This window comes from Microtetraspora malaysiensis (assembly GCF_050947145.1).
GTDB lineage: Bacteria > Actinomycetota > Actinomycetes > Streptosporangiales > Streptosporangiaceae > Microtetraspora_A > Microtetraspora_A malaysiensis.
Genome location: NZ_CP191998.1, coordinates 2,419,180 through 2,875,104, shown reverse-complemented (window position 1 = coordinate 2,875,104; position 455,925 = coordinate 2,419,180). Strand labels below are relative to the sequence as shown.

The following is a 455,925-nucleotide window of genomic DNA, read 5'->3' as shown; positions in this document are numbered from 1 at the left end:
GGCGCCGGCCTTCGCTTTCCCCGGCCGTCCCCGCTTTCCCGGATTTATCGGCTTTTGCGGCTTTCGGTGCTTTCGGGCGGGGGCCCTGCTTCTCGGCGAGGTCGAGCAGCGCGTCCAGCCTGCCGGCGGCCCCGTCCATCGGCGCCCACGGGTCGCCGTTCTCGGCCAGCCGCTCCGGCACGGTGGCGATCGTGAACGCGTCCGGGCGGCACCGCTCCACCTCGTCCCAGGCGAGCGGCGTGGAGACGCGGCCGGTCGCCCGCACCGAGTACGCCGAGGCGACGGTCCGGTCCTTGGCGTTCTGGTTGTAGTCCACGAAGACGCCCTCGCGCTCCTCCTTCCACCAGTGGCTGGTGGCGATCTCGGGGGCGCGCCGCTCGACCTCGCGGGCGACCGCCTCGGCGGCCCGGCGCACCTCGTGGAACGTCCACCGGGCCTCGATCCGCGCGTAGATGTGGAAGCCGCGCGATCCGGACGTCTTGGGCCACGCGGTCAGGCCGTGGTCCTCCAGCACGTCCCGGGCGTGCAGGGCGACCCGGACGATCTGCTCCCACTCGACGCCGGGCACCGGGTCGAGGTCGATCCGCAGCTCGTCGGGGTGCTCCAGGTCCCCGGCGCGTACGGGATGGGGGTTGAGGTCGACGCAGCCGAGGTTCACCGTCCACAGCAGGTGCGCGAGGTCGCGGACGACGACCTCGTCCGCGGTGCGCCCGGAGGCGTAGCCGAACTGCGCCACCTCGACCCACCCGGGCCGCTTCGCCGGGGCGCGCTTCTGGAAGAACGGCGCCTCCGCGACGCCGTTCACGTAGCGCTTGAGGATGACCGGGCGGTCCGCGACGCCGCGCAGGGCGCCCTCGGCCACCGCCTGGTAGTAGGCGATCAGGTCGCCCTTGGTGTGTCCGGTACGCGGGAAGACCACGCGGTCCGGGTTGGTGATCTCCACTTCCCTGCCGTCGAGTTCGAGCACCATGCCGTCACGATACGCGGAGGCCCCGACACTCCTGGGACCTGTCAGAGGGGGACGCCGAGGATGACCCGGCCGCCGGGCTTCTCGGCGATCGTCCAGACCGTGCTCTTCCCCCGCCACACGGTGAGGTCCTCGGGGCCCTTGGGGTACATCCGCTCCCGCACCGCCTCCCCCGGAGCGGTGGTGAGCAGCCGGTCGTTCGCGCCCGCGAGGCCGGACTGGCTGAAGTACCAGCGCCCCTTGTAGGAGGCCGCGCCCTGGATCTTCGACCCCGGCCCGGTGTACGCGTCCACGGGCACGGCCGTCCCCGTCTCGTCGGCGGCGAGGGAGCCGTCGGCGTCGAGCGCCCAGCGGACGACCCGCCCCGTGCCCGAGGTCAGGTACTCGCCCGACACGAGCAGGACGGGGTCGGCGCCGCGGTCGAGGGACGCGAACGAGAACCGCGCGCCCAGCGCCCGGTCGCAGGACCACACGTCCGACTGGGGCAACGTGTACGGGTAGTCGAACGGCCCGCCCACGCACAGGTTGCGCAGGTCGAACACCCGCAACCCTCCGGTGGTGTCCGGCACGTAGAGCAGGTTCTTGTACCAGACGAGCCCGCCCGCGTGGACGTTGATCGGGACGGGCTCGCCGGCGGCGTCCGGCTCCACCAGCAGCACGTGGGCGTACCGCAGGGTGGCGACGTTGAGGAAGCTGACCCGGATGCCCCGCTGCGGCTCCACCGAGGGGGCGGGCCTCCAGTACCAGCTGATCGCGAAGGCCGCCGGGCTGGCCAGCCCGGCGTCGGAGCTGCAGGACAGGCCCTGCGGATACCACTTCTCGGTGACGTCGTCCTTGGTGTCGAGGCGGAACCAGTCGGTCGCCGCCACGCCCTTGAGCGCGGTGGCCGGCCGCTTGTGCGTCGCCACCCGGGTGGCCTTCTCCAGGACCCGTCCCACCGTGGTGCGGGTGCGCGAGGCGAGGAAGGCCGCGAGGGCCGCCTCCCGCGCCGCCGCGCCCTCCGTGTCCCGCCGCAGCGCGTACGGCAGGGCCGCCGACGCGGGCAGCCGCGTCATCCGAGCCAGAGCCACCGATCCCCTCCTCGTCCGTGCGGTGGCTCAACCCTGCCGCGTCAAAGCGGGGAAATGCCGGGTTCCGGGGAAGCGGTCACCGATTCGTGATCGTCCGGGCCAACCGCTCCCGGTTGGCCACCTGGTCGGCGGCCACGAGCTCCGGATCCCGGCCGGTGGCCGGGACGTCCTGCTCGACGACCACCCATCCCTCGTAGCCGGCCCGCTCCAGCGCGCGTGTCACGGCCCCGATGTCGAGGTCGCCCGCGCCGAGCGGCGGGAAGGCGCCCCGGCGGACGGCCTCCCCCAGGTCGCCGCCCGAGGCGCGTACGCGGGCGAGCGTGTCGCGGGAGGCGTCCTTGACGTGGACCTGCCGGATCCGGCCGGCCCAGCGTCCGATCGCGGCCACCGGGTCGCCGCCCGCGAGCCACAGGTGCCCGGTGTCGAGGCAGAGGGACACGTCGGTCAGGTCGAGCAGCCGCTCGACCTCCTCCTCGGTCTCCACGTCGGTGCCGAGGTGGGGGTGGAAGACGGGTTCGAGGCCCCGGTCGCGGCACCGCGCGGCGGCCTCGCTCACCCGTGCGGCGAACCCCGGCCACTCCTCCGGGGTGAGCTGGAGTTCCCGATCGACCGGTGCGCCGGGCCGGGCGAACCGCGCCGGGTTCGGCGGGCAGGCGAGCGTCGGCCGGGGCGCGAACCCGGGGTCGTCCACCGGGACCCCGGCGAACACGTCCAGGGCGGCGTCCAGCGCGGCCAGGTCCTCGGCGAACCCGCGGGCGTCGCCGTACCGGAGGTCCACCCAGCCGCCGGCCAGGCCGAGGCCGTGCCGGGCGAGCCGATCGGCCAGCTCGGCCCCGGTGCCGAGATAGCCGATGGGGCCGGAGTCCGTCCCGTCGTATCCGGCGGCGCGCATGATCGCCAGCATGTCGTCGGGGGCGATCGACGCGCCCTCCGTCGTGTACACGCCGAAGCTGACCGGCGCGCTCGCGATCCTGACCCGGGCCGGACGCCCCCGCCCGCCGGGTTCGCCGGCGCTCCCCCCGGTACGCGCCTCAGGAGTCCGGCTTACGGCGGCAGAGTCAGCGGGGTTCACGGCGGGGTCCTCTCACGCGGGGTCTCCCGTGCCCCTACCCTCCGGCGTGTCCCGGCACGCGGTGGCGGCCGAGACGGTCTCGCCGTACGGCACCGGGCACCTCGCCGGGTGGCTCGGCGGGCGGGCCCGCCACCGGATCCCCCGGGGAGAACTCCAGGACGCGGCGGGCCTGCCGCACCACGGCCTCGTCCACGAAGCGGCCGTCCGGCAGGGCGACCGCGCCCTGCCCGGCCGCTGCGAGCACCTCGCGGGCCGCGGCGATCTCGGCCTCGGTAGGCCGGTACGCGTCCACGATGACCGGCAGCTGGGCCGGGTGGATCGCCGTCCGGCCGCGGAACCCGGCCGCGCGCCCCTCCAGGCAGGACGCGGCCAGCCCGGCGAGGTCCCGGACGTCCGGGTACACCGACTGGGTGGGCGCGGGCAGCCCGGCCGCGCGGGCGGCGACCACGATCCGGGAGCGCGCCCAGGCCAGCCCGCCGTCACCGCTGACGCCGAGATCGGCGCGCAGGTCGGCCTCGCCCAGCCCGATGCTCGCCACCGCGTCGGAGGCGGTGGCGATCTCGAAGGCGCGTTCCAGCCCGAGGGCGGACTCGATGAGCGGGTGCAGGGGCACGCCGGGCAGCGCCGCCGCGATCTCCCGCACCTCCGCCGCCGACTCCACCTTCGGCAGCCGGACGCCGCACGTCCCCGTGACGAGGGCGGCCAGCGCGTGCAGGTCCGCCCGCCCGTACGGCGTGCGCACGTCGTTCACCCGGATCTGGACCCGGGGCTGCGGTGTGGCGAGCAGGGCGACGGTCTCGGCCCTGGCCAGGCCTTTGTTCTCGGCCGCGACCGCGTCCTCCAGGTCGACGATGACGACGTCGGCGTCCGTGGCGAGCGCCTTGGCGACCCGGTCCGGCCGGTCGGCGGGGACGTACAACAAGGTGAGCGGCTGGAACCGCGGCGCGGAACCGGGTCCGGGCGGCGTGATCGGGGGCATGGTCGGGGGCGTGGTCGGGGGCACGGGGTCACTCCTCACGGCTTCTTCTGCCGCCTGATGATCCCCTTGACACGCCGAGTCAACCCCGGCGGGGCTGTGATCCGTCACACGACCCCCTTCTCACGCAGCTCGGCGATCCGGGCCGGCGGCAGGCCGAGCGCGCCCAGCACCTCGTCGGTGTCCGCGCCGTGCGGGCGGCCGGTCCAGCGGATCGCCCCCGGCGTCTCCGACAGCCGGAACATGACGTTCTGCATCCGCAGCGGCCCCAGCTCGGGATCCTCGACGGTGGTGATCGCGTCGAGCGCGGCGATCTGGGGGTCGGCCATGACGTCCCGTACGTCGTAGACGGGGGCGACGGCGGCCTGCGCCTCCTCGAAGGCCGCGAGCACCTCGTCGCGGGTGTGCCGGGCCACCCAGGCCGCCACCGCCCCGTCCAGCTCGTCGGCGTGCCGCACCCGGCCGGCGCCGGTCGTGAACCACGGCTCGTCGATGAACTCGGGACGGCCGACCAGCCGCATCACGCGCTCGGCGATGTTCTGGGCGGAGGTGGAGACGGCCACCCACGAGCCGTCCGCGCACCGGTACGTGTTGCGGGGCGCGTTGTTGACCGACCGGTTGCCGGTGCGCGGGGGCACGACGCCGAGCCGGTCGTAGACGGTGGGCTGCGCGCCGAGGACGCTCAGGATCGGCTCGATGATCGACATGTCCACCACCTGGCCGCGGCCCGATTTGAGCGCGGTCATGATCGAGAACGCGGTGGCGAGCGCGCAGATGCCGTCCGCCAGTCCGAAGGGCGGCAGCGTCGGCGGGCCGTCCGGCTCCCCCGTCATCGCGGCGAAGCCGCTCATCGCCTCGGCCAGCGTGCCGAACCCCGGCCTCCTGGCGTACGGGCCGAACTGCCCGAAGCCGGTCACCCGGGCGAGCACCAGCCCGGGGTTGGCCGCGCTCAGCCGGTCGTAGCCGAGGTTCCACCGTTCAAGCGTGCCCGGCCGGAAGTTCTCGATCACCACGTCCGCGTCCCGCGCCAGCTCGGCCAGCAGGTCCTGGCCGTCGGGGGTGGACAGGTCGAGGGTGATCACGCGCTTGTTCCGGCCGAGCATCTTCCACCACAGCCCCTCCGGCCCGTGGCCGCGTGAGGGGTCCGGCTTCGCCGGATGCTCGACCTTGATCACGTCCGCGCCGTAGTCGCCGAGCAGCATCGCGGCCATCGGCCCGGCGAACAGCGTCGCCAGGTCGAGTACGCGTACGCCCGACAGAGGCGGCGTGGCGGGGGCGGTCATTCGTTCCTCCAGTGGGTTTCGCGCACCGGGGCCGCCCCCGGCGATCGCGTCGGGGGCCGCGCGGACGGGAGGGAACCCGCGTCCGCGCGGCCCCTCGGTCACGTGAGCGCCGCGTCGATCTCGGCGCGGCTGGGCATGGACGTGCTCGCGCCCTCCCGCTGGACGGACAGCGCCGCCGCCGTGGAGGCGAAGCGCAGCGCGTCCGCCGGGGAGCGGCCCTCGGACCTCGCGGTGGCGAGCGCGCCGACGAACGTGTCGCCGGCCGCCGTGGTGTCCACCGCCTCGACCGGTACGGCCGGCACCAGCAGCCGGTCCCCGGCGCGCGAGCCGTACAGCGCGCCCCGGGAGCCGAGGGTGATCACGGCCTCGGGGACGCGGTCGAGCAGGGCCTTGAGCGCGTCGTCGGGGTCGGCGGCGCCGGTGATGGCGGCGGCCTCGTGCTCGTTGGGCACGATCAGGTCCACGGCGCCGAGCAGCTCGTCGGGCAACTCCACGACGGGGGCGGGGGTGAGGATCACGGGGACGCCGGCCGTGCGGGCGGCGCGGGCGGCCTCGACGACCCCCTCCAGCGGCAGTTCGAGCTGCAGCAGCAGGGCGCGCGAGCGGGCGATCATCTCGATGTCCTCGGCGGAGCAGCCGGTGACGGAGCCGTTGGCGCCGGGCACGACGATGATCGAGTTGCCGCCGCTGTCCTCCACGACGATGTGCGCGATCCCGGACGGTCCGGGCACGACCCGCAGCCTGCTGGTGTCGATGCCCGCCTCGAACAGCGCTCCGCGCAGCTCCGGGCCGAAGGCGTCGTCGCCGACGGCGCCGATGAACGCCACCTGGGAACCCGCCCGCGCGGCGGCGACCGCCTGGTTGGCGCCCTTGCCGCCGGGGATCGTACGGAACGCACGCCCCGCCACGGTCTCGCCCAGCTTGGGAGCGGACGGTACGTAGGCCACCAGGTCCATATTGGCGCTGCCGAACACCGAGATCACGATGTTTCCTCCAGGATCGTCACCTTTATCCCGCTTACCCTGCCATCAACCCGGTCCGCCGGGCGAGCTCCCCCAGGGCGATGCCGTCGAATCCGGTGACGCTGCTGGTCAGGCGGTCTTTCATGGACCACTGCCCGGGCACGCCGCCGTTCAGGCCGCCGACGATCGAGCCGACGGTCGCGCCCGCCGAGTCGGTGTCCCAGCCGGCCGCGATCGCGCCCGCGATCGAGGCGGTGAAGTCCCCCTTCCCGTGGACCAGCGCCGCCGCGATCAGTGCGGCGTTGTTGATCGTGTGGACCCAGTGCAGGCGGCCGTGCCGGGCGTGCAGGTGGTCCACGACCCGCTCGAAGTCCGGCTCCGCGCCCGCCACGTCCACGGCGTCCCGTACGGCGGCGGCCAGCCGGGATCCGGCGGGGATCACCGACAGGCCCGCCTCGACCACCTCGGCCACCGAGGAGGCGTCCAGGGACCGCGCGCACATGGCGGCGGTGAACATCGCGCCGTACAGGCCGTTCGCCGTATGGCTCAGCCGGGCGTCGCGCCAGGCGAACTCGGCCGCCGTCGCCGGGTCTCCCGGGTTGGCCCAGCCGTACACGTCGGCCCGGATGAGGGCCCCGATCCACTCCCGGAACGGGTTGCGGTAGGTGGCGGTCGCCGGCCCCGGCTCCACGTCCCGCGCGCCTGACGGCTCGGGCTCGATGCCCATCAGCAGGTTGCGGTACGCCACCCGCTCGGCGGTGAACACCCGGCCGCCGGGCAGCTCGTCCAGCCACATCTGCGCGACGTCCGCCGTCGTGAAGCCCCTGCCGTACCGCTCCAGCAGGGCGAGCGCGAGCAGCGCGAAGTTGAGGTCGTCGTCCTCGGGGATCCCGTCGATGTTCTCCGCGAGGCTGTTGACCGCGCTGCGCCGGTTCCACGGCCACCTGAGCGCGACCTCCGGCGGCAGGCCCACGGCCGTGAACCAGCCGCGGATCGGCCAGTTGCCGGTCGACTCGGCGATCTCCCTGATGCCCTCGCGGGGGATCTTCTCCACCGGCTTGCCGAGGACGCACCCGGCGGCCCGTCCCTGCCAGGCGCCGAGCACCCGGGCCGGGTCGGCGGCCCTCCGCCCGGGCCCCTGCCCGCTGTGTTCCTGCCCGCCGGATCCCTGCCCGCCCGTCACGTTCCCGCGCGCCGCCGGCCAGTCCGGGCAGGCGGCGACGATCTCGTCCCAGCCGGACGGCTCGGGCAACGGCGAGGGGATCGCCGCCAGCTCGTCGAGCAGGTCCTCCGCCAGGCGGCGCATCCGTACGGGCGGAGCCTGCGGCGAGGCGCCCGCCCGGGGCGGCGCGTCGTGCCCTCCGGCCGCGCGCCAGCGGGCCGCGATCTCCCGCACCCCCGGCAGGTTTCCCCTGCCGTCCTCGGCGGCCTGGCGCAGCTCGTGGCCCACCAGGTCCTCCGGCTGGACCCAGGTGAGCCGCATCATGATCCGTCCCCGGCCAGCAGCTCGGCGAACGCGGCGTCGGCCGCCCGGCGGCGTTCGGCGTCGGCCGCGCGCACCCGGCGCGCCACCGACGCGAGGGCGAGGCCGGGCGTGACGAGGTCGGTCCTGCTCGCCGCCGACACCTCCTCGATCCACGCGGCCGGCACGGCCGACCGCCCGCCCAGCGCCCCGGCGATCGCGCCGCCCATGGAGGCGATCGAGTCGGCGTCCCGGCCGTAGTTCACCCCGCCCAGCACGGTCTCGCGATAGTCGCCCTTGGCGATCAGCAGGAAGGCCAGGGCGAGCGGCAGTTCCTCGATGCTGTGCACCCGGCTCGGACGACGCGCGCCCAGCCCCTGGTCGCGGTAGGTGTCGGCCACCGTGTCGTACGGCCGCATGGCGGCGCGCAGCGTCTCGAACGACCCCTCCCAATGGCCGAGGTCGCGCGCCGCCGAGCACACCGCGTCGATGGCCGCGCGCGTGCCGTCGCGGGAGAGCCGCAGGCAGGTCGCGACGACGGAGTCGGGTGTGGCCCCCTGGCGCATCGCCTCGGCGACCGCGGCGGCGAGCACACCGGCCGCCTCCCGGCCGTAGCTGGACTGGTGCGCGCCCGCGAGGTCGATCGCCTCGGCGTACGCGCCGTCGGGGTCGCCCGCGTTGACGACGCCCACCGGCGCCATGTACATGGCCGCGCCGCAGTTCACGATGTTGCCGACGCCCGCCTCGCGCGGGTCCACGTGGCCGTAGTGCAGCCGCAGGGCGAGCCACTTCTCGGCCAGGAACACCCGCTGCAGCGGCAGCGCCTCGGTCTCCAGCTCGGGGATCCAGCGCTTCTCGCCCATCATCTCGGGCACGAGGTACTCGGCGGCGGCGTAGGCGTCCAGGTGGCCGCCCACCCGCTCGTACACGCGGATCAGCGCGTGGGTCATCAGTGTGTCGTCGGTCACATGGCCGTCGCCCTTGTGGTACGGCGCGATCGGCCGCGCGTTGCGCCAGTCCGCGTAGTACGGCGGGACCACGCCCTCAACGAGGCCTCCGTAACGCACCTGGATCTGCTCCGGCGTCCAGCCCTCGGTCGCGCCCCCGAGCGCGTCGCCGACCGCCGCCCCGGCCACGCAGCCGACAGCCCTGTCCTCAAGCGGCGTCATGCCGTCCCCCTCTGTGTCTAACCGTTCCGTTTTGAACCGCTCTGCGGCGAACTGCTCTGTCATGTGGCGCTCTGTGGCTGGCTCCCCTGCGGGCCGCCGGACGCCAGGGTCCGGGCGACGTCGAGCAGGTCCGTTCCGGCCAGTTCCGGCAGGCAGCACCCGGCCAGCGTGCGCGCGGTCTCCCGCCACGCCCGCGGCAGCGCCTCGTATCCGGCGTACGCACCGGCGAGCGCGCCGGTGAGCGCGGGCGCCGAGTCCGCGACCGACGCCAGGCAGGCCGCCGCCGACACGGCCGCGCCGAACGCCGGCCCGGCCGCGTCGGCGAGCGCCAGCGCGATCGGGACGGTCTCGGCGGCGGTGACGCCGTAGCTGTAGACGTGGTCGAGCAGCGCCGCGTCGAGCGCGGGCACGGCGGAGAACGGGTCGCCGTGCTCCCGCGCCACCGCCACCGCCGCACGGGCCGCGTGCCCGATCGCCGTGTCCTCCGGGAGCGCGGCGACGGCGGCGTCCACCGCCTCCCGCATCGGCGCGCCCCTCACCAGCGCGCCGACCGCCGTCGCGACCGCCACCGCCCCGAGCACGCCGTCACCTGAGTTGGTGACCTCGGCGTCGGCGACCGGGTCCATTCCGGCGGCGCCGAACGCCACCGCCCGGACCGCCGCCGCGTCGTCGAAGAAGTGCGGGTTGTCGTGGCCGCTCGCGGGCGGCCCGAGGCCGGCGGCGAGGTTGTCGAGCGCGGACCAGACGGAGATCCGGGCGCGCAGGTCGTCGCGCTGGGCCAGCCGTCCGAACGCCTCGGCACGATCCTCGTGGATCGTCGCCGCCGTCCAGGCGAGCCACTCGGCGTCGTCGGACGGTCCGAGCGCCAGCGGCTCGACCGGCTGGTTCAGCGCGAACGGCACCGGCAGCGTGGTCACCTGGCGCTCTTCGGCGAACGCGTCCAGCTCGCGGTACAGCCGCCTGCTCCACGGCGCCAGCCGCAGCGACCGGTGGCGCGCCGCGGGCCAGCCCGCGGCGTCGCCGATGGCGAGGCCGGCGAAGGCGCCGAGAATCCGGTCCTCCTCCGGCGGCGGCGTGCCGCCGCCCCCCGATGACATGCTCTTCTTCATCCCTTCCAGGGTCATCCGACGCCGGACGGGCCCGCGGGCCCGCCGGTTCGGCCGTCAGCCGGGCCGCCCTCCGGACGACCCGTCAGAGCGTCGGCGGCGTCCAGGACATGCCGGCCCGCGACGACGGGCAGGCAGCGGCCGGCGACCGGCCCGACACGGCGTGCCCAACGCTCGGGCACGCCCGCCTCGCCGGCGCCCGCGCCCGCCAGCGCGCCCGCGATCGCGGCCGTCGTGTCGGCGTCCCGGCCCAGGTTGGCCGCGGTGACCACGGCCGCCTCGACCTCTCCGCCGCCCCTGACATAGGCGGAGAAGGCGAGCGCGACCGCCTCCGGGGCCAGATCGGTCCACGGATAGTGCTTCACCACGACCGAGTCGTGCAGGACGCGGGCGAACTCCTCGCGGGAGGTCCCCTCCCTTGCGTCACGGGCGATCACGAGGGCCTTCCTGGCGGCACGGGCCGTCCAGGAGTCCGCGGGAACCGCCCGGAGCCCCGCCTCGACCACCTCGTCCGGCGCGGCGCCGGTCATCGCGACCGCCACCGCCGCCGCGACCGCCCGGCCGCCGAGGACGCCCTCGCCGCTGTGGCTGACCCGCCCGTCGATCTCGGCCAGCCGCGCCGCCTCATCGGGGTCGCCCGCCGCGAAGATCCCGTACGGCGCGGCGCGCATGGCCAGGCCGTCGGACCAGCCGTGCGGGTGCCACCGCCCGCTCAGCGACGGACCGAGCCCGCGGCGGAGCGCCTGCACGGTGCCGAGCTCGGAGAACCCGGCGCCGCGCATGGGCCCGTCGAGCCGTGCCACGATCTCGGCGCGCCACGCCTCGGCGACGTCCCGCGACGTGAGCGCGTGGCCGTGGCGGAGGAGGAGGGACGCGGCGAACAGGCTGTACTCGGTGTCGTCCGTGCCGCCGCCCTCGACCTCCGCGAGCACGCCCCAGCGCGCGGCGATGGCCTCGGGCGTCATGTTCTCCGCGGGCGCGCCGAGGGCGTCGCCGGCCGCGAGGCCGAGCAGACACCCCCGGGCGCGATCGCGCGGCGATCCGGCGGGCGCGAGAGGAACCGTCACCGTCCGTACCGCTCCAGGACCTTGTCACCCTCTTCGACGAGCCGCTTCGCCACCTCGTCGAGGCTGATCTTGTCCGCGAAGTACTCCTGGAGCGCCGGCGTGGCCACCTTGCTCTTCCACTCGTCGTAGCCGTCCACCTTGAGGTACGGCGCGACCACGAGGTTCTTGGCCGATGCGGTGGCGACGTCCCAGAAGTTCTCCTTCTGGGTCATGGCGGGGTCGGCCGCCGCCGAGGTGCTCGTCGGGAGCAGCCAGTCGCCCTTGGCGAGCTTGGCCTGGTTGGGGCCGTTCAGGAAGAACGAGATGAACTTCACGGCCTCCTGCGCGTGCTTGCTGTCGGCCGCCACGGACAGGGTCTGGGACGTGGCGCCCTGCTCGGCGGTGACGCCCTTCAGCGGCGGCAGGGTGACCCACTCGAACCCGTCGGGCGCCTGCTCGGCGACCTGCTGGCGCAGGTAGACACCCGCCGGCACGATCGCGTACTTGCCGCCGAAGAAGCCGGGCAGCGGGTCGGCGGTGCCCATGCCGAGCGCCGACGGGTCGGCCGACTTGTCCTTGTAGAGCTGGTCGTGGATGCGGCTCAGCACCTCGCGCTCCTCGGCGCCGACCTTGACCCGGGTCTTGCCGCCCTCGGTCGTGAAGAAGGTGCCGCCGAAGTTGAGCCCGAGGGTGAGCACCTTGTTGACCGGCGACTTCATCGGCCAGGCCACGCCGTACGCGCCGCCCTTGGTCATCTTCTTGGTCGCCTCGGCGAACTCGTCCCAGGTCCACGGCTCGTCGGGGGTCGGCATCCGGGCGCCGGACGCGTCGAGGAGCTTCTTGTTGGCGTAGAGGACCTGCGACTCCTGCAGGAACGGCACGCCGTACACGCCCTGGCCGCCCTTGCCGTCACCGAAGGTGACGGTGTCCCAGGCGGCCTGGGGGATGTCGCTCTTCAGCTCGGACGGCAGCGAGCTCGACAGGTCGAGCAGGAAGCCGCGCGCCGCGAACCCGGACAGGGCGGGCGAGTCGTCGTGGATCACGTCCGGCGCGTCGCCCGCCTCGAACGAGGTGACGAGCTGGTCGTTGACGTTGTCCCAGCTCCCCTGGACGTACTCGACCTGGATCTTGGGGTTGGCCTTGTTCCACTCGTCGACGAGCTGCTTGTTGGCGGTGATCGACTCCTTCTGCCAGGCCAGGCTCAGGAACCGCAGCTTCACCGGCTCGCCGGAAGCGGCGCCGTCGCCGTCGCCTCCCCCGCTCGAACACCCGGCGGCCAGAACGACGGCCGCCACCGCGAGCGCGGCACTCCAACGCCTCATGTGACTCTCCTATCGGGGAACTGGGGGGAACTCAGGGGATATCTGGTGAAATTCGAGGAACTTGAGAAACTCGGGGATCTCGGCGACCGGGGATCCGGCGCGCGAGCTCCTGAGGTCTCCGCGGGGTGGCACAGGGGGAGGGGGCGGGAACGCGGCCCCGGGAGCGGCATCATCCCTTGACCGCGCCCGCCATCAGGCCGGATCTGAGCCGCCGCTGGATGATCGCGAAGAACGCCAGGCTCGGGATCGTCGCCAGCAGCGAGGCCGCCGCGAGCGGGCCCAGCCGTACGACGCCCTCCGGGCCGGTGAACTTGACCAGCGTCAGCGGCAGCGTGGCCACCTCGGGGTCCTTGAGGACCACGAGCGCGAACAGGAACTCGTTCCAGGACGAGATGAACGCGAACAGCAGGGTCGCCACGACGCCGGGGACGAGCAGCGGCGCGACGACGCTGGCGAGCGCCCGCAGCCGCCCCGCCCCGTCCACGGACGCGGCCTCCTCCAGCTCGCGGGGAATGGCGCGCACGTAGCCCTGGAGCATCCAGAGGGCGAACGGCAGCGTGAAGGTGACGTGCACGAGGGCGAGCCCGGGCAGTGTGTTCACCAGCTCCAGCCGGCGCAGCACCATGAACAGCGGGATGATGATCAGGATGACCGGGAAGACCTGGCTGACCAGCACCCACCCGATCGCGATCTTGTTCAGGGTGCTCCGGAACCGCGCCAGCGCGTACGCCGCCGGAAGCGCCACCAGCACGGTGATCACGGCGCTCGCGAGCGCGACGACCATGCTGCGCGCGGCGCTTCCCACGATGTCCTGCTCGCCGAAGGCGTCGGCGAAGTTGGTCAGCGTCGGATTGCGCGGGATCCACGTCGGGTCCAGGCTCGCCATCTCCTGCGGCGTCTTCAGCGCGGTGGACAGCAGCCACGCGAGCGGGAACGCCAGGAAGACGAGGTAGCCCAGCAGGGCGAGGTACTTCAGGGCGGTGCGCACCGTCGAGCCTCCCATCTCAGTCGGCCTCCCTCATCTGGCGCCACAGGTACAGGCCGAGCACGGCCAGGACGACGATCGTGATCGCGACGCCGAGGGTCGCCGCGTACCCGAAGAAGCCGTAACGGAACGCCTCCTCGTAGGCGAACAGCATCGGCAGCCGCGTCCGCCCGCCCGGCCCGCCCTGGGTCAGCACGTAGACGAGGCTGAACTGGTTGATGTTCCAGACGAAGTCGAGCGAGGTGATCGCGACGATCACGGGCCGGAGCTGCGGCAGGGTGATGTTCCAGAAGCGCCGCCACACGCCCGCGCCGTCCACTCCGGCGGCCTCGTGCAACTCCTTGGGGACGTTCTGCAGCCCGGCGAGCAGGACGACGGTCGTCTGCGGCATCCCCATCCAGACGCCGACGAGGATCACGGCGGGAAGCGCCACGGAGAAGTCGTTGAGCCAGTCCACGTCGGTGCCGAGGACGGCGTTGAGGATGCCCGCGTCCGGGTGGTAGACGAGCCGCCACATCAGGCCGATGACCACGGGCGGCATCGCCCACGGCACCAGCGCGAGCACCCGGGCGAACCCGCGCAGCCGCAGATCCTGGTTCAGCAGCAGGGCGAGCCCGAGCGAGGCGAGGAACTGCAGCACGGTCACCGAGACCGCCCACACCATGCCGATGCGGAACGACTCCCAGAAGTCGCCGTCCGCGAGCAGGTCGCCGAAGTTCGCCAGGCCGACGAACGACGTCTCGGTGTTCCGCCCCGAGCGGGCGTCGGTGAACGCGAGCAGGATGCCGTAGAGGAGCGGGCCGACGCTGAGCACGAGCACGGGCACGAGGGCCGGGAGCAGCAGCAGGAAGGTCTCCCTGCCCCCTGACCGGCTCCGCGCGGGGCGCCGCCGGGTTCCGGCGGGCCGGGCTGCTGTGAGCGTCATCGGATCCCCTCCTCACCGGCGGCGCGCCCGGCCTCCCGCGCGCCCTCCCCGCCGTCTCCGGCCTCTCCGGCCGCTCCGTTCTCTCCGTACTCCTCGGCCGCCCGCGCGCCGACCGTCGAGGCGCGTACGGCGAGGCGCGGCTCGACGGTGACGACCCGCGGCTCCCGCTCGCCGTTCTCCAGGCGGTCGAGCAGCAGTTCGGCGGCGGCGCGGCCGCGGCGGGCCGAGCCGAGCGACACGCTGGTCAGCGACGGCCAGGCGACCGCGGCGAGGTCGGTGTCGTCCATGCCGACGACGGCGACGTCCTCGGGGACGCGCCGCCCGGCGCGGCGCAGGACGTCGAGCGCGCCGAGCGCGATCAGGTCGTTGGCGCACATCAGCGCGTCCACGTCGCCCGCGCGGTCCAGGAGCGTCCGTACGGCCCGCGCGCCCTCCGCCCGATAGAAATCACCGACCTCGACGAGATCCTCGTCGTACGGCAGATCGAGGGCGTCGAGCGCCTCACGGTAGGCGGCGGCCCGCGCGGCGCCGGGGACGGTGTCGGCCGGGCCGTTGACGAACGCGATCCGGCGGCGGCCGAGGCCGTACAGATGGTCGAGCGCGAGCCGGACGCCGGTGCGCGAGTCGGCCCGCACGTTGTCGACGCCGGCACCCTCGGGCACCGAGCCGATGACGACGACGGGGGCGCGGGCGGCGGCCAGGGCGCTCAGGTGCCCCTCGGTGACCCGCAGCGGGATCATGATCAGGCCGTCGACGTACCGCTCGCCGAGCCCGCGCAGCACGTCCAGCTCGTCGGCCACGTCGGCGTCGGTCGAGTGCAGCAGGAGACGGTAGCCCGCGGCGCGGAGCACCGGCTGGATCTCCCGCACCATCGCGAGATAGACCGGGTTGCCGATGTCGGCCATCGCGAACGCGACCTGGTTCGTGCGCCGGCTCTTGAGTGACCGGGCCACGGAGTTGGGGACGTAGCCGAGCTCCTCGGCGGCGCGCAACACGCGGCGGACCGTCTCCTCGCGGGTCGGTAACCCGTTGAGGACCCGGGAGACCGAGGCGATGGACACCCCGGCATGCCGAGCGATCGTGTTGATCGTGGGGCCTTCGGCCACATGTCACCTCGTCAGCGGCTATGTAAACGTTTACGGCAGCTGCGTTGCTGTAAACGTTTACGGATGGGATGTGGCAATGAAACACGCCCGTCACAGAGAGCGTCAAGTCACGATCGCATAAAACGATCAGGCTAAAGATCGGCATCAAGCGGTGGGTTGGTTCACTCATTCGACCTGATTCGCCCTAGAATCCGCCGATGTGAACGAAGGTCACGACGACCCGCCGAAGCTTCCTGTCCGGGAGCGCTCATCCCGGCTTGGGAGCGGCCGCCACCGGCGACCGCTCCCGGCGACCCTGCCGCCGGATGCGCCCGCCCTGGTGCTGGCCGTTCCCGGCATGGCGGGAGACGTCGCGGCCGAGATCGCCTCGATCATCCGCCTCGACAACCCCCATGTGGACCTCCGCCTCGTCTCGCTCGTGGACGGCGGCGCCGACCTGGCCAAGGAGTTCGTCTCCGCCGCCGCCGACCGGCCGGCCGCCGACACGGCCGCGGTGGTCGTTCCGCTGGTGACCGGCCCGCACCCCCGCGTCATGCGGGCCGTACGGGACGCGGTCACGCAGAGCGAGACCCCGGTGATGATCAGCGATCCGCTCGGCCCGCACCCGCTGCTCGCCGAGGCGCTGCACATGCGGCTGGCGGAGGCCGGGCTGGCGCGTGTCGACCGGATGCGGCTGTTCAACGTGACCTCTCCCGTGGACGGCATCATCGTCGCGACCACCGGCGGCGACGAGGGCGCCCGCGGCGCGGACGCCACCGCGGTGCTCCTCGCCGCCCGCCTGACCCTGCCCGTCGTGCCCGCGGCGCTCGACGGCGTGCCGAACGTCTCCGACGCCGCGGAACGGCTGCGCAAGATCGGCGCCAACCGGCTCGCCCTCGTCCCGTTCGTCATCGGGCCGGAAGCGGACCACGACCGCGCCACCGCCGCGGCCGAGGCGATCGGCGCGGGCTGCGCCGCTCCCCTCGGCGCCCACGAGGCCGTCGCCCGCCTGGTCGGCATGCGCTACGGCACCGCCCTCGGCTCGTACGAGGAGTCCGACGAGGACTGAGGCCCTGCCGGGGCCTCAGTCGGAGGCGGGCGGACCGGCCCGCGCTCGGTGCCCCCTTCCCGGCGCACGCCCGCTCCCCGTCGGTGCTCCGCGGAGCGGGCGTTCTAAGGCCGGAGGAGAGTGTCAGTCCTCCAGGTCGTACCAGTGAGGCTCGTCCTTGTAGACGGTCATGGGATCGGGCGCCGGACCCGCTTCGGGACCGGGGACGACATAAAGGTCGACGGTGTCGGAGCTGGAGTGGCGGGAGCCCTGGACGACCCAGCCGTCCTCGATCCGGTCGGCGGTGACCCCCTGGTCGAAGAAGCCCCTGTCCGGGTTGGTCCAGTACAGGCGATAGCCGACCTTCAGCCCCTGGCGGCGCAGCTCGGCCCGGACCTCCGCGACCGTCTTGCCGTGGCTCCGGTAGCCGTCCAGGGCCTCGTCTCCCGACGGATCGAACGGGCGATCGTCGGCGTAGGGCTCGCCCGGCGCGGCGGCGCGGCCGATCCCGATCACGACCCGGCCCGAGTAGCGGGCGGGCAGCCACACCTTGCCGCAGAACGCCGCCGCGCATGGCGCCACGTGCTGCACGCCGATGCTCCCCGGACCGCGGAACCCGTCGGGCACGACCGGTCCCATCAGCCTGCCCACATCGTCGGACGGCACCGGGATCGTCTTCACCGTGACGTTCAGCCCCACCGCCCGGAACGCCTCCTCGAAGCGGCCCGGGTCGGCCGCCGGATCGGTGACGGTGACGCTGACGTAGTCCGGCGCCCTCTCGATGGTGACCGCCGCGTTGGCGTAACGGGTGGCCGGTCCGCCGGGCAGGCCGACGCCGATCGCGACGGCGGCGCCCAGCCCCACGGCGACCGCGCCGAGCGCGAGCGCCCGCCGCGTCCTGCGAGCGGGCGCCACCCGGGCGGGCGCGCGTTCCTCGGACACGATCGACTCCATCAGCGTCCGGGCCTGGGCGGTGGATGCCTGTCCGGCCAAATCCTCGTCACGCAGCCGGGCGAGGTTCGCGAGGTTCACAACGAGCTCCCTTCGAGCATGGCGGCGTGGGGATGGTCGACTCCGGCCGTGGCGAGCGCCCGCGCGAACCTCCTGCGCGCCCGATACAGCCGGATCCGTACGGCGTTGCGGGAGACGCCGAGCGCGGTGGCGAGCTGCCGGGTGTCGAGCCGCTCCCAGGCGACCAGGGACAGCAGTTCCCGGTCGCCGTCCGGCAGCGTGCGGAAGACTCTGCCGACCGGGGAGAAGTCCTCCTCGGGCGAGCGCGTGTGTGTCACGGCGGGCAGGGAGGCGAGGTGCTCACGCAGCGCCTCCGTCCGCTGCTCCCTGCGCAGTTCGCCCCGCCTGTGGTTGGCGAGCACCCGCCGGGCCACGCCGTACAGCCAGAGCCTGGCCTCGTCGCCCTCGGGCAGCTCGTCGATCCGCCGCCAGGCAACGGTGAACGTCTCGGCCACCACGTCGGCGGCGTCCTCGGGGTCCCGGCAGCGGCGCAGGACGTACCCGAGTATCGGTTCGTACGCACGTTCGTAAACGTCCGCGAACCGGCCGTGGGGATCGGCTCCCATCCGGCCTCCTTACTTGATCGTCGGTCACCCCGTCCATGTCCGCGTTTCCACCGCCATTTCGCCCACCGTCATTTCGCCGCCGGGTCCGCGACTGTCTGGGGCGAGCGCCTCCGCGTACTGTCGGCTGGTGAGCGTTTCCGATCACGATCCCGACCTCGCGTTCATCGCCGGCCTGGTCCGCGTCCGGGCCGCGGCCGGCGCGTTGTTCCGGGACGACGACGGGCGTGTGCTGCTGGTCCGCCCGACCTACAAGGCGACCTGGGACATCCCGGGCGGCGCGCTCGAACCGGACGAGTCTCCGCTCGCGGCGTGCGTCCGCGAGCTGCGCGAGGAGCTGTCCATCGCGCCGGAGATCGGGCCCCTGCTCTGCGTGGACTGGGTGCCTCCGCGGCCGCCATGGGACGGCGGCCTGATGTTCGTCTTCGACGGCGGGGTCCTGCCCGCGGAGGATGTGGCGGACATCCGGCTCCCGCCGGACGAGCTGGAGGGGTTCGCGTTCGTGGCGGCGGCCGATCTGGACGAGCTGGTGCCCGCGGACATGGCCCGCCGGATCCGCGGCTGTCTGGACGCCCTGGGACGGGGTGCGGTCTACATGGAGGACGGCGTCCGGCGAACGCCTCCATGGCCATAAGCCCGGAGATCCCGAAATGCGCACCGGCGCATGAAAAGTCGATCTACCGCGTCAGTCGCACACCCTGAGCCTCCGGGGCGTACGTCAGCGGGGCAGGGGGCGCCGGCCGGCGAAGCCGAGCTCGGTGCGGTGATACCAGGCGAGGTCCGTCTCGCCCTCGACCCAGCACAGGCGCACCGACTCGTCGTCGAGCTCGGCGGGGAAGTCGACGAGGATGGGCGCCGCTCCCTTGAGCTCGATGCCCTGATCGCCGAACCACAACAGGATCTCGCCGATGCGCGCCTCCAGGGCCTTCCGCTCGGGGATGCCGCCGAGCGGTGAGCTTCCGGCGTCCGCCAGGTCGAAGGAGATCTCGGCGAGGTCCGCCCGGAGCGCCACCAGGTCGGCCACCTTCGCGCGGACGTCGGGCATGAGCGACCTGGCCTCGTCGAGGCTGAAGATCCGGTCCATGCCCCGAACGCTAGCGCCTGGGGCGACGGCGGCGTGCGGGAATCCCAGGCCGGACGGCCGCTCCGCGCCACACCCCGGCCTGCCTCCGGCCGACTGTCACCGGAACCAGGGAAAACGCCGGTAACAGCCGCATCATTCAGCCCTTATTTCGCGAAATCCCCATTTTGTCTCCCCCTTGTCAGAACGAGGTAGAGCTATCTGTCAGTTCATATAGATTGTCGTAAATGTTGTCTTTTGTCGCATTTACAGGGAGGGCCGCGTGGCTCTTTGGCCCATGCGTCACCGGATGCTCGCCATCGGCGCCGCGGCGCTGGTGACCGCCCTCACCGCCTCCGCCTGCGGGAGCGGCGGGAGCGCGGGCGGTGGTGGCGGCACCGCGGCGGGCGGCGTCCGGCTCGTCAACGCCGGAAAGCTCACCACCTGCACGCACCTGCAGTACGAGCCCTTCCAGTTCACCCGGGGCTCCCAGACCGTCGGCTTCGACGTGGACGTCATCGACCTCGTCGCCAAGAAGCTGGGCGTCAAGCAGGAGGTCGTCGACATCGACTTCGCGGCGATCAAGAGCGGCGCGGTACTCAGCGCGGGCCGGTGCGACGTCGCCGCCGCCGGCCTGACGATCAATGACGAGCGCCGGAGGAACATCGACTTCTCCGTGCCGTACTTCGACGCCACGCAGGCGCTGCTGGCCAGGAAGGGCAGCGGGGTCACCTCCCTCGGGGATGTGAAGGCCAAGAACCTCAAGCTCGGCGCGCAGGCCTCCACGACCGGCCTGGAGTACGTCAAGAACAAGGGGTTCGACCCGATCGAGTTCGCCGACTCCTCCAAGGAGCTGCTCGGCCTGGAGACCGGCCAGGCCGACGTGATCGTGCAGGACCTCCCCGTCGCGCTGACCTGGCTGAAGAAGCCCGCGATCCGCGCGAAGTACGACGTGGTCGCCCGTCTGGACACCGGCGAGCAGTACGGCATCGGCATGAAGAAGGGCAACGCCGCGCTGTCCAAGGCCGTCGACCAGGTGATCGAGCAGGCCCGGGCGGACGGCACGTACAACGCCCTCTACAAGAAGTGGTTCGGCGTCGAGCTGAGCCCGGCGGCGGCGGCGTGACCGCGCCCGGCACCGCCCTCGCGCCGCACCGAGGGCTGAGTCCCCGCGAGCGGCGCCGGATCGGCAGGGGCGCCCAGTACGCCCTGCTGGTCGCAGTCGTGGTCGCGCTCGCCTGCCTCGCCGACTGGGGCGCGATCAGGCAGTCGTTCTTCAACGCCCAGGTGATGTCCGACGGCCTGCCCCGGCTGTTCGCCGTCGCCCTGAAGAACACCGTGATCTTCACCGCCAGCGGGTACGTCGTCGGGTTCGCGCTCGGCATGCTGCTGGCGCTGATGCGGCAGTCCTCGGTGGCTCCGTACCGGTGGATCGCCGCGACGTACATCGAGATCTTCCGCGGCGTCCCGGCCCTGGTGATCTTCCTGATGATCGGGAGCCTGCCGCTGGCGTTCCCCGGGTTCCAGATCCCGGGCGGCGTGTACGGCCAGGCCGCGCTCGGCCTGGGTCTCGTCTCCGCGGCGTACATGGCGGAGACGTTCCGGGCCGGTCTGCAGGCGGTGCCGAAGGGGCAGATGGAGGCGGCCCGCTCGCTCGGCATGTCCCATGGGCGGGCGATGCTGTCGATCGTCGTCCCGCAGGCGGTCCGGGTCGTGATCCCGCCGCTCACGAACGAGCTGGTCCTGCTGTTCAAGGACTCGTCGCTGGTCCTGTTCCTGGGGGTGACGGCGGCCCAGGTGGAGCTCGCCAAGTTCGGCAACGACCAGGCGTCGACCTTCGCCAACCCGACCCCGATCCTGGCGTCCGGCCTGACCTACCTGCTGATCACCATCCCCCTCGGGTACGTCGCCCGCCGCCTCGAATCACGTCAAGGAGGGGTGAGCGACAGATGAGCACCGTCGAGATCAGGAACCTGCGCAAGTCCTTCGGGAAGCTGGAGGTGCTCAAGGGCATCGACTTCACGGTGGAGGCGGGGCAGGTCGTCTGTGTGATCGGCCCGTCGGGGTCGGGCAAGTCGACGCTGCTGCGGTGCGTGAACCTGCTGGAGCGGCCCACGTCCGGCCGGGTCGTCGTGGACGACACGGAGATCACGGACCCGGACGTGGACATCGACGCGGTGCGCCGCCGCCTGGGCATGGTGTTCCAGCAGTTCAACCTGTTCCCGCACCTCACCGTGCTGCGCAACGTCACGATCGCGCAGGAGCGGGTGCTGCGGCGCGGCCGGGCGGAGGCCGAGCGGATCGCCAGGGAGAACCTGGAGCGGGTCGGTCTCGGCGAGAAGGCCGACGCCTTCCCCGCGCAGCTCTCCGGCGGCCAGCAGCAGCGGGTGGCGATCGCCCGCGCGCTGGCCATGAACCCGTCGCTGATGCTGTTCGACGAGCCCACCTCGGCTCTCGACCCCGAGCTGGTCGGCGACGTCCTCGGTGTCATGCGCGAGCTGGCCGGGGACGGCATGACGATGATGGTCGTCACCCACGAGATGAACTTCGCCCGCGAGGTCGCCGACCGTGTGGTGTTCATGGACCAGGGGGTGATCGTGGAGGACGGGCCGCCGGAGCAGGTGATCGCCGCTCCCCGGCATGCCCGTACTCGCGAGTTCCTCAGCCGGGTGCTCCACCCCGAGGGATAGACATGCGGCGCGGCGCCGGATCTAGGCGTCGCCGTCGGTGGCCGGCGTGGCGCCCCGGACGTCGGCGTGGGCGGCCGGGATGCTGCCCAGACGGCCGGCCTGGTAGTCCTCCATGGCCGTGATGATCTCCGCCTTGGTGTTCATGACGAAGGGGCCGTACGCCACGACCGGCTCCCGGATCGGCTGCCCGCCGAGGATGAACACCTCCAGCCCGCCGGTACGCGAGACCTGGTGGGCGTCCGCGGCGACGGTGATGGTGTCGCCCTGCCCGTAGACGGCGAGCTGCCCGGTCTGGATCGGCCGCCGCTCGGCGCCGGCGGTCCCGCTGCCCGCGAGGACGTAGACCAGGGCGTTGAAGTCCGGACGCCAGGGCAGCGTCAGCGACGCGCCGGGCGAGACGGTGGCGTGGACGAGGGTGATCGGCGTGTACGTCGAGCCGGGGCCGGCGTGCCCGCCCACTTCACCGGCGATGACGCGGACGAGCGCGCCGCCGTCGGCCGAGCTGAGCAGGGCGACGTTGCCGCCGGTGATGTCCTGATAGCGGGGCGCGGCGAACTTCTGGGCGCGCGGCAGGTTCACCCAGAGCTGGATGCCGTGGAACAGCCCGCCGCTGGCGACGAGGTACTCCGGCGGGGTCTCGATGTGCAGGATCCCGGAGCCGGCGGTCATCCACTGGGTGTCGCCGCCTCCGATGAGGCCGCCTCCGCCGTGGGAGTCGGAGTGCGCCATCTCCCCGTCGATCATGTACGTGACGGTCTCGAAGCCGCGGTGCGGGTGCCAGGGCGTGCCCTTGGGCTCTCCGGCGCCGTAGTCGACCTCGCCCATCTGGTCCATGTGGATGAACGGGTCCAGCGCCCGCATGTCCACGCCGGCGAAGGCGCGCCGCACGGGGAAGCCCTCGCCTTCGAGCGCGCGGGGCGCGGTGGTGACGGACACGACCGGCCGGTCGGTGTCGGTGAGCGGGTTGGGGCTGGGGACGCGGGGCAGGGCGAGCGGGTTCTCCACGGTGACGGCGGGCATGGCGGCCTTCCTTCCGATCTCGCAGGGTCGCGGGCGGCGTACGGCACGAGGTCGTTGCGCCGTCAACGACATTCACTCTACTCAATGTCGTTGCGCCGTCAACTATTCCCGCTAGGCTGGGCCGCATGAACGAGGTGCGGTGGCTCGACGCGGAGGAGCAGCAGGCGTGGCGCGCCTACCTGGACGGCACACGGTTGCTGATCCAGGCCCTCGATCGCCAGCTCGACGCGGACGCGGGCGTCTCGATGCTCGACTACGAGGTGCTGGTCGTGCTGTCGGAGGCGCCCGGCCGGCGGCTGCGGATGCGCGACATCGCCGACGCCGTGCTGTCCACCCGCAGCGGCGCGACCCGCGCGGTGACCCGGCTGGAACGGCTCGGCTGGGTCCGCCGCACCGAGTGCGCGGACGACCGGCGCGGCACCGAGGCCGAGCTCACCGAGGCGGGCGCCACCAAGCTCGCGGCCACCGCCCCGGGCCACGTCGCCGCCGTCCGCGCCCACATGTTCGACCTGCTCTCCCCCGCCGACGTGGCCCATCTGCGCTCCATCTCCGCCAAGGTTCGCGACCACCTGCAGCGCCCGGCGTCCTGAACGCCGGTCACGGGCAGCCGATCACGGGCAGCCGATCACGGGCAAAGGGGGAAGCCGGGCGTGCGCCAGGTGCCGCCGTCGGCGGTGACCGCGAACGCCTCCACCCCGTCGAGCCGCGCCACCCACTCCCTGGCCGCGCCGCCCATGGCGAAGGCCGCCGTCGCGTACGCGTCGACCATGGTGAGGCTCGCCCCGACGAGGGTGACGGAGGCCAGCGCGGTCGCCGGGCGGCCGGTGTGCGGGTCGAGGATGTGCGGCCCGCGCTCGGCGGTGCCGGAGGTGGCCACGGCGAGATCGGTCCCGGCCACCACGGCGGCCAGCTCCCCCGCCCGCAGCGGATGGGCGACGCCCACCCGCCACGGGCGGCCGGGAGCGGCGGACCCGGCGAGCCACATGTCGCCGCCGCCGTTGACGCAGTGGTTCGGCGCGCCCGCCCGGGTGAGGATGCGCGACGCCCGTTCGACCGCCCACCCCTTCACGATCGCGGACGGGTCGAGGCGGCCTCCCGGACGTGCCGTGAAGTAGCCCTCCGAGGTCCGGGCCACCGCCTCGCACAGGCCGAGGACCTCCGCCACCTCCTCCGGGCAGTCGGCCAGGCCGATCTCGCCCCTGCCGAGCCGGCTGACGGGACTGTCCGGCCGGTACGTGGAGAAGGTCGCGTCGACCCGGTGCAGCCAGGCAACCGCCTCCGCCACGCCCTCGCGCGCGTCCACGGGGTCCCGCACGTCGAAGGAGAACACCGTCCCCATGACGTGCTCGACGTGACGCATCAGAGCCCGGCCTTGTCGAGGGCGCTCTGCAGCGAGGTGATGTAGCCCTCGCTGGTGTAGGTCGCGCCGGAGACCGCGTCGATCTGGGCCGACTGGGCGGAGAGCGCCGCCTCGTTCAGGACGGGGAGCGCGCGGTCGTTGATCGAGATGTCCCTGCGGTTGCCGTCCGGCGCCTGGAGCACCTTGACGCCGGTCACCTTGCCGCCGGAGATGACGAGCTGGATCTGCACGGGGCCCCAGCGGGTGTCGGCCGTGTCGCCGGTGGCGATCCGCTCGCCGCTCGTCGCGCCGGCGCTCGCCCCCTCGCCCGTCCAGGTGCCCGTGGAGGTCGTGGCGGCCCCGCCCCCGTCGCGCCCTCCTCGGCGTCCGGCCCCCGCGTCCGTGCCCTCTCCGTCCGCTGCGCCGAAGCCCTCATCGCGGCCGGACGGCGCCTCCGCCCGCGCCACGGCGGACGGCCGGCTCGCGGAGGTCGCGATCTCGTGCGGCTTGAAGGAGAGCAGCAGCACCAGGCCGACAGCGGTGACGAGCGCAGCCGTTATCGCTCTACGCATGAACGTTCTCCGCCTTCCTCAGAACTTCGTCAGAACTCGAACGACTCGTGGTGGATGCGCTTCTTCGGCACTCCGGCGGCGCGCAGCGCGGACACGACCTGGGCCGTCATGCTCGCCGGCCCGCAGACGTAGACCACGTGGTCGCGCAGCCCGGGGATCCGGTGGGCGAGGATCTCCGGCCTGAACGGGTCGCCGATCTCGCTCCTCGGTCCGAGGCAGTAGTGCAGCGCCGCTCCGCGCGCGGCGGCGATCGCCTCCAGCTCGGCACGGAAGACAAGATCGTCCCACGACCTGGCCCGGTAGAGAAAAGTGAGATCGCCGGGCGCGGCCGGGACCGACTCGAACAGGGCGCGCACCGGCGTGACGCCCACTCCTCCGGCGACGAGCAGCACCTTCCGCCCGCGGCGCGCCCGCCTGCCGCTCCCTTGGCGCCTCCCGAGGCGGGCCGCGGTGAAGGCGCCGTACGGTCCCTCGGCGACGACCCGGGTGCCGGGGCGCAGGTGGGTGAGCGCCCGGCTCTGGTCGCCCAGGTCCTTCACGGTGATCCGCAGCCCGCCCGATCGCGGCGCCGCCGACAGCGAGTACGGGTTCGGGGACCACCACAGGTCCCGGGTGAGGAACCGCCAGCGGAAGAACTGGCCGGGCTCGGCCCGCAGCCGGTCCAGGCGGCGGCCGGAGACATACACCGACACGACGCCGGGGGCCTCCGGCACGACCGCGGCGACCCTGAGCCGGTGCCGGAACGCCTGCCGCACGGGCGTGAGGAACCGATACCAGACGATCAGCGCCGCCACCGCGACGTAGAGGACGGTCCAGGCGGTCCCGGCGGCGGGGAACGTCAGGAACTCGGCGCCGTTCGCGAGCTGGTGCCCGAACGCCAGCCAGGCCACGAGATACGTGTAGAAGTGCAGGTGGAGCCAGGTCTCGTACCGCAACCGGGGACGTACGGCGCGGGCCGAGATGATGCCGACCCCCACCAGGAGCAGCAGCGCGACCGTGGCCTTGAGCACGTCCGGATAGGACAGGTTGAGCGTCACGGTCTCGTTCACCACGTCGGCCCCGTCGGTGACGGCGTACCCCCAGATGATCAGCAGGGCATGCGCGACGGAGAGCCCGACCACGTACCGGCCACCCATGGAGTGCCAGCGGGCGAGCCTGTCGGAGCCGACGCCGCGCTCAAGCGCGGGGACCCGCGCCATCAGCGCGAGCAGCACCGCGAAGCCGTATCCGGCGAGCAGTCCGGTGATCCGGCCCGCGCCGGTGAGCCAGCCGTCCGGCCCGGAGACGCTCGGCGTGCCCGCCCACCACAGGCCGAGCACGACGAGCGCGCCGGCGGCGACGACCGCCAGGACGGCCGCGGGCCGGGCGCGGACGCCGCCGGGGGGCGCGCTCCGGCGTGCTCCGGTGACGCCTCCCCCCTGCCGGGCCGGCGATGCGAATCCGGTGCTCACGCGGATCTCCTCTCGTAGGTCCGTGGAGCACCGTGCCAGTCGAACTTCTCATTTACCTATGAGCCATGACATAGCAGAAGCATTCATAGGATTCTCAGAGGTCGCTCAGAGGTTTCGCCGCGCGTACAGGGAGGACGGTGGTCATCACCATGCGTACGACCCCTGCTACGCCCGAACTGATCCGCCCCGACGGGACCCCCGTCCGCGTCCTCGTCGTCGACGACGAGCCCGATCTCGTCGAAGTGCTCGGCGCCGTGCTGCGCTACGAGGGGTGGGAGGTGCGCTCGGCCGCGGACGGCACGGCCGCGGTGACCGCGGCCCGCGAGTTCCGGCCCGACGCGGTGCTGCTCGACATCATGCTCCCCGACATGGACGGCCTGGAGGTGCTGCGCCGCCTGCGTGCGGAGTCGCCGCACGTGTGCGTGCTCTTCCTCACCGCCAGGGACGCCGTCGAGGACCGGATCGCCGGCATCACCGCGGGCGGCGACGACTACGTGACCAAGCCGTTCAGCCTGGAGGAGGTCCTCGCCCGGCTGCGCGGCCTGCTGCGCCGGGCCGGGATGGCGCGGACCTCGCACGGCTCCCGCCTGATCGTGGGCGACCTGACGATGGACGAGGACGCGCGCGAGGTCACCAGGGGCGGCGAGCTGGTGGAGCTGACCCCGACCGAGTTCGAGCTGCTGCGCTTCCTCATGAGCAACCCGCGCAGGGTGCTCAGCAAGGCGCAGATCCTCGACCAGGTCTGGTCCTACGACTTCGGCGGCCAGGCCCACGTGGTCGAGCTGTACATCAGCTACCTGCGCAAGAAGATCGACACGGGACGGCCGCCGCTGATCCACACCGTGCGCGGCGTGGGATACGTGCTCCGGCCATGAGACCCCGCACGCTCCGCGCCCGGCTGGTGGCCGGCCTGCTCGTCCTGCTCGCGCTGGCCTGCGCCGCCGTCGGCGCGGCCGGCTCGCTCTCCCTCAACCGGTTCATGGTGGACCAGCTCGACCGGCAGCTCTCCATGACGGCCGGGAGGTTCGCGGCGAGCCTGGAGCACGACGACGACCGCGACGGGCACGGCGACAGCCGCGGGCAGAGCCCCGGCACCCTGGGCGTCCGCCTGGTCGACGGCCGGGTCACCCACGCCGCCGTGGTGACCGCGGAGGAGGCGGACATCCGGCTCACCTCAGCGGACGCCGCCGTCCTGGCCGCCGTGCCCCTGGACCGGCGCGCGCACTCCGTGGAGCTGTCGGAGCTGGACGACTACCGCGTCATGGCGGTGCCCGGCGCCGACGGCGACGTCCTCGTCAACGGGCTCCCCCTGGAGGGTGTCAACGCCGCGGTGCACCGCCTCCAGATCACCGAGAGCGTGGTCTTCGCCATCGTGATGATCCTCACCGGCGTGGCCGGCACGACCTGGGTGCGGCTGTCCCTCCGGCCCCTGGACCGGGTGACCGCCACGGCGCGCCGGGTGAGCACCCTGCCGCTCGCCAGCGGCGCCGTCGCGCTGCCGGACCGGGTCCCCGACGAGGATCCGCGGACCGAGGTCGGCCAGCTCGGGGCCGCGTTCAACCGGATGCTCGGCCACGTCGGGGAAGCGCTCGCCCGGCGGCACGCCAGCGAGCAGCGCATGCGCACCTTCGCCGCCGACGCGGGCCACGAACTGCGCACGCCCCTGGCGACCGTACGGGCCCACGCCGAGCTGGCCCGCCGCCACCCCGGCGACGTCCCCGGCGAGGTACGGCACGCGCTGGAGCGGATCGACGCGGAGTCGGGCCGGATGGGCACACTCGTGGACGACCTGCTGCTCCTCGCCCGCCTGGACGCAGGGCGGCCGCTCGCCCGCGACCCCGTCGACCTGACCCGCGTCGTGATCGACGCCGCAGGGGACGCGCGGGTCTCCGCCCCGGGCCACCGCTGGCGGCTGCGCCTCCCGGAGGAGCCGGTCACGATCACCGGTGACGCCGGACGCATCCACCAGGTCGTCGCCAACCTGCTGGCCAACGCGCACACCCACACCCCGCCGGGGACCACGGTCACCGTGTCCGTACGCGCCCCGGCCCCGGGGGCGGCCGAGCTGACCGTCCACGACGACGGGCCCGGCATCCCCGAGGACGTACGCGCGGAGATCTTCGAGCGGTTCGTCCGCGCCGACAAGGCGCGGTCGCGCGCGCGGGGCGGCAGCGGCCTCGGCCTGGCCATCGTCAAGGCCGTGGTGGCCTCGCACGGCGGCGACGTCTCGGTGGAGAGCCGCCCGGGCGACACGCTCTTCCGGGTGTTCCTCCCCGCCGGTTGACACCCGCGTGCGCGGATTCGGCGTTATGCGAGGGACTCCGGAATCTCCCCGACCGCCTCGGACCGGTCCGGGCCGGTCGGGAGGTCCGCCCGCCAGGCGTCGATCACGAGCACGCTGCGCATCCCGACCGAGAGGTAGAGGCCGAGCGCGGGCGTGACGTTGTTGGAATCCACGTGCAGGATCGTCCCGGCGCGGCCGCGCCGCGCGTCCGCCGCGAACGCCGTACGCAGCAGGAGCCTCCCGAGCCCCCGGCCGCGGAAGGCGGGCAGCACGGACAGGGTCCGCACGTAGCCGCAGTTCTCGTCGGCCAGGAAGTGGTCGGTGCCCAGCAGCATCGCGGCGGGTTCGCCGTCCACGCGGGCGACCAGGAGCTGGCTCCAGTCGTTCGCGGGCGCCGCCTCCATCGCGGAGACCCACTCGTCGAACGTCCGGGGCACGAACCCGAAGTGCCGGGCGAAGCCCTCCTGCTGGATCCGGTGGGCGGTGCGGAGCCGTTCCTCGCCGGGCTCGCCGCTCTCCATCATGACGCCGGCGGGGATCTCGGGGTCGGCGACGGACGTGCCGCCGGCGTGGTCGATCCGCATGCGGTGAAAGCTGGTCGCGGGAGCGAGCCCGTGCGCCTTGGCCGCCGCCTGGAGCTCGGCGTCCTCGCGGTAGACGCTGATGTCCACCCGGGCCCGGCCGTGTCCGAGGCCGCGGGCGATCTCCACCGCCCGGCTGAGGACGCGCGCCCAGAGCCGGTCCGCCACCTCGGGGACCAGTGCCCGTACGTCGATGTCCACGTCGCCGCCGGTCCCCTTGGGACAGGCCCAGCCCCAGCCCACGAGCCGGCCGCCCTCGTACACCAGCCAGCTGTCGGCGGCGAGGTCCAGCTCGCTGAGCACCTCGGCGACGTCGTCCAACGTGGAGTCGGGGCGGCCGATGGCCATGGTGTCGATCTCGGCGACCAGCTCGTGGATCGCCCGCGCGTCCGCCTTGGAGGGCCGTCTGATCTCGTATCCGTTCACGCCCCATTTGTAGCGGCCGCGACTTGGCGACGGCTTGCGCACCGGTTGGCGCGGCGGCTTCCGGGATCAGGCGTACGGCTGGGTGATGACCTCCATGTTGTGGCCGTTGGGGTCGTTGAAGTAGACCCCGCGCCCGCCGTACAGGTGGTTGATCTCCCCGGGCTTCCCGTGGTGCGGGTCGGCCCAGTAGTCGAGCCCGCGCCCCCGGATCCGCTCGAAGATCACGTCGAACTCGGACTCACTGACGATGAAGCAGTAGTGGTTCCCTTGGACCTCGTCGGCGTCCATGTAATCGAGCGTGACGCCGTTGGCCGTCTGGACCGGCACGAACGGCCCCCACTGCGGGGCCGCGGTGAGCCCGAGGATGTCGGCCAGGAACTCGGCCGACGCGCGCTTGTCCCTGCTCGGCACGATGGTGTGGTTGAGTGCGACGGACATCGAAGCCACCCTCCTGCTCCGTCTTCGGGGAGCTGCGTTCCGGAGAACACCGGCGTTCTCTCAGGGAAGCGCTCCGTGGCGAGAGCGATATTCCCCGGGGGTTTCCCGGGAGAGGCCGACGCTTTCCCACGTTTAGACGTTTCCCCGGTTCGCCCCGATTTGACGGTATTCCCGCAAGCCGTGGGCATATTTCGTGATCCGTCACCATGAGTGAGCCACGATTTCGTCGATCCCCTGGTCGCGCCGCGTTCCCCGACAAGCGCCGACAAGCACCGGCGAGCTTCGACGGGCGCCGACAGGCGCCCGGAAAAGACCGGTAAAGACCGTCATCGGCCGATATATCCGGGTACTGCCTGAGGAAGCGGTGACAGGCGGGACGACCGCACGCGACACACGATTCGGTTCCGCCCCATGCGTGACGCGACCCACGGACAGGCCCGCCTATGGACGATGAGACACGCACACCGCCGCCGAGAGGTAGGCCGCGACCGCCGAGCGCCCTTGCGCAGAGCGACCTGGAGGCGCTGCTGCTGCGGATCCTCACCCGCATCGAGCGGGCGCTCCTCTACGTGGTCGCGTTCGTCCTCCTCTGCGTCGCGGGCGGCATCATGGTCATGATGGTCGTGACGGCGATCAGCGCCTCGGCGAGCTGGGCCGACACGGTCAGCGTGATCCTGGAGGAGCTGCTGCTCGTCCTGATCGTCGTCGAGATCTTCGTGACGGTGCAGATGCACCTCAAGGGCAGGCATCTGCAGGTCGACCCGTTCATCATCGTCGGCATCATCGCCGTGGTCCGGCACGTCCTGTCCGTGGTCGTACGGCTCAAGGTCACGATGACGGCGCAGCAGAGCCGCGAACAGTTCACCGAGCTGGCCGTCTACGCGGGCGTGACCCTCGTGCTGGTCCTGGCGCTGGCCCTGGCCCGCTGGTCGAAACGGGCGTCCGCCCGCAGGTCCGGCTCCCGCCCCCAGAGCCCCGACCGCCGGGGCTCCTGGACCCGCAGTCCCCCGCCCTCCTGACCACCGCCGCCCCGGGCATCCGCGCCCACCCTCGATCATTCACGGTGCGGAGCGGACTTCCCTTCACTCTTGACCGCCAACTACTTTGCAATACAAAGTTGACGTCTCGGCGGCGGATCAGCATGCGAGGGGAAGGCCGTAGATGGACAGACCTGCCCGGACCGGTTTCGAGGATCCCGGCGAACCATCTCGCGGGCAGGGCGCCCTGCTCGCGGAGCACCACGCCCTGCGTTCGTCCGCCCGGAAACACCTGCGCGGCTCGTGGGGGCCGTTGCTGGGCTTCGGGCTCGTGTCGCTCGCGGCGGTTCCCATCGCCCGTCACGCCTTCAACTTCGGCGCGCACGGCCGGTACGTCGTCTCCTATCCGCTCTTCGCGTACGCCGAACTGAAGGGCGTCTGCCGCGTCCACGTCGAGGGCGCTCCGTGCGACGCCCACGAGTTCGACGGCTCGGTCCTGCGTTTCCTGGCATGGGGACTCTGGTTCGCGGTGCTGCCGGTGCTCTGGCTGACCTTCGCCCGCTGGTATCGCCGCCGTGGTGAGATCCGGGGGATCATGCCTCGCCGACGTCCGTGGCTGTGGGCCGTGGCCCTCACATTCACACTGGTCGTGGCGGCCTCGCTCGCTCTCTTCCTCCTCCGCGGACAGCCGGGGAACGCGTCTTTCCTCGAGAACAGCTATGCCAGCCCGTGGTACGTCGTAGGAGTGGGCCTGCTGGTCCTCGGTCTCCTCGAACGCAGATGGATCACCGCCACGGCGGGACTGTGTCATGTCGCGCTGCTGTCGGCCTACCTCGCCCCGACGTGGGGCACCAGCTGGCTCCCCTGGGCGCACCCCGCTGAGCCCGGCTGGCTCGACGGGCCGGAGTTCAAGGCGCTGCTCCTGGCCGCGATCCTGCTCCTCGCGGGTGCCGCCGAATGGGCCTCCGCCCGGCCGGCGCGAGCACACCGCACCGGCTCTCTGATCGCGAGAACGACTTGAACGCGACGACCACCACGCCCGCGCATCCCGACGACACGCAGGCCCTCCATCCGACACAGGCGCTGGACGACACGGTGCACCAGCGCGTACGCCTCGGCGTCCTGTCGATCGCCCGAGAGGCCGACCAGGTCGAGTTCGGCTTCCTCAAGCACCAGCTCGCGGTGACCGACGGCAACCTTTCCCGCCACCTGAAGGTGCTCGAAAGCTCCGGCCTGATCGCCATGCGCAAGGGATACGAGGGCAGACGACCCCGGACGTGGATCTCGATCACCCCGAAGGGCAAACGCGCGTTGGACGCCGAGATCCAGGCGCTCCGGGAACTCGTCCACCGCCTGGATACGCGAGGAACCCCTCTGTGACCGACACATCGCGGCAGGATCCGCCGGAAGCCGCTGTGCAGGGGACGATGTCCGCGGCCTGCGGTTCAAGATCGGGAAGGGCCTACTCGTCGGGCGAATCCTGAAACCGCGCCGGCGGCTGCGGCCTTCTGTCGCTTGTGCCAAGCCAGCAACAAGATCAAACCGTGCGGCAGGGCGAAGGCGAACGTTCCCAGTGTCAGACCGAAGTTGAACTGACCTGTCGGCTGACCTGCTGCCGCGTCGCGCCCGGGGCGAAGGCGAACAGAGATCAGGATGAGGGAAGACCATCGGGGCCGGGTCCCAAGTCAATTCGGGATGCGACGACAGATCGCGCTCAGGCAGACTGCGCGGATGAGCGCGGACACGTTCACGTCGCCGCAGGAGCGAGCCCTCCGCCACGTCGAGACCCTGTCGTCGGGGGACCCGATCGACCCCCGGTTGCGTGTGACCCTCAACTTCCACCCCGACCGCTTGGTCGGCGACCGGCAGATCCTGCTCCGACTGGCCGACGACGGCGTCTACCTGTCGCAATTCGTCACCGGAACGAGCAACGGGGGACTCACCGCTCATCCCGGCGGCGACCGGTGGCGTTGGGAAAGCAGGATCTTCGGCGGCGCGTACGACCATGCGCCCGCCGAGGCGCGCCCCGTCTACGGTGCGCTGAACTTCCGACATAAGCCCATCGGCGCCGCGCCGCGGTTCGGATCCGCCCACTTCAGGCTGACGGCCGAGACTCTTCGGCGAACCACCTTCTGCTACCCGGACAGCTTCTTCGAACCTTCGGCGTTCGGCGTCGCGTCCCGCATGGCGCTGATCGGCCTGGCCGAGGCGGACGACCAGGACCTCCTGGACGACTACATCGAGGCGCAGGTGCACGGGCCGGTCCGGCTCGATCGGGACGTGGAGGCCCTGCTCCTCGATCCCAGCTATCGCGGCACGGCCGTGGAGGCCGCGGCCCGCCGGCTTCCGTGCGCGGTGGAATGGCATTCCGGCTTCCGCCTCACGACCGAACATCTGCGGCGCCACCCGAACTACCGGGGACAGGAGTACGTAGCGCTCGGCGCCGAGATCGCGGTCGACGGCCTGCTCGATCCGCGGGTCATCGGAGACGCCACCCGCACCGGGCGCTACGACGTGCAGGCACTGAAGAAGGTCTGGCACTACGTGGCGCGCTTCGGCTCGCCACCGCCCCCGGCCGGCAAGCCCTGATCACCCGTCCGCCGACCCGAACGAACCCCTCTTTTTGATCTGACGCCGGAACAGGAGGACATGGCGGAGGGTTCGCCGTGCTCACCGTCCAGGGCCTCGAACCCGACAGCATGACCGAGACGATCCATGCGCGAACGCCCACGCCACACGAAGCTGAGGTGCTCCAGCTACCCGCCGGCGAGGCTGTCATGGTCCTGCACCGACGCACATTCACCCGCGACGGACGCCTGGTCGAGCTCGCGCGAGACATCCATGCCGCCTCACGCTTCGCATGGTCATACACGTTCAAAATCCCCGATTGAGGACAGGAACCCGCCATGACACCCCGTGCCGTCCTATCCGACACGCTTCGCGCCGACGTCGCGACACTTTGGGACTACCACGACATGCACCATGGTGTACGCCCCGCCGACGTCGGCATCGGGCTGGGCAGTCATGACCTCGGAGTGGCGACATGCGCCGCCGATCTCTACCTGCGCGGGACATTCCCGTTGATCGTCTTCACCGGCGCCAACGCCCCAACCACAGTCAACGACTTCCCACGTGGTGAGGCGGTTCACTACCGGGAGCACGCCATCGAGCGCGGTGTTCCCGCCCAAGCCATCCTCATCGAGCCGACGGCGACCAACACCGGCGAGAACATCAGCCGAACTCGCGCACTTCTCACCGAACAAGGTGTCAAGGTCCGCTCGGCCGTCATCATCTCCAAGCCGTACCAGCAGCGACGCGCCTACGCCACCTGCACGAAGCTCTGGCCGGAGATCGACATCACGTGCGCGTCCCTTCCGATGTCACTCGATGAATATCTGGAGCGCATCGGGAACCCCGACCGTGTGATCAGCATGCTCGTCGGCGACACCCAACGGATCACCGAGTACCCCAAGCTCGGCTACGCCGTCGAGCAACCGTTCCCCGCCGACGTCCGGTCGGCCTATGAGCGCCTGGTCGAGGCAGGGTACACAAGCCGCCTGATCTGACGAAGGGTCACGGGTTTCCTGCCCGCTGCCATCGTTTGGACGGGAGAGCCCTGCGCGCTTGTAGCTGGAATCGAGCAAGTCCCCCGTGGTGCCGCCGGCCGAACTAAAGCTGACCGATCTTCGCGCCCATACGCGTGACTGGGGAGAACATGCTCATCGAAGCAGAGCTGAAGGCCCGCGTCCGCGAACCCGAACGAGTTCGGGCACGCCTTGATGACATCTTGATGGCATCGCTTCGGCCACCCCAACCACCTGCCGCGACGTGTACTACGTCCGCGAAGACCAGGCGCTTACAAAGGCGGACGAAGAGCTACGACTGCGGGCGGACGGCGTCGCCGTGGTGCAGCGCGCGAACCGAATGGTGGGCACGGCACCGAGAGAGCGCGCAGTGGCGGCAGCCTGGGACCTGCTCGCCATAACCCTGACCCACGCGGGCGGCGGGCTGGCACGCAAGCGCAAGCCGCGCAAACAGGGCGGCCTCAATGTTTCCGCCCATAGCTGCGGGTCACCCGGCCCCGAGAGTTGACAGCGATGGCGTCGACGGTAGGGAAGCCGGCCTCCGGTGGCGAGCCGCTGTGACCTCTCCGCTCGCGAATGCCCACCAATCGGAATGCCGTCCACGGTAGTCACAAATAGTGCAAGCATGATTACTTAGAGTTGCCTATCGAACGCGTGAACGATATCCTCGCAGAGGGTCGACCGTCAGACCGGGAGGGGAGGTGCGAAGAGATGATGCTTTCGGGTGGCGTGCTGTTGTCGCGCCGACCGGAGGACGCTCTTCCGTCCCGGCCGTCTGACGCGCCTTCTGCATCCCCGCGACGGCGGCGCGGGTCCAGGCGGCACACGCCGCTCATCGGATCCGATCGTTTCTCCGGTGACTCCTACGGTGCGGTGCTTCTCGACCGCGCTCGCAGCGCCGAGCTCCTCGGTGACGGCCTCAGCTTCGGAGGCTGCGGAGGAGCCCCTGATCCCGCCCCGCACGACACGACCCGCCCCGAGGGGCGAGGTGGACGACGCGGTGAGCCGGAGACGACGCACTCCTGGGCCCGTCGGCTGCTCGGCCTCCCGGAGGCGACAGAAGACCAGAAGCCTGACAGCAGGGAGGAGTCGCAGCGCCGCGGAAGCGATGGCGGTGCCCTTTCCGGTCGGGACGGGCTACCGCGGCCCGGATGCAACCGTGACGACCTGTCGGCCTGGGATGGAATCTGGCAAGGCCGTCGCCCCACCCACGAGTCGCCCGCGACCCGTCCCTTGCGGGCTGGTCGGGATGGCCGGGGCGCTGGCCAGGGCATCGGCGGTGATGGGCCGGCCGCTGGTGGTGACCGCCGGGGCGCTGGTCAAGATGGCCAGGACGCTGTCGGCCGGGGCCGAGGCGCTGGTGCAGGCAGCGCTGGCGGTGACGGCCAGAACCCCACGGGCCCGGATGCTGCTGGTGGTGACAGCCGAGTAGGAGACTGGCCCGACCTGAACCTGGCCGGATGCGACGTCATCGAGTTGCTGGCTCGTGCCGAGTGGCTGGCCGCGGCTGCAGGAAAGGTGTCGGGCGAAGCCAAGACCGGGGCTGGAGCCGAGACCGGGACTGGCGCTGGAGTCGGTGTTAACGCCGGTGCTGGGGCAGGGGCTGGCGCAGTGACTGGGACCGGTGCCGAGACTGGTGCCGAGGTTGAGGTGGTGATGGCGGAGATCGTCGCCCTGGCACGGGCGATCGATCTGGCCGAAGCCGCGATCGCCGCCCGCCTCCCGATAGCCGAAGCCGGTAAAGGCCACCACCTGTTCGGGCGGCGGTCGATCGGGGCGTGGCTGGCAGCGGCCACCGGGTCACGCACCGCCCGCGCCGGAGAACGTGTCACACTCGCGCGGCAGCTCCCGCGCCTGCCCCACACCGCCCGCTTGTTCGCGTCGGGTCGTCTGTCGTTCGGGTATGCGGCGACGATCGCGTCCGCCACCCGGCATCTGGACGACGCCGAAACCGAACTGGCCGAACCGATCCTGGTGGAGTTGGCGCGGGCGTCGGTGTCCACGGTGGAGGACGTGGCCCGCGCCGGCCACACCATCATCGAGACCATCGACCCGGACGGGAGGCTGGCGCGGGCGGCGGCCAAGACCGAACGCCAGCACCTGACGATCTCCGACACCACCGATGGGATGGGCCGCCTGCGCGGACTGCTCGACCCAGAACTGAAGATGCAGCTGAAAACCTGGCTGGAACCGCTGGCGGCCAAAACCGACAGCACCGACCTGCGCAACCACGGCCGCCGCATGGCCGACGCCCTCGCCATCCGCCTATCGCAGGGCGGCAGGCGCACCGTGATGCACGTATCGGTCACCGAGCAAACCCTGACCGGCCAATCAGAAGAGCCGGCCTTTCTGGAGGACGGCACGGCTATCCCGGCGCAGGATGCGCGCAGGATGGCCTACACCGCCGAACTACGGCGGGTGCTCCGCGACGCGGACGGGATCATGAAGGATTTCGGGCGGGCACGCCGGCTGGCCTCAGCCGACCAGCGGGAAGCGATCCTGGCCACGTACCGGACCTGCTGCCGCGAAGGCTGCGACATCCCCGCCTACCTGGCCGAGATCGACCACATCGAACCCTGGTACCCGACCGGCCGCACCAACCTGGACAACCTCGCACCGCTGTGCGCCGCGGACAACAAGTGGAAGTCCCGCCACCCCGACCGGGTAGAAGTGATCGATCAGGGCGACGGGACCGTGTCAATGCGCTTCCACCGGTATTCCAAGCTCCGCCCCCGACGCTGGACCGACAGACAGTGACCAACAATCCCGCGAACAGCGGCCCATGAACGGCGACCGGCGATCCGTGATCGAGGATCGAGGACCGGCGACCGGCGATCACTGAACAGCGACCGGCGAGCGCGATCCGTCATGCACGTCGAAGCCGTCCGCAGGCATGCGGTGAGCCGGCGGGGATCCTTCGTCCTGGCACTGGTGACCTGTCGTGTTGGAGGCGGACTCTCGCAGATCATTAGGCTGCCGATCGAGTTGGGGCAAATGTTTCTCCTTCGGCAGCAGGTGACGTACAACGAAAGCGCTCACAACGACAGGAGCTTCCGCGGGCTTCCAACGACGCCGTAAAGCCCGTATGTTCACCGCGACCGGACGGAACCTAGGGTGATCGGCATGGATTACGTACGGCTCGGCACCACCGGACTCAAAGTCAGCAGGATCTGCCTCGGCATGATGAGCTATGGCGACCCCGACAAATGGGGCGGCTGGGTACTCCCCCAGGACCAGGCCGAACCCATCGTCCGCAAAGCCGCCGACAACGGCGTCACCTTCTTCGACACCGCGGACGTCTACTCCCAGGGCGTCAGTGAAGAGGTCACCGGCAACCTCCTGCGCGCCATATTCCCCCACCGCGAGGACTACGTCCTCGCCACCAAGGCCTACTTCCCCGTGGGCACCGGTCCCAACGATCGGGGGCTGTCCCGCAAACACATCCACGCCGCGATCGACGCCTCGCTACGCCGCCTCGGCACCGACTACGTCGACCTCTACCAGATCCACCGCTGGGACGACGAGACCCCGATCGAGGAGACGATGGAGGCCCTTCACGACGTCGTCCGCGCCGGAAAGGCCCGCTACATCGGCGCCTCCTCCATGTACGCCTGGCAGTTCGCCAAGGCCCAGCACACCGCCGAACGCAACGGCTGGACCAAATTCGTCGCCATGCAGCCGCACTACAACCTCCTCTACAGAGAAGAGGAGCGGGAGATGATCCCGCTGTGCCGTGACCAGGGCGTCGGCCTGATCCCGTGGAGCCCGCTCGCTCGCGGCCTGCTCGCCCGCGCGGGCGCCCCGGTCGACACCGCCCGCCAGGTCGGGGACGGCGCGCGCCAGGAGCAGCTCTATGGGGGCGCGGGAGATGCCGTGATCATCGAGCGGGTGGTCGAGACGGCGCGTGAGCACGAGGTACCTCCAGCTCAGGTGGCGCTGGCGTGGCTGCTCCACCAGCCGGGCGTGACCGCCCCGATCGTGGGCGCCACCAAGGAGCGGCACGTGGACGACGCCGTCGCCGCGGTGGATCTGGCCCTGAGTGAGAAGGAGCTCGCCTTCCTCTCCGAGCCGTACCTCCCGCGTCCGATCATTTTCTGACGTCGGCGATCGACGACGAGCATGGCGAGGCCCGGTGCGGGCGGCGGCATCGAGCCTCGGCGACGCCGCCCGGCTGGCACTCGCACAGCTCCCCAAACAGTGCCGCCGCCGCGTACTGATCCGCACCGACTCCGGCGGCGGCACCCACGAGTTCCTCACCTGGCTCACTCGCCCAGGCCGACGGCTTGCCTACTCCGTCGGGTTCACCTTCACCGACGACGCACGGCACCCCCGCTCGCCGCTACGAACCCAACCGCCTGCGGCTACGCCTGTTCGCCGTCGCCTCCGCGGCGGCCGACGCCTCCGCCTTCGCATCGCCACACGATGGCCATGGGCGGCACAGATCATCACCGCTCTGGCGCGACTGAACACCCTGCCCGCGCCGACCTGACCAGTACCAAACCGTCCCTACGGCCAGGAAAGGAACCGTGGGCCCGTGGAACCCCGCTCACCCGGCGCGACAGCCGGGCCAACGAGCTGACCAGGGCCGCGAAAACAATCTCAGCCGAACAGCTCAGCCAACCAAACGAAGATCACGAAAGATCGAGGCTAACGACGTCGTCCGCGCCGGAAAGGCCCGCTACATCGGCGCCTCCTCCATGTACGCCTGGCAGTTCGCCAAGGCCCAGCGCACCGCCGAACGCAACGGCTGGACCAAATTCGTCGCCATACAGCCGCACTACAACAAGCGGTTCACTTCATGCAGCATGTTGAATCTGGCCGCCTGACGTTCCTCATTCGCCGACCCACACGCTTGAATTGCCCCGTTGAGCTGTCGATTCGCTCCAGGGCACACCTCCTTTCAGGTCAGCCGTCGCCGTCACGAGCCCGGCACAAGACCCGATTCGGTGAGGACTTTCACTACAGGGTCAAGCCGCCTTCGGCGGGAGGCACGCGCCGCCCGCACTGAGGAGAGAGTGAGAGGCGCGCGAAGTCGTGGGGTGTGTCAGCCGAGGGCACCAGGACGAAAGCGAGGAGAGCAAAGCGCAGCCGCAGGAAGCCAGTCAACCGCATGTCCGAGAACTCGCGCCCGCACGAGCAGAGCCGCAGGCCCGCGCCTCGCCTCCGGCGGGCGTGCGGCCTCTTCGGGCCGATCCCGCCGCGTCGGGCGCGCGGCCTTCGGCAAGCTGAGCGTCGCAGTGGCGAACTGGCGGCATACGTTTATGCCGATGAGAGTCTCTTTCCGCAGGTGATGGAGACCAGACGAAACCTCGAACACCTGCCAACCACCCGTTAACGCGGCGCGCGTTCGGACGACCAGCGAAGGCGTGGGTAGAGAGAAAACTGCGCGTCAGCTCGTGGGAAAACCTTGGGGCCCTGCCCCAAACCCCGGAGCGCTCCGGGATCCGGATGATCACCTTCGTGAGCAGCAGGGCCATAGAGGGCTGAGGTAGAAGCCCTGATCGTCCCGTCTGGGCAGTAGAAAGAGTTCACGCGGGGTGCCGTAACTGAACCGTCGTGATACAAATGGCGGATTCGGCATAGCGAGCCCATTATGCCCATGTCTACAGGCTGATGCCGGACCTGCGATCGATTGGGAGGGCACATGGCCGCAGGGAGACGGTGGATCTGGTGCGTGCTGGCCACGGTCACGGCCATTGCCATCTTGACCGGTTGTTCCACAACCGCAACCACTTCGAAGGTCCCACGGCCGCAGCCGACGTGGCGCTTTCTGGACGAAAGCAGTTCGCATGCCGCGGCCGACGATCTTTGCCCGAAGGGCCGGGGGCCGAGGGGCTTGGATTGTCGTTCCAAAGTTCCCGGGTATAAGGCGTGCATGAAGCGGCATCCGGTGAAAAATTCGGCCACACTGTGCCAGCAAGCGCTGATCGTCCGAATCGAATGCCGTCGCGGAGAACTGGCCATCTTTTTCGGCGAATACGACTGCGCCTCATCGTTCGAATCTTACCTGTCATGCCGGATGGGAAAACCGAAACGGTCTGATGACGTGTGCGCCGCAGCCGAGAGAGCGTTGCTGCGCTGTCCGGGCAGCTTTGGTCCGGGCAGCTTTGGTCCGGACATCGATTTCGACTGTGTGAAGGCGCGAGACGCCTACTACGATTGTCGCGACGACACGCGAAGCGATTACATGTTCTGCTCAACATATATCGAGATTCTCGGTGTGTGTCATACGGCGAGGGTGAGCTGCTCCGACCTTCTCGACAAGTATCTTGCTTGCGCCCATGAAGGGTTATCCCCTAATGAGTGCGCATTCGGGTCGAACATGAGGATCGGGTGCTTGCATGATCTCAAAGCCGGCACCTTCCGGCAGATCGCGACATGCGACTCCATCTGGAGAGATCACCTCAGAGATTGTTCTGGCCTTAATGGGTTACGTGTCGACGGTCCTACGCCCTGTACGGGTGGTGCGACTTGGTATGAAGTGAGCTATTCGATCTGCGAAAAGCAGGGCGACTCCGCCGAAACGGTTCGCGTGGATTACGTGAGCGCCGAGGACAATAATTACAGACCACCGATCTGCTGGGTACCTAAAGGCTAGATTCGCCATATGTACGAGGAGGCCGAACACGCCATCGGTAGAGCATCCGCGTCATACCTCGAGCGCGCGTCCGGCCCGGTCCTGCCCGAGCCGGACGTCGTTCGAGACGCGCAGGGCGAGCGCCCGGTGCGGGCGGCATCGGGCCTCGGCGACGCCGCCCGGCTCTCGCCGGTGCGGTCGCCTGCCGGTGAAGCAGACGGCCGGTGAAGCGGACGGTCAGTGAAGCGGACGGCCAGTGAAGCGGACGGCCAGCGCCCACGGAGCAACGTCCCCAGGGGCGCCTCGGTCCCGGCGGGCCTCCTCGCGGCGCCCGCTGTGGCCGTCCGTGGCGGCGTCGAAGATTGTCAGGGGCACACCGTACGCTGCAGGGCATGGGTCGGTCGAACGATGATGCGGCTGCCGCGATCGAGGAATACGCGGAGCTTTTCGCGCTGAACGGCGGGGACGCGTTCCGCGTCCGCAGTTACCAGAAGGCGGCGAAGTCGATCGCCGGCTACCCGGAGGATCTCCGCGAGACGGATCCGCGGAAGATCCCGGGGGTGGGCGAGGCGATCGCCAAGAAGGTCGATGAGTTCCTCCAGCGGGGCAGCTTCCGCCAGCTCGACGAGCTGCGCGCCGTCGTGCCCGACGGGGTGCGCGAGCTCACGAGGGTCCCCTCGCTGGGGCCGAAGAAGGCGCTGTTCCTGTTCCAGGAGCTCGGCATCGACTCCCCCGCCGCCCTCGCCGAGGCGATCAGGGGCGGCCGGTTGGCCGGGCTGCGCGGATTCGGCCCGAAGACCGCGGAAAACCTGCTCAAAGGGGTCGAGCAGTTGGAGCAGTCGGCCCGGCGGGTCCACATCGGCATCGCCATGGACCTGGCCGAAAGGGTCATCGCCTCGGTGCCCGCCGAGCGCATCGCGTACGCCGGTTCGCTGCGGCGGATGCGCGAGACGATCGGCGACGTGGACATCCTCGCCGTCGGCCCGGTCGAGCTGATGGCCACCTTCGTGGCGCAGCCGTACGTCACCGAGGTGATCGCGCGCGGCGACCGCAAGACCTCGGTCCGGACCGACCGCGGCATCCAGGTGGACCTACGCCTGGTCCCGGCGGAGTCGTGGGGCGCCGCGCTCGTCTACTTCACGGGGTCGAAGGAGCACAACGTCCACATCCGCGAGATCGCCGTCAAGAAGGGGTGGAAGCTCTCCGAGTACGGCCTGTTCGACGGCGAGGACGACGTCATCGCCTCGGAGACCGAGGAGGACATCTACCGCGCGCTCGGCATGGAGTGGGTGCCGCCGACGCTGCGCGAAGACGGCGGCGAGGTCAAGGCGGCGCTCGACGGCCGGATCCCCCGCCTGGTCGAGCTGGGCGACATCAAGGGCGACCTGCACACGCACACGAATCTGACCGACGGCATCGCCTCGCTCGACGACATGGTGGCCGCGGCGGCCGGCCGGGGTTACGCCTACTACGCCGTCACCGACCACGCGCCCGAGCTGTTCATGCAGCGGATGACCCTGGAGAAGGCGCTCCAGCAGAGGGCCCAGATCGCCGCGCTGCAGGGGCGATATCCCGGCATGCGGCTGCTGCATGGCACCGAGCTCAACATCGGCCCCGACGGTTCGGTGGACTGGCCGGCCAAGGTTCTGGAGGAGTTCGACATCTGCGTCGCGTCCGTCCATTCGCACTTCGGGCAGAGCCGCGACGAGATGACCCGCCGCTTCATCACCGCGTGCGAGAACCCGAACGTCCACGTCATCGGCCACCCGACCACCCGCAAGATCGGCAAGCGACCCCCGGTGGACGCCGACTGGGACGCGGTCTTCCGGGCGGCGGCGCGCACCGGGACCGCCATGGAGATCGACTCGTTCCCGGACCGGGCCGACCTCCCGTCCGACCTGGTCCGGCGGGCCCGCCACCACGGGGTGAAGTTCTCGATCGACAGCGACTCGCACGCGATCCCGCATCTGGCCAATCTGAAGTTCGGGGTCGGCGTCGCCCAGCGGGCCTGGCTGACCCCCGACGACGTGATCAACACCTGGCCGCTGGACCGCCTGCTCGCCTTCCTCGGCCGCTAGAGCGGCGCGGCACCTCGCTCCACGAGAGCCGCGGCCCCACGAGGACGCTCATCCCTCTCCGGAGGGAGCGGAGTCCCGCTGGACGGGGAGGATCGGCCCGGCCCACGCCGTCAGGCTGAGGCCATGAAGACAACAAGACCACATACGGCGGCCACCGTCGCTGCGGTCATGGCGGGCGTCGGGCTGGCCGGTTTCGGGGCGACCGGGATCGCCTTCGACATCGTCGGAGTGGTCATGGCGGCCCTCGCGGCGGTCACCGGGGCCGAAGAGGCGGTCCAGCTGTCGCTCGACTGGCCGATGACCGCCGCCCGCGCTGCCGCACTCGTAGTCGGCACGGCGCTGCTCGTCTCCGCCGTACGGCGCCACCGCCGCGCCCGCTGCGCGTGCCGGCGGTGCGGGCGCCCGCCCGTGCCCACGTCCACCGCCGGCGAGAGCCGGAGGACGCCCACGGCCACCGCCGGCGAGGGTCGGAGGATGTGGGACAGGCTGAGCGTAGGAGCCGGGTACGCGACGGTGGCACTCGCCGCGGGGTACGGCGCGCTGAAGGCCCAGTGGGGCCTCGGCGGCACCATCGGGCTCGACGATCCCCACGCGTTCGGGGAGGTTCGGCTGTGGTCGTCGGGGATGGGCGACACGGCCCTGCTGGCGCTGATCGGGATGGCGCTCGGGCTGGGCTTCGCCCGCACCTGGCGGCCTCCGCTGCGGATGCCGCGCTGGCTGCCGCTCACGGCCGCGTTCGTCGGCTGCGTGATGCTGGTCCCGGTCGGAATTTTGGGCATCGGTTACCGGATCGCGACCGTGCTCGGCATCGCACAGGTGTCGATGAAGGGCGTCTCGCTGTGGGTGTTCGACGTGATCTACGCCTGGTTCCTGATCATGGGACTGGCGATGGGGCTCGCGGCTGTCGGTTACCACTACCGCACGAGGGGGGTGTGCCGGTCCTGCGGCCGGGGCCGACCCGCCTTCACATGATTCAGGAAGAGCCGTCCGCCTCCCGGCCCTCGCCGTCACCGCTCACCAGCCGGTCCAGCAGGCCGGCGGCCAGGCGCAGGAGCCCGCGTTCGGTCGGGGTGAGCTCGCATGCCATCCTCTGGGCCAGCCACGCGTCGGACTCCTGCGCGTACCGCATGAGTACGTCGGCGCCTTCCTCTGTCAGGGCGATCGATCTGCGTAGCATTCGCCGATCGTGCCTGGGGGTGCGGTGACGACCACGAAGGCGCAGCGGGACAGGCCACCCCGGGCCGCGTACCGCGCTCTCCCCGTCGGCCCGATGCTCGCCGGGGCCGCCGGCATGTGCGGTCCGGTCCTGGCGGGCGCGCTCACCGACCATACGGGGGCGGGGATGCTCGCGATCCGTCCCGCAGACGCGGCCCTCGGCTGCCTCATCGCGATCGGCGCCGGCTATCTGCCGTGGTCGCCGCGGCAGGGAAGCGGGCGGAAGTAGGGTCGCGCCGCCGCCGACATCGATCACGGCGGCACCCGTGTCGCCCTCGGCACCTCCTCGACGAGTTCCACCGACAGGACGGGGTCCGCCTGGAACAGGCCCACCTGACGCGGCCCGCGGGCGCGCAATCCTGGTGGACCAACGGCACGCCCCCCGTTGACATCCCGCACTCACTGATTCAATGGTTTCCTAGTAGGTAAATAGGAAATTCAAGGAGGGGTGGTCCACCATGGCTCTTGATGACCTGACCGGCGCGTCCGTCTCCGGGTCCGGCATTCCGCACCCGCGCGAGGAGACCCACCGCACTCCGTCACTCCCCTCCCCCCGTACCGGCGCCCACCCCGGCGGCGAAGCATCCGCCGGCCCCGACGGGCTGTCCGGGGACGACGAGGCGGAGCGGGCCATCGTCAAGCCGCTGCCTCCCGAACTGTTCGACATCCACGGCTCCTGTGCCGAGATGCGCTGGGAGGCGATGCGCGGCCGGGGCTACCACGTGCCCAACGACCGCTTCTTCGTCCGGAACCACACCTCGACCCCGCGGATCGACGCCGCCACCTGGCGGCTCAGGCTGCACGGGTCAGGGCTGCGCCGTCCCCGCGACTTCACGTACGACGAACTGCTCGCCCTGCCGACGCGGACCGCGGACGTGGCGATCGAGTGCGCGGGGAACGGGCGCTCCCTCTTCGCCGCGCAGCAGGGACAGGGTGCCCCCGGCACGCCGTGGCGGCTCGGCGCGATCGGCGTGGCCCGCTGGCGCGGCGTGCCGCTGTCCACGCTCCTCGCCCTGGCCGGGCTCCGCGGCGACGCCGTGGACGTCCTGCCCACCGGCCTCGACCCCGAGTACGTCGACAACGGCGTGAACCTCGGCCACGTCCGCCGCCCGCTGCCGATCGCCAAGGCCCTGGACGACGTGCTCCTCGCGTACGAGATGAACGGCGAGCGGCTGCCGCCCGACCACGGCTTCCCCGCGCGGCTGGTCGTCCCCGGCTGGACCGGGATCGCCTCGATCAAGTGGGTGGGCGACATCGAGGTCTCCACCGCCCCGCTGTCCTCGCCCTGGAGCACCGACCTCTACCGGATGTTCGGCCCGGGCCGACCTGAGGAGCCGTTGACCACCCAGGTGGTCAAGAGCGCGTTCGAGCTGCCCTGGAACGCGGCGCTCCAGGCCGGACAGCGGCACATCCTGCGCGGCCGATCATGGTCGGGCACCGGGCGGATCGTACGGGTCGAGGTCAGCGTCGACGGAGGGCGGTCGTGGCAGCGCGCCGTGAGCCGGGGCCGCGCCCCCGCGGCCGGCTGGACGCCGTGGCACATCGCCTGGTTCCCTCGCGATCCCGGCCGGTACGTCCTGATGGCCCGGGCCACGGACGAGACCGGGGCCACCCAGCCGGAGCGCACCCCGCACAACACGTTCGGCTATCTCTACGACGGGATCGTGCGGCATCCGGTCACGGTGACCGGCTAGGTCCCTGTCCGCACAGGTTCACCGGGATCGAGGGAATCGAGGGAGCGGAAGGGAACCACCGGGGCCCGAATGAGATCCTCACCCCCAACCCCGGCAAAGGTTGGCTGATCACGGCACTAGACGAGCGGGCCCACGGGAATGTCACCACAAGGCCACCTCACCTGCATCAGGAGAGGTCAGGCGCGTCCGACCTGCACAGGTCCCGCTCCGGTGGCCTGTCCCGGGCCCCATGCCGGGGTCACGCGCGGCCCAAATCTCCCCGGAGACGCGCAGGAAACGCGCCGGTAACCCGGCACGGAGATGATGGTCACACTTCGGGAGCGGACAATGATCGTCCGCCACCGGAGCGCGGAGGAGAGCAGGAAGGATCACCGATGCGCCAGCTCACGGCACTCGACGCGCAGTTTCTGAGCGCGGAGTCGCACACCACCGCATCGCACGTCGGGGGCGTGGCGATCCTCGATCCGGCGTGCGCCCCCACCGGTACGGTCACCCGCGACGGCTTGATCAATCTGCTGCGCGAGCGGATTCACCTCGCTCCTCCCCTGCGGATGCGGATCGCCGACGTGCCGCTCGCCCTCGACCGGCCGTACTGGATCGAGGACGCTGACCTGGACCTGCGCGAGCACGTGTACGAGTCGACGCTGGCGGCCCCCGGCGACGACGACCAGCTCGCCGAGCACGTCGCCCGCATCCACGCGCGCCGGCTGGACCGGAGCCGGCCGCTGTGGGAGATGCACCTGATCCACGGCCTGCCGGACGGGCGGGTGGCGCTCTACACGAAGGTCCATCACTGCGCCATCGACGGGGTGTCCGGCGCCGAGATCCTCGCCTCCCTGATGGACCTCTCCCCCGAGCCTCGCCTGGTCGAGACGCCTCCGGAGGTCCCGGCGGAGCAGACGCCGGAGCAGATCGGCCTGCTGGCGGGCGGGCTGGCCCGCTCGGTCGTCCATCCGGTCGCGGCGCTGCGGTCGTTCACCCGGGCGGTGGCCGACCTCGACGCCATCCCTCTCGCCTCGGCCCTGCCGGGGGCCCGGATGATCGCCCGCGCGACGCGGCGACTGCTCGGCGACGAACGGCCCCGGCCGGAGCTGCCGCCGCTGGCCGCCCCGCGTACGCCGTTCAACGGGGTCATCTCCGGCGAGCGGAGCTTCGCCTTCGGCTCGATCCCCCTGGAAGAGATCCGGCGGGTCTCCCGCACCTTCGGGATGAGTGTGAACGACGTCGTCATGACCTTGTGCGCGTCGGCGCTGCGCCGCTGGCTGATCTCCTGTGACGCGCTGCCCGATCAGCCGCTCATCGCGGCGGTCCCCGTGGCGGTCCGTACGGCGCGCGGCAGCGAGACGATCGGCAACCAGATCTCCGCCATGATCACCCCGCTGGCGACGAACATCGAGTGCCCGAAGGAACGGCTGTCGACGGTGCGCTCGGCCATGCTGGCGGCCAAGCGGCGGTTCGCGGTGTCGCCCGCGACCTGGCTCAACGACGTGTGCGCCTTGTTCCCCGCGCCGTTCTCCGCGCTGGCGACACCGGCCCTGTTCCGCCTGGCGGGCATGGTGGGCACCGGCGTCAACCTGATCGTGTCCAACGTACCCGGACCGCCGTTCCCGCTCTACCTGTGCGGGGCTCGGGTGCTGTCGTACTACCCGATGTCCGTGTTGACCGACGTGACGGGCGCGCTCAGCATCACCTGCATCTCCTACGACGGACGGCTCGACCTCGGCGTCGTGGCCTGCCCGACGCGGGTCTCGGACGTGTGGAGCCTCATCGGGCACATCGACGAGGCGATGGAGGAGCTGACCACGCTGGCCAAGCGTGAGCGGGCCGCCGAGCGGGAATCGGCGGCGATGGAGCCGGAGGAGCCGGGCCCGGCGCAGCGGCAGCCCGGGACGGCGGAGGGCGCCGGGCGGTCGGCGCCGGACCCCGGTACGGCCGAGCCCGATGCCGTGGAGAAGATCCCCGCCTGAGGCGAGCGACGAGGTCGGCCGTCGATCGCGGGGGTCAGCCCAGCGCGTGCGCGATCAGCTCGGCGACCGCGTCCGGATCGATGTGGTGGCCGGTGAGCTGGCAGATGCTCTCCTGATAGAGCAGGACCGCGGCGAACGTGGCGGCGGCCGCCTCCAGCCGGGCCGCGTCGCCGCGACCGCCGAGCATGGCGAGTTCGAGGGCGAACCGCGCCCGTGTGATGATCTCCGCGTTCAGGCGGCCGAGCCGTTCCCGCACCGAGAGGTGCGTGTCGGCCTCGCGGAACAGGATCCGCCGCATGGCGGGCGAGGCGTGCAGCGGCAGCCTGCGGGCCAGCCGGGACAGGGCCCCGGCGGCGTCGCCCGGCGCGGCCGCCGCCCCGCGCTCCACGGCGTCTTCAGCGTCCTCTGCGTCGTGCTCGGTGACCAGGGTCCGCTCGTCCACCAGCGAGATCAGGACATCGATCTTGCGGGGAAAGTAGTGGAAGAGCAGACCCTTGGGCACCCCGGCCAGCTCCGCTATCCGCGCCGTCGGGGTCGCGTCGTACCCGCCGCCCGAGAAGAGCTCCTCGGCCGCGTCGAGAATCCGGGTTCTGGCCGTCTGCCGGTACACGGATCCGACGATAACCACGCGGGATCCGGCGTACCATCACGCAACGGACAGTTGACCCTTCGGTCCCGGCCGTCCCGGTGCCGCTCCGCGCGTTTTCCACCCGGAAGGCCACTGAGGATCTCCGCGCGCGGTCAACCCGCCCGGGCGGTCAGCGGAACTCGGGGGCGTGGTCGGCGGCCCACTGCGCGAACGTGCCGGGCGGGCGGCCGGTGAGCCGCGCCACGGTGTCGGTGACACGATCGGAGTCCGGCCGGCGCTTCGCGGCCGCAAGAGGGGCGGCTGAGACGAGACGGCCCGGCCGCGGGGCGCTGTGTCACCCACGACCGGGCCTGACCCGGGTCCGGGACGCCCTCGGCGTTCTGTCCGAAGGCGACCACCATGACCGCCACCGGGGGCGTCCCGGATGCGCGGCGCCGTCCCCGAGGGGTATGGCCGGAGGTCCGGTCACCGCGCTTTGTTCAGCGCGCGCTCAGTGCTCGGAGGCCTTCTCCGCGCCGACGCCGGTCAGCGAGCGGACCTCGATCTCGGCGTACTTGGACGCGTTGTACTCCTTGCTGAGGATCGTCCCGAGGTATCCGGCGAGGAAGCCGACCGGGATCGAGACGATGCCCGGGTTCGACAGCGGGAACCAGTGGAAGTCCGCGTCGGGGAACATCGCCGTCGGCGCGCCGGAGACCACCGGCGAGAACACCACGAGCAGGACGGACGTCACCAGACCGCCGTAGATCGCGGACACCGCGCCGGCGGTGTTGAACCTCTTCCAGAACAGGCTGAAGAGGATCGCCGGCAGGTTGCCCGAGGCGGCCACGGCGAAGGCCAGCGCGACCAGGAAGGCCACGTTGAGCGACTGCGCGAAGATGCTCAGCCCGATCGCGACCGCGCCGATCACGAACGCGGAGATCCGGGCCACCACGACCTCCTGGCGCTCGGTGACGTTGCCCCGCTTGAACACGTGGGCGTACAGGTCGTGCGCGAAGCTGGACGAGGAGGCCAGGGTCAGACCGGCGACCACGGCCAGGATCGTGGCGAACGCGACCGCCGCGATGACCGCGAGCAGGATGGTGCCGCCCACCTCGCCGAAGATCTCCCGCCCGATCGCCTCGGCGAGCTGCGGCGCTGCCGTGTTGCCCGCCTTGTCCTGCTCGGTGATCGCCTTACCGCCGACCAGCGCCGCCGCACCGAAACCGAGCACCAGCGTGAACAGGTAGAACACGCCGATGAGGCCGATGCCCCACTGGACAGACTTGCGGGCGTCCCGGGCGGTGGGCACGGTGTAGAAGCGGATCAGGATGTGCGGCAGGCCTGCCGTGCCGAGGACGAGCGCCAGGCCGAGGCTGATCAGGTCGATCTTCCCGGCGATGCCCTGCGCCTCGGTGCCGTACTTCAGGCCGGGTTCGAGGAGTGCGTCGCCCTTGCCGCTCTTCGCCGCCGCCTCGCCCAGCAGGCTGGACAGGTTGAAGCCGAACTTGCCGAGGACGAGCAGGGTGATCAGGGCCGCGCCGGTCATCAGCAGGACGGCCTTGACGATCTGCACCCAGGTGGTGCCCTTCATGCCGCCGAAGACCACGTAGACGATCATCAGCAGGCCGACCCCGATGATCGTCCAGATCTTGCCGGCCTCGGAGTGGATGCCGAGCAGCAGGCCGACGAGCGCGCCCGCGCCGACCATCTGGGCGAGCAGGTAGAAGATGCTGACCACGATCGTGGACACCCCGGCCGCCGTGCGCACCGGGCGCGGGCTCATCCGGAAGGCGAGCACGTCCGCCATCGTGAACTTGCCGGAGTTGCGCATCAGCTCGGCGACCAGCAGCAGGGCCACCAGCCAGGCGACGAGGAACCCGATCGAGTAGAGGAACCCGTCGTAGCCCGAGAGCGCGATGATGCCGGCGATGCCGAGGAAGGACGCGGCCGACATGTAGTCGCCGCCGATCGCCAGCCCGTTCTGCAGGCCGCTGAACGAGCGGCCGCCCGCGTAGTAGTCCGCGGCGGTCTTCGTGTTGCGGCTGGCCCAGAAGGTGATGCCGAGCGTGCCGGCGACGAAGAAGACGAAAAGGATCGTCGAGAGGGTCTCGTGGCTCATTCGGCGGTCTTCTCCTCGACCTCGTGACGCAGTTCGTCGGCCAGCGGGTCCAGCTTCCGCGCGGCGTGCCGCGAGTAGGCCCAGGCGATCAGGAACGTCGAGACGAACTGCAGGATGCCGAAGACAAGGGCCACGTTGATGTTGCCGAACAGCTTCGTGCCCATGAAGCCACGGGCGAAGCCCGACATGATGACGTAAAGCACGTACCACGCGAGGAACGCGACGGTCATGGGGAAGACCCAGCGCCGGAACCGGCTCCGCAGCTCGCGGAACCGCTCACTCGTCTGTATCTCTTCATAAACGGACGCGTCATGTTGCCGAGTCGTCACACGACCTCCCACGGCTGTGATCTGGATCACGCAGAGCGTAGGAGGGGGGCGCGGCCCTGACGAGACGCCCAGGCCCTCTCGTCGGTGAGCCGCCGCCTCGCGGCGGTCAAGCAGGTGCGGCGTGCGGCGAATGGTCCCATCAATGCGCCGAGCGGTCGGACATACCGCCGAGCGCTCGGCCGCCGCGACGGTCGGTCGGCGTACCAGGGCGGACAAGGATGTACGCGGACGGACGAGGACGGACGACGAACAGTCAGACGGAGCGCGGCCGCCAGTCACCCCGGTCCACGTCGAGGATCTCGGGGGTGTGCAGCCGGACCATGGTCCTGGCCACGTTCCTCGGCACCCGGGACGGCGTCAGCAGCGACACCACGATCATGACGGTGAAGGAGATCGGCACGCTCCACGCCGCCGGCTGGGCCAGCAGCGCCTCCACCCAGCCCGAGTACGGCCCGCCGACGATGGTGACGACGCCCGCGCCGCAGGCCAGCCCGCCTCCGGTGAGGAGCCCGGCCAGCGCGCCGACCGTGGTGAGCCGACGCCACCAGATGCCGAGCACGAGCAGCGGGCAGAACGAGGACGCCGCGACCGCGAACGCCAGCCCCACCACGTCGGCCACCGGGAGCGTCCGCGCCAGGCCCGCCAGCGCGAACGGCACCGTCACCGCGAGGACCGTCGCCATGCGGAACGGCCGCACCCCGCCGCCCATGAGGTCCTGGGCGATCACCCCCGCGACCGACACGGCCAGCCCGGACGACGTCGAGAGGAACGCGGCGAACGCCCCCGCCGTCACCAGCGCCGTCAGCAGCTCCCCCGCCGTCCCGCCGATGAGCCGCCCGGGCAGGGTGAGGACGACGGCGTCCGTGGCGGGCAGCCCGTAGACCCGGCCGAGGTATCCGTACACGGCGGGCATCAGATAGAACGCGCCGAGCAGCGTGAGCACCAGCAGCGTGGTCCGGCGGGCGGCCCGGCCGTCGGGGTTGGTATAGAACCGCACCAGCACGTGCGGCAGCCCCATCGTGCCGAGGAACGTCGCCATGATCAGCGAGTACGTCGCGTAGACCGGGTGCTCCCGCCCGTGCAGCGGCAGCGCCCACGGGTCGCCGGGCGGCAGGCCGGGCGAGCCGCCGGACCGCCAGGCGATCAGCATGAAGACCAGCGGCACCGCCATCGCGGTCAGCTTGAGCCAGTACTGGAACGCCTGGACGAACGTGATCGACCGCATGCCGCCGGACAGCACGTTGAGGGCGACCACCACCGCCACGAGCAGCCCCCCGGCCCAGGTCGGCGCGCCCGTCACCGTCTGGAAGACCAGCCCGGCGCTCTGGAACTGCGGCATCAGGTAGAGCCAGCCGATCAACACCACGAGCACGCTGGAGGCGCGCCGTACCACCATCGACTCCAGCCGCGCCTCGGCGAAGTCCGGCAGCGTGTACGCCCCCGACCTGCGCAGCGGGGCCGACACGAGCACGAGCAGCACGAGGTAGCCGCCGGTCCAGCCGACCGGGAGCCACAGCATGTCCGCGCCGTAGGTGAGGATCAGCCCGGCGACCCCGAGGAACGAGGCCGCCGAGAGGTACTCCCCGCCGATTGCCGACGCGTTCCACAGCGGCGACACCGTGCGCGAGGCGACGTAGAAGTCCGAGGTTGTCCGGGACACCCGGATGCCGAAGGCCCCGATCAGGACCGCCGCGAACAGGACCAGCACCACCGCGGTCACGCCGTAGGCGGGGCTCACCGCCGCGCTCCGCTCACTCGCGGTCCATCAACTCGGCGAAGTGGCGCTCGTTCCGTTCGGCCTGCCGAACGTACAACCAGGCGCCGACGACGAACGCGGGGTAGATGAGCCCGGCGAGCACCAGCCAGGGCAGCGGCACGCCGAGCAGGTCGGCCGAGCGCAGCTCCGGCACCAGCAGGAACAGCAGCGGCAGCCCGCCGACGACGCAGCCGAGCACGGTGCAGACGAACAGCGCCAGCCGGAACTGGGTCCGCACCAGTGAGGCCATGTAGACCTCGCCGACCCGCGTCTGTTCGTCGATCTCGGTGGTGAGCGGGCGGCGCGGACGCCGGGCGGCGGCGGCGCGGGGGCTGGTGACGGCGACCCGGCGCGGCCGCTCCGCGTCGGCGCCCGACCGGCTCACCCGCAGCAAATCGGAGATCCGCTTCTCGGTCATCGCGGCCCGGCCTTGCGCGCGCGCCGCACCAGCAGGTCGCGCAGCTCGCGGGTGTGCCGGCGGCTGACGGGGATCTCCGTGTCGCCGATCCGCACCACGCACCGGCCGGAGTCGATGCGCAGCTCGTCGATGTGCCTGAGCGCGACCAGGTGGCTGCGGTGGACCCGGACGAACCCGGCGGTCGCCCAGCGCTCCTCCAGCGCGGCGAGCGGGATGCGCACGAGGTGGCTCCCGGTCGCGGTGTGCAGCCGGGCGTAGTCGCCGCGCGCCTCGACGTACCGGACCTCGGTGCTGGTCACGAACCGGGTCACCCCGCCCAGCTCGACCGGGATCGTGTCCGCCTGCGAACCGGTCTCCGGCTCCGTACGGCTGCCGCACACCCGCCGGATCGCCTCGGCCAGCCGCTCGGGACGGACCGGTTTGAGGAGGTAGTCCTCGGCCTTCAGCTCGAACGCGTCCACCGCGTGGTCCTCGTACGCGGTGACGAACACGATCTTCGGCGGCCGGGTGAACTGGGCGAGGAGCCGGCCGAGCACCACGCCGTCGAGCCCGCGCATCCGGATGTCGAGGAAGACCGCGTCCACGGGCCTGCCCTCGGCCATCGCGCGGTCGAGCAGCTTCAGCGCCGCCGCGCCGTCGCGGGCGGTCAGCACCTCGCCGATGCGCGGATCCGCCCTGAGCAGGTACGCCACGTCCTCCAGGGCGGGCTGCTCGTCGTCCACCGCCAGGACCCGCAGGCCGGTCACGGGAGCCCTCCTTCACCACGGAATCCCCTAGAGGGTGATGAATCAGGACAGCCGAAGTCAACGCCTCAGCGGCACAGGGATCACAACGCTTCGGCCCCGCGGGATCGACGCGCCGGAAGAACGCGGCCGGTTGTCAGGCCGAGACGCCGGGGTGGTACTTGGGGAGACGGATGCTGACCTTGGTCCCGGCGCCGCTGCCGGTCTCGACCACGAGCCCGTACTCGTCGCCGTACACCTGCCGCAGGCGCTCGTCCACGTTGGCCAGGCCGACGCCGGTGGCCCGGTCCTCGCCGGACAGGATGCGGCGCAGCCGCTCCGGGTCCATGCCGATGCCGTCGTCCTCGACGCTGATGCCGCACTCGGCGCCCGCGTCCTCGGCCAGGATCGAGATCCGGCCGACGCCCGGCTTGCTCTCCAGGCCGTGCCGTACGGCGTTCTCGACCAGCGGTTGCAGGCACAGGAACGGCACGGCGACGGCGAGCACCTCGGGGGCGATGCGCAGCGTCACCTGAAGCTGGTCGCCGAACCGGGCCCGTTCCAGGGTGAGGTAGCGCTCGATGGAGTGCAGCTCCTCGGCGAGCGTGGTGAAGTCGCCGTGCCGGCGGAACGAGTACCGGGTGAAGTCGGCGAACTCCAGCAGCAGCTCCCTGGCCCGCTCCGGGTCGGTGCGGACGAAGGAGGCGATCGTGGTCAGCGAGTTGTAGATGAAGTGCGGCGAGATCTGCGCGCGCAGCGCCCTGACCTCGGCCTCCATCAGCATGGTGCGGGAGCGGTCCAGCTCGGCCAGCTCAAGCTGCGAGTCCACCCACCGGGCCACCTCCTGCGCCGCCCGGACCAGCCCCGCCGACGCGTGGTCGCCGTACGCGGCGAGGGTGCCGACGACACGGTCCTCGGTGGTGAGCGGCACGACCACGGCGTGCCGGATCGGGCATTCCAGGTAGATGCAGTCCAGCGACAGTACCTGGGTCCTGCCGTCCTCCAGCGTCTTGGCGGCGTGGCCGAACGCGTCCTTGGCGTGGTGGTCGCCCGCGCCGTCGTAGACGAGCAGCTCCTCGCGGTCGGTGACGGCGATCGCCGGGGAGCCGAGGAGTTCGCGCAGGTGCCGGGACGCCTTGAGCGCGCCGGCCTGGGTGAGCCCCGCGCGCAGCGGCGGCGCGGCGAGCGAGGCCGTGTGCAGGGTCTCGAACGTGGCCCGCTCGGCCGGGCTGCTGCCCAGCTCGCTCCGGCCGCGCAGCACACGCCACAGGACGACGGACGGCACGCCGATCAGGACCGCGACCACGAGGGCCGCCACCACAGGTTCCACGCCGCGTCCTTTACGTTGTAGATTTCTGGATCGCGGCCTGGATCCGCGCGGCGTACTCCATGACCTCGCCCTCGTCGGCGTACTTCACCCGGGGCCAGAAGAAGCCGCGCAACCCGTCTTTGCGGTCGCGCGGCACGACGTGGGTGTGCAGGTGGGGGACGCTCTGGCTGACCCGGTTGTTCAGCGCGACGAAGGTGCCCGCGACGCCGAGGCCCTCCTCCACCGCCCTGGCCACCTCGCGTACCCGCTGGAAGTACGGCCCGACGTCGGCGTCATCCAGGTCGGTCAGGGTCTCGACATGGACGCGGGGCACGACGAGGACGTGCCCCTTGAACACCGGCCGGGCGTCGAGGAAGCCCACGGCCACCTCGTCCGACAGCACCGTCGCGGCGGGGGTGCGGCCCGCCACGATGGCGCAGAACACGCATTCGTCCACGCGCGCTCCTTCTCGTGATGCTCCCGACATCGTGCCATCATCGCGATGCCGGGCCACTCACGAGCGTTCAGACACCTCCCCGGCCGCGCATCCGGCGCCTCCTCGCCCGGCGCAGGGCGAGCCCGGCGGCCGCGCCGAGAGCGACGACCGCCGCCGGCAGCATCAGGCCGCCGGCCTGGCGGGCCTTCGCACGGGCCCGCCTCCTCAGGTCGAACCGGGACGCCAGCTCGGCCAGGGTGCGGGCCAGCTCCGCGCGGTCGCGCTCGATGTCGCCGCGCACCGCCGCCAGCTCGTCGGCGAGGGGCCGCCACGCGACGGCGACGCGCTGGATGGTCTCGTTCAGGGTGTCGCCGGAGTCGGCGACCGCGCCGCCCTCCACGAGGTGGCTGTGCACCCCCACCTCTCCCGCACCGTGGCGGTTGGTCCCGGAGCCGGTCTCGCTCATCGGCGCACGCCTTCTCGCACCACGCCGATGTCGGTCTTGACGCTGCGCATCGCGCGACGGGGCGTCGGCGGTGTGGCGGAGGACACCACCTGCTTGCCCACCACCCCGACGAGCATGGCCAGGAAGAGGAGGCCGCCGCCGATGATCAGCGCGGACGCCCAGCCGGGCAGCACGAGCGCCAGCGCCATGATCGCCGCGGCGACCAGCGCCGCTCCACCGAGCAGCGCGGTCGCCCCGGCCGCGCCGAGGAGCCCGGCGCCGAACCCGGCGTGCCTACCCTTCTCCATGAGCTCGATCTTGGCGAGCCGCAGTTCGCCCCGGACCAGCCGGGACACCTGCTCCGACATCTGCCGGACCAGTTCGCCGGTCGAGTGACCTTCCCTGGTGTGAACCATGGTCGCCTCCCATATCGGAGATGCGTATGCGCCTACCCGCCAACCTGGCCCCAAACCCGGGCGAAACAGATGAAAGTTTCAACCGGTGCACGCCTGCTATTCAGCGGCGTACCAGGCAAAAGGCCAGCCTGCGCGCGCGGCCCGCCCGGCGCGGGAGAGAGCGCGAACGGGCGCCGCGTGGACGGCGATTGACATCGCGGAGGGTGGTTCCACAATCCTGAATGGGAGCGCTCCCATGTCCGGTTCGATCCAGCCGTCCGTCCGCACCGCGAGGCCGCGTCCGCCACCTGGCGCTCCGTCTCGCCGGTGCCACCCCCCACCATTGGAGAACCCCAGAAGATGCGCACACGACCCCCACGAGCGGGAGCGCTCCCACGATCACGGAGACAGATCGCCTGGGTAGCCGCCGCCGGCGTCTCCGCCGCCATGCTGGCCGGCCTGGCGCAGTCCCCCGCGTCCGCCGCGGTCTCCTGCGGCGTGACGTACGCGGTCAACGAGTGGACGTCCTCACCCGGCGAGGGCGGGTTCACCGCCAACCTCACCATCAACAACCTCGGCGATCCGATCAGCGGCTGGACGCTCAAGTTCACCTTCCCGGGGAGCCAGAAGGTGACGCTGCCGGGCTGGTCGGCCAACTGGAGCCAGAGCGGCGCCGCCGTCACCGCGACCAACCTGGACTGGAACGGCTCCCTGGGCACCGGCGGCTCGGCCAGCGTCGGGTTCAACGGCACGTGGAGCGGCGCCAACCCCGCGCCCACCTCGTTCACGATCAACGGGGTGACCTGCGGTGGCGGCGGTCCGTCGCCCTCGCCGTCAGCGTCCCCGTCGGCGTCTCCCTCCGCCTCGCCGTCGCCGTCGGCCTCGCCCTCCCCGTCCGCGTCGCCGACCGTCAGCCCGCCGGGCAACGCGTACGTGCAGAACTTCCTCACGATGTACAACAAGCTGCACGACCCGGCCAACGGGTACTTCTCACCCCAGGGCGTGCCGTACCACTCGGTCGAGACGCTGATGGTGGAGGCCCCCGACCAGGGCCACGAGACCACGTCCGAGGCCTACAGCTACTACCTGTGGCTGGAGGCGATGTACGGCAAGGTCACCGGGGACTGGAGCAAGTTCAACAACGCGTGGGCCTCGCTGGAGAAGTACATCATCCCCGCCACCGCCGACCAGCCGACGAACTCCTTCTACAACGCGAGCAAGCCGGCAACGTACGCCGGTGAGTGGGACGACATCACGAAGTACCCGTCCCAGCTCGAGTCGGGCGTGAGCGTCGGCGTGGACCCGATCGCGGGCGAGCTGAAGTCCGCCTACGGCACCGGTGACGTGTACGGCATGCACTGGCTGCTCGACGTGGACAACACCTACAGCTTCGGCCGCTGCGGCGACGGCACCACCAAGCCCGCGTACATCAACACCTACCAGCGCGGGCCGGAGGAGTCGGTCTTCGAGACGATCCCGCAGCCGTCCTGCGACACGTTCAAGTTCGGCGGCCCGAACGGGTACCTCGACCTGTTCACCAAGGACGCCTCGTACGCCAAGCAGTGGAAGTACACCAACGCCCCCGACGCCGACGCGCGCGCGGTGCAGGTGGCCTACTGGGCGCTGCAGTGGGCCAAGGACCAGGGCAAGGAGTCGCAGATCTCCGGCACGGTCGCCAAGGCCGCCAAGATGGGCGACTACCTGCGCTACGCGATGTACGACAAGTACTTCAAGAAGCAGGGCTGCACCGCCACCTCCTGCGCCGCCGGCACCGGCAAGGACAGCGCGGCCTACCTGCTGAGCTGGTACTACGCCTGGGGCGGCGCGAACGACAGCTCGGCCGGCTGGGCCTGGCGGATCGGGTCGAGCCACAACCACTCCGGCTACCAGAACCCGCTCGCCGCGTACGCGCTGTCGAACGTGACCGAGCTGAAGCCCAAGGGGACGACGGCGGTCACCGACTGGTCGGCGAGCCTCACCCGCCAGCTCCAGTTCTACAAGTGGCTGCAGTCGGCCGAGGGCGCGATCGCGGGCGGCGCGACCAACAGCTACCAGGGCCACTACGCGGCCCCGCCGGCGAACCTGCCGACCTTCTTCGGCATGTCGTACGACTGGCAGCCGGTCTACCACGACCCGCCGTCCAACCAGTGGTTCGGCTTCCAGGCCTGGTCGATGGAGCGCGTGGCCGAGTACTACTACGCCACGGGTGACGCCAACGCCAAGACCATCCTGGACAAGTGGGTCACCTGGGCGCTGGCCAACACCACCGTGAACGCCGACGGCACCTACCAGATCCCCTCGACGCTGCGCTGGACCGGCCAGCCGGGCGCCAACTTCAGCGGCCCCGGGATGCCCCCGGCCAACACCGGCCTGCACGTCACGGTCGTCGACCGCACCACCGACGTGGGCGTCGCCGGCTCCTACGCCAAGACCCTCATGTTCTACGCCGCCAAGTCTGGCCACGCGGCCGCCAAGAGCACCGCCAAGGCGCTGCTCGACGGCATCTGGCAGCACAACCAGGACGCCAAGGGCGTGTCGGTGCCGGAGACCAAGGCGGACTACAACCGCCTCGACGACCCCGTCTACGTCCCGGCCGGCTGGACCGGCACGATGCCGAACGGCGACGCGATCAACTCGAACTCGACCTTCATCTCCATCCGGTCCTGGTACAAGAACGACCCGGACTGGCCGAAGGTCCAGGCGTACCTGAACGGCACGGCCCCCGCGCCGACCTTCAACTACCACCGGTTCTGGGCGCAGGTCGACGTGGCCACCGCCCTCGGCCAGTACGGCCTGCTCTTCCCCTGAGACAGCAGGCCGGCGGCGCGGACCCGGTGATCCAGACCCGGGGGAGCGGTGTCGCCTGACCCTTCACCGCACCCCCCGGTACCGCCGGGGAGGCCGGGCACCGGGCCCGGCCTCCCCGCCGAAGCCGGGGCGCGACGGCGCCTGACCCGCCGTCGCGCCCCCGACCCCCCAAGCGAGGCATCCACATGCGGCGTATGTTCACGGCTCTGGCGGCACTGCTGGCCGCGGCCGCGTTCTCACCGGCGGCCGATCGCCTGGGACGACAAGTCGTACGGGTGCTACGTGCTGCTGGCCAAACTCACCGGCAAGCAGCAGTACGCCGACGACGCCAACCGCTGGCTGGACTTCTGGACCGTCGGCGTGAACGGCCAGAAGGTCCCCTACTCCCCCGGCGGCGAGGCCGTGCTCGACCAGTGGGGGTCGCTGCGCTACGCGGCGAACACGGCGTTCGTCGCCCTCGTCTACAGCGACTGGCTGACCGACACCACCCGCAAGGCGCGCTACCACGACTTCGGCGTCCGCCAGATCGACTACGCGCTCGGCGCGAACCCCCGCAACTCGTCGTACATGATCGGGTTCGGCGCCAACCCGCCGAAGAACCCGCACCACCGGACCGCGCACGGCTCGTGGTCCAACAACATCGCCGAACCCGCCGCGAGCTGGCACATCCTGTACGGCGCGCTGGTCGGCGGGCCGAAGGCAGCCGACGACGCCTACACCGACAGCCGGAGCGACTACGTGTTGACATCCTCCCCCTCGTAAACGAGGGGGATTCCAACCGTCGCCGGTCAGGCTTCCTGCTTCACCGCCAGTCGCCCCGTCCGAGAGGACACTCTCGTTGAGGTCTTACACCAGCTCCACAGGCGTTTTACTTGTCCGCCAGCCCAGCGGCCAAGATGTTCATCGCGGCGTTCACGTCCCGGTCATGGACCGCGCCGCAGGCGCACTCCCAGGTGCGGACGTCCAGCGGCATCTTCTCCTGCAACGCACCGCAGGCCGAGCACAGCTTGGAGGAGGGGAACCACCGGTCCACGACCACCAGCTCCCGCCCGTACCACTGGGCTTTGTACTCCAGCATCGAGCGGAGTTCCCTCCACGATGCGTCAGAGATGGCGCGGGCCAGGCTGTGGTTCTTGACCATGGTGCGGACGGTCAGGTCCTCGATCACGACCGTTTGGTTCTCACGGACGAGCCGAGTCGACAGCTTGTGCAAATGGTCCCGGCGGCGGTCGGCGATCCGGGCATAGACGCGGGCGACCGCGATCCGGGCCTTGGCCCGGTTCGCGCTGCCCTTGGCCTTACGGGCCAGCGAGCGCTGCGCCTTGGCCAGCCTGCGCCGATCGGCCCGCTCATACCGGGGGTTGGCCACCTTCTCCCCGCTGGACAGGGCGACCAGGGCGGTGATCCCCGCGTCCACCCCCACCGCGCTGCCAGCCGGGTCGAGCGGGCGAATCTTCTCCTCGACCAGGATGGACACGAACCACCGCCCGGCCGCGTCCTTCGACACGGTCACGGTGGACGGCTCCGAGCCCTCCGGCAAGGGGCGCGACCACACAATGTCCAGCGGTGCATCCATCTTCGCGAGCCACAGTCGGCCCTCACGCCAGCGGAAACCCGAGCGGGTGTACTCCGCCGACGCGCGGGACTTCTTGCGGGACTTGAACACCGGATACTTCGCGCGCTTGGCGAAGAAGTTCGCGAACCCGGCCTGAAGGTGGCGCAGTGCCTGCTGCAGCGGTACCGACGACACCTCGTTGAGGAAGCCGAGTTCCTCCGTCTGCTTCCACGCCGTCAACGCTGCCGAGGATTCTCCGTAGGAGACGCGGCGGCCGTCCAACTTGTAGGCGCGGGTCCGCTCCTGCAGCGCCTTGTTGTAGACCAGGCGCACACACCCGAATGTCCGGGCAAGCTCGGCGGCCTGCCCGGGGGTCGGGGAGAAGCGGTACTTGTAGGCCCGCTTCACGGTCTGCGCCATGCCGCACACCCTGCCACAAGATCCGCCATGAATCGAACGCGTGTTCGATTTATGGCGGATCTTCTACCTTTGCCCTGCCCTGCAGGGAGTCCGATTCCTCCTCCGCCTGAAGGCGGAGGTCTCCTCGGAGGTTGTTGATGAACGAGGTCGCCACCGACTACAACGCCGGATTCACCGGCGCGCTGGCCCGGCTGTACAAGGAGTACGGCGGAACGCCGCTGACGAACTTCCCTCCGGCGGAGACGCCCGACGGGCCCGAGATCTACGCCCAGGCGTCGGTGAACGCCACCGGCCCGACACAGTTCTCCGGGCGGATCTACTACGTCACGATCGACTGCTCGGGCCAGGTCATCGCGTCCGCGGGCCAGTCGGAGTCGCGGCGGGAGGTCCAGTTCCGGATCGCCAGCTCGGGCTCCTGGGACCCGTCGAACGACTGGTCGTACTCGGGCGTGTCCACCACCCCGGGCTCCACCCCGGTGACCGTGCGGAACATCACGATCCACTCCGGCGGCGCGACGATCTGGGGCACGGCCCCCGGCGCCGAGCCGTCGCCGTCCGCGACCCCCTCCCCCTCCCCCTTCGTCTCGCCGTCCGCGTCTCCCTCGCCCTCGGTGTCGCCGTCCGCCTCCCCCTCGGTGTCGCCGTCGGCCAGCCCGTCCCCCACGGGCCGGGCGTGCGCGGCCACCTACCGGGTGACGAACTCCTGGCAGGACGGCTTCCAGGCCGAGGTCACCGTGACGAACAGCGGCGGGACCGCGATCAGCGGTTGGACCGTGAGCTGGGCGTTCCCGAACGGCCAGACGATCACCCAGGTCTGGAACAGCACGCTGAGCCAGTCCGGGGCGAACGTCACCGTCAAGAACGTGGGCTACAACGGCGCCCTCGCCCCGGACGCCTCGACCGCGTTCGGCTTCACCGGCGGCTGGTCCGGCGCGGGCGGCGACCCGGCGCCGATCACCTGCACCCCCGCGTAGCTCCCGCGCCCCCTTGACCGCCCGCCTCCCCGAACCACGCCCCCAGGGGAGGCGGGCACGCTCCCCGGCGGTGTCCGCCTCCGGGGCCACCCCTGCAAGGACAGAAGAGGTGACACACCCGATGATGGAAAGCGCTTCCCGCACGCCTGCGAAGACCCTGGCGGGCCTCGCCGCGACGGCCCTGGCCGCCGCGGCCGTCGTCGCCGCGGTGACCGGCCCGGCGTCCGCCGCCAGCGGCCTCGGCCAGCTCGCCGCGGCCCAGGGCAGGTACTTCGGTACCGCCCTGGCCAACAACCACCTCGGCGAGTCGGCGTACGCGACGGTCGCCGACCGGGAGTTCAACTCGGTCACGCCCGAGAACGAGATGAAGTGGGACGCCACGGAGCCGTCGCGCGGCTCCTTCAACTACACCGGCGGCGACGCCATCGTCAGCCACGCCCAGGGCCACGGGCAGAGCGTGCGCGGGCACACCCTGGTCTGGCACAGCCAGCTCCCGTCCTGGGTGAGCAACGGCGGCTTCAACGCCGCCACGCTGACCTCGGTCATGCAGAACCACATCAGCAACGTCGCCGGCCACTACAAGGGCAAGCTGTACGCCTGGGACGTGGTCAACGAGGCGTTCAACGACGACGGCACCCGCCGCCAGTCGGTCTTCCAGACGACGATCGGCGACAGCTACATCGCCACCGCCTTCCAGGCGGCGCGGGCGGCCGACCCGACCGCCAAGCTGTACTACAACGACTACAACATCGAGGGGATCAACTCGAAGAGCACGGCCGTGTACAACATGGTCAAGGCCTTCAAGCAGCAGGGCGTCCCCATCGACGGCGTCGGCCTCCAGACGCACCTCATCCTCGGCCAGGTCCCCTCGGATCTGCAGGCCAACCTGCAGCGCTTCGCCGACCTCGGCGTCGATGTGGCGCTGACCGAGGTGGACGTCCGGATGCAGACCCCGGCCGACTCGGGCAAGCTGGCGACCCAGAGCGCCAACTACGCCGCCCTGACCAAGGCGTGCCTGAACGTCACGCGCTGCGTCGGCATCACCGTCTGGGGGGTCACCGACAAGTACTCCTGGGTGCCGGACGTGTTCCCCGGGTACGGCGCTCCGCTGCTGTTCGACGACTCCTTCAACGCCAAGCCCGCGTACACGGGGGTGAGCGGCGCGCTCGGCGGGGGCACCTCCAGCCCCAGCCCCTCGGCGAGCCCGACCTCCAGCCCGAGCCCGTCGGCGAGCCCGACCTCCTCGCCGAACCCCGGCAGGTCCTGCTCGGCGACGTACCGCAAGGTGAACGAGTGGAACAACGGCTTCCAGGCCGAGGTCACGGTCGCGAACACCGGCTCGTCGTCGATCGGCGGCTGGACCGTCACCTGGGCGTTCCCGAACGGCCAGAAGATCACCCAGCTCTGGAACGGCACGCTCAGCCAGTCCGGAGCGAACGTCACCGTGCGGAACGTGAGCTACAACGGCACGGTCGCGCCGAACGGCTCGACCACGTTCGGCTTCACCGCTGACTGGTCGGGGAGCAACGGCACGCCGTCCTCCGTCACCTGCGGCGCCTCCTGACCCGCGGACATCCGGGACGACCTTCCGCGCGGCCGTTTCCGAAACTTTCGTCGAAATGGCGAAACTCTCGGATCCGCCGCCGGAGGGCGTCCCTCTCCGAGCCCCCGGAACCGTTCCGGGGGCTCTTTCGTTTCCCGTCGGTCACGGGCGGACAGGTGGCCCGGAGGCTCCCGGCGGACGGGCTCCTCCACCCGGCGCCCGCTGTTAGCGTTGCCCTGTTCGGAAGGGAGTTACCGCGTGCTGGTGATCCACGGCGCCTGGTGCGGCGGCGATTTGGCGATCTGGGCGGAGGACACGCGTGGCGGCCCGGCCACCGCGTCACGGGCCAAGATCCGCCCGCATCCGTTCGCGGCGCCGGCGGCGGCCGTCGCCGCCGACCTGTCGCTGTGGGGGGAGGACCCCGGCGCCGCGGCGGCCAAGGCGGCCGCGGCCGACCTGGTCCTGCTGCTGCCCGGTTCGGCGCGCGGCCCGCTGCCGTCCCCGGAGTCCGGCCTCACGACCGCCGCGCGCCGCCCGTCCATGGCGCTGTGGCGGGTGCCCGCGCTGCGGATCCCCGCGAGTGAGGCGCTCGCCCTGCTTGAGCGGGTGGACGCGCCGGCCCACCTCCCGGCCGCGGCGTACGAGCCGGACGAGGCGGACGAGGCGGGCGAGGCGCCGGCCCTCGGCGGGGCGGGTGGACCGGGCGACGACCTCGGCGGGTCCTCCGAACCGGTGGGATCGACGTCGCGGGTCCCGGTCCCCGGCGCCTCGCTGCGCTACCTCGCCGCGGTCGCCGGATACGCCGCCGATCTCGTCGCGCACGGCCGGGTGCTCCCCCAGCTCGTCGGCGAGGACGGCGGTTACGCGGCGCGCTGGCGTCCCGTGCTGACCGGCCCCTACGCCGCCCGGTTCCGCGAGTTGGCCGCCGCGATGCCGCCCGTCTGCCGGGCCGTGGACGAGGAGCGCCCCTCGGCCCACGTGCTGATCGAGGCGCTGGCCTGCCTCACTGACGCGGTCGTGCGGCGGTCGCTGCCCGACCGGCTGCTGCGCGGCCACCGCCCGGGCCCGCGCAGCCCGCTGGCCGACCGCTGGACGGTGGCGCTCAGCGGGGAGGCGGCGGCGCTGCCCGGCGTGAAGCCCGCCGAGGCGGAGAAGCTGGCCGCGCCGCTGCTGGAGTGGTTCGCCGCCGCGCACCGCCTCGACGGGCCGGTCCGGGTCTGCTTCCGGCTGACCGAGCCCGAGCCCGAGCCGGATCTCGACCCGGACCTCGACGCGGCCGCGTTCGTGCCCGCGGATGTGGTCGCCGCGTACGGCGGGCAGCCCGCGGCCGCCCCGGACGCCCCGGACGGCGGCGTGTGGCGGCTGGAGTTCGCCCTCCAGTCCGCCGAGGACCCCAGCCTCTACCTGACCGCCCGCGACATCTGGGCGGGGGCGGGCGCGCCGGGGTTCCCCGGCCGCCCGGACGAGACGCTGCTCGCCGGGCTCGGCCGGGCCGTACGCCTGTATCCGAAGGTGGACGAGGCGCTGCGCGGCCCGCGCCCGGACGGCCTGGACCTCGACACGGCCGGGGCGTACGCGTTCCTCCGGCACGCCGCACCGCTGCTGCAGGCCGCCGGGTTCGGGGTGCAACTCCCCGCCTGGGCGGGCCGCACCCGGCTCGGGCTGAAGCTCACCGCGCGGACGCGGCAGTCCGGTCCCGGAGCCGTCGTCGGCCAGGGGTTCGGCATGGAGCAGCTCGTGGACTTCCGCGCCGAGCTCGCGATCGGCGACGAGACGATCGACGAGGAGGAGCTGGCCGAGCTGGCCCGGCTCAAGGTCCCCCTGGTACGCGTGCGGGGGCGCTGGGTCGAGCTGGACGACCGGCAGCTGCGGGCCGCGCTGCGCGCGGTCGAGCGCCGCCGGAACGGCGCGGCGACCGTCCACGAGGTGCTCCGGGAGGTGGCCCAGGGCGGCGAGGACGAGCTGCCGCTGGTGGCGGTGGACGCGGACGGCCCGCTCGGCGACCTGCTGTCCGGCGAGGCCGACCGCCGGCTGCGCCCGGTGGCGACCCCGGAGGCCTTCCAGGGCGCGCTGCGGCCGTACCAGGAGCGTGGGCTGGCCTGGCTGTCGTTCATGTCCGCGATCGGCCTCGGCGGCGTCCTCGCCGACGACATGGGCCTGGGCAAGACCGCCCAGACGCTGTCGCTGCTGCTGAGCGAGCGGGAGTCGGGCGCGCGGCCGGCTCCGACGCTGCTGGTCTGCCCGATGTCGCTGCTCGGCAACTGGCAGAAGGAGGCGGCGCGGTTCGCGCCGTCGCTGGACGTCTACCTGCACCACGGCACGGGCCGGGAGCGCGGCGACGAGCTGGCCGAGCGGGTGGGCCGGGCGGACGTCGTGCTCACCACGTACGGCACCGCCCTGCGGGACCAGGAGGCCCTGGCCGGGTTCGACTGGGGCCGGGTCGTCTGCGACGAGGCGCAGGCGATCAAGAACAGCGCGGCCCGGCAGGCGCGGGCGGTGCGGGCCCTGCCCGCGCGGACCCGGCTGGCGCTGACCGGCACGCCGGTGGAGAACCACCTGGCCGAGCTCTGGTCGATCATGGAGTTCTGCAATCCCGGCCTGCTCGGGGCGGCCAAGGAGTTCCGCACCCGCTACCAGGAGCCCATCGAGCGCACGGGCGACGAGGCGGCGACCGCCGCGCTGCGCCGGGCCACCGGGCCGTTCGTGCTGCGCCGCCTCAAGACCGACAAGACCATCATCTCCGACCTGCCGGAGAAGATGGAGATGAAGGTCTGGTGCACCCTCACGCCCGAGCAGGCCACGCTGTACCAGGCGGTCGTCGAGGACATGATGGCCCGCATCGCGGACAGCGAGGGCATCGAGCGGCGCGGCAACGTGCTGGCCGCGATGACCAAGCTCAAGCAGGTCTGCAACCATCCGGCGCACCTGCTGAAGGACGGCTCGCGGCTGCCCGGCCGGTCGGGGAAGCTGGCCCGGCTGGAGGAACTGGCCGAGGAGGTCGTCGCCGAGGGCGACAAGGCCCTGGTCTTCACGCAGTACGCCGAGTTCGGCGCGCTGCTCCAGCCCTACCTGGCCGCCCACCTCGACCGGCCGGTCCTGTGGCTGCACGGGGGCCTGCCGAAGAGCCGCAGGGACGCGCTGGTGGAGCGGTTCCAGAACGACGACGAGCCGATGCTGTTCCTGCTGTCGCTCAAGGCGGCCGGCACCGGCCTGAACCTCACCGCCGCCAACCACGTGATCCACGTGGACCGGTGGTGGAACCCGGCCGTGGAGAACCAGGCCACCGACCGCGCCTTCCGTATCGGGCAGACACGGAACGTGCAGGTCAGGAAGTTCATCTGCGTGGGCACCCTGGAGGAGCGGATCGACGAGATGATCGAGCGCAAGACGGCGCTCGCCGAGCGGGTCGTGGGCGCCGGCGAGGACTGGATCGCCGAGCTGTCCACGGACCGGCTGCGTGAGCTGTTCCAGCTCGGATCGGAGGCCGTGCAGTGATCCGGAAGAAGTCCGGGGGCGGGTCGCGCGGCGACTGGTTCGAGCCCTCCCGCCCGATCAAGGTCGAGGGCGGCCTGCGGGTGCGCAGCAAGCGCGGCTCGATCGGCGAGCAGTGGTGGTCGCGCCGGTTCATCGACATCCTGGAGACGGTCTGCGACCGCGGCCGGCTCTCCCGCGGCCGCTCGTACGCGCGGTCCGGTCAGGTGCTCGACCTGGAGATCGCGCCGGGCCGGGTGCGGTCCCGGGTCCAGGGGTCGCGGCCCACGCCGTACCGGGTCGTCGTCGAGGTCGAGGCGTACGGCGCGGACCGGTGGCGGGACGTGGTCGAGGCGCTGGCCGGGCAGGCGCGGCACCGCGCCGCGCTGCTCGCCGGGGAGATGCCACCCGAGATCGAGGACGTTTTCCGCTCGGTCGGCCTGCCGCTCTTCCCGGACGAGGCCGGGCTGGAGATGTCCTGCTCGTGCCCGGACTGGGGGTTCCCCTGCAAGCACCTGTCGGCGGTGCTGTACGTCCTGGCGGAGTCGTTCGACGACGACCCGTTCCTGGTGCTGGCCTGGCGGGGCATGGCCAGGGACCGTCTGCTGGACGCGTTGCGCGACACGGCTCTGGCGGGGACGGGCGGCGGCGAGGAGCCGTCCCGGCCGGGCCTTTTCGACGTGCCCGACGTGCCGTTCGCCGAGCGGATGGCGGACTTCTACGAGACGCCCGTCTCGCCGGCCCGACTGCGCGACCGCGGCGACCTGCCCGCCTCTCCGTCGGACCTGCTGCTGCGCGCCCTCGACCCGCCGCCGGTCAAGGCGCGGCACATCCCGCTGCTCGACCTGCTGCGGCCCGCGTACCGCGTGCTCGCGGAGGGCGGCCCGGAGGGCGCGGCGGACCGGGACTGACCGCCTGGCTCAGGTGTCGGTGAAGCTCTGGGGCACCATGACGCGCACGCCGTTCGGGATCGTCTTGATCACGAGCGGGGTGCGCAGCCGCACCTCGCCGTCGATGTCGGCGGCCATCGGCGGGTCGGTCTCCAGCAGCATCTCGGTCCCGGACACGAAGGGGCCGCCGGCGAGGCTCTGCCAGCGGCCGGTGGTGGCCCGCATGAGGGTCTCGGCGAGCAGCCTGAGCCGTTTGCCGGAGCCGAGCTGGTACGCGACGAGCCTCCGGTTGTCGATGCTGATGTCCCTGGCGATCTGCCAGCCACCGTGGAAGCGGCCGTTGGCGATGTTGAGCTGGTGGGTGAGCACCTCGTGCCGCCGGCCGTCCACGGTGATGTACGCCCGGAACGGCTGGTGGCGGGGCAGCAGCCGGATCGCGGTCAGCGGGTAGGCGGCGCGGCCGAGGACCCGCTTGACCCAGGGGCGCACGGTCCCGGCGACCTCGACGGACACGCCGAAGCTGGCGAGGTTGGCGAAGGGGCGGTCACCGCAGAGGCCGAGGTCGATGTCGGCGACCTTGCCCTCGGTGAAGACGCGTACGGCGCGGGCGAGGTCGAGCGGCAGGCCGAGGCTGCGCGCGAAGTTGTTGGTGGTGCCGAGCGGCAGGACGCCGAGGGCGACGTCGCGGTGCGCGAGGTGCTTGATCGAGCTGCTCAGGGTGCCGTCGCCGCCGCCCACGACGAGCAGGTCGGGCGCGGCGTCGAGCGCCCGCTCGATCGTCGCCCTGAGCCGGGTGGGGTCGGTCACTTGATGGACGCCGACCAGGTCGAACCGGCCGGTGCGGAGGAGCCGCATGACCTCGGGGTAGTGGCGTCGCCCCCGTCGCGACCGCGTGTTCACCACGACGGCGGCGCGGCGATGCGCATGGATCGCGGCCGTATGGTCCGCTTTGCTCCGCATGATCACATGGTAGGCGGGCCCGGCGGCTGCTGTGCGCCGCCGGGCCCGCCCGTCCGTTTACCGCATCGCGGTCACTTCTTGTTACTTCTTGTTACTTCTTGGGCGTCTTGACCTGGACGACCACGCCGAGGTTGAACGGCATCGGCGTGAGGAGCCTGATCTCCACGCCGAGCTGCTTGTTCTCGTCCCCGGGGTTGCCGGTGCCGAGGATCGCGCCGTTGACGTCGGCGCCGTACAGCTCGGTCGCCGGGGTGCCGTCGGGGTGGACGATCCGGGTGGTGTACGGCTGGTTGTCCTTGGACGGGACCACCGCGGAGCCGTCACGGTGCCGGTAGAAGAGCTGGCCGTTGCGAATCTCGAAGCCGGGGTACCAGCCCTTGGCGTCGGTGAAGGTCGACACGGCGTTCTGCTTCGCGAACGAGGTGCAGTACTCCGTGAACGGCTCGCCCTCGATGCACTCCTTGAACGGGTACGTGCCGGCGAAGTTGAACGACGCGTTGGAGGACTGCGGGCGGGACGGGAGGTTCTTCAGCGTCGACCGGTCCTTGGTCGCCGCCTCGCCCGTACGGCGCAGCGGCTCGAAGTGCGAGTCGACGAGGAGGAGCTGGCCCTTCGGACCCACCGAGGGCAGGTCGAAGCTGTTGTCGGCCACGTTGTTGGCGGCCCGCGAGGTGTCGCGGTACCAGACCAGCAGGCCGGGCGCGTTGTACTTGAGCTTCTCGACCTTCCAGGCCCCGTCGCGCTGCCAGGTCGTGTCGTAGGTGTACTCGAGGCCCTTGTCGAAGCCGTCGAAGTTACGCCACTCGGCGAGGTAGTACTGGGCCGACTGCAGCTCGCCGGTGTGGGTCACCCAGCCGGCGCCGCTGGTGTTGGTGAAGGTGCCGGTGGCGGCGGTCCAGCCGTTGTCGCCGTTCTCGACGTCGTCGCTCCAGACGGACGTGCCGCCGTCGGTGAGCGAGAAGTCGTCGAGGAACCAGCCGGTGTTGACGGACGCCGCGTCCGTGGCGTAGCGGAAGCGGACCTGGACGGACTTGCCCGCGAACGGCGTCAGGTCGGTGTACAGGTGGGTCCAGCCGTCGGTGTCGCCGGTGATCCCGTACTTCTTGTTGCCGTAGTCGCGCAGACGGCCGTTGGGGTCGGCATAGCCGTCGTCGGTGCTGGCGAGGGAGCCGCCCTCCTTGTAGACCTTCTGCTCGGCCCAGGTGGCGCCGCCGTCCGCGGAGACCTCGACGAACCCGAAGTCCCAGTCCTGCTCGATGCTGTACTCGCTCCACCACCAGAACTTCTCGTCGGCGCCGGCCGGGACGTCGACCGTCCTGGTCAACTTCGAGTCGGCCCAGTTCTGGTCGCTGTTGGACCACCAGACCTTGGAGCCGCTGTGCGGGGTGGTCATGACGATGTGCTTGTCCGGCAGGTTGATCCGCAGGCCGTCCTCCATGTTCTTCGGAGTACGGGAGGTCTGGCCGATGGTCAGCGCCTTGGTGCCGTCACCGGGGTTGAGGTTCTTGGGGTTCGCCCAGCCGAGCACCCACTTGTCCCACAGGCCCATGTGCGTGGGCAGCGACTGGAAGATCGGCCCGGCGTGGGAGCCGCTGGCCATGAGGTCCCAGAAGTCCACGTCGGAGTCGCCGCCGCCGGAGGCGTCGTAGAGGTCCGGCAGGCCGAGGTCGTGGCCGTACTCGTGCGCGAAGACGCCGACGCCGGAGTCCTCGGGCTGCACGATGTAGTTGGAGATCTTGACGTTGGTGCCGGGGACGGTGTAACCGCCGGTCACGTCGCTGGAGTGCGCCCAGAGGGCGAAGGTGCCCTCGGCGCCGCCGCCGCCGGACTTGTCCTCACCGGCGTGGATCAGGACCAGGTGGTCGATCACGCCGTCCGGCTCGTCGTAGTTGCCGTCGCCGTTCGCGTCGGAGACGTCTTCCTTGTCGTAGTCGGCCCACGGGAAGTCCGGGTTCTGCGCCGCGAGGGCGTTCACCGCGTCGATCGGGAGCTGGGCGGCGCCGCGCGGGTTGTCCGGGTGGCCGGACATGTCCTGCATGGCCGAGCCGCACTTGCCGGCGCCGTACCACGCCTCGGAGTGCGGCAGCTTGATCCAGCCGACCGCCTCACCGGAGACGGTGTACGCGCCCTTCGACATCTCCTCGTACATGTTCTTCATGGTGGAGCCGGAGATGTCGATGCCCTTCTTGCCGTCCCGAGGGTCGGTCAGGTCGGGGCGGACGCGGGTGGTGATGCCCTCGGAGGAGTAGAGCATCTTGTTGTAGTGGGCGTTGTTGAAGTCCGACACCCACATCGAGTTGTTGTCCTTGCCACCCCCGGCGACGTTGGCCGGATTGGGGATGGTGTTGTGCAGCGGACCGTTCACCTTGGTGCCGGGCGGCTCGGTGACGCAGTCGTCGACGTCGTCGATCGTCTTGGGGTGCGAGAAGCCGGAGAAGTCGTCGTTCGCCTGGTCGTTGAACTCGACGAGCAGGGTGAGCAGCTTGGCGGTCTTGGTGGTCTTCGACTTCTTGTACAGGAAGTCGAAGGGGTTCTGACCGGTCTTGATGGCCCGCTTCTCGTTCTTGGCCAGCTCGCGCGCGGCGACGGGGTTGCCGCTGGCGTACTTGCGGTCGATCTCCTTCGCGAGCGCGGCCGTGCGGGCGGCGCCCTTCGAGGGGACCTGTTCCGGGGTTTCGGTGACGTCGCTCTGCACGCTCGGCGCCGCGTAGTTGATGTAGTGGTCAGCCGCCGAAGGCTGATAGTTGGCCTGGGGGGTGGCCGCACCTGAGGTGGCGAGTCCCGCAGCGGCCAGCCCGAGAGCGGGCACCACCGCAGCGAGACGCCTGAGTCTCCTGGACAACAAGATCCCTTTCCTGCCCGGGTTCGCCGGACGCGTCACGAGGCGCACCGGGATGAGCGCACGCCTGGCCTGGGGGGGTCCCGTGGCGAGGCGCGCCCCGGGAGCCGCAAGCGGAAGATAAAGAGCAAGTAAAGGGGGCGTAAAGGGGCGCAAGGGAAGTTTGTAGAACCGTGATCTCCGCGGAATCGGGCGCCGCCCCACCTGCAGCGGACGCCGTGCGCGCCGTACGCGGCGGCTCGACCGATGTCCCCACCTGCGATTTCTCGCATCAGGTGAGCTTGCTGCGGCGTAAAGTCCTATTTGTGAAAGAGCTCATCGCCGCGCTTCCCGAGGGTCGGGTGCTCACCGATCCCGATGTCACCGAGTCGTACGCCAGGGACCGGACCTTCCTGCGTCCGGGCAAAGCCCTGGGTGTGGTGCTCGCCCAGTCGCGGGACGACGTGGTGACCACGATGCGGTGGGCCACCGAGCACCGGGTGCCGGTCGTGCCGCGCGGGGCGGGCACGGGCCTGGCCGGCGCGGCCACGGCGGCGGACGGCAGCGTCGTCCTGTCGCTGCATCGGATGACGTCGATCCTCGAACTGGCGCCCGACGACGAGATCGCGGTCGTCGAGCCCGGCGTGATCACCGCCGACCTGGACCGCGCGGCCCGCGAGCACGGCCTCATGTACGCGCCCGACCCGTCGTCGTACGAGATCTCGACGATCGGCGGGAACCTCGCGACCAACGCGGGCGGGCTGCGCTGCGTGAAGTACGGCGTGACGCGGGACTCCGCGCTCGGCCTGGAGGTGGTGCTCGCCGACGGGCGGGTGCTGGAGACGGGCCGCCGCACGGTGAAGGGCGTCACCGGTTACGACCTGACCGGGCTGTTCGTCGGCTCGGAGGGGACGCTCGGGGTCATCACGAAGGCGACCGTGCGGCTGCGGCGGGCCCCGGCCGAGGTGGCCACGGTCGCGGCGGAGTTCTCCTCGCTGCGGGACGCGGCGGCGGCCGTCTCGGCGATCATCGCGGCCGGATGCCAGCCGTCGCTGCTCGAACTGATGGACCGCACCACCCTCAAGGCGATCGACGACTGGAAGAACATCGGCCTGGAGCCGGGCACCCAGGCGATGCTGATCGCGCAGTCCGACGCCTCCGACAGCCAGCGGGCCGCCGCCCGGATGGCCGAGTTGTGCGACGCCAACGGCGCGTCCTTCACCGCTTTGTCCGGCTCGCCCGAGGAGGCGGCGGAGCTGGTCGGGGTACGGCGGCTCGCCTACCAGGCCAAGGAGCGCCTCGGGCAGTGCCTGGTCGAGGACGTGTGCGTGCCGCGGTCGGCGCTGCCCGGCATGATCTCGGCGGTGGAGGCGGCGGCGGCGCGGCACGACGTGATGATCGCGACGGTGGCGCACGCGGGCGACGGCAACCTGCACCCGGTGTTCGTCTTCGAGCGCGGACTGGCGGAGCCCCCGCCGCAGGTGTGGGCCGCGGCCGACGAGGTCTTCCGCGAGGCGCTCGCGCTGGGCGGCACGCTGACCGGCGAGCACGGCGTCGGCCTGCTCAAGCGCCGCTGGCTCGCGCTGGAGTCGGGACCGGTGGCCACCGAGGTCCAGCACGGGATCAAGCGGGTCTTCGATCCGCTCAATATTCTCAATCCTGGTAAGGCCATCTAAAGCAATAGAAATCCGCCCCACCTTCTATCACTGGTAGCGTTTTCCTCTCCTGTCACGCTAATTCGGGAAAACGGGGTCAACATGACGCTGGGGGAAGGTGATCCGGAGAAGCTGGGCCCGTACGAGCTCGTGGACCGGCTCGGAGAGGGCGGCCAGGGGGTCGTCTACCTCGGTCGGGGCCCGGCCGGCGAGCAGGTGGCGGTCAAGCTGCTGCACACCCGCTTCTCGGCGGACCCCGAGGCACGGCACCGGTTCCTGCGCGAGGTCGCGCTGGCCCAGCGGGTCGCGCGCTTCTGTACGGCGCCCGTCCTGCACGCCGACCTCGCCGGGAACCAGCCCTACATCGTCAGCGAGTACGTCCCGGGGCCGTCGCTCCGGCAGCTCGTGGACAAGGAGGGGCCGCGCCGGGGGGCCGCGCTCGAACGCCTCGCCATCAGCACGGCGACCGCCCTGGCCGCCATCCACCGGGCCGGGATCACGCACCGCGATTTCAAGCCGGCCAACGTCCTGATGGGGCCCGAGGGCCCGGTCGTGATCGACTTCGGCGTGGCCCGGGCGCTGGACTCGCCGCAGGCGACCGCGACCGGCGCCACCATGGGGACGCCGTCGTACCTCGCGCCCGAGTTGCTCTCGGGCAGCGAGGCGACCGGGGCCGCCGACGTCTTCGCCTGGGGCGTCACCATGGTGTTCGCGGCGACCGGGACGCCGGCGTTCGGCGCCGACTCGATCCCGACGGTGATCAACCGGATCCTGAACGTCGAACCCGACGTCAGCGCGCTCGTGCCGCCGCTGCGCGACCTCGTCTCCGCGTGCCTGTCGAAGGACCCCACCCGGCGGCCCACCGCCGACGACGTGGTCGCCATGCTCACCGGCCGTCCGGGGGCGTACGCGCCGCCCGCGCACACCGGGCCCGCCCACGCGGCGCCCGCGCACCCTGAGCCCTCCCACGCGGCAGCCGCGCCCCCCGCGCCCACCCGCGCGGTGCCCACTCAGCCGGGGCCGTCCCCGGTGCAGGGCCCGGGGCCGCAGGCGGGGCCGGCGGCGCCCACGACCCGGCCCGCCGGGCGGAAGGCGGGGCGGCGACTGCCGATCCTCGCCGGCGCCGGGGGCGTGGTCGCGGTGGCGGCGATCATCGCGGCCACTCTGGTGAACACACAGACCACCACGAACGTGGCCAACGAGGAGCCGAAGGCCGCCGCGGTGGAGACGGGCGATCCCGCGGACGCCACCGTCCCCACCCCGGACATGCCCCGGACCGCGGACCCCTCGCCCTCGCCGTCGCGGTCCCCGCGCTCCCGCCCCGCGCAGAGCCGTACCGCGCCGCCGCCCGTGCCCGCCCGGCGGGAACCGGCGCACACCGCGGCGCCGACCCGCACCGCGCCGCCGAAATCCGCGTCGACGCCACGCCCGTCGGACTCCTCCGTCCTGATCCCGCCGGGCTCGGACCCGGACCCGGAGCCGACCAAGACGACCGCGCCGGCCAAGACCCCGGCGCCGACGAAGGCGCCCGCCCCGACGAAAACGGCCGCGCCGCCGCCTCCGAAGCCGAACCCGTACACGGCGACGGGCGTGTGCGGGGCGGGTTTCAAGGTCATCGACTCCCACGGGTGGGGCGGCAACGCGACGACCTACCTGCTCTACAACGCGTCCACGGGCAACAACTGCGTGATCACCATGTCCAAAAACGTGGTGCCCGGCAAGATCAAAATGGGCGCGGTGCTGCAGGTCAAGGGCGGCGCCTCCGCCAGCGACTGGGGCTCGTACACGACCTACGCGGGCCCGAAAAAGCTCGCCGCGAAGGGCAAGTGCGTCATCTGGGGAGGCGGGTACGGCTCCGCCGCCTGGAACAGCGCCTGGTCCCACTGCGGCTGACGCGGCCGCGCAGGCCCGGCGCCGGCACGGCGGCGGCACGGCGGCGGGCACACGACGACGGCCCGCCGCCGGCACACCCCGGACCGGCCCGGCGTTGACGCGCACGCCGCTCTCCGAGCAGGATCTTGCTCATGGCTGGACACGGTTCGGTGGCGCGATGGCGATCCTGAGCAGTCGCCTGGACGCCGCCGCCCCCGAGTACGACGCGCGCCGCGCGGCCATGCTCGCCCGGCTGGGCGAGCTGGCGGCGGAGCACGCGAAGGCGGTCGCGGGCGGCGGCCCGAAGTATGTGGAGCGGCACCGGGCGCGCGGCAAGCTGCTCGCCCGCGAGCGGATCGAGCTGCTGCTCGACCCCGACTCCCCGTTCCTCGAACTCTCGCCGCTGGCCGCCTGGGGCACTGACTATCCGGTGGGCGCGAGCGTGGTCACCGGCATCGGGGTGATCGAGGGCGTCGAGTGCGTGATCAACGCCAGCGACCCCACGGTGCGCGGCGGCGCGTCCAACCCGTGGACGCTGCGGAAGTCGCTGCGCGCGGCCGAGATCGCTCTGCGCAACCGGCTCCCCCTGGTGAACCTGGTCGAGTCGGGCGGCGCCGACCTCCCGGCGCAGAAGGAGATCTTCATCCCCGGCGGGCAGGTGTTCCGCGACCTGACCCGGCTGTCGGCGGCGGGCGTCCCGACGATCGCGCTGGTCTTCGGCAACTCGACGGCCGGCGGCGCGTACGTGCCGGGCATGAGCGACTACGTCGTCATGGTGAAGGACCGGGCGAAGGTGTTCCTCGGCGGCCCTCCCCTGGTCAAGGTGGCGACCGGCGAGGAGGCCGACGACGAGTCGCTCGGCGGCGCGGACATGCATGCCCGGATCTCCGGGCTGGCCGACTACCTCGCGGTCGACGAGCACGACGCGCTGCGGATCGGCCGCCGGATCGTGGCCCGGCGGGGCCGGCTCAACCGGCGCGAGCCGGGGGCCGCACTCGCCGCCGCGCCGCCGCCCCGCTACGACGAGGACGAGCTGCTGGGGATCGTCCCGGAGGACCTGAAGATCCCGTTCGATCCACGCGAGGTCATCGCGCGGATCGTGGACGGCAGCGACTTCGACGAGTTCAAGCCGCTGTACGGCCCGAGTCTGGTCACCGGCTGGGCCGCCCTGCACGGCCACCCGATCGGGATCCTGGCCAACGCGCGGGGCGTGCTGTTCGGCGCGGAGTCACGCAAGGCCGCGCAGTTCATCCAGCTCGCCGACCAGTCGCGTACGCCGCTGATCTTCCTCCAGAACACGACCGGATACATGGTGGGCCGCGAGTACGAGCAGGACGGCATCATCAAGCACGGCGCGATGATGATCAACGCGGTGTCCAACTCGACGGTCCCGCACATCACGATCGTCATGGGCGCCTCCTACGGCGCGGGTAACTACGGCATGTGCGGCCGGGCGTACGACCCGCGCTTCCTGTTCTCGTGGCCGAGCGCGCGGTCGGCGGTGATGGGGCCCGCGCAGCTCGCGGGCGTGCTGTCCATCGTCGGGCGGGCCGCCGCCGAGGCCAGGGGCCAGGTCTACGACGAGGAGGCGGACGTCGCGATGCGCCAGGCGGTCGAGGCTCAGATCGAGGCCGAGTCGCTGCCGTTCTTCCTCTCCGGCCGGCTGTACGACGACGGCGTGATCGACCCCCGGGACACGCGCACCGTCCTCGGCCTGTGCCTGTCCGCGATCGGCAACGCCCCGGCCGCCGCGCCCGCGGGCTACGGCGTCTTCCGGATGTGAGGGTGCGATGAGGACGATCAACCGGCTGCTGGTCGCCAACCGCGGCGAGATCGCCCGCCGGGTGTTCCGCACCTGCCGCGATCTCGGCGTGGAGACGGTCGCCGTCTTCTCCGACGTCGACGCGGACGCGCCGCACGTCACCGAGGCCGACCAGGCGGTACGGCTCGGCGGCCCCCGGTCGTACCTGGACGCGGACGCGATCGTCGAGGCGGCCCGGACCGCCGGCGCGGACGCCGTCCATCCGGGGTACGGCTTCCTCTCCGAGAACGCCGAGTTCGCCCGGGCCGTGCTCGACGCGGGCCTGATCTGGGTCGGCCCGCCGCCGGAGGCCGTCGCCGCGATGGGCGCCAAGGTCGAGGCGAAGACGTTGCTGGCCGCCGCCGGGGTGCCGGTGCTCCCGACGTACGACCTCGACGACGATGACGCCCGCCCGCCGCTCCCGCTGCTGGTGAAGGCGTCGGCGGGCGGGGGCGGGCGCGGCATGCGGATCGTGCGCGCCGCCGCGGAGCTGCCCGAGGCGGTCGCGTCGGCGCGCCGGGAGGCGCTCGCGGCCTTCGGCGACGGCACGGTCTTCGCCGAGCCGCTGCTGGAGCACGCCCGGCACATCGAGGTGCAGATCCTGGCCGACGCCCACGGCACGGTCTGGGCGCTGGGTGAGCGCGAGTGCTCGGTGCAGCGCCGCCACCAGAAGATCGTCGAGGAGTCGCCCTCCCCCGCCGTCACCCCCGAGCTGCGCCGCGAGCTGTGCGACGCCGCGGTGCGGGCCGCGCAGGCGATCGGCTACGTGGGCGCGGGCACGGTCGAGTTCCTGGTCAAGGACGACGTCGTCGCCTTCCTGGAGATGAACACCCGGCTCCAGGTCGAGCACCCGGTGACCGAGTACGTCTACGGCGTGGACCTGGTCCGGCTCCAGGTGGAGATCGCCGAGGGCGCGCCGCTGCCCGGGCTGCCGCCGAGCCCGGTCGGCCACGCGATCGAGGCCCGTCTCTGCGCCGAGGACCCGGCGAACGGCTGGCGGCCGCAGGCGGGGGTCCTGCACCGCTTCGAGGTGCCCGGCGTGGACGCCGAGTTCCGCGCCGCCGGGACGCTGCGCCTCGACTCGGGCGTGGCCGACGGCGCGACGGTCACCCCGCACTACGACCCGATGCTGGCGAAAGTGATCGCCTACGCGCCCACCCGCGCGGGCGCGGCGCGGCGGCTGGCCACCGCGCTCGCCCGGGCCCGCCTCCACGGGCCGGTGACCAACCGCGACCTGCTCGTCAACGTCCTGCGCCATCCCGCGTTCCTGGCGGGCGAGACCGACACCGGCTTCCTCGACCGGCACGCCGCGGCCGTTTCGGCGCCGCGCGCCGGCGCGGACGCCGTACGGATCTCCGCGCTGGCGGCCGCGCTCGCCGGCGCGGCGGCCAACCGGGCGGCGGCCCGGGTGCTCGGCGAGCTGCCCGGCGGCTGGCGCAACGTCGTCTCCCAGCCCCAGCGGACCGCGTTCGTGCTCCCCGGGGACCCCGGGGAGCGCGTCGAGATCGCCTATCTGATCACCCGGGACGGCCTGTCCGCCGAGGGGTTCGACGGCGTGGAACTCGTCTCGGCGACGCCCGGCGAGGTCGTGCTGTCGATCTCCGGGGTCCGCCGCGCGTTCGCCGTGCACGCCCGCCCCGGCGTGACGTACGTCGACTCCGTTCTCGGGGCGGTGCGGCTGGCGCCGCTGGAGCGGCTGCCCGAGCCGGCGCGACAGGTGGAGCCGGGGTCGTTGCTCGCGCCCATGCCGGGTACGGTCCTTCGCGTCGCCGTCGAACCCGGGGACCGGGTCGCCGCGGGCCAGCCGGTGATCGTCCTTGAGGCGATGAAGATGGAACACCAGATCGTCTCGCCCGGGGCGGGCGTCGTGGCGGCGCTCGACGCCGTCGCCGGCCGCCAGGTCGAGGCGGGAGCCGTACTCGCCGTAATCGAGGAGCACGCCGATGACAACGCCGATGACAACGTTGGTACGCAGTGAGTCCGCCGGGGGCGTGCGCACGCTGACCCTCGACTCCCCGTCCAACCGGAACGCCCTGTCGGTCCGGCTGCTCGGCGAGCTGCGGGAGGCCCTGGACGGCGCGCTGGCCGACCCCGATGTGCGGGTGATCGTGCTGACCGGCGCCGGGCCGGTGTTCTGCTCCGGCGCGGACCTGAAGGAGCAGCGTGCGCAGCGGGAGGGCGAGCCGGGGGCCGCGCCGGTGACCGGGGCGTTCCCCGAGATCCTCTCCCTCATCTGGGACAGCCCCAAGCCGGTGATCTGCCGCCTGAACGGCACCGCGCGGGCGGGCGGCCTCGGCCTGGTGACGGCGTGCGACTTCGCCTTCGCGCCGCTGTCGGCGACGTTCGCGTTCAGCGAGGTGCGGCTCGGCGTCGCACCGGCGATGATCGCGGTCACCTGCCTGCGCCGGATGGAGCCGCGCGCGGCGGCCGAGTACTTCCTCACCGGCGAGGCCTTCTCCGCCGCCAGGGCCGCCGAGGTCGGCCTGCTCACCCGGGCGGTGCCCGAGGACGAGCTGGACGCGACCGTCGCGCGCTACGCCGACATGCTGCTGCGCGGCGGTCCGGAGGCGCTGGCGATCACCAAGCGGCTGGTCCGCGAGGTGCCCGCGATGCCGGTGGACGAGGGGCTGCGCCGGATGGCCGAGCTGTCCGCCGAGCGGTTCACCTCCAAGGAGGGGCAGGAGGGCATCCGCGCCTTCATGGAGAAGCGGCCCGCCGCCTGGATCCCGCCCGCGCCCGCCTCCGGGGACGCGCCGCGATGACCGGGCGGGGGGACGGCGCGGGCGCCGGGCCGCTCCGCGTCGCCAACTGCAGCGGGTTCTACGGGGACCGGCTGTCGGCGGCGCGCGAGATGGTCGAGGGCGGCCCGATCGACGTGCTGACCGGCGACTGGCTGGCCGAGCTGACGATGCTGATCCTCGCCGGGAACCGGCTGAAGGGCCGTCCCGGCTACGCCCGCACGTTCCTCACCCAGATGGAGCAGGTGCTCGGCACCTGCCTGGACCGCGGCATCAAGATCGTCACGAACGCGGGCGGGCTCGACCCGGCCGGGTGCGCGGAGGCGGTGGCCGAGCTCGCCGACCGGCTGGGTCTGTCGGTCACCGTCGGCCACACGCCCGCCGTCGACCCGATCGAGGGCCGGGTCCGCGTCGCCCGCCGCCGGGCGCGGATCGCCCACGTGACGGGGGACGACCTCATGCCCCGGCTGTCGCCGGGCTCCCCCGAACCGATCCCGGCCGCCGCGCTCGTCAACGCCGACACCGGGGAGCCGTTCACCGGCCGTCCGGTCACCGCCAACGCCTACCTCGGCGGGCGGCCGATCGCCGTCGCGCTGGAGCAGGGCGCCGACGTGGTCGTCACCGGGCGGGTCACCGACGCCGCCCTGGTCACCGGCCCCGGCATGTGGTGGTACGGCTGGCGCCCCGGCGACCTGGACGCGCTCGCCGGGTCGGTGGTGGCCGGGCACGTGATCGAGTGCGGCTGCCAGGCGACCGGAGGCAATTACGCCTTCTTCGAGGAGGTGCCGGACCTGGCGCGGTGCGGCTTCCCGATCGCCGAGCTGCACGCGGACGGGTCGAGCGTGATCACAAAGCATCCGGGCACCGGCGGCCTGGTCTCCGTCGGCACGGTCACCGCCCAGCTCCTGTACGAGATCGCCTCCCCGCGCTATCTCGGCCCGGACGTGACGGCCCGCTTCGACACGATCCGGCTGCAGCAGGAGGGCCCGGACCGGGTCCGGATCAGCGGCGTGCGCGGCGAGCCGCCGCCGGACACGCTCAAGGCCGGGATCAACCTGGTCGGCGGCCATCGCAACACCATGACGCTCGTCCTCACCGGGCTCGACATCGAGGCCAAGGCGCGGGTCGCGGAGGAGGCGGTCTTCGCGCGGGTGCCCCGGGAGTCGTTCGAGCGGGTCCACGTCGAGCTGACCCCGCTGCCGGACGGCGACGCGGCGACGGCGCTGCTGCGGATCACCGTGATGGACCCCGACAAGGAGAAGGCCGGACGGCGGTTCTCCTCCGCCGTGGTGGAGACCGGGCTGGCGAGCTACCCGGGGTTCTACGCGCTCACTCCCCCGGGCGACGCCGCGCCGTACGGCGTCTTCTGGCCCGCCCTGGTGGACGCGGGCGAGGTGCCCGCGATGGTGACGGTCGAGGGCAGGCGGATCACCGTGCCGTGCCTCGCCCCCGCGGACGTCCACCGCGGCCGCCACGAGAGCCTGCCGGAGGCCCCGTCCTTCCCCGTCCCGGCTCCGGCCGCTCCCGGCGTCCCCGTACGGCGGGCCCCGCTCGGGCGGGTGGCCGGGGCGCGCTCGGGCGACAAGGGAGGCAACGCGAACCTGGGCGTCTGGGCCACGACCCCCGACGGGTACGCCTGGCTGGCGGCGGAGCTGACCGCCGACCGGCTGAAGGAGCTGCTGCCGGAGACGCGCGACCTCACCGTCGAGCGCTTCGAGCTGCCCAACCTGCTGGCGCTCAACTTCGTCGTCCACGGGCTGCTCGGCCGGGGCGTGGCGGCCAACCCGCTGCTGGACGCGCAGGCCAAGGCGCTCGGCGAGCGGCTGCGCGCGGTCACCGTGCCGATCCCGGAGCGCCTGCTGGCGGACAACCGGAAATTGCCGGAGTGACCCTCCGAAAAACCCAAGAACCTTTACAATTCCCAGCGATTGTTGCCGGTTTCGGGGAAGGATCGCCCATGCGACTGCGCTTTCTCGGCTCGACCTCGGAGGCGGGGGCGTGCCCCTCGCTCTACGAGACCGACCGGGGCACGATCGTCGTGCAGGGGATGGAGCTCGTCGACGCCGACGCGCGGGCGGACCTGCGCCACGTGCTCGACGGCGAGACGGCCGTCGAAGTGCCCAAGGAGCTGCTGGTGGAGATCGCCAGACGCGTGCTCGCCTGATCACGATTAGGCACACCCCTATGGCCGGATCGGCCCGGCGGGTCTACCTTTGAGCGCACCACAGGCGGAGGTAGCACGTGACCGACCGAACCACCCGTACGGCGACCGCCCATCCACGCGCCGGAGGGGGGAGCCCGGCGGCACCGCGCGGGAGGGTCCTCGGGTGAGCGGCTTCCAGCAGGCCCGCGTGGACCTGGGGGCCGAGCTGCGGCGGCTGCGCGAGGCGGCGCACCTGTCGGGCAAGGAGCTGGCCGAGCGCCTCGGCTGGCAGGCGTCCAAGGTCTCCCGGATCGAGAACGCCCGGCAGACCGCCACCGAGGACGACGTGGTCACCTGGGGGCAGGCCGTGGGCGCCGCCCCGGACACCGTGGACGACCTGATCGAACGGGCCCGCGGCCTCGTCGAACGGCACGACTCCTGGCGGCAGCGGCACCGGAGCGGCCTGGCCGCCCTCCAGGAGGACCTGCGTGACCTGGAATGGCGGACCCGGATCATCCGGGCGTTCGAACCCGGCATCGTGATCGGCCTGCTGCAGACCGCCGAGTACGCCAGGAACATCTTCACCCGGGTGCGCCGCCTGTACGAGGCGACCGACGACATCGACGCGGCGATCCGGGTCCGGATGCAGCGCCAGGAGATCCTCTACGACCCCGCCCGCTCGTTCCGGTTCGTCCTGCCGGAGGCGGTGCTGCGCTACCGGTTCGCGCCGCTCGACGTGATGCGCGGCCAGATGGACCGGCTGCTCGCCGTCACCACCCTGCCGAACGTCGAGTTCGGCGTCATCCCGACCGGGGCGCTGCTGCCCACGACCCTGGTGAACCCGTTCTGGATCTACAACGACTCCCTGGTCGGGGTCGCCACCAAGACCAAGGAGATCCTGCTGCGCGACTCCGAGGACATCGCCTTCTACGCCCGCGAGTTCGAGGAGCTCTGCGCGGTGGCCGCGTTCGGGGAGGACGCCCGCCGTCTGATCGTCCAGGTGATCGACGACTACGACCGGCAGCCGCCGAGCTGACCGCGTGAACGGCCGGGCCACACAGTCGCCGCGCCCGCCTGCCGCGGCCGTCCCGTCCCGTCCCGCGCGGCCCGTCGTCGCCGGAAGAATCGGCGCAATTGCTTGTATCCGGCTCCCAACGCGTGCAATCCTTTCCACCTGAACGGGAGGTGAAGCGCGTTGGTCGACACGGTTTCGCGCATCCACGAGTTCGCGTCGGCGGTTCGCACGCACATCGACCTCTCGGTCCGGGTCGTCGGCGACATGCCTCCCCGGGTCCAGGTGCGCAACCGGTTCAGCGAGACCCTCCGCGAGACCGTCACCTGCTCCGAGGACGGCGCCTTCCTCACCTCGTGGGGCTACCGGCTCGGCACCGTCGAGTGCGTCGAGTCCGCCGCCGCCCGGCTCGCCTACCTCCTGGCCGCCCTCCCCGCCTGACGGCTCGTACCTACCCGACGAGCCGCCTCAGTTCAGTCGGTACAGCGATGCCTCCCCGTCGGCGCCCCCGTACTCGGAGGCGGCCACCGGCGTGCCGTTGGCCGTGACCCACGCGGTGACCTCCGAGGACCCGCCGCGCGGCCCCTGCCCGCCCAGCAGGACGTACTTCAGCCGGCCGTCGGCGGCGTACTCCTGGAGTTCGGCGACCGTCATCGCCGGATCGCCTCCGGTGAAGCCGCCCATCGCGATGACCGGCCGGCCGGTGGAGAGGATGAGCGACGAGGCGCTCTGCGCGGAGGCCACCGCGACGAGCCAGGTCGCCCCGCCCTGGTTCCGCTCCAGATAGGCGGTCATCGCCTCGTCGACCCGGCCGCCGGGACCGCCGCCGAACCCCGGGCCGCCGGGGACGCCCGATGCGCTGGGGCCGCCGTACCGGCCTTCGGGACGATCACCTGTCCGCTGTCCCGGGCCCTCCGGGAAACCGCCTCTGAAGCCGCCTCCGGCCCCTCCTCCGGGGCCTCCGGGGCCTCCGGGGAAGCCCGCCCCGCGACCGGTGACGGGACCCGCCGTCGGGTTCGTGCCGTTCACCCGGGACCCCAGCGGCGTCACCGCGTACGCCGCCGGACCGGCGAGCACGGCGAGCACCCCGGCGGTCAGCCCGGCCGCCGCGACGCGGCGCGCGCCGAAGGCCGCCGCCGCGATCCCGAGGACCGCCGCGGCCGTCGTCCCCGCGACCGCCCAGGGCAGCCACGGGACGAACTCCGGCGTACGGCGCAGCACCGCGAAAGACCACACGCCGGTCACGGCGACGGACGCCGCGAGCACGCACCCCCAGACGCGGGAGGCGCGCCGCGCCCGCCACATCAGAACCCCGCCGAGGCCGGTCAGCGCGGCGATCGCGGGCGCCATGGCGGTCGTGTAGTACGGGTGGAACGTGCCCTCCGAGAAGCTGAACACGGCGTAGTGGACGAGCAGCCAGCCGCCCCACAGCAGCAACGCGGCCCGGGGAACGGAGCGCCGGCCCGGCCGCGACCCGGTCACCGTTCCCGCGCCCGGCGCCGGAACGCCCGGGGAGAACCGGCGGGTGGTCAGGACGAGCCCCGCCACCAGCGCGATCACCGCGAACGGGATCAGCCACGAGATCTGCCCGGCCAGGACGTCGTTGAAGAGCCGCCCCGCCCCCGCCTCGCCGCCCCACCCGCCGGGACCACCGAACCCGCCGCGTCCGCCGCCGGACGGGCCGCCCTGGCCGAAGCCGCCGCGCTCGCCGCCGCCGAAGATCCGGCCCAGGCCGTTGTAGCCGATGACGAGGTCCCACACCGTGTTGTCGGTGCTGCCCCCGATGTACGGCCGGCTCCCCTCGGGCCACAGGTCGACGACGACCATCCACCAGGCGCTGGACACCGCCAGCGCGGCCCCGGCCGCGAGCAACCGTCCCACCCGCCGGAGGAACGCCCCCGGCGCCGCGTACAGGTAGGTGAGCGCGAACGCGGGCACCACGAGGTACGCCTGCAGCATCTTGGCGTTGAACGCGAGGCCGACCAGGATCGCCGCGACCACAAGGGCGCGCGTGCGGCCGTCGCGGACCGCCGCCAGGCAGAACCACGCCGCCGCCACCAGGAGCAGCACCAGCACGGTGTCCGGGTTGTTGTCGCGGTCGATGGCGACGGTGATCGGCGTCAGCGTCATCACCAGGGCCGCGACGAGCGCGGCGGCGTGCCCGGCGGCGCCCGCCAGGGAGCGCCGGACCGCGGAGTGGAGCACCGCGACGGACGCGACACCCGCGGCGGCCTGCGGCAGCAGCATGCTCCACGTGCCGAAGCCGAAGATCCGCGCCGACAGGCCCATCACCCACAGGGCGAGCGGCGGCTTGTCGACGGTGATGAACGAGCCCGCGTCCAGCGCGCCGAAGAAGAACGCCGTCCAGCTCCGGGTGCCGGAGTAGACGGCCGCCGCGTAGTACTCGTTGGCGTATCCGTTCGCGCCGAGCGCCCAGGTGTGCAGGACGGCCGCGAGGACGAGCACGGCCCACAGCGCGGGGCGGGCCCAGCGCGGGTCCCCGGGACGGCCGAGCAGGAGCCGGCGCGTCCTGCCGTACCCGTGCGGCGCGGTGACGGCCGGGGCGGCGTGGGGCGCCGCGGTGGGGGACGCGCTCACCGGCCCTCCCTCCGCGGGTTGAACACCCATACCCGCATGAGGAGGAAGCGGGCCAGGGTGGCGGCGCCGTTCGCGACGATCACCCCGGCCAGCTCGGTCCCGCGCGAGGCGCCCGCGGGCAGCAGGGCGAGGATGCCGGTGGTGAGGGCGAGGCCGATCAGGAAGGCGGCCAGTCCCTCGATCTGGTGCCGCAGCGCCCCGGACGTCCCGGTGACCCCGAACGTGAAGCGCCGGTTGGCGGCGGTGTTGGCGATCGCGGTGACCAGCAGCGCGACCGCGTTCGCGGCGACCGCGGGCATGACGCCGCGCAGCAGCCAGAAGATCGCCAAGTGGGCGGCGGTGCTGATCGCCCCGATGATCGCGAAGCTGGGGAGCTGCCGGGCCATCCCGGCGGGCAGCGCGGCGTGCCGTACGCGGGCCGGGACGGGCAGGCGCACCGCGCCGGAGAGCGTCCTGCGCGCGACCCGCCACATACCCCTGAGGTCGTCGGCGGCGGTCCTGACGATGTCCACCCGGCTGTCGGGGTCGTCCACCCAGTCCACCGGCACCTCGTGGATGCGCAGCCCGTGCCGCTCGGCGAGGAGCAGCAGCTCGGTGTCGAAGAACCACTCCTGGTCCTCCACGACCGGCAGCAGCGCCCGCACGATCTCGGTGCGGCCCGCCTTGAACCCGCACTGCGCGTCGGAGAACCCCGCCCCCAGCAGCGAGCGGAGCAACAGGTTGTAGGAGCGGGAGATGAACTCGCGCTTGGGCCCGCGCACCACGTTGGAGCCGGTGGCGAGACGGGTGCCGATGGCGAGGTCGCTGTGCCCGGTCAGCAGCGGGGCCACCAGTGGCAGGAACGCGTCCAGGTCGGTGGACAGGTCCACGTCCATGTAGCTGACGACGTCGGCCTCGCTCTCGGCCCACGCCCGCCGCAGCGCGCGGCCGCGTCCCTTCTCGTCCAGGTGGAGGGCCCGGACACCCGGCAGTTCGCGGGCCAGCTCCGCCGCGATCGCCCAGGTGCCGTCCGTGCTGGCGTTGTCCGCGATCGTGATGCGGAAGCCGTACGGGAAGTCCCGGCTCAGGTAGGCGTGCAGCCTGCGGACGCTCTCGGCCAGCACGCGCTGCTCGTTGTGTACGGGGACCACGACCTCGACGAGGCGGGTCCTTCCCGGAGCCCCGCCGGAGGGCGGGGCCGGAGTCGGGGGAACGGTCGCGATGCTCATGTCGTCCAACGTCGGCAGAGCGAATTGAACCTTGGTGAGCCGCCGATTAAGGATGTCTGAGAAAAGCCCGGGAGCCCCTGATCATGGGCCTCCCGTCGCCGCTCGTCGCCCGTCCCCGCACCGGCGTCAGCCGGACTCGCCCGGGGTCCCCGGGAGGGCGACGGTGGCCACCGTCCCGCCGCCCGGCGCCTTCGCCACGCGCGCCTCGCCCCCGGCGTCGCGTACGGCCTGGGCCACGATGGCGAGGCCGAGCCCCGAGCCGGGGAGGCTGCGCGCCGACGGAGACCGCCAGAACCGTTCGAAGACGTGCGGGAGCTCGTCGTCCGGGATGCCCGGCCCGTGGTCGCGCACGGTCAGCACACCGTCGGCGAGCCGCACCTCGACCAGGCCGCCCGGCGGGCTGAACTTCACCGCGTTGTCGAGCACGTTCACCGCGGCCCGCTGCAGGCCCCGGACGTCGCCGTGGACCCGCCACGGCTTCAGGTCCACCCGGAACTCCAGCCCCGGGCCGCGGCGCCTGGCGCGTTCCACGGCGGCGGCGACCAGGTCGTGGAACTCGACGTCGGCGGAGCGCTCGCCCGTCTCGGCGCTGCGCGACAGTTCGAGCAGGTCGCCGATCAGGCTCGACATCTCCTCGAACTGCTCCTTGACGTTGACCAGCAGGCGGCGCTTTGCCTCCGGCGCCAGCGGCCGGCCGGTGTTCTCGCTGCGCAGCATCAGGTCGATGTTGGTGCGCAGGCTGGTCAGCGGCGTGCGCAGCTCGTGTCCCGCGTCCGAGACCAGGCGCCGCTGGCGCTCCTGCGAGCTGGACAACGCGGCCGTCATCGTGTTGAACGACCGGCCCAGCCGGGCGATCTCGTCGGTGCCCTCGACCGGGATCCGGATCGCCAGGTCCTCCGTACGCGCCACGTGCTCGACCGCGCTCGTCAGCCGCTGGACGGGGCGCAGCGCGGCGCGGGCCAGCCAGAGACCGGCCGCGGCCGCGCCGACCACGCCGGCGACGGCGACCGAGCCGAGGATCAGGGCGAGCATCCGGAGCGTCCCGCTCAGGTCCTCGGTGGAGCGGAACACGCTCACCGCCACCGGCTCGCGCACCGCGAACCGCCGTACGTCGTCGGGCGCCCCGGGCGGCGGCTGCAACGTGTACGTCCTGGTGAGGACGAGCACCTCGCTGCCGTTCTCGGTCACCGCGTCGCGCAGGACCGGCGCGCCGCCCGAGACCGCGAGCGCCCGCTCCTCGGCGGTCGGGACGACCCGGTCGGAGCCCCCGAAGACGCAGACGGAGCCGTCCGCCCGGATGACCGACCAGCCGCGCCCGGACGGGTCCCACGGGTGCGGCGGCCCCGCGCCCTTGACCCCGGGGAGGCTCTGGCGCGCGGTGCCGTCGCAGTCGGCGAGCGCCAGCGCCACCTGCTCGGCGCGCGGGATGAACTCCAGCAGCGAGTCGCGCACCTGCCCCTGCATCTGGTCGCGGATCAGGAACCAGCACATCGCCGCCGACAGCGCCACGGCGGCGGCCACCGCGGACGCGATCACCAGGGTGAGCCGGGACCTGAGCGAACGGCGTCTCCTCACGGGGAGGTCCGCAGCACGTATCCGACGCCGCGCACGGTGTGGATCAGCCGGGCCTCGTCGGCGGCCTCGGTCTTCCTCCGCAGGTACATCACGTACACGTCGAGGGAGTTGGACGACGGCTCGAAGTCGAAGCCCCACACCTCGCTGAGGATCTGCTCGCGGGTCAGCACCTGGCGCGGGTGCACGAGGAACAGTTCGAGCAGCAGGTACTCGGTGCGGGTCAGGTCGAGGGTGCGGCCGCCCCGGGTGACCTCGCGGGCGGCGGTGTCCATGCGCAGGTCGGCGAAGGCGAGCACGGCGCCCGCCTCCGCGCCCGGGGCTCCGGCGCTCAGCGCGCCGCGCCGCAGCAGGGCGCGCACCCGGGCGAGCAGCTCGTCCAGCTCGAACGGCTTGACCAGGTAGTCGTCGGCCCCCGCGTCGAGGCCGGACACCCGGTCGCCCACGGCGTCGCGCGCGGTCAACATCAGCACCGGGACGTGGTTGCCTCCCGCGCGCAGCCGGCGGCAGGTGGTGAGGCCGTCCAGGCGCGGCATCATCACGTCCAGCAGCACCGCGTCGTACGGCTCGCGCTCCAGCCGGTCGAGGGCGGAGGTCCCGTCCGCGACGGTCTCGACCTTGTATCCCTCGAACTCCAGGCTGCTCCGCAGCGCCTCACGCAGCGCCGGCTCGTCGTCGACCACCAGCAGCCGCGCCGCCCCACCCTCTACTCCCGTCACCGTCTCACGGTATCCGCGCCCCATGAGAGCTCGATGAGAGCAGGACGGCCATCGCGGCGTTGTGACCGGGGATGCCGCTGACGCCTCCGCCGCGCCGGGCGCCCGCGCCGCACAGCAGGATCCGCTCGTGCGCCGTCTCCACGCCCCATTGCCCGTCCGCGGCGGACTCGGCGTACGGCCAGGACAGGTCGCGGTGGAAGATGTGCCCGCCGGGGAGCCCGGCCTCGGCCTCCAGGTCGAGCGGGGTGCGCGCCTCGATGCACGGCTCGCCGGACGGCGCGCGGAGCAGGCAGTCCTCGATCGGCTCGGCGAGCACCGCGTCGACCGACGCGAGGGTGCGGCGCAGCGCCTCCTCGCGGGCGCCGGGCGCGGTGAACAGCCGGGCGGGCATGTGCAGGCCGAACAGCGTCATCGTGTGCGCGCCGGACTCCCGCAGCTCACGCCCGAGGATGGACGAGTCCGTCAGCGAGTGGCAGTACATCTCGGCGGGCGGCAGGTCCGGGATCCGGCCCGCCGCGGCCTGGGCGCGGGCGGCGGCGAGCTGCCCGGCCCCCTCGTTGATGTGGAGGGTGCCGCTGAACGCCTCCTCCGGGCGTACGGAGGCGTCCCTGAGCCGGGGCAGCCGGGAGACCACCATGTTGACCTTGAGCTGGGAGCCCTCCGGCCGCTCCGGGGTCTCGCCGAGCAGCCGGGCCAGCACGGCGGGCGGCAGCGCGGCCAGGACGTGGCCGGCGGAGACCGTGTGCTCACCGTCCGCGTCACGGAAGGCCACCTCGCCCGACGGGTCGACGGCGAGCACCTCGGCGCCGCACCTGATCTCGGCCCCGGCGCTCCTGGCCGCGTCCGCGAGGGCCTGCGTGACGGCTCCCATGCCGCCGACCGGGACGTTCCAGTCGCCGGTCCCGTCGCCGATGACGTGGTACAGGAAGCACCGGTTGGCGAGCAGGTCGGCGGCCGGGTCGGCGAAGGTGCCGATGAGCGCGTCGGTGAGGACCACGCCGCGCACGGTGTCATCGGCGAAGCGCTCGGCGACCACCTCGCCGATCGGGCGTTCGAACAGGTCGCGCCACGCCTGCGCCCCGACGAGGTCGCGCAGCGCCGCGCGGTCGGGCAACGGTTCGAGGAGGGTGGGCGCGACCTGCCGGGCGACGTGGGCGGTCATCGCGTAGAAGCGGCGCCACGCGTCGTGGTCGCCGGCGCCGCCGGTGACGGCGGCGAACGACGCGGCGGTGCGCGCCTCGTCCCCGCCGTCCACGAGCAGCCCGGTGTCCCCGACCGGCGTGTACGAGGCGAAGCGGCGGCGGCGCAGCTCGACGCGTACGCCGAGGTCCTCGACGATCTTCCTGGGCAGCAGGCTGACCAGGTAGGAATACCGCGACAACCGGGCGTCCACGCCGGGGAAGGCCCGGGCGGAGACCGCGAGCCCGCCGACGTGGTCGAGGCGTTCGAGCACGAGCACCCGGCGTCCCGCCCGGGCGAGATAGGCGGCGGCGACCAGGCCGTTGTGCCCGCCGCCGGCGACGACCGCGTCATAGCGCGAGTGAGCCATCGTTCTCCAGGGGTCGGCCGCCGGCCGGAGGCGGCGGGGTACCGGACGTGTCGCGGCCGGCAGGGACCCCAGGTCGCCGCGTGGCCGCGCGTGAGGGGCACACTAGCCCGGAGGGTCCGCCTGGACCAGGGGGTCCATGCCCACTTCTCCGCTGTTTCGCCGGCTGATCGTGCGGTGGACGGCCCCGAGCGATACGTATAAATTTGTCCTTTTGTAACCATTTGGGAAGCTACCCGGGAGAGTCATGCTCAAGGTCGTGCCGTCGGAGGAAGTCGCCGAAGCCCTGTCGGCCGGGAGGCCGGTCGTGGCGCTGGAGTCGACGATCATCTCCCACGGGCTGCCGCAGCCGCGCAATCTGGAGGTCGCCCTCGAACTTGAGGAGATCGTGCGCGCGGCGGGAGCGGTGCCGGCGACCATCGCGGTCCTGGACGGCGTGCCCCGCGCCGGGCTGGACCGGGAGGGCCTGGAGCGCATCGCGACCGAGCCCGGCCTGCGCAAGCTCGGCTTCCGCGACCTCTCCCCGGCCGCCGCGCTGAAGGTCAGCGGCGCGACCACGGTGTCCGGCACCTCGTTCCTCGCCGCCCGGGCGGGCATCCGCGTGTTCGCCACCGGCGGGCTCGGCGGCGTCCACCGTGGCTGGACCACCGTGCAGGACGAGTCGGCCGACCTGGACACGCTGAGCCGTACCAGGATCACGGTCGTCTGCGCGGGCGTGAAGTCCATCCTCGACGTGCCCGCCACGCTGCAGCGGCTGGAGACCCGGCAGGTCACCGTGGTGGGGTACCGGACCGACGAGTTCCCCGGCTTCTACCTGAACACCTCCGGCGAGCCGGTGGACTGGCGGATCGAGACCGCCGCCGAGGCCGCCGAGATCATGCGGGCGCAGGACCTGCTCGGCGGGCCGGAGACGGCGCTGATCGTCGCCAACCCGGTGCCGGTCGCCGACCAGCTCAACCCGGCGCTGCACGACCGGGTGCTCGCCGAGGCGCTCCGCGCGGCCGACGAGCGGGGCATCGCCGGGCAGGCGATCACGCCGTTCCTGCTGGAGTACCTGGTCAACGGAACGGACGGCGCCTCCCTTGAGGCGAACCTGGCCGCGGTGCGCGGAAACGCCCGCCTCGCCGGGGAGATCGCGGCATCCTGGTCGCGGGAGGACTGACGTGGGAGGCCTGCTGGTGATCGGCGACGTCGTCACCGACGTCGTGGCGTTGCACGGACAGCCGGTCGCCACCGGCACCGACACCGCGGCCGACATCGTGCTGCGTCCGGGCGGCTCCGGGGCCAACACGGCCTGCTGGGCCGCCCGTCTGGGCGCGGACACGCGGCTGCTGGCCCGCGCCGGGCATGACACCGGCGAGTGGCACCGGGCCGAGCTGGTCAAGGCCGGGGTCCGGCCGCACCTGCGGATCGACCCCGAGCGGCCGACCGCCGTCGTCATCGCCATGGTCGACCCGAGCGGTGAGCGCTCCATGCTCACCAACCGCGGCGCGGGCCGCCACATCGGCCCGGAGGACTGGTCGCCCTCGTTCCTCGACGGTGTCGCGTACCTGCACCTGTCGGGCTACACACTGTTCGAGCAGCCGGGCCTCGACCTCGCCCGGCTCGCCATGCGCGAGGCCGCCGCACGCGGCGTGACCGTCAGCGTGGACGCCGCCTCGACCGGGTTCCTCCGCGAGTTCGGGCCGGAGCGCTTCGTCCACGAGACCTCCGCCACCCAGATCGTCATCGCCAACCTCGACGAGGCGCTGCTGCTCACCGGCGCGACCGCCCCGGAGGCCGCGGCCGCGTCCCTCAGCGACGCGTATGGCACCGCCGTGGTGAAGCTGGGGGCGGGCGGCGCGCTGCTCGGCAAGGACGGAACGGTCGTGGCGAAGGCGCCCGCGGCGCCCGCCGAGGTGGTCGACTCGACCGGCGCGGGCGACGCGTTCGCCGCCGGGTTCCTCGCCGCGCTGCTGTCCGGACTCGACCCTCGGGCCGCGCTGGAAAATGGTTGCCGGGCGGGCGCCGTGGCGGTCGCGCAGGTCGGCGGCCGTCCTCCGGTCCCGGGAGCGGCCGCTCAGTCAGCCGGTATCGCCAAGGAGCTTTACCCTATTGACACTGATTGATAGCTTGCGGCGTAAGCTGCACCATTAGCAACATGCGTCACTCTCGGGAGGGTGCGGTCATACCGATGGACGCCGAGTCAACGATCTGCCTGAGCGATCTGGTTCCCGCCCTTCGCTGGACCCGTGCACAGCACGTTGCCGAGGTTCTGGCTGACCCTCGCCTGCCCGCGGGCTGGTGGGGCTCCGTCGCGCTCGGCCGAGCCCTCGGCGCGACCGGAGTGGACTGGCTCTGCGAGCGGCTGGCCCGGCTCGCCGCGACCCGCTGGGATCACCTCGCGCTGACCGACCTGCTCCCCGCGATCCAGGTCCACTCGGTGGATCCGACTCTCCCCGGCTGGCAGGAGCCGGCCCGCTCCGCGGTCACCGGCCTCGGCGGCTGGCACCGGCTCCGCCGGCTCACCCCCGGAGATCTGCAGAGCCCCTCCGCGCCCGCCACTCCCGAGGCCGTCCTCGCGATCGTCTTCCGCGAGATCTTCACCCATCTCCAGCTCTCGGTGACCGCCGCCGACCCGGCCGCGTCCGCCGCGCCGTCCGCACCGGCGCAGGACGCGGCGACGGAGCAGGTTACGCCGTCCACCGCCACGCCGGCCGCCCCCGCCGGGCAGGGCCAGGCGGGACCGCAGGGACAGCAGGCCGCCGCCCCCGCCGAACAGGCCCCCCCGACCCGCCCCTCCCCCGCGGTCTCCGGCCCACTGCCCGCGCCCACTCCCGCCGCGCAGGCGCCGGGCGCGCCGTCGCTGCCCGCCCGGCAGCCCGGCCAGAACTCCCGGCCGGGCACCCCCGCGCCCGCCCCCGCCGGCCCGGCCCGGCCCGCGGCCGCGGCTCCCGCCACGCCCGCGCCGAGCGAGTACCCCATGGTCGGCCTCGTGGAGCACCTCTTCCGGGACTGGGACCCGCTCTCCAAGGCCGTCGCCGCCGAGCGGCTGTTCGCGGCCGAACCGGTCAGCCTGCGCGCGCTCGCCCACCGCCTCAACGTGGACCGCGACATCCTCTCCCAGGCCCAGCGGTCCGCGGAGGAACGGGTCCTGATGTGGCTGCGCTCCCCCGACTCCGCCGCGCTGACCGGCCACCTGTTCGGCCTCACCGAGTGGCTGGGCACCGCCGCAACGCAGGAGCAGCTCATCGCCGCCGACCCCTCCCACCCGGCGGAGGTCCCCGCGCTGGGGACGCCGCTGTGGCGAGTGCTCGTCACGCTCATGCCCGACCGCCGCCTCCAGGAGGGCTGGCTCGTCGTCGGTGACGTCGGCGGCCTGCGCGACAAGACCCGCCAGCTCCTCGCCGGCAAGCCCGCCGACACCGACGTGGTCGAGCTGCTCGGCCAGCTCGGCATCCGTCCGCACTCGGCCAAGGCGTGGCTGGACTCGCTGCCCAAGGAGCAGCCGCATCCCGAGCAGCGGTCCGCGGCCGCCGCGCCGAGCGAGCCCAAGCCGCTGCCCCGCCGTACCCCCGGCGCGAACGGGCACCAGCAGCGGAACGGCGTCCCGGTCCCCTCGCAGGCCGGCAACGGACCCGACCCGGCGACCGCCCTGGCCGCGCTCAACGCGCTCACCGGCGCCGCCGCGCCGCGCCCGCACCTGGTGCCGAGCCCGCGCAGCACGCCGACCAGCCCGTCCTCCGACCCGCGTCGCTGGCAGCGCATCGACGTGACCAGCGGGCACCTGCGCGGCGAGCCGGTCGCCGTTCCCGAGGGGTACGCCACCCAGCTCGGCATGCGCCCGGGCACGCTGCTGTCGGTCACCGGTCCCGGCGACAACGCCGTGGTGCTGGTCTGGCGCGACCAGCAGCCGGTCTTCGACTCGCTCCAGCCCGTGCTGATGCGGCTGAACGCGCGGCCGGGCGACTCGGTCTACGTGACCGTGGACGGCTACCGCCTGGACGCCCAGCTCACGTCCTGACGCCCTTTCCCTGGCCCCTGCTCCTCGGCACCGGCGTCGGCACGATCGCGTCGGGCACGGTCCCCTCGGTGATCGATGAGCGGTTCGTGGCGAGTCCTCGGATGTTCCCTATCTCGGAGAGCGGGCGGTTCGGGCCGCCTCGAATCCGGACAGCATGGCGTCGAGCGCGAAGTCGAAGCGGGCGTGCGGCCCAGTGGGGTGCCCGGCGCGCGCGGCCTCGGCGAGCAGGGGGAACTCGTCGGGATCCACATCGGACAGCGATCGCGTCTGGTCCGGCGCGGCGCCGTCACGGCTGATCGTCGTGACGTGCCCGACGACGAAGCCGGAAACGGCGTACAGCATGTCAAGGGCGATGTGCGGCGGGAAACCCGCCACTCGCAACATCTCGAGAGCGTTCTCCATGGTGCGGAGGTTCTGCGAGGTGGTGGCGGGCCGGGACGCCACCAGCAGGATCATGTTCGGATGCGCGAGCAGCGCCGCCAGCAGCGAGTGCGCGTAGTCGCGCAGCTCGGCCTGCCATGACGCGGACGTGAAGGGCTGCGGGGCGACCCGGGCGAAAAGCTGCTCGACCAGCCCGTCCAGCAGTGCGTCCTTGCTGGAGACGTGGCTGTAGAGGGTCATGGCCTCCACCCCGAGCTCCGCGCCGAGCCGGCGCATCGACAACGCCTTCAAGCCGTCACGGTCGACCAGCGTCATGGCCGCTTCGAGTACGGCCTGACGGGTCAGACCCGCACGTTGTCCGCGAGTGCGGTTACCGGACATCCCTGGTCGTCCTCACGCTTGACGAATCTTACGACGTAAGTTTAGCATGCGAAGCGCTGAAACTTACGTCGTAAATTATGCGCTGCCGCGCCTCGACGTCCTCACCGACAGAGAAGGAAGAGAATTGCCGACACCACCTACGCGCAGGACCGGGGAATCCGCCTCTGGACGTCCGTCCGGCCTGCGTGTCATGTACGCCGGACTCGCCCTGACTGTGATCGCGGCGGTCGCCCCGTTCGTCGACGTGGCCACCGTCGACAGCATCACCGGCCACGTGCGCGGCGCCTATCCCGACTGGCCCGCCGACCTGGTGGCCGGGGACCGGAACGCCATCATCGTCTACCTGTCCGTCGTCACCCTGCTCGGCATCGTGGGTTGGCTGTGGACGATCTGGGCCGTCGCCAGACGCAAGCGCTGGTCACGCGTGGCCGCCACCGTCATGTTCGCCCTCGGCGCCTGCCACGCCATGTTGTGCCTCGGGTTCTCGGGAGGCCAGTACGTCAACGTCGTCCCGTACCCGTATGGGGCGCTCGCCTCGCTTCCCGCGCTGGCGGGACTGGGAGTGGTCATCGTCCTCTGGCTCCACGGACCGGCGACCGGCGCCACACGTCGTTGAGCGAGCATGACGACGCACATGATCATCGCGCCAGGAGGCAGGGCGCCGCGAAAGGGGCGAAATCGATCGCTCTCGGCAGCATGCGTTGTTAGCTTGCCGTAGTGGATCTCTTCTCGCACTCGTGGACGGCGTTGCGCGCGGCGGTCGCCGAGCTCTCGGACAAGGACTTCGAGCAGCCGTCCGGCTGCACCGGCTGGCTGGTACGGGACCTCGTGTGCCACCTGATCATCGACGCGCAGGACGTCCTCATCACCCTCGTCACCCCCGCCGAAACGGAACCGACGAGGAACGCGGTGACCTACTGGGACCTCGTCGAAGCGCCGACCGGCGACGACCCGCTCGACGCGCTGACCGTCCGGCTGGCCGCCGCGTACGAGGACCCGCGGCTGCTCAAGTTCCATCTCGACGACGTCGGCTCCGCCGCCGGGCGCGCCGCCGAACTCGCCGACCCCGGCGTCCGGGTCAGCACCCGCGACCAGGTCCTCACCGTGAGCGACTACCTTTCCGTGTACGTCATGGAGTGGACGCTGCACCATCTCGACCTGATCGCGCGCCTCCCGGACGTGGCGGGGCCGCCCGCCGAGGGTCTCTCCCGTTCCCGCGCGATGCTGGAAGAGATCGCCGGGGCCGCGTTCCCCACGTCGTTCTCCGACGAGGACGCGCTGCTGATCGGCACCGGGCGCCGGGCGCCGAGCGACGCGGAGAAGGCCGAACTCGGTGAGCTGGCCGCGAAGCTGCCGCTCGTCCTCGGGTGACACGTCCACTCAGTCGCCGACCACCTCGCGCACGGACGCGCGGTCGACGCCGACGAAGCGTGCGGCCGGAGCGGGCCTCCCAGGGTCCGCGCGTCAGGGCCGCGCGGGCGGCGTGAGCATCTTCCGGTAGTACGTGGCCGAGACGTCGAAGCCGAGCGCGCTGAAGAAGCCGGCGGCGCGGCGGGTGGCGAGCGCCATGTATCCGGCGTCTCGCGAGCGCGCCCAGCTCTCGAACTCCTCGAGGAGCCGCCGCCCGATGCCGTGGCGGCGGAAATTCCGCTCGATGATCGCCTCCTCGACCCAGGCGACCCGCCCGTTGGCGAAGAGCGTGAGATGCGTGAAGCCGAGGAGGTACCCGCGGACCGTCCCGTCCACGGTGGCGACCAAGAGCTGCGCGTCCTCGTTCTGGAGGAGCTGCGGCAGCGCCGCGTCGAAGGCGGCGCGTTCCGGACGGAACGACAGCGCGAACTCGCGGGCGAGCGCGAAAATCTCTTCCGCGTCGCTCTTCTCCGCCTTCCGGATCCGGAGATCACCAGACGTCATGGGTAGGACTCTAGATTTACCGGGGCGAATACGTCCATCGCCCAATTAAATCCCACGGTCGCGGCGTGTCGCAGGCCCGCCCGGGCCCTGGTGCGGGAACCGGGCAGGCGCGGGCCACGCGGCGAGAGAACCACCCCGGGTGCGACGTGTCAGGCGAGGGTGCCCCAGGCCAAGGTGCCTCAGGCCAGGGTGATGGTGTCGCCCTCGGACGAGATGTGGACCTCGGCGAGGGCCTTCTTGGCCGGCCCCTTCTGCGGGGAGCCGTCCGCGATGGAGAACGTCGAGTTGTGGCAGGGACAGACGATGAGGCCGTCCCTGACCCGCTTCACCGGGCAGCCCTCGTGCGTGCAGATGGCGCGGTACGCCTTGAAGGTGCCCGCCTCCGGCTGGACGACCACGACCTTCTCCGCCTTGACGATCACACCGCCGCCGACCGGGATATCGGACTTCTTGGCCAGCGCCCCGGCCGCGGCGGGTTTCTCCCCCGCCGCCTCCCCGTCCGTGGCCTTCCCATCCGCGGTCTCCCCGCCCGCGGCCTGCGGGCCCGCGGGAGGGACGTTTCGAGCGGACGTTTCAGTACCGGACGAGCAGGCCGCGACAGCCGCGCCCACTCCCGCGAGAGCGGCCGTGCTCAGAGCGTGACGGCGGGTGAGGTTCTGGTCCACGATGCTGCCTTCCTCGGGTCAGGTCGGGTCTCTCACCCAACCAGTACCACCAGGCCAAATCCGGCTCCCCGCCCCCTTTTCTAAGGATTTATTAAGTACCTGGAACCCCCGCCGCAGCGCCTACGGACCTCAGTCCGCGCCACGCCCAGGGACCCAGGTCAGGATCCGGGGACGCCGAGCTCGCGGGCGATGAGCATCCGCTGGACCTCGCTGGTGCCCTCGCCGATCTCCAGGATCTTGGCGTCCCGGTAGAAGCGGCCCACCGGGTACTCGTTCATGAAGCCGTACCCGCCGAAGATCTGGGTGGCGTCCCGGGCGTTGTCCATCGCCGCGTTCGAGGAGACCAGCTTGGCGATCGCCGCCTCCTTCTTGAACGGCAGGCCCGCCAGCATCCGCTCGGCCGCGTGGTGGTAGGCGAGCCGCGCGGTGTGCGCACGCACCTCCATGTCAGCGATCTTGAACTGGATGGCCTGGTAGCGGTCGATCGTCCGGCCGAACGCGACCCGCTCCGAGGCGTAGCGCAGCGACTCGTCCACGCAGCCCTGGGCGAGCCCGACGGACAGCGCGGCGATCGCCACCCGGCCCTCGTCGAGCGTCTGCAGGAACTGGGCGTATCCCCGGCCGCGCTCGCCCAGGAGGTTCTCCTCGGGGACCCGGCAGTCGTCGAAGGACAGCTCGCGGGTGTCGCTGGCCGACCAGCCGACCTTGGAGTACTTCTTCGACACCGTGAACCCGGGTGTCCCGGCCGGGACCAGGATGGTGCTGATCTCCGGCACGGTCTTCCCGTCGCGCTCACGCCGTCCGGTGATGGCGGCGACGCCGACCACGCCGGTGATGTCGGTGCCCGAGTTCGTGATGAACGCCTTGGTCCCGTTGATCACCCACTCGCCGCCGTCCAGGGTGGCGGTCGTGCGCATCCCACCGGGTACGTCGGAGCCGCCGCCGGGCTCGGTCAGCCCGAACGCGCCGAGCATCTCGCCCGTGGCCAGCTTCGGCAGCCAGTGGGCCTTCTGCTCCTTCGTCCCGAAGCGCAGGATCGGCATCGCGCCCAGCGACACCGCGGCCTCCAGCGTGATGGCGACAGAGGAGTCCACCCGGGCCAGTTCCTCCAGCGCGACGCACAGGGCGAAGTAGTCGCCGCCCATGCCGCCGTACTCCTCCGGGATGGGCAGCCCGAACAGCCCCATCGCGCCCATCTTGGCGACGATGTCGTAGGGGAACTCGCACCGCTCGTAGTAGTCCCCGATGACGGGGGCGACCACCTCGCGGGCGAACCGCGCCACCGACTCGCGCAACTCCGCGTACTCACCGTGCTCAACGTCGAGCATCTCGCGCTCCTCCTCGCCTCTGTTCAATCGCTTCCGCCGGCGTCGGCCGGTCCGAGCGCCCGGACGACCCGGGACGCGCTCGGCCGGCCGAGCCGGTCCGCCAGCCACACGCTGGTCTCCACCAGGGACGTGAGGTCCACGCCCGTCTCCACGCCGAGGCCGTCCAGCATCCAGACCAGGTCCTCGGTGGCGAGATTGCCTGTGGCGCTCTCCGCGTACGGGCAGCCGCCGAGGCCGCCCGCCGAGGCGTCCACCACGGTGACGCCCTTGGTGAGCGCGGTGAGCGTGTTCGCCAGCGCCTGGCCGTACGTGTCGTGGAAGTGGACGGCGAGCCGCTCGGGTCCCACCCCGGCCGCCGCGAAGCCGTCGAGCAGCGCCGCGACGTGGCCGGGGGTGCCGACCCCGATCGTGTCGCCGAGCGACAGCTCGAAGCAGCCGAGGTCGAGGAGCCGGGCGCCGGCCCGCACGACCTGCTCGACCGGGACCGCGCCCTCCCAGGGGTCGCCGAAGCACATGGACAGGTACGCCCGGACCCGCAGGCCGTGCCGCAGGGCGCGCTCGACCACGGGGGCGAACATGGCGAACTGCGACTCCAGCCCCTGGTTGAGGTTCCGCCGGGCGAACGTCTCGGTGGCGCTGCCGAAGATCGCGATCTCGGCCACGCCGCGTTCCAAGGCCCGGTCCAGGCCGCGCTCGTTGGGGACGAGCACGGGGTAGCGCACGCCGGGCGCGGGCTCCAGGCGGTCGAGCAGCTCGGCCGCGTCGGCGAGCTGCGGCACCCACTTCGGGTGGACGAAGCTGGTCGTCTCGATCCGCGTGAGCCCCGCCCGGGCCAGCCGGGTCACGAACTCCGCCTTGACCTCGACCGGGACGATCGCGGCCTCGTTCTGCAGGCCGTCCCTCGGGCCCACCTCGTGGATGGTGACCCGGGCGGGCAGCCCGTCCAGGCGGTACGTCCCGTATCCCGCCGATCCCGCTGTCGTCATGGCGCGCTCCCGTCGGGTTCCACCCGGGCCAGGACGCCGTCGAGCTCGACGGACTGGCCGATCCTGACCGGCAGCTCGGTGACGACGCCGTCCACCGGGGCGGGCACCGAGTGCTCCATCTTCATCGCCTCGACCACGACGAGCGGCTGACCCGCGCTCACCCGGTCGCCGACCTCGGCCTTGATCACCAGGACGGTGCCGGGCATCGGACTGCGGACCACGCCGTCGGCCGCGCCGCCGCTCCGGGCGCGGTCGCCGGGGTCGCCCAGCTCATGCCGGACGACCGGCCAGGCCAGGCCGTCGCGGCCGAGCCAGAGGACACCGCCGCCGCGCGCCGCCTCGTCCCAGGCGACGACGTACCGCAGCGTCGCGCCGTCGAGGGTGACCGCGATCTCGTCCCCGCCGCACCGGCGCAGCGACACCGAATGTGAATGCTCATTAACATCCACCTCCGCGTCGCCGACGAGTCCGCGCACTCGTACGTCGATGACGTCGCCCTGGCACTCCAGCCGGTAGCCGGTCCACGCCCGCCCGCCGATCCGCCAGCCGTCGGCGACGTCCCAGGGGTCGCCGTGCTCCGCGCCGCCTTCCGCGCCCTGCCGGGAGTGGAAGAGCAGGGCGGCGGCCACCAGCGCATCCGGCGGCAACGGCGCCCCGCTCAGGCCGCCGTCCGGCGCCTCCTCCCGGAGGAGGCGCTCGACCAGCCCGGTGTCGAGGCGTCCGGCGGCGACCTCCGGCCGGGCGACCAGCCCGCGCAGGAAGCCGATGTTGGTCGTCACCCCGAGGATCGCCGTCGAGGCGAGCGCCCGATCGAGGGCCCGCAGCGCTCCCGCGCGGTCGGGCGCCCAAGCGACGACCTTGGACAGCATCGGGTCGTAGCTACCGCCGACGACCGTGCCCTCGGCCAGCCCCGAGTCCACCCGGGCGGCACGGCCCTCGCCGGGCTCGCGCAGCGCCAGCACCCGCCCGCCGGAAGGCAGGAAGCCCCGCGCCGGGTCCTCGGCGTACACGCGGGCCTCGACGGCGTGGCCGGTCAGGCGGACGTCGTCCTGGCCGAAGGGCAGCGGCTCGCCCGCGGCGATCCGGAGCTGCAGCTCGACGAGGTCGAGGCCGGTCACCATCTCGGTCACCGGGTGCTCGACCTGGAGCCGCGTGTTCATCTCCATGAAGTGGTACGGCGGCCCGTCGGGTCCGGCCGCGCCGCCGGAGCCGTCCGCTCCCCAGCCCGAGCCCTGGACGATGAACTCGACCGTGCCCGCGCCGACGTAGCCGACGGAGCGCGCCGCCTCCACCGCGGCGGCGCCCATCCGGGCCCGCGTCGCGGCGTCGAGCAGCGGCGAGGGAGCCTCCTCGACGATCTTCTGGTGCCGCCGCTGCAGGCTGCACTCACGCTCGCCCAGGTGGACGACGTTCCCGTGCGCGTCCGCCATGACCTGGATCTCGATGTGCCGCGGGTCGGTGACGAACCGCTCGACCAGCAGCGTGCCGTCCCCGAACGCGGCCAGCGCCGTACGGCGGGCCGAGGCGATGGCCTCGGCCAGCTCGGCGTCCGACCGCACCAGGACCATGCCCTTGCCGCCACCGCCCGCCGACGGCTTGATCAGCACGGGGAAGCCGATGGCGCGGGCCGCCTCGGCCAGGTCGTCCGCGGGCTCGGCGCCTCCTGGGACCACCGGTACGCCGGCCGCCGCGACGGTGGCCTTGGCCCGGATCTTGTCGCCCATCGCCTCGATCGCCTCCGGCGGGGGGCCGACGAAGACCAGGCCCGCCTCCGCGCACCGCCGGGCGAACGCCCCGCTCTCCGCGAGGAACCCGTAGCCCGGGTGAATGGCCTCCGCGCCCGTCTGGAGCGCGGCCGCGACGACCCCCTCGACGTCGAGGTAGCCGCCGGGAAGCCGGACGGCCAGGTCGGCCTCGCGGACGTGCCGGGCGTCCCGGTCGGCGTCGCTGTACACGGCGACCGGACGGACGCCCATCGCCCGCAGCGTGCGGATGATCCTGACCGCGATCTCGCCACGGTTGGCGATCAGCACGGATCCGAACACGCCGTCACCTCCTCTCCACGATCACGTTGCTCACATCCGGAAGACGCCGTACCCGACCGGGTCGAGCGGGGCACCGGCCGCCGCCGACAGGGCCAGGCCGAGGACGGTGCGGGTGTCGACGGGGTCGATCACCCCGTCGTCCCACAGCCGGGCGGTCGAGTAGTACGGGTTTCCCTGGTGCTCGTACTGGGCGCGGATCGCGTCCTGGTCCGCGCTGCCGACGGTGGACAGCACGTTCGCGGCCTGCTCGCCGCCCATGACCGAGATGCGGGCGTTCGGCCACATCCACAGGAAGCGCGGCGAGTACGCCCGCCCGGCCATGGCGTAGTTGCCCGCGCCGAACGAGCCGCCGATGATCACGGTGAACTTGGGCACCCGCGCGCAGGCGACGGCGGTGACCATCTTGGCCCCGTGCTTGGCGATGCCGCCCGCCTCGTACGCCCGGCCGACCATGAAGCCGCTGATGTTCTGCAGGAACACCAGCGGGATCGACCGCCGGTCGCACAGCTCGATGAAGTGCGCGCCCTTCAGCGCCGACTCCGAGAAGAGGATGCCGTTGTTGGCGACGATCCCCACCGGGTGCCCGTGCAGCCGGGCGAACCCGGTGACCAGGGTCGGGCCGTACTCCGCCTTGAACTCCAGGAACCGGCTGCCGTCCACGACGCGCGCGATGACCTCCCGCACGTCGTACGGCGTCCGGGTGTCCTGCGGGACGATGCCGTACAGCTCGCGCGGGTCGTAGGCGGGCGGCTCGGACGGGATGGTCTCCCACGGCCGCGCGGCGCGCGGCGGCAGCGTGGCCACGATGTCGCGGACGATCCGCAGCGCGTGGGCGTCGTCCTCGGCGAGGTGGTCGGTCACGCCGCTGGTCCTGGCGTGGACCTCGCCGCCGCCGAGCTCCTCGGCGGTGACGGTCTCGCCGGTGGCCGCCTTCACCAGCGGCGGCCCGCCCAGGAAGATCGTGCCCTGGTTCCGCACGATCACGGCCTCGTCGCTCATCGCCGGGACGTACGCGCCTCCGGCGGTGCACGAGCCGAGCACGGCCGCGATCTGCGGGATGCCGCGCGCCGACATGGTGGCCTGGTTGTAGAAGATCCGCCCGAAGTGCTCGCGGTCGGGGAACACCTCGTCCTGCTTGGGCAGGAACGCGCCGCCCGAGTCGACCAGGTAGACGCACGGCAGGTGGTTGTCGAGGGCCACCTCCTGCGCCCGCAGGTGCTTCTTCACGGTGAGGGGGTAGTACGTGCCGCCCTTCACCGTGGCGTCGTTGGCCACCACGACGACCTCGCGGCCGGACACCCGGCCGATGCCGGTGATGATGCCGGCGGCGGGCGCCTGCCCGTCGTACAGGCCGTCGGCCGCGAGCGGCGACAGCTCCAGGAATCGGCCGCCCGGGTCGAGCAGCGCGTCCACCCGGTCTCTGGGCAGCAGCTTGCCCCGGGCGATGTGCCGCTCGCGGGAGCGCGGCGGACCGCCCTCCGCGGCGACGGCCAGCCGCTGCCGCAGCTCGGCGGCCAGCAGCTCGCCGGCCTCCGCGTTCCGCTTGTACGGCTCACCGCCCGGATCACAGGCACTGCGCAGCACCGGCCACGGGTTCGGCTCCATGCCGTCCACCTCCGGCGAGTTAATGGTCGCTAACACCACCGGCGATGTTAGTCACCATTAACCGGCTCGTCTACCATTGCGTCGCATGACGGCTCCCCGTACCCCTACCCGCAACAGGCGCGCCGAGATACTCCAGGCGGCGGCGGAGCTGTTCGCGGCGCGCGGGTTCCACGGGGTGTCCATCGAGGACATCGGCTCGGCCGTCGGCGTCTCCGGGCCCGCGATCTACCGGCACTTCAGCGGCAAGGAGGCCCTGCTCAGCGAGATCCTGCTCGACATCAGCGAGCGGCTGCGCGAGCAGGGCGCCCGCCTGGTGACGGAGCCGGACGCCCCGGCGGGCAGCGCGTACGCGCGGGCGGCGCTGGACGCGCTGCTGCGCGGCCACATCGACTTCGCGCTGGCCAACCCGGCGCTGATCCGGGTGCACGAGCGTGAGCTGGACAACATGCCCGAGCCGGACCGCCGCCGCGTCCGCCGCCTCCAGCGGCTGTACGTCGAGGAGTGGGTCACGGTGCTGAGCGAGCTCTATCCCGACTGCCCCCCGGCGCGGCTGCGTGCCGCCACCCACGCCGTCTTCGGACTGCTCAACTCGACTCCGCGCAGCGCGGGCGAGCTCCCGCCGGAGGCCATGGCCCCGCTGCTGCACGGCATGGCGGTCGCCTCGCTGGCCGTACTGACCTGACCCGGACGGCGCGCGGTCAGGCGATGAGCTTGCGGGCGGCCAGCTCGATGTCCGCCTCCGACATCAGCACCGTGTCGGCGGCGGCGCCCAGCGGGATGAAGCTGTCCTGCGAGGTCACCCGCGCGATCCGCCCGGTGAACCCGTTGTCGACCAGCGCGGTGACGACGCTCTCGGACACGCCGCCGCTGCGCCGGGTCTCGTCCGCGATCAGCACCCTGCCGGTCAGCTCGGCGGCGCGGAGCAGGTCCTCCACCGGGAGCGGCGACAGCCAGCGCAGGTCGAGAACCCGGCAGCCCACGTCCTCCGCGGTGAGCCGGACCGCCGCCCGCAGGCTCATCCGCACCCCGTTGCCGAAGGTGACGATGGTCAGGTCGCGGCCGTCGCCGTAGGAGCGGGCCCGGCCGATCGGAATGTGCGTCTCCGCCCAGCGGGCCGGCGACACGTACGGCGCGAGCCAGCCGCCGTCGCCCTCCTCGAACAGGTCGCGGGTGTGGTAGAGCGCGATCGGTTCGAGGAAGACGCACACCCGGCCGTCGGCGCGCGCGGCGGCGAGGCAGGTGCGCAGCATGGACGCGGCGTCGTCCGGCCGCGCGGGCGAGGCGACGACCACGCCGGGGATGTCGCGCAGCGCGGCGACCGAGTTGTCGTTGTGGAAGTGGCCGCCGAAGCCCTTCTGATACGCGAAGCCGGGCACGCGGACGACCATCGGGTTGCGGTAGGCGCCGCCCGAGAAGAACTGCAGCGAGGACGCCTCGCCGCGGATCTGGTCCAGCGCGTTGTGCAGGTAGGCGAGGTACTGGATCTCGGGCACCGGCAGCAGGCCCGAGACGCCCGAGCCGAGGGCCAGCCCGAGGATGGACTGCTCGTCCAGCAGCGTGTCGAAGACCCGCTCCGTGCCGAACTTCCGCAGCAGGCCGCGGCTGACCCCGTAGACGCCGCCCTTCCGCGCGACGTCCTCGCCGAACAGCAGCACGCCGGGGTCGAGCGCCATCGCGTCGGCGAGCGTGCGGTTGATCGCCTGGGCGAGCGTGAGCCCGCCCTCCTGCTCGGGCAGGGCGCCGAAGACCCGCTCCCGTACGACGGTGTCCGCGGCGCGGGCGGCCTCGGCGGCCACCGTGGGCGGGTCGGCGGGGGCGAGCGGGGCCATCACCTCGCGCGCGGAGGTGAGGCGGGGCCGCCGGGTGCACTCCATCGCGAGCTTGAGCACGTGCTCGCGCTCGGCCTCGTAACGCGCGATCAGCTCGTCCGGCTCGGCGAGACCGGCCTGCACGAGCAGCCGGGCCGTGCCGAGGAGGGGGTCGCGCTCCAGGTCGGCGGCGATCTCCTTGCGGGTCCGGTACGCGATCTCGACGTCGGAGCCGGCGTGCCCCATCAGGCGGACGGTGCTCATGTGCAGGAACGCGGGGGCGCGGGTGGCGCGGACGTGGTCGGCGGCGGCGCGGGCGACGTCGTGGACCTCGGCGAGGTCGCATCCATCGGCGTGGAAGTATTCGATCAACGGGTGCCGGGACGCCTCGACCCAGCCCTGCGGCGTCCGCACGCTGATGCCGATGCCGTTGTCCTCGCAGACGAACAGCACGGGGAGCTGGAGCCCCCGGTAGGCGCCGTAGGCGGCGGTGTTCAGGCCGCTCAGCGCGCTGGCGTGGTTGACCGTGGCGTCACCGAAGCTGCACACGGCGATGGCGTCGGCGGGCCACTTCGACGGAGCCTCGAGGGCGCGCACCCGGTCGATCGCGAAGCCGACGCCGACCGCGCGCGGCAGGTGGCTGGCGATCGTGGACGTCTGCGGGATCACCGCCAGCTCGGGGTGGCCGAAGACCTTGTGCCTGCCTCCGGCGATGGGCTCCTCGACGGAGGCGCTGAGCCCGAGCAGCACGTCGCGCAGGCCCTCCTCGGGCAGCCGGCCCGCCTGGGCGGAGCGTTCGAGGTAGAACGCGCCCGACCGGTAGTGCAGCAGCGCCGGGTCGGTCGGGCGCAGCGCGGCGGCCACGGCCGCGTTCCCCTCGTGACCGGCGGAGCCGATGGTGTAGAAGCCCTCGTTCCGCTCGCGCAGGACGCGCGCCGCGACGTCGAGGAGGCGGCTGCCGAGCTGGACCTCGAACAGTTCCCTGCACCGGCGGCCCGTCAGGGTGGTGCCTGGCCGTACGGGCAGGGCGGGGTCGATGGACGGCCCGGGGGTCAGAGCGCCCACAGCCTCGAGGAAATGCGTCTCAACAGTGTCGCGGAGCACAAGGCCGATTATGTAGCCCGGACGGGTGCGACGTCCGCAACAGTGATGACTATGTTGACGTCTTGTTGTCGGAACCGCCCGAACAACACCGATCGATAACAGACCGGCACTGTTACTCAACCATCCACTGGGTTTGACCGTCTACAGGTAAAGGAATGACGTGGCACCCTCAAAGCCGCGTTCAACCCACCGGGGAAGGATGGTTCACCCGAGATGTTGAAACGCATCAGTGCCGTCGCCGCGGCGCTGGCGCTGGGCAGCGTGGCGCTCCTCGCCTCGCCCGCCCACGCGACCGAGGCTCCGGCGACCCCCACCGCGCTCCAGGCGTCACCCGATCCCGTTGTCGTCGGCGACGGCGGGGGCCGGACGGCGACGTTCGGCTTCACCGCCGGCGAGGGCACGGGCTCCGCCAGGCTCGTGGACCCCAGCGGCAAGAACGTCCCCCTGACCGTGAGCGGCGGCCCGAACTACACCGCGAGCTACACGTTCAACTTCAACGACGAGCCGGGCGCCTGGAAGCTCGTCGCCACGGCCACCAAGGACGGGGCCACCGCCGAGTCCACCAAGGGGTTCGCGGTCCACTGGATCACGGACCTGGACTTCTCCGCCTCTCCCGACGTCGTCGACCGCGACGGCCGCGTCTGGCTGAGCGGCGCCCTGAAGTACAAGGAGGGCGGCAGCTGGAAGGCCTACGACAAGCAGGCCGTCCAGATCTCCTTCAAGCCGGTCGGCGGCTCGTACGGCGCGGTCAGGACGGTGACGACCGACGCCTACGGCCGGTTCCGTGTCGCGCAGAACGTGGACCGGTCCGGTTGGTGGCGGGCCGAGTACGCCGGCTCCGCCGAGACGGAGGGCACGGTCAGCGACAGCGACCGCGTCGACGTCCGGGACCGGGCGCGGACGTCCCGCGTCTGGTTCGACGCCTCCCCCGAGCAGGTGAACACGGGCGCCACGGTGCGCCTGCGTGGCAAGGTCGAGGCGGGCGCCTGGAACTCCTGGGACTCCGTCCGGGGCGCCAAGGTCAACCTGCTGTTCAAGGCGGACGGCGGCTACTCCTGGCGGTATGTGACCTCGGCGTGGACCGGCCGTGACGGCAGGTTCGCCGCCGACGTCACCGCGAACGCGTCGGGCTGGTGGCGGGCCGAGTACGCCGGCGGCGACGGCGTGCGCGGCTCGCACGCGGACGACCACGTCACGGTCGTCCGGCCTCCGGTGGAGCCGCCGGCCTCGCTGGACACCCGCGTGATCTCGTTCGACGCCTACCCCGAGCCGGTGCGGTACGGCAAGTACCTCTCCTTCAAGGGCAAGCTGCAGGCGTGGGACGGCCGCTGGGCCGGATACGGCCACCAGAAGGTGACCGTGTGGTTCAAGACGAAGACCGGCTCCTGGAAGTACGTGAAGAGCACCTGGACCAACGGCTCCGGCAAGTTCTGGACCAAGACCAAGGCGACGAAGTCCGGGTACTGGAAGGTCGTCTTCGCCGGCAACGACGAGGCCGACGGCTCCTCCAGTGCCAGGGACTGGGTCCGCGTCAAGCGCTGAGGCGCGTGACGCATAGGTCTGCGAGGTCTGCGCACTGATCGTCCGGGATGCCCGGACGAGGCGGCGGCCCGGGGCGGTGACGCCCCGGGCCGCCGCTGTCTTCGGGCCCCGGATCCGGCGGTTCTCCGTCCGGAGCGGGCGTTTTCCCCGCCGAAGACGACGTTTCCCGGTCGGCGAGAGGAGGAGGCGTACGGCCGCGAACGTCAGGGCTCGCACATCGGGCGCGGCAGGGGGTCGATGCCGTCGGCCAGGCCGCGCATGACCACGGCCAGCCGGTGGCGCACGCCCCCAAGGAGGCTCGCCGCCATCCGATCGTCGTCGTCGCCCGCACGGACGCTCCGTGCCGCGCGGAGGCGGCGGCGCAGGTCGGTCTCCGCGACGAGCTCGGCGTGGGCCCGGTTGATGTCGGCCAGCCCCATCTCGGCGGCCTTCCGCATGTCGTCCATCGTGCTCATCTGCTCTCGTTCAGGGGGTGGATGAGGGCGGCCGCGACGCGTCTGCTCCGCGACCGTCATTCGCCGTCTTCCGCGAGGATCCGGAACATCGACCTGCGGGTGTCGCGCAGGAGCTTCTTCGTCTCGGCCACCTGCCGGTCGTTGGCCACGCTCGTCAGGTGGACGAACGCCTCGCCGAGCCGGCCCCACAACAGGCGCAGCTCCTGCCGGTCCTCGGGCAGGCTCCGCGCGACCGCTGCCCAGGGCGTCTCGCCGTCGCGCCCCCGCGCCTCCTCGCGCCCCGCCTCGGTGAGCTGGTAGACGCGGCTGCCGCCGGACTCCTCACCCCGGACCAGCCCCTCCTCCTCCAGTTGCTGCAGAGCCGGGTAGACGGAGCCCGGGCTCGGCCGCCAGACGCCGCCGCTGCGGCGGGTGATCTCCTCGATCATCTGGTAGCCGTTCGCGGCGCCCTCGGCCAGGAGCGCGAGCAGGGCCGCGCGCACCCCGCCCCGGGGTACGCGCGGCGACAGGTGCGGCGGGGTGGGCGGGCCCGGGGGCATCGGCGGCATCGGGGGCATCCCGAAAGCCGGCGGGGCGGGCGGGCCCGGGGGCATCGGCGGCATCGGGGGCATCCCGAAAGCCGGCGGGGCGGGCGGGCCCGGGGGAGCCAGGTGAGGCGGCGGAGCCGGCGGGCCCGGTGGTTCCGGGGAGAACGAGGGCAGCCCGGGAGGGAACGCCGCGTCGTCCCACGACATCTGCTGGTCGTCACGCATGAGTGACCCCCTCAACTATCGAGATACGTGAACGATATATCTAGATAGTTGGCACAGCAAGGCCAGGGAAGGCGGGAAAGGCCGGATTCAGAGCCAGTCGCGGCGCTTGAAGACCAGGTAGAGGGTGACGCAGACCATGGCCATCAGGGCCACCGCGAACGGATACCCGAACAGCCAGTGCAGTTCGGGCATGTGGTCGAAGTTCATGCCGTAGATCGTGCCGACCAACGTGGGCGCGAACAAGATGGCCGCCCAGCTGGAGATCTTCTTCACCTCGTCGCCCTGCGCGATGCTGGCCGCGGTGAGCTTGGTCATCTCCTCGTTCTGGGCCTGGCTGACCAGGGTCGAGTTGACGATGAGGATGTCCTGGAGCATCTGCCGGAAGCCCGCGACGCGCTCGGTGACCGTGATCGCGTGGTCGGCCACGTCCCGCAGGTAGCGCTGCAGCTCCTCGTCCACGTCGTACTTGGGGGACGCCGCGATGAAGCCGTCGAGCATGGCGACCAGCGGCGTGGTCGCCCGCTGGAACTCGATCACCTCGCGGGACAGCGCGTAGATGCGCCGCGGCGCCGCCGGGTCGCCGCCGAAGACCTGCACCTCGATCTCGTCGATGTCGTTCTGCAGCCCCGCGACAACCGGCGCGTAGCCGTCCACGACCGCGTCGAGTATCGCGTACAGCACGGCCTGCGGGCCCTGCCTGAGCAGGTCGGGGTCGGACTCCATCCGGCCGCGCACCTTCGACAGGTCCGGCGCCTCGCTGTGCCGTACGGTGAGGACGAAATCGGGGCCGACGAAGACGTGCAGCTCGCCGAAGGCGACCTTCTCCGCCTTGTCGATGTACTGCGCGGCTCGCAGCACGACGAAGAGCGTGTCGTCGTAGCGGTCCGCCTTCGGCCGCTGGTGGGCGACGATCGCGTCCTCGACGGCCAGGGTGTGCAGGCCGAACTCGTCGGCGGCGGCGGTCAGCTCCCCCGCTCCCGGACGGTAGAGCCCGATCCACGCCATCGCCCCGGGCCGGGAGCGCAGGGAGGCGATCGCCTCGGCCAGGGACACCGGCGAGTCGACCCGCTTGCCGTCCACGTAGACCGCGTTGTCGACGACACTGCCCCGCGCGGGCCACTCCTCGGTCGGGGCCTCGGCGGACCGGGGGTCCATCGACTCCTCGGGAGCGACATCCCGCTTCGTTCGGACGAGTCCCCGCAAACCGCGCATTCGACGCTCAGCCACACATAGACCGTAGAACCTTTCACAGCGCACTGGCACCCCGAGGTGTCCGCCTCCGCTCCGCCGGGCCGCCGGGCGCGTGGCCGCGACGGGTTTACATCGCGGCGATCTCCCCGGCCGTACGCTGTCTTCCGGAGGTGGCCCCCCTGAAAGCACTCTGGAACCATCTGGTCGCGACGCAGGACGCGCCGCCGATGTGGCTGATCGCCCTGGCCGGGCTCGCCGCGCTCGCCGTCGTCGCCTATCCCCCGTCGTGGCACGTGTCCCGCGGCCTGATCACCATCGCGCACGAGGGCGGCCACGCGCTGGCGGCCGTGCTGACCCGGCGCAGGCTCCACGGCATCCGGCTGCACTCCGACACCTCCGGGGTCACGCTCACCCGGGGGAACCCGCGCGGCCTCGGCATGATCATCACCGCGGGCTCCGGCTACGTGGCGCCGTCGCTGCTCGGGTTCGGCGCCGCCTGGCTGACCGCCGCCGGGCACATCACGCTGCTGCTGTGGAGCGTGCTCGCGCTGCTCGCCTGCATGCTGCTGATGATCCGGAACGTCTTCGGCGCGGTCTCGCTGCTCGTCACGGGCGGGGCCGTCTTCGCGATCTCGTCCTTCACCAGACCGGAGGTCCAGGCGGTCGTCGCCTACGCCGCGGTCTGGTTCCTCCTGCTCGGCGGCGTACGACCGATCGTCGAGCTGCAGAGCAAGCGACGGCGCGGCCGGGCGCCCGACTCCGACGCCGACCAGCTGGCGCGGCTCACCCACGTCCCGGGCACGTTCTGGGTCGTCGTCTTCCTGCTGGTCTCCGTCGCCGCGCTGGCCGCCGGAGCCTGGCTGCTCGTCGACCTCCCCGCCCTGCTTCCCTCCGTTTTCGCCCCGGTCTGACCTGGGTCTCTCCGGGATCGAGGCGGGGAATGTCGCCGCCAAGCCGTACGGTATTGCGCGTGCCTCAGCAGATCTCACGAGAGAGACGACCCGCGCCGTCGCGGCCCGCCCACCGGCGGGACGCCGGCCGCGACCCCGGCCCGGAGGCGTTGCCCGAGACGCTGGACGCCGCGCTCACCGACGAGGCCGTGCTCGCGACGTACCGGCGGATGTTCGCCGCGCTGGCGCGCGACAGCGGCGCGGTCGTGGACGACCCCGCCCTGGTCGACATCGCCGAGACGCTGTTCGACGCGTTCGCGGAGGCCGGGGAGGAATGGCTCACCCACGAGCAGATGCGGCACGCCTGCCGGGCCCACCCGACGGATCGGTTCGAGAACCGGCTGCGCGTGCTCAAGGGGCTCGGCGCGATCCGCGAGGTCTTCCCCAAGCCCAACCAGCTCCGTTACCGGGCGTCGTTCACCAGCGTGGTCGGGCTGATGTTCATCCGGCGCATGATGGACGACGGCGGCCAGTCCGAGATGCACCGGCTGCTCGCGCTCGAAGACCTCAACGCCGCCGACCCGCGCACGACCATGGAGGAGGCCCGCCAGTCCGCGGGCAACCTGGCCCGCGCCTTTCGGCTGTGGGCCCTGGAGCTGATCACCCTGACGAACGGCACGATCGAGGAGCTGCGCGAGCAGGCGCCCAAGCTCTGGGGCACCGAGGAGATCGCGCGGCGGGCGCAGAGCCTGCACGCGACGATCCTGCGCAGGTGGCCCGACCTCGACCGCACCTGCACCGAGCTGCGGGCCGCGATCTACGCGTACAGCGACGCCTCGCGCCGCGCGGCCGGTCGCCTCGCCGACTCCGCGGGGACGACCCGCAACCTGACGCTGCTGCCCGCCGAGGCGTGGCGCACCTTCGCCCAGACCGCCTCGAAGGAGCGGCTGGCCGCCGTGCTCGACGGGTTCATGTTCGACGCGCCCGCCCCCTGGCACGATCCGGCGGCCATCGCCACGGCCGTGGACGAGGCGCCGCGCCCGGCGCCGGTCCGGCCCGCTCCCCCGCGCTCGCCGCTCCCGGACACCGGGCCGGTCGAGTCCGCCGACGGCGGCGTGGCCGGGCTCGACCGGCTGGCCGCCGTGGCGGAGTCCACGCTCGGCGGCCGGGCCTCGGTTCAGCTGGACGAGGTGCTGACCGGCGACTGGGCCGCCATGCGGCGGGTGCTCGCCGACCTCACGTCGGCGGACCTGCGCCCTGAGCTGCCCTACCGGCTCCGCTGGTCCGACGCCGTCACCGCCGACCCCGGCGGGCGGCCGAGCTGGCGGTCCGACGGCACGCTGGAACGGGTGCCGGCCGATGGCTGAGACCCCCACCACGGACGCCGCCACGAGCACGGACGCCGCCGAGACCCCGGCGCTCGCGGCCGCGTCGGCTCACGCGCGGGCCCGCGCGTACGGGCCGCTCACGCTGCGGCTCACCGAGCCCGCCCCTCCCGGCTTCATCCGGCTCACCCTCGGCGACGCGGTGACGGCCGCACCGCCGGCTACCGGGGACGCGGCCCGGGCCACGAGCGGTTCGGCGACCTCGCCCGTGATCGCGCTGCCCGCCTGGCCGGACGGCGCCACCCCGTCGATCCTCGACGAGTACGGCGCCGCGCCCGTACCGGTGGAACGCTCCGGCGAGACCCGGCGGGTGCTCGCCGCGTGCCTGCGCGCGTGCTGGAGCGACCTGTCGGCGGAGCCGTGGCCGGGGGTGCCCGCCTCCGTCGCGGACGTGCTGGCCTGCTACCGCGCCCTCATCGGGCGCGGCGACGACATGACGCGGAGCCGGGCCGTCGGCGCGCTGCGCCGCCTGGCCGACACCGGGTGGATCATCAGGTCGGGTGACGTCGTACGGCTCGGCCCACGGTGCGCGACCTGGCCGCCGGAGTCGCACTCGGTGCTGCGCGAGCTGGTCCGCCGGCTGCCCGGGCCGCAGGCGGCGGAGGGCCCGGTGACGCTTCCCCTGGACGCGTCCACCCCGCCCGACCGGCCCGCTCCGCTTGAGGCGCCCGAAGCGCCCGCCGCGTCCTCCGGGGAGGCACACCCGGGCCACGGCGGGCCGGCAGCCGCGCCGGTCGGGGCGCGGCCGGGCGGCGCCGGGCGGGATGAGACCGTCTCGGATCTCGACGGGCTGCTCTCCCCCTACGACGAGCGCCGCCGAGCCGAGCTGGTGGCGGCGTTCATGGCGGTCGACCACGCCGCCGAGCCGGTTCACGAGGCGCGGTTCGCCGCCCTGCGCGATCCCGCGCTGCGCCGTACGCTCGCGGAGATGCTGGCGCGGCGCGGCCGGACCCTGATCCAGCGCCGCGACACGTGGACCTCCGGATACGACGACGACGTGGCCGCCCGCATAGCGAGCGCGCCGGGGGCCGACACCGGCAGGCGGCCCGGGCTGTCGGAGGGCGAGCGGGCGGTCCTCACGCTGGTGCTGGTCCACTCGGTGGCCATCCCCCGCGCCGACGGCCTGCTGTCGGAGGACACCTGGCTCTCGCCGTACCCGGTGGCGGTCGAGGAGCTGCGCCGCCGCACCCTGCTGCCGATCGGCGAGCTGGAGTCGGCGCTGCGGACGCTGCGCCAGGCGGGCCTGCTGACCCAGGTCAAGGCCGTCTCGGAGGAGACGCCCGGCGGGTACGTCCCCGGCCCGCAGTTCCACCGGCTCACCGCGGCGGCCCGCCGCCGCCTCCAGGAGGAGCTGATCCTGGCCGCCGGGCCGCAGACGCCGCTCGCCACCGCGATCAGAGCGCGGCGGGCGTGACGGGGAAACACGAGCGAGGAAAGGAAGCAGCGGCTTGACGCAGACCGAGAACGTCGTCGGAGACCGGGTGCTGGTCGCCGTGCAGGCGATCAACATCTCCCGGCTGTCGACCCATCCGGTGCCGACCGTGCCGGGGACGCTGATCGTGGTCGCGGGCGCGGGTCCCAAGGACTCCAACGGCGCGGGCAAGTCGTCGTTCATCGCGGCGATCACCGCGCTGCTCGGCGACGAGCAGTGGCGGTTCGCGTCCGGGGCGAAGGCCGTCTCCGAGCTGCTGTTCAACGCCGAGCTCGCCGCGCACGGCGACCAGCAGTGGGCCAGCGCCGACCACGGCTACATCATCGGCGTGTTCGACGTGCCGTCGGCGGGGCTGCCGATGACGGTGTGGCTCCGGGTCAACCGCGAGGCGCCGTACCTGGAGATCAGGTGGACCGACGGGGTGCGCCTGGCGGCGGGCGCGTCGGAGGCCGATCGGGTCACCCGGTCCGACGAGGTGTGGGCGCAGCTCCCGCGCGGCGCCGGGCGGCGCGACGTCGTGGCCCGCGACCTCACCCGGGTCCTGTACGGCGACCGCGTCCGATGCGTGTCGTTCCTGTCCACGTCGGTGCGGAGCAAGGTCGCCACGAACCTGCTGTCCCAGCCGCTGAACGAGATCTCCCCCGAGCGCATCTTCGAGGCGATCGCGGCGCTCACCGGCCTGGACGCCGAGCTGGACCAGGAGCGCGAGGCCAGGCGGGACGAGCACGCCAAACGGGTCAGGGCGGCCGAGGCGGTCGACCGGCTGCGCGAGTTCGAGGTCGAGTCCGAGAGGCTGATCGCGGCGTTCGACCGGCGTGACCGGGCCCGCGTCGAGCTGGCGAGCGCGCTGCGCTGCTGGCGCGGACGGCAGGCCCGGCGGCTCGGGGACGCCGCCGCGCGCGACGAGGCCCTGGACGCCGAGCTGGCTTCCTGTCAGGAGGCCGCCGAGTCGTCGTCCGAGGCGATCGCCGGGCTGCGCGAGGAGATCGCCGCGCTGAAGGACGACTCGCTCGACCGCGCCCTCGCCTCGGCCCGGCGCGAGCTGGCCGGGATCCAGGCGCGGGCGGCCAAGCTGGAGGCCGACCGGGCGGTGGCCCAGAGCACCGCCGACCGGCTCAGGGGGCAGATGCCCGCGCTTGAGGAGCTGCGCCGCCAGGCCGACGGCCGGGACGTCGCCGCCGCCGAGCGGGAGATGTCCGAGGCGCGCGCCCGGGTGGACGAGGCGCTCAAGGCGCTCGGCGTGGCCGATCGCGAGGTCGCGACCGCCCGGGCGGCGCTCGACGACGTGGAGAACGGTCCGGCCGCCGCCCAGCTCGCGGCGCTGGCCGCCCGGGGCGTCGCCGCCGCCGGCCTCCTCGACACGATCGACGTCGCCGAGCAGGCGCGGGACGCGTCCGCCGCCGGCCTGGTGGCCGCCGGGTCCTGGCCGCACGAGCACGCGGTGATCGTGGACGGCGCCGACCTGGCCGCGGCGGCGGAGGCGCTGGCCGATCTGCCGGGTTCGGTGCTGGTCAGCTCCACCGGCGTGACGGTCGTCGGCGCGTTCGAGAGCGCGGTGACCGGGCGGGAGGCCCGGGTCAAGGCCGCCGAGCAGCGGCTGAACCGGGCCCGCGACGCGCAGGACCGTACCGCCGCGGCGGTACGGCGGGCGGAGGCCGAGATGGCCGAGGCGGCCCGCCGCGCCGAGGGCGCCCGGGCCGCGGTGCGTCTCGACGAGATCCACACCCGGCTGGAGTCCCAGCGTGAGCTGCTGGCCGCGCTGCACGCCGCGGCCGACGAGCTGACCCCGGCGCTCGACGCGTCCGAGGAGGGCGTGAGCACGCTCGACTTCCGGGCGCGCACCCGGGACATGGAGATCGAGCGGCTGGAGGGCCGCCGGTCGAGCTTCGAGGCCGACCGCGACCGGGCCCGCGAGCAGGCCGCCCGCACCGCCACCGAGCGGCGGGCGCTCGACCTCGACGGGCTCGCCGAAGAGTGGGGCGGCTCGGTCGAGGAGGCGCGCGAGTGGCTCGCCGACGAGGAGCCGCTGACCGCCGACGAGTGGTGGCGCGGCGCCGAGCGCCACCTCGACGCCGCCCTGCGCGGCGGCTTCGGCGACGCCGCACAGACCGGCGACGAGATGCCCGAGGAGCTCGCCTTCCTCGTCAACGAGCGGCGCGGCGGGCGGGCCGCCGAGGAGCTGGCGACGTTCCCGGCGGTGTGCGCGGCGCTCGGCGCCTATCTGCGCGGCCAGGAGGAGTACGAGCGGCACCGCCGCCAGCAGATCGAGACCCAGCTCTCCTCGCGCCGCCGCGACCTGGAGACCGCGACCCGGGGCGCGGAGGACGCGGCGCAGTCCACGGCCGTGCACCGCGCGGCCCTCACCGAGGCGATCAGGGCGCGGCTGGCCCGGGTCGCCGACGAGTTCGAGAAGCTCGACGTGGGCTACGGCGGGTACGGCGCGACGCTGGACTTCCCGGTGCCGGCCGCCCCCGCCGACCCCGAGCAGCGCTGGTCGTGGCGGGTCGTGCCCAAGTGGCGGCGCGGCGACGGCCAGGGGTTCGTGCCGTACAACCGGCGGGCCAACACGGCGCTGATGGACGAGAAGGCGGTCAAGCTCGTCTGCGCCGCCGCGATCGCCTCATCCGGCGGCGGCCATCTGACGCTGGTGCTCGACGAGCTCGGCCGCAACCTCGGCAAGGAGCACCGCCGGGAGGCCGTCGCGTTGTTCCGCCGGATCGGCGAGATGCACGGCATCACGGTCATCGGCGCGCTCCAGGACGACATGGAGCCCTACGCCATCGACGCCTGCGGACAGTACGTGAAGCTGCGCCGTTCCTCCGACGCCATGCCGTACAACGAGCCGCCGGTCATCGTGGGGCACGACCGGCACGCGGAGCGGGTGCGCATGCTCGCGGAGTGGGTGGTCCGCCCGCGAGCCGTCCCGGAGCCGAGCCCGGACGCGGCCGCCGCCGCACCGTAACCGCCCGGTGGGGCGGTCGCGGCGGGCGGCGGCGCAGTACACCTAGGTCAGGACATCTCCGCGAAGTCGGTCTCGGTGGTGCCGATCGTCTGCGCCACCGAGGGCCGGGCCGCCCTGAGGTAGCCGTACCATCCGAGGGCCACGGCGAAGGTGACGAGGAACGCGCAGATCACGAAGTTCAGCGGCCAGGCCGGCCACGGCACGACGTTGACGTAGAAGACGTACGCCATGCCGATGACCGAGACGGCCACGCACGGCCAGATCAGCGAGGCCTTCGCCCCCTCGCGGCGCAGGAAGATCGGCGCGGCGAGCGCGACGACGACGTACGCCACCATGTAGCCGAAGGTGCCGTACGTGTCGACGAGCACGGTGATCTCCATGCCGTCCACGTTGAAGGCGAACAGCAGCGCGGTCAGCAGCACCGCGACCGGCGCGATCGCGAGGATGGCGCGGTGCGGGGTCTGCTGGGTCCGATGCGTACGGCCGAGCGCGGCGGGCAGCACGCCCTCCTTGCCCATCACGAAGGCGATGCGCCCGAGCACGTTGATCGGCGCGACCACCACGGCGAAGAACGAGGCCGTGATGCCGAGGCTGAGCACCGGGCGGAACCAGCCGGGCATGCCGATGGCCACCGCCAGCTCGTCAAGGGGGTTGCCGCTCGCGCCGAGGTCGCCGAGCGCCCGGTAACCGGACACCTGGACGTAGGACGAGAAGATGTACAGGACGCCGACGCCGGCCGCGCTCCACATGATCGCCCGGGGGATCGCCTTGAACGGGTTGCGCGCCTCACGGCCGAGCGCGTCGGAGCTGGAGAAGCCGACGAAGCCGAGGATGGCCAGCACCATGCCGACCGCGATGCCGTGCGGCGTCGCGCCGCTGAGCGAGAACTGGTCGGCGTCGAAGACGGGGCCGTCGCCGGCGACCAGCACGATCACCAGCATGATCGTGATGATCGCGATGGAGATCACCTCGAGGACCAGCGAGATCCGCGCGGACATTCGAATGCCCCACACGGTGAACAGGATGGCCAGCCCGCCGATCACCAGCGCGAGGAAGACGTTCCACGCCGTGTTCTCGATCGTCAGCCCGATGGAGGACAGGAAGGCGTTGAAGTGGAAGACGGCGCCGCCGAGGGAGCCGGAGGCGATGCCGAAGCAGCCGATGATCAGGGTGACGCCGGTGACGTACGCGCCGAGGGGGCCGAGGCCCTGGGCCGCGTAGTTGTAAAGGGAGCCGGCCGAGGCGCGGCGCTTGGCGAACTGGGAGATGCAGTAGCCCACCGCGAGGATCACGATCGTGGCGAGGGCGAACGACAGCCACGAGGCGTTGCCGGAGGTGGCGAAGATCCCGGCGACGGAGAACGCGATGACGGCGCTGGGGGCGATGTTGGCGATGGCCTGGGCGACGACCTCGCCACCGGACATCGCCCCTCGCCGTAGCCCGTGTTCGGCCGACGAGGTGGGGACGCTGGTCTGGGTCATTGGGGAGGTCCTTAGGGGATCAGGAGGGTGCGCAGCGCCTCGCCGCTGGCCAGGGCGTCCAGGGCGGGTCCGGCCTCGTCGAGGGAGGTACGGCGGCTGACGAGCTGGTCGAGCTGGAGGTGGCCGTCCATGTAGCGGTCGACCAGCGCGGGGATGTCGATGGCGGGGCGCACGCTGCCGTAGTTCGAGCCGAGGATCCGCTGGTCGGCCTCGGCGAGCACGAGGGGGTCGAACCGGGCGAGGGTGCCCTTGGGCGGGAGCCCCACCGCGACGGCCGCGCCGCCCAGGCCGAGCATCCGCACCGCCGATTCGAGCGTGGCCTGGTGGCCGACCGCGTCGAAGGCGTAGTCCACGCCGTCGGGCAGCAGGTCGCGCAGCGCCTCGGACACGTCGATCCCGGCGCCGGAGATCTGGTCGGTCGCGCCGAGCGTCGCGGCGAGCGCCGTCTTCTCCGCGCGAGTGTCGATGGCGATGATCCGCTCGGCGCCGGCGAGCTTGGCGCCCTGGACGACGGACAGCCCGACGCCGCCGCAGCCGATGACCGCGACCGTGCTGCCGGGCAGGACGGCGGCGGTGTTCGTCACCGCGCCCACGCCGGTGGCGACGGCGCAGCCGACCAGCGCCACGGTGTCGAGCGGCGCGTCCTCGCGGATCTTGACCGCGCCCGAGGCCGGGACCACGGCCTCCTCGGCGAAGGAGGACACGCCGAGGTAGTGGTAGAGCGACTCGCCGCCGCGGCTGAGCCGGCTGGTGCCGTCCTGGAGGACGCCGCCGGGCGCGACGACGGTGGCGGCGACCTGGCAGCGGGCCTCGTGACCGCTGCGGCAGTAGCGGCACCGGCCGCAGGGAGCGACCCAGGAGAGGACGACGTGGTCGCCCTCGGCGAGGCTGGTGACCCCCGGGCCGAGCGCGGTCACGACACCCGAGCCCTCGTGGCCCATGACGAGCGGCAGCGGCACGTCCCACTCACCGCGGCGTACGTGCAGGTCCGAACCGCAGACCCCGGCTGCGGCGATCTTGACGCGGACCTCGCCGGGCCCGGGAGGAGCCAGCTCGACCTGCTCGATCGTCACGGGCTTGTCGGGTGACTCGAAAACCGCGGCGCGCATACCGCCCCTTTCCCTTGTCCGGGGAACAGCGCTGCCGTCACCCGGTGTTAGTGGAACGGGTACAGGGTAGGTTTGCCGGTTTTCTTCCCGCATGTAGCCAAATGTCCATTGAGCTGCGACGGGGACGCCGATCCGATATTTCCCCCCGCGCCCGGCCCCGTGTCACGGTGACCCAACGTTGATCCGCGTACGGCCCGGGCTCATCGCGCGCCGCCCGGCTCCCAGGCTCTCCGCGCGCGGCCCGGCTCCCGCCCGCGGCCCGCCGGTCCCGTGGCTCGCGGGCGGCCCGGAAGGGGAACGTCGACAGAAAGGGGTGCTGCGCCGTGCTGGAAACAGTGGGCGATGTCGCGCAACGGTTCCGGTTGCGCGTGCCGACCGGACCGACCGGCCTGGACCGCCCCATCCGGTGGACGCACATCTCGGAGCTGCCCGACCCCACGCCGTGGCTGCGCGGCGGTGAACTGCTGCTCACCCTGGGCCTCCAGATCGACCGGCGGGCCCCGCGCGAGGCGTTCACGGCCTACACGGGGCGGCTGGCCGAGGCGGGGGTCGCCGCCCTCGGCTTCGGCGTCGGCATCCGGCACACCTCCGTGCCCGAGGCCCTGGTGACCGGCGCGGCCCAGCACGGCCTCGCGGTGCTGGAGATCCCCTCGGGCGTCCCGTTCCAGGACATCACCTACCAGCTCAACGGCGACCTGCTGCGCACCGGAGCCGCCGAGTCGCGGCTGATCGCCGAGGGCGTCTCCAGCATGACCAAGGTCGCCCGCAGCGCCGGGCCGGAGGGGATCGTCGCCACCCTCGCCGCCCGGATCGACAGCTGGGCGGTGCTGATGGACCGGCACGGGAAGACGCACGCCGCGGTCGGCGCCGCCCGGGTCCACCTCGACGACGCCCGCGCCGCCGCGCTCGGCCAGCGGTCCCGCATCCGGCACCCCGGCCTCACCGTGTACGGCGTCGGCGACCCGGTGCGCCCGCGCGCCCATCTCGTCGTGGCGCCGCGTCCGGACCGGATCAGCGTCACCCGCGAACTGGCCCAGCACGCCGCCCTGCTGCTCGACCTGGCGCTCAACCCGCTGAGCGGCGGCGACACCTGGGGGCTGGCCCGGGCCGACGCTGTGGACGCCCTGATGTCCGGCGACCAGGGGCTCGTCCAGCGGGTCTCCGCCCGGTGGAACCTCCTCGCCGGGAACGTCGCCGTCGCGCTGCTGCGCTCCCGGTCACGGGCTGTGCCGCTGGAGGAGAACGTGCTGGAATGGTGCGCGGAGCTGGACCTCCCGCCGCTCGTCAGCTCCGAGTCGTCGCTGGTCACGGTCATCCTGCCGGAGGACGAGCTGGGCCGGTGGAGCGCCCGGGTGTGTGAGGCCGTCGAACGCGAGGGCGTCCCCGCCCGCTGCGGCGTGGGCACCGCGCAGCCGCCGTCCGTGTCCCTGCTCAGCCGCCGTCAGGCGGAGCAGGCGCTGGAGGTGGCGGTCGCCGACGCCCGCCCGGTCGTCGAGTTCGCCGAACTGCCGACCCAGCGGCTGATTCTCCAGCATCTCGACCCGGCCGCACGCACCGCGCTCACCTCGCCCCTGCGGCCGCTCCTGGAGAACGACTCCACCCGGATCCTGCTCCGCTCGCTGCGGGTCTTCCTCAGCGAGAACAACAACTGGGAGGCGGCCTCCTCGCAGCTCGGCATCCACCGGCACACCCTCCGCCAGCGGATGGGACGGGTCGAGGAGCTGACCGGGCTCTCGGTGGGCGTCACCGAGGACCGGGTCATCGCCTGGCTGGCGCTCCAAGCCCTCCAGGCCGACCCCACCCCCTGACGCGTTCCCTGACGCGCTCCCTGCCCGGGCCTCGCCACCCCCTGAGCTCGCCGCCCCCGGGCCTCGTCACTCTGAGCTCGTCTCCCCCTGAGCCCGTCTCTCCCGGTCATCCGTCGAGCAGAGCCGACGCTCACAGCCCTGCGGACCGGCGTCCCGGCGCACCTCCAAGCCGTGGATCACGTCGTGGATCAGGCCATGGAGAGCGTGGAGCCCCCGCGTCCCTTGCGTACCCGGATCTGGGCGGGGATGCGGGTCCGCAGCTCGGCCACGTGGCTGACGATGCCGACCGCCCGGCCGCCCTCGCGCAGGCCGTCCAGGATGTCCAGGACGTCGTCGAGCGTGTCCTCGTCGAGCGTGCCGAACCCCTCATCCACGAAAAGGGTGCCGATCTCGGGGCCGCCCGCCTCCGCAGTCACGACGTCGGCCAGGCCGAGGGCCAGCGCCAGCGATGTGACGAAGCTCTCGCCGCCGGACAGGGTCGCCGGGTCACGGTCCACACCGGTCCAGCCGTCGAGCACCCGCAGCCCCAGGCCGCCGCCGGACCGGCCGCGGTCGCCCGCCGCCTGTCTCAGGTTGTGCTGGAGCAGGTACCGCCCGCCCGACATCCGGTCGAGCCGGTCGTTCGCGGCGGCCACCACCTGGCGGAGCCGCTCCCCCAGCACGTACGCCGACAGCCGGATGTGCAGGGGGTTGTCCGTCGAGGTCCCTCCCGCGAGCTCGGCCAGCCGCCGGGCGAGCCGGTGCCGCTCGGCCGCCGGACCGTAACGCCGGTGCGCGCCCTCCAGCTCGGCGGCGAGCCCGGTGAGCTGCCCCAGCCTGCTCCGGGCGTGGTCGCGGGCCGACGTCCGGTCGGCGGCCTCCTGCTCGGCCCGCCCGTGCTCCGCTTCCAGCGTCGCGAGCTCCGGCTCGGGCGCGGCCGCCGCGGTGACCAGTTCCGGATCGGCCAGCAACGCCTCCACGGCGGCCTGCTCGTCCGCGAAGCGCCGGAGCCGCTCGGCCATCTCCTCGCGCTCGGCCGCGCCGCGCTCCGCCGCCCGGGCATCGTCGAGGGTGGCGAACCCGGCCTCGGCCGTGGCGGACGACGCCTGCGCGCGGGCGGCCTCCCGCTCCCGCTCTGCCGTCGCGGACGCGCCGACCGCCTCGGCGGCGTCGTGAAGCAGCGCGGCCTCCGCCGCGAGCCGTTCCAGCCGGGCCTCCAGCGAGGGGTCGCCGCCGCGTGCCTCGTCCAGCAGGGCGGCCAGCCTCTCCCGCTGCTCGGCGAGCTGGTCGCGCCGGGTGCGGGTCTCGGCGGCCTCCAGATCAAGGGACCGGGAACGCTCCCCGGCCTCGGCGAGTTCGGCGGCCAGCCGCCCGGTCTCCTCCCGGAGGGCCAGCTCGGCCGCCGCCGTGTCGCTCGCCGCGCGCAGCGTGCGCTCCGCCGCCGCGAGGACCGCCGCCACCGCCTCCTCACTCGGCTCGGCGTCCCCGCGCACCACCGCCTCGTCACTGCGCTCGGCGGCCCCGCACGTCGCGGAGATCTCGGCGACCTCGGCCCGGGCCTTCTCGTACGCGACGCGCGCCTCCACCGCCCCGGCGACGGCCTGAGCGGCGACAGCGAGGGACAGGGCCTCCGCCGCGAACCGGTCGCGCCTGGCCCGGACGCTGTCGTCCGCTCCCCTCGCCTCACCGAGGCGGCCCGCGAGGCGGTCCCGCTCGGCCAGCAACTCCGCCTCGCCGGTGCGGTGCCCGGCCAGCGCGCGGCCCGCCTCGTCGGCCCGGTCGCGCACCGCCTCCGACTCCGCGGCGAGCCGCTCGACCCCGGCGGCGGCCTCCGGCTCGTCGGCCGCCGCGTCCCGGGCCTCCGTCAGCTCGACCTCCGCGGCGGCGAGCCGGGCCCGCGCGTCCTCGACGGACAGCTCCTCCGCCCGCCGGGCGGCCTCGTCGAGCCGGGCGGCCAGCACGGCGACCCGGCTCTCGGCGTCCTCCCGGCCCTGTCTGGCAGCCTCGAACGCGTCCTGTGCCGCCTGCTCGTCGTCCGCGGTCGGCGCGGCGGCCGACGGCGCGGCCGGCGCGGGATGCTCGGCGGAGCCGCACACCGCGCAGGGTTCTCCCGGCACGAGCGACCGCGCCAGCTCGGCGGCCATGCCGTCGATGCGGGCGAGCCGCACGCCCTGGAGCAGGTCGCGCGCGTCCTGCGCCCGGTCGACCGCCGCCCCGCGCTCCCGCTCGGCCTCGGCCAGCTCGGCGGCCAGCGCGTCTCGCTGTACGGCGGCGGCGTGCAAGTCGCCGGCCGCCGCGACGACGGCCGCAAGCGCCGGGATCCGCGCGGCGGCGGCCCGCGCCACGGCCAGCCGCCCGTCCGCCTCGGCGAGCACGGCCGGGAGCGAGGCGAGATCCGCGAGCGCGGCGGCCTCCCGCTCGGCGGCCTCCTCGATGTCCGCGCGCACCTCGACCAGCCGGGCCACGACCCCGGCCAGCCGCTCCTCCTCGTCCGCCAGCAGCTCCAGCCTGGCCTGCTCGTCCCGCCGCTCCCGCTCCAGCCGGGCCAGCTCCTCATGCCAGGCCCGCTCCGCCTCCAGCGGCACGGCGGCGTCCGGCGCCGCGTCCCCCTGCCACGCCTCGCCGGACGGCACGCCATCCGGCGGCGTCATCCGTACCGGCCGGAGGTCGGGGGTGTCGGGCAGCGCCTCGAGGGCGACGGCCCGCGCCCGCCTGGCGTCGGCCAGTTCGGCGGCGAGCGTGTCCCGGCGGCGCACCGCGGCAAGGTCACGATCGGCCGCGTCCCGGGCGGCCCGCAGACCGGGGAGACGCGCGGCGGCCAGCCGTGCCGCCGCCAGCCGCTCCTCGGCCAAGGCCAGCTCCCCGGGCAGTACGGCGAGGCGGGCGAGAAGCCCGTCCCGCAGGACCGCCAGCTCGGCCAGCCGCCCGTCCGCCCGGGTGAGGTCGGCTCGAACCTGTGCCAGCCGGGCCTCCTCGGGGAGGAGCTGTTCCAGGCGGGCCACCTCGTCGCGGCGCTCGCGCTCCCGCTCACGCAGCCCGGCCACGCCCGGCCACGCGCCCTCGGCGAGGGAGCCGGGCAGAACGGAACCGGCCCCGGCAGGAGAGTCGAGGGCGGGCGTCGCGCCGAGAACGGCCCCGGTCACAGTTCCGGTCACAGTGCCGGTCCCAATGCCGGTCACGGTGCCGGACGCGGGGTCGAGGACGGTGAGGGGCAGCGCCCGGGCCACGGCGTCCGCGGCGAGCCGGCGCGCCTTGGCGGCGCTCTCCACCCGCTGGTCCGCCTGGCGGATGAGCGGCAGCACCCGCTCGGCCCGCGCCGCCTCGTCGAGCATGGCCTCCAGGTCGGACCGCTCGTCCGCGGCCAGCGCCAGCTCCTCGCGCCGGGCCAGGGCGGAGGCGTGGCGTCTGCGGCGGTCGGCCAGCGCGCGGCCCTCGTCCAGGCGGCCGCGGGCGGAGGCCAGCGCGGCGGCGGCGAGCCCCTGCTCCTCCCCGCTCCGCTCGACCACGCCGGTGGCGGCCGCGAGCAGAGCGCCGGACCAGCCGAGCGGGTCCTCCCCCGGATCGGGAGCCTCGTCCGGCAGGACGGGACCGGCGGCGCCGCGCATCCGGTTGACGACGGAGTCGACCTCCTGACGGAGCTCCTGCTGGTCTCGCCCGGTGCGCGTGCGATGCTCGGCGAGCCACTTCTCGACCTCGGTGTAGACCTTGACCGAGAAGAGCCGTTCGAGGAGTTTGCGCCGGTCGTCGCCGTCCGCGCGCAGGAAACGGGCGAAGTCCCCCTGGGGGAGCATCGCGACCTGCCAAAACTGGTCGGCGCTCATCCCGAGGAGCTCGCCGACCAGGTGGCCGGCCTCGTCGCTGCGGGTGGTGCGCGGCGTCCAGACGCCGGACGCCTCGTTCAGCTCCTCGACCAGGGCCTTGGCCTTCTCCTCCACCAGGCCGGAGCCGCGGAGCTTGGGCCGCATCCAGGCGGGCGACCGGGTGATCCGGAACCGCCGGTTCCGGATCGTCGCCTCCAGCGTCACCGCCGGGCCGCGCCCGGCCGGCGCGTGGTCGCAGCGCAGGCTGCGGGCGCTGTCCCGCTGCCCGGGCACCCGGCCGTACAGCGCGTAGCAGACGGCGTCGAGCAGGGTGGTCTTGCCCGCGCCGGTCGGACCATGGACGAGGAACAGCCCGGCTTCGCCGAGCGCGTCGAAGTCGACCTCCTCCTCACCGGGGAAGGAGCCGAAGGCGGTCAGCCTCAGCCGGTGCAGCCTCACGAGACCTCCTTGATGCGGCAGTCCTCCACGGCTCGCTCCAGCAGCCGTCTCTCCTCGTCGTCGGCGGGCTCGCCGCGCACGTCGCGGACGAAGTCGAGCGCCACCTCGATCTCGGCGCGCCCGGCGATCTGCCGCGGGGTGGCCGCCGCCCCGGCCGTGCCGTCCGGCTCGAAGGCCAGCGCGAGCGTGTGGGGGAAGCGCGCGCGCAACCGCTCCATCGCCTCTTTGGGCCGCACCGGATCGGTCAGCGTGATCTGCAGCCAGTGCTCCACGCGGTCGGCGTACCGCTCGGCGGTGAGCAGGTCGTCGATGCGGCCGCGCAGCCGGGCGAGCCGCCGCGGCACCGGCGCGGGCACGAACTCTGCGCGCGCCCCGCCCGGCGCAAGATCGACCAGCCAGCACCCCTTGACGTGATCGGCCTCGGAGAACGAGTACGCCAGCGGAGACCCGGAGTATCGGACGGTCTCGGTCATGGTCTGCCGCCCGTGCAGGTGGCCGAGCGCGACGTAGTCCACACCGTCGAAGGCGCTCAGCGGGACGTGCGCGACGCCGCCCACGGTGATGTCGCGCTCGCTGTCGCTGGCCTCCCCGCCGGTGACGAAGGCGTGCGCCAGCACGACGGAGTGCCCGCCCCGCGTGGCCGCGTCGGCTCTGATCGCGGTCATCGCGTGGCCGATCGCCGCGCCGTGGCTGCGCTCCGGCAGCTCCCACGGCCCCCTGACCAGCTCCGGCTCAAGGTACGGAACGCCGTAGAACGCGGTGTCGCCGACCAGCACCGGCTCCCAGGCGCGGGCCGGGTCCGTACGCAGGTGCACCCGCTCCATCAGGTCGGCGCCGAACCCGAGGCGGACGGCCGAGTCGTGGTTGCCGCTGATCACCACGGTGTGCGCGCCGAGCGCGGCGAGCCGGCGCAGCGCGTCGTCGAAGAGCGCGACGGCGTCCACCGGCGGCAGGGCGCGGTCGTAGACGTCGCCCGAGACGACCACGACGTCCACGCGCTCGGCGCGCACGGTCTCCACGAGGTGGTCGACGAACGCCCCCTGAGCTGCCAGGAGGCTCTCGCGGTGGAACGACCGGCCCAGGTGCCAGTCGGAGGTGTGCAGAACCCGCATGTCGCAGGAAGCTAACAGGTCCCTGTGACAAATGGCGCCTCGTGCAAACCTCAGGTAAATCACGTAATGACTTAGCCGGGCGATCAGTGGGCAAAGGTAAAGAGCAGGACGCGGCTGCGTAAGGTTCCGTCAATCGGGGAGCGGTGTCATGAACATCGGCCGAGGAACGCTGGCCGCGACCGCCACCGTGGTGGCGGTCGCGCTCGCCATGGTCGGATATGTGCTCTCACCTCCGTTGTTCGACCCGGCGCCGCTGCCCACGTCCGAGGAGTTCCACTCGCTTCCGGCCCAGCCGTCCGCCGAGTCCCGTCCGATCCCGGCGGAGTCGGCCTTCTCGACGGAGAAGGTCAGCGTGCAGGCGAAGGGAGAGGTGCTGACGGCCACGATCCGGGCGCCCCTCTCCCCGGGGCGGCATCCCGCGATGGTGTTCGTCCAGGGCTCGGGGTCGGGCACCGGCAGCGAGTTCACCTCCCAGGCGAGGTGGCTGGCCGAGCGCGGCGTCGTGTCCGTCGCGTACGACAAGCGCACGGTGGGGTACTCGTTCCGCGACCGCGACTTCGGACTGCTGGCCGACGACGCGCTCCGGATGATCGAGCTCCTGCGGGCCAGGCCGGACGTCGACCTGGCGCGCACCGGGCTGTGGGGTGTCAGCGAGGGCGGCTGGGTGGTGCCCATCGCGGCGGCCCGCAGCGCCGACGTGCGGTATGTCGTGCTGGTGTCCTCGCCGAACGTCTCGCCGCTCCGGCAGGTCGCCTGGGCGCTGAACGAGCAGCTCCTGCGCCTGCACGCGCCGACGGGCGCGCGCGACCTGCTGACCCGCGCGATGGGCGGCGTCGGCTTCGACTTCCTGCGCCACGACGGCGTCCCGGCGCTGTCGAAGGTGCGGCAGCCGGTCCTCGCGCTGTACGGCACCATGGACCCCTCGATCCCGTTCGTCGCGAGCACCCGAACCCTCACCTCGGCGCTCCGCGCGGCGGGCAACGCCGACTACACGATCAGGTTCCTCGCCGGGGCCGACCACGCGATGCGGGTCAGCGGCGGGCGGTTCGTCTCCGACTACCTGCCGACGCTCGCGAACTGGATCAAGGGCCTGCCCGGCACCGCGGGACAGCAGCCGCCGCTCGCGGGCGCGACGCCGGTCCAGCGGTTCGAGGCCAGCGACGTCCCCGCGGCTCCCTGGTACGGCGGCACGACCTTCCTGTGGCTCACGATCTGCCTGGCCGCCGTCGGCTACGTCACGGCCCCGGTCACCGAGATGGTCGTCCGGCTCCGCGGGCGCGACCTGAGGCTGGCCGCCAACGCGCAGGCCTGGTCCGGGATCCGGCGCAGGATCAGGCGGATGGCCTGGACCGGGCTCGGCATGCTGGCCGCGGCGCTCGCGTTCATCACGCTGATCGTGCTCTTCTCGGTGAACCAGGCCGGGGCCTGGCCCGCCGTGCAGTCCGGATGGCTGGTCGTGCGGCTGCTGACCGTGCTGATGCTCGCCCAGGAGGTCTCCACGATCGCGGCCGTGATCGGCGCCCTGCGCGACGGGTGGGAGCCCACCCGTTGGCAGTCGTCCACGCTGGCGTGCGTGCTCGGCGGCACCGGGCTGCTGCTGCTCACCGCCGCCTACTTCGGGCTGTTCGCGTTCCCCTGGTGACCGTTCTCCCGGACCTCCCGGACCTCCCGGACCTCCCGGACCTCCCGGACCTCCTCGACCTCCTGGACGCCGCGTCCCGCACGCTCGGGCGGGCACGCGTAGACGAGCCAGCGGTCGATCTCGGCCAGCGCCCGCTCGCGTACCGGCGCGGGTGACAGCAGCAGGTCGTGCATCCCTCCCGGGACCCGCAGGCACGTGACGTGCGGCCCGATCCTGGTGGACCACCGGGCGATGTGCTCCGGATCGAGGACGACGTCGGCCGAGTGCGCGTCGGGGACGAAGTCCCGCACCCGCAGGCTGCGGTCGGAGCAGAGCACCAGCACCGGGACGTCGACGCGGAGCCCGGTCCGCAGTCGCCGGTGCGCCCGCCGGATCGCCGCCAGCCACACCGCGTGGACCGGAAAGCCGCCCAGCGGCTTCCACTCCAGGTCGTAGTCCCACTCGCCGCTGTGGTCGCGGTGCAGGCTCGTGCCGTACGCGGTGGCGGCGCCGAGGGGCAGCACGGCCGTCGCGGGGAGCCTGGCCAGGATGCCTCCGATCGCGTCGGCGGCTCCCCTGACCGGGGCGGGCACGTTGAGGTCGAGGAACGGGCTGTTGAGGACGAGGGCGTCCACCAGACCGCGGCCGCGCACCCGGTCGGCCCACAGTGCGGCGATCAGGCCGCCGGTCGAGTGGGCGCTGATCACGATTTCGTCGTGGTCGGCCCGGATGATCCGCACGGCCTCGTCGATCTCGGGGAAGTGTTCCGTGACGCTGCCGACCAGGCCCCTGGTCTGGTGGGACAGCAGGGAGCGGCCGTACTTGCGAAGGTCGAGCGCGTAGAAGCTCACGCCCTGGCGGACGAAGTGGTCGGCCACATGGGTCTGGAAGAAATAGTCCGTGAAGCCGTGGATGTGCAGGACGGCCCGGCGGGCCCCGGGCACGCGGCGCCGTACGAGCGTGGCGACGACCTCGCCCTCGGCGTCGTGGCCCATGGGCAGGACGAGGGCCTCGTAGTCCGCGCCGAGGATGTCGGGGACGGGGGTCATCGCGACTCCGCGAGCCGCGATGGGACACCGGATCTCTCCGGCCGCAAACCGGGGTAACGTTCCCGTTCCACTCGGGCGTGATGCGCATTGACCAGGTCAAATGCCCGTATCGACTCGCCACGGCACGCGGGGGCTCCCCCGCGACGGCGCGCTGTCGGAGTCACTGTGATCACGGCCGCATTCCCGGCCGCACGGTTCTCGATCCGTCGAAAGCCATGAACCGAACTTTATTCAGTTCTGTGCGGATACGTCCCTTGGGGTGAGCACGTGCCCTTCGCCCGTCCGATATTTGACCGCGTCCGTGAGCCGGAGCTGCTGAGAACGCCCGTCAGCGCGGCGGCGCTGATCGGCTGGACGGCGCTGTCCGTCGTGCTGCCCGGGGCCGCGCACCTGCGCGCCGGATGGAAGCGCACCGGATACGCGCTGTTCGGCGCGTACGTGGTGGTTTTAACCGTCGTGGGAGCCGTCGCGGTGAACGCGGACGCGCACCTGGCCGGCCGGGCGCTCAACTGGCTCGGCCTGATCACCGTCGTCACCGCGGCCGCCGGGGCCGCCTGGTTCGCGCTGGTGATCCACTCATTCGTGGTGCTGTGGCCGCAGGGCCTCCCCAGGGCGGCGCAGATCGCCACCGGCGTGGCCGCCGGGACGCTGTCGATCGTGGTCGCGCTTCCGTTCACGATGGCCGCGCAGTTCGTGTCGGAGTCCGAGCGGACCATCGACAAGATCTTCGCCGCGTCCGCGGGGCCGCTGTTCCCCGTCGTACCCGGCGGGCGGCTCGTCGACAGCGACCCCTGGGGCGGCCGGGAGCGGGTGAACGTGCTGCTCCTCGGCGGCGACTGGGGCAACGACCGGACCGGCATGCGTACCGACAGCGTCAACGTGGCGAGCGTGGACGTCCACACCGGCAACACCGTGCTGCTCGGCCTGCCGAGGAACCTGGAGCACGTGCCGTTCCCGCCGGGCAGCCCCATGGCGCGCCGGTTCCCGACGGGGTTCACGCTGCCGGAGTCGCGCCCCGGCTGGCGCGACGACCTCCTGTTCGGCGTGTGGCAGTACGCCGAGGACCACCCGGAGCTCTTCGGCGGCCGCCGGCACATGGGCGCCGAGACGCTGAAGCAGACCGTCGGCTACATCCTGGGCCTCCGGATCGACTGGTACACCCTGGTCAACATCTGGGGCTTCGCGAAGATCATCGATGCTCTCGGCGGCCTCGTCCTGACCGTGGACACCAACATCGTGTACGGGAAGTACGACGAGGGCCTGATCCCGGCGGGCACGCGCAAGCTGAGCGGCGCCGACGCGCTGTGGTTCGCACGGTCGCGCACCAACAGCGACGACTACAGCCGGATGCGCCGCCAGCGGTGCGTCTTCAGCGCGCTGCTCAACCAAGCCGACCCGGCGACCGTGCTCTCCCGGTTCACCCAGATCGCGGCGGCGACCCGGAGGATACTCCGCACCGACATCCCGCGATCGATGCTGCAGGACCTCGTCCCGCTGGCCGTGAAGGCCAAGAACGCCCGCGTCACCAGCGTGCAGTTCATGCCGCCGCTGATCAACACGAGCGCTCCCAACTGGGCGCAGATCCGGCTCCTCACGGCGAACGCGATCGAGAAGTCCTCCGCTTCCAAGCGGCGGGGCGTCAAGCACACGCTGGCCACCCCGGGCGCGCCGAGCCCGATCGGCGCAGGATGCACCGCCGTCTGACGCCCTGCCTCAGGCCCGTCTCGGGCTCGGTCGCGGGACCCGGTCTCGGGGCCTGGTAACTCGGCCAGGCCCCGTCGCCGCGGTCCGCGGACCCGCTGTCTCGCCTCTGAGAAGCCCCACCGGTTCTCAGGGAAGGAGCACACCCCAGTAGGCCGCCCACGGCACGAACACCGCGGCCGCGGCCAGGACCATGCCCAGCCGTATCCGGTTTCCGCGGGACAGCTCGTGGCGGTGGCGCCAGGTGGCGACGGCCGTGGCGACCGCTGCGACGACCACGGCCACGGCGAGAAGCTGAAGCGCCAGCCAGGGCAGAGAGCGGCCAAGGACCACGGGCCCGATCAGGTAGGCGCCGGTGAGCACCAGGACGCAGAAGTAGCCGAGGAAGCCGAGCGTGGAGGCCGTGATGGCGATGGCGAGCCAGCGAGCCGATCGTGCGGCCGGAGGCGCGCCGCGACGTCGCCGCAGCCGCCTGATGATCGCGGCCAGCGCGTAGCCGAGGGACGCCCCCAGGAAGATCGTGAAGGCGGCGAGCTGCAGCCAGGGCGACTCGTACCAGGCGAACGGTCCGTCCACCGGACGGCTCAGCCGATCCTGGGACGGCGGCTGGTCCGCGCCGGCCGCCGGTGGACCGTCGCTCAGGTTCGCGATCCAGGCGGCCTCGAATTCGGCGTAGTCGGCGGCGAGGCTGTCGGGACGGTCGAAGCCGTCGTCGAACGTGCGGTTGAGGTTGTGGCGGACTCCGGCGATGAAGTGGATGGTGTAGTGGCCGTTGCCGCCGTTTTCCAGGCCCTGCCGGATGATCTGGGAGCTCTCGGCCGGCATCGCTTCCCGGTCGAGGGTTCCCCACAGGGCGAGGACCGGCTGGTCGACGTGTTCCCAGCTCCGCATGGGGTCGCGGTCCTCTTCGCCGAACAGGCCGCTCCCGATCCCGAACCTGATGGCGCGCTCCTGCAGCATGAGCGTCAGCGACCCGCGTACGCCCGCGTGCCGGAGCCGCTCGCCGTACGCCCATGCCTGCTGCCTGGCGGGCGTCGTTCCGACCGCTCCGGCGACGATGAGGAAGGCCACGTCCGACGATCGGGCGGCCGCGATCGGCGCCACCCACGCCCCCTCGGACAGTCCCCAGATGCCGACCATCGCGGGGTTCACGTCGGCGCGGGCCCGCAGTGCGCGCACCGCCGCGAGCGCGTCACCGGCGAGCGTCTCGTAGTTCCGCCGCAGCGTGGAGTAGCCGATGGTGCGCTTGTCGTATATCAGGGTCACGATGCCCCGCTTGGCGTAGGCCTCGGCCTCGTCCCGGAATTCCTCCCGGGTGACCGGCCCGGCGCCGTGCACCATGACGATGCCGGGCCTGCGGCCTTTCGCCGTCTTGGGCGCCACGACCGTCCCGCGCAAGGTCACGCCGCCGTCCCCGATGAAGGTGACATCGCTGGTGACCAGCGCGTCGGCGTGTGCGTGCGCGGGCACGGGTACGGCGCACAAGGCGACCGCGAGCAGGACGGGCAACAGCGACCACGTCCAGCGTTTGCGTGAGAGCAGCACGAGGTGCTCTCCTTTCTATGGGAAATCTGTGCACGTGAAGACACGCCCTTCGCGGGGCGTGGTGATGCGGATTTCGTCTCTGGGCCGTCGGGCTGCCACCCGGCGGCCCAGATCATTCGCCGTCGTCGGCGGATGTGGGGGCGGGGAACGCGAGCATCCGGGCGAGCACGACGCGCGCTCCGGGCGGCGTCGCCTCGTCCGGCCTTTTGTAGCGGTAGAGCAGTTTCACGTACTCCTCGAGGAACTCTTTGAGTTCGTCGACGGTGAGGCGCATCGCCGAGCGCGACCAGGCCAGGGCGTCCGCCCATTCCCCGAGGTCGTCGCGTTCGAGCTGGAAGCGGCTGAACTGTTCGAGTTCCTCGGCGAAGTCGAGCCGGTTCATCTCCTCGACCGCCACCCGCATCTCCGGCGTCTGCCGGCTGTAGGGCGGGATCCTGCGATCAGCGGGCACCTGGCGCCACCAGCGTTCCCGTCCCTTCGACAGCTCGGGCACCTCTTCGATGAAGCCGTGCTTGGCCATCTGGCGCAGGTGATAACTGGTCAGGCCGGTGCTCTCGCCCAGTGCTCGGGCGAGAGTCGCGGAGTTGGCCGGACCGTTGCGCAACTGCCGCTCGATCCGCTGTCGCATGGGATGCGCCAGGAGCTTCAGCGCTTCGACATCGGTTATCTCCTCTGGAACGAGATCCACAAGAGCACCGTATCGCTCGCAAACGCTCTTTGCAAAGCCTCTTTGCAACTTGGCCGGAGCTTCCCCGGGCACTACCTGTGGCACGCCGGCTTCCGGGTACGCGAGAACGTCAGGTGACCGCTCGGCGCCGTCCGGCGGGGACGCCACGTTCCGCGCCAAGCCTTCGTCGTTCGACTCCACCGGGGTGAACGGCGGCCGGCCCCTCCCGCGCCACACTGCGCGGGCGAAACAAACGACGCCCTCAGACGCGGAAGGTGTCCTTGGCCATGCGGCGGACCTTCTCCTCGTCGATCGTGTGCCCGAGACCCGGCTGGGTGAGCGGCACCGCGACGACCCCTCCGGACGCGCCGACCGGCGGCGTGACGATCTGGGCGCTACGCGGCGGCTCTGCGACGTCGCTCGGCAGGGTGCACCCGGGCAAACTCGCCACCGCCACCGTGGCCGCCCGGGCCAGGCCGACCCCGAGCCCGCCCGCGCAGGTGACCTCCCATCCGGCCGCCACCGCCGTGTCGTGCGCGAGCCGTACGGCGGACAGGGAGCCGAACCGCGCGGGGCGCAGCAACAGAGCCCGGCCCGCGCGCGCGGCCACCGCCTCGTCCAGCTCCTCGACCGAACGCGCCTCGACGACGACGGCCGCGGAGACGCGCTCCTGCAGGTCGGCGCTCGCCTCCAGATCGGTGAACGGCCGCTCGATCGCCACCAGCCCGTACGCGTCGAGCGCCTCGAGCTGGGAGATCTCGGTGTACGCGCCGTGCCCGTCGACGGCGATGGCCAGGCCGGGATAGGCGGCGCGGACCGCGCGCAGCGGCTCGACGTCCCATCCGGGGTAGACGTCCATCGTCACGTGGGCGTACCCGGCGCAGACGTGCCGGTTGACCCGGGCCACCATGCCCTCGAGTGAGCGCTCCGCGCCCAGCCGCACGGTCGCCATCAGGGAGGTACGGCTGCCGCCGAGGGCGTGGGCCAGCGGGACACCCTTCATCCGGGCCCACAGGTCCCAGCAGGCCATGTCGGCGGCCGAGCCTCCGGGAACGCGGCCCAGCTCGGAGGGGTGCTCCCAGTCGACACCGATCAGGGCCGCGGGCAGGGACTCCTCCAGGGTGGCCCACAGCTTCTCGTGCCCGCCCTCCTGATCGTCACCGCGCTCGCCGGGCAACGCGGCCGGGCGCCGGACGGCCTCTCCCCAGCCGACCATCCCGCCGTAGTCGGTGATCCTCACCAGGACGCTCTCTGGCCGCCTGCCGTAGGGCAGGGTCAGCCTGAAGAGTTCGAGCTCCCGGACGCGCGGCAAGTGGCAACCCCCTCCGTTAGACCTCCATGGTGCCCGCTGCGCGAGGGTGCTCAAAACGTCCGGAGGAGACGGCCGCGGCGCCGGCCATGAGGGCGAGCAGGCCGAAGCACACCACATAGCTGGCCACCGACCGGTGGGCGGCGGTGGAGATCGCGCCGGTCACGGCGACGGCGACGACCGAGTAGACCGACTCGCCGATGGAGAGCGAGGCGCTGTTGGCCCCCTTCTCGGCGGGCGGCGACAACTTCAGAATCAGCACGGACAAGGTCGGATAGGTCAGGCCCATGCCGAGCCCGCCCACGCACCATCCGAGGAACCCGACGAGCACCGGCACCGACGGGAACACCATCAGCCCCGCCAGCAGGATCGCCGTCGCGATCAGGGAGGTGCCCGTACGCAGGATCAGCCGGCGGTCGCGCGGCTTGCGCCCCTGGATCCACGAGCCGGTGGACCAGAAGAGCGCGCCGCCGGTGAGCGCGAGGCCGGCCTCCGTCGGGCTCAGACCCCGACCGGTGGTGAGCACGAGCGGCACGAACACCTCGGCCGCGAAGAACGCGCCCGCCGCGAGGCCCCGGAGGGCGACCACGGCGGGGACGCCGCGCGCCACCCGCAGCGTCCCCTTGGGCAGCAGCCGGGGCAGGGCGACCGCGAGGACGGCGAGCCCGGTGATCAGGAGCGGCACCGCCCCGGAGCCGCTGCCGTACTGCATGAGCGTGGCTCCAGTGGCCACGACGACGCCCCAGACCAGCTTGATCGCGAACTTCCGCGTCCCCGTTGCGGCGGCCGCGGGGGCGTCACCGGTCGCGGCCCCGGAATCGTCGCCGAGGTCAAGGCCGACGGCGGCCGACGCGGTCCGCGTGCGGCGGTAATCGGCCAGCCCGCGCCACAGGAAGACGGCCGCGGGGGCGGCGAGCATCGGCACCCCCAGGAAGACCCAGCGCCAGCCCACGTGCTGCACGACCACGCCGGTGATGGCCGGGCCCACCAGCGACGGCACCACCCAGGCGGCCGACAGCAGGGAGAACACCTTGGGATGCATCTCGGCGGGATAGACCCGGTCGATCAGCACGTACAGCGCGACCGAGAACAGGCCGCCGCCAAGCCCCTGGAGGAACCGCCCGGCGACGAAGACCTCCATGTTCTGGGCGGTCCCGGCGAGCAGCAGGCCACCGCCGAAACCGGCCAGGCCGGTCCACAGCGGCACCAGCGGGCCGCGCGCGTCGCTCCACCTCCCGCCGACCAGGGTCGCCATCACACTGGCGACCAGGCTCGCGTTGAAGGCCAGGCCGTACAGCGCCATGCCGTCGAGTCGTTGGGCGACGACGGGCATCGCGGTGGCGACCGCGAGGTACTCGAACGCGATCAGCATGATGATCGCGACCATGCCGACACCGAGAGCCCGATAACGCTGCGAGAAGACCGGCGGTGCCGTCATTACCGAATTCACGCGACGGACATTACAGATGGCCGCATCCTGTCCGAAATCGGCCATTGGACCTAGGTCATGGCTGACAAATCAAACCCTCGCTGCGCTACAAGCAGCATTTATCAGACACTCCTCAGGCCCTATTGCGTTCGACGGAGATGTTGCGTTCGACCCACTGCGTGATGTCCCGGCGCTCGATGGCGGCGGCCATCATGCCGGGGAACGCGTCCGGCGTGCAGGCGAACGCGGGCACCCCGAGCGCCGCGAGCGCCGCCGCGTTCTCGCGGTCGTAGGACGGCGCGCCCTCGTCCGACAGGGCCAGCAGCACGATCACTTGGACGCCGGCCGCCGTCATCGCGGCGACCCGGCGCAGCATCTCCTCGCGGACGCCGCCCTCGTAGAGATCGCTGATCAGGATGAAGATCGAGTCCGTCGGCCGGGTGATCAGGCCCTGGCCGTAGGCGATCGCCCGGTTGATGTCGGTGCCGCCGCCGAGCTGGGTGCCGAACAGCAGCTCAACCGGGTCATGGAGTTGATCGGTCAGGTCCACCACGGCGGTGTCGAACACGACGAGGCTGGTCCGCAGCGACCGCATCGACGCGAGGACCGCGCCGAACACGCTGGAGTAGACGACCGACGCGGCCATCGACCCGCTCTGGTCGATGCACAGGACCACCTCGCGCTGGACGGCCTGCTGCCGGCGGGCGTACCCGACCAGCCGGGACGGCACGACCGTGTTCCGCTCGGGCAGGTAGTTCTTCAGGTTCGCCCGGATCGTACGGTCCCAGTCGATGTCGGCCACCCGCCGCGGCCGGTGCGTGCGCGCCGACCGGTCGAGCGCCCCGGTGACGGCCGCCCTGGTCCGCTGCGCGAGTTTGGCCTCCAGCTCCGCGACGACCTTGCGCACCACCGCGCGGGCCGACTCGCGCGCCTTCTCCGGCATGACCCGGTTCAGCGAGAGCAGCGTGCCGACCAGGTGGACGTCGGGCTCGACCGCCTCCAGCATCTCGGGCTCCAGCAGGAGGCGGCTGAGGTTGAGCCGTTCGATGGCGTCCTTCTGCATCACCTGCACGACCGTCGAGGGGAAGTAGGCGCGGATGTCGCCCAGCCAGCGGGCCACCCGGGGCGCGGACGCCCCGAGCCCCGCACCGCGTTCGCGCCCGGTCGTCCCCGCTTCGGCGTCGTACAGCGCGGCCAGCGCCGCGTCCATGCCCGCGTCGGCGCCGCCGAGCGCGCAGCCCGTGCCGTCCGCGTCGCCGCCGCCGAGGACCAGCCGCCAGCGGCGCATCCGCTCCTCCATCACGCCCTCCCCAGGATTTCCAGCACAGTGCGGACGGCCGGCGCCGCCCGCTCGTCGTCGTGATCCGCCCCGGCGCCCGCTCCCCCGCCGCCGCGGACGGCGGACGCGCCGGACCTGACCCGCTCGCCGATCGCGCGGCGTTCGGGCGCGTCGAAGGCGCCGAACGTGCGCCGCAGCAGCGGGAGCACGTCCACGAACGCCTCCGGGGACAGCCCGGCCAGCCAGCCGTCCACCGCGGCGAGCAGCCGGGGGTCGTGGACGAGCAGCAGGCCGCCTCCGGACAGGAAGCCCTCCACCCAGGCGGCGGCCCGCGCGGGCGGATGGCCGAGGGACATCGCCCTGGACATCCGTACCTGGACGTCGTCCGCCATCCGAGCGTCGAACAGGATGCGCACCAGGCGGCCCTCGATCACGCCCGGCAGGTCGCTCCGGTCCGCCACGCCGCGCAGGGTCGCGAGCCAGCGGTCGCGCGGCGCCTGCCCGGCCTCCGGGCGGCTCTCCTCCCCCGGTCCGGCGCCCCGGTCATCCTTTCCCGGCCCGCCGAAGCCGTCCGACTCGCCGTGGTCGGCTCGTCCCGGTATGTCGTCCAGCAGGGCCACGGCGGCGTGGACGGCGTCGATCTGGGAGACGAGCTGCCGGGCCGGTTCGTCGTCCAGTCCGGTGACCGCGCTCGGCAGCCCGGCGCAGACGCGGGTCAGCAGCGAGTCCACGATCGCGGCCAGCCCGGTGGAGGGCGTGCCGCGGACGTCGCCGTACCGCTGGGCCCGGACCAGCGCGGGAAGCGCCGCCATCAGATGCCCGACGTCGCTGTCCAGCGCCGCCCGGTCCCCGATCGCCCGCAGCACGTACGGCAGCGCCTCCGGCAGGTCGGCGAGCAGGCACCGCTCGACCAGGGCGGTCAGGTCGGCGAGCGGCGCCTCCGGGTACGCGGCCAGCTCGCGCACCCGGGCGGTGGCCGCCGCCTCGACGGTGATCCCCCAGACCGCCGCCTCGATCAGGGCGACGTCGAACTCGGGCCGCCATTCCAGCGTCCACGACTCCTTGAACGTGCCCTTGCCCCTGCTGTCGCGGGGTTCGCCCCACGGGATCCCGATCAGCCGCAGCCGGTGCAGCAGCCGGCTGCGGTCGAGGTCGAGCGCCTTGCGGAGGTCGAGGTCGTGGTCCCGGCCGAGCGCCTCCGGCTTGAGCCGTACGCGCCGCTGCTCCTCCCGCAGGTGCCGCTGCAACGGCACCATCGGGGTCGAGTCGGGCACCCGGCCGAGCCGCTCCCCGAGCACCATGCGGCGCCGCACCAGCTCCGCGGGCAGCTCGTCCCCCTCGCACAGGACCGCCCTGACCGCCTCGCTCACCTCGTTCAGACCGGCGAGCGGCCGGTCCCGCAGCGTGGCCAGGCCGTGCGCGAGCCGTACGGCCTCGATGACGTGCGCGGACGATACGGGCAGGTCCTCCTCGCGGAGCACCTGGGCCGCCCGCGCCAGCCACCGCTCGATCGGCCGGTCCGGCGCGGTGAACAGGTGGTGGTACCACCCCGGGGAGGTGACGCCCGCGCCGTAACCGCTCCAGGCGGCGAGCCGGCCGTGCGTCCACGGCACCCAGGTCGTCTCGACCCGGGCCTTGGGCATGCCCCTGAGCAGCCGGTCGTCGTCCGACGCCCGCGAGGGCGCCGCCAGCGCGGGAACGTGCCAGGCCCCGCACACGACCGCGATCTCGCGGAAGCCGTCCTTGACCGCCTGCCGGAGCGACCGGCGCATGTACGCCTCGCGGCGGGCCTCGCGCGGATCGGGCGTGTACCCCTCGCGTACCGCGGCCATGGCCTCGGCGATCGCCTCGAAGACCGTCTCGGGCCCGGCCTCGCCGCCATGCCCCATCGGGTGGTCCGCCGGATGGTCGAGCCGGTGCTCGACGGCGTCCTCCCACCACCGCTCCGGATCGTCGTACCCCGCCGCCTCGGCCAGCGCCCCGATCGGATCGACACGGACGGCCCGCTCCTCCTCGGGGGTCTCTTCCTCGCCGGCGGCGAGGGAATGCGCCGCGGGCAGGTCGCAGAACCGCACCTCCACACCGGCCTCGACGGCGTAGCGGATCGCCTGCCACTCCGGTGAGAACACGGCGAACGGCCAGAACGCCGCCTTCGCCCGATCGCCCGGCACGTACGCGAGCAGCGCGACGGGCGGCTCCATGCCGGGGTCGGCGGCGAGCGGCACCAGCGCGTCCGCCTCCGGCGGTCCCTCGATGAGCACGACGTCCGGCTTCAACCGCTCCAGAGCGGAGCGCACGGCGCGGGCGGAACCCGGACCGTGATGCCGGACGCCCAGAATCGTGGTCGTCACCCCATCACCCACTCAGCCCGCATCCCGTCAGCCCGCATCGCGGCAGGCCCGGTAGAAGTCACGCCAGTCCTCGCGCTCGCGGACGACGGCCTCCAGGTATTCCCGCCAGACCACCCGGTCGGACACCGGGTCCTGGACGACCGCGCCGACGATCCCGGCCGCCACGTCGGAGGGGCGCAACACGCCGTCGCCGAAGTGCGCGGCGAGGGCGAGGCCGCTCGTCAAGACCGAGATCGCCTCGGCCGTGCTGAGCGTGCCGCTCGGCGACTTGACCTTGGTGCGGCCGTCGGCGGTCACGCCCGAGCGCAGCTCGCGGAACACCGTGACGACCCGGCGGATCTCCTCCAGCCCGGCCGGGGTCTCGGGCAGCTCCAGGGAGCGGCCGAGCTGCGCGACGCGGCGGGACACGATGTCCACCTCCTCCTCGGCGCTCGCGGGCACCGGCAGCACGACGGTGTTGAACCGCCTGCGCAGGGCGCTGGACAGCTCGTTCACCCCGCGGTCCCGGTCGTTGGCGGTCGCGATCACGTTGAACCCCTTGGCTGCCTGCACCTCCTCGTTCAGCTCGGGGATCGGGAGCGTCTTCTCCGAGAGGACGGTGATCAGCGCGTCCTGAACGTCGGACGGCATGCGGGTCAGCTCCTCCACCCGGGCCAGCTGTCCCTCGGACATCGCCCGCATGACGGGGCTCGGGGTCAGCGCCTCCCGGGACGGGCCCTCGGCCAGCAGCCGGGCGTAGTTCCACCCGTAGCGGACGGCCTCCTCCGCGGTGCCCGCCGTGCCCTGCACGAGCAGGGTCGAGTCGCCGCAGACGGCGGCGGCCAGATGCTCGGAGAGCCAGGTCTTGGCCGTCCCCGGCACGCCGAGCAGCAGCAGCGCCCGGTCCGTGGCCAGGGTGGCGACCGCGACCTCGACGATCCTTCTCGGGCCGATGTACTTCGGCGTGATGACGCCTCCGGGGTGGTCGGGGTCGCCGAGCAGGTAGGTCGTCACCGCCCAGGGCGAGAGCCGCCAGCCGGGCGGCCGCGGCCGATCGTCGTGCTTGGCCAGGATCGCCAGCTCGTCGGCGTACTGGTCTTCCGCGTGCGGGCGCAGAACCGTCACTTGTCCTCCTCGCCTAGCGGCCCGCCGGTCTCGCCGGCGGCGCCGTGTCCGTCGTCTGTCCGTCTCTTCTCAGGGGCACCGCCCGGCCCCTCGGCGCGGGTGTCGTCCGGCAGCCCGGGGGTGTCGTCCAGCAGCTCTCGCGCCAGCTCGTGGCGGAATCGGAGCGTCGTGGTCACCTCGTGGACCTCGGGGAGGTCCGACAGCCGCGCCACCTGGCCGTGCGCCGCCGCGTCGAACCGCTCTCCGGCCAGCCGCGCCAGCTCGCCCGCGTTCCACGGCTGGGCCGTCGCCACACCGGCGATCTTGTCCAGTACGGCCTTGGCCAACGGCGTGCCCCACGGCCGGGGGATGCCGCCGAGCATCATGATCATCTGGCCGTCCACCGGGTGCCGCCGGACGAACTCCGCCGCGATCCGGGACTGCTCCTCCGGGGGCAGGATCGCGAGCAGGTCGGTCAGCGGCTCGACATCCACCAGCGCCCGCGCCCATACGGCGTCGCCCTGGAGGATCGCCGCGCGGGTCCAGCCCATGCGGACCTCCCTGGCCCAGTCGCCGACCTCCATGGCCGTGATCTCGGCCGGGGAGAGCCCGAGGTGCTCCGGCCAGAAGGAGAGCGGCGTGTGGGCGATGACCTGCTGCAACCACCAGCCGCGCTGCCCGCTCCCGGCGGGTGGCCGGGCCCGCACGCCGTCGCGCTCCATCCGGCTGTCGCACGCCCTCGGCGGCGTGGCCCGGAGCCGGTCGCCGTCGCGGGTGAGCAGCCGTCCCGCACGCTCGGCCATCCGCGTCCCGAGCCGCGACTCCGGCAGGCGGGTGAGCAGATCGGCGGCGGCCTGCCGCACCTCGCGGCGGCGGTCGTCGAGCGCCGCCTCAAGGAACGGCTCGTCGCCCATGGCCAGCCCGTCGGCGAGGATCCGCGTGAAGGCCGCCCGGTCTTCGGGCGTCTCCTTGTCCCACCCCGCCGCCAGCAGCTCCCGCGCCGCCTCCTGATCGCGGGCGCGGAGCGCGGCCAGGTGAGCCCTGCGGTCCCCGCTGGTGCCGAACTCCCACACCTCGGCGGACCCGGCCCCGCCGGTCGGCTCGTCCCGCAGGTAGGACCAGGCCGGGTTGAGCCCGGCGAGCCACCGGCCACGCGCTCCGGCCAGCACCCCCAGGTGAGACCGGATCGACTGGTCCCTGGCTCCCAGGTCGAGCAGCCTCGGGATGAGCCGCGCCGGGAGGCGGGCGCCCCTCTCCGCGGCGATCTCCAGCCACTCCGGCAGCAGGCGCCCCTGCTCCCCGGCAAGGATCCGCTCCAGCCGGGCGGCCGCGGCACGGCCGACCAGCGGCCGGGTCTCCGGCGGAGCGGGAGGTAGCGGCCGGCCCCTATGCGGCCGCTGCCCCGCCCGTGCCCGGATCACCTGTACGGCCGCCTGCTCCAGCAGCTCGACCGGAGGCGCGACCGGCGCGCCGCCCACCGTGTCCGCCGTGTCCGCTGGGTCCGCTGCGTCCGCCCTGCCGGGCGGCCGGCCGCCCGGCACGGGTCGGCGGTCCGTGCCGACGAGCGCGGCCGACACGAGGTCCTCCCACGCCGCCGTCCACCTCAGGTCGGGAGTCGCGATCACAGCAACACCACCTGGCCTTCCTCGTCCCACGTCGTCAGCGGCCACAGCCCGCGCGGCGTCCATTCGCAGGCGACCGTGACCGGATGGCCGCCCGACACCGCGAGCAGCCGCCACGGCGTGCCGGCCGCCGGGTCGAGCCGCATCCCGCTCACCTCGGCACCGCCCTCGTCATCGGAGCCGGGGTCCCGGAGTCCGGGGTCGGCGAGGAGCCAGCCGCCGTCGTTCGCCGGCACCACTCCCGAAAGGACGACGGGCCACGAATCGATCCAGGGGTCCTCGGCCAGGACGCCCGCCAGCAGGCCGGGCGTCTCGGCGGCGCTCGGGCCGGGCGGCGGTCCGGCATGGACCGCGCCGTGCCTCCGAACCGCCAGTGCCCGCAGCGGCGCGGCGCCCGGATAGAACGCCAGCTCCGCGTCGACCGTCGTCCCGTTGACCAAGGACGCGTCGAGCGCCTGCCCCACCGGGGCGAACGACAGCACGAGCGCGGCCCGCCCGGTCTCCCTGCCCCGCAGCCAGACGCGGCGGGCGACCAGCCGGTCCTGCTCCTCGTCCCGGCTGCCGATCACGTCCCACCGGTCCCGTACGGCGGGCGACGCGAGCACGTCCTCGCGCGCCACCGGGAACCCGATCCTGGACCGGACCGTCTCGCCGAGCGCGTGCGGCAGCCCGGCCGCGCGGCGGTGCGCCACCGCGAGCAGGTGGACCAGCGCGTACTCCCCGAGGAGGCGGCCGGGCCAGTCCTCGTCACGCAGCACAACGGACAGCCGGGTGAACGTCCCCGCCATCCCGGGGACCTGCGCGTCGACCATGCGCTTGGCGAGAGCGTCCCACTCGGCCGGGCCGGTGCGCCGGGCGTCGGCGAGCCCCTGCGCGATCTGGTCGGCCAGCCACCGCTCCAGCTCGGACAGGCCCGCGGTGACCCGCTGCTCCCGTTGCGCCGCGCGCCGGTCCGGCGTGCCCGCGGTCTGCGGCGGGGCGCCGTCCGGGGTGGCCGGTTGTGCCGCCTTCTCCTGGGCCGCCTTCTCCTGGGCCGCGACGAGCCGCGACGCCTGCTTCTCGGCGCGGTCCCTGCGCTGCTCCATCCACTCGGCGGCCCAGTCGGCGGGCTCGTCCGCGGCCGGCACCCCGTCGGCCGACCAGAGGAGGAGCAGTCCCAGCGCGTGCTTGCAGGGGAACTTGCGGCTCGGACAACTGCACCGGTACGCGGGCTCGGACAGGTCCACGCACGCGCGGTACGGCTTGGACCCGCTGCCCTTGCACTCGCCCCAGAGCACCTCGGAGGTCACTCCGTGGGCGGACCACTTCGCGGGCGAGCTCACGCCCGTGGCGGTCTTCTGCGACGCCGCGTCCGGTGCCAGTGCGAGCACCTGATCGCGGCTCCACCGTTCGATCACGCGCCGCACAGTAGCCAGCGCCCCCGACAAAACCGGGTCCCCACGTCCCGCCTGCCCGTCGCCGCAGGTCAGCGCGGCGATCCGGGACCGGCGGGGTCCCACGGTCGCGCACCGGGGCATACGGAGAGTTCTGGCACAACGGCGGTTTCCGTCCCGCGTGTCATACTCGCGCCGTGACTCCGAGAACCGTGCAAACCGCGCTCATGGGTCGTTCCACCGAGCTCGGCCGGTTGCTGGGCGTGCTGGACGCGGCCGAGGACGGGCTGGCCGGGGTCGCGCTGGTGGGCGGCGACGCGGGGATCGGCAAGACGCGCCTCGTCAGCGAGGTCAGGGACCTCGCCGAGGAACGCGAATTCACCGTGCTCGCCGGGCAGTGCGCGGAGCTCGGCGACGCCCTGCCGTACCTGCCGCTCGTGGACGCGCTGCGCGGGCTGGCGGAGCTGGAGGCGCCCGGCGGCGACCCACTCGCCGCCTGGCCCGCGCTGCGGCGGCTGCTTCCCGGCGCCGACCCGGACCCCGCGGGGGCGGCGACGGGCGCGCTCGCCCAGCAGCAGCTCTTCGGCTCGGTGCTCGGCCTCCTGGCGTCCCTCGCGGAGCACCGCCCGGTGCTGGTGGTGTTCGAGGACCTGCACTGGGCCGACCGCTCGACCCGCGACCTGCTGGTCTTCCTCACCCGGATGCTGCAGCGCGAGCGGGTCACCCTGATCGGCACCTATCGGACCGACGACCTGCACCGCAGACACCCGCTGCGCCCGGTCCTCGCCGAGCTCCAGCGCCTGCCGCTGGTCGGCACGATCGAGCTGCCCCCGCTCGGGGACGACGATCTGGCCCGCCATCTCGCCGATGTGGACGGGGCCTCCCGTCAGCCCGTCGGCGTGACGGACGACGTGATCGGCCAGGTCCTGGAGCGGGCCGGCGGCAACCCCTTCTTCGCCGAGGAGCTGCTCACCGCCGCCGCCACCTGCGGCGGCGTTCCCGGCAGTCTGTCCGACCTGCTGCTCTCCCGGGTGGAGGCGCTGTCCGACCAGGCGCGCCACGTCCTGCGGGTCGCGGCGGTGGCGGGCCACAGCGTCGACCACGACATGCTCGCGGACGCCGCCGGGCTCGGGGAGGTCGCGCTCGACGACACGCTGCGCGAGATCGTCTCGCGTGGGCTGCTGACCGCGGGCAGGCACGGCTACGCGTTCCGGCACGCGCTGCTCCAGGAGAGCGTGTACGACGACCTGCTCCCCGGCGAGCGGACCCGGCTGCACGGCGCCTTCGCCCGGCTGCTCGCCGCGCGCGGCGCCCCGGCCGCCGAGCTGGCCCACCACTACCAGGCGGGACACGACCTGCCGGGCGCGCTGCGCGCCTCGGTCGAGGCGGGCCGGATCGCCGCGGGCCTCGGCGCGCCCGCCGAGGCGCACCGGCACCTCGACCGGGCGCTGGAGATCTGGGAGCACGTGCCCGACGCCGAGCGGATCACCGGCACGAGCACCGTCCGCATCGCCCTGTCCAGCGCCGCGGCGGCCGCGGACGCCGGTGAGTACCGCCGGGCGGTCGCCCAGATCCGGCGGCTGCTCCCGACGCTCGGCGACCCGCTGCTGATCTCCGAGGCAAACGAGCGGCTCGCCTACTACCTGAGCGACTCCGATCTCGGCTCCGGCATGGTGGAAGCGGCCCGCGCGGCCGTGGACGCGCTGCCGCCGGACGAGCCGACCCCCTTGCTCGCCCGCGCGCTCGCGACGTACGCCCGGACCATGTTCGCCACCTCCGCCACCGCCGTACGCGATCTGGCGGCTCAGGCGCTGGACGCCGCCCGGGCGGTGGGGGCGCGCGACGCCGAGGTCAGCGCGCTGATCTCGCTGGCGATCGTGGAGGAGGTGACGGGCACGATCGAGCGCGTGGTGGAGCTGCTCGACCTGGCCGCCGCGACGGGGTCGGACGACCTGTCGATCCACCTGCGCGCCACCTTCCACACGGCCCGGGTGCGCTACGAGCACGGAGAGCTGGAGGCCGCCGCGCGCCTGGCGGGCGCGGGCGTCGAGCTGGCCGCCCGCTGCGGCCTCACCTGGAGCTTGTACGGCACGGACCTGCGCTTCCTCCGCTTCCTGATCCAGTACGCGGCCGGCGACTGGGACGAGGCCGAGCGGATCGCGGCCGGGTTCGGCGTGCGCGTCGGCACGATCGCCGCGGCGCGCCTGTCCTCCTTCGCGCTCTTCATCGAGGTCGGGCGGGGCGGCGACGCGGCCGACGAGCGGATGTCGTGGCTGCGGCCGTTCTGGCGGCCGGACGAGCAGGGCGGCGACGGCCTGGTGACCTACATGGCGGGCGGGCTCACCGCCGAGCAGGCGCTCTGGCGCGGCGATCCGGAGACGGCGCTGCGCCACGTGACGGCGGTGACGGACACGCTCGACCCCTTCGACCCGGGACTGATCCGGATCTGCGCGACCGCCCTGTGGGCGCTGGCGGAGGGCGCGGCGCCGGACGACGCGCGCGAGCGCGCCGACGACCTGATCGAGCGAGCGCGGTGGGCCGCCGCGAACGGCCCGTACGGCCCGCGCGAGGAGCTGGGCCCCGAGGGCGCCGCCTGGCTGCGGCGCGCCGAGGCCGAGTGGCACCGGGTCCGCGGGACGGCGGAGCCGCGCGTGTGGCGGGAGGCCGCGGACGCCTTCGGGTTCGGGTTCGTCTACGAGGAGGCGCGGTGCCGGTGGCGGCTCACCGAGTCGCTGCTGAACGCGGGCGAGCGCGAGGCCGCGCGGGCCGAGTGGTCCCGCGCCGTGGAGACGGCCGAGCGGCTCGGCGCCGCCCCGCTGCGTGCGGCGCTGGAGACGCTGGGCCGGCGGGCCGGGTTCACCGAGCCGTCACGGCCGTCCGCCGAGACCGCCGACGCCGACGTAGACGCCGAGGGCGGCCTCGAGGCGTTGACGGTCCGCGAGCGCGAGGTGCTCGAACACGTGGCGGCCGGCCTGTCCAACCGCGAGATCGGCACCCTGCTGTACATCTCGCAGAAGACCGTGAGCGTGCACGTCTCCAACATCCTGGCCAAGCTCGGCGTGGCGAGCCGCACCCAGGCCGCGGCCGTCGCGCACGGGCGCCGGGCGGCCGCCGAAAAGTGATCTGCCACGTTGCCGGTCCGCGCTTCACCCCGTCGCGCCCGCTTGTAACAATGCGACGGTAGCCCCGAAAGAGGAGGTCAACGGTGACCCGCCAGATCGCTTCCGTCATCGGTGGAAAGACCGAGCCCACCGGCTCTCCCTACACGTCCACGAACCCGGCCCGGCCCTCCGAGGCGGTGGCCGCCGTCCCGCTCGCCGACGCGGCGACGTTCGCCCGCGCCTGCCGCGACGCGGCCGAGGCGCAGAAGGAATGGTCCCGGGTGCCCGCCCCGGTGCGCGGCCGGGTGATCGCCTCCATCGGCCGGCTGGTCGAGGCGAACACCGAGGCGCTGGCCCGCCTCGTGACCGAGGAGATCGGCAAACCGTACGCCGAGGCGCTGGGCGAGGTCCGCGAGATCGTGGACACCTGCGACTTCTTCCTGGGCGAGGGGCGCCGGTTGTACGGCCAGACGGTGCCGTCGGAGATGCCGGACAAGAACCTGTTCACCTTCCGGGTCCCGGTGGGCGTCGCCGCGGTGATCACCGCGGGTAACTTCCCGGTGGCCGTCCCCTCCTGGTACCTGGTGCCCGCGCTGCTGTGCGGCAACGCCGTGGTGTGGAAGCCCGCCGAGTACGCCGCGGCGTCCGCGCACGCGCTGTACCGGCTGTTCGCCGCAGCCGGCCTGCCGGACGGCGTGCTGAACATCGTGTTCGCCGACGGCGCCGCCACGTACGAGGGGCTGGAGCTGGCGCTGTCCGAGGGCACCGTGCAGAAGGTCGGCTTCACCGGGTCCAGCGCGGTCGGCCGGAGCGTCGGCGAGCTGTGCGGACGGCACCTGCAGTCGCCCTGCCTGGAGCTCGGCGGCAAGAACCCGATGGTCGTCATGCCGGACGCCGAACTCGACCTCGCCGTCGAGGGGGCGCTGTTCTCCGGCTTCGGCACGGCCGGCCAGCGCTGCACCTCGCTCGGCACGGTCATCGTCCACCGCGACGTCCACGACGCGTTCGTGCGCGCGTACGTCCAGGCGGTGCAGGCGGCGAAGATCGGTGACCCGAACGGCGACGTGCTCTACGGGCCGCTGCTCGACCGCAAGTTCGCCGAGCGGTACGAGGAGTACCTGACCTGGATCGAGCCGCACCACACGGTGCTGCCCGGGCCGACGGGGCGCATGGAGGGCGAGGGCCTCTACTACCACCCGGTGATCGTGGACGGCGTGCGCCCGGACGACCGGCTCTTCCTGGAGGAGACGTTCGGCCCGATCGTCGGCGTGACCACGTTCGACACGATCGACGAGGCGATCGCGCTGGCCAACCGGCCGGGCTACGGCCTGTCGTCGTCGATCTACACCACCGACCCGAAGGCCGCGTTCCGGTTCCGCGAGGGCGTCTCGGCGGGCATGGTCAGCGTCAACAACTCGACGTCGGGCGCCGAGGCGCACCTGCCGTTCGGCGGGAACGGCAAGTCCGGCAACGGCAGCCGGCAGAGCGGCGTGTGGGTGCTCGACCAGTTCACCCGCTGGCAGGCGATGAACTGGGACTATTCCGGCCGCCTGCAGAAGGCGCAGATGGACGTCGCCGACATCACCCCCGACCTGGCCTTCCGCCTCTGACCCAGGCTCTGACCCAGGCGCGACCCGGACGCCGGACGGCCCCGGACTCCTTGCGCGGAGTCCGGGGCCGTCCCGGCATGCGGCCGGGACGTCAGGCCGTGGCCTCGGGGCCGCGGCGGCCGTCGTACCCGAGCACCCGCATCGCGATCTCGGGGTCCATGGCGGCCGCGAGCAACTGGGCGCGTTCGGCCGCCCGGTCCCTCGCCTCCTCCGCCCGCCTGCGGGCGGCCTGCTGGGCGCGCACCACCGCGACGGCGGCCACGATCAGCCCGACGACGCCGAGGAGCGCGAGGAACAGGATCAGCGCGGTCCCCGACGGGACGCCGTCGGCTCCTTCCTCCGTCGTCACGGCGACGCCGTCCTGCAGGAAGGCCACGCCGAGCAACGTGAGCACGACGAGCGCGATGACGCCGCCGATCAGCGCCCACAGCAGGCCGTGCGCCCCACCGCGCCCCTGCCCGGCCGGGTGGACGGCGGGACCGGAGCCGTTCTGGTACGGAAAGTCCGGGATGTCGCCATAACCGGTGCCGTGACCGTTCACCGGCGCCGAAACCGGCATCGCGGCCGGGATCGTGGGCTGCATCGTGGGCGGCGTCGTGGAAATCACCACGGCCGGCACACTCGGCGACGTCTCCCGAGGTTCGTACGACTGCTCGCCCCACGGAGGCGCGAAGCTCGGCACGCCCGACATCCCCGACATATCAGGATTCGACGGCACCGGCGCGTACGGCCGGGCGGCCGCGAGGACGGCCGAAGGCTCCAGCTCCGGCACCCGGTCCGGCGCGGGCAGGTCCACCTGGACGGCGCTGTGGCCGCGGTGGGCCTCCGCGGCGGCCACGTGGTACGCCTCGATCTCCTCGTAGAACCCGTCCGAGCCGTAGACGGTGCCGTCCACGAGCGGCCCGCGGGTCCCCTCGATGACCGCGACCACGTCGTCGCCGTTCAGCGTCTTGTGGTGCTCCAGGGCGTGCGCGACGCTGAGCACCTCGCGCCGGTTCTCGCGCAGCAGCGCGGCGGTCTTCTCCAGGAGCTGGTTGAGGTTGAACTCGATCCGCTCCGGGAGCATGTCGGGCGTGAGGCGGTCGTTCTCCCGCGACCGCGGCGTGCCGGTGAAGCCGATCCCGCCGCCCTGGCCCGGGGCCTTCTGCGCCCGGCCCTCGCGGATGCCGAGGTCCTGCAGGGCGGGCAGCGACGCGACGCCGATGCCCATGCCCCAGTGCGCCTCCATCAGCCCGGTCAGCAGCGTGGCCGACTGGAGGTCGCTGGAGACGCCCGAGGAGTTGTCCTCGCCGAAGAACATCCGCTCGCCCGCGAGCGAGGCGAGGGAGACCATGATGTCCGCCTCGTACTCGGACTTCCAGCGGGTGAACTGGTCCTCCGGCTTGATGCTGGACACCATGCCCAGGTAGTCGGCGCCCTTCTCGATCGTGGCGAGGTCGATCTCCAGGTGGTGCCGGGTGCGGTACGCGACGACGGCGTGGCACGCCTCGTGCACGGCCACCGCGTGCCGTTCCCGTTCGATGTACTCCACGTCCTCCGGGGGGCCGAGCTGCTTGAGCCGCTTGGCCCGCATGACATCCGACCAGGTGATCGTGTCCCTGCCGTCCCTGATCGCGGTGATCAGCGACTCGTTGACCAGGTCCTTGATCGTCGCGCCGGTGGCGTACGGAGTGATCGTGGCCAGCTTGCCGATCTGCTCGTCGGTCAGCTCGTGCCGCACCTTGCCGAAGTAGCCCTGGTAGGTGCGGATCCGGCCGTCCTTGGAGGGATAGCCGACCTTGTAGATGCGGTCGATGCGGCCGGGGCGCAGCAGCGCCTCGTCCAGCGCCTCCGGCAGGTTGGTCGCCATCATGATCAGGATCCGGTACTTCGGCGGCGGCTTGGGCCGCATCCCGAGCAGCCGCCGCACGTACCGGTTGACGAAGCCGCGCGGTTTCTTCAGGCCGGAGATCTCGGTGAGCAGCGCCTGCAGCGTACCCATGCCGCCCCCGCCGCCCATGCCCCCGCCGTACATCAGGCGGCTGACGAAGGCGCCGGTCCTGGACCTGGGGGCGTCCGCCTCGGCCCGCTCCCGGCCGCCGCCGAGCGCGTCGCGGCCGAGCAGCCACCGGGTCTCCTGGTCGAGGTAGGCGAAGCCGTTGCATCCGGTGTGCTGGAAGGGCGCAGGCGCGGTCCGGCCCCACCCCCCGCCGGGGCCGCCCTGCGCGAGCGCGCCGCGGTTGCCGAGGGCGTCGGCCTCGTCGAAGAAGACGATGACGCCGCCGTAGCGGAGCGCCAGCTTGCGCAGCTTCCGGAACAGCGACTTCACCTTCAGCACGCCGACGCCGAAGAACATGTTGATGAACGCGCCGGGGTCCACGAAGACGTACGGCTTGCCGGTCGAGCCGGCGACCGCCTCGGCCATGAGGGTCTTGCCGGTGCCCGGAGGACCCCACAGCAGGATGCCGCTCGGCACATAACCGCCCCGGGCCTCGATCTCGTCGGGCCGTTCGAGGAAGACGATGTTCTCCTTGACCCGCTCGACCACGTGGTCCTGGCCCCACACGTCGGAGAACCGCGTCTTGATGTCGTCGGGGAAGTAGACGTCCACGCCGCCGCGCGACAGGAACCAGAAGATCGCGGCGAACTGGCCGACGGCGAGCAGCATGTAGAGGAGGACCTGCAGGACCGTCGGGAGATAGCCGATCGCCTGCGCCGGGGCCTGGATCAGCGCCTCGAGGGGCGAGACGTCCCCCAGCCGCCCCAGCACGACGGCGACGACCGCGATCCAGATCGCCCACTTCACCGCGCGGGCCAGCCGGTAGCGGGTCCAGTCGCCGAACCGGCGGCGGGTCCACCGGTTCCACCCGCCGAAGACCTTCTCGGTCCAGAACCGGTGGTAGGCCGCGGAGCGCTCGCTGATCAGGAAGTGGAGCTGCCTGACCGCCTCCAGCCCGGCCAGCCACAGGAGCCAGGTGGACTCGCGGGCGGTGACGGCGAGCGCCTCCGGGACCGTGATGATCTCGCGGAAGGCGCCGACGGTGTTCAGGACGAGGACGCCGAACAGGACCGCGAGCAACAGCAGGAACTTCCCCCGGTCCCACAGCGGGAGCCGTTTCCTGGTGAGCGGGTCACGGTCGACAGGACCCGATCCGGGTTCGCGCAGCCCCTCGGGCCGATGTGCCGTGTTCATCCGAGGGACTCCTTCACGAGGTGACGCGCCTGATCTTGAAGGACCGCGCGACCAGGTCGATCTCCTTGGCCCGCTGCTTGTAGCAGGCGGCCGTGCAGCGGATCAGCAGCGTGGACACGTGGCTTCCGTCGGCGGACAGGTAGGCCGTCTCGTCGAACGTCTGGACCGGCCCGCCGAGCAGCCGGTAGTTGAAGACCGTCCGTATCCCGCGCACGCCGTCCCGCACCGGCAGCACCTGGTCGCTGAGCACCTCGAAGCCCTTGAACGGCGAGGCCGCCGACGATTCGAACTGCTGCCGCGCCTCCTCGCTCACCGCGACGGGGAGCCCGGACGAGTTGCGCAGCGTGTTGAGCGACGCGTCGTCGCGCTGGGCCGGGGTGAGCGTCTGGACCTTCGCCATCACGAACGGCCGGTCCCCGGCGATGGAGCCGGGAACCAGGAGATGGTCGGCGGAGGGCGTGGCGTGGGCGTCGAAGCCGACCGTCCAGGTGAGTTGTTTCTGCGACCGCGCGGTCTCCGACTGCGGGTCACCGAAGAGTTTGCCGTCGAGCGAGCCCTGGTCGACCTTGCGCCAGGCCGAGGGCACCTTGAAATACGTCGCCCCGGCGACGTCGCGCACGTACGTGTACGCGGTGCTCGCGCATCCCGACAGCTCCGCGACCAGTGCGGAGGCTGTCGTCAACGCCACCATTCCGGACCAAACCCGCCGACTTTCCACCAGGGCCCAACCTCCGCTTTGCGGGTGTACGAGGTAGTAGTGCCCGCTTTCGTCATATCCATCTCGTGATGGGCGGGGATCATCCGCGGAAAAGTATCCGAATATTTCCCATATCGCGGCTTCGCCTGTTATCGGACGCCATGACGGGAAAGCGATGACTCGATCATGTAACTCCGGATGACTGATCGCGTGAGATAGTGCTGTCCATCGGGGAGCCCGGCGAAAATCCACCTATCGCCAGCGCGCGAAGTGGCCAAGGATGGAGGGGTCGGAAGTGCCGCCCACCGGACTCGCCGCAGACGCACTGCCGACGGACTTGGAGCACTTCGATGAGCGACAGCGTGGACGACCTTGACCGTTGGGCTCGCGGGCTGGAGATCATGAAGCGCGTCAACGGGTGGGACCATCCCGGCGAGGCGCCCGGCGAGTTCTTCGGCATCACGGTGGAGCATCTCTTCGCCGAGATCTGGGCACGCGACGTGCTGTCGGTCAGGGACCGGCGGCTGCTGCTGCTCGGGTTGCTCGTCGGCCAAGGCCTCGACGACGCCCTGCGCGTCCAGCTCGACACCGCGTTGCGCACCGGGGAGCTGACCCCCACCGAGCTGCGCGAGGTCGTCGTCTTCCTGACCTACTACGCCGGCTGGCCGCGTGGCACCCGCCTCAACGAACAGGTCGAGGAGCTGATCGAGCGCGCGTCCGGAACCGGTCCCGCGGACTGACCCGTCCCCGCGCCCGGCCGGAGATCGTTGTCGGCCTGTTGGACTAGTCTGCCGTCATGCCCACCGCTCTCATCACCGGCGCGACCGCCGGCCTCGGCGCGGCCTTCGCCCGCCGCCTCGCCGCAGACGGCCTCTCCCTCGTGCTCGTCGCCCGCGACGAGGCCCGGCTGACCGCGTCCGCGGCGGAGCTGCGCAAGCGGTACGGCGTCGCCGTCGAGGTGCTGCCCGCCGACCTCTCCCTCGACGAGGGCATCCGCCGGGTCGAGGAGCGGCTGGAGCGCGGCGTCGACCTGCTGGTCAACAACGCCGGCTTCGGGCACCCGGGCGCGTTCCTGGAGGTCCCGGTCGCCGACGAGGTGACCATGCTGCGGGTCCACTGCGAGGCGGTGCTGCGCCTCACCCTGGCCGCGTTGCCCGGGATGCGCTCGCGCGGCCGGGGCTACGTGATCAACGTGGCGTCGGTGGCGGCGTTCTTCACCCGGGGCACCTACAGCGCGTCCAAGGCGTGGGTGGTCAACTTCAGCGAGTCGGCCGCCGCCGAGATCCCCGAGCCGAACGTGCGCGTCATGGCCCTGTGCCCCGGATTCGTCCGTACCGAGTTCCACCAGCGGGCCGCGATGGACACCTCCGGCATCCCGGACTTCCTGTGGCTGTCGGCCGATCAGGTGGTCGACGAGGCGATGCGCGACCTCGCCCGCGGCCGGCGGGTCAGCGTCCCCACGGCGCGCTACAAGGCGATCGTGTCGGTGGGCAAGTTCGTCCCGCGGACCTTGATCGGGCAGGTGTCGGGCCGCCTCGGGCGCCGCTGACCCGGCCGGTCACCCGGGCCGCCGCGTGGGGGAGGCGCCGCCCGCGCGCGGCCTCCCGGCGGATCAGATGGCGGCGCGGAGGCCGCGCCACCAGTCCTCGTGGTCGCGGTACCACCGCACGACCTCGTCGAGTCCCTTGTCGAAGTCGACCAGCGGCGCGTAGCCGATGGAACGGATCTTGGCCGAGTCGACGGAGTAGCGCAGGTCGTGGCCGAGGCGGTCCGGCACGTGCTCGACCATCTCCCAGCCGACGCCGAAGGCGTCGAGCAGCCGCCGCGTCAGCTCCAGGTTGGTCAGTTCGGCCCCGCCGCCGATGTTGTAGACCTCGCCCGCCGCGCCCTTGTCGAGCACGAGCTGGATGCCCCGGCAGTGGTCGTCGACGTGCAGCCACTCGCGCACGTTGCGGCCGTCGCCGTACAGCGGGACGGGCCTGCCGTCGATCAGGTTGGTGATGAACAGCGGGATGACCTTCTCGGGATACTGGTGGGGGCCGTAGTTGTTCGAACACCTGGTGACGCGTACGTCCAGCCCGTACGTGCGGTGGTAGGCCCGGCAGAGCAGGTCGGCGCCCGCTTTCGCGGCGGAGTAGGGCGAGTTGGGCAGCAACGGCTCGCACTCGGTCCACGAGCCCTCGCCGATCGACCCGTACACCTCGTCGGTCGAGATCTGCACGACCGTGCGCACATTGTGGTCGAGCGCGGCCTGCAGCAGACACTGCGTGCCCTGCACGTTCGTGACCACGAAGTCCGCCGCACCGATGATGGACCGGTCCACATGCGTCTCCGCGGCGAAGTTGACGACGATGTCGTGGCCGGGCACCAGCTCGTCGAGAAGGGCGGCGTCGGTGATGTCCCCCCGCACGAAGGTGAGCCGGCCGGTCGCCTCGACCGGCGCCAGGTTCGCCAGGTTGCCCGCGTACGTGAGCTTGTCGAGGACCGTGACACGGGCCTCCTCGTAGCCGGCGTACGCGCCGGAGAGCATCGACCGCACGTAGTGGGAGCCGATGAAGCCGGCGCCCCCCGAGACCAGGATCCTCATCCCCGCACCTGAACCTTGCTGTGGTCGCCCACCATGACCGGAAAGGAGTTCGGCACCGCGGCCGCCCTCGCGACCTCGACGTTACGGCCGACGAGGGAGTGGCCGCGACCACCGGCTCCTCGACGAATGCCCCGTTCGACAATAATCGCCACTTACTTGCTATTGCGACCTATATGCAACAAGCTGAGGCTCGTCCTTACTGCCCGATCAGGACGCGGAGTTGCCGCAATGCCTCAGCTGCTGCCGGACGCTGGACCACAGCGCGTCATCGCCGCTTCCAACTTCGTCTACACGGTCGGCAGCGGCCTCTACCTGACTGCCGGGGTGCTGTACTTCACCCAGGCGGTGCGCCTTCCGGCGGCCCAGGTGGGGCTCGGACTCGGCATCGCCGGTGTCGTCTCACTGGCCGCAGGCATCGCTGTGGGCCATCTCGCGGACAAGCACGGAGCACGCGGCGTCTACGCGACCACCCTTCTCATCCAGGCGCTGGCAACGGCCGGCTTCGTGCTGGCGGACAGCTTTTGGCCGTTCGTCGTCGTGGTGGGCGTGGCCACCGGGGCGAAGGCGGCCGGACTGGCCGCGCGTAGTCCGCTCATCAGGCACTACGGAGGGGACCGGCCGCAGGAATTCCGTGCCTATCTCCGTGCCGTGACCAACGTCGGCGTCTCCCTCGGCGCCGCGCTGGCAGGCTGGGCCGTCCAGGTCGGCAGCCTCCCCGCCTACCAGCTCCTGGTCATCGGCAACGCGATCGCCTTCGCCGCTTCCGCGGCGATCCTGGTCATCCTGCCGCCGGTCACGCCCGAGCCCACCGGCAGCGGCCCCCGCTGGATCGCCCTACGGGACCGGCCCTATCTGCTGATCACCGCGCTCGACGGCCTCATGGCCGTCCAGTTCAAGGTGCTCACCGTGGCCGTGCCACTCTGGCTGGTCGAGGCCACCACCGCACCGCGCTGGCTCGTTTCGGGCACCATGGTCATCAACACCGTCATCGTCATCGTGTTTCAGGTGCGAGCCAGCCGCGACATCGATTCCCCCGCGGCGGGCGGACGCGCCTACCGTCGGGCGGGCGTGGCCTTCCTTGCCGCCTGTTCGCTGATTTCGCTGTCCGCGGGGATACCGGCATGGGCTGCCGCCGCCCTGCTCATGATTGCGGTGGTGATCCATACGCTCGGTGAGCTGTGGCACTCCGCCGCAGGCTTCGAGGTGTCCTTCGCCCTCGCCCCGAAGCACGCCACCGGCCAGTACCTGGGCGTGTTCGGCCTGGGCGCCGGCCTGGCCGAGGCCCTTGGGCCGGGCCTGCTCATCGCGCTCTGCATCACCTGGGGCCGCCCCGGATGGTACGTCATAGGGGCGCTGTTCGCCGTGACGGGCCTGACGGCGCCACTTGCCGTCCGCTGGGCACAACGCCACCAGCTCGTTCAGCGGACGACCCGTGCGGCCGAGCAACAGGCGCCGGCGGCCTGAGGCCCCACTTCACGGCCGGGAGGCGGATCAGGGAGAGTTCCGCTCCGCACTCGACAGACCCGGCCTCGTCACCCCGACGCACTTTCCCTCATATTCGAAATCGCGGAAGAGAAGCTGCTTCTCGGCGTATTCACGGAATGCCAGATTGTCCTGGATTTCGTCCATGACGAGGACGTGCCGATCCGAAAGGTGCGGCAGCGTTCTTCGCAGCACGAATTCGCGCCCGCTCCGTGTCTTGCCGGAGTCGTGGGAGGCGAGGTCGATCGTGCGCCTATGCCCTGGTCGGCCCACCCCTGCCGGGCTCACGGAAGAACGAGCGCCGGATCATGTCCGGGTACCGAATTCGGAAACTCTGCGCCGCCACAGTGAGCGCACCGTTGGGAAGCCTCGCGGCCAAGTTAGCTTCTCCGGGATGAAGCATGCTTGGCAGCAAGGAGTCCGATGAAGACGGGCAGCCGGATTCGTGTCATGGAAATCATCGCCCGGATGAATGTCGGCGGCCCTGCCACGCAGGTGTTGGGACTGTCGGAGGGGTTGAACCCGGAGGAATTCGACCACCGTCTTTACACCGGCTATCTCGAGGGCGACGAGGGCGACCATCTGCGCCTGCGCGACACGTCCATACGGGTGCACCGGGTGCGCGGTCTGGGCCGGTCGATCAATCCCGCCGACGACCTCCGCGCCCTCTTCCGGCTGGTCAGCGCCATGCGACGGTTCCGTCCGCACATCGTGCACACGCGTACGACCAAGGCCGGCGCCATCGGCCGTACGGCGGCACGCCTGTCGGGCGTGGGGGCGGCGCGGGTGCACGTCTTCCACGGCCACCTGCTGCACGGGTACTTCTCCCCCGTCAAGCTTGGCCTCTACGTGCGGGCGGAGCGAGCGCTCGCCTCCGTGACGGACCAGCTGGTGACCGGCGGCGCCCAGGTCCGCGACGAGCTGCTCGCCGCCGGGATCGGCCGCCCGGAGCAGTACGTCGTCATCCCGCCCGGCGTACGGCTCGGCCCGGTGCCGAGCCGGGAGAAGGCCCGCGCGGAGCTGGGGCTGCCCTTGGACGCGCCGGTGGTCGCCTACATCGGCCGGCTCACCCGGGTCAAACGGCCCGACCGGTTCCTCGACGCGGCGGGCGCGGTGCTCGCCCGCGTTCCCGGCTGCCGGTTCGTCATGTGCGGCGACGGCGACCTGCGCGAGGAGGTGAAGCACGGCATCGCCCCCGCCCGCGACTCCTTCCGCCTGCTGGGCTGGCGGAAGGATGTCGAGACCGTCTACGCGGCGGCCGACGTCGTGCTGCTGACCTCCGACAACGAAGGCACGCCGCTCACGCTCGTGGAGGCGGGCATGGCCGGGACCCCGGTCGTCGCCACCCGTGTCGGCAGCGTCGCGGAGGTGGTGCGCGACGGCCACACCGGGCTGCTGGCCGCCCCCGACGCCGGCGCGCTCGCCGCACACGTCGTACGGCTGCTGTCCGATCCCGGCGCGGCCGCCCGGATGGGCGCGACGGCCCGCGACTGGACGACGGGCGCCTTCGGCGTCGAACGTCTCGTCGCCGACACCGAGGCCCTGTACCGATCACTTCGCGGCGCCTCCCGGCACCGCCTTACACCGGAGGGAACCAACACATGAGGATCCTCGTGACGGGCGGCGCCGGTTTCATCGGCGCGAACCTGTGCCGCGCGCTCGTCAACCGGCCCGAGGTCGAGGGCGTCACAGTGCTCGACGATCTCAGCACCGGAGACCGGCGGAACGTCGAGGGCATCGGGGTGGACCTGGTGACCGGCAGCATCCTGGACGGGGGGCTGCTGGCGGAACTCGTCCCGTCCGTGACCACGGTCGTGCACCTTGCCGCGATGCCCTCGGCGCCGAGGTCGCTGCTCGATCCGCTGGCCTCGCACACGGTCAACGCGACGGGCACGCTCCACGTCCTGGACGCCTGCCGGGCCACCAGGCCGCATGTGATCCTCGCGTCCTCGTCGTGCGTCTACGGGAACGGCTCCGAGCCGTACAAGCACGAGAACCTGGCCACCCGGCCGCTCAGCCCGCACGGCGTCACCAAGCTCGCCACGGAGGCCTACGCCCTGGCGTTCGCGGAGAGCTTCGGCCTTCGGGTGCTGCCGTTCCGCTTCTTCAACGTGTACGGCCCCATGCAGCCCACCGGGCACCCGCACACTGCGGTCGTCCCCGCGTTCGTGTCCGCCGCGCTCGCCGGCGAGCCGCTGCCCGTCCACGGGGACGGCACGCAGGCGCGCGACTTCACCTACGTCGGCACGGTGGCGCAGGTGCTCGCCGACGCGGTCGTCCGCCGGGTGGGCAGCGACACCCCGGTCAACCTCGCGTACGGGACGCGGATCTCGCTGCTGTCCCTGAAGGACGCCATCGCGGCGGTGCTCGGCCACCCGGTCGAGGTGGCGTTCCTGCCGCCGCGCGTCGGCGACGTCCGCGAGTCGCAGGCGTCACCCCGGCTGCTGCTCGACCTGTTCCCCGGCGTACGGCCGGTGCCGCTGGAGGAGGGGCTGCGCCTGACCGTGGAGTGGTTCGAGAAAGCCGAGGCGTCGCAGCGGTGAACGGCGTCACCGTCGCGGGCGCGGGGGCGGTCGCGTTCCTGCTGGCCGGCGGTGGCACCCACGCGCTGGGGCGCCTGGCGCTGCGCTGGGGCATCACCGACCGGCCGGAGGGCTACCGGACGCGCGTTCGGCCCGTGCCCCGGCTCGGCGGCATCGCGATCATGCTGGGAACGGTCGTGCCGGCGCTCGGGCTGCTCGGTTTCTCCGATCCACGCACGGCCGTCGTCGTGATAGGCGGGATCGCGATCGCCCTGCTCGGCCTCGTCGACGACATCTCGCCGCTGCCCAAGGCGACGCGACTGGCGGTCGAATGCGTGACGGCGACCGGGGTCGCGCTCGGCGGCGTCGAGGCGTCGATCACCGGGACCTGGCTCGACGTGCCGATCACCGTCGTGTGGATCGTCATCGTCACCAACTCCTTCGCGCGGCTCGACAACGTGGACGGCGCTCTCGGCGCCGTCGCGCTGGCGGGTGCCACCCCCCTCGCCGTGACGGCGTTCGCCCGCGGCGAGTACGGGGCGGGACTGCTCCTGGTCACCCTGGCGGCCTCCTGCTTCGGCTTCCTCCCGCACAACTGGGCGCCGGCGAAGGTGTTCATGGGGGACGCGGGATCGCTGTTCATCGGATTCACCACCGCCTGCCTGGCGACCCTGTTGATCACCGGTGACGGAACGGGCGCGGCGACGGCCGGGTTGCTGCTTCCCGCCTTCGTCGCCGTCGTCGACACCGGGGTGGTGACGCTGTCGCGGCTGAGGACGGGCCACCCGGTGTTCCGGAGAAAGGCGGACCACCTGTCCCACCGGCTGCGCCGGCTGGGATTCGGCCCCAGGCTGACGGCGCTGCTGCTCGCCTCGGTCGCCGGAGCGAGCGGGATGCTCGGCATGGGGACGGCGGTGCGCTGGATCTCGCCGATCGTCACGGTGCCGGCCGCCGTCATCGCGGCACTCGTCCTCGTCACGCTCTCACAACGGGTGCCCGTCTACGCACCGCCCCGAAAGCGCCCCGGAGCCATCGCCGAAAGGCGGCCTTCGGCTACCTCTCGGACGTCAAAACCCCGGTGAACGCGTGAACCCGACGCCGATCGACCGGCCCCGGTGAGCCTACGGCGCCCGGAGACGCCGAAGGGCCCTCGCCGCAGGAGGGGGAAGGCGGCGAGGGCCCCGGGAAGGCGAGCCGTACGGCTCAGCGGCCGACGTTGGCCTCGTGCCCGATGGCAAGGCCGGAGTCGACGTCGAAGAAGTGCAGGTTGTGGGTGTCGACGACCAGTTCGACGTTCTGGCCCGGGCGGACGTGGCTGCGGGCGTTGACGCGGGCGGTCCACAGCGACTTGTCGCCGGCCAGCGGCAGGGTCGCCGTCTCCTCCTCGTCGCCGTCGTTCTGGGCGGCCACGGTGTCCTTGTGCTCGACCGGCGGGGCGTCGATCGTGAACAGCACGTTGATCTCCGAGCCCAGCTCCTCGGTCACGTTGGCGCGGACCGGGATGCGGGCCCAACCGGCGGCGTTGCCGTTCGCGGCGCTCGCGTCCTCGAAGTCGGACGGGCGGATGCCGAGGATGGTCTTCTTGCCGATGTAGCTGTCCAGGCCCGGCTTCTCGGTGAAGGTGGAGTCCGGGACCGGGAGCTTGTACCCGGCGAACGCGACGGCCGCGCCGCTGCCGTCCCGGACCAGCTCGGCGTAGGTGAAGTTCATCGACGGCGAGCCCATGAAGCCGGCGACGAACAGGTTGACCGGGTTGTCGAACAGGTTCTGCGGGGTGTCGACCTGCTGGAGCAGGCCGTCGCGCAGGACGCAGACCCGGTGGCCCAGCGTCATGGCCTCGACCTGGTCGTGGGTGACGTAGACGGTGGTCACGCCGAGGCGCTCGTGGAGCTGGTTCAGCGAGGCGCGCATCGAGACGCGGAGCTTGGCGTCCAGGTTGGACAGCGGCTCGTCCATCAGGAAGGCCTGGGGCTCGCGGACGATGGCGCGGCCCATGGCGACACGCTGGCGCTGACCGCCGGAGAGCGCGGCCGGCTTGCGCTTGAGGTACTGCTCCAGGCCCAGCATCTTGGCGGCGTCGTTGACGCGCTTGGCGATCTCGGCCTTGGGCATCTTGCGGAGCTTGAGGCCGAAGGCGAGGTTCTCCTCGACCGTCATGTGGGGGTAGAGCGCGTAGTTCTGGAAGACCATCGCGATGTCGCGGTCCTTCGGCGGCAGGTGGTTGACCACGCGGTCGCCGATGACGATCTCACCGCCGCTGATGTCCTCCAGGCCGGCGATCATGCGCAGCGCGGTGGACTTGCCGCAGCCGGAGGGGCCGACCAGCACCATGAACTCGCCGTCCCTGATCTCCAGGTTGAGGCCGTCCACAGCCTTGACGCCGCCCGCGTAGATCTTGTCCACGCCGTTCAGAACGATAGAAGCCATCTCAGTCCTTCGTCGCTTCCTGACGATTCCGCCCTGTCCTGCAGTCGCGGGTCCCCCCGATGCGGGCCGGGCTTTCTCCTGGGGGATAACCACAGGAAGTGGATACGTTTTCATGAATCTCAGCGGACAGATCAGGACGTGTCAACCCAATCTGCTTGTCATACGGGGCTTGTTACCGTTCCGAGATTCGCGATAATCATGGAAATATGCTGGAATCGTTTCCATGAACAGCTCGGGACAGCGGCGTACGACGATCAAGGACGTGGCGGAGGCGGCCGGTGTGGGCGTCGCGACCGTCTCGCGGGTGCTGTCGGGCGGATCGGCGAGCGCCGGGACGCGGGAGAAGGTGCTGGCCACGGCGGCGCGGCTCGACTACCACCCGAGCGCGCTCGGCCGGAACCTGCGCCGGCGGCACACGGGGGGCATCGGCCTGCTCGTCCCCGACATCACCGACAGCTTCTACGCCCGCCTCGCCGACGGCGTGCTGTCCTGCGCCCGCTCGTACGGCGAGCCGGTCACGGTCGGCGTCACCGGCGACGACCCCGAGCGGGAGAGCGAGCTGATCGGCACGCTCATCGAGCAGAGCATGGACCGCGTGATAGCGGTGCCGTCCGGCGACGGCGAGGTGTGGGACCCCGTGCTCCGGGCCGGGGTGAACGTCGTCTTCGCGAGCCGGCGGACCGACCTCGACCTACCGGACGTGCCGGCCGTGCTCGCCGACGACCGCGACGGGGTGCGCACGGCGGTGGAGTACCTGACCGGCCTCGGCCACCGGAAGATCGCGTTCCTGGCCCGGCGCGGCCAGTCCCAGCGGGTGGCGGCCTTCGCCGGCGCGCTCACGGCGCTCGGCGTGCCCGTGGAGGACGAGCTCGTCGTCCACGCGCGGGCGAGCCGCGACTCGGCCTACGCCGCCGCGGCGGGCCTGCTGCAGCGCCACCCCGACGTCACCGCCGTACTGACCGGCGGCAACATCCTGGGCGAGGCGGCGGTGCTGGCCGCCCGGGAGCTGGACGTGCGCGTGCCGCGCGACGTCTCGCTGATCATGTTCGACGACGTGCCCTGGGCCGAGCTGTGCTCTCCCCCGCTCACGGTCATCGCGCAGCCGGCCCAGGACATCGGGTACCGCTCGGCCGAGCTGGTCCTGCGACAGGGGCGCAGGCCGCGCGAGGTCGTGCTGCCGTCCGAGCTGGTCGTCCGGGCGAGCTGCGGCCCCAGGAGGCCGCGCCGGTAGGGGCCGTCATCGGCGCCCTGTTGTTTCGACGAGAAACCCGCGGCTCCGGGGCGCCGTCTCATCCGGGACCTTCAGCCCTATCTCCCCTCACTCCCGGCGATCGATGCTGGAGAGAAGCCAGGTCGAACCCCGGCGGGAGTGTCAGCCGTGGAACGTTCGAATGACCAGGTCGCGAACCTGCTGCAGGAGTACGCGGACCTCATCGCCATCACGGGCGGCGACGCCTTCAAGGCGAGGGTGTACGAGAAGGCGGCCCGATCGGTCGGCGGTTACGCCGGCGACATCGCCAAGATGGACGCCGGCGAGCTGCGCCGGATCCCCAACGTGGGCACGTCGATCGCGGCGAAGATCGACGAGTTCCTGCGTACCGGGGCGATCCACCAGCTCGAGGAGCTGCGCGGCAAGATCCCGGCAGGCGTCCGCAGGCTCACGGTGGTTCCCTCGCTCGGCCCGAAGAAGGCCGTGATGCTCTACCACGAGCTGGGCATCGACTCGATCGAGTCCCTTGAGGGGGCGATCAGGGCGGGCCTGCTGCACGATCTGCACGGTTTCGGCGCCAAGACCGAGGAAAACCTTCTGCACGGCATCGAAGTGATGCACAAGGCGGGCGAACGGGTGGATCTCGGCGTCGGGATGAGCGCCGCGGAGGAGATCGTCGCGGCGCTGCTCCGGGTGCCGGGATGCGAACGATGCGTGTACGCCGGGTCGCTCCGCCGGATGAAGGACACCATCGGCGACATCGACGTCCTCGCCACCGCACGCGAGCCGGCGGCGCTCATGGACGCGTTCACCCGGCTCCCCACGACCGGCGAGGTGATCGCGCACGGAGACACCAAGACCTCGGTCCGCACCGTCGCCGGCCTCCAGGTGGACCTGCGGGTCGTGCCCGCCGACTCCTGGGGCGCGGCCCTGCAGTACTTCACCGGCTCCAAGGCGCACAACATCCGGACGCGGGAGATCGCCGTCCACAAGAAGCTCAAGCTGTCCGAGTACGGCCTGTTCGACGTCACGACCGGGGAGAAGATCGCGTCCACCGACGAGGCGGACGTGTACGGCATGCTCGGGCTGCCGTGGATCCCGCCGACGCTGCGCGAGGACAGCGGCGAGATCGAGGCGGCACTGCGCGGTGAGCTTCCGCGGATCGTGGCCGAGACGGACCTCCGCGGTGACCTGCACACGCACACGAACCTGACCGACGGGCTGGCGTCACTGGAGGAGATGGCCGCCGCGGCGGCGGAGCGCGGATACGCCTACTTCGCGATCACCGACCACGCGCCCGAGCTCTACATGCAGCGGATGACCGACGAGAAGGCCCTGGCCCAGCGCGAGCAGGTGCGGAAGCTGGACGGCGCGTACGGCGGGATGCGGCTGCTGCACGGCACCGAGCTCAACATCGACCCGGAGGGGGATGTCGACTGGCCGCCGGAGTTCCTGGCCGGATTCGATCTGTGCGTGGCCTCCTTGCACTCCCACTTCACCCAGCCGCGCGAGGAGACGACCCGGCGGTTGCTGCGGGCCTGCGAGAACCCGCACATAAAGATCATCGGCCATCCGACGGCCCGCGTGATCGGCAGGCGGGAGCCGGTGGACGCCGACTGGGACACGGTGTTCACCGCCTGCGCCCGCACCGGCACGGCGCTGGAGATCGACGCCTTTCCCGAGCGTCTCGACCTGCCCGCCGACCTGGTCAGGCGGGCGTCGGGCAAGGGCGTCCTCTTCGCCGTCGACAGCGACGCGCACGCCGTACCCCATCTGGCCAACATGCGGTACGGCGTGGCCACCGCGCAGCGCGGCTGGCTCACCGCCGATCAGGTGATCAACGCCTGGCCGCTCGACCGGCTGCTGCGCTTCCTCCAGGCCGACCGGCCATGACCTGAACGACGGTGCCCCCGGCGAGCCGGGGGCCGCCGGGGTCAGGCGGAGAGGGTCTTGTCGATCGCCGCGACGACCTCGGACGCCTCGGGCTCGGTGCGCGGCCGGAACCGCGCGACCACCTCGCCCGCGCCGTCCACCAGGAACTTCTCGAAGTTCCACTGGATGTCGCCCGCGGCGCCCTCCGCGTCGGGCGTCTGGGTCAGCGACGCGTACAGCGAGTGCCTGCCGTCGCCGTTGACCTCGATCTTCTCCAGCAGCGGGAAGTCCACGCCGTACGTGGTGGAGCAGAACTCCTGGATCTCCTCCGCCGAGCCGGGCTCCTGGCCCATGAACTGGTTGCAGGGCACGCCCACCACCGTGAAGCCGCGCCCGCCGTAGGTCTCCTGGAGGCGCGCCAGGCCGGCGTACTGCGGGGTCAGCCCGCACTTCGACGCCACGTTGACGACCAGGGCCGCCCGGCCGCCGAGGAGGCCGCCGAGGGTGGTCTGCGTCCCGTCCAGGGTCCGCACCGGGATCTCAAGAATGCTCATGGCGCCGACTTTACCTACTGCCCTGCCGGCAATCTTTGCCCCGTCGCGTCGCCCAGGACGGCACCAGAACACCGTTCGACGAGACGCGACGGAAGCGGGTAAAAGTTCCGCCCGCGCACCGTCACGCCACGGTCGAATGAGCGACGGACGCGCTGGTCAGAGCGGGTGCGAGGGGCAAACCCCAAGCCACGGCCAAACTTGCGGAACCGCCGTCCCCACGTCCGCGACCGCATGACCAGCGGGTCCTCTTGGGAGCTCCAGAAGTCGTCGGGCGGGCGGCAAACAACTTCCTCCAGCGTGTCGCAGTTCACCGGATCGGGCCGGAACTCCTACTTCAATCCGGCTGAAGAGCCCGTCGCGGCGCCTGCCCGGGAGTGCACGTTGGATCCGGTGAGGCCGAGCGGACGGTCGTGCCCACGCCATGGGTGATGAACCGCCGGACGGGGCGCACACGTGCGCCCCGCGTTCCGCACGCGACCCGACGACAAGGACCGAATTGGACAGCAACAGAGTCAGCCACCGAGTTCTGATCCGCAAAACGGCGGTCGCCGTGATCGCGGTCTCGGTGGTCGGAGGCATGGCAAGCGGCACCGCCGCGAGCGCCGAGCAGACCAAGCGGCGGACCGGGAAGACCGGGCAGACCTCCGCCGCCTCGGTGCGGGCCCTCATGGAGACGCCCGTGGAGGTGACAGCCAGGGTGCAGGCCCCCGCGGAGACGTCCGCGGAGGCGGCAACCATGGCTCAGGCTCCCGCGGAGACGTCCGCGGAGGCGACAGCCACGAGGGGATCCACGGCGGAGAGCGCGGCCGCGGGACCCGCGGTGACAGGATCCGTCGAGGTCGCGGAGCGCCCGGCGTACGCCACCTCCGTCAGCGGAATAACAGCAGTTCACACCGCCGTCTGGAGGACCAGCGCCAAGGCCGTCAAGCCCAAGGTGAGCGTGGCGGCGCCGGCGGTCCTCAACAAGGCGTACGCCTTTCGGCTGGTGGCCCGGCGGTCGTGGCCGAGCACCCGCGGGCGGCAACCCGCGGCGCCCCAGTTCCAGTGCCTGGACAGCCTGTGGACGAGGGAGAGCGGCTGGAACCACCGGGCGGAGAACCCGTCTTCCGGTGCGTACGGGATCCCGCAGGCGTTGCCCGGCAACAAGATGAGCGGAACCGGCGTCGACTGGCGGTTCAATCCGCTGACCCAGATCAGATGGGGGCTGAAATACATCAGGACCCGGTACGGCTCGCCGTGCGGGGCATGGGGACACTTCCAGTCCCACAACTGGTACTAGCGAGTTCCACGCGACGGAGCCCCACGACGCGCGATGAAACGTCGTGAGGGTGCGATGGAATCCGTGACATCAAGGAGTGACCAGGGGAAGGGACCACTCCTTGGGAAGCGCCCGGGGCCGCGGCTCGGGCGCTCTCCCCGCCCTCACCGCCGCTGTCCGGCCCGAGCTCCCGCCTCGTCGCTCCTGCCGGGCCCTTGTCGAAAGTGTGTCAAGAGTGTCCGGTCAGCCCGCGCTCGCCGAGCCGTACGGCCATGGCCTGCACGAGGAGCTCCAGCCCGAACTCGAACTCCGCCTCGTGGTCGCAGGCGGTGAGCTCCGAGGCGCGGGCGTGCAACTCGGGGAAGAGGGCGGGGTCGGCCACGCCCACCGGCACGTCCGGCCGATCGGGCGCGAACGTGGGCGTCACCCCGACCTCGCGGAGCAGCGAGCCGACGATGTAGGCGATGAACATGCGCAGCATCCGCACCGCCTCCTCGCCGTCGAACCCGGCCTCGCGCAGCGTGGCCAGGGCGCGCTCGGCCGGGATCATCCCGGCCGGGGAGCGGAGCTGGCGGCTCACCACCACCATCGTGCAGCGCGGGTAGTGGTGGGCGATCTGACGGAAGGCCCTGGCCTGGATCCGGACGCGCTCGCCCCAGTGGGCGGATGGGTCGTCGGTGAACTCGATCTCCGAGAGCACCGCCTCGGCCACGCCGTCCAGCAGGGCGGACTTGTTCGGCACGTGGTTGTAGAGGGACATGACGCCGACCCCGAGCTCGGCCGCGATCCGGCGCATGGAGACCGCGTCCGCGCCCTCGCGCTCGATGAGTCCCACGGCGGCGGCGACGATCCTCGCCCGGTTCAGGGTCGACATGGCAGCGATTCTCCCCCAGACCATTGACGACGTACAGCGTACGTGACACGGTCGGGACGTACGGTGTACGTAGACGGGAGGTCAATGTGTCGACCCACGAGCTTTACACCATCCCCGCCGAACTCTCCACATGGGATGTGGAGATGGCCGGATCGGCCCGGTTTACCTGGGAATATGACGACGGCCGGGATCGGATGCTCGCCCTTTACCAAAAGGGCAAGGACAAGCAGTGGGACTCGGTCAAGCGCATCGACTGGGACATCGAGGTCGACCCGTACAACGTGCTCGGCGTACCCGACAACACGATCGCGATCTACGGGACTCCCCTGTGGGAGCGGATGGGCGAGAAGCAGCGCCAAGAGGTCCGGCTGCACGGCGCGGCCTGGCAGTTCTCCCAGTTCCTGCACGGCGAGCAGGGGGCGATGATCTGCTCGGCCCGCATCGTGGAGTCGGTCCCCGACCTGGACTCGAAGTTCTACGCCGCGACGCAGACGATGGACGAGGCACGGCACGCCGAGACCTACGCCCGCTTCCTGAAGGAGAAGGTCGGGCTGGCCTACCCGATCAACGAACACCTGAAGGCCCTGCTGGACAGCACGCTGAGCGACTCCCGCTGGGACATGCCCTACCTCGGCATGCAGGTGCTGATCGAGGGCCTCGCCCTGGCCGCGTTCGGCGTGATGCGCGACATCACCACCAAGCCGCTGCCCAAGCAGATCCTCGCGTACGTGATGCAGGACGAGGCGCGGCACGTCGCGTTCGGCCGGATGGCGCTGCGCGACTACTACAAGAACCTCTCGGAGACCGAACGGCGTGAGCGCGAGGACTTCGTCATCGAGGGCTGCTACCTGATGCGCGACCGGCTGCGCGGGCGCGAGACGTGGGAGGCCCTCGACCTGTCCAAGCAGGAGGTCGACGAGGCGATGGGCCACGTCGACGAGTCGGACTACATGCGCCTGTTCCGCTCGCTGCTGTTCAGCCGGATCGTGCCGTGCGTCAAGGACATCGGCCTGTGGAGCCCGCGCCTGCAGCAGGCCTACGCCGACATGGGCGTCCTGGAGATGGCGAGGCAGAACCTCGAGGCGCTGATGAAGCAGGACGAGGAGATCGCGGACAAGATCGACGCGGAGCGGTTCACCCGCGAGGAGGCCGAGCGCCACGAGGAGGTCACCGAGACCATCGCCATGGCCGCCGACTGACTCCCGCGCCGCCGGGTCGCGGGCGCCGCGCTCACACCGAGAGCACGAAGATCGCGGCGCCCGCCACGACCGCCAGGACGCCCCACCACGCGAGCAGCGCGTCGGTCATGAAGTTCAGCGGATGCCCCAGGTGCAGCGCCCGCTGCAACCGGAGGAAACGGGCGCCGACCCGGGCCAGCAGCGCGGTGCCGCAGAGTGCGCCGAAGGAGAAGGCGGCGAGCGCGACCCCTCCCATGCCGTGCCGTACGGTGACGCCCGTGGCGACGAGGGAGAGCGAGCACAGGGCGACGGCGGTGCGGACCCACGCCAGCCGGGTGCGCTCGTTCGGGAGGCCCGGGTCCCAGCTCACCAGGGTCGGGTCGGCGCCCGCCTCGGTGTCCGTCATGCCAGCACGATCAGCACGAGGGCGATGACCGCCACCCCGGCCACGCCGTACCCGAAGAGCGGCGCGAGGGCGGGCGGCGGCAGCGGGTCCTGACGGCGCAGCGCCCGCTGAACGCGCCTCCAACGGGGGTAGGCCATGACGGCGGTCACGGCGGACAGCACCACGAGCACGACGGCGAGCAGGGTTTTGATCCAGTCCACGAAGATGTGGGAGGGGACCGCCGCCATCGCGATGCCGCCCGCGCTCATCGCGAGCGAGGTGCTGAGCCAGGTGAGGAACGTCCGCTCGTTGGCCAGCGTAAATCGCGGATCCGGTTCATGCCCATCCATGAACCTAAGAATATTTTGCGACATTTCCCCTTAGTTATGATGGAATGCCGGAAACGAGGAACACCGCTACAGGTGTGATCGACATCGACGCCCGGGATCATGACCCGGCCTTTCCCAGGAAATCACCAGGATCGATGGGGATATCCCCGGAAAACCGAGATCCTTGGCAGGCATGAGGAGCGCACCGCCCCGAGTGACCTTCCCGGGCCGTGTCCGGTGACGCGCGGCGAGACCGGGAACCGGAGACCCGGGACGGCCGCGGTGACAGGACAGGCCCGGCGACCGGCGGGCGCGGAGAGATCGGGGGAACCAATGGCGACGTGTGAACACCTGGAGGGCGCCGACTCCCCGGCGCCGGTGACGCCCGAGGGCTGCGCCGAGTGCCTCGCCACGGGGACGCGCTGGGTCCACCTGCGCAAGTGCCTGCGCTGCGGGCACATCGGATGCTGCGACTCCTCCCCCGGACGGCACGCCACCGCGCACTTCCGGGAGACCGGACACCCGGTGATCGTCTCGTTCGAGCCCGGCGAGAACTGGCGCTGGTGCTACCTCGACAACCTGATGGACGCGCACGACGGCCTCGCCTGACCTCCTGGTGGCGGGCCCGGCGGTCACCCGTCCGTGATCAGTCGCGGACGAGCGTGGCCTCCTCGAAGTCGAGCTCCTGCATCATCCGCCGCAGCACCTCGTCATCGATGCGGCGCTCGTCGCGAAGCCGGATGATCACGTCTCGCTCCGTGTCGATCATCTCGCGGCGCAGCCGCCGGTAGAGCGACGCCGGCGTCTCCTCCCCCTCCGGTCCGGTGCCGCCGCCCAGCCGCTCCCAGGCGTGCAACGCCCTGCGCTCGGTCCGGGCACGCAGCACCTCGACGACCTCCTCGTGGACGTCCAGGACGCTCTCCGCGAGCATCTCGTCCAGCCGGGCCAGCGCGGCGTCGGCGGCGGCCTGCTGCGCGGCGGCCTCGTGCAGGTCGTCCTGGTAGCGCTCGCGCTCGTTGGACACGCCCAGCTTCCTGATCAGCCAGGGGAAGGACAGCCCCTGGACGACCAGCGTGCCGATGACGATGACGAACGTCACGAACAGCAGCAGATCGCGCTCGGGAAAATCCTGCGGCAGGGCGAACGCGGCGGCGAGCGAGACCACGCCCCGCATCCCCGCCCAGCTCAGGACCACCACGTGCCGCCAGGGCGGCCGGACGGGTTCGCGTCGCCTGATCCTCTTGGACAGGATCCGCGGCACGTACGTCGAGGGGATCATCCACACGACCCGCGCCACCACCGCCACCAGCAGCAGGACCAGCGCGTACGTTACGAACCGGGCGGGGCTCTCCCCCTTCAGCCCGAGCACGATCGGCCGGAACTGCAGGCCGATGAGGATGAAGACGATCGACTCCAGGATGAAGTCGGCCACCTGCCAGACCGCGTTGGACAGCAGCCGGGTCCCATAGGAATAGTGGCTCATCCGATAGCCGAGATACAGGCCCACGATCACCACGGCGATCACGCCGGAGGCGTGCACCAGTTCCCCGGCCAGGTACGCGACATACGGCAGGAGCAGCGACAACCCGTTGGTGACGAGCGCGTCGGTGAACCGGCGCAGCACCAGCCCGGCCGCGTACGCGATGGCGAGCCCGATGGCCACCCCGGCACCGGCGGCGTAGAGGAACTTCCCGCCCGCCTGGACCAGGCCGACGCCCGTGCCGACCACGGCGCCGACCGCCACGCGGAACGCGGTGAGGGCGGTGGCGTCGTTGAACAGGCTCTCACCGATCAGGATGGTGAGCGGCCGCCGCGGCAGGCCGAGCCGGCGGCCGATGGCGACCGCGGCGACCGCGTCCGGCGGCGCCACGATCGCCCCGAGCGCGAAGGCGGCCGCGAGCGGCAGCCTCGGGATCATCAGGTGCGCGACCATGCCGATCACGACGGTGGTGAACAGCACCAGCCCCACCGAGAGCAGGCCCACCGCGCGCGCCGTGTCCCGCAGCCGCAGATAGGAGCTGTCCAGCGCCGCCGAGTACAGCAGGGGCGGGAGGAAGACCAGCAGGACGACGTCGGGGTTGAGCCGGTATTCGGGCACGCCCGGCACGTACGACAGGACCAGTCCGACGATCACCAGCAGCAAGGGAGCCGACAGGTCCCGTCTCCTGGCGGTCCCGGCGACCACGAGCGCGCCGACGGCCAGCAGGACCAGCCCGGCGACCGTCGAGATGTCCATCAACCGTCGAGCGTACTCGCGTGGTCGTCACGGACGCCGGGCGGTCCCCGTCACCAGTCGCGCTCGTCCCGCGGCTCGGGGCGCGTCCGCTCGCCGGTGCTGTACATCGGGTCCTGGACGTAGGGCCGGGTCAGCGACGGGTCGGTCTGGCGCGACGCCGGGGTGCCCAGGCCGAGCGGGTCGTTCGGGTCCACACCGGTGGACGGTGCGGCCTGCGGCTGGCCCGGCTGGGGCTGCTGCTGGCCCTGCTGCGGCTGTCCCTGCTGCGGGTAGGGCTCGGGATCGAACCGGTAGGCCGGACGGCCCGGGACCGGCGAGGGGAACTGGTACACCGGCTCCCCCGGCTCGTACCCGCCGCCGGAGGGGTCCCCGGACCGGGGCTGCGGGTCGTACTGGCCCGGTCGCTCATACCTGCCGGTCTCGTTCTGGTCCCGGTCGTATTGGCCCGGCGGCTCATACCTGCCGGTCTCGTTCTGGTCCCGGTCGTACTGGCCCGGCGGCTCATACCTGCCGGTCTCGTAGTGGGCCGTGTCGTACTGGCCCGTGTCGTACTGGCCGTATCCCGGCGGGGTGGGGTCGTAGGGCAGGGAGTCGCCCACGATCAGGTTCTCTCTCGGAACGCTGTCGGTCGGTGCGGCCGCACGCCGGTCGCGGCCGGGATTGCCCCGCGCCACGAGCACGTCGTTCGGACCGACCGCGGCCGGAGCGGGCTCCTGCTGGTACGGCGGCTGCTTGCCGTAGTCCGGTTCCGGCTGGCCGTACTCGGGACGGCCGTAGTCGGGCTCGGGCTGGCCGTACTCGCCGCCCTGGCGGCCGTAGTCCGGCTCCGGCTGGCCGTATTCGGGACCGGGGCGCCCGTAGTCCGGCCCGGCCTGCGGGTATCCGCCGTCCTGCTGGCCGTAGCCGTTGTCGGGGTAGCCGCCCTCGGGCTGCTGCTGGTCGTAACCCGCGTCCGCGCGCCCGTACCCGCCGTCGGGGTGCCCGTAGCCCCCGTCGGCGTATCCGTAGCCGCCGTCCTGCTGGGCGTAACCGTCGTCCGCCTGGCCGTAGCCGCCGTCCGGCCCGGCCTGCGCGTACGCGGGGGCCTGGGGCTCCTGCTGGTACGGCGCCGCGCCCTGGTCGGCCGCGCCGTACCCCTCCTGCCCCTGCTGTGGCGGGTATCCCTGGTCAGGGAGCTGCGGCCGCTGGTACTGGCCGGTGCCGGGGTACTCGCCCGTGTTGACCTGCGGCAGCGGACCGGTTCCGGGCTCTTCGTCGTATTGGCCGCCGGCCTCGGTGAAGCCGTCGTCCAGGGTGTCGATGAGACGCCCGACGTCGGCCATGGGCATGCGGAAACTGGCGGTGCACATCTCGCCCCGCCAGAGGCTGAGAACCAGCGTTCCCTCATGCCAGGTGACCCTGAGCACGCGGTCCTGACCACGGGCGTCGAAGAACACCTCACCGAACGATGGCAGTGGGACAACTTCCGACATGGAGGACATAGTGCCTTTACCTGCCCTTATCCGTCCACTCGACCACGGGAATCCCTACAGTAACGCCTGTTCCGGGCCCGTTTCGGAGCCCTTGGCCCCGTACCGGGTAGATCGTTACTTGACCGTGTGGGGCTCGCCCGCAAGTGTGCCACGCGCCCCGCTCCGCCGAACCGGGAACGCCGGGATGTGGCGGCCCCGTCACAGAAGCCGGCACAGGAGCGATTACCGGAGCTGTCAGAAGTCCCCGGAGGAGACGCCGGGATGTGGCCGGGATGCGGCCGGGACGCGGCCGGGACGCGGCGAAACGGCCCTTCGGGACACGGACGTGGAGCCCCCGGAATCGGGCCGCCGGGCATGACGCGGAGCAACGAATGTCGGCGACAGCGGGTACCGTTCTCCCGTGCCATCCAGTGACTCCAAGATCGCGCTGCCCCCTGTCGACAAGCTGCTCACCGTGGCGGTGACCGGCCTCGGAGGCGCCGAGCGGCCTGGTCAGGTGACGATGGCATGCGCCGTACAGGAGGCGGTCGAGAGCGAGCGGCATCTGGCCGTCCAGGCGGGCACGGGCACCGGCAAGTCGCTCGCCTATCTCGTCCCCGCGATCAGGCACGCCATGGAGACCGGCGACGCGATCGTGGTCTCGACCGCCACGATCGCGCTGCAACGCCAGCTCGTCGATCGCGACCTCCCCCGGCTGGCGGAGACGCTGGAGCCGCACCTGCCGCACAAGCCCGACTTCGCGATCCTCAAGGGGCGGCGCAACTACCTCTGCCAGTACAAGGCGTCCGCCGGCATGCCGGACGACGAGGAGGACCAGCTCTTCGACCCGCGCGAGGTGAGCGCCACCGGGCGGATGGTCCAGCGGATCCAGGAGTGGGCGAACGAGACCGAGACCGGCGACCGGGACGAGCTGGTCCCCGGCGTCAGCGATCTCGCCTGGCGGCAGTTCTCCGTCAACGCCAAGGAGTGCCTGGGGGCGCAGCGGTGCCCGAGCGGCGCCGAGTGCTTCGCCGAGCTGGCCCGGCAGCGGGCGGGCGAGGCGGACGTCGTGGTCACCAACCACGCGCTGCTCGCGATCGACGCCATGGAGGACTTCGCCATCCTGCCCGAGCACGACGTGGTGGTGGTGGACGAGGCGCACGAGCTGGTCGACCGGGTGACCTCCGTGGTCACCGACGAGCTCTCCGAGAGCAGCGTCGGGCTCGCGGTCCGCCGGTCGGGCAGGCTGCTCGAGCAGGGCGTGGCCGACCGGCTCAAGGAGGCCGGCGAGGATCTCGGCGCGCTGCTCACGGCGGCCCCGCCGGGGCGGGTCGACGACCTCCCCCAGTCCCTCGGCCTCACCCTCGCGCTCGTGCGGGACGCGGCGTTCGGCTGCATCACCGCCCTCGGCCCGCGCAACAAGGACAAGGACGACCCGGAGAACGCGGGCGCGCGCAAGGCGGCGTTCACCGCGCTGGACGAGGTCCACGACACCGCGCAACGCATGCTCGACGCGTTCGGCGTCGAGTCCGAGGCCGACCGCGCCGAGGTTGTCTGGCTGGACGCCGGGCACGGCCGGGTGCCGCCGACGCTCCGGGTGGCCCCGCTGTCGGTCGGCGGGATGCTCCGCGACAAGTTGTTCGGCGACCGGACCGTGATCCTCACCAGCGCCACGCTGGCCCTCGGCGGCTCGTTCGACGGCATGGCCCGGCAGTGGGGCCTCAGCGACGACTGGACCGGCCTCGACGTCGGCTCGCCGTTCGACCACCCGCGCAGCGGCATCCTCTACGTCGCCAAGCATCTGCCGCAGCCGGGCCGCGACGGCCTGCCCGAGGCGTACCTCGACGAGATCACCGAGCTGATCGAGGCGGCGGGCGGGCGCACCCTGGGGTTGTTCTCCTCGATGCGGGCCGCCAAGGCCGCCACCGAGGCGCTGCGCGAGCGGCTGGACGTGCCGCTGCTCTGCCAGGGCGACGACTCCACGTCGCTGCTGGTGAAGCAGTTCTCGGCCGATCCGGCGACCTGCCTTTTCGGCACGCTGTCGCTGTGGCAGGGCGTGGACGTCCCCGGCCCCTCGCTCACCCTCGTGATCATCGACCGGATCCCGTTCCCGCGTCCCGACGATCCGCTCGCCTCGGCCCGGCAGCGCCACGTCGCCGCCAAGGGCGGGAACGGCTTCATGAGCGTCGCCGCCACGCACGCCGCGCTGCTCCTCGCCCAGGGCGCGGGGCGGCTGCTGCGGTCGATGACCGACCGGGGTGTGGTCGCGGTCCTCGATCCGCGGCTGGCCACCGCCCGCTACGCCGGCTTCCTGCTGGGCTCGCTGCCGCCGTTCTGGCGGACCAGCGACCCGGCGAAGGTGCGCGACGCGCTGCGCCGCCTCTCCGCCTCCTGAGCCCCGGCCGCCCTGCCGCGTCCGCCGGGCCGGTGCCTGTGAAGCGCGGGCGGCCCGCCCGGTTCAGGCGGACGAGGCGCGCGACAGGACGGTGACCGGGTCGCCGACGGCGATCTTCCCCGGCGCGCGCGGGACCAGGCGAACGCCGAACCAGGTCTTGCCGTCCCACCTGCGGTGCCGGGCCAGGGTGCGGATCGGCTCCTTCCCCTTCACCCAGGTGTCCGGGTCGATCGTGGTGACGGCACAGCGGTCACACCTCTCCGACACCCGGAAGTCGACCTCGCCGATGCGGACCTCGGCCCAGCCGTCCTCCTCGTACGGCCCGGCGCCCTCGACGACCACGTTGGGCCGGAAGCGGACCATGGACAGGGGTCCGGAGGGCTCCTCGCCGTGTTCCGCCGCCCCGGCGGCGATCCACTCGTCGAGCCGCCGGAGGGACGACGCCGACGTCAGCAGCAGGGGCGCGTCCCACGCGAAGCTGACCACCTCGCCGGGCAGCCCGCCGTGCGCGGGAGGGACGGCGCGGCGCCGGGGGTCGTCCAGCCACACGAGGCGGGCCGGCAGGCCGAGCAGGGTGGAGAACCAGGCGTGCGCCGCCGCGTCGGCGGCCACCGCGTGGTCCAGCCCCGTGAAGCCCACGGGGACGCGGGGGCCGGTCGCGGGCGGCACCACCAGCTCGGGCAGGCCGGGCGCGGCCAGGTGGAGACCGCCGTCCTGGAGGTTGCGCGCCGTGACGGAGAGCATGCGCGGGAACTCACCCAGCCAGAGGTTGTCACCGTCGTCGCCGATGACGGCCCATCGGCGATCTCCGTCGAGGCCCCACGGCTCGATGGTCGCCGCGTCCACCGGCACACCAGAAGCCGACTTAAGGGGATAAATGTGGATATCACGGAGCCGCATGATCACACGATAGAGCGCTCTCCCCGCGACCTCCAGCGCGAATCTCTCCGGCATGGGTCAGGCCGACCGGCGCCACGTCAACGGTGATCGTGCCCCGGCCCGGTGCGCGCGGCCCCGGCACGGGTCAGGCCGACCGGCACCTTGAGCAGGCCTTGAGCAGGCCTCGGCCTCGGCGAGCCGCTCCTCGTGGTGGCCGGTCGCGTAGTTCACCCGCTCCGAGCCGGCGGCCGCACGGCGTCACGAACCGGTGGAGTCCAGCGGCGCCAGATCAGGGCGCTTGGCGGCGAGACCGTCACCGGACGACCGTCCGGTGAGCCGCCGGCCGATCCACGGGACGAGGTGCTCGCGCACCCACTGGGCGTCCTCACGACGCTTCGCCCGCGGATCGACGTCCTCACGCGGCGGCCACGCCGTACGCCACGTGTCCTCGGACGGGACGCCGAGCACGTCGAGGACCTTCGCCGCGACCATCCGATGGCCGTGCTCGTTCATGTGCAGCCGGTCGTCGCTCCACGCCCGCCAGTCACGCAGCCCCTGCATCGACCACTGGTCCACCAGGTGGCAGCCGTACAGGTCAGCGATGGAGCGGACGTGCAGGTAGAACGTGGCGAACGTGCCCCGCGCCCGCCGCATGATGGGCGTGTCACGCGGGTCCACCCCTGTGAACAGCAGCACGTCCGCTCCGGTGCTCCGCAGATCGCGTACGGCCGCGGCGAGCTTCTTGGCCATCCGGTCGGGGTCGCTGCCCGGGCGGAGCAGGTCGTTGCCTCCGGCGCAGAAGCTGATGAGGTCGGGCTGCATCTCCATGGCGAGCGGGACCTGCTCCGCGATGATCTGGTCCAGGACCTTCCCCCGGATCGCCAGGTTGGCGTAGCGGAAGCCCGGCTGCAGCCGCCCGAGGTGCTCGGCCACACGGTCGGCCCAGCCGCGGAACCGCTCGGCCTGCCCGGGGTCCACGCCCGTCGCGTGGATCGGGGGATCGTTGAGCCCCTCGGTGAAGCTGTCCCCGACGGCCACGTACGACGTGTAGGCCACGCCAACCCCCTCTTGTCTGCCCTTCCTCGACGGCCCCTGCCGTCCGCGCCGCGAGACGCCGCGAATCAACCGAGCTTTCGTCTAGTTTTCCCCATGCCGGTCACGCGGGCGAAACGCGGGGGCGGCTCAGGACGGCAGTTCGGCGATCGCGTGCAGGGCGAGCACGTACGAGCGCATGCCGAAACCGGCGATCGTGCCGGTGGCGACGGCCGCGACGACCGAGGTGTGACGGAACTCCTCCCGCGCGTTCGGGTTGGAGATGTGCACCTCCACCAGCGGCGCGGTCCGCTGCGCGATGGCGTCGCGCAGCGCGTACGAGTAGTGCGTGAACGCGGCGGGGTTCAGCACGACCGGGATCTTGCTGTCCGCCGCCTCGTGGATCCACCCGATGAGCTCCGCCTCGTCGTCGGTCTGCCGGACCTCGACGGACAGCCCCAGCTCGCGGCCGGTCTCCCGGCAGAGCGCGGCCAGGTCCTCCAGGGTCTGCGCGCCGTACACGTCCGGCTCGCGACTTCCCAGGCGTCCCAGGTTGGGACCGTTCAGAACCAGCACGGGCCTCATCGGCGCACCGCCTTCACATGCGAGCCGGAGTCGGGGAAGCCGGGACGGCCGGCCCCGGAAAGACGGCCGGAAAGACGGACGGGACTCACCGGGCGACCTCGTGGTAGGCGGCCTCCAGCAGTTCCTCGGCCGGATCCTCCAGCCGGGACGGCTGGGCCAGCCCGTCCAGCACCACGAAGCGCAGCCGGGCGCCCCGGCTCTTCTTGTCCACCCGCATGTGGTCGCGCAGCGCGGGCCACGCCTCCCTCCGGTACGCCGTGGGAAGACCGACCGAGGTGAGGAGGGACCGGGTCCGCTCGACGATCTCGCCGCCGATCCGGCCGTCGAGCCGGGACAGCTCCGCGGCGTACACCAGGCCGATGGCGACGGCCTCGCCGTGCCGGATGCGGTAGTCCTCGACCCGCTCGATGGCGTGGGCCAGCGTGTGACCGTAGTTGAGGATCTCCCTGAGGCCGCTCTCACGCAGGTCGACCCCGACCACGTCGGCCTTGACCTGGACCTTGCGCTCGATCAGCTCGCGGGTGTGCCGGCCCTCGGGCGTGCACGCCCCGGCGGGGTCGTCCTCGATGAGGTCCAAGATCACCGGGTCGGCGATGAAACCACCCTTGATGATCTCGGCGAGCCCCGCGACGTAGTCCGCGCGCGGCACGGTGACCAGCGTGGCGAGGTCGCACAGGACGCCCCTCGGCGGGTGGAACGAGCCGACCAGGTTCTTGCCCTCGGGCGTGTTGATGCCGGTCTTGCCGCCGACGGCCGCGTCGACCATGGCCAGGAGCGTGGTGGGGACCTGCACGACCTGGATGCCGCGCAGCCAGGTGGCCGCGACGAAGCCGGCCAGGTCGGTGGTCGCTCCCCCGCCCACGCCGACGACCGCGTCGGACCTGGTCACGCCGTACCGGCCGAGCGCCGACCACAGCTCGGCGGCGACGTGGACGGACTTGGCCTGCTCGCCGTCGGGCACGGGCAGCGAGACGACCTCGAGCCCGGCCGCCTCCAGCGCGCCGCAGACCGGGCGGGAGATCTCGGGCAGGCTCGCCGGGTGAATCACCGCGACCGTGCGCACCGCGGCGCCGAGCAGCCCGGACAGCTCGCCCAGGATGCCGGTGCCCACGACGACGTCGTACGGGCTGTCGCCCCGGACGGTGATGCGGGTGGGGGTCATGAGGCCACCTCACCCGGGCGTGACTCGCTCAGGGTGCGGACGGCGCTCATCCGAGTTCCTTCTCGATCTCCGCGACGATGTCGGCGGGCTCACGCTCGTCCGTGGCCACGGTCACCCGGGCCAGCCGCTCGTAGATCGGGCGGCGCTCCTCCATCAGCCTCCTGAGCTGGCTGCGCGGGTTCAGCACGAGCAGCGGGCGGGCCGAGGCGAGACCGACCCGCTTGACCGCCTGGTCGAGCTTCACCTGCAGGTAGACGACCCGGTGCCCGGCCAGCGCCTCCTGGGTGGCCGGGTCGAGGATCGCGCCGCCGCCCAGCGACAGCACGCCGTCATGCTCCTCCAGCGCGGCCCGTACGGCCGCCGCCTCCAGCTCGCGGAACCGCTCCTCGCCGTCTTCGACGAACACGTCGCTCACCGACTTGCCCGCGACCGCCTCGACGTCGGCGTCCGTGTCGCGGAAGCCGACCCCGAGGTGCTCGGCCAGCAGAGTGCCGACCGTGCTCTTGCCTGATCCCGGCGGCCCGATGAGGACCGCGGCGGGCCGCCGCTCTTCTGCCGATTCCATGGTGACGAACCCTATCGAGCCTTCCCCGGCCCGTTCCGGCCGGACGTACGCAGATGTCGGGGAGCCGTCCCTCCGTCGTCGGGAGCGGCTACTTGATGATCAGAGAGGAGAGGTAGCCGGAGAGGTTCCGGGCGACCTCCTCCACCGAGTCGCCGCCGAACTTCTCCAGGGCCGCGTCGGCGAGCACCAGGGCGACCATCGCCTCGGCGACGATGGCGGCGGCGGGCACCGCGCACACGTCCGACCGCTCGTGATGCGCCTTGGCTGCCTCGCCGGTGCGCACGTCGACCGTGGCGAGCGCGCGCGGCACCGTGGAGATCGGCTTCATCGCGGCGCTGACCCGCAGCGGCTCGCCGTTGGTCATGCCGCCCTCGATGCCGCCGGCCCGGTTGGTGACCCGGCGCACGCCGTCCGGCGTGTTGACGATCTCGTCGTGGGCGCGGGAACCGGGACGGCGGGCCGTCTCGAACCCGTCGCCGACGGCGACGCCCTTGATCGCCTGGATGCCCATGAGCGCGCCGGCGAGCCGGGAGTCCAGCCGCCGGTCCCACTGGCCGTAACCGCCGATGCCCGGCGGCAGGCCGTACGCGACGACCTCGACGACGCCGCCCAGCGTGTCGCCGTCCTTGTGCGCCTTGTCGATCTCGGCGACCATGGCCGCGCTCGCGGCCGGGTCGAAGCAGCGCACCGGGTCCTCGTCGACGGCGGCGAGGTCCTTCGGCTCGGGGATCACGCCCTCGGGCGCGGCCGCGCCGCCGATGGAGACGACGTGGCTGACGATCTCGACGCCGAGCGCCTGCTTGAGGAAGTTCCGGGCGACCTGGCCGAGCGCGACGCGGGCGGCGGTCTCCCGCGCGCTGGCCCGGTCGAGCACCGGACGGGCGTCGTCGAAACCGTACTTCTGCATGCCGGCGAGGTCGGCGTGGCCCGGCCGGGGGCGCGACCTCGGCGCGTTGCGCGCCTGGCCCTCAAGCAGCGCGGGGTCCACCGGGTCGGCGGCCATCACGGTCTCCCACTTGGGCCACTCCGTGTTGCCGATCCGCACCGCGACCGGCGAGCCGAGCGTGCGGCCGTGCCGGACGCCGCCGACCACGGACACCACGTCCTGCTCGAACTTCATCCGCGCCCCGCGGCCGTAACCGAGACGGCGGCGGCGCAGCGCCTCGTCCAGCTCGGCCGTGGTCACCTCCACCCCGGCGGGCAGGCCTTCAAGGATCGCGACGAGTTCGGGGCCATGAGACTCCCCGGCGGTCAACCAGCGCAGCATGATGACAAGTCTTCCATGTGTCTCGCAGTGCGACGTCCCTCCCTCTCACCAGGCGAGACGGCGATTCCGTTCCGCGCCCCGCGCGGAACGGTGACCTGGGCGCGCGTCTACCCGACCGGAAGTACGACCGCGAGCAGCGCGGCACCAAGCATGAAGGGGCCGAACGGGAACTCGCTCGCCCGGGTCGCCCTCCGCGTGATCAGCAGCCCGGCCGCGTACAGGGCGCCCAGGACGTGCGCGCCGACCGCGGCGAGGATCACCGCGTTCATCCCGAACACGCCGGTCACCATGCCGACCAGCGCGGCGAGCTTCACGTCGCCCAGCCCCAGCGCCGCCGGCCGGACGAACCACAGCACGGCGTACGCCGCGGCGAGGGCGAGCCCCGACAGCAGTGCGGCGCCGAGGCGGCCGGTGGGCGCGAGCAGGACGGCCAGGACGGGAACCGACGGCAGGGTGATCGCGTCAGGGAGCCGCCGGGTCCGCCAGTCGATCAGGCCGAGCGTCACGCCGGCGACCGCCGCGTACAGCAGGGCCGCTGTCAGGGCGACCGGGACGATCGCCCCCGCGTCCAGAGGGTCGGCCAGGCTCGCGGCCCGCCAGGTCAGCAGCCCGAAGACGGCCGCCGTCACCCCCTCCACGACGTACGGCCGGCGGGGAAGAGGAGGGATGCGCGCCGCCCGGGCGACGGCGGCGCGCGCCTCGCGGCGGGGAGCACCGGAACCCTCGCCGAAGCCGTCGGCGAGAACCCGGGCGAACGCTCCGGCGGCCAGCCCGAGCAGGCAGGCGGCGAGGACGGCGAGGGGCACGCCGCGACCCTAACCCGCGCGGCGGTCTCCGCGCCGGGTCGAGGAAGAACGAGGAAGAACTACGAGGCGCGCCCGCGCCGGAACCAGCGGCGGCGCGGCGCCGCTTCGCCGATCTTGGTGACGGTGATGCCGGGCACCGCGTCGGCGAGACCGTCCAGGGCCGACGGGTCGCGCTTGACGTCCTCGATCGCGGCCAGAGCCTGCAGCATGCCACCCTCGATCACGAACGGGATCGGCCCGGCGACGTCGATCACCACGGCCGCCGTCCCCTCCTGCCGCGCGGCATGGCACACCTGCGGGCCGCCGGCCTGGATGGGCCGCGCGTCCGGACGCCACATCTTCAGCGCCTCAGTACTGGTGAACGCGAGGACCGCCTCCCGCCCGTCCTTGCCGACGAGCTTCGGCAGCGCCATCTCGCTTTCCTTCTCCTGCCTCAGCCCGTGGCCGCCGATCTCGGACTCGGTGAGCAGCGCCACCACGGGCACGAGAAGCCGGGCCTGGCTGATCGCCGGGAGCACGTCGGCGGCGGACGCCGTACCGGCCTGGAACGCGGAGAGCGCGGAGGCCACGGCGGCGTCGGCGCTGCCGTCGTCGTCGGGCACGAGCGGCTGCGGAATGGTCAGCACGATTCGCGAGCCTACCCGCCCCCATGCCCCCTCCTCACACCGGTCGGAGGGGGCACGGGTTCTCGATCAGGAAAGGTCGGCGATGGCGATGACGGGGCCGCCGCCGGAGGGCCCCTGGTGGACCGCCGCGACCGACACGAAGATCGCCGGGTCGCCGGTCACGGCCGCCGCGACGCCGCCGACCGTGGCCTTGATCTGGCGGTGCCAGTGCACGTCGGAGTCGTCCAGCATGATGTTGCGGCGGCCGCGCACCCGCCCGGAGGGGTCGGCCTCGCACTTCATGAAGACGTTGACCAGCCGTCCGCCGAGGTCGCTCGGGTGCGGCCGCTCCGGCAGCTCGATGCCCGAGTCGCGGATCGCCTCCCAGATGCCGTCGGCGTCCAGCGCGTCCCTCATCACGGAGTGGCCGGCGCGGTAACGCCCGCCGATGCCGCGCACGTTGCCCACGACGACGATCTGCGCCTGGTCGAGCTCGACGCCGGACGAGCACGAGGCCACCGACGAATACAGGGACAGGTCCTTGTGGATCTGCTCGGCCGTCGGCATCTCGATCTCCCCGAGCGCGACCGCGATGCCGAGCGCCGTCGTGGAGTTGGAGATGTCCATCGACTTGAGGGTGTCCTCGGTGGCGACCGTGTGGCCGCGTTCCTTGGCGTCGGTGATGGTCGCGAGCGTCAGCAGCGGCGTCTTAGTCTGCACGTAGTGGACGTCGGCCGGGTCGTCGATGCCCGCGATCTTCATCGCCTCACGGACTCCCCTGGCGACCTTCTCCACCATGGCCGGACGGCCGATGTCCTCGGGAAGAATCACCTCGCTCATCGCCACGCCGACGCTGAGCCGCGGCTCGTCGGTCGGTACGGCGGTCGCCGGGTCGACCGTCGCGAAGATCGTGGCGTGGGGGCTGAGCACGCCGTCGGTGCCGCCGGACCAGACGAGCGGCACCTGCCTGGCCTCCTCCTCGGTCCGCGTCCCCTTGCTGACCAGGACCTCGCGGAAGGCGCGGTCGGCGAGGATGCGGGTGTAGTCGTTCACACCGCCGTTGCCCTCGGTCTTGCCGATCACCGCGAGCACGCGGTCGGCCTCGATCACTCCGTCGTCGATCAGCTTCGCGAGCCCGGAGGCGTCGGTGACGCTCTCGATGGCGACCTTGCGTACCTCGATCGGATCCGGCATCTCCTGCACCTTTCGTTGTCTGGCTCGGACGTCTCGCTCTGTCTTCGGCGCTTCTGTCGTGGACTTCGTCGTCGGCGGCTTCGTCGTCGGCTCTGTCATCGGCAGTTCCGGGTCTGTTGTCGTCTTCGTCAGCTCTGTCGTCGGCTTCGTCGTCGGCTTCGTCGGCTCTGTTGTCGGCGGTTCCGGGTCTGTTGTCGGCGGCGGTTCCGGGTCGGGAACGGGGACCGCGTCCGGCGTCGTACCCAACTGTCACGGTCGTTGTCGTGGTCGGGCCGAGGCCGCCCGGGGCGTGGCTCACTTCTCGAGGATCGTCCCGATCGCTCCGGCGGGCTCCTCGAGGGCCGTGCCGATGTGCTCCAGCGAGGTGATCACGGCTCGCCGCCCGCCGCCCGCGACGAAGCGCAACGCGGCCTCCACCTTTGGCCCCATGCTGCCGCTCGCGAAGTGCCCGGCGGCCTGGAGCAGCCGCAACTCGCCGAGGCCGACCTTCCCGATCGGCCGGGCGGCGGGCGTGCCGTAACCGGCGACCGCGCCCGGGACGTCCGTCGCGATGACCAGCGCCGACGCCCGTACGGCTCTCGCCAGCGCGGCGGCGGCGAGGTCCTTGTCAATGACGGCCTCGACGCCCTCCAGGGTCCCGTCCGGCGCGCGGACGACCGGCACGCCGCCCCCTCCGGCCGTGACCACGATGTAACCCGCCTCCATCAGGGCGATCGCCGGCGCGGCGTCGAGGATCTCGATCGGCTCAGGCGAGGCGACGACCCTGCGCCAGCCGCGCTCGAGTCGCTTCCAGCTCTGCCCCAGCTTCTCGAAGCGGCGGGCGTCGTCTTCGGCGAAGTACTGCCCGATCGGCTTCACCGGATCGGCGAACGCCCGGTCGTCCCGGTCGACCAGGGTGCGGGTCACCACGGTGGCCACCCGGGCGGGCCGCGGCGCGAGCGCGCGCTCCAGCGCGTTCATGATGAGGACGCCGATCGTGCCCTGCGTCTGGGCCACGCACCAGTCCAGCGGCACCGGCGGCAGGACGTGCGCGGCGAGCTGGTTCTTGAGCAGGATGTTGCCGACCTGCGGGCCGTTCCCGTGCGTCAACATCACCTCGTGCCCGGCCCGGATGAGCGCGGCGACGTGCGTCATGGCCTGCTCAACCGCCTGGCGCTGGTCCTCCGGCGACGCGCTCCCCTCGGGAGACGTCATGGCGTTTCCGCCCAGTGCGATCAGTACGCGTTCGCCCACATCGCGAAACTATCCAGCTGGGGACCGGGCTTCATTGGCGACTATCGCCCATCGGCGACCCATCCTTCGGCAAGCCTTGCGCACACGAGCCTCGCCGCCATGTCAGAGGGCGACCCCGGGCCTCCGTGTTCGGGCCCCATACCTGGCTCACCGCACATGGGGGTCCTGCACGCGGACGCCCCGGCGTGTGGGGCCTTGTCGTGTGGGGCCCCGGCGCATGGGGCCCCGGCGTGTGGGGCCTTGGCGCGTGGGGCCCCGGCGCATGGGGCCCCGGCGCATGGGGCCCCGGCGTGTGGGGCCTTGGCGCGTGGAGTTCGGGCATGCTGCCGGGCCGGCTCGTGGGTGGGGCCTGATCACCGGGTGGTCGCCGCGATCAAGCTCGTCGATCACGGCTGGATGGCTTGCCGATCATGGATGAGGAATCGCGGCTCGCCGTTCGCGGGTCGCGGATCACCGACCGCGGATCACTGACCACGGATCGCGGGAATTGTTGTTCAGTGATGGTTGGTTACCGTCTGTCGGTCCAGCGTCGGGGGCGGAGCTTGGAATACCGGTAGAACCGCATCGACACGGTCCCGTCCCCTTGATCGATCACTTCTACCCGGTCGGGGTGGCGGGACTTCCATTTGTTGTCCGCCGCGCACAGCGGTGCGAGGTTGTTCAGGTTGGTGCGGCCGGTCGGGTACCAGGGTTCGATGTGGTCGATCTCGGCCAGGTAGGCGGGGATGTCGCATCCTTCGCGGCAGCAGGTCCGGTACGTGGCCAGGATCGTTTCCCGCTGGTCGGCCGAGGCCAGGCGGCGTGCCCGTCCGAAGTCCTTCACGATGCCGTCGGTGTCGCGGAGCACCCTGCGGAGTTCGGCGGTGTAGGCCATCCGGCGCGCATCCTCGGCCGGGATAGCCGTGCCGTCCTCCAGGTAGGCCGGTTCTTCCGATTGGCCGGTCAGGGTTTGCTCGGTGACGGACACGTGCATCACGGTGCGCCTGCCGCCCTGCGATAGGCGGATGGCGAGGGCGTCGGCCATGCGGCGGCCGTGGTTGCGCAGGTCGGTGCTGTCGGTTTTGGCCGCCAGCGGTTCCAGCCAGGTTTTCAGCTGCATCTTCAGTTCTGGGTCGAGCAGCCCGCGCAGGCGGCCCACCCCATCGGCGGTGTCGGAGATCGTCAGGTGCTGGCGTTCGGTCTTGGCCGCCGCCCGCGCCAGCTTCCCCTGCGGGTCGATGGTCTCGATGATGGTCTGGCCGGCGCGGGCCACGTCCTCGACCGTGGACGCCGACGCTTGTGCCAACTGGACCAGGATCGGTTCCGCCAGTTCGGTTTCGGCGTCGTCCAGGTGGCGGGTGGCGGACGCGATCGTCGCCGCATACCCGTAGGACAACCGGCCCGAGGCGAACAGACCAGCGGTGCGGGGCAGGCGCGGCAGTTGCCGGGAGAGTGTGACGCGTTCTCCGGCGCGGGCGGTGCGTGAACCGGTGGCTGCTGCCAGCCATGCTCCGATCGACCGCCGCCCGAACAGGTGGTGGCCTTTACCCGCTTCGGCTATCGGGAGGCGGGTAGCGATCGCGGCTTCGGCCAGATCGATCGCCCGCGCCAGGGCGACGATCTCCGCCATCACCACCTCAACCTCGGCACCGGCACCGGCACCAGTCTCGCCGCCAACACCGGCCCCAGCGCCAGTCTCGGTCTCAGCCCCAGCGCCGGCCACGGTCTCGCCCGGCACCTTTCCCGCAGCCGCGGCCAGCCGCTCGGCACGGGCGAGCAGGTCTATGACGTCGCGTCCGGCCAGGTTCAGATCGGGCCAGTCCGCTACCCGGCTATCACCACCAGCAGCATCCGGGCCCGCACCGTCCTGCCCATCACCGCCGATGCCCTGGCCGTCAGTGTCTCGGCGGTCGGTGGTAGCGCCCCGGCCGACAGCGTCCTGGCCATCCCGACCAGCGCCCCGGCGGCCACCACCAGCGGCCGGGCCAGCATCACCGATACCCCGGCCATCAGCGCCCCGGCCATCGGCGGCAGCATCACCACCCGCCCACCGGTCACCGCGCCGAGCGTCACTTCCTTGCCGAGTCCCAGCGGCCCCGGCCCCGCCGGTCCTTGCCCTGCTGGTCCCTGCCGCTCTGCTGCCGATCATCCCGACCGGCACGCAGGGGACGGTTCGCGGACGGCTCCTCCTGGGTGGGGCGGCGGCCTTGCCAGATCCCATCCCAGGCCGACAGGTCACCACGGTCGCACCCGGGCCGCGGTAGCTCGTCCCGACCGGAAAGAGCACCGCTTTCTCTCCCGGGACGCTCCGGCCCGCCCCCTCCGTCGGCCTTTTCCCTTGGCTCGGCTGTCCGCTCGCCAGGGCAGGCGGTCCCTGGAAAAGCGGAGGCGATCGGCGATCGCGCTGGACTTGAAGGCCGTCCGCCGCCGTCAGGCTTCTGGTCTCCTGCCGCCTCCGGGAGGCCGAGCAGCCGCCGAGCCCAGGAGTGCGTCGTCTCCGGATCACCGCATCGCCCACCTCGCCCGTCAGAGCGCACCGTGTCGCCCGGCTCACCGCTCCGCGCAACTCGCCCCTCGGCCCGCGCCGGGTCGTGCGGGGCGGGATCAGAGGCTCCTCCGCGGTCGCCGGAGCCGCTGGCGTGATCGAGGAGCCCGGCGCTGCGAGCGCGGTCGAGAAGCACCGCACCGTAGGAGTCACCGGAGAAACGATCCGATCCGATGAACGGCGTGTGCCGCCTGGGCCCACGCCGCCGTCGCGGGGACATCGCAGGCGCGTCAGACGGTCGGGATGGAGGAGCGTCCTCCGGTCGGCGCGACAGCAGCACGCCACCCGAAAGCATCATCTCTGCGCACCTCCCCTCCCGGTCTGACGGCCGACCCTCTGCGAGGATATCGTTCACGCGTTCGATAGACAACTCTAAGTAGTCACACTTGCACCATTTGTGACCGCTGTGTACGACATTCCGTTTGGTGGGTATTCGCGAGGGGCGCCGCCACACTGCCGGAACGGGGCCTGCGGCTGGGGGCGCGGCCACGGATCCGTGCATCTGCGGGTCACGGTGACGGACCCGTGCAACTGAGGGGCGCGACGATGGTCCGTGCGGGCGGCCGCGACCCGCTGCCCCCGCCCCGGGCTCACCGTCCGCCGAGAACCACGAGGGCCGAACGGATCGGCCATGACACGCAAGCAGGTGCGGGATCGTGAGCGGCACCTGCTGGTGGACACGATCGGCTTGTTCTTGCGGGTGGTGGTGTACTCGGCCTCGCCGTAGGGCCGGGCGGGCACGTCCGGGTTCTGCCCGGTATCCGCGGAGTGTTTCCGCGTGTCGGCCTGGTAGGGGTGGACGACGGCTATGCCAACGCCGTGGAGCGCCTACCGGGAAGTGGCCTGCCGCCCGGTTGACCGTTCACGGCAGGCGCCTCCTGGTCCAATGCGTCATGGCGGGGCGACCATCGCGAACGCGGCTGCGTGCATGACGGGCGAGACTTCGGCTGCTACCCTTCCGACCTCTCTTCGAAGGTCTTGACCACGTCAGCCAGGGCGGCATGCACCTGATGCCGGTCATAACCGCGGACGACCACATCGAAAGCTGCTTCACGTACCTCGTCACGGGTGATCGCGTTTGCGTCGACCCTTGCCCATATCGCGTCTACCTGTCGGCGGTCATAGCCGCGAAAGACCACGTCGAAGAGCTTTCTTCCCATTGGGCAATGGCCCCTTCCTGTCACATAAGCCCCGACAGGGGGCTATATCCCTGTTCGGCTGATATCCAGCGGTTTCGGCAGGCTCTACGAACATCGCGCATTCCGGCGGATCGTCCTCAATGACCGGCCTTGGCATCCGATTCCCTTGCCGACGTCACCGCGGGGATCGATCCGTGACTGTGATCCTCATCTGCGAGGGCTGCCCAGTCAACGGCCTCTTCGCGCCACAGCCGCCGACCTTCCGGGAAGAGTTCGCATCGAAGGACTCACCTTCCCTCAGCTTCCGGCTTGCAGGGGGTGGGCCGCCGACCGGGCGACGGTGCTCTGAAGCCATCTGAGGGCCGTCGTCGGCTACCGGCCGACTGCCTCACGCGGACCGGACAACGTCGGTACAGGCGCTCTCTCCGGCAGATCCGCGATCAGGTGGCGGAGACCAGCGTGCGCAAGGACTCGCGGTTGTGCGGCAGACCGGCGTCCCTGAACCACAGCAACGGGTTGGCGACGCCGCTCCAGCACTCGTCGTTGTCCACGATCGCGGAGAGGAACCGCCGCTGCGCCGTGGTCAGAGGCCGGCCCGGCGTGTGACGCTCCGTGAAGGCGCGCTTCAGCAACGGCCCCCAATCGGCGTCGACCGTGTAGGTGCTCGTCATCTGGGCCACCGCCAGAGCTTCGGGCAGGATCTCCTCGAAATCCCGCGTCCGACGCAGCAGCGCCTTGACCAGCCCGAACCGGAGCTTTCCATCCAGTTGCGGCAGGTGCTCGGTGAACCAGTCGTCCGCCGCGCCGGGATCGACCAGCGCCCGCCTGATCTCCGCCAGCGCGCGCGGATCCGGGTCCAGCGCGGGCGCCAGCGCGGCCGCGGCGCGTACGGACGGGTCCGGGTCGGCGAGGAACGCCTGCGGTGCGATGCCCCAGTTGCCCAGGGTCAGCGCGGCTGCCGCCCGATCCACGGCGGTCGCGGAGGTCGGGTGGTGCGCCAGGCGTTGCATCCACTGGGCCTGCTCGCCTCGGAACTCGGCGAGTTCGGGCGCAAGCATGAGCTGCCCCATGGCACCGACCGCCGCCCTGCGCACCGCATCGTCCGCGTCGTCGAGGAAGGGCAGGACGGCAGCGTAGAGGTCGCGCCGGATCGCCTGGCTTGCCGCGGCCGAGCGGGCTTCGTCGTCCTCGTCGCCTTCGCCCCCTTCGTCCTCGTCGTCCTCGTCGTCTTCCTCGTCATCCCAATCGGCGGCCGACTCGGCCACGGAGCCGAGCCACTCCAGCAGCGCGGCCCGCAGCGGCCGCTCGCGGTCGTCCCAGGGCAGGTCGCTCTCGCAGAGGATCAGCGTCCGCTCATCGCCAAGGACGCCGGCGACGAACAGTGCGGCCGGCGCGATGACCGGGTAGAGCGAGCCCTGGTGCAGCACGGCCGCGTCAAGATAGCCGAGAGTGGCGCCGCAGCTCTCTGGATCCCCGCTCAGCAGTGCCAGGAGGGCCTCCGGCGCGTCGGACGCCTCGCCGTACGCGTGGTGCAGGCCGGCCCAGTCCATGGTTTCGATTACGGAACGCGCGTCGATCATCTGGCGAGGGCACCCGCAGGGGTGACCGTGGCACGGGCCGGTTCTCGTCGCCAGGCCCTCGGCGCGATCTCGACCAGGCCGCGGTTCCAGTCGGCTCGGCCGTCAGACCTGACCTTCGGGCCCGTCGGCGCGCCAAAGGGGAACTCCAGGCAGGTGCCGCATCGCCGATGGCGCTGACAGCCCAGGCTCCACAGAGCGCCCTCGAGCCTCAGCCCACTGAGAGTGCCGCGAAGATGACCAGCGCCAGCATGAGCGCCAATATGCCCCCCACGATCGCCGTTAGAGCGATCGCGGCGCCCTTTCCGTTCCATGGCTGCGGGGCGGGCCCGAGGGCGCCTCGGGAGTAGGCCCACACGGGGGCCCGGTATTCGAGTTCGAGCGTCATCCCGGGCTGGAGCCAGATCATCAGGTCCGCCGGACCCATCTGTGGAGGAAGGAGGTACGGCAGGTGGAGGTGAAGGTGGTACTGACCGGGAGGAAGCGGGATGATGTTGCGGCCCCACCGGCCGAGCATCTGGTGGCCGTTGAGCATGATCTTTGGTGTGATCACGGCCATCATGAAGCCGAGCCAGTGCCGCTTCACATCGAGGACGAGATGCGCCGGTGCCCCGGGGGGAGCGGGTGGGGGCGGCTGACCCCATGGCGTGTGTGGTGCCGCGGGTGGGGGCGGCTGACTCCATGGCGTATGCGGTGCCGGGGGGTGCATGGCGCTCATGCTACTGCTGTCCCGATTTATCGTGATCTGTCCGCGCGCCTTGCCCCCGACAGCTTGCTCCCGGCATAAGGCGAAGCGGCCGATTGCCCCCGGCATTAAGCGAAGCAGCCGGTTACCCCGGCAGACGGCGAAGCGGCCGGGCGCTCTTCCGAGCTCCCGGCCGCTCCGTCCTCTGCCGCGTTCAGCGGCTTGACCGCCTCATCCCCCGACGGAGACGGCCTCGGCCTCGAGCGTCGTCGCGACCGCGTTGATCACCGCCGCGACCTTGACGGCCTCCTGGACCTGCTCACGTGACAGGCCGGCGTTGCGGACGACCTTCTCGTGCGACTCCAGGCAGGTGCCGCACCCGCCGATGGCGCTGACAGCCAGGCTCCACAGCTCGAAGTCGAGCTTCTCGACACCCGGGTTGCCGATGATCGTCATCCTCAGCTTCGCGGGCATCGTGGTGTACGTCTCGTCACCGATGAGGTGCGTCGTCCGGTAGTAGACGTTGTTCATCGCCATGATGCTCGCGGCGGCCTTCGCCGCGGTGAACGCCTCGGCCGACAGATAGTCGGCGGCCTCGGCGGACACCTCGGTGATGACCTTCGGCGACCGCGTCGCCACGGCGGTGGCGAGCAGCGTCCCCCAGAGCTGCTGCTCGCTCAGCGACGACGTGGTGACAAGGGAACCGAGGTTGAGCTTGATGTCCTTGGCGTACGCCGGCAGGGCATCCTTCAGGTTGCCGATCCCCATCAGCCGGCCAGCAGCGTCTTGGCGTCGAGCGTGGCCTCGCCCTTGTTCCAGTTGCAGGGGCAGAGCTCGTCGGACTGGAGCGCGTCGAGGACCCGCAGGACCTCCTTCACGTTCCGGCCCACGGAGCCGGCGGTGACCATCGAGAACTGGATCTCGTTGTTCGGGTCGACGATGAACGTCGCGCGCATGGCCACACCGTCGTCGCCGAGGACGCCGAGCCCGGAGGACAGCTCGCGCTTGATGTCGGACAGCATCGGGAAGGGGAGGTCGCGCAGGTCGGGGTGGTTCTTGCGCCACGCGTGGTGCACGAACTCGGAGTCGACGGACACGCCGAGGACCTGCGCGTCGCGGTCGGCGAACTCGTCGTTCAGACGGCCGAACTCAGCGATCTCGGTGGGACAGACGAAGGTGAAGTCCTTGGGCCAGAAGAAGACGACCCGCCACTTGCCTTCGTAGGTCTTGTGGTGGATGGTCTCGAACGCGCTGTCAGCGTCCAGCGAGACGCAGGCGGTGAGCTCGTATTCGGGGAACTGGTCACCAACGGTGAGCATGTCAGACACCTTCCTGAGGACGACGTTGTCCTGCTCAGAGTGCCCCATCTACCATTGATATGAGAAATCGAGCAGTCGGACTAATCTGAGAGGTGATCCTTATCAGTGAGGCAGTGCCCACCATCGCTCAGCTGCGGGCCTTCCTCGCGGTGGCCAACCATCTCCACTTCCGGGAGGCGGCCGCGACCCTGCGCATGAGCCAGCCCGCGCTGTCGAGCGCGGTGTCCGCGCTGGAGGAGATCCTGGAGACCCGCCTGCTGGAGCGTACGACCCGGAAGGTCCTGCTGACGCCCGCGGGTGAGCGGGTGAGCGCGCACGCCGCCCGGATCCTCGCCGGTATCGACGAGCTGGTCAGCGACGTCGCGGAGACGCGCGAGCCGTACAGCGGCCCCGCCCATCTGGGGGTGATTCCCACCGTCGCCCCCTACCTGCTGCCGCTGCTGCTCCCCATGTTCGCCAAGGACTTCCCCCGTCTGAAGCTGACCGTGCACGAGGCCAAGACGGACACGATCCTCGAAGAGGTGCGGGAGGGCCGCCTCGACATGGTGCTGCTCGCCCTGCCCACCGACACCAACGGCCTGGTCGAGAAGCCGCTGTACGACGAGGACTTCCTGCTCGCCCTGCCGTACGACCACCCGCTCGCCGCGGGCACCGAGCCGCTCGGCCGCGACGTGCTCAAAGGGCTCGACATCGTGCTTCTCAACCAGGGCCACTGCCTCCGGGAGCAGGCCATCGACGTCTGCCGCGAGGTCGGCACGAAGGCCACGATGACCACCTACGCGGCGGGCCTTCCCACGCTGGTCCAGCTCGTGGCGGGCGGCCTCGGCGTGACCCTCCTCCCGGAACTCGCGGTGCCGGTCGAGACCGGCAAGCGGGTGCGCATCGCGCTGCGCCGGTTCGCGCGCCCTCCGGGCCGCCGCATCGGCCTCGCCTATCGCGCCACGTCCCCGCGCGCCAGTGAGTACGCCCGGATGGCCGACGCCGTACGGTCCGCGGTCCGCGCCAAGCGCCTCCCCGTCCGCCTCGTCTGACATCCCGGCACCCGGACTCCTCCTACGGCGACTCCGCGGCCGCCGAAGAGCGCCGGCGTCGTTCCACGAGGAGGAAGCGGACGACGATGAAGCCGACGCTCACGGCAGCCGCCGTCCACACGACCGTCCTCCCTATGGTCTGGACCACCTCGTTCCTGCCGGGCGGGAGCACGACCATCTGTACGGCGGCGCCGACCGGCACGGTCAGTCTCGCGAGCAAACCGATCGCTCCCGGTCGCCTGACGCACGCACCGACGGCACCCAGGGGCGCTCCGAGGACGACACTGGCGACCCACCACACGGGCGACTCGGACAACTGCCCACCGTTACGGATGCCATCCGCGATGCCGTAGGCGGCCGTGGCCGCAAGCAGGGCCAGCGCACCGGCGGCGGCGCCCTGCGCCAGTGCACTGGGACGGCTCGCCCTGGCGCGGGTGACCAGCCATCCCACCGCGACCGCCAAACCCGCCCACGCCCAGCCGGAGTCGAGCAGCAGGCTCATGATTTCCGCGATCGACCACCCGCTGGTGGCATAGGCACGGCTTTCCAGGTCGGCTTCGCTGTGGGAGAGGGCGTTCATGAGGGACGTTGCCGCGCCGAATCCCGCTCCGACCGCCAAGGCGGTCAGGATCTCCGCAGGCCGGGTCGCACGCGAGCGGTCCTGCCGTCGACTGCCCTGTCGCTGATCGTTAGTCACGATGCATAGTAAGCGCCGGGACGTATGTCGCGATTTGGGCAGAAAGTGATGGAAGATGCTGAATGGGCTGGGGATCAGCGAGCAGGAGGAGGCCGTCTACGTCGAGCTGCTGCGACGCCGCCAGGCGACGGCCGGTGACGCGGCCAAGGTGCTGGACATGCCGATTCCGGTCGTGACGGCCGCCCTGGCCCGGCTGGTCGCGCTCGGCTTGGCCACCCGAGACCACAGCGGCATGCACGTGGTCGTACCACCCGACATCGGGCTCGGCACTCTGATCGCGCAACGACAGGCCGCGTTGCAACAGGTCCAGGGCGCACTGGCGGACCTGGCGGAGGTCTACCGGACGGGAGCCGCCGCGACCGCGGGTGAGGTAGAGGTGCTCACCACGCCGGAGCAGGTCACCACCTGGCTGAACATCATGGAGCGCGGCGCCAAACGAGAAGTGCTGAACCTCTTCCGGCTCCCGTATGTACTCGACGTCGACCCCGACGATTCCACCAACGCGCAGGTCAGCTACCGATACGTGTACGAGCGCGCGGCTCTCGATCATCCGCGAACGCCGGCCGGCATCGGCAAATTTCTCAAGCGCGGGTTCGGGGTCAGGATCGCTCCCGAGCTGCCCGGCAAAATGATCATCGTGGATCGGGAGGCGGTGCTGCTGCCGACGCTGCCCGACCAGACGAGCGTCCATCCCGGATTCCTCCTGGTCCGGGGGCAGGCCCTGGTCCACATGCTGGTGGCACTCTTTGAGCGGGTCTGGCAGGCCGCGACGCCCCTGCAACTCACTGCCGCGGGTATCACCGAGGGGGTTCCCGCGTGGGACGACGTCGACGTGACGCTGATGACATATCTCTTGTCCGGCATGCCGGACAAGATGGTGGCCAGCCGGCTCGGCACCAGCGAACGCACCGTGCAGAGGAGGATCCGCCGGCTCATGAAACTGGCCGGCACCCACAGCCGTATGCAACTCGCCTGGTACGCCGCCCAGTCCGGCATGATCCCGATGTGAGCCGATCCGAATGGCACAGGGCGCCCCCGCCCGCCGAGCGGACGGAGGCGCCCCGGCCCATCCGGATCTGGCTACTACCGCAGCTGGTACGCGCGGGTCACGGTCTGGAGGACCGTGTTACCGTCCGCGTCACCGGCCTGCACCCGCAGCGAGACGAACCCACCCGCCTTGGCGGACTTGGGGTTCTTGATCGTGCCGGTGAAGGCCGCGTCACCGGCGGAGCTGATCTCCACCTGCTGCCAGGTGGCGCCGTCGTCGTAGGAGGTCCACAGCTTCGCCTCCGTGATCCGGGGGTTGGCCATGCCCTTCAGGTAGCGCATACCGAGCCCGACACGGAGCGGGCCGTTCACCGAGGCGCTGTTGGTCTGGTCGACATCGACGTCATAATCGACCGAAATGACCGGCAGCTGTGTCTCGCCCTCGGCATGCTCGGAGTGGAACGTCCAATCGGTGTTCACCTTGGTCGAGGTCGTCCACCACGGCTGGTCCCGCTGCACGTCGAGCACCACCCGGTACTCGGCGCGCTCCGGCACGGCCGGCCAGGCGAAGCCCGTCGACTTCGCGGACCCGAGCGCCTGTCCGTCCTGATACACCATGGCGAACACCTGGTCCCCGCTGGCAGAGCCCACGCTGAACTGGTTGGGCGCCGTGTCGGACAACCCGCTCACGTTCATCGCGGCGACGTCGCCTGCCCGGATGGCCGCCCTTCCGTGTTCACCCGCCAGCGCCGTACGGACGACCGCCTTGTTCCAGTCACGGGACACCCGCTGACCGGCCTTGAGCACCGTCCACCCGGTCGTCTCCGAGGCCGGCACGGCCTCCCACACGCCACCCATCCGCAGGAGCTCGGCTGACTCGAGGCCGGCCGTGACATATTCGGTGAGGGGGGGCCGCGGGATGACGGTCCGCTCGGTCACCGGGTACGCCATGCTCTGCATCGGCGAGTGCAACGTCCGGCCGTAGGAGGCCTCCGTGCCGGGCGCCGAGGCGTGGAACGTCGACTGGACCGTGGCGAGCTCGTTGTCGCGCACCTGGTAGCGCTGGTCGGCGGGGATGCCGCCCTGCCGATACTTCATCAGCGTGTAGGTGTACGGGTTCGCCACCGTCCCCTTGAACTGGACCTTGGCCTTGCCGGCCAGCGCCGCCAGCCGGGCGCCCTGCGCGCCGGAGAGGGTCATCGCCGGGATCGGGGTGTCCTCGCGGTTCCAGGTTTCGCCAAGCCAGCCGTCAGCGGTGTCGAAGTAGTCGTAAACGATGATCGCGCGTGCCCCGGCCGCCGCGGCGTTGTCGACCTGCTGCATCTCGGTGAGGTCGTCGCTGCGCTTCACCAGTGCCAGGCCGCCCTTGACGGACTTCCCGGCGTACTCCTCCGGCCGGCCGGTGCCGGCGTTCACCACGGGCAGCGTCAGCGTGCCGTCGATCCGCGGCGAGCCTCCCCAGCCACGGAAGTACATCGGCTCGATCGGCCCCCCACCGGGGCCGACGATCTGCGCCTGGACGTCCGGCGCGGTGAGGTCCCACCCGACGCGCGACTCGAAGTGGTCGTTCTCCCGCTGCGAGGGGATGGAATAGACCTGCGTCTCACCGCCGAGATGCACCTCGTGGCCGTACCTCTTCGCGTCCACCGAGTGCCGCGTGGCCAGACCCACCCGGACCCTGTTCGTCTGGGTCGGCTTCGGGGTGGTCATGGTGACCGGGCCGGCCGTGCTGCCGTCGAACGTGATGGTCTGGGGACCATCGATGATGATGTTCGGCTCCGCGCCGTAGGTGAACTCCGAGAGGCGCCAGTCGGCGCGGTAGTCGGACATCTCCACCCCGAAGGTGTGCTCGCCGCGCGGCAGCCGCACCGCGACCGTGCCGTCGTCACCGGGGTAGAGCTCCTCCGGAAAGTGCAAATTCTCCAAGTCGTAGTCGAGCACGGAAGCGAAGCCGGTGGCCGGCTTGCCGTCCCGGCCGGTCAGCTTGAACGTGACGTCGAAGCGTTCCACGTCCCTGACGAAGCCGACCGCGGTCGCCACGACCGCCTGGCCGTCGGCCGAGGTGGCGGTGACGTGCGCGCTGTGCGGCCCCTCCGCCACACCGGCCGTGTCCACGGTGACCGGCACCTCGGCGGAGCCGTGCGCCGGCACGGTCACCGTCTCCGCGCCGAGCGTGAGTGTCCCGGCCGGCAGGTCCGCGCCCGCGCCCTTGGCCGCCAGCGTGAGCGTGACCGGCTGGTCCGCATCGTTGACATAGCCGATCTGCTTGGTGACCGGATGCCCGGCGGAGTCCCAGTCCATCAGGCCGAAGTCGACCACGCCCGACCCGGAGACCACCTGCCGGACGCCTCGGGTCAGGTCGACCCGACCGGCGCCCTGGTCATACACCGACGCGTCGGCGGTCGTCTTCGCCGTGCTGATCAGCTGGCTCTTCAACCGCGCCGCGGTCCAGTCCGGGTGCTCCTGGGCGAGGATCGCGGCGGCGCCGGCCACGTGCGGCGTGGCCATGGACGTGCCGCTCGCGGTGGTGTACTTGTCGTCCACCGGCGTGCCCATGGTGGTGCCGCTCGCACGGGCTGCGACGATCTTGTAGCCGGGGGCGGTGATCTCCGGCTTGAGACCGCCGTCGCCCCCACGGGGGCCGCGGCTGGAGAAGTCGGTGACCGCGTCGGCGGAGTCGACCGCGCCGACGGTCAAGGCCGCGTCGGCCGCGCCGGGGGTGCCCACGGTGGCCGGCCCCGGTCCGCTGTTCCCGGCGGCGACGGTGAACAGCACGCCGGTCTCCGCGGTCAACCGGTTGACCGCCATGGCCATCGGGTCGGTGCCGTCGCTGCCTGCCCCGCCGCCGAGGCTCATCGAGATGACCTTCGCGCCCGAGTGGGCGGCCCACTCCATCCCGGCGATGATCCACGAATCCATGCCGGAGCCGTCGTTGTCGAGTACCTTGCCCACGGCGAGCTCGGCGCCGGGCGCCACACCCTTGTACTTACCACCGGACGCCGCGCCGGAGCCGGCGATCGTGGAGGCGACGTGAGTGCCGTGGCCGTGGCCGTCCTGCACGGTCTCGCCCGGCACGAAGCTCTGGCTCTCCACGATCCGGTCGGCGATGTCGGGGTGGCTCAGGTCCGCGCCGGTGTCCAGCACCGCGACCTTGACGCCGGTGCCGTCATACCCGGCCGCCCAGGCGTCCGGGGCGCCGATCTGCGGCACGCTCTTGTCGAGCAGCGCCTCTACCTTGCCGTCCAGCCACAGATGCTGGATGCCGCCCGAGAGCTTGGTCTTGGGCGTACCCGCCGTGGCGGTGTCGTCGGCGACGGCCTCCCAGAACTTGTCGCCCTGCTTCTTGTCCACGGTGACGGCCGCGCCGCGGATTCCCGGCAGGCTCCGCGTGACCTTGCCACCCTTGGGCGCGCTCGGCGCACCGGCCTTTTTGGCGGTGTTCTCCGAGTACCCCACGATCGTCGGGATCGACGCGCTGTGCGCGTCGTCATAGCCCTGGGCGATCAGCTGAGTGACGTTGAACAGTCGCTTGTCCACCTGGCCGGAGCCGACGAGCGACATGGCCTCCCTCGGCATCACGTACACGTCATCGCCGACCGAGAAGGTGCGCAGGTCGTTGCCCGAGTGGTTGTTCGGGGTCACAGCGACCGAGACTGTCTTGCCCTCCTGGCTGGTCACGGTGACCTGGTCACCGGTGATGAGGGTGACCCGTACGGTGGTGGTCGACGGCGCCGGCAGGCCGGTGACCCCCGCAATGGGACCCGGTGGCTCGGCGTACGCGCTCCCGGTGCCGGCCACGACGAGCGTGGCGGCGATAGCGACGCTGAGCAGCGCCGTACTACGTCTGATGCGCATGTGCGATGGCTCTCCTTTACCGGTACGGGGGGTTCGGTACCGGCAGAGCAAAGCTTCGTTAAGGAGAGACCAACGACGCTACAAGTGCGTCTGGCGGACAACGGACATGTCAGGTCATCGCCATCCGCCGGCCCGCGCCCGGGTCGACGGGCGCACGACATGCCGCGGCCTGCCCCGCGGGCAGGCCGGTAGAGCGGTGGAGCGGTCCGGTAGAGCGGTGGAGGCCGGGGAGGATCAGAGGCGCTTGAGACGGTCCACGGCCTCGTCGATTACGTCGTCGCGCTTGCAGAAGGCGAACCGCACGTACCGCGCGCCGTATTCGGAGTGGTCGTAGAAGACCTGCGTGGGGATGGCGACCACGCCGACGCGCTCGGGGAGCTGCCGCACGAAGGCGAGGCCGTCGTCGAACCCGAGCGGCCGGATGTCGGCCTGGATGAAGTACGTCCCGGCGGGGCGGAGCACGTCGAAGCCGGCCGCGACCAGTCCCTCCGTCAGCCGGTCGCGCTTGGCCGAGAGGGACGCCCGCTGGGCGGCCACCCATTCCATCTCGTGCCGCAGGCCGTACGCGACGGCGAGCTGCCAGGGCGCGCTGGAGGTGAAGGTCATGAACTGCTTGACCGCCTGGACCGCGGAGACCAACGCGTACGGCGCGCAGACCCAGCCGACCTTCCACCCGGTCACGGAGAAGGACTTGCCCGCGGACGAGATGGTCACGGTGCGGTCGCGCATGCCGGGGAACGTCGCGAGCGGGACGTGCTCGACCCCGTCGAAGGTGAGGTGCTCGTACACCTCGTCGGTGATGGCGATCAGGTCGTGCGCCTCGCACAGGGCCGCGATGGAGGCGAGCTCTTCGCGGGTGAACACGGTGCCGGTGGGGTTGTGCGGCGAGTTGACGAGGATCGCCCGGGTGCGGGGCCCGACGGCCGCGGCCAGCTCGTCGGGGTCGAACGTGAACCGCCCGGCGTCCACGCGCAGCGGCACGGGGACGCGCGCGGCTCCCGACAGCGCGATCGCGGCGGCGTAGGAGTCGTAGTAGGGCTCGAAGACGATCACCTCGTCGCCCGGCTCGCACAGCGCGAGGACGGTCGCCGCGATGGCCTCGGTGGCGCCCACCGTGACCAGCACCTCGCCGTCCGGGTCGTAGCCGAGGCCGTAGTACTCCTTCTGGTGCTCGGACACCGCGCGCCTGAGCTCGGGGACGCCCGGGCCCGGCGGGTACTGGTTGAGGCCGCCGCGGATCGCCTCGACGGCGCGCCCCAGCATCGCCTCGGGACCGTCCGTGTCCGGGAAGCCCTGTCCCAGATTGATCGAACCGGTCTCGACGGCCAGTCTCGTCATGGTCGCGAAGACGGTCGTGCCGAACTCGCGCATCCGTGCCACCAGAGGCTCTCTCACGCTGGCAATGTACCGGGTGCCCCCGCCCCGTCCGGATCAGCCTGTGGACAACCGCCCCAGGCATGGCGGGAACCCCACCCGCGCGGGCAGACTGAGAGCCGTGACACGCGTAGCCCTGTGCCAGATCCCGATCTCCCATGACCCGAAGACGAACCTCGAAGCCGCACGTGAGGCGCTCGCGGAGGCCGGGGACGCCGAGCTGGCGGTGTTCCCCGAGGCCACGCTGACCCGGTTCGGCCGGGGGGTGACCGAGACGGCGGAGCCGCTGGACGGCCCGTTCGTGACGGGGCTGGCCGACGCGGCGCGGGAGTTCCGTACCGCCGTCATCGCCGGGACGTTCGAGCCGGGAGACGGCCGCGTGCGCAACACGGCCGTGGCGATCTCCGAGGAGGGCGAGCTGAAGGCCGCCTACCGGAAGATCCACCTCTTCGACTCGTTCGGCGCCCGCGAGTCCGACCTGGTCGTCGCCGGCGACGCGCCCGTGGTGGTCGAGCTGGCCGGGCTCCGCGTCGGGCTGATCACCTGCTACGACGTCCGGTTCCCCGAGCTGGCCAGGGCGCTGGTCGACGCGGGCGCGGACACGTTCGCGGTCATCGCCGCCTGGGGGTCGGGCCCGATGAAGGAGGAGCACTGGGCGACCCTCGTCCGGGCCCGCGCCATCGAGAACACCACGTGGACGGTCGCGGTCGGCCAGGCGCCCAACCCCTCCGCCTCGGACGGCTTCGGGGTGGGCCGCAGCATGCTGGTCGACCCCCTCGGCGTCGTACGGCACGACCTCGGCCCCGGGCGCGCCGTGCGGACGGTGGAGATCGATCAGGCGTTCGGCGCCGAGGTGCGCGCCACGGTCCCCTCGCTGCTGCACCGGCGGGCGGACATTTTCTCCCGCCCGCCGGGCGAGGCCGCGCCCGGATCGTAAACTGTCGGTCATGACCGAGCCGGGACCCAGAACGCCGATGCAGAAGGTGATCCCGCCGCGGCTGCTCGTGCCGTGCCTGTCGGGAAAACGGACGATCATCTCCGGATACGTGTACCGCGTGCGGGACTGCGACCGGTTCACCACGCCGGCGGCGCTGGTCGCCGCCCTGGACCTGCAGTTCGAGGGGTCCGACCTGGTGCCGGGGGTGCCCGAGCTGTACATCATGCGCTGGCGGGCGCGCGACACGGACAGTTACGTCGTCCCGTACGCCCCGCACAGGGGCGGGGACTGGAACGATGCACCACCGTTCGCCGGCAACGGATACACCACGTCGCAGGACAGCGCGGTGCCGCAGTTCCACACGATGCCGATGCCGATCCCCGCCGGGGCCGAGATCATCCACCTGACCGGGAGCGGGGAGCGGATCTTCGCCCGGTATGACGGCCTGTCCTGGCGACCCGCCGCGTGACCGGCCCTATGACCGGGCGCTGTCACGGGCGCCGCGGCATCACGCGGACGCGGCGGCTTTCCCCGGCATTCACAAGGGCATCCACCACGACTACGGAGCGGGACGGGTCATGAGTGACATCGAGCCGGTCGGGCTGGGCTTCGTCGCCGGCCACCGTGGCCAGGCGTACGCCGCCGCCATCGGTCCGGACAACGACGATGTGGTCCTGTTCAGCGAGTCGCCGGAGGAGGGCTTCACGCAGGCCGCGGGGTACTGGCGGCGCCAGGTCCCCCGCGCCGAGCTGGAGTGGCTCACCCTGCTCCGCACGGTCGGCACGTACGGGGGCGAGCCCTGCGTGGTCCTGGACGAGGACGACACAGGCGACGTGCCGGGGCTGCACATCGCCTACGCGGGACACAGCGGCGTGCGCGCCGAGGCGCTGGGCTACTGGCTGGTGGACCATGGCGCCTACGAGGTCGTCGTGTCGCGCGACGAGGTCCAGTCCGTCCGGGTGGAGCGGATCTCCGTCCCGATCAGGCCCGACGCCGATCGGGCGACGGGCGACGCGTAGCCGGGCCCGGTCAGGTGCCCAGCGCCCGGTAGTGGGCCAGCCGCGCGGCAAACCGGTCCTCGGCGGGCCGGGCGAGCAGGCCCGCGATCTCGTATTCGAGGGCCGCGGCCACCCGGCGGCAGAAGGCCTCGGGTTCGTAGGCCGCGTCCGGCCGTTCGGCCACGATCCGGTCGACGACGCCGTCCCGCTTCAGATCGGCCGCGCGTACGCCCTGGGCGGCGGCGATCTCGGGGGCGAAGTCCACCGTCCGGTAGAGGATCGCCGAGGCGCCCTCGGGCGGCAACGGCGACAGCCATCCGTGCTGGGCGCAGAGCACCCGGTCGGCGGGCAGGAGCGCCAGCGCCGCGCCGCCCGCGCCCTCGCCGAGCAGCAGGCAGACCGTCGGCGCGTCCAGCATGACGAGGTCGGCCAGGCAGTGGGCGATCTCGGCGGCGAGACCGCCTTCCTCGGCCGCCTTGGACAGCGCCGCGCCCGCCGTGTCGATCACCGTGACCAGCGGAAGGCCCAGCTCGGAGGCGAGGCGCATGCCCCGGCGGGCGACCCGCAGCCCGGCGGGCCCGAGTGGTCCTCCGGCCTTGAGCCGCCGCCGGTCCTGCCCGAGCACGACGGCGGGGACCGTGCCGAAGCGGGCGAGCGCCAGCAGCATGCCGGGGTCGTTCTCGCCGACGCCGGTGCCGTTCAGCGGGGTGACGTCGGAGGCGGCCAGTTTGAGCAGGCTGCGCACGCCGGGGCGGTCGTCGCGGCGGGAGCGGGTGATCGCCTCCCACGCCTCGGCCTCCTCGGCCCCCTCCTCGGGCTCGGGCGGGAGGGCCAGGCCCGTCCTGGGCGCGCAGAGGACGGACAGCGCCCGGATGGCAATCCCCCTCGCGTCCTCCGCGGAGACGACCGCGTCCACCAGTCCGTGGGCGTACAGGTTCTCCGACAGCTGCACCCCCGACGGGAACGGGTAGCCGTGCAGGGACTCGAAGACGCGCGGGCCGAGGAACCCGATCAGCGCCTCCGGCTCGGCCGCCGTCACGTGGCCGAGCGACCCCCATGACGCGAGGACGCCGCCGGTGGTCGGATGGCGCAGATAGACGACGTAGGGCAGGCCGGCGGCGCGATGGGCGGCGACGGCCGCGGTGATCTTGGCCATCTGGGCGAAGGCGAAGGCGCCCTCCTGCATCCGGGTGCCGCCGCTGGCGGGCGCGGCGAGGAGGGGCAGCCGCTCGGCGGTGGCGCGTTCGACCGCCCGGGTCAGCCGTTCGGCCGCGGCCACCCCGATCGACCCGGCCAGGAACGAGAACTCGCAGACCGCGACGGCGACGCGGCGGCCGTCGAGGGTGCCCTCCCCCGTGATCACGGATTCGTCGTAGCCGGTCCGCTCGCGTGCCACCCGCAGTTCCTCGGCGTACGGGGAGCCGGGCTCGACCGGGTCGGCGGGCGGCTCGTCCCACGACTTCCACGAGCCGGGATCGAGCACCCGGCGGATCAGCGTCCGGGCGTCGGGCCTCGTCATCGCTCGCTCTCGGTCGCGGGGTCCGCGCCGTTCGAGGTCGCGGGCGTGCTTTCGGGCGACGACGCGCCGGAGGGGCCGGGCTCGCTCTCCCGCGCGCGCAGCCAGCCGAGCACCGCGTCGTTGTCCTGGCCGAGCATCGGCGGCGCGACGTGGTGGCGGGCGTGTTCCCGGCCGGAGCCGGGGTCCTCGAAGCGCAGCGGCGGGCCGGGCAGCTCGATCGGGCCGAGCACGGGGTGGTCCACCTCGACGAGGAGTCCCTGCGACCTGACCTGGTCCCAGGCGTACACCTCGTCGATCGTGCGGATCGCGCCGGCCGGGATGCCCAGCTCGCCCAGGGAGGCGAGCCAGTACGCCCGGTCGTGCGCGGCGAGGGCCTTCTCCAGGTCGGCGATCAGGTCGTCGCGGTGGGCGAACCGCTGGGCGTTGGTGGCGTATTTCGGCGTGTCGGGGTCGATGCCGAGCAGCACGGCGAACTTGCGCCACTGGCCCTCGTTGGCGACGGCGACCTGGATCATGCCGTCGGCGCAGCGGAAGGCGCCGTAGGGGGAGATGGACGCGTGGTGGTTCCCGGCGGCCTTCGGGACCTGGCCGCCGACCGTCCAGGCGGTGCCGTGGTAGGCGTGGACGCCGACGACCGAGGCGAGCAGTGACGTGCGCACCACCTTGCCGCGGCCCGTCCGCTCGCGTTCGTAGAGAGCCGCGACGACGCCGTACGCGCCGTGGATGCCGCCGAGCAGGTCCGCGATCGAGGCTCCGACGCGGTACGGCTCGTCCGGGGACGGTCCGGTGAGGGACATCAGGCCGGCCTCGCCCTGGGCGATCTGGTCGTATCCGGGACGGCCGCCTTCGGGGCCGTCGTGGCCGAATCCGGTGATGGACAGGACGACCAGGCGGGGGTTGAGCCCGTGCAGCCGTTCGACGGAGAAGCCGAGCCGGTCGAGGACGCCGGTGCGGAAGTTCTCGATCAGCACGTCGCTCTGCCGGATGAGCCGCTCGATGAGCTCCTTGCCCTCGGGGGCCTTCATGTCCACCGTGATGGACTGCTTGTTGCGGTTGGCCGCCAAAAAATATGTGGATATGTCGTGATCTGGGCCGACGAAGGGTGGCCCCCAGCCGCGCGACTCGTCCCCTGAGGAGGGATGCTCCACCTTGATCACATGGGCGCCCAGGTCGCCGAGCATCTGACCGGCGTGCGGGCCGGCCAGCGCGCGGGACAGGTCCAGAACGACGATGCCTTCAAGTGGTCCCTGCAAATCGTCCTCCGCGTCGCGAACGGTTCCTCACGGCAAGCCTGCCAGGTCATCTCGGAGGGTGAACTGTCAGGTCTTGCCGACCACCTTCGAAATGCCCACCACTTTCGTACGACATCTTTCGTACGACATCGCCGCGCCCGGTCTCGGGTGCGCCGGGCCGCGACGCGTCGACGCCCCCCCCAGCCGTTCAACGGCCTTGGCCTGCTCGGTGAGCTCGCGGGGCTGCCCGCTGTCTTCTACACCGCCGTGGGGATCTGCGTGTCCGCCTCCGTTCTGCTCTGGCGGAACCTCGCCGCCGCGAAGAGCGCACCCGTTCCCGAGCCGGCGCCGGCCGCTGCTTAGTCAGGTGTCCACGAACCTTGGCCGGGCCGGTCTCTTCGCCTCGCCTCGCCAACCTGCCGATATACCGTCCGTATACGGATATGTCGGATCATCGCCCCGAGCACAGTCACCACCAATGGGGGCACCATGAATCGACCTCTCCGCGCCGTACTCGCCACCGGCCTGACCCTCGCGGCGCTCGCCGCCCCGTCAGCCGCCTCGGCATCCGCTCAGCACGTAATCGATGTCAAGACGACCAGAATCTCCTACCTGCAGTATCCCGAGACCGGGAAGGCCAGAGCCCAGCTCCGGAACATCACGGTGACCTGGCGCAGGGACCGTGCCGAGAAGCGGACCTGGGTCACCGTCTCCGGGCAGCTCCGCGACTCCGGACCCGGCGACGGACACTGCGCCCGATTGAGGCTGGCGACGGAAGTCAGCGCGTTCGAACCCTTCAAAACCGCGGTGACCACGGAATGCAACGGAGTCTGGCGGACGAGAACGCTCGCCATGGAGCCCGGTTTCGACGATTTCGTCACCCTTGGCATCTACACGTCGCCCAGCGCGAACAACAGGACCCTCAGGGAACTGACGAACCCCTGGGGGAGGCGGTAGATCACCGGGAGTGCCGGTCCCCGCCAAGTCCGATGTTTCTCCACCTTTCGGCGTAAGTTGGGGTTGTCAAGATCGCTGCATCGCGTCGGTACAGACCCGTAACCGTATCGCCGACGCATCCTCCCCCGGCGTTCTGCGCTGCCCACCTCTCATGGCGACGGGACGGCGGAGCGAGCGGTGCAAAAGAAGGCAGGCCGACCGCGAGAGACCAGCGGAGCGAGGGCAATCAGGCAGTCGACCAGGCGATATACCGTCCGTATACGGATATGTCGGATCATCGCCCCGAGCACAGTCACCACCAATGGGGGCACCATGAATCGACCTCTCCGCGCCGTACTCGCCACCGGCCTGACCCTCGCGGCGCTCGCCGCCCCGTCAGCCGCCTCGGCATCCGCTCAGCACGTAATCGATGTCAAGACGACCAGAATCTCCTACCTGCAGTATCCCGAGACCGGGAAGGCCAGAGCCCAGCTCCGGAACATCACGGTGACCTGGCGCAGGGACCGTGCCGAGAAGCGGACCTGGGTCACTGTTTCCGCGCAGCTCCGCGACTCCGGACCCGGCGACGGACACTGCGCCCGAATGATGCTGACGGCGGACCCCACCATACCCACCAAAAGCACGGTGACCACGGAATGCAACGGAGTCTGGCGGACGAGAACGCTCGCCATGGAACCCGGCGGCGAACAGGTCGTCCCGCTCCACCTCTACACGTCGCCGAACGCGGACAACTGGACCATCAGGGTACTGAGGAGTCCCTGGCGGTAGATCACCGGGAGTGCCGGTCCCCTCGCGCGGGCCCGGCACCCCCGGCACCGGATCAGACGGTGTCGACCTCGGCGTACGGAAGACCATCGGACAGGGTGGGGTACCCGGGGCCGCGGTCGAAGAAGGGGGCGTCCTCCGGCGCCGCGGCCCGGAGGGTCGCGCGCAGCTCGGCCGTCCCCGCGTAGTCGACACGAAGGTCGTCACGAAGGTCGTCGCGGGCGCCGTGCAGGACGACGCCGTAGTCCTCCCGCGCCGCCTCCGGGGAGACCTTGCCGTCGCGCACGTCGGCGGCGACCGCCTCGGGGGCGCGGTTGTACGGCGAGCCCCACCCGCCGCCGCCCGTGGTGCGCACCCGGACGATCTCCCCCGCGCGCACCGGGAAGTCGTCGACCAGGCCCTCCATCGGCACGCCGTCCACGGTGACGACGAACGGCCGGCCGGCGCGGCCTCCGTTGACGCCCCAGCAGGACAGGATGGACCGGTCGGCGATCGACATGAAGGACGCGTCGCGCAGCATCCGGATGTGCTTGTCGTAGCCCAGACCGCCCCGGTACTCCCCCGGCCCGCCGCTGTCGACAGCCAGCCCGAGCCGCTCCACCCGGAACGGCCAGCGCGCCTCGGCGAACTCCACAGGGATGTTGCGCGAGTCGGGCACGACGTGGATCGTGTCCTCGCCGTCGGCGTACCAGCGGCCGCCGGAGCCACCGCCGAGGACCTCCCGCATCAGGTACGGCCCGTCGTCGGAGTCGCCGTAGACGCCGGTGTACCTGATCGTCTCCTGGTCGGCGGGCATCCGGCCGCCGGTCGCCTTGGCCAGCACGCCCGCGAGCACGCCGAGCAGGCGCAGGATGACGAACGTCCGCGCGTTGGTGGGCGCCGGGAAGATCGGGGTGAGCAGGGTGCCCTTCTCCGGGAACACCATCTTGATCAGCGGGACGACGCCCTCGTTCACGTCGAGCTCCGCCATCCGCTCCGGGGTGTCGGCGAGGTTGCGCAGGATCGGCGCGAGCCACTTCTTGAGGAAGACGCCGTCCGCGTAGTCGCCCGCATGGTTGATCGGCCCCTTGGCCTGGGGCGACGTCCCGGTGAAGTCGATCGTCAGCGGGACCTCGGCGGAATGATCGACGGTGAGCGTGATGCGCTGGGTGTGCAGCCGGGGCTCGTCCACGCCGTCATGCTCGGCGTAGTCCTCCCAGACGTGGACACCCTCCGGGATCTTCGTCAGCAGCTCGCGGCGGAACGTCTCGGTCGTCTTCGTGATGATCGCGTCGAAGCACGCCTCGACGGCGGCCCGGCCGTACCGGTCGAACAGCTCGGCGAGCCTGCGGGCGCCCATGAGGCAGGCGGAGCACTCGGCGTCGAGGTCGCCCGCGAGCGAGTCCGGCATCCGCGAGTTGCGCGTCATGATCGTCAGCGCGGCGCGGTTGGGCACGCCCTGGTCCCAGAGCTTGATCGGCGGCACCATCAGGCCTTCCTCGAAGGCGCTGCGCGCGTGCGACGGCATCGAGCCGGGGACGGCCCCGCCGATGTCATCGTGGTGGCCGAACGCCTGCACGAAGGCCACCACCTCGCCCTCGTGGAACACCGGGACGGTCACGCACAGGTCCGGGAGGTGCCCGATCCCGCCCTCGGACAGGTAGACGTCGTTGTGGAAGAAGACGTCGCCGGGCTTCATCGTCTCCAGCGGGAAGTCCCGCACGACTGGCTGGACCAGCGCCGAGTACGACCGGCCGGTCAGCTTGCGCAGCCGTACGTCGTGGATGCCGGCGCGGAAGTCGTGCGCGTCGCGGATCATCGGCGAGCGGGCGGTCCGCGCGATGGCGGTCTCGACCTCCTTCTCGACCGAGGCGAGCGTGCCCTCCACGATCTCCACGAGCACCGGGTCCGCCGGGGCCGTCCTCCGGGCCGCCTTCCGGGAAGTCATCGGCTCGTTCCTCCGCTCGCTCATCGGTCGCTCACCACGATCAGGTTTCCGTGGTCGTCCACGGTGGCGGTGAAGCCGGGGTGGACGGGCAGGGTGGAGCCGTACTCCTCGACGACGGCCGGGCCCGTGACGACGGCCCCCGCGCCGAGGTCGGCACGGCGGTAGATCACGGTGCGCCCCCACGTCTCGTAGAACACCTCGCGGGTCCCCACCGGGCTCGCCTCGCCCACCTGGGCCGGCACGCGGGCGAGCGCGGGCCGCGTGATCGGGCCGATGCCGGAGACGCGCAGGTTGACCCATTCGACGGCGTGCCGCGGGTCGTCGCGGTAGCCGTACCCGTAGAGCTTCTCGTGCTCGGCGTGGAAGCGCTCGACCACGGCCGCGCACCAGGCGTCGTCGAGCGCGCCGCCGGGCGCGGCCACCCGGACCTCGTACGCCTGGCCGTAGTAGCGGAGGTCGGCGCTGCGGGCGTACACGTGGTCGGCGAACCCCTCGCGGTCGAGCGCGTCCGCCGCCTCGGCCTCCAGCTCGGCGTAGATCCCGGCGAGCGCCTCCGGGGCGGGCGCGCGGGAGACGTGCGTACGGACGTAGTCGTTCTTGACGTCCACGGTGAGCAGCCCGAACGCGGAGACGTTGCCCGGGTTGGGCGGCACGACGGCGGCGGGCAGCCCGAGGATGTCGATCAGACGGCAGGCCAGCAGCGGGCCGGACCCGCCGAAGGCGACCATCGGGAAGTCGCGCACGTCCAGTCCGCGCTTGACCGTGATCTGCCTGATGGCGTTGGACTGGTTGAAGGCGCTGATCTCCAGGATGCCGGTGGCGCAGCGCTCCGGTGTCAGCCCGAGCTTGCCGGCCAGGGCCTCGATGCCCGCTCTGGCCGCCGCCACGTCGAGGGGGATCTCGCCGCCGAGCAGGTGCGGGGGCACCCGGCCGAGGAAGACGTGGGCGTCGGTGACGGTCACCTCGGTGCCGCCGCGGCCGTAGCAGAGCGGCCCCGGGTCGGCCCCCGCCGACTTCGGGCCGACCTTCAGCGTCCCCTCCGGGGAGATCCACGCGATCGACCCGCCGCCGGCGCCCACGGTGACGATGTCGATCATCGGGATCTTGCAGGGGTAGCGGCCGATGCTCCCCTCGGTGGTCAGGGACGGCTCGCCCTCGACGACCACGGCGACGTCGGTGGAGGTGCCGCCGCCGTCCAGGGTGATCACGCTGGGACGGCCGGCCGTACCGGCGATCAGCGCGGCGCCGAGCGCGCCCGCCGCGGGGCCGGACAGGACGGTGGTGATGGGCTGGTGGACGACCTCGGCGGCCGAGAGCACGCCGCCGTTGCTCTTCATCACCGAGAACGGCCGGCCGATCCGGTCGGACAGGTTCTGGATGTACCGGCGCATGATCGGCTTGACCGCGGCGTCGACCAGCGTGGTCACCGACCGCTCGTACTCCCGGTACTCGCGCAGCACCTCGCTCGACAGGGACACGACCGCCTCGGGGTGCTCGCGGGCCAGCACGTCCCTCATCCGCAGCTCGTGGACCGGGTCGGCGTACGAGTGGAGGAAGCAGACGCCGATCGCGGTGACGCCGTGGTCGCGGAACCAGCGCGCCGCCGCGACCGCCTCGTCCTCGTCAAACGGACGGACCTCCCGGCCGAGGTGGTCGAGCCGGCCGCCCACCGTTTTGACCCGGTGCACCGGGACGATCCTGGGTGGTTTCACCCAGAAGTAGGAGTTGCCGTACCCGTCGGGCACGCTCTGCCGCGCGATCTCCAGCAGGAACTCGAAGCCCTCGGTGGTGACGAACCCGAGGTGCGCGGTGCCGTCGGCGCGGTCCTCAAGGAGCTGGTTGGTCGCGACGGTGGTGCCGTGGACGATGCCGGACACGCCGTCCAGCCCACCCTCCCGGGAAGGGGCGTGCAGCTCCAGCACTTTGTGGACCCCTGCCATGAAACCGTCGGCGGGGTTGGCAGGAGTCGAGGGAGTCTTGGTCGTGACGATCGTGCCGGTGTGCTCGTCGACCAGAACCACGTCGGTGAACGTGCCCCCGGTGTCGACCCCGATGCGGACGCTAGGCATGTTCCAGTGTCTACAGACCCCCGCCGACGGCGGGAACCGGCGCACTCTGCCGAATAATCCGCCGAATAATCGGCGAATCCTCGTTACCCGCCTGCCGCCCGGGGCCGACCGGGCGGCCGTCAGGACCGAATCAGGTACGGATCAGGAACGCTGCTTGGGCGGGCGCGGCCAGCGGGTCACGGCCGCACCGCCGGGGGCGCGCCCCATGATCTCCTCGATGTGCTGCGGACCGACGTACGACGCCATCCGCATGGCCCGCTCGTTGACCCGGCGCAGCTCGGCCTCGGCCTTCGCCTTTCCCGCCTGGCCGCTCTGCACGCCGAAGTACGCGCCGGTGAGCGTGCCCACGACTCCGGCGAGCCCGGCGAAGAGGGTGCTCGCCTGGCCCGTGCTCACCACGGCGACGCTGAATCCCGCCAAGGTGACCACGAGGCCGGTGAGGACGACGTAGAACCCGTACCGCCAGCGGTCGGCGTCCGCCTCGGCCGCCGCCGTGTCGTCGGCGAGCATCATCGCCTCCAGCGGACTCGGCGTCTCCGGCTGCTCCTCTGGCGTGGTCATCGCACCTCCCGTGATTCCGATGAAGAGGAATGTCCCATGTTGTACATGATCACGCCAACAGCGCCACCCCGCCGCACACGCGATATCTCGTCCGCATCAATCCGCTCTCTAAGATCACCGCGTAGGGGCCAGGAGCCCCGGTCCGACGGGTTCCGTACGGCGCGGCGGTGGCCTGGGCAGGACCGGCATCTGTCGGGAGCGTTACCAGTAAGCTGACGCCCCGTGACTGATCTGTCTGCCTTGTCTTCTTCGCCCACACAGGGGGCCCGGGACGCCGTGCTCAAGTTCTTCTACGGTCCCATGGACTGCGGGAAGTCCACCCTGGCCCTGCAGCTGAACTACAACCACCGCAGGCAAGGCAGGCGCGGCATCGTGCTGACCAAGCACGACCGTTCGGGCGGGCCCCGGGTCACCAGCCGGATCGGCATCGACAACGAGGCCGTCGAGGTCGTGGACGGCCTCGACCTGGTCGAGCTGGTCTGCGCGTACGACCGCATCGACTACCTGATCTGCGACGAGGCGTGCTTCTACAGCATGGAGCAGATCGAGCAGCTCGCCGACCTGGTGGACGACCACGGCATCGACGTCTACGCCTTCGGACTGGCGTCCGACTTCAGGTCGCAGATGTTCCCGGCCGCGCAGCGGCTGTTCGAGCTGGCCGACGAGGTCGCCCGGCTGCAGGTGGAGGTCCTGTGCTGGTGCGGCCGTCCCGGCCGGTTGAACGCCCGGATCGTGGGCGGCGTGATGGCCAGGACCGGCGAGCAGGTCGTCATCGCGGACACCGGCTCGACGGCCCCGGTGAACTCCGCCGAGCCCGACGGCGAGGTGGGCGTGCACTACCGGGTGCTGTGCCGCCGCCACCACCGCAACGGCGACCTCGGCGACGAGGCCGCGGCGTCCCGTCCCCTGGAACCCGCGACCCACGCCTGACCGGGCGGCGCCGCTCCCGCGCGCCCCTCGTGCCACCCCCGCCGGACCGGGCCGGGACCGCCCCCGGTTCGGTCAGACGGGCCCCTCCGGGGACCGGACCACAAGAGCCGCGGTCAGACCGCGCAGTAGCCGTCGTCGCAGGCGTCGCCGCCGCTCTGGGCGGAGGCGACCGCCGTGCGGGCGCGGACCTCGTTGAGGGCGGCGACCAGCGTCTCGACCGGCTGCGCGCCGGACACGGCGAACTGGCCCTCGAACAGGAACAGCGGAACGCCGCTGATGCCGAGGTCGCGGGCGTCGGCCAGTTCGGCGCGGACCTCCTCGGCCCCCTCGCCGGTGTCGGTGACGCCGAGCTCGGCCGCGAGCTTCGCCAGCGTCTCGGGGTCGCCGACGTCGAGCCCCTCCTGGAAGTACGCGCGGAAGAGACGCTCGACCGCCTCCGCACCGCGTCCCGCGCGCTGCGCCAGCCAGATCAGCCGGTGGGCCTCGAAGGTGTTGGCCTGGACCGCCCGCTCGAAGTCGAACTCCAGCCCGTCCTCCGCCGCCGCCTGCGCCACCCGGTGCGTGATCTGCGCGACCTGGGCGGGTCCGCCGAACTTGCGTGCCAGCTCGGCGAGCAGCGGCTCCTTCCGCGAGACCGCGTCCGGGGCGAGCTGGAACGGCCGGTGGACCACCTCGACATCCCCGTCGAAGAGCTCCACGGCCTTGGCGAGCCTTGCATGGCCGATATAGCACCACGGACAGGCGACGTCGGAGAAAATCTCAATCTTCACGATCTGCTCTAACCGGCCGCGACACGGGACAATTCCCCGTCTCAGGCCCGTCTCAGGCCGGAGGTCACCGCCGCTGGCGTCCGAGAACCCATCCGATGACCGCGCTGCCGAGCGCGACCCCGGCGCCCATGCCGAACGCGGCGAACATCGTCCACGGCGGCACGCCCGCGCGCTGCGCCCGGCCGGCGACCGCCGCCTCCCGGGTGAACACCTGCCCCACCTCCGGCTGGTACGGCACAGCCGGTGTGGCGCCGACGTCCGCTCCGACCTCCGTCCCTGCCCGGTCTCCGGCCGCGGCCGCGCCGGTCGCCGCACCCACCACGACCGGTGCCACCGACGCTGCGAGGGCGGCGGCCCGTCCGGTCAGGAGGTGCTCCTCCACGGCGGTGAAGAACTCGCCCGCGGTCTTCTTCGCGACCGAGCCGAGCATCCGCTGGCCGACCCCGCCGATCATGCCGCCGACGACGGCCTCGGCGTCGTAGTCGACCCGGGTGCCTCCCTCGACCTCGCTGAGGCTGATGCGCACGGTGGCGTCGACTGTGCCGGGCGCGCCCTGCCCCCGGGCCCGCAGCACGAACCGCTCCGGCTCGTGCGGGTCGGAGAGCGCGACCTCGCCCTGGTAGAGCCCCTTGATGGAGGCCACCCCGGCGTTCACGGTCATCTTGTAGACGTCGTCGCCGACGGCCTCCAGCCGTTCACATCCGGGGATCGTGCACACCAGGACGCCCGGGTCCCGCAGCGCCGTCCAGACGCGGCCCCGCTCGACACCGAGCACGGCGCTTCCCGTGATCTTCACACCATCACCTCTCCCGCACCCTTCTGGCTCCGGAGACTAGGGACTCTCCGGCAGCGTGGATAAGGGCAACATGTGCCCACACCCATGATCAACCCTAGGCAGGTCTCTCCGCGCCGCACCCGCCGCGCCTTAGGTGCCCCGTTTCACACTTCGGCCATCGCGCCGCTTTGCCGCAGGTCAGGACGAGTTTGGCGTACCGGTCGTCCCTCTATGGGAGGTATCGACGAGACGCACCGGATGTCCGGTTGGACCAAGATTGTTGGTCATGAAGGGCAACCGACGTCTGACAGGCGTGCTGATGGGACTGATTCTGGCCGCGGGATGCGCGGAGGGCGGCACCACCCAGGCGGAGCCGAAGGCCCCGGCGACGTCGCGCTCCTCCTCGCCCGGCGGCGCGCGTTCCGCGCCCGCCGCGTCGCCGACCCCCCGCGCCGCACTCCCCCGCCCGGGTGAGGTCGGACGGATCCCCAAGCCGGCGAACGGCGTGCCGGTGATCAGCATGATCCCGACCAAGCGGAAGGTCGTCTTCCTGACCATCGACGACGGCTGGGAGCAGGACCCCGGCTTCCTCAAGCAGGTGCGCGACGAGGGGATCCCGATCACCGTGTTCGCGATGCGCGACGCGGTCGAGGCGAAGGGGTCGCCCGACGCCGCGTCCGGCGGCGGACGGTACACGGGCGCCGGCCAGTGGGACTACTTCCGGGCACTGCGCGACGCCGGCGCGCCGATCGAGAGCCACACGTTCACCCACCCCAACCTCCGGACGCTCGGCTACGACCGGCAGAAGGCGGAGATCTGCGGGATGTCCACCCTCATCCGCAAGGAGACCGGCCGCCGGCCCACCCTGTTCCGGCCGCCGTTCGGCAATTACAACGAGGCGACCTCCCAGGCGGCCACGGAGTGCGGCCTCAAGGCGATCATGATGTGGAGCGCGACCGTGCAGCCCGAAGGAAAGATCGCCTACCAGGTGCCGGACAAGCAGCTCCGGCCGGGCGACATCCTGCTGCTGCACTTCCGGCCCAACCTGTCCCGGGACTTCCGGATCCTGGTCAAGAAGATCAAGCGCCGCGGGTTCGAGCTGGGCGATCTGCACGCGTACTTGAAGGCCGGAGGCGTGCCCGTCTCCTGACCGGCCTCGGCCGGGCGCCCGTACGGGCCCGGGACGTGGTCCCGGGCGCCGCGGCCTGCCAACCTGGCCTGCCACCGCGGGTCGCCGATGTCCCCCGCGCGGCGTACCGGGCAATCAGCCCAGCGGCGGACGCCGTTTTCCGGTGAAGTGTCCATTATCGGAACCGGGCGTCACAGGAGACGTTCCCGGAGAGCCAGGTCGGCGGTCCCTTCACCCAGGGACCGCCCGGCCCGCATTCTCATGGAACCGGACGCGTGCCGCGAACGAGGATCATGGGGGCATCGATCCTCGAATGTGACAAAGATCTCGCGGTGCAGTCGTCCCACCAATTGCTCTACAGGTTGTAGTACTACTGAAAGTAGAACTACGACTTGTAGAGCTCCGGCACCCGCGAGGGGAACATGGACGCGCTTGATCTGGCACGGTGGCAGTTCGGGGTGACCACCGTGTACCACTTTCTGTTCGTACCTCTGACGATCGGCCTCGGCGTCTTCGTCGCCGGTCTGCAGACGGCCTGGCACCGCACCGGCAAGGACCACTACCTCACGCTGACGAAATTCTTCGGCAAGTTGTTCCTGATCAACTTCGCCATGGGCGTGGTCACCGGCATCGTGCAGGAGTTCCAGTTCGGCATGAACTGGAGCGAGTACTCGACCTTCGTCGGGGACGTGTTCGGAGCAGCCCTCGCGCTGGAGGCGCTGCTCGCCTTCTTCATGGAGTCGACCTTCCTCGGCCTGTGGATCTTCGGCTGGGACCGGCTCCCCAAGCGGCTCCACCTGGCCGCCATCTGGGCCGCGGCCATCGGGTCCAACATCTCGGCCTACTTCATCCTGGCCGCCAACGCCTGGATGAAGCACCCGGTCGGCTACGAGGTGGTGAACGGCCGGGCCAGGATGACCGACCTGTGGGCCGTGCTCACCAACCCCACCGCGCTCGTCCAGATCCCCCACGTCGTCGCCGCCGCCTTCGTCGTGGCGGGCGGCTTCATCCTGGCGGTCAGCGGCTACCGCATCCTGCGTGAGCGCGGCGTCGCCGCCGTCGGCCGGCGAACCGCCGCTGCCGCCGTCGCCGTCGGCGACGCCGCGGTCCCGCCGCGCCGCCGTACCGACATGTGGCGGACCAGCCTGCGCGGCGCGCTCGTCATGACGGCGCTCGCCGGGGTCGTGGTCGCCGGGACCGGCGACCTGTCCGGCCAGCTCCTGCACGAGCAGCAGCCGATGAAGCTCGCCGCGGCCGAGGGGCTGGCGCGCGACACCGCCGGCGCGAGCTTCACCATCGTGCCCGGGGTCGAGGTGCCGGGCCTGCTCAGCCTGCTCTCCGCGCACGACCCCGGCGCCACGGTCCAGGGCATCGAGGACATCCAGCGACGGTACGAGGAGCAGTTCGGCCCGGCCGACTACACCCCGAACCTGCCCGTGATCTTCTGGTCGTTCCGCGTGATGTTCGGCTTCGGCATGGTGACTGTCGGGCTCTCGGTCCTCGGTCTCTGGCTGACCAGGAAGCGCCGCGGCCCCAGCCGGGGGCGGACGGCGGCGCCGGTGCCATCCTGGTTCGCGCGCGCCTGCGTGCTGGCGCTCCCGCTGCCGGTGGCGGCGATCATCGCGGGCTGGCTGCTCAGCGAGATCGGCCGCCAGCCCTGGACCGTCCAGGGCGAGCTGCTGACCGCCGCGAGCGTCTCGCCCGGGGTCGGCCTCACCGAGGTCGCGATCTCGCTTGCCCTCTTCACCGTCCTGTACGGCGTGCTCGCCGTCGCCGAGGCGGTCCTGCTGGTCCGGCACGTGAAGGCCGGACCCGAAATGCCACCCGCGCCGCGCGACCCCGCCGTCGCCTCTGACTCCGACACCGACTCGGGCGCCGCGCCGCTCGCGCCGACCCTCATGTACTGAGGAGACCTACGATGACGACGTTCTGGTTCATTCTCATCGCGTTCTTCTGGACCGGTTACTTCGTGCTCGAAGGGTTCGACTTCGGCGTCGGCGCGCTGCTCCCGCTGATCTCCCGGAGCGACGCCGAGCGCCGCCAGGTCCTCGGCACGATCGGACCCGTCTGGGACGGCAACGAGGTCTGGCTGATCACGGCCGTGGGGGCGATGTTCGCCGCGTTCCCGGCGTGGTACTCGGGCCTGCTCAGCACCTACTACCTGCCGATGGTTCTCATCGTGGCCGCGCTGATCGTGCGCGGCGTCGGCCTGGAGTGGCGCGGCAAGGTCCGCTCCGGACGCGAGCGCGCGCTGTGCGACGCGGGGATCGTCATCGGCAGCGTCCTCACCGCCTTCCTGTGGGGCGCCGTCTTCGGCAACCTCCTGTACGGCACGGCGTTCGCGACCGTCCTCGGCGGCGTGCTGTCCCTGTCGGTCGCGATCCTGCACGGCGCGGTGTTCGTGACGTTGAAGACGTCGGGGGCGGTGCGCGGCCGGGCCCGCCGGGCGGCCCTGTTCACCTCGGCCGCCGCCATCCCGGTCGGCATCGTCGCGCTGCCGTCCGTGCCCGGGTCGGCCATGGATGTCCCGAACTGGTCCACCTCGCCCTGGCTGTGGGCCTGCGCCCTGCTCGCGATGGCGACGCTGACGGCGGGGGTGGCCCTGGTGTGGCGGCGGCGCGAGGGCTGGGCCTTCGCCGCCACAGCGCTGTCGATCACGCTGACCGCGGCCGCGCTGTTCGGCGCCCTGTGGCCCGCCCCCCTGCCGGGGCTCACGGTGGCCGAGGCGGCGTCGGCGCCGTACACGCTGACGATGCTGACCTGGATCGGCCTGCTCGCGCTGCCCGGCGTGCTCGCGTACCAGGGCTGGACCTACTGGGTCTTCCGCAAGCGCCTCACAGTGGACGTTTCCCCTCATTGAGCGATATGTCCCGACATGACCACCACGGAGCCGGGCGGCGGACACCGGCCGGCTCCAGCAACGCCAAACACACATCGAAATCGGTCGCTCACTAATTGTCGCAAAGGGCTACGGGAACCCGTGTCGTACGCTGAAGATATGAGGGTGGTTACCTTCCAGGCCGACCAGCGCACCGAAGCCGCGCTGGCCGAACTCACAGCCGACGGTCAAGCTCCCGACGAGGTCATCCGCGAAGCGATCGTGATGGCCTGGCGCCTGCGACGCGCGGAAACAGCGCGTCGCGAGGCCCTCGCCGTCGCCGACGACCCGGACGATCGCGAGGAAGCCCGAGCGATCATGCGCGACATGGAGTCGCTTCGTGCGTGGTGATGTCTACCGCCTGCGTGCGGCCCTGGACGCCATGAAGCACGAACAGAGGGGCGAACGGTTCGCCGTGGTGCTCCAGTCCGACTTCGTCCCGGCGCTCTCGACACTGCTCGTCGCCCCGACGTCGACCAGCGCCCGCCCCACATCCTTCCGCCCCGAGATCGAACTGCTCGGCAAGTCCACCCGGGTCATGGTGGAGCAGACCGCCGCAGTCGCGCCAGAGCGGCTCGGCTCCTTCGCCGGTCGGCTCTCACCGGCCGAACTGCTCGAAATCGACGAGGCACTCCATCTCATGCTCGGGCTGGTGCGCTGAAGGTCAGGTGCGGGTCCGGCACCCCTTCTTCACCCCGCGAGCCGTAGGCGCAGGGTGTGCAGGTCGGACGGCGAGATGGGCATCCGATCGATGGGGATGCCCTCGGCGTCCTCGATCGCCGAGGCGATCACGGCGGACACGGGGATCACGCCGGCCTCGCCCGCGCCCTTGATGCCCAGCGGGTTCAGCGGTGAGGGCGTCTCCAGGTGGGCGGTCTCGATCCGCGGCACCTCGGTCGCGTAGGGCATCAGGAAGTCCATGAACGAGGCGTTCAGCAACTGGCCGTGCTCGTCGTAGACCATCTTCTCGTAGAGCGCCCCGCCCACTCCCTGGGCGACGCCGCCGTGGATCTGCCCCTCCACGATCATCGGGTTGATCAGCTTGCCGCAGTCGTGGACGACGGCGTACCGCAAAATCGTGATCTCGGCGGTCTCCGGGTCCGTCTCCACGATCGCGGCGTGCATGCCGGAGGCGAACGTGGACCTGATCGGCGAGTAGTAGTCCCGCCCTTCCAGGCCCGGCTCCTCCCCTTCGTCCACCGGCGGCCGGTCCAGCGCGGACGTCCCGGAGAACTGGGTGGCGCGCTTGGCCTCCTCGTCGAACGCGTACCGGAGCGGGTTGGACAGCACGGCCACGGTGGCGAGGGGGATCGACGCGGACGGTGTCCCGGCGACGTGGACGATCCCGTCGGTGATCTCCAGGTCGCGCGGGTCGGCCTCCAGGGCGTCCGCCGCGATGCGCAGCGCCTTCTCGCGCACCTTCCGGCAGGCGAGCGCGATCGCGTTGCCGCTCATCACCGCGGCGCGGGAGGCGAAGGTCCCGACGGCGTACCCGAAGCGGCGGGTGTCGCCGGTGACGACGGACACCCGCTCGATCGGCACGCCCAGCTCGGTGGCCGCGATCTGCGCGAACACGGTCTCGTGGCCCTGCCCCTGCGAGGTCAGGCCGGTCGAGACGTGGACCCGGCCGTCGGAGGTGACCTGCACGTGGCCGCCCTCGTACGGCCCGACGCCGGTGCCCTCGACGTAGCAGCCGATGCCGATGCCGATGCGGCGGCCCTCGGCGGCGGCGCGCGCCTTCATCTCGGGGAAGGAGTCCCAGCCGACCATCTCCTTGAGCATCCGCAGCGACTCGGGGTAGTTCCCGCTGTCGTAGACGAGCGGCCGCCCGTCCTGAAAGATCAGGCCCTGGTCGTAGGGGAACTCGTCCGGCCCGATGAAGTTGGCCGCCCGGACCTCGGTCCGGTCCTTCCCGAGATACGCGGCGACGCGGTCCAGCGTCCGTTCCATGCAGAAGACGGCCTGCGGGCGGCCCGCGCCCCGGTACGGCGTGACCTGCACGGTGTTGGTGTAGATCGAGGAGAACTCCACCCGGTAGGCCCCGATCTTGTACGGCCCGAGCAGCTGGGTGGAGGTGATGATCGGCACGATGATCCCGTACGGCGTGTACGCACCGTGGTCGTGCAGGATGGTCACGTCCAGGCCGAGGACGCGGCCCTCGTCGTCGAAGCCGACCCTGACGTGCTGCACCTGGGCCCGCTCGTGCGCCGAGGAGACGAAGTGCTCGCGCCGGTCCTCCGTCCACTTGACCTCGCGGCCGAGCGTCCGGGCCGCCCAGGGCACGAGGATCTCCTCCGGCCACGGGTGCACGATCTTCACGCCGAAGCCGCCACCGACGTCGGGGGCGATCACCTCGACCTTGGGCAGCGGCAGCCCGAGCTTGGCGGCGACCGCCATCCGCACGCTGGTGGACGTCTGGGTGGAGGAATAGACCCGCAGCGACCCGTCGCCGGCGTCCCAGCGGGCGTACACGCCGCGGCCTTCGAGGGGCATGCTCGCGCTGCGCTCGATGTCGAGCCGGAACTCCAGCCGGTGCGGTGCGGCGTCGATCGCGTCGGCCGCCGACCGGCCCTCCCGTGACGGCACCTCCTGGACCAGGTGCGCGCCGACGTTGCCGGGCACGTCCTCGTGGACGAGGTGGGCGCCCTGCACCGCCTCCTCCACGCCGACGACCGGCTTGAGGAACTCGTACTCGACCTCGATGAGCGCGCAGGCGTCCTCGGCGAGGTAGCGGTCCTCGGCGACCACCATCACCACGGGCTCGCCGACGTGCCGCACGATGTCCCTGGCCAGCGGGTACGCCGTACGGCCGTGGGTGAGCGCGGGGTGCGGGATCAGCAGCGGCAGCGGCTCGGCCAGCGCGCCGGGCAGGTCCTCCCAGGTGTAGACGGCGACCAGGCCCTCCACGTCGAGCGCGGCCGACACGTCGATGTCCTTGATGCGCGCGTGCGCGTGCGGCGACCGGACGAAGGCGGCCGCCAGTGCGCCCGGCCCGAAATCGTCCAGGTAGTGGCCCTGGCCGGTGACCAGCCGGGCGTCCTCGCGCCGCTGGACCGGCTCGCCGAAGAGCTTCGTGGTCACGCCCTGCCCCCTCGGTCCTCCGGCCGGACCTGGGTCTCCGCCTGGATCTCCGCGGCCCGGTGTACGGCCTTGACGATGTTCTGGTAGCCGGTGCACCGGCACAGGTTGCCGGAGACGGCCTCCAGCGCCTCCTCCTCGGTGGGCGCCGGGTTGTCCCGCAGGAAGGCCGTCACCGCGCAGAGGAAGCCGGGGGTGCAGAAGCCGCACTGCAGGCCGTGGCACTCGGTGAAGGCGCGCTGCACGGGAGAGAGCTCGCCGTCCCCGGCCAGGCCCTCCACGGTGGTGACCTCGTGGCCGTCCACCGTCACCGCGAATGTGAGGCAGGACCGTACCGGCTCGCCGTCAAGCAGGACCGTGCACGCGCCGCAGACGCCGTGCTCGCAGCCCACGTGCGTGCCGGTCAGCCCCAGGTCGTGGCGGAGGAAGTCGGAGAGCAGCCGCCGCGCGGGCACTGCCGCCTCCCTGATCACGCCGTTGACCACGAGGGTGACGAGATACCGGGTGGTTTCCTCACTCATCGACGGCCTCCGTTCCCGCGTTCCGCGCCGCGTCCTTGAGCGCGCGTACGGCCAGCACGCCCGTCAGGTGCCTCCGGTACTCGGCCGTCGCGTGGATGTCCCCGTCGGGGTCGATCCCGTCCCGTACGGCCGCCGCGACGGCGTCCCAGGAGACGGACGCGGCCGGCCGCCGGCCGCACGCGTCGGACAGGTCGATCACGACCGGGGCCGGGCCGACGCTCACGCAGGCGACCCGGGCGGCGGCGATCCGCAGATCCTCGTCGAGCGTGACCAGCGCGGCCATGCCCGCCACCGCGTAATCGCCGTGCCGCCGGGCGACCTCACGGAACGCGGTGCCCGAGCGCGGCGGCGGCACCGGGAAGAACGCCGACACCGCGAGCTCCCCGGGCCCGATCGCCGACTCCATCGGGCCGGTGAAGAAGTCGGCCGCCGCGACCTCCCGCTCGCCGCCGAGCCGCGCGAGCCGTACGGACCCGCCGAGGAGGGCGAGGACGGCGGGCATCTCGGCGGACGGGTCGGCGTGGACGAGGCTGCCGACCACGGTCCCCCGGTTCCTGATCATCGGGTGCGCGACCAGCGCGAGCGCCTGGCGCAGGAGCGGCAGGACCGCCGCCGCGGCGGCCGAGCGCTCGACCGCCGCGTGCCGGGCCAGCGCCCCCACACGTACGCCGCCGGGACGGGCGGCGATCGTGTCCAGTTCGCCGATCCGGTTGATGTCCACGAGGTGGGACGGCGCGGCCAGCCGCATGTTGAGCAGCGGGATGAGGCTCTGACCGCCCGCCAGCACCTTGCCGTGCGGCCCGGTCTCGGCCAGGGCGGCGAGCGCCTCGTCCACCGAGACCGGGGCGTGGTACGCGAACGGAGGCGGCTTCACGAGGCGGTCGCGCTCCCGTACGGCGTGGCCTGAGCGGCCCGCCGGTCAGCTCGCCGCATCCCGCTCGAATCCGATCTCCCCACCGGAGACCTCCTTCCTCGGGCCGTGCGCGAGCGCACGGAGCAGGTGGTAGCCGCCGAGGACCACGATGGTGCCCAGGGCGATGCCGGCCAGCGCGAAGTCGCCGGTGATCAGGTGGGTGACCGGTCCGATGGCGAGGATGATCCCGGCGCCGATCGGCACCATGTTCACCGGGTCGGAGAAGTCCACCCGGTTCTCGATCCAGATCTTCGCGCCCAGCAAGCCGATCATGCCGTACAGGATGACGGTGATGCCGCCGAGCACGCCGCCGGGCGTGGCGGCGACGAGCGCGCCGAACTTCGGGATCAGGCCGAACAGGATCGCGATGACCGCCGCGACGTAGTAGGCGGCGGTCGAGTAGACCCTCGTGGCCGCCATGACGCCGATGTTCTCCGCGTACGTGGTGGTGGGCGAGCCGCCCACGGAGGTCGCGACGACCGTGGCGATGCCGTCGGCCGCGACGGCGCGGCCCATGTAGGGGTCGACGTCCGCGCCGGTCATCTCACCCACGGCCTTGACGTGGCCGACGTTCTCCGCGATGAGCGCGATGACGGCGGGCAGCACGACGATGATCGCCGACACTTTGAAGGTGGGCCCGTGGAACTCCGGGAGCCCGATCCAGGACGCCTTCTCCACGCTGCTGAAATCGACCCGGAAGTGCGACGTGATCTCGCCGCTGCCCGTGGGCGCGGTGATCTTGCCGGCGGTCATGTCCAGTACCCAGGACAGGACGTACCCGAAGACGAGACCGAGCAGGATGCCGATCCGGCCGAGGAACCCCTTGAAGACCACCAGGAACAGCGCGGTCGCGGCCATGGTGATCAGGGCGACCCAGTGGTCCTGCGGCCAGTAGACGTCGGCGACGACATAGGCCAGGCCGAACCCGATCAGCATGACCACCGCGCCGGTCACGACCGGCGGGAAGATCTTGTGAATGATCTGCACGCCCAGGTAGTGGATCACGACGCCCACGACCGCGAGCACCAGACCGGCGACCAGGATCGCGCCGGTGACCGTGGCGCTGTCGCCCTGCGCGGCCCGGATGGCGGCCACGGCTCCGACGAACGACGCCGAGGTGCCGAGATAGCTCGGGATCTTCCCCTGCACCATGAGCAGGAACAGGATCGTGGCGACACCCGACATCATGATGGCGAGGTTCGCGTCCAACCCCATGACCAGGGGGAACACGAAGGTAGCGCCGAACATCGCGATCACGTGCTGGGCGCCGAAGCCGACCATGCGCGGCCAGCTCAGTCTCTCGTTCGGTTTTACGACCTCACCCGGTGGCAGGGTCTTCCCGTCGCCGTGCAATTTCCAGCCGAAAGCCATGCATGCCCCTCTGTTACCTGGGCCGACGTCCGGTGGCCACCCCGTGGGCATCCCAGCGCGGCACTGCTGTTGCGGGCACATTAGGCCCGCGATTGCCATTACACACGGGCATCTTGTGCCAAACCAGAGTCGATCGGCAGCAATCGCATTGCGCGCCCGCGCGGCACCGTGAATATCACATCCTCCGATGTCCTCCCGCTGGACCCTCCCCCCGGGGGAGACATCAGCATGTGCGCCGACGCCCGCGTCCATGAGGGCGCACCGCCCGGAGGAGAGGACGAATCCCATGAGCACGCCGAAGACCGACGTCAAGAAGGAGTATCGCGAGCTGTACACGGCCAAGCCGGAGCCGGGGCTGGTGCTGGCGCCCGAGCTGCCCTATCTCATGATCGACGGCGCCGGGGATCCGTCCTCACCCGGCTACGCCTCCGCCGTCGAGGCGTTGTACGGCGTGGCGTACGCGATCCGTTTCGCCCTGAAGGGCGCCGGTGTCATGGAATATCCGGTGATGCCGTTGCAGGGCCTGTGGTGGACGGAAGAGGATCATCGGTCCGACTTCACCGCGCACCGGGACCTGTGGCAGTGGACGATGATGATCATGCAGCCGCCGCAGGCCGGCGTGGCGATGTTCTTCGACGACGCGGTCGCGACCGCGCGGAAGAAGAAGCCGTCGTCGCCGATCGATCGAGTGCGGCTGGAGACCCTGCGCGAGGGGTGGTGCGGCCAGATCCTGCACGTCGGCCCGTACAGCACCGAGGCCGCCACCCTCGAACGGCTGCACACCTTCCTGGAGGAGGGCGGCCACACGATCAACGGCAACCACCACGAGATCTACCTGTCGGTGCCGGGTCGCACCGCGCCGGAGAAGATGAAGACGATCATCCGGTACCCGGTCACGCCGGCCGGCTGAGCGGTGCGCGCCGGTTCACTCGCCCGGGGCGACGACGCGGATCTCGAAGCCCTCCCCGGTGACGACCTGGCCGGCCCGGATCTTGCATGCCTTGCGCAGCTCGACCGCGCCGTCCACCCGGACGTTCCCCTCGGCGATCAGGTGCTTCGCCGCGCCGCCCGTCTCCGTGACGTAGCAGTACTTCAGCAGGTCGCAGAGCGGGATGTAGTCGCCGCGCAGCTCGAATGTCTCTTTCACGGGCGCAAGCTTAGGAGTGTCTGACAAATGCTGCCCGTAGCGAGCGTGGATCCAGATGGATGCATCGCAAGGCGGAGGAGGAGGCCGTAGCGGAGCCTACGGCCGACGATCCCGGGCCCCGCGGAAAGTCCGAGCCTGCGAGGAATTTTCGTGGGTGGGGCGACAACGCAGCGAGGCGCCGTCTGGGCCGCGCGCAGCAGGGCTTGATTTGTCAGACACGACCCAGGAGCCCCGGGAGGGAGGGGCGCGCTCAGATGCCGCGCATACGCAGGACGTGCAGCGCCAGCGTCAGGTTGAGCCGCAGGTGCGCGTCCTCGGTGAAGTTGCCGAGCATCCGCTCGAGCTTCCCGATCCGATAGCGCAGCGTGTTGTAGTGGAAGTGCAGCCGCCGGGCGGTCTCCGCGACGTTGAGGTTGGTCTCCAGCAGCACCTGAAGGGTCCGGCGCAGGTCCGCGTTCTCCACGTCGCCGTCCCCGGCCAGCGACCCGAGCGTCTCGCGGACGAAGGCGTGCAGCTCCTCGGTGTCGTTCACCAGGGACAGCAGGCGGTACACGCCGAGCTCGTCGAAGTGCGCGACCGCGCCCGCCCCGTGGAGCTGACGGCCCACCCGCGCGGCTTTGAGCGCCTGACCGTACGCGCCGGGGAGCAGGTCCGCGCCCCCGGCGACCCGGCTCAGGCCGGTGGAGAACGTGCAGTCGGAGACGGCGGCGAGCGCGTCCTTGGCCAGGCGGACGGTGTCCACGTCCGCGCCGATGACGGCGACGACCTCGTGGGAGAACCCGGCGACCGCGCCGCGCGGGTCGTACCTGCGCACGGCGGACTGCCAGGCGGCGAGCATGCGGTCCTGGGTGGAGCGTTCCTCCGTGTCCGGGTCGATCTCCGCGACCAGCACGCTGACCCGGCGCTCCAGATCCCAGCCGAACGCGCGGGCGCGCTCGGCGACGCGGGTGCCGCCCCTGCCGATGAGCACGTCCCGCAGGAAGTCGGCGCGGTACTTGCTCTCGACGGCGGTCACCGCCTCCTGCTTGGTCACGACGAGGGCGGCCACGGTCGCGGCGCGCTCCAGGATGCCGACGTCGCTGGGCGTCAGCGTGCCGGAGTCGCTGAACGCCACGATCCTGCCGTGGTGGTGGCCGCCCGCCACGACGGGCACCACGGCGTAGTGGCGCTCCTGCGCCGTGGCCAGGGCGGCGGCGCGCGGCCGCTCCTGGGCCGGCGCGGACACGGTCCCCACGGCCGTCACCGCGCCCTCCGCCGCCTGGCAGGTCGCGCGCAGCGTCGCCACCCGCTCGGCGTCGCCGGCCGTGGCCAGGACGCGGCCCCCGGCGTCCAGCGCCGCGACGGCCACGTCGAGGAGCCCCGCCACCTCGGCCGCGACCTCGCGCATCCCGCCTCCGGCGAGCACGATCTGCACCAGCGCCCGGTGCGCCTCCTCGGCCCTGGCGAGCAGGCCCGCCTGCCGGTTCAGGATGTCGGTGAGCACCTGGTTGAGGATGTCGTCGAACCCCACGTCGTTGGGGAGCAGGATCAGCGGGAAGCCCAGCCGGTCGGCCTGCTCGACCATCTCCTCCGGCAGCTCGTCGAGGTACCGGCCCAGCTTGATCGCCAGCGCGGCGAGCCCGCGTTCGTCGAGATCGGCCACCAGCCGGTCCAGCGACTGCGGGGTGTTGCGCAGCGGGTAGCCCGTGGTGAGCAGCAGCTCGTGCGGCTTCACCCAGGCCAGGATGTCAGGCACCTCCATGACGTTGAGGCGCTGCACGATGCGGTCGAGGCCGGATCTTCCGGCGATGAGGCGCGCGTCCGCGAGGGTCGACACGCCGAGTACCTCCCCTACGGAGACACCGTGGAGGATGGTTCCTGTGCTGGCCAGTCTCATCGCCGGCGCGGCGGGATCGCTCGTCATCGTGCGCTCCGAGGTAGAGCTTCCGGGGGGGGTATCGGGAGATCTGTGCGGCTGACGCCGATTGTGCCGAACAATCCGACTGTCAGGAAGAGCCAAGCATTTGGCCCACTGTTGGCAGCTTTCTCCGTACGGAGCCCGAGGGCGGCGTTCTAGCGTCGGCTCAGGCGCGCTATCGGGGAGGTTCGTTGACCGTCGACACACGTCCGAGAGCACGACGTTCCTCACCCCGCCCCTCGACAGGCGTGGGAGGACGCACCCAGATCGGCGGAGCCGCCAGCATCGCGCTCCGCCCGGCGCTCGAATCGCCCCGCCGTCCGGCCCGTGTGCTGGCGGCGTTCCCGCTCGCCGTCTACCTGGAGGTCAGGAGCGAGTACGAGCCGCACGTCATCGCCCTCGTCAGCGGGGAGGCCGCGCGCCTGCCGAACGCGGTGGTGGTCGCGGCGCCGCTCGCCCGGCTTCCGCTGGGCGACGAGTGCTGGGTCGGCGAGGGCTCCATAGGCCTGGGCGGCGTCGGCATCCGGGTGCGCCGCTGGTGGGACCCCGCGCCGCCGCTCGGGAGCGCGGAGCCGTCCCGGCTGACCCGCGCGCTGGCGCACCTCGACGACATCTGCGACCACTCCCAGCGCCGGCCCGGCCTGGATGTCGCCGGCGCGCCCGGCCTGCTGGCCTCCGGCTGCCTGGCGGGCTCCCTGGTGGACGGCATCGTCGCGGCGGAGCGGCTGCTGGGACTCGGGCCGGGGCTGACGCCGAGCGGCGACGACATGCTGTGCGGGCTGCTGGTCGCGCTGCGCCACCTCGGCCTCGCCGCGGGCGCGCCGCGCGCGATCTGGCTGGCCGACTGGCTGGCCGCCGCCGTGACGTACGACGCCCGTACCCGGACGACGCCCATATCGGCCACGCTGCTGCACTGCGCGGCGCGCGGCCAGGCCGGGTCGGAGGTGCTCGGCGTGCTGCGCGCGATCGCCGGGCACCAGCCGCTCGACCCCGCGGTGCACCGCCTGCTGAGCCTCGGCCACACCTCGGGCGCCGACCTCGCCTGGGGCATACGGGCCGGGCTGGCCGCGGTCCTCGCGTTGCGCTCGTGGCCCGCAAACCGATGACCCGACGGGAGCGCCATCGATCGTCACGGCGTCGAACCATCACGCTCGGGGCGCGGCGGTGTCTGGACTGAGGAACGAGCGGCTCCGAACCCGCCGAACGATGTCTGAGGTACGAGTGGGAAGCGAGGGGCGCGGCGGTGTCTGGACTGAGGAGCGAGCGGGGAGCGAGGGACGAGCGACCCCGAGCGACGAGGGAAGACATCGACTCAAGGCGCCCCGAGCCCGCCGAGCGAAGCGAGGCAAAGAAGCAGGAGGAAGCGTCCGTGAACGATCTGGTCGAAGTGCGCGCGGGGGTCTACCGCGACTCCGTGAGCCTGATGCGGGTCAGCCAGGCGCTCGCCGCGCTGCCCGGGGTGAGCGTCGCGATCGTCGCGATGGCCACCGAACTCAACGTCGGCTTGGCCCGGGACGCCGGATTCGCGGTGCCCGCGGCCACGCCGGGCGACCTGCTCGTCGCGATCAGGGCCTCGACGGACGACGCCGTACAGGAGGCCGCGGCTGAGCTGGAGCGGCGGCTCGCGGCCCGCGAGGCGGCCGGTGCGGCGCGACACGAGGACCGGCCGCCGCGCACCGTCCGGTCGGCGGCGCGCGCGGCGGCCCGGGACGCGGCGGGGTCCGGCGGGGCGACAGTCGCCCTGGTCAGTGTCCCCGGGGAGTACGCCTTCCTGGAGGCGCTGGACGCCGTCGAGGCCGGGCTCTCCGTCATGATCTTCAGCGACAACGTGCCCGTCGAGCAGGAGATCCTGCTCAAGGACCGCGCCCGGGAGCAGGGCGTGCTGGTGATGGGGCCCGACTGCGGCACCGCCGTGATCGGCGGCGCGGGGCTCGGCTTCGCCAACGTGCTCGGCCCCGGCCCGGTCGGCGTCGTGGCCGCCAGCGGCACGGGGGCACAGCAGGTGACGAGCCTGCTCGACCTGGCCGGCGTCGGTGTCAGCCACCTGCTCGGTGTGGGCGGGCGCGACCTGTCGGCTGAGGTGGGCGGGCGCTCGGCGATCCAGGCGTTGCGGGCGCTCGACGCCGATCCGGCGACCGAGCTGATCCTCCTCGTCTCCAAACCGCCCGCCCCCGAGGCGGCCGGCGCCGTACGGGATCTGGGGCTCGGCACGAAGCTGGTCACCGCGCTGCTCGGGCCGGGGCAGGACGACCTCACGACCGCTGTGGAGAAGGTCCTCGGCGCGCTCGGCCGCGAGGTGCCGGCCTGGCCCTGCTGGCCCGCGCCGCCCGGCGCCCCGGGCACGCCGGGCTCGGAGTGCCGCGGCCCGCTGCGCGGGCTCTACTCGGGCGGCACGCTGTGTGCGGAGGCCGCCGTCATCGCGGGGAACGGCGAGTTCACCGACTTCGGCGACGACGCGTACACGCGCGGGCGGGCCCACCCGATGATCGACCCGACGCTCCGCCTGGAGGCGCTGGACGCCGTCGAGTCCGGCGTGGTCCTCCTCGACGTGGTGCTGGGCCACGGGGCCGACCCCGACCCGTCCGCGCGGCTGGCGCCGGCGGTGGCGCGGGCGTGCGGACGCGGCGTCGCCGTGGTCGTCGCGCTCATCGGCACGGACGGCGACCCGCAGGGGCTGCGCGCGCAGGCGGCCCGGCTGAACGAGGCGGGCGCCGCGGTGTTCACGTCCAACGCGGCGGCGGCGCGGCACGCCCGCGACCTGGCCGCGGCGCGTGTCCATTCCTGACGCTCCAGGCGTCCCAGAACGATCCGCGACAGAGCGGCCCGGCCGGTGTCCGCGGTCCGGACCGACCCCGATAGGAGGGCGATGAACCCGACGACGCTGTCCATGCTGAGTCGCGAACCTCATGTGATCACGGCCGGGACCGCGCTGCTCGGCGAGGCGCTGGACCAGCAGGCCGTGGCCAGGACCGACGTGGACTGGCGGCCGCCCGTCCCCGGCACCGCCGCCGCGCTGGCCGCGGCGCTCGCCGACCCGCGCAGGGAGCGGGCCAACGCGCTCGCCGTCGGCCGGATGGTGTCCGCCCGGCCCCGGCTCGCCGGCGTACGGCGGGCCCGGGAGGCGCTGGGTCTGGAGCCCGGCACGTTCCTGCACGCGGGGCCGCCGATCTCGTGGGAACGCGCCTCGGGGCCGATGCGGGGGGCGCTGATCGGCGCGATGCTCTTCGAGGGGCTCGCCACCTCACCCGAGGACGCCGAGGAGCGGCTCGCGGCCGGGTCCGGCATCACGCTGGACTCCTGTCACCACCATCGGACGGTCGGCCCGATGGCCGGCGTGGTGAGCCCGTCGATGTGGATGCTGGAGGTCGCGGACGCCGAGCACGGCGGCACCGCGTACTGCTCGCTCAACGAGGGGCTGGGCAAGGTGCTGCGCTACGGCGCGTACGGACCGGAGGTCGTCGAGCGGCTGCGCTGGATGGGCGACGTGCTCGGACCCGCGCTCCAGGCGGCGCTCGCGCTGAACGGGCCGCTCGACCTGCGCGGACTGATCGCGCAGGCCCTGCAGATGGGCGACGAGCTCCACAACCGCAACCGCGCGGCCACGTCGCTGATGGTGCGGGAGCTCGCGCCCGCCGTCGTGGAGGCCGCTCCCGGGCACGCCGCCGAGGTGTTGCGATTTATCAATGGGAACGATCATTTCTTCCTGAACGCGGGAATGGCGGCGGCGAAAGTGAGCGCGGACGCCGCCAGAGATGTGCCCGGCTCCAGCCTCGTGGTGGCGATGGCCCGCAATGGAACCGATTTCGGAATCCAGGTTTCCGGGCTCGGGGATCGCTGGTTCACCGGCCCCGCCGGGGTTCCCGACGGCCTCTACCTCGGCGCGTACGGCCCCGGCGACGCCAATCCGGACATCGGGGACTCGACGATCACGGAGACGACGGGGCTCGGCGGCTTCGCCATGGCCGCCGCTCCGGCGATCGTGCGCTTCGTCGGCGGGGACGTGGCGGACGCCGTCGCGGCGACGACCTCGATGTACGAGATCACGTTGGCGGAGCATCCGGCGTACCAGATCCCGGGGCTCGGATTCCGCGGCACGCCGGTGGGCGTCGACGTCACCCTCGTCGCCCGCACCGGCACGCTGCCGGTCGTCAACACGGGGATCGCGGGCCGGGTGGCGGGAACGGGCCAGGTCGGAGCGGGGCTGGTCAGTCCTCCGATGGAGGCGTTCACGGCGGCGCTGGCGGCCCTGACCGACGTATGAATTCCCTTTGACCCAACTTTGACCCTAATATCGGTTGCCTACCTCACATATCTTGTGAATTCGCGCGGATCGGGTCTTGGGGGGATTTGTGCGGACTGAGCCAGAATTGGGGGCCAGGGCATGACAACTGATCATCTGCTCGGTATGGTCCCCTCCATGCCGGAGGGTCAAGGTCCCATCGGAGGAAGTACGGCCGGACCGGTGCCCGAAGGGCAGGGACGGCTCGTCGGCAGGCGCTACCGCCTCCTCTCACCGGTCGGCCGCGGCGGCATGGGCATGGTCTGGCATGCCCATGACGTGCTGCTCGACCGCGACGTCGCGGTCAAGGAGCTCCTCCTGCCGTTCGGCCTCGACCAGGCGGGCCTGCAGGGCGCCCACCAGCGCATGCTGCGCGAGGCGCGCTCCGCGGCCAGGCTCAGCCATCCCGGCATCGTCACCGTCCACGACGTGGTCGAGGAGGACGGGCGGCCCTGGATCGTCATGGAGCTGGTCCGCGCCTGGTCCCTGGAGCAGGCCGTACGGCAGAGCGGGCCGCTGCCCGTCGTGCAGGCCGCCGAGATCGGCGTGCGCGTGCTGGACGCGCTGCGACACGCGCACGGGGCCGGGATCCTGCACCGCGACGTCAAGCCGGGGAACGTGCTGCTCACCGCCGACCGGGTCGTACTGACCGACTTCGGCATCGCCGCCATCGAGGGCGACGTCTCGATCACCCAGACCGGGCTGCTGATGGGGTCGCCCGCGTACATCCCGCCGGAGCGGCTCCAGGGCCGCCCGATCACGCACGCCGCCGACCTGTGGTCGTTCGGCGCGACGCTCTACGCCGCCGTCGAGGGCCGCCCGCCGTACGAGGGGGCGGACGCGGTCGCCGTGCTCGGCTCGGTGCTCACGCGGGAACCGGCCCGGCCGCGGCGGGCCGGCGCGCTGCTGCCCGTCATTCAGGGCCTGCTCCGCAAGAACCCCGCCGACCGCATCGGGGCCGCGCAGGTCGCCGACATGCTGGAGCGGGTCCTGCGGACCCACGGAGCGGGCGGGTCCGCGCCGGGGCACCGGAACGCGATGCCGACCCCGCAGGACTCCACCCCGGCGCAACTGCTGCCGCCGCTCGACGCGCCCTCGGGGCCGCTGCCGTCGCGCATCATCGAGACCCCGTCCGGCCCGATCCGGGTGCCCGCCGACCCGCTGGTGAGCCCGTCGGGCCCCTATTCCGCCGGGCTCACCAGCGGGTCGCACCCGTGGGACGGCGCCGCGCCCGCTCCGGGAGGAGCGGCGGGACCGGCGAGCGCCACGGGCGGCCCCGCCGCGCCGCCTGGCGACCCTCTCGCCGCCCCCCTTCCCGTACGGCACGGCCGGGACGGCGCCTCCGTCCCGTTCGGCTCCGCGCCACCCGTGGCGTCCGCGCCGTTCGACGCGTTCGCCATGCCCTCCGGATCGATGCACGCGCCGGAGCGCCGGGCCGAGGCGTGGCCGGCGCCCGGGCCCTCCGACCTGCCGGGGCCGTTGGGCCTCGACCCGGACGACCCGTCCGCGACCGGTCCCGGACGGGTCAGGAAGCACACCGAGGGGGCGCACAGCAGGCCCGAGCCGGATCCCGGCGCGGACTCGAAGGGCTCGCGGCTGTCCCGGATGGCCAGGAGGTCGCGCGGGTCCAGGAGCGCGGACGGTTCCGCGCCGACCGAGAAGACGGCGAGCGAGAAGGCACCGGCCGAGAAGACGCCGACCTGGGCACACACAGGCCCGGATGCGGCCGGGGCGCACGCGGGCCCGGAGACGGCCGAGGCGGTTTCCACCCCCGCCCGCACCGCCGGAGACCCGACCGCCGCGACCGCTGGGACCGCCGGACGGGCCAGGAACGGCGGCCGGCCGGGCGGACGCCGCCGCGCCGGGAGCCGGCGGCAGTCCGGCGAGCGGACGGGCAGGTCCACGATCCTGATCGCCGTGGCGGCGCTCGCGATCGTCGCCGTGATCGTCACAGTGGTCCTGCTGATCCTCCCCGGAGGGTCGGCCGACAAGGGCGTCCGCTCCGCCGGGCAACCGACCGCCGCTCCCCTGAAGGCGGACAGCGCGGACAGCACGGACAGCGCCGACGGCGGCACGACGAGCGGCGGAGGCGGGGACGTGGGCACGGCGGCCGGCTTCGAGACCCCGAAGGGCTACACCGTCCTGACCGGCGGCGGTGTGTCCGTCGCCGTACCCAAGGGCTGGACGGTGTCGACGGAGTCCGGCGCGACCACCTTCTCCGGTCCCAAGGACAGCGCGCAGAGCGTCGTCGTCCGCAAGATCGCCGACGGCGGCCTCAGCGCGCTCAAGGCCGCCGAGCAGCGCGCGAAGTACGACGACTACACGCAGGTGCGCCTGGGCGAGACCGAGTACCGGTGGCCGGCCGCCGAGTGGGAGTACACCTACACCGCCTCCGGCCGGGTCACGATGCACCGGCTCATCCGGTACATCGAGGTGGAAGGCCAGGCGTACTCGGTCGCCGTCACGTCCCCCGACTACGACTGGAGCGATTCCGCCGCCGGTGTACGGAAGGCGGTTTGGGGCAGTTTCGCGCCAGCGTGATGGGATTGCCGGTAATGAACCATGGCAAACTTCACGCATGACGACGACCCCCACCAAAATCCCCATAGATGTGTCCCGCGTGCAGCGGCGCGTGCTCGGCGTGCTGTCCGCGGCGCAGATCGTCAGCGGGGCGGGCGTCGCCGTCGGGCTGGCCCTCAGCTCCCTGGTCGTGAGCCGGCTGTCCGGCTCCACGGTGATCGCCGGATTCGCCGGGACCGCCACCGTGCTCGGCGCGGCGCTGCTCGCGTTGCCCACCGCCCGGGCCGCCGGGCGGGGCGGACGGCGGGCCGGGCTGACCCTCGCCTACGTCTGCGCCCTGCTGGGCTCGGTCGTCGCGGTCGTGGCGATCGGGCTGGAGTCGTGGCAGCTCCTGCTCGCCGGTCTCGTCCTGGTCGGCGGCGGCAGCGCGGGCAACCTGGCCGCCCGCTACTCCGCGACCGACCTGGCCCCGCCCGGGCACGCCGCCCGCCACCTCTCCCTGGTGGTCTGGGCCTCCACCATCGGCACCGTGGCCGGGCCCAACCTGGTCAAGCCCGCGCAGGCGGTGGCCGAGCCTCTGGGACTGACCGGGGCCGCCGGGCCGTTCGCCCTCTCCGCGCTCACCTTCGCGGTGACCGCGCTGATCGTCGCCATCGGGCTGCGGCCCGACCCGTTCATCCTCGCCCGGCGGATCGCCGCGCCGCCCGCCGAGCCCACCGACCTCGCCGAGTCCACCGAATCTGCGAAGCCCGCTGAATCCGCGAGGCCCGCCGCCGCGCGGGACGCGGGTGGCCGGACGCTCCGCACCGCCTGGGAGGTGCTCCGCCGCTCGCCGCAGGCCCGCCGCGCGCTCGCCGGCATCGCGGTCAGCCACACCGCCATGGTGTCGGTCATGTCCATGACGCCGGTCCACCTCGACCACGAGGGCGCCTCCATCTCGGTCATCGGCATCGTGATCAGCGTCCACATCGCCGGCATGTACGTGCTGTCCCCGCTCGTCGGCTGGCTCGCGGACCGGATCGGCAGGCGGAACGTCATGCTCATCGGCATGGGCGTCCTGATCTGCGCCGCCGTCCTCGCCGGATCGGGGGGCCACCGCGTGACCCAGGTCGGCGCGGGGCTCCTCCTGCTCGGCATCGGCTGGTCGTGCGGGCTCGTCTCCGGCTCGGCGATGCTGACCGACGCGGTGGAGATCGCGCACCGCCCGGCCGTCCAGGGCATGTCCGACCTCCTGATGAACGTCTGCGGCGCCACCGGGACGATCCTGGCCGGAGCGGTCGTCGGCTTCGCCGGCTACGGCGTCCTGGGAGCCGCCGTAGCCGTGCTCATCGGCCTGTTCGCCGTCTGGCTCGTCGTCGCCGCCCGCCGCCTCACTCCGGCCGCCGAGCGCCCGGCCGCCACCTGAGCCACCACCCGGAGCCGGAGGGCATCCCCGCGGTCACCGACCAGCGTTCCTGAACGTGAAAAGTGCCTTTGACGGGACGCTGAAAGGACCTTCGGCGAGCCCTGCGCTTCCCGTTCAAAGGCACTTCTCCGCACGGTGTGTTCATCAACAGCAGTGGACCATATCGGCTGACGCGGACGACGCGACGACCACCCCACCGGCCGTTGCGGACACGGCGAACAGCAAGGCAGCCGTCAGGCGTAGCAACGTGCTCTTCATGGGATCTCCTTCGTTGGCAACGGTGGCCGCCCCGGTCCGGGAAGGTGGATCCGGCGACGACCGCATCCCGGTTCTGTGACGACGATGCGCGGCCGGCCCTGGGGAATCCTTGCGAACAACCTTGAATTCCACCGTGACCTGCGGCGACGGGGTGGTGTGCGTACCTCGGCCGCAGCCGCGACCGGTCCCAGTCCTTCCTCTTGGCGTTCGGCGCCAGGAACAGTAGCCCGCGCTGCCGCTCGCCAGGCCCATGGCGACGATCCCCCGATTTCGGCACCGCCGGGATCTTGACAGCATGCGAGCCGGCTTCGCTATCTTCCACATATGAAGGTCTATTCACATGAACTGGTGGACAAGTGATCGTGATGTCCGCTGCCGCCTCTGTCCGTCCCGCCCGCCTGCTGGACGCCCCCGCCGCGCACGCCGCCTGGCCGCTGCTGCTGCCGTTCGGCGTGTACGTGCTGCACACCCTGGAGGAACTGCCCGGCTTCGCCGCCTGGGCCAGCCGGCCATCGCGCTGGGCACGCTGATCGCCGCCGGCGCGATCGGCTTCTTGTTCCTTTAGCGGCCCGGCCGTGGGGCCGGCACCACTGAGACCCACAGCCGGTGTCGTCTCTCGCTCGCACGACCACCCGCTTCACTCACAAGGAGGATCTCCGTTGATCGGCCGTCCGATGCCCGCCCGCGTGCGGGCCGCCTACCGCGCCGAGATGCGCGCCGCCCGCACCGCCGGCGACGACGTGGCTCGGTGGCGGCACCTGGAACGGGCACACATCCTTTCCCAGCCCTGGCCTTGGCCGCACACGGCCAACCACCTGGCCATGTTCGCCCTGGCCGTACGCCGGCGGGACCGGCGCGAAGCTCTGGGCCAGGTCATCCGCATCATCGTGGCCGCGCCCGGTTCCGCCCTGGGCCGCTACCCCGAGGGCAACACCGGTCGAGCCGGCGTCGGGCTCACCCAGCCCATGTCCATGCCTGTCGACCTGGCCGCCCTCCTGCGCGCCGCCTGACACGCAATAATCTGCGACCGCCCGGCCGGCCCCCACTCACTGACGCCAAGGGTCGGCAGCGATCAGCCCACCGTCTCCGGCGCTGACCGCCGAGGGATGCTTGCCCTTGTTCTTGCCGGTGAGGACGACGAGCTTCCGCGTGATGCCGGAGACGGCCAGGCCGGGGAATGGCGGGGGCGGCACTACTTGGCGTCGGCGTAGCGGGCGACCGCGACCGCCTCCATCGGGAAGCGGACCGGCGTCGCGCCGAACAGCAGCCGGGTCGCCTCCTCGGCCGCCGCCGCCACCGCCGCCCGGACCTCGTCGGCCAGGTTGAGCGGGCAGTGCACCATGACCTCGTCGTGCTGGAAGAACACCAGCCGGGCCGGCTCCGGCAGCCGCCCGCGCAGCACCGCCATGAGCGTCGCCGCCCACTCGGCGGCGGTGGCCTGGACGACGAAGTTGCGGGTGAACCGGCCGCGGTCGCGGGCGGCCCGCGTGCCGTCCGGCCCGGAGACCAGCTCCCGCCACCGGGCGGACGGCTGCGGGCAGGTACGGCCGAGCCACGACCTGACCAGCCGCCCCTCCTCGCCCGCACGCGCCGCGTCCTCCACGAACGCGTACGCCTTCGGGAAGCGCTGCCGCATCACGGCGAGCAGCTTGGGCGCGTCACCGCTGGTGCCGCCGTACATCGCGGACAGCATGGCGATCTTGGCGGAGTCGCGCTCGCCGCCGAACGCCTGGGCCAGCGCGGCGTACAGGTCGATCTCGCCCGCCGCCATGGCCAGCCCCCGGTCGCCGGCCATCGCGGCGAGCACCCGGGGTTCGAGCTGGGCGGCGTCGGCGACCACCAGCGACCACCCGGGGTCGGCCGTCACGACCCGGCGCATGACCTTGGGGATCTGCAGCGCGCCGCCGCCGCTCGTCGCCCACCGCCCGGACACGACGCCGGCCACCACGTACTCGCCGCGGAAGCGGTTGCCGCGCACCCACTGGTCGGCCCAGACCCAGCCGTGGAAGCTGTACAGCCGGGCCAGCTCCTTGTACGCGAGCAGCGGGGCCACGCCCGGATGGTCGACGCCCGCGAGGACGCGCGACCTGGTCGACGGGATCTGGATGCCCGCACCCTTGAACGCCTTGACGATCTGCTGCGGAGAGTCGGGGTTGACGGGATGGCCGAAGGCGGCGGAGATCTCGTCCGCGAGCGCCTGAAGCCGGGACGGGCGCATCCCGTGGACCGGACGCGGGCCGAGCAGCTCGGTCAGCAGCGCGTCGTGCACGTCCTCACGCCACGGCATGCCGTCGTGGCCCATCTCGGCCGCGATCAGCGCGCCCGCCGACTCCGCCGCCACCAGCAGCCGGAACCGCCCCGGGTGGCCGGTGCGCGCGATCCGGGCGAGCTGGTCCTCGTACACCTCGCCGACGAGGTCGATCTCCGCGACCTCCGGGGCCTCCCGCCCGGGCACCTCGGGCTCGAACAGACTTCCCTGTGTCGCCTGGCCCGGCTCCGCCGTCTCGTCCCGGTCCGGCGGCACCGGGAGCCCGCGCAGCCGCGCGTACGCCGCCTCGGCCGACCGGGGCTCGCCGTACCGGCCGTCGGCGCCGAGCAGCAGCGCCTCAGTGAGCGCGATGTCGTGGCACCGCGACAGCCGTACGCCCCGGGCGAGCAGGCCGGGGTAGATCCGCCGCGCGTCCGCCCAGACCCATCGGGGGCGGACGGCCGCCTCCAGCTCGCGCACCGCCTCCGCCAGGTCGCCGACCCGTTCCGCCGGACCGCCGAGGGGACGGATCGTCCCCCCGCCCTCCGGATCCACCGCGACCAGCACCTGCACCCGCCCAGCCTGCCAGGCGCCACCGACATTCCGCCGCGCCGCCCTGCCCAGCTGGTGGGATGTCCACGAACCTGGCCGGGCCGGTCACTTCGCCCGAAGGAACCCGCGCTCCTCGCGAAGCCCGCCGCGCTCCCTCGATCCCGATGAACGTGTGCGAACAGCGCGCCACGCGGGCTCAGGACGGGGTGGCGGCCAGGCCGATCTCGATCTCGTCCTCCAGCGGAGGGTCGATCTCCTGGGCGAGGCATCCGGTGGCGGCCAGGCAGCGGATCCGCAGCACGTCCCCGCTGACCGACAAGTGCAGGAAGTTCTTGAAGAACGGGGGCGTGTCCCAGTCGGAGAGCTCGGAGATCCATCGGTGGAAGACCCGGCCCACGGGCAGATGGAACGGCATCGGCCAGCCGCCGAGGATCCGGGCCGCCCACCGCATCCGCGCCGTGATCCGCACCGGCGACGTGCCGTCCGAGGCGGCGGCGATCGTGCGCGGCGGGACGTTGCCGACCTGCCGCGACATCAGGGCGAGCCCCTCGTCCGGGGTGAGGTACAGCCAGCGCATGCGCAGCCGCCTGCTGTACAGCAGGCTGTAGAACGACAGCGAGTCGCCGCGCAGCGGGTAGCACTTGAAGTCGTCCTCGTGGACGCCGCCGACGTCGACGCGCGGGATGGTGTGGGTGGCGTGCATGAACGCGCCGCCGCCGCCCGAGACGACGTACTGGATGACGCGGTCGCCGACCCGCACCGGGAAGCGCTGGTAGTTGTGGACGTCGCCGCCGATCGCCGCCACGTAGTTGTGCGCCGGGTCGCGGACGATCTCGTCCACGGTCCCCCCGCCCTGGATCTCGCAGGGGTGGTACTCGTTGCGCACGTAGATGGGCTTGCCGGTGATCAGGATCTTCGGCCGCGGGTCGGCGGAGACCCGGCGCAGCCACTCCCCCTGCTCGCGGTCGATGTCGCCGCGGATGCCGGTGTCGATCCCCACGAGGAGGAGCCGCCCGAGGTCCAGCACCCAGTACGGCGCGGGCACGGCCGCCCGCTGCTCCGGCGCCGAGCGCATCTCGCGGGCCTCGGCCAGCGCCGCCTCGTCGATCTTCTCGGGCCTCTTCCACAGCAGCCCCCGCAGCCCGGAACTCTGCCGCGGCTCGGGCAGCGGCGGGGCGTCGCAGAAGACCCGCATGAAGCCGCCCAGCCCGTCGTACCAGTCGTGGTTCCCCGGCACGGCGTAGATCGGCGCCCGATAGTTCTTGTACGGCCGGAAGAACTTGTCGCGGTACTCGTTGCCGGAGCCGGTCGGGTAGATCACGTCGCTGGCGATGACCGCGAACGCGGTGCCGGCGCCCGCCTTGAGCAGGCCGGGAACGACGGCGTATTGGGAGGCGTCGCCCTCTCCGGTGTCGCCGAGCACCAGGAACGAGAAGTCCTCCCCCACGTCCTGAACTATCCGGAAATCGGGGTCCACGCCGCGCTCGCGCTGCGCCTCGACCCAGCGGTGGCGCACCTCGCCCGAGGGGTCGCCGAACAGCTGGGCGAGGATCTCGTTACGCGACCTCCAGAGCGTGCGCGGCCGCAGCCAGGTGAAGGTCGTCTCGTTCGGCCGCAGGCTCTGGAACGCGCCGATCTGCTGGCAGTTCCAGCCCGCCCCCGCCTCCGAGACGCGCGAGGACTGCCGCGCGCTCCGGGACGTGCGCGAACCGGCGTCGACATCCACATCGGCCATGACCCAATCTTTGCCTGATCATGACCGGCGCCGCTACGAGATCAGGATTCCCGGGTTGAGAATCCCGTCCGGGTCGAGGCGCTCCTTGACACCCCGCAGGACGGCGACGCCCAGCTCCCCGATCTCCCGCGCGTACGCCCCGAGGTGGTCGCGGCCGACGCCGTGGTGGTGCGAGACGGTGCCGCCCGCCTGGCCGATCGCGTCGTTGACCGTCCCCTTGGCCGACTCCCACTGGGCGACCGGGTCGTCCGACTGCGCGGTCACCACGGTGAAGTACAGCGAGGCCCCGGTGGCGTACACGTGGGACACGTGGCACATGATCAGCGGTGACCCCAGGGAGGCCGTCAGCGCCTCCCGTACGGCCTCGTAGAGGCGCGGGAGGCCGGACCAGAAGCAGGCGGTCTCCAGCGTCTCCACGGTGGCTCCTGCGGCGAGCAGCGAGTCGCGCAGATAGGGCGCGGAGTAGCGGCCGTGCGCCCACTTCTCCCCCGGCTCGGGGCCGAGGGGGACGCCGCCCGTCTCGGCCAGCGTCGCCGCCGCCCGCTCCCGGCGGTACGCCACGTCGCCGGGCGTGCCCTCGTACCCGGCGATCACCAGGCAGGCGGGCTCGGAGGCGAGCGTGCCGAGCTCCTCCGGGCGGGCCAGGCCGACCATGGTCTCGGTTTCGTCCGACAGCCGCAGCACGGTCGGCGCGGCCCCCTCCTGCGCCAGCCGGCGCAGCGCGGCGACCCCCGCCGGGAACGACGCGAACCGCCACCCCTCGTACACCCGGACCTCGGGCACGGGGTGTACGCGGAGGCGGAGCGAGGTGATCACGCCGAACGCCCCCTCGGAGCCGAGGATCACCTGGCGCAGGTCCGGCCCGGCGGCGGACTTGGGCGCGCGGCCGAGGTCGAGCGTGCCCTGGGGCGTGGCCACGGTCAGGCCGACCACCATGTCGTCGAAGCGGCCGTACCCCGCCGACGCCTGGCCGCTGGAGCGGGCCGCCGCGAAGCCGCCGAGGGTCGCGTACTCGAAGGACTGCGGGAAGTGGCCGAGCGTGAAGCCGTGCTCCGCGAGCAGCCGCTCGGCCTCCGGGGCGCGCACGCCGGGCTCGAACTCCGCGACCATGGACTCGGCGTCGACGGAGACCAGCCGGTCGAGCCGCGCCACGTCGAGCGCGACGACGCCGGCGAACCCGTCGCGCGCGGCGACCAGGCCGCCGACGACCGACGTCCCGCCGCCGAACGGCACGACCGCGACGCGGTGCTCCGCGCACACCCGCAGCACCTCGGCCACCTCGTCGTGCGAGCCGGGCAGCACGACCGCGTCGGGCGCGTCCGAGGCGTCGCCCGCGCGCATCCGCAGCAGGTCGGGGGTGGACTTGCCGCGCGTGTGCCGGATCCGCGTCTCGTCGTCGACGCGCAGGTGCTCTTCGCCGACGGCCGCCGACAGCGCCTTCAGAGCGGCCGGGGGCAGCGTGGACGCGGGCGGCCGCACCTCGTCGAGGGTCGCGGCCGGGGTCTCGGGCATTCGGACGCCCAGCAGGTCGGCGAGCAGCCGTCGTACGGGCGGGGGCAGCTCGGCGGCCTTGGCGGGGTCTCCCCATCCGGACCAGAACATCTGCGCGGGGGGCTGCGGTGGTTCCACGACGTCACCTCTGAGGCTAGGTTACTAAAGAGTAATAGATGAGGATTTAGGAGTTGCGTTGGGCTCCTCCCTGAACGCGGCGCGGCGTGCCCGCGAGCTCGCGGAGATCCGGGACTGCGTGGTGGACGTGCTCGTCGTGGGCCTCGGGGCCACCGGCGCGGGAGCGGCGCTCGACGCGGCCGCGCGCGGGCTCTCGGTCGCCGCGATCGACGCCCACGACCTCGCCTTCGGCACCTCACGATGGAGTTCCAAGCTGATCCACGGTGGGCTGCGCTACCTGGCCAGCGGACAGGTCGGGGTGGCCCGGGAGAGCGCGGTCGAGCGGGGTGCGCTGCTCCGCCACACCGCGCCCCACCTGGTGCGGGCGCACCCGTACCTCCTGCCGCTCACCCCCGCGGTGCGGTCGGCGCAGGCCCGGTTCGTGATGGCCGGCTACCGCCTGGGCGACGGGCTGCGCGTGGCCGCCGGGACCCCGCGCCCGCTGCTTCCCGGGCCGTCGCGGCTGACCGCGGAGCGGACGCTCCGCCTGGCGCCCGCCCTGCGCGCGGACGGCCTGCGCGGCGCGCTTCTGTCCTGGGACGGCCGGGTCGTGGACGACGCCCGGCTGGTGGTCGCGATCGCCCGCACGGCCGCCGCCCACGGCGCCCGCGTCCTGACCCGGTGCCGCGCGATCGCGCTGTCCGGCGACGGCGCCCAGGTGCGGGACGAACTGACCGGCGCCGAGTTCGGCGTCAGGGCGCGTGCGGTGATCAACGCGACCGGAGTGTGGGCCGGCGGCCTGTCCCCCGAGGTGGAGCTGCGCCCGTCGCGCGGGACCCACCTCGTGCTGCGCCCCGGAGCTCTCGGCGGCCTCGGGGCCGGGCTGCACGTCCCGATCCCGGGTGAGCGGAACCGGTTCGCACTCGTCCTCCCCCAGGCCGACGGGCGGATCTACGTGGGCCTCACGGACGAGCCGGTGGATGGTCCGGTACCCGACGTCCCGGAGGCCCCCGAAAGCGACGTGGCGTTCCTTCTGGACGTCCTGAACTCGGTCCTGCGCGAGCCGGTACGGCGGGCCGACGTGGCCGGCGCCTTCGCCGGGCTGCGCCCCCTCCTCACCGCGGGGGAGGCGCCGGACGACCCGGACGGCAGGCGCACGTCCGACCTGTCCCGGCGGCACGCCGTGATCACCTCGCGCGACGGCGTCGTGACCGTGGTCGGCGGCAAGCTCACCACCTACCGGCGGATGGCCGAGGACGCGGTCGACGCGGCCTGCCCCACGGCGCCGCGCAGCCGGACCGCCCGGCTGCCGCTGGTGGGCGCGCGGCCTGCTCCGGGCGCGGAAGCGCGGCACCCCGGCGTGTCGCCCGCCGACCTGGTCGCGCGGTACGGCTGGGAGGCCGGGGCCGTGCAGGAGCTGGCGCGGCGCGATCCGGCGCTGGGCAAGACGGTCGCCGCCGGGATCACCCGCGCCGAGCTGGTGTGGGCGGTGCGGCACGAGGGCGCGCTCGATGTGGACGACCTGCTCGATCGCCGGACCAGGATCGGCCTGGTCCCCGAGGACCGCGCGGCGGCGCTCCCCGCCGCCGAGGCGGCGCTCGCCCTCGGCCCCGAAGGAGCGATCCCGCCGGGTCGCACCGGAACGCGTGCGCGGGGTGACGGAACGCGACCAGCGGGACAAGTGTGACGAGGATCTCCATACGGGGCCGTTGACGTGATGCGGAGGGGGAAGTTGTGACCCCCGCACGCGCCCGCTCGATAGCGAATCGATAAGGTTAGTCTTACCTAATTCCATCGGCCGAGCGCGGGAACCCCCGGCGCGCGGACCGCGGCGAGGACCGACGAGTGGGAGAACGAACCGGCATGGCGAATGGGTGCGGACACGCCGCCGCGCTGCACACGGGCGAGGCGCCGATTCTCGCCAGCGCGACGGTCGGCGCCCGATCTTGGCTGCTCATCGAGCATTCCGGCCCCTGGGCGGCGTACCTCGACGAGTGCCGGCTCCCCGACGACACGCGCGCCCTGATCGAGCGGGCCACCGCCCTCGGCATCCGGCCGCAGCTCATCCGCCGGCCCGGCCGGCGCGCCGCCGCGAGCGGCCCGCTGCACGTGTTCGTCGCCTCGTCGGTGGGCTTCCGGCCGTGGATCGCGGAGGGTACGTTCGAACGGTCCAACGATCTTGACCTGGGCTCACTCGTGCACGGAGTGGTTCCGGAGTCCTGCATACTGGTGAGCGAGCCGGTGTTCCTCGTGTGCACCCACGCCAAGCGCAACGCTTGTTGTGCGCGTCTCGGGCTCCCGCTCGCGCGGTTCCTCGACGAGAACCTCCCGGGCAATGTGTGGGAAACCACCCATGTGGGCGGCGATCGATACGCCGCTAACCTCGTATGCTTGCCACACGGGCTTTACTACGGCAGCATGTCTCAGGCTGCTGCGATCGCGGCGGCAAACGCGTACCGGAACGGCGAGGTCGTCCTTGACCGTTACCGGGGGCGCGCGGGTATCCCTGAGCCACTGCAAGCCGCCGAGCATTTCGTCCGTGCACATACGGGCGAGCTCTCGGTCAGCGGGGTGGCCGTGGAATCCTCCCGGTCGGAAGGCAACGCCACCGTGTGCATCGTGCACCACACGAAGCCTGGTGGTCTGTCGCGCTTTCGGGTAGTGGTCGAGCCTGCGGTGTTCGCGGCACCGTGCGGCACGACCTGCACCGAAGAGATCTCGACCTACAGGCTGGCGGAGCTGAGCGAGCTCAGTCCAGTACCGGCCTGAGGCTCTGCGAAGAGCTGGGAACACCACGGCAAATCCCGGCGTTGGACCCAGGGACGCCACAAGCGCCCGATGCGGCACAAACACGAAATACCTCTCACCAAAGGTGGTTTCTCATGTCTCAGGTACGTCGGCAGCTCGCCCGCCCGCGCCCCAGTTGGGGTTGGCAGGATGATGCCGCGTGCCGGGGAGAGGACCTTGTGCTGTTCTTCGGTCCTGACGGTGAGCGTCAGCCGGAGCGCGACATCCGCGAGCGCAAGGCCAAGGCCATCTGCGCTCAGTGCCCTGTGCGTGCCGAGTGCCTCGACTACGCCCTTTCCCGTCCTGAGAAGTACGGCACCTGGGGCGGGCTGAACGAGGACGAGCGCGCCTCCGAGCGTCGCCGCCGGATGCGCCGCGCCGCGAGCGCCGGCATCAGTGCGGTCGCCTGAACCGTCTGAACGTCTCCCCCGACACGCGTCACACGAGGCCGCCGGGCCGTTCTACCCGCCGATACCCCAACACGGCGGGCGGAACGCCCGGCGGTTTCGTCTGTCCGCCGGGCGTTCCGCGCGATTCCGGCGCGGCTACGGACGATTCCGGCCCGGCTGGCGCCACGCCTTGTGGAGGATCTTCCACTTGCGCGTCTCCTCACTGCGGAGCCGCGCGTCGCTGCGCCGGGCCATCCACGCCGCCTCGCGCTGGAGCTTGAACCAGCTCTCCAGCCGCCGCTCGGGCAGCTCGCCCGCCTCCACCGCCGCCTGTACGGCGCAGCCGGGCTCGCCGCCGTGCGAGCAGTCGCCGAACCGGCAGCCCTCCGCGAGCTCCTCGATGTCGGAGAAGACCAGGTCAACGCCGTCGTTCATGGCGTACAGGCCGACCCGGCGGATGCCCGGGGTGTCGATGATCAGCCCGCCGCCGGACAGCGGGATCAGCTCGCGATGGACGGTGGTGTGCCGCCCCCGGCCGTCGGCGGCGCGTACCTGCTGGGTCTCCATGACGTCCTCTCCCGCGAGCGCGTTCACCAGGGTGGACTTGCCGGCGCCCGAGGGGCCGAGAATGACGGCGGTCTTCGCGCCGTGCAGGTAGGCCCGCACCACGTCGACCCCCTCCCCTGTCTGTGCGCACAACGCGTGCACGTCCACGCCGGGGGCGGCGGCCCGTACGTCGGCGAGCAGCTCGTCGAGCCCGAGCTCGAACAGGTCGGTCTTGGTGATGAGCACCACGGGCACGCCTCCGCTCTCCCAGGCGAGGGCCACCAGCCGCTCGATCCGCCCGAGGTCCGCGAAGTCGGTCGAATGCATGGACGGCTCGGCCACGAACACGACGTCCACGTTGGCGGCGAGGACCTGGCCCTGCCCGTCGCCGGAGAGCCCGCCCCGCGAGTCCCTGCTGACGCCGCCGCGGACGAAGGCCGACGACCTGGGAAGCACCGCGTCCAGCTCGTAGCGCCCCTCGGGCAGCGCCGCGAGGGCGACCCAGTCGCCGACACAGGGCAAACTGACGGGGTCCTCGGCGGCGGCGCGGCGGATCCGGGCGCTGTAGCGGGCCTGGAACTGGCCCTCGGCCGCGATGACCTCGGCGGCGCCCCGGTCGACGCGGGCGACCCGGGCGGGGACGGTGCCGGCGGGAAGCGGCAGCGCGTCGTTCCAGCCGAGAAGAGAAAGATCGATGGAACCGGAGAACGAACCGGAATTCAACTGGGTGACACCCTTCGGAAACGGGTGCCCAGTGATCGTCTAGAGGGGCACCCGGAGGTTGACGGACGGCATGGTCATCAGAAAGACCCGCATAGTCGTCACCTCCCTGGAGTGCAGGCCGCGTCCGAAGCGCGGCGTCGGAAGAACATTAGCGCATCCCCGGCGCGTCCCCGCAACCGATTTTTCGCCATAAAACACCGCAACCACGCCCCCTGTCGAGGGCGTGGTCACGCGTACGCGATGGTCCGGCGCCGGCGTCAGGACAGGCCGGGGGCCGGGAACTTGGCGGTCAGCTCGCTGACCTCGTTGTGGACCCGGGCGATGACGTCCTCCGCGTCGCCCTTGGCGACCGCGGTGACGACCTCGTCGATCCAGGCGCCGACCTGGCGCATCTCCGCCTCGCCCATGCCGCGCGAGGTGACCGAGGGGGTGCCGATGCGGATGCCCGACGGGTCGAACGGCTTGCGCGTGTCGAACGGGACGGCGTTGTAGTTGGTCTCCAGGCCCGCCCGGTCGAGCGCCTGGGCGGCGGGCTTGCCGCCGACGCCCTTGGGGGTCAGGTCCATCAGGATCAGGTGGTTGTCGGTGCCACCGGAGACCAGGTCGAAGCCGCGGGAGGCCAGCTCCTCGGCGAGCGCCTTGGCGTTCTTCACGACCTGCGCCGCGTACGCCTTGAACTCCGCCTGGGACGCCTCACGCAGCGCGACCGCGATCGCGGCGGTGGTGTGGTTGTGCGGGCCGCCCTGCAGGCCGGGGAAGACCGCCTTGTTCAGCGCGGTGGCGTGCTCGTCGGAGGTGGCCATCAGCATGGCGCCGCGCGGGCCGCGCAGCGTCTTGTGCGTGGTCGTGGAGATCACGTCGGCGTACCCGACCGGCGACGGGTGCGCGCCACCCGCGACGAGGCCGGCGATGTGCGCGATGTCGGCGGCGAGGACCGCGTCCACCTCGCGGGCGATCTCGGCGAACGCCGGGAAGTCGATGGTGCGCGGGATGGCGGTGCCGCCGCAGAAGATCAGCTTGGGCCGGTGCTCAAGCGCCAGGGCGCGCACCTCGTCCATGTCGATGCGGCCGGTGTCCTTGCGCACGCCGTATCGGACGGGGTTGAACCACTTGCCGGTCGCGGAGACCGACCAGCCGTGCGTGAGGTGGCCGCCGAACGGCAGGCCCATGCCGAGCACGGTGTCGCCGGGCTTCAGGAACGCCAGGTAGATCGCGAGGTTGGCCGGCGAGCCGGAGTAGGGCTGCACGTTGGCGTGGTTCACGCCGAACAGTGCCTTGGCCCGGTCGATGGCGATCGTCTCGATCTGGTCGATGACCTGCTGGCCCTCGTAGTACCGCTTGCCGGGGTAGCCCTCGGAGTACTTGTTCGTCAGGACGGTGCCGGTGGCTTCAAGCACGGCCCGGGAGACGTAGTTCTCCGAGGCGATGAGCTTGACCGTGTCGGCCTGCCGCCGCTCCTCGGCCCTGATCAGCTCGGCGATCTCGGGATCGACGACGTTCAACGAGTTCTCAGCCATTGGCGCCTTTCCTTGTCAACATCGACAGCCGCGGTGACCCAGGCGCACGGCCTCCGCACGTTCGCTCCCCGGTGGTGCCCCACCTAGCACATGCCCGAGGGCACGTCAGCGCCAGTCGCGACCATTCCCACCCTATCTGAGCCCCGGATACGGCTCACGCCGCCCGAGGCCGGAACGTTCCGGCCTGGGGTGACCCGCCGGCCGCCGGACGAGGCGGCCTCAGTCCGCCTGGCGGCGTGTGGTGCCCGCCAGGGGCCACATGCGGTCCACCTCGGCGTTGAGCGTGGCGCCGATGAGCACGGCGAGCGCCGTGATGTACAGCCAGAGCAGGACGGCGATCGGCGCCGCGAGCGAGCCGTAGATCGACAGCGGTGTGAACCAGGCGGCGAGCACCTCGCGCAGGACGGAGCCGCAGACGATCCAGATGATGAGCGCGAGCACCGCCCCCGGAACCTCGCGCCACCAGCGCGTCCGCATCGGGACGCTCACGTGGTAGAGCAGGGTCAGCATGACCACCGAGCCGACGATCACCACGGGCCAGTAGAGGATCGCGATGAGCGTGCTGTAGCCCGGCAGCGCCTCCGCGAGCAGCGTCGGGCCGATGACCAGCACCGGCATGACGACCAGCCCGATGAGCAGGGCGGCCAGATAGAGCCCGAAGGACAGGACCCGGGTGCGGATGATCCCCCGGGTCTCACCCAGGCCGTACGCGATGGAGATGAGATCCACGTACACGAAGAGGGCCCGCGAGCCTGACCACAGCGAAAGTAAGAAGCCCACCGAGATGAGCGAGACCTGTCCCCCGGCGAGCACGTCGTTGAGCAGGGGCAGGACGACCCGGTCCACGGTGTTGGCGGTGAAGAGCAGCTCGGACTGGTCGATCACCCATTGCTTGATCCGCAGGACGGTCTCGGCGCCGAGGAGGCCGCTCAGGTGGCCCATCACGCCGAGCAGCCCGAGCACGAACGGCGGCAGGGACAGGAGTGCGAAGAAGGCCGCCTCTCCCGCGAGGCCCGTGACGCGGTAGTTGACCCCCGCCATGGTGGTGGCCTTGGCGAGCGCCCACGCGTTGGACCCGCGCACCCAGTCCAGGCGGGCCCGGGCGCGCGCCATGCCCCGGCGCGAGTTGCGTCTCGGCCGGTGTGTGTGCGCGTCCGCGGACGTCATGGCATCTAACCGTATTCGTACTGGCGGGGTGTCATGACACCGATGAGTGAACCGGCGACTATCCGTTACCGGGCGGAATAGTACGGACTGTCGACGTCCACGATACGGGCGCCGAGCGGCAGGAGCGATACCGGGATCATCTTGAGGTTGGCGATGCCCAGCGGGATGCCGATGATCGACACGAACAGCGGGATCGCCGTGATGACGTGCCCGATCGCCAGCCAGATCCCGGCGAAGACCAGCCAGATGACGTTTCCGATCGCGGACATGACGCCCGCATCGGGATCCCGCACGACGGTGCGCCCGAACGGCCACAGCGCGTACGCCGCGATCCGGAAGGACGCGATGCCGAACGGGATGGTGATGATCAAGATGCAGCAGATGATCCCGGCGACCACGTAGCCCAGGGCGAGCCACACACCGGCGAAGACCAGCCAGATGACGTTCAGCAGTGTCCGCATATCTCAATCATGACGCACGTCACCTTCCGCCGGTTTGGCGATCTTCCCGGACTTCTCCCTGATTTTGGGTACTTTTCGGCCTCAGGCGGTCTTCCGCGTCCCGGGCTCCCGCCCCGGTCCCGGCGGCCCGGCGTACGCCTGCGCGATGGACATCCACTCGCGGGCGATGTCGCCGGTCACGGACAGCGAGGTGTCGGCGACGTTGGAGCGCTGCGTGACGACGAGGCAGAAGTCCCGGACCGGCCCGCGCACCACGTCCGCGGCCCCCTCAGGCCCGGCGACCCACAGGGTGCCGTCCGGCATGGCGAGCTCCACCCGGACCGGCCGCGCGGGCGCCTGCCGCCCGCGCACCGCGAAGCCGTACGGCATGGCGCGCACGCCCAGCAGGGCCACGTGGCGCAGCCGCGTGGTGGGTGCGCGGTCGATCCCGAGCGTGTCCGCGACGTCCTGGCCGTGCGCCCAGGTCTCCATCAGCCGGGCGGTCGCGAACGAGGCGGGCGACATGTCGGGGCCGTACCACGGGAGCCGGGTGGCGGGATCGACCGCGCGCAACGCCCGGATCATCCGGGCCCTGGCGGTGTCGAACCATTCGAGGAGCGCCGCCGGGGCGAGCCCGCGCGCGGCGGCGACCTGGTCGTCCATGGCGGACTCCACGCGCGCCATCAGCTCCGCGCGGGCGGCGCGGAACCCGTCCGGGTCGGTCAGCGCCGAGGTGGCCGCATCGTCGAACCAGGCCAGATGGCTGATCTGGTCGCGGATGACCCAGCCCTCGGAGGGAGTGGGAAGCTCCCAGCCGGGAAGGTCGAGAACGCGGACCATCTCACGCAGCTCCGCCGTCTCGGCGCTCAGGTCGATGATCAGTTCGGACATCAGATCGGACGTGGGAACGGCCATGACACCTCCTGGACGGCGAGCGTAACCGAATCTTCTTCTACTGAAAACGGGGAAAATCATGATCTGCGACGCCTGCAAGGACCGGCGGCACGAGAACTGCCGCGGCGACTCCTGGTGCGACTGCCAGCACCACGAACCGCCCGCCCTGCCCGGCGGGAACGAGCCCGCCCAGAACTGGGTCAGCCAGGGCTGACCCGCGCCCGGCCGAGCGTCGCCCGGCGTCCCGCTGCCCGCTCACGTGGGCGCATGTCGTCCAGATGTCATGCGCGTTTCGTCCACATGGTGAAACCTAACTTGGACATCACGGACGCCCCGGGTATCGTTTGCCCTATGCCAGCGGACCCGTTGCTCGTCGTGCGACGCCACGTCGACCTTCTGCGTGTCCGCAGCGCCATCTGTATCGACGCCCGTTGATCGTCGCCCATCTTTTCTGACAGTGGGCGCGTGAGCAGGCGTCCTTTTTCGTTTTCGCCCCCGCACTCGACGATGAGGCGGGCGGCCGCCTGAGGCACGCGTCCGGGGTCGCGCCGTGCGTGACCTTCGCCCGGTTTTTCTCCCGGCCCGTTTCGCATCCCTCGGATCAAAGGACGCCCTCATGAGCACCCCGGCCCGCCCGGCGAACCGCCACCACAAGCGCCCGCGCGGCGAAGGCCAGTGGGCTCTCGGTTACCGTGAGCCGCTGAACAAGAACGAGGAGAACAAGAAGGCCGACGACGGGCTCAACGTCCGTCAGCGGATCATCGACGTCTACTCCAAGCACGGGTTCGACTCGATCGACCCCGCCGACCTGCGCGGCCGCATGCGCTGGTACGGCCTCTACACGCAGCGCAGGCCCGGGATCGACGGCGGCAAGACCGCGGTCCTGCCCCCGGAGGAGCTCGACGACCGCTACTTCATGCTCCGCGTGCGCATCGACGGCGGCCGGCTCGACCTGGACCAGCTCCGGACGATCGCCGACATCTCCAACGAGTACGCCAGGGGCACGGCCGACATCACCGACCGGCAGAACATCCAGCTCCACTGGGTCGAGATCGAGTCGGTCCCGGACATCTGGAAGCGCCTGGAGGCCGTCGGCCTGTCCACGACCGAGGCGTGCGGCGACACGCCACGCGTGATCATGGGCTGCCCGCTCGCCGGGATCGACGCCGGCGAGGTGATCGACGGCACCGCCCAGATCGACGACATCACCACCCGGTACATCGGCGACACGGCGTTCTCCAACCTGCCGCGCAAGTTCAAGACCGCGATCAGCGGATGCACCGCGCAGTGCACGGTCCACGAGATCAACGACATCGCGTTCGTCGGCGTGGTCCGCGACGGCGAGGCCGGATTCGACGTCTGGGTCGGCGGCGGGCTGTCCACCAACCCGATGTTCGCCAAGCGGCTCGGCGCGTTCGTCCGGCCCGAGCAGGTGCACGAGGTGTGGGCCGGCGTCTGCGGGATCTTCCGCGACTACGGCTACCGCCGGCTCCGCCACCGCGCCCGGATCAAGTTCCTGATCAACGACTGGGGCGCGGAGCGGTTCCGCGAGATCCTGGAGACCGAGTACCTCGGCTACCGGCTGCCCGACGGGCCCGCCCCCGAGGAGCCGCGCGGCGGCCGCCGCGACCACGTCGGCGTCTTCCCGCAGAAGGACGGCAACTTCTACGTCGGGTTCGCGCCCAGGGTGGGCCGGGTGAACGGCGACACGCTGCACCGGATCGCCGACATCGCCGAGCGGCACGGCTCCCGCCGGGTCCACACCACGGTCGAGCAGAAGATGGTCATCCTCGACGTCGCGCCCGACCGGGTCGAGTCGATCGTCGCCGAGCTGGAGGCGGCCGACCTGCGGGTCACCCCGTCCACGTTCCGCCGCCAGACGATGGCCTGCACCGGCATCGAGTACTGCAAGCTCGCGATCGTCGAGACCAAGGCGACCGCGTCCCGGCTGATCGACGAGCTGGAGGCCAGGCTGCCGGACTTCGCCGAGCCGCTCACGATCAACGTCAACGGCTGCCCGAACTCCTGCGCCCGCATCCAGGTGGCCGACATCGGGCTCAAGGGCCAGCTCGTGGTGAACGACGAGGGCGAGCAGGTCGAGGGATTCCAGGTCCATCTGGGCGGCTCGATCGGGCTGAACCCCAACTTCGGCCGCAAGGTCCGCGGGCTGAAGGCCACCGCGGAGGAGCTCCCCGACTACGTGGAGCGCGTGGTGCGCAACTTCGAGAAGCAGAAGAACGACGGCGAGACGTTCTCCGAGTGGGTCCACCGGGCCGACGAGGCGGACCTCAAGTGACGGCCACCCAGGGGCGGAGCCGATCATGAGCGAGCGGAGCGAGCGAATCAATAAGCGCAGTGCGATTCGCGAATGCGACTCCGAGCCGCCAGGCGAGGAGGGGTCATGAGCGAGCGCGCGGCTCCCTACTACTGCCCCTACTGCGGCGACGAAGACCTTGAGCCGTACGCCTCCGAAGAGGAGAGCTACGGCTGGTACTGCCGCTCGTGCGCCCGCGCCTTCCGGGTGAAGTTCCTCGGCATCGGCGTACGGCACAGCTAGTCCCCTCGAAATACGACGTTTGAGGAGTAGTCATGACCCTGGTGGAGATAGAGGAAGGTCTTGAACGCCAGCGCGGCGTGCTCGACCTGCAGAGCATCGTCGAGTCCGCCGCGCGGTTCCTTGAGGACGCGCCCGCCCGCGAGATCATCCGGTGGGCGGCGGCCACGTTCGGCGACCGCCTCTGTCTCACCTCCTCGATGAGCGACGCGTTGCTGATCGACCTGGTGAGCCGGGTCAAGCCCGGCGTCGACGTGCTGTTCATCGACACCGGCTACCACTTCGCCGAGACGATCGGCACCCATGACGCGGTCGAGGCGGTCTACAACCTCAACGTGATCAACGTGACGCCGTCCCGCACGGTCGCGGAGCAGGACCGCGACCTCGGGCCCCGGCTGCACGGCCGCAACCCCGACCTGTGCTGCTACCTGCGCAAGGTGGAGCCGCTCAACCGGGCGCTCGAACCGTACCTCGCCTGGGTCTCGGGCATCCGGCGCGACGAGTCGCCGACCCGGGCGAACACCAAGGTCGTCGAGTGGGACGCCAAGCGCCAGATGGTCAAGATCAACCCGATCACGCGGTGGACCCAGGAGGAGGTCGACAACTACATCGCCGACAACGGGGTGCTGATCAACCCGCTGCACTACGACGACTACCCCTCGATCGGGTGCGCGCCCTGCACCCGGCGGGTCGCGCCCGGCGAGGACCCGCGCAGCGGCCGGTGGGCCGGGCTCGGCAAGATCGAGTGCGGCATCCACCTCTGACCGCCCGTCGCCGTCCCGTCCGCACCAGAGGAGACCTGGAAGAGCCGTCCGTGAACACCCATCCGACCGCACCGCCGCTGATCGCCGTGGCGCACGGGTCCCGCGACCCGCGCGCCGCCACGGCGGTCGAGGCGCTGCTCGACGGCGTACGGCTCGCGCGGCCCGACCTGGACGTGCGGACGGCCTACCTGGACCACGCGCCGCCGACCCTCGCCCGGGCCCTTTCGGGGCTGGACGAGGCCGTCGTGCTGCCGCTGCTGCTCACGGCGGCCTACCACAGCCGGGTGGACATCCCGGCCGCGCTGCGGGAGGCGTCCGCCCGCCGCCCTCTCCTGCGGGCCCGGCTCGGGCCGACGCTCGGCCCCCACCCGCTGCTGGTCGCCGCCCTGGAGCGCCGCCTGGCGGAGGCCGGGGTCGAGGCGGGCGACCCCGAGACGGCGGTCGTGCTGGTCTCCGCCGGTTCGAGCGACCCCCGCGCCAACGTCGTGGTGGCCCGGGTGGCGCGCTCCTGGGCGCGGCGCCGCTCCTGGTGGTCGGCGACCGCCGCCTACGCCTCGGCCGCCGCCCCGGCCCCCGCGGACGAGGTCGTACGGCTGTCGCGCGCCGGAGCGCCCCGGGTGGTCGTCGCCCCCTATCTGCTGGCCCCCGGCCACTTCGCGGACAAGGTCCGCCGCGACACGCTGGCGGCCGGCGCGGACCGGGTCGCCGACGTCCTCGGCCCGGCCCCCGAGCTCGTCGCGCTCCTGCTCGAACGCTACGAGCAGGCCGTCCGCCGGCCGGAACCCGCCGCGACCGCCTAGAACCACCCCGAGCAATATTTCAACTACCCCTCGTGTCGCTTCGGCCGCAAAGCAGGGCGACGTCTGCGGACAGCGCTCTAGCAGCATCACTTTGTGATCTTTGACTGTCTTCGGCGGTAGTGGCTGGTCCTGGCGGTGTGTTGATGGCGACGGCGCCAGCGTGACCAGGCTTGGATTTGATCGAGGTTGGGCGGGTGTGTGATCACGTGTGCCAGTAGATGCCTGACCTCTCCAAGGGAGAGGGCGACGAGGCCGTCCCGATCCGTTTCGTCGCGATCAGGCTCACCGCAGGTCAGAGGCTACTTCGTTGGAGATTTCTTCATTGCTACTGGGACCCCCAGCAGCCCGGCCTCGGTGAGGATGTGCCGCTGCTGCAGCAGGGACTGGGCCGCGGTGGACGAGCGGGAGTAGACGATCCGCATCGGTGCTCCTCAGGAAGGACAGAGCCCCGTTCCACCTGTCGGAAAGTGCTGTCGCCAATCAGCGCTCGAAATCAGCCACCCGAGAGGGCTTGGCGGATCAACTTGATCGTTCGAGAATTCCCGCACTATCATTGTGCGGGAATAGTCGCACGATGAAAGGTGGTTCCGATGGCGCCGTCACGGGTGTACGAGCATCCTGAGGCTGATGAGATCGCGATCCCGCGGGTGCTGTTCGCGTTGAGCGAGCCGTTGCGGTTGTCGATGGTGCGGCTGCTCGCGGAACGCGGTGAGGTGGACAGCATCGAGCTGGGACCGGGCCTGCCACGGTCGACGCTCACACATCACACCAGCCTCCTGCGCGAATCCGGGGTGGTGTTCGTCCGCGCCGAAGGACGCAAGTGCATGATCCAGCTGCGCCGCGATGACCTGGAGGCGCGGTTCCCTGGCCTGATCAACACGATCCTCAACGGGTATCAGGAAGCCGCTCCTGCGAAGGAGGACGCATGATCCGCCGCGTCTGGCCGCTTGTCGCGGCCGCGATCGCGCTGGGTATCGATGCCTATGTTCTCGCCGGGGTGCTGCCCTCGATCGCTGATTCGCTTGCCACGACGGTCGCGGCGGTTGGCCTGGGAGTGACAGCCTTCACTGCGGCATACGCTCTGGCGGGGCCGTTGCTGTCAGGAATGCTGATCCGTGGGAGTACCGCTAGGGCGCTGCTGATCGCGCTGGGTGTGTTCAATCTCGGCAACCTCATCACCGTGGTTTCGCCGGGGACCGAGGTGTTTCTCGCCTCGCGGGTGATTGCGGGCGGCGGCGCCGGCATGCTCACCGCGGTGGCAACCGCGGCTGCCGCCGCCATGGTCGCCGACCACGAACGGGGTCGCGCAATGGCCATGGTGACCTTCGGGCTGTCCACCGGAACAGTCGCTGGAGTGCCGGTCGGGATGATCATCGGCAACCAGCTGGATTGGCGATGGACAATGGCCCTGGTCGTCGCTGTTGGTCTTCTCAGCATGGTCGCTCTGGCTGTCAAGGCGCGCACGATCCCGTCGCTGCCCGCTTCGCGTGGTCCTGCCTTCGCGGTACTGCGGTCGTCGAAGACTCTCATCGGGGTCGCTGCTGCGTTTCTCCTCGGTGTGGCCAGTCTCGGGCTCTACACCTACCTGCTGCCGATGGCCGAGGCCCGAGGGCTTCAGGACTGGGGCTTCGCGCTGGTGTGGGCTTGGGGCATCGGTGGAGTCGCCGGCTCCGCCCTGGTCGGCAGGCCTCTAGACGCATTCGGGCCCCGCACTCTGCTCATCGCTCTGCCCGCAGTGCTACTGGGGAGCTTCGCCGCTATCTGGGTCTTCACCGCCCCGGCAGCGTGGCTCATCGCGGCGGCGTTGTGGGGTGCGACAGGATGGACGAGCGTCCCTACCCTGCAGCAAGCCCTGACCGGAGACCGGCCCGAGCAGGCGATGCCGATCGTCGCGTTCCAGATGGCCGCGATGTATCTCGGTTCCGCCGCGGGAGCTGCCGCAGGCAGCAGCCTGCTCGCTAACGGCGCCGATCCGGGCGACCTGTCCGCATGGGCGCTGACGCCTGCAGCTCTGGCGTTGCTACTCACCGGGTGGCTCAGCATCGGTACGCTCCGTGGTCATGCTCGGCACCGCGTCCCTCGTCTCGCGTGCGAGGCCGCAGACTAGCGCCACTCTGGCTATCAGGGCGCGCACAATCCCGTCGCTGCCCGCCGTCGCGTTCCAGATGGCCGCGATGTATCTCGGTTCCGCCGCGGGGCCGCCGCACGGCTGGCACCGGAACACCTTCGATGCGCGCCGACTCGCCTAGGAGAGGCGGGGAGCCATGTCCCACAGGGTCACGTTCCAGTCGGCCTGATAGGGCCTGGCCTTCGCCAGGACGGCGGCCGCCTCGTTTATGCTGAGATCCTTCGCCAGGATGGCGCCCGCCGGCCTCGTGCTGAGATCCTTCAGCCGCGACGGCAGGCTGTCCGGAACGTCGCCGGCCGGGATCACCAGCACCTCAACGGTGTTCAGCCCGTCCTTCGCCCACGAACGGTTGGCATCGGACATCTGTCCGTCGGTCCGCTTCCCCTCAACGGTGCCGCAGGACTGCCCCTGCACCCAGAACCGGTTCGTCCACACAACGACGTACGAGGGCGCGTCGGGGCACCTGATCTGGAGGGCGGGGATGCCCTTCCCGTTCCGGTAGGTGAAGCGTTGTTTCACGCCGGCCCGGTGGTACTTCCGCTCCGCGAGCTTCCCCACCGCGATATGCGTGAACGCGCCTGTCGGCAACGGCGATGGCGACGTCGAGGGCTCGGGCTGGGCCATGACCGCGGTCCAGACGTCGTCGGGGACCTCGGCGGTGACGGTGCGCGGGACCGTCAGGACACCGGCGACCGCCAGACCGGCGGTGAGGACGCCGGTCACGGCGGCCAGGCGGCGGCGCCTGATACGCCGCGCCCGCCGTTCCACGTCGGCCGCGGCCACGCCGCGGCCGGGGCCGTCCCCGCTGCCGGCGGCCAGGATGTCGCGGAGGTCGGATTCGGTGATGGTCATCATCGGCTCCCCAGGTTCGTCGCGGCGCGTGCCGCGGGATCGACGCGCAGCTTGGCCAGCGCCCTGCTCGCCTGGCTCCGTACGGTCGCGACCGAACATCCGAGGATCTCGCCGATCTCCGTGTCCGGCAGGTCGGCGAAGTACCGCAGCACGATCACAGCGCGCTGCCGGGGCGGGAGGCCGTCGACCGCCTGCCGTACGGCGTCGCGCGCGCCGACCAGGTCGGCCTCGTCGGCGACCGCGGTGTCGGGCAGGTCGGCGGCCGGGACCTCGGCCCGCCATCTGCGCCGCCACCAGGAGGCGTGCGTGTTCGTCAGGATGCGGTAGACGTACGGGTCAGGATTGTCCCCGACCCTCCTCCAGGCCAGCCATGCCCGGGCGAGCGCGGTCTGCAGCAGGTCCTCGGCCGTCGCCCAGTCGCGGCACAGCAGGTACGCCGTGCGGAGCAGGCGAGCCGACCGCTGCTCAACGTAGCGTTCGAAATCCGCCCGATTCCGCATGGAGCCCTCATTCGTTCGGTGAGACCGTCACCGATCACTACTCCCGAACCGGGGCAAGGTGTTGCATGCGGGCGCGAACGCGAAGATCACAGCGCTAGGGAGTGAACGGAGCGGAAGGGAGCGAGGACCGAAGCGTTGGCCCAGCGGAGCGGGCTTCGCGAGGACCGGAGGTTCCTTACGGCGCGGTGACCGCCCTGGCCCAGGCTCGCGGACGCCCCACTAGCGGTAGTGCTCCGGAGACTCCGGCGGGTAGCCGTCGCGGGCCGCGCGCCAGGTGTCCCGGGCCTCTCGCCGTACCTCGCGCTCCTCCCTGCGCATCTCCCTGTGGGTCTCCCGGGCCTCGCGGCGCATGTCGCGGAACGCGTCCCGCGCCTCGCCGAGTGCCTGGCGGCTTTCGTGGTGCATTTGGCGCATCCCGTGACCGAGCTCGTGGCGGAGCCCGTAGCCCGCTTCGACGCGGCGCTCCTGCCACCATTCGCTCCACGCGAACCAGCCGCGCTTGATCGGCTTGGCCCGCGAGTCTCCGATGATCTTCACGTCGCCCATCACGACGTATGCCTTGACCCGGACCACGGGGGCGTTCCGGTTGGGCGGGGCCTCGACCACCTCGACCTTCTTGTCCCCCATGAACGTGAAACCGGAGAGCTCCACGTCCACGCCGTCCGGCACGATGATCTTCACATCGCCCATCACGCACGTCGCGACGATGTCGATCGTGTTGGAGCGGACCTCGGCCTCGCGCAGGTCGAGCGTGACGTCGCCCATGACGCAGACCGCGCCGATCTCCTGGTCGATGCGCCAGGTGCCCTGCCGCTTGGTGTCGCCCATGACCGCGACGATCCACTTGCGCAGCTTCCCGCCGCCGCCGGGGGCGGACGCGGGCGCGGGTGGATGGTAGGCGGGCGCGGGCGCGCCCCCGGGCAGGTCGGCGGTGAGCTGGGCGAGCTCAGCGTGGGTCCGGGCCAGGTAGGCCGCCTCCGTGCGCTCCGTAAGCTCGGCGAGGGTCAGCCGCCCGTCCACCGACGCCTCACGCAGCCGCTCGACCACGGCCTCCCGCTCGGCGTCGGATGCCCGCATTCCACCCAGATCACTCACGGGGCAACCCTATCCCGGGGAATGCGGCCGCCCATCCTCCCTGGGAAGGAAGCATTTGTCCACCTGTGTGACCATGGAAGAGTGACGTACCGTGAGCTTCTGCACGCGGTCTCGGAGGGCGATGTCGACAGCGTGCGGCGGATGCTCCATCCCGACACGGATCTGAACCGCGCCCCCGGGACCACCCCGCTGTACCGCGCCGCCGTCCACGGCGACCACGAGATGGTCCGGCTGCTGCTGGAATACGGCGCCGACCCGGACCGGGCGAGCGGGGGGAAGGACGAGGGGCTCCCCCTCTGCGCGGCCGCCTCCTGGAACCACTGGGAAGCCGTCCAGGCCCTGGTGGACGGGGGCGCCGACCCCGACGCCGCGGAGGCCGGGGGGTGGACCGCCCTGCTGTGGGCCGCCACCCAGGGCCACCTCAGATCCGCGGACAACCTGCTCGACGCGGGCGCGGCCCCTGACACCGCGGACGACGCGGGCAACACGCCGCTCACCGCGGCCGCCCGGTTCGGCGCGTACGGCGTCGTCTGGTCGCTCCTGGAGCACGGGGCGGATCCGGCGCTGCGGGACGGCGCGGGCGACACCGCCCTGGACATCGCGCGCCGCTGGTCGGCCATCGACCTGGAGGCGGAGCTACGCGACGAGGTCACCCGGCACGCCGAGCCCGGGTGGGCGATCATGGTGGCCAAGGACCACGCCGCCGACGGCACCGAGCTGATCGTGGCCGAGGCCAGGGACGCGAAGGGCGACGGCTTCCGGACCGCCCGCCAGCGCGGCCACGCCGCGATCACGATCCTGCTGGAGGAGGCGCTCGGCCTGCGCACATCGGCCGAGGAGCTGGTGGCCCGCGCCGCGCCGTACCTGGACCTCGACGAGGATGGCGAGACCTGGTGGGCGGCGGTGCACGCACTGCAGAAACGCCATGACGAGGAGACGTTCGAGGCCGCGGCGGAGCTGTGCGACAGCGGCGACCCCCAGGACCGCGAGTTCGCGGTGGACGTGCTCGCGCAGTTCGGCTACGACGCGGACGTGCGGCCCTTCCGCGAGCGCAGCCTGGCGATCCTGCGGCGGATGGCCCCCGCCGAGACCGAGCCCAAGGTCGTCGACGCGCTCCTCAGCGCGATCGCGCACCACGCCGACGCGGAGGCGCTGCCCGAAGTGCTGGAGATCCTGGACCGGCCGGGGCGCCGGCCGTCCTGCAAGGACGCCATGGCGCTCGCCGCCGTGTTGCCGCCGGGCGACGAGGAGGGCCTGGCCCGGCTGGTACGGCTCACCGAGGAGGACGACGCCGAGGTCCGCGACTGGGCGACCATGGGCCTGGCCGGCCTGGACGCCGACACCCCGCGCATCCGGGAGGCCCTGGCCGCCCGGCTGGCCGACCGCGACATCACGACGGTGGCCGAGGCCGCGCGCGGGCTGGCGCAACGGGGCGACCGGCGGGCGATCGGCGGGATCCACCGGGTGCTGTCGGAGACGGACGACGACTACGCGCGCGACCTGGCCCTGGAGGGCGCGACGCGGCTCGGCCTGGAGATCGAGACCGTCATCCGCTGACGCGGGTCCGGCCCGGGGCAGCGCTGATCGCGGGCCGGTCCTCCGTCGGCGGACCCGGCGGCGTTAGGGTCGCTCATGGCATTGAAGATGGGCACCTGAACGACTGAAGGGATATCGCCATGGCGACCACCCGTACCGCGACCACCCAGTGGAAGGGCGCGCTCCTTGACGGCTCCGGCACCGTCTCGCTCGACTCCTCCGGAGTCGGCACGTTCGACGTCTCCTGGCCGTCCCGGGCGGAGCAGGCGAACGGCAAGACGAGCCCCGAGGAGCTGATCGCGGCCGCCCACTCCTCCTGCTTCTCGATGGCGCTGTCGAACGGCCTGGCCAAGGCCGGGACGCCGCCGCAGTCGCTGGAGACCCGGGCGGACGTGACCTTCCAGCCGGGTGAGGGCATCACCGGCATCGTGATCTCGGTCCGCGGCCAGGTCCCCGGCATCTCGGCCGAGGACTTCCAGCAGGCGGCCGAGGGCGCCAAGGCCAACTGCCCGGTGAGCAAGGCGCTCGCGGGCACCACCATCACGCTGAACGCCGAGCTCGTCGGCTGAACCGCTACGGACCCCCGTCGCGGCCGTCCCGGCCCGGCGGGGGTCCGCGCGTGTGTTCCCCCCGCCTTCCCCGCCGCCTCCGGCTCGGGAGGGAACCGGCACAGCGAACCTCACATAAGGTGATGAATCCGCATAAAAGCGGACAAAACTGGGCTGGATCTCGCAGATCTTTTGGGGTACACGAAGCCCCCTGCCGAGAGGAGAATGGGGGCACATGCGCGAAGTCTGGCCTGGAGAGCCGTATCCACTCGGTGGCACCTGGGATGGCGTGGGCACCAGTTTCTCGGTGTTCTCCGAGGTCGCCGAGCGGGTCGAGCTGTGCCTGTTCGACGACGACGGCGCCGAGACCCGCGTCGACCTGCCCGAGATGGATGGCTTCGTCTGGCACGGCTACCTACCCGGCGTGATGCCCGGCCAGCGGTACGGCTACCGCGTCCACGGGCCGTACGAGCCGGAGCTGGGCCACCGGTGCAACCCCGCCAAGCTGCTCCTCGACCCGTACAGCAAGGCCATCGAGGGCGGCGTGCGCTGGAACGAGGCGCTGTTCTCCTACCACTTCACCGACCCGGGACGGCTGAACACCGGCGACTCGGCGCCGTACATGCCGAAGAACGTGGTGATCAACCCGTTCTTCGACTGGGGCAACGACCGGCCGCCGCGCACGCCGTACCACGAGACGGTCATCTACGAGGCGCACGTGCGCGGCCTGACGATGCGGCACCCGGACGTGCCGCCGGAGCAGCGCGGCACGTACGCCGGACTGGCCCATCCGGCGGTGATCGAGCACCTGCTGTCGATCGGCGTGACGGCGGTGGAGCTGATGCCGGTCCACCAGTTCGTCCCCGAGCACGCGATGGTGGCGCGCGGCATGACGAACTACTGGGGCTACAACACGATCGCCTACCTCGCGCCGCACAACGCGTACTCCAGCGCCGGGCAGCGGGGCGAGCAGGTCCAGGAGTTCAAGGCCATGGTCCGCGCCCTGCACGAGGCGGGCATCGAGGTCATCCTCGACGTGGTCTACAACCACACGGCCGAGGGCGACCACATGGGTCCCACGCTCGGGTTCCGCGGCATCGACAACGCCGCCTACTACCGGCTGCACGACTCCGACCGGCGCTTCTACCTCGACTACACCGGCTGCGGGAACTCGCTGAACGTCCGCTCGCCGCACGCGCTGCAGCTCATCATGGACTCGCTGCGGTACTGGGTGCTGGAGATGCACGTGGACGGCTTCCGGTTCGACCTCGCCGCCGCGCTCGCCCGCGAGCTGCACGACGTGGACCGGCTGTCGGCGTTCTTCGACCTGATCCAGCAGGACCCGGTGATCTCGCAGGTCAAGCTGATCGCCGAGCCGTGGGACGTCGGGCCGGGCGGATACCAGGTGGGCAACTTCCCGCCGCTGTGGACCGAGTGGAACGGGAAGTACCGCGACTCCGTGCGCGACTTCTGGCGCGGCGGCTCGCGCACGATGCCCGAGTTCGCCTCCCGCCTCACCGGGTCCAGCGACCTCTACGCACAGAGCGGCCGCCGCCCGGTGGCGTCCATCAACTTCGTCACCTGCCACGACGGGTTCACGCTCACCGACCTGGTCTCCTACAACCGCAAGCACAACGATGCCAACGGCGAGGACAACCGGGACGGCACCGACGACAACCGCTCGTGGAACTGCGGCGCCGAGGGGCCGGTCGAGGACCCTGGCATCGCGGCGCTGCGCCGGCGGCAGCGGCGCAACTTCCTGGCCACGCTCTTCGTCTCCCAGGGCGTCCCGATGCTGCTCGCCGGCGACGAGTTCGGACGCACCCAGCACGGCAACAACAACGCCTACTGCCAGGACAACGAGATCTCCTGGGTCGACTGGTCGCTGGCCCGCGGCGAGGGCGGCCTCCTGGAGTTCGTCCGGCGGCTCGCCGCGCTCCGGCGCGACCATCCGGTGTTCCGCCGCCGCCGGTTCTTCTACGGCCGCAGGGCCGACGACGACCTGCGCGACATCGTCTGGCTCACGCCGTCGGGCAAGGAGATGGCCTCGGCCGACTGGCACGCGAGCTATGCCAAGTCGCTGGCGGTCTTCGTCAACGGCGACGCCATCTCCGAGCCCGGCCCCCGGGGCGAGCGGATCACGGACGACTCGTTCCTCCTGCTGATCAACGCCCACCACGAGAGCCTCACGTTCACCCTGCCGGGCATGGAGTTCGGCGACCGGTGGCGTCCCGTGCTCGACACGGCGGACGACGCTCCGAGGCGGGACGCCCTCCCCGGCGAGGTCTGGCCGGCGGGCGTGGACGTCTCCGTGGCCGGCCGATCCGTCCAGATCCTGTGCTGCGCCGGGGACGAGCCCGCCTGACGGAGGCGTCCGGCGGCGGGCGTGTGCTCGGCGGCCTCGGCCCGCGTCCCCAAGGGACGATCCGCGGAGGTCAGCCCTCCTGGCTCTCCTCGCCCGCTCGGTCCACCGCCTGCCGGGATGCCACGACGGCGGCGAGGGCGGCCTTGATGTTCGCCTCGACGGCCGGCTTGGCGAGGCCGAGCCCGGAGAGCGGGCCCGTCCCGTCCTCCAGCTCCAGCAGCGCCAGCAGGATGTGCTCGGTCCCGATGTAGTTGTGGCCCATCAGCAGGGCCTCCCGGAACGTCAGCTCCAGCGCCTTGCGCGCCTGCGCGTCGTACGGGATCACCTCGGGCGCCCGCTCGGCGGGCGGCGGGAGCGTCTCGGTCACGGCCTGCCGGACGGAGTCCAGCGTCACGCCCTGGGCGACGATCGCCTTGGCGGCGAGGGCCTCCGGCTCGCTCAGCAGGCCCAGCGCCAGGTGCGCGGGACGGACCTCCTCACTGCCGGCCGCGCCGGCCTTGTTGTGCGCCGCCACCACGACGTTCCTCGCCCGCGGGGTGAACCGCTGGAACCCCTGGTTCGGGTCGAGGTCGGCGGGTTCGGCGGAGGCCTTCGGCACGAACCGCTTCTGGGCGGCCTGCTTGGTCACCCCCATGCTCCGGCCGATCTCGGTCCACGAGGCGCCGGAACGCCGCGCCTGGTCCACGAAGTGGCCGATCAGGTGGTCGGCGACCTCGCCGAGGTGGTCGGCGGCGATGACCGCGTCGGAGAGCTGGTCGAGGGCGTCGGAGTGCGCCCTCTTGATCGCCTCGATCAGGTCGTCGAGGCGGACGGACTTCGTCACGGAAACGGAATTCTCCATATCGTCAACGGTAGGTTGACGATGGCCAATCGTCAACCTACCGTTGACGACGAGAATCGGGCCGTCCTCCGCCGGGGACAGGGCGGCGATCGTCTGCCCGTTCCCGCTGGGTTCCGGACCTGCTGCCGGATTCCCCGGGCGCTTCCCGGACAATCGGTACATGAACCCGGACGAGGAAGAGGAGGCGCGGCACTGGCGGCACCCCGGACTCCCGGGGGTGGACCTGCTCCGGGCCCGCTACATCAGCAAGACCTTCATCCGGCACACCCACGAGAACTTCGTCATCGCCGCGATCACGAGGGGCGTCGAGGAGTTCCACGTACGCGACAGCATCGAACGCGCCGGGCCCGGCGGCCTCGCGCTGATCAACCCTGACACGCCGCACACCGGCCGCCCGGGTGTGCCGGAGGGGTGGACCTACAGCGCCGTCTATCCCGAGGCCGCGCTGGTCGCGGCGATCGCCGCCGAGACGACCTCGATCACGGGGACCGCCGGGTTCGCCGTCCCCGTGGCCCACGACCCGCCCGCCGTGCGCCTCGTCACCGAGGTCCTGCGGGCCGTAGACGAGCGCAACAACCTCGCCGCCGACACGCTCCTGCGGCTCACCGTGGCCCGCCTGCTCCGCCTTCACGGTTCCGCGCTCCCCGCGTCACGGCCACGCGGGGCCGGCGCACGGAAGGCCGCGACGGCCCGGGCCATCCTCGAGGCCCGGATGTCCGACCCTCCCTCCCTTGAGCGGCTCGCGGCCGAGGTGGGCACCGGCCCGTTCGCACTGCTGCGGGCGTTCCGCGCCGCGTACGGCATGCCGCCGCACAGCTGGCTCACCGACGCGCGGGTCCGCCGGGCCCGCCACCTGCTGGACGCCGGGGTCAGCCCCGCCGACGCGGCCGTCGCCGTGGGTTTCACCGACCAGCCTCACCTGAACCGGCACTTCAGCCGGGTCCTCGGGGTACCACCCGGGGCGTACCAGCGGGAGCGCAAGAACGTACAAGACCGTTTTGGCGGGGCTACGTAATCTCGGGCCGTGACGACGGAATCCATACAGATCCCGCGAGAACGGACAGGCAGCCGCCCTCGGGCGGCGGTCGTGCGCGACGCCCTGGGTGTGGGCGTCGCCGTCGGCCTGTCCGGGTTCGCCTTCGGCGTGACGTCCGCCGGGGCCGGGCTGAGCCTGGCCCAGACGTGTGCCCTCTCCCTCTTCGTGTTCACCGGCGCGTCGCAGTTCGCGCTCGTGGGCGCGCTCGGGGCGGGCGGCAACCCCGCCGCCGCGGTGGCCGGAGCGCTGTTCCTCGGGGTGCGCAACGCCTTCTACGGCCTGCGGCTGTCGCACCTGCTGCGCCTGCCCGGCCCGGTGCGCCCGCTCGCCGCGCACTGGATCATCGACGAGACGTCGGCCGTCGCCATGGCGCAGCCGGACCGGGCTTCCGCGCGGCTCGGCTTCACCGTCACCGGGGTCACCCTGTACACGCTGTGGAACCTGACCACGCTCCTCGGCGCGCTCGGAGCGGAGGCGCTCGGCGATCCGTCGGCCTGGGGGCTGGACGCCGCCGGCCCGGCCGTCTTCCTGGCGCTGCTCGGGTCCATGCTCAAGGGGCGGCAGGAGACGCTGGTCGCGGTCCTCGCGGTCGTGCTGGCACTGGCCTGCCTGCCGCTGCTGCCGGCCGGTGTCCCCGTCCTGGTCGCCGCGCTGGCCGCGCCGATCGTTCTGACCGTCACCCGCCGCAAGGAGGCGCGCCCATGACCGTCTGGATCGCCGTCGCCGTCACGGCGCTCGGCTGCTACGCCGTCAAGCTGCTCGGCCTGTCGGTGCCCGCCGGGCTGCTGGAGCGGCCCCTGGTGCGCCGGCTCGCGGCCCTCGTGCCGGTCGCGATGCTGGCCGCGCTCACCGCCATCCAGACCTTCGGCAGCGGCCGGGACCTGGTCGTGGACGCGCGCGCTGCCGGGCTCGCCGCGGCGGCCGTCGCGCTGCTGCTGCGGGCGCCGTTCCTCGTGGTCGTCGGCGCCGCCATCGTCGTGACCGCCGCCGTACGCGCGCTCACCGGCTGAGGCACCGGTGAAGCGGCCCGATCAGCGCGGCAGGATGTCGCCCAGGTCGTAGGCGACGGGCCGTTCGAGCTGCTCGTACGTGCACGAGGACGGCTCGCGGTCGGGGCGCCAGCGGCGGAACTGGGCGGTGTGCCGGAACCGGTCGCCCTCCATGTGGTCGTAGGCGACCTCGATCACCAGCTCGGGCCGCAGCGGGATGAACGACAGGTCCTTCTTGGCGTTCCACCGGGAGACCGCGCCGGGCATCCGCTGGCCGTCGGGGCCCGTCTCGCCGGACTGCGCCGCCCACGCCCCCCACGGGTGCGCGCTCAGCTCCTCCAGCCGGTACGGCGCGAGCTCCCCCACCAGCTCAGCGCGGCGCTTCATCGGGAACGCCGCCACCACGCCCACGTGGTGCAGCCGCCCCTCGGCGTCGTACAGGCCCAGCAGGAGCGAGCCGACCACGTCGCCGGTCTTGTGCTCGCGGTATCCGGCCACGACGCAGTCGGCGGTCCGCTCGTGCTTGACCTTGAACATCACCCGCCGGTCCGGCTCGTACGGCAGCGTGCCGGGCTTGACGACGATGCCGTCGAGCCCGGCGCCCTCGAACGCGTCGAACCACTCGGCGGCCCGGCCCTCGTCCCGGGTGACCGGGGTGAGCCGGACCGACCGGCCGGCGTCGGCCAGCGCCTTCTCCAGCCGGGCCCGCCGCTCGGCGAACGGCGTGGCCATCAGGTTCTCGTCGCCGAGCGCGAGCAGGTCGAACGCGACGAACGACGCGGGCGTCCGCTCGGCGAGCAGCCGCACCCGGGACTCCGCCGGGTGGATGCGCTGCTGAAGCGCGTCGAAGTCGAGCGTCTGACCGCTCACGACCACGATCTCCCCGTCGACGACGCACCGCTCGGGCAGCTCTTCGCGGACCGCCTGGACCAGCTCGGGGAAGTACCTGGTGAACGGGCGCTCGTTCCTGCTGCCGAGATGGACCTCGTCGCCGTCCCGGAACACGATGCAGCGGAAGCCGTCCCACTTCGGCTCGTAGAAGAGCGAGCCGTCCTGCGGCGGCAGCCGCTTCACCGCCTTGGCCAGCATGGGGGCCACGGGCGGCTCAACCGGCAAGTTCATCCGACACCTCTCTCACGTATCGGCAGAAGAGGAACCCCTCCTCCTGGAGGACCTGGGCGAGCCCCAGCCGGGTCTGCGAGGCGGTGCCGTTCAGGATGCGGGCCGCGTCGCCGCCGATCAGCAGCGGACTGAGGGTGAGGCACAGCTCGTCCACCAGGCCCGCGGCGGCGAGCTGGGCGTTCAGCCGCGGCCCGCCCTCGCACAGGATCGTGGCCAGGCCGCGGTCACGCAGCTCGCGCACCGCCAGCGTCAGATCGACGCGGTACTCCCCCGCGACGATGACGTCGGCGTTCTTGGCCGCCTCCGCGCGCCGGTCGGCGGGCGCCGACTCGGTCGTGATCACAATCGTCCGCGCGTACGGCTCGGTCTCGGTGAACAGCGCGCTGCCGAGGTCCAGGTCGAGCCGCCGGGTGACCACCGCGACCGGAGGGGCGGGCGGGCGGCCTGCCCGCAGGGCCCGCCACGACTCGCGCGGCCGGGCCGGGCCGTACCCCTCGGTGCGCACGGTGGCGGCGCCGGCGAGGATCACGTCGGAGAGGCCGCGCAGAATGCCGAAGATCCGGCGGTCGCCCTCGCTGGACAGGCCACCGGACAGGCCCTTGAGCCAGGCGCCGCCGTCCGCGCTGGCCACCATGTTGATCCGCAGCCACTCGCCCGGGGGCTGGGCGTAGGCGGCGACAAGATCCGGGTCGTCTTCAATGTCGGGATGTATGCGGCGCACGCTCCCTACAGTGGCACATCTCCCCGACATAACGTTTCGATGTCCCCTGTTCCCACCTCTGAACGGACGGTGTTGGATCGAGCCACAGCGGCGCGACAGGCCGGGACACCTGTCTCCCGTCCGCTCCGGAGGAGACGCGTGGAACACGCCGCTCTCGCGGTCTGGATCGTCACCTCGCTGGCAGGGCTCCGCCTGCTGGTGCTGTGGCTGGCGGGCGGCGGCCCGCGGCGGCAGGAGACGAAGGTCACCGCGTTCCCCGCCCTGCTGATCATCGCCCACCCGGCGCTCGCGGTCGCGGGCCTCGGCCTGTGGATCGCCTTCCTGCGCACCCGCGACAGCTCGTACGCCTGGGCGGCCTTCGCCGTGCTGACCGCCGTCGCGCTGCTCGGCTTCACGCTGTTCACCCGCTGGATCGGCGGCGGTCGTCACGCCCGGGGCTCCGAGCGCCGCTTCCCGGTGGTCGCGGTCGCCCTGCACGGCATCGTCGGGGTCGCCACGTTCGTCCTGGTGCTGCTGGCCGCCTCGACCGCGGATCGCCTGTGAGACCCTCCCGGGGTCAGTCGTCGCTTCGGGCCTTGGACGGCTGGACGCGCTTGGGCTCGCCGGGCATCTTCGGATAGTTCGGCGGGTAGGGCAGGTCGCCGCGCTCGTCGGCGGCGTACCACTCCAGCAACGCGCCGATGCCGAACGCCTCGTCGTCGATGGCGCGGTGGACGTCGCCAAGCCGGGCGAAGCGCTCAGGCATCGTCTTGACGTCGAAGTCGCGCGGATCGCAGTCGGCCAGCTCGTCCCAGGTGACCGGCGCGGAGACCTGCGCCTCCGGACGGGCGCGCACCGAGTAGGCGGCGACCACGGTGCGGTCCCTGGCGTTCTGGTTGTAGTCGATGAAGACCCGCTCGCCGCGCTCCTCCTTCCACCAGGCGGTGGTGGCGAGGCCCGGAGCACGCCGCTCCACCTCCCGCGCCAGCGCGATGCCCGCGTGCCGTACCTCGGTGAAGGTCCACTCGGGACGGATGCGCACGGCGATGTGGATGCCGCGGCTGCCCGAGGTCTTGGGGAAGGCGCGCACGCCGAGTTCGGCGAGGACCTCGCGGACGACGAACGCGACCTTGCGCGCCTCGTCGAAGCCGGTGCCCGGCTGCGGGTCGACGTCGACGCGCAGCTCGTCGGGGTGCTCCACGTCCGCCGCCCGGACCGCCCAGGGGTGGAAGTCGATCGTCCCGAGGTTGGCGCACCAGGCGACGGCGGCGATCTCGGTCGGGCGGAACACGTCCGCCGTGCGCCCACTGGGGAAGCGCACCTGCACGGTCTCGATCCAGTCGGGATGTCGCGGCATCCGCTTCTGGTAGATCGCCTCGGTCTCGATGCCGTCGGGGTGCCGCTTGAGGTGCGTCGGGCGGTCGCGCAGGGCGCGCATGACGCCGTCGCCCACGCTGACGTAGTACTCCACCAGCTCGCGCTTGGTGGCCCCGATGCCCGGGAAGTAGATCTTGTCGGGGTTGGTCACTTTGACGGTCCGACCGCCCGCCTCGATCTCGATGTACGGCGAAGCCATGCCTGCGACCTTACCCGGGTGGAGACGGGCCCGTCCCGGACCTCTACTCTCGGCGACCGGCGCGCGACACCTGGCGCCGGTCCGGGAGGTCGGACGGGACGGACCCGGCGTGCCGCCCCGCAGGACGACACCTCTCCTGCCGCACGGGCGGCGTCCAGCACGGGTAGGGCGCTTCGCCGCCTCGACGGCGGGACGGCCGGGCCTCCCTGGCGGGAGGATCGGCCCTCTCACCAGTGAAGACGCCGAAACGACCTCCGAAGGATGCTTCGCCCGGAAAGAACTCTGCCGGGAAGGTCTCCGCGCTCCGCGTGGTTCTACGCGATGACCACATGACTGACCCGATCACCCACAGGCAGGCGAACATGGACAAGGTCATCAAGAGCGACGACGAGTGGCGCGCCGAGCTGTCGCCCGAGGAGTACCGCGTGCTCCGCCAGGCCGGCACCGAGCGGCCCTTCACCGGGGAGTACGTCGACACCAAGACCGTTGGCGTCTACTCCTGCCGCGCCTGCGGAGCCGAACTGTTCCGCTCCGGGGCCAAGTTCGAGTCGCACTGCGGCTGGCCGTCGTTCTACGAGCCGTCGGAGTCGGACGCGGTCACCCTGATCCGGGACGACTCGTTGGGCATGTCCCGGGTGGAGGTCCGCTGCGCCCGGTGCGACTCGCATCTCGGGCACGTCTTCCACGGCGAGGGGTACTCGACGCCCACCGACGACCGCTATTGCATCAACTCGGTCTGCCTGACCCTGGAGCCGGCCGCCGAGTGATCCCCGGCGGCGCCGGTCACCTGGGCTTGGGGTGGGTGACGCGGCAGGTGTCGTCGTCCGGGCCGAGGATGTTGGCCAGCACGGGGTTCCCGTTCTGGCCGTACTTCGCCTGGACGAAGACGACCGGGTTGGACTCGCCGATCTCCTTGAGGTACTCCAGGCCCCTCTTGCACAGAGTGATCGCGGACTTGGAGTTGCTCGCGTTCTCCGACAGGTTGGTGTAGATCCGCAGGTACCGGCCGGTCGTGCGGATGTCGCGCACCCGCTTGGTCGTCTTGTCGTCCCACCGGCTGGTGAAATAGGCCACCGCCTGGTCGTCCGTGTACTTCGACCGGCCGGAGGCGGTCACCTCGCCCTTGGACCGCGCGACCCGGCCGGAGCTCGCCGCGCTGGTCACGGTGAGATCACCGCCGGAGGCGGCGGCGCCGGAGCTCGCCGCCGGGGCCACGGCGGCCGCGCGGACCGGCGCCGGCGTCCCGTCCGCCCCGGCGAGCAGCGGCCGCGACACGGCCACGCCGGCGGCGACGACCGCCAGACCGATGGACGCCTTGATCACGCGTGCCTTGGTCCGCCGCTTCCTCCGACGGCCCTTGGACCGTGCCAGAACGCTCAACACCTCGCCTCACAACGGCCTAGGGGCTTTGCCCGAGTATGACAAAGGTAACGAGATCATATCGGTGGTTCCCGGCATTTAGTACAGCGAGGTAGATCTTTCCCCATGACACGCTCGATCTTCGCGATTCCTACCCCGCGGCGGGCGCCGTACGCGCGGAATCTCCGGGGGTCGCACCGAGCGGCCGGAAACGCGTGACGCCCGCCGGATGAGGCCGGCGGGCGTCGGGTGGAACGCGGCACAGCGGTCAGGGCAGCTCCGCGACCAGCTCGCTGACGGGCTTCCTGCGCCCGGTGAAGAACGGGATCTCCACCCGGGTGTGCCGCCGCGCCTCGGCCCCGCGCAGGTGGCGCATGAGGTCGACGATGCGGTGCAGCTCGTCCGCCTCGAAGGCGAGCATCCACTCGAAGTCGTTCAGCGCGAAGCAGGCCACCGTGTTCGCCCGCACGTCCGGGAAGTCGCGGGCCATCCTGCCGTGCTCGGCGAGCATCGTCCGGCGCTCGACGTCGTCCAGCAGGTACCACTCCAGGGAGCGGACGAACGGGTAGACCGAGACGAACCCCCTCGGCTCCTCATCCGCGAGGAAGGCCGGGATGTGCGACTTGTTGAACTCGGCCGGCCGGTGCAGCGCCATCGCGGACCAAACCGGCTCACTGGCGCGGCCCAGCGCGGTGCGGCGGAAGCGCGAGTAGACCTCCTGCAGGTCCTCCGCCGTGGGAGCGTGCCACCAGAACATGAAATCGGCGTCGGCGCGGAACCCGGACACGTCGTAGCAGCCCCGCGTCACAACGTCCTTGCCGCCCGCCTGCGCCAGCAACTCGTCGACCTCGTCGGCGACGCCGTCGCGGCTCTGGGGAAGCTGATCACGCAGCCGGAAGACCGACCACATGGTGTACCGGATCACCTGGTTGAGATCACGCGCCTTGGGACGCGTCGTACCGTCCGTCATACGTTCCATTCTTCCTTCTCACACTTCGGGGTCTTCGGCCGCCCCGGCCGCGTACCGGGCGTCGGTGGCGGCCAGGTGGGCCAGGATCTCGGCCGCCGCCGTACGGGCGTTGGCGGCGACCGCCGGAATGCCCACGCCGTCGTAGGCCGCGCCGCAGAGCGCGAGGCCGGGCTGGATGGCCGTCGCCGCGCGGATGCGGGCGACCCGGTCGAGATGTCCCACGTTGTACTGCGGCAGGGAGCCGCCCCAGCGGGTGACCCGCGTGTCGAGCGGGAACGCCGCCACCCCCGTGACCTCGGCCATCTCGGCCACCGCCGTCGCCACCAGGTCGGCGTCGTCCCGCTGGAGGACGTGCTCCTCCCCCAGCCGTCCGATGGAGCAGCGGATCACGATCACGCCGGGGTCGGCCTCGGCCAGGTGCGGCCACTTGACCGTGCTGAAGGTCGCGGCCTTGACCGGCCTGCGCTCGACCGGCGGGACCAGGTAGCCGCTGCCGGACGGCGGCGCGGGGAAGGCGTCCCTCGCGTAGGCCAGGGTGACGATCGCCATGCTCGCGTAGTCGATCCCGGCCAGCTCGGCCGCCGCGCCGGGCACCTCACGCCGCAGCAGCCGGGAGGCCGCGGTGGCGGGCACGGCGAGCACGACGGCGTCGGCCTCGACGACCTCCTCGTCCCCGTTGGGGCCGGTGACGAGCCGCCAGCCGCCCGGGATGCGGATCAGCTCGCGCACCGTCACGCCGGTCCTGACGTCGGCGCCGGACGCCTTCGCGACCGCCTCGGGGAGGCTGCCCATGCCGTTCTTGAGCGTGGCGAAGACCGGCCCGGCGTCCTTGGGCGCCGCCGCGACGATGTCCGCGACGGCCCTCGTCAGGGACCGTTCCGTACGCGCGATCTTCGCGATCTGCGGCATGGTCGCCTGGAGGGAGAGCATCTCGGAACGGCCGGCGTAGACTCCGCCGAGCAGCGGCTCGATGAGGCGGTCGACGACCTCGGAGCCGACGCGGGCCCGGACGTAGGCCGCGACGGAGACGTCCGTGGTGGCCGGGCTCGGCGGGAGGACCCGGTCGAGCGCGGCGCGGGCCAGCCCCGCCGGGGACAGGACGCGCGAGGAGGCGAGCGCGCCCAGGTCGGACGGCACTCCCATCACCTGGCCCGCGGGCAGCGGGCGGAGCGCCCCCCTGGACAGGATGGACGCGTGCGTCGTGCCCGGATTAACCAGCATGTCGTCGAGGCCGGCCAGCCGGGCCAGTTCCTTGCCCTCGGGACGGCGGGCCAGCATCGCCTCGGCCCCGGCGTCCACCTCCAGCCCGGCGACCTCTGAGACGTGCAGCTTGCCGCCGATCCCCGGCGCCCCTTCCAGGACGGTGATCCGGATCTCGTGCGCGGCGCCGCGCCGCAAGTAGAGGGCGGCGGCCAGGCCGGCGATGCCACCGCCGACGACCACGACATGGCGTGGAGCTGGGGTTCCTTCCATAAACGTCAAAGCTACCCCTCGGTTGGGGCGGTCCCCGAACCGGCGTGACCGCATGACGTACGCCGGAAGCGGCGTGATCCTCGTGGCAGCGCGGCCGGGCGAGCGTGACCGTCCGGTGCGAGACCCGTGACGGGACCGTGACTCCGGTCGCCGAACCCGCGCCCTCCCCGCCCCGTCTTTCCGAACATGACCAGATTCCGGTACGGAACGGCGCTAGTCGTCGCGACCGCTTTCCTGATCTCCGGTTGTGGCGCCGGGGGCGACACCCCCTCGGCGGTGGCCCGCGACGACTCCGCCTCCGCCCCCGAGCTCGCCCGTCCTGCCGCAAGCGCCAAGGCGATACGCAGCTCGGCCGGTGGGGCGGACTCGACGGACTCCTCCCCGAAGACGACGATCGTGCCCGACGCCCGGGCGGTGATCTACACGGCCGAGCTGGCCGTCCGGGTGAAGGACGTCCCCGCCGCCACCGACCAGGCCAAACAGATAGTGACCGTCGCCGGAGGCTACGTCTCCGAGGAACGGAGCAACTCCTTCTCCAGCCGGGACGAGGCCGTCGTCACGTTCAAGATCCCTCCGGCCCGGTACCCCGACGTGCTGACCCAGCTCGGCCGCGACCTCGGCAAGCGCGAGGCGCTGCACCAGGGCGCGCAAGACGTCACCGAGGAGGTCGCCGACGTGGCCAGCCGGGTGAAGTCCGCCGAGTCCACGCTCGACCAGTTCCGGACGCTGCTGCGCAAGGCGAACAAGATCGGCGAGATCCTGGAGATCGAGCGGGAGATCTCCAACCGCGAGGCCGAGCTGGAGTCGCTCCAGGCGCGGCAGAAGGCGCTCGCCGCCCAGACCGGCATGGCGACCGTCACCCTGAGCCTGGCCGGTCCGGCCGCCCCGAAGCCCAAGCCCAAGCCGAAGGAGTCCGGGTTCCTCGCCGGCCTCCACGCCGGCTGGAACGCGCTGGTGGGGTCGGTCGAGGTCGGCCTCGTCGTGCTGGGGGTGCTGCTGCCCTGGCTCGTCCTGGGCGCCGTCATCGGCCTGCCCCTCATCGCGATCACCCGGCGCCGCGCGGCGCGCCGTACGGCGGAGGCGCGGCCGCTCCGGGTGCCGCCGCCGGGTGAGTGGCAGCGGGCCGAAGCCGGCGCGCGGCCCCAGGCCGAAAGCGCCCGTCAGGAGAGCGAATCCGGCGCGCCGCGGGGACCGGAGCCGGCGCCCGGGCAGGAGTCGGAGCCGGACGCGCCGTAACTCCCCCTGATGGGGTCAGCGGGCGGACGCCTCGTGGACGAAGTCGGCCAGCCGCGCGAGCTGGTCGGGGTCCGTGGAGGGCAGGACACCGTGGCCGAGGTTGAAGACGTGCCCCTCGGCCACCCGTCCGCGCTCCAGCACGTCACGGGCGCGGGGCTCCACGACGTCCCAGGGGGCGAGCAGGACGGCGGGGTCGAGGTTGCCCTGGAGCGCCTTGCCCGGGCCCACCCGGAGCGCCGCCTCGTCGAGCGGCACCCGCCAGTCGACGCCCACGACGTCGGCCCCGACCTCCCCCATCAAGCCGAGCAGCTCGCCGGTGCCCACCCCGAAGTGGATGCGCGGCACACCGAGGTCCGCCAGCCCCGCGAAGATCCTGCTCGTGTGCGGCAGCACGTAGGTGCGGTAGTCCGCCGGGGCGACCGCGCCCACCCACGAGTCGAAGAGCTGGACCGCGGAGGCGCCGGCGGCCACCTGAACGCGCAGGAACGCGAGCGTGATCGCGGTGAGCCGGTCCATCAGCTCGTGCCACAGCTCCGGCGCGCCGTACATCATCGCCTTGGTCCGGTCGTGGTTCTTCGAGGGCCCGCCCTCGATGAGGTACGACGCGAGTGTGAACGGGCCGCCCGCGAAGCCGATGAGCGGGACCCGGTCGAGCTCCTTCACCAGGGCCTGGATGGACTCGGTGACGTACGGCACGTCACTCGGTTCGAGGGGCCGCAGCGCGGCGACGCCGGAGGCGTCCCGGATCGGGCTACCCACCACGGGCCCGACGCCGGGCTGGATGTCGAGATCGATGCCGATGGCCTTGAGCGGGACCACGATGTCGCTGAAGAAGATCGCGGCGTCCGTCGAGTACCGCCGGACCGGCTGCATCGTGATCTCGACGACGAGGTCCGGCGTCGCGCAGGCGGCGAGCATCGAGGTGCCCTCGCGCACCCGGCGGTACTCCGGGAGTGACCGGCCGGCCTGGCGCATGAACCAGACGGGCGTGTGCGGGACGGGCTCGCGGCGGCAGGCGCGGAGGAAGGCTGAATCGGCAAGGTGGGCAGTCACGCCACCAGCGTCCCATGTCACAGGCCCGGTCCACGCACCGGTCGCGTGCGTGCCGGCGCACGACTCCCCTCCCCCGCCGGGAGCCGCGCCGCTCCGCGCCCTGGGACGCCCGCCCCCCGGGCACCCCCGGACCGGCCCGCCCGGCCGCCCGTGTTCGTACGCCGATCCCGCCCGATGGTCCCTCACGCGCGTGTCGCGGGCGCCGAGGGTACACTCCGCGCCAAGCATCGGTAAGGTGAGGTTCTCCGCTTCGTGAGGTTCGCCTCCTTGCTCGGCAAAGTGTTCGCAATCGGGGTTCCAGCATCGATTCCAATGCCACTTTCGAGACACGCCGAGCGCGTTGCGGGGAAATGTCGGCGGGACATGTCAACGTCAGATCAGTCCCGATCACTTGGGACACAACCGTGGATCCGACGAGAGGCCCCGGAGCGATGACGTCGATGTGGAGTTCCTCCGAACACCGCACTGAGCACTGTGCCGCTTGCGGCGCCGAGCGCGCGTTCGAACAGCCGCCCTGCCCCGACGCTCACGACGACTGTCCCGAACGGGTGTGCACGACCTGCGGATTCGCCCTGTTGCTTGCGACGGCCTCGGTTTGATCGGTACGTATGCCCCCCACAGCCATCCCCCTGCTTCGCGCACTCCCGAATCCGGCCTACGCTTCGGCTATGACCCTCGGTGACGCGCCCGTACCTCCGGCCGCCTTCCGGCGGGCGCTGGAGACGTTGCGGCCCGCCAAGGTCAGGCCGGAGATCGAGCTGGAGGACATCCCCGCGCCGCAGCGCCTCGCGCCCTATTCGGGGGCGGTCGGGGCCTCGGTCTACCGGGATGACGACGAGCTGGCCGTCGGCCGGCTGATCATGCTGTTCGACCCGGACGGCCAGCGCGGCTGGGAAGGGCGCTTCCGCCTGGTCGCGTACGTCCGCGCCGACATGGAGCCGGAGATCACCAGCGATCCACTGCTCGGGCCGGTGGCCTGGAGCTGGCTCACCGAGTCGCTCGACGCGCACGGCGCGGCCTACGCGGCGGCCGGTGGCACGGTGACACGAGCGGTCTCCGAGGGTTTTGGTAACAAAGCCGACGATCCTGTCACCACCGAGCTGGAGCTGCGGGCCTCCTGGTCCCCCCTCGAGGAGGACCTGTCCGCCCACGCCGCCGCCTGGTGCGATCTGATGTGCCTCGCCGCCGGCATCCCACCCCTTCCACCCGATGTCGCGGCGCTGCGGCTCCGCCCGGCGCGTCGTGAAGATCCGAAAGCCCCGTAACTCGTGACCGAACCTGAAATTCAGCTCTTGTTGGAGCCGCGTGAGGGAATCCCGCCCGTCATCGAGGATGATGTCGCGCTCGCAGCGGTCGTGCGCGCCTTCGCCGCCGGCAGCGGCCCGATCGCGGTGGACGCCGAGCGCGCCTCCGGCTACCGCTACAGCGGCCGCGCCTATCTCGTACAACTACGCCGCAACGGATCAGGCACCGCGCTGATCGACCCGGTCGCCTGCCCCGATCTGACTGCCCTGCACGAGGCCGTCGTCGACCACGAGATCGTCCTGCACGCCGCCACGCAGGACCTTCCGTGCCTGACGGAGCTCGGCTTCCGGCCGCGCAGGCTGTTCGACACCGAGCTCGCGGGCCGGCTGCTCGGCTACGAGCGGGTCGGACTGGGCACCATGGTCGAGGTCGTGCTGGGGCTGCGGCTGGAGAAGGGCCACTCGGCCGCCGACTGGTCGAACCGACCCCTCCCCATGGACTGGCTGCGCTACGCCGCGCTCGACGTCGAGGTGCTGGTCGAGCTCAGGGACGCGCTGTCCGCCGAGCTGACCTCCAGCGGCAAGCTGGAGTGGGCGATGGAGGAGTTCTCGTCGATCCTCGCGGCTCCGGCCGCCTCGCCTCGCAGCGATCCCTGGCGGCGTACGTCAGGCATCCATCGGGTGCGGTCGCTGCGCGGCCTGGCCGTGGTCCGCGAGCTGTGGACGCTGCGCGACGAGATCGCCAGGGAGATCGACCTCGCTCCCGGCCGGGTGCTCCCGGACTCCGCGATCGTGCAGGCCGCGCTGGACCAGCCGCGCACCACCAAGGCGCTGACCGAGATCGCCCCGTTCACCGGCCGCAGCGCGCGCCGTCATCTGCGCTCCTGGCTCACCGCGGTCACCCGGGGCCGGACGCTGCCGGACCCCGATCTGCCCCAGCCGATGGGGCCGGGCGACGGCCCGCCTCCGGCCAACCGGTGGGCCGACCGCGACCCGGCGGCGGCGCGGCGGCTGGCGGCCGCCCGAGCGGTGATCGCCGCTCTCGCCGACGAGCACCGGATGCCGACGGAGAACCTCCTGCAACCCGACGCGGTACGACGGCTCACCTGGGAGCCGCCCGCCGATCTGTCGGAGGAGTCGATCGCGGCGCGGCTCGCCGAGCTGGGCGCCCGGCAGTGGCAGATCGCCCTGACGGCGGTCCCGATGGCGAAGGCGCTCCAGCGGCTGGACGCCAAGGGCACCGGCTGACCACCGCCGGCGCGGGGCGCCCGCCGGACCACCGGCGGCGCCCGGCGCCGTCCCGCGTCAGAAGATGTTCTGCCGCCGGGGCAGGTCGATGACGCCGAAGGCGGCGAGCAGTCCTGCCACGGCCAGTGCGGCGAGAAGAACCCACGTGACGGGGTGCCCGAGGTTGAGCGTCCACGACGCCCCGATCCGGGCGTGGAGCAGGATCGCCGGGTCGCGGCGGTTCATGTAGACCGTTCCGGCCAGGAACCAGTGCCGGTCGTCGTCGCGCTGGGTGACGCCGGAATCCTCGTCCTCCTCCCCGGGGAGAGCCGGCAGGCGATGCCCCGCGTGGCCGACGCGGCTCTCCCACGCCAGCCAGGCGACCACCGGGGCGGCCAGGGGCAGGTACACGACCACGGTCCAGAACGCCGAGGGTTCGACGACCGCCCAGAGCTGGAGCGCCGAGACGAGCAGGCCGAGGTTCAGGCAGGTCGCGCCGAGCAGCGAGAGGCGGGCGACGCCGCGGAGGTACACGCGGTATCTGCGGGCCGAGCCGACGGGGCGGGCGGCGTCGAGGTCGGGGCGGGCGCGCAGCAGAAGCAGCGTCAGAGCGACGAACAGCAGCGTTATCACGAGCTGGTACAGCACCGGGGCGAACGCGGCCCAGACGGTGACGGGTTCCCGCCCGGTGGCGTCGACGCCGTAGCCGGTGAAGCGCGGCAACGCGGCGGGCAGGTCGCCGTACCGCCACCAGCCGAGGCCCGCGGTGAGGAGGAGGATCACTGCCGCCGGGAGCGCCCAGGACCAGGGCAGCCGCACCGGATCGGTCCGGAAGCTGGTGTCGACGGTGACGCCCTGGCGCTGCTCGTCCCGCCACGCTCCGGCCACCTTGGCCGCGCGCAGCCGGCGCGCGGAGCGCCAGTAGAGCAGCAGGTCCGCCACGATCAGGGCCGTCGCGGTCGCACCGACGACGGTCGCGCTCCCTCCCGTCGCGAGGAGCGGCACGGAGACGACCGCGGCGCACACGCCGGCGGCCGCCGCCAGCCTGGCGTAGACGCGCCGCTGGGCGATCACGGCCGGGTCGGCGGCCCGGGCGTGGGACACGCGCACGCCGAACGGCGTCGTCGGCGCGGTCATCGCGGGCAGGGCCAGCATCAAGCCGGTGACCAGCGCGACGGCGGTCAGGTCGGCGGCGATCAACGGTGTCATGGTGTTGCCCTCTCCTCGGCCCGGAATCCCGACAGCATCGCCGCGCACCGCCGTACGACGTCCTCGCGGTCGAGTCCGTGGACGGTGGCCTCCGCGAGCAGAACGCGCATCCTGCCCTCCCAGTCGCCGGCGAACCCGGGCTCGGGCGGCCCGGAGCTCGGGTCACGCCGGATCACCGCGCCGCTCTTGCGGTTGATCCGGATGACCCCCTCCTGCCGCAGCAGGTCGTAGGCCTTGTTCACCGTGTGGAAGTTGATCCCGAAGTCGGCGGCGAGCTGGCGCGTGGACGGCAGTGGGTCGCCCTCCACCGCCTCTCCGCGGGCGACCGCCTCCACGATCCGGTCCCTGATCTGCTGGTAGATCGGGACCTCGCTGTCGAGATCCAGCGTCAAGTTCACATCCAGCAGTGTAGCTGCTATACAACTTATAGAACAGATACACCTGGTGAGACAGAAGGGGGCGACGTGATCCAGACAGAGATCCGCGACGGAATGCTGGTGGCGACCTTCGCGCCATGGACACGGCCGTTCGTACGGCGAGCCGAGATGAGAGTGCCGCTGGAGGCGATCCGCGAGGTGCGTCTCGAGGCGAACCCGCAGGCCGTCGCCACCGGGACGCACGCGGGCCTGCTCGTCAGCGGGTTCCTCAAGGTCGGCACGTGGACCGGCCGGGGCGGCGTCCGGCGGCTGGTCTGCGCCCGTCGCGACCTTGCCGGTGTGCGCGTCGTCCTGACCGGCAGTATCGAGAACGTCGACGAGCTGGTCCTCAGCGTTCCGGACGCGCCCGGGCTCCAGGCCCAGGTCATGGAGGCGAGCGCGTGAACACGGGATCCTGGGACATCGAGGTGCACGGCCTGACCAAGGTCTTCGGCTCCGTGGCGGCGGTCAGCGACCTCGGCTTCACCGTCTCCCCGGGCACGGTGACCGCCTTCCTCGGCCCGAACGGAGCGGGCAAGACGACCACCATGCGGATGCTGCTCGGCCTGGTCACGCCCACCTCCGGCCGCGCCACCATCGGCGGCCTGCGCTACACGGAGCTGCCCCGTCCGGCCGCGACGGTCGGAGCCGTACTGGACACGTCGGGGTTCCACCCCGACCACACCGCCCGCGACCATCTCGGCGTGTACGCCCGCCTGGGCGGCTTCGCCCGGTCACGGGTGGACGAGGTCATGGACCTGACGGGGGTGACGCCGTTCGCCGGGCGGAGGACCCGGGCCCTGTCCACCGGGATGCGGCGGCGGCTGCACCTGGCGACGGCGCTGCTCGGCGATCCCCACGTGCTGCTGCTGGACGAGCCCGGCAACGGGCTGGACCCCGAGGGCATCGCGTGGCTGCGCGGCTTCCTGCGCCGGCTCGCCGCCGAGGGCCGCACGGTTCTGATCTCCAGCCACGTCCTCAGCGAGGTGGAGCAGTCGGCCGAGCAGGTCGTGGTGATCGACCGCGGGCGGCTGGTCGCGGCCGGCGCGGTCGCCGACCTGTACGGCGAGGCCGCCGTACGGGTCCGCTCACCGCGGGCCGGGTCGCTGACCGATGTCCTCCTGGCCGCCCACGGCGGCGCGGTCCACGTGACAGACCTCGGGCCGGACACGGTGCGGATCCACGGCCTGACGACCGCCGACATCGCGTCGGCCGCCGCTGCGCACGGCATTCCGCTGCACGAGATCACTCCGGAGCGGCCCACGCTCGAACAGGCCTTCCTCCACCTCATCGGACACCACTAGGGGGATATTTCATGACAGCGTCAATCTCGCCGCGTGCCCTCGTCTCAGCGGAATTGCGCCGCCTGGCGGCCACCCGGCTCCCCATGTGGGGGTCGCTCGCCGCGCTCGGCAGCGGCGGCTTCGTCGGCCTGCTCGCCCTCGTCGGCCCGGAGAACTTCGATCCGCCGGCGCCCGGGCTGGATACGGCGCCGGGCGTGCGCGCGGTGCTTGGCCTGCTCGGCCTGTGCGCGTTCATCCCCGCCCTGCTCGGCACGACCGCCGTGGCATCGGAATACCGCCACCGGACGATCACCACGACGGCGCTGTTCGCGCCCCGGCGATGGACCATGCTGGCCGCCAAGCTCGCGGCGTACGCGATCGCCGGGCTCGCCTACGGGCTGATCGCCGTCACCGTGGCCGGGGCGGCCCTCTTCGGGGCGGCGGCGGTCAAGGGTGTCGCGCTCGGCCTGCCGACGGCCACCGTGCTGGCCCTGCTCTCCAGGATCGCGGTGACGATGGCCGTCTACACCCTGGTCGGCGTGGCAATCGGCGCCCTGATCCCCAACCAGGTGGCCGCGGCCGCGATTCTGGGCGCCTATTTCTACATGATCGAGACGGCCTTGCTGCTCGTCCCCGGTGTCAAGGAGCTCTATCCCTACCTGCCCGGCGGCGCGACGGCGGCGCTCACGGGGTTCACCTTCCTGGCCGACGCGCTGGCCGAACAGACGGGCGGGGGCGCGACCTCGCTCCTGCCCGCCCCGCTGGGCGCCACCGTGCTCCTCGGGTACGCGGTGGTCGCCGCCGTGATCGCCGTCGTCGTCCCCCTGCGGCGCGACATCACCTGAGCCGGTACGAAGGCGGCCACGGACGGCGCCGGATCTCCGGGAGATATCCGCGTTTTGGCCCCTGATCGCGTGCGGTAACGGCATGATTACGAGATGTCCGCCCTCACACCGCGGCGTCGTCCCGCCCCCGACGGGATGCCCGCGTCCCCCGGAGCCGTACGGCTCGCCTACCTGCGCGAGCGGGCGGCCGGAGCGCGGCGCGCCGCGCTCCTCGTTCTCGGGATCTCCACCACCCTCCTCGTGACCGTCCAGCTCCTGGCGGAGCGGACCGAGACCGGCCAGGCCGCCGCGCCGTACGCGGTGGCGGCGCTCGTGGTCTTCGCCGCGGCGCTGCCCGCCATGACCGCCAGCCAGGTGCTGTGGGGCCTGCGGGAGCAGGAGGCGCGGGTCGGCGAGCGCGAGGTCTTCGCCACCAGGAGCCGCCCTCACATCCGGCGCCTGCTCGCGCGACTGTCGGTCGCGGTCTGCTGGGCGGTGCTGGTGCTGCTCGGCCTCACCGTGCCCCGCCTGTTCACCGACGCCGGCCTGTACGGCGCGGCCGACCGGCTGGCGGACGTCGCCGAGACGCTGGCGATGACCTGTTACATGAGCGGCATGGCGTTCCTGCTGTGGTGGGGCAGGGATGTGATCATGGCGGCGGCGCGGCGGCGGCCGCCGTCCGACCCGTGGGACGACGTCCCCGGGGCGTCCCGGCCGCTGCCGCGGCGGCTGCCGGGGGCGGCGGCGCTCCTGCCGCTCCTCGCCCTGATCGGCGCCCGCGCGCACCTGTGGACCCCGGACACGCTGACGGTGCTCGCACTGGCCGCGGTGGCGCTGGCGGCCTGTGTCGTGGCCGTGCGCGGCACGCCGAGCCGGGCACCCCGCTCCCACGGGTAGTTACCGATAAGTAGCATTGGTCCGAGAAGCTACCGATCAGTAGGAGCCAACCTCGTGCCTGCGTCCCGTGAAGTCGTCTTCGTCGACGGCGTGCGCACGCCTTTCGGCAGGTCGGGCCCCAAGGGCCTGTACGCCGAGACGCGTGCCGACGACATGGTTGTCCGCGTCATCCGCGAGCTCATGCGCCGCAATCCCGGCCTCCCGCCCGAGCGGGTGGACGAGGTCGCGATCGCGGCCACCACCCAGATCGGCGACCAGGGCCTGACCATCGGCCGCTCGGCCGCCGTACTGGCCGGTCTGCCCAAGTCGGTGCCCGGCTACGCCATCGACCGGATGTGCGCCGGCGCGATGACCGCCGTCACCACGGTGGCGGGCGGCATCTCCTTCGGCGCGTACGACGTCGCCATCGCCGGCGGCGTCGAGCACATGGGCCGCCACCCCATGGGCGAGGGCGTCGACCCCAACCCCAGGTTCCTGTCCGAGCGACTCGTCGACGGCTCCGCCCTGATCATGGGGATGACGGCGGAAAACCTCCACGACCGCTACCCGTCCATCACCAAGGGGCGGGCTGACGCGTTCGCCGTGGCGTCCCAGGAGAAGGCGGCCAAGGCGTACGCCGACGGCAAGATCCAGCCGGACCTGGTCCCGATGGCGGCGCGCAAGGCGGCCGAGGGCTGGGGCCTGGCCACCGCCGACGAGGCCCCGCGCCCCGGGACGACCTTGGAGGCGCTGGGCGGCCTGAAGACGCCGTTCCGGCCGCACGGCCGGGTCACCGCCGGGAACGCCTCCGGCATCAACGACGGCGCGACCGGGTGCCTGGTCGCCGCCCAGGAGATCGCCGAAGAGCTGGGGCTGCCCGCGCGGATGCGGCTGGTCTCCTACGCGTTCGCGGGCGTGGACCCCGAGGTCATGGGCATCGGCCCGATCCCCTCGACCGAGCGGGCGCTGCGCCTGGCCGGGCTGTCCATCGACGACATCGGCCTCTTCGAGATCAACGAGGCGTTCGCCGTGCAGGTGCTCGCGTTCCTTGAGCACTTCGGCATCGCCGACGACGACCCCCGGGTGAACCCGTACGGCGGCGCGATCGCCTTCGGCCACCCACTCGCCTCCTCCGGCGTACGACTCATGATCCAGCTCGCCCGCGAGTTCGCCGAGCGGCCGGACGTCCGGTACGGCATCACCACCATGTGCGTGGGCATGGGCATGGGCGGCACGGTCATCTGGGAGAACCTCGCATGAGCGACATCGAGACGTACAAGAGCCTGCTCGCGGGCAAGGAGACCGGCGAGGTCGTCACCCGGGCCCTGGTCCGCGACGTGGACCTGCCGTACGGCGCGGGCACCATGGCCCTGATCACCTTGGACAACGGGCACGACCACACCAAGCCCAACACGTTCGGGCCCCAGGGGTTGCTCTCGCTGAACGACGCCCTGGACACGATCGAGGCGCGCGGCGACGTGGCGGCGGTCGGCCTCACCGGGAAGCCGTTCATCTTCGCCGTCGGCGCCGACCTCAAGGGCGCCGCCACGGTGGCGACGCGCGAGGAGGCCGCCGCCATCGGCGCCCTCGGCCACCACGTCTTCCGCCGTCTCGGCGAGCTGGGCGTGCCGACGTTCGCGTTCGTGAACGGCGCGGCCATGGGCGGCGGGCTGGAGATCGCACTGCACTGCGCGTACCGGACGGTGTCGTCCGGGGTGCCGGCCATCGCACTGCCGGAGTGCTTCCTCGGCCTGGTGCCCGGCTGGGGCGGCACGCAGCTCCTGCCCCGGCTGATCGGCCCCGAGAAGGCGATCAAGCTGATCATCGAGAACCCGCTCTCGCAGAACCGCATGATCAAGGGGCGGGACGCGTACGAGCTGGGCGTCGCCGACGCGATGTTCGAGCCGGCCGACTTCCTGGAGGAGTCGCTGCGCTGGGCGGCCCGGGTGCTGCGCGGTGAGGAGACCGTGACCCGCGCGCCGTACGAGGGGGACTGGGACAAGGCGGTCGCCGACGCGCGCTTCCTGGTGGACATGAAGCTGCGCGGCGCCTCCCCCGCGCCCTACCGCGCGCTCGACCTGATCGCGCTGGCGAAGACCGCCTCCAGGGACGAGGGCTTCGCCGCCGAGGACGAGGCGCTCGCCGACCGGCTGATGAGCGACGAGCTGCGCGCCGGGCTGTACGCGTTCGACCTGGTGCAGCGCCGGGCGAAGAAGCCGGCCGGCGCGCCGGACAAGGCGCTGGCCCGCAAGGTCACCAAGGTCGGCGTCGTGGGCGCCGGGCTGATGGCCTCCCAGCTCGCGCTGCTGTTCGCGCGGCGGCTGGAGGTGCCGGTCGTGCTGACCGACCTCGACCAGGCCCGCCTGGACAAGGGCGTGGGCTACGTCCACGCCGAGGTGGACAAGCTGCGCGCCAAGGGCCGCGTCTCCGCCGACCAGGCCGGCCGGATCAAGGCCCTGGTGACCGGATCGCTCTCCAAGGACGCGTTCGCGGACGCCGACTTCGTGATCGAGGCGGTCTTCGAGGACCTGGACGTGAAGCGCAAGGTGCTGGCCGAGGTCGAGGCGGTCGTCTCGGACGAGTGCGTGCTGGCCACCAACACCTCCTCGCTCTCGATCACCGCGATGGCCTCCGGCCTGCGGCGTCCGGAGCGGGTGGTGGGCTTCCACTTCTTCAACCCGGTGGCGGTGATGCCGCTCCTGGAGATCGTCCGGGGCGACGCCACCGACGACGCCACGCTGGCCACGGCCTTCTCGGTGGCCAAGACGCTGAAGAAGTCGTCCGTGCTCGTCAAGGACGCGCCCGCGTTCGTGGTGAACCGGCTGCTGACCCGGTTCATGGGCGAGGTCATCGCGGCCGTGGACGAGGGCACGCCGCTGGAGGTCGCCGACCACGCGCTGGACGGCCTCGGCCTGCCCATGACACCGTTCACGCTGCTCCAGCTCGTCGGCCCGGCCGTGGCGCTGCACGTCGCGGAGACCATGCACACCGCCTTCCCGGACCGGTTCGGCGTGTCGGCCAACCTGGCCGCGCTGGTCGCCGCGGGCAAGCCCGGCGTGTACGGCGCCGACCTCCAGATCGACCCGGAGGCGCGGGCCTTCTTCGAGGGCGGCTCGTCGCCGTCCACCGGCGAGGAGGTGCGGCTGCGCGCGCTGAAGGCGCTGGCCCAGGAGGTCCGCCTGATGCTCGACGAGGGCGTCGTCGCGGCGGCCCAGGACATCGACCTGTGCATGATCCTCGGCGCCGGATGGCCGTTCCACACCGGCGGCATCACGCCGTACCTGGACCGTGCGGGCGTCTCGGAGGCGGTGACCGGGTCCCGGTTCCTCGCCCCCGGCGTGGCGTCCGTGCCGGCCTAGGAAACCGGCCGAGAAGTACACCTGGTCCCCTGGAGCCGCGGATCGGCGGCTCCGGGGGACTCCCGCGTGCGGACGGCCGCTCGATAGCCTTCTCCCCCGAAGCGGGAGGTTCCGGGTGCGGGAGTTGTTATTGGGGCTGAGCCTCGGGCTGGGCGCCGGGGTCACGCCGGGGGCGCTGCTCGGCCTGGTGATCACGGCGAGCCTGCGGGGTGGCTTCCGGGCCGGGCTCGGGCTGGCCTGCGTCCCCCTCCTCTCCGACCTGCCCGCCGTGCTGCTCTCGGTCACCGCCGTCGGCGCGCTGCCCGGGGCGTTCCTGCGCGCGCTGTCCGTCGTGGGCGGCCTCTACGTCGTCTACCTGGGGGTCTCCTCGGCCCGTGAGGCCCGTACCGCCCTCCCGCCCGAGCCCGGCGTCGTCGCGCCCTCCTCCGTCCGGGAGCTGCTGCGCGGCGTCACGGTCAACATGCTCAACCCACACCCGTGGCTCTTCTGGATCGCCGTCGGCGCTCCGATCTTCGCCACCGCCTGGGACCGCTCCCCGGCCTCCGCGCTGGCGTTCACCGGCGGCTTCTACCTGCTGCTGGTCGGTTCCAAGGCGGCGCTGGCGGCGCTGATCGGCGCGGGACGGCACCGCCTCGGGGTGCGCGGCTATCGCGTCCTGCTCGCAGGGAGCGCCCTGCTGCTGACCGTCACCGGGCTGCTGCTGCTCATCCGGGGCGTCGCCGGCTAGCCGCGCCCTGCTGTGGCGGGCGCCGTACGCGAAGTAAACGACGATCCCGGCGGCCATCCACACGACGAACCGCAGCCAGGTCTCCACCGGCAGGTTGAGCATCAGGTACAGGCAGGCCAGCACGGAAAGGATCGGCAGCACCGGGACCCACGGCGCGCGGAACCCGCGGGGCAGGTCGGGCCGCGTCCGCCGCAGGATGACCACCCCGATGGACACGACCACGAACGCGAAGAGCGTCCCGATGTTGACCAGCTGGGCGATCGCGGCCAGCGGGATCAGCGCGGCGAGCGTCGCGGTGGCCACCCCGATGATCACCGTGATCACGTACGGCGTGTGGAACCGCTGGTGGACGCGGGCGAGCCCGTGCGGCAGCAGGCTGTCGCGGCACATGGCGAACAGGACCCGGCTCTGGCCGAGCATGAGGATCATCACCACGGTGGTGAGCCCGGCGATGCCGCCGAGGCTGATCACCGTGGCCAGCCACGACTGCCCGACCGAGAGGAACGCGTCGGCGAGCGGCGCCGACTCGCTCAGCTCCGTGTACGGCTGCATGCCGACGACCACCAGGGAGACCGCGACGTACAGGAACGTGCAGATCCCCAGGGAGGCGAGGATGCCGATCGGCAGGTTGCGCTGCGGGTCGCGGGTCTCCTCGGCGGCGGTGGCGACCACGTCGAACCCGATGTAGGCGAAGAAGACCAGCGCGGCGGCGGTGAAGATGCCGGAGACGCCGAACGCGACAGGTGTCACCCCGAACAGCACCTGGATGAGCGGCGCGGCGAGCCCGCCCCTGGTCGCGATCTCCTGGGACGGGGGGATGAACGGCTGGTAGTTCTCCGCCTTGAGGAAGAACAGGCCGGCCACGATGACGAGCAGCACGACGCTGATCTTGATCGCTACCATGGCGGCGTTGAACCGGGCGGACGTCTTGATGCCCGCGATCAGGATGGCGGTGAGCAGCAGCACGATGGCCGCGGCGGGGACGTTCACCACGGCGGTGTCCCCCGCGATGGAGGGGGGCAGGTTGACGCCGACGCTCCGCAGCAGCGAGGTGAAGTAGCCCGACCAGCCGGAGGCGACCACGGCGGCGGCAAGGGTGAGTTCGAGCGTCAGGTCCCAGCCGATGATCCAGGCGGGGAACTCGCCGATCGTCGCGTACGCGAAGGTGTAGGCGGAGCCGGCGACCGGGACGGTGGCGGCGAACTCGGCATAGCAGAGGGCGGCGAGGCCGCAGGCGATCGCCGCGGCGACGAAGGAGATCGCGACGGCGGGGCCCGCGGTGGTCTTGGCCGCGACGCCGGTCAGCACGAAGATGCCGGTGCCGATGATGACACCGACCCCGAAAACGGTCAGGTCGAGGGCGTTCAGGGTGCGGACGAGCCGGTATTTTCCACCTTGAGTGTCTTGGAGCGATTGCTCGACCGACTTTGTCCGAAAAATGGCCATCCGGCTCATAAGCAGGCCCCCCAACTGGCGATGACCTGCAAGGTTCCCGGAAACGCGCGGTTCACGCGCGTTTCCGGGAGGGGGTGTCAGACCTGGCCGGCCGGGTCGTCCTCGAGTGCGGGCGAGCGCCGCGCCACCGCCTCGGTGATCTCCCGGGCGAGGTCCTGCCCGGTGAGGCCGATCTCGGCGAGGATCTTCGGCCGCTTCGCGTGGTCGAGGAAGCGCTGCGGGATGCCGTAGGTGCGCACCGGCACGTCCACGTCGGCGTCGCGCAGCATCCGGGCGACCGCGTCGCCCACGCCGCCGACCCGGCCGTTGTCCTCGACGACCACCACGAGCTTGTGCTCGGCGGCGAGCGGGACCAGCGCCTCGTCGAGCGGCTTGACCCAGCGCGGGTCCACCACGGTGGCGGAGATGCCCTGGGCGTCGAGCAGAGCCGCCGCGTCCAGGCACGTCTCGGCCATCGAGCCGACCGCCACCAGGAGCACGTCGGGCTCTCCGGAGCGCAGCACGTCCATCGCGCCGATCTTGCCGATGGGCGCGATATCGGCGGCGACCGCGCCCTTGGGGTAGCGGACCACGGACGGGCCGCCCTCGATCGCGACCGCCTCGCGGAGCAGCTCGCGCAGCCGTACGGCGTCGCGGGGCGCGGCCAGCGACAGGCCGGGGATGACCTGGAGGATCGACAGGTCCCACATGCCGTTGTGGCTGGCGCCGTCGTCGCCCGTGACGCCCGAGCGGTCCAGCGTGACCACGACGGGCAGCCGGTGCAGGGCGACGTCCATCAGGAGCTGGTCGAAGGCCCGGTTGAGGAAGGTGGCGTAGAGCGCGACCACGGGGCGCAGCCCGCCCAGCGCCAGCCCGGCGGCGGAGGTGAGGGCGTGCTGCTCGGCGATGCCGACGTCGTAGATGCGGTCGGGGTAGGCCTCGGCGAAGGGGGCGAGCCCGACCGGGTACAGCATCGCCGCGGTGATCGCGACGATGTCCGGGCGCTCGGCGCCGAGCCGGACGATCTCCTCGCTGAACACGTTCGTCCAGCTGTGCGGCTTGGGGCGCTCCTCGCCCGTGACGGGGTCGAACGCACCTGGACTGTGGAAGTTGTCCTCGTCGTGGTTCTCCGCGGGCGAGTAGCCCTGGCCCTTGCGGGTGAGGACGTGGACGATGACCGGCCCGCCGAAGCCCTTGGCCCTGCGCAGGGCGGCCTCCAGCGCCTCCAGGTCGTGGCCGTCGATCGGGCCGACGTACTTGAGGCCGAGGTCCTCGAACATCACCTGCGGCGCGATGATGTCCTTGATGCCCTTCTTCATGCCGTGCAGGGCGTCGTAGAAGGGCGCGCCCACCACCGGGACCTTGGCCAGGTTCTCCTTGACGAAGCCCAGCGCGTCCTCGTACTTCTGCGTCATCCGCAGCGACGCCAGGTGGTTGGAGAGACCGCCGATGGTCGGGGAGTACGACCGGCCGTTGTCGTTGACCACGATGATCAGCGGGAGGTCCTTGCGGCCCGCGATGTTGTTGAGCGCCTCCCACGCCATGCCGCCGGTCAGCGCGCCGTCGCCGATGACCGCGACGGCCGTGCGGCCGGTCTCGCGGCGCACCGTGAACGCCTTGGCGAGGCCGTCGGCGTAGGACAGGGCGGTGGAGGCGTGCGAGTTCTCAATCAGGTCGTGCTCGGACTCGGCCTGGCTCGGATATCCCGACAGGCCGCCCTCCTGGCGCAGCGTGCCGAAGTCGCCGGCCCGGCCGGTGAGCATCTTGTGCACGTACGCCTGATGTCCGGTGTCGAAGAGGATGGGGTCGCGCGGCGACTCGAAGACCCGATGCAGGGCGATGGTGAGCTCGACGACGCCGAGGTTGGGGCCGAGGTGGCCGCCCGTCTTGGCACAGGACGAGACCAGCAGTTCGCGGATCTCCTCGGCGAGCCGCGGCAGGTCGCCGGCGTCTATGCGCTTGACGTCCTGTGGACCCTTCACCGTGTCCAGAATCCCCACGAAACATCCTTCCCGCTCGCCGTCGAACAGGCTGAGTCTAGTTCGAGAACATCGTGACGCTTCCCTGGGTGGCACCGAAGCGTCACACTATTTCAAGCAGAATCGACATATTTCCGCTTTACCGGAACTTGACCTTTCCCCTACGCTCCTGACTCCATGCGGAAATCCTTTATCGCGCTGCTCATGGGGCTGATCGTAAGCCTTCTCCTTTCCGGCACGGCCGTCGCCTCCGGTTCTGCACGACCTGTACCCACCGGCAAGACCGCGCTGACCAAGAACCCGATCTATGCGACGGGCGAGTTCGACTTCACCGAGTGCAAGGAGCTGAACCGCCAGCCCGACGACGTCGACTCGTACAAGATCTATCTCGACCACCTGATGGACTGCCTCAACCTCTCCTGGGGCGAGGAGTTCGCGCAGGCGAAGCTGCCGTTCGGCAAGCCCAAGGTGCGATTCATCACCGGGGCCGCGCGTACGGGCTGCGGCCGGTACCCGGCGGGCTACGCGGCCGGCATGTACTGCCAGGTGGACAAGACGATGTGGATCCTCATCGACAAGCACCAGCTCAAGGACCCGTCCGAGTTCGAGCTGTTCGCGGTGATCGCGCACGAGTACGGACACTACGTCCAGGACCGAGCCGGCATCCTCCCCGCGGCGGACCGGGCGACGCGCAAGGCGAACAAGGCCACGGCCTACGCCTGGACCCGGCGCATCGAGCTGCAGGCGGCGTGCTTCTCCGGCGCCTTCATCGGCAGCGTGTGGCACTCGCTGGGCCGCGACCAGTTCGACTGGGACGACCTGCTGGAGCGCACGCTCGGCGACCCGCTGCACGGCAAGGCCAAGAACATCCGCTACTGGCTCAAGCGCGGCTGGAACGGCAACGCGCCGGCCGTGTGCAACACCTTCTCCGCGCCCGCGTCGAAGGTCGCCTGATCTGGGGCGACGTACGGCCGACCGCCCTGGCCGGCCGTACCGGTCGTGTCACAAAACGTCGAACAAATCGTGATGATGGTCATGTAGTGTCAGTCTGGTGCAATAAGCTCACGTGACCATGCGAATCCCCCTCATCGCAGTGGTCCCAGGACTGCTCGCCGGCTTCATCGTCGCCGGCGCGGCACCCGCCTCGGCCACGACCGATACGGCCACGAGCGCGACATCGACGCCCACGGCCTTGACCAAGAACAAGCTCTATCGCTCCGGCATGGCCAGGGAGGTGGCCTGCTCCCCCACGGAACCGCGCAAGGGCAGCGTCGCCTCGATCAAGCTCTACCTGCAGTACGTCGCGAAGTGCAACGACATCCTGTGGACCCGGCAGTTCAAGGCCGTCGGCCTGCAATTCAGCCGGCCCCGCATCGTGATCATGACTACCGGCACGAAGTCGCCGTGCGGCACACTCACGAGCTGGTCCTGGGCGCACTACTGCCCTGACTCCCGGACGATCTACGTCCGCCTGCTCAAGTCGCAGGTCAAGGACCCGTTCCCGCTCATCCTGGCCAAGACCATAGCGCACGAGTACGCGCACCACGTGCAGCAGCGCAGCGGGATCATCCCCACCTACTGGAGCACCTACAGCCGGACGCGGAACGCCACCGCCCGAAGCCAGATGAGCCACCGCCTGGAACAGCAGGCGGAGTGCTTCGCCGGGGTCTTCCTTCGCGCCACCGAGGAGTACCTGCCCGTGGACCGGCGCGAGTACGACTACGTGGTGGACTGGGCCTCCAAGCACGCCACGGACAAAATTCACGGCTCGGGCCGCAACCAGGCCTGGTGGCTGGAGCGCGGCTTCAACTCCGCCTCGCCCGGCTCCTGCAACACCTGGGTGGCGCCGAACGCGCGGGTGACCTGACACCGCGGCCTCAAGCGAGGCGCGACAACACCTCCAGGGGGTCGGCGAGCACCTGGGCGAAAGCCAGCTCGGCGGCCCCCACTACTGTGGCGTCGTCGCCCAGCGCCGAGATGCGCAGCCGCAGGTCCTCGCGCGACGCGACCAGCGTCGAGGTGTTGATCCGGCTCCTGACCTGAGCGGCCGCGCCGAGGTAGAGCTCCCTCAGCACGCCCCCGAAGATGACCATCTCCGGGTTGAAGATGTTGACCAGGTTGGCCACGCCGAGGCCGAGCCAGTCGCCGACCCGGTGCAGCGCGTTCTGCGCCCGTACGTCGCCCCGGCCGGCCGCGTCGACGACCGCGCGCACGACCTCCCTACCGGTGACCTCGGTGCTGTGGCCGGCCAGCTCCATGAGCGCGCCTTCCCCGACCTCGGCCTCCAGGCAGCCGCGGGAGCCGCAGGCGCAGGGGCGTCCGCCCGGGTTGACGACCATGTGGCCGACCTCGCCGCCGTAGCCGGCCAGGCCCCCGAGGAGCTGGCCGTTCACCATGATGCCGCCGCCGATGCCCACGTCGCCGTGCAGATAGATCAGGTCCCGGCAGCCGAGACCGACACCGCGCGACTGCTCGGCGATCGCGCCCACGTTGCCGTCGTTGCCGACGGTGACCGGCAGGCCCAGCGCCAGCCTCTTCGACAGTTCCTCGCCGAACGGCGCGTCCTTGAACCCGATGTTGGGACCGAACCTGACGACGCCGTCCGTCCGGCCGACCGAGCCGCAGACCGCCGCCGCGGCGCCGACGCAGACCGTGTCCGGGCGGGTCTTGCGGTGCATCTGCCGCGCGAAACCCGCCAGCGCGGCGGCGACCTCCGGCATCTCGAAGCCTTCGCGCGGCCGCACCGTCTCGCGGCGGTCGAGGATCACCCCGCCGAGGCCGACCCGGGCGGCGACCAGCCGGTCGACGCCCACGTCGAAGGCGAGCACGTAGACCCGGGCGGACTCGGGCCGCACGACCAGTGAGGGCCGCCCGGCCCGCCCGGTCTCCCGCGGCAGCTCCTCGCGCACCAGCCCCGCCGTCGTCAGGTCGGCGGTGAGCGCCATGATGGTGCTGCGGTTCAATCCCATGCGGCCCGCCAGCTCGGCCCGGGACGTCGGCCCGCTCAGGTGCACGTGGCGGAGCAGGGTGCCCAGGTTGTGCCTGCGGATCTCCTCCTGTGAGGGACCTGCGCGCATCATCCGTCCGGGCTTCGTCGGGGATTCATGGTTCGGGGACCACCTTAGCGGGGTCATCTCCTGCCGGTGGCCGCCGCCCTCTTACGGGACAGGGCGTCCACACCCGCGGCGAGCAGCAGCACACAGCCGGTGACCGCGTACTTGACGCCCGAGGTGTAGCCCATCAGGCCCATGCCGTTCTCGATCATCGCCACCACGGCGCCGCCCAGGAGGGCGTCCAGCGCCCGGCCTTTGCCGCCGAAGAGGCTGGTGCCGCCGATCACCGCGGCGCCCACGGCGAACAGCAGCACGTTGCTGCCGCCCGTGTTCGGGTCGACCGAGTTGGCCCGGGAGGCCGCGATGACGCCGCCGACCGACGCCATGAACGAGCAGATGACGAACGCCGAGATGCGGATGCGGTCCACGTTGATACCGGCGCGGCGCGCCGCCTCCGCGTTGCCGCCCACCGCGTAGATGTGCCTTCCGTACGCGGTGCGCTGCAGCACGAACGTCAGCACGACGAGCAGGACGACGATCACCGGTACCACGATGGGCACGCCCTTGAGCGAGACGATGGCCGCGTTGCGGCTGCGCTCCAGGTTGAGCAGGAAGACGGCGACGCCCGAGATCACCGCGAGCGTGCCCACCCGGAAGGCGATCAGCGACGTCGGGACGGCGGACAGTCCCCGCGCCGTCCGCCTGCGGGCCTGCATGACCTGGAGCGCGGCGTAGGCCAGCACGCCGGCCGCCACGCACACCCACCCGAGCACGGGCGGCATGTTCCTGTTGGCGATCGCCAGGATCGTCTGGTCCCGGATCGAGATGTTGGTGCCCTCCTTGAGCAGCAGCAGGACGACGCCCTGGAAGGCCAGGAACGCGGCCAGCGTGACCACGAAGGAGGGGATGCCGAGCTTGGCGACCAGCGTGCCGATCACCAGGCCGATGGCGGCGCCGGTCGCCATCGCGGCGAGCACGGCCGCGTACCAGGGCCAGCCCTCGTTGGTGAGCAGCACCCCGAGGACCGCCGCACAGACGCCGCTGGCGAAGCCCGCCGACAGGTCGATCTCGCCGAGCAGCAGCACGAAGATCAGGCCCATCGCGATGACCGCGACCGCCGCGCCCTGGGTGAACAGGTTGGCGAAGTTGATGGGCGACAGGAACGCCGGGCGCAGGACGGAGAAGACCGCGCAGAGCACGACCAGCCCGGTCACCGCCGGCAGCGCGCCAAGCTCCCCGCCCCGGACGCGCTCCACATAGTCGCGGACGTGCGGGGCGATGGCCGGAGCGCCGGCGGCGCCCTTCTCCGGAACCATGGTGGTCGTCATGACGTAGCTCCGTTGCCGTTCTGCAGGCCGAGCTCGCCGCTGCGTCCGGCCGTGATGAGCTCCACGACCTGGGAGTGCGTGACCTCGGAGGTCTTCACCTGGGCGGCCATCCGGCCGAGGTAGAGCGCCGCGACCCGGTCGGACACGGCGAACACGTCGTTCATGTTGTGCGAGATGAGCACCACGGCGAGCCCACGGTCTGCGAGACGGCGCACCAGGTCGAGGACCTGCGCCGTCTGGGCGACGCCGAGGGCGGCGGTCGGCTCGTCGAGGATGACGACCTTGCTGTTCCACAGGACGGCCTTGGCGATCGCGACGGTCTGCCGCTGACCTCCCGAAAGGCTGGAGACCCGCTGGCGGAGCGACGTCACCGTACGGACCGCGAGGCCGTCCAGGGTCCTGGCCGCCAGCTCCTCCATCGTGGCCTCGTCCAGGATCAGGCCGCTCCTGCGTTCCCGTCCGAGGAACATGTTCTGCACGATGTCGAGGTTGTCGCACAGCGCGAGGTCCTGGTAGACGATCTCGACGCCCAGGGCGGCCGCGTCCCTGGGCCCGCCGACCTGGACCTTCTCGCCCTCGAAGTAGTACTCGCCGGAGTCGATCGGATAGATGCCGCCGATGCATTTCACCAGCGTGGACTTGCCCGCCCCGTTGTCGCCGACGAGCGCGGTCACCTCGCCGGGATACACCGAGAAGGCGACGTCGTGAAGGACCTGCACGGGACCGAAGCTCTTGTGGATCCCGCGCAGGTCCAGGACAGGTGCCTGGGACACGATGGACTACTCCGTTGTTCGGGGGCCGGCACCGCTCGCGGGCCGGGCGCGGGACGCGCCGCGCGGCGCGTCCGGCGCCCGGCCGACGGAGCGCGAGCCGTACGCGGCCGGGACGGGGGTTAGCTGATTCCGGCCTCGGCGCACTTGTCGGCGAAGTCGCCGGTGCACAGCTCGTCCTTGCTGACGTATCCGTCGGCCACGACGTCCTTGACGCTGTCGACGTAGATGGCCTTCGGGGCGAGCAGGACCGCGGCGACGTCCTTGCCGGTCTCGGTGTCCTTGACACTGCCGTTCGCGGCCGGCTTCTGGCCCTGGGCGAGGGCGATCGCGAGCCCCGCGGTGGCGTCCGCCTCCTGCTTGACGGCCTTGTAGACCGTCATGCACTGGTCGCCGGCGAGGATGTTCTGCAGGCCCTGAACGGTGGCGTCCTGGCCGGTGACCGGCACCTTGCCGTTGAGCTTGTTCTTCTTCAGCACGGAGATGGCCGCGTTGCCGAGGCCGTCGTTGGCCGCGAGGACACCGGCGATCTTGGGCGTGCTGGTCAGCATCTGCTCGAAGATCGTGCCGGCCTGGGTGTTGTCCCAGTCGGGCACCGACTGGTCGGGGCCCTTGACGTACTCGCCGGCGTCGTACTTGGGCTTGAGAACGCCGTCGTAGCCCTCCTTGAACAGGGTGGCGTTGTTGTCGGTGGGTGAGCCGTTCAGCTCGGCGACGATCGGCTTGTCGGCCTTCTTGTCGGTGAGGCACTTGGCCAGGCCCTCGCCCTGGAGCTTGCCGACGGCGGTGTTGTCGAAGCTCACGTAGTAGTCGGCGTCGCCTCCCAGCGTGAGGCGGTCGTAGTCGATGGTGGCCACACCCTGCGACTTCGCCTTGTCGAGGACGGCCTTGCCGGTGCCGCTGTCCAGGTTGACGATCGCCAGGACGGTCACACCCCCGGTGATCATCTGCTCGGCGATGGTCTGGAACGAGTTCTTGTCCCCCTGCGCGTTCTGGATGTCGTAGGCGACACCCGCAGCCTTGAACGCCTCTTCGAGGTACTTGCGGTCGGCGGTCTCCCACCGGGCCGAGGACTTGCTGTCGGGAAGGATGACACCGATCTTGCCGCTCGGGGCCGCCGCCGCGGAGGGCGTGTCACCGGCCTGCGCCGTGGTGGTGGTGTCACCGCTCTCGCCCCCGCAGGCGGTGAGACCGAGGGAAAGCGCCGCGCTCGCGGCGGCGATGCTGAGGATCCCTTTGCGCATACTGCCTGGGTCCTTTCTCTGACACTGGGGGTCTGGACGTTGGCCGAGCTCTGCGCCGAGCCGGTACGGCACCGCCGGGTCACGGCGGTCACCACACCGGTGAATGTTGTCTGGCACAACGTAATCCAGGGCCGATGCTGTTGAAAGACACAGGAATGTAACGTTTGTTGTCCGCAGTAACAATCAAGAAATGTGTCGTCAACCGGCCTGGCCGGCCAGGCTCTGCACGATGAGGGCCCCGGCCGACACCGCCGCCACGGCGAGGACGGCGGCGCGGGTCCGCCCGCCGTCGAGGTAGCGCCGCAGCGGTCGCGAGACGAGGAACCCCACGATCAGGAACGGGATCAGCGAGAGCCCGGCGACGACGGCCCGGTCGGGCAGCTTGCCGACCACGCGCAGGACGACCAGGGACTGCGCGGCGCTCAGGAAGAAGAACATGGCGAGGGTCGCCCGGATCTGCGGCCCCTTGGCGCTCTGGTAGACCAGGGCCATCGGCGGGCCGCCGATGCCGGTGGCGGTGCCGGTGACCCCCGAGCAGAAGCCCGCGCCGACCAGGGTCGCCGCGTTGCGCGGCACGCTGACCGACCGCGCGCTGAGCCCGATCGCGACCACGACCATCACCCCGACGAGCACGCCCAGGGTTCCGGTGCTGACGTGGACGACCACCAGCGCTCCCACGAACGTGCCGGGCAGGCGGCCGAGCACGCCGAACCCGAGCCCGCGCCAGTCCACCCTGCGCCACTCGGCGGCCAGCGTGAACAGCGGCAGCGTGACGTTGACCACCTGGACGGCCCCGGGCATGACCGACGGGTCGAGCAGCGTCAGCAGCGGCGCGGCGACCAGCCCCAGACCGAAACCCACGCCGCCCTGGACGATCGCCCCGACGCAGACCGCCAGGCCCGCGACGAGCAGGAAATGAACATCGTGATCCATGCCAGCCGAGGCTAACCACCGTCCGAAACCCGGCTCCGCCCGGCACACCCCGCCGTCATAGGTCACATACCCGGACAATCACCGACAGTAATCGAATCCCCTTGCGAGAGTAATCGCACAGTCACTAAAACAGCGTATGAACACCGAACCCAAGACGACGATCCAGGTCAGCTTCGCCACGCGGGACAAGATCGCAAAACTCGCCGAACAGGATGGGAAGTCCATGACGGCAGTGGTCGACGACGCCATCAGAGAACGGGAGAGGACCCTCCGCTGGCAGCGGGTCGCGGAGCAGATGGAGCGAACCCGACGGGAAGACCCCGAAGGCTGGGCCGAGTATCTCGCCGAGCAAGACCTCTGGCTCGGTGGCCCTTCTCCGACCGAGCGCCTAGCCCCCGAGTGGGAGGGCGTGATCGCACCCCCGGAGGATGGCCGTGCGGATCAGGCAGAGTGACATCTGGTGGGCTGACCGCGGTGAGCCCGTGGGCCGCAACCAGGGATACGTGTCGGAGATCGCCGAGTGGGTTCGCGAGATGCTCTAGAAAACACCGGAGCCGTCCGGGGAGGGAGGGTGTCCCTGCCCGGACGGCTCCGCGGCCTGTTCGAGGTTCACGGCCTCGGTGCGTGCCCGGTGAAGATGGCCTGGGGACACGCCCCGGCCGCCGGGAAGGCGGCCGGGTTCCGCGTCCGGCCGCTCAGCTCTTGGCGAGCAGCGAACGCAGGACGTACTGCATGATCCCGCCGTGGCGGTAGTAGTCCGCCTCGCCCGGGGTGTCGATCCGCACGACCGCCTGGAACTCGACGTCCCCGGCGCGCACGGTCACGGTGGCGGGCGTGTCGCCCGTGTTCAGCTCCTCGACCCCGACGATGTCGAAGGTCTCCTCGCCGGTCAGGCCCAGGGAGGCCGCGCTCTGCCCCTCCGGGAACTGCAGCGGCAGCACGCCCATGCCGATGAGGTTGGAGCGGTGGATGCGCTCGTACGACTCGGCGATGACGGCGCGGACGCCGAGCAGCGCGGTGCCCTTGGCGGCCCAGTCACGGGACGAGCCGGAGCCGTACTCCTTGCCGGCCAGGACCACCAGCGGGATGCCCGCGGCCTGGTAGTTCTGCGAGGCGTCGTAGATGAACGACTGCTCGCCGCCCTTGGTGAAGTCGCGGGTGTAGCCGCCCTCCACACCCTTGAGCAGCAGGTTCTTCAGCCGGATGTTGGCGAAGGTGCCGCGGATCATCACCTCGTGGTTGCCCCGGCGGGAGCCGTACGAGTTGAAGTCCTTGACCGCGACGCCGTTCTCCCGCAGGTACTGCCCGGCGGGCGAGTCGGCCTTGATCGAGCCGGCCGGCGAGATGTGGTCCGTGGTGACCGAGTCGCCGAGCAGGGCGAGCACGCGGGCGCCGTGGACGTCCGTCACCGGCTCGGGCGAGGCGGGCATGCCGTCGAAGTACGGCGCCTTGCGCACGTACGTCGACGCCGGGTCCCACTCGAAGGTGTTGCCGGTCGGGATCGGCAGGGACTGCCAGTTCTCGTCGCCCTTGAACACGTCGGCGTAGTCCTGCAGGAACATCTCCTGGCCGATCGACTCGGCCACGACGGCGGAGACCTCCTCCGGCGAGGGCCAGATGTCCTTGAGGAACACCGGCTGTCCGTCGGCGCCGACGCCGAGCGGCTCGTTGTTGAGGTCGATGTCCATCGTGCCGGCCAGCGCGTAGGCGACCACGAGCGGCGGGGACGCCAGGTAGTTCATCTTGACGTCCGGGTTGATCCGGCCCTCGAAGTTGCGGTTGCCGGACAGCACCGCGGTCACCGCGAGGTCGGAGCTCTGCACGGCGGCCGAGATCTCCTCCGGCAGCGGGCCGGAGTTGCCGATGCAGGTGGTGCAGCCGTAGCCGACGAGGTTGAAGCCGAGCTTGTCGAGGTACGGCTGGAGGCCGGAACGCTCGAAGTAGCCGGTGACGACCTGGGAGCCGGGCGCGAGCGACGTCTTCACCCACGGCTTGCGGGACAGGCCCTTGTCCACCGCGTTCTTGGCGAGCAGGGCCGCGCCGAGCATGACGTACGGGTTCGAGGTGTTCGTGCAGGAGGTGATCGCGGCGATCACGACGGCGCCGTGGTCGACCTCGAACGAGGTGCCGTCGGCCAGCGTGACCGGGGTCGGCCGGTTCGGACGGCCGCCGTTGAGCCGGGCGGCGTGCGGGACGTCGCCCGCGCCGCCGTGCGAGATCGCCGGGGAGTCCGACGCCGGGAACGACTCGGCGGACGCCTCGTCGGTCGGGCCCTGGATGCTGTCGCCCGGGACGTAGTCGCGGACGGCGGCCCGCCAGGCCTCCTTGGCCGAGGACAGCGCGATGCGGTCCTGCGGACGCTTCGGACCGGCGATCGACGGGACGACGGTGGACAGGTCCAGCTCGATGTACTCGGAGAAGACCGGCTCCGGAGCGGACGGGTCCAGCCAGAGGCCCTGCTCCTTGGCGTACGCCTCGACGAGGGCGATCTGCTCGGCCGAGCGGCCGGTGAGCGTGAGGTAGTTGATCGTCTCGCCGTCGATCGGGAAGATCGCACAGGTGGAGCCGAACTCGGGGCTCATGTTGCCGATGGTGGCGCGGTTGGCGAGCGGCACGCTGGAGACGCCCTCGCCGTAGAACTCGACGAACTTGCCGACGACGCCGTGCTTGCGCAGCATCTCGGTGATCGTGAGGACGAGGTCGGTGGCGGTGGCGCCGGCCGGGAGCTTGCCGGTCAGCTTGAAGCCGACGACACGCGGGATCAGCATCGAGATCGGCTGGCCGAGCATGGCGGCCTCGGCCTCGATGCCGCCGACGCCCCAGCCCAGGACGCCGATGCCGTTCTCCATCGTGGTGTGCGAGTCGGTGCCGACGCAGGTGTCGGGGTAGGCCTTGCCGTCCCTGACCATGACGACGCGGGCGAGATGCTCGATGTTCACCTGGTGGACGATGCCGGTGCCCGGCGGGACCACCTTGAACTCGTCGAACGCGGTCTGGCCCCAGCGCAGGAACTGGTAGCGCTCGTGGTTGCGCTCATACTCCCGCTGGACGTTGCGGGCGAAGGAGTCCGGGCCACCGAAGTAGTCGACGATGACGGAGTGGTCGATGACCATCTCGGCGGGGGCCAGCGGGTTGATCCGCGCCGGGTCGCCGCCGAGGTCGCGTACGGCCTCGCGCATGGTGGCGAGGTCGACGACGCAGGGCACGCCGGTGAAGTCCTGCATGATCACGCGGGCCGGGGTGAACTGGATCTCGACGCTCGGCGTGGCGTTCGGGTCCCAGTTCGCCAGGGCGCGGATGTGGTCGGCGGTGATGTTCGCGCCGTCCTCGGTGCGGAGCAGGTTCTCCAGCAGAGTCTTCAGGCTGTACGGGAGGCGCGCCGACCCCTCGACGGCATCCAGCCGGTAGATCTCGTAGGACGCGTCACCGACGCGCAACGTGTCGCGGCTGCCGAAGCTGTTTTCGGACACGACGTTTCGCCTCCCCAGGTTCCGGGCTGTCAAAGTTCGCTTTCGCATCCTCCCGCACCCTCGGATCGCATCCGACAGTTAGGTTCACCTAACCGGCTTGGGAGTCTCTCGATATCAAGATATCTCGGTAGATATCTTGATATCAAATTAAATCCCCGATTGCCTCCAGAACCGGACCGCGGCGTCCCGGTGCTCGCGGGCGCGTCAGCCGACGGGAAGGTGGAACCGGTGCACGGTGCCGTACCTCTGGCCGGTGGCCAGCCGCACCTCTCCGCTCTTCTGGCCGTACACGATCGACCACTGCGTGTGGCCCTGCCGGACGTCGGCGAGCAGATCCATGGCCCGGTCGTCCGACGCCTTGCCTCCGCTGCTCTCCAGGGCCTCGCTCAGCGTCCGGTAGCGCTGATCGGCCTGGCGGCTCTCCTCCGTGGACGTCGCCAGGGTGAAGTTCGTCATGGCCTGCCACGGGCCCTCGCCGCGCCGCACCACCATCTCGCCGCCGGAGAACTCGACGACCGCCGACCGCCCCTGCGCGTCGGCGAACATGTAGTGCAGCGGCGGGCTGTCGCTGAAATCGACGTTGTACCGGCTGAAGACGGCGATCGCCTCGTCCACGGTCGCCGCCTGGTCGAGCACGAGGCGCTGGACGCGCAGGCTGCCGACGGTGCGCCGCTTGCCGTCGAAGGTCGGCTTCGCCTCGGGCACGGTGGCCATGCCCACGGCCAGTCCCTTCGCGTTCATCCCGTCGAACGGCAACAGCGGAGCGCCGAGCAGGGCCCGCCGCCCGGCGTCGGTGGTGAAGTCGGCGTCCGACCTCAGCCCGAGGTAGGACACGTCCACCATGGAGACCGAGGCGTAGCCGTCCGGCGGCGACGTGAACAGCAGCAGCGCGGGCTGGTGGTCGAAGTCGAAGTTCCGGCCGAACACCGGCGCCGCCGGGTCGCCGTGCGCCGCGAACAGCGAGCAGCCGAACGTGTCCGGTGTCAGTGTGGGCGCGGCCGTCGCCAGGCGGTCGTATCCGCCCTGGAAGGTCATCGTCCACAAGGGGTGGTCGTCCACCTTGCGCAGGGTCGCCAGCGTGGCGGCCTGCTCGCGGGACAGGGCCTCCCGCCCCGGAGACGCTCCGTTCATGCTCCTCCCAACTCCCGGCGACGGTGACAGGGCGCCGCCGTCGGCCGCGAGCGACGGCGCGGACCGCCCGGCCGGAGGAGCGCCTCCGGTCCCACAGGCGGCGAGCGCCGCGACGGCGAGCACGAGCGTGACCATGGTCCTGGAGGCGTTGCCCATGCCGCCATGATCTCCCGCCGCGCGCCGACTGTGTCGGCGAATTATCCGGTTTTTCGGGGAAATCCAGTCGCTCCTACGGGCGGACACCCGCCCCGCCGGCGCTTCCTCGACGGGACAGTCAGGCGGGCATGAGCCGCAGGCAGAGCAGGGCGACGACGGCCAGCGAGAGCGCGGGCGCGAGCACCTTCTGCTCGAACGCCTTGCCCGTCTTGAACCCGATCTTGTACGGCAGGACCCACCGGCCCTTGATCGGCCACAACACGGGGCACCCGTGCTCGGTCAGGCAGTCGCCGACGATGTGGGTCAGACAGCCGACGGCGATGGCCAGCCCGAGCCAGGCGTAGCCCACGCCCAGCAGAAGGAAGGTGGCGAAGACCCCGGCGGTGAGAAAGATGTTGACCACCGCGGACGTGAGCGTCTTCCCCGGCACCCCGATGCCGATGGCGCGCAGCGACAGACCGATCATGAGAACGACGATGACGTCGCGCCCGATCGGATAGTTGTCGGCCAGGAAGTACGTTCCGAGGCCCATCAGGATGGCGAACAGCAACGAGTGCGTGGCGTGCCGGTGCCCGCCGCTGATGGCGTTGACCCCCTTGCTCAGCCAGTAGGTGACCGGCCCGAAGGTCTGCGCGATCGTGGCGCTGGGATGGTCGAGGTCCGGCAACATGGCGGCGCCCGCGCAGACCAGCGCTCCGGCGATCAGCTCCGTCGGGCTGAGCATGTTGGTGGTCACGGAGGCGAGTTCCGGCGCGACGACGGCCGGGAGCGCGGCCAGGCCGGGCGCGACCCCGAGCCACACGACCGCCCCGCTCAGTGAGTGCGAGTGTCCCATCATGTCCAGATCACGCCTGGTAATGCTACGGGAAAGGGCCGACAAAATCGATCTTTACCGTGCGTGGCTCATGCGTGGCGCGTTCCATGGACGGAGCGGCAGGACGGATCACGCGTCGTGCTCTTCGCTCCCCCTGGCCCCGGAACGGCGCGGCCTGGAGATCGGGCGCGACCGGTCAGAACGGGGCATAAATAAAGACGGGATCGTTCCGCTCCAAGAGCACCCCCCAGCCCTCTCAGAGCAGAACAACCCCGTCTATGGGTGGCAACGCTTTGGTCTCGGGACCTGTTCCCGCGTTTTGCACCGATTTCTTGTGATCTAGGTCACGACCCCGCTGACCTGGCGAGTTCCGCCGTGGTTACGGTCCGCAAGAACGGAATCGGGAGCATCACGACCATCACGGCGAACAGCGCGAACGCCGTCCGGATCCCGAAGATCTCGGCGAGCAGTCCGCCGAGGCCCGCGCCGACCGGAAGCGTCCCCCAGCCGAGCAGCCGGGAGGCCGCGCCGTACCTTCCGAGGAGCCGGTCGGGAACGAGCGCCTGCGCGATCGTGCGGGAGTTGACCGTCCAGAGCGTGCCGCCCATCCCTCCGGCGAAGGCCGCGGCCGCCACCGCCCAGGACGCCGGGAAGATCGCGGGCACGCTCATCATGAGGAACGTCCCGACGAGGTCGGCGAAGAGCGCCCACCTGACACCCAGCAGGCGGTTGATCACGGTGACCAGCCCCGCTCCCGCCAGCCCGCCCAGCCCGATCGCACTGATCAGGAATCCGTACCCGGCGGCGTCCGTCTCCAGCACCGAGGCGGCGTAGGACGGCAGCAGCGCCAGCCACGCGCTCCATGAGGCGGCGAGCACGGCGATCGTCAACGTGAGGGTGCGCAGCAGGCGGTGCCGCCACACGAAGCCGAGCCCCTCCCGGATCTCCGCGACCACGCCGCCCGTCCCGGCGCCTTCGCCGGGACGCCGTCCCGGCGCGGCGGGAACGGGGCGGAACCGGCCGGCCAGCATGGCGATGAGCACGGCGCCCACGGCGAACGCGGCCACGACGGAGCCCAGCGCGACCGCCGTGCCCAACCCCACGAGGAGCCCGCCCACCGCGGGGCCGCAGAACTCGTTGGCCAGCGTCTCGGCCCCGGCGATCCAGGCGTTCGTCCGCGCCCGCCGCTCCGGCGGGACGGCGGCGGGCACGAGGGCGCCGCCGGCGGTGTTGGCGACGACCTCGGCGAGCCCGACGACCAGCCCGCACGCGTACAGGACGGGCAGGGAGGACGCCTGCGCCGCGACGGCGACGAGCAGACCCGCCGCGGCCGCCAGCCGGACGAGGTCGGCCCCGATGACGAGTGCGCGCCGATCCGCGCGGTCGGCGAGCACGCCCACCGGCAGCGACACGACCAGCCACGGAAGCGTGAGCGTGAGACCGACCAGCGCGACCTGGCCCGGCGAGCCGCCCAGCCCCACGGCGAGCAGCGGCAACACGATCTTCAGGACCCCGTCCGCCAGGTTGGTCATCGCGGTGAACGCGACGAGCACGACCTCGTTCCTTCGGGCCCGGGACGGTCCGCCCGGTCCGGCGACCGGCTCCGGCACCTCGGAGCGCGCCCGATCCGCGCCGCCGTTCCCCGTGCCGGATGCCCCGACTTCGTCCGTACCGGTGGCAACCGCGCCATCCTCGATCATCAACACCACCAAAATCGTTTAGATGGTGTCAGCATAGCGGCCTCGCCCCGCCGGGTCGATCCGATTCGACCCCCACCACCCGGGACCGGCCTGTCGCATTTAAGGGATTGCTCCAGTAATGTTCTCGATATATCGTTGAAGCATCGAAGAACAATCGAAGGAACGTCAGGAGACGAACGTGAACCACACGTATGCCATGAGGGGGCCATGGGCCCTCCACCACATCGGCCACGGGATGCGGGAAGCCCTCCGCGAGGCCGCGCGCCACGGCGCCGCGACCTGGAACCCCGGCCACCACGGCGGAGCGCCGCACGGCCACCACGGCCCGCAGGACGAGGGAGGGGCACACGAGCGCCGGCACCGCGGAGGACCGTGGGGGCGCGGCCCCTTCGGCGGCGGCTTCGGTCCCGGCGGCCCCTTCGGCGGCCCGGGCTTCCCGTTCGGCGGGCGCGGCTTCGGCCGGGGGCGCAAGGCCAAGCGCGGCGACGTCCGCGCCGCGATCCTCGCCCTGCTCGCGGAGGAGCCCCGCAACGGATACCAGATCATCCAGGAGATCGCCCAGCGCAGCCAGGGCGGCTGGAAGCCCAGCCCCGGCGCGGTCTACCCCGCGCTCCAGCAGCTCACCGACGAGGGCCTGGTCCGCTCCGACGAGACGGAGGGGCGCAAGACCTTCCGCCTGACCGAGGCCGGACAGACCTACATCGCCGAGCACCCGGACGAGGTCCGCGCCCCCTGGGAGGAGATGACGCCGGACATCGGCGAGAACGTGCACGAGCTGTTCGACATGTCCCGCCAGGCCGCGTCCGCGCTGTTCCAGATCGCGCACAGCGGCAGCGAGAGCCAGGTCAGCAAGGCCAGGCAGGTGCTCGCCGAGACCCGCCGCAAGCTCTACCACATCCTGGCCGACGGCGACACCGAGGACGAGTGACGCGCGGTGTCCCCTTCCTCCCACGACCGCACCGCGGGTTTCCCGCACGACGAGGTGAGGTGATCGACATGTCTTCCTCCGAGCAGCCGTCTTCTTCGCGACCGGAAAGGCCTTCGACGTCCCGGCCGGAGCCGGCACCGCGTGACGGGCTCCGCATCGGGGACCGCGAGCGCGACGAGGTGACCGCGGCGCTGCACGACGCGTTCGCCCAGGGCCGCATCACCCGCGAGGAGCTGGACGAGCGCCTCGACGCCACGCTCGCCGCGAAAACCGAGGGCGACCTGCGCCGGGTGAGCGCCGACCTGCCCGGCGGGTACGGCCGGGAGCCGGGCGGCGGACAGGAGGGAGCCCGCTGGGCTCCCGGCCACCGGGGGCGCCCCGGCGGGGCGGGCCGCCTTCCCTGGGCCGCCGACCAGCCGGAACACGGCCCGCGGGACGCCGGGACCGGCCACCGCCCGTGGACCGCGGTCGGCCCCGGCCTGGCCCCGTGGGCGGCCCGTGGACCGGGGCACAGGCCCGGCCCGTGGGGCCTCGGCCCCGCCTTGTGGAGCCGCCACGCGGCCGAGCACGACGCGGACCGTACGGCAGGCGCCGCGGCGGCCCGCCGCCGGTCGCCTTCCTGATCGTCGCGGGCCTCGTCACCGCGGCGCTGGTGTCCGGGGTGACCTGGCCGCTGTTCGCCGCGCTCAAGCTGCTCTTCTTCGCCTGGATCGCGATGGCCGTGCTCGGCTTCGCCCACCACCGCCGCTATCCCCGGCAGCACCGGCACAGCGGCCGATCCTGAACCGATCAGGTCGCTTGATCGTTGGGGCGGTCAGCCCGGGTCGGCGTGCGCCAGGCCGGCCTCGTAGGCGACGATCGCGGCCTGGACGCGGTTGTTCAGACCGAGCCGGAGCAGGATCGCGCTGACGTGGGACTTGACGGTGCCCTCCGAGAGGAAGAGCTCGCGGCCGATGTCCTGGTTGGACAGGCCCCTGCCGACGAGGGCGAGCACCTCGCGCTCGCGCGGCGTCAGCGTCTCCACGTGCCTGCGTGCGGTGTCCGCCCTGGAGAGCCGGCCGCCGCCCAGGCGCGCGATGACCTTCTGCGCGATCCTCGGCGACAGGTACGCCGCGCCGTCGGCGACCGCCCGCACCCCGATGATCAGCTCGCGCGGGTCTGCGGCCTTGAGCAGGAAACCGGCGGCCCCCTCGGCGAGCGCTCGGGAGACGTACTCGTCCTCGTCGAACGTGGTCAGCACGATGATCGCGACGTCGGGTACGGCGGCGCGCAGCTCAGTGACGGCGGACAGGCCGTCGAGCCGGGGCATGCGGATGTCGAGCATCGCGATGTCGGGCCGGTGCGCGCGCACCAGCTCGACCGCCTCGCGCCCGTCCGCGGCCTCGGCGACCACCTCGATCTCCGGGTCCGTGGTCAGGATCGACCGCACCCCTACTCGGATCATGGGCTCGTCGTCGGCCAGCACCACCCGGATCACCGACTCACCTCGCTTTCTCCCTGGCCGCTTGGCACGCTTGGAAACCGTGCCGTCACGGCGAACCCACCCTCGTGCGGTCCGGCGCGCAGCGTGCCGCCGAGCAGCCGTACCCGCTCGCGCAGACCCGCCAGGCCGCTGCCGCCGCCGGGCGGCCCGGGCTCGTGGCGAGCCACGGAGTTGCGCACCGTGACCGCGACCGCCCGGGCGGACCGCTCGACGTGGACGAGCACGTCCGCGCCGGGCGCGTGCCGGGCGGCGTTGGTCAGCGACTCCTGCACCACCCGGTGGACGGCCCTGTCCACCAGGGGAGGCAGCGCCACCGGCTCCCCGTCGTGCCGGAACTCGACCGCCATCCCGGCGTCGCGCGCGCGATCCACCAGTGCCTCGACGGTCTCGTCCGGCGGCTGAGTCGGCGTCCGGCTCGCCACGTCGCCCGCCCCTCCGGTCACGTCCGCGGGGGCGGCGCCGGTCTCCCGCAGCACTCCGACCGTACGGCGGAGCCGGTCGGTCGCGGTGACCGCGGACGCCCGCAGTCGTGCCACCGCCTCCCGGTTCGGCTCGGTCATGTCGGCGGCGAGTTCCAGCGCTCCGGCGCGCAGCGCGATCAGCGCCAGTTCGTGTCCGAGCGAGTCGTGCATGTCGGCGGCGATGCGGGCGCGTTCCCGGAGCCGGGCGCGTTCGGCGATCAGCTCCTGCTCGCGTTCGAGCCGGGCGACCCGTTCCCGGCCCGCCAGCACCAGTTCGGCCTGCTGCCGCCGGAAGCGTCCGGCGAGCCACGGCAGCACCACGAAGAGGCCGAGGGCCATCAGTGCCGTGACGCCCTCCCAGAAGTCCAGCACGACGAAGACCGCCCCGGGCGTCGCGGCGACGGCAAGCAGCAGCCAGTCGCGCCGTTCGGGCAGGTGACGTCCATGGAGGTAGGCGGCGACGGCCAGCACGGCGAACAGAAGCTGCCGCCACGGCGGGACGTCGTCGAGGCGCAGCCCGTTGACGACGCTGATCTCGGCGATCACCGCCAGGATCACACGGTTTCTCACCGCGATGAGACTACCGATCGCGATTCGCGCAGTCTGAGCAGCCGCGTCACGACGGTGGCCGCGCCCGCCGCGGCCGCGACGGCGAAGGTGATCGTCATGGGCGCGGCGGAGTAGGTGAGCTGCTCCCAGGTGACGGTCCGGCCGTTCATCAGGAACGAGATCAGGTCCCGGTACAGCGCGAACAGCAGCACCGGCAGCAGCGCCGGGACCAGGCGCAGCCCGACCCGCCACGCGGGACTCCCCGTGCGCCGGCTCGCCCAGCGGCGCGACCGCAGCACGCCGAGCACGCCCAGCCCCGCCGCGGCCAGCGCGATCAGGCCCAGGACCAGTTCGGCCTGCTGCCGGACGCCGCCCGGCACCTCCGGGGTCCTGCCCCGGCTCATCGCCACGAGCCCGGTGAGCACGTCGTAGACGTCGTCGTAGAGGCCGGCGCCGTTGGTCATGACGGCGAAGCCGTACCCCGTGTCCGGAGCGATCGCCTCCACGGCGGTGTACGTGAACAGGTTGCCCGAGTGCACGAGCAGGTCGGCGCCGTCCACCGTCTCCCGGCCCCAGCCCATGCCGTAGTCGCGTACGCCCGAGGAGGTGTGCATGGTCGTCAGGCTCTCCGGCCGCACCAGCTGTGCGCCGGCGCCGTTCTGGCTGATCAGCCATTTGCCCATGTCGGCCGCGTCGGTGATGACGCCACCCGCGCCGCCGCCGTAGAGGAAGGCGCGCAGCTCCGGCCGCGGCACCCAGGCCCCGAACAGTGAGTTGAACCCCTTGGACGGCCTGACCTCCTGATCGCCGACGGCGCTGCCGGTCATGCCGAGCGGCCCGAAGACGCGCTGCTTCATGTACGCGCCGAAGCTCATGCCGCCCGCGACCTCGACCAGCCGGGCGGCCACCTCGTAGTTGACGTTGCAGTACGCCCAGCGGGTGCCGGGGTCGGCGGCCAGGGTGCCGCCGCGCAGCGCGGCCACGTAGCCGGCGAGGGTCGTCGCGGACTCCGCCGCGCGGATGTCGACGGTGCCGTCGGAGATGCCCGAGGTCTGGTTCAGCAGGTGCCGCAGCGTGATGCCGCGGGCTCGCGGGTCGGCCAGGCGGAACTCGGGCAGTTGCTCGGCGACCGGCTCGTCCAGTGAGAGCCTGCCGTCGTCGACCAGGGTCATGACGGCCATGGCGGTGAACGACTTGCTGAGCGAGGCGACGCGCATCGGGGTGCTCTCGGTGACGGGCCGGCCCGCCGAGTCGTGCCCGTACCCGGCGGCGTGCACGATCTTCCCGTTGTGGGTCACGACGACGGACATCCCGGGCAGCGCCGTGGATTCCATGGCCTTGCCGAGGTAGGCGTCGATGGCGGCCGGGGACGGCTCACCGCCCACGGGCGCGGTCAGCCGAGATACGGCGGTGGCCGCGGTGGGGGCCACGGCGAGGGACAAGGTCAAGGGGGACACGAGGGACACGGCGAGGGACGCGGCCAGGCCGGTCCGCCGGGCGAAGGTGATGAGCTTTCGTTTCACGGAAGGAGACGCTAGAAATCGGCCGCCTCCGAAAGATCCGGCGATCCGCCACAACCACCCCTGACGAAAGTAGGGTCCGGCGCCCGGGACGGCCCGGGCTCCCGAAGCTCCGGAGCGCAGCGGTCACGTAGGGCTCGGATTCGAGGCGTAGTCGTCACTGGTCATGTCTGGCCTGACAAGCCCCCGCGAATAGTCACTTAGTTGACTATTCGCATATATGGGTACATCACGTGCTACGTTCAGGGCGTGTCGTTGCGCAATGCCGTCTTGGCCGTGCTCCTGGAGGGTGAGGCATCCGGGTACGACCTGGCCAAGAGCTTCGATGCGTCGGTGGCCAATTTCTGGATGGCCACCCCCCAGCAGCTCTACCGAGAGCTGGAGAAGATGGCGGCCGACGGGCTGATCCGAGGCCGGGTCGTTCAGCAGGACCGTCGTCCCAACAAGCGGTTGTTCTCCCTGACCGAGGCCGGCCGCCGCGCTCTGCACGCGTTCACCGCCGCGCCGCCGCACCCCGGCGCGATCCGCGACGAGCTCATGGTGCAGGTCCAGGCGGTCGACGCGGGTGACGTCGAAGCCGTCAAGAACGCCCTCCGTGAACGCATGAGCTGGGCCGAAGCCAAGATCGCCCGCTTCGAACGCCTCCGCGCACGCCTCCTGAACGGCCGCACCGAGGAGGAACACCTCACGCAGGCCGACCGCATCGGCCCGTACCTGACCCTGCTCCGCGGCCTGGCGTTCGAACGCGAGAACGTCCGCTGGATCCGCCAGGCCGTGGCCATCCTCGATCACCGCACCAACATCCCCGCGGAGTAGCCATGCCGTACCAGCGTTATGTCGCAATCGGCGACAGCCAGACCGAGGGTCTCAACGACGGCGCCGAAAAGACCGGTTACCGGGGCTGGGCCGACCGCCTGGCCGAGATCCTCGCCACCCACCACCCGGACTTCCGGTACGCCAACCTCGCCGTCCGGGGGCGCCTCGCCGCCCAGATCAGAACCGAACAGGCCGAAGCCGCCCTCGCGCTGAACCCCGACCTGATCACCGTCATGGCGGGCATGAACGACCTGGTCCGCCCTGGCTTCGACGCCACCGCCGTGGCGGCCGACCTGGAGGCCATGCTGAAGGCGTTGACGGCCTCCGGCGCGACCGTGGTCACCTTCACCTTTCCCGACGTCGCCAAAATCGCGCCGCTGGCCCGCCACCTGCGTCCCAAGGTCATCGACTTCAACGACCGCATTCGCGTCATGGCCGAACGGCACGGCGCCACCCTGGTCGACACCTTCCACCAGCCGATCACCACAGATCCGCGCCTGTGGAGCGATGACCGCATTCACGCGACCCCACTCGGTCACGCGCGCATAGCCGCGGCCGTCGCGGATGCCCTGAAGGTCCCCGGCGCCGACCCGAATTGGGCCGATCCCCTCCCACCGCTCCCGCCCATGCCGATATGGCGACGCGCGGGGGTCGAACTCGCCTGGGCCGGCGCCTTCCTGGGGCCGTGGATCCTCCGCCGCATCCAAGGCCGCTCCTCCGGCGACGGCCGCACTGCCAAACGCCCCGAAATGCAGCCCGTCACCAGCGCGAGCCTGCGATGAAGATCGGTCGTTTCGTACCACCTCACCCCGCTCGGTCACCGGCACGAGGCGGAAACCCACAGCCGTAGAACATCGCGGTCCCCTGCGATGGCCTTGCCGTGACACACTCCGGGGGATGCCCCGAGTGTGGTTTAACCGCGTGAAGGAGTGCGCCCCATGGAGATCTTCCCGGACATCCCGCTGGAGGCCTGGGCCGACAGCAAGGCGACGGTCCACAGGTTCGCCCAGATCGTGGGCAAGGTACGGCTGGCCGCGGGCGTCCGCCGCAACCACTGGTGGAACGTGCCCTTCCACCTGACCGGGCGGGGCACCACCACGCGCCCGATGGGCGGCCTGGACGACCGGACGCCCGTTTTCGCCATCGACTTCGACTTCGTCGATCACCGGCTCGTGGTGAACGTCATCGACGGACGCACCGCCTCGTTCTCCATGCCCGGCCACTCGGTCGCGTCGTTCTACCACGAGCTGTTCGGCGAGCTGAACCGGCTCGGCATCGACGTGCCCATCCGGGCGACGCCGTTCGATCTTGAAGACCACATCCCCTTCGCCGAGGACACCGTCCACCGGGCGTACGACACGACCATGGTGACCCGCTACTGGCAGGTGCTCAGCCAGGTCGCCCAGGTGCTCGAACTCTATGCGGCGGGCTTCTCCGGGAAGATCAGCCCGGTCCACCATTTCTGGCACACCTTCGACATCGCGGTCACCCGATTCTCCGAGCGCCGCGTGGACCAGGAGCCGCAGGTCGACGTGGTGACCCGCGAGGCGTACTCACGAGAGGTGATCAGCGCGGGGTTCTGGTTCGGCGACCCCGACGTGCCCGAACCGGCGTTCTACTCCTATACGGCGCCGGAACCGCCGGGGTTGGAGAAGGAGCCGCTCCGCCCTCCCGAGGCGCGGTGGAAGCCGCTGCGGGGCAGCCATCTGGCGATCCTGCGCTACGCGGACGCCCGTGCCGCCGCCGATCCGCGCGGGACCGTGCTCGACTTCCTGCGCAGCGCGTACGAGGCGGGCGCCCGGCAGGCCGGATGGGACGTCGCGGCCACCTACTGCCCCGGAGGCGTCACCGATCCGGTCGCGCTGCGCGCTGAAGGGCAGGCCCCACCGGAACGCCCGGCATGACGAAAGCCCCTGTCACCTCCCCGAGCAAGAGGTGACAGGGGCCGTGTCCCGGCCGCGGCGGGCACGCGCGCCCGCTGATGAGTGGTTCAGTCCCGGCGCGCGGGCAGTTCGGGCCGTTCGTCGGTCCAGTCGACCACCTGGTACGAGGTGGAGTGGCGGAGCTCCGCCTGCCGCCCGTTCGCGAGCGTGGTGGTGTTCGTCCTCACCTGGGCGAGAAGCCGGCCGGCGCCGGGATCGACCACGAGCCGGATCTCGGTGAACAGGCCCGGCTCCGCCTCCTCCTGATAGCTGAGTGCCTGCCCGCGCCGGCCCAGCGGGTCTGTCGCCTCCCCCTCAGCTCGCATGTCGGGCAGGGATGCCAGGATCCGGTACGCGGACGCACGAGCCTCGGGCGAGACGGGCAGGCCGCTGATGACGTCCACGCACGCTTGCCGAAGGTGCTGCACCATCACCTCCTTCACGTCCACCGCGGAATCGGGGTCCGCTGTCAGCTGCCGGGTGATGCGCTCTTCCAGGTAGCTCCGGAGCTTCTCGGGCTCGCCCGGGATCGCGCGCAACTCCTTCCAGGTGATCGGTTGGGCCGTCAGAATGCCGCCCGTGCCCTTCCAACCACCGCGGAGCCGTGTGGCGCTCCGCTCCCCCGCCGCCGCCGTCAGCGGCTCGGACGGAACAGCGAAAAGCTGTTCGTTCATGTCCTTGGGATATCGCCAGCCGGTGGGCGCCCCCGCAGCCCGCCAAGCCGCCTCGTCCTGCGGAGTCGCGGGCTTGGCGCCGCGATACTGATCGATCCACCAGCTCCGCAGCTCCGGCCGTTCCGCCAGCCACGACTCCCTCGACCGGTTGGCCTCGATCACATAGCTGCGGGTGGGGTCGGTCAACATCCACTGTGTGACCGTCGTGGTACGCCAGTAGTCACCGCTCGCCCGCTCCTTCTCCGCCGCGACGGCCGCCGCGAGCAGGATCTGCCGGGCGGTCGGTTCGGCCGTCGCGGACGACGTGCCGGGCTGAGGCACGATGGAGATCGTGCTGTCAGACAGCATGGCTGGGGCGATGACCGCTACCGCGGCAGCCATCGCCAGGCTCAGCCCGACGCCGACCAACCGGCCCCGCCGCCTCTTCCGCATAGGTTCAAGGTCGGCGACCGTGGTGGTCGCGGTCGCCTCGGCGAGCAGCCGGGAGCGGCCCTCCGCGATCGCGTCGAGTGGGGGTTCATGCGACCCCAGCAGGTGGACGACCGCGTCCACGTGGCGCGGCTCGACCAGAGGACGGGAGCCCTGGCCATCATGCAACTCATCCATCAGATCCTCCAGATTCGGCAGTGATGTCACCCAGCGCCGCGCGCAGCCTTCTGCGCACCCGGTGGAGCCGGGAAGCCACGGTGCCCAAGGGGGTGCCGAGGGCCTGCGCGATCTCCTCGTAGCTGAGATCGCCGTACGCGACGAGAAGCAGCGCGTCTCGCTCGCCGTCGGGCAGCCCGCTGAGCTCTGTGGCGAGCCGGCGCTGTGCGGCTGCCGCGGTCACCCGCGCCGCCACGCGGTCGGCGTGCCCGCTCTCGGCGTGACTCTCCAGCGGCATCCTGGCCAGGGCTTCAAGTCTCCGGGTCTCGCTGCGGCGATGATCGGCGAGGAGGTTGGTGGCGATCCCGTACAACCAGCCGCGTACAACGCCACGATCAGGATCGAAGCTATGTCGCTTGCGGAACGCGACGAGAAAGGTCTCGGAGGCCAGATCGTCGGCGGCCTGCGGTCCGATCCGCGCAGCGATGTAGCGATAGACCTCACTGAAGTAGCGGTCGTACAGCGCGGCGAAGGACTCCGGCCGATGCCGTGACTGCTCGATGAGCACGGCGTCGTCAAGTCTCTCGGGCGTATTGGGGGGAGCGGTCATCCGCATGGCGTCCCTTCTTCCAGGTACACCATTAGTCCGTCGCAGAGCCCGATCCACTTCTCAGCCGTGCGGTGACCGCCGACGCAGGGGTGTTGACCGGCGCAGCGTCAGATAGGCCGGCGCAGCAGGCGCATCTGGGCCGTGATGCCGTCCAGGGTCCAGCGCGCGTTCAGCCCGCTCGGGTTGGGCAGCACCCACACCTCGCTGCCCGCGATCTCCTCGTCCTGCGGGCCGATCGCGGCCCTGCGCCGCCCGAACGCGAGCCGGTACGCGGAGACCCCGGCGACGGCCAGGACCCTCGGGCGGACCTCCGCGACCAGGCGGGCGAGCCGCTCGGCGCCCTGGCGCAGCTCCTCGGCCGTGAGCTCCTCGGCGCGTGCGGTCGCCCGGGGCGCCAGGTTGGTGATGCCGAGGCCGTACCCGGGGAGCAGGTGCTGCTCGTACGGCGCGAGCCTGCGCGGCACGAGGCCGGACAGGTGGAGCGCGGGCCAGAACCGGTTTCCCGGCCGGGCGAAGTGGTGTCCCGTCGCGGCCGAGTAGAGGCTGGGGTTGATCCCGCAGAAGAGCACGTCGAGATCCGGCCCGAGCACGTCGTCGATCACGGCGTCCCGCGCCGCTTCGAGATCGGCGGGCGTGGGCGGCGGAACGGGAGGCACCCTCCGATGCTAGCCAGTGCCCCTCCCGTCAGTTTTTGCCCGGGAAAACCCTGCCGGTCACGGCACGGCCCGGAAGCCGAGGGTGCTCATGTGCACTCCTCGCCGGCCGTGGAGATCCGGGCGGCTGCCCCGGTGAACGGTGCGCAGGCCGATGCTTTCGGCGAGCGTGATGGTCTCCTCGGCGGTGACGTCGAACATGTGCCGTCCCGCCGGGATCGGCCCGTGCCGCAGGATTATGATCACGATGCCGTCGGGAGCGAGAAGACCGGCGATACTCGCCATCGCCCGTTCCCGTTCCGGGCGGTCGAGGTGCATCCAGACGGCGGTGAGCAGGACGAGGTCGAACTCGCGGTCGGAGCCACCGAGTCGCGCCAGGTCCGGGAGGTGGTCGTCGATCCATTCGATGGGCTGGTCCGCGTGGAGCCGCTGCCCGTGCCCGCGCATTTCCGGGGTCGGCTCGACGGCCACGACCCGGTGACCCAGCGCGGCGAGCGCGGCGGCGTCACGTCCGGTCCCGGCCCCGATATCCAGAACGCGGCTGGGCTGGGCGGGAAACAGCTGGATCGTGTCCCCATGCACCTCGGAGAACGTAACGCCTTCGTACTGTTCGGCGAGGACGTCCGCTTCGTTGCGATACCCGGCGATTCCCGGGATCTGCTGGCTCACTGTTCCTCCAGAAGTTTGGGTAGCTTGCGCATGTCGTCGAAGACGGTGGTGCCGGGTCCGTCGAGCCAGGCGGCGGGGGTGAGCCCGCCGGCGTAACCGAAGGCGCGCATACCTGCCGCCCGAGCGGCCTGGACGCCGTAACGGCTGTCCTCGACGACCACACAACGGGACGGCGCGACGCCCATCCGCGCCGCGGCGAACAGGAACAGATCGGGCGCGGGCTTGCCCCTGGCGACCTCGGTCGCGCTGAAGATCCGCCCGTCGAACCGGTGATACAGGCCGGTACGACCGAGAGTGTGCCGCATCTTGTCGTGACCGCCGCTGGACGCCACACAGCTCGGCAACGTGATGGCGTCCAGCGCCTCGACGATCCCGTCCACGGGGGCCAGCCCGGCCTCCACCGCCTCGTGATGCAGCCGCCGGAAACGGCTCTCGGCCTCCCTCGTGAGCTCAGGGCCGAGCCGCTCCTCGACCATCTCGTTGATGGAAGCCGTCGACCGCCCGACGAACAACGTGGTCACCTCGGCCTCGCTGATCGGCCAGCCCAGCTCCGTCAGCACCGCGGAATGCGTACGGACGGCGATGGGCTCGCTGTCCACCAGCACCCCGTCACAGTCAAAGATCACCAGATCGACCGAATTGATCACACGGGCACGGTACAGGAGGCTCGCCAATCCGGAAGAACTCCACAAATCCCCCAGGATCAACGATGTTCGTCCCTGGTTTTCCTGGATGTCAGGATCACGATCTCGCGTGTTGGTCCGCTACCGGCACCCTCACCGTCGACATATGCATTGCCGACGAGGAGCACGTGACATGCGCTTCAGATCTTCGTACCGCCGGGCCTCCGTGCTTGGGGCGGCCCTCGCCGTCTCCGTCGGGGCCGGTGCCGCCGTGGCGCCGGTCGCACTCGCCGCACCCGGTGCCCGGCCGTCGTTCTGCAACCACGACAATCGCAGCACGCCGTTCGCGCAGTACCTGTGTGCCAAGCCCGATGACCTGCTCGATGTCCGCATCGGTGACGTGCACCCGACCCAGCCGTCGCTGGGTTATGACGAGGTGTACTACAAGCTCGGCCGCTACACCCTCGGCAAGGACGCGATCAACAAGAAGTTCGACGACTGGTGCGAGGCCGATGGCCGGGTAGCGGCGGCGTCGGTGTCGCCCGGCGCGCACCTGAACGACCCGTCCTCGTTCACGTGCCAGCTCGCGGTCGGCGCGGAGACGGCGGACAGCATCGCCGCCATGAAGACCGTCGTCATCGGCCCCGGTGGCGAGCCGTTCCTCACCGACGGGCACCACACGCTCACCTCCTTCATCGAGACCCCCGACGGCGGTGCCGGCCTGCACGTGCGGCTGCGGGTACAGGCCAACCTGAGCACCCTCACCCGTCAGGACTTCTGGAACCAGATGCGGGCGCACAAGTGGGTGTGGCTGCGTGACCCCAACGGCAAGCCGGTCACCGTGAACAAGTTGCCGACCGGCGTGGGGCTGGCCAACTTCACCGACGACAAGTACCGCAGCCTGCTCTACTTCGGCCGCGACATCGGCTACGCGCAGAACGGGCTGCCGTTCCAGGAGTTCTACTGGGGCAGCTGGGTCCGCGACACCAAGCCGATCGACCTGGCCAAGTGGAACCAGAACGACCACGGCAGCTACCTGGCCACCGTCAAGGCGCTGACGGAGAAGATTGCCGCGTTGCCCAAGAACACCACCGTCGACAACGGCTTCACCGCCACCGAGCTCGGCGCGCTGGACCAGTGGAACGGCGGCAAGGCCGCCGACAAGGGCGAGTTCGACAAGCTGAGCAAGCCGTACTCCGACGCCAAGCCCGGCAAGCTGGCCTACACGCTGGAGTACAAGCGGGTCCACAACCTGCGCTGAGACCTGCGGGACACGCCACGGCCCTGAAGGAGATGGGCTGCCCCTCCCCACCCCTTCCCGCGGTCACCCCTCCCGGCCGAGCCGTACGCGGACCACGAGATCGTGTACGGCCGTGCCCGCGGTGGGGGCGTCCGGCAGCGCCGACGCCTCCCTCGCCTCCTCCAGGGCCGCCGTCAGCTCGAGCACGTCCCCGGCGAGTCGCTCACGGCCCGGGCCGTCCCCGGGCAGCGCGCCGTGCTCGGCCGCGCGCTTGGCCTCCACCAGCTCCGGCAGGTACGGCGGGCCGTACGGCAGCAGGCGGGTCAGATCGGCGACGACCCGGCCGGTTCGCATGAGATGCGCACCGGTCAGCAGCACCCGGAAGGTGTAGAGCAGGGGTTTGAGCTCGCCGGTGCGCTCGAAGAGCCGCCACTGGGTCCGGGCGAAGCCGAGGTAGTGGTGCGCGTGGTGCCGGGTCAGGCAGGCCGGCGCGAGCGCAACCAGCTCCTCGTGGACGGGGGACGACGCCACCACCAGCGGCGACAGGAGCTGCTCCAACACGTAGCCGTTCCTGGTCAGCAGCAGGCGGCAGAACTTGAGCAGGTCGTGGGTGACGAGATCGACCTCGACGCCGTCGCGTTCCCACGACCGGGAAATCGTCTCCTCACCGGTCCGCAGGCCGACCACCTCCTCGGCCGGGAGCGCGTGCGTGCCGCGCAGGTCCACGTCCGAGTCCCGCGAGGGGAAGCCGTACAGATGGGCGCCGCTGACCGTCGCGAAGAGCAGCGGATAGGGCTCGCCGGCGCAGACGTCGGCGAGCCAGGCGGGTGGGACGACGGTCACAGCGCACTCCTGCGCACGTCGATCAGGAACGCCTCGACCGCGGCCCGGTCCGGCTCGGCGGGCAGTGCGGCGGGGCCGCCGCCCCCGGAGAGGTCCGCGACCAGGTCGGCGCGCCACCGCACCACCTCGGGCCAGGGCACCTCGCCGCGGCGGACGGCGAGCAACCGGTCCCGGTGCCCGGACATGTCCAGCAGCGGCTCGCCCTCGCGGACCAGGTGGCGGCCGCTGATCAGCAGCCTGATCATGTGCATGACCTGCTTCCATCTCGGCCGTTCCGGGCTGATCCGGCGGAACTGGGCGTCGGCGTACCGGAGGAAGGTCTCCTCGGCCCGGATCGAGAGGAACGCCTTCCTGATCGCGCGCAGCCGCGCCCCGGTTTCGGTGGCGTGCTCGACGAGCGGCGACCAGAGGCACTCCAGGACCGTGGGATTGGCCCCGAGCGCGAGCACGCAGAACCGCTCGACCTCCCAGGAGAACTCCTCCGGGCGCGGCCCCTCCACGTGGGTGGGCGGCTTGTCCAGGTGCCAGAACATCGGCGTGGGCGGCACGAAGACGCCCCGCCGGTCCACGTCGCTGTCCGCGGTGGCCAGGCCGTACGCGCGCGAACCGACGACCACGGACAGGACGAGGTGCCGGGGCACCAGGTCCTCGCCCCCCGGCCCCGGCCGCTTCCCCGAGAACGTCACAGGCGTGGGTCCACGGGCTCGGATTCCATGGCCAGCACGGCGAAGACCGGCTCGTGGACCCGCCACAGCGGCTCACCCTCCGCGAGCCGGGTGAGCGCCTCCAGGCCGAGCGCGTGCTCCCGCAGCGCCAGCGAGCGCTTCTTGCCGAGGAACCGGCGCCGCAGCACGTCGAGCGACTCGGTGTAGTCCGGGCCGTAGATGATCCGCAGGTACTCGCGCCCGCGCACCTTGAGGCCCGGCTGCACACGGCCGGTGACGACGTCCACCGGCTTGACGACCATGCCCTCGCCGCCGGCCTCGGTCAGCGCCGACCACCACTCGACCGCGTCCGCCCGCTCCCGCTCCGAGTCCAGGGACACGAAGACGTGCCGGGTCGGCGCGAACAGCCGGCCGGCGGTCGCCTCCGGGGACCCGTCCGGCTCGCCGGTCAGCAGCGACAGCGCCTCCAGGTGCCACGAGTGCGGCTCCGTGGCCGCCGTCGCCCGTCCCTCGCAGGCGAGGACCTGGAACGGCGCGAGCCGCACCCCGTCGAGCCCGGACACCGGCCAGCAGTACCGCGCGTACGCGTCGCGGAACCGCGCGGCGTTGTCGAGGCGACGCTGGGTGCCCTCCAGCAGGTCGCCGACGTCGAGGCCGCGCCCGGCCGCCGCGGACAGGACCGCGACCGCGTCGGGCAGCGCGGCCCGCGCCGCCGCCCCGACCGAGGCGTACTGGCGGCGGATCAACTCCTCCGCCTTCGCCGACCAGGGCAGCAGCTCGCAGTCGAGCACCACCCAGTCCGAGACCAGCTCGTCCCAAAGCGGACGCGCCTCCTCGCGCAGCCGGTCGACCAGCTCGCCCATCCGGCCGTCGCCGAAGAACGGCCGCCCGGTGCGCGTGTAGACGGCGCCCGCGCTCCCATCCGTGATCCCGAACCGCTTGGCCGCCACCTCGGGGGTCCGGGCCAGTACGGCGATCGCCCGCGAGCCCATGTGCTTCTCCTCGCACACGACCCGCGTGACCCCGGCCGCGGCGAACTCCTCGAACGCCTCCGCCGGGTGCTCCAGGAAGCCATCGCGCGTGGACGTCTCCGGCGGCGCCATGGTGGGCGGCAGGTAGACCAGCCAGCGGGGGTCGACCGCGAAACGGCTCATGATCTCCAGAGCGGCGGCGGCGTTCTCCTCCCGGACCTTGATCCGCCCGCTGAAGCGCGTGTCCACATAGCGGGTGCCGGACACGTCGCCGATCCGCAGGGCGCCCGGCTCCCGGCCGGCCTTCGGCACGCCGAGCGGCCGCACCGACTCGTACCAGACCCGCTCCGCCGGCACGGAGACCAGCTCGCGCTCCGGGTAGCGCAGCGCGGTCAGCCGCCCGCCGAATACGGCGCCGGTGTCCAGGCAGATCGTGTTGTTGACCCACTCCGGCTCCGGCACCGGCGTGTGGCCGTAGACGACCATCGCCCGGCCCCGGTACTCCTCCGCCCACGGGTAGCGGACCGGCAAGCCGTACTCGTCGGTCTCGCCGGTCGTGTCGCCGTACAGCGCGAACGACCGGACCCGGCCGCTGGCCCGCCCGTGGTAGGCCTCCTTGAGCCCGGCATGCGCGACGACGAGCCGCCCTCCGTCGAGCCGGTAGTGGCTGATGAGGCCGTCCATGAACGCCCTGGCCTCACGCTGGAACTCCTCCGGCTCGGCGGCGAGCTGCTCCAGGGACTCCTTCAGGCCGTGCGCGACCGTGACCTTGCGCCCGCCCAGCGCCCGGACGAGCTTCTGCTCGTGGTTCCCGGAGACGCACAACGCCGTGCCGGCCGCCACCATGCCCATGACGAGGCGCAGCACGCCCGGGGTGTCCGGCCCGCGGTCGACCAGGTCGCCGACGAACACCGCCGTACGCCCCTCGGGGTGGACCGCGCCCGCGGCGCCGACCTGCCAGCCGAGGGCGCGCAGCAGCGCCTCCAGCTCCGACCGGCAGCCGTGCACGTCGCCGATGATGTCGAACGGGCCGGTCAGCTCGGTCTTGTCGGTCCACGCCCGCTCGTACGCGATGACCGCCTGGTCGATCTCGTCCCCGCGCAGGACGTGGACCCGGCGGAAGCCGTCCTTCGACATCCGGGCGAGCGAGCGCCGCAGGTCCTTGTTCTGCCGGACGACCACCCGCGGCCCGAAGTCCCGGTCCGGCCGTACGGCGTTGCGGGCGACGGCCACGCCCTCGGGGACGTCGAGCACGATGGCGTCGGCGAGCACGTCATGGCTCTTCGCCAGCTCGATCAGCTTCTTGCGCGCCTCGTACTGGACGTTCGTGGCGTCCACGACCGTGAGGAGGCCGCGCCGCAGGCGGACCCCGACGATGTGGTGCAGCAGGTCGAACGCTTCCGGGGTGGCGGACTGGTCGTTCTCGTCGTCCGAGACCAGGCCCCGGCAGTAGTCCGACGAGATCACCTGGGTGGGCGCGAAGTGCCGGGCCGCGAAGGTCGACTTCCCGCTGCCGGACACGCCGACGAGCACCACCAGGCCCATCTCCGGGACCTTGATCTCAACCATCGCCCTCGCTCCTCTCCCCCGCCACGCTGAACACCGCCATCTGCGTGGGCGGCCCGACATCCGGGTCGTCCTCTCCCACCGCCCGGAACGCGACCCGGTAGCCGTACCGGTCGGCCACCGCGCGGGCCCACGCGGCGAACTCGGCCCTCGTCCACTCGAACCGGTGGTCCGGGTGGCGCATCGCCCGGCCCTCGCCGAGGAAGTCGTAGCGCACGTTGTACTCGCGGTTGGGCGTGGTCACCACGACGTGCGCGGGCTTCGCCGAGCCGAAGACGACCCGTTCCAGCGCGGGCAGCCGGGGCGGGTCGACGTGCTCGATCACCTCCATGAGGACCGCCGCGTCGTATCCCGCGAACCGGGGGTCGGCGTAGGTGAGCGCGCCCTGGAACAGCTCCAGGCGGGCCCGTTTCGCGTCCGGCATCCGGTCCAGTTTGAGCTTGCGCGCGGCGATGGCGAGCGCCTGCGTGGACACGTCGGCGCCGGCGATCCTGGTGAAGGCCGGTCGCGCCAGCAGCGCCGCCAGCAGCTGGCCCGACCCGCATCCGAGGTCGATCACCGTACGCGCGCCGAGCTCCTCGACGGCGGCGACGACGGCGTCCCTACGCAGGACGTTCAGCGGTACGCGGGCGGCGTCCGGGCCGGTGGCGTCCCCGTCCGGAGTGTCCGAAGCCGCCGAGTCGTGCGGCGCCTCGCCCGCGTGCTCGGTCGTGCGCTCGTCCGGGCCCTCGGCGACGGCCGGGGCCTCCGGGTCGCTCACATCCGCCCCGGTGACGTGATCCGTCCCGGTGACGCCGTCCTCCCGCTCCGGGACGACCTCCTCGTCCACGGGCGGCTCAAGGGCCTCCTCGACGTCGTCGCCGAGCTCGGCCAGCCGGGCGAAGGCGGTGCGCTCCAGCCCCCTGCGGCGGCCGAGGTACCTGCGGGTGATCAGGCCCTTCTCCGGGTGCCCGGCCAGCCAGCCCCCACCCGCCCGGATGAGCTTGTCCACCTCGTCGCCCGCGAGCCAGTAGTGCTTGGCGTCGTCCAGCACCGGGAGCAGCACGTAAAGCTGGTTGAGCGCGTCGGCCAGCCGTACCTCGCCGCGCAGCGCGAGCCGTACGTACCGGGAGTCGCCCCACTCGGGGAACCCCTCGTCGAGCGGCACGGCCTCCGCCGCGACCTCCCACCCGAGCGGTTCGAACAGCCGGTGGGCGAGCGCCGCGCCGCCGCGGCACGGCAGCGCGGGCAGGCGGATCTCCAGCGGCAGCGGCGCCGCCGCCAGTTCTGGCCTGGCGGCGCAGCGCCCCGCCCGAGCCGTACGGAAGACGTCCGCGAGCGCCACCGCGAGCAGTGACGAGGCGGCGTACGGACGGTCGTTGACGTACTGGCCCAGGCTGAAGTCGGGCGCGGTCTTCCCGCGAGAGCGGGCGAGCCGGATTGCATCGACGTCCAGCAGCAGCGCCGCCGTGCAGCGCCGCTCCGTCGCCTCCGGATAGAAGACCCGGGCCGTGCCGAACGACTGGGCGAACTCCTGCACCCGATCGGGGTGCTTGTGCAGGAGGAAGCCGAGATCGGTCGCCGGGCGGGACGTCACGGAGGAAACGGTCGAGATCGTGAGAAGCACGGATCAAGCATTCCGCACCGTCTCCCGCGCTTTCCACCGGTTTGCCGCATCTCCACGACGCCCGCGCCCGATCCCCAGGACCGGCTGCCCGGACAAGGGCGCCGATCCGGGCGCGGACGTCACACGTGCGGCATGACCTCGGCGGCGATCAGTTCCAGGTGGTCGAGGTCGGTGGGGTCCAGGATCTGGAGATACATCCGCTCCGCGCCGAGCTCCGCGAACCGGCCGATCTTCTCCACGACCTCGGCGGGCGTCCCGGCGAGGCCGCCCGCGCGCAGCGACGCCACGTCCTGGTCCATCGCCGCGGCCCGCCGGGCGATCTCGGCCTCATCGCGGCCGACGCACACCGTCTGCGCGGCGGAGTAGACCATGGACTCGCGCCCGGCCGCCTCGCACGCCGCACGCACCCGCCCGAACGCCTGCCGGGTCTCGTCCGGCGTCCGGAACGGCAGGTTGAACTCGTCCGCGAACCGGGCGGCCAGCCGAGGAGTGCGGCGGGCTCCGCCGCCGCCGATGATGATGGGCGGCCGGGGCCGCTGCGCGGGCTTGGGCAGCGCCGGGGACTCCTCCACGCGATAGTGCGCACCCTCGAAGGAGTACGGCTTGGTCGCCCCCCAGAGCCCGGTGATGATCTCAAGCTGCTCTTCGAACCGGTCGAAGCGCTCGCCCATCGGCGGGAACGGGATGCCGTACGCGGTGTGCTCGGCCTCGAACCAGCCGGTGCCGAGGCCCAGCTCGACCCGGCCGCCGCTCATCTGGTCGACCTGGGCGACGCTGATGGCGAGGGGGCCGGGCAGCCGGAAGGTCACCGGCGTGACGAGCGTGCCCAGCCGGATGCGCGAGGTCTCCCTGGCCAGACCGGCGAGGGTCACCCAGGCGTCCGTCGAGCCGGGGCCGGGGTCGCCGGGGCGGATGCGCAGGTAGTGGTCGGAGCGGAAGAACGCGTCGAACCCCAGCCGCTCCGTGGCCTGCGCCACGGCGAGCAGATCGTCGTACGTCACGCCCTCTTGCGGCTCGGTGAAGATCCTCAGCTTCATCCGGCCATTATCTCCCCGGCCACTCCGGCGTGGTTGATATGGTCCACACATCGTGCGCGTAACGTAGTCGCAATATGACTCCAGGTGGTGAACGCGTGGATTCCACCCGAGGTGAGCGCGAGCCGGGGACGCCTCCGCGCCCCCTGGTCGCTCTGGCCGCCGTTGCCCTGGCCGCCGGCACCGGATACGTCATGTGGCTGCTGCCCGCCAAGGCACTCCCCGACATGCCGGCCTCCGTCCCGGTCTCCGCCGCCACTCCCGCTCCCGGCGTCGCCGCCGCGGCGCCCAGCCCCGCCGCGACCGCCCCCGTGCCCGCGGTGAGCGCCGGCGCGGCCACCTGGCCCCCGTCCCGGCCGGTTACGCCGATCCGGGTGGGGGCGCGGACCGGCGGCCCCGCCGGCTACGTCGTCTTCGTGGACGCGGTGCGCGAACCCGGCTTCGACCTGGCGGAGGCGGCCCGCCGGACCGGCGCCGGCTGGTACGTTCTCGGCCATCTCACCTCCGGGCCGGACGGCTGCACGCCGCGCTGGGGCGGCGTCACCGAGCAGGGCCGGAACCCCGTCGCGAACCGCCTCGGGCCGCTCCGCGCGCAGGGCGGGGACGCCGGGATCGCGTTCGGCGGCCCCTCGGGGCAGGAGCTCGCGCAGACCTGCCCCGAGCCGGACCGGCTGCTCGCCGCCTACCGCCGGGTGATCGGGGCCTTCGACCCCGCCGTCATCGACTTCGAGGTGCGTGATTCGGCCGACGCGGCGACGACCGCCCGGCGGGCGGCGGCGCTCGGTCTGCTGCAGCAGGAGGCCGCGACCACCGGGCGACCGCTCGCCGTCACCTTCACGCTTCCCGCCGCGGAGTCGGGCCTGTCCGCCGACGACGCCGCCATGCTGCGCGCCGTACGCGCCGCGGGGGTGGAGATCCGCGCCGTCAACCTGCTCGTGCCCCTCCGTACGGGCGCGTCCGGCAACCTGCACCGGCTGGCGGTGGCGGCCCGTGCCGTACAGGCCCAGTTCGGGGATGTGCTGGGCCTGACCGGGCGGGCGGCGTGGCAGCGGATCGCACTCGCCCCGGTGCTGACCTCCCCCGCGGACCTCGGCGGCGGTCGGGCGCGGCGGCTGGCCGGCTTCCGCGCGCGCAACGACCTCGCCTGGGTCTCGGTCCGGGGTGCCCGGCCGAGCGACGAGGTGAGCCGGATCCTGGGCGCCGCCGGATCCTGATCGCCGGGCCGCTGTTTCAATGGGGAGATGGACGCACGACGGTTGCTGGAGGAGGCGCGGGTGGCCCGGCTGGCCACGGTGAGCGGCGTCGGCGTCCCCCACATGGTGCCCGTCACGTTCGCGCTCACCGGGGACACGATCGTCACGGCCGTCGACCACAAGCCGAAGAGCACGACACGCCTGCGCCGCCTGCGGAACATCGAGGAGAACCCGAACGTGTGCGTGCTGGCCGACCACTACTCCGACGACTGGATCGAGCTGTGGTGGGTCCGGGCGGACGGGTTCGCCACGGTCGTCGAGGATGACGCGGAGCGGACGCCCGCCCTGGCCCCCCTCGTCGCCAAGTACGCCCAGTACCAGGAGCGGCCGCCCGCCGGTCCCGTCATCCTGATCCAGGTCACCTCCTGGCACTCCTGGTCGTACGCGGAGAAATAGCCCGTCATCCTGCTTGCCGAGGCCGTCCCTCCGGGGCGGACCGGTCGGGACGCCCGACGCGATGACGCCCCGCTCCGCGGCGGCGGAACGGGGCGACGCGGGCGGTGCCGAGATCAGGCGCGAGCCGGGGACATCTTGCGGGCCATCTGGACGAACTCGTGGCACGCGTTCGCGCACTTCTGCATCATCGGGTCGCCGTCGCTCATGGACATCGCCATCTCGGCGCACTTGTCCGCGGCCCGGGCGCACAGCGACGCCATCTCCATGGCCATCGGCGACTGGCGCATCATCATGTCGCCGCAGATGCGGGTCATGTCGGAGCAGTCCATCAGGGCGCCCATCATCGCCATGTCGGCGTGCTTGCCGCCCCGCTGGAGACAGTGGGTCATGGTCTGCTCACAGGAGCTGTGCACCTCCATGCACTTGTCGATGCATCGCTGCATCTCCGCCGTGATCTTTCCTTCTTGCTTCATGCTTCCCCCCGTGATCGTGACCGCCCGGCCGACCGGGCCGTGTCGTATGTCTGCGGAGGAGGAGATTCCCCACCCCGAACGGAGAGATGTACCGATTTCCCTAATTTGATCACTATTTGCGAGGGATCTATAACCGTCCGGCGTCAACCCTTGACCGGCAGCCCACGCCCGCCCGACGGCGGGACCTTTCGGTATATAGATAGATTTCGTCACTTTCGAGTGAACAGACATCACCCTGGGTAGTCATGCGGTGCCTGGCGCGACTGGTGGCCGGGCCGGTGCTCGAAGGGGGATGGCCGCCCGCGCGAGCGTTCGCCGCCCCTTCACGGCCGCCAGGAGTGCCATGTCGCATACCACGGTTGACGTCCAGACCGCCTATGGTCCGGTGTCGGGGCTGATCGAGGACGGGATCTCTACCTTCCGCGGCATCCCCTACGCAGCCGCCCCCGTCGGGCCGAACAGGTTCGGCCGACCCGTGTCACCCGAGCCATGGAGGACGGTGCGGGACGCGCACGAGTTCGGCCCGACCCCGCCGCAGCCGGTCCTCAGGGGGAAGCTCGGCGAGCTGTTCCACAACCCGGTCGTCCCGGGGGACGGCTACCTCAACCTGAACGTGTGGAGTCCAGGCGTCCACGGTGACGCACCGGTGCTGGTGTGGATCCACGGTGGCGCGTTCACCACCGGCTCCTCCGCGGTGACCGCCTACGACGGCGCCACCTTCGCCCGCGACGGCGTGGTCTGCGTCACCATCAACTACCGCCTCGGCGTGGACGGCTTCGCCTACATCGACGACGCGCCCGTCCCGGCCAACCGTGGCCTGCTCGACCAGATCTTCGCCTTGGAATGGGTGCGGGACAACATCGCCAACTTCGGCGGGGACCCGAACAACGTCACCGTGGCCGGAGAGTCCGCGGGCGCGATGAGCGTGCTGACCCTGCTCTCCCTCGACCAGGGCCTGTTCCACCAGGCCATCGTTGAAAGCGGTAGCGCGCACATCGGCCAGACCCGCGAGGACGCCGCCCTGGTCACCGCCGCCATCGCCGCACGCCTGGGTGTCGAACCGACCGCCCAGGCCCTCGCCTCGGTGGACATCGCCGACCTGGTCTCGGCGCAGGACAAGGTGGCCGACGACGTCACCACCACTGCCGATCCGCAGCAGTACGGAGCGAGCACCATCGCCTCGTGCGGGATGTCGCTCATGCCGGTGATCGACGGCAATGTGGTGCCGCGACTGCCGATCGACGCCATCGCCGAGGGACGGGGCGCTGATGTGCCGCTGCTGATCGGCACCACCGTCGAGGAGTTCCGGCTCTTCGTCGTCCCCACGTTCATGGTGGCCTGGCCCGGCGCGAAGCCGTTCCGGACCAGGACCGAGGTCTACGGTGTCCCGGCCGGGTTCTACGACCGCTACGCCGAGACCAACAGCGAGCCCTACGCCCGCAACGCGCCCTCCGGCATCGCCTGCGCGGCACTGACCGACCGCATGTTCCGCATCCCCACCTACCGCGTCGCCGAGGCCCGCGCCGATGCGGCTACCACCCATGTGTTCGAGTTCGGCTGGCGCTCACCCACCACACCCAACGCCCTGCGGGTCAAGCTCGGCGCCTGCCACAGCCTGCCGCTGCCCTTCGCCTGGGACACACTCGACAACCCCGACAGCCAGGAGTTCACCGGACCGAACCCGCCCCAAGATCTCGCGGATGCTCTGCACGGACGCTGGGTCGAGTTCATCAAGACCGGTGATCTCGCCGGATGGACTCCCTACAACACCACCGAACGCCCGGTGATGACCTTCTATCGCGACAACAAGCCGGGCGAGGCCATCGTCTCCGACCCGCGCCGGGACGAGCGTGAGCTCTGGAAGGACGAGCTCAACCCGAGCTGACCAGTACGACAGCACGCTGCCGACCCCGATGCGCGCGGTGCGCGCCCGGGGCCGGCAGCGACGCCGTCTTGAGCTGAAGCCACCCTCGCCGGAGTGCCCGGTCTGCCTGTTTACTCTTTGACCAGGAGCGCGACGCACTCCACGTGATGGGTCATCGGGTACTGGTCGAACGCCCTCAGGTCCGCCAGGCGGTAGCCGTACGGGGCGAACCACGCGATGTCCCGGGACATGGTGGCCGGGTCGCAGGAGACGTAGACGATCCGGGGGGCGTCCAGCGTGGCCACCCGGTCCACCACGGACCGTCCGAGCCCCGCGCGCGGCGGGTCCACGACGACGAGGTCGGCCCGCTCGATCTCCAGCCGGTCGAGCGCCTCCTCGACCTTGCCCCGCTCGGTGACGGCCTGCGGCAGGTCCCGCAGGTTCCACCGGGCGTCCTGCACGGCCTGCGGGTCCGACTCGACGCCCAGCACCGCGCCCTCCGGCCCCACCGCCTCGGCGAGCCCCGCCGCGAACAGGCCGACGCCGCAGTACAGGTCGAGCGCCCACTCCCCCGCCTTCGGACGGGCGAAGTCGAGCACGGCGTCGAGGAGCGTCGCGGCCGCACCGGGGTGCACCTGCCAGAATCCGCTCGCGGTGACCCGGAAGTCCCGGTCGCCGACGCGCTCGGTCATCGAGGCCCGGCCGTGCAGCGCGCGCGTCCCCCGCTTGCCCTCGTCGATCAGGACCGCGGCGTCGACGTCGGGCAGGGACACCCTCCTGCCGGGCTTCGGGGTGACGATCACGGCGTGGTCGCCGCCGGAGGCGGCCACCACCTCGACGCCCGCCGCCCCGCGCCAGGTGAGTGCCTCCACGCCGACCTCCTCGACCGCCGGATGGGCGATCGCGCAGCGGTCCACGCGTTCGACGTCATGGGAGCGGTGGCGGCGCAGGCCGATGGAACCGTCCCGGTCGACGGCGAACTGGACGCGCGTCCGCCAGCCGAGCCCGCCCGCCGATCCGGGCACCTCCTCGACCGTGACCTGGCGCTCGACGCCCGCGAGCCGGGCGAGCTGCTCTTCGACGACGGCCGCCTTGAGCCGGCGCTGGGCCTCGGGCGACGCGTGCTGCCAGTCGCAGCCGCCACAACGCCCCGGACCGCTGAACGGGCAGGGCGGGGTCACCCGATCCGGCGACGCCTCCAGGATCTCGACCGCGTCCGCGCGCAGGAACCGCGCCGTTTCCTCGGTGACCTCCGCGATCACGCGCTCGCCGGGCAACGCGTGCCGTACGAACACGACCCGGCCCTCATGGCGGGCCACGCACCAGCCGCCGTTCGCGACCTGACCCACCGTCAGTTCGATCGCCATCGTGCTCCCCCCGCCGATCACATCTCGGCTCATGCCTTGTTATCGCCCTTCTTCACATCGCCGTGCGAACGTCGTACCGCGCCGGGCGCGAACGCCTCGGGACGCCCCTTGAGCCGGTCGGAGGAGGCGAGCTGCCACGGCACGCTGGTGACCATCACTCCGGGCTTGAAGAGCAGCCGCCCCTTCAGCCGCAGCGCGCTCTGGTTGTGCAGCAGGTGCTCCCACCAGCGGCCCACGACGTACTCCGGGATGTACACGGTCACGACGTCGCGGGGCGACTTGCGGCGCAGCGACTTGACGTAGTCGAGCACCGGCCCGGTGATTTCCCGGTAGGGCGAGTCGAGGATCTTCAACGGCACCGGGATGCCGCGCTGGTCCCACTCCTCCTGGAGCTTGGCCGCCTCGGCGGCGTCCACGCCGACCGTGACCGCCTCCAGTGTGGACGGCCGGGTGGCCCGGGCGTACGCGAGAGCGCGCAGCGTCGGCTTGTGGATCTTGGACACGAGCACGATGGAGTGGTTGCGCGCGGGCAGCAACGTCTCGTCGATCTCGCCCTCGGGCGCGGCCAGCTCCTCGGCCACCCGGTCGTAGTGGTGGCGGATGCCCTTCATCATCAGGAACAGCACCGGCATGGCGATGCAGACGATCCACGCGCCGTGGGTGAACTTCGTGAGCAGGACGACGGCCAGCACGATGCCGGTCATGACGCCGCCGAACCCGTTGATGATCCGGGAGCGGTGCATGCGGAAGCGCGCCCTGGCATCGGTCTCGGTCTTCAGATGCCGGGTCCAGTGCCGGACCATGCCGATCTGGCTGAGCGTGAACGACACGAAGACGCCGACGATGTACAGGTTGAGCAGCTTGCTGACGTCGGCCTGGAACGCCCAGATGAGCAGGCAGGCCCCGGCGGCGAGCAGGATGATGCCGTTGCTGAAGGCCAGCCGGTCGCCGCGGGTGTGGAGCTGGCGCGGCAGGTACCGGTCCTGGGCGAGGATCGAGGCGAGCACGGGGAAGCCGTTGAACGCGGTGTTCGCAGCCAGGAACAGGATGAGCGCGGTCACCGCGGCGATCCCGATGAACAGGATCGAGCCGTCGCCGAACACGGCGGACGCGACCTGCGCGATGATCGGCTGCTGGTAGTAGCCCGGCCCGGCCGGACGGCCGTTGATCAGGATGTCCCTGGCGACGTTCGCCGGCTCGGTCAGCTTCACCCCGGACTTGAGGCCGAGGTAGATGATGCCGCTGAACATGACGACCGCGATGACGCCCATCATGAGCAGCGTGGTCGCCGCGTTCTTGCTCTTGGGCTTGCGGAACGCGGGCACGCCGTTGCTGATCGCCTCGACGCCGGTCAGGGCGGCGCAGCCGGACGAGAACGCGCGCAGCACCAGGAACGCCATCGCGAACCCGGCGATGTCGGCCTGTTCCGCCACGATCGTGTAGTCGGCGGTGGGAGCGCGCAGCTCGTCCCCGAGCACGATCAGCCGGAACAGCCCCCAGAACACCATGCCGATCACCGCGAACATGAACGCGTACGTCGGGACGGCGAACGCCACGCCCGACTCGCGAAGGCCGCGCAGATTCATGATGGTCAGCAGGACGACGATCGCGATCGCCACCAACGGCCGGTTCTCGGCGACGAAGGGCACGGTGGCGCCCACGTAGTCGGCGCCGTTGGCCACGGAGACCGCGACCGTCAGGACGTAGTCCACGAGGAGGGCGCTGGCCACCGTGAGACCGGCGCTCGGCCCGAGGTTGGTGGTCGCCACCTCATAGTCGCCGCCGCCGCTCGGATAGGCGTGGACGTTCTGCCGGTAGGAGGCCACCACGGTCAGCATGACCAGCACGACGCCCGCGGCCACCCACGGGCTGAAGCTGTAGAACGCCGCCCCGCCCAGCGAGAGGATGACGAGAATCTCCTGCGGCGCGTACGCGACAGAGGACAGCGCGTCACTGGCGAAAACCGGAAGTGCAACGCGTTTGGGAAGCAACTGGTCATGGAGTTGCGTGCTGCGAAGCGCACGCCCCACCAGGAGCCGCTTGACGAGGTCCGTCACCTTTGACACGACTGTCGATGCTAGTCCTTCACCTCGGCTCCCCGCGCACCCGGCGTCCGCTGTGGGAGACATACTGTGCTCGAAGGAGACCGCCTCTACCCAACGGCGGGAGAGCATGCATATCGTGATCATGGGATGCGGTCGGGTCGGATCGACTCTTGCCCACATCCTGGAGGACAGCGGCCACTCGGTCGCGATCATCGACCGTGACCCGCAGGCCTTCCGTAGGCTGCGTGCGGGCTTCCGCGGCCGCAGGGTCACCGGGGTCGGATTCGACCGTGACGTCCTGGAGGAGGCGGGACTGGCGACGGCGTCCGCCTTCGTCGCGGTGAGCAGCGGCGACAACTCCAACATCATCTCCGCGCGAGTGGCCCGCGAGACCTTCGGCGTGGACAACGTGGTCGCCCGCATCTACGACCCCCGGCGGGCCGAGGTCTACCAGCGCCTCGGCATCCCGACCGTGGCGACGGTCCGCTGGACCGCCGACCAGATCCTGCGCCGGGTCCTCCCGGAGGGCACCGAGCCCCTCTGGCGCGACCCCACCGGGACGGTGATCCTGGCCGAGATGGCGTTCAACACCGGCTGGATCGGGACCCGAACCCGCAGGGTCGAGGAGGCCACGGGCGGCCGGGTCGCCTTCATCAACCGCATGGGGGAGTCCCTGGTGCCCAAGGACGACACCGTCATCCAGGACGGCGACATCCTGCACGTCATCGCCGCGGAGAACGACATGGACCGGATCAACAAGGTGCTGACCGCCGCACCGTCCGAGAGTGAGCACTGATGCGCGTCACCATCGCGGGCGCGGGCGCCGTCGGGCGCTCCATCGCCGCCGAACTCCTGGAGAACGGCCATGAGGTCCTTCTCATGGACGTCGACCCACGGGCCATCAAGATCGACAGCGTGCCGCGGGCGGAGTGGCTTCTCGCCGACGCCTGCGAGATCTCCTCGCTCGACGAGGCGGGGCTGAACGGCTGCCAGGTCGTGATCGCGGCCTCCGGCGACGACAAGGTCAACCTGGTCGTCTCCCTGCTCGCCAAGACCGAGTACGGCGTGCCGCGGGTCGTCGCCCGGATCAACCACCCCAAGAACGAGTGGTTGTTCAACGAGTCCTGGGGCGTCGACGTGGCGGTCTCGACGCCGCGCCTGCTGTCGGCGCTGGTCGAGGAGGCGGTCAGCGTGGGCGACCTCGTCCGGCTGATGACCTTCCGTCAGGGCCAGGCGAACCTGGTCGAGCTCACCCTGGCCGAGGACGCGCCCGTGGTGGGCCAGCGGGCCGGCTCGGTGCCGTGGCCGGTGGACGCGGCGCTGGTCGCGATCCTGCGCGAGGGCCGCGTCCTGGTCCCCTCCGCGGACGACCCGCTGGAGGCGGGCGACGAGTTGCTCTTCGTGGCCAATCAGGACGTCGAGCACGAGTTGGCCGAGCTGCTGTCGGGGCGCTGAGCCCCGGCGCCGCCGCGGCCCCTGGGGCGCGCTCGTGACGGGCCGCCCCAGGCCCCGCTCTCAACCGGCGGGTCTCAGCCGGCCGTGCTCTGGAGCGGCGTACGGCCCCGGGCGAGCACCCAGACCATGGCGGCCAGCCCGGCGACCTGGAGTGGCCAGCCCAGTGCGATCTTGGTGACGCCGAGCGTGACCACCTGGTCGAACATGTACAGCGGGAGCTGCACCAGCACGCGGACCAGGCAGGGCAGCATCAGCAGCCAGGTGAGCTTGGAGCAGAGCCGCACCATGCCGGGGTCCTTGCGCCACGCCGTCGGGTCCCCCGTCACCGAGCCGATGAGGAAGCCCACCACCGGCCATCGGGTCACGATCGACACCAGCATGGCCCCGGCGTACGCGGCGTTGTAGAGGATGCCGGGCAGGAAGTAGTCCTTCGCGTCGCCGCTGCGGGTGGCGAAGAACGCGCCGACGGCGATGCCGACGAGGCTGTTGATCACGAACTGCGGCGTGCTGCGCTGCAGGAGCCGCACCAGCAGCAGGACCACCGCGGCGGCGACGCTGACGATCAGCGAGGGCTTGAGCTGGTTGGTGCTCACCCACATCACGGTGAAGGCGATCGTTGGCACCGCCGCCTCGACGATCCCTCTCGCGCCGCCGAGCGCCCTGCCGAGCTGGGCCCGAAGGGCGGCCTCGACAGTGTCGTGGGCGGCGTGCGTCGCCGTGACGTCCGCTGCACTCATGAATCCTCCTCGCGTCGCGACCGGCACATCCGGCCGCGCGGCGCGTCACTCGCGTCGGCCCGCCGGGCGAGCGCGCTCACGCGCGCTCCCAGCTGATCACTGCCCTCCGGCGGGGCGCAGCTCGTACCGTGGGTTGAACATGACCTTACGGCCGTCCTGAACGCTGATCAGGCCCTCGGCGCGGACCACGCGGCCCGGCTCAATGCCGACGATCTTGCGGCGGCCGAGCCAGACCAGATCGATCACGTCGGATCCGTCGTACAGCTCCGCCTCCAGGGCGGGTGCCCCGCCCCGAGGCCGAAGCGTGACGGTCCGTAGCGTACCTGCGACGCAGGAGCGCTGCCGCTCCGCGCAGGAGGCGATGGGTGTCGCGCCGTGCCGCCCGAGGTCCTCGCGGAGTTCTTCGGCCTCCAACTCGGCCTGGGTACTGGTCAGCCGCTGGAAGAACCCGCGCAGTCGGCCCTTCTTCACCGGCTCCGCCGTGCTCATCGATCGTTCACCGTCTCCTCGCGGGCCCCGCGGGCCGCTTCGCCGCCGGGGACGCTCCCACCTCGTGGGGCGCCCTCCCGGAACTCCGCGCGCTCACCGAGCTCGCTCCGTGTCCATGCAATCCCAAGCGTAGGCGATGGGAGGCGGCGAAGCGCGGTCCGGGTTTCACCGGATCTCGGAGATCTCCGGACCCCGCTCGAACGGCCGGAACTCCTCGGGCGAGGGCTCCTGCTCCATGGCGTGCCTGGCCTCCGAGGGCAGTCGCAGCTCGATGGGCTCGCGCGGCGCCATCGGCTCGTCGCCGCGGACGACGACGATGTCGCGGACGACCCCTTCGAGGGTCGCCGCCGCGTCCGCGTCGAGCGCGGCCCGGCCGCTCAACGCCGCCCGCAGCAGCCAGCGCGGCCCGTCCACGCCGATGTAACGCACCGGCTGCGGCTCCTGGCCCTCCGCCGGGACCCGCGCGGCCAGCTCCGTGCCGAAGGGCCCCTCGCGCTCCTCGGTGCTGCCGCCCAGGGCGGCCACCTCGCGGGCCAGCTCCGCCCGGACCTCGTCCCAGATGCCACTGCGCTTCGGCGCGGCGAACGCCTGCACCTGCAGGGCGCTCTCCTCGACGAGGACGACGGCACCGACGATGCTGTCGCCCGAGACGGTGAGCTGGACCTCGAACCCGGGGCCGACGGGCAGGAGCAGACCTCCCAGGTCGACCCGCTCGCTCTCGGGATGGCCCTCGTCGGCGTCCCATGGACCTGATTCGCGCGCGGGAGCGGCGAGCTCCCTCTCGGGGACGGACCGTGCCGTCTCCTCCTCCGCGCGCCGGCGGCGTCCGAACACGTCGTTCACACTCCTTAGGACCTGTGCTCGCCTTTGATCAACGACCGGTGGAGCCGAACCCGTTCGCCCCGCGTACGGAACCGGGCAGCCGTTCCACCTCGTGGAAGGATGCCCTCTCCACCCGCTGGATGACCAGCTGGGCGACGCGGTCGCCGCGCTTGAGCCGGGCGGCTTCCTTGGTGTCGGTGTTGAGGAGGGTGACCTTGATCTCGCCGCGATACCCCGCGTCGACCGTGCCCGGCGCGTTCACCAGCGTGACGCCGTACTTGGACGCGAGCCCCGAGCGGGGATGCACGAAAGCGGCGTACCCGTCCGGGAGGGCGATGGCCACCCCGGTGCCGACCACGGCCCGCTCCCCCGGCAGCAACTCGACATCCGTGACGGCGTACAGGTCGGCCCCGGCGTCGCCGGGGTGCGCGTAGCCGGGAAGCGGGAGCCCCGTGTCGAGACGGTGGATCAGCACCTCAACATTCATGAGCCAGAACACTACCCGTTGCGCTGGGGAGATACCGCCTCTCCGGTGGCCGGCGGCTCCTGCGTGGAGCGTTCCCCGGAGTCGCTTTCCTCCGGGTGGTGCGGCGGTGACTTCGGAGGCTGCTGCGGCGCCTGCGTGGAGCGCTCCTCCGGCTCGTTTCCCTCCGGGTGCAGCGGCGGTGACTCCGGGGGCGCCGCCGCCGCGGGCGCGGGCGCGGGCGGCTCGCGGCGCAGCAGCTCCTGCAGCACGCGGTAGATGACCGCGGACACCGGGACCGCCACCGCCGCCCCGGCGATCCCGGAAATCACGCCGCCGACGCCCAGCACCAGGATGATCGCCAAGGGGTGGAACTCCACCGCGCGGCCGACGATGAGCGGCTGCAGGACGTGGTTCTCCAGCTGCTGCTCGACGATGAGGATGCCGACGAAGATCACGGCGGCCAGCCAGCCCTGCGAGCCGAACGTCACGAGCGTGCCGACGAGGCCCGCGAAGAGGATGCCGACGATCGGGATGAAGCTCGATATGAAGACCAGCACCGCGATCGGCGCCCACAGCGGCACGCCCAGCACGGCCAGGGTGGCGCCGATGACGATGCCGTGGATCGCGGAGATCGCGACGGTGCCCTGGACGTAGTGGGAGAGCGTCCGCCAGGCGGAGCGGCCGGCGCGGTCCACCCGGGGCGCCGCGCCGCCGAACGCGCGCAGGAACCAGTTCCAGATGCGGTCGCCGTCCTTGAGGAAGAAGAACGTCACGAAGAACATCAGCACGATGCCGGCGAGCACCTCGATCACGGCGGTGGCCCCGGTGATGACCGTGCCGGTGATCTGGCCGCGCCGCTCGGTGAGCTGTTTCGTCAGCTCGTCGACGACGCCGGTGATCTGGGACTCCTTCAGCTGGAAGGGCCCGTGGATCAGCCAGTCCTGCACCTCGTGCGAGGTCTTGGCGATCTGGTCGATGAGCCGCGGCGCCTCCTCGTTGGCCCGGACGCCGATCAGGAAACCGATGCCGACGATGACCGCGAAGAAGAGCAGCATCGTGAGCCAGGTGGCGTATATCGGCCGCATCACGTGGCGCAGCCGTCCGGTGACCGGATAGAGCAGCGCCGTCAGCAGGAAGGCCACCGCGACCGGCAACGCGATGATGCCGACGCGGCCGATGATCTGCCAGAAGAAGTAGATCACCACGCCGAGCACGATCAGGCAGGCACCCCACACGGCCAGTGTGAGCAGCGTGGGGGGCACGTGAAGGGTGCGACGTTGCTTTTCCGGGATCACAACGTCCAGCCTGACACGTCACCCCCCGATGCGCGCAGCCGAATATTCATCCGACGACGAACATCGCGCCATGTCACCCCGCGAGTGTGACGGACACCACCTGCTCGTCTCCGGCCGCGTCGAGGACGAACTCCTCGACGTTGCCCGCCGCGCACAGGTCATCCTGCGCGGGCCGGACGAGCCGGGCGTCCGGGCCGGACACGGCGAGCCGAGAGACCTCCGCCCGCATGGACAGCTTGGCCTCGGACTTGGCCTTGCGCACCCGGCGCAGCACCTCGGCCACGGCGCCGAGCACGGCCGGGTCGCCCCCGTCCGCGACCACGGCGTCGATCTCGGACGGCGTCGGCCAGGCGGCGCGGTGCACGGAACCGCCCCGCCACCACGACCAGACCTCCTCCGTCACGAACGGCAGGAACGGCGCGAAGAGCCGCAGCAGCACGCCGAGCGCGAGCCGCAGCGCCGTGACGGCCGAGGCGTTCCCGTCGTAGGCGCGGGCCTTGACCAGCTCCAGGTAGTCGTCGCACAGCTCCCAGAAGAAGCGCTCCGTGCGTTCGAGCGCCCGGGTGTAGTCGTACTCCTCGAACGCCTCGGTGGCCTCCGCCACGACCGCGCGCAACGCGGCCAGCATGGACAGGTCGAGCGCTTCGGTGACCCGCTCCTCGCCCGACGGGACCTCGCCGAAGCCGAGCACGAAACGGGAGGCGTTCAGGATCTTGATGGCCAGCCGGCGGCCGATCTTGATCTGCCCGGTGTCGAACGCGGTGTCCGTGCCGGGCCGGCCGTTCGCCGCCCAGTAGCGCACCGCGTCCGAGCCGTACTGCTCCAGCAGGGCGAGGGGCGTGACCACGTTGCCCTTGGACTTGGACATCTTCTTGCGGTCGGGGTCGAGGATCCAGCCGGAGATCGCCGCGTGCTTCCAGGGGAGGCCGCCGTGCTCCAGGTGCGCCCTGACGACCGTGGAGAACAGCCAGGTCCGGATGATCTCGTGGGCCTGCGGGCGCAGGTCCATGGGGTAGACCCGGCGGAACAGATCGTCGTCGCGCTCCCAGCCGGCCGCGATCTGCGGCGACAGCGACGAGGTCGCCCAGGTGTCCATCACGTCGGGGTCTCCGACGAAGCCGAGCGGCTTGCCGCGCATGTCCTCGGTGAAGCCCGGGGGCACGTCGATGGACGGGTCCACGGGCAGGGACGCCTCGCCGGCCGGGATCGGCGCGTCGTAGACGGGCTGCCCGTCGCGGTCCAGCGGGTACCAGACGGGGATCGGCACGCCGAAGAAGCGCTGCCGGGAGATGAGCCAGTCGCCGGCCAGCCCCTCGACCCAGTTGTCGTATCTGACCCGCATGTGCGGCGGGTGCCAGCGCAGCTCCGTGCCGCGGTCGAGCAGGGCGAGGCGCAGCTCGACGTCACGTCCGCCGTTGCGGATGTACCACTGGCGGGTGGTGACGATCTCCAGCGGCCGGTCGCCCTTCTCGTAGAACTTCACCGGGCGCTCGATCTTGCGCGGGTCGCCGTCCAGGTGGCCCGACTCGGTCAGCATCTCCACGATCCGCTCGCGGGCGCTGTGCACGGTCTTGCCGGCCAGCTCCTTGTACGGCTCGGCGGGCACGCCGTCCGGCGGGTCGGCCAGCAGGCGGCCGTCCCAGCCGATGATGGGACGGGTGGGCAGGTCGAGCTCGCGCCACCAGGTGACGTCGGTGACGTCGCCGAACGTGCAGATCATGGCGATGCCCGAGCCCTTGTCCGGCTCGGCGAGATGATGGCCGAGGACCGGCACCTCGACGCCGAAGATCGGCGTGCGCACGGTGCTGCCGAACAGCGGACGGTAGCGCTCGTCGTCGGGGTGCGCGACCAGGGCGACGCAGGCGGGGATCAGCTCGGGGCGGGTCGTCTCGATCCACACCCGGTCGCCGAAGCCCTGCTCGCGCTGCTCGGGCGACAACTCGAACCCGATGCGGTGGAAGGCGCCGGGCCATTCCCGGTCTTCCAGCTCGGCCTGGGCCACGGCGGTGCGGAACGTCACGTCCCACAGCGTGGGCGCCTCGGACAGGTAGGCCTCGCCGCGGGCAAGGTTGCGCAGGAACGCCCGCTGGGAGGCCACCCGCGCCCGCTCACCGATCGTGGCGTACGTCAGGGACCAGTCCACGGACAGGCCGAGACGGCGCCACAGCTCCTCGAACGCCTTCTCGTCCTCGGCGGTGAGCCGCTCGCACAGCTCGATGAAGTTCTTCCTGGACACCGGGACCTGCCCCTTGGCGCCCTTGCCCCCGCTCGCCGGCGGCTGGAAGTCCGGGTCGTACGGCAGCGAGGGGTCGCAGCGGACGCCGAAGTGGTTCTGCACGCGACGCTCAGTGGGGAGGCCGTTGTCGTCCCAGCCCATGGGGTAGAAGACCTCGCGCCCACTCATCCGCTGGTATCGGGCGACCGTGTCGGTGTGGGTGTAGGAGAAGACATGCCCGACGTGGAGCGAGCCGGAGACCGTGGGCGGTGGCGTGTCGATCGAGTAGATCTCGTCGCGGGTGCGGGACCGGTCGAAGCGGTAGGTGGCGTCCGCCTCCCAGCGCGCTACCCATACCGCCTCGAGTCCATCCAGAGTGGGTTTCTCGGGCATGGCGGCGGTGCGCAGTGGCTGTTCGGTCATGCCGACTAATGGTATGGCGTCAGCGGGCGCGCCGTACCGAGAGACTAGGGTCGTTACCGAGGAGGAATCATGGCGGAAATCACGCACGCCGGCCACGAATCAGGCGCGGCGGAAAAGCCCGATATGACATGGAAGATCGTTGGCGGCCTGGTGGGCCTCGGCGTGGGCTTCGCCTCGCGCAAGGTGCTCACGTTCGCCTGGCAGAAGACGACCGGGAAGAAGCCTCCGGCCAGCGCGGACTCATTGGACATCAGCCTGGGTGAGGCCATCGCCTACGCCGTGGTGATGGGGTTGGGCATGGAGGTGGCCCGCATCGTCGCGATGCGCGCCGCGGCCAAGAAGTGGCACTCGTGGAAGTCTGAGACCGAGACCAAGCTCTGACCGTCAGCCGTTCTCCAGCGCGGTGAGGAAGTCCCCCGCCCACTTGTCGACGTCGTGGGTGGCCACCCGGCGCCGCAGCGAGCGCATCCTCCGGGCCAGCTCGTGCGGCGTCGCGCGCATCGCGGCCAACATCGCCCGCTTCATCCCGTCGATGTCGTACGGGTTGACCAGGTAGGCCTGGCGCAGCTCGTCGGCGGCCCCGGCGAACTCGCTGAGCACGAGGGCCCCGCGCAGGTCGTAGCGGCAGGAGACGTACTCCTTGGCCACCAGGTTCATGCCGTCGCGCAGCGGGGTGACGACCATGACGTCGGCGGCGCGGTAGAGCGCGGCCAGCTCGTTCTTGTCATACGACTGGTGCAGGTAGTTGATGGGCTGGCGGCCGAGCATGCCGTACTCGCCGTTGATCCGGCCGACCCGCAACTCGATGTCGTTGCGCAGCCGGATGTACTCGGCGACCCGCTCGCGGGTGGGGGTGGCGACCTGCACGAACGCCGCCTCCCCCGGCTGGATCGCGCCGTCGCCGAGCAGCTCGCCGAACGCCTTGAGCCGCTGGCCGATGCCCTTGGTGTAGTCGAGCCGGTCGACGCCGAGCAGCACGTGCTCGGGGTCGCCGAGCTCGGCCCGGATCTCCTTGGCCCGGGCGAGGATATGCGGCTCACGGACGAGCTGGTCCAGCTCGCCGAAGTCGACCGAGATGGGGAACGCCTCGGCCCGGACGGTGCGGCCCTCGACCTGCAGCTCGTTCCGGTGGTTCTGCAGGCCGAGGAGGCGGCGGCAGAGCCGGACGAAGTTGGAGGCGCCGCCGGGCCGCTGGAACCCGACCAGGTCGGCACCGAGCAGGCCCTCGAGGATCTCCCTGCGCCACGGGAGCTGCCAGAACAGCTCGGCCGGCGGGAAGGGGATGTGCAGGAAGAAGCCGATGCGCAGGTCGGGACGGAGCCGGCGCAGCATGGCGGGGACGAGCTGGAGCTGGTAGTCCTGCACCCAGACGACCGCGCCGGGCGCCGCGGCGTCGGCGGCGGCGCGGGCGAACCGGTCGTTGACCGCGCGGTAGGCGTCCCACAGCACCCGTGAGTAGACCGGCGTCGCGACGACGTCGTGGTAGAGGGGCCAGAGGGTCGCGTTGGAGAAGCCCTCGTAGTAGAGCTCCACCTCCAGGGCGGAGAGCGGCACGGGGATCAGGTGCATCCCGTCGTGGTCGAACGGCTTCAGCTCCTCGCCACCGGCGCCGGTCCACCCGAGCCACGCTCCGTCGCGCCGCTGCATCACCGGCGCGATCGCCGTCACCAGGCCGCCCGGACTGCGCCGCCACTCGGACTCGCCTACCCGGTCGACCGGCAGCCGGTTCGCGACAATCAGAAACGAGCTGGTGCCATCCATTGAGCCCTCCGGAGATCGTCCCCACTACGCCGAGCCCCCGCAGGACAACCATACGAAAGGCCACTCATACCGCCCATACCCGCCACGAAGTGCACAATTCATTTGGGTACGTGTGAGAATGATCTCGCCAGGTCACGGGCGTCGGAGAAGAGGTTTAGACCAGTCGGTTACATTTCCGTACCGTCCGGTCACGTACCGCGCGGTCCGGCGCAGGCGCCGCGGACCGGGGTCAGGCGGGAGGAAGGGCGTTCCCGCGCAGGTCCGCTCGTACAGCCTGGGCGAGCTTCTTGGTCGCGATGCGGTTGAGCGCGCCGCCCGCGACGGCTCCCGTGAAGAAGGGGCCGAATGTGCTGAAATGCCGCCCGAGCGTCCTCATCAGGCGGTTGCGCAACGCGGTCTTCGCCGCGGCCCCGACCGCGATGGAGGCCGAGCCGGGGGCGAGCGGGTTCACCCCGCGTTCCCTGGCCCAAGCCACCGCGAACACGGTGGCGCGCTGGGTGGTCGTGCCGGGGACCGGCACGCCGTAGATCTCGTGTAGCTCGGCGATGAGCTTGACCTCGATCGCCGCGACGACGAGCGTCTCCGCGACCAGCTGGGCGGGAGCGGAAAGCAGCAGCGGAGGAGCGACGAACTGGGCCGCGGCCAGGGCTCCGCCCACCGCGCCCACTGCCATCGTGCCCTTCGCCGCCGTACGGACCAGATCATCGGCCAGCTGCTCGCCGGTGAGCCCGAAATGGTGCTCCCGAAGCGTCGCGGCGTCCCTGATCGGGAGACGCGGCGCGATGTTCATGAAGACATCGGCGAGCCAGCGGCCACGCCCCGGAACCGAGTCCTTCGTCTTCTTCGCGGACCGGACGAGCGCTCGACTGAGGCGGCCGAGCAGCCGGCGCCGCTCGGCCTCGTTCGTTTCCTCAGGGGCCACGAGCCGGCCGACCAGCTCGGCGACCTCGTCCTGCGATCGATCCGCTTTCGAAGTCAACGGACTCCTCCCCGCGTCTCCTAGGCGGCGCACTCGCGGCAGATCTGCTGGCCGTTCTTCTCGGAGGCCAGCTGGCTGCGGTGGTGCACCAGGAAGCAACGCGAGCAGGTGAACTCGTCGGCCTGGCGCGGGATCACTCGGAGCGACAGCTCCTCGTTCGACAGGTCCGCTCCCGGCAGCTCAAGCGACTCGGCGAGGTCCGTCTCGTCGATGTCTATGCTGCCCGACGACTTGTCGCTCCGCCGCGCCTGAAGCTCCTGGAGGCTGTCCTCGTTCAGGTCATCGTCGGTCTTGCGCGGGCTGTCGTAGTCGGTAGCCATGTGCGTACTCCATCCCCCTCATCTATCTGTCGCGCGGGTCGCGCGTCTTTAACGCTTGGAAGGCCGTTCTTGTGCCCGTTTCTCCCGGGAGATTTTGCAATCGGTACCCCGGTTCGCGGATCACCGAACCTTCCGACACGCGAGGGGATGCCGCGCAAGGCTCCAGTTAGCCAAATATGGCGAAAACTAGAGCATTGCGGGTATGCCCCATCGCGTTCGACGGCACATCCAACCACATGTGCGGGGCGGCCGCTCTATCAGCGCGCCGACAGTGTCGTCCCGGCCAGAGCACCGGCTCCCTGGAGACGCACCGTCACCACGAGGCCGCCTCCGTCCCTGGGGACGGCGGTGACCGTGCCGCCGTGCGCGCGGACGATCGCCCGCACGATGGACAGTCCGAGCCCCGCGCCCTTGGCGGAGTCCACCCGGTCGGCGTTCAGTCTGCGGAACGGCTCGAAGATGGCATCCACCTCATACGCGGGGACGTGCTGTCCCGTGTTGGCGACCTGAACAACGGCGGCCCCGTCCACCATTCCCGTCCGTACCCAGACTTTTCCGGAGGGGCCGGAATTGTGCTTGATCCCGTTCTCAACGAGGTTGGAGACGCACCGTTCGAGCAGGACGGGATCCCCTGTGGCGGGGGCGTGCTGGAGATCGTGCTCGACGGTGACATCGTGCTCGGCGGCGAACGAGGCGAGCTGCTCGACGGCGGTCGTGGCGACCTCCTGGACGTCCACCGGCTTGCGCACGGACAGCTCGCGCTCGCTGCGGGCGAGCAGCAGGAGCCCCTCGATGAGACGTTCGTTACGTGCGTTGGTGCCGAGCAGCGTACGGCCGAGCACCTGGAGATCCGCGGACGCGTGCGGGTCGGACAGCGCGACCTCCAGGACCGTCCGGTTGATCGCGAGCGGCGTGCGCAGCTCGTGGGAGGCGTTGTCGACGAACCGCCGCTGCGCGTCGAAGGCCGTGTTGAGCCGGGTGAGCATCTCGTCGAAGGTGTCCGCCATCTCCTTGAGCTCGTCGTCCGGGCCCTGCAGGTCGATCCGCTCGTGGGCGAGGGAGGTGCCGGACAGCTTCCTGGCCGTGGCGGTCATCTTCTTCACCGGTCGCAGCGCCCGGTCCGCGACGAAGTAGCCGATAACGAGGGCGAGGATCCCCACGCCCAGCAGCGCCAGCAACGACCGTCTCAGCAGCTCGCCCCGCGTCGCAGCGATCACCGCCGCCTGTTGCTGCGCGTACCAGTCTCTATATGCGTCGTAGTACTCCAGCGGCAGGCTGTTCGGAACAATGATCTTGGTCGGCCACCCGGCGGCGATGGCCTGCCCCACCAGCACGTACACGACCAGGAGGAGCAACGCGCCCGCGAAGAAGACCAGGCCGCCGTACGTGAGGGTCAGCCGCCAGCGGATGCTCATCCGGCCGGGCAGCGCGCGGATCTGGTCGAGCAGTCCGGGCTCCACCGGGTTGGCCTCCACCGGCGGCGGACCGTCCCAGACCGGCGGACCGCTCGGCGGCGGCGGGACCTGGGTGCGGTAGGGCCCGGTCCCCATCGCCGACGTCATCCGGCCCAGGCGCGTACGAGGCTGTGAACCCCCTTGGGGTCCTCGTCCGCCCTGGCCCCCCTGGGTCGGGTCGGGTGTGGCGGCGGTGCCGTCCGAGCCCGAGGAGGACCCCCGGGCGGCGTCCGCGTCGTCCTTCGCAGGCTCGTACGGCTCGGTCACAGTCGGTATCCAACTCCCGGCACGGTCTCGATGATCTGGGGCTCACCGAGCTTCTTGCGCAGCGTCATCATGGTCACGCGGACCACGTTGGTGAACGGGTCGATGTGCTCGTCCCATGCCTTGTCGAGGAGATCCTCCTGGCTGACGACCGCGCCCTCGGCGCGCATCAGCTCCTCCAGGACGGCGAACTCCTTCTTGGTGAGGGAGACCTCATTGCCATCCCTGGTCACCAGGCGCTTGCCCGGGTCCAATCGTATGCCCGCGCGTTCGAGCACCGGCGGCAGCGCCGGGGCCGAGCGGCGGCCGAGCGCGCGCACCCGCGCCACCAGCTCCATGAACGCGAACGGCTTGGCCAGGTAGTCGTCGGCGCCCAGCTCCAGGCCCTCGATCTTGTCGTCGACCTCGCCAGAGGCGGTCAGCATGATGATCCTGGAGGCCGACCGCTGGGCGACCAGGCGGCGCGCGACCTCGTCGCCGTGGACCTTGGGCAGGTCACGGTCGAGCACGATCACGTCATAGTCGATGTAACCGGTCTTCTCCAGGGCGGCCGCGCCGTCGTAGGCGACGTCCACGGCCATCGCCTCACGACGGAGTCCGGTGGCGATCGCGTCCGCCATGACGCGTTCGTCCTCCACCACAAGCACGCGCATGCAAGTCCTCCTCGAAAGGTCTCAGGCCCTCATTGTGACCTGGTTGGACGTAAGTCGACGGTAAGCGGATCTTCAGCTCTACGTGACGTAGAGCACAAGTATTGGGTGGTTTGAGAGCTCCCCCGGCGTGGGTAAGGCAGGTCTACACCCCTCTGCCGTGTGCCGGGGAAGGGCCATGCTCTCCCCAGGATCCGGCACCGGGGCCGACCGGCACCTTTTCGCCCCCTGAGAAAGAAGGTGAGTATGGGCGAGTTCACGACCACGATCGAAACCCGGCTCAACCAGGCCTACAAGGGTCTCCAGGAAGCCACGGCGAACGGGGACGACTTCCTCGCCGACACCCTCACCGCCGAGATCGAGGACCTGCGCCGCCTGGCCGTCGATCACGGCATCGCCATCGAGCGATAACCCCCCTCGACGACGCGGGGACCCGCCTTCCGGCGGGTCCCCGCGTCGTCTTTTCATCGTGTTTTCATCGCCGTCCTGCCGTCACTCCCGACCGGCGGGGGTGTCGCGTTCGGGGTCGAGCGGCGCGAGTAGGCCGTCCAGCTCCTCGAACAGGCCGGGGGCGGCGCACACCAGCATGTCCGTGCCGTGCGGCTTGCCGCGCAGGCCACCGATGCGGGCGCCCGCCTCGGTGGCGATCAGCCCCGCGGCGGCGTGGTCCCAGTAGTGGGTGCCGCGCTCGTAGTAGGCGTCCACCCGGCCGGCGGCGACCGAGCAGAGATCGACGGCGCAGGACCCGCCTCTGCGGATGTCGCGGACGCAGGGCAGCACGTGCGCCAGCACCTCGGCCTGCACCGCACGGCGGGCGGCGGCGTACCCGAACCCGGTCGCGACCAGTGCCCGCCCCAGCTCGACCCCGGTGTTGCACCGCAGCCGCTCGCCGCCCAGCCAGGCGCCGCCGCCCTTGGCCGCGGAGTAGAGCTCGCCTCGCTGCGGGACGCTCACCGCCCCCGCGACGATCTCGCCGTCCACCTCGACGGCGACGCTGACCGCCCAGTCGGGCAGGCCGTACAGGAAGTTCACCGTGCCGTCGATGGGATCGACGACCCAGCGGGCGCCGCCCGTGCCGGGAGTGTCGCCGCCCTCCTCGCCCAGCACCGCGTCGTACGGCCTGGCCGCGGCGATGCGGGCCCGGATCAGTTCCTCGGCGGCGCGGTCGAGCGCGGTGACGACGTCGGTGGGGCTGGTCTTGGTCTCGACCACCTCCGGCCGGGCCGGCCGTTTGGCGACGAGCATCCGGCCCGCCTCCTCGGCGATGATCACCGCAAGTGCCAGCAACTCCGCCTGGTCGGGTGCGCCCCGTTCCTCGGCCATCCTGACCCGCCCCCTCCTCGGTCCGATCACGTCAAGTCCTGAAATTTCGTGACTAAGGGCCACTTGAGGCATCCTCCCAGATCGGCCTGCGGGGCAGGTGCGGCTGGGAGGCAGGCGCGCACGGAGACCGGATGGCGTACCGGGAATCGGCGCCCGGTCTCAGCGGGGTAGCCGGACAAGAACCGCCCCGCCGGTCCGCGTGGACCGGCGGGGCGTGCGACGCGGGGGCGGTGGCCCGGTCACTCCAGCGAGGCGGGGCGCGCCCACTCCTCTCCGAGGACGTGCTGGGCGAGGAAGGCCAGCACGGTCTGGTACCAGACCACGGCGTTCCCCGGCTTGAGCACCCAGTGGTTCTCGTCCGGGAAGTAGAGGAACTTGGACTCGACGCCGGAGCGCTGCAGGTCCCACCAGAGCCGCAGCCCCTCCCCGATGGGGACCCGGTAGTCCTTGTCGCCGTGGATCACGAGCATCGGCGTCCTGATCTCGCCGAGCGAGTTGTGCGGGGAGAGCCGCGTGTACCGCTCGTGGCCGTGCGAGCCGAACTCACGCTCCCAGTACATCGAGGCGTCGGTCGTGCCCGCGAACTGGTCCAGGTTCCACAGGGAGGCGTGGGTGACGATCGCCTGGAACCGGTCGGTGTGCCCGGCGACCCAGTTGGCCATGTAGCCGCCGAACGACCCGCCCATCGCCGCGATCCGCTGCTCGTCGATCTCGGGCAGCTTGAGGCACTCGTCGGTGATCGCCATCAGGTCGGCGTGGGTGACCGGGCCCCAGTTCGCCCAGCCGCGGTCGATCATCGCCTGGCCGTACCCGGTGGACAGGCACGGGTCGGGCAGCAGCACCGCGTACCCCTGCTCGGCCATGATCCACGGGTTCCAGCGCCAGGACCAGTCGTTCCAGCTCGAAACGGGGCCGCCGTGGATCCACAGCAGGAACGGAGCGGGGTTCTCCGCGCTCGCTCCCGTGGGCAGGACCAGCCAGCCGCGGACCTCGGTGCCGTCCTCGGCGACGGCGCTGATCTCGGTCAGCGTGCCGGGCAGCTCCAGTTCGGGGGCCGGGGACGGCAGCCGGGTCACGCCGCCGTCGGGGGCGACCCGCACCGGCACGGCCGGGGAGTCCACGGCGCTCCGCAGCGCGTAGACCGATCCGTCGGCCGCCGGGCAGAGCTGAATGTAGGCGCCGTTGTCCGGGGTGACGCGGACGGCCGTGCCGTCCCCGTCCAGGGACACCCGGAAGATCGGGCGGCGGCCCTGGTGGTCGGCGACGAAGAAGATCGCGTCCGAGGAGGGCGCCCAGGCGATGTCGTACGGGAACAGCTCGCCGCCGAGCGCCCGCCCCTCGCCGGTCTCCAGGTCGATGACCCACAGCTCGGACGCGGTCGACAGCTCCTCGGTCGAGTGCCGCTCCCGAGTGCAGGCGACGTACCGGCCGTCGGGCGAGACGGCGACCGGCCCGTCGAAGTCGTGGGTGTCGGAGGCGGCGAGCACCCTGCGGCCCGCCCCCTCCGCTCCGGCATCGGCGTCCAGATCGATGGCGACGAGCTCGGAGCGCTTCATGCCGCCGGCGAGCGGGACGAACCAGCTGGTGACGACGGTGTTGCCGTCGGGCGTCACCGCGAACGACGCCCATTCGAGCGCCTTGCCCGGCTCGGGCGTCAGGTCGCGCGCGTCCAGCCGGTCCGGCGCGGCTCCCGCGCGCGCCGCGAAGAGCCGGGTCTGGCCGGGGCCGAGGTCGTGGTCCCAGTAGCGGACGGGGTAGCCCTCGTGCAGGATCGCGCTGACCCCGGCCTCCTTGCGGGCCTTGCGGCGCTCGCCCTCGGTGGCGGCGTCACCCGGAAGGACGTCGGCGCTGTACACGATCGTGCCGCCGGCCGCGTGGACGCCGGTGACGCCACCCGGACGCTCGGCGATCCGCCGCGGCTCGCCGCGCTCGGGCAGCAGCCACAGCGCCGGGACTTCCTCCCCCTCGTCCTTGACCGTCTCGTCGGGGCGCCGCGAGACGAAGAGCACCTCGCCGTCGGGGGTGAAATCGGCGCCGGCCTCGCCCTTGGCTGACCGAGTCAGCCGATGGGGGCGGCCCTCGGGGTCCAGGGGGATCTCCCAAAGGGCGGTGCCGTACGACTTCTTATCCGGATTGAGGGACTGAACCACGGACACCAGCCGGGTCCCGTCCGGGGAGAGCCGCAGCGACAGCACGCGCGGCAGGGCGACATATTCACTCATATCCCGGAAATGACTCACCGATCGAACCTACCCCGATCATCTGCGGTGACCAAGGCAATTGACCGCCCATCGGCGGCGGAGACGGTCCGCGAGACCGGCCGGAGACGCGGCCACATAGTCTGTGAGACCCGGGCCGGCGGACGACCGGTACGGCGAAGCTGATCGGGCGGGGAGCGATGGGCGATCTGACACCTGAGGGCGGGCGGGCCCCGCGCTACGACGCGCTGCTCGTTGTGTCCTTCGGCGGGCCGGAGAAGCCTGAGGACGTGATGCCCTTCCTGGAGCACGTCGTACGCGGGCGCGGGGTGCCGCGCGAGCGACTGCTGGAGGTGGAGGCGCACTACCAGCGCTTCGGCGGGGTCAGTCCGATCAACCAGCAGTGCCGGGACCTGATCGCGGCGCTGGACGTGGACGTCCCGGTCTACTGGGGCAACCGCAACTGGCACCCCTTCCTGGAGGACACCGTTCGCCAGATGGCCGCCGACGGCGTGCGCCGGGCGGCCGCCTTCGTCACGTCCGCGCACCGCTCGTATTCGAGCTGCCGGCAGTACATCGAGGACATCGAGCGGGCCACGGCGGCGGTGCCGGGGGCGCCGGAGATCGTGAAGCTGCGCCACTTCTTCGACCACCCGGGCTTCGTCGCCGCGATGACGGACCACACGCGCGCGGCCCTGGAACGGCTCCCCGAGGGGCTGCGGGACCGGGCGCGGCTGGTGTTCACCGCGCACAGCATCCCGACCTCGATGGCGGAGACCGCCGGACCGGCCGGGGGCTCCTACGAGGCGGGCCTGCGCCGTACGGCCTCGCTCGTGGCGGCCGAGGTCGCCGCGGACCGGCCCTGGGACCTCGCGTGGCAGAGCCGCAGCGGCCCGCCGCAGATCCCGTGGCTGGAGCCCGACGTCTGCGACCACCTGAAGGAGCTGCACGCGGCGGGCACGGAGGCGGTCGTCCTGGTGCCGATCGGCTTCGTCTCCGACCACATGGAGGTCGTCTACGACCTCGACGTCGAGGCCACGGCCCTCGCGGAGCGGCTCGGCCTGCCGCTCGCCCGGGCGGCCACCGCGGGGACGCACCCCCGATTCGTCCGGATGATCTCCGAGCTGATGGCCGAGCCCGAGCCGGCCCCGTGCCCGGCGACCTGCTGCCCGGCCCCCGCACGGCGCCCCCGCTGACCGGCCCCGGTCAGCTGTAGGCCCGCGCGTACGCCTCCGCGAGGCCGAGGACCCTGTTCACGTAGTCCCAGGAGTGGTTGTAGAACCAGACGGCCTTCCTGAGCTTCTCCCCGCCCTTGGCGGCCCCGTTGGCGCAGAGGTACTTGGCCGCCGACGGGACGGCGTCGTAGGCGCTCCAGATGTCGGCCTTGCCGTCACCGTCGCCGTCCACGCCGTACGTCTTCCAGGTGGCGGGCATGAACTGCATCGGGCCGAGCGCGCCCGCCGAGGAGGGGCCGTTGTTGCGCCCGTGCCCGCTCTCCACCTGCCCGATCGCGGCGAGCACAGACCAGGAAAGCCCGGGGCACACCCCGGCCGAGCGCCGGTAGAGCTCCAGGTAGCTCGCCGGCCGTCCCACGAGGCCCTGCCCGGTGCCTCCGCCGCCCGTGGTCGTCCCACCTCCGGTCTTCCCGCCGGTCTTCGCGGTCTTCGCGGTCTTCTCCCTCGTCGTCTTCTCCCGCTTTCCGGGCTGTACGGCGAGGATGTGCGCCTTCGCTCCGAGCACGCGCTTCACCCGGCGGGCGTCCGGCGACGCTCCGTGGATCAGGACGACCACGCCCGGGGAGAACCCGAAGCTCCGCCCCAGGTCCGCGCTGATCAGCCCGTCCACGGCGGGCAGCCCGAGCGCGGCGGAGGCGGCGAGGCGCAGCCGGGGGCCGCCGTCGACCTGATACTGCGCGCCGAGGTTCATGCCGAGCCGCCGCACCGTCTCCGCGTCGGCCACCAGCTCGCCCCGGCTCAGCGCGCTCCACACCTCGGGGTGCTCCGCCACCGGCTGCGGCGTCCAGGAACGGAAGGTCGCCGGATCGACGGCGAGCAGCTGCAGCGGGTTGCCCGCGATGTGGACGGTCCCCCCGTCCACGGCGGCGGCCTTGCGCACGCCCTTGAGCCCGGCGACCCTGCGCACGGTCTCGTCCGACACGGACGACGTGGTGATCGCCATGAGCTGGGGCGGGGCGGCCCGGATCTCCGCCTCCGCCAGCACCGGGGAGCCGGTGGGAAGCGCGGGGCCGGGGCCGGGGGTCGACGGGGTCGATCTCGTGGTCTCCGCGAGGCTGTGCCTGGCGCCGTCCTCGCGGCCGCCCTCCTCGCCCTTGGCGTACAGCACGGCGGCGCCGACCGCCACCAGGGCCGTCAGCCCCACCAGAAGCACACGTAGTGCGGCGAACCAGGGAACACGGCGCACCCGGCTCAGGCTAGTCGCTTCGGGACGTAGATCGAAAAATCACTTGCCAACCGGCCAGCCGGTAGGACATGGTCTGGCAGGATAAGTGCACGTCCGCGTGTCGCGAGCGGGGGAGCCCGCGGCCGCACCAGTCGCATCGAGGTGCCCGGACGCACGGAGTGCGAGGGGAAATCGACATGGTGGGGCCGTACCGCGGGCTCTTCGGCACGCCTGGAGTCAAGGGCTTCGTCATCGCGGGATTCGTCGGCCGGATCCCGATGTCCATGCTGGGCATCGGCATCATCCTGCTGGTGTCGGAGCTGACCGGCTCCTACGCCACGGCGGGCGCGGTCTCGGCGGTCGAGTCGGTGGCCTTCGCACTCGCCGCGCCGCTGTCGGGCCGGCTCGTGGACCGGTACGGCCAGGCCAAGGTGCTCGTCCCGCTCGTCTTCCTGCACGGCGCCGCGCTCGTCGCGCTCATTCTGTGCGCGCACGCCAAGGCGCCCATCTGGACCCTCTACGTGACCGCCTTCGTCGTCGGCGCGGCCGCCACCTCGCTCGGGTCGATGGTCCGGGCCCGGTGGTCGCACGTGCTCGACGACCCCGCGAAGCTGCACACCGCGTTCTCGTTCGAGAGCGTGGCCGACGAGGCGATCTTCGTGGCCGGCCCGGCTTTCGTCACCGCGCTGGCCACCGGCGTCAACGTCTACGTCGGGCTCGTCGTCGCCATCCTGCTCGCCGTCGGCGGCACCCTCGCGTTCGCCGCGCTCCGCGGCACCGAGCCGCCGGCCGTACGGCACCGCGCGCACACGGGCTCGCCGATCGCGATCCCGGGGGTCGCGCTGCTCGTGATGGTGTTCCTCGCCGTCGGCTCGGTCTTCGGCTCGATCGACATCGTCACCGTCGCGTTCGCCGAGGAGCACGGCGCAAAGGCCGCGGCGGGCCTGCTGCTCGCCTCGGTCGCGAGCGGCAGCATGGTCTCCGGCCTCTGGTACGGCTCGCGCCACTGGAAGATCGACCTGCGCCGGCGGCTGGTGCGCGGGCTCGGGGTGTTCGTCGTGGGGCTGACCCCGCTCATCCTGATGGGCAACGTCCCGACGATGGCGGTCGCCCTGTTCTTCGCCGGGCTGGCGATCTCGCCCACACTGATCACCGGATTCTCCCTGGTCGAGCGGATGGTCCCGGCGGCACAGCTCACCGAGGGCATGTCGTGGCTGTCCACGTCGCTCGGGTTCGGCGTGGCGATCGGCGCGTGGGCCGGCGGGCGGCTCACCGACAGCTACGGCGCGTCCAACGCGTACGGCTTCCCGCTCATCTGCGCGCTGCTGGCCGTCGCGGTGGGCCTCGCCGGGTCGGCCTGGCTGCGCACACCCGAGGTCGCCGGGAACGACGCCGCCTGACGGGGGGACCGGCAGGTTCCCGGCCCCGGGCTCTGGATTCGGCGCCGGTTTCATGAGTATCGTTCATGTTTTCTCCCGAAAACGTGGGCTTGGATGGTCATGAACGAGTTCCGCAACTGGGCCGGCAACCAGTCCGTCACCCCCGCCGAGATCAGGACGCCCGCGTCCGCGGCCGAGGTGGCCGAAGCCGTACAGGACGCCGCGCGCAGCGGCCGCAGGGTCCGTATGACGGGCACCGGGCACTCCTTCACCGGCATCGCCCTGGTCGACGGCATCATGCTGCGGCCCCACGCGCTCACCGGCGTGCTCGCGACCGGTGACGACTGGGCCAAGGTCGCCGCGGGCACCCCCCTGCACGTCGTCAACGACGAGCTGCACAAACGCGGCCTCGCGCTCGGCAACATGGGCGACATCACCGCGCAGACCATCGCGGGCGCGATTCAGACCGGCACCCACGGGACCGGACGGGACATCGGCGGCCTCGCCGACCAGGTCATCGAACTGGAGATCGTGCTCGCCGACGGGACGATCACCACCGTCAGCGAGGGCCCGCTGTTCGACGCGGCCCGCGTGGGCCTCGGCGCGCTCGGCATCCTCACCGCCGTCACGTTCCGGGTGGAGCCGTCGTTCCTGCTGCGCAGCCGCCGCGAGCCGCTGCCGTTCAGCGGCATCCTGGAGACGCTGGACGAACTGACCGCCGAGAACGAGCACCTCGACTTCTTCTGGCTGCCGCACACCGACACCTGCCTGGCCAAGCGCAACAACCGCTCCCCCGGTCCGGCCCGGCCCACCGGCCCGTTCAAGCACTGGCTGGACAACGTCTTCCTGGAGAACACGATCTTCGGCGCGGCCTGCGCGGTCGGCGCGAAGATGCCCGGCGCGATCCCGCGCATCAACGGGGTCTCCGCGAGCCTGCTCAGCGCGTCCGAGTCCGTCGACACGTCGTACAAGATCTTCAACTCGGTGCGGGAGGTGCGCTTCCTGGAGATGGAGTACGCGATCCCGCGGGAGAACCTGACCCAGGCCCTGCGTGAGACCCGCGACCTCATCGAGCGGATGGACTGGAAGATCACCTTCCCCGTCGAGGTCAGGGTGACCCCGCCGTCGGACGCCTGGCTGTCCACCGCGTACGGCAGGCCCAGCGCGTATATCGCCTGCCACGTCTACCGTCCGACGCCGAACCCCGAATATTTCGAGGGCGTCGAGGAGGTCCTGACCAGGTTCGGCGGCCGTCCCCACTGGGGCAAGCTTCACACCAGGGACGCCGCCTACCTCGCCACGGTCTATCCGAAGTTCGCCGACTTCGTGGCGCTGCGCGACGAGCTCGACCCCCAGCGGGTGTTCACGAACGACTACCTGGACGTCGTCCTGGGCTGACACCATGGCGTCTCGATGACGTCTGAGACTCCGTCGGCGGCCCCGCTCCGTGCTCGCGCGGGCCCGGCGCGACTCGCCGGAATCCCCGGAGGGGCAAGAACCGCTTGCTGAACCCCGCCACGCTGTAGAAAGGTGAATGCGACAAATGTGACCGGCGTCATGTCGCCTGCCACGCCCCTGGGGAAGGCGATGTTCGGACATGCCGGGTACGGTGCTGGAAGGCAACCGGCTCACGCGAGAAACTCAAGGGTCCGGGGGAAGATTGAGCACGACGACGAAGGGACTCGCATGCAGGAGCTCCGTCTCGTCGCGGTAAGTGAGGACGGCACGTACCTCGTTCTGGCCACGGCCGGACGCGGTACGCGGTTCACGCTTCCCGTCGACGACCGGCTCCGCGCTGCCGTCCGCGGCAACTTCTCCCGTCTCGGCCAGTACGAGATCGAAGTGGAGAGTCCGTTGCGTCCCAAGGAGATCCAGGCTCGCATCCGCGCCGGAGAGTCGGCGGAGGAGATTGCGGCGACCGCCGGCATCCCGGTCGAACGTGTCCGCTGGTTTGAGGGGCCCGTGCTCCAGGAGCGCGAGTACATGGCCCAGCAGGCGCAGCGGGTCGCCGTGCGCCTTCCCGGCGAGACCACACCCGGCCCCACCCTCGGCGAGCTGGTCGCGGAGCGGCTGACCCGGCGCGGCGTGCCCGCCGACGAGATCGACTGGGACTCGTGCAAGCGTGACGACAACCTCTGGCGGGTGAAGCTCGGCTTCGTCTGGAACGGTCACACCCGGCACGCGGAGTGGCTGTTCGACCCGCGCCGCCGCCACATCACGCCCAACGACGACGAGGCGATGCGCCTGTCCGCCGCCGAGTACGTCGAGCCCGTCCCCGTCGAGGACACGACGGTGCGGCCGTTCCTGCCTCGCCTGGCGTCCAAGCTCGCGCCCGTCCCTCCGCTGCCCGAGGGCCCGCTCTCCGTCCGCGCCGGCCGCGCGGAGCCCGACTTCCCGTCCGTCCGGCCCGAGCCCGCCCGCCGGGACGATCCGGTCCGCGACGAGCCCGCGGCCCGTCCGGCCGCCGAGACGGCGTACCGGCCCGAGGCCCCGACAGCCCCGGGCCGTCCCGCCTTCCGTCCCGAGCCGAGCCGGGAGACGGCGTTCCACCTGCGCGAACCCGCCCAGGAGGCGGCCCTGCCGGAGACCGAGACGCGGCCCCCGGTCCGGGTGACCGAGCCCGCGCCCGTCCACGGCGGCGCACCACCGCCGAGCGCCCCTACCCCGCACCTGCCTGACGTCGGGGAGGCCGCGTACTCGACGCGTCCCGGCGACCCGGTGCGCGAGCCCGTGGCCGAGGAGACGCCACGCGCCGAGGAACGGCTTTCCCTGGTGCCGGAGAGCGCACCGCACGCGCCCTCCGGTGGCGTTGAGGCGTCCGCCGAGGCCGAGGCGGGCACCGACACGGCCGTCGCGGCCGACAGCCCGGTAGGCGCCGCGGGCGCGCCGGGCACATCGGTGCGGAACGCCACCGCGCCAGCGGCCGACGAGGTCCCGGCGGCTCCCGCACCACCCGGCCGGCAGGACGAGGCCACCCCGTCCGTGGCCGCCGCCGCGGAGGCGATCGAGGCCACGACGGCGTCGGACTCCCCGGCTCCGGAAGGCACGACTTCGGAAGATACGGCTTCGGAAGGCACGGCCGTGGAGGCCGCGGCTTCAGAGGACGTGGCAGACGCGTCGGTCGAGGCGACCGCGCCCGTGAGCGACAGGGCGCCTTCAGATGCGCCGACCGTGTCCGAGCCGGCCGCCGCGACGGACGCCGGGGGCGCTCCGGAGAGCGAAGCGACGGCGCCCGCAGCCCAGCAGCCCACGCCCACGCCCACGCCCACGGTCGCGCCCGCTGAGCGGGCCGAGAGCCCCGGTGACGCCGCCACGACCGAGCGGGTCGAGACCCCTGCTGACGCACCTGCCGCCGCGCCCGCGCCGGCGGAGGGCGAGCCCGGCACGGCCAAGGAGGCCGTCGCCGTGCCCGCCGCGAGGCTCAGTGAGGAGCGGGCCGCACCACCTGCCGCGCCCGCCGCCGCTTCAGGCGCGAGCCCGGGCAAGCAGGGCGCGGCGAAGGAGCCGAAGCCCGAGCCGCCGGCCCCGCCCACTCCCAAGCCCGCTCCGGCCCGGCCCCGCAAGTCGCGCGGGCGGCGTGCCTCCGTCCCGACGTGGGACGAGATCATGTTCGGCGCCCGCAAGCAGGAATGATCCGCTCCTGACGAGGCGCCCGCGCCCGTCTCCCCCCGCGTCTCGCGAACGACCGGCTTCCGGCCGCTCTACCGGCACGTCACCCCATGTGACTCCGGCTGACCGGATCTCCCCCCGGTCGACCGTTCCACTGCGTGAACGCCCTCCTCCACGCTCCACTGACCTCCCGTCGTCGCCCGGCGATCGGGGGCATGGTGCGCGACCACGCCCCCCTGTTCATCGCCGTTCGTGGCCGATGGCGGGCCGGACGGCGGCCGGATCACCGCTACGACTGGTACATCCGGGGCGTCTTCTCCGTACGCATGCGCTGCTCGTACATCCGCTGCGACTTCTCCTTGTGCATCCGCTGCATCCGCTGCTCGTACATCCGTTGCTCGTGCATCCGCTGCATGCGCTGCTCGTACATCCGCTGCGACTTCTCCTTGTGCATGCGGTGCATCCGCTCCTCGTGCATGCGGTGCATCTTCTCCTTCTTCTCCTTCTTCATCCGCTTGCAGCTGTGGAAGCCCTTGTCGTAGCCGTCGGAGTAGCCGCGCTCGTAGTCGTCCTCTTCGGCCATGCTGTGCATGGCCTTCTTCATCTCCTTGCCGGACTTGCAGTCGGCGCGGCCGTCCTTGTACCCGTCGTGGAAGCCCTTCTTGTAGTCGTCCCGGCTGAACGCCGAGTGGTGCGACATGCTCAGGGTCGCCTCGGTGGGGGCGGCCGAGGCGTGGGAGACCCCGGTCGGACTGAGCGCGAGGGTTGTGAGGAGGGCCGAGCCAAGCAGCATCACACGTCCGGTGCGTCGCATGGCCGTCTCCTTTCTCCATGGAGCCACCCGGCGACCGTCCGGCCGGAGGGTGGGCGCGACTACGGTCACCTCGCATCGTGACCGGGGCCGCGCCACGGCGCCGCGACACCGGCGTGACGCGAGCGTGACCGTTCCCCCTCCGGCGCCACCTGCCGCACGGCCCGATCCGGCGGCTCGCGGCGTCACGGCCGCAGGCCGGCGACCAGCTCGCGCAGCCGCGGTGAGGGCGGGATCCGCAGCTCGGCCTGCAGAAGGCCGGCGCAGCGCTCGTAGTCACGCAGCGCCTCGGCCTGGTTCCCCTCGGCCAGGTGCGCGCGGATCAGCGCGGCGTGGGCGCTCTCCCGCAACGGCTCGGCCCGTACGGCGAGGCACGCGGCGGAGACCGCGTCGGCGAACCTCCCGGCGGCGATGAAGTCGTCCACGAGCGCCTCCAGGGCGTGGACGCGCAGCCGATGCCACTCCTCCGCCTCGAAAATCACCCAGTCGTCGTACCAGCCGGGCAGCAGGTCGGCCGAGAGCGTCTCGACGGCGTCGGCGCTCAGATCCCGCTCGGCGGTCGGGGTGGTCCGGTCGAGGATGCGCCGGGCCAGGGCCCGCGCCTCGTCGACGTCCACGCGGGTGGCGGGGCTCAGCCGTACGTCGGTCGCGCCGATGTCGAGGAGGCGGCGGCCGACGCCGTCGAGGCGGGCGAGGGCCGACCGCAGGCTCGCGTGCGCCCTCCGCTCCGAGGCGTCCGGCCACAGCCTGCCCGCCATGAGCGCGCGGGGCACGGACTGGCCGCAGAGGGCGATGAACGAGAGGAGCCGCTCGGCGCCGCCGGAGACGACCACCTGATCGCCTCCCGCGAGCAGCCGGAATCCGCCGAGAAGAGTGATCCGCAAAGCACCCCAGTCGTTGCTCTCCATGATCCTCCCGCCTCGCGTGGGAAACAGATGGAAAAAGGATCTCGACCGGCGGCTCCGCCGCGCTTCCTCCTCTAAGTACCCGATATGTGGTAAATCGCTGTGATTCTTCACCGAATGAGTGGATAACGAGCTGCCAATCGGTCATCAGCCGAGGTCACGACCCGCCTCAGTCCGCTTCTCAGCACGGCGTCAGCGATATGTCAGTGCCCGGCCGAAGGGATCAGCGAAATGTCAGTGGCGTCCTTCAGAGTGGAGCCGATACCGACGAGAAGAGAGATCATGACATACGCGATTCAGGCCGAGGGACTGGCCAAGCGCTATGGCGAGACGCGTGCCCTGGACGGGGTGGATCTCGAGGTGCCGCGCGGCCGGCTGCTCGGAGTCCTCGGGCCCAACGGCGCGGGAAAGACCACCGCTGTGCGCGTCCTCGCCACCCTGCTGCGGCCCGACGGGGGCCGCGCCCGGGTCGGCGGTTACGACGTCGTCAGACAGGCCCACCAGGTGCGGTCGCTGATCGGCCTGACCGGGCAGTACGCCGCCGTCGACGAGACGCTGACCGGCGTGGAGAACCTCGTGATGATCGGCCGGCTACTCGACATGCCGCGGGCCGAGGCCCGTCGGCGCGCCAACGAGCTGCTCGCCCGGTTCGACCTGACCGATGCGGGCGGCCGTGCCGCCAAGACCTACTCCGGGGGGATGCGGCGCAGGCTGGACCTCGCCGCGAGCCTCGTCGGGCGCCCCCAGTTGCTGTTCCTGGACGAGCCGACCACCGGCCTCGACCCGCGCAGCCGGGCGGACCTGTGGGCGGTCGTGCGCGGCCTGCGGGACGACGGGGTGACGGTGCTGCTCACCACGCAATACCTGGAGGAGGCCGACCAGCTCGCCGACGACATCGTGGTGTTCGACCACGGCAAGGTCATCGCGAGCGGCACCTCCGACGAGCTCAAGGCCACCACCGGCGCCCAGGTGCTCGAGGTGCGGCCGCTGCGGCCGTCCCACCTGGACGTGGTCGCGAGCGTGGTGGGCGACGTGCTTGGCGCCCCGCCCGAGGTCGCGGGCGGTCTGGTCTCCGGCAGCGTCCGGGATCCCGCGCTTGTGCCCTCCATCGTGCGCCGCCTGGACGATCTGGGCGTGGTCGCGGCCGAGCTGTCGCTGCGCAAGTCCAGCCTCGACGAGGTCTTCCTCGCCCTGACCGGCCACCGCGCCGAAGAATCCGAAAACGCCGGCGACCGGCCCGGCGACGGCCCCGGCAGCGGGGCCGGCGCCCACGACGACACGCGGAACGGCACCGCGAGGAAGAAGGAGGTCGCGCTATGACGGCCATCAGCCCGGCGGCTCCTGGGGTCACCGTCTCGGCGCGGCCCGGGGTCGCAGCGACCATGCGCCACACGGCCACCCTGGCGTGGCGCAGCCTCGTGCAGATCAAGCACAACCCGATGGAGCTCCTGGACCTGAGCGTCCAGCCGATCATGTTCCTGCTGCTGTTCACATACGTGTTCGGCGGGGCGATCGCCGGCTCCACGGGCGACTACCTGCAGTTCTCCCTGCCGGGCCTGATCGCGCAGAACATGCTGTTCGCCAGCCTGACGACGGCGATCGGGCTCAACACCGACATCACCAAGGGCGTGTTCGACCGGCTGCGGAGCCTGCCGATCGCCCGGTCGGCGCCGCTCACCGGACGCATCGTCGCCGACACGCTGAAGCAGGCGTGGGCGTTCGCCCTGTTCCTCGGCGTCGGCATGGTGCTCGGGTTCCGCGTCCACACCGGCGTGTTCGGCGTCCTCGGCGCGCTGGCGCTGCTGCTCGCGTTCGCGCTGGCCATGTCCTGGCCGGCGGTGCTCATCGGGCTGACCGCGGAGAACCAGGAGAAGGTGCAGATCGTGGCCTTCTCCCTGATTATGCCGATCACCTTCACCAGCAACGCGTTCGTGCCGACCGCCACCATGCCGAGCTGGCTGCAGAGGTGGGCGGAGATCAACCCGGTCAGCCACCTGGCCGACGCGGTGCGCGGGCTCCTCAGCGGCGGCCCGATCGCCTCCAGCGCGATCGTGTCCCTGCTGTGGGCGGCCGGGCTCACGGTGGTGTTCGCCCCGCTGTCGATCCGCGCGTTCCGCAACCGTACGTGACCCGGCCGCGCGGGCTCTCAGCCGGCGGAGACAGCGGCGACCATGTCGTCCAGCGGCGTCGCCCGGCCGCGCTCGTAGGCCCGCGAGAACTCCTCGGGCCCGAGCGCGGCCCGCGCGGCGGCGGTGATGCGGCTGTGGTCGAAGGCGACCACCTCGTCCACGCCACGCATCGCCGCGGCGGACCCGAGCAGGCGGGCGGCCAGCTCCGGGTCGCCGTCGAGGAGCGCCAGCCCCGCCCTGCCGATCAGCACACGTCCGATGACCGGACCGTCTTCTGCGGTGATGGCCGCCTCCATGGCCGCGGCGTGCATCCGGCGCGAGCGGGCCGCGTCGCCCTCCTGCTCCGCGAGCAGGCCGAGGGACGCGTGCACCAGCGCGCGGAACTGCGGCGGCTGGACCACCGGTCCGTCGATCTGCCACACCGCCTCGGCGTAGTGCCTCCGGGCGAGGTCGAGATCGCCGTCCTCCCGGGCGAACTCCCCTCTGACGAGCCCCAGGCCCGCCAGGCTGACCACGTCGTCCCCCGCGGCGCAGATGCGCTCCGCCTCGTCGAGCACCATGTGCGCCCCCGCGCGATCTCCGGTCGCGTTGAGGGCCGTCGCCAGCTGGCTCCGCATGTACGGGGTGTCGTTGGAGGCGCCGATCTCGTCGACGAGCGCGATGGCCTCGCGCATGATCGGGATCGCTCCGGCGTTGTCCCCGCGGATGGCCTTGACCTCGGCCAGCGCGGACAACGAGTTGGCGACGCCCCAGCGGTCACCCGTCAGATGGAAGCCCGCAAGCGCGGCCGCCACGTCGGCCTCCCCCTGGGGGACCCGGCCGCTGTTGAAGTGCAGATGCCCCCGGAACAGGTGCGCGACGGCGACCAGCCACGGGTCCGGCGCGGCCAACAGCTCGGCGAGGTGGGCGTCCACGGTGTCGGTGTGGCGGAGGAAGAGGCTCAGCACCGGCCGCGCCAGCGCGACGATCGGGTGCAGGGGGCTGGGCGCGAGCAGTTCGACCAGCGAGCCGACGCCTTCGAGAGCCTCCCGCGCGCGCTCCCAGTCGGCGGAGCCGCCCAGCGCGGTCACGCCGTAGACCGCGAGCAGCAGCGCCTGCTTGGCCGGCTCGACGTCCTCGGGGACGATCCGGAGCACTTCGGCGGTCCGCGCCTCGCCCTCCGCCCGGCGGCCGGCCAGCCACCAGTACCAGCCAAGCGCGCCGACCAGCCGGATCGCCAGGTCGGCCTCGCCCTCGTCGACCGCCCAGCGCAGCGCGGCCGACAAGTTGTCCTGTTCGGCCGTCAGCCGGGCCAGCCACCCGACCTGGTCCGGCCCGCGCAGCCGCGAGTCGGCCGTCTCGGCCAGCTCGGTGAAGAACTCCGCGTGCGCCAGCCGCACCCGCCGCTCCTCGCCCGACTCTGCGAGCCGCTCGGCGGCGTACGCTCTGATCGTCTCCAGCATGTGATAGCCGCCGTCGTCGTAGACGACGAGGGACTTGTCCACCAGGCGCCCGAGCAGGTCGACGGTCCAGCCCGACCCGCCCGGCCCCGCGCAGACGCGCTCGGCGCTCTCCAGGGTCGCCCCGCCCGCGAAGACCGACAGCCGCGCGGCGAGCCGCCGCTCGTCCTCGTCCAGCGGCTCCCAGCTCCACTCGACCACGCCACGCAGCGTCTGGTGCCTCGGCAGCGCCGTACGGCTCCCGCTGGTGAGGAGGCGGAACCGGTCGTCGAGGCGGTCGGCGATCTGCCCGGCGGAGAGGGCGCGCAGCCGGGCCGCGGCCAGCTCGATCGCGAGGGGCATCCCGTCCAGCTCCCGGCAGATGCGCTCGACCGCCGGGCGCTCCCCGTCCACCGCGTATCCCGGTCTGGCGGCCGTGGCGCGGTCGGTGAACAGCCGTACCGCGGGGTCGAGGTCGAGCGGGCGCACCGGCCACAGCATCTCGCCGGTGATGCCGAGCGGCTCCCCGCTGGTGGCGAGGACGCGGATGTCCGGGCAGGCGGCCAGCAGCCGGTCCACCAGCATCGCGGCGGGCTCGATCAGGTGCTCGCAGTTGTCCAGGACGATCAGTGCCCGGCGGCCCGCGAGGAGGACGGCCAGCCGCTCGGTGGGGTCGGCCTCGCCGTGCGGCCCGGCGCCCGGCCGCCTGGTCATCAGGCTCGCGTCCCTCAGGCCGAGCGAGGTGAGCATCGTCTGCGCGATCTCGTCGGGGTCGCGCAGCGACGCCAGCTCGACCAGCCAGGCGCCGTCCGGCACTTCGGAGGAGAGCTGCTCGGCGGTCTCGACGGCGAGGCGTGTCTTGCCCGCCCCTCCGGGACCGAGGAGGGTCACCAGCCGGTGCGCGTCCAGGAGGCCGCCCACACGCTCGACGTCCGTCTCGCGTCCGACGAAGCTCGTCAGCCTGGCCCGCAGGTTGCCCTTGGCCGCGGCCGGCGCGGAGCGGGGACGCGCGTCGGCGACCGGCGGGATGACGGGCGACTCCGGGATGACGGCCGGCTCCAGAGCGTTCGGCGACTCCGGCTCGGCCGGGGACTCTGGGACAGCGGCCGGCGGCTCTGGGACGGCGGTGACGCGCGCCTGGAGAGCGACCGGCGGCTCCTCCCCCGCGACGGCCCGGGCGGATCCGTTGTGCGGGAGGGGCTCGCAGCGGAGCACGGCGAGGTGCAGTTCGGCGAGCCGGGGCGAGGGATCGGCTCCGAGCAGGTCGGCGAAGGCGGCCCGGGCGTCCTCGTAGGCGGCGAGCGCCTCGACCTGACGTCCGGAGGCGTAGAGGGCCCGCATGAACTGGCCGCGCAGCCGTTCGCGCAGCGGGTGCGCGGTGATGAAGGCGCGCAGCTCCGGCAGCACCTCGCCGTGCCGTCCGAGGGCGAGGTCGGCGTCGATCCGGTCCTCGGTCGCGGCGATCCGCAGGTCGTCGAGCCGCGCGGCCTCCGGCGCTCCGTCGGGCAGGTCGGGAAGCGCGGGGCCGCGCCAGAGCGCGAGCGCGTCCCGCAGGGTGCGTGCGGCGCTGGGGGCGTCACCGGCGGCCAGCGCCCGGCCGCCCTCCCCGCACAGCCGGGTGAACACGTGGACGTCGACCAGCTCGGGTGAGACGGCCAGCCGATATCCGGACGGGTGGGCGGCCACCAGCTCGCGGTCGATCGCGGCGCGGAGCCGGGAGACCAGGGCCTGGAGCGCGTTGCCGACACCGCTCGGGGGGCTGTTCTCCCACACCCTCGCGACGAGCGCGTCGACCGGAACGGCCCGGCCGGCGTCGAGCAGCAGCGCCGTCAGCAGGGCCCGCAGTCGCTGCCCGCCGATCTCGATCAGCCGGCCGTCCTGCCGGACCTCAAGAGGGCCGAGGGCGGAGAATCTTAGGCCTGTGTCCCGTTCCGTCCCCACCATGCCTCGATTATCCGTCTCTTCGGGAGCCGGTGGGCGATCAGATCGCGGGCCCGCTCCCCGTACGGCACTGGGACGACAGGCGCGGCCGCCGTACCGGCGGTGACCACGGCCGAGGCCCCCCTTCCCGCGCCTGCCGGGACGACGGGGCCGCAGGCTCGGGAAGCACCCGTGGAGCCGGCCGAGGGAACGGATCGGCGCGATCCGGTCAGCGCACCGTCCAGATCCGCGTAGCATCATCGGGCATGGGGTCGCCGAACATGTCAGGACGCGCGCGGCGTGCCGTCGCCATCGCGGCGGTCGCGCTCACCGCATCAGGCTGCGGGATTCTGGGCGGTGGTTCGCCCAGGAACCTCGACGTGATCAGCGTGTCCAGTCCGCGTTTCCGCGACGGCGCCCCCCTGCCGCACGGCTACTCCTGCAACGGAGGGATGGGCAACCCGCCTCTCCGCTGGTCGGGTACGTCGGGCGCCAAGTCGGTGGCCCTGGTGGTCGACGACAACGGCCCTCGGAGCGAAGCGGAGGTGCACTGGGTGGTGTTCAACATCGACCCCAACACCACCGAGCTGGCTGAGAACGGCGTCCCCCGAGGCTCGAGAGAGGGCAAGACGACGACCGGGAAAGTCGGATACGTGCCTCCGTGCACCCCCAACGGGAACTACCGTTTCACTGTGTACGCCTTGGACGCGAAGCTCGATCTCCAGCAGGGCGCCCCCCTCGCGGAGACCCTGGAGCACATCGCCGGCCACACCATCGCCCGCGGCCGTCTCACTGCCTCGAACATCGAGTGACATGCCGAACACCGCAGGTAGCAGCACCTCGCCAATCTTCGCCAAGGGTGTGACAACGGTCATCGTGGTCGAGCAGAATCGGATCCAATTGCTGAGCGCAGGTGAACAAAGGGAGCAGGTCGCGTCGATGGCCGCGCGACCTCACCGGCGCCGCTGGCAGGCCATGGCCTTGAGGGTGGTGCTATGATCGCGGTCATTTCTGGCCTCGTCGCCGTCGTGCTCTTGGTGCTGGTGGTCGTGGCCATGGGCATGCGGTCGATGAACCGCAGAGAGAGCGCGCTCCCGCCCGAGCGGTTGAAGGCGATGGCCGAGAACAAGGGTCCCAAGCCGCGGCGTCCCGCCGAGGAGACCTTCTTCGAGAGCTTCCCCAAGGGTTTCGACGCGTTCGAGGAGCCGCAGAGCGCCAAGCAGCAGCGTGCCGCCCGCCCGGCGCCCCGCCCCGGCGGCCGGCAGGCCTCGCGCCCGGGGGCGCAGCGCGGCAAACAGCCCGCGGCCGCCCGCGGCCGGCGCGGCGTGGACGAGTGGGGCGAGCAGGACGACTACGACGACGACTACTGGACCCGGGTCCGCTCCGACGAGGGCGGCTTCGACGGCGCCGGAGGCGCGCAGCCGGACCCGTCCCGCCCCGTCGCCGCCTCGGCCGACCCCCAGGCCGTGCCCCCGCAGTCCCCGCAGGCCCCGCGGCACTCCGGACTGGCCGACCTGGTCGAGCCTCTGCGCGCCACCCCCGCCTCCGCGCTCGCCGACCAGAAGACGATGACCTTCTCCACCGCGGGCACCGACGCGCTGGGCGCGCTCGGCACCCCGGCCCCGGCCGGGCGCCCCGACCCGCTGCTCGACCGCGGCGCCCCGCTGCCCACCGGCTCGCCGTCCGGCGGAGCGCCGAACGGTCCCTTCTCCGCCCCGCCGGCCGACCCGCTGAACACCCCACGCGGCAGCGGCTCCTTCGAGGCCGTACGCGGCAGCGGCTCCTTTGAGGCCGTACGCAACACGCCGCCCGCCACCGGCCCGTTCGACAACGTGATCCCGGAAACCGGGATGTTCGAGGCGATCCGCGACACCGGCCCCGCCCCCACCAGCCCCGCGACCGGCCCGTTCGACAACGTGATCCCCGAGACCGGGATGTTCGAGGCGATCCGCGACACCGGCCCCGCCCCCACCAGCCCCGCGACCGGCCCCTTCGACACCGCCGCCCCCCAGACCGGGATGTTCGAGCGGCCGGCGTCCTACGACGTGCCTCCGGCGGACCCGTACAGCTCGACGGGGCGCTTCACCTCCGACACCGGCCCCTCCTACGCGGTGCCCGCGTCCCCGCCCGCCGAGGAGCCCTCCTGGGGACAGCCGGCGGCTCCGCCCGCCACGCCCGCCTGGCCGGGGGTGCGCGACGTGCTGGACGACCCGGAGCCTCCGCACGGCTACCAGCCCACCCAGTACGGCGGTTACGACTCCTACTCCGCCGACCGCGCGTCCTACCCCTCCACCCCGTCCCCGAGCTCGTACGAGGTGAGCGCGGGCTGGGCGACGATCGACGACTCCGACACCGTGAGCGGCCCCACCGCCCCCACCGCCTCCGCCGGCTCGCCCCCCGCGACCCCGGCCACGCCGTACGAGCAGGGCGACTACTACGGCCAGGGCCAGCAGCCGGGGCACGCGGCCACGCCGGAGCCGTCCGCGTGGCCGGAGCAGAAGCCCGCGTCCGGGAGCTGGCCCGGCTACGACGAGCTGTACGGCACGACCCCCGAGCCGACCGGGCGCCGCGGTAGCCACCGCAGCCCCGAGACCGACTATCCCGACTATTACCGCTGACTTTCCTCCCGCTTGCCTGACCTGCGCGTGATCCCTGTTTTAGGGTCACGTCATGACGGAGAGCGGCTATACGAACACGAAGAGTGGCTGGCGGTCCGTGCTCCGGCACGACGTACCCGCCTCCCTGGTGGTCTTCCTCGTCGCGGTGCCCCTCTCCCTCGGGATATCCGTCGCGTCAGGCGCCCCGATCGCCGCCGGTCTGGTGGCCGCGGTCGTCGGGGGCATCGTCGCGGGCGCGATGGGCGGATCCGTGATCCAGGTCAGCGGCCCGGCCGCCGGGCTCTCGCTGGTCGTCGCCGACCTCGTGCAGACGTACGGGTGGCGCGCCACGTGCATGATCACGTTGCTGGCGGGGTTGCTGCAGCTCCTGCTCGGCCTCGTCAAGGTGGCCCGGGCGGCGCTGGCGGTGTCCCCCGCGGTCGTCCACGGGATGCTCGCCGGGGTGGGCGTCACGATCGCGCTCTCGCAGCTCCACATCGTCCTCGGCGGGCAGCCGCAGAAGTCGGCGATCGAGAACCTCCTGGAGCTGCCCTCGCAGATCGTGAACAACCACGGCCACGCCGTCCTGGTCGGCGTCATCACGATCGCCGTCCTGCTGGTGTGGAACCGACTGCCGCGCCTGCGCGCGGTACCCGCCCCGCTCGCAGCCCTGCTGATCGGAGCGGCCCCGGCGGCCGCGCTCGGCTGGGACGTCACCCGGGTGGACCTGACCGGCGGGTTCTCCTCCCTGGAGGGTCCCGTTTTCCCGTCGGGGGACTGGCACGCCATCATGTCGTCGGTGCTGCTGGTCGCGCTGCTCGCCGCGGTCGAGTCGCTGCTCACCTGTGTCGCCTCCGACCGCATGCACAGCGGGCCGCGCGCCGACCTCGACCGGGAACTGACCGCGCAGGGCGCGGCGAACCTCATCTCGGGCGCGCTCGGCGGCCTGCCCGTCTCCGGCGTGGTCGTACGGACGACCGCCAACGCGCGGGCGGGCGCGCGCAGCCGGTGGTCGACGGTGCTGCACGGCATGTGGGTGCTGATCTTCACCCTGGCCTTCGGATGGGCGATCACGCTGATCCCGATGGAGGCGCTCGCCGCGCTGCTGGTCTTCATCGGCATCCAGATGGTGAACGTCGGCCACGTGCGCAACCTGCGCGGCCACGGCGAGATGCCGGTCTACTTCGTCACCATGGGCGGCGTGGTGCTGGTCGGGCTCGCCGAGGGTGTCCTGGTGGGGCTCGGCCTGGCCGCGCTGCTCTCGCTCCGCCGGCTCACCTGGCTCTCGGTCCAGGTGCGGCCCGACGGCGACCGATGGCGCCTCGTGGTGACCGGCTCGCTCACCTTCCTCGGCGTGCCGAGGCTGACCGAAGCGCTGCGGGCCATCCCGGCGGGGGCGGCCGTCGAACTCGACCTGCACGTCGACTTCATGGACAACGCCGCCTTCGAGGCGCTGCACCACTGGCGGCTGGAACACGAGCGCGCCGGCGGCACGATCGACATCGACGAGCTGCACGACGAGTGGTACTCCGCCGCCGTGCGCGGCACCCGGATGTTCCCCGCCAAGAGCCCGTTCCGGCACGACCGGTGGTGGCTGCCGTGGGCGTACCGGAGTCCCGGGCCGCGTCCCGGTGAGGTCCTCCCGATGCCCGAGCCCGCCCCGGCCGTCGTCTCCCCGGCGAACGGGGGCGAAGCCGTACCGGATCTGCTGAAGGGGGCCCAGGAGTTCCAGCGGCGCACCGCCCCGCTGGTGCGGCCTTTGCTGACCCGGCTGGCGCGCGGGCAGGCGCCCTCCCACCTGTTCATCACGTGCGCCGACTCGCGGATCGTGCCGAACATCATCACCGCGAGCGGCCCCGGCGACCTGTTCACGTTGCGCAACATCGGGAACCTCGTCCCCCGCCACCGGGTCGCGCCGCACGACGACTCCGTCATGGCCTCGATCGAGTACGCCGCGGGGGTCCTCGGGGTACGGAAGATCACCGTCTGCGGGCACTCCGGCTGCGGCGCGATGGCGGCTCTGCTCGGTGAGATCCCGCCGGCACCGGCCGAGTTCGACACCGGCTTCCCCGCCCTGCGTGGATGGCTGCGCCACGGACGGCACACGCTGGCCCGGTTCGTGGCGACGGAGAGCACGGAGGACGACGCGGGCCCGCTGGACCGGCTCTGCCGCCTGAACGTGATCCAGCAACTGGAGAACGTACGTTCCCACCCGCGCCTGGACGCCCTGGTCCGGTCGGGGACGCTGGAGCTGTCCGGCCTGTACTTCGACATCGGCGCGGCCAGCGTCCACGTGCTGCGCGAGGAGGGCTTCACGCCCGTGCCGACGCTCCGTACGGGCTGATCCCGCCGTCGCCCGCGGCGCCGTTCACCCCGAGCGCACTTGTCCGCCCACCGTGAAACCGGGGAGACAGCCGTGGTGGGCGCGGCGAAAGATGGCGGCATGAAAATCTTGGTCATCGGTGGTTCGGTGTTCCTCGGCCGGGCGATCGTGGCGGAGGCGCTCCGCCAGGGACACGAGGTCACGACGTTCAACCGCGGCAGGAGCGCGCCGGACGCACCCGAGGTCGAGGCCGTGCACGGGGACCGCGAGGTGCCCGCCGACCTGGACCGCCTCGTCGAGGGACGCCAGTGGGACGCCGTCATCGACGTCTGCGGCTATACCCCGCGCGTCGTCCTCGACTCGGTGCGCAGGCTGTCGGGCTATGCCGGCCACTACACGTTCATCTCCAGCATCTCCGCGTTCCCCGGCTTCCCGACCGTGCCCGGGCTGGACGAGGACGCGCCGCGCTACGAGTGCCCGGCGGACGCGGACAGTGACTTCGGCGACTACGGCGTGCTCAAGGCCGGCTGCGAACGCGCGGTCGAGGAGCACTTCGACGGCGAGACGCTGATCATCGATCCGGGCCTCATCCTCGGGCCGTACGAGAACGTCGGGCGGCTGCCGTGGTGGCTCACCCGGATCGCCAAGGGAGGGCGGGTGCTCGCGCCGGGCGACCCGGACCGGGCCATGCAGCTCATCGACGCCCGCGACATCGCCGCCTTCGCGGTGGACCAGGCGGCCAAGGGCACGACCGGCCGCTTCCTCACCTCCGGTGTGCCCGGCAACACGACGTACGGCGACTGGCTGCGTGACTGCATCAAGGTCACCGGCTCCGATGCCGAGCTCGTCTGGGTCGACGACGCCGTCCTGCGGGAGCACGACGTCCAGATGTGGACCGAGCTGCCGTTGTGGGCGTGGGAGGGCCCGGACACGGTGGGGGTCTGGCTGCCGTCCTCGGCCAAGGCCCTCGCCGCCGGGCTCACCTGCCGTCCCGTCAGCGAGACGGTGCGGGACACCTGGGAGTGGCTGAAGGACATTCCGGAGGAGCAGCGCAGGTTCGGGAAGCACGGCATCGACCCGGAGAAGGAGGCCCGCATCCTCGCGGTCTGGGACGCCCGCTCCTGATCGGACCCCGATCACGAAGTGGATTCCCCCATGGCTCCAGGCACCTCTAGGCTGGCGGCCATGTCGGATCTGCCACAACTCGCCACCCTTTTCATCGTGCTCGTCGTCCTCCTGGGCGGGGGCTTCGCGACTGCCACACGGCGGAAGGGGCGGAAGCAGCAGAGCCGGAGTCAGCAGAGCCGCCCCACCGGCCCCCGCAGGTCCCCGTCCGGACCGCGTGGCGGCCGGCCGGGCGGCGCGCCCGGCGGGGAACGGCCCACGGGCCGCGGGGGTGCCGTTCCCGCGCCCGGGTCCCGGACCGGCACGCCGTCCACCCGGCGAGGCGAGCCCACGCGCGGGCGGCCGCACGGAGCGGACGCGGGCGCGCCGCAGCGTCCCGGCGAAATCTGGTGGGCGGACGTGCCGTTCGAGGACGGGCCCGGCTCCAAGGTGCGGCCGTGCGTCGTCCTGACGACGCATCAGGGTGGCGCGGACGTACTGAAGATCACCAGCCAGGACCAGCGGCATCGCAGCGACCACATCGAGATCCCGACCCGCACCTGGGACCCCGACGCCGACCACAACAGCTTCCTCGACCTCAGCGACCCGATCCGGGTCACCACGTCCGCCTTCCAGGACCGCGCCGGGGAGCTGGACCACGCGATCTGGCGTCACGTGTGCTCGCTGCACGGGATCACCCGATAGCCGCCGGCCGCCGAACCCCGTCTCAAGATCGGCGTCCGTCCTCCGGGCGTACCGTCGGCCGTCGGACCGCCCCGGCCCGACGTGGCCCGCCCCGCGCCGCCGCTCGGCAAGCGCTCCCGCCACATAGGTTTGCGGTATGGCATCCCCCACTGCCACATCAGAAACCAATGCCGGATTCGTCCGGCGAGACGACCACAGGACATTCATCCGGCTGAGAGGCCGTCGGCTGGGACGTCCGGACCCGGGGATCACGCGGGCCCTCACGTACCTGATGTCGGCCGCCGTACACGCGATCACCGCGGCCATCATGGCCGCCGCCATCGTCGTCGTGGCCATCTGGCACGACACGGTCCTGGGCTGGCTGTTCGGCGCCGGGCTCGCCGCCGTCGCGCTCTGGTCGCGGCCCCGGGCGGTCCGGCCCCCGGGAGGCGCCGAAGAAGTCTCCAGGGCCGAGGCGCCGACTCTGTTCGAGGTCGCCGACCGGGTCGCACACGCGGCCGGAGTGGCGCCCCCTGCCACCGTTTACCTTCACGACCGGCTCTTCGCCTGCGCCCATCTGCGGGTCGGCGTACGGCGACGGCCCGCGCTGGTCATCGGTCTGCCGCTGCTGCTCACCCTGACACCGCGTGAGCGGGCGGGCATGCTGGCCGTCGCGTTCTCCGAGGACGTCGGCGGCGATCCCGCGCGCGGCCTGCTGGTGCGGTCCGCGCTCCTCACCGCCGGCGAGTGGCGGCATGCCCTGCTGAGCACGCGCGTCGAACGGTACCGACCGACCGGCGACGCCGTGATAGACAACGTCTGGTTCCCCGGGGAGCGGATAGGCTCCCAGCTCATCGGCAAGATCACCGGAGCGGTGCTGGGCTGGCCGCTGTTCCTCGCCGAGTTCGCGCTGACGCGGCTCCTGGCGGGGCAGTCGCAGGTTGCTCGTTACTACGCCGACCAGGTGGCCGCACGCGCCGTGTCGGCCGTCCTCCGCTACCTGGACGCCCTCACGATGGCCGACGGCCGCCTCACCCCCATCCTGTCGGCGGCCCGGCGCGGGGCGTCGATCGACGAGATCCGCTGTGCCGTACCGCTGTCCGGGGACGTCGATCGCGAGGCGGTGATCGCCCGGCGGGAGGCCTCCTCGGCACGGCGAACCTGGCGGGATCTGGCGCCGCCCCTCGCGCTGCGAGCCGCTCTCCTGGAAGAAGGCGACGCGCAGGAGGGCTCCACCGGGATCGACGAGGCCGAGTCGGACCGGATCGACGCCGAGCTGTCCCATCACCTCGCCCGCACCGTCCGTACGCTGTCTCAGAGCAGCCCTTGACCGAACGGATCCCGGCTCCGGGAATCCGATCGTTCGCAACATGCGCAAGGCGGAAACGGGAGCGGGCCGGAAACGCCACCGGTCAGACGAGACCGGTCCGCTTCGGCCGGTGGTGAACGTCTCCCCTTCTTGAATAACGAGGCGGCTATCGTCCGTGTATGGACATTACCGATCACTTCGCCACCATTGGCGGGATCCGGCTGGCCTACCGGGCGTGTGGTCCGCGCGACGCCCCGCCGCTCGTGCTCGTGCACGCGCTGGGTGAGTGCGCCACCGATTGGGACGTCGTCATCCCCGCCTTCGCCGGCGGGTGGCGGGTGTACGCGCTCGACTTGCGCGGCCACGGAGAAAGCGGCCGGCCCGGCGACTACTCGCTGGAGTTGATGCGCGCCGACGTGCACGGCTTCCTGGACGCGCTCGCGCTCGACCGGGTAGATCTGATCGGGCACTCCCTGGGAGGTCTCGTCGCCTACCTGCTGGCCGGGGATCACCCGGAACGGGTGAGCCGACTGGTCCTGGAGGACGTCCCGGCACCGCTCCCCCGCGAGCGCGTCGTCCCCACTCGGCCGGACGGCGACCTGTCGTACGACTGGGAGATGGTGCTGGCCGTCAGTAGACAGATCGACGACCCCGACCCCGCCTGGATGGACCGGCTCGGCCGGATCACCGCGCCGACCCTCGTCATCGCGGGCGGCCCCGCGAGCCACATACCGCAGGAACGGGTCGCCGAGCTGGCCCGGCGCATCCCGGACAGCCGAACGACGACCATCCCGGCCGGGCACCTCGTCCACGCCGCCGAACCGCACGCGTTCTCGGAGGCGGTCCTGACATTCTTCGAGCAGGCGAAACCGCTCCCGTCGCCGTCCCGCTGACCCGGCGCGCCAACCCCGGTGCGTACAGCGGGCCGCACGGCACCCGGCACCCACGGTCTTCACGGCGGACGTTACCCTTCCCAATGAAGGACCCTTCCCAGCGAAGGAGGGGCGATGGCACGACAGAGGGCAGCGCTGGTCACGGGGAGCTCCCGTGGCATCGGAGCGGCGATCGCCATACGGCTGGCCGCCGACGGCGATCGCGTGCTGATCAACTACCGCACCAACCGGGAGGCCGCCGGCAAGGTCGTCGCCCGGATCACCACGGGCGGCGGGCAGGCCGTCGCGGTGCAGGCCGACGTCGCCGATACGGACCAGCTGCGGAGCCTGTTCGACGCCGCCGAGGAGCACTTCGGCCTGCTGGATGTCCTGGTCAGCAACGCCGGCATCTGGCGCGCCGCGCCGATCGGGCAGGCCACCGACGAGGACTTCGACACCGTGTTCGCCACCAACACCCGCGCGACCTTCCTGGCGTTGCGCGAAGCGGCGAACAGGTTGACCGACGGCGGGCGGATCATCGTCATCTCCAGCGGCGCGACCGTGCGGCCCGGCCCCGGAGGAGGGATCTACGCGGCGAGCAAGGCGGCCGGGGAACAACTGGTCCGCTCCGCGGCGCGTGAACTGGCCCCGCGGCAGATCACCGTCAACAGCGTGCTGCCCGGTGCTACCCGCACCGACATGCTGGCCGGGAGCGAAGAGGAGTTCGCGGCCCGGACCGCGCTGGGCCGTCTCGGCGAGCCGGACGACATCGCCGACGTGGTGGCCTTCCTCGCCTCCGACGCCGCCCGGTGGATCACCGGACAGGCCATCCTCGCTGACGGCGGCCTTCTCTGAGGCTCAGCGACTACCTCACTCGTTCGGCAGAGGCCGTGAAGGTGTTGCAGGATCCCGGGGAGACGGTCTACCCGGGATTTCGCGCTGTCGCGGGGGCAGAGCACGGAACTCATGGCCATCGGGATCGGCCATGACCACCCAGCTGACGTCGCCCTGACCGATGCCGATGCGCGTTGCCCCGAGGGAGATGAGACGGTCGACCTCCGCTTGCTGATCAACGTCGGCTGGTGGAGCGAGGTCGAAACGCAGCCGGTACTTCCCGATCTTCGGCTTCAGCGGCAGACCGGGCGGCCCGGTCGATATCCGCGTGACACGCATGATCGACACCTGTAGCCTGCCCTCCTTGTGAGCCGACTCGTTGAGACCATCGCCCCTACGCGACTCGGCGCCGGTTACCGGCGGCTGCTGGCGTCGTCGTGGGCAACCAACCTCGGCGACGGCATCGCGATCGCTGCCGGTCCTTTGCTGGTGGCCTCACTGACCGACAACCCCTTCCTGATCTCGCTCGCCGCTCTGCTTCGCTGGACGCCACCGCTCGTCTTCGGCCTCTATGCCGGTGCCCTCTCCGACCGTCTCGATCGCCGCATGATCATTGTCGTCGCGAACCTGGCCCGCACCGTGATAGTGGGCGTCCTGGTCATCACGCTGCTCACTGACACTCTCTCCATTACCGGGGCGCTGCTGGCCCTAAGCCTGCTCGCCACCGCCGAGGTCTTCGCCGACAACACCGCGGCGACGGTCCTGCCGATGCTTGTCGCCCGCGACGACCTCGCGCTCGCCAATTCCCGATTGCAGGCCGGCTTCATCACTCTCAACCAGTTGGTCGGCCCGTCAATCGGGGCAGCCCTTTTCGCGGCAGGCACGACTTGGCCATTCCTGGCCGAGGTCGTTCTTGTCGCCCTTGGCGTGATCTTTGTGTCACGCATCGCGCTGCCCGCACACGGTCGCGCCACCGGCAGCACAGGCAACCTGTGGCAGGACATAGCAGAAGGCTTCCGCTGGACACTGCGCCACGCGGCCGTGCGAACCCTCGTCCTGACCATCCTGATCTTCAACATCACCTTCGGAGCGGCCTGGGCGGTCCTCGTCCTCTACGCAAGCAAGCGGCTTGGCATGGGCCCCGTCGGGTTCGGCCTGCTCACCACCGTCTCGGCCGTCGGCGGCCTCCTCGGGACCGCCCTGTACGGGTGGATCACCCAGCGGGTGAGCCTGGGCAACATCATGCGCATCGGGCTCGTGATCGAAACGCTCACCCACCTCGCCCTGGCGATGACGACGTCCCCGTGGCTGGCTTCCGCGATCTTCTTCGTCTTCGGCGCCCACGCGTTCATCTGGGGCACCACATCCATCACGGTCAGGCAACGAGCCGTCCCCTCCGAGCTTCAGGGTCGGGTGGGCAGCGTCAACATGATTGCGACCTACGGTGGCCTCGTCGCGGGCTCAGCCATCGGCGGCACGCTCGCCGAGCATCATGGCGTAACGGCGCCCTTCTGGTTCGCTTTCGTGGGATCAGCGGCCTTCGTAGTCCTGCTGTGGCGTGAACTGACCCGAATAGCCCACGCAGACGAGCAACCAGAGGTAGTGGCCGCCTGACCCGGCTGAGCTCCGACAAGACCGCGCGACTTCCAGGCCACCCGTCACTCGAACTGCCGGAGACCCACAGGGTCGCCGAGACGATGGACACATACATTCACCTGTTCCCGGACGATGAAGACCTCGGCAGAGGTACGGCCGAAACCCATGATCGCTGCGGCGCTGGCGATGCCGTCGTTTGTCAATCCTGTCCGCGGCCACGTACCCCTAATGTGCCTCCGGGCCTCTCCTAGAACAACCTTGACCAGTCGGGACCGGCGACGAAGGATCATTGCTATGACGCTTCCCCGGCGACCAGCCCGGCGCTCTCCGCGCGCGCTGGTGAAGCTGGTCGTGATGACTCTCCTGCTGGGTGCCGCAATCGGAGCAGGCGTTTTCTTGGCGCTGGCACTGCTGTGGGATGCGCTGTGGGGCGATGGGCCGATGTTCCTGCCGGGCTAGCTTGTAGACGGTCCGCTCGTTTCACCGGGGATGATGTCCCAACCCCTGACTTTCTGCTTGCAACCGGAAGCCGGTCACGACATAGACGTCCCGGCGTCCTGCTCAAGAGGCAGGTGGGGACCGGTGCGGGTGGTCACGAGAAGGCGGTGTTGCCACTCCGCTGCTGTACAGCTATCTCTCAATCGCAGCTGTAGCCATCGTCACCCCAACAGGCATCGTCCGCTGTGACCTCGACTGTCATCCCCGGCTCTCGCCCCGCGGCGATCAGCACTCCTATGATCCGTCGGCCTACCTGCTTACGTAGATCAGAGTCGACTGCGCCGTCGGCCGACCATCCCGCCTGTTGAAACCTTTTCCAAACGTCCTGTTCGCCCAGCTTGGGAGTCAGCCGGACTTGCAACCAGGCTCCGTTGTTCGCTGAATCGCAACCGTTGAGCTCGTCGATGGAGAGGACCTGATCCGCGGGGAGCACGGTGCTGATGGCGTGGCGGAACAGCGCATTCTCTCGATTGGCGCGGTCAAGACAAAGCTTGGCTTCGTTGTCGACGCCTTCGCTCATGCAGCCGTTTATTCCGGCCAGCAGAAACACGACCCCCGCCAGCACAGAAAGTATCCTCACCGGCACAGGCCTCCAAAATCACGTCTGCGCCCTCCACGATCCGATGGTAGATGGGGTCATTCATTAAATGAGCTGCGCCGACGTACATACACCTGATCGTGCCCTTCGGTGGACCGGGTGCGGGCGGCGCTCGAGAGCGCATAGCTCAAGGGACGCACGACGGACCCGCATGCGGTGGATCGCCGCCGGCCGACCCGCGGACTGGCCGCCAGGCGAGATCTGCCACCTGGGCACCGATGATGTCATGGTCGCCTTCACCACCGAGTTCGCAGCCAAGGTGGGCGTTCCCGTCACCCGCTGATCGGAGTGATCGAGCCAGCAGCCGTCCCGACTGGTAGTCGGGGGCCGCCCGGGGGGACCTCACCCCCGGGCTCCCACAGAACCGTGCGTGACCGTCTCCCGTCATACGGCTCTTGTCCTTCGCCAGGGATATCGGCGATGGCCGGTCGGCCTGCTCATTGACCTCGCTGAGCGAACTCTTCGGGGGTCGTGCCGCCCGGGAAGCGGGTGACGAAGTCCAGGACGCCGACCCATGTCGGCCGGACGGCGATGCGCACCATTCTGATGCCGGGCCGGTCAACCGCGGCGATGTTCGCCGCTGCTTGTTCCTCGCCGCCATAGCGGCGCTGGGCGGCTGCGTATTCTTCGACGATGCCCTCGACGTCGGTGACTTCGGCTTTGCCCCGGATGAGGAGGACTGAGGGCGGGGTGGTGGCGGCGTCGATCGTGATGGCGATGTCGGGTCGGACCCGTAGGGCGTTGACCTTGGAGCCTCCGAACGTGGAGAGCACGACCTCGCTCCCGTTCCAGTGGAACAGCATGGGGAACACCCGTGGCGTTCCGTCCTTGGCCACGTAGGCGACGCGGGCCAGCTCGGTGGAGTGGAGCAGCCGTTGGGCCACGTCGGTTTCCAGCAGGCGGACATCGCCCTGAGGCAAGGCCATCGGGCCGTCGAGGCGCGTCATCGGGCGAGGACCGTGTCGAGGTTGTTCAGGCACAGGCCCCAGCCCTCGCGGAGCTCCGCTGCCGCGTGTTGATCGGGCAGGCCGCTGTGGGTGAGGACCACGCGGGTGACGCCGTCCCGCTCGCTGATTTCCAGGTCGCACCGCGATCCGGTGCCTGCCTCGCCCTCTTCGCCGTGCCAGATCCAGCCCAGACGCGAGGGGCGTTCCACAACCGTGTACGTAGCGGTTCCGGTGTACTCGACGCCCTCGGTGTCGCACATCACGACGCGCAGGTGTCCGCCGACTCGGAGGTCGACCTGGGCCTCAGCTGTGTCCCAGTCGGGGCCGGCGTGCCACCACTTCCTGATTACTTCGGGGTTGGTCCAGGCGTCGAACACGACGTCTGCGGGTGCCCGATAAGTGCGTTCGATGCGGACGGCGGTTGGCATGGCCGTGTCGGTCACGTTGGTCTGCTCCTTGTTGGCAAGGTGTTCCTCGACGGTGTCGAACATGCGCTCCCAGAGGGCGCGCTGGCGGTCGACCCAGCTGACGGTGTCGATGAGGGCCGCCGGGTTCAACGCAAGCCGGTGGGTGCGGCCGACGACGTGGCGGACGATGATGCCGGCTTCTTCGAGGATCTTCAGGTGCTTGGTGATCGTCGGTTTGGAGACGCCCAGGTCTGAGGTCACTTCGCCGACCGTCGCGGGGCCATTGCCCAGACGTTCGATCATCCTGCGCCGGATCGGGTGGGCCACGGCCCGGAACGGATCGTTCACCATATGGCTAACAGTACACCATTTGACTAACCGTGATCAATGCGCCTATTCGGCATCGTCGAGATCGACCCGCGGCGGCCGCTTCTGGCCCATCGCCACGGCCAGGGTGCGTTTCGCGATCTTCAGGGTCGGTTTGATGTAGATCATCCATGTGGATGAGGACCGCCCGAAGCGTCATGGCCAGCCTGATCGACGGGGAGTGGGCGCGGCTGGAGCCGCTGCTGCCGAAGTGTTCGCGACCGCGCCCACCGACTTCAGCGCCGGGACCGCATGAGAGAGCGTGTGCCGTGATCACGCGACTGGGTGCCGGAGGCGCCGCTGGCAGACAAACCTGGAAGTGTCAGTTCTCTCGGGCATCATTGCCGCATGATCAACGACGATTTGGTGTTCGAAGCGGTGCGCGCACGGGTGGAGACAGGTGACTACCTTGATCAGAGAACCGGGCTGCCAGGTGTCGACACCGAGGGAGGTGGAGCATTCAAGCACGCCCCCGACGGTCGGCTACAGCGGCTGTACTGGCGCGGCACCCCTGAATACCGTGCCGCCCACGCCGCTGGCCGGTTCGTGCCGCTACCGCCTTTGATGCCGGCCTCGGTTGAAGCGGTGAACGAGTGCGAAGCGCTCCTCGGACACCCACTGCCACCCCTGTTGCGCCGCTGCTATCTCGAACTGGGTGACGGAGGCTTCGGCCCTGCCTATGGTTTCGAACCCCTGCAAAGCATCCTCAGCGACTATCGAATGCAACAGCAGAACTGGCCCGAACCATGGAAGCCAAAGGCCAAGGCCCTGCTGCTGGTGTGCCACTGGGGGTGTGGAATTGCCTCTTACGTCAACTGCGGAGACCCGAGTGCCGGGATGTGGGCGATCGACCCTAACCCCGCCCCGAGTGACAACTTCCATGTGTCGCTGTTTCCCCAGCCTCTGAGTTTCACCGAGTGGCTGCATCGTTGGACCGAAGGCACTCTTCACCAGCCGTGGCTCGTCCAGGATGAAAAGACCGGAGAATGGCGGGGAGCAACTGATACCGAGACTGGCGCTGCGATGGAGTCCATTTAATAGGTGGATTTCGCCTGAGGCACGCCACAATCGCTGAGACGATGGACACCTACGGCCACCTGCGCCCTGACGATGAAGATCTGGGCAGAGGTGCAGTCGAAATCATGATCGCCGCGGCGCAGGCGGAACAGCGCCGGAACAGCGGGACCTGACCTGATCATAGACGCAGGTCAGAGACGTTAGAGGCGGACGAGTCGGCCTGTAGGCCGGGTTCTGTGGCCGGCTTTCGCCGACCGGCGGCCATCCATCTAGGACCGCCGTTGCCGGCGGCCTCAAGCGGTCTACCCGCGCGGCTCGGGCGGGCAGCCCTCAAACGTCGCGCGCGGGACGCTCCTCGCGGAGCGTCCCTTCTTGACCTTGCTCCAGGTGGGGTTTACCGAGCCGCCCACGTCACCGTGGGCGCTGGTGGTCTCTTACACCACCCTTTCACCCTTACCCCCGCGAAGGGGGCGGTCTGCTCTCTGTGGCACTGTCCCGCGGGTCACCCCGGGTCGGTGTTACCGACCACCTCGCCCTGTGGAGCCCGGACCTTCCTCGGCGGGACCCTGCGCGAACGCGGGACCCCGACGCGGCCGCCCGGCCGGCTCGTCCGCCGTGCGTCCAAGCCTAACGGCCTCCCAAGCACTGTCCAACTCGACGGCAAACGCCCGGGGCTCCCGGCAGCGCGTACGGCTCAGCCCAGGTGGGCGGTGTCGTTGAGCGCCCGTACGACGGCGGGGCCGTCGGCGTAGTAGTCGATGGCCGACAGGCACGCCACGTCGAGGTGCATCCGGTAGAGGGATTCCGGAGGGGCCATGAGCGCGAAGCGGAGCAGCAGCTTGATGGGGGTGACGTGCGAGACGACGAGCACGGTCTTGCCCTCGTGCTCGGCGACGATCCGCTCCCTGGCGTGCTCGACCCGTCGTCCCGCCTCCGTGAAGCTCTCGCCTCCGGGTGGGGCGATCGAGGGGTCGCCGAGCCACGCGGTCAGCTCGGCCGGCCAGTCCCGCTGGATCTCGGTGAACGTGTGCCCTTCCCAGGCGCCGAAATCGGCCTCTCTGAGATCCCGCTCGACCCGCACCGGCACGCCGGTACGCGCCGCGACCGCCTCGGCCGTCTGCCGGGCCCGCGCGAGCGGGGAGCTGACGATCACGTCGATCGCGTACGGCTCGCGCGCGAGGCGGAGCGCGGCGGCCTCGGCCTGGGCGAGACCGCGGGAAGTGAGCGAGGGGTCCCCCACCCCGGAGAAGCGCTTCTCCACCGACAGCGGCGTCTCGCCGTGCCGGAGCAGCAGGAACGACGTAGCGACCCGGGTGGGGCGGGCCATCCAACCGGTGCCCTCGCCACGCTCCCGCCGTACGTCAGCGGAGGCGACGGACGGCCCGGGAGCCGGGGCGGTGGGCGCCGCGAGGGAGGCGGCGGGCTCGGGCGCGCTCTCCACCTCGAAGGCCGGCTCAGGCGCGGCGGCCTCGTAGGCGACTCGGGCGGAAGGCTCGGGCTCGGCGGCGGGACGGACAAGCTCGGCCAAGGGCGCCGCGACGCCGGTGGACTCCCACTTCAGGCCTTTGGCGGCGGCGTCCATGGCCTCGTTGGCGAGGCGGTCGGCGTGCTTGTTCCGTTCGCGCGGGATCCACGTCCAGGTGACGCGGAGCCGCCGGGCGATGCCGCCCGCTTCGAGCGCGAGCGGCCGCAGGCCCTCATTCTTGATCTTCCAGCGGCCGGCCATCTGCTCGATGACGAGCTTGGAATCCATCCGCACCTCGATGGAGGCGCCCTCGCCGCCGAGGGCCAGCGCGGACGAGAGCCCCGCGATCAGGCCGCGGTACTCGGCGACGTTGTTGGTCGCGGTGCCGATCGCCTCGGCGGTCTCGGCGAGCACCTGGCCGTCGGCGTCCTTCACCACGGCGCCGTATCCCGCCGGGCCCGGGTTGCCCCGGGATCCGCCGTCGGCCTCGACGACGAACCTCACAGGCCGGACTCCGCGGTACGGACCAGGATCCGGCGGCACTCCTCACAGCGGAGCACCTCGTCGTGGGCCGCCGCCCGGATGCGGTTGAGTTCGGCGATGGACAGGGTGGTCCGGCAGCCGAGGCAGCGCCCGCCGTGCAGCATGGCCGCGCCGACCCCGAACTGCTCGCGCAGCTTGCCGTACAGCGCCAGCAGGTCGTCGGGGATGCCGGAGGCGATCGCGGGACGGCGGTCCTGCAGCTCGGCCGCCTCCTTGTCGATCTCGGCGAAGGCGGCGTCGCGCCGCTCCTCGGCGGCGGCCAGCGTCGCGGCGGCCTCGTCGCGCCGCACCTTGAGGTCGGCGACCTGGGCGTCGGCGGCCTCGCGGCGCTCCATGATCTCCAGCACGACCTCTTCGAGGTCGCCCTGGCGGCGGTCCAGCGAGGCGATCTCCGACTGGAGGCTCGCCAGGTCCTTGGGCGAGGTCACCTGGCCGGAGTCGAGGCGCTTCTGGTCGCGGTCGATCCGGACCCGGACCGCCTCGACGTCGGCCTCGGCCTTGGCCTGCTCCCTGGCGAGGTCACCGGCCTCGGTCTCGGCGGCGATGGCCTGGGTGGCGGCACGGGCGAGGCTCTTGGAGAGCTCCTCGATCTCGGCGAGCTCGGGCAGGGTGCGGCGGCGGTGCCGGAACCGGTCAAGACCCGCGTCGAGCTCCGCCAGGTCGAGCAGACGCTTCTGTGCTTCGGGTGCGGCCTTCATCGCAGATCCTCAAGGTGCTCGCGGGGGCGATTACGGTGTCGTCGACGTCCACGCGTCGGTGACGATGCGGGAGACGCGCGCCTCAACATTAATGCCCCTCGCCGCCAGGGCGGACGTCAGACGCTCGGCGGCGTCGGCCAGCCACGGCCACTCGGTCGCCCAGTGGGAGGCGTCGATCAGGGCCGGTCCTCCCTCGGCCTCCATGAACTCGCTCGCCGGGTGGTGGCGCAGGTCGGCGGTGAGGAACACGTCGGCCCCCGAGGCGCGGGCCGCCCCGAGCAGGGAGTCGCCCGCGCCCCCGCTGACCGCGACGGTGACCACCGGGCGCTCGGGGTCGCCCGCCACCCGCAGCGGCCCCGCCGTACGGGGCAGGCCGGAGGCGGCGCGCTCGGCGAACTCGCGCAGCGGGACCGGGGACGGCAGCGTCCCGATCCGGCCGAGGCCGCGGCGCGGGTCGTCGGCGGAGGGTCGCAGCGGGCGCAGCTCCCCGGACAGGCCGACGGCGCGGGCCAGCGCGTCGGAGACCCCGGGATCGGCGACGTCGGCGTTGGTGTGCGCGGTGTAGAGGGCGACGTCGTTCCTGATCAGCCGGTGGATCACGCGGCCCTTGAACGTGGTGGCCGCGACGCTGGTCGTGCCCCGAAGGTAAAGAGGGTGGTGCGTTATGATCAGGTCCGCACCGTACTCGAGCGCCTCGTCCACGACGACCGCGACGGGATCGACAGCGAAGAGGATCTTCCTCACCGGCTGGGCGGGATCACCGCACACCAGCCCGACCGCGTCCCAGGACTCCGCCCAGGCGGGGTCGTACAGCGTCTCCATCTCGGCAACGACATCCGCAAGCACAGGCGCAGACTACCGCCGGCGGCGTCTCCCCGAGATCACGGCGGTCTCCGGCCGATCTCGGGACGGCGGAACGGAAGCGGTGAGTGTAACGTCCGAAAGACACCATCTAGAAGGGACTCCAGGATGCCGGCTCGGGATCTGCACAGGGACGCTGTCGTCGCCGACACCCACAACGACCTACTCATGGCCGTCTCGGCTCGGCCGCCGCACCAGTGGGCCTCCTTCTTCCGGCAGCAGTGGCTGCCGCAACTCGTCGAGGGCGGCGTGGACGTGCAGGTCCTCCCGGTGTTCATCGACAGCGAGTTCCGTCCCGAGGGGTCGCTCCGCCAGACGCTGCGCATGATCGAGTGCGCGCACGTGCTGGCCGAGGGCAACCCCGACTCCGTACGGCTCTGCTACGACGGCGACCAGATCGACGAGGCGCTCGCGCTCGGCCGGATCGCCCTGGTCCTGGCCATGGAGAGCATGCCCGGCATCGACGACAGCGTCGAGCTCATCCCGACCGTGCACCGGCTCGGCGTGCGGGTCGCGTCGATCGCCCACTGGGGGCGTACTCCCCTGGCCGACGGCAGCGGCGAGGACGCCACCGGGTCGCGGCTCACCGAGGCGGGCGTCGAGGCCGTCCAGGAGATGGAGCGGCTCGGCATGATCTTCGACGTGTCGCATCTCGGGGCGTCCGGGGTGGCGCACGTCCTGGAGATCGCGACCCGGCCGGTCATCGCCACGCACTCCTCGGCCCGCGCGCTGCGCGACCACCACCGCAACCTCACCGACGAGCAGCTTCGCGGGATCGCCGCGACCGGTGGCGTGATCTGCGTCAACTTCCTCGCCGCCTTCCTCGCGGAGGACGCGCGTTCGGTCACGATCGATCACCTGGTGGACCACATCGAGCACATCGCGGGCGTCGCGGGCATCGACCACGTGGGGCTCGGCCCTGACTTCATCCGCGAGGTGTACCGGGACCTCACCCCGCCCTGCTGCGAGGGGAGCAGCAGCGGGCTCGACACGGACGCCGCCATCCCCGGCCTGGACGGGCCGCGCGGCATGCCCCTGGTCACCGAGGGGCTGCTCAAGCGCGGCTTCTCCGAGGACGAGATCGTCAAGGTCCTCGGCGACAACGTGATGCGCCTGTTCCGATCGGAGCTGGGACGCGGCCGGTGAACCTGGAGGCCATGCTGGCCGATCTGGAGGAGCTCGTCCTGTGCGAGTCGTACTCCTCCAACCACGCGGCGGTGGAGCACAGCGCCAAGGCCGTGGCGGCGCAGGGGACGCGCCTCCTGGGCGCGGAGCCCGAGACGATCGTGATCGACGGCGTCACCCACCTGAAGTGGACGTTCGGCACGCCCCGGGTGCTGCTCCTCGGCCACCACGACACCGTGTGGCCGATCGGCTCGCTGCGCGCGCATCCGTGGTCGGTGGTCGACGGGGTGGCGCGCGGGCCGGGGGTCTTCGACATGAAGGCGGGACTCGTGCAGCTCTTCCACGCCCTGGCCTCGCTGCCGTCCCTCGACGGGGTGTGCGTGCTGGTCGTGGGCGACGAGGAGCTGGGGTCCCCGACGTCCCGGCCGCTCATCGAGTCGGTCGCGGCGGGCTGCGCGGCGACGTTCGTGCTGGAGGCGAGCGCCGGCGGCGGCGCGCTCAAGACGGCGCGCAAGGGCGTCTCCCGCTACGAGCTGCTCGTGTACGGCAGGGCCGCCCACGCCGGCCTCGAACCCGAGCGCGGCGCCAACGCCGGGGTCGAGCTGGCGCACCAGATCCTGGCGATCACCGAGATCGCGCACCGGGTGGAGTCCTCGTCCGAGGCGGGCATGGTGTCGGTCACACCCACGCTGCTCTCGTCCGGGACGAGCACGAACACCGTCCCGGCGACCGGCCGGGTGGCGATCGACGTCCGGGTGCCGGACCTCGCGGCGCAGCGGCGGGTGGACGAGCTCATGCGCGCGCTCACGCCGCGGCTCCCGGACACCCGGTTGGAGCTGCACGGCGGCCCCAACCGCCCGCCCCTCGACCCCGCGTCGTCGGCCGCGCTGTTCGCCCGTGCCGTACGGCTCGCGGACGATCTCGGAATGGGGCCGCTGCGCGGCGCCGCCGTCGGGGGCGCCTCCGACGGCAACTTCACCGCCGGCGTCGGCTGCCCCACTCTGGACGGCCTGGGCGCGGTCGGCGGCGGCGCGCACGCCGCGGACGAGCACGTGATCGTCGCGGAGATGCCGGTACGCGCGCGGCTCGTCGCGGCCCTGGTCGGCTCGATGCTCGCGGAGGCCGCCGCGTGAGCGGGGAAGGGGCCGTAAGCGAGGAAAGCGGCCTGGGCGGGGAAAGCGGCCTGGGCGGGGAAAGCGGCCTGGGCGGCGAACTCGCCGCGTGGGCCGCCGCCGGGGAAGCGGCGGCGCGCTGCGGCGTCCGGGTCCGCGACCTGGACGAGATCGCGGACTTCGAGCGGGTGCTCGGGCTGTTCGACGAGATCTGGCACCCGGACCCCGCCACCCCGCCCATCACGGTGGAGGTCATGCGGGCGCTGTCCCACGCGGGCAACTACGTGGCGGGCGCGTTCGACGGCGACCGGCTGGTGGGCGCCTCCGCCGGGTTCTTCGCCGCGCCCGCGGGCGAGGTGCTGCACTCGCACGTCACCGGCGCGGTCCGGCGCGGCGCGGGCTTCGCGCTCAAGCTGCACCAGCGGGCCTGGGCGCTGCGGCGCGGCCTGACCCGCATCACCTGGACCTTCGACCCGCTCGTACGGCGCAACGCCCATTTCAACCTGACCAAGCTGGGCGCCCTCCCCGAGGAGTATCTGCCCGAGTTCTACGGGCCGATGGCCGACGTCGTCAACGCGGGCGACGAGTCCGACCGTGTGCTCGCGGTGTGGCGGCTGGACGCGCCCCACGTCGTACGGGCGTGCGGGCGGGAGCCGTACCTGCCGGCGGTTCCGCGGGGCGCGGTCGAGGGAATCTCGCACGAGGGCGGACGGCCGGTCGCCCGGGCGGTCGAGGGTCCGGCGGTTCTCGTCGCCGTCCCCGAGGATGTCGAGTCGCTCCGCCGCGCCGATCCCGCGGAGGCCGGGGCGTGGCGGCTCGCCGTACGCGAGGTCCTGGGCGGTCTCATGGCCGGCGGCGCGCGGGTGACGGGGTTCTCCGGCGGCCGCTACGTGGTACGTGTCGAAGGGGAAGAGGCGGGGAAACCATGAGGGCCGATATCCCGGTCTGAGCCCGTTCCGCACCCCGAGCGGACCCTCCCGAGAGAGACGTTTGCCCAGTTTTGGCGTCAAATCTCCCTCCCAACCCCAGAACCTGACCTACTGTGATCATCTGGTCACAGGGGGATCGGGTGAGCGTTTGGCACGGATGGTCGATACGGACACGCCTCACGGTGGTGTCGGGCGTCGTCATGGCGCTGCTCTGCACCATCGCGTCGGTGTTCATCCTGATGGCCGTCCGCGGCAGCGCCACGGACTACCGCCAGCAGCAGCTCGTCGCCGACGCCGTACGGGTCGTGCAGGAACTCCGGCGCAAGGGCCCTCCAACCAGCATCCCCGACCCCGGCGAGGCCGCCATCCAGCTCTACAACCCGGTCGGGACGCTGGTGGCCGCGACCGCGGACGTGAAAGGCGGGCCCCCACTCGGCGACTTCGGCACCCCCGACATCGACACCTACGCCATCAGGCACGTGTGCGACATGCCGTCGTTCCCCGGCGAGTGCAGGATGGTGCTGGCCTTCCCGATCGACCTGGCCAACGGCGTCTGGTGGCTCTACGCCGCCAACCCCGAGGTGCCGTGGTACGTCAGCGGTCCGCTGCTCGGCTCGCTCGCCGGAGGCTCGCTCCTGCTGGTTCTGCTGACGGCGCTCGGCGCGTACCGCACGGTCGGCACGACGCTCGCCCCCGTGGACGCGATCACCGACAAACTGGCGAAGATCACCTCGAGCGATCTCAGCCAGCGGGTGCCGGTGCCCCACTTCCACGATGAGCTCAGACGACTCGCCGTGACCGCGAACCAGACGCTGGACCGGGCCGAGTCCGCGGTGGACCGGCAGCGCCGCTTCGCCTCCGACGCCTCCCACGACCTGCGCAGCCCCCTGACGGCCATGCGCGCCGAGGTCGAGGAGGCCATGCTCCACCCGGACGAGACCGACTGGCAGGAGACGGGCAAGGCGCTGCTGGAGAGCCTGGACCGGCTCCAGAACCTGGTCACCGACCTGCTGCAGATCGCCAGGCTGGACGCCGGCGCCCCCGGGAGGAACGACCCGGTCGACCTGTCCGAGCTGGTCACGGGCGAGCTCGACCGCAGGACGCGCAAGGTCACGGTGAACCGGCGGCTCACCCCCGGCGTGGTGATCCGAGGCGACCGGCTCCGCCTGGCCCGCCTGCTGACCAACCTTCTCGACAACGCCGAGCGCCATGCCGAGCACGAGGTGACGCTCGTGGTCGAACGCCAGGGGAACACGGCCGTGATGGAGGTCGTCGACGACGGCGGCGGCGTCCCGCCCGAGCAGCGAGAGGTGGTGTTCCAGCGCTTCGCCCGGCTCGACGCCGCGCGTAACAGGGACGCCGGGGGCACCGGGCTCGGCCTGCCCATCGCCCGGCAGATCGCCGAGACCCACGGCGGCTCGCTGACGCTGGAGGACTCCCCCAAGGGCGCCCGGTTCGTGCTGCGGATCCCCCTGCCCGGCTGAGTCAGCCGGGTTCCCGGAAGGAGATGACCGTGGGCAGCGGCGTCTTGAGCGCCTCGGCGACCGCGTCGCCCAGCTCCTCCGGACGGTCGGCCACCCGTCCGCATGCGCCGTAGGCCGCGGCCAGGGTCATCAGGTCCGGGGCGTGCAGATCGACCCCGACCGGCGGCATCCCGCGCCGCCGCATCTCGTCCCTGATCTCGCCGAAACCGCCGTTCACCGCGACCACGATCGGCAGGCTGAGCCGCAGCTCGACAGCGGTGGCGAGCTCCTGCACGCTGAACTGCAGCGCGCCGTCGCCCGCCAGCACCACGACCGGCCGGTCCGGCCGGCCGACCTTGGCCCCGATGGCCGCGGGCAGCGCGAACCCGAGCGTGCCGTACCCGGCGGGGAAGAGGAACCGGCCGGGCGGGTCCATCGGCATCCCGACGATCGCGCCGTGGTAGCTCATCATCGAGTTGTCGCCGACCACGACCGTGTCGGCCGGCATCGCCTCGCGCAGCGCGGCGAGCTGCGGGGCCCACCGCCGGGCCACCTCGCGCAGCTCGGCGTCGCGCTCGCGCTCCACCCGGTCGTCCGGCGCGGGCGCGTCCCCCGTCTCCGGCACCCGGCCGGCCAGCCCCTCAAGGGCGAGAGCGGCGTCGGCCAGCACCGGCACGTCCGCCACGTGGTCGCCGTACATCTGGGCGGGGTCCACGTCCACGCGGATCAGCGTGCCGGGGAGGACGAAGCGGTCCTCCCACAAATCCGCCGGGCCGAGCTCGGTGCCGACGGCGAGCACGACGTCGCAGGAGGCCAGCCAGCGCCGCACGCCGGGCAGCCGCAGGGTCGCGCCGAGGCACAGGTGGTGGCTCTCCGGGACGGAGCCCTTGCCGTTCACCGTGGTGACCACGCGCGCCCCGGTGCGCTCGGCCAGCCGCATGGCGAGCCGCCCGGTGACCGGCTCGTCGTCGCCGGGCCGCTGCGCGCCGCCGCCGAGGACGATCGCGGGCCGGCGCGCCCCGCGCAGCAGCCGGGCGGCCCGGTCGAGCGCGGCCGGGTCGGGCACCCGCGGCATCAGCCGGTACGGCCCGGCCAGGTCGGCGCTCCCCCGGCGTTCGAGCAGGTCGGCGGGTACCTCGACGTGAACGGGGCGGGGGCGGCCCTCGGCGAACGAGGCGAACGCGCGGCCCACCGCGGCCGGGATCTCGCGGATGGACGTGACGCGGTGGCTCCACGCGCAGAGCGCGTCCAGGGCGCCGGACTGGTCCTTGCTCTCGTGCAGGTAGCCGCGCCCCAGGCGGGGGTGGTCGCTCGGCACCCCCGGCGAGAGCAGCAGCACAGGTGTGGAGTCGGAGTACGCCTGGGCGAGCGCCGCCGCCGCGTTGACGACGCCGGGGCCGGTGGTGGTGAGCGCGACGCCGGGCCGTCCGGTGACCCGGGCGTACCCGTCGGCGGCGTATCCGGCGCCCTGCTCGTGGCGGGGGGTCACGCAGGAGACGCCACCGCGGGCCAGTTCCTCGTAGACGGCCAGGTTGTGCGTGCCGGGGATGCCGAAGACCGTGTCCACACCGTGCGTCCGCAACGCGGCGACGAGCACCTCCGCCCCCGTGGCTTCCATCTCCACCCCACTCGGATTTCGACGCCAGGGCTGGTACGTGCGCATCGTATCTTCGAGTTACTGCACCGTGACAGAGGACCGCATTTCCGGCCCATCCGGATATAAAGGTATGAGGTGGAATAAATATCTCAGCGGATCACGGCGTTGGGATCGGGCCGGCCGCTCAACAGGTTGACGACGGAATCCACCGCCTGGCGGACCATCCGCTCCATCGACTGTTTCGTGTGCGACGCGATGTGCCCGGTGACGTACATGCGGTCGCCGAAATCGTTCAGCAGGTCCTTGGCGACGCTCGAATCCTGGTAGTAGCCGTCGAAGACCGCCATCGCGAGCCGCCCTCCGGCGAGCGCGTCGCGCAGCGCCTCGGGATCGACGATCGAGGCCCGCGCGGTGTTGACCAGGATCGAGCCGGGACGGACCCGCGCGAGGACGCGGCGGTCGATCAGCCCGGCGGTCTCGGCGTTGCCGCCGACCATGACGACGAGGACGTCGCTCCACTCGGCCAGCTCGGCGAGCTGCCGGAACCGCACCCCGAGGGTCATCTCCAGGCCTTCTTTGCGGGTGCGGTTGTAGTAGGAGACCCGGCAGTGGAACCCGAGCCGCAGGATGCCGGCGATGCGGGCGCCGATCTGCCCCAGGCCCACGATGCCGATCTTCTTGCTGGCCAGCTCGTCGGGCAGCTCCTCGGCCCCTGACCAGTGCGGATAGACGGTGCCGAGATGCCGGGGGATGCGCCGGCTCGCGTTGATGATCTGCCCGACGGTGAACTCCGCCACGGCGTCCGGCGTCCGATCCGGCGTGTTGGTCACCACGATGCCGCGCCGGCGGGCCGCCGCCACGTCGATGAAGGTCTCGTAGCCGATGCCCAGGAACGCGATGACCCTGAGCCCGCCCGCGAGCTCCAGCACCTCCTCCGAGACGATCTCCTCGCCCCCGTGCAGGTAGGCCACCGCGTCCGTCAGCTCGTCCCGCAACGCCTGCGCCGTCGGCGTCTCACCCCGCCCGATGGACACCACCTGGCAGCCCAGGCCGTGCAGGGGAGCGAGGAGCCGCTCGTCGATGCCCGCACCGCTCACCACGATCTTCGCCGTGCCGACCGCGGCCCCCGCGAGCGCCATCTCACTACCTGCGACATCCACGGCGGATACGTGCTCGCTCGTCCGCATTTGAGACATGATCAGGTCTTTCGGGGTAAATGGCGGGCATTTCGGATTTTCGACACGGCCGCCCTTCTCGCGTAGACCCGCCGGAACGGATTCGGCGCGTCGGGAAACCCGAAATACCACAACGGTGCTGGCCTCCCCAAGTGTAGGTCCGGCCAGGGACGCAGTCTCTTCCGGCCGCGATGGAATCACTCTTGACTTATTGTTGAAATGGAATTCAGCGGTAAGAATGGCAGCCATCCGTGCCGGACGATGTCCCCCGGCCGGATCTTCGTGGCGAGGGGGACCCATGAAACTTCAGCCGCGCCAGCAGCTCATGGAGCTCTGGGAGGCCGCCGCACGCACTTCCTACCAGGACAGGCAGTGGGTCTGGGGCGGGCGCGACGGCGCCAACTCGATCGCGGACGCCGAGCAGCTCCTGTGCCTGATGTACCCCGCGGCGGAGCTCCCCGGCTTCCGTCTCGACACTCCCGACGAGACCGCCGACGACGTGCTGAACGCGCTGGACGTGCTCGGCGACAGCGTCGAGATCCCCCGGCTGCTCCTGCGCCTCTTCACGCAATACCTGCGCACCTACACGTACGAGGACGGCCGGCCGGACTTCTCCGGCGGCAGCTACTTCCAGCCCGGCGCGCCCGGCGACGAGATCACCGCCGACCAGCGCGCGATCGACGTCGTCGACTCCTACTCCATGTCGATCACGCTCATGCTGAGCATGCTCGGCTTCCTCAGGGTGTTCCGCCAGAGCGTGCGGCGCGAGGGCATCCGCCGGGAGATCCGCGAGCTGGAGGCCCTGGCCGGCGACCGGCTCTCCGCCGCCATGGTGGGGATGCTGCGCAGCTTCTCCGTCAACGCCTTCGAGCCCTCGTCGCCGCAGGGAGAGGCGCTGCTGCGCACCGCCAACCAGACGGGCGCGCCCAGACGGCGCGTCCTGGACGACTTCCAGAAGCAGCTCCAGGAGGTCCGCGCCGGACTGCGCGACCTCACCATCGGGTCCGGCGTCGTCGACCTCGACAACCCCAATCTGTTCTTCGAGTGCGGCTGGTCCTGGAGCGTCGTCAAGGACGCCCCGACCGTCGAGACGAACCTGGAGGTCGGCCAGCAGCCCAAGGGCGTCGCGGCCGACACGCCCTATCTCTACTTCACCGTGAACGCCCTGGTCGGCCTCGTCGACCTGTGGTCCGAACGCACCCGGGTCCTCGGCCTGCTCAACGACGACCAGCAGAAGCTCGCCACCGCGCTCCAGCGCCGCTGGGACCTCACCCAGGCCTACTGGCGCACCGTCGCCACATACGGCAAGGGCCGCTGGCCGCTGGAGGACATCCCTTGGCGGACCACCGACGGCAAGGAGTCCGACTACTACAGCCTCGGCGTCACCGCCATGGTCGTGCAGTACCTCGCCCGCAGCAGGGCGGGCGACGTGGACCTCAACCGGGTCGCCGGCATCCTGGAGGAGCTGGCGATGCGGGCGCGCATCATCCGCAGGGCGGTCCCGGGCGACCCGCCGGTGGCACTGCACACGCCGGGCGTCCGGGTGAACCTCCACGGCAGCGACGAGCTCGGGCCCCAGATGATCTGGGTCGTCTCCGACTTCGCCATCACGCTGCTCAAGCGGACGATCTGGGTCTCCAACGTGGCGCAGAGCTCGCGTACCAGAGAGCGGCTGCACAACCTCGCCGACCAGATCTGGCAGCACATCCAGGCCCGCCAGTTCGCCAGCGGCGTCCACAAGGGCCTGTGGGATCAGCCGGCGAACGCCTTCCCCGACATCGGCCTCCGGTACGAACAGCCCTCGTGGTACTTCACGGAGCGGGTCGTGGAGTTCCTCGTGTCGCTGGCCCAGGCCTCGGGCGAGCCTCCGCTGCGCAGCTCCCAGCTCTTCGAGATCGCCGGCGAGATGCTGAGCGAGGCCGAGCACCTCCTCAGCAGGGAGCAGGTGCTGCGCCCCGCCCTCCCCGGGCAGCACCTGCGCTCCAGCGTCAGCGGCGTCCAGGCCGCGCTGCAGCGCGCCCGCGCCATCATGGGTGAGCGTCCGGGGAGCGCGATCGCGCTGATCAGCGACGCCCTGCTCGAACTCGAACGCCAGGCGACCGCGCGCGAGAACGCCTCGGAGGCGATGTAACGATGCTCGTGTTCGCCATCTCCGACAAGGGCGGCACCGGCCGCTCGGTCACGAGCAGCAACATCGTCTACCGCCGCGCGCTCCAGGGCAGCGACGTGTGCTATCTCGACTTCGACTTCGGCTCGCCCACCGCCGGCGCGATCTTCAGCGTCAGCTCGGTGGCGCGTGGCACCACCCAGGGCGGGATGCACCGCTACTTCGAGGGCCGGATCGCCGACCCGCACCGCATCGACATCTGGGCCGAGACCGACCGCGAGGGGCTGCGCGCCAAGCCGCCCGGAGCCGGTCAGATGGTGCTCTTCCCCGGCGACGAGGGCGGCGGCGAGTTCTCCACGGTGAGCGAGGAGATGCTGCTGCGCTGCGTCCGGCTCTTCACCCGCCTGGAGGAGGAGTTCGACCTGTGCCTGGTCGACCTCAGCGCCGGCCGCTCGTTCGCCGCCCAGATGGCGCTCGCCGCCACCGCGCGGCTGCCCGGGGTGCCCTTCCGCTGGCTCGTCTTCCACCGGTGGACCCGCCAGCACATCATCGCGGCCCACGGCCTCGTCCAGGGCAGACAGGGCCTGCTCGCGGCGGGTGTGGATCACGGTCACGACGGGGAGACCCTCGCCGACCACATCCGCTTCGTCCGCACCGCCGTGCTCGAACCGGACGCCGCCGAGCTCGAGGGGCTGCGCGAGACGCAGAAGGCGTGGCTGAACGAGTGCGACCGCGAGCTGCGCGAGCTGGCCCGCCGGTACGGCGTGGGCCGGACGTCGATGCTCGGCAAGATCCCGCTCGACCCGGTGCTCCAGTGGCGCGAGCAGCTCATCTCCGACGAGGACGTGCTGTCCAGCCAGATCGCGAACGCCGAGACGGTCGCGGCCTTCGACGACCTGGCCAAGAAGATCGTCGACGACAGCGCGTGGGAGGCCCTGTGACGCCGGCGTACGCCGCGTTCGGCGAGGTAGAGGCGGAGCGCAGGGTCGCCTCCGCCCCGCTGTCGCATGTGTCCATCGAGCTGGGCCACCTCTACATGGAGGACTTCCAGGCCGGGCCGGAGCGGCTGAGGGAGCAGTTCCGGCAGGTCGCCCCGTGGGCCGAGACCATGCGGGCGAGCTGGCGGGCCCGGGTGCCCGGCGGCCGGGCCAGGGTGAGCACCTGCTTCCTGATCGACGACTACTTCAGCAGGTTCAGCACACCGTCCGAGCTGGTGCCGATGGTGCTGGAGGCGGCGGCCGAGTGCGACCTGACCATCGACTACCTCGCCCGCGAGTCCGCCTGCGCCGAGGCCGACGGCGTGAAGCTGGCCCGGCTGGTGGAGGATCGGCTGGTCACCGACCCGCCTCCTGGCACCGACGGCTCGCGCCCGCCGGTCACCGAGACCGGCTGGCTCTGCAACGGCGCCAGGTCCCCGTACGGCGGCGCCGTACAGGCCATGGGGTCGGCCCGGGGGTGGGAGCCGCCGGCGCAGAACGCCAAGCGGCGGCACTCAATCTTCGTCGACGTCGAGCTGTGGGACAGCGACAGCCGGGGCCGCACCTGGTCCTGTCCGTTCCTGGCCGCGGTGTGGCAGCTCCTGCGGCTGGGCCTGATCCGCAACGACGGTGAGCTGCCGGTACGCCCGGTGCCGCGCGGGCCGTCGTTTCCGGCGAACTGGGACGAGCTCCCGGCGATCGTCCAGCTCAACCCGGCCGCGGCCCCGTTCAGCGCGTACACGACGCTGTCGGTGCTGTCGACGCGCTTCCTGCCGGTGGAGCTGGCGGTGCGGACGATCCTCAGCCAGGTCTTCGTGGACGCGGCGGTCCTGCGGCAGGTGGCCGACCGCAGCGGCGGCGAGAGCATCCCCCTGCCGGACGAGCTCGTCGATCGCATCTCCTACATCTTCCTGGGGGCCTGACCACCGGACCCGTGATCGGAGCGCACATGCTGGTGATGGGGGAAGTCCGGACCGGGCTCCTGCAGAACTCGGGGGAGATCCCCGAGTCGCTGTGCCAGGGCGTCCTCGGGCTGCTCTCCGGCGAGCGGGTGCGGACCTCGCGCCGCCCCATCGTGTACGCGGTGTCGCCCGACCAGCTCACCGGGGTGGACTGCCGGCTGGCGTCCGCGTCACGGGCGAGGGTCCGGGGGGTCGGGACGGTGCTGTCGCGGGCGTCGGTGACCGGCGGGCGGGTGCTCCAGGGGTCCTCGCACATCCAGGTGGCGCGCGCCGAGTCCGACCACCGTCTGTCGTGGTCGCACTACCTGGCGCGGCCCGGCGTGATCGAGGTGTTCGGCAAGGTGCGCGTCCCCGATCTGGCGGACGGCTTCGCCGACAGCGGCGGGTGGAACGACTGCCTGGACCTCGGCAGCGTGGGCGAGCGGTTCATGGACGTCGTGCAGGCGTCCCCGCTGCTGGACAGGAAGGCGCCCTTCCGCAGCGCGCGGACGCGGCTGCGCTGGGTCGCGGTGGCCGAGGAACCGGGCCGGGAGGGCCCCGGCATCCGGTTCACGCTGGGCCGCGACCGGGTGCGGACGCTGCGCCTGGTCCTGCCGGACGGGTTCACCCCCGATGTGGTGGACTTCTGCGAGGACCTGGCGCTGCACGACTGGCTGCTGACCACCCTGCTGGTGATCGTCGAGAGGGCCAGGGTGGGCACGGCGACGCGGGCGGAGGTCACCGCCAAGCTGGCCCCGGCGGTGGACCACCTGCTGCACCTGTGGATGCCGGCGGCCCGGCTGGACGACGACTTCGCCCCGCTCTGGGAGGCGCTGGAGCGGCGTCCCGGTTTCACCCGCCAGTGGCAGTCACTGGTCGCGCGCGTACGCGACCAGGTCGCGATCAACACGTTGGCTCTGCTGAGGGAGGCGGGCGGGTGGTAGGTGCCCATGCCAGGTAGGACGAGGCTCTCTGCCGAGATCATCCCCCGCACCCTCCGAAAGGTTCTCATCACCGCGGCGGTCGGGGTGCCCACATACTTCCTCACCAACGACAACGGGCCGGCCTTCAACCGCGAGCACTCCGCCTGGGCGCTGGTGCTGACCGTGTTCATCAGCGCCGTCGTCTTCCTGACGCAGTACCTCATCGAGGTCGACAAGCAGCTTGAGGCGACCCGCCTCGAGATGATCACCGGTCTGTCGCGGATCACCAAGGCGACCGAGCTGTTCAACCGGGTGGAGGCGTCGGCGGTGCAGACCGACGTGATCACACAGTTGGTGAGCAACGCCACCCGGGTGGACAAGGAGATGCCGGCGCTGGTGCAGGCGTTCGCCCAGTCGGAGATCGCGCGGATCTCGACGCTGCTGCGGGAGCTGAGCGAGGGCAACGTCATCTATGAGGGCGAGGACCGCGACTGGCTGCTCGGCCTGACCCGGAACACCCAGCACACCCTCGACGCCCTCAGCCTCAACGTGGTGGACCAGGGGCCGAGCGAGTTCGACGGCGGGTTCTGGACGACGGACGCGGGCCAGCGCTACCTGGAGGCCCAGCGCGACCGGCTCCGGGCCGGGGTACGGATTCGTCGGATCTTCTTCGTGGACCGCACCGAGCGGGTGGAGTCGGAGATGTTCCGCCGGATCTGCAAGATGCACACCGAGATCGGGATCGAGGTGCGCATCCTCACCCCGGAGGACCTGTCCAGTCCGCTGGGGCTGCTCGACTTCATCATCTTCGACGACGACGTGAGCTACGAGATCACGCCGTCCGCGCCGCAGGTGGGACAGATCACCACGCACACGTTCGTGCACACCCTGCTGGTGCTGGAGCCGCCCCGGGTGCGGCAGCGGATCGAGCGGTTCAAGGAGCTGTGGGAGCAGGCTTCGGAGCCGTCCTGAGCGGGGTGAACGCGCGGTCCGGGCGGCAGATCTCCAGACTCCGCGCGATCTCCTCGTCGGCGCGGCCGTCCAGCACGGCCGTGACCAGCTCGGCGGTGGCCGGGGCGAGGGTGATGCCGAGGCCGGCGTGGCCGGTCGCCGCCACCAGCCTGCGGTGGTCGTCGACGTACCCGATGATCGGGATGTGGTCGGCGCTCGCCGGGCGCAGCCCCGCCCAGTGGCGCTCGACCGGCCAGTCCGCCACGGCCGGCATGAGCGTGGCCGTCCAGCGGGCGATCTCGTCGCGGCCGGCGGCGGTCGGGGTGGGGTCGCCCACACCCTCCTCGTAGGTGACGCCGACGGCGAGCCGCCCGTCGTGCCGGGGCACCAGGTACGGATAGCCGGTGCGGCCGTCGGAGGTGATCTCGGCGAAGACGTGGTGGCGCAGCGGGTAGGTCGTGAAGCCGGGGCGGCGCACGTTGTACGCCTCGCCCTTGATCGGCAGCATCACGGCGTCGAGGGCGGGCAGCAGCAGGCCGCTGAGGTGCCCGGCGGCCACGATGACGGTCTCGGCGTGGATCGTCTCGCCGCCCCGCAGCTCGACGCGCGCGCCGCCGGGGCCGGACGCCACCCGCAGGGCGCGGGCCTCGAGCCGCACGGCGACACCGGCGCGCTCCATCGTGCGGCGCAGCGCGCCCATCAGCTCGCGCGGGTCGAGGGCCAGCTCGTCCGGCAGCAGGAAGCCGCCGACCACCGCCTCGCTGAGGAGGGGTTCGAGCTTCCGGGCCTCGGCGGCGGTGAGCTGCTCGACCGCGAACGGCGACGCCTCCCACAGGGGCAGGATCTCCGTCTCCAGGCGGGTCATCTCCTCGTCGTCGAGGGCCACCTGGATGTCGCCGCCGTCCAGCACCGGGACCTCGACACCGGAGATCTCGGCCAGCTCGGCCAGCCACGCCGGGTAGAGGTCGCGGCTGTGCTTGATGACGGGGCTCAACCGGCCGAGGCACGAGCTCTCGGTCTGGGTGAGGATGCCGCCCATCGCGGCGTCCGAGGCCCCGAGGCCGAGCTGAGACGCCGCCTCGACGAGGACGACGCTCCGGCCCTGTGACCTGATCCTGTGCGCGATCGCGCATCCGATGACTCCGCCGCCGACGATCGCGACTTCACAGGTCTCACGCACGCAAGCTCCCCATGCTTCGCCGTTTCCGGGTTCCACAGTAGGTGAGGTCAGGACGTTCAAGAAGGTCACACACGCGTGCCCCATAGGAACTTTATCGCGAAAGAATCTTGTGAGTAGGGCAAACGCGCACGATTGCCGAAGTGTCCCGTTTGCACCGCTGTCGGATGGCTCGTACAACTCGAAGGAGGCCGGCGGAAGCACCGGGAGAGGGGCGCGGATGAGCAGAACCGTCGTCGTCACAGGTGGAGCCTCGGGGATCGGCCGGGCGCTGGCCCGCGAGCTGGTCGCGCGGGGCGCGCATGTGACGGTCGCCGACGTCCGGAACGCCGAGGAGACGGCCGCCGAGCTCGGCTGCGCCCACGCCGTCCTCGACGTGACCGACGCGGGCGCGGTGCGGGACCTGTTCGCCGCCGTCCGGGACGAGCACGGCCGGCTCGACTACGTGTTCAACAACGCCGGGATCGCGATCGGCGGGTACGCGGACGAGATGACGCTCGACCACTGGAACGCCGCGATCGACGTCAACCTGCGCGGGGTGGTGCACGGGGTCCACGCGGCCTACCCGATCATGGTGCGGCAGGGCTTCGGCCACATCGTGAACACCGCCTCCCTCGCCGGGCTCACCCCGGCGCCGCTGATGGCCCCCTACACGGCGAGCAAGCACGCCGTCGTCGGCCTGTCGCTGGCGCTGCGCGCGGAGGCCGCCGCCAGGGGCGTCCGGGTGAGCGTCGTCTGCCCCGGTTTCGTGGACACCCCGCTGCTCGATCACGCCAATCCGGACCTGCCGCCGACGGAGGTCGGCGAGCAGGCTCGGAGGGCCGCGGTACGGGCGCAGGGGCGGCTCTACCCGGTGGACGCGCTGGTCCGCGACATCCTGCGTGGGGTGGCCCGGAACCGCGCGCTCATCGTGGCGCCCGCATCGGCCCGGCTCGTCTGGCGGCTGGTACGGCTGTCGCCCGCGCTGGCCACGCGGGCCGCCGGCCTCGCCGTACGGCGGGCGCGGTGGCAGAGCGGGCGGTAGCCGGAGCCCGCGGTACACGAACCGGTCGAACCCGGCGGAGTGCCGCTGGGACGCCCCTCCGAGCGGGGGCGCGGGCCGGATCGGCCGCCGCCCAGGTCGAGCGCGGAGCAGGAGGGGTCAGGCGGCCGGGCCTCGCACGCTGCGGAAGACGAGACCCGGCCACTCCCTATTGGAACATGCCAATGCGCGAATTTCGCCGCAATATCCGTGAATTCCGGACATACCATTTTGCGAGATTCACCGCGACACTCCCTGAGCTCGGCGTTCCGGGCGAGAGTCGCGGCGGCATGCCGGGAGTCCCGCGGATCGCCGCCGGGCGGAGCGGGCGAGCCACGGTCCAAGGAGGGGCGCCTACCGCGCCAGGTTCCCGGCCAGGAGCTCGATCAGGGGCTCCCGCCGTACGCACTGGGTGAGCGCGAAGGAGTCGGCGAGGGCCACGAGCTCGTCGTCGGACAGGCCGCGGAAGAGCTCCGCGTACTCCGGCAGCAGGGCCTGGGCGATGAGGATGTGCCGCAGGAGATCGTCGATCTGGTAGCGGGCGCCCCAGGGGTAGGGGTCCCAGGTCGGGAACTCCCGCTCCATCAGGCGGTGCAGCGGCGCGAGGTCGGTCGCGGCCTCCTCCATGGTCGAGCCCCACCGGTCGGCGCCGAGCCGCTTCTTCTTGGCGATGAACGGCCCGAACCTGTCCATGTACGGCCCGGAGGCGTAGACGAGGCCCTGGAGGCCGACGTCCTTGTACGTCCACAGCGACCACCCGGCCTCCTGCGCGTCGTAGATCTCGAGCTGGTCGCGCAGGATCTGGCACCGCTGGGCGTCGATCTCGGGGTCGCCCGTGTAGACGGGGCCGAACTCGCCGACCCACACCGGCGTGCCGGTCTCCCGCTGGAAGGCGGTCCGCCGCTCGAAGGCGCGTTCCAGCTCGGCGCGGTCGCACCACTCGCCGCGCGTGTAGCCGGGGTACGGCCCGCCGTGCGCGAACCCGGCCAGCGCGTAGTCGTGGCAGACGAACACCGTGTTCTCGTACACCTCCCGAAATATCGAGAAGTCGGTGGAGTAACGGTTCCCGTCGAGGAAGAGCACGTGCGCCGGGTCCACCGCGCGCACCGCCTTGACCAGGCGGTCGTAGAACGGCCCGACCACGCGCCCCTCGACGTCCCCGGGCTCGTTGACGGGGTTGTAGCCCGCGACCCACGGGTGGTCCTTGTATCGGTCCGCGATCGCCTCCCACATGTGGACCGCGCGGTCCTGGAAGTGCCGGTGGTGCCAGAAGGAGGCGACATGGGTGGGGTTGTCGGAGTGCCAGTGCTGGTTCTGGGCGCCGGGGAGGGTATGCATGTCGATCACGGAGTAGATGCCCCGGTCGCCGAGCAGGCCGATGACACGGTCCAGATGGCGGAAGCCGTGTTCGACGATCTCCATCGGGCGGTCATCGGATTCGAAATGCCGGTAGTTGACCGGGATGCGCACGCAGTTGACCCCGAGATCCGCCAGCAGGTCCGCGTCGGCGGCGGCGAAGAACGCGGTGAGCAGCCGGTCGAAGAACAGTTCGTAGCGCTCCTCCCCCAGCACCTCGCGCACCGCGGCCCGCATCGAAGACTCGTTCGCCGGGTAGCCGGTGATGAAGTTCTCCATGTTCATCCAGCCCCCGAGGCCCACTCCGCGCAGCCGCACGGGGGCGCCGTCGGCGGTGACGAGGCGGGATCCGGACACACGCAGGGTCATCACAACTCCTTCTCAAAAGCACCGGGACGCGGCCCGGCGGTCATAGTGTTCGGCCGAACGTGAAGGGTCATCCCTTGCTGGCACCAGCGGTGAGCCCGCCGATGAGCTGGCGTTCGGCGACGCCGTAGAAGGCCAGTGCCGGCACCATCGCGAGCACGATGTACGCGAGGACCTTGGCGGTGTCCGAGACGTACTGGCCGGAGAACTGCTGGACCCCGAGCGGGACGGTCCACCAGTTGGGGTCGGTGAAGATCACCAACGGGAGGAAGAAGTTGTTCCAGCTCGCGACGATCGCGAGCACGGACACCGTGGCCAGCGCGGGCCGCGCCATCGGCAGCAGGATCCGCCAGAAGAAGCCGAAGGCGGTGCATCCGTCGATGGTCGCCGCCTCCTCGACCTCCCTCGGGATCGTCCGGAAGAAGGAGCGCAGGATGATGATCGTCATCGGCAGCCCGAAGGCGGCCTGCGGCAGGATCACCCCGAGCGGGTTGTCCAGCAGCCCCATGGTCCGCACCAGCACGAACAGCGGCAGGATCGCCACCGTGAACGGGAACATCAGCCCGACCGTGAACAGCGTGTACAGCGCCTCCCTGCCGCGGAACGCGAAGCGGGCGAAGACGAAGGCCGCCATGGCCGACAGGCCCACGACGACGAGCGTCGTGGCCAGCGCGATGAAGACGCTGTTGAGGATCTGCCGCCAGAACACGCCCGACGCGAGCACGTCCGTGTAGTTCTCCGGAGCCCACGGGGACGGCAGGCCGAACGGGTTCGTGGAGAGCTGCGCGGTGTCCTTGAACCCGCCGACGAGCGCGAAGAGCAGCGGCACGACAACGAACGCGCCGAGCACCACGACGAGGGTCTGGAGCGAGACGGAACGAAGGAGGACGCCCGATCGCCGGGCCTGGGTACGGTGGGTGTTCATCGCTGGTCCCGCATGGTGGTGATCGCTCCTTCGGTGTCGCGGCGCAGGACGTACCGCTGGTAGCCCAGCGCGAAGATCAGGCTGATCAGGAACATGACGACGCTGATCGCGGTGCCGTAGCCGACCTGGGACCGCTTGAAGCCGAACTGGAACATCGTGACGGCCATGGTCTCGGAGGAGTGGATCGGACCTCCGCTGGTCAGGACCCACACCAGGTCAAAGAGCTGGATCGCGCCGATGACCGACAGGAAGACGCTGATGCGGATCGTCGGCCCGAGCAGCGGCAGGGTGATGTAACGGAACTGCTCCCACGCGCTCGCCCCGTCGATGGAGGCCGCCTCGCCCAGTTCCTTCGGGATGCCCTGCCGGCCGGCGAGGTAGAGGATCATGTGGAAGCCGAAGTACTTCCAGGTCATGACGATGAAGACGGACACGAGGACGGTGGACGGGTTACCGAGCCACTCCGACTCCAGCGACTCCAGCCCGACGGTGCCCAGGATCTGGTTCGCCAGCCCCTCGTCCGGCGACAGGATCATGGTGAACAGGACGCCGGTGATCACCTCGGACAGCATGTACGGCGCGAAGAACAGCATCCGGTAGACCGCGCGCCCGCGCATCTTCTGGTTGAGCAGCATCGCGATGCCGAGCGCCAGCGGGAGCTGGATCGTGACCGACAGGACGATCAGGATCAGGCCCCGCCACAGGTCGCCGAGGAAGACCTCGTCGCCGAACATCCGGGTGAAGTTGTCCAGCCCGATGAACTGGGTGGGCAGGCCGCCGAGGCCGTTCCACTTGAACAGGCTGGTGTAACCGGCGACGGCGATCGGCACCAGCACCAGGAGGGTGAAGAGCACCAGCGCCGGGAGCAGGAACAGGGTGATCGCCACCAGGCCGCGGAACCGCCGGCGGCGGGCCTCCGGAGGCGCCTGCGCGCGCGCCGTACGGGGATGGGCCGCGGGGCTCTCCGATCGCTCGCCCGTCAGGGCCGGGGGTGTCACGTCGCTTCGCTCCGTCCGTCGTCTCTTGGGTCCGTGCCGGGCGCGCGGGCCGGGCGAGGTCGTCGCCCGGCCCGCACTCCCGGGTGGGCTTATTCGGACTTGGCCGTCTCGGTGATGGCCTGCGCGACCTCCTCGGGGCTCTTGGAGCCCGCGATGAGCGCCGCCACGCTGTCGTTGACCTCCTGGCCCACGGCGGGCGGGTAGGCCTGGTCGAGGTAGAGCTGGAACCCGGTCGCGGAGGCGAGCGTCTTGGCGACGACGGCGAGGTTCGGGTCCTTGACCGCGTCCTCCTCGTCCTTGAGCACGGGCAGGATCGCGCCGGACTCCACCACCTTGCGGTGCTGGGCCGGGTCGTGGAGGAACTTCAGGAAGTCGAGCGCCTCGGCCGGGGCGTTCGCGCCGACCGCGTAGCCGCCGCCACCGCCGAAGGCGTCGGTCGCCGAACCCTTGCCGCCCTCGACAGCGGGGAAGGGGAAGAAGCCGAGGTTCTCACCGAGCCCCTTGCCCGCGTCGTTCTCGACGGCCGGGGCCCACTGGCCCATCAGCTCCATCGCGGCCTTGCCGTTGCTCACGGTGGCCGCCTGGCCGTCGGGGGTCGAGTAGCCCGCGCCGAGGAAGCCCTTCTGGAACGGCTGGAGGTCGACGAGCTGCTTGAGGTGCTCGCCCGCCGACACGAACTCCGGCTTGGTGAAGTCGTGGTCGGCGCCCGCCTGCTTGAGCGCGTCCAGGCCGGCGATGCGCATGGCGAGGTAGGCCCAGTAGTAGTGGCCTGGCCACTTCTCCTTGCCGGCGAGGGCGATCGGCGTGACGCCCGCGGTCTTGAGTTTCTTGACGTCGTCCAGGAACTGGCTCCACGTGCCCGGCGGCTCGGTGATGCCCGCCTTGGCGAACAGCGCCTTGTTGTACCAGAAGCCGACCATGCCGATGTCGTCCGGGATCGCGTACGTCTTGCCGTCGAACTGGTACGCCTGCAGGGAGGCCGGGGTGAAGTTGCCGATCCAGGACGCGGTGTCGGCGGAGAGGTCCTTCACCAGCCCCGCGTCGATCTGCTGCTGGAGGACGCCGCCGCCCCAGGTCGCGTAGATGTCGGGCGCCTTCCCCGACTGGGTCGCGGTAGCGATCTTGGCCTTGAACGCCTCGTTCTCGATGGGGACGTTCTTGATCGTCACGTTGGGGTGGGCCGCCTCGTACGCCTTGGCCTGCTCGGCGAGGAGGGACTTCCACGGCTCGGTGGTGGCGATGTTCCACCACTCGACGGTGACCTTCTCGGACGCGGTCTTGTCCGCCGCTCCGTCGCCGCCCTGGCTGGAGCAGCCCGCCAGGACGAGCGCGGCCGTCGCGAACAAGACCACACCTCGTCGCGTCAACGACATGTCAGTGCTTCCCTTCCTTATCTCCGGACCCGTGCGGAGCCCGAGTGAAAGTTTCAGGTGCACCCCCGAATATTTCGTGACCCGGAGAATAGGTAGATCGCGCGTTACGCGTCAATAGTCTCTGTGGGAGCGATCCCATAGCGCGGAATGCCGCCGGAGGCGCATCCGAAAGTTTTCGGCTACTCTGTCGTCCATGCCAGCGAAGAGACGGGTGACGATCGCCCTGATAGCCAAGGAGGCCGGAGTCTCCGTCCCCACTGTCTCGAAGGTGATCAACGGCCGGCCCGAGGTGGCGTCCGAGACCAGGCAGCGGGTCGAGCGCCTCCTCCACAAGCACGGCTACCAGCGCAGGACCGGCCACGGTGACGGGCCGGTCGGCCTCGTCGACCTGGTCTTCGCCGAGGTCGAGAGCCCGTGGGCGATGGAGCTGATCCGCGGCGCCGAGACCGCGGCGCGCGAGACGGAGGCGAGCGTGGTCGTCTCCGTGCTGCACACCAAGACCGGCCCCGGCCGCGACTGGATCGACCGCATCGCGGCCCGCCGCACCGACGGCGCGATCATCGTCGGGTCGCACCTGTCCACGCGCCAGCAGGGGCAGCTCAACGCCCGTGCCATCCCGTTCGTGGTGGTGGACCCGGACGGCGAGCCCGCCCCCGGCATGACGTCGGTGGGCGCCACCAACTGGCACGGCGGGCTGGCCGCGACCCGGCACCTGCTCGAACTCGGCCACACCAGGATCGGCATGATCGGGGGCCCGCCCGACATGCTCTGCAGCCGGGCCCGCATCGACGGATACCGGGCCGGGCTCGAGACCGCGGGCCTCGCCGTCGACCCCGAGCTGATCAGGAACGGCGACTTCCTCGTCGGCTCCGGCCGGGACCAGGGGCACGCGCTGCTGTCGCTGCCCGACCCGCCGACCGCGATCTTCGCGGGCTGCGACATGCAGGCGTTCGGCGTCTTCGAGGCGGCCAGGCAGCGCGGCCTGCGAGTGCCGGAAGACCTGTCCGTGGTCGGCTTCGACGACCTCCCCCTCGCCCGTTCCGCCTGGCCGCCGCTGACCACCGTCCGCCAGCCGCTCCAGGAGATGGCCGCGCTCGCCGCCCGGATGGTCCTCGCCATCGGCAGGGGCGAGGTGCCCGAGCCGCGCCGGGTTGAGCTGGCCACCGATCTGGTCGTCAGGGAGAGCACCGCGCCTCCGCGCGTCGCGTGACCGGCCCTTCCGTCGGGCGGCTCATACCCGATGACCTCTTCAAGGTCCGTACGAGTCGCCCGGCGCGCTAGGGTTTCTCGCGAAATGTCCAGGTGGACGAGACGGAGCGGACGGTTGCGGGGTTGGCGTGGAGCGGCCGTCACGGCGCTCATGGCGGCGATCGTTACGGTTCTCATCGGCGGCCCCCGCACGGCGTACGCCGCCGAGCGGGCCGCGGGGACCGAGGAGCGGCCGTGCCCGGTCGCGGTTCCCGCGGGCACGACCTGCGGATACCTGCTCGTGCCCGAGCGGCGTGACGTGCCGGGCAGCAGGACGATCCGGGTGGGCTATGCCGTCCACCGATCGACCTCACCGCAGCGCCGGCCCGACCCCGTGGCGTACTCCAGCGGCGGCCCCGGGTCGCCGTCACTGCGGCTCGCCGGCTTCCTGACGCAGATGTTCCCGGACCGGGACGTGGTCGTCATCGAGCAGCGGGGCAGCCGCTACTCGGAGCCCTCGCTGGCCTGCCCGGAGGTGGTCGGCGGCCTGATCGAGACGCTGAAGACGCCCACGGCGACGACGGAGGAGACCGCTCCCGTCCTGCAGGGCGCGCTGACCTGCCAGAGCCGTTACCAGGCCGAGGGGATCGACCTGCGCGGCTACCGCACCGAGGAGATCGCCGCCGACGTGGCCGACCTGCGCGCGGCGCTCGGCTACGAGCAGTGGAACCTGATGGGCGTCAGCTACTCCACCCGCTCGATGGCGGAGGCCGCCGCCAAGGACCCGCGCGGCACCCGCGCCCTGGTGCTCGACTCGTTCCTCCCCGCCCAGGTCAACTGGTACGACACGGCCGCGCCCGACCTGCGGGCGACGCTGGCCAAGCTGGGCGCGGCGGGCCGGTTCGACGAGATGCTGGCCCGGTACAACGCCGCCCCGGCCGCGTTCCAGACCACGGACCCGCTGACCCGCAAGCGGATCGGCGTGCGGCTGACCGGCGACGACATCGCGACGATTCTCGGGGAGGCCATGCGGGAGACGGAGTTCCTCCCGCTGGTGCCCGCGCTCGTGGACGCGCTCGCGGACGGCAGGAAGGAACTGCTCCGGCCGGTCGTCGACGCGGCGGGCGACGCGCTGACCTCGCACGACTGGGGCCTGTACTACGCGGTCCAGTGCCAGGACGAGGTCCCGTTCAACACGTTCGCCGCCGCTGCCGGACCGCGGCTGTTCACCGGCGCCGCGGACGCCGCCGTGTGCGCCGGCTGGCACCTGCCCCGCAGCTCGGACGAGGCCGGGGCCGTCGAGGCGCCGACCCTGGTCCTCGGCGGGCAGTACGACCCGACCACGCCGCCGGAGAGTGCGCGGGCGGCCGCGGGCGACATCCCCTCCGCCCGGTTCGCCGAGTTCGCGGGCGTCGGGCATGGGGTGTTCCTGGCGAGCGAGTGCGGACGCCGGACGATCTCCGCGTTCCTCGACGCCCCCGCCTCGGCCGCCTCCGGCTCCGCGACCGCGACCGGCTCCGGTTCCGGTTCCGGTTCCGCGGGAGCGGTGTGCGATCCGGGCGCGGGCGCCTCCGCCCCGGTCCGGCCGGGTGACCTGCACCTGACGGCCGCGCCGTACCGGATCTCGCAGTCGCCGGCGCTGATCGCCCCGTTCGCGGTCTTCGTGCTCGTGGCGGCGGCGCAGGTCGTGGCCGGGCTCGTCACGCTGGTGCGCCGCCGAGGCGGTGCCATGCGCGTGCTGGCCGGCCTGGCCGGGCTCGCCTTCGCCGGTCTGACCGCGCTGAGCGTCACCGGCGTGCCGAACGACATCGTGTTCGCCATCGGCCTTCCTCCGGCGATCGCCTGGTACGGCCTGCTCGCGGCGGCCGCCACGGTGTTGTCGATCACGGCCGCCTTCCGGCTGCGCGCCGCCTCGGCCGACATCGTCCCCGTGATGACCGGTCTCGTCTTCATCACCTGGATGTACGGCTGGGCGCTCGCCTGACCCACCGCCGACGGCGGGCCACGTAAGCACTGCGGCCAGAACGCGAGCATGAGCGCCGGAACCGCGCTGATCGTGCCGGCGATCGTGACCAGGAGCTTCCGCCTGCCCAGCCGGTCGGAGAGCATCCCGACGAGCACGGAGGTCAGTACCACGGCCGCGGTGTAGATCAGGATCAGCAGGAACAGGCCGTCGCTCGCCCTCTCCCCGGGAAACAGCCGCTCGTAGCCGACCGCGTCGGTGCTGCGTGGACAAGAACAGCAACCCGAGGCAGCCGAGCAGCGCGCCGAGCAGTGTCCACGGGTGCCGCCGCCCGAACCTGCTCGCCGTACGGTCCGACAGCGCGCCGGCGATCGGGTTGGCGACCAGGGCGGCCGCCGCGCCGAGCCCGGGGAACCCTGTTTTGATTCGCGAACACCGAGCGTGGGCGGATCACGCTCATGCACACTGTGCCGGTGAGCGCTGAAAGAGCCGGTCCCCGCGGGGCGTCGCCCTCGATGCCGGTCGCCGAGATGGGTCCGCTCGTGCGCGAGCAGCACGCGCCGCTCGCCGGCGGTGAGCGCGCGCAGGATCCTGGCGGAGACCACGATCCTGCCGTTCCTTCTCCTGATGCCGGGCACGGGCCGGGCGGAACCGCGGGTGGGCCACGAGAGAGCCGTCCCATGAAGATCCGCTACCTCATCATGAACGCCTACGGGGTCGGCGGCACCATCCGGACCGTGATCAACCAGGCGAACGCGATGGCCGCGCGGCACGACGTCGAGCTGGTCAGCGTCTTCCGCACCCGCCGCACGCCCGCGTTCCATGTCGACCCGCGCGTCCGGCTGCGCGTGCTGGCCGACCGGGGCGGGTCTCGGTGGCGGCACCCACTCCGCACCGTGCTGGCCCGCCGGCCGAGCCGCCTCATCCCGCCGGCCGAGACGCGGTACGCCACCTTCAACCGGTACAGCGACGTGCGGATCGCCCGTTACCTGCGTTCGCTCCACGGCGGCGTATTGGTGACCACGCGGCCGGCACTCAACCTGATGGCCGCGCGCTTCGCCCCGGACGATGTCGTTCGAGTGGCGCAGGAGCACATGCACTTCGACTCGCACAAGCCCGAACTCGCCGCCGAGATCACCCGGTGGTACCCCGGACTGGACGCCGTCGTCGTGCTCACCCAGGCGGACGCCGCCCGGTACGCGGCCGCCCTGGACGGGACCGGCACCGAACCGGTGGTCATCCCGAACGCGCTGACTCCTGGAGATCGGCGCCCCGCCGACCTGGCCGGCCGGATCGTGATCGCCGCGGGCCGGCTGACCCGGCAGAAAGGGTTCGACCTGCTCATCAAGGCGTTCGCCGTGGTCGCCGACGCGCATCCCGACTGGCAACTGCGCATCTACGGCGACGGCAGGGAGCGGGCGAGGCTCCAGCACCTGATCCACGGGCTGCACCTGGACAACCATGTCTTCCTGATGGGCGGCACCACGGCGCTCGAGGAGGAGTTCGCCAAGGGCGCTGTCTTCGTGCTCAGCTCCCGGTTCGAAGGGTTCGGCATGGTCCTCGTCGAGGCGATGGCCCATGGGCTGCCGGTCGTCGCCTTCGACTGTCCCCACGGCCCGGGCGAGATCGTCACCCACGGGACGGACGGCCTGCTCGTCCCGCCCCGCGACGTCTCCGGGCTGGTCACGGCGATCGGCCGTCTCGTCGCCGACGAGCCCCTCCGACACCGGCTCGGCTCCGCCGCCCGAGCCACGGCGGCCCGCTACGAGATGGACGACATCCGCCTCCGCTGGGAGCGGCTCTTCGCCACGCTCGCGGCGGCGCGGAGCGAGCGGGCCCCCGCGCCATGGCCGGAGGCCGCCGAGCTCGGATGATCACATCGGAACTTTTGCACTTTCTCCGAGGGCGGCGCCGCAGGCGATGCGGGCTCCGGCGGGCCCGGCGGGAGCCGTACCGGTGCCGGACAGGTGGGACCATGTCTGGGTCAGGAAGCATCCAATGGAAGGTCATCATCGGTGAGGCGGCTACTCACGGTCCTGCTGCTCGCCTGCGCTGCCCTGCTGGGCGTCGCGGCGCCGGCCCAGGCGCACAACGTGCTGGTCGGCAGCGATCCCAAGGACGGCGCCAAGGTCTCCACCGCGCCAGAGCGGATCACGCTGAACTTCGACCAGCCCGTACGCCGGGACTTCGCGCGCATCGCGGTCACCGGTCCCGACGGGGCCGACTACACGCGGGGTGAGATCACGACGAAGGGGAATGACGCCTCGGTCGGCCTGGCGCCGCTCGGCCCGGCCGGCGCGTACGTGATCGGCTATCGCGTCGTGTCGAACGACGGCCACCCGGTCACCGGGACGATCACCTTCACCTTGACCGGGGCCGGACCGGCCGCCGGGCAGTCCTCCCCGTCTGCCGAGCCCGCGCCGTCCCCCTCCGCGGCCTCGACTCCGGCGGCGGGTGGCGACCCGCTGCCCCCGGCCGCCGGAGGGGAGCCGGGCTCGGCCGCCTCGGCCGCCGACCTCGCCGCGCAGAGCTCGTCCGGGGGCTGGGTGTGGGGTCTGCTCGTCGCCGCCGCCGCGCTGCTCGCCCTGTCCGCGTACGTGCTCGTCCGGCACGACCGCAGGCTGCGAGGCGCGGCGTGACCGCGACCGGAGCCACCGAGAGCCCGCAGAGCACCGCGACCCCGGGAAGCGCGGAGGCCCCCGAGAGCACCGTGGAAACGGTGGGCACGAGGCCGGTGGCCCGCCCCAGGCTGGCCGTCGCCGCGTTCACCCTCGCGGGGCTGCTCGCGGCGCTGGTCTCGACCTGGCTGACCCTCCCCAGGGTCGCGCAGGGCATCGTGATGCCCAGCCCCCTGGTCGACTTCGGGCTGCCCGTCATGCGGCTGATCCTGGACGTGGCCGCGACCGCGACCGTCGGGCTCAGCCTGCTGCCCAAGCTGCTCGGCTTCGGCGATCCGGAGCGCACCGAGCCGATCGCCTCGCGGGCGCGGCACTGGGCGGTGCTGTCGGCACTGGTGTGGGCCGCGTCCGCGCTCGTGTCCACCGTGCTGAGCGCGGCCGAGCTGAACCCCGGTCAGGCGCCCGACGTGGCCGAGTACGTCGAGCGGATCGGCTCCGGCCAGGGCCTGATCGTGAGCGCGTCCAGCGCGATGGTCAGCGCCGCCGTCGGCATGTTGGCGGTCAGGTTCGGCGAGAAGGTCCCGGCCGAGTTCCGCGTGCTGGTAGCGGCGTTCGGCCTGCTGCCGCTGCCGGTGACCGGCCACGCCTCCAACTGGTACTGGCACGACCTGAGCATGGTCTCGATGGAGCTGCACGTCATCGGCTCCGCCGCGTGGGTCGGGGGCCTGCTCGCGCTGGCCGTGCTGCTCGCGGGCGACCGCGACCTGCTCGCGGCGACGCTGCCGCGTTTCTCCCGGCTGGCGACGGTGGCGCTGCTCGTGGTCGGCCTCACCGGCCTCTTCAACGGGGTCGTCGAGCTGCTGCTGACGCCGGGCCAGGAGTTCCCGCTCTCGCTGGTGACCACCGGCTACGGCCGGCTCGTCGTCGCGAAGATCCTGTTCGTGGGGGCGGTGGCGCTGCTCGGGGGCAACATCCGCTGGCGGCTGCTGCCCGCGATCAGCCGGCGGGCCCCGACGGCGTTCGCCGCCTGGGTGGCGTTCGAACTCGCCGTCATGGGCCTCGCCTACGGCGTGGCGGTGGCGCTGACCCGCGCGCCCGTCGCCTGATCTCGATCGCCGTCGCGCAGGCGGTACTTCCGCGTGGCGAACTCGGCGGCGAGCCAGACGGCGAGGAGAAGACCGCCCGCGAGCGGCCACGAGTCCACCGGGTACGGCGGCGCCGCGAGATAGTGGCCCTGCACCGCGAGGCCGCCGTAGACGCCCGCCGTGGCCAGGGCGGCGCCGAGCACGGGCCGGACCAGGCGGGCGGCCATCGTGTCACCCAGCGGGAGGCAGCCCATGAAGGCGAGGTCCACGCCGACCGCGGCGAGCACGAAGAAGAACGGGACGGCCGAGGCCGGGAAGCCCATCCCGACGAAGAGCGGCCAGACCAGCGCGCGGTAGGCGACGTACGCGCCCGCGACGGCCGTGGCCGTCCACGCCCGCCCGACCATGAGGCGGGCGATGACCAGGATCAGCACGCCCGCCACGCCGGCCCACAGCGGGTAGAGCAGGTCGGGCACCGGCAGCGAGAACTTGACGAGCATCTCCCGGTCCACCGCGCGGCCGAGCTGGTTGGCGGCGAACGCCAGCAGGCTCGGCTCCGCGTACGGGTCGCCGCGGTCCCAGGAGGCGATCTCCAGCACGCCGTACTCCTGCTGCTGGGCGGCGAAGTGCAGGTTCTCCAGGAAGAAGGCGAACAGCGCGCCGAGGACGAGGGTGCGCCGCCGTTCGGCCCGCGCGTCGCCGCGCGGCGCGCCGAGCCACCACCCCCGGGTCACCCCGGCGATCATCAGGCCGCTGCCGATGAACAGCAGCGCGTGCGAGGGACTCCACGCGGTGATGTCGAGGCCGTTGACGCGGTGGTTGATCAGGTCGAGCGGGATCGCGATGAGGAAGACGCCCGTGCCCCACACGATCAGCTTGGAGGCCAGGCGGTCGACGCCGTAACCGGTGTACCAGTGGACGATGGTCAGCCCGACGGCGATGACCGTGCCGACCGTGTTGAGCAGGTGCGGCGGGGCCAGGTCGTCGCGCAGCCAGCGGAAGTGCCACGAGACGTCCCAGGACGCCCCCAGCACCTTCAGGACGAACGCCGTCAGCCAGCCGAGGTAGAGGACCCGGAACAGTTCCGCCGGAGTCTCCCGGCCGGCCTCCCCTCTGGTCCAGTACGGGAGGGCCCAGTCGAGGATCCGATGAGGTGTTTGCCTGAGCGTTCCAATCACGCGCGAAATGATGCCGTCCGCTCACCCGCTACGCAATCGGGGACAACCCGGATACCTCCAGGATATGCGGCCGGTGGCCCCTGATTCGGCGGCCCCTGATTCGGCGGCGTCGAGCCCCCGTCACGACCGACGACTGGATCGTGCTGTCTCAGCCGGTTCTCAGGAGGTCTGAGTAGGCTCCGGGGCATGACGTTTCGGGGTGGGCGGCGCGCCCTTGCCGCACTGGTGGCGCTCGCGCTGGTGGCCGTGGGCGGCCTCACCTGGTACCTGTGGCCGTCCGAGCCCCTGGTACGCGGGCAGGACGTGGCCATCTCCGTCGTGGACGGCCCCGCCGACGACCAGCACGTGACACTGGACGCCGCCTTCTTCCCGCCCGCCACCGGCGGCCGGGCCCCGGCCGTGCTCCTCGCCCACGGCTTCGGCGGCAGCAAGGACGACCTGCGGGACGAGGCGTCCCGGCTGGCCGGGCGCGGCTATGCCGTACTGACCTGGTCAGCCCGCGGTTTCGGGCGCTCCACCGGCGAGATCGCGCTGAACTCGCCGGACTACGAAGTGAAGGACGTGCGGGCGCTGGTCGACTGGCTCGCCCGCCGCCCCGAGGTGCGGCTCGACGCGGACGGCGACCCCCGGGTGGGCATCGCGGGCGGCTCGTACGGCGGGGCGATCGCCCTGATGGCCGCCGCCTACGACACCAGGATCGACGCCATCGTGCCGCAGATCACCTGGTACGACCTGGCCGACGCGCTCTTCCCCGAGTCCACCGGGCGGGGCCCCGAGCACGGCGTGTTCAAGAAGATGTGGGCCGGCCTCTTCTTCAGCTCGAGCGGCAGCGCGCTGTCCGGCGGCGCGCCGGGCGGTCTGGCCGCCCTGGCCGGCGGCGGCTCGGGCGCGACCGCGGCGCAGGGGGCCTCCCGGCAGGCCCAGTGCGGCCGCTTCCTGGCCGAGATCTGCGACATGTACCTGACCGTCGCGGAGACCGGCCGGGCCACGCCCGAGGCGGTGAAGCTGCTGCGCGCGTCGAGCCCGGTGTCGGTGCCCGGCCGGATCAAGATCCCGACCCTGCTGATCCAGGGGCAGCGCGACTCGCTGTTCCCGCTGGGACACGCGGACGCCAACGCCCGGGCGATCGCCGCGACCGGCGCGCCCGTGGAGGTGGCCTGGATCAGCGGCGGGCACGACGGCGGCGGTTCCGACATCGACACCGAATGGGTCGAGGAGCGCACCACGGCCTGGCTCGACCGCTGGCTCAAGGAGTCGCCCGTCCCCGGCGTGCAGGCCGGCCGGACCACCTCCACCTCCACCTCCACCTCCACCTCCACCGGCACCGGCACCGGCGCCACGGGCTTCACGGTGTCGCGCGACGGCGGCCGGGACCCCGGCACCCGCCGCTCCCTCGTGGTCCACGCGAGCGCGCCCTCGTACCCCGGTCTGGGCGGCGCCTCGCGGACCGAGGTGCCGGTCGTCGGCCCGGTGCAGGAGATCGCGAACCCGCCCGGCGGCTCCCCGGCGTCCGTCTCGATCGTGCCGGGGATGAGCCTGCTCGGCGGCGGGAGCGCCAACCCCGGCGTCTCCGTGGACATCCCCGGGCAGGCCGCGATGTTCGAGTCCGCGCCGCTCGCCACGCCGGTCCACGTCACCGGCGCCCCCACCCTCCGGATCAAGGTGTACGGCACGGGCGAGGTCACCCTGTTCGCCAAGCTCTACGACGCGAGCGGCGGACGGCTCGCCGTGCTGCCGTCGAGCCTGGTGGCGCCCTTGCGCGTCACGGCGTCGGAGTCCGGCGCGGACGCGACCGTCACGCTCCCCGCGATCGACCGGCGCTTCGACGCGGGCCACCGGCTGCGGGTCGTGCTGACGACCACCGACATGGGGTACGCCACGCCGTCCGCGCCCGCCGCGTACCGGGTGGGCCTCGCCGGCGGGACCGTCTCGCTCCCCGGCGACGCGTCGCTGGTCACGCCCGCGACGGGACCGGCCTGGTGGACGTGGGCCGGCCCGCTGGCCGCGATCGTGGTCGCGGCGGCGCTTCTCCTCGCCGGCCGCCGCCGTACGGCTCCCGCCGACGCGCGCGAGGACGGCGACGGCGCTCCGCTGCGGATCACCGGGCTGACCAAGCGCTACCGCAACGGCGAGAAGGCGGTGGACGACCTCTCCTTCCAGGTGGAGAAGGGCCAGGTCCTGGGTCTTCTCGGGCCGAACGGCGCGGGCAAGACCACCACGATGCGGATGATGATGGGGCTGATCCACCCGGACGAGGGCGAGATCCACATCTTCGGCCGCCGGGTCGTCCCGGGCGCGCCGGTCCTGTCGCGGCTCGGATCGTTCGTGGAGGGGCCCGGGTTCCTCCCGCACCTCACCGGGCGGGCCAACCTGGAGCTCTACTGGCAGGCCACGGGACGCCCCGCCGCGGACGCCCACATGGACGAGGCGCTGGAGATCGCCGGGCTCGGGGCTGCGCTGGAACGGGCGGTGCGCACCTACTCGCAGGGGATGCGCCAGCGGCTGGCGATCGCCCAGGCGATGCTCGGCCTGCCCGACCTGCTCGTGCTCGACGAGCCCACTAACGGGCTGGACCCGCCGCAGATCGCCGAGATGCGCGCCGTGCTCAAGGCGTACGCCGAGGGAGGCCGCACGGTCATCGTCTCCAGCCACCTGCTCGCCGAGGTCGAGCAGGCGTGTACGCACGTGGTGGTCATGCGGCGCGGCCGGCTCGTCTTCCAGGGACCCGTCGCCGAGCTGCTCGCCACCGGCTCCCCCTCGGACGGCCCCGGCCCCCGGCTGGAGGACGTCTTCCTGGACCTGATCGGAGAGGCACGTTGAGCCTGAAGGGAGGGCTCGGATGAGCCTGAACGGTGACGGGGCCGCACCGGCCGCCCGCTCCGGGGCGTCCGCCCAGGAGGACACGCCCGCGGCCTCGGCCGGCGGTGTCATGACCTCTCCGGGCGGGTCTCCGGCGTCCTCGACGCGGCCCTCGGGGGCGGCTCCGGGGTACGCGCCGGGCCGGACGCTGTCGCTGCGGGTGGAGTTCGTCCGCCAGTTCCGGCGCCGCAGGACGATGGCGATGTTCGGGCTGCTGCTCGCGCTCCCGTGGGTCCTGGTGGTGGCGTTCCAGTTCGGCCCGGGACCCGGAGGCGGGCAGGGCGGCGGCATGCGGCTGTCCGACCTGGCCACCCAGGGAGGGCTGAACTTCGCCGCCTTCGCCCTGTCGGTCTCCGCGAACTTCCTGCTGGTCGTCGCGGTGGCGCTGTTCTGCGGGGACACGGTGGCGAGCGAGGCGAACTGGTCGTCGCTGCGCTACCTGCTCGCCGCCCCGGTGCCGCGTGACCGGCTGCTGCGTCAGAAGCTCGTCGTCGCGATGGCGTACTCGGCCGCCGCGGTGACCGTGCTGCCGCTGATGGCGCTGCTCGCGGGCACGGTCGCCTTCGGCTGGAACGACATCCAGGTGCCGGGCACCGGCGAGACGATCCCGGCCGGGGACGTGCTGCCGAGGTTCGCCGTCGTGGTGGCCTACGCGCTGGTGAGCCAGCTCGTCGTGGCGGCCGTCGCGTTCCTGCTGTCGGTCGGCACGGACTCGCCCCTCGGCGCGGTCGGCGGCGCGGTCGGGCTGGTGATCGTGAGCAGCATCCTGCAGGCGGTGGAGGCCCTGGGCTCCATCCGCGAGTTCCTGCCCACGTTCTGGAACAACGCCTGGACCGACGCCCTCGCCCCCGACCCCGACTACAGCGGGATGATCAAGGGGGTGGCCGTGGCGGTGACGTACTCGGTGATCATTGTCGCGTTCGCCTTCCGGCGGTTCCGGGCCAAGGACGTGGTGTCCTGACCCGCGTGCGAGAGCCCCTAGTACTCCAGTGACACATTGAGATCATGGCTGGGATCTGCGCTGGTAGTGGCATCGGCGGGCGATGGCTTGATGGCGGCGTCGCCAGTGGGACCAATGCAGGATCTCCTCGATCCGATGGTGTCGGGTGAGGGCGAGGGCGGCCAATAGGCGGCGGATCTCGGGCATCGTCAAGGGAAGGTGCTCTTTGTTGCCGTCGGGCTGGGATGCGGCCAGGGCCGCGAGGAAGGCCAGGGCGAGCATTGCCAGAGTGATGTGGCGGTGCCAGCCTTCCCAGCTGCGGACCTGGTAGTGGTCCAGCCCGACCTGGCCTTTGGCGGTCTGGAAGGCTTCTTCGACCGCCCACCGGGTGCCGGCGATGCGCACCAGGGTGAGCAGTGGCGTCGGCCGGGGTGCGTAGCAGCGGTAGAAGGCCAGTTCACCGGTGGTCAGGTTGCGGCGGATCAGCAGCCATCGGTGACCGGGCCGGTGTGTGTCGATGCGTGTCCAGGCCCAGGCGTACCAGCGGTGTCCCTTGGCGCCGTGCCCGGCACTGTAGCGGTGCCAATGCGCATCGGGGACGTGCGCGGCGATCGCGGCAGCCTCCCAGTCGATGCCCTCGCACCTCACCCGTAACGTGCCCGCGATCGCCAGCACATACCCGGCCTGCCGCTCTTCCAGCAGCGCACGCAGGCGCGGGTCCTGGCCATAGACCTCATCACCGGTCACCCAGGGTGCGTCGATCCCGGCGTCCAACGCGGCGGCGATCATATGCGCGGCCAGGGCGGGTTTGGTGGCGAACGCGATCTCGCCCGGCACACCGGCGGATCGGCAGCGACGCTGGTCGGCCAGCCAGGACTGCTCGGGCAGGTAAAGACGGCGATCGATCAATGCCCGCCCGCGTGGGGTGGCATAGGCCAAGAACACGCCGACCTGACTGTTTTCGATCCGGCCTGCCGTACCGGTGTATTGACGTTGCACTCCGGCCGATCGGAAGCCCTTTTTGAGGAAGCCGGTCTCGTCGACGATCAGGACTCCATTGCCGCCGAGGTGTTCGCTCACGTAGTGGCGTACGTCATCGCGTACGGCGTCGGCGTCCCAGCGTGCGGTCCGCAGCAGGCGTTGCATGGTTTGAGGGCCGGTCAGCCCTGCTTGCTCGGCCAGGTTCCAGCAGTTCTTCCGCTCGATGTCGGACAGCAGGCCCCGGATGTAGGCATTCGCTGCGCGGCGCGGCTCGATCCGGCTGAACCGGTGTGCGATCCGCTTCATCAGGTCGTTGAAGGTGACGATCCAGCGGTCAGGGTCTACGCTGGCGGCCACGGCCATCACGCGATCTTCAGGTGTCTTCACAAACTCCGAATGATCACGTGGTGGCCGTTCGCATGCCACCTCAACAGCGAAGATCGCGAAGTGTCACTGGAGTACTAGTCCCAGTGCGGGGGGCGTTCCTCGATCAGTCGCGTGTCGTCGGAATCAGCGTCGCCGCGCCACTCGCCCCAGCCGAGGTCGGTGTCGTCGCTGGTCTGGTCAGGCAACACCGGCAGACCCTCGTCGAAGAGGTCCACCGGCCGCATGTCATCCGGATGCCGCTCAGTCACACGACGATGGTAACCGGCACGGCCGCCGGACGCGGGTCTCGCCCGCACGTCGCCACTGCGCCCCGGGGCGGCAAATCACCGGAATTCCCTACAAAGCACGCTAAGCGGCTATTTCCCGCCAAGACGGGATTCGAAGATCTCCGACCCAAACATTCAACCCCCAGCAAAGGTACGATGCGGAAACAGGTAGCAGGCCGGACGCGACCCCCGTGAGGCGGCATGGCAACGCCATCAGGATGGCGTCGAGAGGGCAACCTGCCCGCGGAGCTGACCAGCTTCGTGGGCCGGACCAGGCTTCTCGCCACCATCAGACAGCGACTGCACGACTCCCGACTGGTCACCGTGACCGGGATCGGAGGTGTGGGCAAGTCCCGCACGGCCCTGCGCATCGCCCACCTGGTGCGCCAGGAGTTCAAGGACGGCGTCTGGTACGCCGATCTCGCGCGGCTGCAGGACTCCGGCATGGTCCAGCACACGATCACCGCGTCGCTGGGCATCGCCGACCAGTCGCACCGGGCGGGCTCCGAGACCCTCGCCGAGTGGCTGGGTGACCGCGAGATCCTGCTCATCCTGGACACGTGCGAGCACCTGGTGGACGCGTGCGCCGAGCTGACGCAGGACCTCCTCTCCAGGGCGCCCAACCTGCGGATCATCGCGACCAGCCGCCGGTCGCTCAACGCCCCCGGCGAGTTCACGGTCGCGGTCCCGCCGCTCGCCGTGCCGGGCGACGACCCCTCGGAGAGCCCGTACACGAACGAGGCGGTGCAGCTCTTCGCCGTGCGGGGCAGCGCGGTCGTGCCCGACTTCGTGGTGGACGAGAGCAACGTGCAGGCCGTGTCCGAGCTGTGCCGGCGGCTCGACGGCATCCCGCTCGCCATCGAGCTGGCCGCCGTGCGGCTGCGCGCGCTGTCGGTCGAGCAGATCCTCGCGCTTCTCGCCGACCGGTTCAGCCTGCTGGCCGGCGCGAGCCGTACGGCGCTGCCCCGGCACCAGACGCTGCGCGCCGCGATCGGCTGGAGCCACGAGCTGTGCGAGCCGGCCGAGCGACTGCTGTGGGCCCGGCTGTCGGTGTTCGCGGGCGACTTCGACCTGGACGCGGCGCGTTACGTCTGCGCCGGAGACGGGCTGGACGCCGCGACCATCCTCAACGTGATCTCCGGCCTGGTCGACAAGTCGATCCTGTTCAGCTTCACCACCCCGGTCGGCCACCGGTACCGGCTGATCGACACGCTCCGGCAGTACGGCGCCGAGTGGCTGGAGAAGCTGGGCGAGACCGAGACGCTGCGCCGCCGCCACCGCGACCACTACCTGGAGCTCGCCCAGCGCGGCGAACACTCCTGGTCGGGTCCCCGGCAGGTGCACTGGTACGTGCGCATGCGGCAGGAGCACGACAACATCCGGGTCGCGCTCGACTACTGCCTCTCCGACCCGATCGAGGCCAAGGTCGGGCTGGAGCTGGTGTCGTCGCTGTGGTTCCTCTGGGTGGCGTGCGGGTTCGCCCGCGAGGGCGCGGTCTATCTGGAGCGGGCGCTCGCGGCGTCCCGGGTGCCGAGCAAGGAACGATGCAAGGCCCTGTGGGTGCTCGCGTACATCCGGAGCGCTCAGGGCGACCTGCCGGGCGCGCTCGCGGCGGCCGAGGAGTGCAGCAACGAGGCGGTGCGGGCCGGCGACTCCGGGGCCGTCATCCTGGCGACCAAGATGCAGGGCACGACCGCCATGCTCCAGGGCGACGCCAAGAAGGCCACGGCTCTGCTCGGCGTGGCCATCGAGTTCCACCGGGGCGGGCGCGAGCTCAACCCGGGTCTGCTGCCCGCGATCGTCGAGCTGTCCATGGTCCTGTTCGCGCAGGGCGACTACGAGGAGGCCGAGGGCCTGCTCGTCGACTGCGTCAAGGTGTGCACCGAGCGCGGCGAGCAGTGGCTGCGGTCCTACGCGTGGTACGCGACGGCGCAGGTCCAGCGGGCCACCGGCCGCCACGGCGAGGCGCTGGAGAGCGGCAAGGCGTCGGTGCGGATCAAGCGCCACTTCCATGACGTCCTCGGCATCGTGCTGTGCGTGGACGTGATGGCCGGGCTCTATCTGGAGATGGGGCGGCCCGAGTACACCGCCCATCTGCTGGGCGCGGCACAGACCAACTGGCGCACCTTCGGGCTGCCGCAGTTCGGGGCGCCGTTCTTCACGAACGAGCACGAGCAGTGCGTCAAGGAGTGCAGGAAGCTCCTCGGCGACGCCGCCTACCAGGACGCGTACGACCGGGGCACGCGGCTCTCGCTGACCGAGCTGATCGAGTACGCGCTGGACGAGTTCGACGAGCCGTCTCTCGCTGACTGACGGCGCGGGCGCGCCGCCCCGCGGTCACAGGGGGCGCGGCGGCCCGGCGACGCGGCCGGCACGATGGGTGCCGGGCACGCACCGCCGGGGCCGACACGGTCTCCGCGCGAGCCGTTCCGGATCCGCCCGAGCCGGGCGGGTCCTCAACCGGACAGCGCCATCACGTAGCGGGAGCTGGTCAGCGAGTAGTCCACGCTGCCGCTGATCCAGCGTTCGAGGCCCTTGACGTACGCGGCGACGCCGGGCGAGCCGAGGGCGTCGAGGCGGGGCCTGAGCGCGACCATCCCGGCGACCGCCTCGTTCCGCATCACGCCGATCAGGTCCATCGCCTCCTGGGTGGAGCACCCCTTGTGCCGGCACAGCACGCTGACGAGGTTGTTGTTGATGTTCGGGCCGGAGCGCTCCTTGGCGTACGAGATGAGGTCGTTGTCCCAGACGACGACGTCGTTCGCGTGCTCGGTGATGGCCCGCACGCCCGGGTGGCGCCACTCGTCGGGGGTCAGGTAGGCGCCGGCGGCCACGTCGATCAGCGCGAAGACCGTGAGCATGGCGCCGGTCCTGCGGCGCATGACGATGTAGTCGTCGAAGGAGGGGACGACGTCGTGCTCCCGGTTGGCCGCCTCCCAGACCTGGGCGAAGAGGTAGTCCTTGGTCATGGACCGCCAGCGGTCGAGCTGGTCGCCGTTCCCGGCGGCGGCGATCCTGGTCTTGATTTCGAGCAGCGACCGGGCGAAGACGTTGCCGACGGGGTCTCCGTCGTCGAGATCGTCGATGACGGAGACGAACAGCGGGAGCGCCCTGGCGATCTCGGCCGCCGACCGGTCCGACTCGCAGAAGGCGTCGTCGAAGGCGAAGAGCCACACGCACCAGTCCGTGACGATCTGGCACAGCTCCCGCACCGCGTACGGGTACGTTCTGGCACCCAGCCACCCGTACCTGGCCGCGCCGTAGCGGGCGAGGTTGTCGGCGCCGTCGATCATTCCGGACGCGGCCAGCCAGGCCAGCGTGTCCCTGTCCACTTCCACGACGTACGGATTGACCTCGCTGGGGAACGGACAGGTCAGCTCGGGGATGCGCAGCGGCGGGCTGTTTTCGGTAAGTGGGGAAGGATTCGGCACGTCCAACAGCATGACTATCGAACCAACAAATGGCTAGGGTCACAGCAAATACCGAAATTTCAGGACCTGCGGCGGTATCGGAGCCCTCTCCCGCCCGCGCGAGCCCGACCGGCTTGGTCGCGAGCTCCTCCAGTTTCGGGTCCGACTTCAAGGGATCCGTTGGCCACCGGGTAGTGTCCACCACACCGACTCGGAATCCATGGGATGTTTCGATGGTTCACCAGAGAAACGTTCATGAGGAAAGGCTGGGAATCAGGTGCTCGACCCGACGGATCTCTACAGGCTCGACGGCGACGCCCCCGAGCTGACCGATCCGGTGCTGCTCTACCACTTCGAGGGCTTCGTGGACGCGGGCGCGGCGGGCCGGCTGGCCGTCGGACACCTGCTCGCCGAACTGGAGCACCGCCTGATCGCCACGTTCGACGTCGACCGGCTGCTCGACTATCGCTCGCGCCGTCCTCCGATGGTCTTCGACGGCGACCACTGGGTCGACTACGACATCCCCGAACTGGCCGTCTATCTCGCCACCGATGTCACCGGCACCCAGTTCCTGATCATGTCCGGCCCCGAGCCCGACCGTGAGTGGGAGCTGTTCACCGAGGCCGTCGGCATGCTGGTGACCCAGCTCCGCGTCGGCAAGCTGGTGACCGTGCACGGCATCCCGATGGGCGTCCCGCACACCCGCCCGCTCGGCCTCACCGCGCACGCCAGCCGTCCCGAGCTGGTCTCCGGGACGACGCCCAGCCCGTTCGGCAAGGTCCAGGTGCCGGGCAGCGCCGCCGCCCTGGTCGAGCTGCGTCTCGGCTCCAAGGGCCACGACGCGCTCGGCTACGCCGTACACGTGCCGCACTACCTCGCCCAGGCGGAGTACCACCAGGCGGCGGTCGTGGCACTCGAAGCGGTCACCCGGGGCACCGGCCTGGTCTTCCCCACCGATGCGCTCCGCGCCGCCGCCGAGAAGACAAACGCCGAGATCGAGGAGCAGATCGAGGGCTCCGACGAACTGGCCGGCGCCATCCGCGGTCTGGAGCAGCAGTTCGACGCGTTCCAGGCGGGCGCCGAACGGGAGAACCTCCTCGCGGAGAACCTCCCGATGCCGACCGGCGACGAGCTGGCCGCCCAGTTCGAGGCGTTCCTGGCCGAGCGCGACGACACCGAGAGCTGAGCCGCCCGGCCGGGCGGCCGGACGGGTCGCGCGCGGCGGGCCAATATCGTTGGACCATGCCCCAGGAGTCTGAGATCCGTGTCGGCCTCGCCGGGTACGGCACGGCCGGAGAGTTCTTCCACGCCCCGCTGATCGCCGCCACGCCCGGCCTCCGGCTGGCCGCGGTGGTCACCGGCGACCCGGAGCGGGCCGCCCGGGTACGGCGGACGCATCCGGGGGCGGACGTTCTCGCCTCGGCCGACGACCTTCCCGGCCGCTGCGACGTGGTGGTGATCGCCTCTCCCAACCGCACGCACGTGCCGCTGGCACGGGCGGCTCTGGAGGCGGGCCTTCCCGTCGTGGTGGACAAGCCGCTCGCCGGGTCCGCCGCCCAGGCGCGCGACCTCGTCCGGCTGGCCGCCGAGCGCGGCCTGATGCTGACCGTGTTCCAGAACCGGCGCTGGGACGGCGACTTCCTGACGATCCGCCGCCTGCTGCCCGAACTCGGCGCGATCCACCGCCTGGAGTCCCGGTTCGAGCGCTGGCGGCCGGTGCCGAAGGGCGGCTGGCGCGAGATGGGCGACGCGGACGAGATCGGGGGCGTGCTGTACGACCTCGGTAGCCACCTCGTCGATCAGGCGCTCCAGCTCCTCGGCCCGGTCTCCGCCGTCTACGCCGAGGCCGACGCGCGCCGTCCCGGGGTCCGCTCCGACGACGACGCGTTCGTCGCGCTGACCCATGTGAGCGGCGCGCGCTCCCATCTCTGGATGAGCGCGGTGGCGGGCCGGCTCGGCCCGCGCTTCCGGGTGCTGGGCTCGCGCGGCGCGTACGTGAAATCGGGCCTGGACCCCCAGGAGGCGTGCCTGCGGGCGGGCGAGCGGCCCGACGGGACAGCACGGGCCGACGGCCCGGCCTGGGGCGTCGAGCCGCCGGACCGGTGGGGAGAGCTCGGCGTCGAGGGCGACAGCCGGGCCGTCCCGACCGAGCCCGGCGCGTACCAGGAGTTCTACGCGGGGGTCGTGGCGTGCCTGCGGGACGGCGCTCCCCCGCCGGTGGACCCGTGCGACGCCGTCGCGTCCCTCGCCGTCCTGGAGGCGGCGCGCCGCTCCGCGGAGAGCGGGTCCACGGTCGCGCTGCCGGCCGTCACCTCTTAGGTCGCGCCGACGCCCCTTGGCGGCGGCGTCGCGCCGGAACCCGCTCGGCGGCTCCCGGGACGACCGCGGCCGTGCCGGGGCGCACGGCCGCGAGGCTCCGCCGAGCGCGGTCAGTCGCGAAGCCGGGAGCGGAGGACGTCGGTGTCCTGCTCGGTCCAGCCGTTGCGCTCCAGCCAGCCCAGGGGGCCGTCGAACCGCAGGTCGAGGGTGTGCAGGAACTGCGCCATGTACTCCGGGCGCGGCAGGTGGTGGTCGGCGGGCTTGCCGTCGAGGTCCGCGCGGTAGGTGTCGCTGGCGCGCAGGCGGGCGAGGACGCCGTCCAGCCGCTCCCCTGTGGCGACGTAGTCGGCGATGATCGCCTCCCGGGTCACCCCGGCCACGGAGAGGGCGAGCGCGCTCACCACGCCGGTGCGGTCCTTGCCCGCGGCGCAGTGGACCAGCGCCATGCCGTCGTCGCCGGCGAGCACCCGCAGGGCCGCCACGATCGAGTCGGGCCGGGCGCGCAGATATCCGTAGTAGTAGCCGGTGACCCGCAGCTCCTCGTCGACCTTCGGCGACCGGCCCCAGGGCAGGACCCTGTCCCCGTCGATCACGTCGGCCTCCACGTCGGTGAACCGGCCCACCTCGGCGAAGAGGCTGAGGTGGTGGTGCCCCACCTCGGGGACCCGGGTCAGCGGGCCGGGCCCCTCCAGCTGGACCTCCGCGTGGGAGCGCAGGTCGACCACGCTCCTGAGCTTGAGATCTCCGACCAGGCGGGCCAGGTCCCCATCGGTCAGCCCCTGGAGGTTGTCGCCCCTGAGGACCCGCCCGAACCGCGTGGTCCCTCCGTCGGCGGTGGGCAGGCCGCCGAGGTCTCTTACGTTGACAGCACCGTCGAGAGCAATCCAGCGTTCGTTGTCGTTCATCGCCTCGACCTTATCCGGCGCACGCGTCGGCACCATGAGGTGCGAGTTAATGCTCGGTGGCCCGGCGCCGTCCTCCGTACGCGCGGGACTGCCAGGAGCACGTACCAGGACAAGCTCGTACATAACGGAACTTGTCAGAGCGGACGGCGCGGCGGCCCGGCAAGGACGGAGACCGGCGCACCCGCGCCCACCTGGCGATCATGAGCAGCGGCCCGGGAGCTGGGGCGCGATGGACCGATTTTCCCAGCGAATTCGCCGCTGACTGATGCGCCTACTGTGACAAATGCCCGTAATGTAAGCCGTCGCACGGTGCGATCAAATCAGGAGGACGACGATGCGACGGCCGGTTCACCGGTTGGCCATGGCGGCGGCGGTCATGACTGCGGTGACTGCGGGAGTGCTTCCCGCGTCACCGGCCGGGGCCGAGTCCCGGCCTCAATCACCGGCCGGGGCCGAGTCCCGGCAACTGGTGGGGACGTGGTCCACCGCGAGCGACCGGCTGACCCCCACCGACCGGCTCGCCGTCACGATCGGGGGCCAGACCGTCCGCATGGTGGCACGCATCAGCATCGGAGGGTCCGGCCTGCGCGTCCGCCTGTCCAACGTCTTCGGCAGGAAGCCGGTCACGTTCAAGAACGTGCACCTCGGCCTCCAGGCGTACGGCGCGGAGCTCGTCACCAAGTCCAACCGGCCGCTCACGTTCGAGCGCCGCAAGTGGATCACGGTGCAGCCCGGCCAGGCGGTCTGGAGCGATCCTCTGGAGGAGAAGATCTCGGGCCGCCAGGACGTGGTGGTCAGCGCCTACATTCCGACCGCCGTGGAGGAGGTCACCGGTCACGACCGCGCGTACGCGACCACCTACCTCTCCACGCCGGGCGACCACGCCGCCGAAGAGACCGCGGAGTCGTTCACCGGCACCAGCACCCAGTGGTACTTCCTGGACCGCGTCGCGGTGACCACGGGCGGCGGCGCGGGCTCCGTCGTCGCGCTCGGCGACTCCATCACCGACGGCACCGGCCAGGGCAGCGACGCGAACCGGCGGTGGACCGACTACCTCTACCAACGGTTCGGACGGGTCCCGGCCGCCAAGCGGATGGGCGTGCTCAACGTCGGCATCGCGGGGAACCGGGTGCTGCAGCCCGGCGTCGGCCCGAGCGCGCTGAGCCGGTTCAAGCGGGACGTGCTGTCCCAGCCGGGCGTCCGCACGATCGTGGTTCTCGAAGGCATCAACGACATCTCACGGGGCGAGTACACCTCGGCGAAGCCGCTGATCGACGCATACAAGAAGATGATCAAGCTCGCGCACGCGAAGAAGCTGCGCATCCTCGGCGGCACGCTGACACCGTTCTACGGCTACTCGACCTGGACGGAGGAGCGTGAGGAGATCCGCCAGCAGGTCAACGTCTGGATCAGGACCAACAAGGCGTTCGACGCCGTGATCGACTTCGACAAGGCGGTGCGCGACCCCGGATTCCCCGCCCAGCTCGCCGCCCCGTACGACCACGGCGACCACATCCACCTCAGCGACGCCGGCCGCCGCAGGCTCGCGTACACGGTGCGCCTCTCGCAACTCGTCTGACAGCGCGGCCGAAATCCCCTCGGCCCGCTTTCTCTCCTGCCTCCTACCGTGGCGCCCTCACGGGGCGCCACGGTCTGCTCAGGTCGCATCCTGGCGGAGTTCCTTCGTGGCCGATCGATAGGCGACGGCGACGCGCGAGAACATGTCCAGCAGCAGCGGCGCCTGTTCGGGCGTGTAATGCGTGGCGATCGCGTCCAGGTGCCGCCGGGACAGCGCGCAGGCGGCGTCATAGTCGTCCAGGCCGCCCTCGACCAGTTCCACGGTGACCGTGCGTCGATCACGTTCGCCGCGGACCCGGCGCACGTAGCCCGCCTTCTCGAGCCTGTCGATCAGCCGCGTCGTCGAGGCGGACGGCAGCCCGAGCTCCTCGGAGATCGCCCCCACGGCGAGTGGCCCGCGTACCTCCAGCAGGATCGTGGCGGCGACGTCGACGGGTTGCAGGCCGAGCCGGTCGGCGACCGCCTCGTTGTACAGCAGGATCGCGATCAGGAACTCGCGGAAGAGCGTTTCTTCTGGATGTCTGGCGGCCACCTCCAGAACCTACTCCAAAGCAATGTATCTTCGAATCGAAGATACTTCGAAGTGGAGAAGATATGGACCTTCTCGTCATCGGCGCCGGAGTGGGCGGCCTGGCCGTCGCGCGCGTCCTGCTGGCCGCCGGTCACCGGGTGCGGATCTTCGAGCAGGCGCCGGCCCGGCGGACGGCCGGAAAGGCGCTGCTCGTCTGGAGCAACGGCAACGCCGTCCTGAACGATCTCGGCGTCGGCCTGGACGGCCTCGGCGCCCGAATCGACAGGATCGACGCGCTGACCTCCGGCGGCCGGCTGCGCATGAGCATGGACATCGCCCACGCAGCCGACCGGTACGGCTTCCCGACCCAGGCGATCCCCCGCCGTGACCTGCTGGAACGCCTGGCCGACGGCCTGCCGGACGACCTCGTGCACTACGGCATGACCTGCCGGAGCGTGACCCAGGACGAGAACGGCGTCACCGTGACCTTCACCGACGGATCGACGGCGACTGGAGACCTGCTCATCGGAGCCGACGGCCACCATTCGGCCGTACGGCGCCACCTGTGGGGCGACGGCGCCGTGCGACCGGCGACCTTCGGCACCTGGCAGGGCCTCAGCCCGATCGAGACCCCCATCACCGACACGACCCGCCACCTCATGATCACCGGGCGGGAGGGCGCGTGCGGGCTGATGCCCGCCGGGGACGGCCTGCTGCAGTGGTGGTTCGACACGCGCTGGTCGCCCGCCGTTCCGCGGCCGGCCGCGCCACTGGCCGAGCTGAGACGCCGGTTCGGGCATTGGGCGTCACCCGTCCCCGAGGTGCTCGCCGCCGCCACCGAGGACGACCTCGAGTTCTTCGGACACCACTGGAACAAGGTCCGCCAGGTGTGGGGGGAGGGCCGCATCACCCTCGTCGGCGACGCCGCCCACACCATGCCGCCCACTTTGGGGCAGGGCGCGAACCAGACCCTTGAGGACGCGTGGGTGCTCGGGCAGGAACTCGCCAAGGGCGGCGACGATCCGGCGGTACGGCTACGCGCCTACGAGAAGGCCCGCTATCCGCACATATCGCTGGTTTCCCGGATGGCCAAGCGCAACCCCGCCAACTGGCGCACCCCTCCACTGCTCGCCCGGCTGATCCCCGAAACAGCCCAGACGACCATGCTCGCCCGCTTCAGCAACCGCCTCACCGCGACCGCCGCGCAATCCGGGTGACCGCGACCCCAGGCACCGCCCACATCGGGGATCACACTCTTCCGGGTGGGCGGCGGCCGCCTTCCGGCGCAGGTCGTATCGCCGCTCCGCGACGGCGTCGATGCTGTGGGGCTAGGGCCAGGCGAGGAGTTGGAACCAGACGGACTTGCCGTACGAGGTGAGGGTCCAGCCCCAGTCGTGGGAGAAGGTCTCGACGATGGCGAGGCCCCGGCCGCCGACGTCCAGGTCGCGGGCCCGGCACCGGCGCGGCAGCGCGGGACAGGGGTCGTGGACGTCGACGACGAGCAACTCACGCTCACGGCTCACCGAGATGCGCACGGTGCTCGTGGCGGGGACGCCGACGGCTCCGTGGGTGAGGGCGTTGGTGACGAGTTCCGAGACGAGGAGTTCGGCGAGTTCCGGAATGTCGGACGTCGCCTTCCAGTCGACGGCCACGTCGTGGACGAACCGGCGGGCGGACGCCAGGCACCTCCCGTCTCGCGGGATCCACTTCTCACCCAGGACGGGGGCGAGCCGCTCCGTGGCGTACCCCGCGCGTTCGTAGATGGTGGCGCGGGTGGCGGCCGCGCCGTAGGCGGCGGACCCCGCGCGCCCGGTGGACGCGATGCGAGCGGTTGATGTCGTACGGCCGCCGAACGCCTGTTTCATCGGTGCTCTCCTGGGGTCTCGAATTCCCAGAACCAGCGTGCCGAGAGAGCGCTACTGTCTGTAAAGGATTCGTTACCAAGGCCGCTTCTTGCGGATCGGGTTCACGCGATTGAACTCCGACAAAGGAGGCATCGTGGTCGACGCTTACTCACCACAGGCGATATGGGGCAGGGAGCTGCGCCACTACCGGCAGGCGGCGAGCCTCACCCAGGCCCAGCTCGCCGAAAAGATCCACTTCAGCGAATCCCTGATCAGCGGCGTAGAGACCGGCCAGCTTCCGGCCAGCCCCGAGTTCGCCACGGCCTGCGACCAGGCCCTCGCCACCCGAGGCGCGCTGAGCCGCCTGCTCGACTGGCGCAAGGGCCAGGTCTTCCCCTCCTGGTTCGGCAAGTGGCGCGACAAGGAGCAGGTCGCCACCGCGTTGCGGACCTACGAGCCCCTGCTGGTCCCCGGCCTGCTCCAGACCGAGGCGTACGCGCGGGTGGTGTTACGCGGCGACGAGACGGCGGTGGCGGCCCGCCTGCACCGGCAGCTCATCCTCACCCGCGAGGACCCCCCGCCGCCGGTCCTGAGATGTGTGATCGACGAGGCGGTGCTCTATCGGCCGATCGGCGGTCCGAAAGTGATGCGCGAACAGCTCCGCCATCTGGTCGGGGTGACCGGCCCGCGGCTGAGCGTTCAGGTGGTGCCCCAGGGGATGCACTCCGGCCTGCTGGGAGGTTTCGTAATCGCGACCCTCGACGGCGGAGCCGACGTACTGTATGCGGAGACCGCCGTCCGGGGCATCGCCACCAGCGACCACGAGGACGTCGGCACAGCGATCGAGCGGTTCGAGGCGATACGCACAGAGGCGTTGCCGCTGAACATGTCCCTTGAGCTCATTGAGAGAACGGTGGAGGAACGATGGACCTGAGCAAGACGCGCTGGCGCAAGTCAAGCTTCTCCGGCGACAACGGCGGAAACTGCGTCGAGATCGCGGAGCTGACCGGCGTCGCCGCCGGCCCCTCGCATCCCGTCGGCGCCGCGGCGGTCGGCGACGCCGCCCACAGGCTGGGTCGCGTCGCGGGGGCCGCGCACAAAATGGACCACGACCGGCTGATCGCGGTACGCGACTCGAAGGACCCCGAGGGGCCCAAGCTGTTCTTCACCCCCGCCGAGTGGGACGCCTTCGTCGCCGGGGTCAAGGCCGACGAGTTCGACCTCGCCTGACCCCGCACCCACCCCCTCCGTACTCACCCGCCTCCGGCCGCCATCCCCCTCCCATGCCGGCCGGAGGCGTGGGCCGTACGGAATGTTCCGCGGGCGGGACGGCGGAGATCAGGTGGTGAGGCGGGCGGCCAGGTCGGCGAGGCTGTCGACGACCAGGTCGGCCTGGGACGCCTCCGGACGCTCCGCGTGGAGGTAGCCCCAGGGACCGCGACGCAGCAGCGCGGCGCGCATGCCCGCCCCCTTCGCCGGCCGGACGTCGTTGTCGATCCGGTCGCCGACGTAGAGGATCTCCTCCGGGCTCCGGCCCGCCACGGCCGCGACCTTGGCGAAGAACTCCGGCGCGGGCTTCTCGACCTCCCAGGCGGCCGAGGTGTGGATCGCGTCCACCGGCAGGTCCATGGCGAGCAGCGCGTCGTACGCCTGGCTCGGCTGATTGCCCGCGATGATCAGTTCGTATCCGGCGGCCCTGAGCGCGGCGAGGCTGTCGCGCACGTCGGGGTAGAGGTCGTCGCCGTCGAAGTTCTCGCGCAGGCGGTCCGGGTCCTCCGCGCGCCACGCCGCGATCTCGGCGTCGAGGTCGAGGCCGGGGCGGATCACCTGGAACGCGTCGGCGTGCGAGCGGTCGAGCGCGGCCATCCCGCCGAGGACGCCCATGAACGTCAGGCGCGGCACCCCCAGCCGGTCGGCCCACCGGGACCAGATGCGCGTCTCGTCGATCAGGGTCTCACCGACGTCGAACACCAGTGACCGGATGTTCACGGCCGCTCCTCCACATTTCTCTCACGCTTTCCCGTCACAGCCGCTCCATCGCCTTGCGGATGCGCTTCTCCGAGACCGGGGTCGGGGTCCCGAGCTGCTGGGCGAAGAAGCTGACCCGCAGCTCCTCGATCATCCAGCGGACCTCGCGTACGGCCGGACTGTCGCGCTCCGCCGGCTTGAGCCGGTCGAGCAGGTCGCGGTACTCGTCCTCGACGTCGTGGACCCGGTGCATCCACTCGCGGTCGCGGTGCGGGTCGTCCGGCAGCTTCTGCAGGCGGCGCTCGACCGCCCGCAGGTAGCGGTGCAGGTCGGGCAGCCGGGCGTACCCGGTCGCGGTGACGAAGCCGGGATAGATCAGGCCGTCGAGGTGCTCCTTGATGTCGGCGACCGCGTCGGCCGGGCCGGTGACGGCGTTCTGCACGGTGTGCCACGTCGCCAGGACCCGCTCCACCTTGCCGACGACGTCCTCGGTGGTGTCGTACAGCCCGGCGCGCACGTGGTCGTGCAGCCGCCCAAATCCGGCGGCGTCCCAGGCAGGGCCGCCGGCCTCGGCGATGAGCCGGTCGGCGGCGCAGGCGGTGCAATCGTCGAACAGCTCGGCGGCCCCTCCGTGCGGGCTGCGGCTGAGCGCCAGCTTCTGCGTCATGGTCAGCCCGCGCAGGATGGCCTTGGCCGGGCTGACCGAGCCGAGCAGCAGCAGCCGCCGGGTGCCCGCCCACATCGCGGGTTCCTGCTCGGCGGGCGTGTCGAACATCCGCACCGCGACGCTGTCCTTCTCGTCCACGAGCGCGGGATAGGCCTTCATGCGGCCCTGCTCGAACAGGCGGGGCAGCGTGCCGATGGTCCACTCGCGCAGGCCGGTGCGTTCCAGGTCGTCGGCCGCCTTCGACAGTGTGGCGCGCAGCCGGGGGGCGAGCCGCCGCTTGAGCCCGTCGAGGTCCTTGTCCTCGGCGATCACGTGCTTCCTGTCGTCGACCACCCGGTACGTGATGCGCAGGTGGTCGGGCACCTGGTCCGGCGCCCAGGCGTCGCGCGGGATCGTCACGCCGGTCAGCCGGTGCAGCTCCCGCTCCAGCACGTCGAGCAGCGGCTCGGCCGGAGCGCCTTCCTGTTGGGCGGCCGACACCCGTTCGAGCACGGCCTTCGCGTAGTTGGGCGCGGGCACGAAGTTGCGCCGCAGCTGCTTGGGCAGCGACCGGATCAGCGCGGTGACGAGGTCCTCGCGCAGGCCCGGGATCTGCCAGTCGAACCCGGTGGCCTCAACCTGGTTGAGCACGGCGAGCGGGACGTGCACGGTGACGCCGTCGGCGTCGGTGCCCGGCTCGAACTGGTAGGTGAGGCGCATCCGCTGGCCACGCTGCCGCCAGGCGTCCGGGTAGTCCCGGGCGCTCACCCCGGCGCTCTCGTTGACCAGCATCTCGGGCGAGAACGTCAGCAGGTCGGGCTTGGCGGGAGCCGTCTTCTTCCACCAGCTGTCGAAGTGGCGTCCGGAGACGACGTCGGCGGGGATCCGCTGGTCGTAGAAGTCGAACAGCGTCTCGTCGTCGACCAGGATGTCCCGGCGGCGGGCCTTCTCCTCAAGCTGCTCGACCTCCTGGAGCAGCTTGCGATTCTCCTGGAAGAACTTGTGGTGGGTGCGCCAGTCGCCCTCCACCAGCGCGTGCCTGATGAACAGCTCGCGGCTCAGCTCGGGGTCGATCCGGCCGTAGTTGACCTTGCGCTCGGTCACGATCGGCACGCCGTACAGGGTCACCTTCTCGAGGGCGACGACGGCGGCCTGGTCCTTCTCCCAGTGCGGCTCGCTGTAGGTGCGCTTGAGGAGGTGCTGGGCGAGCGGCTCGATCCAGCCCGGCTCGATCTTGGCGTTGACCCGGGCCCAGAGCCGCGAGGTCTCCACCAGTTCGGCGGACATGACCCACTGCGGTTGCGCCTTGGCCAGCGCCGACCCCGGGAAGATCGCGAAGCGGGCGTTGCGGGCGCCGATGTACTCGGTGATGGGGCGGCGCGGCCCGTCCGGCTTGCGCGCGCCCTTCGACTCCATGACGTCCTTGACGCCGATGTGCGACAGCAGCCCGGACAGCAGCGAGACGTGCACCCGCTGCGGGTCAGCGTCCACGCTGTTGACGACGACGCCGAGGTTCTTGGCCACCTGGCGGAGCTGGCTGTCGATGTCCTGCCACTCGCGTACGCGCAGGTAGTTGAGGAACTCGCTGCGGCACAGCCGGCGGAACGCGCTGGAGGACAGCTCGCGCTGCCGCTCCTTGAGGTAGTTCCACAGGTTGAGGTAGGTGACGAAGTCGGATTCCTTGTCGGCGAACCTGCGGTGCTTCTCGTCGGCCGCCTGCTGCTTGTCCACCGGGCGCTCGCGCGGGTCCTGGATGGACAGCGCCGCCGTGATGATCATGACTTCGCGGACGCAGCCGTTCTTGTCGGCCTCCAGCACCATGCGGGCCAGCCGCGGGTCCACGGGAAGCTGCGCGATCTTCCGGCCGACCGGGGTCAGCCCCTTGGCGTCCAGCGCGCCGAGCTCGTGCAGCAGGTTGACGCCGTCCTTGATCTGGCGGCTGTCCGGCGGCTCCACGAACGGGAAGGCCGCGATGTCACCGAGGCCCAGCGACGTCATCTGGAGGATGACCGACGCCAGGTTGGTACGGAGGATCTCCGGGTCGGTGAACTCGGGCCGGGTGAGGAAGTCCTCCTCCGAGTACAGCCGGATGCAGATGCCGTCGGAGGTGCGGCCGCAGCGTCCCTTGCGCTGGTTGGCGCTCGCCTGCGAGATCGGCTCGATGGGCAGCCGCTGCACCTTGAGCCGGTGGCTGTACCGGGAGATGCGGGCGGCGCCCGGGTCGATGACGTACTTGATGCCGGGGACGGTGAGGGAGGTCTCGGCGACGTTGGTGGCCAGGACGATCCGGCGGCCGCGGTGCGACTGGAACACGCGGTGCTGCTCGGCCGCCGACAGCCGGGCGTACAGCGGGAGGACCTCCTCGTCGCGTCCCTTCAGCGCGTCGGCGGTGTCGCGGATCTCACGCTCGCCGCTGAGGAAGACGAGGATGTCGCCCGGCCCCTCGGCACACAGCTCGTCCACCGCGGTGGCGATCGCCTGCGCCTGGTCGTCGTCCTCCTCGATCGGGCGGTAGCGCACCTCGACCGGATAGGTACGGCCGGAGACCTCGACGATCGGCGCGTCGCCCTGAGGGGAGGCGAAGTGCCGCGCGAACCGCTCGGGGTCGATCGTGGCGGAGGTGATGATGACCTTGAGGTCGGGCCTCTTGGGCAGGAGCTGCCTGAGATAGCCGAGGATGAAGTCGATGTTGAGGCTGCGTTCGTGCGCCTCGTCGATGATGAGCGTGTCGTAGCGCAGCAGCATCGGGTCGGTCTGCATCTCGGCCAGCAGGATGCCGTCGGTCATCAGCTTGACCAGCGTGCCGTCGCTGGAGTGGTCGGTGAAGCGCACCTTGTAGCCGACGGCGTCGCCGAGCGAGATCGACAGCTCCTCGGCGATGCGCTCGGCCACCGTACGCGCCGCGATCCGGCGCGGCTGGGTGTGGCCGATCAGCCCGTGGACGCCGCGGCCCAGCTCCAGGCAGATCTTCGGGATCTGCGTGGTCTTGCCGGAGCCGGTCTCGCCCGCGACGATCACGACCTGGTTGTCTCTGATGGCCGCCAGCAGGTCGTCCTTGCGCTGGCTGACCGGAAGCTGCGGCGGATAGCTGATCGGCGGCACGGCCTCGCGCCTGGCCGCGACGCGGAGTTCGGCCGCCTCGATGTCGGCGGCGATCTCTGCGGCCACGGCCTGGCGCGCCTTGCCGTCCCGTATCTTGCGCATGCCGTCGATGCGCCGGCGGAGCCTGCGCTGATCGCGCAGCATCAGGTCAGGCAGGCTTCCCTGCAGATCGGCGAGCGAAGTTTTCATCCCGCCGTAAGCATAGGTACGGCCGGGTATGTCTCCGCCACCGGATTACCGTCGGAGCGGTCGCGCCCGGGGGTTCCGACGAGGTCAAGCCGGGCGGAAGGACTCATATTCCGCTACGCGGGAGAGTCCGTCCCACCCCCGGCCACAACCGCGGGGGCACTGCGGACGAACCGGTAGCCAACGTTCCGCACGGTCACGATCTTCCCAGCGTACCGGCCCAGCTTCCTGCGCAGCCGCAGGATGTGGACGTCGACGGTGCGGGCGCTCTCGTCCCCGTACTTGTCCCACACGGCGGCCATGATCTGGCGGCGCGTGTAGACGCGTCCGGGCGCGGAGCACAGGAAGTCGAGCAGCTCGAACTCGCGGTAGGTGAGCTCGATGTCGTCGCCGTCCACCCGCACGGTGCGGGCCGTGCGGTCCACGACGACCCCGTCGGCATCGGCGGCGTCCACGGGGAGCGCGGGCGGCGCCTGGCGCGCATCCCGGACCTGGGGCGCCTGGGACAGGGGGACGACGTGCCCGACGATGATGAGCGCGGCCTCCGCCCCGGGGAGGGGGACCACGCTGAGTACGGTGCCCTCGTCCGCCCCGGCCCGGTCATGGACCGGCTCGCGGGCGGCGAGGTCGATGATCTCCGCCTGGGTCATTGCGCTTCTCCTTCGGACCTGGTGACGTGCCGGATCTTGTGGGACCGGGGGTCAACAGGCGGCGGCGCAGACGCGGAGCAGATCGATGTGACGACGCTCGGTCAGAACTCGCCGTGATCTCATGTCAGCCATCATGACATCGGATTTCTATGGTGTCCAGGTAGGTATTTAGGAAATTGGCGGTTGACAGCCCGCCGCTGCCAGACTTCAAGGCGAGAACGGCACCCAGCGGGAGGAACTGTGATCATCGTGTGCGGCGAGGCCCTCGTCGACCTCGTCCCGACCGGCGCGGAGAACACCTGGCGCGCCGTCCCGGGCGGCGGCCCGGCCAACACGGCGGTCGCCGTCGCGCGGCTCGGCACCCCCGCCCGGCTGCTGTGCCGGCTGTCGCGGGACGGGTTCGGACGGCGGCTGCGCGACCACCTGACCGAGAGCGGCGTGGACCTCTCCCTCGCCGTCGAGGCGGACGAGCCCGCGACGCTGGCGGTCGTGGACGTCGACGAGCACGGCTCCGCGGACTTCCGGTTCTACCTGGAGCGCACCGCCGACTGGCAGTGGACCCCCGGCGAGCTGCCCGCGACGCTGCCGCCCGGCACCCGGGCCCTGCACGTCGGCTCGGTCGCCTCCGTCGTACAGCCGGGCGCCGACGTGCTGCGCTCGTGGGCCGCGAGCCACCGGGACGAGGTCACGGTGGTCTACGACGTCAACGTGCGACCGGCCGCGCTGCCGGGGCGGGAGCCGTACCTGGAGAAGGTGGAGGCGTGGCTGCGGACGGCGCACGTGGTCAAGGCCAGCGAGGAGGATCTGCGCTGGCTGCACCCGGAACGCGCCCCGCTCGACACGGCGCGGGCATGGCTCGCCGAGCACGACCTCGACCTCGTCCTGGTGACCCGGGGAGCGGCCGGAGCGGTCGCGCTGCCCCGCGCCGGCTCCCCCGCGGAGGCGGACGGCGTGCCCGTACGGGTGGTGGACACGGTCGGCGCCGGGGACGCCTTCACCGGCGCCTTCCTGCACGCGACCGCCGACCGGGGCATGGCGCTCCCGGACGCGCTGCGCTACGCGGTCCTCACCGCCGCGCTCACCTGCACGCGGGAGGGCGCGGCGCCGCCGTCACGCGCGGAGGTCGACGCCCGCTTCTAGGCCGATTTGTACGCACGCGTACCGTTTGTCAAACATTACGGAGGGTAATCAGAAGAGGGATGTCACCGTCCAGGGGGGAACATGATCCGCACTCTCCACAAGATGGGGCTGCGCTCCAGCATGATGTACACGGCTGGGCTCGCCTCGATCGGCCTCGCCGCCACGTCCTGGTTCCTGTCGAGGGGCGACAAGGCCGCGGGCCAGGGCCGGGCGGACCACTGGGGCCTCTTCGTCGGCGAGTGGGCGCCGACGTTCTTCGCCATGGGGGTCGCACTCCGCATGGAGGAGATGCGCGACATGAAGCGGCGCGATACGGCCGAATGGCAGGAGACGCAGCAGCAGGCGATGCGCACCCCCTCCCGGGCCGGAGTGTGAACTGATCCGAGCCCGCGGTCCCGCCGTACCCGGACGCCGGTGGAGGCCGGCGGACGGCCTCCACCGGCGTCCCGCGAGAATGTCCAGGTGAGCACTGACCTTCGCTATCCCGAGCCGACCAACCCGGCGTTCCTCTTCGACCTCGACGGCACCCTGATCGACAGCGTGTACCAGCACGTGATCGCCTGGCGTTCGGCGCTGGCCGGGATAGGCATCGACCTGTCGGTCTGGCGCATCCACCGGCGCATCGGCATGAGCGGCGGCCTCTTCGTCACCGCGCTGCTGCGCGAGACGGGCCTGTCGCTGACGCAGGAGCAGATCGACGACCTCCAGCACGCGCACGCCGCCGCCTACACCGAGCAGCTGGACTCGGTGAAGCCGCTGCCGGGGGCGATCGAGCTGCTGTCCGAGCTCACCGAGCGCGGGGTGCCGTGGGCGATCGCGACCAGCGGGTACGCCAAGACCGCCCGGCGGGCGCTCGACATGCTCCGGCTGCCGGAGGACACCCCCATGGTCACGCGTGACATGGTGCGCCGGGCCAAGCCCGACCCCGACCTCTTCCTCGCCGGCGCCGCCGTGCTCGACATCGACCCCCGCTCGGCGATGGTGGTCGGGGACAGCGTCTGGGACCTGCTCGCCGCGCGTCGCGCCGGGGCGCTCGGGATCGGCCTGCTGTCCGGCGGGTACGGCAGGGACGAGCTGGAGCGCGCGGGCGCGTTCCGGGTGTACTCCGACCCCGCCGACATGCTCAACCGCCTCGACGAGCTCGGCGTACGACAGAACTCCTGACCCCCCGTTCCCGCGCCCGTCCGGCCGGTGACGATCGTCAGGCCGGCGCGGGCGCGGATCCCGTGGGCGGCGGCCGCGTGGCATGTCCGGCGGCTCGTGAGCCGGACGCGCGCGGATCGTCCACGCATCACAGTTCCTCGGGCGGCGCCTCCATCACCTGGCGCACCTCGATCGGCATGTTGAGCGGCTTGCCGCCGGGGCCGGGCGCGGCCGAGATGTAGGCCGCGACCTCGGTCGCCCGCTCCGGGCTCTCGCAGTCGATGATCCACCACCCGATGAGGAACTCCTTCGTCTCGGGGAACGGGCCATCGGTGATCACGGGGCCGCCGTCGCCGGACCGTACGATCCGGGCCTGGTCGGGGCCCGTGAGTCCCTGGGCGTCGACGAACAGGCCGTCCTCGACGAGCTTGCGGTCCGTCTCGCGCATGAACTGGATGTGCGCCGTGACGTCCTCCGCCGGCCAGGTGTGGATCGGCGGGACGTCGCTCTGCCCGCTGAACTGCATCAGCAGCATGTATTTCATGGTCTCGCTCCCTGAGCTTGTCGACAGTTCACCCCAGGTCGAAGCACGCGACCTCGTTCTCGACATTCTCGGGAGAATTCGCGGAAGAAATCTCGGCCGGCCGGGTTCCCTGCCGTGGACGCTCCGCCGACCTCCCGGAGTTGGGGTTCCAGAGGGCGGCACAGGCGTGTCGGGGTGGCAGAGGCGTGGGCGGCCCCGCAGCGTGGGCCCGTGACTACGTGGTCGAAACGGATGCCGTCGCGCCGCATGGCGCGGGACGCCCGGCTGGTCGTCGCCGCGAGGGCGCTGCGAACCTTCGGGTACGGATGCACGAGCGTCCTGCTGGCCGGGATGCTCACCCAGGACGGCGACGCTCCCTGGCAGACGGGGATGCTGCTCGCCGCCGCGTCGGCGGGGTCCGTGGCGTCCAGCCTGGCGCTCGGGCTGTTCGCCGACCGCTGGGGCCGGCGGCGCGCGCTGATCGTGTGCGGATGCCTGATGGCGCTCGCCGGGGCCGTCTTCGCGGTCAGCGAGTCGTACCCGGCCCTGGTCGCGGCCGCGTTCGTCGGCACCATCTCGCCGTCGACCAACGACAACACCCCCTTCTCCGGAGTCGAGCAGTCGATCCTCGCCCAGATGTGCGAACCCGCCCGGCTCACCAGGATCTTCACTGTCTACAACGTGACCGCGCTCGCGGCGGGGGCGCTCGGCGGACTGGCCGCGGCCGCGCTGGGACTGCAGCACGTCGTCTCCGCCGGGGACGCCGCGTTCGCGCTGTACGCGGTGCTGGCGGCCGCGACCGTGCTGCTGTTCCTCGGGCTCTCCCCCGCCGCCGAAGCGGGCGCCGTCGCCGCGAGCGGGGACGCGGCGAAGAACGGAGACGTGGAGGACCTCGCCCCGGTCCCGATGTCGCGGCTGCCGCGCCGGGTGCACCGCCTGGTGGGTCTGTTCGCCGTGGACGCCTTCGCGGGCGGTCTCGTCGTGCAGGCCGTCCTCGCCTGGTGGTTCGCGCACCGCTTCGGCGCGACCACCTCCCAGCTGGGACTGATCTTCTTCGCCGCGAACCTGCTGCCCGCGCTCGCGCAGCTCACCGCGCCCCTGCTGGCCGCACGCCGCGGGCTGCTCACCGCGATGCTGCTGCCGCATTTCGCGTCCAACCTGCTCCTCGCCTGCGTCGCGTTCGCCCCGGGCCTCGGCGCCGCGGTCGTCCTGCTCCTGATGCGGCAGAGCCTCTCGAAGATCGATGTGCCCGCTCGCCAGGCGTTCATGGCGGTGGCTGTACGGCCGAGCGAGCGTACGGCGGCCGCGAGCATGACCAGCATCGCCCGCAGCGTCGCGGTCTCCGTGAGCCCCGTCGCCGCGACCGCGATGCTCTCCGGGCCGATCGGCGTCGCGGGCGCGCCGCTGCTGCTCGGCGCCGCTCTCGCCATCGGGTACGACGTCACGATCTGGCGCGCCTACCGGTCGGCTGTCCCGGCCACGGAGTCCTGAGCCCGGTTCGCAGCACCTCCGCTCTCCAACCGCCGGAGAGATCGACCTGACAGGTACGCTGGCCGCCATGGAGATCATCACGGGTGCGGGTGAGTGGGCGCAGCCCGCCGCGGGGGCCGCCAACGATTGGGTTGAGCAGCTCAAGGTGCCGGACCTGTCCGTTGGCACCTACTGCATCCCGGCCGGCGGGGTCGACGACCAAAGTCCGCACACCGAGGACGAGATCTACGTGGTGACCAGAGGTCGGGCCCGGATCGTGGCGGCGAGCGGTGAGACGGAGGTCGGCCCCGGAGCGGTGATCTTCGTTCCGGCGGGCGAGGAACACCGCTTCGTGGACATCACCGAGGATCTGGCACTGCTGGTCGTGTTCGGCCCGGCCTACGGCTCGCGCGGCGGTTCCCGGGCCTGACGCGCCCCGGGGGCACCGGTCGGCGTGGGGAGGCCGGATTTCGGCAGGTGCGGAGCGGTTCAGCGACATGAATAGCTCCAAAAATGCATAAAAAGGACTAAATACTGTAAGTGGCTTATGGCGGCCATTAGGCGACAAGTGCCGGTGACGCCGTGCGGCGAGGAGCGGGATGCGGAGCCTCGCATTTCACCGGAATTCCTCAGCTTTCCCGAATCGCCCTCGAATTCGAAGATCCTCAACGGTTAGCATGACGGTGCACTCTGACTGTGCGCTGACAGGGTGACGTCGAGAAGATGGGGACGCCACATGGACACCGAGGGCTGGGCAGTCAGTGTGCCGACGGGGTACCAGGTCGGCGACTGGCGGGTGACCCGGCCCATCGCCTCCGGCAGCTGGGCCAGCGTCTACGAGGCACGGCCGGTGAGCGGCGACGCGGCGCCCGCGGCGCTGAAGTTCCTCCCCACCGGCACCGTCACCCGCCGCCAGCTGCGGCACCTGCGGGACATGACCCAGCGGGAGATCCGCCTCCACCACACGCTCCGGCATCCGCGCATCGTCCAGGTCAGCGAAACGCTCGTCGTGGAGGACGCGGGCGATCCGGAACTCGACGGTGCCTGTGTCCTGGTCATGGAACTCGCCGAAGGATCGCTGGCCGACCTGCTCCGCGCAGGGGCTCCGGGGACTCCCGTTCCCGGCGCGCCGAGACTGATCACGGAGATCTGCGAGGGACTGGCGCACCTGCACGCCGAAGGCTGGATGCACGGCGACCTCAAACCGAGCAACGTGCTCATGATGGCGGACGGCTCCATCCGGCTCGCCGACTTCGGCCTGGCCACGGAGATCGACGGGACTCACGGCTACCTTCCTCCCGCGGGGTCGATCGACCACGTGCCCCCGGAGCGCTGGAGTGAGCCGCTGACCGAGCGCGGCTACGCCGTACGGACCTCGGCCGACATCTGGGCGCTCGGCGTGACGGCCTGCCAGCTGCTCACCGGCCACCTGCCCTTCAGCGCCCCCACGGCCCGCGCGCGTTACGTCGCCGCCGCCGAGTACGCGGCCGGCGAGCGGCCCCTGGCGCTTCCCTCCTCGTTGCCGGACGCCTGGCGGAGCTGGATCGGCGACTGTCTGTCGCCCCGCCCGAGGTCCCGGCCCGAGGCGGCGCGCCAACTGCAGCGGGCCCGCGTGCTCGCCGGCACCGTACGCGCGCCAGGGCGGATCAGGACACGCGCCGTCGTGGGGATGGCCGCCGCCGCTCTCCTCACGCTCGCGTGCGGCTCGGGCGCGACGGCCGTGGACCACCGGCCTGACCCCTACGCGCGCTGGCTGCGCACCGACTCCGACATCCCGCGCGAATATCGCGGGCTGATCGTGCACGCCGGCACCTTGTGCGGCGAGCCCGGCCTGACCCCGGCGCTCGTCGCCGCGATCCTGAAGGCGGAGAGCGGCTTCGACCCCGACCTGTCCGATCCGGCCAAGGACGAGTACGGCCTCGCGCGGTGGACACCGTCCGTGATGCGCTTCTACCTTCCGGTGGACAGACGGGATGAGATCCCGACGCCTCCGCTGCCCCCCGAGGACTCCATCCCCGCCGTCGGTCGCTACCTGTGCGTACGGCTGCCGCTGCTGGCCGGGGTGCCCGGGGACCAGGGCCTGCTGGGGGCGGCGGCCTTCCGCTCCTCCGACGACGTGATCCGCCAGGAGAACGGCGTACCGGCCCGCTTCCAGCCGTATGTGGACCGGGTGCGCCGCTTCCGCGGCGACTATCAGCCGTGAACCGTGCGCGCGCTCAGCCGTCGAGCAGCGCCAGGTGGTCCTCGGTGACGAGGTCGAACCGGAGCGCGACGGACACCAGGGCGGCCCGCTGCCAGTCGGCCTTCCGCACGCCCGACGCCTCCTTGACGCGCAGTTTGGTCCTGGCCAGATAGTCGATGTGGAAGTTGACGGCGGGCCGGGTCAGCTCCACGCCGCCGGGAGCGCGCCGCAGGCGGTCCAGCACCTCGGGCACCGTGGGGATGACCGGAGACGAGCAGTCCCGCAGCCGCGGCTCGCACAGCGCGACCAGCACCAGGAAGTACTTCGCCGTCTCGTCCACGGCGAACGCCGACAGCGTCGGCTCCCCCGCCGTGCTCTTCGGCGCGTCGAAGTCGATGTAGCTGTGCTGTGAGGCGAACACCAGGAACGAGCACGACCGGTCCGCGACCGGCAGCACCACGCGGGCGAACTCGAACGGCACGGGCGCCGCGGCCCGCCCGGGAGCCACCTTGAGGAACTCGCCGCCGCCTTCGGGGTTCTCCACCACGAGGGTGGCGGCGCGGCTGAGGTTGGTCAGCAGCCAGTAGTCATCTACCGCCCTGATCGCCCCTGCCCGCCGCGAGACCCCGGGATGGTGCAGCGGGAAGTCGACGTGAGCGGATCGGTCACCGCGACCGAAGCTGACCTCACGACCGGGAGGGACCTCCAGAGTGGACGATTCGGGCCCGGGGGCTTCAGCCTGCAGGAGGATCGTCCGCATTTTCTCTGGGTCCTCCACACGGATGACGACGACACCCTTGAATCTTCGAGGTTAGCAAATTCGCGATCACGTCAGACGATGTCAATGGTCCGGAAAACACGGACGCGCGGCGGATAACCGCAATCGCCGCCCGTGGATTTCCGGCACGTCGGAAATCCGGCATCCGCCGGGGAATCCGGCGGCGTAAGGAGGTGGAAATGTTCTCCGCGCGAGCGAGAGCCGGGCGAGCGGCGACGGGGGCCGCGATGCCGTTCCTGACACTGGCCGGAGCGCCGGCCTCCCAGGCGGCGCCGGCGACCACGACGTCCACAGGGGCGACGTCCGTGGATACGCCGTCCACCGGTGCGTTGTCCCCGGCCTCGGTCGTCCTCCCGATGGGGACGACGGTCGTACCCGGCGCCGGTGGCCGGACAGCCGGGGTGAGCCGGTGAGCACGCCCGCCGTCGACGACCTGCTCCGCGAACTCGCTCCGCAGGTCGTCGGCCTCCTCGCCCGCCGCTTCGGAGACTTCGACGCCACCGAGGACGCGGTGCAGGAGTCGATGCTGGACGCCGTCGCCCAGTGGCCCGCGCAGGGCGTTCCGGACAACCCGCGGGGCTGGCTCGTCCAGGTCGCCTACCGCCGGATGGTCGACCAGGTGCGCAACGAGCAGGCGCGGCGTCGCCGCGAGGAACTGATGGCCGCCCAGGATCCCCCGGAACGGCTCACCGCGCCCTCCGCCGAGGAGGCGCTCGAAACGGAGCGGGACGACACGCTGATCATGCTGTTCCTGTGCTGCCACCCCGCGCTGACCCCGGCGTCGGCGATCGCCCTCACCCTGCGCTCCGTGAGCGGCCTCACCACGGCCGAGATCGCCCGGGCATTCATGGTGCCCGAGGCCACCATGGCCCAGCGGATCAGCCGGGCCAAGCAGCGCATCAAGGCGTCCGGCGTGCCGTTCCGGATGCCTCCGCCCGGAGAGCGGGCGACCCGGCTCGGTTCGGTGCTGCATGTGCTGTACCTCATCGTCAACGAGGGGTACGCCAGCAGCGCGGGCCCCGACGTGCACCGCGTGGAGCTCTCCCGGGAGGCCATCCGGCTGGCCCGGCTGACCCATCGGCTGCTCCCCCACGACTGCGAGGTGGCCGGACTGCTCGCGCTGATGCTGCTCACCGACGCCCGCCGCCCCGCCCGCACCGACGGATCGGGGATGCGCGTCCCGCTCGCCGACCAGGACCGGAGTCTCTGGGACGGCCGCGCCATCGCCGAAGGCGTCGCGCTCATCACCCGCACCCTGGCCAGAGGCTCGGTCGGGCCGTATCAGTTGCAGGCGGCGATCGCCGCGCTGCACAGCGAGGCGGCGACGGCCGAGGAGACCGACTGGCCGCAGATCCTGGCGCTGTACGGCCTGCTGGAGCGGATGTCCGACAACCCGATGGTGTCGCTCAACCGCGCGGTCGCCGCCGCCATGGTCCACGGCCCCGCCACCGGTCTGGACCTGCTCAAGGCGCTCGACGGCCGCCTCGCCGGGAACCACCGCTTCCACGCCGCCCGGGCCCACCTGCTGGAGATGGCCGGCGACCGCCGGGCGGCCATCGAGGACTACCGTACGGCGGCGAGCCGGACGACCAGCATCCCCGAGCGCGACTACCTGACCACCCGCGCCGCCCGGCTCACCGCTCGGACCGCGTCCCCGCCAAGCGAGCAGCTCGACACGTGAGGGTCCGGGCGCGCGAAGCCGCTCCGGGTGCGACGGCGGGGTTCTGTCTCCTCGGAATCAGTCGCGCGCACCTGGGAGTACGGCGACGGCTTCGACTTCGACGAGCTGGTCGTTGTAGCCGAGCACGGTCACGCCGAGCAACGTGCTGGGCACGTCATGCTCACCCATGTACTCCCGGTACACCTTCCACGCCGTGACCAGGTCGCTCCGCCGGGAGGAGGCCACGTAGACGGTGGTCTTGGCGACATCGGTCAGTGACGCGCCCGCCCCTTCCAGCGCGGTTACGAGGTTGCGCATCACCTGGTGCGCCTGGCCGGCGTAGTCGCCGACCGCGACGGTCTCGCCGTTGAGATCAAGGGGGCATGCGCCGGCCACCCAGATGGAACGCACCGGCGCGTCGGCGACCGCGGCATAGGCGTAGTCCACCTGCTGCGTGAGCTGGTGATTGCGGATCAATCTGACACCGTTGCTCATATCGTGCTCCTTCTCGAAGATTCGGGCCAGCTCGGTGAGCGGCCCAGGATTGCGACGATCTCATCCAGACGTGACCCGCCCGAGCACGTGAGCGGCGGCGCGAAGGCCGCCCCGGGCTCTTCGCGCGCCTTGCCGCCGGGTACGGCTTCCGCCACGGCGAGAGCCACGTCCAGCAGGTCCGGCGGGAACACGACCTCGGTCCCCAGCGCCTTGGCGAGATCCCAGGAATGCACCACGTAGTCGATGAAGTGAAAGCTGATCGCCTGTGTCCCGGGGAAGACGCTCCCGCTTCTCACCTCGGGCAGCGGGAACCCCCGATCCAGCACGTCGTCGACGGCGAAGGCCGCCATGACGTGCTCGGCTGCGACCCGATAGCTCGCCACGGGGTCGTCGCCGAGAGAACGCAGCTTCCACCGGGCGAGATCGCCGTCTCCCCCGGACGCCGCGGCGAAGCCGTAGTGCTGCGTGGCCATGTGCGCGAGCAGGCCGTACACGGTCCATCCGAGGCAGGGCGTCGGACGGGACAGGTCTGCGGGCCGCACTTGAGCCGCCACCTCGACGCTGGCACGGACGGCCTGCGTGTCGAGTGCGACAAGATCGGCTTTTGCCATCACCTCATTTATGTGCATTCGCATATGATCTGCATATGCTTATGATCTCGTCAAGTGGATATCTTGGACCCGTGACGGGCCGCCGCGACATCGCTGAGATGCTGCATCCTCTTCTGCAGTCGCTCATCGCGGCGGAACTACCGGTGCTGGCGGCGCATGGAGTCTCCATGTGGGGCTACGCCGTACTGGGCGCCCTGGATGACGGTTCGGTACGCACCCAGGCCGCACTCGCCGAAGCGATCGGCGCCGACAAGACCCGCATCATCAGCACCCTTGACAGGCTGCAGGCGGCCGGGCTGATCACCCGCGAACCGGACCCTCGGGACCGCCGCGCGCGGATCCTCACGATCACCGATGAGGGCCGCGAGGTGCGCGGATCGGTGCGGGCCGAGATCCAGGCCAACGAGGAGCGCTTGCTCGCGCGCCTGCCCGAGGCAGACCGTCACGGCTTCCTCCGCGCCCTGCATACGCTCTACCGACTGCCCCGCGAAGAGATCATCGAGAGGACTCCGCTCGATCGGCGCCCCACTCAGCGATCGAACGCGACTCACAACCGCTGATCTTCCACCACCGCCCCGGGCGGACATCTACCAGCGAGGCGACACAGCCGGTTCAGACGTGGGCGAGTACTCGGGTGGAGGCGTCGAGGATGTCGCCCATAGCCGAACGGGCCCGGGCGAGGTCGGCTATGCGGGAGTCCAACTCGCCCAGCTGGGTTCTGATGTGGTCGAGAACGGGAGCCCCGGCATCGTTGCGACCCCGCTGCTGCGCGCCGTGGACGGACTGCCCGAGCACATGGAAGGGTAGCCCGAAGGCTACTTCGGCGAGATGAGGAGTCGCTATCCGGAGGACAGCGCACTCTGACCGAGCCGCAGCGGACCGGCGAGAGTTCCCGACGGAGTGAGCGTCTGTCCGGCCGCTGTCGGCAGGTCGTTACGAGCGCGGGCTCACGTGGCGGCGGCGTCGAGCAGGATCCGCGCGAGCTCGCGCGGCTGGGAGAACATCGGCCAGTGGCCGGTGTCCATCTCGACGAGCCGCCAGTTCTCACTGGTCAGCAACTCGACCACGTCGGGGGTCGGCTTGTCGCCGTCGAGCAGGCACTTGATGTACGTCGCCGGCAGCTCGCCGAGCGGCCGTTCCAGCACGGCCGCCTCGGTCAACGACGCCCCCGGGTGCGGCGTCGAGCCGGCCACGATCCGGGCGATCTGGTCGTCGGCGAGCCCCTGGCCGTCGTAGTCGGCCGCGGCCAGTGGCGGCCAGAAGCCCTGATTTTCGGCGATCGACTCCTCCACCACCCGGCCGTAGGGGTGGGTGACGAACGCCGCCCCGGGCCTCGGAACGTTCGAGTCCACGAAGACCACGCGGGTCAGCCGGTCCCCGATCCGCTCCGCGGCCTGTCCCACCGGGATGCCCGAGTAGCTGTGCCCGGCCACGACGACCTCACGTAGGTCGAGCCGTTCGACCAGATCGACGATGTCCTGGACGTGGGTCTGCTGACCGGCCGGCACGCCCCGCTTCTCGGCGAGGCCGGAGAGCGTCAACGGGTGAGCGCCGTGGCCCGCCGCGCGCAGCTCCGGCACCACCTCGTCCCAGGCCCACGCTCCCAGCCACGCCCCGGCAACCAATACGAATTCCGCCATGGCGGAAACCTAGCGAAGCCGGCCGACAATTTCCGCCCCCCGTCACCGCACCCGGCCGCCGATCCGCCGCATCCGCCCGATGGATCCGACGTGATGCGCTGAGCATCCGAAGGGGCGCGGAGCGCACCGCCCGGACATCTTCAGGTGACACGCAGTGGTAACAGACTTCCACTTTCTCCGGAAGCGGATACGGAGAGAAGGCCGTGTATAGGGACTCCAGCACGCGATCGAGATCAGACGGTATGTCCACGCTTGGAGGCTATTGCCGTCAAAACCTGGACGCCAACCACTCTCCGCTCAAGAGGACAAGTAATTGTCGACACCTGCGGATCTGAGCCGTTTTTATGCCGCCATCGGCTTATGCGTGAGGATCTGGATCCCGGTTGACTCGTGCCCATTCATGGTGGACACCGTGATGGTTCGGGCATCGACGGGTTCGAATTCGGCGAGCAGGCCGGAGAGCCACTCGCGAGAGTGATGGCGGCAGACGGCGCCGTCGCCTGTTTCGAACACGCCATAACAGCCGTACTCCTGCACATACCGGTCGTACCGGCTGCGGTTGCGTTCGTCGTCTTGCAGCAGAAGATCGCTGACGTAGAGGATCCCGCCGGGCTTGAGGATGCGGTTCAGCTCGGAGATCAACCGGTGTTGGGCTTCATCGCTGGGGACGCAGGTCAGCACGGCGAAAAGCAGGACCGCGTCAAAGCTCGCGTCCGGGTAGGGCGAAACGGGTGGTGCATCCAAGATCGCGAAGCGCATGGCAGGGTGCAGACCGCGGGCCCGTTTGATCATTTCTGGCGAGGTGTCCGCGCCCGTGAGGTTGTGAAATCCGCGCTGTTCGAGCTCCTCCATGATGCGGCCGTATCCGCATCCATAGTCGAGGATCGCAGCGTTTGCGCTGATCCCGTCGAGCCAAGGCAGATGGAGCGGATGAGTGAACGTCTTCGTGGCCGCGACGGCATCCCAGTAGGAAACCTGGCTGTCAAAGTCGGACACGGCAGATGCCTCTCTGGGCGCTCGGCTGAAGCCGCTCATCCTGCCATGGCTGTGCAGCGCTCGACGAGGTGCGATCGTCGGCGGGGGCCGTACGGCCCGGGCCCCCGCCGACGGGTCACGCCGCGGCGGCGACCGGCAGGGGGCCGGTCATCCATAGAAGAAAGTATGCAAGGCCCTGGATCCGTTACCGCCGGACAAGGCTGACGAGGCTTGGCGGGACATCGGCGTACCGCTCAGCCACCGCGCCAGGCCGGCCCCATTCTCCGCGCCCAAGGCGCATCACCGGCCGTCCCGCCATGGCCGCACCGACAGGCCCACGCCGGTCGCGACGGGTTGTCCGACGTCACCTCCTCTCCAGCACCATGGCCTTGCCGGGCCAGGGTCGTGCCGCAGGTCGTCCCACGTGACGTAAAGCCCGTCGAGGAACGGCTTCGCCTGGCGCGCCTTCAACTCGCCGCGCACCCTGCGGAGGACCTCCACATCGGGCCGCCCGCCGGCCACCGCGACGAAATCGATGTCGTTCCCGCCCGGCCGGTAGTCGCCGAGCGCGATCGACCCCCGCACGCTCGTCGAACACGCCGACGCGGCGATCCGCCTGAGGGGAGGTCGCGCCAGGCGATCTCCACAGTCAGTACAAGTGTTGCCTTTCATAGCACTCCTGCTACATTTCTTATGAAGACTTAGACAGGAAGGTGGGCCGTGACAGTCGTGAGCGAATCAGCCGCATCGGTACTGAACCCCAGGCCGCCAGACGAGACCACCGTGCTCGATGTCCGCGACCTGCGGATGCGATACGGCACAGCTGACGTGCTCAGTGGGGTCACCTTCGGGGCGCGCCGCGGTGAGGTGCTCGCCCTGCTCGGGCCGAACGGGGCGGGCAAGACGACGACGATCGAGATCCTGGAAGGTTTCCGGATGCGGTCAGCCGGACACGTCGAGGTGCTCGGTGTGGACCCGGCCCACGGGGACGAGCGATGGCGGGCGCGGCTCGGCGTGGTGCTGCAGTCCTGGCGCGATCACGCCAGATGGAGGGTGGGCGAGCTGCTCGCGCACCTCGCCTCCTACTACGTGCCCTACTCCACGGAGCGGATCCGCCGTCCATGGGACGTCGACGAGCTTGTCAGCGCGGTCGGGCTGACCGAGCACGTCAAGAAGAAGGTCGGGCAGCTGTCCGGCGGTCAGCGGCGCCGGCTCGATGTGGCGATCGGCATCGTGGGCCGCCCGGAGCTGCTTTTCCTCGACGAGCCCACCGTCGGGTTCGACCCGGAGGCGCGACGGGAGTTCCACGACCTTGTGCATCGTCTCTCCGACAGCGACGACACCACGATCCTGCTCACCACGCACGATCTGGACGAGGCCGAGAAACTGGCCGACCGCATCCTGATCCTGGCCGGAGGGTCGATCATCGCCGACGGTTCGGCCGACGAGCTGTCACGGCGGATGCCGACGGAGGCGGAGGTACGGTGGAGCCACGACGGCGGGCGTTTCGTGCACACGACAATCGAGGCCACGCGGTTCGTTCACGAGCTGTTCAACCAGCATGGCGATGCCATCTCCGACCTGGAGGTGCGCCGGGCCAGCCTGGAGGACACCTACATGGCCCTGGTGCGTGAGCACGAAGCCGGCCGGAATGTGGCCGCGCATCCTTTCGGAGTCCGGGAGCGCTCCGGGACCGATGAGGTGGTGGCCCGATGAACGCGACATCGATCGCCGTACGAGCAGGGCTGAAGCGCGGTCTGCTTGAGCTCAAGCAGAGCCTCACCAGCCCTCAGGACATCGGGTCCAACCTGTTCTTCTCAGCGATCCTGCTGGTCGCCATGCTGTTCATGCGAGGCTCGACGGTCGCGGGCACGAACTTCTCCCTGGGGTCCATGACCTTGCCGAGCGTTCTCGGCATGGGCGTCGCCTCCGGCGGGCTGATGACTGTGACACAGTTGCTCGCGATCGACCGCGATGACGGCACCCTGCTGCGTGTCAAGGCGATCCCCAACGGGATGCTGGGCTACCTCATCGGCAAGATCGTCCGGGTGTCCGGGATGACCCTGATCGCGCAGGCCATCGTACTGATCCCCGGCCTGTTCATCTTCGACGGCCTGGCGACAGGCAGTCTCGGCTCGTGGGTGACCCTGGCGTGGGTGCTGCTGTTGGGCCTGGTGGCGACCATGCCGATCGGCGCGATCACCGGATCCCTGTTCTCCAACCCCCGCAGCTCAGGGCTGCTCATGCTGCCCATCATGGGGCTCACCGCCACCTCAGGCATCTTCTATCCGATAACCCAGTTCCCGGAGTGGTTGCAGTGGATCGGACAGGCTTTCCCGATCTACTGGCTTGGGCTCGGGATGCGCTCGGCACTGCTCCCCGACACAATGGCGGCCGTGGAGATCGGCGGCTCCTGGCGTCACCTGGAGACCGTCGGAGTCCTCGGGGCCTGGGCCGTCGCCGGACTGGTGGTGGCGCCGATGGTGCTGCGCCGGATGGCGCGTCGCGAGTCCGGGTCAAAAGTGGCGGCCCGTCGCGAGAAGGCCATGCAACGCCTGTCGTGACGCCGCCGCACATACCGGAACCCGCTGAACCGCACGAGAAAGACGAACGCCATGAGCGAGGTGATCTACAACCGCATCGCCATGCTGCGCGCGGAACGCGGGATCTCCCGCAGGCAACTCGCCGAAGCCCTCGGGGTCCACTACCAGACGGTGGGCTACCTGGAGCGCGGGGAATACAGCCCCAGCCTGCACCTGGCCCTGCGAATCGCCGCGTACTTCGAGGTCCCGGTGGAGGTCGTCTTCTCCACCGCCCCGTTCCCTCGTATCGGGGCCGCAGAGCGCGGCGTATGACAGGCGCGCGTAGAGCGCATGCGCCCACCGCGGCGGCACGGACCACAAGATCGCGAACGCCATGGACGGGAGGGTCGCTCCTGCCGAACAAGGCGAGTGGTCACTGAGCACGACACCCGCATCGGCCGACGGCACGCCAACGGCACGAGCCTCGTTTCCACAGGTGGGAGACGAGGCTCTTTTCCGCTGGTGGCGGTGCCGCCGCCCAGACCTCCTTGTTCCGCACCTCGATCGCGGTCTCATCGCGCGGCCGCCATCTGGATGCGCCCGAAGCTCATGGTCGGACGCGGTCGAACTCCCAGGGATCATGTGCGGACACGACGGTCACCTCATCCCCGTGTTCGCGCACGAGCGCGCGCAGCCGGGCTTGGGTGTCGAGGCGGCCCGCTCGGTCGACCTGCGATTCATGCTGCACGATGTCCATGAGCGGATGCCCGTGAGGGGGGTCACCGTCCAGTTCCCGGTGGTAGAAGTAGGCGTCGCCCGCGTGCAGCAGCCATCGGTCATCATGCCGTACGGCCACTCCGGCATGACCGGCGCTGTGACCGCCGAGCGGCACCAAGAGGATCTCCGGCGGCAGCCCCTCCAGCGGACGCGCCCCGGGGAACCCGAACCAGTCCTGACCGCCGTCGCTGCCGTAGGTGATCCAGTGCGGATCGTGCGCCCAGTGGGCGGGGCGGTAGCGGCGGCTCGGGGCCTCGGCCAGCGCGGCCCTGTATTCGGCTTCCACCACATGAACCCTCGCCTGCGGGAAGTCGGGCAGCCCGCCGGAGTGGTCCACATCCAGGTGCGTGACCACGATGTCGCGAACATCCGCGGGGTCATGCCCTAGACGGACGATCTGACGGACGGCGGTCTCATCTGGGTCCAGAAGCGGTTCGGTCAGCGCGACCCAGTCGGCGGCCAGCGACTCCTCGGGCCGTCGGACATCGTCCAGTCCGAGGCCGGTCTCCACCAGCACGAGGCCGGCGTCATCGGTTTCGACCAGCAGAGCGTGGCACACGATCGGCCTGGGAGTGAGGGCGCTGTAGGTCGCCTCGATCTCCCTCAGCGACCCGACGTTCAGGTGATGGATCTTCATGCGCCCTAGACTGCAACTTGAACCGCGATTCAAGTCAAGGAGACAAGGAAGTCACCGGGGTGGACGAGACACTGCTGGATATCGGCGAGGTAGCCGAGCGCACCGGGCTGGCCCCTTCGGCGCTGCGGTTCTACGAGCGCAAAGGTCTCATCTCCAGCACCGGCCGCAACGGTCTGCGCCGCGCCTACCGACCCGAGGTGCTGGAACGCCTCGGACTGATCATGTGCGCTCGCAGTGCCGGCTTCGGAATCGCCGAAATCGGCTCATTTCTGGGAGCCGGCCCCGGCGACCAGGAGGTACGCGAAAAAATGGCGGTCAAAGCCGGGGAGTTGAACCAGCGCATCGCCCAGTTGATCCGGTTGCGCGACGCTCTCGACCACGCCGCGACCTGTGACCACGAGCCGCTGACGGAATGTCCCGACTTCAAGCGAGCCGTGTGGAACGCCCGAACTGAATCGACCGCCTCTTCTCATTGATGCGGAGCCGCAGAACGCCGCCCCACCGCCTCGGCCTACTCGTTCAGCCGACCGACGTCCACCCTGGGCGCGGACCTCAGCCAAGGCGACGCCGAGACCTCCGTCGAACCTGTCTCGGTCCTGCGGCCCAGCCGGCGCCCGGCGGATAGAACGCAGATCCTTCTCCGGCCAGATGTCTTCGGTGCGCTCATGCGGTCGCACACTCATGCCGTCGGCGTACGTACAGGTACTTCCGGAGCCGATGACGACCGTTTCCGAGAGAGGGTCCGATGTGCTTGCGTCGCGTCCCCGGCGGGGTTCGGCTGGAGGATTCCACGGTTAGCACGGTGTGTAGGTTGAGGTTGTGGATCTTCCTGCCTATTGGCTGCCCCGGCCGCCCTTCAGCCCGGACGACAAGACCCTGGCCGACTTCGCCTCGTTGCTCGCTGACGCGGTTGCCCAAGGACCCGGCAAACCGATTCCCTATGCATTGGCCGCGCCGAAGTGGCAGTTCCTTTGCTACGTCGCCGAGCAAGCCGGATACGTTCTCCACGGCTCGAACAATCCCTCGGTCGAACGCTTCGAACCACGCCGGTCCTACGACAGCGACGACTTCGGTAATCGCACAGCCGTCTATGCGGCGTCGGACGGCATCTGGCCGATGTTCTACGCGATACTCAAGCGTGATCATCCGCTGTCGATGATGAACTCGTGTAGGGACCTCTCCGGAGAGCCCTACTACTACTTCTCCATCAGCCGGCCCGTACTCGACCTCGACCCATGGCAGGAAGGAACGGTCTATCTCCTCTCCGCCGAGGGGTTCGAGCATGAGCCTCCGACACGAGGTGTTCGCCAGCGCCAGGTGGCAAAACTGGCGCCGGCCCGGCCGGTGGCCAAGATCCGGGTGACTCCTGCGGAATTCCCATTCTTGAATGACGTGCGTGGACACGACGACGCGATGGTTCAGGCCCGCTCCGCAGCTGACCCCGACGGCTTTCCGTGGCTTGAGCCTTCCCCGTAAGCAATCGCCCCGGGAGCCGTACTGTCGCTTACACCCGTGCCGGGCGGGAAGCTCACGCACCCGCCCCAGCCGGCTACGGGCCCGGCTTCTGCTCGTGGCGATCACCCGGAGCCGAGACCCACACCGGAGGTATCAGTTCCTTTTGTCGCGATGCTCGGTTACGGCGCAGGCGATCGCTCCAAGCATGGCGATCATTGCTATTTGGAGGAAGGGGCCACTTTTGCCTTGTTCTCCGTTGAGGGCAAGGAACCCTCCGATGACAAGGCCGGCGGTGCCGATTGCGAGAAAGACGTTTCGGCCTGTGAGCCCAAAGAGTCGAAGCACGGGGCGATGCTATGGCAAATGCTTTGAGCATGTCAGCGGGAAAAAGGCGGTGCTCTACTGACACGTGACGGCGCCGGCCCGAGCTGTCGGCGGCGAGGACCGGCCCCAGACCGCACGCCCCGCCGCCCGTGATACCTATATTCGGCAGCGGGCCCGAACTGCGGGCATTCCAGGCACTCGCGTGGGAAGACCTGGCCGTGGACTCGATGCGATAACGCCCTGATCAATCCAGGCACATATCCGATTGGCTGACCGATATGAAGTACGTCAACCCCAACGCGACGATCAACGGCCTTGACGGGGTGCTCGATCCCTCGGAGTACGTGCGACAGCTTCCCGCGCTCGCTCCTGACCTTCCTGTCGGTGCTCGGGCGTTCGCGACAGACGCCGGGCATTACGACTTCTCCAGCCGGCGATGCGTCAAGGACCTCGCGCTCGGGCGGGTCACGGTCACCGAGGACGACGCCGGAATGCGGCTGGACATCGGCTTCCGGCACAACTGCTGGAAGCACGAGGAAGACCTGAGCATCGGCTATGTCGGCGTGTCCGCCATCTCGCTCGACCTGCGCCGCGAGGATCTGTATCGCAGTGTCGTGATCCTGGACGAGGTCCTGCCGCACGCCGACGGCTGTACGCATGAGATCGCTCTTTGGCCCGTCGGCATGGTCATGGTGACCTGTCGTGACCTGGAAGCTGTCTGGTCTGCGGCCGACTGCCCCGACGAGCACTGACGCACTTGACCTACCAAGTTCGCCGACCATCCGGCTTCAAGCCCGAGCATCCGCGAGACGCGTCCTGCGACGAGGGCCGACTCCGCCACCAGGCGAGCGGCCGGCCGACCAGGCGTCGTGTCGTGGCGGGCCTGTCCTGAGCCATGCCTGAGGCTGCTGTGTCCGCGATGCGCGGAAGATCGCAGAAGTCCTGCCACGCAAGGCGCGCGGTCACTTAGCGAGATCGCGCGCCTCAGCCAATGGCACAAAGCCCCGCAGCAAGATCGCCACGAGGCTTGTTTCCGCTGGTGGGCGGTACTCCAGTAACCCTTCACTTGTAAGACAACTGCAACCAGGTATTCGAGCTGGTCTATTGCGGCTGCGTCCGTCGCCGGTGTCGAGCATGTGCCGGCAGCGCCGGTAAACAGCGGCGGCGATGTCGGGGACGAGCAGGCTGCTGCAGTACAGAGCGATCCCTGCGGCGAAGTGCACGCTGTCGCGGGGTGGCCGTCTGTGGCGGAGCCATCCGCAGCCGATCCGACCTTGCAAAGCATTCCTTGACAAGAATATTCCTAGTGGTGAATACTTTGCCTCGTGGATCAGTTCGCATCAGCACTTGGAGACGGCGCGCGGTGGCGCATCGTCGAGCTTCTTGCCGAGCGGCCCCGGTCTGTCGGCGAACTGGCTGAGCTGACCGGCTTACGGCAGCCGCAGACCACCAAGCACCTCCAGACCCTGGCCCGCGCCGGTCTCGTCACGGTCTTCCCGCTCGGGCAACGTCGCGTCTACGCGGTCGAGGCGGCGCCGCTGAAGGCCCTCGAGCGCCGCCTGCGGGAACTGGTCGAGACCATCGAGGCGCATGTGAACGAGCGAGACGTCATCGCGCGTTACCGCGCCGCCATCGAAGCGGAGTCCGCGGTCGCGGACCGGGAACGGTGGGCCGACGGGCGCACCTTCTCGTTCGAGCGCGTGCTGGCCGTGCCCCGGGACGTCGTCTGGCGGTATTGGGTCGCCCCGGACCTTCTTGCGTCCTGGTGGGCCCCGCAGTCGATGACGGTCACCGACTGCGCCCTTGAGCCGAAGCCGGGTGGTCGCGCTGTCCTGGAGTATCGCGATGCCGAGGGGCGATACCGCTCCGAGGGGCGGGTCCACGCCGCGAAGGAACCTGAGCACCTCGTGTTCGACCTTTCGGTGCTGAACGCGGCGGGGGCGGTCTCGTTCACCGGCCGCTACGACCTGGCCCTCGCCGTGGTCCCTGACGGCACCCGGCTGCGGCTTGGCCTGCGTATCACCGAAACGACCGTCGAGGCCGTTCCCTACATCGCCGGGATCGTAACCGGCTGGGGCCAGGTGCTCGACAACCTCGCCGACGCCATCGGCGCATCTCAGCGCACTACCAAGGCAGCGCGAACCAAGGAAAAGGAAGCATAGCCATGACCAACCCGACCGGACGCCGGGTGACCGCGAACATCAGCCTCACCCTCGACGGGCGCTACAACGGACCCGGCGGGCCCGGCGATCTGGGCGCGATCGTCCCGTACGCGACCACCGAGGTCGCGCGAGATCACCTCACCCGGATCTGGGAGGGCGCGACGACGGCGCTGCTCGGCCGGCTCAATGCCGAGGGGTTCCTGGGGTTCTGGCCGACGGTCGCCGAAGACGAGAACGCCGATCCACGTGATCGCGGATACGCGAGGTGGCTGGTCGACACGGAAAAGGTGGTCCTCTCGACCACCTTGACCGAGGCGCCGTGGGAACGCACCCGCCTCGTGAACGGCCCCGCTGCGGACGTCGTCACCGACCTCAAGACCACCGGTGAGGGCGACATCCTCGTCAACAGCAGCGCCGGCATCATCAAGGCGCTCCTCTCAGCGGACCTGCTCGACCGGCTGTATCTCATGATCACTCCAGAGATCGCCGGAGGTGGGCAGCGACTGTTCGACGACGGCCTGCCGGCTTCGAAGTGGACGCTCACACACCAGGAGACCGGCGAGCTGGGCGAGATCGCCATGGTCTACGACCGCGTCCGCTAGTCCCTGGCGTCCGGCGGTCAAATTCGCGTGATCACCGGAGGCCACTCTGAAAGCCGCCGACTGGGCGAAACCACGAAGAAGATCGGTTTCCCCGGCCCGCACTTCCATGATCTCCGGCGCACCGGCAACAGGATCGCCGCCGGTCCGGGCGCGACGCTTCGGGATCTCATGGAGCGGATGGGGCACGACACCGTCCGCGCCGCGATGATCTACGCACGGCGGAGGCTGACCGCAAGATCGCGAACGCTATGAACGGAAAGGTCACAGAAGTCCTGCCGACCAAGGCGAGCGATCTCTGAGCGAGATCGCCCGCATCGGCCAATGGCACGCTAATGGCACGAGCCCCGTTTCGACAGGTGGAAGGCAGGGCTCTTCTCGCTGGTGGGCGGTACTGGGTTCGAACCAGTGACCCCTCGCTCGTAGGTCAACCCAGGAAGGGGCGGAACCAGCACCGGCACCCGCCCTGACCTGGCCATGCAGTCCACGACGGTCCACCACCGTCCAGGCTCGTCCATGGCGCTTGTCTCCCAGATAGTCACCCAGTACAGCCACGCCTGCGAGCAGACGGAAGGTTAGATCTACTGCACGCGGACGACATACACCTCGCGCTGAGGATCCAATACGAGATAGGTCACGAGCCCACACTCTCCGAACGGCATGACCCGCATGTTCCCGTCGAGCTTGCTTGGCGACTGTGGTCCGCCGGCCCAGGGCTCCAGCTCAATCAGATCCAGCGCTCCGGCTAGATATCGCAAGGCATCGTCGGGGAGGGCAGCGATCTGTTCTTGAGCGACAGGATCGGGCTCGACGATCGAGTACACCTACCGCTCGACCCCGCGCTCAGCGAGCAGTTCGCGCCACGTCTTGTCGCCCCGAGGGATCGACTCGCCGACGTCGGCCAGTTCCTGGACACGGGCGGCCCGCTCGTAGAGGTCTCTGCGGCCCTGCGGATCTTTGACGGAGTCGCACGCGATCAGCCACCAGGCGTGAATGAACTCGCTCAGCCGACCGAGGTCCAAACTGGCGCGGACCTCCGCCAGGACGACGTCAAGACCAGCGTCGAACCCGTCTCGGTCCTGCGGAACGACCAACGCTCTGCGGATGGCGCGCAGGTTCTTCTCCGGCAGGTGCCCTTCAGGAGTGGACTCCTGCGGTTGCGCACTCATGCCGTCAGTGTACGTACAGGCACTCGATGCGGCCCAGCCGACCGCATGACTCCCAAACGTGGTTTGGCCCTCTGGGCGGGGTTGCTCCAGTTCGATGGAAACCGCTGATAGCACTGTGGGCGTCTGACCTGCGGGCCAACCTCATACAGCTCTTACCTTCGCCCGCTACTCGGCCTGGCCTGATGGCATGCTGACGGCACGGTGATCAAGCCCTCAGAGGCCCGGATCTCGGCCGACTCGATCACCGGTAGCAAGCAGAACCGGTGTCGGAAGGGGAGCGGCACCTGAAACCTTGTATCGCCTTGACCGGGCCCTCGTCGGCTCCGTACCTGCTGTAGGCCATGGTGCGTCACGTGTGGGACGCCTCCGGTGAGGGCACCGCTCAGAAGGAGATGACGACCTTGCCGGGGGCATGGCCCTCCTCCAGGTAGCCGATTGCCCTGGGGATTTCTTCGAAGGGGTAGTGACGGTCGATGATCGGGATCACTCGTTTGTCGTTCAGGAATGCGCTCAACGTCTGCAGGTTCTGTTTGGGGCTGGGGCACTTGAGGGCGTCTGCCACCGATATCCGCTGGCCGGCGAAGCGGGATACCGCCAGGGCGGAGAGCACATGGCCCATGGGTTGTATCCAGCGACCCGGCGGGCCGCCGACCACCACATAGGCCCCCTCGGGGCGCAGGGTCCGTCGGGAGACGGAGACCGGTCGGCTTCCGGCGATGTCCAGGAACAGGTCGTAGCGCTGGCTCTCGCGAGTGAAGTCCTGGGTGGTGTAGTCGATGACCTTGGTCGCGCCGAGGGAATGGACCAGGTCCACGTTCCGAGCGCTGCAGACGCCGGTGACCTCGGCGCCGAGGGCGCGGGCCAGTTGTACGGCGAACGTGCCGACCCCACCAGACGCGCCGTTGATGAGAACACGCTGGCCCGGCAGGATATGACCCTCGTCGCGCAGGGCGAGGAGGGCGGTGTTGGCGGCCATGGGAACCGCGGCGGCTTCCTCGTACGAGAGGCTCTCCGGCTTCGGGGCGAGGTCGAATTCGCGGACGCAGACATATTCGGCGAAGCCGCCACCGCTGATGACGGCGAAGACCTCGTCGCCGGGGCGGAATTCCGTGACGTTTCTGCCGACGGATTCGACCTGGCCGGAGATGTCTGCGCCCAGGATGGTGACCTGGGGGGTGCGGAGCGCGAGGCCGCCGGGCATCAGGCGGGCCAGGTACGGT

General features: G+C 71.5%; 402 protein-coding genes, 1 other RNA gene, 7 pseudogenes and 1 riboswitch (2 of these 411 cut by a window edge). Of the genes and pseudogenes, 196 read left to right on the top strand and 214 right to left on the bottom strand.

All coding sequences use genetic code 11. The features are described 5' to 3' along the window. The 14 genes from ligD (ACQP1V_RS13720) to ACQP1V_RS13655 all read right to left on the bottom strand — a co-directional run. On the bottom strand, window positions 1–970 hold the 5' portion of the coding sequence (gene ligD / locus ACQP1V_RS13720) for a non-homologous end-joining DNA ligase (RefSeq protein WP_433422723.1). Its footprint begins 254 nt before the window's first position; only the first 970 of its 1,224 coding nucleotides appear in the window; the start codon lies at window positions 968–970; the stop codon falls past the left edge of the window. A gap of 41 nt (window positions 971–1,011) precedes the next feature. Continuing rightward, window positions 1,012–2,037 (bottom strand): hypothetical protein, encoded by a 1,026-nt coding sequence (locus ACQP1V_RS13715; RefSeq protein ID WP_433422721.1) that lies wholly within the window; start codon window positions 2,035–2,037, stop codon window positions 1,012–1,014. Between the two features lie 76 nt (window positions 2,038–2,113). Then, window positions 2,114–3,109 (bottom strand): sugar phosphate isomerase/epimerase family protein, encoded by a 996-nt coding sequence (locus ACQP1V_RS13710; protein ID WP_433422718.1) that lies wholly within the window; start codon window positions 3,107–3,109, stop codon window positions 2,114–2,116. Window positions 3,110–3,143: 34 nt separating this feature from the next. Next, window positions 3,144–4,112, bottom strand: coding sequence for an HpcH/HpaI aldolase/citrate lyase family protein (locus tag ACQP1V_RS13705; RefSeq protein WP_433422716.1), 969 nt, complete (start codon window positions 4,110–4,112; stop codon window positions 3,144–3,146). An 80-nt stretch (window positions 4,113–4,192) separates the two neighbouring features. Beyond that, window positions 4,193–5,368, bottom strand: coding sequence for a CaiB/BaiF CoA transferase family protein (locus tag ACQP1V_RS13700; protein ID WP_387413284.1), 1,176 nt, complete (start codon window positions 5,366–5,368; stop codon window positions 4,193–4,195). Between the two features lie 98 nt (window positions 5,369–5,466). Next, window positions 5,467–6,351: a ribokinase gene (gene rbsK, locus ACQP1V_RS13695; protein ID WP_387413282.1), complete on the bottom strand. Its 885-nt coding sequence runs from the start codon at window positions 6,349–6,351 to the stop codon at window positions 5,467–5,469. A 34-nt stretch (window positions 6,352–6,385) separates the two neighbouring features. Further along, window positions 6,386–7,816, bottom strand: coding sequence for an ADP-ribosylglycohydrolase family protein (locus ACQP1V_RS13690; RefSeq protein ID WP_433422712.1), 1,431 nt, complete (start codon window positions 7,814–7,816; stop codon window positions 6,386–6,388). Then, complete coding sequence (locus ACQP1V_RS13685) at window positions 7,813–8,961, bottom strand: ADP-ribosylglycohydrolase family protein (RefSeq protein WP_433422709.1); 1,149 nt, start codon at window positions 8,959–8,961, stop codon at window positions 7,813–7,815. The genes ACQP1V_RS13690 and ACQP1V_RS13685 overlap by 4 nt, the downstream gene beginning before the upstream one ends. A gap of 59 nt (window positions 8,962–9,020) precedes the next feature. After that, entirely contained in the window at window positions 9,021–10,070 is a 1,050-nt protein-coding gene (locus ACQP1V_RS13680) for an ADP-ribosylglycohydrolase family protein (RefSeq protein ID WP_433422706.1), read from the bottom strand. Between the two features lie 11 nt (window positions 10,071–10,081). Further along, window positions 10,082–11,134 (bottom strand): ADP-ribosylglycohydrolase family protein, encoded by a 1,053-nt coding sequence (locus tag ACQP1V_RS13675; protein ID WP_433422704.1) that lies wholly within the window; start codon window positions 11,132–11,134, stop codon window positions 10,082–10,084. Beyond that, window positions 11,131–12,435, bottom strand: a complete 1,305-nt coding sequence (locus ACQP1V_RS13670; protein ID WP_433422701.1) for an ABC transporter substrate-binding protein — start codon at window positions 12,433–12,435, stop codon at window positions 11,131–11,133. Before ACQP1V_RS13670 ends, ACQP1V_RS13675 begins: the two co-directional genes overlap by 4 nt. Before the next feature lie 169 nt (window positions 12,436–12,604). Beyond that, window positions 12,605–13,438 (bottom strand): carbohydrate ABC transporter permease, encoded by an 834-nt coding sequence (locus ACQP1V_RS13665; RefSeq protein ID WP_433422698.1) that lies wholly within the window; start codon window positions 13,436–13,438, stop codon window positions 12,605–12,607. Window position 13,439: 1 nt separating this feature from the next. Then, window positions 13,440–14,345, bottom strand: a complete 906-nt coding sequence (locus tag ACQP1V_RS13660) for a carbohydrate ABC transporter permease (protein WP_433422695.1) — start codon at window positions 14,343–14,345, stop codon at window positions 13,440–13,442. Further along, window positions 14,342–15,451: a LacI family DNA-binding transcriptional regulator gene (locus tag ACQP1V_RS13655; RefSeq protein WP_433422692.1), complete on the bottom strand. Its 1,110-nt coding sequence runs from the start codon at window positions 15,449–15,451 to the stop codon at window positions 14,342–14,344. The genes ACQP1V_RS13660 and ACQP1V_RS13655 overlap by 4 nt, the downstream gene beginning before the upstream one ends. A gap of 199 nt (window positions 15,452–15,650) precedes the next feature. Between ACQP1V_RS13655 and ACQP1V_RS13650 the strand changes: the two genes are divergently transcribed. Beyond that, the gene (locus tag ACQP1V_RS13650; RefSeq protein WP_387413265.1) at window positions 15,651–16,499 is read left to right on the top strand and encodes a sirohydrochlorin chelatase; all 849 of its coding nucleotides are present in this window, start codon (window positions 15,651–15,653) and stop codon (window positions 16,497–16,499) included. A gap of 123 nt (window positions 16,500–16,622) precedes the next feature. On the opposite strand, the gene ACQP1V_RS13645 is transcribed toward ACQP1V_RS13650, so the two are convergent. Then, window positions 16,623–17,510: a hypothetical protein gene (locus tag ACQP1V_RS13645; protein ID WP_433422689.1), complete on the bottom strand. Its 888-nt coding sequence runs from the start codon at window positions 17,508–17,510 to the stop codon at window positions 16,623–16,625. After that, a complete protein-coding gene (locus tag ACQP1V_RS13640) occupies window positions 17,507–18,055 on the bottom strand; it encodes an RNA polymerase sigma factor (protein ID WP_387413261.1) in 549 nt (182 codons plus the stop codon). Before ACQP1V_RS13640 ends, ACQP1V_RS13645 begins: the two co-directional genes overlap by 4 nt. Window positions 18,056–18,182: 127 nt before the next feature. On the opposite strand from ACQP1V_RS13640, the gene ACQP1V_RS13635 reads away from it, so the two are divergent. Next, window positions 18,183–18,686, top strand: coding sequence for an NUDIX domain-containing protein (locus tag ACQP1V_RS13635; RefSeq protein WP_433422685.1), 504 nt, complete (start codon window positions 18,183–18,185; stop codon window positions 18,684–18,686). An 84-nt stretch (window positions 18,687–18,770) separates the two neighbouring features. On the opposite strand, the gene ACQP1V_RS13630 is transcribed toward ACQP1V_RS13635, so the two are convergent. Continuing rightward, complete coding sequence (locus tag ACQP1V_RS13630; RefSeq protein WP_387413257.1) at window positions 18,771–19,136, bottom strand: DUF2203 domain-containing protein; 366 nt, start codon at window positions 19,134–19,136, stop codon at window positions 18,771–18,773. A gap of 259 nt (window positions 19,137–19,395) precedes the next feature. Between ACQP1V_RS13630 and ACQP1V_RS13625 the strand changes: the two genes are divergently transcribed. From ACQP1V_RS13625 to ACQP1V_RS13615, 3 genes are read left to right on the top strand one after another with little or no spacing between them, the layout of a single operon-like run. After that, complete coding sequence (locus tag ACQP1V_RS13625; protein ID WP_433422683.1) at window positions 19,396–20,238, top strand: ABC transporter substrate-binding protein; 843 nt, start codon at window positions 19,396–19,398, stop codon at window positions 20,236–20,238. Continuing rightward, the gene (locus ACQP1V_RS13620) at window positions 20,235–21,065 is read left to right on the top strand and encodes an amino acid ABC transporter permease (RefSeq protein WP_433422680.1); all 831 of its coding nucleotides are present in this window, start codon (window positions 20,235–20,237) and stop codon (window positions 21,063–21,065) included. The genes ACQP1V_RS13625 and ACQP1V_RS13620 overlap by 4 nt, the downstream gene beginning before the upstream one ends. Further along, window positions 21,062–21,802, top strand: a complete 741-nt coding sequence (locus ACQP1V_RS13615; protein WP_433422677.1) for an amino acid ABC transporter ATP-binding protein — start codon at window positions 21,062–21,064, stop codon at window positions 21,800–21,802. Before ACQP1V_RS13620 ends, ACQP1V_RS13615 begins: the two co-directional genes overlap by 4 nt. 21 nt (window positions 21,803–21,823) lie before the next feature. Here the strand turns inward: ACQP1V_RS13615 and ACQP1V_RS13610 are convergent, their stop codons facing one another. Then, a complete protein-coding gene (locus ACQP1V_RS13610; protein ID WP_433422674.1) occupies window positions 21,824–22,822 on the bottom strand; it encodes a pirin family protein in 999 nt (332 codons plus the stop codon). Between the two features lie 125 nt (window positions 22,823–22,947). Here ACQP1V_RS13610 and ACQP1V_RS13605 point away from each other — a divergent pair, with 125 nt between their 5' ends. Further along, the gene (locus ACQP1V_RS13605) at window positions 22,948–23,412 is read left to right on the top strand and encodes a MarR family winged helix-turn-helix transcriptional regulator (RefSeq protein WP_433422671.1); all 465 of its coding nucleotides are present in this window, start codon (window positions 22,948–22,950) and stop codon (window positions 23,410–23,412) included. 35 nt (window positions 23,413–23,447) lie between these two features. On the opposite strand, the gene ACQP1V_RS13600 is transcribed toward ACQP1V_RS13605, so the two are convergent. Genes ACQP1V_RS13600 through ACQP1V_RS13590 form a run of 3 tightly spaced genes read right to left on the bottom strand, consistent with a single transcriptional unit; the run spans window position 23,448 to window position 26,184 of the window. Beyond that, window positions 23,448–24,182, bottom strand: a complete 735-nt coding sequence (locus tag ACQP1V_RS13600) for an FAD:protein FMN transferase (RefSeq protein ID WP_433422668.1) — start codon at window positions 24,180–24,182, stop codon at window positions 23,448–23,450. Further along, entirely contained in the window at window positions 24,182–24,733 is a 552-nt protein-coding gene (locus ACQP1V_RS13595; RefSeq protein WP_433422665.1) for an FMN-binding protein, read from the bottom strand. Before ACQP1V_RS13595 ends, ACQP1V_RS13600 begins: the two co-directional genes overlap by 1 nt. A gap of 29 nt (window positions 24,734–24,762) precedes the next feature. Continuing rightward, the gene (locus tag ACQP1V_RS13590) at window positions 24,763–26,184 is read right to left on the bottom strand and encodes a ferredoxin reductase family protein (RefSeq protein ID WP_433422663.1); all 1,422 of its coding nucleotides are present in this window, start codon (window positions 26,182–26,184) and stop codon (window positions 24,763–24,765) included. Between the two features lie 137 nt (window positions 26,185–26,321). Here ACQP1V_RS13590 and ACQP1V_RS13585 point away from each other — a divergent pair, with 137 nt between their 5' ends. Together ACQP1V_RS13585 and ACQP1V_RS13580 are read left to right on the top strand one after the other, a co-directional pair. Continuing rightward, a complete protein-coding gene (locus ACQP1V_RS13585) occupies window positions 26,322–27,059 on the top strand; it encodes a response regulator transcription factor (RefSeq protein WP_433422660.1) in 738 nt (245 codons plus the stop codon). Further along, window positions 27,056–28,468 (top strand): sensor histidine kinase, encoded by a 1,413-nt coding sequence (locus ACQP1V_RS13580; protein ID WP_433422659.1) that lies wholly within the window; start codon window positions 27,056–27,058, stop codon window positions 28,466–28,468. Before ACQP1V_RS13585 ends, ACQP1V_RS13580 begins: the two co-directional genes overlap by 4 nt. A gap of 23 nt (window positions 28,469–28,491) precedes the next feature. On the opposite strand, the gene ACQP1V_RS13575 is transcribed toward ACQP1V_RS13580, so the two are convergent. Both ACQP1V_RS13575 and ACQP1V_RS13570 read right to left on the bottom strand, forming a co-directional pair. Beyond that, complete coding sequence (locus ACQP1V_RS13575; RefSeq protein ID WP_433422656.1) at window positions 28,492–29,475, bottom strand: GNAT family N-acetyltransferase; 984 nt, start codon at window positions 29,473–29,475, stop codon at window positions 28,492–28,494. A gap of 66 nt (window positions 29,476–29,541) precedes the next feature. After that, window positions 29,542–29,913: a VOC family protein gene (locus ACQP1V_RS13570; RefSeq protein ID WP_433422654.1), complete on the bottom strand. Its 372-nt coding sequence runs from the start codon at window positions 29,911–29,913 to the stop codon at window positions 29,542–29,544. Between the two features lie 443 nt (window positions 29,914–30,356). Here ACQP1V_RS13570 and ACQP1V_RS13565 point away from each other — a divergent pair, with 443 nt between their 5' ends. The 15 genes and pseudogenes from ACQP1V_RS13565 (at window position 30,357) to ACQP1V_RS13495 (ending at window position 44,101) form a co-directional block, all read left to right on the top strand. Further along, window positions 30,357–30,932 carry a phosphate-starvation-inducible PsiE family protein gene (locus ACQP1V_RS13565; protein WP_433422651.1) on the top strand — a complete coding sequence of 192 codons (576 nt, stop codon included), beginning with the start codon at window positions 30,357–30,359 and terminating at the stop codon, window positions 30,930–30,932. Window positions 30,933–31,074: 142 nt separating this feature from the next. Then, complete coding sequence (locus ACQP1V_RS13560; RefSeq protein WP_433422648.1) at window positions 31,075–31,911, top strand: hypothetical protein; 837 nt, start codon at window positions 31,075–31,077, stop codon at window positions 31,909–31,911. Further along, window positions 31,908–32,270: a winged helix-turn-helix domain-containing protein gene (locus ACQP1V_RS13555; protein WP_433422645.1), complete on the top strand. Its 363-nt coding sequence runs from the start codon at window positions 31,908–31,910 to the stop codon at window positions 32,268–32,270. The genes ACQP1V_RS13560 and ACQP1V_RS13555 overlap by 4 nt, the downstream gene beginning before the upstream one ends. 351 nt (window positions 32,271–32,621) lie before the next feature. Further along, the gene (locus ACQP1V_RS13550) at window positions 32,622–33,479 is read left to right on the top strand and encodes a DUF3626 domain-containing protein (protein WP_433422643.1); all 858 of its coding nucleotides are present in this window, start codon (window positions 32,622–32,624) and stop codon (window positions 33,477–33,479) included. Between the two features lie 77 nt (window positions 33,480–33,556). Continuing rightward, window positions 33,557–33,781, top strand: a complete 225-nt coding sequence (locus ACQP1V_RS13545; protein ID WP_433422641.1) for a UTRA domain-containing protein — start codon at window positions 33,557–33,559, stop codon at window positions 33,779–33,781. Between the two features lie 15 nt (window positions 33,782–33,796). Continuing rightward, entirely contained in the window at window positions 33,797–34,456 is a 660-nt protein-coding gene (locus ACQP1V_RS13540; protein WP_433422638.1) for a YdcF family protein, read from the top strand. A 262-nt stretch (window positions 34,457–34,718) separates the two neighbouring features. Beyond that, complete coding sequence (locus tag ACQP1V_RS13535) at window positions 34,719–34,982, top strand: hypothetical protein (protein ID WP_433422636.1); 264 nt, start codon at window positions 34,719–34,721, stop codon at window positions 34,980–34,982. Between the two features lie 741 nt (window positions 34,983–35,723). Next, window positions 35,724–35,906 carry a hypothetical protein gene (locus tag ACQP1V_RS13530; RefSeq protein WP_433422634.1) on the top strand — a complete coding sequence of 61 codons (183 nt, stop codon included), beginning with the start codon at window positions 35,724–35,726 and terminating at the stop codon, window positions 35,904–35,906. A gap of 224 nt (window positions 35,907–36,130) precedes the next feature. Further along, complete coding sequence (locus ACQP1V_RS13525; protein WP_433422631.1) at window positions 36,131–37,231, top strand: DUF222 domain-containing protein; 1,101 nt, start codon at window positions 36,131–36,133, stop codon at window positions 37,229–37,231. 366 nt (window positions 37,232–37,597) lie between these two features. Beyond that, window positions 37,598–38,572, top strand: a complete 975-nt coding sequence (locus ACQP1V_RS13520) for an aldo/keto reductase (protein ID WP_433422629.1) — start codon at window positions 37,598–37,600, stop codon at window positions 38,570–38,572. Between the two features lie 542 nt (window positions 38,573–39,114). After that, window positions 39,115–39,258 (top strand): annotated as a pseudogene (locus ACQP1V_RS13515) (aldo/keto reductase); the annotation flags it as partial. Window positions 39,259–40,349: 1,091 nt separating this feature from the next. Continuing rightward, window positions 40,350–41,072 (top strand): hypothetical protein, encoded by a 723-nt coding sequence (locus tag ACQP1V_RS13510; RefSeq protein ID WP_433422626.1) that lies wholly within the window; start codon window positions 40,350–40,352, stop codon window positions 41,070–41,072. Between the two features lie 9 nt (window positions 41,073–41,081). Further along, window positions 41,082–41,279 carry a hypothetical protein gene (locus ACQP1V_RS13505; protein WP_433422624.1) on the top strand — a complete coding sequence of 66 codons (198 nt, stop codon included), beginning with the start codon at window positions 41,082–41,084 and terminating at the stop codon, window positions 41,277–41,279. 164 nt (window positions 41,280–41,443) lie between these two features. Continuing rightward, entirely contained in the window at window positions 41,444–43,129 is a 1,686-nt protein-coding gene (polX, locus tag ACQP1V_RS13500) for a DNA polymerase/3'-5' exonuclease PolX (RefSeq protein WP_433422621.1), read from the top strand. A gap of 123 nt (window positions 43,130–43,252) precedes the next feature. Beyond that, the gene (locus tag ACQP1V_RS13495) at window positions 43,253–44,101 is read left to right on the top strand and encodes a hypothetical protein (RefSeq protein ID WP_433422619.1); all 849 of its coding nucleotides are present in this window, start codon (window positions 43,253–43,255) and stop codon (window positions 44,099–44,101) included. 1 nt (window position 44,102) lies between these two features. Here ACQP1V_RS13495 and ACQP1V_RS13490 read toward each other — a convergent pair whose 3' ends face one another. Beyond that, window positions 44,103–44,306 carry a hypothetical protein gene (locus tag ACQP1V_RS13490; protein WP_433422616.1) on the bottom strand — a complete coding sequence of 68 codons (204 nt, stop codon included), beginning with the start codon at window positions 44,304–44,306 and terminating at the stop codon, window positions 44,103–44,105. Between the two features lie 24 nt (window positions 44,307–44,330). Here ACQP1V_RS13490 and ACQP1V_RS13485 point away from each other — a divergent pair, with 24 nt between their 5' ends. The 3 genes from ACQP1V_RS13485 (at window position 44,331) to ACQP1V_RS13475 (ending at window position 48,005) form a co-directional block, all read left to right on the top strand. After that, on the top strand, window positions 44,331–44,573 hold the full coding sequence (locus tag ACQP1V_RS13485) for a hypothetical protein (RefSeq protein ID WP_433422614.1): 243 nt from the start codon (window positions 44,331–44,333) through the stop codon (window positions 44,571–44,573). A gap of 229 nt (window positions 44,574–44,802) precedes the next feature. Continuing rightward, a complete protein-coding gene (locus ACQP1V_RS13480) occupies window positions 44,803–46,038 on the top strand; it encodes a sulfite oxidase (protein WP_433422611.1) in 1,236 nt (411 codons plus the stop codon). Between the two features lie 374 nt (window positions 46,039–46,412). Beyond that, window positions 46,413–48,005 (top strand): WS/DGAT/MGAT family O-acyltransferase, encoded by a 1,593-nt coding sequence (locus tag ACQP1V_RS13475; RefSeq protein ID WP_433422608.1) that lies wholly within the window; start codon window positions 46,413–46,415, stop codon window positions 48,003–48,005. Window positions 48,006–48,039: 34 nt separating this feature from the next. Here ACQP1V_RS13475 and ACQP1V_RS13470 read toward each other — a convergent pair whose 3' ends face one another. From ACQP1V_RS13470 to ACQP1V_RS13425, 10 genes are all read right to left on the bottom strand, one after another. After that, window positions 48,040–48,615, bottom strand: a complete 576-nt coding sequence (locus tag ACQP1V_RS13470) for a TetR/AcrR family transcriptional regulator (protein WP_387415158.1) — start codon at window positions 48,613–48,615, stop codon at window positions 48,040–48,042. 469 nt (window positions 48,616–49,084) lie between these two features. Continuing rightward, window positions 49,085–50,695 (bottom strand): solute symporter family protein, encoded by a 1,611-nt coding sequence (locus ACQP1V_RS13465; protein ID WP_433422605.1) that lies wholly within the window; start codon window positions 50,693–50,695, stop codon window positions 49,085–49,087. Further along, window positions 50,692–51,024 carry a DUF485 domain-containing protein gene (locus tag ACQP1V_RS13460; RefSeq protein WP_433422602.1) on the bottom strand — a complete coding sequence of 111 codons (333 nt, stop codon included), beginning with the start codon at window positions 51,022–51,024 and terminating at the stop codon, window positions 50,692–50,694. Before ACQP1V_RS13460 ends, ACQP1V_RS13465 begins: the two co-directional genes overlap by 4 nt. Window positions 51,025–51,277: 253 nt before the next feature. Continuing rightward, window positions 51,278–52,762, bottom strand: coding sequence for a cation acetate symporter (locus tag ACQP1V_RS13455; protein WP_433422599.1), 1,485 nt, complete (start codon window positions 52,760–52,762; stop codon window positions 51,278–51,280). Window positions 52,763–52,775: 13 nt separating this feature from the next. After that, window positions 52,776–53,198 (bottom strand): hypothetical protein, encoded by a 423-nt coding sequence (locus ACQP1V_RS13450; RefSeq protein WP_433422596.1) that lies wholly within the window; start codon window positions 53,196–53,198, stop codon window positions 52,776–52,778. Then, window positions 53,195–53,944 carry a LytR/AlgR family response regulator transcription factor gene (locus ACQP1V_RS13445; RefSeq protein ID WP_433422594.1) on the bottom strand — a complete coding sequence of 250 codons (750 nt, stop codon included), beginning with the start codon at window positions 53,942–53,944 and terminating at the stop codon, window positions 53,195–53,197. The genes ACQP1V_RS13450 and ACQP1V_RS13445 overlap by 4 nt, the downstream gene beginning before the upstream one ends. 133 nt (window positions 53,945–54,077) lie before the next feature. Then, on the bottom strand, window positions 54,078–55,250 hold the full coding sequence (locus ACQP1V_RS13440; protein ID WP_387415165.1) for a sensor histidine kinase: 1,173 nt from the start codon (window positions 55,248–55,250) through the stop codon (window positions 54,078–54,080). A 10-nt stretch (window positions 55,251–55,260) separates the two neighbouring features. Continuing rightward, on the bottom strand, window positions 55,261–55,716 hold the full coding sequence (locus ACQP1V_RS13435) for an HIT family protein (RefSeq protein ID WP_433422590.1): 456 nt from the start codon (window positions 55,714–55,716) through the stop codon (window positions 55,261–55,263). Between the two features lie 37 nt (window positions 55,717–55,753). Continuing rightward, on the bottom strand, window positions 55,754–56,131 hold the full coding sequence (locus tag ACQP1V_RS13430; protein WP_433422587.1) for a DUF3618 domain-containing protein: 378 nt from the start codon (window positions 56,129–56,131) through the stop codon (window positions 55,754–55,756). Continuing rightward, on the bottom strand, window positions 56,128–56,526 hold the full coding sequence (locus tag ACQP1V_RS13425; RefSeq protein ID WP_433422584.1) for a phage holin family protein: 399 nt from the start codon (window positions 56,524–56,526) through the stop codon (window positions 56,128–56,130). The genes ACQP1V_RS13430 and ACQP1V_RS13425 overlap by 4 nt, the downstream gene beginning before the upstream one ends. A gap of 339 nt (window positions 56,527–56,865) precedes the next feature. On the opposite strand from ACQP1V_RS13425, the gene ACQP1V_RS13420 reads away from it, so the two are divergent. Next, the gene (locus ACQP1V_RS13420) at window positions 56,866–59,313 is read left to right on the top strand and encodes a glycoside hydrolase family 48 protein (RefSeq protein WP_433422582.1); all 2,448 of its coding nucleotides are present in this window, start codon (window positions 56,866–56,868) and stop codon (window positions 59,311–59,313) included. A 231-nt stretch (window positions 59,314–59,544) separates the two neighbouring features. Further along, a pseudogene (locus tag ACQP1V_RS13415) lies at window positions 59,545–60,054 on the top strand (glycoside hydrolase family 9 protein); the annotation flags it as partial. Between the two features lie 47 nt (window positions 60,055–60,101). Here the strand turns inward: ACQP1V_RS13415 and ACQP1V_RS13410 are convergent. After that, window positions 60,102–61,288 (bottom strand): annotated as a pseudogene (locus ACQP1V_RS13410) (RNA-guided endonuclease InsQ/TnpB family protein). A 140-nt stretch (window positions 61,289–61,428) separates the two neighbouring features. Between ACQP1V_RS13410 and ACQP1V_RS13405 the strand changes: the two are divergent. The 4 genes and pseudogenes from ACQP1V_RS13405 to ACQP1V_RS13390 form a co-directional block, all read left to right on the top strand. After that, window positions 61,429–62,262: pseudogene (locus tag ACQP1V_RS13405) on the top strand (cellulose binding domain-containing protein); the annotation flags it as partial. A gap of 109 nt (window positions 62,263–62,371) precedes the next feature. Continuing rightward, on the top strand, window positions 62,372–63,826 hold the full coding sequence (locus ACQP1V_RS13400) for an endo-1,4-beta-xylanase (protein WP_433422580.1): 1,455 nt from the start codon (window positions 62,372–62,374) through the stop codon (window positions 63,824–63,826). Between the two features lie 237 nt (window positions 63,827–64,063). Then, window positions 64,064–67,300: an SNF2-related protein gene (locus tag ACQP1V_RS13395; RefSeq protein WP_433422577.1), complete on the top strand. Its 3,237-nt coding sequence runs from the start codon at window positions 64,064–64,066 to the stop codon at window positions 67,298–67,300. Next, the gene (locus ACQP1V_RS13390) at window positions 67,297–68,187 is read left to right on the top strand and encodes an SWIM zinc finger family protein (protein WP_433422574.1); all 891 of its coding nucleotides are present in this window, start codon (window positions 67,297–67,299) and stop codon (window positions 68,185–68,187) included. Before ACQP1V_RS13395 ends, ACQP1V_RS13390 begins: the two co-directional genes overlap by 4 nt. A gap of 9 nt (window positions 68,188–68,196) precedes the next feature. Here ACQP1V_RS13390 and ACQP1V_RS13385 read toward each other — a convergent pair whose 3' ends face one another. Together ACQP1V_RS13385 and ACQP1V_RS13380 are read right to left on the bottom strand one after the other, a co-directional pair. Further along, window positions 68,197–69,126 (bottom strand): diacylglycerol/lipid kinase family protein, encoded by a 930-nt coding sequence (locus ACQP1V_RS13385; RefSeq protein WP_433422571.1) that lies wholly within the window; start codon window positions 69,124–69,126, stop codon window positions 68,197–68,199. Window positions 69,127–69,217: 91 nt separating this feature from the next. Beyond that, window positions 69,218–71,935, bottom strand: coding sequence for an immune inhibitor A domain-containing protein (locus tag ACQP1V_RS13380; protein ID WP_433422568.1), 2,718 nt, complete (start codon window positions 71,933–71,935; stop codon window positions 69,218–69,220). Window positions 71,936–72,270: 335 nt separating this feature from the next. Here ACQP1V_RS13380 and ACQP1V_RS13375 point away from each other — a divergent pair, with 335 nt between their 5' ends. The 9 genes from ACQP1V_RS13375 to ACQP1V_RS13335 all read left to right on the top strand — a co-directional run bounded on the left by ACQP1V_RS13375 (window position 72,271) and on the right by ACQP1V_RS13335 (window position 83,606). Beyond that, the gene (locus tag ACQP1V_RS13375) at window positions 72,271–73,620 is read left to right on the top strand and encodes an FAD-binding oxidoreductase (RefSeq protein ID WP_067143707.1); all 1,350 of its coding nucleotides are present in this window, start codon (window positions 72,271–72,273) and stop codon (window positions 73,618–73,620) included. Window positions 73,621–73,701: 81 nt separating this feature from the next. Further along, window positions 73,702–75,492: a serine/threonine protein kinase gene (locus ACQP1V_RS13370; protein ID WP_433422565.1), complete on the top strand. Its 1,791-nt coding sequence runs from the start codon at window positions 73,702–73,704 to the stop codon at window positions 75,490–75,492. Window positions 75,493–75,649: 157 nt separating this feature from the next. Next, window positions 75,650–77,254, top strand: a complete 1,605-nt coding sequence (locus tag ACQP1V_RS13365) for an acyl-CoA carboxylase subunit beta (protein ID WP_433422563.1) — start codon at window positions 75,650–75,652, stop codon at window positions 77,252–77,254. A 7-nt stretch (window positions 77,255–77,261) separates the two neighbouring features. Then, window positions 77,262–79,250 carry an acetyl/propionyl/methylcrotonyl-CoA carboxylase subunit alpha gene (locus ACQP1V_RS13360; RefSeq protein ID WP_433422560.1) on the top strand — a complete coding sequence of 663 codons (1,989 nt, stop codon included), beginning with the start codon at window positions 77,262–77,264 and terminating at the stop codon, window positions 79,248–79,250. After that, the gene (locus ACQP1V_RS13355; RefSeq protein WP_433422557.1) at window positions 79,216–80,034 is read left to right on the top strand and encodes an enoyl-CoA hydratase/isomerase family protein; all 819 of its coding nucleotides are present in this window, start codon (window positions 79,216–79,218) and stop codon (window positions 80,032–80,034) included. Before ACQP1V_RS13360 ends, ACQP1V_RS13355 begins: the two co-directional genes overlap by 35 nt. Next, complete coding sequence (locus ACQP1V_RS13350) at window positions 80,031–81,899, top strand: acyclic terpene utilization AtuA family protein (RefSeq protein WP_433422555.1); 1,869 nt, start codon at window positions 80,031–80,033, stop codon at window positions 81,897–81,899. The genes ACQP1V_RS13355 and ACQP1V_RS13350 overlap by 4 nt, the downstream gene beginning before the upstream one ends. A 68-nt stretch (window positions 81,900–81,967) precedes the next feature. Beyond that, on the top strand, window positions 81,968–82,174 hold the full coding sequence (locus ACQP1V_RS13345; protein WP_067143718.1) for a hypothetical protein: 207 nt from the start codon (window positions 81,968–81,970) through the stop codon (window positions 82,172–82,174). A gap of 163 nt (window positions 82,175–82,337) precedes the next feature. Next, on the top strand, window positions 82,338–83,189 hold the full coding sequence (locus ACQP1V_RS13340; protein WP_387415186.1) for a helix-turn-helix domain-containing protein: 852 nt from the start codon (window positions 82,338–82,340) through the stop codon (window positions 83,187–83,189). A 159-nt stretch (window positions 83,190–83,348) separates the two neighbouring features. Next, on the top strand, window positions 83,349–83,606 hold the full coding sequence (locus tag ACQP1V_RS13335; protein WP_387415188.1) for a hypothetical protein: 258 nt from the start codon (window positions 83,349–83,351) through the stop codon (window positions 83,604–83,606). A 27-nt stretch (window positions 83,607–83,633) separates the two neighbouring features. Here the strand turns inward: ACQP1V_RS13335 and ACQP1V_RS13330 are convergent, their stop codons facing one another. The 5 genes from ACQP1V_RS13330 to ACQP1V_RS13310 all read right to left on the bottom strand — a co-directional run bounded on the left by ACQP1V_RS13330 (window position 83,634) and on the right by ACQP1V_RS13310 (window position 90,811). Further along, the gene (locus ACQP1V_RS13330) at window positions 83,634–85,763 is read right to left on the bottom strand and encodes a glycosyltransferase family 39 protein (protein WP_433422550.1); all 2,130 of its coding nucleotides are present in this window, start codon (window positions 85,761–85,763) and stop codon (window positions 83,634–83,636) included. Beyond that, on the bottom strand, window positions 85,760–86,971 hold the full coding sequence (locus ACQP1V_RS13325) for a glycosyltransferase (protein ID WP_433422547.1): 1,212 nt from the start codon (window positions 86,969–86,971) through the stop codon (window positions 85,760–85,762). Before ACQP1V_RS13325 ends, ACQP1V_RS13330 begins: the two co-directional genes overlap by 4 nt. A 126-nt stretch (window positions 86,972–87,097) precedes the next feature. After that, window positions 87,098–88,546: a sensor histidine kinase gene (locus ACQP1V_RS13320; RefSeq protein ID WP_387415193.1), complete on the bottom strand. Its 1,449-nt coding sequence runs from the start codon at window positions 88,544–88,546 to the stop codon at window positions 87,098–87,100. Next, entirely contained in the window at window positions 88,543–89,286 is a 744-nt protein-coding gene (locus ACQP1V_RS13315) for a response regulator transcription factor (RefSeq protein ID WP_157570829.1), read from the bottom strand. Before ACQP1V_RS13315 ends, ACQP1V_RS13320 begins: the two co-directional genes overlap by 4 nt. Continuing rightward, on the bottom strand, window positions 89,267–90,811 hold the full coding sequence (locus tag ACQP1V_RS13310) for a phytoene desaturase family protein (protein ID WP_433422543.1): 1,545 nt from the start codon (window positions 90,809–90,811) through the stop codon (window positions 89,267–89,269). Before ACQP1V_RS13310 ends, ACQP1V_RS13315 begins: the two co-directional genes overlap by 20 nt. 244 nt (window positions 90,812–91,055) lie before the next feature. Between ACQP1V_RS13310 and ACQP1V_RS13305 the strand changes: the two genes are divergently transcribed. From ACQP1V_RS13305 to ACQP1V_RS13295, 3 genes are all read left to right on the top strand, one after another. Next, a complete protein-coding gene (locus tag ACQP1V_RS13305) occupies window positions 91,056–91,970 on the top strand; it encodes a pseudouridine-5'-phosphate glycosidase (protein ID WP_067143729.1) in 915 nt (304 codons plus the stop codon). A 1-nt stretch (window position 91,971) separates the two neighbouring features. Then, a complete protein-coding gene (locus tag ACQP1V_RS13300) occupies window positions 91,972–92,916 on the top strand; it encodes a carbohydrate kinase family protein (RefSeq protein ID WP_433422540.1) in 945 nt (314 codons plus the stop codon). A 65-nt stretch (window positions 92,917–92,981) separates the two neighbouring features. Next, entirely contained in the window at window positions 92,982–94,811 is a 1,830-nt protein-coding gene (locus ACQP1V_RS13295; RefSeq protein ID WP_433422537.1) for a hypothetical protein, read from the top strand. A 108-nt stretch (window positions 94,812–94,919) separates the two neighbouring features. Here the strand turns inward: ACQP1V_RS13295 and ACQP1V_RS13290 are convergent, their stop codons facing one another. Further along, entirely contained in the window at window positions 94,920–95,573 is a 654-nt protein-coding gene (locus tag ACQP1V_RS13290; protein WP_433422534.1) for a TetR/AcrR family transcriptional regulator C-terminal domain-containing protein, read from the bottom strand. A gap of 190 nt (window positions 95,574–95,763) precedes the next feature. On the opposite strand from ACQP1V_RS13290, the gene ACQP1V_RS13285 reads away from it, so the two are divergent. After that, window positions 95,764–96,189 (top strand): hypothetical protein, encoded by a 426-nt coding sequence (locus ACQP1V_RS13285; protein ID WP_433422531.1) that lies wholly within the window; start codon window positions 95,764–95,766, stop codon window positions 96,187–96,189. A gap of 101 nt (window positions 96,190–96,290) precedes the next feature. Next, the gene (locus ACQP1V_RS13280; RefSeq protein WP_433422528.1) at window positions 96,291–96,944 is read left to right on the top strand and encodes a maleylpyruvate isomerase N-terminal domain-containing protein; all 654 of its coding nucleotides are present in this window, start codon (window positions 96,291–96,293) and stop codon (window positions 96,942–96,944) included. 93 nt (window positions 96,945–97,037) lie between these two features. Here ACQP1V_RS13280 and ACQP1V_RS13275 read toward each other — a convergent pair whose 3' ends face one another. The 6 genes from ACQP1V_RS13275 to ACQP1V_RS13250 all read right to left on the bottom strand — a co-directional run bounded on the left by ACQP1V_RS13275 (window position 97,038) and on the right by ACQP1V_RS13250 (window position 104,116). After that, window positions 97,038–97,487, bottom strand: a complete 450-nt coding sequence (locus ACQP1V_RS13275) for a GNAT family N-acetyltransferase (protein WP_433422525.1) — start codon at window positions 97,485–97,487, stop codon at window positions 97,038–97,040. Between the two features lie 179 nt (window positions 97,488–97,666). Beyond that, entirely contained in the window at window positions 97,667–98,152 is a 486-nt protein-coding gene (locus ACQP1V_RS13270; RefSeq protein WP_433422522.1) for a Rieske (2Fe-2S) protein, read from the bottom strand. A gap of 158 nt (window positions 98,153–98,310) precedes the next feature. Further along, entirely contained in the window at window positions 98,311–99,480 is a 1,170-nt protein-coding gene (locus ACQP1V_RS13265; RefSeq protein ID WP_433422519.1) for an acyl-CoA dehydrogenase family protein, read from the bottom strand. Window positions 99,481–99,503: 23 nt separating this feature from the next. Then, a complete protein-coding gene (locus ACQP1V_RS13260) occupies window positions 99,504–100,466 on the bottom strand; it encodes a hydroxymethylglutaryl-CoA lyase (protein ID WP_433422516.1) in 963 nt (320 codons plus the stop codon). Continuing rightward, a complete protein-coding gene (locus tag ACQP1V_RS13255; protein ID WP_433422513.1) occupies window positions 100,463–102,511 on the bottom strand; it encodes an acetyl/propionyl/methylcrotonyl-CoA carboxylase subunit alpha in 2,049 nt (682 codons plus the stop codon). Before ACQP1V_RS13255 ends, ACQP1V_RS13260 begins: the two co-directional genes overlap by 4 nt. A gap of 30 nt (window positions 102,512–102,541) precedes the next feature. Beyond that, window positions 102,542–104,116: a carboxyl transferase domain-containing protein gene (locus ACQP1V_RS13250; RefSeq protein ID WP_433425824.1), complete on the bottom strand. Its 1,575-nt coding sequence runs from the start codon at window positions 104,114–104,116 to the stop codon at window positions 102,542–102,544. 85 nt (window positions 104,117–104,201) lie between these two features. Here ACQP1V_RS13250 and ACQP1V_RS13245 point away from each other — a divergent pair, with 85 nt between their 5' ends. Continuing rightward, window positions 104,202–104,798: an SACE_7040 family transcriptional regulator gene (locus ACQP1V_RS13245; protein ID WP_066938827.1), complete on the top strand. Its 597-nt coding sequence runs from the start codon at window positions 104,202–104,204 to the stop codon at window positions 104,796–104,798. 16 nt (window positions 104,799–104,814) lie between these two features. On the opposite strand, the gene ACQP1V_RS13240 is transcribed toward ACQP1V_RS13245, so the two are convergent. Next, window positions 104,815–106,989 carry a thiamine pyrophosphate-dependent enzyme gene (locus ACQP1V_RS13240; RefSeq protein ID WP_433422510.1) on the bottom strand — a complete coding sequence of 725 codons (2,175 nt, stop codon included), beginning with the start codon at window positions 106,987–106,989 and terminating at the stop codon, window positions 104,815–104,817. Between the two features lie 252 nt (window positions 106,990–107,241). Between ACQP1V_RS13240 and ACQP1V_RS13235 the strand changes: the two genes are divergently transcribed. Continuing rightward, a complete protein-coding gene (locus ACQP1V_RS13235; protein ID WP_433422507.1) occupies window positions 107,242–108,570 on the top strand; it encodes a hypothetical protein in 1,329 nt (442 codons plus the stop codon). 203 nt (window positions 108,571–108,773) lie between these two features. On the opposite strand, the gene ACQP1V_RS13230 is transcribed toward ACQP1V_RS13235, so the two are convergent. The 3 genes from ACQP1V_RS13230 to ACQP1V_RS13220 form a co-directional block, all read right to left on the bottom strand. Then, window positions 108,774–109,025 carry a hypothetical protein gene (locus tag ACQP1V_RS13230; protein ID WP_432856851.1) on the bottom strand — a complete coding sequence of 84 codons (252 nt, stop codon included), beginning with the start codon at window positions 109,023–109,025 and terminating at the stop codon, window positions 108,774–108,776. A 56-nt stretch (window positions 109,026–109,081) separates the two neighbouring features. Continuing rightward, window positions 109,082–109,573 (bottom strand): PadR family transcriptional regulator, encoded by a 492-nt coding sequence (locus ACQP1V_RS13225; RefSeq protein ID WP_433422504.1) that lies wholly within the window; start codon window positions 109,571–109,573, stop codon window positions 109,082–109,084. A 291-nt stretch (window positions 109,574–109,864) separates the two neighbouring features. After that, window positions 109,865–110,932: a magnesium and cobalt transport protein CorA gene (locus tag ACQP1V_RS13220; RefSeq protein WP_433422501.1), complete on the bottom strand. Its 1,068-nt coding sequence runs from the start codon at window positions 110,930–110,932 to the stop codon at window positions 109,865–109,867. A gap of 263 nt (window positions 110,933–111,195) precedes the next feature. Between ACQP1V_RS13220 and ACQP1V_RS13215 the strand changes: the two genes are divergently transcribed. The 4 genes from ACQP1V_RS13215 to ACQP1V_RS13200 are packed head-to-tail and all read left to right on the top strand — an operon-like array spanning window position 111,196 to window position 117,637. Then, entirely contained in the window at window positions 111,196–111,879 is a 684-nt protein-coding gene (locus tag ACQP1V_RS13215; protein ID WP_433425822.1) for a M50 family metallopeptidase, read from the top strand. A gap of 59 nt (window positions 111,880–111,938) precedes the next feature. After that, the gene (locus tag ACQP1V_RS13210) at window positions 111,939–113,225 is read left to right on the top strand and encodes a hypothetical protein (RefSeq protein WP_433422498.1); all 1,287 of its coding nucleotides are present in this window, start codon (window positions 111,939–111,941) and stop codon (window positions 113,223–113,225) included. Then, a complete protein-coding gene (locus ACQP1V_RS13205) occupies window positions 113,218–114,657 on the top strand; it encodes a hypothetical protein (RefSeq protein WP_433422495.1) in 1,440 nt (479 codons plus the stop codon). The genes ACQP1V_RS13210 and ACQP1V_RS13205 overlap by 8 nt, the downstream gene beginning before the upstream one ends. A gap of 34 nt (window positions 114,658–114,691) precedes the next feature. After that, window positions 114,692–117,637 (top strand): chromosome partitioning protein ParA, encoded by a 2,946-nt coding sequence (locus ACQP1V_RS13200; RefSeq protein WP_433422492.1) that lies wholly within the window; start codon window positions 114,692–114,694, stop codon window positions 117,635–117,637. A 47-nt stretch (window positions 117,638–117,684) separates the two neighbouring features. Here the strand turns inward: ACQP1V_RS13200 and ACQP1V_RS13195 are convergent, their stop codons facing one another. Then, entirely contained in the window at window positions 117,685–119,118 is a 1,434-nt protein-coding gene (locus ACQP1V_RS13195; protein ID WP_433422489.1) for an APC family permease, read from the bottom strand. Between the two features lie 11 nt (window positions 119,119–119,129). After that, window positions 119,130–120,227: an alcohol dehydrogenase catalytic domain-containing protein gene (locus tag ACQP1V_RS13190; RefSeq protein ID WP_067142281.1), complete on the bottom strand. Its 1,098-nt coding sequence runs from the start codon at window positions 120,225–120,227 to the stop codon at window positions 119,130–119,132. Between the two features lie 323 nt (window positions 120,228–120,550). Between ACQP1V_RS13190 and ACQP1V_RS13185 the strand changes: the two genes are divergently transcribed. Further along, window positions 120,551–122,035 (top strand): PucR family transcriptional regulator, encoded by a 1,485-nt coding sequence (locus tag ACQP1V_RS13185; RefSeq protein ID WP_433422486.1) that lies wholly within the window; start codon window positions 120,551–120,553, stop codon window positions 122,033–122,035. 188 nt (window positions 122,036–122,223) lie between these two features. On the opposite strand, the gene ACQP1V_RS13180 is transcribed toward ACQP1V_RS13185, so the two are convergent. Together ACQP1V_RS13180 and ACQP1V_RS13175 are read right to left on the bottom strand one after the other, a co-directional pair. Next, window positions 122,224–126,273 (bottom strand): AAA family ATPase, encoded by a 4,050-nt coding sequence (locus ACQP1V_RS13180; protein ID WP_433422483.1) that lies wholly within the window; start codon window positions 126,271–126,273, stop codon window positions 122,224–122,226. Continuing rightward, a complete protein-coding gene (locus tag ACQP1V_RS13175) occupies window positions 126,270–127,385 on the bottom strand; it encodes an exonuclease SbcCD subunit D (RefSeq protein ID WP_433422480.1) in 1,116 nt (371 codons plus the stop codon). The genes ACQP1V_RS13180 and ACQP1V_RS13175 overlap by 4 nt, the downstream gene beginning before the upstream one ends. 148 nt (window positions 127,386–127,533) lie before the next feature. Between ACQP1V_RS13175 and ACQP1V_RS13170 the strand changes: the two genes are divergently transcribed. Then, window positions 127,534–129,027, top strand: coding sequence for an alpha/beta hydrolase family protein (locus ACQP1V_RS13170; protein WP_433422477.1), 1,494 nt, complete (start codon window positions 127,534–127,536; stop codon window positions 129,025–129,027). Here ACQP1V_RS13170 and ACQP1V_RS13165 read toward each other — a convergent pair. After that, window positions 128,997–130,055, bottom strand: a complete 1,059-nt coding sequence (locus ACQP1V_RS13165; protein ID WP_433422474.1) for an alpha/beta hydrolase — start codon at window positions 130,053–130,055, stop codon at window positions 128,997–128,999. The genes ACQP1V_RS13170 and ACQP1V_RS13165 overlap by 31 nt on opposite strands. Before the next feature lie 267 nt (window positions 130,056–130,322). Here ACQP1V_RS13165 and ACQP1V_RS13160 point away from each other — a divergent pair, with 267 nt between their 5' ends. Continuing rightward, window positions 130,323–131,759 (top strand): LCP family protein, encoded by a 1,437-nt coding sequence (locus ACQP1V_RS13160; protein ID WP_433422471.1) that lies wholly within the window; start codon window positions 130,323–130,325, stop codon window positions 131,757–131,759. Window positions 131,760–131,885: 126 nt separating this feature from the next. On the opposite strand, the gene ACQP1V_RS13155 is transcribed toward ACQP1V_RS13160, so the two are convergent. The 9 genes from ACQP1V_RS13155 to ACQP1V_RS13115 all read right to left on the bottom strand — a co-directional run bounded on the left by ACQP1V_RS13155 (window position 131,886) and on the right by ACQP1V_RS13115 (window position 144,438). After that, complete coding sequence (locus tag ACQP1V_RS13155) at window positions 131,886–133,301, bottom strand: alpha/beta hydrolase family protein (protein ID WP_433422468.1); 1,416 nt, start codon at window positions 133,299–133,301, stop codon at window positions 131,886–131,888. A 112-nt stretch (window positions 133,302–133,413) separates the two neighbouring features. Beyond that, window positions 133,414–133,989: an ArsR/SmtB family transcription factor gene (locus ACQP1V_RS13150; RefSeq protein WP_433422465.1), complete on the bottom strand. Its 576-nt coding sequence runs from the start codon at window positions 133,987–133,989 to the stop codon at window positions 133,414–133,416. A gap of 241 nt (window positions 133,990–134,230) precedes the next feature. After that, on the bottom strand, window positions 134,231–135,280 hold the full coding sequence (locus tag ACQP1V_RS13145; protein ID WP_387415245.1) for an enolase C-terminal domain-like protein: 1,050 nt from the start codon (window positions 135,278–135,280) through the stop codon (window positions 134,231–134,233). 16 nt (window positions 135,281–135,296) lie between these two features. Further along, window positions 135,297–136,727: an MFS transporter gene (locus ACQP1V_RS13140; RefSeq protein ID WP_433422462.1), complete on the bottom strand. Its 1,431-nt coding sequence runs from the start codon at window positions 136,725–136,727 to the stop codon at window positions 135,297–135,299. Window positions 136,728–136,839: 112 nt separating this feature from the next. Beyond that, a complete protein-coding gene (locus ACQP1V_RS13135; RefSeq protein WP_387415249.1) occupies window positions 136,840–138,006 on the bottom strand; it encodes a VWA domain-containing protein in 1,167 nt (388 codons plus the stop codon). Continuing rightward, window positions 138,006–140,336, bottom strand: a complete 2,331-nt coding sequence (locus ACQP1V_RS13130) for a DUF5682 family protein (RefSeq protein ID WP_433422459.1) — start codon at window positions 140,334–140,336, stop codon at window positions 138,006–138,008. Before ACQP1V_RS13130 ends, ACQP1V_RS13135 begins: the two co-directional genes overlap by 1 nt. Before the next feature lie 27 nt (window positions 140,337–140,363). Further along, window positions 140,364–141,440: an ATP-binding protein gene (locus tag ACQP1V_RS13125; RefSeq protein ID WP_067142313.1), complete on the bottom strand. Its 1,077-nt coding sequence runs from the start codon at window positions 141,438–141,440 to the stop codon at window positions 140,364–140,366. Beyond that, window positions 141,437–143,044, bottom strand: a complete 1,608-nt coding sequence (locus ACQP1V_RS13120; RefSeq protein ID WP_433422456.1) for a DUF5691 domain-containing protein — start codon at window positions 143,042–143,044, stop codon at window positions 141,437–141,439. The genes ACQP1V_RS13125 and ACQP1V_RS13120 overlap by 4 nt, the downstream gene beginning before the upstream one ends. Then, window positions 143,041–144,438, bottom strand: a complete 1,398-nt coding sequence (locus ACQP1V_RS13115; RefSeq protein WP_433422453.1) for an SWIM zinc finger family protein — start codon at window positions 144,436–144,438, stop codon at window positions 143,041–143,043. The genes ACQP1V_RS13120 and ACQP1V_RS13115 overlap by 4 nt, the downstream gene beginning before the upstream one ends. A gap of 173 nt (window positions 144,439–144,611) precedes the next feature. Here ACQP1V_RS13115 and ACQP1V_RS13110 point away from each other — a divergent pair, with 173 nt between their 5' ends. Next, a complete protein-coding gene (locus tag ACQP1V_RS13110; protein WP_433422450.1) occupies window positions 144,612–147,536 on the top strand; it encodes a helix-turn-helix transcriptional regulator in 2,925 nt (974 codons plus the stop codon). An 83-nt stretch (window positions 147,537–147,619) separates the two neighbouring features. Continuing rightward, entirely contained in the window at window positions 147,620–149,125 is a 1,506-nt protein-coding gene (locus ACQP1V_RS13105) for an aldehyde dehydrogenase family protein (protein ID WP_433422448.1), read from the top strand. 91 nt (window positions 149,126–149,216) lie between these two features. Here ACQP1V_RS13105 and ACQP1V_RS13100 read toward each other — a convergent pair whose 3' ends face one another. Together ACQP1V_RS13100 and ACQP1V_RS13095 are read right to left on the bottom strand one after the other, a co-directional pair. After that, on the bottom strand, window positions 149,217–152,297 hold the full coding sequence (locus tag ACQP1V_RS13100) for an AAA family ATPase (protein WP_433422446.1): 3,081 nt from the start codon (window positions 152,295–152,297) through the stop codon (window positions 149,217–149,219). 13 nt (window positions 152,298–152,310) lie between these two features. Continuing rightward, complete coding sequence (locus ACQP1V_RS13095; protein WP_387415264.1) at window positions 152,311–152,979, bottom strand: hypothetical protein; 669 nt, start codon at window positions 152,977–152,979, stop codon at window positions 152,311–152,313. A gap of 365 nt (window positions 152,980–153,344) precedes the next feature. Between ACQP1V_RS13095 and ACQP1V_RS13090 the strand changes: the two genes are divergently transcribed. Both ACQP1V_RS13090 and ACQP1V_RS13085 read left to right on the top strand, forming a co-directional pair. Further along, entirely contained in the window at window positions 153,345–153,734 is a 390-nt protein-coding gene (locus ACQP1V_RS13090; protein WP_433224571.1) for a carboxymuconolactone decarboxylase family protein, read from the top strand. Window positions 153,735–153,790: 56 nt separating this feature from the next. Continuing rightward, on the top strand, window positions 153,791–154,543 hold the full coding sequence (locus ACQP1V_RS13085; protein WP_433422442.1) for an SDR family NAD(P)-dependent oxidoreductase: 753 nt from the start codon (window positions 153,791–153,793) through the stop codon (window positions 154,541–154,543). Between the two features lie 63 nt (window positions 154,544–154,606). On the opposite strand, the gene rfbB is transcribed toward ACQP1V_RS13085, so the two are convergent. Beyond that, a complete protein-coding gene (gene rfbB / locus ACQP1V_RS13080; RefSeq protein WP_433422439.1) occupies window positions 154,607–155,581 on the bottom strand; it encodes a dTDP-glucose 4,6-dehydratase in 975 nt (324 codons plus the stop codon). A 228-nt stretch (window positions 155,582–155,809) separates the two neighbouring features. Between rfbB and ACQP1V_RS13075 the strand changes: the two genes are divergently transcribed. The 4 genes from ACQP1V_RS13075 (at window position 155,810) to ACQP1V_RS13060 (ending at window position 160,667) form a co-directional block, all read left to right on the top strand. Next, window positions 155,810–157,045: an MFS transporter gene (locus ACQP1V_RS13075; RefSeq protein ID WP_433422436.1), complete on the top strand. Its 1,236-nt coding sequence runs from the start codon at window positions 155,810–155,812 to the stop codon at window positions 157,043–157,045. Window positions 157,046–157,486: 441 nt separating this feature from the next. Beyond that, entirely contained in the window at window positions 157,487–158,668 is a 1,182-nt protein-coding gene (locus ACQP1V_RS13070; protein WP_387415272.1) for a glycosyltransferase, read from the top strand. Then, entirely contained in the window at window positions 158,665–159,606 is a 942-nt protein-coding gene (locus ACQP1V_RS13065; protein ID WP_433422433.1) for an NAD-dependent epimerase/dehydratase family protein, read from the top strand. Before ACQP1V_RS13070 ends, ACQP1V_RS13065 begins: the two co-directional genes overlap by 4 nt. Then, entirely contained in the window at window positions 159,603–160,667 is a 1,065-nt protein-coding gene (locus ACQP1V_RS13060) for a glycosyltransferase family 4 protein (RefSeq protein ID WP_433422430.1), read from the top strand. Before ACQP1V_RS13065 ends, ACQP1V_RS13060 begins: the two co-directional genes overlap by 4 nt. Before the next feature lie 121 nt (window positions 160,668–160,788). Here the strand turns inward: ACQP1V_RS13060 and ACQP1V_RS13055 are convergent, their stop codons facing one another. Next, the gene (locus ACQP1V_RS13055; protein ID WP_433422427.1) at window positions 160,789–162,012 is read right to left on the bottom strand and encodes an ABC transporter ATP-binding protein; all 1,224 of its coding nucleotides are present in this window, start codon (window positions 162,010–162,012) and stop codon (window positions 160,789–160,791) included. Between the two features lie 223 nt (window positions 162,013–162,235). Here ACQP1V_RS13055 and ACQP1V_RS13050 point away from each other — a divergent pair, with 223 nt between their 5' ends. Both ACQP1V_RS13050 and polX (ACQP1V_RS13045) read left to right on the top strand, forming a co-directional pair. Beyond that, window positions 162,236–163,243, top strand: a complete 1,008-nt coding sequence (locus tag ACQP1V_RS13050; RefSeq protein WP_433422424.1) for a LacI family DNA-binding transcriptional regulator — start codon at window positions 162,236–162,238, stop codon at window positions 163,241–163,243. Between the two features lie 147 nt (window positions 163,244–163,390). Beyond that, window positions 163,391–165,115: a DNA polymerase/3'-5' exonuclease PolX gene (polX, locus tag ACQP1V_RS13045; protein WP_433422421.1), complete on the top strand. Its 1,725-nt coding sequence runs from the start codon at window positions 163,391–163,393 to the stop codon at window positions 165,113–165,115. Between the two features lie 41 nt (window positions 165,116–165,156). Here polX (ACQP1V_RS13045) and ACQP1V_RS13040 read toward each other — a convergent pair whose 3' ends face one another. After that, entirely contained in the window at window positions 165,157–165,648 is a 492-nt protein-coding gene (locus ACQP1V_RS13040) for a glutathione peroxidase (protein ID WP_433422419.1), read from the bottom strand. Between the two features lie 496 nt (window positions 165,649–166,144). On the opposite strand from ACQP1V_RS13040, the gene ACQP1V_RS13035 reads away from it, so the two are divergent. Further along, window positions 166,145–166,927, top strand: coding sequence for a hypothetical protein (locus ACQP1V_RS13035; RefSeq protein WP_433422416.1), 783 nt, complete (start codon window positions 166,145–166,147; stop codon window positions 166,925–166,927). A 208-nt stretch (window positions 166,928–167,135) separates the two neighbouring features. On the opposite strand, the gene ACQP1V_RS13030 is transcribed toward ACQP1V_RS13035, so the two are convergent. Further along, window positions 167,136–167,780, bottom strand: coding sequence for a TetR/AcrR family transcriptional regulator C-terminal domain-containing protein (locus ACQP1V_RS13030; RefSeq protein WP_433422413.1), 645 nt, complete (start codon window positions 167,778–167,780; stop codon window positions 167,136–167,138). An 86-nt stretch (window positions 167,781–167,866) separates the two neighbouring features. Between ACQP1V_RS13030 and ACQP1V_RS13025 the strand changes: the two genes are divergently transcribed. Further along, entirely contained in the window at window positions 167,867–168,979 is a 1,113-nt protein-coding gene (locus ACQP1V_RS13025; RefSeq protein ID WP_433422410.1) for a ferritin-like domain-containing protein, read from the top strand. A gap of 31 nt (window positions 168,980–169,010) precedes the next feature. Here the strand turns inward: ACQP1V_RS13025 and ACQP1V_RS13020 are convergent, their stop codons facing one another. Next, window positions 169,011–169,364: a DUF202 domain-containing protein gene (locus ACQP1V_RS13020; RefSeq protein ID WP_387415292.1), complete on the bottom strand. Its 354-nt coding sequence runs from the start codon at window positions 169,362–169,364 to the stop codon at window positions 169,011–169,013. Then, the gene (locus ACQP1V_RS13015; protein ID WP_084259669.1) at window positions 169,361–169,693 is read right to left on the bottom strand and encodes a YidH family protein; all 333 of its coding nucleotides are present in this window, start codon (window positions 169,691–169,693) and stop codon (window positions 169,361–169,363) included. Before ACQP1V_RS13015 ends, ACQP1V_RS13020 begins: the two co-directional genes overlap by 4 nt. 312 nt (window positions 169,694–170,005) lie before the next feature. Here ACQP1V_RS13015 and ACQP1V_RS13010 point away from each other — a divergent pair, with 312 nt between their 5' ends. Then, window positions 170,006–170,281 carry a ubiquitin carboxyl-terminal hydrolase 14 gene (locus ACQP1V_RS13010; protein WP_387415294.1) on the top strand — a complete coding sequence of 92 codons (276 nt, stop codon included), beginning with the start codon at window positions 170,006–170,008 and terminating at the stop codon, window positions 170,279–170,281. Between the two features lie 37 nt (window positions 170,282–170,318). Here the strand turns inward: ACQP1V_RS13010 and ACQP1V_RS13005 are convergent, their stop codons facing one another. Further along, entirely contained in the window at window positions 170,319–171,908 is a 1,590-nt protein-coding gene (locus ACQP1V_RS13005; RefSeq protein ID WP_433422406.1) for a Na+/H+ antiporter, read from the bottom strand. A gap of 50 nt (window positions 171,909–171,958) precedes the next feature. Continuing rightward, window positions 171,959–173,380, bottom strand: a complete 1,422-nt coding sequence (locus ACQP1V_RS13000; protein ID WP_433422403.1) for a hypothetical protein — start codon at window positions 173,378–173,380, stop codon at window positions 171,959–171,961. Between the two features lie 400 nt (window positions 173,381–173,780). Here ACQP1V_RS13000 and ACQP1V_RS12995 point away from each other — a divergent pair, with 400 nt between their 5' ends. Continuing rightward, window positions 173,781–175,754 (top strand): ATP-dependent DNA helicase, encoded by a 1,974-nt coding sequence (locus tag ACQP1V_RS12995; protein WP_067142372.1) that lies wholly within the window; start codon window positions 173,781–173,783, stop codon window positions 175,752–175,754. Window positions 175,755–175,817: 63 nt separating this feature from the next. Here ACQP1V_RS12995 and ACQP1V_RS12990 read toward each other — a convergent pair whose 3' ends face one another. The 17 genes from ACQP1V_RS12990 to ACQP1V_RS12910 form a co-directional block, all read right to left on the bottom strand. Next, complete coding sequence (locus ACQP1V_RS12990) at window positions 175,818–176,654, bottom strand: MOSC domain-containing protein (protein WP_433422400.1); 837 nt, start codon at window positions 176,652–176,654, stop codon at window positions 175,818–175,820. Window positions 176,655–176,891: 237 nt separating this feature from the next. Next, window positions 176,892–177,689 (bottom strand): SGNH/GDSL hydrolase family protein, encoded by a 798-nt coding sequence (locus tag ACQP1V_RS12985; RefSeq protein ID WP_433422398.1) that lies wholly within the window; start codon window positions 177,687–177,689, stop codon window positions 176,892–176,894. A 126-nt stretch (window positions 177,690–177,815) separates the two neighbouring features. Continuing rightward, the gene (gene aroQ, locus ACQP1V_RS12980) at window positions 177,816–178,250 is read right to left on the bottom strand and encodes a type II 3-dehydroquinate dehydratase (RefSeq protein ID WP_067142378.1); all 435 of its coding nucleotides are present in this window, start codon (window positions 178,248–178,250) and stop codon (window positions 177,816–177,818) included. An 85-nt stretch (window positions 178,251–178,335) separates the two neighbouring features. Beyond that, window positions 178,336–179,412, bottom strand: a complete 1,077-nt coding sequence (aroB, locus tag ACQP1V_RS12975) for a 3-dehydroquinate synthase (RefSeq protein ID WP_433422395.1) — start codon at window positions 179,410–179,412, stop codon at window positions 178,336–178,338. A 46-nt stretch (window positions 179,413–179,458) separates the two neighbouring features. Further along, on the bottom strand, window positions 179,459–179,977 hold the full coding sequence (locus ACQP1V_RS12970; protein WP_067142384.1) for a shikimate kinase: 519 nt from the start codon (window positions 179,975–179,977) through the stop codon (window positions 179,459–179,461). A gap of 88 nt (window positions 179,978–180,065) precedes the next feature. Then, window positions 180,066–181,244, bottom strand: a complete 1,179-nt coding sequence (gene aroC, locus ACQP1V_RS12965; protein ID WP_067142386.1) for a chorismate synthase — start codon at window positions 181,242–181,244, stop codon at window positions 180,066–180,068. 107 nt (window positions 181,245–181,351) lie between these two features. Then, window positions 181,352–182,050 carry a prepilin peptidase gene (locus ACQP1V_RS12960; protein ID WP_433422391.1) on the bottom strand — a complete coding sequence of 233 codons (699 nt, stop codon included), beginning with the start codon at window positions 182,048–182,050 and terminating at the stop codon, window positions 181,352–181,354. A gap of 59 nt (window positions 182,051–182,109) precedes the next feature. Then, window positions 182,110–182,676, bottom strand: a complete 567-nt coding sequence (locus ACQP1V_RS12955; protein ID WP_067142392.1) for an SseB family protein — start codon at window positions 182,674–182,676, stop codon at window positions 182,110–182,112. Between the two features lie 66 nt (window positions 182,677–182,742). Next, the gene (locus ACQP1V_RS12950; protein WP_387415310.1) at window positions 182,743–183,849 is read right to left on the bottom strand and encodes a ring-opening amidohydrolase; all 1,107 of its coding nucleotides are present in this window, start codon (window positions 183,847–183,849) and stop codon (window positions 182,743–182,745) included. Between the two features lie 294 nt (window positions 183,850–184,143). After that, window positions 184,144–185,082: a carbamate kinase gene (locus ACQP1V_RS12945; protein WP_433422387.1), complete on the bottom strand. Its 939-nt coding sequence runs from the start codon at window positions 185,080–185,082 to the stop codon at window positions 184,144–184,146. 508 nt (window positions 185,083–185,590) lie between these two features. Further along, the gene (locus tag ACQP1V_RS12940; protein ID WP_433422385.1) at window positions 185,591–186,691 is read right to left on the bottom strand and encodes a DUF222 domain-containing protein; all 1,101 of its coding nucleotides are present in this window, start codon (window positions 186,689–186,691) and stop codon (window positions 185,591–185,593) included. Window positions 186,692–186,885: 194 nt separating this feature from the next. Beyond that, complete coding sequence (locus ACQP1V_RS12935; protein ID WP_433422382.1) at window positions 186,886–187,119, bottom strand: hypothetical protein; 234 nt, start codon at window positions 187,117–187,119, stop codon at window positions 186,886–186,888. Between the two features lie 1,437 nt (window positions 187,120–188,556). Further along, the gene (locus ACQP1V_RS12930; protein WP_433422379.1) at window positions 188,557–188,766 is read right to left on the bottom strand and encodes a DivIVA domain-containing protein; all 210 of its coding nucleotides are present in this window, start codon (window positions 188,764–188,766) and stop codon (window positions 188,557–188,559) included. Between the two features lie 419 nt (window positions 188,767–189,185). Continuing rightward, window positions 189,186–190,325, bottom strand: coding sequence for a hypothetical protein (locus ACQP1V_RS12925; RefSeq protein ID WP_433422377.1), 1,140 nt, complete (start codon window positions 190,323–190,325; stop codon window positions 189,186–189,188). Between the two features lie 208 nt (window positions 190,326–190,533). Continuing rightward, the gene (locus ACQP1V_RS12920; protein WP_433422376.1) at window positions 190,534–190,908 is read right to left on the bottom strand and encodes a hypothetical protein; all 375 of its coding nucleotides are present in this window, start codon (window positions 190,906–190,908) and stop codon (window positions 190,534–190,536) included. A gap of 330 nt (window positions 190,909–191,238) precedes the next feature. Next, the gene (locus tag ACQP1V_RS12915; RefSeq protein ID WP_067131482.1) at window positions 191,239–191,775 is read right to left on the bottom strand and encodes a carboxymuconolactone decarboxylase family protein; all 537 of its coding nucleotides are present in this window, start codon (window positions 191,773–191,775) and stop codon (window positions 191,239–191,241) included. Continuing rightward, on the bottom strand, window positions 191,775–192,326 hold the full coding sequence (locus tag ACQP1V_RS12910; RefSeq protein WP_067131479.1) for a peroxiredoxin: 552 nt from the start codon (window positions 192,324–192,326) through the stop codon (window positions 191,775–191,777). The genes ACQP1V_RS12915 and ACQP1V_RS12910 overlap by 1 nt, the downstream gene beginning before the upstream one ends. 113 nt (window positions 192,327–192,439) lie before the next feature. On the opposite strand from ACQP1V_RS12910, the gene ACQP1V_RS12905 reads away from it, so the two are divergent. After that, complete coding sequence (locus ACQP1V_RS12905; RefSeq protein WP_387414726.1) at window positions 192,440–193,357, top strand: LysR substrate-binding domain-containing protein; 918 nt, start codon at window positions 192,440–192,442, stop codon at window positions 193,355–193,357. A gap of 22 nt (window positions 193,358–193,379) precedes the next feature. On the opposite strand, the gene ACQP1V_RS12900 is transcribed toward ACQP1V_RS12905, so the two are convergent. Then, window positions 193,380–193,976 (bottom strand): hypothetical protein, encoded by a 597-nt coding sequence (locus tag ACQP1V_RS12900; protein ID WP_433422374.1) that lies wholly within the window; start codon window positions 193,974–193,976, stop codon window positions 193,380–193,382. Window positions 193,977–194,109: 133 nt separating this feature from the next. Here ACQP1V_RS12900 and ACQP1V_RS12895 point away from each other — a divergent pair, with 133 nt between their 5' ends. Next, window positions 194,110–195,063, top strand: coding sequence for a helix-turn-helix domain-containing protein (locus ACQP1V_RS12895; protein WP_433422372.1), 954 nt, complete (start codon window positions 194,110–194,112; stop codon window positions 195,061–195,063). Window positions 195,064–195,137: 74 nt separating this feature from the next. Here the strand turns inward: ACQP1V_RS12895 and ACQP1V_RS12890 are convergent, their stop codons facing one another. Both ACQP1V_RS12890 and ACQP1V_RS12885 read right to left on the bottom strand, forming a co-directional pair. Then, window positions 195,138–198,896, bottom strand: coding sequence for a S8 family serine peptidase (locus tag ACQP1V_RS12890; protein WP_433422370.1), 3,759 nt, complete (start codon window positions 198,894–198,896; stop codon window positions 195,138–195,140). Between the two features lie 234 nt (window positions 198,897–199,130). Beyond that, window positions 199,131–200,291: a pyridoxal phosphate-dependent aminotransferase gene (locus ACQP1V_RS12885; protein ID WP_433422368.1), complete on the bottom strand. Its 1,161-nt coding sequence runs from the start codon at window positions 200,289–200,291 to the stop codon at window positions 199,131–199,133. Window positions 200,292–200,391: 100 nt separating this feature from the next. On the opposite strand from ACQP1V_RS12885, the gene ACQP1V_RS12880 reads away from it, so the two are divergent. The 3 genes from ACQP1V_RS12880 (at window position 200,392) to ACQP1V_RS12870 (ending at window position 202,226) form a co-directional block, all read left to right on the top strand. Next, entirely contained in the window at window positions 200,392–201,207 is an 816-nt protein-coding gene (locus ACQP1V_RS12880) for a carbon-nitrogen hydrolase family protein (RefSeq protein WP_387414734.1), read from the top strand. 10 nt (window positions 201,208–201,217) lie between these two features. Next, complete coding sequence (locus tag ACQP1V_RS12875) at window positions 201,218–201,676, top strand: hypothetical protein (RefSeq protein WP_245658232.1); 459 nt, start codon at window positions 201,218–201,220, stop codon at window positions 201,674–201,676. A gap of 109 nt (window positions 201,677–201,785) precedes the next feature. Beyond that, window positions 201,786–202,226, top strand: coding sequence for a hypothetical protein (locus tag ACQP1V_RS12870; RefSeq protein ID WP_433422367.1), 441 nt, complete (start codon window positions 201,786–201,788; stop codon window positions 202,224–202,226). Between the two features lie 10 nt (window positions 202,227–202,236). Here the strand turns inward: ACQP1V_RS12870 and ACQP1V_RS12865 are convergent, their stop codons facing one another. Together ACQP1V_RS12865 and ACQP1V_RS12860 are read right to left on the bottom strand one after the other, a co-directional pair. Next, window positions 202,237–203,724: a carboxyl transferase domain-containing protein gene (locus ACQP1V_RS12865; protein ID WP_433422365.1), complete on the bottom strand. Its 1,488-nt coding sequence runs from the start codon at window positions 203,722–203,724 to the stop codon at window positions 202,237–202,239. Then, window positions 203,721–204,977, bottom strand: coding sequence for a CaiB/BaiF CoA transferase family protein (locus tag ACQP1V_RS12860; RefSeq protein WP_433422364.1), 1,257 nt, complete (start codon window positions 204,975–204,977; stop codon window positions 203,721–203,723). Before ACQP1V_RS12860 ends, ACQP1V_RS12865 begins: the two co-directional genes overlap by 4 nt. Before the next feature lie 468 nt (window positions 204,978–205,445). On the opposite strand from ACQP1V_RS12860, the gene ACQP1V_RS12855 reads away from it, so the two are divergent. Both ACQP1V_RS12855 and ACQP1V_RS12850 read left to right on the top strand, forming a co-directional pair. After that, window positions 205,446–205,913 (top strand): hypothetical protein, encoded by a 468-nt coding sequence (locus ACQP1V_RS12855; protein ID WP_433422362.1) that lies wholly within the window; start codon window positions 205,446–205,448, stop codon window positions 205,911–205,913. 312 nt (window positions 205,914–206,225) lie between these two features. Beyond that, the gene (locus ACQP1V_RS12850) at window positions 206,226–206,681 is read left to right on the top strand and encodes a hypothetical protein (protein ID WP_433422359.1); all 456 of its coding nucleotides are present in this window, start codon (window positions 206,226–206,228) and stop codon (window positions 206,679–206,681) included. A gap of 52 nt (window positions 206,682–206,733) precedes the next feature. On the opposite strand, the gene ACQP1V_RS12845 is transcribed toward ACQP1V_RS12850, so the two are convergent. The 3 genes from ACQP1V_RS12845 to ACQP1V_RS12835 form a co-directional block, all read right to left on the bottom strand. Beyond that, entirely contained in the window at window positions 206,734–208,605 is a 1,872-nt protein-coding gene (locus tag ACQP1V_RS12845; protein ID WP_433422357.1) for a hydantoinase B/oxoprolinase family protein, read from the bottom strand. A 20-nt stretch (window positions 208,606–208,625) separates the two neighbouring features. Continuing rightward, the gene (locus ACQP1V_RS12840) at window positions 208,626–210,674 is read right to left on the bottom strand and encodes a hydantoinase/oxoprolinase family protein (RefSeq protein WP_433422354.1); all 2,049 of its coding nucleotides are present in this window, start codon (window positions 210,672–210,674) and stop codon (window positions 208,626–208,628) included. Window positions 210,675–210,815: 141 nt separating this feature from the next. After that, window positions 210,816–211,235, bottom strand: a complete 420-nt coding sequence (locus tag ACQP1V_RS12835) for a hypothetical protein (protein ID WP_067131440.1) — start codon at window positions 211,233–211,235, stop codon at window positions 210,816–210,818. A 222-nt stretch (window positions 211,236–211,457) separates the two neighbouring features. Between ACQP1V_RS12835 and ACQP1V_RS12830 the strand changes: the two genes are divergently transcribed. Then, window positions 211,458–212,165 carry a thymidine kinase gene (locus tag ACQP1V_RS12830; protein WP_433422351.1) on the top strand — a complete coding sequence of 236 codons (708 nt, stop codon included), beginning with the start codon at window positions 211,458–211,460 and terminating at the stop codon, window positions 212,163–212,165. Window positions 212,166–212,278: 113 nt separating this feature from the next. Here ACQP1V_RS12830 and ACQP1V_RS12825 read toward each other — a convergent pair whose 3' ends face one another. Next, complete coding sequence (locus ACQP1V_RS12825) at window positions 212,279–212,968, bottom strand: DsbA family oxidoreductase (protein WP_433425820.1); 690 nt, start codon at window positions 212,966–212,968, stop codon at window positions 212,279–212,281. Window positions 212,969–212,999: 31 nt separating this feature from the next. Continuing rightward, window positions 213,000–213,731 (bottom strand): SRPBCC family protein, encoded by a 732-nt coding sequence (locus tag ACQP1V_RS12820; RefSeq protein ID WP_433422349.1) that lies wholly within the window; start codon window positions 213,729–213,731, stop codon window positions 213,000–213,002. Between the two features lie 298 nt (window positions 213,732–214,029). Between ACQP1V_RS12820 and ACQP1V_RS12815 the strand changes: the two genes are divergently transcribed. The 5 genes from ACQP1V_RS12815 to ACQP1V_RS12795 all read left to right on the top strand — a co-directional run bounded on the left by ACQP1V_RS12815 (window position 214,030) and on the right by ACQP1V_RS12795 (window position 218,378). Beyond that, a complete protein-coding gene (locus ACQP1V_RS12815; RefSeq protein ID WP_433422346.1) occupies window positions 214,030–214,860 on the top strand; it encodes a polysaccharide deacetylase family protein in 831 nt (276 codons plus the stop codon). Between the two features lie 401 nt (window positions 214,861–215,261). Next, window positions 215,262–216,746, top strand: a complete 1,485-nt coding sequence (locus ACQP1V_RS12810; RefSeq protein ID WP_433422343.1) for a cytochrome ubiquinol oxidase subunit I — start codon at window positions 215,262–215,264, stop codon at window positions 216,744–216,746. 11 nt (window positions 216,747–216,757) lie between these two features. Further along, entirely contained in the window at window positions 216,758–217,699 is a 942-nt protein-coding gene (gene cydB, locus ACQP1V_RS12805; RefSeq protein ID WP_433422340.1) for a cytochrome d ubiquinol oxidase subunit II, read from the top strand. A 144-nt stretch (window positions 217,700–217,843) separates the two neighbouring features. Beyond that, window positions 217,844–218,068 (top strand): hypothetical protein, encoded by a 225-nt coding sequence (locus ACQP1V_RS12800; protein WP_387414759.1) that lies wholly within the window; start codon window positions 217,844–217,846, stop codon window positions 218,066–218,068. Then, window positions 218,058–218,378, top strand: a complete 321-nt coding sequence (locus ACQP1V_RS12795) for a type II toxin-antitoxin system PemK/MazF family toxin (protein WP_433422337.1) — start codon at window positions 218,058–218,060, stop codon at window positions 218,376–218,378. Before ACQP1V_RS12800 ends, ACQP1V_RS12795 begins: the two co-directional genes overlap by 11 nt. Before the next feature lie 29 nt (window positions 218,379–218,407). On the opposite strand, the gene cutA is transcribed toward ACQP1V_RS12795, so the two are convergent. The 4 genes from cutA to ACQP1V_RS12775 are packed head-to-tail and all read right to left on the bottom strand — an operon-like array spanning window position 218,408 to window position 223,600. After that, complete coding sequence (gene cutA / locus ACQP1V_RS12790; protein ID WP_433422334.1) at window positions 218,408–220,798, bottom strand: aerobic carbon-monoxide dehydrogenase large subunit; 2,391 nt, start codon at window positions 220,796–220,798, stop codon at window positions 218,408–218,410. After that, window positions 220,795–221,316: a (2Fe-2S)-binding protein gene (locus tag ACQP1V_RS12785; protein WP_433422332.1), complete on the bottom strand. Its 522-nt coding sequence runs from the start codon at window positions 221,314–221,316 to the stop codon at window positions 220,795–220,797. Before ACQP1V_RS12785 ends, cutA begins: the two co-directional genes overlap by 4 nt. Next, complete coding sequence (locus ACQP1V_RS12780) at window positions 221,309–222,190, bottom strand: FAD binding domain-containing protein (RefSeq protein ID WP_433422329.1); 882 nt, start codon at window positions 222,188–222,190, stop codon at window positions 221,309–221,311. The genes ACQP1V_RS12785 and ACQP1V_RS12780 overlap by 8 nt, the downstream gene beginning before the upstream one ends. 45 nt (window positions 222,191–222,235) lie before the next feature. Further along, window positions 222,236–223,600, bottom strand: a complete 1,365-nt coding sequence (locus tag ACQP1V_RS12775; protein WP_433422327.1) for a uracil-xanthine permease family protein — start codon at window positions 223,598–223,600, stop codon at window positions 222,236–222,238. Window positions 223,601–223,886: 286 nt separating this feature from the next. Between ACQP1V_RS12775 and ACQP1V_RS12770 the strand changes: the two genes are divergently transcribed. Next, a complete protein-coding gene (locus ACQP1V_RS12770) occupies window positions 223,887–224,510 on the top strand; it encodes a GyrI-like domain-containing protein (RefSeq protein WP_433422324.1) in 624 nt (207 codons plus the stop codon). A 15-nt stretch (window positions 224,511–224,525) separates the two neighbouring features. Here the strand turns inward: ACQP1V_RS12770 and ACQP1V_RS12765 are convergent, their stop codons facing one another. Continuing rightward, entirely contained in the window at window positions 224,526–224,747 is a 222-nt protein-coding gene (locus ACQP1V_RS12765; RefSeq protein WP_067131403.1) for an RNA-binding S4 domain-containing protein, read from the bottom strand. A gap of 250 nt (window positions 224,748–224,997) precedes the next feature. Then, window positions 224,998–226,650, bottom strand: coding sequence for a PucR family transcriptional regulator (locus ACQP1V_RS12760; protein ID WP_433422321.1), 1,653 nt, complete (start codon window positions 226,648–226,650; stop codon window positions 224,998–225,000). A 242-nt stretch (window positions 226,651–226,892) separates the two neighbouring features. Here ACQP1V_RS12760 and ACQP1V_RS12755 point away from each other — a divergent pair, with 242 nt between their 5' ends. The 7 genes from ACQP1V_RS12755 (at window position 226,893) to ACQP1V_RS12725 (ending at window position 236,116) form a co-directional block, all read left to right on the top strand. After that, complete coding sequence (locus ACQP1V_RS12755) at window positions 226,893–227,750, top strand: DUF2877 domain-containing protein (protein ID WP_433422319.1); 858 nt, start codon at window positions 226,893–226,895, stop codon at window positions 227,748–227,750. A 263-nt stretch (window positions 227,751–228,013) separates the two neighbouring features. Then, complete coding sequence (locus tag ACQP1V_RS12750) at window positions 228,014–229,429, top strand: FdrA family protein (RefSeq protein WP_433422316.1); 1,416 nt, start codon at window positions 228,014–228,016, stop codon at window positions 229,427–229,429. 81 nt (window positions 229,430–229,510) lie between these two features. Beyond that, window positions 229,511–230,905, top strand: a complete 1,395-nt coding sequence (locus tag ACQP1V_RS12745) for a DUF1116 domain-containing protein (RefSeq protein WP_433422313.1) — start codon at window positions 229,511–229,513, stop codon at window positions 230,903–230,905. Window positions 230,906–231,106: 201 nt separating this feature from the next. Beyond that, on the top strand, window positions 231,107–233,464 hold the full coding sequence (locus ACQP1V_RS12740; protein WP_433422310.1) for a protein kinase domain-containing protein: 2,358 nt from the start codon (window positions 231,107–231,109) through the stop codon (window positions 233,462–233,464). Between the two features lie 37 nt (window positions 233,465–233,501). Continuing rightward, window positions 233,502–234,848 (top strand): MFS transporter, encoded by a 1,347-nt coding sequence (locus tag ACQP1V_RS12735; protein ID WP_433422307.1) that lies wholly within the window; start codon window positions 233,502–233,504, stop codon window positions 234,846–234,848. 614 nt (window positions 234,849–235,462) lie between these two features. Next, the gene (locus ACQP1V_RS12730; protein ID WP_433422304.1) at window positions 235,463–235,636 is read left to right on the top strand and encodes a hypothetical protein; all 174 of its coding nucleotides are present in this window, start codon (window positions 235,463–235,465) and stop codon (window positions 235,634–235,636) included. 129 nt (window positions 235,637–235,765) lie between these two features. Continuing rightward, window positions 235,766–236,116: a DUF3703 domain-containing protein gene (locus ACQP1V_RS12725; RefSeq protein ID WP_433422302.1), complete on the top strand. Its 351-nt coding sequence runs from the start codon at window positions 235,766–235,768 to the stop codon at window positions 236,114–236,116. Window positions 236,117–236,152: 36 nt separating this feature from the next. Here ACQP1V_RS12725 and ACQP1V_RS12720 read toward each other — a convergent pair whose 3' ends face one another. From ACQP1V_RS12720 to ACQP1V_RS12705, 4 genes are all read right to left on the bottom strand, one after another. Beyond that, complete coding sequence (locus ACQP1V_RS12720) at window positions 236,153–236,299, bottom strand: hypothetical protein (protein WP_433422299.1); 147 nt, start codon at window positions 236,297–236,299, stop codon at window positions 236,153–236,155. Beyond that, a complete protein-coding gene (locus ACQP1V_RS12715) occupies window positions 236,299–237,927 on the bottom strand; it encodes a bifunctional 3'-5' exonuclease/DNA polymerase (protein WP_433422296.1) in 1,629 nt (542 codons plus the stop codon). Before ACQP1V_RS12715 ends, ACQP1V_RS12720 begins: the two co-directional genes overlap by 1 nt. Before the next feature lie 175 nt (window positions 237,928–238,102). Beyond that, complete coding sequence (locus ACQP1V_RS12710) at window positions 238,103–239,641, bottom strand: metallophosphoesterase family protein (RefSeq protein ID WP_433422293.1); 1,539 nt, start codon at window positions 239,639–239,641, stop codon at window positions 238,103–238,105. Window positions 239,642–239,674: 33 nt separating this feature from the next. Continuing rightward, the gene (locus ACQP1V_RS12705) at window positions 239,675–241,243 is read right to left on the bottom strand and encodes an FAD-binding oxidoreductase (RefSeq protein ID WP_433425818.1); all 1,569 of its coding nucleotides are present in this window, start codon (window positions 241,241–241,243) and stop codon (window positions 239,675–239,677) included. Between the two features lie 85 nt (window positions 241,244–241,328). Here ACQP1V_RS12705 and ACQP1V_RS12700 point away from each other — a divergent pair, with 85 nt between their 5' ends. From ACQP1V_RS12700 to ACQP1V_RS12690, 3 genes are all read left to right on the top strand, one after another. Continuing rightward, a complete protein-coding gene (locus ACQP1V_RS12700) occupies window positions 241,329–242,936 on the top strand; it encodes a glycerol-3-phosphate dehydrogenase/oxidase (RefSeq protein ID WP_433422291.1) in 1,608 nt (535 codons plus the stop codon). A 158-nt stretch (window positions 242,937–243,094) separates the two neighbouring features. Next, window positions 243,095–244,018, top strand: a complete 924-nt coding sequence (locus tag ACQP1V_RS12695) for a sucrase ferredoxin (RefSeq protein ID WP_433422288.1) — start codon at window positions 243,095–243,097, stop codon at window positions 244,016–244,018. Window positions 244,019–244,131: 113 nt separating this feature from the next. Then, window positions 244,132–244,446, top strand: a complete 315-nt coding sequence (locus tag ACQP1V_RS12690; RefSeq protein WP_076434697.1) for a WhiB family transcriptional regulator — start codon at window positions 244,132–244,134, stop codon at window positions 244,444–244,446. Between the two features lie 135 nt (window positions 244,447–244,581). Here the strand turns inward: ACQP1V_RS12690 and rsgA are convergent, their stop codons facing one another. From rsgA to ACQP1V_RS12665, 5 genes are all read right to left on the bottom strand, one after another. Further along, entirely contained in the window at window positions 244,582–245,694 is a 1,113-nt protein-coding gene (rsgA, locus tag ACQP1V_RS12685; protein WP_433422285.1) for a ribosome small subunit-dependent GTPase A, read from the bottom strand. Between the two features lie 257 nt (window positions 245,695–245,951). Then, window positions 245,952–247,211, bottom strand: coding sequence for a serine hydroxymethyltransferase (gene glyA, locus ACQP1V_RS12680; protein WP_067131366.1), 1,260 nt, complete (start codon window positions 247,209–247,211; stop codon window positions 245,952–245,954). Between the two features lie 29 nt (window positions 247,212–247,240). Further along, window positions 247,241–247,340: riboswitch (ZMP/ZTP riboswitch) on the bottom strand. A gap of 90 nt (window positions 247,341–247,430) precedes the next feature. After that, window positions 247,431–248,378, bottom strand: a complete 948-nt coding sequence (locus ACQP1V_RS12675) for a YihY/virulence factor BrkB family protein (protein ID WP_084258794.1) — start codon at window positions 248,376–248,378, stop codon at window positions 247,431–247,433. 65 nt (window positions 248,379–248,443) lie between these two features. Further along, window positions 248,444–248,839 carry a YccF domain-containing protein gene (locus ACQP1V_RS12670; protein ID WP_067131363.1) on the bottom strand — a complete coding sequence of 132 codons (396 nt, stop codon included), beginning with the start codon at window positions 248,837–248,839 and terminating at the stop codon, window positions 248,444–248,446. 81 nt (window positions 248,840–248,920) lie between these two features. After that, the gene (locus ACQP1V_RS12665; protein ID WP_433422281.1) at window positions 248,921–249,733 is read right to left on the bottom strand and encodes a TIGR03084 family metal-binding protein; all 813 of its coding nucleotides are present in this window, start codon (window positions 249,731–249,733) and stop codon (window positions 248,921–248,923) included. A gap of 58 nt (window positions 249,734–249,791) precedes the next feature. Here ACQP1V_RS12665 and ACQP1V_RS12660 point away from each other — a divergent pair, with 58 nt between their 5' ends. The 5 genes from ACQP1V_RS12660 (at window position 249,792) to ACQP1V_RS12640 (ending at window position 253,830) form a co-directional block, all read left to right on the top strand. Beyond that, window positions 249,792–249,926: a hypothetical protein gene (locus tag ACQP1V_RS12660; protein WP_387414795.1), complete on the top strand. Its 135-nt coding sequence runs from the start codon at window positions 249,792–249,794 to the stop codon at window positions 249,924–249,926. A 402-nt stretch (window positions 249,927–250,328) separates the two neighbouring features. Next, the gene (locus ACQP1V_RS12655) at window positions 250,329–252,008 is read left to right on the top strand and encodes a nitrite/sulfite reductase (RefSeq protein ID WP_433224500.1); all 1,680 of its coding nucleotides are present in this window, start codon (window positions 250,329–250,331) and stop codon (window positions 252,006–252,008) included. A 105-nt stretch (window positions 252,009–252,113) separates the two neighbouring features. After that, window positions 252,114–252,269: a DpnI domain-containing protein gene (locus ACQP1V_RS12650; RefSeq protein WP_067131354.1), complete on the top strand. Its 156-nt coding sequence runs from the start codon at window positions 252,114–252,116 to the stop codon at window positions 252,267–252,269. A 32-nt stretch (window positions 252,270–252,301) separates the two neighbouring features. Then, window positions 252,302–253,030, top strand: coding sequence for a phosphoadenylyl-sulfate reductase (locus ACQP1V_RS12645; RefSeq protein ID WP_433422279.1), 729 nt, complete (start codon window positions 252,302–252,304; stop codon window positions 253,028–253,030). 50 nt (window positions 253,031–253,080) lie between these two features. Then, window positions 253,081–253,830 carry a sirohydrochlorin chelatase gene (locus tag ACQP1V_RS12640; RefSeq protein WP_433422276.1) on the top strand — a complete coding sequence of 250 codons (750 nt, stop codon included), beginning with the start codon at window positions 253,081–253,083 and terminating at the stop codon, window positions 253,828–253,830. Window positions 253,831–254,129: 299 nt separating this feature from the next. On the opposite strand, the gene ACQP1V_RS12635 is transcribed toward ACQP1V_RS12640, so the two are convergent. Beyond that, window positions 254,130–254,252: a hypothetical protein gene (locus ACQP1V_RS12635; RefSeq protein ID WP_433422274.1), complete on the bottom strand. Its 123-nt coding sequence runs from the start codon at window positions 254,250–254,252 to the stop codon at window positions 254,130–254,132. A gap of 168 nt (window positions 254,253–254,420) precedes the next feature. On the opposite strand from ACQP1V_RS12635, the gene ACQP1V_RS12630 reads away from it, so the two are divergent. Continuing rightward, window positions 254,421–254,759, top strand: a complete 339-nt coding sequence (locus tag ACQP1V_RS12630) for an ArsR/SmtB family transcription factor (RefSeq protein WP_433422271.1) — start codon at window positions 254,421–254,423, stop codon at window positions 254,757–254,759. Continuing rightward, complete coding sequence (locus tag ACQP1V_RS12625; protein ID WP_433422268.1) at window positions 254,756–255,937, top strand: MFS transporter; 1,182 nt, start codon at window positions 254,756–254,758, stop codon at window positions 255,935–255,937. Before ACQP1V_RS12630 ends, ACQP1V_RS12625 begins: the two co-directional genes overlap by 4 nt. 138 nt (window positions 255,938–256,075) lie before the next feature. Here the strand turns inward: ACQP1V_RS12625 and ACQP1V_RS12620 are convergent, their stop codons facing one another. From ACQP1V_RS12620 to ACQP1V_RS12610, 3 genes are all read right to left on the bottom strand, one after another. Continuing rightward, window positions 256,076–256,810 carry a hypothetical protein gene (locus ACQP1V_RS12620; protein ID WP_433422265.1) on the bottom strand — a complete coding sequence of 245 codons (735 nt, stop codon included), beginning with the start codon at window positions 256,808–256,810 and terminating at the stop codon, window positions 256,076–256,078. Then, window positions 256,810–257,310 (bottom strand): SigE family RNA polymerase sigma factor, encoded by a 501-nt coding sequence (locus ACQP1V_RS12615; protein ID WP_067131336.1) that lies wholly within the window; start codon window positions 257,308–257,310, stop codon window positions 256,810–256,812. The genes ACQP1V_RS12620 and ACQP1V_RS12615 overlap by 1 nt, the downstream gene beginning before the upstream one ends. Window positions 257,311–257,529: 219 nt before the next feature. Then, window positions 257,530–258,405, bottom strand: coding sequence for a DUF1707 SHOCT-like domain-containing protein (locus ACQP1V_RS12610; RefSeq protein WP_433422263.1), 876 nt, complete (start codon window positions 258,403–258,405; stop codon window positions 257,530–257,532). Window positions 258,406–258,486: 81 nt separating this feature from the next. Between ACQP1V_RS12610 and ACQP1V_RS12605 the strand changes: the two genes are divergently transcribed. From ACQP1V_RS12605 to glgX, 3 genes are all read left to right on the top strand, one after another. After that, window positions 258,487–259,962: an ankyrin repeat domain-containing protein gene (locus ACQP1V_RS12605; protein WP_433422260.1), complete on the top strand. Its 1,476-nt coding sequence runs from the start codon at window positions 258,487–258,489 to the stop codon at window positions 259,960–259,962. Between the two features lie 119 nt (window positions 259,963–260,081). After that, on the top strand, window positions 260,082–260,510 hold the full coding sequence (locus tag ACQP1V_RS12600; RefSeq protein WP_067131330.1) for an OsmC family protein: 429 nt from the start codon (window positions 260,082–260,084) through the stop codon (window positions 260,508–260,510). A gap of 214 nt (window positions 260,511–260,724) precedes the next feature. Beyond that, window positions 260,725–262,854 (top strand): glycogen debranching protein GlgX, encoded by a 2,130-nt coding sequence (gene glgX / locus ACQP1V_RS12595; protein WP_433422257.1) that lies wholly within the window; start codon window positions 260,725–260,727, stop codon window positions 262,852–262,854. A gap of 70 nt (window positions 262,855–262,924) precedes the next feature. On the opposite strand, the gene ACQP1V_RS12590 is transcribed toward glgX, so the two are convergent. Then, entirely contained in the window at window positions 262,925–263,695 is a 771-nt protein-coding gene (locus ACQP1V_RS12590; RefSeq protein WP_433422254.1) for a Clp protease N-terminal domain-containing protein, read from the bottom strand. Between the two features lie 160 nt (window positions 263,696–263,855). Here ACQP1V_RS12590 and ACQP1V_RS12585 point away from each other — a divergent pair, with 160 nt between their 5' ends. Genes ACQP1V_RS12585 through ACQP1V_RS12575 form a run of 3 tightly spaced genes read left to right on the top strand, consistent with a single transcriptional unit; the run spans window position 263,856 to window position 265,741 of the window. Continuing rightward, complete coding sequence (locus tag ACQP1V_RS12585; protein WP_433422251.1) at window positions 263,856–264,710, top strand: AraC family ligand binding domain-containing protein; 855 nt, start codon at window positions 263,856–263,858, stop codon at window positions 264,708–264,710. Between the two features lie 9 nt (window positions 264,711–264,719). Next, complete coding sequence (locus ACQP1V_RS12580) at window positions 264,720–265,436, top strand: AzlC family ABC transporter permease (RefSeq protein WP_387414815.1); 717 nt, start codon at window positions 264,720–264,722, stop codon at window positions 265,434–265,436. Beyond that, entirely contained in the window at window positions 265,433–265,741 is a 309-nt protein-coding gene (locus ACQP1V_RS12575) for an AzlD domain-containing protein (RefSeq protein ID WP_067131315.1), read from the top strand. Before ACQP1V_RS12580 ends, ACQP1V_RS12575 begins: the two co-directional genes overlap by 4 nt. Window positions 265,742–265,762: 21 nt before the next feature. Here the strand turns inward: ACQP1V_RS12575 and ACQP1V_RS12570 are convergent, their stop codons facing one another. Together ACQP1V_RS12570 and ACQP1V_RS12565 are read right to left on the bottom strand one after the other, a co-directional pair. Next, window positions 265,763–266,842: an ATP-dependent DNA ligase gene (locus tag ACQP1V_RS12570; RefSeq protein WP_433422247.1), complete on the bottom strand. Its 1,080-nt coding sequence runs from the start codon at window positions 266,840–266,842 to the stop codon at window positions 265,763–265,765. Then, window positions 266,826–267,563, bottom strand: coding sequence for a pyrimidine reductase family protein (locus ACQP1V_RS12565; protein WP_433422244.1), 738 nt, complete (start codon window positions 267,561–267,563; stop codon window positions 266,826–266,828). The genes ACQP1V_RS12570 and ACQP1V_RS12565 overlap by 17 nt, the downstream gene beginning before the upstream one ends. A 138-nt stretch (window positions 267,564–267,701) precedes the next feature. Here ACQP1V_RS12565 and ACQP1V_RS12560 point away from each other — a divergent pair, with 138 nt between their 5' ends. Further along, window positions 267,702–268,106 carry a hypothetical protein gene (locus ACQP1V_RS12560; RefSeq protein ID WP_433422242.1) on the top strand — a complete coding sequence of 135 codons (405 nt, stop codon included), beginning with the start codon at window positions 267,702–267,704 and terminating at the stop codon, window positions 268,104–268,106. Window positions 268,107–268,119: 13 nt separating this feature from the next. On the opposite strand, the gene ligD (ACQP1V_RS12555) is transcribed toward ACQP1V_RS12560, so the two are convergent. After that, window positions 268,120–269,118, bottom strand: coding sequence for a non-homologous end-joining DNA ligase (ligD, locus tag ACQP1V_RS12555; RefSeq protein WP_433422239.1), 999 nt, complete (start codon window positions 269,116–269,118; stop codon window positions 268,120–268,122). A 362-nt stretch (window positions 269,119–269,480) separates the two neighbouring features. Between ligD (ACQP1V_RS12555) and msrB the strand changes: the two genes are divergently transcribed. Beyond that, window positions 269,481–269,885 (top strand): peptide-methionine (R)-S-oxide reductase MsrB, encoded by a 405-nt coding sequence (gene msrB / locus ACQP1V_RS12550; protein ID WP_433425816.1) that lies wholly within the window; start codon window positions 269,481–269,483, stop codon window positions 269,883–269,885. Between the two features lie 16 nt (window positions 269,886–269,901). Here the strand turns inward: msrB and ACQP1V_RS12545 are convergent, their stop codons facing one another. The 3 genes from ACQP1V_RS12545 to hemG form a co-directional block, all read right to left on the bottom strand. Next, entirely contained in the window at window positions 269,902–270,498 is a 597-nt protein-coding gene (locus ACQP1V_RS12545) for a hypothetical protein (RefSeq protein WP_387414827.1), read from the bottom strand. Between the two features lie 247 nt (window positions 270,499–270,745). Beyond that, on the bottom strand, window positions 270,746–271,447 hold the full coding sequence (gene hemQ / locus ACQP1V_RS12540) for a hydrogen peroxide-dependent heme synthase (RefSeq protein ID WP_067131297.1): 702 nt from the start codon (window positions 271,445–271,447) through the stop codon (window positions 270,746–270,748). 18 nt (window positions 271,448–271,465) lie between these two features. Beyond that, entirely contained in the window at window positions 271,466–272,920 is a 1,455-nt protein-coding gene (hemG, locus tag ACQP1V_RS12535) for a protoporphyrinogen oxidase (RefSeq protein ID WP_433422235.1), read from the bottom strand. 186 nt (window positions 272,921–273,106) lie between these two features. On the opposite strand from hemG, the gene ACQP1V_RS12530 reads away from it, so the two are divergent. Further along, window positions 273,107–274,156: a DUF4349 domain-containing protein gene (locus tag ACQP1V_RS12530; RefSeq protein WP_433422232.1), complete on the top strand. Its 1,050-nt coding sequence runs from the start codon at window positions 273,107–273,109 to the stop codon at window positions 274,154–274,156. 15 nt (window positions 274,157–274,171) lie between these two features. Here ACQP1V_RS12530 and hemE read toward each other — a convergent pair whose 3' ends face one another. Continuing rightward, complete coding sequence (gene hemE / locus ACQP1V_RS12525; protein WP_218001744.1) at window positions 274,172–275,209, bottom strand: uroporphyrinogen decarboxylase; 1,038 nt, start codon at window positions 275,207–275,209, stop codon at window positions 274,172–274,174. A gap of 668 nt (window positions 275,210–275,877) precedes the next feature. Between hemE and ACQP1V_RS12520 the strand changes: the two genes are divergently transcribed. Continuing rightward, complete coding sequence (locus tag ACQP1V_RS12520) at window positions 275,878–276,474, top strand: DUF3000 domain-containing protein (RefSeq protein WP_067131285.1); 597 nt, start codon at window positions 275,878–275,880, stop codon at window positions 276,472–276,474. 3 nt (window positions 276,475–276,477) lie between these two features. Next, window positions 276,478–277,701, top strand: a complete 1,224-nt coding sequence (locus ACQP1V_RS12515; RefSeq protein ID WP_433422227.1) for an HRDC domain-containing protein — start codon at window positions 276,478–276,480, stop codon at window positions 277,699–277,701. A 57-nt stretch (window positions 277,702–277,758) separates the two neighbouring features. Here the strand turns inward: ACQP1V_RS12515 and ACQP1V_RS12510 are convergent, their stop codons facing one another. Both ACQP1V_RS12510 and ACQP1V_RS12505 read right to left on the bottom strand, forming a co-directional pair. Next, a complete protein-coding gene (locus ACQP1V_RS12510; protein WP_433422224.1) occupies window positions 277,759–278,889 on the bottom strand; it encodes a DUF1648 domain-containing protein in 1,131 nt (376 codons plus the stop codon). Beyond that, the gene (locus ACQP1V_RS12505) at window positions 278,886–279,287 is read right to left on the bottom strand and encodes a GntR family transcriptional regulator (RefSeq protein WP_387414835.1); all 402 of its coding nucleotides are present in this window, start codon (window positions 279,285–279,287) and stop codon (window positions 278,886–278,888) included. Before ACQP1V_RS12505 ends, ACQP1V_RS12510 begins: the two co-directional genes overlap by 4 nt. A 66-nt stretch (window positions 279,288–279,353) precedes the next feature. On the opposite strand from ACQP1V_RS12505, the gene ACQP1V_RS12500 reads away from it, so the two are divergent. The 7 genes from ACQP1V_RS12500 (at window position 279,354) to ACQP1V_RS12470 (ending at window position 286,374) form a co-directional block, all read left to right on the top strand. Then, window positions 279,354–279,710 carry a hypothetical protein gene (locus ACQP1V_RS12500; RefSeq protein ID WP_387414837.1) on the top strand — a complete coding sequence of 119 codons (357 nt, stop codon included), beginning with the start codon at window positions 279,354–279,356 and terminating at the stop codon, window positions 279,708–279,710. Beyond that, window positions 279,707–280,609 (top strand): ABC transporter ATP-binding protein, encoded by a 903-nt coding sequence (locus tag ACQP1V_RS12495; RefSeq protein WP_433422220.1) that lies wholly within the window; start codon window positions 279,707–279,709, stop codon window positions 280,607–280,609. The genes ACQP1V_RS12500 and ACQP1V_RS12495 overlap by 4 nt, the downstream gene beginning before the upstream one ends. An 11-nt stretch (window positions 280,610–280,620) precedes the next feature. Beyond that, complete coding sequence (locus ACQP1V_RS12490; RefSeq protein WP_433422217.1) at window positions 280,621–281,433, top strand: ABC transporter permease; 813 nt, start codon at window positions 280,621–280,623, stop codon at window positions 281,431–281,433. Window positions 281,434–281,526: 93 nt separating this feature from the next. After that, window positions 281,527–282,309, top strand: coding sequence for a hypothetical protein (locus ACQP1V_RS12485; RefSeq protein ID WP_387414843.1), 783 nt, complete (start codon window positions 281,527–281,529; stop codon window positions 282,307–282,309). Between the two features lie 54 nt (window positions 282,310–282,363). Continuing rightward, window positions 282,364–283,548 (top strand): thiolase family protein, encoded by a 1,185-nt coding sequence (locus tag ACQP1V_RS12480; RefSeq protein WP_067131264.1) that lies wholly within the window; start codon window positions 282,364–282,366, stop codon window positions 283,546–283,548. Beyond that, a complete protein-coding gene (locus tag ACQP1V_RS12475) occupies window positions 283,545–285,647 on the top strand; it encodes a 3-hydroxyacyl-CoA dehydrogenase NAD-binding domain-containing protein (RefSeq protein ID WP_433422213.1) in 2,103 nt (700 codons plus the stop codon). Before ACQP1V_RS12480 ends, ACQP1V_RS12475 begins: the two co-directional genes overlap by 4 nt. Before the next feature lie 115 nt (window positions 285,648–285,762). Beyond that, window positions 285,763–286,374: a LysE family translocator gene (locus tag ACQP1V_RS12470; RefSeq protein ID WP_433425814.1), complete on the top strand. Its 612-nt coding sequence runs from the start codon at window positions 285,763–285,765 to the stop codon at window positions 286,372–286,374. Window positions 286,375–286,395: 21 nt separating this feature from the next. On the opposite strand, the pseudogene ACQP1V_RS12465 reads toward ACQP1V_RS12470, so the two are convergent. Together ACQP1V_RS12465 and dxs are read right to left on the bottom strand one after the other, a co-directional pair. Then, window positions 286,396–287,820: pseudogene (locus ACQP1V_RS12465) on the bottom strand (amino acid permease); the annotation flags it as partial. An 86-nt stretch (window positions 287,821–287,906) separates the two neighbouring features. After that, window positions 287,907–289,808 (bottom strand): 1-deoxy-D-xylulose-5-phosphate synthase, encoded by a 1,902-nt coding sequence (dxs, locus tag ACQP1V_RS12460; RefSeq protein WP_387414845.1) that lies wholly within the window; start codon window positions 289,806–289,808, stop codon window positions 287,907–287,909. Between the two features lie 156 nt (window positions 289,809–289,964). On the opposite strand from dxs, the gene ACQP1V_RS12455 reads away from it, so the two are divergent. Together ACQP1V_RS12455 and ACQP1V_RS12450 are read left to right on the top strand one after the other, a co-directional pair. Then, window positions 289,965–290,741 (top strand): neutral zinc metallopeptidase, encoded by a 777-nt coding sequence (locus tag ACQP1V_RS12455; protein WP_433422210.1) that lies wholly within the window; start codon window positions 289,965–289,967, stop codon window positions 290,739–290,741. A gap of 118 nt (window positions 290,742–290,859) precedes the next feature. Further along, on the top strand, window positions 290,860–291,654 hold the full coding sequence (locus ACQP1V_RS12450; protein WP_433422208.1) for a neutral zinc metallopeptidase: 795 nt from the start codon (window positions 290,860–290,862) through the stop codon (window positions 291,652–291,654). A 10-nt stretch (window positions 291,655–291,664) separates the two neighbouring features. On the opposite strand, the gene ACQP1V_RS12445 is transcribed toward ACQP1V_RS12450, so the two are convergent. The 5 genes from ACQP1V_RS12445 to ACQP1V_RS12425 form a co-directional block, all read right to left on the bottom strand. Beyond that, window positions 291,665–292,864: an ROK family protein gene (locus ACQP1V_RS12445; protein WP_433425812.1), complete on the bottom strand. Its 1,200-nt coding sequence runs from the start codon at window positions 292,862–292,864 to the stop codon at window positions 291,665–291,667. Window positions 292,865–292,917: 53 nt separating this feature from the next. Further along, complete coding sequence (locus ACQP1V_RS12440) at window positions 292,918–294,168, bottom strand: sugar ABC transporter permease (protein ID WP_433422206.1); 1,251 nt, start codon at window positions 294,166–294,168, stop codon at window positions 292,918–292,920. Continuing rightward, window positions 294,165–294,941 (bottom strand): ATP-binding cassette domain-containing protein, encoded by a 777-nt coding sequence (locus ACQP1V_RS12435; RefSeq protein ID WP_387414853.1) that lies wholly within the window; start codon window positions 294,939–294,941, stop codon window positions 294,165–294,167. Before ACQP1V_RS12435 ends, ACQP1V_RS12440 begins: the two co-directional genes overlap by 4 nt. Window positions 294,942–295,060: 119 nt before the next feature. Then, window positions 295,061–296,182 (bottom strand): sugar ABC transporter substrate-binding protein, encoded by a 1,122-nt coding sequence (locus ACQP1V_RS12430; RefSeq protein WP_433422203.1) that lies wholly within the window; start codon window positions 296,180–296,182, stop codon window positions 295,061–295,063. Between the two features lie 198 nt (window positions 296,183–296,380). Next, window positions 296,381–297,115, bottom strand: coding sequence for a sulfite exporter TauE/SafE family protein (locus ACQP1V_RS12425; protein WP_387414856.1), 735 nt, complete (start codon window positions 297,113–297,115; stop codon window positions 296,381–296,383). A gap of 136 nt (window positions 297,116–297,251) precedes the next feature. Between ACQP1V_RS12425 and ACQP1V_RS12420 the strand changes: the two genes are divergently transcribed. Further along, on the top strand, window positions 297,252–297,569 hold the full coding sequence (locus ACQP1V_RS12420) for a hypothetical protein (RefSeq protein WP_433422200.1): 318 nt from the start codon (window positions 297,252–297,254) through the stop codon (window positions 297,567–297,569). A gap of 241 nt (window positions 297,570–297,810) precedes the next feature. Here the strand turns inward: ACQP1V_RS12420 and ACQP1V_RS12415 are convergent, their stop codons facing one another. From ACQP1V_RS12415 to ACQP1V_RS12400, 4 genes are all read right to left on the bottom strand, one after another. Next, window positions 297,811–300,633, bottom strand: a complete 2,823-nt coding sequence (locus tag ACQP1V_RS12415) for an aconitate hydratase (protein ID WP_433422197.1) — start codon at window positions 300,631–300,633, stop codon at window positions 297,811–297,813. A gap of 156 nt (window positions 300,634–300,789) precedes the next feature. Then, the gene (locus ACQP1V_RS12410) at window positions 300,790–301,872 is read right to left on the bottom strand and encodes a carcinine hydrolase/isopenicillin-N N-acyltransferase family protein (protein WP_433422195.1); all 1,083 of its coding nucleotides are present in this window, start codon (window positions 301,870–301,872) and stop codon (window positions 300,790–300,792) included. 118 nt (window positions 301,873–301,990) lie between these two features. Beyond that, complete coding sequence (locus ACQP1V_RS12405; RefSeq protein ID WP_433422192.1) at window positions 301,991–302,710, bottom strand: metal-dependent hydrolase; 720 nt, start codon at window positions 302,708–302,710, stop codon at window positions 301,991–301,993. A gap of 320 nt (window positions 302,711–303,030) precedes the next feature. After that, window positions 303,031–304,386 (bottom strand): MFS transporter, encoded by a 1,356-nt coding sequence (locus ACQP1V_RS12400; RefSeq protein WP_433422189.1) that lies wholly within the window; start codon window positions 304,384–304,386, stop codon window positions 303,031–303,033. A 178-nt stretch (window positions 304,387–304,564) separates the two neighbouring features. On the opposite strand from ACQP1V_RS12400, the gene ACQP1V_RS12395 reads away from it, so the two are divergent. The 3 genes from ACQP1V_RS12395 (at window position 304,565) to ACQP1V_RS12385 (ending at window position 306,098) form a co-directional block, all read left to right on the top strand. Continuing rightward, window positions 304,565–305,314, top strand: coding sequence for a PadR family transcriptional regulator (locus ACQP1V_RS12395; protein WP_387414865.1), 750 nt, complete (start codon window positions 304,565–304,567; stop codon window positions 305,312–305,314). Between the two features lie 68 nt (window positions 305,315–305,382). Then, complete coding sequence (locus ACQP1V_RS12390) at window positions 305,383–305,937, top strand: DUF1707 SHOCT-like domain-containing protein (RefSeq protein WP_433422185.1); 555 nt, start codon at window positions 305,383–305,385, stop codon at window positions 305,935–305,937. A 38-nt stretch (window positions 305,938–305,975) separates the two neighbouring features. Continuing rightward, window positions 305,976–306,098, top strand: a complete 123-nt coding sequence (locus tag ACQP1V_RS12385; RefSeq protein ID WP_433422183.1) for a hypothetical protein — start codon at window positions 305,976–305,978, stop codon at window positions 306,096–306,098. Window positions 306,099–306,128: 30 nt separating this feature from the next. On the opposite strand, the gene ACQP1V_RS12380 is transcribed toward ACQP1V_RS12385, so the two are convergent. The 3 genes from ACQP1V_RS12380 to ACQP1V_RS12370 are packed head-to-tail and all read right to left on the bottom strand — an operon-like array spanning window position 306,129 to window position 309,330. Further along, window positions 306,129–306,791: a response regulator gene (locus tag ACQP1V_RS12380; protein ID WP_067131215.1), complete on the bottom strand. Its 663-nt coding sequence runs from the start codon at window positions 306,789–306,791 to the stop codon at window positions 306,129–306,131. Beyond that, window positions 306,788–307,828, bottom strand: coding sequence for a sensor histidine kinase (locus tag ACQP1V_RS12375; protein ID WP_433422180.1), 1,041 nt, complete (start codon window positions 307,826–307,828; stop codon window positions 306,788–306,790). The genes ACQP1V_RS12380 and ACQP1V_RS12375 overlap by 4 nt, the downstream gene beginning before the upstream one ends. Continuing rightward, the gene (locus ACQP1V_RS12370) at window positions 307,825–309,330 is read right to left on the bottom strand and encodes a serine hydrolase domain-containing protein (RefSeq protein WP_433422177.1); all 1,506 of its coding nucleotides are present in this window, start codon (window positions 309,328–309,330) and stop codon (window positions 307,825–307,827) included. Before ACQP1V_RS12370 ends, ACQP1V_RS12375 begins: the two co-directional genes overlap by 4 nt. A gap of 246 nt (window positions 309,331–309,576) precedes the next feature. Between ACQP1V_RS12370 and ACQP1V_RS12365 the strand changes: the two genes are divergently transcribed. The 3 genes from ACQP1V_RS12365 (at window position 309,577) to ACQP1V_RS12355 (ending at window position 312,047) form a co-directional block, all read left to right on the top strand. Further along, entirely contained in the window at window positions 309,577–310,143 is a 567-nt protein-coding gene (locus tag ACQP1V_RS12365) for a PadR family transcriptional regulator (protein ID WP_433422175.1), read from the top strand. A 2-nt stretch (window positions 310,144–310,145) separates the two neighbouring features. Then, window positions 310,146–310,925 carry an SGNH/GDSL hydrolase family protein gene (locus tag ACQP1V_RS12360; RefSeq protein WP_433422172.1) on the top strand — a complete coding sequence of 260 codons (780 nt, stop codon included), beginning with the start codon at window positions 310,146–310,148 and terminating at the stop codon, window positions 310,923–310,925. Window positions 310,926–311,081: 156 nt separating this feature from the next. Continuing rightward, a complete protein-coding gene (locus ACQP1V_RS12355; protein ID WP_433422169.1) occupies window positions 311,082–312,047 on the top strand; it encodes a DUF5996 family protein in 966 nt (321 codons plus the stop codon). Between the two features lie 86 nt (window positions 312,048–312,133). Here the strand turns inward: ACQP1V_RS12355 and ACQP1V_RS12350 are convergent, their stop codons facing one another. The 5 genes from ACQP1V_RS12350 to ACQP1V_RS12330 form a co-directional block, all read right to left on the bottom strand. After that, the gene (locus tag ACQP1V_RS12350; protein WP_433422166.1) at window positions 312,134–313,345 is read right to left on the bottom strand and encodes a CU044_5270 family protein; all 1,212 of its coding nucleotides are present in this window, start codon (window positions 313,343–313,345) and stop codon (window positions 312,134–312,136) included. Beyond that, entirely contained in the window at window positions 313,338–313,934 is a 597-nt protein-coding gene (locus ACQP1V_RS12345) for an RNA polymerase sigma factor (protein ID WP_433422163.1), read from the bottom strand. Before ACQP1V_RS12345 ends, ACQP1V_RS12350 begins: the two co-directional genes overlap by 8 nt. 107 nt (window positions 313,935–314,041) lie before the next feature. Beyond that, entirely contained in the window at window positions 314,042–314,590 is a 549-nt protein-coding gene (gene mug, locus ACQP1V_RS12340; RefSeq protein ID WP_433422160.1) for a G/U mismatch-specific DNA glycosylase, read from the bottom strand. Between the two features lie 57 nt (window positions 314,591–314,647). Further along, complete coding sequence (locus ACQP1V_RS12335) at window positions 314,648–315,256, bottom strand: class I SAM-dependent methyltransferase (RefSeq protein ID WP_433422157.1); 609 nt, start codon at window positions 315,254–315,256, stop codon at window positions 314,648–314,650. After that, window positions 315,253–315,903 carry an HAD family hydrolase gene (locus ACQP1V_RS12330; RefSeq protein ID WP_387414886.1) on the bottom strand — a complete coding sequence of 217 codons (651 nt, stop codon included), beginning with the start codon at window positions 315,901–315,903 and terminating at the stop codon, window positions 315,253–315,255. Before ACQP1V_RS12330 ends, ACQP1V_RS12335 begins: the two co-directional genes overlap by 4 nt. 169 nt (window positions 315,904–316,072) lie before the next feature. Here ACQP1V_RS12330 and ACQP1V_RS12325 point away from each other — a divergent pair, with 169 nt between their 5' ends. Then, entirely contained in the window at window positions 316,073–317,140 is a 1,068-nt protein-coding gene (locus ACQP1V_RS12325) for a ParB-like protein (RefSeq protein ID WP_433422154.1), read from the top strand. Between the two features lie 63 nt (window positions 317,141–317,203). On the opposite strand, the gene ACQP1V_RS12320 is transcribed toward ACQP1V_RS12325, so the two are convergent. The 5 genes from ACQP1V_RS12320 to ACQP1V_RS12300 all read right to left on the bottom strand — a co-directional run bounded on the left by ACQP1V_RS12320 (window position 317,204) and on the right by ACQP1V_RS12300 (window position 323,807). Further along, window positions 317,204–317,962 carry a nucleotidyltransferase domain-containing protein gene (locus tag ACQP1V_RS12320; protein ID WP_433422151.1) on the bottom strand — a complete coding sequence of 253 codons (759 nt, stop codon included), beginning with the start codon at window positions 317,960–317,962 and terminating at the stop codon, window positions 317,204–317,206. Next, on the bottom strand, window positions 317,959–318,648 hold the full coding sequence (locus ACQP1V_RS12315; protein WP_433422148.1) for a nucleotidyltransferase domain-containing protein: 690 nt from the start codon (window positions 318,646–318,648) through the stop codon (window positions 317,959–317,961). The genes ACQP1V_RS12320 and ACQP1V_RS12315 overlap by 4 nt, the downstream gene beginning before the upstream one ends. After that, a complete protein-coding gene (locus ACQP1V_RS12310; protein WP_387414894.1) occupies window positions 318,645–321,167 on the bottom strand; it encodes a polynucleotide kinase-phosphatase in 2,523 nt (840 codons plus the stop codon). The genes ACQP1V_RS12315 and ACQP1V_RS12310 overlap by 4 nt, the downstream gene beginning before the upstream one ends. Next, entirely contained in the window at window positions 321,160–322,770 is a 1,611-nt protein-coding gene (locus ACQP1V_RS12305; RefSeq protein ID WP_433422145.1) for a 3' terminal RNA ribose 2'-O-methyltransferase Hen1, read from the bottom strand. Before ACQP1V_RS12305 ends, ACQP1V_RS12310 begins: the two co-directional genes overlap by 8 nt. A 119-nt stretch (window positions 322,771–322,889) precedes the next feature. Beyond that, window positions 322,890–323,807, bottom strand: coding sequence for an LLM class F420-dependent oxidoreductase (locus ACQP1V_RS12300; RefSeq protein ID WP_433422142.1), 918 nt, complete (start codon window positions 323,805–323,807; stop codon window positions 322,890–322,892). A gap of 95 nt (window positions 323,808–323,902) precedes the next feature. Between ACQP1V_RS12300 and ACQP1V_RS12295 the strand changes: the two genes are divergently transcribed. Both ACQP1V_RS12295 and ACQP1V_RS12290 read left to right on the top strand, forming a co-directional pair. Beyond that, window positions 323,903–325,018, top strand: coding sequence for a hypothetical protein (locus ACQP1V_RS12295; RefSeq protein WP_433422139.1), 1,116 nt, complete (start codon window positions 323,903–323,905; stop codon window positions 325,016–325,018). A gap of 27 nt (window positions 325,019–325,045) precedes the next feature. Continuing rightward, window positions 325,046–325,453 (top strand): TIGR03668 family PPOX class F420-dependent oxidoreductase, encoded by a 408-nt coding sequence (locus ACQP1V_RS12290; protein WP_387414900.1) that lies wholly within the window; start codon window positions 325,046–325,048, stop codon window positions 325,451–325,453. A 113-nt stretch (window positions 325,454–325,566) separates the two neighbouring features. On the opposite strand, the gene ACQP1V_RS12285 is transcribed toward ACQP1V_RS12290, so the two are convergent. Next, complete coding sequence (locus ACQP1V_RS12285; protein WP_387414902.1) at window positions 325,567–325,926, bottom strand: four-helix bundle copper-binding protein; 360 nt, start codon at window positions 325,924–325,926, stop codon at window positions 325,567–325,569. A 343-nt stretch (window positions 325,927–326,269) separates the two neighbouring features. Here ACQP1V_RS12285 and ACQP1V_RS12280 point away from each other — a divergent pair, with 343 nt between their 5' ends. Beyond that, the gene (locus ACQP1V_RS12280; RefSeq protein WP_433422134.1) at window positions 326,270–327,811 is read left to right on the top strand and encodes a carboxylesterase/lipase family protein; all 1,542 of its coding nucleotides are present in this window, start codon (window positions 326,270–326,272) and stop codon (window positions 327,809–327,811) included. Window positions 327,812–327,921: 110 nt separating this feature from the next. On the opposite strand, the gene ACQP1V_RS12275 is transcribed toward ACQP1V_RS12280, so the two are convergent. Together ACQP1V_RS12275 and ACQP1V_RS12270 are read right to left on the bottom strand one after the other, a co-directional pair. Continuing rightward, complete coding sequence (locus ACQP1V_RS12275; protein WP_433422131.1) at window positions 327,922–329,157, bottom strand: class I SAM-dependent RNA methyltransferase; 1,236 nt, start codon at window positions 329,155–329,157, stop codon at window positions 327,922–327,924. Window positions 329,158–329,186: 29 nt separating this feature from the next. After that, the gene (locus ACQP1V_RS12270) at window positions 329,187–331,223 is read right to left on the bottom strand and encodes an APC family permease (protein ID WP_433422128.1); all 2,037 of its coding nucleotides are present in this window, start codon (window positions 331,221–331,223) and stop codon (window positions 329,187–329,189) included. A 106-nt stretch (window positions 331,224–331,329) separates the two neighbouring features. Here ACQP1V_RS12270 and ACQP1V_RS12265 point away from each other — a divergent pair, with 106 nt between their 5' ends. Both ACQP1V_RS12265 and ACQP1V_RS12260 read left to right on the top strand, forming a co-directional pair. Beyond that, window positions 331,330–331,998, top strand: coding sequence for a potassium channel family protein (locus ACQP1V_RS12265; RefSeq protein WP_433422125.1), 669 nt, complete (start codon window positions 331,330–331,332; stop codon window positions 331,996–331,998). After that, complete coding sequence (locus ACQP1V_RS12260; RefSeq protein ID WP_066939368.1) at window positions 331,998–332,657, top strand: potassium channel family protein; 660 nt, start codon at window positions 331,998–332,000, stop codon at window positions 332,655–332,657. The genes ACQP1V_RS12265 and ACQP1V_RS12260 overlap by 1 nt, the downstream gene beginning before the upstream one ends. Window positions 332,658–332,731: 74 nt before the next feature. Here the strand turns inward: ACQP1V_RS12260 and ACQP1V_RS12255 are convergent, their stop codons facing one another. The 6 genes from ACQP1V_RS12255 to valS form a co-directional block, all read right to left on the bottom strand. After that, a complete protein-coding gene (locus ACQP1V_RS12255) occupies window positions 332,732–333,394 on the bottom strand; it encodes a DUF3159 domain-containing protein (protein WP_387414912.1) in 663 nt (220 codons plus the stop codon). A 96-nt stretch (window positions 333,395–333,490) separates the two neighbouring features. Beyond that, entirely contained in the window at window positions 333,491–333,883 is a 393-nt protein-coding gene (locus tag ACQP1V_RS12250; RefSeq protein WP_067131149.1) for an OB-fold nucleic acid binding domain-containing protein, read from the bottom strand. 165 nt (window positions 333,884–334,048) lie between these two features. After that, window positions 334,049–334,726 (bottom strand): DUF3710 domain-containing protein, encoded by a 678-nt coding sequence (locus ACQP1V_RS12245; RefSeq protein ID WP_433422122.1) that lies wholly within the window; start codon window positions 334,724–334,726, stop codon window positions 334,049–334,051. 28 nt (window positions 334,727–334,754) lie between these two features. Beyond that, on the bottom strand, window positions 334,755–335,192 hold the full coding sequence (gene dut, locus ACQP1V_RS12240; RefSeq protein ID WP_067131589.1) for a dUTP diphosphatase: 438 nt from the start codon (window positions 335,190–335,192) through the stop codon (window positions 334,755–334,757). 11 nt (window positions 335,193–335,203) lie between these two features. Continuing rightward, entirely contained in the window at window positions 335,204–336,433 is a 1,230-nt protein-coding gene (locus ACQP1V_RS12235) for an AI-2E family transporter (RefSeq protein WP_433422119.1), read from the bottom strand. Window positions 336,434–336,539: 106 nt separating this feature from the next. Then, the gene (valS, locus tag ACQP1V_RS12230; RefSeq protein WP_433422116.1) at window positions 336,540–339,104 is read right to left on the bottom strand and encodes a valine--tRNA ligase; all 2,565 of its coding nucleotides are present in this window, start codon (window positions 339,102–339,104) and stop codon (window positions 336,540–336,542) included. A gap of 69 nt (window positions 339,105–339,173) precedes the next feature. Here valS and ACQP1V_RS12225 point away from each other — a divergent pair, with 69 nt between their 5' ends. Further along, on the top strand, window positions 339,174–339,485 hold the full coding sequence (locus ACQP1V_RS12225) for a DUF4235 domain-containing protein (protein WP_067131145.1): 312 nt from the start codon (window positions 339,174–339,176) through the stop codon (window positions 339,483–339,485). A 3-nt stretch (window positions 339,486–339,488) separates the two neighbouring features. Here the strand turns inward: ACQP1V_RS12225 and ACQP1V_RS12220 are convergent, their stop codons facing one another. The 5 genes from ACQP1V_RS12220 to ACQP1V_RS12200 all read right to left on the bottom strand — a co-directional run bounded on the left by ACQP1V_RS12220 (window position 339,489) and on the right by ACQP1V_RS12200 (window position 344,535). Then, window positions 339,489–340,865, bottom strand: a complete 1,377-nt coding sequence (locus tag ACQP1V_RS12220) for an alpha,alpha-trehalose-phosphate synthase (UDP-forming) (RefSeq protein WP_433422113.1) — start codon at window positions 340,863–340,865, stop codon at window positions 339,489–339,491. 229 nt (window positions 340,866–341,094) lie between these two features. Further along, window positions 341,095–341,844: a hypothetical protein gene (locus ACQP1V_RS12215; protein WP_433422110.1), complete on the bottom strand. Its 750-nt coding sequence runs from the start codon at window positions 341,842–341,844 to the stop codon at window positions 341,095–341,097. A 20-nt stretch (window positions 341,845–341,864) separates the two neighbouring features. Next, a complete protein-coding gene (locus tag ACQP1V_RS12210; RefSeq protein WP_066939395.1) occupies window positions 341,865–342,164 on the bottom strand; it encodes a DUF4193 domain-containing protein in 300 nt (99 codons plus the stop codon). Window positions 342,165–342,421: 257 nt separating this feature from the next. Beyond that, window positions 342,422–343,714: a sensor histidine kinase gene (locus ACQP1V_RS12205; RefSeq protein ID WP_433422107.1), complete on the bottom strand. Its 1,293-nt coding sequence runs from the start codon at window positions 343,712–343,714 to the stop codon at window positions 342,422–342,424. A 167-nt stretch (window positions 343,715–343,881) separates the two neighbouring features. Continuing rightward, window positions 343,882–344,535, bottom strand: coding sequence for a response regulator transcription factor (locus tag ACQP1V_RS12200; protein WP_067131139.1), 654 nt, complete (start codon window positions 344,533–344,535; stop codon window positions 343,882–343,884). Between the two features lie 243 nt (window positions 344,536–344,778). On the opposite strand from ACQP1V_RS12200, the gene ACQP1V_RS12195 reads away from it, so the two are divergent. Continuing rightward, a complete protein-coding gene (locus ACQP1V_RS12195) occupies window positions 344,779–344,943 on the top strand; it encodes a hypothetical protein (RefSeq protein ID WP_169806548.1) in 165 nt (54 codons plus the stop codon). An 81-nt stretch (window positions 344,944–345,024) separates the two neighbouring features. Here ACQP1V_RS12195 and ACQP1V_RS12190 read toward each other — a convergent pair whose 3' ends face one another. Both ACQP1V_RS12190 and ACQP1V_RS12185 read right to left on the bottom strand, forming a co-directional pair. Continuing rightward, window positions 345,025–345,855, bottom strand: coding sequence for an inositol monophosphatase family protein (locus ACQP1V_RS12190; protein ID WP_433422105.1), 831 nt, complete (start codon window positions 345,853–345,855; stop codon window positions 345,025–345,027). A gap of 239 nt (window positions 345,856–346,094) precedes the next feature. Next, window positions 346,095–348,077: a prolyl oligopeptidase family serine peptidase gene (locus ACQP1V_RS12185; RefSeq protein WP_433422102.1), complete on the bottom strand. Its 1,983-nt coding sequence runs from the start codon at window positions 348,075–348,077 to the stop codon at window positions 346,095–346,097. Window positions 348,078–348,253: 176 nt separating this feature from the next. Between ACQP1V_RS12185 and ACQP1V_RS12180 the strand changes: the two genes are divergently transcribed. Next, complete coding sequence (locus tag ACQP1V_RS12180) at window positions 348,254–349,249, top strand: ferrochelatase (protein ID WP_433422099.1); 996 nt, start codon at window positions 348,254–348,256, stop codon at window positions 349,247–349,249. Window positions 349,250–349,259: 10 nt separating this feature from the next. Here ACQP1V_RS12180 and ACQP1V_RS12175 read toward each other — a convergent pair whose 3' ends face one another. Next, a complete protein-coding gene (locus ACQP1V_RS12175) occupies window positions 349,260–350,474 on the bottom strand; it encodes a lytic murein transglycosylase (RefSeq protein ID WP_433422096.1) in 1,215 nt (404 codons plus the stop codon). A 176-nt stretch (window positions 350,475–350,650) separates the two neighbouring features. Here ACQP1V_RS12175 and ACQP1V_RS12170 point away from each other — a divergent pair, with 176 nt between their 5' ends. From ACQP1V_RS12170 to sepH, 3 genes and pseudogenes are all read left to right on the top strand, one after another. Further along, window positions 350,651–351,853, top strand: a complete 1,203-nt coding sequence (locus ACQP1V_RS12170; RefSeq protein WP_433422093.1) for an MFS transporter — start codon at window positions 350,651–350,653, stop codon at window positions 351,851–351,853. Between the two features lie 99 nt (window positions 351,854–351,952). Then, window positions 351,953–353,230: a D-arabinono-1,4-lactone oxidase gene (locus ACQP1V_RS12165; RefSeq protein WP_433422091.1), complete on the top strand. Its 1,278-nt coding sequence runs from the start codon at window positions 351,953–351,955 to the stop codon at window positions 353,228–353,230. A gap of 288 nt (window positions 353,231–353,518) precedes the next feature. Next, window positions 353,519–354,535 (top strand): annotated as a pseudogene (gene sepH, locus ACQP1V_RS12160) (septation protein SepH); the annotation flags it as partial. A 1,195-nt stretch (window positions 354,536–355,730) separates the two neighbouring features. On the opposite strand, the gene ACQP1V_RS12155 reads toward sepH, so the two are convergent. After that, a complete protein-coding gene (locus tag ACQP1V_RS12155; protein ID WP_433422088.1) occupies window positions 355,731–356,255 on the bottom strand; it encodes a hypothetical protein in 525 nt (174 codons plus the stop codon). A gap of 182 nt (window positions 356,256–356,437) precedes the next feature. Next, a complete protein-coding gene (locus ACQP1V_RS12150; protein ID WP_433422086.1) occupies window positions 356,438–357,160 on the bottom strand; it encodes an AfsR/SARP family transcriptional regulator in 723 nt (240 codons plus the stop codon). 279 nt (window positions 357,161–357,439) lie between these two features. On the opposite strand from ACQP1V_RS12150, the gene ACQP1V_RS12145 reads away from it, so the two are divergent. Both ACQP1V_RS12145 and ACQP1V_RS12140 read left to right on the top strand, forming a co-directional pair. Further along, window positions 357,440–358,477, top strand: a complete 1,038-nt coding sequence (locus ACQP1V_RS12145; RefSeq protein WP_433422083.1) for an ATP-binding cassette domain-containing protein — start codon at window positions 357,440–357,442, stop codon at window positions 358,475–358,477. Beyond that, entirely contained in the window at window positions 358,474–359,286 is an 813-nt protein-coding gene (locus ACQP1V_RS12140; RefSeq protein ID WP_433422080.1) for an ABC transporter permease, read from the top strand. Before ACQP1V_RS12145 ends, ACQP1V_RS12140 begins: the two co-directional genes overlap by 4 nt. Window positions 359,287–359,303: 17 nt before the next feature. Here the strand turns inward: ACQP1V_RS12140 and ACQP1V_RS12135 are convergent, their stop codons facing one another. Then, complete coding sequence (locus ACQP1V_RS12135) at window positions 359,304–362,648, bottom strand: AfsR/SARP family transcriptional regulator (RefSeq protein WP_433422077.1); 3,345 nt, start codon at window positions 362,646–362,648, stop codon at window positions 359,304–359,306. A 242-nt stretch (window positions 362,649–362,890) separates the two neighbouring features. Between ACQP1V_RS12135 and ACQP1V_RS12130 the strand changes: the two genes are divergently transcribed. From ACQP1V_RS12130 to ACQP1V_RS12090, 9 genes are all read left to right on the top strand, one after another. Next, complete coding sequence (locus tag ACQP1V_RS12130; protein WP_387418130.1) at window positions 362,891–363,436, top strand: YbhB/YbcL family Raf kinase inhibitor-like protein; 546 nt, start codon at window positions 362,891–362,893, stop codon at window positions 363,434–363,436. Window position 363,437: 1 nt separating this feature from the next. After that, window positions 363,438–363,623 (top strand): hypothetical protein, encoded by a 186-nt coding sequence (locus tag ACQP1V_RS12125; protein ID WP_387418131.1) that lies wholly within the window; start codon window positions 363,438–363,440, stop codon window positions 363,621–363,623. Beyond that, complete coding sequence (locus tag ACQP1V_RS12120) at window positions 363,620–365,242, top strand: hypothetical protein (RefSeq protein WP_433422072.1); 1,623 nt, start codon at window positions 363,620–363,622, stop codon at window positions 365,240–365,242. The genes ACQP1V_RS12125 and ACQP1V_RS12120 overlap by 4 nt, the downstream gene beginning before the upstream one ends. A 52-nt stretch (window positions 365,243–365,294) precedes the next feature. Continuing rightward, on the top strand, window positions 365,295–367,565 hold the full coding sequence (locus tag ACQP1V_RS12115) for a SulP family inorganic anion transporter (protein WP_433422070.1): 2,271 nt from the start codon (window positions 365,295–365,297) through the stop codon (window positions 367,563–367,565). A 99-nt stretch (window positions 367,566–367,664) separates the two neighbouring features. Beyond that, window positions 367,665–368,669, top strand: coding sequence for an NAD-dependent epimerase/dehydratase family protein (locus ACQP1V_RS12110; RefSeq protein ID WP_433422067.1), 1,005 nt, complete (start codon window positions 367,665–367,667; stop codon window positions 368,667–368,669). 60 nt (window positions 368,670–368,729) lie between these two features. Next, window positions 368,730–369,353: a type II toxin-antitoxin system PemK/MazF family toxin gene (locus ACQP1V_RS12105; RefSeq protein WP_433422064.1), complete on the top strand. Its 624-nt coding sequence runs from the start codon at window positions 368,730–368,732 to the stop codon at window positions 369,351–369,353. A gap of 136 nt (window positions 369,354–369,489) precedes the next feature. Then, window positions 369,490–370,662 carry a hypothetical protein gene (locus ACQP1V_RS12100; RefSeq protein ID WP_433422061.1) on the top strand — a complete coding sequence of 391 codons (1,173 nt, stop codon included), beginning with the start codon at window positions 369,490–369,492 and terminating at the stop codon, window positions 370,660–370,662. A gap of 158 nt (window positions 370,663–370,820) precedes the next feature. Further along, window positions 370,821–371,534 (top strand): alpha/beta fold hydrolase, encoded by a 714-nt coding sequence (locus ACQP1V_RS12095; protein ID WP_433422059.1) that lies wholly within the window; start codon window positions 370,821–370,823, stop codon window positions 371,532–371,534. A 114-nt stretch (window positions 371,535–371,648) separates the two neighbouring features. After that, a complete protein-coding gene (locus ACQP1V_RS12090) occupies window positions 371,649–372,368 on the top strand; it encodes a glucose 1-dehydrogenase (RefSeq protein WP_433422057.1) in 720 nt (239 codons plus the stop codon). 15 nt (window positions 372,369–372,383) lie between these two features. On the opposite strand, the pseudogene ACQP1V_RS12085 reads toward ACQP1V_RS12090, so the two are convergent. Next, window positions 372,384–372,698 (bottom strand): annotated as a pseudogene (locus tag ACQP1V_RS12085) (VOC family protein); the annotation flags it as partial. A 15-nt stretch (window positions 372,699–372,713) separates the two neighbouring features. Here ACQP1V_RS12085 and ACQP1V_RS12080 point away from each other — a divergent pair. Both ACQP1V_RS12080 and ACQP1V_RS12075 read left to right on the top strand, forming a co-directional pair. Beyond that, a complete protein-coding gene (locus ACQP1V_RS12080) occupies window positions 372,714–373,961 on the top strand; it encodes an MFS transporter (RefSeq protein ID WP_433422054.1) in 1,248 nt (415 codons plus the stop codon). 276 nt (window positions 373,962–374,237) lie between these two features. Then, the gene (locus ACQP1V_RS12075) at window positions 374,238–374,402 is read left to right on the top strand and encodes a hypothetical protein (protein ID WP_433422052.1); all 165 of its coding nucleotides are present in this window, start codon (window positions 374,238–374,240) and stop codon (window positions 374,400–374,402) included. 178 nt (window positions 374,403–374,580) lie between these two features. Here ACQP1V_RS12075 and ACQP1V_RS12070 read toward each other — a convergent pair whose 3' ends face one another. Beyond that, window positions 374,581–375,006 carry a hypothetical protein gene (locus tag ACQP1V_RS12070; RefSeq protein WP_433422050.1) on the bottom strand — a complete coding sequence of 142 codons (426 nt, stop codon included), beginning with the start codon at window positions 375,004–375,006 and terminating at the stop codon, window positions 374,581–374,583. A gap of 184 nt (window positions 375,007–375,190) precedes the next feature. Between ACQP1V_RS12070 and ACQP1V_RS12065 the strand changes: the two genes are divergently transcribed. Next, window positions 375,191–375,322: a hypothetical protein gene (locus ACQP1V_RS12065; protein ID WP_433422048.1), complete on the top strand. Its 132-nt coding sequence runs from the start codon at window positions 375,191–375,193 to the stop codon at window positions 375,320–375,322. A gap of 154 nt (window positions 375,323–375,476) precedes the next feature. Here the strand turns inward: ACQP1V_RS12065 and ACQP1V_RS12060 are convergent, their stop codons facing one another. Together ACQP1V_RS12060 and ACQP1V_RS12055 are read right to left on the bottom strand one after the other, a co-directional pair. After that, on the bottom strand, window positions 375,477–375,986 hold the full coding sequence (locus ACQP1V_RS12060) for a pyridoxamine 5'-phosphate oxidase family protein (RefSeq protein WP_433422045.1): 510 nt from the start codon (window positions 375,984–375,986) through the stop codon (window positions 375,477–375,479). Then, window positions 375,983–376,744 (bottom strand): metalloregulator ArsR/SmtB family transcription factor, encoded by a 762-nt coding sequence (locus ACQP1V_RS12055; RefSeq protein ID WP_433422042.1) that lies wholly within the window; start codon window positions 376,742–376,744, stop codon window positions 375,983–375,985. The genes ACQP1V_RS12060 and ACQP1V_RS12055 overlap by 4 nt, the downstream gene beginning before the upstream one ends. Window positions 376,745–377,107: 363 nt before the next feature. Between ACQP1V_RS12055 and ACQP1V_RS12050 the strand changes: the two genes are divergently transcribed. Continuing rightward, window positions 377,108–377,797, top strand: coding sequence for an SMI1/KNR4 family protein (locus ACQP1V_RS12050; protein ID WP_433422039.1), 690 nt, complete (start codon window positions 377,108–377,110; stop codon window positions 377,795–377,797). 186 nt (window positions 377,798–377,983) lie between these two features. Here ACQP1V_RS12050 and rnpB read toward each other — a convergent pair. The 4 genes from rnpB to ACQP1V_RS12030 form a co-directional block, all read right to left on the bottom strand. Then, an RNA gene (gene rnpB / locus ACQP1V_RS12045) (RNase P RNA component class A) lies at window positions 377,984–378,385 on the bottom strand. Between the two features lie 85 nt (window positions 378,386–378,470). Beyond that, the gene (locus ACQP1V_RS12040; protein ID WP_433422036.1) at window positions 378,471–379,745 is read right to left on the bottom strand and encodes a bifunctional RNase H/acid phosphatase; all 1,275 of its coding nucleotides are present in this window, start codon (window positions 379,743–379,745) and stop codon (window positions 378,471–378,473) included. Then, entirely contained in the window at window positions 379,742–380,482 is a 741-nt protein-coding gene (locus ACQP1V_RS12035) for a zinc ribbon domain-containing protein (protein WP_067131061.1), read from the bottom strand. The genes ACQP1V_RS12040 and ACQP1V_RS12035 overlap by 4 nt, the downstream gene beginning before the upstream one ends. 30 nt (window positions 380,483–380,512) lie before the next feature. After that, on the bottom strand, window positions 380,513–381,328 hold the full coding sequence (locus tag ACQP1V_RS12030; protein WP_433422033.1) for a Nif3-like dinuclear metal center hexameric protein: 816 nt from the start codon (window positions 381,326–381,328) through the stop codon (window positions 380,513–380,515). 123 nt (window positions 381,329–381,451) lie between these two features. Between ACQP1V_RS12030 and ACQP1V_RS12025 the strand changes: the two genes are divergently transcribed. The 4 genes from ACQP1V_RS12025 (at window position 381,452) to ACQP1V_RS12010 (ending at window position 385,993) form a co-directional block, all read left to right on the top strand. Beyond that, a complete protein-coding gene (locus ACQP1V_RS12025) occupies window positions 381,452–382,489 on the top strand; it encodes a dipeptidase (protein ID WP_433422030.1) in 1,038 nt (345 codons plus the stop codon). Further along, window positions 382,486–383,601 (top strand): M20/M25/M40 family metallo-hydrolase, encoded by a 1,116-nt coding sequence (locus ACQP1V_RS12020; RefSeq protein ID WP_433422027.1) that lies wholly within the window; start codon window positions 382,486–382,488, stop codon window positions 383,599–383,601. The genes ACQP1V_RS12025 and ACQP1V_RS12020 overlap by 4 nt, the downstream gene beginning before the upstream one ends. Continuing rightward, the gene (locus tag ACQP1V_RS12015; RefSeq protein ID WP_433422025.1) at window positions 383,598–384,509 is read left to right on the top strand and encodes a GNAT family N-acetyltransferase; all 912 of its coding nucleotides are present in this window, start codon (window positions 383,598–383,600) and stop codon (window positions 384,507–384,509) included. Before ACQP1V_RS12020 ends, ACQP1V_RS12015 begins: the two co-directional genes overlap by 4 nt. 140 nt (window positions 384,510–384,649) lie before the next feature. Further along, entirely contained in the window at window positions 384,650–385,993 is a 1,344-nt protein-coding gene (locus ACQP1V_RS12010; protein ID WP_387412468.1) for an ATP-binding protein, read from the top strand. A gap of 1 nt (window position 385,994) precedes the next feature. On the opposite strand, the gene ACQP1V_RS12005 is transcribed toward ACQP1V_RS12010, so the two are convergent. Then, entirely contained in the window at window positions 385,995–387,590 is a 1,596-nt protein-coding gene (locus ACQP1V_RS12005) for a thiamine pyrophosphate-binding protein (protein ID WP_387412470.1), read from the bottom strand. A gap of 128 nt (window positions 387,591–387,718) precedes the next feature. Beyond that, window positions 387,719–388,756, bottom strand: a complete 1,038-nt coding sequence (locus tag ACQP1V_RS12000) for a 2-hydroxyacid dehydrogenase (RefSeq protein WP_433422020.1) — start codon at window positions 388,754–388,756, stop codon at window positions 387,719–387,721. A gap of 286 nt (window positions 388,757–389,042) precedes the next feature. On the opposite strand from ACQP1V_RS12000, the gene ACQP1V_RS11995 reads away from it, so the two are divergent. The 5 genes from ACQP1V_RS11995 to ACQP1V_RS11975 are packed head-to-tail and all read left to right on the top strand — an operon-like array spanning window position 389,043 to window position 394,664. Further along, complete coding sequence (locus ACQP1V_RS11995; protein WP_433422017.1) at window positions 389,043–390,875, top strand: SCO2524 family protein; 1,833 nt, start codon at window positions 389,043–389,045, stop codon at window positions 390,873–390,875. Between the two features lie 2 nt (window positions 390,876–390,877). After that, on the top strand, window positions 390,878–391,792 hold the full coding sequence (locus tag ACQP1V_RS11990; RefSeq protein WP_067131048.1) for an SCO2523 family variant P-loop protein: 915 nt from the start codon (window positions 390,878–390,880) through the stop codon (window positions 391,790–391,792). Continuing rightward, window positions 391,789–392,751: an SCO2522 family protein gene (locus tag ACQP1V_RS11985; protein WP_433422014.1), complete on the top strand. Its 963-nt coding sequence runs from the start codon at window positions 391,789–391,791 to the stop codon at window positions 392,749–392,751. Before ACQP1V_RS11990 ends, ACQP1V_RS11985 begins: the two co-directional genes overlap by 4 nt. 11 nt (window positions 392,752–392,762) lie before the next feature. Next, window positions 392,763–393,713, top strand: coding sequence for an SCO2521 family protein (locus tag ACQP1V_RS11980; RefSeq protein ID WP_387412478.1), 951 nt, complete (start codon window positions 392,763–392,765; stop codon window positions 393,711–393,713). A gap of 6 nt (window positions 393,714–393,719) precedes the next feature. Continuing rightward, window positions 393,720–394,664 carry a hypothetical protein gene (locus tag ACQP1V_RS11975; protein WP_387412480.1) on the top strand — a complete coding sequence of 315 codons (945 nt, stop codon included), beginning with the start codon at window positions 393,720–393,722 and terminating at the stop codon, window positions 394,662–394,664. On the opposite strand, the gene ACQP1V_RS11970 is transcribed toward ACQP1V_RS11975, so the two are convergent. After that, window positions 394,627–395,823, bottom strand: a complete 1,197-nt coding sequence (locus ACQP1V_RS11970) for an NAD(P)/FAD-dependent oxidoreductase (protein ID WP_067131039.1) — start codon at window positions 395,821–395,823, stop codon at window positions 394,627–394,629. The genes ACQP1V_RS11975 and ACQP1V_RS11970 overlap by 38 nt on opposite strands. A 217-nt stretch (window positions 395,824–396,040) precedes the next feature. On the opposite strand from ACQP1V_RS11970, the gene ACQP1V_RS11965 reads away from it, so the two are divergent. Continuing rightward, complete coding sequence (locus ACQP1V_RS11965) at window positions 396,041–396,844, top strand: SDR family NAD(P)-dependent oxidoreductase (protein ID WP_433422009.1); 804 nt, start codon at window positions 396,041–396,043, stop codon at window positions 396,842–396,844. A gap of 351 nt (window positions 396,845–397,195) precedes the next feature. Here the strand turns inward: ACQP1V_RS11965 and ACQP1V_RS11960 are convergent, their stop codons facing one another. The 4 genes from ACQP1V_RS11960 to ACQP1V_RS11945 all read right to left on the bottom strand — a co-directional run bounded on the left by ACQP1V_RS11960 (window position 397,196) and on the right by ACQP1V_RS11945 (window position 401,838). Further along, window positions 397,196–398,566 carry a glycoside hydrolase family 5 protein gene (locus ACQP1V_RS11960; protein WP_433422006.1) on the bottom strand — a complete coding sequence of 457 codons (1,371 nt, stop codon included), beginning with the start codon at window positions 398,564–398,566 and terminating at the stop codon, window positions 397,196–397,198. Between the two features lie 67 nt (window positions 398,567–398,633). After that, window positions 398,634–399,488, bottom strand: a complete 855-nt coding sequence (locus tag ACQP1V_RS11955) for a carbohydrate ABC transporter permease (protein ID WP_433422003.1) — start codon at window positions 399,486–399,488, stop codon at window positions 398,634–398,636. Continuing rightward, window positions 399,485–400,486, bottom strand: coding sequence for a carbohydrate ABC transporter permease (locus ACQP1V_RS11950; RefSeq protein WP_433422000.1), 1,002 nt, complete (start codon window positions 400,484–400,486; stop codon window positions 399,485–399,487). The genes ACQP1V_RS11955 and ACQP1V_RS11950 overlap by 4 nt, the downstream gene beginning before the upstream one ends. An 89-nt stretch (window positions 400,487–400,575) precedes the next feature. After that, window positions 400,576–401,838, bottom strand: coding sequence for an extracellular solute-binding protein (locus ACQP1V_RS11945; protein WP_245658239.1), 1,263 nt, complete (start codon window positions 401,836–401,838; stop codon window positions 400,576–400,578). Between the two features lie 214 nt (window positions 401,839–402,052). Here ACQP1V_RS11945 and ACQP1V_RS11940 point away from each other — a divergent pair, with 214 nt between their 5' ends. The 5 genes from ACQP1V_RS11940 (at window position 402,053) to ACQP1V_RS11920 (ending at window position 408,734) form a co-directional block, all read left to right on the top strand. Further along, window positions 402,053–403,069 (top strand): LacI family DNA-binding transcriptional regulator, encoded by a 1,017-nt coding sequence (locus ACQP1V_RS11940; RefSeq protein WP_067131025.1) that lies wholly within the window; start codon window positions 402,053–402,055, stop codon window positions 403,067–403,069. 114 nt (window positions 403,070–403,183) lie between these two features. After that, window positions 403,184–405,031, top strand: a complete 1,848-nt coding sequence (locus ACQP1V_RS11935; RefSeq protein WP_433421997.1) for an alpha/beta hydrolase — start codon at window positions 403,184–403,186, stop codon at window positions 405,029–405,031. A 659-nt stretch (window positions 405,032–405,690) separates the two neighbouring features. Continuing rightward, a complete protein-coding gene (locus ACQP1V_RS11930) occupies window positions 405,691–406,884 on the top strand; it encodes a glycosyltransferase family 4 protein (protein ID WP_433421994.1) in 1,194 nt (397 codons plus the stop codon). Between the two features lie 141 nt (window positions 406,885–407,025). Then, window positions 407,026–407,649, top strand: a complete 624-nt coding sequence (locus tag ACQP1V_RS11925; protein WP_433421991.1) for a copper resistance CopC family protein — start codon at window positions 407,026–407,028, stop codon at window positions 407,647–407,649. Next, window positions 407,646–408,734, top strand: a complete 1,089-nt coding sequence (locus ACQP1V_RS11920) for a copper resistance D family protein (RefSeq protein ID WP_433421988.1) — start codon at window positions 407,646–407,648, stop codon at window positions 408,732–408,734. The genes ACQP1V_RS11925 and ACQP1V_RS11920 overlap by 4 nt, the downstream gene beginning before the upstream one ends. Here the strand turns inward: ACQP1V_RS11920 and ACQP1V_RS11915 are convergent. Further along, window positions 408,692–409,891: a hypothetical protein gene (locus ACQP1V_RS11915; RefSeq protein WP_433421986.1), complete on the bottom strand. Its 1,200-nt coding sequence runs from the start codon at window positions 409,889–409,891 to the stop codon at window positions 408,692–408,694. The two genes, ACQP1V_RS11920 and ACQP1V_RS11915, sit on opposite strands and share 43 nt — an antisense overlap. 186 nt (window positions 409,892–410,077) lie before the next feature. Between ACQP1V_RS11915 and ACQP1V_RS11910 the strand changes: the two genes are divergently transcribed. Then, window positions 410,078–412,711: an alpha/beta fold hydrolase gene (locus tag ACQP1V_RS11910; RefSeq protein ID WP_433421983.1), complete on the top strand. Its 2,634-nt coding sequence runs from the start codon at window positions 410,078–410,080 to the stop codon at window positions 412,709–412,711. Window positions 412,712–412,730: 19 nt separating this feature from the next. Further along, window positions 412,731–413,711, top strand: coding sequence for an ABC transporter permease (locus tag ACQP1V_RS11905; RefSeq protein ID WP_433421981.1), 981 nt, complete (start codon window positions 412,731–412,733; stop codon window positions 413,709–413,711). A gap of 42 nt (window positions 413,712–413,753) precedes the next feature. On the opposite strand, the gene ACQP1V_RS11900 is transcribed toward ACQP1V_RS11905, so the two are convergent. Both ACQP1V_RS11900 and ACQP1V_RS11895 read right to left on the bottom strand, forming a co-directional pair. Beyond that, window positions 413,754–415,034, bottom strand: a complete 1,281-nt coding sequence (locus ACQP1V_RS11900; RefSeq protein ID WP_433425810.1) for an IS701 family transposase — start codon at window positions 415,032–415,034, stop codon at window positions 413,754–413,756. A gap of 98 nt (window positions 415,035–415,132) precedes the next feature. Next, on the bottom strand, window positions 415,133–415,306 hold the full coding sequence (locus ACQP1V_RS11895; RefSeq protein ID WP_387412502.1) for a hypothetical protein: 174 nt from the start codon (window positions 415,304–415,306) through the stop codon (window positions 415,133–415,135). Between the two features lie 219 nt (window positions 415,307–415,525). On the opposite strand from ACQP1V_RS11895, the gene ACQP1V_RS11890 reads away from it, so the two are divergent. Continuing rightward, entirely contained in the window at window positions 415,526–417,637 is a 2,112-nt protein-coding gene (locus ACQP1V_RS11890; RefSeq protein WP_433421978.1) for an ATP-binding protein, read from the top strand. A 143-nt stretch (window positions 417,638–417,780) separates the two neighbouring features. On the opposite strand, the gene ACQP1V_RS11885 is transcribed toward ACQP1V_RS11890, so the two are convergent. Next, on the bottom strand, window positions 417,781–418,755 hold the full coding sequence (locus ACQP1V_RS11885) for a 4-epi-cubebol synthase (RefSeq protein ID WP_433421976.1): 975 nt from the start codon (window positions 418,753–418,755) through the stop codon (window positions 417,781–417,783). A gap of 256 nt (window positions 418,756–419,011) precedes the next feature. On the opposite strand from ACQP1V_RS11885, the gene ACQP1V_RS11880 reads away from it, so the two are divergent. Next, a complete protein-coding gene (locus tag ACQP1V_RS11880) occupies window positions 419,012–419,920 on the top strand; it encodes a proteasome assembly chaperone family protein (RefSeq protein ID WP_387412508.1) in 909 nt (302 codons plus the stop codon). A gap of 56 nt (window positions 419,921–419,976) precedes the next feature. Further along, window positions 419,977–421,053: a Gfo/Idh/MocA family oxidoreductase gene (locus ACQP1V_RS11875; RefSeq protein ID WP_433421973.1), complete on the top strand. Its 1,077-nt coding sequence runs from the start codon at window positions 419,977–419,979 to the stop codon at window positions 421,051–421,053. A gap of 110 nt (window positions 421,054–421,163) precedes the next feature. On the opposite strand, the gene ACQP1V_RS11870 is transcribed toward ACQP1V_RS11875, so the two are convergent. Beyond that, window positions 421,164–421,958: a tyrosine-protein phosphatase gene (locus ACQP1V_RS11870; RefSeq protein WP_433421970.1), complete on the bottom strand. Its 795-nt coding sequence runs from the start codon at window positions 421,956–421,958 to the stop codon at window positions 421,164–421,166. Between the two features lie 334 nt (window positions 421,959–422,292). On the opposite strand from ACQP1V_RS11870, the gene ACQP1V_RS11865 reads away from it, so the two are divergent. Further along, window positions 422,293–423,537 (top strand): SGNH/GDSL hydrolase family protein, encoded by a 1,245-nt coding sequence (locus ACQP1V_RS11865; RefSeq protein WP_433421967.1) that lies wholly within the window; start codon window positions 422,293–422,295, stop codon window positions 423,535–423,537. 78 nt (window positions 423,538–423,615) lie between these two features. On the opposite strand, the gene ACQP1V_RS11860 is transcribed toward ACQP1V_RS11865, so the two are convergent. Beyond that, the gene (locus ACQP1V_RS11860) at window positions 423,616–424,068 is read right to left on the bottom strand and encodes a MarR family winged helix-turn-helix transcriptional regulator (RefSeq protein WP_433421964.1); all 453 of its coding nucleotides are present in this window, start codon (window positions 424,066–424,068) and stop codon (window positions 423,616–423,618) included. Between the two features lie 62 nt (window positions 424,069–424,130). Between ACQP1V_RS11860 and ACQP1V_RS11855 the strand changes: the two genes are divergently transcribed. Then, window positions 424,131–425,264 carry an FAD-dependent oxidoreductase gene (locus ACQP1V_RS11855; protein ID WP_433421961.1) on the top strand — a complete coding sequence of 378 codons (1,134 nt, stop codon included), beginning with the start codon at window positions 424,131–424,133 and terminating at the stop codon, window positions 425,262–425,264. A gap of 111 nt (window positions 425,265–425,375) precedes the next feature. Here ACQP1V_RS11855 and ACQP1V_RS11850 read toward each other — a convergent pair whose 3' ends face one another. Beyond that, window positions 425,376–425,912 (bottom strand): ATP-binding protein, encoded by a 537-nt coding sequence (locus tag ACQP1V_RS11850; protein ID WP_067130982.1) that lies wholly within the window; start codon window positions 425,910–425,912, stop codon window positions 425,376–425,378. Between the two features lie 133 nt (window positions 425,913–426,045). On the opposite strand from ACQP1V_RS11850, the gene ACQP1V_RS11845 reads away from it, so the two are divergent. Both ACQP1V_RS11845 and ACQP1V_RS11840 read left to right on the top strand, forming a co-directional pair. Further along, window positions 426,046–426,825: a helix-turn-helix domain-containing protein gene (locus ACQP1V_RS11845; protein ID WP_387412518.1), complete on the top strand. Its 780-nt coding sequence runs from the start codon at window positions 426,046–426,048 to the stop codon at window positions 426,823–426,825. Then, window positions 426,816–427,121 carry a DUF397 domain-containing protein gene (locus ACQP1V_RS11840; RefSeq protein ID WP_433421958.1) on the top strand — a complete coding sequence of 102 codons (306 nt, stop codon included), beginning with the start codon at window positions 426,816–426,818 and terminating at the stop codon, window positions 427,119–427,121. Before ACQP1V_RS11845 ends, ACQP1V_RS11840 begins: the two co-directional genes overlap by 10 nt. 108 nt (window positions 427,122–427,229) lie before the next feature. Here the strand turns inward: ACQP1V_RS11840 and ACQP1V_RS11835 are convergent, their stop codons facing one another. The 3 genes from ACQP1V_RS11835 to ACQP1V_RS11825 all read right to left on the bottom strand — a co-directional run bounded on the left by ACQP1V_RS11835 (window position 427,230) and on the right by ACQP1V_RS11825 (window position 432,443). Then, the gene (locus tag ACQP1V_RS11835; RefSeq protein WP_433425808.1) at window positions 427,230–427,874 is read right to left on the bottom strand and encodes an HAD family hydrolase; all 645 of its coding nucleotides are present in this window, start codon (window positions 427,872–427,874) and stop codon (window positions 427,230–427,232) included. Between the two features lie 40 nt (window positions 427,875–427,914). Further along, window positions 427,915–431,796, bottom strand: coding sequence for an ATP-dependent RNA helicase HrpA (gene hrpA / locus ACQP1V_RS11830; RefSeq protein ID WP_433421956.1), 3,882 nt, complete (start codon window positions 431,794–431,796; stop codon window positions 427,915–427,917). Window positions 431,797–431,909: 113 nt separating this feature from the next. Then, complete coding sequence (locus tag ACQP1V_RS11825) at window positions 431,910–432,443, bottom strand: winged helix-turn-helix domain-containing protein (RefSeq protein WP_433421954.1); 534 nt, start codon at window positions 432,441–432,443, stop codon at window positions 431,910–431,912. Window positions 432,444–432,683: 240 nt separating this feature from the next. Between ACQP1V_RS11825 and ACQP1V_RS11820 the strand changes: the two genes are divergently transcribed. From ACQP1V_RS11820 to ACQP1V_RS11810, 3 genes are all read left to right on the top strand, one after another. Continuing rightward, on the top strand, window positions 432,684–433,583 hold the full coding sequence (locus tag ACQP1V_RS11820; protein ID WP_433421951.1) for a carbohydrate kinase family protein: 900 nt from the start codon (window positions 432,684–432,686) through the stop codon (window positions 433,581–433,583). A gap of 81 nt (window positions 433,584–433,664) precedes the next feature. Next, on the top strand, window positions 433,665–433,958 hold the full coding sequence (locus ACQP1V_RS11815) for a hypothetical protein (protein ID WP_433421949.1): 294 nt from the start codon (window positions 433,665–433,667) through the stop codon (window positions 433,956–433,958). An 87-nt stretch (window positions 433,959–434,045) separates the two neighbouring features. Continuing rightward, window positions 434,046–434,747: an HAD family hydrolase gene (locus ACQP1V_RS11810; protein WP_387412528.1), complete on the top strand. Its 702-nt coding sequence runs from the start codon at window positions 434,046–434,048 to the stop codon at window positions 434,745–434,747. A gap of 127 nt (window positions 434,748–434,874) precedes the next feature. Here ACQP1V_RS11810 and ACQP1V_RS11805 read toward each other — a convergent pair whose 3' ends face one another. Then, on the bottom strand, window positions 434,875–435,270 hold the full coding sequence (locus tag ACQP1V_RS11805) for a YciI family protein (protein WP_433421946.1): 396 nt from the start codon (window positions 435,268–435,270) through the stop codon (window positions 434,875–434,877). Window positions 435,271–435,480: 210 nt separating this feature from the next. On the opposite strand from ACQP1V_RS11805, the gene ACQP1V_RS11800 reads away from it, so the two are divergent. The 3 genes from ACQP1V_RS11800 to ACQP1V_RS11790 all read left to right on the top strand — a co-directional run bounded on the left by ACQP1V_RS11800 (window position 435,481) and on the right by ACQP1V_RS11790 (window position 438,922). Then, complete coding sequence (locus ACQP1V_RS11800; protein ID WP_433421943.1) at window positions 435,481–436,740, top strand: MFS transporter; 1,260 nt, start codon at window positions 435,481–435,483, stop codon at window positions 436,738–436,740. Window positions 436,741–436,807: 67 nt separating this feature from the next. Beyond that, window positions 436,808–437,149, top strand: a complete 342-nt coding sequence (locus ACQP1V_RS11795) for a cupin domain-containing protein (RefSeq protein ID WP_387412533.1) — start codon at window positions 436,808–436,810, stop codon at window positions 437,147–437,149. Between the two features lie 306 nt (window positions 437,150–437,455). Continuing rightward, window positions 437,456–438,922, top strand: a complete 1,467-nt coding sequence (locus tag ACQP1V_RS11790) for a serine/threonine-protein kinase (protein ID WP_433421940.1) — start codon at window positions 437,456–437,458, stop codon at window positions 438,920–438,922. Between the two features lie 13 nt (window positions 438,923–438,935). On the opposite strand, the gene ACQP1V_RS11785 is transcribed toward ACQP1V_RS11790, so the two are convergent. Then, window positions 438,936–439,661, bottom strand: coding sequence for a hypothetical protein (locus ACQP1V_RS11785; RefSeq protein ID WP_433421937.1), 726 nt, complete (start codon window positions 439,659–439,661; stop codon window positions 438,936–438,938). A gap of 197 nt (window positions 439,662–439,858) precedes the next feature. Between ACQP1V_RS11785 and ACQP1V_RS11780 the strand changes: the two genes are divergently transcribed. After that, window positions 439,859–440,092: a hypothetical protein gene (locus ACQP1V_RS11780; RefSeq protein WP_387412537.1), complete on the top strand. Its 234-nt coding sequence runs from the start codon at window positions 439,859–439,861 to the stop codon at window positions 440,090–440,092. Next, complete coding sequence (locus ACQP1V_RS11775; RefSeq protein ID WP_433421933.1) at window positions 440,089–441,360, top strand: RNA polymerase sigma factor; 1,272 nt, start codon at window positions 440,089–440,091, stop codon at window positions 441,358–441,360. Before ACQP1V_RS11780 ends, ACQP1V_RS11775 begins: the two co-directional genes overlap by 4 nt. Window positions 441,361–441,417: 57 nt before the next feature. Here ACQP1V_RS11775 and ACQP1V_RS11770 read toward each other — a convergent pair whose 3' ends face one another. Both ACQP1V_RS11770 and ACQP1V_RS11765 read right to left on the bottom strand, forming a co-directional pair. Beyond that, window positions 441,418–441,834, bottom strand: coding sequence for a RidA family protein (locus ACQP1V_RS11770; protein WP_433421930.1), 417 nt, complete (start codon window positions 441,832–441,834; stop codon window positions 441,418–441,420). Then, window positions 441,831–442,445: a TIGR03086 family metal-binding protein gene (locus ACQP1V_RS11765; protein ID WP_433421928.1), complete on the bottom strand. Its 615-nt coding sequence runs from the start codon at window positions 442,443–442,445 to the stop codon at window positions 441,831–441,833. Before ACQP1V_RS11765 ends, ACQP1V_RS11770 begins: the two co-directional genes overlap by 4 nt. A 71-nt stretch (window positions 442,446–442,516) precedes the next feature. Between ACQP1V_RS11765 and ACQP1V_RS11760 the strand changes: the two genes are divergently transcribed. Beyond that, window positions 442,517–443,005 (top strand): MarR family winged helix-turn-helix transcriptional regulator, encoded by a 489-nt coding sequence (locus tag ACQP1V_RS11760; RefSeq protein WP_433421926.1) that lies wholly within the window; start codon window positions 442,517–442,519, stop codon window positions 443,003–443,005. Window positions 443,006–443,057: 52 nt separating this feature from the next. On the opposite strand, the gene ACQP1V_RS11755 is transcribed toward ACQP1V_RS11760, so the two are convergent. The 4 genes from ACQP1V_RS11755 to ACQP1V_RS11740 all read right to left on the bottom strand — a co-directional run bounded on the left by ACQP1V_RS11755 (window position 443,058) and on the right by ACQP1V_RS11740 (window position 445,645). Then, the gene (locus ACQP1V_RS11755; RefSeq protein ID WP_433421923.1) at window positions 443,058–443,240 is read right to left on the bottom strand and encodes a hypothetical protein; all 183 of its coding nucleotides are present in this window, start codon (window positions 443,238–443,240) and stop codon (window positions 443,058–443,060) included. 152 nt (window positions 443,241–443,392) lie between these two features. Next, window positions 443,393–444,085, bottom strand: a complete 693-nt coding sequence (locus tag ACQP1V_RS11750; protein WP_433421921.1) for an alpha/beta fold hydrolase — start codon at window positions 444,083–444,085, stop codon at window positions 443,393–443,395. Between the two features lie 342 nt (window positions 444,086–444,427). Next, window positions 444,428–445,081 (bottom strand): class I SAM-dependent methyltransferase, encoded by a 654-nt coding sequence (locus tag ACQP1V_RS11745; RefSeq protein ID WP_433421918.1) that lies wholly within the window; start codon window positions 445,079–445,081, stop codon window positions 444,428–444,430. Window positions 445,082–445,360: 279 nt separating this feature from the next. After that, window positions 445,361–445,645: a hypothetical protein gene (locus tag ACQP1V_RS11740; protein WP_433421915.1), complete on the bottom strand. Its 285-nt coding sequence runs from the start codon at window positions 445,643–445,645 to the stop codon at window positions 445,361–445,363. A gap of 222 nt (window positions 445,646–445,867) precedes the next feature. Here ACQP1V_RS11740 and ACQP1V_RS11735 point away from each other — a divergent pair, with 222 nt between their 5' ends. Genes ACQP1V_RS11735 through ACQP1V_RS11725 form a run of 3 tightly spaced genes read left to right on the top strand, consistent with a single transcriptional unit; the run spans window position 445,868 to window position 447,915 of the window. Continuing rightward, window positions 445,868–446,776 carry an ABC transporter ATP-binding protein gene (locus ACQP1V_RS11735; RefSeq protein WP_433425806.1) on the top strand — a complete coding sequence of 303 codons (909 nt, stop codon included), beginning with the start codon at window positions 445,868–445,870 and terminating at the stop codon, window positions 446,774–446,776. Next, window positions 446,773–447,624, top strand: coding sequence for an ABC transporter permease (locus ACQP1V_RS11730; protein ID WP_067130923.1), 852 nt, complete (start codon window positions 446,773–446,775; stop codon window positions 447,622–447,624). The genes ACQP1V_RS11735 and ACQP1V_RS11730 overlap by 4 nt, the downstream gene beginning before the upstream one ends. 51 nt (window positions 447,625–447,675) lie before the next feature. Continuing rightward, entirely contained in the window at window positions 447,676–447,915 is a 240-nt protein-coding gene (locus ACQP1V_RS11725) for a helix-turn-helix transcriptional regulator (protein ID WP_067130920.1), read from the top strand. A gap of 274 nt (window positions 447,916–448,189) precedes the next feature. Here the strand turns inward: ACQP1V_RS11725 and ACQP1V_RS11720 are convergent, their stop codons facing one another. Beyond that, window positions 448,190–448,996, bottom strand: coding sequence for an MBL fold metallo-hydrolase (locus ACQP1V_RS11720; protein ID WP_433421911.1), 807 nt, complete (start codon window positions 448,994–448,996; stop codon window positions 448,190–448,192). Window positions 448,997–449,055: 59 nt separating this feature from the next. Between ACQP1V_RS11720 and ACQP1V_RS11715 the strand changes: the two genes are divergently transcribed. The 6 genes from ACQP1V_RS11715 to ACQP1V_RS11690 all read left to right on the top strand — a co-directional run bounded on the left by ACQP1V_RS11715 (window position 449,056) and on the right by ACQP1V_RS11690 (window position 453,539). Then, window positions 449,056–449,472 carry a MerR family transcriptional regulator gene (locus ACQP1V_RS11715; protein ID WP_387412555.1) on the top strand — a complete coding sequence of 139 codons (417 nt, stop codon included), beginning with the start codon at window positions 449,056–449,058 and terminating at the stop codon, window positions 449,470–449,472. Window positions 449,473–449,815: 343 nt separating this feature from the next. Continuing rightward, window positions 449,816–450,472, top strand: coding sequence for a hypothetical protein (locus tag ACQP1V_RS11710; protein ID WP_433421908.1), 657 nt, complete (start codon window positions 449,816–449,818; stop codon window positions 450,470–450,472). Between the two features lie 150 nt (window positions 450,473–450,622). After that, window positions 450,623–450,823, top strand: a complete 201-nt coding sequence (locus ACQP1V_RS11705; RefSeq protein WP_433421906.1) for a hypothetical protein — start codon at window positions 450,623–450,625, stop codon at window positions 450,821–450,823. A 230-nt stretch (window positions 450,824–451,053) separates the two neighbouring features. Beyond that, window positions 451,054–451,527 (top strand): hypothetical protein, encoded by a 474-nt coding sequence (locus tag ACQP1V_RS11700; RefSeq protein WP_433421903.1) that lies wholly within the window; start codon window positions 451,054–451,056, stop codon window positions 451,525–451,527. Window positions 451,528–452,100: 573 nt separating this feature from the next. Further along, the gene (locus tag ACQP1V_RS11695; protein WP_433421900.1) at window positions 452,101–452,937 is read left to right on the top strand and encodes a metalloregulator ArsR/SmtB family transcription factor; all 837 of its coding nucleotides are present in this window, start codon (window positions 452,101–452,103) and stop codon (window positions 452,935–452,937) included. A gap of 2 nt (window positions 452,938–452,939) precedes the next feature. Continuing rightward, the gene (locus tag ACQP1V_RS11690) at window positions 452,940–453,539 is read left to right on the top strand and encodes a dihydrofolate reductase family protein (protein ID WP_433421897.1); all 600 of its coding nucleotides are present in this window, start codon (window positions 452,940–452,942) and stop codon (window positions 453,537–453,539) included. A 578-nt stretch (window positions 453,540–454,117) separates the two neighbouring features. On the opposite strand, the gene ACQP1V_RS11685 is transcribed toward ACQP1V_RS11690, so the two are convergent. The 3 genes from ACQP1V_RS11685 to ACQP1V_RS11675 all read right to left on the bottom strand — a co-directional run. Further along, complete coding sequence (locus ACQP1V_RS11685) at window positions 454,118–454,360, bottom strand: hypothetical protein (RefSeq protein WP_433421895.1); 243 nt, start codon at window positions 454,358–454,360, stop codon at window positions 454,118–454,120. Next, entirely contained in the window at window positions 454,361–454,705 is a 345-nt protein-coding gene (locus tag ACQP1V_RS11680; protein ID WP_433421893.1) for a DUF6247 family protein, read from the bottom strand. A gap of 382 nt (window positions 454,706–455,087) precedes the next feature. Beyond that, window positions 455,088–455,925, bottom strand: partial view of an NAD(P)-dependent alcohol dehydrogenase gene (locus ACQP1V_RS11675; protein ID WP_433421890.1) — the 3' portion only. 149 nt of this gene lie beyond the right edge of the window; the window shows 838 of its 987 coding nt (coding positions 150–987); its start codon lies beyond the right edge, outside the window; the stop codon is at window positions 455,088–455,090.

What these genes read in the sequence shown, in the direction of transcription:
- ACQP1V_RS12770 (WP_433422324.1), top strand. Translation starts at nt 223,887, where the DNA reads ATGAGCACGCCGAAGACCGACGTCAAGAAGGAGTATCGCGAGCTGTAC.
- ACQP1V_RS12675 (WP_084258794.1), bottom strand. Translation starts at nt 248,378, where the DNA reads ATGACGTCCGCGGACGCGCACACACACCGGCCGAGACGCAACTCGCGC.
- ACQP1V_RS12865 (WP_433422365.1), bottom strand. Translation starts at nt 203,724, where the DNA reads ATGACGAGGCCCGACGCCCGGACGCTGATCCGCCGGGTGCTCGATCCC.
- ACQP1V_RS12620 (WP_433422265.1), bottom strand. Translation starts at nt 256,810, where the DNA reads ATGACCATCACCGAATCCGACCTCCGCGACATCCTGGCCGCCGGCAGC.
- ACQP1V_RS12655 (WP_433224500.1), top strand. Translation starts at nt 250,329, where the DNA reads ATGAGCACCCCGGCCCGCCCGGCGAACCGCCACCACAAGCGCCCGCGC.
- ACQP1V_RS12530 (WP_433422232.1), top strand. Translation starts at nt 273,107, where the DNA reads ATGACCAGATTCCGGTACGGAACGGCGCTAGTCGTCGCGACCGCTTTC.
- ACQP1V_RS12940 (WP_433422385.1), bottom strand. Translation starts at nt 186,691, where the DNA reads ATGGCGGAGATCGTCGCCCTGGCGCGGGCGATCGATCTGGCCGAAGCC.
- ACQP1V_RS12735 (WP_433422307.1), top strand. Translation starts at nt 233,502, where the DNA reads ATGACGACGACCCCCACCAAAATCCCCATAGATGTGTCCCGCGTGCAG.
- ACQP1V_RS13370 (WP_433422565.1), top strand. Translation starts at nt 73,702, where the DNA reads ATGACGCTGGGGGAAGGTGATCCGGAGAAGCTGGGCCCGTACGAGCTC.
- ACQP1V_RS12350 (WP_433422166.1), bottom strand. Translation starts at nt 313,345, where the DNA reads ATGGATGAGTTGCATGATGGCCAGGGCTCCCGTCCTCTGGTCGAGCCG.
- ACQP1V_RS13010 (WP_387415294.1), top strand. Translation starts at nt 170,006, where the DNA reads ATGGCGACGTGTGAACACCTGGAGGGCGCCGACTCCCCGGCGCCGGTG.
- aroQ (WP_067142378.1), bottom strand. Translation starts at nt 178,250, where the DNA reads ATGAGGCCCGTGCTGGTTCTGAACGGTCCCAACCTGGGACGCCTGGGA.
- ACQP1V_RS12205 (WP_433422107.1), bottom strand. Translation starts at nt 343,714, where the DNA reads ATGGGGACCGGGCCCTACCGCACCCAGGTCCCGCCGCCGCCGAGCGGT.
- ACQP1V_RS12290 (WP_387414900.1), top strand. Translation starts at nt 325,046, where the DNA reads ATGGACGCACGACGGTTGCTGGAGGAGGCGCGGGTGGCCCGGCTGGCC.
- ACQP1V_RS11790 (WP_433421940.1), top strand. Translation starts at nt 437,456, where the DNA reads ATGGACACCGAGGGCTGGGCAGTCAGTGTGCCGACGGGGTACCAGGTC.
- ACQP1V_RS13170 (WP_433422477.1), top strand. Translation starts at nt 127,534, where the DNA reads ATGAACATCGGCCGAGGAACGCTGGCCGCGACCGCCACCGTGGTGGCG.
- ACQP1V_RS12570 (WP_433422247.1), bottom strand. Translation starts at nt 266,842, where the DNA reads ATGAACTTGCCGGTTGAGCCGCCCGTGGCCCCCATGCTGGCCAAGGCG.
- ACQP1V_RS11840 (WP_433421958.1), top strand. Translation starts at nt 426,816, where the DNA reads ATGGACCTGAGCAAGACGCGCTGGCGCAAGTCAAGCTTCTCCGGCGAC.
- ACQP1V_RS13050 (WP_433422424.1), top strand. Translation starts at nt 162,236, where the DNA reads ATGAACAGCTCGGGACAGCGGCGTACGACGATCAAGGACGTGGCGGAG.
- ACQP1V_RS12615 (WP_067131336.1), bottom strand. Translation starts at nt 257,310, where the DNA reads ATGCGGAATCGGGCGGATTTCGAACGCTACGTTGAGCAGCGGTCGGCT.
- ACQP1V_RS11785 (WP_433421937.1), bottom strand. Translation starts at nt 439,661, where the DNA reads ATGCGGACGATCCTCCTGCAGGCTGAAGCCCCCGGGCCCGAATCGTCC.
- ACQP1V_RS12345 (WP_433422163.1), bottom strand. Translation starts at nt 313,934, where the DNA reads ATGACCGCTCCCCCCAATACGCCCGAGAGACTTGACGACGCCGTGCTC.
- ACQP1V_RS12710 (WP_433422293.1), bottom strand. Translation starts at nt 239,641, where the DNA reads ATGGCCGATGTGGATGTCGACGCCGGTTCGCGCACGTCCCGGAGCGCG.
- ACQP1V_RS12645 (WP_433422279.1), top strand. Translation starts at nt 252,302, where the DNA reads ATGACCCTGGTGGAGATAGAGGAAGGTCTTGAACGCCAGCGCGGCGTG.
- ACQP1V_RS13100 (WP_433422446.1), bottom strand. Translation starts at nt 152,297, where the DNA reads ATGAACACGGCACATCGGCCCGAGGGGCTGCGCGAACCCGGATCGGGT.
- ACQP1V_RS11765 (WP_433421928.1), bottom strand. Translation starts at nt 442,445, where the DNA reads ATGGCAAAAGCCGATCTTGTCGCACTCGACACGCAGGCCGTCCGTGCC.
- ACQP1V_RS12845 (WP_433422357.1), bottom strand. Translation starts at nt 208,605, where the DNA reads ATGACTTCCCGGAAGGCGGCCCGGAGGACGGCCCCGGCGGACCCGGTG.
- ACQP1V_RS12510 (WP_433422224.1), bottom strand. Translation starts at nt 278,889, where the DNA reads ATGACACCGTTGATCGCCGCCGACCTGACCGCCGTCGCGCTGGTCACC.
- ACQP1V_RS13360 (WP_433422560.1), top strand. Translation starts at nt 77,262, where the DNA reads ATGAGGACGATCAACCGGCTGCTGGTCGCCAACCGCGGCGAGATCGCC.
- ACQP1V_RS11865 (WP_433421967.1), top strand. Translation starts at nt 422,293, where the DNA reads ATGCGACGGCCGGTTCACCGGTTGGCCATGGCGGCGGCGGTCATGACT.
- ACQP1V_RS13465 (WP_433422605.1), bottom strand. Translation starts at nt 50,695, where the DNA reads ATGAGCCACGAGACCCTCTCGACGATCCTTTTCGTCTTCTTCGTCGCC.
- hrpA (WP_433421956.1), bottom strand. Translation starts at nt 431,796, where the DNA reads ATGAAAACTTCGCTCGCCGATCTGCAGGGAAGCCTGCCTGACCTGATG.
- ACQP1V_RS13600 (WP_433422668.1), bottom strand. Translation starts at nt 24,182, where the DNA reads ATGCGTCACGTCGAGCACGTCATGGGGACGGTGTTCTCCTTCGACGTG.
- ACQP1V_RS13030 (WP_433422413.1), bottom strand. Translation starts at nt 167,780, where the DNA reads ATGTCGACCCTGAACCGGGCGAGGATCGTCGCCGCCGCCGTGGGACTC.
- ACQP1V_RS12110 (WP_433422067.1), top strand. Translation starts at nt 367,665, where the DNA reads ATGAAAATCTTGGTCATCGGTGGTTCGGTGTTCCTCGGCCGGGCGATC.
- ACQP1V_RS13260 (WP_433422516.1), bottom strand. Translation starts at nt 100,466, where the DNA reads ATGACGACAGCGGGATCGGCGGGATACGGGACGTACCGCCTGGACGGG.
- ACQP1V_RS13225 (WP_433422504.1), bottom strand. Translation starts at nt 109,573, where the DNA reads ATGCCGCCGATGCCCCCGGGCCCGCCCACCCCGCCGCACCTGTCGCCG.
- ACQP1V_RS11995 (WP_433422017.1), top strand. Translation starts at nt 389,043, where the DNA reads ATGAAACTTCAGCCGCGCCAGCAGCTCATGGAGCTCTGGGAGGCCGCC.
- ACQP1V_RS13290 (WP_433422534.1), bottom strand. Translation starts at nt 95,573, where the DNA reads ATGTCCGGTAACCGCACTCGCGGACAACGTGCGGGTCTGACCCGTCAG.
- ACQP1V_RS11680 (WP_433421893.1), bottom strand. Translation starts at nt 454,705, where the DNA reads ATGAGTGCGCAACCGCAGGAGTCCACTCCTGAAGGGCACCTGCCGGAG.
- ACQP1V_RS12630 (WP_433422271.1), top strand. Translation starts at nt 254,421, where the DNA reads ATGGCGCCGTCACGGGTGTACGAGCATCCTGAGGCTGATGAGATCGCG.
- ACQP1V_RS12100 (WP_433422061.1), top strand. Translation starts at nt 369,490, where the DNA reads ATGGCATCCCCCACTGCCACATCAGAAACCAATGCCGGATTCGTCCGG.
- ACQP1V_RS12430 (WP_433422203.1), bottom strand. Translation starts at nt 296,182, where the DNA reads ATGCGCAAAGGGATCCTCAGCATCGCCGCCGCGAGCGCGGCGCTTTCC.
- ACQP1V_RS13670 (WP_433422701.1), bottom strand. Translation starts at nt 12,435, where the DNA reads ATGAGGCGTTGGAGTGCCGCGCTCGCGGTGGCGGCCGTCGTTCTGGCC.
- ACQP1V_RS13345 (WP_067143718.1), top strand. Translation starts at nt 81,968, where the DNA reads ATGCGACTGCGCTTTCTCGGCTCGACCTCGGAGGCGGGGGCGTGCCCC.
- ACQP1V_RS12650 (WP_067131354.1), top strand. Translation starts at nt 252,114, where the DNA reads ATGAGCGAGCGCGCGGCTCCCTACTACTGCCCCTACTGCGGCGACGAA.
- ACQP1V_RS13605 (WP_433422671.1), top strand. Translation starts at nt 22,948, where the DNA reads ATGAACGAGGTGCGGTGGCTCGACGCGGAGGAGCAGCAGGCGTGGCGC.
- ACQP1V_RS12930 (WP_433422379.1), bottom strand. Translation starts at nt 188,766, where the DNA reads ATGGGAAGAAAGCTCTTCGACGTGGTCTTTCGCGGCTATGACCGCCGA.
- ACQP1V_RS13000 (WP_433422403.1), bottom strand. Translation starts at nt 173,380, where the DNA reads ATGTCGGAAGTTGTCCCACTGCCATCGTTCGGTGAGGTGTTCTTCGAC.
- ACQP1V_RS13690 (WP_433422712.1), bottom strand. Translation starts at nt 7,816, where the DNA reads ATGATGCGGCTCACCTGGGTCCAGCCGGAGGACCTGGTGGGCCACGAG.
- ACQP1V_RS12635 (WP_433422274.1), bottom strand. Translation starts at nt 254,252, where the DNA reads ATGCGGATCGTCTACTCCCGCTCGTCCACCGCGGCCCAGTCCCTGCTG.
- ACQP1V_RS13325 (WP_433422547.1), bottom strand. Translation starts at nt 86,971, where the DNA reads ATGAGCATCGCGACCGTTCCCCCGACTCCGGCCCCGCCCTCCGGCGGG.
- ACQP1V_RS13305 (WP_067143729.1), top strand. Translation starts at nt 91,056, where the DNA reads ATGCTCAAGGTCGTGCCGTCGGAGGAAGTCGCCGAAGCCCTGTCGGCC.
- ACQP1V_RS12125 (WP_387418131.1), top strand. Translation starts at nt 363,438, where the DNA reads ATGCCGAACACCGCAGGTAGCAGCACCTCGCCAATCTTCGCCAAGGGT.
- ACQP1V_RS13565 (WP_433422651.1), top strand. Translation starts at nt 30,357, where the DNA reads ATGGACGATGAGACACGCACACCGCCGCCGAGAGGTAGGCCGCGACCG.
- ACQP1V_RS13475 (WP_433422608.1), top strand. Translation starts at nt 46,413, where the DNA reads ATGCGCCAGCTCACGGCACTCGACGCGCAGTTTCTGAGCGCGGAGTCG.
- ACQP1V_RS12060 (WP_433422045.1), bottom strand. Translation starts at nt 375,986, where the DNA reads ATGACGCGCCTCGACGGCCCGATGGCCTTGCCTCAGGGCGATGTCCGC.
- ACQP1V_RS12025 (WP_433422030.1), top strand. Translation starts at nt 381,452, where the DNA reads ATGCCGGCTCGGGATCTGCACAGGGACGCTGTCGTCGCCGACACCCAC.
- ACQP1V_RS12155 (WP_433422088.1), bottom strand. Translation starts at nt 356,255, where the DNA reads ATGCGACGCACCGGACGTGTGATGCTGCTTGGCTCGGCCCTCCTCACA.
- ACQP1V_RS12140 (WP_433422080.1), top strand. Translation starts at nt 358,474, where the DNA reads ATGACGGCCATCAGCCCGGCGGCTCCTGGGGTCACCGTCTCGGCGCGG.
- ACQP1V_RS12670 (WP_067131363.1), bottom strand. Translation starts at nt 248,839, where the DNA reads ATGCGGACACTGCTGAACGTCATCTGGCTGGTCTTCGCCGGTGTGTGG.
- ACQP1V_RS12450 (WP_433422208.1), top strand. Translation starts at nt 290,860, where the DNA reads ATGCGAATCCCCCTCATCGCAGTGGTCCCAGGACTGCTCGCCGGCTTC.
- ACQP1V_RS13350 (WP_433422555.1), top strand. Translation starts at nt 80,031, where the DNA reads ATGACCGGGCGGGGGGACGGCGCGGGCGCCGGGCCGCTCCGCGTCGCC.
- ACQP1V_RS12990 (WP_433422400.1), bottom strand. Translation starts at nt 176,654, where the DNA reads ATGCGGCTCCGTGATATCCACATTTATCCCCTTAAGTCGGCTTCTGGT.
- ACQP1V_RS12180 (WP_433422099.1), top strand. Translation starts at nt 348,254, where the DNA reads ATGGGCGATCTGACACCTGAGGGCGGGCGGGCCCCGCGCTACGACGCG.
- ACQP1V_RS12485 (WP_387414843.1), top strand. Translation starts at nt 281,527, where the DNA reads ATGTCCGCCCTCACACCGCGGCGTCGTCCCGCCCCCGACGGGATGCCC.
- ACQP1V_RS13315 (WP_157570829.1), bottom strand. Translation starts at nt 89,286, where the DNA reads ATGGGGCGCGGATACCGTGAGACGGTGACGGGAGTAGAGGGTGGGGCG.
- ACQP1V_RS11825 (WP_433421954.1), bottom strand. Translation starts at nt 432,443, where the DNA reads ATGACCCAGGCGGAGATCATCGACCTCGCCGCCCGCGAGCCGGTCCAT.
- ACQP1V_RS12135 (WP_433422077.1), bottom strand. Translation starts at nt 362,648, where the DNA reads ATGGTGGGGACGGAACGGGACACAGGCCTAAGATTCTCCGCCCTCGGC.
- ACQP1V_RS12220 (WP_433422113.1), bottom strand. Translation starts at nt 340,865, where the DNA reads ATGGATGGCACCAGCTCGTTTCTGATTGTCGCGAACCGGCTGCCGGTC.
- ACQP1V_RS12360 (WP_433422172.1), top strand. Translation starts at nt 310,146, where the DNA reads ATGCCGTACCAGCGTTATGTCGCAATCGGCGACAGCCAGACCGAGGGT.
- ACQP1V_RS12855 (WP_433422362.1), top strand. Translation starts at nt 205,446, where the DNA reads ATGAATCGACCTCTCCGCGCCGTACTCGCCACCGGCCTGACCCTCGCG.
- ACQP1V_RS12300 (WP_433422142.1), bottom strand. Translation starts at nt 323,807, where the DNA reads ATGAAGCTGAGGATCTTCACCGAGCCGCAAGAGGGCGTGACGTACGAC.
- ligD (WP_433422239.1), bottom strand. Translation starts at nt 269,118, where the DNA reads ATGGCTTCGCCGTACATCGAGATCGAGGCGGGCGGTCGGACCGTCAAA.
- ACQP1V_RS12145 (WP_433422083.1), top strand. Translation starts at nt 357,440, where the DNA reads ATGACATACGCGATTCAGGCCGAGGGACTGGCCAAGCGCTATGGCGAG.
- ACQP1V_RS13580 (WP_433422659.1), top strand. Translation starts at nt 27,056, where the DNA reads ATGAGACCCCGCACGCTCCGCGCCCGGCTGGTGGCCGGCCTGCTCGTC.
- ACQP1V_RS12415 (WP_433422197.1), bottom strand. Translation starts at nt 300,633, where the DNA reads ATGCGAAAGCGAACTTTGACAGCCCGGAACCTGGGGAGGCGAAACGTC.
- ACQP1V_RS12590 (WP_433422254.1), bottom strand. Translation starts at nt 263,695, where the DNA reads ATGGAGAATTCCGTTTCCGTGACGAAGTCCGTCCGCCTCGACGACCTG.
- ACQP1V_RS12785 (WP_433422332.1), bottom strand. Translation starts at nt 221,316, where the DNA reads ATGAGTGAGGAAACCACCCGGTATCTCGTCACCCTCGTGGTCAACGGC.
- ACQP1V_RS11805 (WP_433421946.1), bottom strand. Translation starts at nt 435,270, where the DNA reads ATGAAATACATGCTGCTGATGCAGTTCAGCGGGCAGAGCGACGTCCCG.
- ACQP1V_RS11730 (WP_067130923.1), top strand. Translation starts at nt 446,773, where the DNA reads ATGAACGCGACATCGATCGCCGTACGAGCAGGGCTGAAGCGCGGTCTG.
- ACQP1V_RS13090 (WP_433224571.1), top strand. Translation starts at nt 153,345, where the DNA reads ATGAGCGACAGCGTGGACGACCTTGACCGTTGGGCTCGCGGGCTGGAG.
- ACQP1V_RS12705 (WP_433425818.1), bottom strand. Translation starts at nt 241,243, where the DNA reads ATGTTCTGGTCCGGATGGGGAGACCCCGCCAAGGCCGCCGAGCTGCCC.
- ACQP1V_RS11750 (WP_433421921.1), bottom strand. Translation starts at nt 444,085, where the DNA reads ATGGCGGAATTCGTATTGGTTGCCGGGGCGTGGCTGGGAGCGTGGGCC.
- ACQP1V_RS12285 (WP_387414902.1), bottom strand. Translation starts at nt 325,926, where the DNA reads ATGAAGCAAGAAGGAAAGATCACGGCGGAGATGCAGCGATGCATCGAC.
- ACQP1V_RS13205 (WP_433422495.1), top strand. Translation starts at nt 113,218, where the DNA reads ATGGCTGAGACCCCCACCACGGACGCCGCCACGAGCACGGACGCCGCC.
- ACQP1V_RS13190 (WP_067142281.1), bottom strand. Translation starts at nt 120,227, where the DNA reads ATGCGCGCCGCGGTTTTCGAGTCACCCGACAAGCCCGTGACGATCGAG.
- ACQP1V_RS11905 (WP_433421981.1), top strand. Translation starts at nt 412,731, where the DNA reads ATGAGCCTGAACGGTGACGGGGCCGCACCGGCCGCCCGCTCCGGGGCG.
- ACQP1V_RS12150 (WP_433422086.1), bottom strand. Translation starts at nt 357,160, where the DNA reads ATGGAGAGCAACGACTGGGGTGCTTTGCGGATCACTCTTCTCGGCGGA.
- ACQP1V_RS11700 (WP_433421903.1), top strand. Translation starts at nt 451,054, where the DNA reads ATGAAGTACGTCAACCCCAACGCGACGATCAACGGCCTTGACGGGGTG.
- ACQP1V_RS13235 (WP_433422507.1), top strand. Translation starts at nt 107,242, where the DNA reads ATGTTGAAACGCATCAGTGCCGTCGCCGCGGCGCTGGCGCTGGGCAGC.
- ACQP1V_RS12000 (WP_433422020.1), bottom strand. Translation starts at nt 388,756, where the DNA reads ATGCGGACGAGCGAGCACGTATCCGCCGTGGATGTCGCAGGTAGTGAG.
- ACQP1V_RS12895 (WP_433422372.1), top strand. Translation starts at nt 194,110, where the DNA reads ATGCTGAATGGGCTGGGGATCAGCGAGCAGGAGGAGGCCGTCTACGTC.
- ACQP1V_RS13055 (WP_433422427.1), bottom strand. Translation starts at nt 162,012, where the DNA reads ATGGCTTCTATCGTTCTGAACGGCGTGGACAAGATCTACGCGGGCGGC.
- ACQP1V_RS13165 (WP_433422474.1), bottom strand. Translation starts at nt 130,055, where the DNA reads ATGACCCCCGTCCCCGACATCCTCGGCGCGGACTACGAGGCCCTCGTC.
- ACQP1V_RS13560 (WP_433422648.1), top strand. Translation starts at nt 31,075, where the DNA reads ATGGACAGACCTGCCCGGACCGGTTTCGAGGATCCCGGCGAACCATCT.
- ACQP1V_RS13530 (WP_433422634.1), top strand. Translation starts at nt 35,724, where the DNA reads ATGGCCGGGGCGCTGGCCAGGGCATCGGCGGTGATGGGCCGGCCGCTG.
- ACQP1V_RS12075 (WP_433422052.1), top strand. Translation starts at nt 374,238, where the DNA reads ATGACGCTTCCCCGGCGACCAGCCCGGCGCTCTCCGCGCGCGCTGGTG.
- ACQP1V_RS12165 (WP_433422091.1), top strand. Translation starts at nt 351,953, where the DNA reads ATGAACGAGTTCCGCAACTGGGCCGGCAACCAGTCCGTCACCCCCGCC.
- ACQP1V_RS12425 (WP_387414856.1), bottom strand. Translation starts at nt 297,115, where the DNA reads ATGGATCACGATGTTCATTTCCTGCTCGTCGCGGGCCTGGCGGTCTGC.
- ACQP1V_RS12835 (WP_067131440.1), bottom strand. Translation starts at nt 211,235, where the DNA reads ATGACCACGCCAGAGGAGCAGCCGGAGACGCCGAGTCCGCTGGAGGCG.
- ACQP1V_RS12130 (WP_387418130.1), top strand. Translation starts at nt 362,891, where the DNA reads ATGGGGTCGCCGAACATGTCAGGACGCGCGCGGCGTGCCGTCGCCATC.
- ACQP1V_RS13520 (WP_433422629.1), top strand. Translation starts at nt 37,598, where the DNA reads ATGGATTACGTACGGCTCGGCACCACCGGACTCAAAGTCAGCAGGATC.
- ACQP1V_RS12585 (WP_433422251.1), top strand. Translation starts at nt 263,856, where the DNA reads ATGAACCCGGACGAGGAAGAGGAGGCGCGGCACTGGCGGCACCCCGGA.
- ACQP1V_RS11930 (WP_433421994.1), top strand. Translation starts at nt 405,691, where the DNA reads ATGAAGATCCGCTACCTCATCATGAACGCCTACGGGGTCGGCGGCACC.
- ACQP1V_RS12915 (WP_067131482.1), bottom strand. Translation starts at nt 191,775, where the DNA reads ATGGGGATCGGCAACCTGAAGGATGCCCTGCCGGCGTACGCCAAGGAC.
- ACQP1V_RS11770 (WP_433421930.1), bottom strand. Translation starts at nt 441,834, where the DNA reads ATGAGCAACGGTGTCAGATTGATCCGCAATCACCAGCTCACGCAGCAG.
- ACQP1V_RS11965 (WP_433422009.1), top strand. Translation starts at nt 396,041, where the DNA reads ATGAGCAGAACCGTCGTCGTCACAGGTGGAGCCTCGGGGATCGGCCGG.
- ACQP1V_RS13250 (WP_433425824.1), bottom strand. Translation starts at nt 104,116, where the DNA reads ATGGAGCCGAACCCGTGGCCGGTGCTGCGCAGTGCCTGTGATCCGGGC.
- ACQP1V_RS13265 (WP_433422519.1), bottom strand. Translation starts at nt 99,480, where the DNA reads ATGCTCGACGTTGAGCACGGTGAGTACGCGGAGTTGCGCGAGTCGGTG.
- ACQP1V_RS11720 (WP_433421911.1), bottom strand. Translation starts at nt 448,996, where the DNA reads ATGAAGATCCATCACCTGAACGTCGGGTCGCTGAGGGAGATCGAGGCG.
- ACQP1V_RS12105 (WP_433422064.1), top strand. Translation starts at nt 368,730, where the DNA reads ATGTCGGATCTGCCACAACTCGCCACCCTTTTCATCGTGCTCGTCGTC.
- ACQP1V_RS12810 (WP_433422343.1), top strand. Translation starts at nt 215,262, where the DNA reads ATGGACGCGCTTGATCTGGCACGGTGGCAGTTCGGGGTGACCACCGTG.
- ACQP1V_RS13425 (WP_433422584.1), bottom strand. Translation starts at nt 56,526, where the DNA reads ATGGTTCACACCAGGGAAGGTCACTCGACCGGCGAACTGGTCCGGCAG.
- ACQP1V_RS13075 (WP_433422436.1), top strand. Translation starts at nt 155,810, where the DNA reads ATGCCTCAGCTGCTGCCGGACGCTGGACCACAGCGCGTCATCGCCGCT.
- ACQP1V_RS12665 (WP_433422281.1), bottom strand. Translation starts at nt 249,733, where the DNA reads ATGGCCGTTCCCACGTCCGATCTGATGTCCGAACTGATCATCGACCTG.
- ACQP1V_RS13640 (WP_387413261.1), bottom strand. Translation starts at nt 18,055, where the DNA reads ATGGGAGCCGATCCCCACGGCCGGTTCGCGGACGTTTACGAACGTGCG.
- ACQP1V_RS12410 (WP_433422195.1), bottom strand. Translation starts at nt 301,872, where the DNA reads ATGGGCAACGCCTCCAGGACCATGGTCACGCTCGTGCTCGCCGTCGCG.
- ACQP1V_RS12325 (WP_433422154.1), top strand. Translation starts at nt 316,073, where the DNA reads ATGCGCTTCAGATCTTCGTACCGCCGGGCCTCCGTGCTTGGGGCGGCC.
- ACQP1V_RS11735 (WP_433425806.1), top strand. Translation starts at nt 445,868, where the DNA reads ATGCGATACGGCACAGCTGACGTGCTCAGTGGGGTCACCTTCGGGGCG.
- ACQP1V_RS12950 (WP_387415310.1), bottom strand. Translation starts at nt 183,849, where the DNA reads ATGCCGGATCCGATCGAGGTACGCAAGGTCGCCATCGAGAGCGTCACC.
- ACQP1V_RS11975 (WP_387412480.1), top strand. Translation starts at nt 393,720, where the DNA reads ATGCCAGGTAGGACGAGGCTCTCTGCCGAGATCATCCCCCGCACCCTC.
- ACQP1V_RS13700 (WP_387413284.1), bottom strand. Translation starts at nt 5,368, where the DNA reads ATGACCGCCCCCGCCACGCCGCCTCTGTCGGGCGTACGCGTACTCGAC.
- ACQP1V_RS13310 (WP_433422543.1), bottom strand. Translation starts at nt 90,811, where the DNA reads ATGGCTCACTCGCGCTATGACGCGGTCGTCGCCGGCGGCGGGCACAAC.
- ACQP1V_RS12390 (WP_433422185.1), top strand. Translation starts at nt 305,383, where the DNA reads ATGTCTTCCTCCGAGCAGCCGTCTTCTTCGCGACCGGAAAGGCCTTCG.
- ACQP1V_RS12050 (WP_433422039.1), top strand. Translation starts at nt 377,108, where the DNA reads ATGATCAACGACGATTTGGTGTTCGAAGCGGTGCGCGCACGGGTGGAG.
- glyA (WP_067131366.1), bottom strand. Translation starts at nt 247,211, where the DNA reads ATGGCTGAGAACTCGTTGAACGTCGTCGATCCCGAGATCGCCGAGCTG.
- ACQP1V_RS12195 (WP_169806548.1), top strand. Translation starts at nt 344,779, where the DNA reads ATGGGCGAGTTCACGACCACGATCGAAACCCGGCTCAACCAGGCCTAC.
- ACQP1V_RS12405 (WP_433422192.1), bottom strand. Translation starts at nt 302,710, where the DNA reads ATGATGGGACACTCGCACTCACTGAGCGGGGCGGTCGTGTGGCTCGGG.
- ACQP1V_RS13665 (WP_433422698.1), bottom strand. Translation starts at nt 13,438, where the DNA reads ATGGGAGGCTCGACGGTGCGCACCGCCCTGAAGTACCTCGCCCTGCTG.
- ACQP1V_RS13005 (WP_433422406.1), bottom strand. Translation starts at nt 171,908, where the DNA reads ATGGACATCTCGACGGTCGCCGGGCTGGTCCTGCTGGCCGTCGGCGCG.
- ACQP1V_RS13355 (WP_433422557.1), top strand. Translation starts at nt 79,216, where the DNA reads ATGACAACGCCGATGACAACGTTGGTACGCAGTGAGTCCGCCGGGGGC.
- ACQP1V_RS13020 (WP_387415292.1), bottom strand. Translation starts at nt 169,364, where the DNA reads ATGACGGACACCGAGGCGGGCGCCGACCCGACCCTGGTGAGCTGGGAC.
- cydB (WP_433422340.1), top strand. Translation starts at nt 216,758, where the DNA reads ATGACGACGTTCTGGTTCATTCTCATCGCGTTCTTCTGGACCGGTTAC.
- ACQP1V_RS11890 (WP_433421978.1), top strand. Translation starts at nt 415,526, where the DNA reads ATGGCAACGCCATCAGGATGGCGTCGAGAGGGCAACCTGCCCGCGGAG.
- ACQP1V_RS12035 (WP_067131061.1), bottom strand. Translation starts at nt 380,482, where the DNA reads ATGAAGGCCGCACCCGAAGCACAGAAGCGTCTGCTCGACCTGGCGGAG.
- ACQP1V_RS13295 (WP_433422537.1), top strand. Translation starts at nt 92,982, where the DNA reads ATGGACGCCGAGTCAACGATCTGCCTGAGCGATCTGGTTCCCGCCCTT.
- ACQP1V_RS13525 (WP_433422631.1), top strand. Translation starts at nt 36,131, where the DNA reads ATGGCGGAGATCGTCGCCCTGGCACGGGCGATCGATCTGGCCGAAGCC.
- ACQP1V_RS11855 (WP_433421961.1), top strand. Translation starts at nt 424,131, where the DNA reads ATGGACCTTCTCGTCATCGGCGCCGGAGTGGGCGGCCTGGCCGTCGCG.
- ACQP1V_RS12400 (WP_433422189.1), bottom strand. Translation starts at nt 304,386, where the DNA reads ATGATCGAGGATGGCGCGGTTGCCACCGGTACGGACGAAGTCGGGGCA.
- ACQP1V_RS12210 (WP_066939395.1), bottom strand. Translation starts at nt 342,164, where the DNA reads ATGGCTACCGACTACGACAGCCCGCGCAAGACCGACGATGACCTGAAC.
- ACQP1V_RS12260 (WP_066939368.1), top strand. Translation starts at nt 331,998, where the DNA reads ATGCGCGTCACCATCGCGGGCGCGGGCGCCGTCGGGCGCTCCATCGCC.
- aroC (WP_067142386.1), bottom strand. Translation starts at nt 181,244, where the DNA reads ATGCTGCGCTGGTTGACCGCCGGGGAGTCTCATGGCCCCGAACTCGTC.
- ACQP1V_RS12625 (WP_433422268.1), top strand. Translation starts at nt 254,756, where the DNA reads ATGATCCGCCGCGTCTGGCCGCTTGTCGCGGCCGCGATCGCGCTGGGT.
- ACQP1V_RS11910 (WP_433421983.1), top strand. Translation starts at nt 410,078, where the DNA reads ATGACGTTTCGGGGTGGGCGGCGCGCCCTTGCCGCACTGGTGGCGCTC.
- dut (WP_067131589.1), bottom strand. Translation starts at nt 335,192, where the DNA reads ATGAATGTTGAGGTGCTGATCCACCGTCTCGACACGGGGCTCCCGCTT.
- ACQP1V_RS12910 (WP_067131479.1), bottom strand. Translation starts at nt 192,326, where the DNA reads ATGCTCACCGTTGGTGACCAGTTCCCCGAATACGAGCTCACCGCCTGC.
- ACQP1V_RS12265 (WP_433422125.1), top strand. Translation starts at nt 331,330, where the DNA reads ATGCATATCGTGATCATGGGATGCGGTCGGGTCGGATCGACTCTTGCC.
- ACQP1V_RS12185 (WP_433422102.1), bottom strand. Translation starts at nt 348,077, where the DNA reads ATGAGTGAATATGTCGCCCTGCCGCGCGTGCTGTCGCTGCGGCTCTCC.
- ACQP1V_RS13510 (WP_433422626.1), top strand. Translation starts at nt 40,350, where the DNA reads ATGAAGCGGCATCCGGTGAAAAATTCGGCCACACTGTGCCAGCAAGCG.
- ACQP1V_RS12475 (WP_433422213.1), top strand. Translation starts at nt 283,545, where the DNA reads ATGAGCGACATCGAGACGTACAAGAGCCTGCTCGCGGGCAAGGAGACC.
- ACQP1V_RS13215 (WP_433425822.1), top strand. Translation starts at nt 111,196, where the DNA reads ATGTGGCTGATCGCCCTGGCCGGGCTCGCCGCGCTCGCCGTCGTCGCC.
- ACQP1V_RS12875 (WP_245658232.1), top strand. Translation starts at nt 201,218, where the DNA reads ATGACCGAGCCGGGACCCAGAACGCCGATGCAGAAGGTGATCCCGCCG.
- ACQP1V_RS11940 (WP_067131025.1), top strand. Translation starts at nt 402,053, where the DNA reads ATGCCAGCGAAGAGACGGGTGACGATCGCCCTGATAGCCAAGGAGGCC.
- ACQP1V_RS13230 (WP_432856851.1), bottom strand. Translation starts at nt 109,025, where the DNA reads ATGAGCACGATGGACGACATGCGGAAGGCCGCCGAGATGGGGCTGGCC.
- hemQ (WP_067131297.1), bottom strand. Translation starts at nt 271,447, where the DNA reads ATGACGGACGGTACGACGCGTCCCAAGGCGCGTGATCTCAACCAGGTG.
- ACQP1V_RS13550 (WP_433422643.1), top strand. Translation starts at nt 32,622, where the DNA reads ATGAGCGCGGACACGTTCACGTCGCCGCAGGAGCGAGCCCTCCGCCAC.
- ACQP1V_RS11815 (WP_433421949.1), top strand. Translation starts at nt 433,665, where the DNA reads ATGATCCGCACTCTCCACAAGATGGGGCTGCGCTCCAGCATGATGTAC.
- ACQP1V_RS12890 (WP_433422370.1), bottom strand. Translation starts at nt 198,896, where the DNA reads ATGCGCATCAGACGTAGTACGGCGCTGCTCAGCGTCGCTATCGCCGCC.
- ACQP1V_RS13070 (WP_387415272.1), top strand. Translation starts at nt 157,487, where the DNA reads ATGAAGACGGGCAGCCGGATTCGTGTCATGGAAATCATCGCCCGGATG.
- ACQP1V_RS12445 (WP_433425812.1), bottom strand. Translation starts at nt 292,864, where the DNA reads ATGCGCGCAGGTCCCTCACAGGAGGAGATCCGCAGGCACAACCTGGGC.
- ACQP1V_RS12310 (WP_387414894.1), bottom strand. Translation starts at nt 321,167, where the DNA reads ATGGTTGAGATCAAGGTCCCGGAGATGGGCCTGGTGGTGCTCGTCGGC.
- ACQP1V_RS13040 (WP_433422419.1), bottom strand. Translation starts at nt 165,648, where the DNA reads ATGAGCATTCTTGAGATCCCGGTGCGGACCCTGGACGGGACGCAGACC.
- ACQP1V_RS13175 (WP_433422480.1), bottom strand. Translation starts at nt 127,385, where the DNA reads ATGCGGGTTCTGCACACCTCCGACTGGCACCTGGGCCGGTCGTTCCAC.
- ACQP1V_RS12055 (WP_433422042.1), bottom strand. Translation starts at nt 376,744, where the DNA reads ATGGTGAACGATCCGTTCCGGGCCGTGGCCCACCCGATCCGGCGCAGG.
- ACQP1V_RS13245 (WP_066938827.1), top strand. Translation starts at nt 104,202, where the DNA reads ATGACGGCTCCCCGTACCCCTACCCGCAACAGGCGCGCCGAGATACTC.
- ACQP1V_RS13680 (WP_433422706.1), bottom strand. Translation starts at nt 10,070, where the DNA reads ATGAAGAAGAGCATGTCATCGGGGGGCGGCGGCACGCCGCCGCCGGAG.
- ACQP1V_RS12600 (WP_067131330.1), top strand. Translation starts at nt 260,082, where the DNA reads ATGGCGACCACCCGTACCGCGACCACCCAGTGGAAGGGCGCGCTCCTT.
- ACQP1V_RS12115 (WP_433422070.1), top strand. Translation starts at nt 365,295, where the DNA reads ATGACGGAGAGCGGCTATACGAACACGAAGAGTGGCTGGCGGTCCGTG.
- ACQP1V_RS12095 (WP_433422059.1), top strand. Translation starts at nt 370,821, where the DNA reads ATGGACATTACCGATCACTTCGCCACCATTGGCGGGATCCGGCTGGCC.
- ACQP1V_RS12190 (WP_433422105.1), bottom strand. Translation starts at nt 345,855, where the DNA reads ATGGCCGAGGAACGGGGCGCACCCGACCAGGCGGAGTTGCTGGCACTT.
- ACQP1V_RS11850 (WP_067130982.1), bottom strand. Translation starts at nt 425,912, where the DNA reads ATGAAACAGGCGTTCGGCGGCCGTACGACATCAACCGCTCGCATCGCG.
- ACQP1V_RS13365 (WP_433422563.1), top strand. Translation starts at nt 75,650, where the DNA reads ATGGCGATCCTGAGCAGTCGCCTGGACGCCGCCGCCCCCGAGTACGAC.
- ACQP1V_RS13660 (WP_433422695.1), bottom strand. Translation starts at nt 14,345, where the DNA reads ATGACGCTCACAGCAGCCCGGCCCGCCGGAACCCGGCGGCGCCCCGCG.
- ACQP1V_RS12970 (WP_067142384.1), bottom strand. Translation starts at nt 179,977, where the DNA reads ATGGAATCGGCAGAAGAGCGGCGGCCCGCCGCGGTCCTCATCGGGCCG.
- ACQP1V_RS13685 (WP_433422709.1), bottom strand. Translation starts at nt 8,961, where the DNA reads ATGACGCCGCTTGAGGACAGGGCTGTCGGCTGCGTGGCCGGGGCGGCG.
- ACQP1V_RS12745 (WP_433422313.1), top strand. Translation starts at nt 229,511, where the DNA reads ATGAACCCGACGACGCTGTCCATGCTGAGTCGCGAACCTCATGTGATC.
- ACQP1V_RS11705 (WP_433421906.1), top strand. Translation starts at nt 450,623, where the DNA reads ATGCTCGGTTACGGCGCAGGCGATCGCTCCAAGCATGGCGATCATTGC.
- ACQP1V_RS11900 (WP_433425810.1), bottom strand. Translation starts at nt 415,034, where the DNA reads ATGGCCGTGGCCGCCAGCGTAGACCCTGACCGCTGGATCGTCACCTTC.
- ACQP1V_RS13430 (WP_433422587.1), bottom strand. Translation starts at nt 56,131, where the DNA reads ATGAGCGAGACCGGCTCCGGGACCAACCGCCACGGTGCGGGAGAGGTG.
- ACQP1V_RS13420 (WP_433422582.1), top strand. Translation starts at nt 56,866, where the DNA reads ATGCGCACACGACCCCCACGAGCGGGAGCGCTCCCACGATCACGGAGA.
- ACQP1V_RS13065 (WP_433422433.1), top strand. Translation starts at nt 158,665, where the DNA reads ATGAGGATCCTCGTGACGGGCGGCGCCGGTTTCATCGGCGCGAACCTG.
- ACQP1V_RS13435 (WP_433422590.1), bottom strand. Translation starts at nt 55,716, where the DNA reads ATGTCGGGAGCATCACGAGAAGGAGCGCGCGTGGACGAATGCGTGTTC.
- ACQP1V_RS12355 (WP_433422169.1), top strand. Translation starts at nt 311,082, where the DNA reads ATGGAGATCTTCCCGGACATCCCGCTGGAGGCCTGGGCCGACAGCAAG.
- glgX (WP_433422257.1), top strand. Translation starts at nt 260,725, where the DNA reads ATGCGCGAAGTCTGGCCTGGAGAGCCGTATCCACTCGGTGGCACCTGG.
- ACQP1V_RS13480 (WP_433422611.1), top strand. Translation starts at nt 44,803, where the DNA reads ATGGCTCTTGATGACCTGACCGGCGCGTCCGTCTCCGGGTCCGGCATT.
- ACQP1V_RS11795 (WP_387412533.1), top strand. Translation starts at nt 436,808, where the DNA reads ATGGAGATCATCACGGGTGCGGGTGAGTGGGCGCAGCCCGCCGCGGGG.
- ACQP1V_RS13570 (WP_433422654.1), bottom strand. Translation starts at nt 29,913, where the DNA reads ATGTCCGTCGCACTCAACCACACCATCGTGCCGAGCAGGGACAAGCGC.
- hemG (WP_433422235.1), bottom strand. Translation starts at nt 272,920, where the DNA reads ATGGAAGGAACCCCAGCTCCACGCCATGTCGTGGTCGTCGGCGGTGGC.
- msrB (WP_433425816.1), top strand. Translation starts at nt 269,481, where the DNA reads ATGGACAAGGTCATCAAGAGCGACGACGAGTGGCGCGCCGAGCTGTCG.
- ACQP1V_RS11990 (WP_067131048.1), top strand. Translation starts at nt 390,878, where the DNA reads ATGCTCGTGTTCGCCATCTCCGACAAGGGCGGCACCGGCCGCTCGGTC.
- ACQP1V_RS13085 (WP_433422442.1), top strand. Translation starts at nt 153,791, where the DNA reads ATGCCCACCGCTCTCATCACCGGCGCGACCGCCGGCCTCGGCGCGGCC.
- ACQP1V_RS12200 (WP_067131139.1), bottom strand. Translation starts at nt 344,535, where the DNA reads ATGCGCGTGCTTGTGGTGGAGGACGAACGCGTCATGGCGGACGCGATC.
- ACQP1V_RS13490 (WP_433422616.1), bottom strand. Translation starts at nt 44,306, where the DNA reads ATGCTACGCAGATCGATCGCCCTGACAGAGGAAGGCGCCGACGTACTC.
- ACQP1V_RS13505 (WP_433422624.1), top strand. Translation starts at nt 41,082, where the DNA reads ATGTACGAGGAGGCCGAACACGCCATCGGTAGAGCATCCGCGTCATAC.
- ACQP1V_RS12840 (WP_433422354.1), bottom strand. Translation starts at nt 210,674, where the DNA reads ATGCCTAGCGTCCGCATCGGGGTCGACACCGGGGGCACGTTCACCGAC.
- ACQP1V_RS13275 (WP_433422525.1), bottom strand. Translation starts at nt 97,487, where the DNA reads ATGACGTCTGGTGATCTCCGGATCCGGAAGGCGGAGAAGAGCGACGCG.
- ACQP1V_RS12420 (WP_433422200.1), top strand. Translation starts at nt 297,252, where the DNA reads ATGAACACCGAACCCAAGACGACGATCCAGGTCAGCTTCGCCACGCGG.
- ACQP1V_RS12815 (WP_433422346.1), top strand. Translation starts at nt 214,030, where the DNA reads ATGGGACTGATTCTGGCCGCGGGATGCGCGGAGGGCGGCACCACCCAG.
- ACQP1V_RS12170 (WP_433422093.1), top strand. Translation starts at nt 350,651, where the DNA reads ATGGTGGGGCCGTACCGCGGGCTCTTCGGCACGCCTGGAGTCAAGGGC.
- ACQP1V_RS13195 (WP_433422489.1), bottom strand. Translation starts at nt 119,118, where the DNA reads ATGACCCAGACCAGCGTCCCCACCTCGTCGGCCGAACACGGGCTACGG.
- ACQP1V_RS12120 (WP_433422072.1), top strand. Translation starts at nt 363,620, where the DNA reads ATGATCGCGGTCATTTCTGGCCTCGTCGCCGTCGTGCTCTTGGTGCTG.
- ACQP1V_RS12520 (WP_067131285.1), top strand. Translation starts at nt 275,878, where the DNA reads ATGACCCTCGGTGACGCGCCCGTACCTCCGGCCGCCTTCCGGCGGGCG.
- ACQP1V_RS13610 (WP_433422674.1), bottom strand. Translation starts at nt 22,822, where the DNA reads ATGCCCGCCGTCACCGTGGAGAACCCGCTCGCCCTGCCCCGCGTCCCC.
- ACQP1V_RS13540 (WP_433422638.1), top strand. Translation starts at nt 33,797, where the DNA reads ATGACACCCCGTGCCGTCCTATCCGACACGCTTCGCGCCGACGTCGCG.
- ACQP1V_RS13615 (WP_433422677.1), top strand. Translation starts at nt 21,062, where the DNA reads ATGAGCACCGTCGAGATCAGGAACCTGCGCAAGTCCTTCGGGAAGCTG.
- ACQP1V_RS11780 (WP_387412537.1), top strand. Translation starts at nt 439,859, where the DNA reads ATGTTCTCCGCGCGAGCGAGAGCCGGGCGAGCGGCGACGGGGGCCGCG.
- ACQP1V_RS13135 (WP_387415249.1), bottom strand. Translation starts at nt 138,006, where the DNA reads ATGGAGGAGCGGATGCGCCGCTGGCGGCTGGTCCTCGGCGGCGGCGAC.
- ACQP1V_RS12225 (WP_067131145.1), top strand. Translation starts at nt 339,174, where the DNA reads ATGGCGGAAATCACGCACGCCGGCCACGAATCAGGCGCGGCGGAAAAG.
- ACQP1V_RS12775 (WP_433422327.1), bottom strand. Translation starts at nt 223,600, where the DNA reads ATGGCTTTCGGCTGGAAATTGCACGGCGACGGGAAGACCCTGCCACCG.
- ACQP1V_RS12760 (WP_433422321.1), bottom strand. Translation starts at nt 226,650, where the DNA reads ATGACGAGCGATCCCGCCGCGCCGGCGATGAGACTGGCCAGCACAGGA.
- ACQP1V_RS12575 (WP_067131315.1), top strand. Translation starts at nt 265,433, where the DNA reads ATGACCGTCTGGATCGCCGTCGCCGTCACGGCGCTCGGCTGCTACGCC.
- ACQP1V_RS12250 (WP_067131149.1), bottom strand. Translation starts at nt 333,883, where the DNA reads ATGAGCACGGCGGAGCCGGTGAAGAAGGGCCGACTGCGCGGGTTCTTC.
- ACQP1V_RS12925 (WP_433422377.1), bottom strand. Translation starts at nt 190,325, where the DNA reads ATGATCGACGCGCGTTCCGTAATCGAAACCATGGACTGGGCCGGCCTG.
- ACQP1V_RS13285 (WP_433422531.1), top strand. Translation starts at nt 95,764, where the DNA reads ATGTACGCCGGACTCGCCCTGACTGTGATCGCGGCGGTCGCCCCGTTC.
- ACQP1V_RS11875 (WP_433421973.1), top strand. Translation starts at nt 419,977, where the DNA reads ATGCCCCAGGAGTCTGAGATCCGTGTCGGCCTCGCCGGGTACGGCACG.
- ACQP1V_RS12090 (WP_433422057.1), top strand. Translation starts at nt 371,649, where the DNA reads ATGGCACGACAGAGGGCAGCGCTGGTCACGGGGAGCTCCCGTGGCATC.
- ACQP1V_RS12455 (WP_433422210.1), top strand. Translation starts at nt 289,965, where the DNA reads ATGCGGAAATCCTTTATCGCGCTGCTCATGGGGCTGATCGTAAGCCTT.
- ACQP1V_RS12065 (WP_433422048.1), top strand. Translation starts at nt 375,191, where the DNA reads ATGCGGTGGATCGCCGCCGGCCGACCCGCGGACTGGCCGCCAGGCGAG.
- ACQP1V_RS12660 (WP_387414795.1), top strand. Translation starts at nt 249,792, where the DNA reads ATGATCTGCGACGCCTGCAAGGACCGGCGGCACGAGAACTGCCGCGGC.
- ACQP1V_RS13220 (WP_433422501.1), bottom strand. Translation starts at nt 110,932, where the DNA reads ATGGACCCCCGGTCCGCCGAGGCCCCGACCGAGGAGTGGCCCGCGCGG.
- ACQP1V_RS12490 (WP_433422217.1), top strand. Translation starts at nt 280,621, where the DNA reads ATGACAGCGTCAATCTCGCCGCGTGCCCTCGTCTCAGCGGAATTGCGC.
- ACQP1V_RS12280 (WP_433422134.1), top strand. Translation starts at nt 326,270, where the DNA reads ATGTCGCATACCACGGTTGACGTCCAGACCGCCTATGGTCCGGTGTCG.
- ACQP1V_RS13015 (WP_084259669.1), bottom strand. Translation starts at nt 169,693, where the DNA reads ATGGATGGGCATGAACCGGATCCGCGATTTACGCTGGCCAACGAGCGG.
- ACQP1V_RS12690 (WP_076434697.1), top strand. Translation starts at nt 244,132, where the DNA reads ATGTCTCAGGTACGTCGGCAGCTCGCCCGCCCGCGCCCCAGTTGGGGT.
- ACQP1V_RS11870 (WP_433421970.1), bottom strand. Translation starts at nt 421,958, where the DNA reads ATGAACGACAACGAACGCTGGATTGCTCTCGACGGTGCTGTCAACGTA.
- rfbB (WP_433422439.1), bottom strand. Translation starts at nt 155,581, where the DNA reads ATGAGGATCCTGGTCTCGGGGGGCGCCGGCTTCATCGGCTCCCACTAC.
- ACQP1V_RS13495 (WP_433422619.1), top strand. Translation starts at nt 43,253, where the DNA reads ATGAAGACAACAAGACCACATACGGCGGCCACCGTCGCTGCGGTCATG.
- ACQP1V_RS12005 (WP_387412470.1), bottom strand. Translation starts at nt 387,590, where the DNA reads ATGGAAGCCACGGGGGCGGAGGTGCTCGTCGCCGCGTTGCGGACGCAC.
- ACQP1V_RS13385 (WP_433422571.1), bottom strand. Translation starts at nt 69,126, where the DNA reads ATGCGGAGCAAAGCGGACCATACGGCCGCGATCCATGCGCATCGCCGC.
- ACQP1V_RS13630 (WP_387413257.1), bottom strand. Translation starts at nt 19,136, where the DNA reads ATGGACCGGATCTTCAGCCTCGACGAGGCCAGGTCGCTCATGCCCGAC.
- ACQP1V_RS11725 (WP_067130920.1), top strand. Translation starts at nt 447,676, where the DNA reads ATGAGCGAGGTGATCTACAACCGCATCGCCATGCTGCGCGCGGAACGC.
- ACQP1V_RS12275 (WP_433422131.1), bottom strand. Translation starts at nt 329,157, where the DNA reads ATGGCGATCGAACTGACGGTGGGTCAGGTCGCGAACGGCGGCTGGTGC.
- ACQP1V_RS12255 (WP_387414912.1), bottom strand. Translation starts at nt 333,394, where the DNA reads ATGAGTGCAGCGGACGTCACGGCGACGCACGCCGCCCACGACACTGTC.
- ACQP1V_RS11960 (WP_433422006.1), bottom strand. Translation starts at nt 398,566, where the DNA reads ATGACCCTGCGTGTGTCCGGATCCCGCCTCGTCACCGCCGACGGCGCC.
- polX (WP_433422621.1), top strand. Translation starts at nt 41,444, where the DNA reads ATGGGTCGGTCGAACGATGATGCGGCTGCCGCGATCGAGGAATACGCG.
- ACQP1V_RS13595 (WP_433422665.1), bottom strand. Translation starts at nt 24,733, where the DNA reads ATGCGTAGAGCGATAACGGCTGCGCTCGTCACCGCTGTCGGCCTGGTG.
- valS (WP_433422116.1), bottom strand. Translation starts at nt 339,104, where the DNA reads ATGACCGAACAGCCACTGCGCACCGCCGCCATGCCCGAGAAACCCACT.
- ACQP1V_RS12850 (WP_433422359.1), top strand. Translation starts at nt 206,226, where the DNA reads ATGAATCGACCTCTCCGCGCCGTACTCGCCACCGGCCTGACCCTCGCG.
- ACQP1V_RS13450 (WP_433422596.1), bottom strand. Translation starts at nt 53,198, where the DNA reads ATGACCGAGAAGCGGATCTCCGATTTGCTGCGGGTGAGCCGGTCGGGC.
- ACQP1V_RS11955 (WP_433422003.1), bottom strand. Translation starts at nt 399,488, where the DNA reads ATGAACACCCACCGTACCCAGGCCCGGCGATCGGGCGTCCTCCTTCGT.
- ACQP1V_RS12870 (WP_433422367.1), top strand. Translation starts at nt 201,786, where the DNA reads ATGAGTGACATCGAGCCGGTCGGGCTGGGCTTCGTCGCCGGCCACCGT.
- ACQP1V_RS12440 (WP_433422206.1), bottom strand. Translation starts at nt 294,168, where the DNA reads ATGACGACCACCATGGTTCCGGAGAAGGGCGCCGCCGGCGCTCCGGCC.
- aroB (WP_433422395.1), bottom strand. Translation starts at nt 179,412, where the DNA reads ATGACCCCCACCCGCATCACCGTCCGGGGCGACAGCCCGTACGACGTC.
- ACQP1V_RS11690 (WP_433421897.1), top strand. Translation starts at nt 452,940, where the DNA reads ATGACCAACCCGACCGGACGCCGGGTGACCGCGAACATCAGCCTCACC.